The organism is Gloeothece verrucosa PCC 7822 (assembly GCF_000147335.1).
GTDB lineage: Bacteria > Cyanobacteriota > Cyanobacteriia > Cyanobacteriales > Microcystaceae > Gloeothece > Gloeothece verrucosa.
Genome location: NC_014501.1, coordinates 5,212,247 through 5,673,619, shown reverse-complemented (window position 1 = coordinate 5,673,619; position 461,373 = coordinate 5,212,247). Strand labels below are relative to the sequence as shown.

The following is a 461,373-nucleotide window of genomic DNA, read 5'->3' as shown; positions in this document are numbered from 1 at the left end:
CTGAGTGGTGATTTCGATGGCACTGGAGTGCAGACCCTCCTAGTTAATAACACCATTGGCGCAAGAGATGGCTTCCTGGGTGTGATCGGCACAAGCTCTTTTAATTCTGTTGTTTTTAGTAGTAATTCGACATTCGTCGATGGCTTTGAAATTGATAATGCTTCCTTCGCCTCGGTTCCTGAACCTACCACCCTATTAGGTGTCGGTGCGGCTATCGGTTTGGGCGGCTTATTTCGCAAAATAAAAAACAAGCAATAAGATAATTTTCAAAAAGTAGTGAAGTTTTGAGGGGCATACATGAGTGTGCCCTGATTAATTCGTTAATCGCTTTTTCTAAAATAATAACTTAAATTTATACTTTACCAAGGCAATATGACTTGATTTAGTCATAAGCCTATGATATTGTTGTCTCTGCTAACGTTCATTTAATCCTTTTCGAGGAAAAATATGTATAATTCTGTTAAATCCTTGGCTTTAGCCACAGGAACAATGGCTATGGTCTTTGGTTCTATTGCTTCCGCCCATGCATATACAATTTATACCAATCGCGCCGCTTGGCAATCAGCAGTAGATGCCCTTGGCGGTGTCACCACCACTGATACATTTAGCACCGATATCTCTTCGGCACAGTCGATTACCCTAGATTCAGGGATTGTTTCCACTAATGCTGCTAATATTACACTGCCTAATGCGTTTAATAATAACTCTGTTTCAGGGGGCACATACAAGAACGCCACCGGTGGCGCTACGGCTTCTACCACTATAACCTGGAATTTGCCCACATCAGTGTTCGCTTTCGGAGCCGATTTTATCAGCACTAATGCGGGTCGTTTAACACTGAGTGGTGATTTCGATGGCACGGGAGCGCAAACCCTCCTAGTTAATGACACCATTGGCGCAGCAGATGGCTTCCTGGGTGTGATCGGCACAAGCTCTTTTAATTCTGTTGTTTTTGGTAATAATTCGACATTGGTCGATGCCTTTGAAATTGATAATGCTTCCTTCGCTGTACCTGAACCCCTCACCATGCTAGGTGTCGGCGCGGCTATCGGTTTCGGCGGTTTATTTCGCAAAACAAAAAACAAGCAATAAATTAAAGTAGGTCAATAACCCTTTTTCGCGCATTATTTAGCTTTAATTTTCTAAAAACTTTTAACATTCAAATCTGTTCAACCTAAATCATTTTTAAGATTTTTTAAAATTAAAAATTGAGGCATCGAAGGGCATACTCATGTATGCCCCTACAAAATTATTTTTCTACGTTCACTCTTTGAGTAACGATCGACATCCCATCTCCCCGCACGATAATGGCAGAAAACCAATGATTTTGGGGGGTTTGTATGGCAGGAATTCGCTTAAAAATTCCGCCGGCTGGTAATAAATCTAACTCTAATGCACTGGGATTGAGGTAGCCCTCACTAGAGATCTTTTCATTAAGAGCGGCTCCGGCTAAACGATCTTCTCCTAAAGGCTGTTCAACAATAACATCAAAATCAAAAGGTTGCCCTACTTTAACCGATTGAGGTAAGCGTACATCTATTTGAGGAGGATTATTACCGGCAGTGATTTCAGTCTTTTCTGATATGATTTCTTGATAAACTAACTTCTGGTTTTGAAAATGCTGTTTTGAGGTAATGGTAGAAGTTAAATTAAATGTTCTTCCTAAATGTTGTCCGGTGGCCTGAATTTTCGTGACCGTTTGAGCAACCGTCTTGTTGCCTTCTTGGTTCCAAGATTCAACCAGGGTATTATATTTAACGTCTTTATAGTCTTTCCACAGTTGAGTTAAGCTTTGCTGTAAATTGGGGTAAGTTAATCCATCAGAATTGGTAAACTGGGGGCTGTAGAACTGCATAACCCCTTGAATATCATGCCGATTAGCCGCCGTTTGAATTTGAGTAATAAGAGTTTGTAAATCATTGGGCACAGGTTGTGTTTGTGCTTGTAGGAGTGTCTTAGGAGAGATAACAATCCCTATACTCAACAGGAACAAAATCAATCCCTGAAAGGGAGAAAGCAACAATAGTTGTCGAAGGCTTAACTTATTACGCATTGCTTGAAAATTTAAATGGTGGGTAAGCTAACACGTCTGTTAGACTTTTGATGGGAACGAGTCGCACGATAGAGTTTATATATTAATCACCCCTTGAAGCTCGACTTAGTAATATCCTATCACCAACTTTAATTCTGGTAAATGTAATTGATCGCTTCCTAATCGAGCTTATAATTTGCTTGGGGGGAGTCCATCTATCCAGATGCGCGATCCTTCGGTTAGAGAGTGGGACTTATAGCTCTCCCAAATTGTTTCTTAAATTAAACTCAAAAAATTACAATAACACTTGGAATGACTCAGAGCCAAATTCGATTACTCATTGCCGCCAGTGGAACCGGAGGACATTTATTTCCCGCCCTTGCTGTAGCCCAACAATTACCCGACTTAAAAATTGAGTGGTTGGGGGTGCCTAACCGTCTAGAACAAACCCTCGTTCCTTCTGACTATCCTTTGCACACCATTGCGGTTGAAGGGTTTCAAACTCGCTCTGTAGTGGGTAACTTGCGAATTTTGCTGCGCTTGATTGCATCAGTATTTCAGGTGAAAAACTTACTCAAACAAAGAAATATTGATTTAGTTTTTACCACTGGGGGTTATATTGCCGGCCCGGCTATTTTAGCCGCCCATTTGCAAGGAGTTCCCGTGATCCTCCACGAATCTAATTATCTGCCCGGAAAAGTCACTCGTTTTTTTAGCCGTTGGTGTCAGACGGTGGCTTTAGGGTTTGCAGGAAGTTCTCAATATTTTCCCAAAGCTAAGACCCTTTGGGTCAGTACGCCTGTACGCAGTCAATTTTTAACGCCTCAAGCTTTAGATTTACCGATTCCTGATGAGGCACCTTTAATTGTCGTGGTGGGGGGTTCTCAGGGCGCAGTAGCGGTTAATGAATTGGTGCGGCAATGTGCCCTAAAATGGTTTGAGGTGGGTGCTTATATGGTTCATTTAACTGGAGATAGAGACCAAGCGGCTGATAGTTTAAAACATCCTCAATATTTTCCTTTGCCCTTTTATGAGAATATGGCAGGATTATTACAAAGGGCTAATTTAGCCATTAGTCGGGCAGGGGCAGGGACTTTAACTGAATTAGCGGTTACTCATACGCCAGCTATTTTGATTCCTTATCCCTATGCGGCAGAAGATCATCAGACTTATAATGCTCGAGTTTTTGCTGATGCCGGGGCGGCTTATCTGTATCGTCAAGAAGAATTAACCCCTCAGTTATTAGAAAAAGTTGTGTTAGATTTATTAAATTCTCCAGAAATCTTGCCACAAATGACTGAGAAAACGGCTAATTTAGCAGTTATTGATAGTGCCCAACGATTAGCGGCTTTAGTCCGTCAAGTTGCCCACAAGGAACGGTAAATCATTTGGCCTCTTGCCTTTTGCCTTATGAAAGTTATTCATTTAATTGGGATAGTTATTGCTGCTGTAAGCGTCGGTTTTCTTCTATCACAAGAACTTAAACAACAGCCTGAAAATACTCCCAGTCAGTTACCTAATAATCAACCTTCTCCCGAAGTTGTCAAAAAAGTCACCCTAGATAATAATATTAAAATTATTACCGGTCAAACCATTTATGTACCCGTTTATTCTTCCATTTATTTTGAAACGGAAAAAAGATTACTTGATTTAACGAATACTTTGAGTGTTCGCAACACAGATTTTAAAAAATCTATTATTATTAAATCTGTTAATTACTATAGTTCAACAGGGCAATTAGTGGCATCCTATTTAAAGCAACCCATTGAAATTTCTCCTCTAGCGGCTAAAGATTTTGTGGTTCCTAGAACTAATACAAAAGGAGGAACAAGTGCGAGTTTTATTGTGGAATGGGTAGCTCAAGAAAAAGTTTCAGAGCCAGTAGTAGAAGGAGTGATGATTAGTACATCAGCTAGTCAAGGTCTTTCTTGGATCAGTCATGGTCGAGTGATTAAAACTTATCCAGGTCCATAAATAGCTAAATAAACAATTAAGGAAACTAATAACGGTTATCTGTTAATTCTTATTAATTTTGTGCCGCAAAAAGTTCAGCTAATTTATCAGGGGCTAAGGCGGCTTGATACTGTTGGGCTAATTCAGGGGTAGCCAATTCTAGTAATATGTTATTTTCTACCCAAAACTCAATTACATCAAAAAATCCCCCTCGGTTACAGCGCAAAACTCGCCAGCCTTCTCGGTTAGCAATATTTTCTATTTCCTCTTGAGTTTTAGGAACAGAAATAGCGGCATGAGTAGCGATAAAGGGAGAAAAATTTTCATTACGTTGATACTGTATTGGTTCATTGTCTTTGCCGGGAAGCATTTCTGTACCGAGGGGATAAACTTCTATTAAAGTTCCGTACTCATCAGCAGCTAAAGCGACATAGCTATCAGCATTAGAGTGAAAAGGGGCAAAATAGCCATTAAAAAGTTCAGCAAGAACTTGAGCAACATGAGGAGGATTTTGAGCCGGCAGAGAAATATGATGAATCATGTTAATTTCATGGAGCATTAACTAAAAAGGTGTGTAGTAATGGACTGTTTCAGCTAAAATAAGGCCATAATGTTTTGAGATTGTTCGGGGCAATTTTCCGCACTTATAAAAGATTTAAGCGCTTATTTCCCCCTCTCTGCGGACATTTAAAGCACTATTGTAGCTCAAACAGTCTACTCGTTAGATTTTAACGCACCAGAACTCGAGGTTACATAGTCTATGAAGAAGTTTCTGCTTGGGTTTTGGCTTGATCGCGTTGTTCTCGTTTTTTGCGATCAGCTTGCAAAGCTTCCTCAATCACTGTCAATAGCTGTTCCATTTTCTCTAAATTAGAACGATAAAGATCGAGGTCTTTTTGCATTTTTTCTTCGGGTAAATGCAAGATTTCAGCAATTTGTTTGATAACCTCATGCCGCTTTTGTTGATCTTTGAGCAGTTCTGGGTCAGTTTCAGCTAAAATCGTGTAAATCCCAATAGCAAACAGACGAGTGTATTTAAATTTAGGAGCATTGGCGATTGCCACAAGCGTCTCTATAATTTTATTGTCTCCTTGAGGGTAAGCTATGGATGAAGACTGAAGTTTAGAGAGTAAGTCTTGTGCTGATAACTGTTTAGCCGTTGACAGTATACTTTGGGCATCTCCGCGATACTGTTGAGGATCACCGCCGACAGACTGACATAAAGCGTTAAAAATAGATTCTTTATCGGTTTCTGGGCGATATCCCTGCATAAACTGTTCAAAAGAAGTAACCACCCCTAAAGCATAAATGGGATCGTAATGAAAATCTGAATTGACTGAGAGGAGGTGCGTCTCGACTAACAATTCTTCCACCACCCGGCGGTAAACTGAATTAATCGGACGGGTGTGCTTTGAATAAAAATCTCTTTTACTATCTGAGACTGTTCTAACCTTATCCACAAACAGACTTAACTTTAATATACAGTGATCTCATTGTCTCTCTTATGGTTCTCTTTGCCAAGTGTTAAATAAAGAGTAGGGAAAGGGAGAAGGGACAACACTGATGATTAATGACTAATGACTCATGACTCATGAATAATAAACTAGCACCAGAACTGATTACTTTAGGACGCTATCTAGCAGGCGAATTTGAAAATAGACCACAGGCGATGGAGTCTGCTGCTTGGTTTGTTCATCTGCGTTTGTGGTTACGTCCTGTGCCGCTTTTTACTGAAGATAGTATTACTCTGTTTGCTGAACAGGCGAGTATCGTGAATTTAGATCAGCCCTATCGGCCTCGCTTGTGGCGCTTACGTCAGGTTTCTACCTCTCCGGTATGTTTACAAGTTGAACATTATATGTTTAAAGACATCTCACCTGTGCAGGGTTTAGGACGTAAACCGGAGTTATTACAACAGTTAACGCTAGAACAAGTAGAATGTTTAACGGCTCCGGGATGTACATTAAAGGTTGAGAGTAATCAATTAGCGGGGAATCATTATCATTTTAAGGCGCTTGCTGTGTCTGAGTCTCCTTGTGCTTTTAGTTATCAAGGTCAAAGTTTTCAGGTTTCTTTGGGGTTTGAGGTGAATTCTCAAGAGTTGAAAACTTATGATAAGGGCATTGATATTAATACAGGTCGAGCAATTTGGGGGGCTTTAATGGGGCCTTATTGTTATCAGAAACAGGTAGATTTTTCAGAAGAGTTAAATTGATTTTATCATTCTGAGCCGAAGCCCCTCGCGGTGTCGAAGGGACAGCATAAGGTAGCGAAGAATCTCTTATTACATATCTTGACTTTCGAGGTCCTTCGCTGTCACTCAGGATGACAATGGGCTTTTCTGTGTTGCCCTACAGGTTAAGCTTCCAATAAATAAACCTCTTCTGCCACTCGTTTAAGCCGCCTTAACTGTGCCTTCATATCTTGTTTAGTCCAATTAGCCGCCAATAGATTAAACCCCCAACCCACCAGAGGATTAGGAATAGTAAACTCAAAGCGATTAATTAAAAGAGTTCCCTTAGCATTCGGTTGACATTCCCAACGATCACGCCCTTTAAAAAACCCTTCAAAAGCCCAAACAATTAAACCCGGTTCTCGTTGAACCACCACACTTTTTAAAGTTGGGTTTACTAGAGGAATTTGAATAATAAAACGACTGCGCCCGCCTAATTCTGTATTCCATTTCCCTAGGGCTTCACAACGCAAAGCCGGATTCAACCAACGGTGCATCAATTCCAAATCCGTGATACATTTTTCTACCACTGTAGCACTAGCATTAATTTGGATAGATTGCTCAAACACTTGAGGTGATGACATTAGATCAATAATTACCTCTGGATACACAATACATTTTTATTTGACTCCATATTTAACGTTAAAAATCAAACTGTGGCATCAACTGTAAGACTCCCATTGCTAACTCTTTACTATCAACCGCTTTGGTTTCAAACAGAGCCATCATATCATTCAGTTGAGGATTTCCCCGAGAAGAACCCGTGACTCCCATAGCCACAATTAAGCCACAATAACCTTGCGTTTTTTGACAGCGATTTTCCCATTTCCGGCGGGCTTGAATATGTTCAGGATCATCCGCTAAAAATTCGCCAAAAAGATACAAGCTTCCATCCACCATCTGAAGAATTCCTAAATCATAATGATTGCCGCTAAAAGGATCTTCTCCCGGATTAAAGCACACTGATTCTAGTCCGCCACAGTCAAGAATTTTATTAATTAACTCTTTCGCTTTTGGGCGAGAAGTTTGAATCATAATTACCGGTAATCCATCACCTTTAGGAGAAATTTCTTTAGATTGGTAATAGATTTTACTGCGGTCTTGAATATCCTCTATCAAATCCCAGGGAACCATCCCCAGACTGAGGAAAGAATTTTCCGGTACTAAATCATCTTGAAGAGGAACCTGAAGCTTGTCGTTATCTTCATCATCTTCTGAGTCTTCTATCATCTCGATTAACTCACTCGATAGCTGAGGTAGAGTCGAGACTGTAATAGAAATTAATTGTTCTGTTTTATCTTCAGCCGGCAGGGGCACTTCAAAAGTGTTTTTAATTTCACTAATTGTCTCTTCATCTAAATCCGATTCATGACACTCAAAAAACTGTAAGATTGCCTGTAAACCCAGATAAATCGCGATGGATTCTTCTTCATCTAAAAAGGGTCTAATGCCTTCATAAGGATGGACACTGCCAAACAGAGGTCGAATTTCTGAGGTGGGTAAATCGGCTAGATCAAAATCGTCATCCTCATCTTCATCTTCATCTTCATCGTCATCCAAATCAAAAATTGATTCAAAATTTAAGAACCAACAATCTTGAGATAAAAAAGCTTTTTCTAAACGATTAGCGGATTTTTCTTCTATAGCCGCTATACGAAATTGTTTGAGGGACTCAAGGGAGCGATAAAGAATGATGCCATATTCTCGCCCGAGCATTCCCATGATACAGGCGTAGAGGGTTTCAATGCCGCAACTATTTAATTCTATGGCTAAAATATCGTGGTCAGCTAATACATTCCAGGGTTGAGCTTGCCAAATCTCATAAGCGCTTTGTCTGAGCAGAGGTTCATAAGCCGCAGGAATAGCTGGCGGTCTAGCATTATTCATTTCCTCAAAACCCCGGAAAAGCTCATCAATCAGGGGTAATTCTGGCACATAATCAATGGTAATATCAAGATTTTGCAGAGCGCCTCGTAAAAAAAACTGAGTTTCTCGAGAACGCACCACAATTTTTTGAGGTCGAGCCGGTTTAGCAGGACTGTGAGGAGTTTCAATGGCTCGTAAAAGAGTACGAACAATTGCTTCTGGTCCCATCTCAGGAGAAACGACATCCATTGCTCTCACAAAGCCTTCTGAGCCATCTACCCATATGATGCACTCTCCATTACCTTCTGAGTTCGGGTCTAATGTCGATTTCAAACCCGATAAGGAACGACGATCTCCTTCCCAGACGCTGGGAATTTGTTGTATTTTTTGAAGGCGACGTCGAGTCGTCTGAGGGAGAATGTTCATTATCAATGATTTGTTGGTAGTTGTTAGAGGTCAGTTGTGAATGGTGGGATAAGGTTAGATTGTTGCCCGCCCGGCTTACTCTGTCCTTCGTTTTTCTATTGTATCGACTTACTCGACAACTTGATAAATAAAGCTTAAAGTTGCCCAGGCATTAACATCAAGAGCATAGCTATCTGCTGAAATTCCGTTGATATTCATTTTAATCGCGCTGGTGGTATGTAAATCGGTTAATAAAGCTTGAGCCACTTCTAGGGGATTGGGTAAGGTTAAGATTTGTTCTTGTTCTCCACTGAGGGATTGTTTAGCGGCTAAAGCTTGTAGGGTTTTTTCAAAAGGTAACAGGGAACAAACAATGAACACTTCTACTAACCCCTGTGGTCCTGAAACTCTCCAATATAGATCTCCTAAAGGCTGAGGGATAATCAAACTTTTGCCGGCTTCTATAACCGGCTGTTTTAGGGGTGTTAAATGATCTTGAGCCGGGGCAGATTGACGAATGGGTTGGGGACTGTAGAGGGTAATTGCGCTTCCACTGGCATCGAGAGCAAACAGAAGACAATAAATCGGCTGCTCACTCCAATTTTGCAGACGATATTGTATTGGGGTGCCGATGGATAATTTTGGTAATGCTTCTATTTCTTGTGCTTGAGTTGAATTTACTTGTCCCATTAGGCTGCTGGATAATGCTTGTGGACAATCAGACATTAAAGAGAGAGAATTAGTCGCCTTTTGGCTGTTACAGGCCAAGTCTGCCACTCGGCGGGTTTGACGGTAAATTAACGGTTGAGGGGTTGAAGTGATTTTTTCGAGGGTAGCACTAACGCCTAATCCGGATGAGTCTTGATTGAGGGTTAAGCGCCATAATTTAGCGGCTAAAAGGGTTTGTAATTGGGGGGTTAAGCGTTGGATAGCTGATTTAACCGCTTCATTAGCTTTTCCAACCGTATTGGGAATGAGGCCGCCGCCGGACCATAATAGTCCATAACCGATGGTTTCTGTAACCGAGGCTGAATCGGGAACTGATGAACCCGAATCCTCAGAGCCGCTAGGTGATTTCGGCAGATCCACTCTAGCAAACAGACAGTCAGCGAAGTTTTCCCCCGCATTAATCACCGATGCAACGATTCCCACCCCTGAAAACGCGCTCGTCGCATCCACTCGTTCAATTTTTTTTAAACTTTGATCTAAGGCCACCACGAGGGTTAGATGACGCGGGAAAACTCTGAGGGATTCTTGAATTTTTTGCCCTATTTTGTCGGTAAAATCTGTTTTGTCGCTCTTTTCTAAAGGAACAACCGTTGCGGTTAATCCTTCTCGTGAAGCGACTTGTACAATGATGTCTTCTGTTGTCTGAGTGGTCAGTGATGTATCTGGGGTCGAAGCGGCTAACTTGTTGGGTTCCCCAATTAATTTAAAACGAGAGTTTAGTCCATAATTATGTACCACTGTGGGCGGGAGTCCGGTTAAGCGGACTTGGGCGGTGGTAATTTTGTTGTCTGCTTTAACAATTTTCGTTAAAACGCCTTCTGCGCCCATTGAAGACGAGGGCATCAGATGATAGGCTAAACCGTTGAGTTGACTTTTACTGTTACTGTTAAGAGTGGGAACCTGTTGAGGTCCCATCAACTGTGCGACTTGTTGTGTTGTTTTAGAAAGCGTGATGAGAATATTACTGGCCGGGGTCACTTGCCAAAGGTACTGAGTCAGGGCATAAGTAAATAATCCAGCGCTCCAATTATTTCCTTGGATTTCTACGGCCATTTGATCGTTGTTGGCTGCATTCAAAATCACCCCGGTAAAGGGGGAGTTTTTGCGGCTATTTTGAAATCCTTTAACTTTCTCTTGCAACTGCTCAATAAACGCTAACTCTTCCCGGTTGAAATTGGCATTTTTTGAGCTTAAAGAGCGAGTTCTCAGATTGCCTTGTAAAAGTTGGCCGCTACTGTCATGGCTGGTATCAAGCACTAGAGTTATTTTCTCGGTTGGCAGGGACTCAGCTAAAAGCATTAAAGAGTCAAACAGCAGACCGTTCATCAGGGGCGTTTTTTCAGTGGGAAAAATGCCATCTTTAGGAATGAAACTCTTAACCCATTTAAAGTCTGTTGGGTTATCTAGGGCTTTAGTTTGTGGGTTAGTTGGCAGTTTTACCCGAGAACCATAACCGCTAAAGTGAAAGACCACCACATCTGACGGTTGGGCCTGTTGAATTAAATGTTCTAAAAAAGCTGTCTCTATCTTTTCGCGCGTGGCCTGTTCTCCGGTTAAGCTGACGATATCAGATGGCACAAACCCAAAGCGATGAATCAGAAGTTCTTGCTGTAGTTCTACATCTGTGATACATCCTTTTAAATTTTCACCATCAACATATTCATTAATTCCCACCAATAAAGCTAATTTACGGGGAGTGGGTTCCGCTAGAGCGCGGGTAAAGCGATTGATTTTAGAGCCTATCCGACTATTAAGATTTAAAAATGATAATCCTGTTTGACTGACTCCTAGAGCCAATAACGCCCTTCCAGCCTGTTGCAAAAAAGTTCGCCGATCCAGTCCCATACTCCCATTTTTAATTATTATTAGTAGTTTTCATGAGTTATTGGTCAGCAGTCAATAGTCGGGGCACTCCGCTTGTGCCCATTAGTCATGAGTTATTCGTCATTAGTCATCACAAAGATCTTATGGGTTTAATCTTTGAGCAACAACAATTAAACTATTGACTATTGACTATTGACTATTAACTATTGACTACTGACTCTTGACTCATTAAGATTGTTTTTCCATTGCTCTAATTAATTCAGCCGCAACTTCTGGGCGAGAAAACTCAGGGGGGGGGTAATTCACCCCGTCGTAACATTTCCCGTACTTTTGTCCCTGATAAATGAATCCGTTCTTCTTTTGTACTGGGACTGGTTTTAGTCGTTGCCATTTGTCCAGTGCGAGTACAATAAAAAGCGTGTTCAAATTTCATCGGTACGATGCCTATTTCTTCAGCTTTAAATTCATCAAAAATATATTGAGCATCGTAAGTCCCATAATAATCTCCTACGCCGGCATGGTCTCGACCCACAATAAAGTGAGTACAGCCATAGTTTTTGCGAATTAGAGCATGAAAAATGGCTTCTCTTGGACCAGCATAGCGCATAGCTGAGGGATTAATCGCTAATAATACCCGGTCTTGGGGAAAATATTTGTCTAACATAATTTCATAACAGCGCATCCGCACATCGGCCGGCACATCATCACTTTTAGTGGCTCCCACCAAAGGATGAAGAAACAAACCATCTACTATTTCTAAGGCGCATTTTTGAATATATTCATGGGCGCGGTGAATGGGGTTACGAGTTTGAAACCCGACTATGGTTTGCCATCCTTTTTCTTGAAACAGTTGACGCGATACGGCGGGATCAATTTGATACTTGGGAAACTCTCGATGAGGATCGCGCTCAAGTAACCAAACTGGACCAGCTAGATTAATAGGGCCCTGTTCATAAACAACTTTTACCCCGGGATGTTGATGATCATCAGTTTTATAGACATGAATAGCTTCGTGAGCTTTGTTATAGCGGTATTTTTGCGTTAATTCTAGTACGCCGATAAATCGCCCTTCGCTATCGTCTAGACGAATCCAACTACCCTCCTTAAGCGGGTCTGCCACTTCTTCGGGTACAGATAAGGTAATGGGAATTGTCCAAGGCAAACCATTAGTCAAGCGCATATCTTCTACAACACTTTCATAGTCTGCATATTCCATGAAGCCATGAAGAGGACTAAAGCCGCCAATAGCAATCATGACTAGATCCGATGTTGCCCGTTCGTCGAGTTGAACTCGGGGAAGGCGATCCGCTTGTTCGAGAAATTCGTCTCGTTCGGCGGGAGTAGCAACACGATTGACTAATTGACCACCGTGAGGTGCAATACCATTTACTGTCTGTATACTCATAGGGATTATTCTAACTGTCAGGATTTATCCTACCAAGGTCTGGGATTATTTTTAAGTGATTTGTTATGCGAGTTTTCTCACCTTATTATTTTTCAGGCTCGATTAGCTAGTGATATTTTTGCTCACTCGGCTGTTTATTTTGACTGCCAAAGTTTTTAAACGTTCCAAACTGCGATCGGCGCTGCGCGTTCCCACTGGCGGCAACAGTTATCTTGCATACCTCTTTTTTCACTCTTGCTCGTTAAATTCGCCTTAACGTTTATTGATCTTTTATCTGTCTATTTAGTCTAACAAACCAGCCTTAATAATCTCTGAAAGAAAATAAAATACTCCTGCCCAGTCATCTACGCGGGATATTCCCCAAACAACCGGTAAATGTCCTTCACGAGCATCAATAGAAAATTGTAAATCTCCATAATTGAGCCATTTTCCTTTTTGAAACCATCCTAAAATCCGGCCTAAATCTTGTTCGGTGGCTGAATCATCTTTAAAGTTAAACAAAGACCAGAGTCTTTTCTGTACACTAAAACCGAAGCGTCCCTTACTAGCTTGTACCCATAACTGATCAATAATTTGAAGATCTTCTGTACAAAGCCCTCTAGTGTCGACTAAACGTCCTTGTTTTTCTCGACCGGCGGCTCTTAAAATTACTTTGGCGGTTTCTCGATTGGCTTGTTCCCATTTTCCCTCTACTAATAAATCATGAAGCTGTCCATAGTCCATCCCCGAGGATGAATAGAGTTTAACGGATAATTTCGGTAAGACTTGAGATTGAGATAAGGTGCTAACTTTCTTGGCAGATGCTTCTTGATAAGTACGAGGTAAAGAAACCGGTTCGTTTTGAATGACTGTCCCTTTAGAAAATTCTGTGGTTTCTCGGTTTAATACTTCTAAAACTTCGGCGGCTGACTGGTAACGTTCTTTCATCCGCTCTCGTACCATTTTATCTAAAATTTTGGCTAATTGAGAACTGACATTGATTCCATTCTGCTTTGCCCATTGCCACCAAACCCATTTCATTTCAATGGGATCGTATAAAGGATCTATTGCTCCATCGTCCGGTAAACATCCTGTTAAAAGTCGAATCGCCGTTAATCCTAAACTGTAAAGGTCACTGGCTGGCTGCACAACTCCCCGCATTTGTTCAGGGGCAGCATAACCGAGAGTTCCGGTAATGGTTCCCATGCGGCTTGCTCCGCTTAAGTCTAATTGCTTGGCAATACCAAAATCAATTAGCACTAAAGAGCCATCTAGACGACGGATAATATTTTCTGGCTTAATATCTCGATGAATGACATTTTTTTGGTGAATAAATTGTAGGATCGGCAATAAATCTTTTAATAATTGTCGGGTTTTGGCTTCGCTAAAGCGTCCTTGTTGGTGTTCTTTAAGTAAGTCTTGCCCTTCTATATATTCCTGAATTAGATAGAGTCGGCCATCTTGTTCAAAATAAGATAATAAATCCGGAATTTGGGGATGTTTTCCTAATTCTCGTAGTTGTTCAGCTTCTCTTTTAAAAAGTTCTGTCGCTTTATTGAGAGATTGTGTACCGCCTTGAAAGGGTAAAAATTGCTTAATCACACAGGGAGTATTGAGTCTATCTTCATCAACGGCTTCAAAAGTACGTCCGAAACCTCCCTCCCCTATATAGCGAACGGCTCGATAGTGATCCCGTAGCAGTAATTTGGCTCCACACTTTAAGCAAAACTTATGTTCTGGGGGATTTTTGGCTAGACAATCAGGATTTATACACTGACTGATGTTCATCATTTTTTAACTGGGCGATAGAACCTCGGTTTTTTTCTATTGTCCCCCATGTTTTTGTTATTTGTCGGTAAAGATTAATCAAATGTTAATTAATGTTTATAAATCTACTCAAAAATAAAAAAAAAGTGGCTTAGGCTTCGCCAAAAATACGGATTTTTTTTAGGGAGTTTTGACAATTTAAGTATTTCTTCGGAAAGCCCGTGAGAAAATTGATGAAGAGGATTTAGGTTTGGTTAAACCAATAGTTAGATGCTCGGGTTTATTTATGAACTTTCGTAATAGCTTGATATTATTTTATGAGAAAAAGGGTATTATGTTAATAGGAGATTAAGAAAAAACTAAAAAGACTTTAACCTTTTCCAATAGCAATACAAAAGGGGGAGAGAAAATATGTTTTTAATGCTGATTGTAAAACCCTTTTCTAACGGGAATTCTGCTAGTGATTCAGTTGCCATCAGTCAGTTAAATGAGGCTCAAGATTCTGATAAAACCCGATTAGTCGGCAAGTGGTTAAAAGACAAAAACGGAAAACTATATTGTCATTGGACTTTAGAATAATTACACCGATTTAATTGTGGTGAAATTTCGGATACAGCATTGTTTTAATGGGAGAATGTCCCCTAAGATGCTTTTGAATAATCATCGAGACTTCATCGGGTTGAACTTGCCAATACCAAATCTCCTCTGGCAAAATTAAGACCATTGGACCATTGCCGCATTCTCCCAAGCAACCGACTTTTATCACTTCAACTTCGGGAATTGGATTAGTTTTAAATATTTCAAAAATTCGAGATGAACCCGATTTGCGGCAGGTTCGATTGCAACAGATTAAAACTTTTATACCAGAGTTTGATTGCATGGTCTATTTCTTCAGTTGTCCCCATTCCTCATTGTAAGCCGGGCAAGGTAGGTAATAAGCGCTCACCCATTTAAGTTGCTCATTAAGATTAGGCAACAGGTAGGGTTTGAAGTTTTAGCGCTGATAGCAACAATAAAACAGTTGAGTTTCTTAATATAAGCTTTATTAACCTTTTGTGGAACCATGAGCTAGTTACACTAGAAACAGATTTTTGTTTAGACAAATTGGTCAACTGGTAAGAGGTACATTAAATGACTCAACTTTATCCAAGTAGCCTAAATCAGTCAAAATTCCTAAAGGTACTCAAAAAGAGCCTCAAAAAAGTTGTATCTCTCAATGGAATTAACTCAGCAACGAAGAACGGAAACAAAGAATTAGAGGTATTTTTAGCAAAAATTCGCGAAAATACCTTTACTTCTACAGCACAAGCCGAAAAAATCGGCAATTCCATCGGTTCTCGTATTGTTGAACTGTCCCAGCAGAAAGGAAAAAAAAATCTAGACCAAGGAGTAATTCGACTACTGTCTGAGGAAAAATTCATTTCTCCTCAATTGTTTGAGTCTCCTATAGATGCTTCGGCGGTGCCACCAATAAAACCCCCAACAGCCGCCGAAACCTTTGAGGTACAACAACAAGAACCTTCTCCTGCCGCCGAAAGTGAAGCTAGTGTAACTCATGAAGATACATCCGTCATTGAACAAGAAGCGGCCACAGCAGACACATCAGCCGCCGTTGGTTCTGAGAGTCAAACCCCTGTAGGACTTAAAGAACGACTCGGGGAAGATATCAAAACAGCCATGAAAGCTAAAGATAAAATTCGCTTAGAAACGGTTAGAAGCATTAAAAAAGCCTTGCTAGAAAAAGAAGTGGCGCTGCGTCCTTCAGGACAAGAAACCCTCACCCCTGAACAAGAAATAGAACTCCTCGCGCAGCAGGCAAAACAAAGACGCGACTCTATAGAACAGTTTAAAAAAGGGGGTCGAGAAGATTTAGCCGAAAAAGAAGCCCTAGAATTAGCCATCATTGAAACTTATTTACCGGCTCAACTTTCTGAAGAGAAACTGAAGGAAATTATCGATCAAATTATTACTGAAGTGGGGGCGACCTCGGCTAAAGATATGGGTCGAGTGATGGGAGTAGCCGTGAAACAACTGAAAGGTCAAGCAGACGGTAAACAAATTCAAGCCATCGTTAAAGAAAAATTAACGTAAACTTGATTTTTTTAGCTAATTATTTAATCGATTTACCTGGCTACAAAAAAGTACATTAAAGCTCATATTCCTTAAAATTTAAGACTTTGATGTACTATGAGCCTTTTTCTATGGATGAGTTCAGAGCTAGGGAAAATTGGCAAAACCGATAACGGTATTGTCCTGGTAACAACTCATCCGTACTAGATTAATTCAAGGAGAAAAAGCAGAATGAATAAAATAGTTAAGCAAGTGCGGCGTGTTATTTTAAGGTTTTTTAGAAAAGAAAAACTTAGGCCCCAATTCAATAAATATAATGGATACTCAAAACCTCTTTATAATAAATGGATACGAACATCTCAATATTTAACTGTACGAGATGGAACTAAGTTAGCCTTTGATCTATTCCGACCGGTAAAAAACGGAAAAGTTGTTATCGATCCTCTCCCTGTAATTTGGACTCATTATCGATATCATCGAGCCGATGTACAAGCTGGCCGCTTGAAAAAATTTTTTGCTAAACATTCTTGGTCTAAGATTTTCATTAAATATATTACTTTTATCGAAAATAATACCAAATTAAATACACAATTAGATAAAAGGGGTTGGCTGAAAAGATTAATTGCTCACGGTTATATTATATGTGTTGTAGATGTTAGAGGAGGAGGAGCATCTTATGGAACAAGTGAGTTTCCTTTTTCTCCAAGTGAAACACGGGATGCTTACGATATTACTGAGTGGTTTGCCGCACAGTCTTGGTCTAACGGATGTATAGGGATGTTCGGTATGTCTTATATGGGTATAACTCAATATATGGCTGCCAGTACATTGCCGCCTCACTTAAAAGCTATCTTCCCAGAAATGGCTTTATTCGATCTATATGATTTTGTTTATCCAGGAGGGATATTTCGCCATAAATTTGCAGAGGTTTGGGGTGACGAGCTAGAACAATTGGATAAAAATCAACCTGCTGCTCCCGTTGACCAAGATCATGATTATTCAATGTTAATGAAAGCCTTAGAAGAACACAAAGCTAATAGAAATATTTTTGAGTTTTTTGATTCTTTATCTTTTCGAGATAGCACAGATCAAATATCCGATATCCAAATATATACAGACTGTAGTCCTTCTGGATACCTTGAAGAAATCAAACAATCAAATATTCCTATTTACCATTTAGCCGGTTGGTATGATGCTTGGTGTCGGGATGCACTTATATTATTTAATAACCTCAATAATCCCCAAAAAATTGTCATTGGCCCTTGGTCTCATCTAAATACTGATGGTTTAGATTTTGCTTGTGAACATTTGCGTTGGTATGACTACTGGCTCAAGGGAATTGATAACAAAGTCATGGAGGAAGCACCTATATATTACTACGTAATGGGCGCTGCCAAAGGGGAAGAATGGAGAGCCGCCTGGCAATGGCCAATACCTAATGTCAAGGAAAAGCGATACTATTTTCACGAGAAACACAATGAAACCGTAAATTCTGTCAATGATGGACTGTTAAGTTCTGAGTTTCCCATGACTAACGAGGGGCAAGATCATTACAGGGTTGACTATACAACCACATCTGGCACAACAACAAGGTGGGCAAATGTATATGGAGGAGCTTTTCAATACCCAAATCTGAAATTTAATGATGAAAAGGCATTGACTTACACGACAAATCTTTTGTCTCTAGATACTGAAGTAACCGGCCATCCGATCGTTCACCTTTGGATTACTTCAACACATCCTGATGGCGATTTTTTTGTCTACTTGGAAGAAATCGATGATCAAGGAAATTCCTGTTATGTTACTGAAGGAGTTCTTAGAGCATCGCATCGAAGCATATCTAATCCTTTGTTTAATAACTTAGGGATACCTTATCATCGAAGTTTTGCCGAAGATATCATCAATTTGCCGGACAATCCGGTGGAGTTAATTTTTGACTTGCACCCGATCTCTTATATTTTCCGCAAAGGAAATCGTATTCGGGTCGCTATTACCTGTGCCGATCAAGACAACACTTTAACACCAAAGGTATCACCGCCTCCTATAATTAGCCTTTATCGTAATGCTAATTACCCATCAGGTATAATACTTCCTATAGCCGAAGAAAATCAGGACTAAACGATGACAGACGCAAGAAACGTACTCGGGGAACCTCTAGAACTCTGCTGTAATGATCCTTTGACAGGATACTATCGAGATGGGTTTTGCCGCACCGGTGGGCAAGATTTTGGTTCTCACGTTATTTGTGCGGTAGTAACCGCAGAATTTTTAGAATTTTCTAAAGCTAGAGGCAATGATTTGATCACTCCTCGGCCAGATTATCGTTTTCCGGGTTTAAAACCGGGTGATCGTTGGTGTTTATGCGCGTCTCGTTGGAAAGAGGCTTTTGATGCGGGTGTTGCTCCTCCTGTCGTCCTCTCATCAACTCATGCTCGCGCTCTTGAGGTGGTTTCTCTGAGTGAGTTAAAACAACACGCTTTTTAATAATACTAAGTATGTTTCCTAATCGCTTAATTTTCAAGATGCTTTTTTTATATGTTAGAAGAAATTGATATCGAGAATTTTAGATGTTTTGAAGATACTAAAATTTCGGGTTTTGAAAGGGTTAATTTAATTGGCGGTAAGAATAATTCAGGGAAAACGGCTTTGTTAGAAGCTTTGTATTTGTTTCATGCGCCTCTGCCTACAGGGATTTTGTTTCTGATGCGGCTTAGAAAGGAGTTTTTAAGCTTTAGTAAAGCTTTTCCTGAGAGAACTTGGAATAAATTCTCTTTTCGGAGATGCTCTTAACAGAATAATAGAAATCGTGATCAACTTAATTGACGTTAAAAATGGAATTCTTTTAATCGATGAAATAGAAAACGGCATACATTACCTAAATCAACGAGAATTTTGGTTACACTTATTCAAACTAGCTAAAGCCTTAGACGTTCAAATTTTTGCCACAACTCACAGCTTAGAAATGATCAAAGCTTTTGCCGATGTGGGTTTAAAAGAATACCCAGAAGAAGCCGCTTATATCGAACTGGCAAGGCATCCAAAAACCCATCAAATTATCGGTATTAAGCGAGATATGGAAACCTTAGATTATGCCCTTGAACATGAAAAAGGAGTCGGGTTAAGAGGTGAGTAATATTCTCGTGGTTGAAAGCAAAAATATCAGAATAGATCCCCCCAACCCCCCTTATTAAGGGGGGGAAAATAAGAAAAAAACTTTAAAACTTATTTATCCTATCCACATTCATCTATATTCATCTGGGCTAAGGGTACGGACAACTATAAACTCTAATTCGCCTTAAACCTTTCACTAATCTTATTCACGCCCCAACTCACAAACGCTCCTAAAAACAAAATCCCGATGGCCGGATTAAACAAGGGTTGCCAGAGCTTATACCACAAATCGAAGCCAAAGTCAACCCCTATCGAACGAGCCAAAACCGCGATCGCAAACCAAAAAAAGCCGAAGATCACCAGAAAAACATCAAACACCAAAAACCGATTTAGCCACTTAATAAACTGATCTTTCATCGTCTACTTATCTTAATTTCTTCTATTAGTTATTCTTTAGCCCCCCTTAATAAGGGGGTTTTTTTATAATACCCTTAAGCCGCCAACACTTCTTGAACAGTTAAAATAACTTCAGCAAAAAGTAGCTAGAGGCATTTCTAATAAAAACCCATCCTCGAGTTCATAACGCCGCTCAGTCCCATCATCAAAAATTAAATACTCATCTAAAGAAAGCTTTTTTGATAGAGAAACCATAACTAAGTCCCCACCAGCGAACGGATTTGTAACCCGGTGCGCCAAGCATCAAGGTCTTCTAAAGAACGATCGCGGTACTTTCCATAGCGATCACGCTTATTCTTAATACGAGTAGTAAACTCCGGTAAAATGCCAAAATTCGGCGGCATGGGTTGAAAATGTTTCGGGGAAGCGGAACTGATAAAATCAAACAAGGCCCCCATCATGGTTGTTACGGGCATAGTCACCGGCTCTAATCCTAACACCAAACGAGCCGCATTTGTTCCGGCCAACCATCCACCGGCCGCGGCCGCGGTATATCCTTCCGTTCCCACCAATTGACCGGCTGCTAACAGGGTAGGACGGTTTTTAAACTGTAAAGAGGGACCGAGTAATTGAGGAGAATTAATAAAGGTATTGCGGTGCATTACTCCCATTCTCACAAACTCAGCCGCTTCTAAGCCAGGAATCAGCCGAAAAACTCGCTTTTGTTCTCCCCATTTTAGATTAGTTTGAAACCCGACCATATTCCATAATTGGCCGGCTTTATCTTCTTGACGCAGTTGAATCACTGCATAAGGACGTTGATCTCCGTAGCGAGGATCATAAAGTCCTACCGGTTTAAGCGGACCAAAACGCATGGTTTCTTCGCCTCGTCTGGCTAACTCTTCAATAGGCAAACATCCTTCAAAAAATTTAGCCGTTTCTCGTTCAAAATCTTTTAATTCTGCTTGTTCAGCCGCCGATAATTCTTGCCAAAACTGTAGATATTGTTCTCGGTTCATGGGACAGTTTAAATAAGCGGCTTCTCCCTTATCATAACGGGAAGCTTTAAAAGCAATCTCTGTATTAATGGATTCTCCGACTATAATCGGACTGGCCGCATCAAAAAAGCTAAAATATTCCATGCCGGTGAAGCGTTGTAAGTCTTCGGTTAAGGCCGGACTGGTTAAGGGTCCGGTGGTGAGAACTACTACTCCCTCTCTGGGAATTTCTGTCACTTCTGCGCGTCGTAATTCAATTAAAGGATGACTGGCTAAAGTTTCGCTTAACTGGCGGCTAAATACGCCTCTATCTACGGCTAAAGCTCCGCCGGCGGGGACAGAATGTTGATCCGCCGTGCCAATGATAACAGAACCAAGGCGGCGTAACTCTTCATGCAGTAACCCGGCTGCGCGATCGGATGCCATTGCCCCAAAAGAGTTACTACAGACTAATTCGGCTAATTCTGCGCTATGATGAGCCGGACTGGTTCTCACAGGGCGCATTTCCCATAAAATAACAGGTACTCCCGCCTGGGCAATTTGCCAAGCCGCTTCTGTACCGGCTAAACCGCCTCCGATCACTTGAACTGTTTTAGTCATGAATGTCTGGGTTGGTGATTTGTCATTAGACTACTGATTCTATTGTGGGGCGTTGCTGCTCCACATTTATACTAAAATATTGTCTAAGTCGAGTGGCTCCCTTTTCACTGTAGCTCACTTCCTCATGATTTATGAAACAGTTTTTCCGAGAAATTTTCTTTTATTTAAACATTATTCGTTTATCTCCTTTATTAATTCCTTTTTGGCTGACCACTGAAAAACACCTAATTAAGGCGGATGTTCTAGCGTGGGAAAAGGCTTTAGGGCTTCTTGAACGTTCTTTTTTTCTCCAATTACTTTTTTTACTTCAAACCCCTAAAGAATTTAGAAATCTCTATTATTTTAGATTATTTAAAGGCAACTTTTCGGGTCGATTTTTATCTTATATTTTGAAAGTTATTTATCAAGAATGCCCCTACTTTTTTTTGGATAATTCATGTAATATTGGGGCGGGGTTATTTATCCAACATGGCTTTAGTACAATCATTATGGCGGATATAGGCGAAAATTGTTGGATCAATCAACAGGTGACCATCGGTTATAAAGATAAAAGTGGTCGTCCGAAAATTGGCAATAATGTCAGGATTACGGCTGGAGCTAAAGTGATTGGAGCCATTGAAATCGGCGATAATGTTACCGTTGGGGCTAATGCTGTAGTAGTGAAAAATGTCCCGAGTAATTGCGTTGTGGTGGGAGTTCCAGCTTATATCATCAAAAAAGACGGCGTTCAGGTGAAGCAAGATTTATAACGGTTAAAAAATAGTACAAAAATTCTAATTGATTTTACGGATCTAGGATGTTAGGATTTTTGCCTGAAGATATAAAATACCCAAATAAAAAACCGCCGTTGCATCGGCGGCCTTGTTGCTTCAGTGTGTGAGGAGTTTTTGTGAGGAGTGAGGAGTGTTTTGTTTAGGTGTTTTTTACTAGCTCTTTTTCAGAGTGAGGTTTTCACCTCTCCTCAATCAGTTCTATACATACGATAGTCCAGCTTTTGGGCAACTCACTTCACCCAGTAGGGTGAATGATGAGCGTTTTTGAACAAAAATTCCAGTGCGGGGTGTGGTAAGTTAAGAGAGTAGTCCAGTTGCCAAACTGTCTACCTCAATAATTTCAACAGTGTTTCTACTGTATATTTAAAGGTAAGGCAAAAGTGTGGTGTGAGGAAAAAAGTAGAGAAGTGCTTGGGGTCGAAACACGGAAAGACTCCCAGGCACTTTTCTCATTTAAAGTCATCGATTTTGGTCGAGGCAACAGGCAACAAGCTCAAAACACAAAAACGCAAATTTTACGCAAAACTTTAGCAAAAATTTAGAATTAATGGCCCTTGGTTGTCGTTAAAAATTCGGATAAGAATGTAGCAGACAATACAGTAAAAACCCAGAGTTGAGGAGAAGATAAAGTGGGGAAACTTAGCTAACCTGGAAGTGCAGACAGGAGAAACTGGCAAGCTCATTAATGCTGATTTAATTGCTGCTGACACAGATTAAAAAAAGTAGAGACACAGCTAGAATTAACCTGAGTTGAAAACAAGTCCTCTGCATGACCCAGACTTTTCGTCTAGGAATCTAAAAAGCATAAACAGCACTCACAACAGAGATTGATTCGGTTGTGTAGCATTCTCATAGAATCCTCCATCTATGATGGGGAGGAAAAGTCAACAAAAACTTATCATTATAAGGAAGGTGAGGCAAGGCGATGAAACTAATGCTCAATCCAATTTTCCAAAAAGCCAAAGAACAAGCTTGCCTGGCGACAAAGGCGACAGAAGTATTTCCGGTAGTTTGTTCTCTTCTTGCGCCTGAAGCCTTAATAAATCTTCTCATTTGTCATTATAACATCGACATCCCTAGAAATTGTCATTTTTGGCGGCGGGGGCTGAGTGATGTTTATGTAGTGGAAACCTTATCAAAATTATATATATTAAGAATCTCTCATCATCATTGGCGTTCTAAAACCGAGATAGATTTTGAATTAGAATTGCTGGATTATTTATATCATGGTCATATTCCTGTAGCCGCCCCCATCAAAACCCGACAAGGACACTTATCAGTAGAAATTAATGCCCCAGAAGGAAAGCGTTATGCCGCTTTATTTCCCTATGCCCCCGGAGAAATAGCTTTAGGAGATTTTAACGCCACTCAGAGTCATCTGTTGGGGCAAACAGTAGCCAAACTCCATCAAAAGGCGCGGGGATTTCGTCCTCTGGCATACCGTCAAGCCCTTACGCCAGAATATTTATTAGACCACTCTTTAGTCAGCATTGCGCCTTTTTTACATGATCGAGTCCAAGACCTAAAATATTTGCTCACCGTTATTGCTGAGATTAAACAACAGTTGGAACCCTTACCCACTTACTCACCTTATTGGGGGATTTGTTGGGGTGATCCCCATAGCGGCAATGTTCACTTTACCAAAGATAATCTGATGACCCTTTTTGACTTTGATCAATGTGGTTATGGATGGCGCGTATTTGACATCGCTAAATTTTTACAAGTCTCGCTACAAACCGGCTTGAGTCGCAAGGTGAGAGATGAGTTTATTGATGGGTATCAAACGGTTGAGAAACTGGCATCCGTAGAACTAGATTGTTTGCAGGCATTAACTCAAGCCGCTTATATTTGGTCATGGGCAATTAGTTTGAATAGTTCCAAGCAATATGAATATAGCCGCTTAGATCATTATTACTTTAGCCAACGCTTACAAAGGTTAAAGCACTTACAGTCTAAAGATTGGCAATTGTTCTAGGTTCGACTAAACTTGAATCAATATCCCCAATCCGAGGACACCCACTCAAGGCCATCGCTAACTCTAATTCTTCGGTGAGCAATTGTAAAACATGACTCACGCCGGCTTGTCCTCCCACTGCCAACCCCCATAAAATGGGACGACCCACTAAAACCGCTTTAGCCCCGAGTGCCAAGGCTTTTAGTATATCTGTTCCTCGACGAATTCCCCCATCCATCAACACCTCAACTTGTTCCCCCACAGCATCGGTGATATCTTGTAAGGCATCCAAAGAAGCGATCGCCCCGTCTAACTGTCTTCCTCCATGATTGGAAACAATAATGCCTTTAACCCCATGTTGAACCGCTAAAAGCGCATCATCTGCCCTTAAAATCCCTTTAACCACTACGGGAAGCTTAGTCATTGATTGTAACCACTCGAGATCTTTCCAGGTTAAACTAGGGTCAATTTGTTCTTTAAAATAAGCAAATAACCCAGAATCATCTGGCACATCCGGAAGGGTTACATCAGCCATTGTCAGCAAATTCGCCAATTTTAACCCTTTTGGCAAAGTAAACTCATTTCTAACATCGGCTTCTCTACGTCCAATGAAGGGAGCATCTACCGTAACACATAAAGCCTGGTAGCCCATAGATTCAGCCCGTTGAACCAGGGCTTTTGTTAGTCCTCTATCCTTGTGGACATACAATTGAAACCACCTAGGGCAACCTGTAGCGGCCACTTCTTCTAGACTTTGGGTAGACAAGGTACTTAACACCATCATCATTCCCGCTTCAGTGGCGGCGCGGGCGGTAGCTATCTCCCCTTCAGGATGGGCCAAACATTGAAAGGCCATTGGGGCAATTAAAATGGGTCTAGATAAAGATTGACCTAGAATTGAGACAGACAAATCTCGCTGACTGACATCTACTAACATTCGTGGGCGTAGTCGATAACGTTCATAAGCGGCACGATTATCTCCCAAGGTGATCTGATCTAATGCTCCGGTACTGTAATATCCCCAAGCCATCTCAGAAAGTTGATTTTTAGCTAAAGTTTCATACTCAAATACGTTAATCGGTTGAGTCATAGAAAAGGATAGGATGGAAAACTGAGGATTAATTTATATTATATGTAATTACGTTTATTTCTACTCAAATTTAAAAAAGATGGTTTTACTTTTTGCCGATCCAACTTACAATTAAAACGAAAGCCGCATTTATGGGGATCAGCTTTGAACTTACCGTCTTTTCTTTGGTTGTGGAAAATAGCCGCTTGGTCAATGGGGTTATCTCTAACCGCTTATACGATCTTAGGGATTTCTGGGTTCTGGATGTATAACCGACGCATCAATAAACAACCTCGCCCTCAATGGTTAAGGCCTCTCCATTACCTCATTGGCGGTATTATGGTTTTTCTGGTGCTGCTACTCCTCTCTATTGGTATTATTGGAACTCTGGGTCATTATGGCAGTTTGGGTCATTCTCCTCATCTGGTTGCCGGGTTATTAGTGGTGGTATTGGTCTTGATATCGGCTATCAGTGCGGCTCAAATTAGCCCTAAACGACCTTGGGCCCGGTCTCTTCATGTTTCTACTAATGTTATTCTTCTGCTGGGTTTTCTGTTGGTTACTGGTAGCGGCTGGTCTGTAGTACAAAAATATTTACCTTAAGGGTTTTATTTCGCGCAAAGGGTTTCGTAACTAACCCTCCCATCAGGTAAAATGAATGAGGTGATAGTGGAGAACAACCTCATCAGATCTGTTGAACTGAATGAAATCTTTATATAGTATTTTAATTCAAACGTCGGAAGAAGAACACAAATATATTGTCAGTTTACCCGAATTAGGTGCTTATGCTCGTACTCAGGGAGACAGTTATCAGGAAACTTTAAAAAATGCTCAAGAAGTTTTAGAGCTATTAATAGAAGATGATCAAGCAAGAAAAACATCTCTGAATAAGCCGCTTGTTATTAACATAAATAAGAAAAAAAATTAGACTTTTAAAATTAGTAAATAATAGTAATCTATCGGTTAAACAAAGTGACTAAACATGAACTTAAAAAGTGAAATTCTAATTATCGGTGGTGGCATTATCGGGTTGGCGATCGCGGTTGACCTAAAACTTCGGGGTGCATCTGTAAGTCTCCTCTGTCGAGACTTTCAACAAGCCGCTAGTCACGCCGCCGCCGGAATGTTGGCCCCCCATGCAGAACAACTTCCCACAGGAGCGATGTTAGACTTATGTCTCAAGTCGCGTTGGTTATATCCAGAGTGGGTACGCAAATTAGAAGACCTCACCGGTTTAAATGTCGGTTATGTTCCCTGTGGGATCATTGCCCCGGTTTTTGAACAACCACCGTCTCAACCGTCGGAAAACTGGTTAGATAAAGCCGCTATTGCTTATTATCAACCGGGACTCGGTGGTGAGGTAGTTGGGGGTTGGTGGTATCCAGAAGATGGACAAGTGGACAACCGTCTGGTGATGAAAGCGCTGTATGAGGCGGCTAAAAGTTTAGGGGTGAATTTACTTGAAGGGGTAACCGTTCACGCTATCGGACAAAAACAAGGTAAGGTAACCAGTGTTTTTACCTCGATGGGAGAATTAGAAGCCCAAACTTATGTATTAGCGAGTGGTTCTTGGGCAAGTCAGTTATTACCTCTGCCGGTTCATCCGGTCAAAGGGCAAATGTTATCTTTAAGAATGCCCAAGGAAGCGGATCAACCTTTGCCGCTACAACGGGTATTATATGGACCTCAGACTTATTTAGTGCCGAGACAAGATGGACGCTTAATTATTGGGGCGACTACAGAAGCCGTAAATTGGACTGCGGGAAATACGCCTCAAGGGGTTAAAACGCTTTTAGATCGGGCTATTCGTCTTTATCCGGCTATCGAAAATTGGCCCATAGAAGAATTATGGTGGGGTTTTCGTCCGGGAACTCCTGATGAGTTACCCATTTTAGGAAAGGGTCTTTGTGATAATTTAGTCTTGGCGACGGGACATTATCGTAATGGGATCTTGTTGGCCCCGGTGAGTGCTTCTTTGATCGCGGATCTGATCTTGCAGCAAAAGTCTGATCCTCTCTTATCTCATTTTAGTTATGATCGCTTCAGTGCTAAACCCCCTGCTAGAACTATGAATGCTAACCCTCCTCAGCCGCTACAATACGCCTCTGTTAATGGTTCTTCCCCCTATCCCCAACTGCCGGAAACCAGTTCAAAAGAGGATCACTTAGTTATTGCCGGGCGCAAATTTTCGTCCCGGTTGATGACGGGTACCGGTAAATATCCCTCCATCGAAGCGATGCAAAAAAGTATCCTCGGTAGTGGTTGTGAAATTGTGACGGTTGCAGTTAGACGGGTACAAACTAAAGCCCCTGGCCATGAGGGACTTGCAGAAGCGATCAATTGGGGTAAAATTTGGATGTTGCCCAATACTGCCGGCTGTAAAACCGCAGAGGAGGCTATCCGGGTGGCACGCTTGGGGCGAGAAATGGCGAAGTTATTAGGACAAGAGGATAATAATTTTATTAAGCTGGAAGTGATTCCGGATGCTAAGTATTTATTACCTGATCCCATCGGCACCCTACAAGCGGCTGAACAGTTGGTTAAAGAGGGGTTTGCTGTCTTACCTTATATTAATGCTGATCCGCTTTTGGCTAAACGTTTGGAAGAGGTAGGGTGTGCTACGGTGATGCCGCTAGGTTCGCCTATTGGTTCGGGACAAGGGATTAAAAATGCGGCTAATATCGCTATTATTATTGAACAGTCTGGTATTCCTGTGGTGGTGGATGCAGGGATCGGTACGCCTTCAGAAGCGGCTTTAGCGATGGAAATGGGGGCTGATGCGTTGTTAATTAATAGTGCGATCGCTCTTTCTCAAAACCCCCCACAGATGGCGAAAGCGATGGGTTTGGCGGCACAAGCCGGAAGACTTGCTTATCTGGCTGGTAGAATGCCTTTGAAGTCTTATGCTAGTGCGAGTTCGCCGCTTACCGGTACGGTGAGTTAAATTAGACCTCTCCCCCTAACCCCCTCTCCACCTCCCCCTACCCCCTCCTACAGGAGAGGGGAAATGGAAGATCTTTGTTTCTGGAGAGGGGGAACATTAATATATGAGGGGGAACAATATATATATTGTAGGTTGGGGCCTTGGAACCAAAGCCAACGCTAAATATCATTTTGATAAATTTAATTCATCCTATCAACTCTGTTATCAATAAATGAAAAATGGTATTATTTTTATAAAACTTATCTATAATTAAAAAAATCACTATCATTTCTCTATGTTTATTGAGTTTAGATTATTATGGATTCTATACGTATTAAAAATTTGCGGCTTTTAGAGGATACAGGCCCTATTGATATAAAACCTATTACTTTGCTTTTGGGGGCTAATAGTTCAGGGAAAAGTACATTTTTAAGAGCATTTCCTTTAATGAGGCAAAGTGTTGAAGCTAAAACTACTTCACCTATTTTGTGGTATGGGCAATTTGTTGATTTTGGGAGTTTTGATGAAGCTATTAATAATTTAGAGCCGGCTAATCAAGAAAAAGAAATTTCATTCGCTTATCATTTCCAATTTTCAAATTTTTTAATGAGGAATGAATATATAAATTACTATAAATATTTTTTGTTTCATTTTTCTAAAAATTTATCTTTAAAACAAGAATCCTTTAGGAAATCACCAATAGATAAACTAGAAATATCCCTTGAAATTAAATTAGCAAGAGTGCATGAACAATATAGTAATTTTCTCAAAGAAGTTTTATTAAAATTCTCTGATCATCTAATTAAATTAGAAATTAATGAACAAGGCAAACTTATCAAATTTAAAGTCAATCAAAGTGAGTTCTCGGAAGAAATGAAAGATGTCAAATTTTTGCCTCAAAAAGGATTGATTCCTCTTTTTATTGAGCCAATACCTCAAGAAGAAAAAAATGATTTATTACATTCTATTATTAGCTTGGGATATCAACTTAGAAAAGGCTCTTATTCTTCTAGATTAATTAAGCTGTTAAAGACAGAAATCACAAATTTAGTACATTATCAAATAAAAAATAATGAAGAAAGAATTATTACAATAATTGGTTCATTACTTGGTATTGGTATTGAAAGTTCAAACACCATTTTGAATTTAGTACAAAACAATAAAAATGGAGGCAATATTTGGAATAATAAAACTCGGGTTTGGTCTATTGAAAGTCCAGATTTTCAAAAACTTAGAGATATTTTAGTAGCAGATTCTGCTTTATTAATTTTATCAATGGCTGATAAATATCTGTCTAATTTTGCTTGTAATATTAGTTATATAGCACCAGTAAGAGCCACAGCAGAACGTTACTATCGCTTTCAAGATTTAGCGGTAGGGGAAGTAGACTCTCAGGGAAAAAATTTAGCAATGTTTATTAAAAGCTTAAATAATAAAGAGCAAAAAAGCTTTGAGGAATGGACACAAAAATATTTTGGCTTTTCTATCGGTGTTGATCAATCTGAAGGTCATGTATCTTTAAAGTTAAAAGAAAAAAATTGTCAACAAAAACGGAATTTAGCTGATACAGGATTTGGATTTTCCCAAGTTCTCCCAATATTAACTCAATTATGGTGGTTAAGTAGAGGTAAAGGTCAAGTCAATAAAGATTATCCGATCACATTTGCTATTGAACAACCAGAATTACATCTGCATCCAGGACTACAAGCACTTTTAGCAGATTCATTTATAGCAACTATCAAGATAGCAAAAGAGCAAGGATTTGATCTTAGATTAGTGATAGAAACCCACAGTGAAACTTTAGTAAAAAGATTTAGTCCCCATATTGCTAATAAAAATTTTGATCACAATGATATTAACCTAGTTATCTTTGAAAGAGAAAATTCTGAAACCCCTGCTAAAGTCAGAATAGCAAAATACACTCAAGCAGGACTTTTTGATAACTGGCCTCTAGGTTTCTTTTTACCTGATCCAATCTAATCTGAGTATGTTGTTAGTTCTAGATCCATCTTTAATTAATGAAATTAATAATAAAAAAGTTCAGATAGTCTTTGAATTAATTGCTCAGTCTAGATGTCAAGGAAATCATATAGTTATATCTGATAGAAATACATTAAATTGTTTAAAAAAATGTGATTTTTTATCCTCAGTAGCTCAGATGGTTTATACACAACTATATTCGGATTTACCCGATTTTAGTGTCTATTTAGAAAATTTAAAAAATTCAATATTAATTGTCTTAGATGATGTACTAGAATTTCAAGCTAATTCTAAATGTGAATTGACCAATGGCACTATAACCCTTGAACCTAGAGATGGTTTCCAGGTGATAAAAGCTTCTTATCGCTACTTTAGTTATGGAAGTTTTACCCCAACAATTTTATTAACTGAAAATCGCATTGATGGAGAAATATATCACCAAATTACTAAACTATATAACAAACATAAAAAAATAAGGTTTGACATAAAATCTGAAATTAGAACAGGAGGAGGTAATAGCACTAAAGATGAATTGAGGGCGATTCAAAAAACCTTACAAGATATAGAAACAGAAAATAAACTTTGTCTTTGTATTATAGATAGTGATAAAAAAAGTCCAAATGATTCTAATTTAGGAGATACAGCAAAAGCAGTTCAAGAAGTCTATGAACAGTTAAAGAGCAACATTCTTGTAAAATGGATTTGTTTAGAAGTTAAAGAGCTTGAAAATTTGTTTCCTATTGCTTGGTATGAACAAGTCTTTACTCAAGATAAAAATAAAAATAAATCTCTTTCATTGTTGAAGCAATTAGAAAAACATGAAGCCAGAAAATATATATCTATGAAAAAAGGGATATATTTATATGACATATTACAATACTCCGTACAAGATTCTAGCTTACATCAATATTGGATAGAATTTATACAAAGCCTTGAAATAGAAACAGTTATTTCTTGTTTGGAACAGCTACAATGTCTTAGAGGAAAACAAGCTTGTACTTGTGTCATTATGCCAGGATTTGGTACAGATATCCTCATTAAGATGATAGATAATTGTGTGAAAGAAAGATCTTTAACTAAATGTAATGATATCGAGCAAGATGAGCTTTTAAAATTAGAGTGGGAAAGGATTAGACAAGTAGTTACAGATTGGTGTTGCGCTTTACCGCCGATACTTTAATTATAGTAATCTATTCTTCTTAAAAATTGCTAATCAGAGAGAGTTGAAAAAATTTTTGAATAAAATAATTTTAAATTGCTTATGCGTTACTGTCTCAACCCCCATTGTCCTAACCCTCGCAACCCGGATGATACCGAAATTTGTTACAGTTGCAGTACAAAATTATTACTCAATGACCGCTACCATGCAATTAAACTGATAGGACAAGGGGGGTTTGGCAGAACTTTTTTAGCCGCCGATAACGCTAAACCCTCTCAACCCCGTTGTGTGATTAAACAATTTTATCCCGACGAACAAACCAATGCCCGCGCCGCTATGCAATTATTTGAACAAGAAGCACAGCGCTTAAAACAATTAGGAGAACATCCCCAAATACCCGATTTTTATGACCATTTAGAACAAGATAAACATCAATATATTATTCAAGAATTTATAGACGGGCAAAATTTAAGCCAAGAATTAGCCACTAACGGTACTTTTAACCAAACTCAAATTAAAACCCTTCTAAAAGATTTACTTCCTGTCTTAAAATTTATCCATGCCGGACAAATCATTCACCGCGATATTAAACCCGATAATATTATCCGTTCTCGCCAGCAAGAATTATTATATTTAGTGGATTTTGGAGCGGCTAAATATGCCACAGCCACCGCTTTAGCTCAAACCGGTACCGTTATCGGCAGTGCCGAATTTATTGCTCCAGAACAACTCAGAGGAAAAGCCACTTTTGCCAGTGATATTTATAGTTTAGGAGTCACCTGTATTTATTTATTGACTCAAGTTTCTCCCTTTAACTTATTTGATATTACTGAGAATGTCTGGGTTTGGAAAGACTATTTAGTTGATAATCTTGTCAGTGATGACTTAGGGCAAATTCTCGATAAAATGATTAACAATTCTCTTAAAGAACGTTATCACTCTGTCGATGAGATTATGACAGATTTGAAGATTGGCCAATTTACCGAAAAGTTGAGCCATATTTCTCTTGCTCCAGCTACCCAAAAATGGCAATGTATTCATACCTTAACGGGACATTCTCAACCCGTAACTTCAATGGCTTTTAATCCCCTGATTAAGCAAGGCGAAGAGGGAATTTTAGCCAGTGGGGGCGCAGATTGGACGATTAAACTCTGGTCTTTAAAAACTGGGCAAGAAATCGATACTTTAATTGGCCATACCGATAAAATTACCGCTATTGCTTTTAGTCCTGATGGACGATTTTTAGCTAGTAGTAGTTGTGATCGTTCGATTCGTATTTATCATCTCCAACGCCAAAGTCTTATTCATAAATTATTAGGTCATACCAATTGGGTAAGCTCTATTGCTTTTAGCCCTAATAGCCGCCTTTTAGCGAGCGGCAGTTTTGATAAGACTATAAAAATTTGGAATGTCCAAAGCGGCAAACAGCTAGAAAATTTTGTTTGTCGCGGTTATATGAATTGGGTAAAATGTCTGGCTTTTCATCCTTTTCAATCTATTTTAGCCAGTGGAAATGGAGATAATAGTATTTATTTTTTTGATTTACATAACAAGAGTAAAGAATTTTTTTTAATCGGTCATATTCATATTATAAATTCTCTGGCATTCAGTCCAGATGGTCAAGTTTTAGCCAGTGCAAGTGACGATAAAACCGTTAAAATTTGGAGTTTAGATACCCGAAAAGTTATTAATAATTTAAGCGATTATTTAGTGAGGGCTAATACTGTTGCTTTTAGTCCAGACGGTAAAATTTTAGCCGCCGGAAAAGACGATAATACTATTAAGCTTTGGTATTTAGAGCAAAAATCTTGGCAATTAGTCTCAGAAGATGCCATGATGACTTTAACAGGACATAGCGACTCGGTAACAGCAGTAGCATTTAGCCCCAATGGACAGTTATTGGCTAGTGGTAGTGTTGATGGAAGCATTAAGTTGTGGCAGTGCGGAACGAGTTCCGCACCCCAATGTGTTTGATTTCGCGCAAAGGTGGCAAAAGTCGCACTAGCCGCCGCTAACCGGAGGAATAAGTACCACTTCATCCCCGTCTTTTAAGGGGGTGTCTGAGTCGACAAATTGAAAATTGATCCCAAAACGAGTGACACTACGCCATTGTTCTAATTCTGGATGCTCTTTAAGTAAATTATCTAATACGGCTTTGACAGGTGTTTGAGGAGGAAAGTTTAAAGACAGTTCTGAAAGTCCATAAGCTTCTTGATAAGCCGCGAATAATTTGACAATGATGGTAATGGTAGAATCAGACATGAGTGTAATTAAAGACGTTCAAATTCATGGCGTATTTTTTTGATTGTCTGAGGCAAAACACCCACTAACAAAGCAAAAGCTTCATCCGGCAATTTAGCGGCTGTGTCAGCATCAAACCAGTTTTCAAATTGATTTAATATAACTTGTGCCCGTTGTAAAGGCACTGGGTTATCAGTAATTTGTTTGGTTAATCTTACCCACTGCCGCCGAATTAAATAAGCATTGATTTTTTCTTGAGGGGTTTGAGGAGTGACTAAAGACAGTTTTCCCACAGGGATAACTTGTACGACATCAAGGTCAAAAACACTGCCAATCACCGCTCCGGGTCCTGCAAATTCTGCATGATAGCGTTTATATAAAATTATGCCATTTTTACGACGAGGGTTAACCACTAGCAACTGCTTTTTATGCAATTGAGCGATAATATTATCGATGTTTAGGCTTGCTGGAGAATTTGAAGGATAACTGCTCAAATTTTCTTTCATCGTTACATAAAACAGATGATCTTAGCCGACCTTAGCTGTCCAGTTGCTCTGTATTTTCAGCAGTGGTGGAGACTTCTACCGGGGGTGGAGTCTTCTCTAACTCGGTTAATTTTTTAATTAAACATAAACGCCTTGGACTTCCAAACAAAAAACTATTGAAACTAAAGTCAATCCGATGGAGTTGATAGCCACCATTGAGATAGAGTTGTTTAGCCACATGATTATCTTCTAAAACGTGAAGATAAAGTTCTTTAAAACCCCATTCTAAAGCAATTTGCTCACATTTTCGCAGCATTTTTCTTGCCACGCCTTGGCGGCGACAATGATGACTCACCGCTAAATTAGAAATATAAGCACTATTGGGCGTAGTGGACCATTCTGAACGCAAAGAAATTTCTACAGTCCCAATAATTTCTTCCTCTTCTGTGCTTGATGCCGATGTAATAACCTGATGACAGGCAACTAAACACTGATAATGAGGAGATGCCGCACGCAAACGACTGCGAAGGTCTTCATAAACCCCTAATTTGAGTAAAGGATAAACCCAAGACAGGACTCCATAAGGAGGATGAAAGCACAGGGTCAGAACTTCAGCGACTTTCTTTAAATCACTTGACCGAGCAGTCCGAACAATAGTACCAGATGTACTAATTTTTTCTTCAGCGTTCCTTAACTGATATGGAAATAAGGAATATGGATAGCAGGAGTTCACAGTTACTCCAACGAATCACTAAATGATGTACTCTACAAGTTTAACAACCCCACTGCCCACTAGCTCGTAGGGAATGATTGAGCGTTGAACTAGGGGATGAGATAGAAGGTTTTAGCTTTGATTTTGCTTAAGTTACGAACTACTAAGACACCAAGTTAGAAGAAAAGTTTCCTTTCTCTTGCGGCTTGCTCTTGGTTGTTCAAGTTTGTTTGAGAACAAACTACTTTTTCTAAATTTCTTCCCTGTTGATATTTTATCACCTTTATGGTCAAAATTTTTCCACCTCTGGCGATTGATCTTTGTTACAAGGGCCTAGTCCTTGGAACGAACCCTTCAGGCTGATCATCCTATGTTAGCTTTTTCTTTTAAAATTTAATCAGGAACAGGGAAGTGCGAAAGCCAAACAACAATGACTAAGCACGAATGACTAATGACTATGATGTTTCAATCTCTTTTGCGTTTTGAGGGACAACTTAATGATTTACTGGCTCCGGCTAATCGGAGAGTGTTTTTTACTCACTCTTTTCTAGAAAACCCCTCAATTAAAGATGTTATTGAATCTTTAGGGGTTCCTCATCCTGAAGTTAATGTTATTTTTATTAATGGTAAAACGGTTGATTTTTCCTATAGCTTACAACATGGCGATCAAGGAATTATTTATCCTCACTCTCTTTTTCCTGAGCTTCCCCATGAAGCTATTATTCAGTTACAACCTCCTTTACCTCAACCTGTGGGTTTTGTCTTAGATGTTCATTTAGGTAAACTGGCTTCTTTATTACGATTATTAGGATTTGATACTCTCTATCGCAATGATTATGAAGATGCAGAAATCGCTCAAATTTCAGCCGCACAACAGAGGATTGTTTTAACACGAGATAAAGGCGTTTTAATGCGAAAGCCGGTTGTTTATGGTTATTATGTCAGAGAAACTGATCCCCAAAAACAAATTCTAGAAGTTTTAGGACGGTACAATTTATTTGCGTTGAGTCGTCCTATGTCGCGCTGTATTCGATGTAACGGAATAATCAAACCCGTTGAAAAAGCCGCTATTATTGAGCAACTTCCCCGACAGACCTGTCAAATTTATGAAAATTTTTATCAATGTAATCATTGTAACCAAATTTATTGGCAAGGAACTCATTATCAGAAAATGCAAAAAATGGTAGAAACTATCCTAGAAAATTCTCATCAGTTACCCTGAATTGTTTATTATGTTAAAATAAAGATTGAACTAAGCATTTTGCAAGCAAATTTTATGGCCCATAGTACCTACAGCCTTCCGGAGATTGAAAAACAACGTCTAGAATTTCCTGGATTAGCCAATAAAGTTTATTTTAATTTTGGCGGACAAGGCCCTTTACCTCGTTGTGCCATAGAAGCCATTATTGATGCTCATAATTATCTTCAGCTACAAGGGCCTTTCTCAGGAAAGGTGAATGCTTGGATTCAAAATAAAACTGAACAATTGAGAGAAACACTGGCCCTTGAATTAGGGACGACTGCTCAAAGCATTGTTTTAACTGAAAATGTGACCGATGGCTGTAATATTGTTTTATGGGGTCTTGACTGGCAAAAAGGAGACCATATACTTCTCACCGATTGTGAGCATCAGGGAATTATCGCTATTGTTAAAGAAATTGCTCGCCGCTTTGGCGTAGAATTCTCGATTTGTCCCATTAAAGACACCCTGAACACAGGCGATCCGCTGGCGGTGATTGCTCAACATTTACGCCCCAATACTCGTCTAGTGGTCTTGAGTCATTTGCTTTGGAATACCGGGCAGTTATTACCTTTGGCTGATATCGTAGAACTGTGTCACCATCATAGCCCTAGCCGCCAACGGGTTCCCATCTTAGTAGATGCGGCTCAATCAGTGGGATGTATTCCTTTAAATTTAAGTCAATTACAAGCAGATTTTTATGCCTTTACCGGCCATAAATGGTTATGTGGTCCGGCCGGGGTAGGTGGTTTATATATTGATCCTCAAATGTTTGAAATGCTTAGACCCACTTTTATTGGTTGGCGAGGAATTGAACAGGATGAAACCGGACAACCCATCGCTTGGAAAAACGATGCACGACGTTTTGAGGTGGCGACCTCCGCTTATCCTCAGTATGAAGGGTTACGGGCGGCAATCCCAATTCATCGTCAATGGGGAAGTGCTGAAGGGCGCTATCAGCGTATGGTGGAGTTGAGCGCTTATCTTTGGGAGCAGTTATCAGAACTTGACGGCGTTGAGTGTTTAAAAAATTCTCCTCCCCAAGCCGGGTTAGTTTCTTTTCAAGTTAAAGGCCCTCTCTCTTCCCAACAGTTAGTACAAGCTTTAGAAAAAAGAGGATTCTTACTGAGAACTTTACTCAATCCGGATTGTGTTCGAGCTTGTGTACATTACTTTACTTTGAAGGCTGAAATTGAACAGTTAGTCGAAGCCATTAAAATATTACTCCTTAATGCTAATGAGAATGAAGGGTAATTAGTTAAAGAATACATGAAGTTATATGTTAAATTATACGTTTCTTAACACTCAGGTATACTTCATCACCCAAATTTTAACTTAAAATTAAAATAAGCTTCATTCATAATTCATACCTGGAATAGAACAAAACAGCATCTAATTCAGGTATGGAAATGCTCTTGGCAATCCGAATCGCTAAACCCATTAGCTTTTATCAGTCTGATCTACCCATTCTTTCTCTATATGGCAAGGCAACCACATTATATAGAACTCACCAAAGGGGTTCAATCTTGGAACCAATGGCGTAATAATTACCCAAGCATTAGACCTAGTCTTAACGGCATTAATTTGAGAGGATGCAATCTGGCCGGCATTAACTTCAAAGATACCGATCTTCAAGGAACGGACCTTAGAGAAGCCAATTTAACTCAAGCCAATCTTAACTGGGCTAATCTTCACAAAGCTGATCTAACACAAGCCAATTTAAGCGGAGCTAATTTAAGTCAAGCCTTCTTAGAAAAAGCGATTCTCATCGCCGCTAATCTCAGAGAAGCTTGGTTAATCGGCTCAGATTTTGAAAAAGCTAATTTAAGAGATGCTGATTTAAGTAAAACTCTTGCTGCCAAAGCGAACTTTAAAAACGCTATCTTAACGGGAGTTTGTTTGCACGACTGGTCAATTGACAAGTTTACTAATTTAAACAACGTCGCTTGTGATTATGTATACTTTGGAGAAAATCATCAAGAACGCCGTCCTATTCATTACCCCCAAAAGTTTGCTCTAGGTGAGTTTAGTAAATACTTTAAAAATGCTTTAGAATTTCAAAATCAATCTATTAATCAACTATTTGATTATTCGGCACAACTTCCTTACCTTCAACTGCCTAATCAAAATCAAATTCAAAAAGTCAAAAGTTTTGAAAGTATGAGGAACTGGTAATAGATCATTAAAAATTAATCGTTTTAATTACCAATCACCTATTACCTATTCCTCGTGCATGGGCTTATTTTTTAGAACAAACCAAGCGTTAAAGATTTGTCAATGGGGAAAATAGCACCAGCCCCTAACCAGAGGGTGACTAAAGTCCCAAACAGAAACACAGCCGTTGCTACAGGACGACGGAAGGGGTTCTGAAATTTATTGACGTTTTCAATGAAAGGAATCAGCATTAATCCTAACGGAATAGCCGCTTGACAAGCAATTCCCAATAGTTTGTTGGGAAGAATCCGTAAGATTTGGAATACGGGATAAAGATACCATTCAGGAAGAATTTCTAGGGGAGTAGCAAACGGATTAGCCGGTTCACCCACCATCGCTGGATCGAGAACAGCTAAACCCACCACTAATCCAAGGGTTCCCAAGATAACTACAGGAAACACATACAATAGGTCATTAGGCCAAGCGGGTTCACCATAGTAATTGTGACCCATCCCTTTAGCCAGTTTGGCGCGGAGTTTAGGATCGCTGAGATCAGGCTTTTTAACAATAGCCATCTATTGATTCTCCTTCTCTTAACTAACGGATCTGCAATATTTTAATTTAGTTAACAGCCAACAGGTTGATGATTCTGTTCACTGTTGACTGTTGACTATAGCTAACAAAATTATAATGGACCAGAAATTCCCTGTTTACGAATCATCAGGAAGTGCAGCAGCATAAACACTGCCATCAACCAGGGAAGAACAAAAGTATGAATACTGTAGAAACGGGTTAAGGTTGCTTGTCCAACACTTGCACCACCCCGTAAGGCTTCAACGATTTGATCGCCAACCACAGGAATAGCAGCCGGTACACCAGACACAATCTTAACCGCCCAGTAACCTACTTGGTCCCAAGGCAATGAGTAACCGGTTACTCCGAAAGATACGGTAATCACTGCCATAATGACACCGACGATCCAGGTTAATTCCCGAGGCTTTTTAAATCCACCGGTTAAGTAAACCCGGAAAACGTGCAGAATCATCATTAAGACCATCATACTAGCAGACCAGCGATGGACAGAACGAATCAGCCAACCAAAGTTGACCTCATTCATAATGTACTCTACTGAGGTAAAAGCCTCAGTTACCGTTGGTTTGTAATAAAAAGTCATGGCGAATCCAGTGGCAAACTGGATTAAGAAACACACCAGCGTAATTCCCCCCAAACAATAGAAAATATTGACGTGGGGCGGGACGTATTTGCTGGTGATATCATCAGCGAGTTCTTGAACCTCTAGCCGTTCGTCAAACCATTGATAAACTTTAGAATCTGTTACTTGCTTAGAAAACATGAAGCCAGAATTGCAATATAGAATGATTAGGGTTTTTTTGCTCCCTTTGAGCCTCTATGAGCTTTTTAGGGATATTAATAGAAGGCAGGCTATCCTTTTAGAGGATTTATTAAAAAAATCTGTAGTCAGTTTAACTAGGATAGCCTTTTTGAACTGATGTTCCTCATTAAAAAATGTAACATACCTGAGAGGCTGTGGGTTAGATTTTCATGATGCCTACTCGAGTGAGCGTCATAAACCGATTAACCCTTTAAACAGTTTTAGCCCGTCGGTTGCCTTTAACATTGGATCTGAGGCTCTTTCGGGATGCGGCATCATACCCAGAACGTTACCTTGGCGGTTGGTAATACCAGCAATATTATTTAACGATCCATTGGGGTTATGTTTCTCGTCAATTTCACCATTAGGACTACAGTAACGAAACATAACTTGACCATGATCCTCTAAAGCTTTGAGCGTATCCTCATCGGCATAGTAGCGTCCTTCTCCGTGAGCAATGGGCAAAGTTAATAAGCTTTTGGGAGCATAAGCCGCACTCCAAGCTAAATCAGTTGTCTCTACGCGCACGGGAACGCGATCACAAATAAAATGTAAATTTCGATTGCGAGTTAAAGCACCTGGTAATAAACCGACTTCGGTTAAGATTTGAAACCCATTACAGATCCCTAAAACATATTTTCCCGCTTGAGCGTGTTCAACGACACTTTTCAGCACTGGCGAGAAACGGGCGATCGCTCCACATCTGAGATAATCCCCATAACTAAACCCTCCCGGCAAAACGACCACATCGAGATCGTCTAAGTCAGTTTCTTGATGCCAAACCATGCGGGTTGGTTGATCGAGTAAGCCGCGAGTTACCGTTTCTACATCCCGGTCACAGTTAGAGCCAGGGAATACCACTATACCAAATTTCATTGCTTGATCCCAATTTCAGACACAACGATTGACTTTTAAGGATTAACGCTTAACGGTTTTACCGGGGTCAATTCAAAGCGATAATTTTCGATAACTGGGTTAGCTAAGAGTTGATCACACATTTGATCTAACTGTTGCTTGGCTTGTGTTTCATCGCTGGCGGTAACAGTCAGTTCAATATACTTACCGATTCTAACTTGTTCAACTCCCCTCAACCCAAGTTGTTTTAATCCAGATTCCACAGCCACTCCGGCTGGATCAAGTACCGAGGGTCTGAGGGTAACATAAATACGACACTGATATTGTTGAGACATCGATTCTAGCTATAGTATTAATTAGACAAGACTCCCAATTATGAAAGCCCAAAAGACTCGCTCTCAAGAAAAAATTTTTCATTTGCTCAAGACTTTGGCTCGCTCCCTTTCTGCCCAAGATCTCTATGTCGAACTGCGTCGGCGCAAACAAACCATCGGTTTAGCAACAGTTTATCGTTCATTAGAAGCTCTAAAACTTCAAGGGGTGGTACAAGTCCGAACGTTACCGAGCGGAGAATCTTTATATAGTTTGGTGCAACAGGATCAACATCATCTCACTTGCGTTCATTGCGGTCAATCTATTCCCATTGATGAGTGTCCTGTCCATGACCTAGAGGAACGTTTAGAACAATCCCATCATTTTAAAGTTTACTACCATACCCTAGAGTTTTTCGGACTTTGTGATCGCTGTCATTCGCTCCACCGAGAACCCTTAAGCAATTAAGCTTATTGAGCTATATGACGATCAATTTTTTCTAACTCCATCGCTAGATCTGAGATATCTTGATGGGTTTTCTCTCCGATGACAGAACGCATTCCCTCTAGAGTAGACATTAGACTGCGCGGGTCCATAAACATAATTTTACTACTTCCACTACTGCCAATGCTTTTACCCATATCTAAGTAATTTTGAGCCAGAAGAAATTGTAAAGCTTCCCGCGCATTTGGGGTTGAGCCTAATTTCTCTGAGACAATAACGATCGCTTTGGCGGTGGCTTCGGCTCTAAGAATTTGTTGTTCTCGTTCGGCTTCGGCTTTTAAGATAGCGGCTGTTTTGAGGGCTTCAGCTTCAAGAATTTTCGACTGCGCTTGACCTTGAGCCGAGTTAATGGCTGAATCTCTTTCTCCTTCAGAGGTTAAAATCGCTGCCCGTTTTTTGCGTTCTGCCGCCATTTGTAATTCCATCGAATCTTGTACGGCTTTAGAGGGCATAATATCCCGTAGTTCTACTCGGGTAACTTTAACCCCCCAAGGATCAGTGGCGATATCCAGTTCTCTGAGTAAAAATTCGTTGATTTCTGTACGAGCGGTAAAGGTTTCATCTAATTCTAATTTGCCGATTTCTGCACGGATTTGAGTTAGCACTAAATTTTGCATCGCTAATCTGAGATTTTCTACTTTATAGTAGGCTTTTTCCATATCAACGATGCGCCAATACACCACCGCATCGACGGTGATCGAGACATTATCTTTGGTGATACAAGATTGAGGGGGAATATCAATCACTTTTTCGCGGGTGGTTTCTTGATAAACGACTTTATCAAAAAAAGGAAGAATAAAGTTCAGCCCCGGAGTCAGTTTTTGATTAAAGCTTCCTAATCTTTCCACTAAGGCTTCATTTCTTTCGTTGACTATCTTCACTGAACCAAACAGTGCCGAACCACCGAAAACCAGAAAGACTAAAACTAAAAAACCTTCCATGATCACCTCTTGATTAAATGTTCAATTTAATAAAGTTTAAGGTAAAAGATTAACTGGGACTACAAACAGGGTGTTGCCTTTGCGCCTGACAATATAAACTTTTTCTTGTGCGGCGATGGTCATGGTTTCATCTTCACAGACTGCCCGCCAAGAATTGCCTTCATACAGCACCCTACCAGGTTGTCCTGGCGCAATTTCTGTGAGGGTTTCTCCTTCAGAGTCATCACTGAGTCGGGATAGCTTTTGTTTCGGGGTTAAAAATCGACGTGAAATGATGACTAAAATTGTCGATAAAATCAGCCAAGCGATCACCTGAACGGCCAGATAGGGCACAAAGCTAGAAATCAGTGCTACCACCATAGCACTAATACCCATCATGAAAGCTACAAAAGCGGTAGGAAAGATGAATTCCATTAAGCAGAGAATGCAGCCAGCAATTAACCAGAGCAAGGGTATACTCAACATAGGATGAAGAGAATTCTGAAGTAAAGACGTTTTAGGGAACGTCTGTACAGATCTATAATAGCTTTGCCGCCAGAGGAATATAGAGACAATTGACTTAAAGTTTTATGAAATTCAGCAAGGGACGCTCCTATGCCAAAATAGTAAGGTTGTTGAGAAAGGCTATTACAGGCTTTTAAGAGAAAACAGAGAGAGAACTAAATATGAAAGTTGGCGATCGCGTCCGTGTCAAAGAATCTATTGTTGTTTATCACCATCCACAAAACAGACAAGCGGCTTTTGATGTCAAAGGGTTGGAAGGAGAAGTGGTTGGTATTGTCACTGAGTGGCAAGGAAGACCTGTCAGTGCTAATTTGCCCGTCCTGGTACAATTTGATAAAAAGTTTAAAGCCCACTTCCGCGAAAATGAACTAGAAATCCTTTAGCTTTATGTCGCGCCCCCCCCGGCTAAAGCACTGGGGCTAGGCTACGCCCCACTTCGTGGGTATGCCCCAGATTTTAAGTAGTAGCTCCCCTATTAAGAGGAGAAGACTTATTATAAATAACGCTGGGAACTTGCCGCCTATGCACAAAAAATCGGATTTTGCTATCTTAATTAAAAGATTAAAATGATCAACCCCTGATAAAATCTAGCATTTTTACAGCATGGCTTCATCAATGCCAAAAACTCAGACATCCTCCCAACAATGGCGCGAAGAAATAACCGCCCTTCCTGCTTGGTTAAAACGTTCCATCGGCAAAGCCAGTGAACTGTCCACCGTTCAACGAATCATTAAACAGCGTAATATTCATACTATTTGTGAAGAAGGGCGTTGTCCTAACCGAGGGGAGTGTTATGCTCAAAAAACCGCGACTTTTCTCTTGATGGGGCCAACTTGCACCCGTTCCTGTGCTTTTTGTCAAGTGGATAAAGGCCATGCACCAATGCCGCTAGATGCTGAAGAACCCCGCAAGGTAGCTGAAGCGGTTTCATTATTGGGACTACGTTATGTGGTGTTAACCTCGGTGGCTAGAGATGATATTCCCGATGGCGGCGCAGGTTGGTTTGTTCAGGTGATGGATGCTATCCGTCAAACAACCCCTCAAACCGAGATCGAAGTCTTAACCCCTGACTTCTGGGGCGGCAAAGGCAGACAAACCAGTCAAAAAGAAAGAGTGGCTACTGTTGTGGCGGCTAAACCCGTTTGTTATAATCACAACATTGAAACCGTCAAACGACTACAAGCACCTGTGAGACGAGGGGCAAAATATGAACGCTCTTTAAATGTTTTGCGATGGGTAAAAGAACTAGACCCCTCTATTGCCACTAAGTCAGGTTTAATGTTAGGTCATGGGGAAACCGAAGCCGAAATTATTGAGGCTATGCAAGATTTAAGAGCTATTGGTTGTGATCGCCTTACTTTAGGTCAATATATGCGCCCTTCTTTGGAACATCTTCCTGTGCAAAAATATTGGACTCCTGAAGAGTTTGAAAATTTAGGTCAAATTGCCCGAACGATGGGATTTTCTCAAGTACGCTCTGGTCCTTTAGTCCGTAGTTCCTATCATGCAGGAGAAAAAGACTAGGATTGATTTGATTAAATGAAAGCGATGATTTTTAATTTTAAGCCGAGTCCATGAGAAAATCCGCTTAGTTATCTGACTAATTTTCAGGACTTTGGCAAAATTATGCTCAAGTATGTAATTTTGAGTGTTGGCTCTGCTTTGCTTACTGCTCTACCCGTTATAGCAGCCGATACCATTTATGTCACCTTTGGACCTTGGAGAGGCTCAATTAGAATTGAGTCTTTAGAAACTTTCGCTAATGATGGCACCATTAATAATAATTTAAGATTTTTTTTAAGAGGTTTGAGCCGCCAACAAGAGGAAAAGTTTAGAGAAGTTTTGCTTAAACCGGTTAATGTCAGTCCCCTTTTGGTTTCTCGTTTTTTCAACAGTGCCATCGGCCAAGAAATCTTAACTCGCGTTGGCAGAGGAATTACCATTCAGGGGGGCAGAAATGGGAAATATGCCCTACGTGCGGCAATAATACAAGCGTCTCTTGAGCCAGAAGGACTAACATTACTCAATGTTTTGCGTAAATTTCCCACCAATATGCAATTACAAGGAGAATATCTTCTGGGTCTAAAAAATACATTTGATCGCATTATTCAAGGGACGAACTTTTTTACTCAGACGATGGCTCAATTATCAGCACAAGCGGCTCAATCTAACTCAGTTAATTTTAGCCAGATGATGGACCTTCGGCAACCCGGTCAGGTTAATTTCCGCCAAGAAATGATTACCTTAACAGATTCCACCCGAAAACGGACTTTTTATGTCATTGTTTATAGACCCGAAAAGGAGCCGACAGGCAAAACTCCCGTTGTGATTTTATCTCATGGGCTAGGTTCAAGGCCACAAGATTTTGAAGCGATGGCCCAACATTTAGCTTCCTATGGTTATGTAGTAGCTATGCCGCAGCATCCTGGGAGTGATACGCAACAGCAACAAGCGTTCATCAATGGTTTTTCGAGACAAGTTTTTGATGTTAATGAATTTATTAACCGCCCTAAAGATATTAGCGCCGTGATTGATGAACTTGAGCGGCGTAATCAATCTGATTTTGGCGGACGATTAGATTTAGAGAATGTAGGGGTTATAGGACATTCTTTTGGGGGATATACAGCTTTAGCTGTTGCTGGAGCGCAGATTAATAGAGAATATCTTAAATCTGCCTGTGAGCGTTCCTTTAATTGGCTTAATATGTCATCATTACTTCAGTGTACTGCTTTAAATTTGCCAAACACCACTTACCAATTTAGAGATGCTCGAGTCAAAGCCGTACTGGTGAAAAACCCGTTTAACAGCATTATTTTTGGACAAAAAGAGTTAGAGCAAATTCAAATTCCTGTCATGATTACGGGGGGAAACTACGATCCGGCGACTCCTTTTGTTTTGGAACAAGTTCGCGCTTTTAGTTGGTTAACCACACCTAATAAATATTTAGCTTTAAAAGAAGGACAAGCTCATATCAACCTTGCTCAACTCGATGCAGGCATCACTCAAGTAATAGATTCTATCCCTAAATTAACCTTAGCTGAATCTGACTTAATTGATAATTATCAAAATCCTCTTGCACTGGCTTTTTTTGCGGTTTATATTGCTAATGATCCTCAATTTCGTCCTTTTTTAACGGCGGCTTATGGAGAATTTCTCAGTCAAAATGAGCCTTTTAAAATGTATCTGATTGATTCGTCGTCGCAGCCAGCCTTACAGCAAGCGCTTAAAGCTTTTCGGATTTTTTAGTTATATATTTCTTAAGGCGAGTCGCTAATCATCTCATGCAGGAGAAGAAGTATAATTTAAGCTCTATAAAATGATTGATGAATGAGTAAACTTATAGCCTATGGTTATTAATTATTAGACAGGAAAGAAACCAAAGACTTCAAAGTTTTCTTGCCAATCTCAGCACTTTAGATGATAATTCGATTCCTCTTTCTGCTGAAGCAATTGTCAAATTAATTAGACAACATTTAGATTGCCCTAGGTCTAGCCGCTTACCAGTGCTGATTGTTGCTGCGGCCTATCAGGCAGCCTCAGAACATTTAGGAGAAAGGTGTTTACCTCTTGAAAGCCACAATGCCGCCGATCAACAAACAGGTGCTTTAGGGGATTTAGAAATCACGCTTGTAAATGACAATAAAGTCATTACCTGTTATGAAATGAAGATGAAGCGAGTTACGATCAATGATCTTAATATTGCCGTTCAAAAAATTTCCGGCAAAATCAACAAAACGGGCAGCAAAATTGATAATTATATTTTTATTACCACCGAACCCATAGACAAAGATGTAGAAGATTATGCGGCTACTCTTTATGAAAAAACCGGAGGAATTGAAATGGTCATCTTAGATTGTCTGAGTTTTTTGCGTCACTTTTTACATTTGTTTCACCGTTTACGTATGCCGTTTTTAGAAGACTATCAAAGACTTGTGCTTGCCGAGCCGGAAAGTGCTGTCAATCAAGCTTTAAAAGAGGCTTTTTTAGCACTGCGTCAGGCTGTACAGACCATTGAAGTTGACACAGACTTAGATTCGAAACAAGATTAGACGGCCAATTCTAGTGAGTAGGAGCCAAAAGTTTATAAATCTTTGCATATTTGGGTTTACTTTTTTGAATTATTGATCTTAAATTTGATTAGAGTTTCAAAGTTTGGCGCAGGCTCAACTATGATTTGTTGTCTTAATCCTGATTGCCCTAATCCCTTAAATCCTGATGGCACAGATTTGTGCCTAAGTTGTGAGACACCCTTAGTAGCTCTATTGAGAAATCGTTACCGAGTTATAAAACCGTTGGGGGGCGGTGGATTTGGACGTACCTATTTAATCGAAGATTTAGATAAATTGAATGAGCTATGTGTTCTTAAACAACTAGCGCCGCAAGTTCAAGGTAGCTGGGCACGTCAAAAAGCGATCGAGTTGTTTGAGCAAGAAGCAAAACGTTTACAACAACTTGGTAAACAGAACCAAACACCGACTCTTTATGCTTATTTTAAAGAAGATAATTATCTGTATTTGGTACAAGAATACATCGAAGGACAAAACCTTTTACAGGAGTTACAAGAGCAGGGAGTCTTTAATGAGGCGAAAATACGAGAACTTTTGAGTGCCTTATTACCTCTTCTCGAGTTAATCCATCAGCAGCAAATCATACACCGCGATATCAAGCCAGAAAATATCATTCGCCGTCACAGTGACGGTTTATTAGTTTTGATTGATTTTGGAGTCGCTAAACAGATGACCACAACGGTGATGGCAAAACCCGGAACAACTATTGGCTCTTTTGGCTATGCCCCGATGGAACAAATACGAAAAGGTCAAGCTTTTCCGGCTAGTGACCTTTACGGTTTAGGAACAACTTGCTTTCATCTGCTGACAGATATTCATCCTTGGGAAGTGTGGCAGGATCACGGTTATGGCTGGTCTTCTAGCTGGCAGCAGCATTTGAAGCAGCCACTAAGTCCCGGATTAAAGCTTATTCTCGATAAAGTGCTGCAAAAACATTATCAACAACGTTATCAGTCAGCCTCAGAAGTTTTAGAACAGTTGAATCATTTACCTCCCATTGCCAAAAAATCAACTCCATCCACAACAGTACCCACTCAAGTGCCAATACCAGGAACAATGGTGTTACCAGAGTCTCTCACTCCCAGCTTATGGTATCAAGCCGTATTGGCCAGTTCAGGGAGTTGGTTGCTGGCTCTTTTGTTGCTCAGTTTTTTAGGAACCATTTGGCTTAGTTCTGGACTATGGCTGCTCATTTTAGGGGTGGCAATTTTTGCTCGCTCTCAGCGAGTTTTTATAAAAGTATATTTGTTTTTTATTTCTTTAATGACGACAGTAATAACTTACTTAGTCTTCCAAAAATTAAAAATAGATAATCCTTTCACCATTGGATTTAAAGGATTTATGGTGGTTATATTATTAGTTATTTTGGCGGGTTTATTGGCTTATGTTTTGATATTTATTTCTGACTATGTAAATAAATTAATGGCGAAAAACCATTAAATATGATCATTATATTTGAGCTTACGAGGCAAGGATTTATGAGGCAAAAACAACAATCGATTCAAGTTTTTCTTTCTCTGTTTATCGCTGGAGTAGCCATCGCATTAATTGTATGGTTATTAGGAAAACTGACTGGCACCCCTGACACGATAGTTCCAACACCAATTCCATCAACAGTAAGTCCACCTAGTTCATTTTTAAATCAGCATCTTAGTGTGGGCGATAAAATCTTAATCACAGCACATACAAACCCTGAAAAAGAAGCGGGAGTACAAGCTTTTGCCAAGGGAGATTTTGTGACTGCCCTTAAAAAATTTGAGGAATCTCTAAAAATTGATCGTAATGACCCAGAAGCATTAATTTATTTGAACAATGCCAAAATTGCCTATGCTAATGCCAAATCCTTCGAAGTGGCTGTAGCTACTGGGATTGGTGGCAATCTTGATACTGCCCAAGAGGTGCTGCGGGGCGTGGCTCAGGCTCAAAATGAGGTAAATAGCAGTGGCGGGATTAACGGGCGACCCTTACAGATTGAGATTGTTAATGATGAAGGTAATGAGAATACTAGCAAAAAACTAGCTCCTGACCTGGCTAAGGACTCTAACATCTTAGCGGTGATCGGTCATGGCGATACCAAAGGTTCACTCAGTGCCGCTCCCATTTATAATGCTCAAGGCTTGGTGATGATTACTCCGTCATACGGGCCAGCTAAATTATCTCAAATTGGCGAATATATCTTTCGCGGCTCTCCTGATAGTAGTGTTACTGCCAAGGCACTTGCCGAGTATATCGTTCAAAAAGCTCATATCAAAAATATTGCCATTTGTACTGATTCATCAGCCTCAGCATCTAACACAGCTTCTAAGACAACGATCAATGAATTCACTCAGGCAATATCTGAGGCGGGAGGAAAAGTCTCCAATACAGTGTGCAATTTTGGTGCGGCAGATTTTAACCCTAATACCGTGATGAATCAGGCTATCAGCGATGGAGCAAAGGGCTTACTCATCATGCCGCAAGTCAACAAACTCCGACCGGCTATTGAGTTAGCACAAGCCAATGGAGGCAGGTTAGGACTGTTTAGTCACGGGGGTTTGTACACCTATGAAACCCTTAATTCAGGAAGACAAAATTTTAATGGCTTGATCTTGTCGGCATTTTGGCATCCTGATGCTGATGCAAACAATCCCTTCTTTAAAAACGCCACTGCACTTTGGGAGGCAAAGGTCAATGCTCGAACGGCTTCGGCTTATGATACACTCCAAGCCATTATTGCTGGCTTAAAAGTTGCAGGATTAAAACAGGGCAACACCCGTGAAGAATTACAAAAGGCACTGTCTGACCCCACTTTTTCGGCTTCAGGAGCTATAGGAAAGATTCAGTTTTTACCGTCACGGGCACGTCAGGGGAAACCATTATTAATTAAAATTGCACCAGGCTCAAGTTCTGGGACTGGCTATGATTTTGTCCTGATGCGCTAATTCCATTTAAAATATTTTTGAGGTTGGGTAATGTTTTCTTTGACTTGATAAGGCTTTACCCGACATTTATCCATGAAACGTTATTTGTGATCTAAGTACCTGGACATAAATATATAACTTTTTCTTTTGACATTTAAGCAACCGATTAAATCGTCCCTCTAAATAACCCTTGAGGGCGCACCAACAAAATCACAATCATAATCAATAAAGCCACCCCTAACTTATAATCCGAACCTAACCAAGGAACACTTAATTCTTGAGCCACCCCAATCACTAGAGCGCCTGCAATTGCTCCATAAGGATTTCCGATACCCCCTAAAATCACCGAAGCAAACATCGGCAAAATTAAAAACCAGCCCATATTAGGGCGAATTCCCCCCACAATTAAACCAAAGATTGCTCCACCAATCGCCGTTAAAACTCCGGTAATAATCCAAGTCCACAACACCACCCACTCGACATTAATACCAGATACCCGAGCTAAATCCACATTATCAGCCACAGCCCGCATGGCCTTGCCGATTTTCGTTTTTTGTAGCAGAAAATGAAGCACAATAATGGCAATGATCGCCATAGTAATGGCTAAAACCCGGTCAAAAGCCACTTTTACCCCTAATAAATCCATTGCCGCCATCACCGGTAAATCATAGCGTTGGTTACTGCCGCCCCAGATAAATAAAATCCCGTTGCGAATGAATAGAGCTAACCCGATAGAGATAATAATCAGAGTTGTACTGCTGGCTCGGCGATCGCGCATCGGTTTCCAAATCAGATACTCACTCACTAGCATGGCGATCACGGTGCCACCAGCCCCTAAAATGATCGAGAGCCAAAGATTTAATCCATTTATATTAGCCAGCCAAGTTATATAAGCTCCTAATGTCATAAAATCGCCATGAGCAAAATTGGATAGGCGTAAAATTCCATAGCTGAGGGTGAGTCCTACGGCTGCTAAAGCAATTACACTTCCGATGGCTAAACCATTAAACAGTATTTGTGCTAAGTCCATTCCCCGGCTCCTGTTATCGACACTTCCCAAGAGGATATAACAAAATTACCCCTTAAAGGAATACGGGGCTAAAAAGATGATACAATTTCTAAGACTTATAAATTTTTGTTTTGTGCCCTGATAGTTTTTTGACTAAAAATGCACAAGAGAACTTCTTTATATCTATAATTAGTATAGAGAAAAAAAAATTTATGCAAGTCTTGAAATTGTAAGAAATTAATTAGTATTTACTATTGTTTTTCAACAAATATTGTTTTATATTCTTTTAATAACTTATTGAAATCAATCAAGTTAATCAAACTGTGTGTTAATACCATTTGATTATGCTTTCTTTAATGTCTTCGCTATTAATAGCACAATCTTCGCCCGTTTCGTTTTTCACAGAAAATCAACGGCTCACCCAACCGCAAGAAGTTCGCACCCTGCCAGGACATCTAAATGATGTTCAAGTTTTCAACAGTAATAGTCCTGAAGTGGTTAAAAACGAAGGCATTCTTTTATCGACTTTTCCAGGAGATATCAACAAATTCCCAACGGCTCACCTCAATAAACCTTTAAGTGGACGTTTTGATGTTTTTTGTCATCATATTGCTAGGCCGACAGAAAAAGACCGTCCTCTTTATCAAGGAATAATTGTCTATAATCCCGGCAATCAGCCAGTCACCATAAAAATTTTACAAGCGGCAAGTTATCTCACTTCATCGGATGCCCCGTTTGTTGAACTGCCTTCGCAAGTGGAAGACCCACAAGGCTCTGTGTTTAGTGGTCCAGGGTCTAGGCTAATGGGAGATGTATTACGGGGGGTAAATCAACCGATTTTTCCCGAGCAAATCGTCATCCCGCCCGGACAGAGTAAAATGCTATTTAGCCTGCTGATTCCAGCCAGTAGCGCCCGCTCTACCTTTATGCGGCTCGAAAGCAGTGGAAGAGTGTATATGGCGAATCTAGCCATGTATGGAATTCCCGAATATCCTCCTACACCGCCGAATGTAGCCACGAAAAACACCAAGAAGAAATTAGACCCCACATCAGAACCCCCAGAACCGACCCCCCCACCCCCTCCACCCACCTATCGAGAACCCGCCTTAGCCGAATGGCGAAAACTACTGCTCACGGGTCAATTAGTCTCACCTCGCGATTTACCCCCAACTCCCTTAAATGATCCCACTGTGGTTAAAACCATTTATGGCCGAGTCGCAGGCATTTCCCAAGGTTCAGAATGGAGCGCAAAAATTGTCGATCAGCCCGGCAGTAATTATTTGACTATCCCCAAACCCGGACAAGCCTTTTCTTATCCTGTGAGTACCGTCAATGAAGGAACTTATGGCACTGAGCAGGTACAGAGTGCCCCCATGTTAGTCCGTTATCCGGATACGGCCTACCTAGCTCATGGAAATTATGGCGTACATTACTATTTAACCCTGCCTTTACGCAACAACACCTCAGTCGCTCAAACCGTTACCATAACGCTTCAAACACCCTTAAAACAAGATCGTTACTCAGATCGACTCTTTTTTGTGCAACATCCTCAAGGACAAGTATTTTTCCGAGGAACAGTCCGGGTGAGTTTTGTCGATAAGAGAGGACAAACTCAGTCGAGATATTTTCATCTGGTGCAGCGACAAGGACAACAAGGTGAACCTTTATTGAGTCTCAATTTACAACCCCAAGAAATGCGAGAAGTGACCGTAGATTTTATCTATCCTCCAGATGCTACGCCGCCTCAAGTTCTGACTATACGAACCTTAGACTACTTGGCTAGATAATTCAAGGTAGGGGCGGCTAACCAACAATGATTCGCGGTCCCTAAAATCCGCCTCTACTGTAGGAAATCTTTACATATAAAAAAAAAAGATTGTGCAATCATAATAAAATAATAAAAATCCTAATTAAATCGCCGAAAATATTCCACCATGCCACAAGAGCCACCGGCTTTTTTATCGGCTTTAGAACGGGCAATTGATCGCCGTCCTTTGAGAGTGACTCCTCTAACACCACTAGCAGAAGTCCTTGGCATTATGGGCAAAGCCCTAAGTAGTTGTCCGGTTCCGGGTTTGGCATTATCACTCAATACAGTGTTAATCTCTCAAGCACGAGCTAGTATCATTCTGGTGGTAGAAGAAGGACATTTACTCGGTGTTTTTGATGAAAGCGAAGCCCTCAAAGTCATTACCACCAATAGGAATTTAGAGCAAATGACCGTCGCTCAAGCCATGAAACCCCCTGTGGTGGCTTTGAGAACTGCTGAAAATCCCGATATTTTTCAGGCATTAGCCTTATTACGCCAACATCAAATCTATCATTTACCGGTCTTAGATGAACCCGAAAAACTAGCCGGAATCATCAATCCGGCAACTCTTCGAGGAGTCTTACCTCTCGACGAACTGCTAAAAATACAAACATTAGCCGAGTTAATTTCTCCTGCGGTTATTCAAGCACCGGCCAGTAGTTCTGTACTGGATATCGCTCAACTGATGGTAACTCATCAAGTGGATTGTATCATTTTGAACCAGACCCCTAGAGGGCAGATGACTCGACCTGTAGGAAGTCTTTTGCGGCGAGATATTATCAAACTTTATGAGCTAGGACTAGATTTGTCAGGAATACAGGCTCAAACGGTCATGAGCTTCCCCTTGCCCGGTTTCAGTCCAACCGAGTCAATCTTAGCCGCCTATTGGCAAATGCAGCAACAGCTAGTACAGCGCTTATTGGTCATCTCAGACCAAGGAGAACTGCTCAATATTGTCAGTCCGACTAGCTTCTTGTACGCCTTAGACCTAGACCTGATGCGTCGTAGCGTCGAACAGGTACAGCAAGTCAGTGAGGATTTTGAAGCCGAAAAAAGCCATATTGAGGAGGAGTCTCCAGTGGTTTTAGAACGCCCTCCCCTAGAAAATTCCAAAGAATTATTAGAACAACTCGAAGGCAGCCGCATCTTAGCGGCCATGTCTCTGAGAATTCGAGAATCTCTGGATTTAGAGCAGATTCTACAGACAGCCGTTAATGAAGTTTGGCAATTTTTGCAGACTGATCGCGTCATTATCTACCGTTTTCATCCCGATATGAGTGGAACTGTCGCTGTAGAGGCAGTATCCGAAGGTTGGCGGCCAGTCCTCAACAGTACCCTAAAAGATACTTGTTTTGGGCAGGAATACGCCGAAGCTTATAAACAAGGACGGACACAAGTCGTCGAGAATATCTACACGGCCGGTTTAAGCCAATGCCATATCGACATTTTAGTTCTCTACGACATTTGGGCCAGTTTGGTGGTACCGATCATGCAAAGAGACAACCTCTGGGGACTCTTATGTGCCTATCACTGTTCGGGCCCGAGATACTGGCGACCGTTTGAAGTAGATTTGCTCACTCAACTGGCTACTCATATAGCGATCGCCATTCAACAATCCGAACTTTATCAACAACTCGAATACGAACTCAACCAACGCAAACGAACCGAGGAACGCTTAAAGCAATCTCTCAAAGAAAAAGAGCTTTTACTCAAAGAAATTCATCATCGGGTGAAAAATAACCTGCAAGTTATTTCTAGTCTTTTAAGGCTTCAAAGCGATTATGTCAAAGATGAAACTATCTTAAGCTTATTAAGAGATAGTCAAAATAGAATCCGTTCAATAGCACTGATACATGAAAAACTCTATCAATCAAAAGACATCCTTAAAATTAACTTTGACGAGTATATTCGAGATTTGCTCAATCATTTGAAGCACTCTTATGCAGCCAATGCCCCTCGGGTAAAATTAACCACAAATGCTCAAGAAATTTGGTTTAACATTGAAACAGCAATTCCCTGTAGTTTGCTGATCAATGAATTAGTTTCCAATGCTTTCAAACACGCTTTTCCTATACCGAGTCAGGAGGATGAAATTCTCGTCGAGATTTCGCTAATAGATGAAAATCGCTATGAGTTAACGGTTCAAGATAATGGTATAGGTTTTCCTCTAGATTTAGATTTTCGCCATACAGAATCGTTGGGTCTAGAGTTAGCTTGTTTGTTTACCGAGCAATTAGAGGGAAGCATTGAGCTTGATCGAAACAATGGAACAATTTTCAAGGTACTATTTAGTCAGTTGGATCGGGCATCATAATTAAGGGTAAGAGAATATGGCGGGAGAAAGAATTTTAGTGGTTGAAGATGAGAGAATCGTTGCTCGTGACATTGAGAAACGATTAAAAAAATTGGGCTATATCGTGCCCTTTTCAGTGGGTTCAGGAGAAGCGGCTCTAAAAATCGTGGCAGAAGAACCCTTGGATTTAATTTTAATGGATATTGAATTAAAAGGGTTAATTGATGGCATTGAAACAGCCGAGCAAATCCGAACTAATTTTGATGTTCCCATTATTTATTTAACGGCTTATGCTGATGCGACTACCTTAGAACGGGCCAAAGCCACTGAACCCTTTGGCTATATTGTCAAACCCTTTGACGAGAGAGATTTACACGCGGCTATTGAGGTGGCCTTACGTCGCGGTTTAGCCGAGAGAGCCATTCGAGTAGCACTACAAAAAGAAAAAGAACTCAGTGAACTTAAATCTCGCTTTTGGTCTATGGTGGCTCACGAATTCCGCACCCCCATGACGACAATTTTAGGTTCTGCACAATTACTCGAAGAACTTCATCATCAGATTAGTGAAGAACGCCGACGTGAGTATTTATTTTTAATTCAACAGTCTGTGCGCTCAATGGAACAGTTATTAAATGATGTTTTATCTATTGGTCGAGTAGAAGGCGGCAGCTTAAAATTTCAACCCGCCATTCTGAATTTAGAACAATTTTGCCGAGATTTAATTGATGAAATGCAATTTAATGCCGGTCCTAACTATCAAATTATTTTTCAACAACACGGCGATTGCGAACACACTTATTTAGATAAAAAATTACTTAGACATATTTTAGTTAATCTACTTACAAATGCTATTAAATATTCTCCTGAAGGCGGTCATATATATTTGAATATTTTTTGTGATCATACAGAAATAAAATTGCAAGTTCAAGATAATGGTATTGGTATTCCCGAAGAAAATCAACATCATTTATTCGAGCCATTTCAGCGAGCCGGCAATGTGGGGAGTATTCCCGGCACAGGATTAGGTCTAACAATGGTCAAAAAGTGTTTAGATTTACATGGGGGAGAAATAGTGGTTAATAGTCAAGTGGGTGTGGGAACAACCATCACCCTTACCTTTTTCAGAAATGTTTTAAATAACTGCGAAGTCGAAAATTAAGCATTAAAATATAAATTATATAAGCCTTGATTAATTCTGAAAAAAAACTGATAAAATTTAATTAACTGGCTCACAAATTGTATGAAAATATTGGCTAAGAGGTTTCCGTGTCTGTTAAGCGGCTTTTACCATTTTGAGAAATTTTTATAACTTAATCCCTAAAACTTGGGTATGGGCCCCTCTCGCTTGAGTAACGCCGATGGTTCTTTGAGCCGCTTCTATCATAGGACGACGCAAACTCACCACAATAAACTGTGCTTGTTGAGATTGTTGTCTAATCATTTTCGATAATCTTTCTACATTGGCACCATCTAAAAACATATCCACTTCATCAAAGGCATAAAACGGGGAGGGGCGATATCTTTGCAGCGAGAAAATAAAACTTAAAGCGGTTAAAGACTTTTCTCCTCCCGACATAGAACTTAATCTTTGTACGGGTTTTCCTTTTGGATGAGCCACTAAATTTAAGCCGCCGCTAAAAGGGTCTTCCGGGTTATCTAACTGTAAATAACCATCTCCTTCTGAAAGGGTGGCAAAAATCCCTTGAAAGTTTTCATTAACGGCATCAAATGCCTCTTTAAATGCCCTAAATCTTAAGGTGGTAAAGTTTTCTACTCGCAATAATAATTCGGTTCTTTCTCCTTCTAAGGTTGCCAGTTTTCCGGATAACTCATCTAATCTTTCTTTTGTTCTTTCATATTCTTCTAAGGCTAACATATTAACGGGTTCCATCGCTTCTAAGCGTTTTTTTCCATTCTTAATTTCGCTTTGGAGTTGCTCTAAATATTGGGCTAAATTCTCCTGATTCATAATGGTTTCAGGTAATTCAGGAAGCGGCTCAGGCAGTTCTGAGCGTTGATTTTCTAACTGTTGTTCTAAACTTTCAAGAGCGGCTTTTCTTTCCTGTTGAGTTTGTAACAGTTTTTCTAGGCTCCATGAGGTTTTCTGCTGTTGAGTTTGTAAAGAACGGAGAGCGGCTTCTGTGCGGTCCCGTTCTTTTTTGGTTTCTCCGAGTTTCTCGGTAAGTTGTTGGAATAATTGCTCGGTTTCAGCAATATTTGCCTCGCTCTTGAGCAATTGTTGCTGGATTTCCGCCTTTTGCTCATCAATGGTCAACGTTTGCTGGTGAAACCCTTCTATTCGCTGTTGCGCTTCGAGGATTTTCTCTTCTAAACGTTGAGTTTTTGTTTGTAAATCTTTGGCATTTTCCTCGGCTTGGCGTACCGCTTGCTCTTGTTGTTGTAATTGGACTTCGGTGGCTTTAATTTCGGCTTGAATTTCTAACCATTGACTATGGGTTTGAGAAGCTTCTAATTCGGCTAAACGTTGTTGCTCTTGATGCAGTTGGGTTTCTAAAATAGGGATCTCTTGGGTTAATTGCTGTAACCGGCTGGTCGCTTGCTGTAATTCTTCGCGGTTTTGCCATAATTGGCGGTTTAAATCCTCTTTTTGCCCGCTTAAACGCTCAATATCTTTTTGGTGTTGTGCATATTGCAGTTGCAGTTCTCTTTCTTTTTGTTTGAATGTTGTTAATTTTTGTGACAATTCTTTGACTAATTGACTTTTTTGTGCAATCTGTTCTTCATTGCGGCTTAAGATCTGTTCAAGGTCAGCTAAGCGGTGCTTGAGGGCAGCCATTTCTGCTGATTCGGACGAGTTCACGCTGCCGAAATGAATCGAGCCGCGACTCGGTTTACTGCCGCCTGTCATGGCTCCGGTCAGTTCGAGGAGGTCTCCCTCTAAAGTGACAATGCGGTATTTTCCGAGGTAATGACGGGCATCCTCTAGGGTTTCAAAAACCATCGTGCCGCCGAACACATAACTAAAAATATTGTTGTAGCGGGGGTTACAATTAATTAAATTGACGGCCAGGTTAACAAACCCCTTGGCAAAGCGAAGGTTATAAGTATCAGGGGGTTTAGAGAATTGAATTTTATTTAAGGGTAAAAACGTCGCTCGTCCGACTCGTTTTTGTTTAAGTAAGGCGATACCGGCTGAGGCAATACTATCATCTTCTACCACCAGATAACCTAAGCGTCCGCCGGCAGCAATTTCTAAGGCGAGTTGATAGGAAGGTTCCACTTCGGCTAAATTGGCCACTAAGCCGCAGACTCCGGGCAAATCTGATTGTAAAATGACTTGAGTGGCATAGGTTCCTTGAGCTTCTTGTTGCGCCTGTTGAGTAGCTTCGAGTTTATCGAGTTCTCGTTGTTTGTCGCGTTGTTCTTTGAGGAGACGTTTTTGGGTATCTTGTTGAATAGTGCGGTCGTGTTCGGTTAGGGTTAACTGTTGAGCTAAAGTTTGGATTTCTGCTTGAATGAGGGGGAGTTGCTCACATAAGCGAGTCATTTCTGTTTCTTGACTGGTTAGTTCGCTTTCTGTGCTTTGTTGACGTTGGGTTTGTTCGTCGATGTTTTTTTCGAGTCGTTGGTAACGTTCTTGTAGTTGGGCCTGTTCGGTACGATAGGGGTTAAGGGTATCTTGTAATTGTGCGATTTGATGAGTGAGGGCCGTTTGTTCCTGCACCCATGCTTCGGAAGCGGCGGCGACTTCATGGGATTTTTGCTTGCTGGTTTCGAGGGTTTCTCGAGTTTGGTCGCGTTGAGTGATTAAATGGGGGATAATTTCGCTCAATAGATGTTGTTTTTGTTCGCCCACTTGGGTGAGGGTTTGTTGATACTGCTGGATATCTTTGCTTGTTTGTTCTAGGTGGGTTTGAGTTTCTTGTGTCGTCAGTTCTAGTTGCTGTTGTTGTTGTTGGAGTTGATGGCGTTTGGCTTTTTGGGTAGCGAGTTGGGAAGCGACAGAGAGTTGTTCTTCTTCTCCTAATGCTTTAACCTGGGTATTAAGTTGCTCTAGGGTGGTGCTAGTTTGTTCGATTTGGTGATTAAGACTGTTGAGTTGTGCTTGAAATTGAGTAACTTGTGTATCACCGGCAGCGAGTTGAGCTTGTAATGACGCTTGTTGTTGCTGTAGGAAACGCAGTTGGATGACGATTTCCCATTGTTGTTTCTGTTGAATTTCGCACTTGAGTTTGCGGTATTTTTCGGCTTTGATGCGGTCTGTCGCGAGACGCTCAAGAGAGCGCATTAATTCTTGTTCGATAATTCTACAGCGTTCTTCTCGTTCTCGGACTGATTCTAGAGTTTCTTTGGCCTTTTCAATTTTGCGGTCAAATTCAGCGACTCCGGCCAACTCATCAATTATTTCCCGTCTTTCTCGGGAGTTCATGGTAATAATGCGGGTGACATCCCCTTGTAAAACCACGTTGTAACCTTCAGGATAGATCCGAAAACGGTTTAATTGTTCGTGGAGTTCGTTAACGCTACAGGGATGATCATTGATGTAATAGGTAGATGAATAGTTGCCGCCACTGGTGACTCGTAAGCGGCGTGTAACGGTCCATTCTGTCAGGGGTTTAGGACTGTCTGAATGTCCATTATCATTATTTAACGCTTGTTGTGTGGATGAAACGACAATATCGGGTAAATCTGATAAATCAAAGGTTACAGAGACGCTGGTTTCTGTTGTCTTGCGTCCATTGGGGGTGTGATTATGATTAACTAAATCTGGTAGACGTTCTGCCCGCATTCCTTTAGAGCTTGCCAAACCGAGGCAAAATAGGAGAGCATCTAAAATATTAGATTTACCAGACCCATTGGGCCCAGAGATTACGGTAAATCCGGGTAAGAAAGGGATAGAAGTTGTACCGCCAAAGGATTTAAAGTGGGACAGTTCCACTCGCTTAATATGGACCATAGGCGAGAGTGGTTTAGGTGTGTGCGGGCGTTTGATATGGGTATTAGTCTAGCAATTTGTGACAGGTTACGGTCAGTGGGTGTTCCGTTGGGGAAAATTTTTTCTGAGTTTTCCGAAATTGTCTAGAACCTAGCTGTAGTTGATAATAACAAACTTTGAGGATAGACCCATGAGCTACGTTAACATTTTTCCCTTTAATACCGTTGCCGCTCCTGAAAAAACAGCAAATTCCGTGACTACACTCATTTATCGCGGTCAGGTTTATCAAGGTCTTGTCCAAACTCAAAAGAGAGTACAGCCTAGTAAATTTAGAAAAGTTAAGTTAATCTATCGGGGACAGACTTATCACTGTCTAGGTCCTGTAGCTACTGCGCCTCGTCCTCGTGCTATCAATTGGCGGTTTCAAGTTGCTTAATAGACACTTTTTCAAGTTTATGCTTTTATCTCCCTATATCAATGCTATGGCAGCCGCTTTTTTTATTGTTTTAACACCTCAAGATTGAGTTCTAGCTTTTCTCCTAACCAAATAGCATAATCTCGATGATCGGCAAGGTCATCGCCGGTTAATGGATGCACTAAAATTATTAATCCATTTTGATGGAGCATTAACCAAGGTATTAGTTTTCCAAATAGTTCTTTTTCAAAAGCTACTTGATAACTCCAGCGAGGATGTGGTCCGATGGGGCGATCATGCCAACGACCAAGCTTGATTTCAGTAAAATTTTGGGCCAATTTTTCCCGCAATTGTTGCGCTTTTTCTTTAGTGGAAGCGTCGTAATAGATATGAGCATGAAAACCGCTTATAGAATCTGTAGTAAGGTCTAGCATATTTTAATAGGGAAAGGCACTAGGCAACAGGTATTGATTATTAAAACTGGCCACTGACTAATCATCGGTTTCTTCTTCTAACCCTTTAGAAAGCAAACGCCAAGTTGTCGTTTTTTCTTCTTGGATCGAAAGTTTATTTAAAAGATCTCCGAGTTGTTTTTGCAGAGATTTATCTAAAGTGATGGGAAAGTGTAAATCAAGGCCTTGGCTTACCGCTAACTGGGCTAATTCAGCAAAGTCAACTTTAACGGTGGTACGGTCTGAGCCAGAAAGTTTAAAAGCAAAGTTTTCGGGTTTATTTTGCGCTTTCATGGCGTTTTTAGCTCTCTCTTTTAAATGATTAATTTCTGAATCTAAAATTTTCCATTCTGGTTCTATTTCTTGATATCTTTTGCCAATTTCAGTTAAATCATCCCGAGTAGGATCGGTATTATTTTTCTTGATTAACTCTAATAATTTTTGATGGATATGAGCCAAATATATCGGGTCCATCTTAGCATAATGTAGTTGCTGATCACTCAGGGGCCGTTGTCCCCAATCACTGCCTTGTTCTTCTTTACTCACATTTTTAAACTCGGTTAAATGTTCGGTCAAGGTTTTTAGGGTCAATGAACTAACCGGTAAAATATGATAAGGAATACTTTGAGCCAATTTCATCGTACAAGTTATATTTTGAGCTTTTTTACCGCCTAAAAATTTTAAATCATGTTGAGCATTATGAAAAACTTTGTTTATCTGTTCATTACTCATGATTTTTTCAATAAAATAATCCACCTCATCCCTTTTATTTAAAACATCAATAATAAAAGTTCTCGAACCATCTTTATCTTGTGGATAAGCTAACATCTGAATTAGAGATAGTCTGGGCTTTTGACTTTTAAAATCAGCCACCTCTGTATCTAACCAGAGAATTTTCAGGAGCGCGAATTCATCAATTAAAGCTTGGATATCATCTGGTTCAGTGAAATATAACATAAATCAATTGGCAAACCATGAGGAACAGATAAAATGAGGAGTCAAGGACAATTTTAGGTTTATCCCTGCTCTTTTTTACCGTACATTCGGATAAATCTTAACACATCTAACTTGAGCCTTAAAGATTAACTACGACTGTTGAAGGCTTTTGCTACTATAACTTTCTCCTCGTTCAACAAGCGGCAGGATTCTTTTGGCTTGCCATACTTCTAGATTATTTCAATATCTTGATTGATTATTGGATTTTTTTAATCGCCACTAATGCACTCAGCAATTAAAAAAATCAGAGAGAGAACCGACGACTGGCCGTGTTTCGTCTCGGTTCCCTGACTGGTTCGCTCCTCACACTTAGGTATAAGTATATAGAACAATTACAAATTTGTCACTATTGTTAAAAAACTTTTTTTTTCTTTACATTTCTACAAAAGCCGTTACCTTGAACTTCTCTTGCAATAGCCACCCCAACAGCAGTTGAGTTACAGCCGCTAAACCTAGTCTAGCCTGCGCTCTTACGGGCGTTTTCTGCTTCACCTCTCCCCAAATGCGGCAAGAACTTTCAAACTCCCAAAAAGCCTCACACAGTTGCATGGCTAGGGAAATGTAGTTTTTAGGAGCAACTTCCTCAATATTATCCACCAGATGAAAAAATTGACCTATAAGACGCAATTCAGGGATTTCCCCTAAGAAATTCCACCCAATCGGGTTAGGAGTCTTCCATAACCATCGAAGTTGACCTAACTCTTGAGTGTTAAACTCGATTAAGCGGTCTTTATCTCCTAAACGCAGTAAAGCACAGCAGCGAGCATGAGTATATTGAAGGGGAAAGAGATTAATTGCTTTTATCTCTTCTAAGCCAGAATCAGCCACTTTACCCGTAAAAGAAGGCAAAAAAAACTTAGGGAACCGATCTAACCAGAAAACTAGAGAATGATCGCACAAAAGACAATCAATCACTCCGTTTTCCCCTAGCTCAAGGGTAAACTCTAGATGAGGGTGTTTGGGGGTAGCATGAACAGCCATTAAATGAGTCACCAACTGTTGAGCGATGGCAGTAGTGGATAAAGATAATTGAGATGCCAGCCGCAAAGCGAGCGAACAACGATAAATAAATTTCGTCGGATGTTTTAGGCGATATAAAGGAATCTTCTTAACTGCTAATGCAGTCGTGTCAGTGGGCGAAAAAGCGGCCACAGAAGCATTTAAAAATTGCTGTTGAAGCAGCCGCCGAATTGACGGATGTTCAAGGATAACGCTCAATAGAGCCGACTGACACTCAGATATCTTTTTTGTTACCATTGATACCGGTCTTTAAAAACTCATCCTTTGCCTAGCTTAGGTTCAAGCATGACAAGATGCACTCTTATATCCCATCGTCTAACCCGTCTCATTTTAATCTAACTGGGCAGAGTATTTTTGATTGGGCTAAGTCCCATTATCGAGATCACACTTTTAACAAAGACGAACCTATTCCCACTCGTCCAGGTTTATTGTATTTTGTAGAACAGGGAGCCATTCGCATAGTTGGGTTCACGCAAACCAACGAAACCCTGCCAAAACAGTCATCTCATTCCGATTTATCGCTCTGTGAAGCAGTTTTTTTAGGATTTGTGGGAGCAGGCCTTCCTTTTGAAATTGTTTCCCAGTTTCCCATCAGCCTTAAAGCCATTGCTCATGTGGAGGCTACCTCAGTAATATGGTTGTACTGGCAAGATTTAGAACATTGGCCAGATTTAAAACAAGAAGTTTTTAACAGCTTTCGCTATCAGCATCAGCGTAAACTGTTATGGTTAAGTATGCTAGGGCAAAAGCGCACGATAGACCGTTTATTAGGCTTTCTGACCCTTTTAATTGAAGAATACGGGCAGCCCTCCGATAAAGGCTACTATTTGCCCTATACCTTAACTCATGCTCAAATTGCCAGTGCCATCGGAACCACTCGCGTAACCGTTACTCGTCTTATGGGAAGATTACGTCAAGAGGGATTAGTAAGTCTCGACGACGATCACTTAATTTATTTACCATAAAAACACGGTTCTCGCGAAAGCCTTTGTAATTTATTCAAACGATGAAGCCCGACGGATGCGAGCTTTAGCTCGATGTGTCTATTTACTTTTTTGATTTTCAATATGTAGGGTTGTCATGTATGGATGCCAACAAAACTTAATCACTGCTAACTCAGAACTAAAAGCCGTTCTAGAGTTTATTTGTTCAGAGTCCCATAAACTAACTAACTGTGGAATTTATTATGCACGTCAGTTATACTTTAAGACTCGAAAAATTATCGGTAAGTTCGATTTACAAAAAGAATATAAGACTAACAAGCATTTTCAGGTTTTATATTCTCAAGCGGCACAACAAATACTTAGAAGTGTTGCGGAATCTTTTAAATCTTTCCAAGAGTTAAACAAGAAATACAAGAAGGGAGAGTTAAAGGATAAACCAATGCTCCCAAAGTATCGCAAAAAAGGAGGTCTAGCACTTGTAACCTACCCTAAACAGGCATTGAAGTTAGTAGATAATCAAATCAGTATTCCACTAGGTAAAACAGTAAAAAGATGGTTTGGTATCGATAGTTTTTCCTTGCTAATGCCTTCTAATCTTAAGTTTGAAGATATCAAGGAATTGAGAATACTACCTCGTAACCAGTGCTTTTATGTTGAATTCGTTTATGAACATAAGCCAGTTGTCAAACATGAGGTGGACTGGGATAAGGCGTTGTCTATTGATCCAGGGATCGGAAATTGGCTGTCTTGCATAACAAATACGGGTTTGGCTTTTATCGTTGATGGGAGAAAAGTAAAAAGTCTAAATCAATGGTACAACAAAAGAATTAGCAAACTCAAAGAAGGTAAACCCCAAGGATACTGGGAGCGGCAACTAGCTCATATAACCGAAAAACGTAATAGACAAATGCGTGATGCTGTTAATAAGGCAGCTAAAATAGTCATTAACTATTGCCTTAATAATAAGATAGGAACAGTAGTTTTTGGGTGGAATCAAGGACAACGGCAAGAAGCTAAACTAGGGAAATTAACACAAACTTTTGTCCAAATTCCTACAGCTAAAGTCAAAGAAAGGATTAAACAATTATGTGAACTATATGATTTAAGATTTATTGAAACTGAGGAGAGCTATACCTCTAAGAGTTCGTTTCTCGATAATGATTTTCTACCTTCATTCGGTGAAGATAATAAACCCAAAGGGTGGAAACCAAGTGGTAAGAGAATATTTAGAGGACTCTATAAAACCAAAGCAGGCAAACTCATAAATAGTGATTTGATGGGTGCTGCCAATATCATGAAAAAAGTAGAAGTACAGTTAGGTTTAGACTTGACCAAGGCTTGTAGGGCGTTACTTTTGACTGCGCCACCCAGGTATTTAATCTGGGACTCTAAGAAGAAAAAACGCTACGCAACGTCGATTTATAAGGGGCTGTGTGGCGAGGTTGCCTCGCCACTTTATACGCCCTGTCACGTTGCGTAGCATCGGCTTAGAATCTATTCGTTTCTAACGAATAGAGAAGTCAACTCCCCCATGACTATTGACTTACCCAAAAGATACGACGCTGGTTAGGATCGACTCGAGGGCTTTGTTCTTGCATAATTTTTCGCGTTTGATTGGGATCAAAATTACGGCTAAAATCTTCCCGTAAATGCTCCACTCGTTTTTCCACTTCTTCGCGTTCCACACCAATTAAATGTAATTTGGCGAGTTGTACTTGCTGATAGGGTAAAAGTTTGGTTAAAGCGGCCATTGCCGTAACTGACAATAACACATTGACCACCAACTTAACAGAAATTTCCGCAGCCACCATTTTATAGGCGCTTTTCTGACGATGTTTGTTACGCCGCTTTTTCAGACGAGTTGTAGATGAGGCGTTCATAGGCTTCTTGGAAAAGTTTAATCAGTTTTACCACTAAAACTCAATATATAAGACAAAAACCCTCTTCAAGGGTTCCTCCTTTAATTTTTTTTTAATACTTATTGCTAACTATAGAGCATCTCTTGTCCAGAGCCGGTCAATCTATGGTTAGATAACTGCCTGGTCAAGAGATGAAAGGTCATATCCTTCTAAAGGACAAGGATTTACTTATACAGTTCCGTAGCTAAACGGAAAGCGAGTATACCAGGAAGCAGTGCAATAACAAGAGCAACTAGAACTTGAGTATCAGATATAGCCATGATTTGAATGACTCCTACACGTCTTAGATCATTTAAACAATACTTTGCGTCATCCTAGCCGCTTTGGCCCAGAGATTGTTACAAGTTGTAATAGTCTCAGATTTGCTCTAGAGCTTGCTATGATTACTATGGGATGCTGTGCGCGATTATAGCTTGAGAACTGAAGTGAGACATTTGTCAAGCTACCCTGAGATATATTTGAATTTCCTATTAATCTGAGAAGTTTGTATAAATTGTCTAAAGTTAGACACTAAAGCTTGTGCGATATAATTTTAGATTGCCCTTTAGATGCTGTTGGGGCCTGCCTGGGCAATCGGGTAATCAAAATAATACAAAGTTACCAAAGTGAGCAAAAATACTATAGCGCTGTCCCAGGCTTACACGAGTTTAGACCTCACAATGGTTATTGGAGGACGTGCTATAGCATCCATCTGGATTGCCACGTTATTTAAAAAGACTCACAAGGCAGGGGGGCTACTCGGCGGCTTGTCGTTTTTGAAGAGACCGTCGTGTGGCTTCCATACCACAGGTGCGGCATTCAGGACGAAGGCCATCTGCTGATCTACTACTTTTATAGAACTCCGAGGTCGGCTTCGTTTCTCGACAAGTACAGCATCGTTTTAATAAAGGCTCGTCCGTAAGAGAAGGCTCAGTAGTGTTTTTCTTTTGTTTACTTAAGCGACTGGCTTCATTTGCACAAGGCCGGCAATAATCATTTAAAGCGTCGGCATTAGATTTATTAGAACCAAAATCTGCTATAGATAAAACTGATTGACACCGGCTGCACCATTTAAAACCTTCTGGGATGCGCCTTGGTTTATTGGAATGAGGCATAAATTTATTAGGTGATAAAGATTTATATAAATTCTGTCTGAAGATATTTTATAGGTTTGGCTGAGACTGGTAATCGTGGTAAATGCTGAATTTGATGGGTAACCCGAAAAGGCGCGTTGTCTTTGTAGTAAAGTAATCAAGTCAAACCCTTGAGCCAAAAACGAGATTTAAGGCTTGTCGGATATAAAGACTTATAAATGACTATATGGTAGCTAATGAGCCACTACAGCGCAAATTTGGCTTGATTGGGATTATTTTAAAGTTATGTGGCGGCTAACAGTAAAGCTTTGGACTCGTTAAGTAATTTAGCAGCTATTAATTTAGACTTGGAGACATGCGCTGTTAAGGTATCATGAAAAACTTGGGTTAATTGCGATTCTAAAGATGCCCTGAAGTGGTGCTTTATTAAGGACTCAAGCATAGATTTAGCTTTAGAGGAAACTATGGCGGCTATTTCTTCGTTCTGAGATTGACCGATTGTGAGCGCAGTTTGGATAAGCTCAGATGGGCTTGCTGGTTCATCTGTTGGGGATGCTGTGTTATTTTCTTGGGGCTGATTTTCTGATGCCGGAGTTTGTTCTTTAGTGATGGGGTTAGCCTGAACATAAGAGGCAATTCTGAGCGCTAATTTTTGTCTGTCTTGGAGTTTGCGGAGGTCTAGCCGATGCTGTTTGGTAAATTCACGGATTGACTTTTGAGTGAGATTTTGTTTGACCCAGTTATAGAAAGTTAAAGCAGCGATCGCATGACTTTTTATTAACAACGCGGTGTCCGTGAGGTTGGACAAGTATTGAATCAAATCTTGAGTTTCCATAAGCTTCGATTGGTCACTGTTTGTAGAGATAGAGTGACTATTGCATTGATTGTAGTATATAAATAGCAAAATATCAGCCTGTGGGTTAACTTTCTGGGCAATTTGGTGTCAGGGAATATCTCTTGTCCCCGGTAAACTTGAGGGGTTGCATTGGTAATATGGGTAAAATAATCCTTAGAAAGTAACCATAAAATAAGGGGCCGCTTTTCCCCTTATTAAAAGACAAAGTGGCGGAAGCTATACGGTGTAAGCTTTCAGAATCGTCCCGTCTAGTGTTTTTTAACCAAAATGACTGGCACGGGACGGGTTGGGGAAATTTCCCAATTATCCAAAATTTAACCCAAAAGCTCACGGGCATGAGTAACTATGTACTATTTAAAAGTCCCTAGAGCGCACTGATGGCTGCACTGGTCATTTGAACACTATAAGTATCGCAATACAGAAGAACTATAAAATCAAAATATATCCCTAACTACCAGTCTGTCCCTATAGGTTGCTAATCAATTTTATAGACTGGACAATCATGAATAACTCGCAATCCAACCAAGAGGCCAAAGTATTTTTCTTAGCAACCGATGCCGAATGGCAATCCTTTACAAACGAGCCTATCAGTGTGCAAGTTTCTTTAGAAAATGGGAATCGATATTTATTCCTAAATTCAACTCTCAAGTTGACTCATGAATTGCCTCTACAAGCTATTGAGTCCACCTGTGAAAGCTTGGGTATTAATTTAGTTTTGGCCGACCTTACTTCGGGTGATTTTGATTGTTTAAAGTACATCCTAGAAACTGAAATTCTGCCGAAAAAGTTAAACCTGTTAATGTTTTATAGCCCCAAGGATTTATTCTTACTGCATGGGTCTAATAATTTTAACCGTTTAGTTTTGCCAGAGCAATTTTTAGATGACCAAAAAGGTGATGAGTACCTAATTGGGGAGATAAGTCAAAAGAGAAATATCAAAGCAATCTACAAGCTGAAAGGACATACCATCAAGGTCAAAGATTTAAAAGGTTGGACAACTGGGAGCTTAAAAGCACTGGCTAGTTCTGTAGCTATTGAATTAGCTGACAAAGGCAAAATGGATGCTTATAAGACTAATATGGTTGCCGGTTTAATCAATGAGCCAGAGTCATTTATTGAGTATTCCATAGGAGATACCGATTGCTTACTTTCTATTTATCAGAAGTTTAGTGCAAATATCCAAAGCCTTCAATCACAAGCCCTAGAGTTGCCAGAAAGCACTTGCTTTACTTTGCAAAATATTCCAATGACTACAGGGTCTTTGGTAGCAAATAGCTTCAGAAAATACCTTGAGCATTCGATTGGCAATCCTGATGTAGCGGCTGTTGTATTCAGAAAACTAGGGGAGTTAAACCTATCCCAAGATACCTCACAATTGAAGAAAGCACAAGCCAACCGGGAGACTTTCTTAGGAATGGCAAACTCCCTTGAAAGCTTAAAATATATCTTGAATAACTGTAAAGATAGCCCTGAAATTAGCAAAATTTTAAAAGGGTTTTTAAATGCTGAATATGATACTTTAGCCTATTCTTTGGCCTCTCCCCAGGTACTAGGAAAAGATACAAAAACAACAACTGCTTATCTAGCTCCTGTTCATGGCGGTCGTGCATTGAATGAAATACCTAACGAGTATCGGTTAACCAATGTGCTTGATGCTGATTTGACGTCAGCTTATGCGACTGCCATGAACAACCTAATTTACCCAATAGGACGACCTCGGATTGAATCTTTTACGGCTAATCAACAACGCACAACTCTTAAAGAAGTGCTAAAACAAATAGAGGGTAAAGCAACGCCTGGCTGTTGGGTAATTGTTGTTTCTGGAAAGTTGCCGTTTAGCCAAGACTTGATTATGTCAAAAGTAGTCACGGCTAAAGAAATTAATAAGGCAATGATTGGAGGTAATGATGATAACGACAATGATGACAATGACTTATCAAAAATACCAGGCTCTATTGTTCACCTCAGAAGGGAAATTGTTAACGGAATTATCACAGAAGACATCCTTAAAGTTATCAAAGCAGTTGCTTCTAATACTGAATATAAAGCTTTCCTAAGCTTAGAAGTTGTCTCTATGGCGTACCATTTGGAAGCTGACCGGTATGACGATTTTGAAGCTTGGACTGATGCAATTCTTAAAGACCAGGGTTCCGTTAAAGCAGTCAAGGGTAATGTTGTAGATACACGGACTTATGCTTGGTTTGCTTTGCCTTTGTCCAAGGTTTTTGGTAAACTAACAGACGAACGTAAAGCAATCAAAAAGCAGGCCAAAGGACTGAAACCTTTAGTTGATGCAGGTGATTTAGAAGCTAAAGTGTCTTATGATAAACTTCACTCTGACCAGGAGGCCCGGAAGTTATTTATTAATACTGGGTATGGAACTTTAGCATCAGTTTATTTTGCAACTGCTAACTCCATTGTAGGGAATAATATTACGGCCAAAGTAAGGGTAAATGCCTGGATGATGTCTAAAGCCTTAAGATGCCCCCAGGTGATAACAGACGGTGGATTATTCAGCCCAGAAAAAGTGAGATTTTTCAAAGAAGGTATTCAAATTAAATTGCCTTCATTAAACACATTGGCCCACCCTGAGTTACTGGATAAACACCGTTCAATTGCCCTAAAATCAATGGCTAATAAAAATTGGTCTGAGCTATTTCAAAGGGCAATAGATAGCCCTACTGAAACTATCAACATTTTCCAAGAGGCCAAAGCAGAGGAATTAACTAATGACCATATTAACAAATTTTGGTCAGCATGGGGTCTTGAATTAACTTTTGGGATTGAATTAAAAATAGGACATGAATCAGTGGCTGCCTCTTACATGGGCAAAGCCGACTATTGCCTGAAGAAACCAGACGGTAGTTATGAATTCAAAATCAGAGGAGCTAAAGAGTTTACTGAGCATGAATTAAAGTCTCACCCAAAGTTTGAAATATTACGTCGGGTAGCAGATGGGCTTGATGATATTTCTGATATTATTCTAGAGTATAATAACACCTATTTACTCAAAATTGGTCGCTATCAAGAGGCCAATAAGTCAACGGGCTGGCAACATATCAAAGGTTTACTCCCTGGGGAACAAGTAGTTGAACTGAGAAGCTACAAAATGAACAATAGTTTTGTCCATATAGATATGTTGGAAGAGTACAAAAAGATTGAACGCAGGGGTCGCACTACTAACAAAGAAGGCTTATTTGAGCGCTATTTTAATGAAGGCTGGGCCGCAACTTTAAGGCATGCCCTGGCCGGTAAGTTGAATAACAAAGCTCGATAAAAAATTATAAGGCCCCCCAAAGTTGGAGGGCTTTTATTTTGCTAATCGACTGGAAATCTAATGTTTCTTTTATTATAACCCTTCAGGAACCAATCAGTCGCCAGGGGTATTTTTAAGTTCAAAATAGACCCTTATAACTTCAGGGCCTTGTTTTTAAATAGTGGGGTAACTTATAGATACTTAATACCCTGACTTAATGGCCAAGGTTAAACAGTGTAAGCCTTTACAAATGTAGGGTGAAACTGGAATTTATCCACCAGTTCCTGTTGAGAAACTCCTAGCCGGATGAGGTTTATTAACCAACTCAACATTGAGTCATGAGGCAAAATATAGTAATAGGGATAACCTTTAGTTTCATCTTTAGTAGGGGCAAAACTAATATTTAAATCTCTGGGGTCAAATTGCCGCTTGATAATATAACAGGCCAACTCTGATAACCCAAAAGTTTCTGAGGCTTCAATTAGGGTTGACTCCCCATTTAAGAAATGCTTAATATCTTCCCATTGGTTATTATCCAAAGCATGCACTTCTTCTAAAGCTTTAAGGAATCTTTCTTGCATAATCGATTAGCAACTGTGGTGTATATACTATTAGGGGCTAAATCGCAACCGAGGGTTTAATATATAGTTCCCATTGTTTTCTATAGGTTAATTGGCAGTCACAATACTTGTCCGGTCAGCCCTAAATTAAATTTTAAGGCACTTTATTGTTACGTTAAGTGATTTGGGTTCCAACGCTGCCTAAGTGTGTTATGGGCCAAAATTAAACAGTACGCTTTTAGTACACTTTTTTAGATGTTCTTGCCAGTACATAGTTACTCATGCCCGTGAGCTTTTGGGTTAAATTTTGGATAATTGGGAAATTTCCCCAACCCGTCCCGTGCCAGTCATTTTGGTTAAAAAACACTAGACGGGACGATTCTGAAAGCTTACACCGTATAGCTTCCGCCACTTTGTCTTTTAATAAGGGGAAAAGCGGCCCCTTATTTTATGGTTAAGTTTGGGTAATCTTTTACCTGTATTACTACTTCGTAACCCCTCAAGTTTCAGGGCACGAGAGCAAATCCCAGACACCAAATAGCCCGAAAATAAACCCATAAAAACCCCGTGTTTGTCTTGCAGTCATTTAAGAGTCCAACTAATAGACTGCCTCGATATTTTAAAGTGACATACTCCCGGCTAACTATAGGAACTATATATTAAAGTTATGGATTAAATAAAGTGGGTAAACCAACTAATAAGCCCAGAGATAAACAAATCAGAATTTTTATTGATGCCCAAACTTTTGAGGCTATTCAAACCAAGATGAAAGCAGAAAATTTAAGCATTTCTACCGCTGCTTATCAACTGATAAAGAAAGCTTTAGAAGCTTAAGACTTTGATTACCTCTTGAACCATTTACTTAAGGACAATTACCAATGACTAACCAATATAAAGAAGATGACTTAATTCGGATCTACTTTGATGAAGCCCTCCCAGTTGGACCGGTTACCCTTGATTTCTATAGCTGGGACCTAAGCGGATACTTTTTTAAAGCTAAAGATGTCTTAAAAACTGTGGAATTAGAAGCCCAACCGGAGGTACTGGATAAGCTAAGTTGGACTATAAAAGCTTTCTGGCACAATCTAAATGGTGAAGATGAGGTTGTTGATGTAATTACCATAAGGAGCGCTTTTCAGTTTTGGAAAAATTATGACCATCCAATAGCTAAAGGAATCACTGAGGCTGCAATTAAGGCTAACATTTTTGAGTAAAAACTTTTTGTAAACTTACTTGAGTAAAGAAAACTATGGCTACTTTAAATTTAGACGGTTATTTAAAAGTTTCTACCTTTCCAGCTAAATTAGGGACTGACTTAATAACAAGCTTTTTAGACAGTGAAGGTAACAGATGGCTTGATTTAAATGACGTATTAGTCTTAACTGAATTACATGAGGAAAATGCTTTAGAGCGACCTGAAACCCGATTAGGCGTTTATCAAATTTATCCAAAGGGGACTGTAGTTGTTGAGTTATGTGCTGTTGGTGATATTTATGAATTTTTAAGAAAGTGGACTGCTAAAAATTATAAACATCAGGCTGTTATGATAGCTCTTGATTTAATAAATTGGTTAGATGTGGATTAATTTTAAGCACCCCCCAAAAATAACAAAGGGTCGCTTCTAAAGTGGCCCTTTAACTTTTGGTTTACGGTCTAGTAGCGGTAGTGCTAATACCTATAGTAGCAAAGGTCCACTAAAACGTCCAAAAGCTATACAGGTCAAGCATTTGTCGGTGCTTCCCGGATAAACAAAGCAAAATGAGTGGTTGAGCAACGTCGCTAAAATTTGCCCAATTCGCTCTAAAACCTCTTATATCGTGTCCAACAGGCTTAAGCTTATGTTTATAAGGCTACACTCATTCAGCAGCCTTATAGCTCGTCTGGTCGCTTAGAAATAATCTTTCATTACTATTTGAGAGACAACTCCTGCGTAGTTAGTTATCAAGGTATTAATACTATGACCACCCTGATTTGCTACTTGAGCAAGGCTGTAGCCGTTCTCTAACAATTGTGACAATCGGGTGCTTCTCAGTTTATAAAGTTTAGTCCTGGGCAGACCCGCGTTTTTCAGTCTCTTGTGCCAAACTTCTCTTAACCCGATTAAACTAATGGGCTGGCCCTTGGTATTGGTGAAAACTAGCGCATCGGGGTCAACCTTTTGGGGTTTCAAATTGCGGAATAATTCAGATGCCTTGGGTGAAAGAAAAACCCGGCGCGACTTTCGGTTCTTCGTTGGGCCAATCTTTTTATCCTTTGTCAATTGGGAGTCAATCAGGATATATCCCTCATCTAAAAATACTTTGCCCCAGCGTAATCCTAAAAGTTCACTAGGCCTTGCCCCTGTTAAAGCCAGTAAATTAAACAATGGCCCATAATGACTACCGGAGACAGCTTCTAAAATAGCCTTCAGTTGGTCTAAGCTCAAAGGCTCTACATCGGGTTTTTGGTAACGGGGTCGCTTGATATTTTTGAACAACGGGGAAACCTGCTTAAGCGCTGTCAAATAAACCCCAGCGCTTGAGGACTTGACAGAAGCTACTATGGTATTATAAAATGCCAGTGCTTGCCTTTCATTATTGATTGGTTGCGAATAACCCCGAAGTTTGGACAAAACGTTTCTTTTAGCATTAGTCGGAGTCTGTTGGTATTCCAGAGTTAGGGCCTCAATCAGTGATTCTTTTGAGTAGCTTAGAGGAACTTCTCCAGTTTTTACCATAGCTCTGTAAGTTTCCAAGCTTGGGTCAAAGCAGCCGGCATTAGAATCTCTGTAGATTCTGATACCCAGTTCAGTTGCTTTAGCCATATCTGGTGGATTGCCCCATTTGCCACAGTAGATAGATTTGTACTGTTTGTTCATAGGGACTCTGATTCTAACGCGGTCACCACATTGTTGAGGTTCTAAGGGTTTCTTCAAAGGTTTCATAATCAAAACTCCAAACGTAAGCTAGAGACAATTTCTGAGACATTTATAGACGTATTATGCAGCGTCCCTAGCAGAGAATGTAATCCGGACTATATTCTGACTTTTATCGGGCATGCTATGGTAACTGGCAAACCAAAGGCATTCATTACAAGTTGAAACAAAAAAACGTTGTCATGCCCAAGAATTGTAAAAAATTAATTTTCGACTCCGCCGTTAAGAGCGAAGTTTTATAATAAAAGATCGGACTGCATAAAAAACCCCTGATCACAACAACACAATGACTACTTCAGAACGCCGTTACCATATCACCACCTTTGGCTGTCAGATGAATAAAGCTGACTCAGAACGTATGGCAGGCATACTAGAAGACCTGGGCTATCAGTGGTCAGAAGACCCCAATGAGGCAGATCTCGTTCTTTATAACACCTGCACCATTCGGGATAATGCCGAACAAAAAGTCTATTCTTATTTGGGTCGTCAAGCCAAGCGCAAACACGAAAAACCCGACTTAACCCTCATTGTAGCCGGTTGCGTGGCTCAACAAGAAGGAGAAAAACTGCTGCGGCGAGTACCTGAATTAGATTTAGTCATGGGGCCTCAATATGCCAACCTACTACAAGACTTATTAAAACAGGTAGAAGATGGCCATCAAATTGTCGCCACTGAACCCATTCACATCGTTGAAGATATTACTAAACCCCGTCGAGAAAGTCGCGTTAGCGCTTGGGTAAACGTTATCTATGGCTGTAACGAACGCTGTAGCTATTGTGTTGTCCCTAACGTCCGAGGGGTAGAACAATCTCGCACTCCCCAAGCTATTCGCGCGGAAATGGAAGAATTAGGCAGACAGGGATATAAAGAAATTACTTTACTCGGACAAAATATTGATGCCTATGGGCGAGACTTACCCGGAGTCACTGCAACCGGAAGACATTTACATACCTTGACAGATTTACTTTATTATGTTAATGATGTCCCCGGCATAGAAAGAATTCGTTTTGCCACCAGTCATCCCCGCTATTTTACAGAGCGTTTAATCGTAGCTTGTAAGGAATTACCCAAGGTTTGCGAACATTTTCATATTCCTTTCCAATCAGGCGATAATCAAATTCTCAAAGCCATGAAACGGGGTTACACACAGGAAAAATATCGGCAAATTATCGAGAAAATTCGCTCTTTAATGCCTGATGCGTCTATTAGTGCCGATGCGATTGTCGGATTTCCGGGAGAAACCGAAGAACAATTCGAGAATACCCTAAAACTGGTGGATGATATAGGCTTTGATCAACTGAATACGGCGGCTTATTCACCTCGTCCAGGCACACCAGCCGCACTCTGGGATAATCAATTAAGTGAAGAAGTGAAAAGTGATCGCCTACAACGTCTTAACCATTTAGTAGGCATCAAAGCGGCAGAGAGATCACAGCGATATTTAGGACGAACAGAGGAAGTTTTAGTCGAAGAAGTGAACCCGAAAAATCCTACTCAAGTGATGGGAAGGACAAGAGGAAATCGTTTAACTTTTTTTGAGGGAGATATTAATCAATTAAAAGGGCAAATAGTGTCAGTAAAAATTACTGAAGTACGTCCTTTTAGTTTAAGTGGTAAAATCGTTTAATGACTAAACTGATGCCAGGCTTAAAACGATTAAAGTCTTACCAAACAGCTTGGTTAAAAGCCGATCTATTAGCAGGAGTGACAGTAGCGGCTTATCTCATTCCTCAATGTATGGCCTATGGAGAATTAGCCGGGGTAGAACCTGTAGTAGGACTATGGGCAATTTTACCACCTATGATGCTTTATACCTTATTTGGGTCATCTCCTCAACTATCTGTGGGTCCAGAATCTACCACTGCGGTAATGACAGCCGCCGCTATTTCTGCTTTAAGCGTTAGCGATGGAAGCAACTATGCAAGTTTAGCGTCGGTACTGGCCGGAGTAGTCGGACTGGTGTGTATCATTGGTTATGGGTTTCGCTTAGGATTTTTGGCTAACTTGCTGTCTAAGCCGATTTTAATCGGTTATATGGCAGGAGTCGCAATCATTATGATTTCAGGCCAACTCGGCAAAATTAGCGGGATTTCCTTGAAATCAGAAACAGTCTTAGGAGAAGTAAGGGAATTTTTCGCAAAAACAGACCTAATTCATGGGCCCACATTGATCTTAGCCCTATTAGTATTAGTTTTTTTATTTACCATTGCGCGTTATTTTCCCAATGCGCCCGGGCCACTATTTGCCGTATTACTAGCAACCGGAGCAGTCGCTCTTTTTAAATTAGATCAATATGGGGTCGCAGTGGTAGGGACAATTCCAGCCGGGTTACCTCATTTTGCCCTGCCGGTTATCCCGGTTGAGGAATTTGTGCCCTTGATAGCCTCAGCTATTGGTATTGCTATAGTGGGTTATTCAGATAATGTGTTAACCGCAAGAGCATTTGCCAGTCGTAATCACTACAAAATTAATGCAAATCAAGAACTATTAGCTTTAGGAATTGCTAACTTAGGCAACGGATTGATGCAGGGTTTTCCTATTAGCAGTAGTGGGAGTCGTACTACTATTGGAGATTCTTTAGGAACTAAAAGTCAAGTATTCTCTTTAGTGGCTTTAATAGTGGTTGTTTTTGTCTTATTATTTTTACGCCCTGTGCTGGCACTTTTTCCTAAAGCCGCATTAGGAGCAATAGTCATTTATGCCGCTACTAAATTAATAGAAATCCCCGAATTTATCAGACTAAAAAATTTCCGACGTACTGAATTAGCCCTTGCCCTAGCTACAAGCTTTGGCGTTTTATTCACAGATATATTAGTGGGTGTAGCTATTGCTGTGGGATTATCTATATTAGATTTATTTGCTCGTGTTGCTCATCCCCACGACGCAGTTTTAGGGGAAGTACGAGGAATGCCAGGATTGCATGATATCGCTGATTGGAGCGACACTAAAACCATTCCTGGATTAGTGCTATATCGTTATGATGCGCCGCTATGCTTTGCCAATGTAGAAGATTTTAAGCGGCGAGCAATGGAGGCCATCGAAGCAGAAATTGAGCCGGTAGAGTGGTTCGTTTTAGACACAGAGGCAATTGTAGAATTAGATATTACTGCGGTGGATACTTTAGAAGAATTTTATAATGAACTGAAACAGCGAAATATTACCTTAGCGATGGCACGAGTGAAACAAGATTTATATGTACAACTTCAACGCTCTGGACTTTTAACATTAATAAGTTCTGATCATGTTTATTTTACTCTTCATACTGCCATCATAGGATTTTATGAGCGGCACGAAACAGAAAATTGATGATTCATTTAGGACAAAAAGGCCGTAATCTTGAAATTAAGCTTAAAATTTTCTAGATCTATAGCCATTTGCTCATTCAATGAGTTACAGTTGATTAGGCTAAAAATTTAATAAAAAACTGATTTTATTCCTCAATTGTGCTACCCCATTTCCTTTTGACTCTTGAAAGCAACTATGACTGAACATCTATCTTCCAACAAAAAAGTCAATCAGCCGCCTGTTTTTTTTGAAGAAACGCAAAATTTAATTAGCCATTTACAGGAAAAATTAAATTCAACCGTTTTAGTGTATTGGACTTCGCCGGTGGGAAGTATTTGTCAAAATGATGTAGAAGCCTTACAAGATATATTACAAAAAATCGGCTTTCAAAAGGAAATTTATTTATTTCTAAAATCTAATGGCGGCTCAGGATTAGCCTCTTTAAGAATCGTTCATTTATTGCGGCATTATACCGAATGCTTAAAAATTTTAATCCCTCTAGGTTGTGCCTCTGCGGCAACCATGATTGCTCTAGGAGCCGATGAAATTTATATGGGTCCGTTAGCCTTTTTAACAGCTATAGATACCTCTATTACTCATGATTTATCGCCAGTAGATACGTTTAATAATTTAGTATCCGTCAGTCAAGACGAATTAACGCGAGTCATTAATCTTTGGCGCAAGGAAGCTAAAAGTGATGATAGTAACCCCTATCAAAGCTTATTTAATTATATTCATCCTTTAGTAGTTGGGGCAGTTGATAGAGCGAGTTCTCTTTCCATTAAAGTTTGTACAGAAATCCTATCATATCATATTAAAGATAAATATAAAGCCGAAAAAATCAGTAATCATTTAAATTCTGAATATCCATCTCATAGTTATCCTATTACCATTGAAGAAGCCAAAAGAATTGGATTGCCCATACTGCCGTTAGAACCCGAAATCAATAAACTCTTATTAAACCTCAATAAATATTATTCAGAAATGGGGCAAAAAGCTTTTACCTATTTTGATGAACAGAATTATCATAATAATGAAATTCTAAATATTTTAGAAGGAGAAAATATTCAGGTATATTACCAAAATGACGTAGACTGGCACTATCGCCCTGAAGAAAGACGGTGGTCACGCTTAAATGATGACAGTTCTTGGCGCAAAACAGAACGAAAAGGCGATCAAATAGAGCAAACATTATTCTATATTTAGCTGACAAAAAAACCCTACACCCGCACATGGTGACGACAAAAGCCCCTACACCCGCATATGGTGAGGCTACACGAACAAAGCCTGCCTACGCAGGCTCAATATTCTCACAAATAACCTCTCAGCGTTCTCCTCTGCGGCTGGAGCGGCTCTGCGCGAAAATTAAAATCAAAATAGGCAGTCGAAAATTCAAGTTTTTTTAGTTAACTTTCATTGCTGACAAATCAGGATTTTATAGCTATAACAAAAATAGAGAGCTAAATCAAACAAAAGAATGTTAAACTTGAGCCCCGCTGTCCAGGAGAAGACAATAAGGCAGGTATAGGGAAAAACCAATGACCGAAACTCCTAAAGAGCGTTTAAAACTGCATACAACACTCAACGCCATTACTCCTGAACAGTTGGATGGGATAATTTTTACCCTCAAGCCACCCCCAGGAATTATACCCCCTTTTCCTGCATCACAAGGGCAGCGAGTAACGGCATTATTAAATTGGGCTGAGTCTCCTGGTGGATGTAAGTTGGAACCAGTAGAGCAAATTTTGAATGATATTATTTCACGGACTCGCAGTACAGTAGAGTATCCTGGTGAACTAAAAAAAAACCTCGATTTAACTTAGCGCATCGTTTACCTACCTATTTTGTCGAGCGCCCAGAACAGAGTCAAGCGATCAAACAAAAGTTACTCGATGATAACACCGCTCAGACCGGAACATTAGTCATCAGTGCAATTTATGGGTTAGGGGGTATTGGGAAATCTACCTTAGCCGCCGCTTTATGCTACGAGCCGGCGGTACAGTCACATTTTCCCGATGGTATTCTCTGGGCGACTTTAGGACAAGAACCGGATTTATTGTCTTTAGTTTGTAGCTGGATAGAAAGACTTGGAGATTATAGCTATAAACCGACTACTGTAGAAGTCGCATCAATACACCTGCGGACGTTACTTTATGAGCAGTCGGTATTGTTAGTAGTGGATGATGTATGGAACCCTGAAGATGTAGAACCTTTTCGGGTAGGGGGTGCGGGTTGTCGGGTGTTGGTGACGACGCGAGAAGCGAAAATATTGGGAGCAGAACGGTATGATTTAGATGTGATGACTCCAGAACAAGCAGAAGCGTTACTGACTCATGCTTGGCGGGCAAAGTTGACAGAAAAGCAAAAAAAACAGGCTCAAACTTTAGCGAAAACTGTAGGTTATTTACCGTTAGCGTTGGAATTAGCGGCGGCTCAAGCGGCTGATGGGGTATCCTTGAGAGAGTTAATTGAAGATTTACAAGGGGAAACAGCAAGGTTAGAAACTTTAGATCTTTATGGCGCGGAAGATATACCCCAAGAAGAAAAGCGGAAAAAATATAGTCTTTTGGCTTCTTTTAATCTCAGTTTGGGACGGTTATCAAAGGATTATTTAGATAAGTTTGCTTGGTTAGGAATAGTGCCAGAAGATGTAAGCATTACTTCCCAGATGGCGGCTACTCTCTGGAATTGTCAACCTCGAAAGGCGCGGGAGAGTTTGCGATATTTACGGGCTAAGGCGTTATTATTATCAGGAGTATCCACAGAAGAAGAGTCAAGTTATCGCCTTCATGACTTAGTACATGATTTAGCCCGAAAAAAGTTAACCGAATTAGGGTTATCCCTAGAAGCCGCACATCAACAGTTTTTAAATTATTATCGCGCAAAGACTGAAGGGGGGTTATGGCATACTCTCCCCGATGATGGGTATATTCATGCTCATCTCACTTGGCATTTACAAAAGGCGGGTTTATCAGCAGAAATACACCAGTTATTACAGGAAGAAACGGAAGAGGGGGCTAATGGGTGGTATTGGGCTTGTGATAGCTTGGGGAAAACGAGTATCTTTATGCAAGATGCGGCTCAAGCTTGGGAGTTGGCAGATGAGAAGGAATGGGAGGGAGTCGGGTTACAGGTTCGTTATGCTTTGATTACGTCGAGTTTGAATAGTTTGGCGGGGAATATTCCCCCTGAGTTAATGGCGGCTTTAATTGAGCAGAAAAAATGGACACCCGCCCAAGGTTTAGCATACACTTTGCAGATACAGGATCAGAAAAAATTGGCTGAAGCTATAGCCGCTATAGCTCCTTATTTACCTTCATCCTTACTTTCTGAAGCGGTTTCTGTGGCTCGCTCGATAGAGGATGAAAAATACCGAGCTTTTACATTGAGAAAACTGGTTGCTCATCTAGCAAAAGTATCCATCGAGGAAGCGGTTTCTCTTGCTCGCTCTATCAAGGATAAGATTGACCGAGCTATTGCATTGAGAGAACTGGTTGCTCATCTGGCAAAAGTATCCATCGAGAAAGCGGTTTCTGTTGCTCGTTCTATCGAGCATGAGTTTGACCGAGCTATTGCATTGAGAAAACTGGTTGCTCATCGGCCAGAATTAATCGAGGAAGCGGTTTCTCTTACTCGCTCTATCGAGAATAAGTTTTATCGAGCTATTGCATTGAGTGAACTGGTTGCTCATCGGCCAGAATTAATCGAGGAAGCTATATCTGTAGCTCGCTCTATCGAGGATGAGTTCGACCGAGCTATTGCCTTGAGAAAACTGGTTGCTCATCGGCCAGAATTAATCGAGGAAGCTATATCTGTAGCTCGCTCTATCGAGGATGAGTTCGACCGAGCTATTGCCTTGAGAGGACTGGTTGCTCATCGGCCAGAATTAATCGAGGAAGCTATATCTGTAGCTCGCTCTATCAAGGATGATATTTACCGAGTTTTTGCCTTGAGAGGACTGGTTGCTCATCGGCCAAAATTAATCGAGGAAGCTATATCTGTAGCTCGCTCTATCGAGTCTGAATATTTCCGAGCTAGAGCCTTAAGTGAACTGGTTGCTCATCGGCCAGAATTAATTGAGGAAACGGTTTCTCTTACTCGCTCTATCAAGGATAAGTCTTACCGAGCTAGAGCATTGAGTGAACTGGTTGCTCATCTGGCAAAAGTATCCATTGAGGAAGCGGTTTCTCTTGCTTGCTCTATCGAGTCTGAATATTTCCGAGCTAGAGCATTAAGTGAACTGGTTGCTCATCGGCCAGAATTAATTGAGGAAGCGATTTCTCTTGCTCGCTTTATGGAGGATGAGTATGACCGAGCTAGTGTATTGAGAGAACTGGTTGCTCATCTGGCAAAAGTATCTATCGAGGAAGCGGTTTCTCTTGCTTGCTCTATCGAGTCTGAATATTTCCGAGCTAGAGCCTTAAGTGAACTGGTTGCTCATCTGGCAGAAGTATCCATCAAGGAAACTGTTTGTCTTGCTCGCTCTATCGAGTCTGAATATTTCCGAGTTTTTGCATTGAGTGAACTGGTTGCTCATCGGCCAGAATTAATCGAGGAAGTGGTTTCTGTTGCTCGCTCTATCGAGGATGAGTTCGACCGAGATGATGCATTGAGTAAACTGGTTGCTCATCTGGCAGAAGTATCCATCAAGGAAGCGGTTTCTCTTGCTCGCTCTATCGAGTCTGGGTATCTCCGAGCTAGTGCATTAAGGGAACTGGTTGCTCATCTGGCAGAAGTATCCATCGAGGAAGCGGTTTCTGTTGCTCACTCTATCGAGTTTGGGTATCTCCAAGCTAGTGCATTGAGTGAACTGGTTGCTCATCGGCCAGAATTAATCGAGGAAGCGGTTTCTCTTGCTCGCTCTATCGAGGATGAGTTCGACCGAGCTAGTGTATTGAGAGAACTGGTTGCTCATCTAGCAAAAGTATCCATCGAGAAAGCAGTTTGTTTTGCTCGCTCTATCAAGGACAAGTCTGACCGAGCTAGAGCATTGAGTGAATTGATTGCTCATCAGCCAGAATTAATCGAGGAAGCTCTATCTGTGGCTCGATCAATTAAAGATAAATTAAAACGTGCCGCAACCTTTAGCAAAATGCTACCTCAAATAATTTCTACAGGAATCAACTTTGCTCTCTGGAAAGAAATACTACACCTATTAGCCTGTCGTGAGCGCCGAGACTTCTTGCAAGATATAAAAAATTTAACTCCTGTCATCCTTCAGTTTAGCGGCAAAGAAGCTATAAAAGAAGTTTTTCGAGCAATTCAAGATGTCGGGCGTTGGTGGAACTAAATTGCTAGTTTTGACACAAAACACCGACAACCAAAGGACTAGAGCAAATACTCCGACAAATGCGATCGCTCAGTGCCACTTCGTGATCGCTCAAACAAAAAGAAATGTTATAATAATAAATTAATATATATTTGTTATTTTTCATTAAAACAATGGCAATTATTACAATTGAAGTTGACGAAGAGATTAAGACAGCTTTTGAAGGCGCGACTCCTGAGACACAACAACAGTTAAGCTCAATTATTCAATTATTTTTTCGCAAAAACTTACAAACTAAAACCTTAACAGAGGTTATGGCAGAGATTTCTGATCGGGCACAAAAAAGAGGTTTGACTCCTGAGATTTTGCAAAATATTTTAGCCGATAAAGATGATGATTAAAATAGTAATAGATACTAATGTTTTGATTAGTGCATTGCTATTTAAAAATTCTATCCCTTTTGAGGCTGTAAAATTAGCGGAGAAAAAAGCTATTATTTTATACTCTCAAGCAACATTAGATGAATTAGAGCAAGTTCTATATCGTAAAAAATTTAACAAGTATCTTTCTTTAGAAGAAAGGCAATTATTTTTGCTAAAATTCATGACTTCATCAGAATTTGTTTCTAGCACCGAAACAATAACAATTTGCCGAGATGAAAAAGATAATAAATTTTTAGAATTAGCCGTTAGCGGTAATGCTAATATCATTGTAACAGGAGATTTAGATTTGTTAGTTTTAAATCCTTTTCAAACCATAGAAATTATAACTCCTGATGTGTTTATTAATCAATATTCATGAGGCAGGTAGTGTCTCAACTTGAAATAAATTTAGCCACAAAACTTGAAGATCATTTGCTAGATTTAAAATTGGGGATGTGTTACTGACGGCGGGCATAGGCAAGATCGTCTTCCAATTCCTCAGAGCTATAGTGCCGCACAACATCCCGTTGGGCAAGCAGCCGCCCAAATTCGTACTTATCCATCTGAGCTAATTCTCTAGCTTTGCCGAAGGATAATAACTCTTGGCAGTAAAGAGCAACAGCTAACTCATGTAAAAGTTCTTGTTCGATGCGCTTTTCTGGTAGACGAAGTGCCTGGAGAATGGAATCGGGAATAGAGATCTGTAAGCTCATGATTTAGGATGTAATATCAAAAATATCAATTTAAAATAAAAATGATTAATACCTACGAGACTGATTATACCTTATGGAAACAGGCACAGATCGCCGCATTAGCCCGTAAAGATTGGGATGCCGTTGATGTTGAGCATTTAATAGAAGATTTAGAAATCGGAGATCCGAGAAAAACTTTAAGAAGCAACTTAATTATTTTGATTGCCCATCTGATCAAACTATACGTTCAAAGGGATGCTCCTGACTGGATGACAAACAGTTGGTATAATTCCATTGACGAACATCGGGCTAGAATTCGTAATGAGATCCAAGACGGAATATTAAGCCGCTACTTCCCCGAAGCAGTAGAAATTGTTTACCCTGAAGCTAGAAAATTAGCTATTCTTGAAGGTAAACGGGCTGATGGACGAAAAGTCAAAAAACGTCTAGAGTCTGAGTATCCCACGCGGCTTCCGGATGGTTGGTTGGAAAAATTGCTCTTAGATGGCTGGTATCCCGTGCAATAAAACCTCGACAGTGAAGACGAGAGAGCTATATCAAATATTTTAGGTCACGACTGCCCCAAAGATTTGTTCAAATCACCTGATAACTCACCACCTGATTAACTTTTGGCTTGCCAAAGCGCCGCCAAGCGCTACCCCCTCTCAAAAACAACTCCATCCATCTAAGCGGCGGCTTACCTTCTACCTGCCAGCCGGAACTTCCCGGTGCAAAAGCCAACGTTCCCTCAGACACCTGAAAACTTCCATCAGAATACACCGCATCACTCACCAAATCTCCCACCCGCACAATAACCTTAGTTTGGGGTTTTAACTCCACCCTATCAGCCACTATGGTGGTCTTAATATTACCATACCCATCTACCCAAGCGATGCGATCTCCTGGATAATCCGGGATTTGCTCGGGAAAAATCTGTTCTCCTAATAAACTAACATCGCCTTGAACAATAGCGGCTGCCCCTTGAGGAAAAACATCCCGCGAGCGAAACTGAGAGCCGCCCCTTGACACCTTAATTGTGTATATCGATTCAGCAATATCTTTAATAAAAGACAGGGTATAACCCGCCCAAACGCCAACCACTTTAACTCCATTGGGCAATAGCGCATACGTCAACCCTTCCCCCTCATTATTTTGACGGGCTTCTAAATCATCCTTACGAGGGGCACAATTATGATAAATCAAGCGGTTATCTGGGCCAGGATTTAACCCTAATTGAGCAATCCAAAAACCCGTTGCTAAAGTGCTAAACGGGGGCACCGAAAGACAATGAATTTGTCCATCAGGGATATGTTGTAACAACCGTTGACTCACTTCAGCAAAAGCAGGGTCATTGGTTCCGTAATCAGCAATCAAATGAATTAACATCGGTTTTAGACAGCCTCAACTTACCTTAGATGATACTCAGGTAAGGTTAAAACTTCAATAAGAAAATAGATAGAATCTATAGCGTCTGATATTTTAAAAAGCAATAGTGATATTCCGACAAACTCACTTAAATTTTAACAAAACTTCATTAAGAGTAACATTGTTATCAAATGATAACAGCATCACTCGAGCTTAAGTGACGCTTTCTGCAATAAATAGAACAATAACACTGGTGCTGAAAGCCAAAAATAAGTAATAAGTTTTACTACTTATTGCCAACTAACTGCTATCATTAAAAGTAGGACACGTTGTGTCTCTATATTCTCTGTGAATTGGTGGAAAGAAGGACTGGAGAACTTTCTCTTAGTCCTTTTTACAATAAAAGACATCCTTTTTTTATCTATCTAAAGAGAGGTTTTAGGATAATCGAGAATAATTCTAATTAGAGAGCCAAGGAAAGATAGGGTTTTTAGATGAATTGTTCCTCTGTCAAATTGACAAATATTTTCAGAACAAAGAAATCAAGAGAAATCTTCAAAAAATCTTCAGAATTATTCTCTATAATTCTTCTAGGACTATTCAACTGTACTTAATTGCTTTGCTTAAGGACTAATCCTGGTGCTGCTCTTGGGGGTAGCACTTTTTACGCCTATTTATTATTTTAATACCTTCTAGCAGGTAAAACGAGACTAACACCGGTAGCCGGACAACCCGCCACAGCAGCAAGATTAATGGGTGGATTCCCGATTCCCGATTCAATATAGACATAAGCTAGATCAATCCCCGCATTATTGACCTGTACTTGCCAAAAATTTTCATAGCCAACGGTTCCGGCGGCAAGAGACTGCACCAATACCTGTTGAGGTAGCTTTTCTCCACAGGGTTCGCACAGGTAATATAAAGTTTGTCCAACCTGTAAACGAGATACAGCCAGTATAGCTTGTTCTTTAGTAATATAAGAACATTGATCGGCAAAAGCCGGTAAACTCAAAAGAGCCGTTGCACCTAGACTCAGAGAAAATATTTTCAATACTATTGTTGCTTTGCTCATTGTTTTCGTTGACTTCTCCGCGCCGATCTGCGGACGCGGATTCTTCTTAAGAGATTTTAATCCTTAAAGGGTTAGCCAAAAACCCGCTAGACACTCGCTCAAAATCGAGTCTGTGTTTACTTTTAACCAAAATGTTAGCACTGCCATTTATGTCTGCTGAAACGATATGTTTATCCTTTGTCTGATACAATCCCCGTTTAATTCTCTTTCCAGAAAACTTCGGTTTACTGGGGTTATCAGCATTGTAAACAGGTATTTCATCTCGGTCATAAAAACTGGCTCTAGACGAGTAAGACTCTTCTTGCTCAAAGTATTCAATCCCATAGCGAGAACACAAGGAACTCAATTTTTGTCTCAATTGCCAAAAGGGAATCTGAACAAAATTTTGATTGTTACACTTTCCAAGTTAAATGTAAAGCCGCTCTCTTATGGGCGGGGTTTCAAACCCAGGAATTTTCGATGAATAAACCTGTTGCTCATATTTTCGTTTTTCTAGAAATTTTTGCCCAAGAAGGCGGCATACAGTCTTATATTAAAGATGTCCTGCGGGCTTACTGTGCTAATGGTCTTCCGGGTCGTACAGAAGTGTTTTTACTGCGGGATGAACCGGGATGTGATAATCCTTTTGAAGATTTTCTGAGTTTTCATTATCTAAAAACCTTACCTCCTTGGAAAGGACGATTAAAATTAGCGTTATCTGTGCTAGGGTGTTTGATTAAGCATCGCCCTGAGCGGGTTTTTTGCGGTCATATTAATCTTGCTCCCTTAATTCGGCTTTTGTGTCAACCGTTAGGCATTCCCTACACAGTCTTAACCTATGGGAAAGAAGTTTGGCAACCGCTACCTACCCCACAACGTCAAGCACTTCAAGCCGCTTCTCATATTTGGACCATTAGCCGCTATAGTCGAGATCGCCTGACTCAAGCCAATGAGATCGATCCTCAAAAAGTGGAAATCTTACCCTGTGTGGTAGATGAGAAAAAATTTTTTCCTGCTGAAAAACCCCCAGAACTGATCAATAAATATGGGTTAGCGGGTGCCTTAGTTTTAATGACGGTAGCGCGGCTATGGTCAGGGGATATTTATAAGGGAGTGGATGTGACCATTCGTGCCCTGCCTAAAATTTTATCAACTTTTCCCCAGGTTAAATATTTAGTCATTGGTCGTGGAGACGATAGGCCGCGTTTAGAGCAATTAGCACAAGCGTTAGGGGTTGCTGATCGAGTTGTGTTCGCGGGTTTTGTGCCTACAGAAGACCTAGTTAATCATTATCGGGTAGCAGATGCTTATATTATGCCCTCTCAAGAGGGGTTTGGGATTGTTTATTTAGAGGCGCTGGCCTGTGGTATTCCCGTTTTATCGGGCGATAGCGATGGAAGTGCTGATCCCTTGCAGGATGGGCGTTTAGGATGGCGTGTTCCCCATCGAGACCCTGATGCTGTGGCTGAGGCAGTCTTAGAAATTTTACGAGGCGGCACAGGCCGTTGTGACGCTCAGTGGTTGCGGCAAGAAACGCTCGAACAATTTAGTCAGGAAACCTTGAAAAAAAAGCTCAAACAATTGTTAATTACTAATGCAAATTTTTCATAATATTTCTGTATTAATTATTAAAAATATTCCTTTAGGGTTCAGAGAAATAATAAACTGAATAGGAGTTAACTTATTCTTTTCACTCCCTATTTCCTGATTTTGTAACTTTAATTACTTTTGATTACTCCAAGTCAGGTAAATTTGAAATTGAGTCAAAAGCCAGTAAGTTTTTGCAGAAGATTTCTTGCAAATAAGTCAAGTAAATTTTATGAAAATTCAAGATTGGCTGGTAACAGAAAGCGGCAACTGTTTGTTATATCCTTCCCCGAAAGAGTGGGACTTATTGATAGAAAGTGATGAGTATCGTCTCTATCGATTTCTCACTGAGTTAGAAGATATTATGAATGAAGCACTGATCAAAAGGCAAGCAGAAGAAGAGTTTCTGCCAATTTTACGACGTTTAGTCCGCAAGCTACTGCTAAAATCTTACTGGGTAAGGACTCAAGTGCCGAGCTTAAGTCCGGAGGCTCAATTAGCGATTAATATGCTGTACGATGAGCCGGGTTTTCCCATCACAATACAAGCGGAAATTATGGCCCCGGGAAGTTGTACATCGATTCATAATCATGGGACTTGGGGAGTGGTTGCCACCCTAAAAGGTGAGTCTAAAAATATTTTTTGGAAGAGAGTCCCGAGCGAAGAATTCCCTGATAAAATTGAGCGAGTCGGAGAACAGATTTTACTGCCTGGGGAAATTATTAGTTTTACCACAGAAGCTATTCATAGTGTAGAAGCTATAGGAGACGAGCCAACTATCACCTTAAATCTTTATGGGGATACCAATGGATCAAAACGATTTGAATTTGATCCGCTTAACCATCAGGCGAAAAAATTTTAAACTCTTTAAAGTTCAAAAAACTAAGTAATTCTCGTCGCCGTCGCCAAGAATTAGAAGAAGAAACCCCCTCTGTTAAACACAGAGGAGATACTAATCACCCAAAACTATTCGTATTGAAGAGTACCGTCACGGTTAACGATATGCTCATCTAAGTCAAGGAATGCTGCAATCTCTTTAGGATTGGGAATGATGAACTTGCCATCATCTCCTCTTTTGGTGTCTCTGAGACACACACCCTCAAGAGTGCCAGGATAAGATACGGTTAAATCATAGCAAGACAAGCCAAAATTACTCTTGCTTCCCGCCCAGGCTAAGACTCCATCTACATTACCGATATAGGGATTTAAATCAAGAGAGGTTTCTACTTCGCTACCGTTTAATTTTTGACAATATGCTGACAAAATCGGTTTACCGATGGTATTGAGATCAGAGTCATCGTTATGGGTAATCTTAATGTCTGTACAGGTTTTGCTAAATTCACCGGTTGCCCAGGCCATGCCTGTAACTAAATTCATTGACACACATAAAGTCAATAAAAAGGTGAAAGTAATTCTTAATAAGCGTGAAATGTTTTTCATATTTTTTAACCTCAAAGAAAAAATTGATGGAAAATTCTTGGGGAAGTGCTAAGTGTCTGTGAGCAACAGCACGAGTTCGCTACAGAAATTACTGCCGCCGCAATGAGCTTTAAAAGAAGCCGCACTGCCATAGGGTTATCACCATCCTTTTAAAACTAGATGATCAACCTCTAAGCATTTATCGGAATTAGAAATTTTTTAGGTAAGCACGCACAGCGAAACGGATCTTTGCGAGATCGCTGCGGACTTAACTTATAGTTTAATAGCTCTTGGAGCCATCGACTACCTATAATCTCATCGGCGAGCTAAAAAACGCAAGGTAAAATAAGACATTTAAGAAAATTGTTCAGAGGACAGTTAAGACAGTTAAGACAGTTAAGACAGTAGAGACATTTTAAAATACACCATAAAAACACGCCAAGTCTGTTGCCTTTGGTTATCTCAGGAAAGGCAGAGGTTAATCGCCAGAAAAACCTTTAAGATCGATGATGGCGTTATTATTAAAATTTGTAAAAAAGTATATGGTAACACAACAACTCCAACAGATAGTCGGGCGTTTTCCCAGTCGTGAAAATGCTGAAGCGGCGCTCAATCAATTGAAGGAAAAAGGTTTTAACGTTGATCAAATTACGATTTTAGCCAAAAATGACGAAGCCGCCAAAAAACTCACCTCTACGGTGAGTCATGAACCTCAAAAGCAAGGAGATCTAGGGGGTGCTATAGCCGGGGCGATTACCGGGGTAGGGACAGGTTTCTTTACCGGGGGCTTATTGGGTGCCCTGAGTATAAAAATTTTTTCTGAACAGACTCCTGTCGATAACGTGGGGGCTATCTTTATCCATGCTTTAGCGGGTGCGGTTATTGGTATGGCTGGATGTGCTTTAAGCGGTGCGCTGATCGGTGCGGCATTAAGCAAAAAACCGGCAATATCTGAGAATTTACCCGAGGATAAGGACGATAACTATTTACTGGTGCTGGAAGGTTCCGAAGACAACATCCGTCAAGCCCAAGGAATTTTGAGTAAATAACCTTCTTAAATAGAGACGTTACCTGCAACGTCTCTACAATATTTGATGTCAAAGGTTTAGAATCTGTTGTAGCAAGATTTCAACCCGTTGAGGGCGGTTATGGAGTTCATAATTCAAGTTATAGATCACCCTCTCTAAAAAATAACTATCCAATAAAACTTGTAATTCTTGTTCAGTCTTGGGTAAAAAAGAATCCTGACTCGCCGTAACCAAATAACTTTTTAAGAATACTGTACTTACCCAACACTTCCAGAACTGTGTCCATTGTCTCATCACAGGCAAGCGCTCAGGGCTTATCATGCCGCTTTCTATCTCTCGAGACAGGGCGACTTCGGCAGCATAACTAAAAGACTGTAGCATTTCAGCCACATCACGCAAGGGTGATCGCTTCATGCGTCGTTCATTTAAAGTGCGAGCCGGGTCCCCTTCAAAATCGATGATCACAAAATCTTTACCCGTATACAGCACTTGTCTAAGATGATAGTCGCCATGACATCGTAATCTCAGGGTAGTAATTTTTTGTTGAAACAAAGCCCCAAAAGACTCAAATACGCGATCTTTGCCCTCAAGAACACAATGAGCTAACTTTTGAGTCTCCTCTGGGAGCAACCACAAGCGGCGTTTTAAGGCTCGAAAAGTTTGTCCGGTTAAATTGCGAGCCGACTGGTAAATAGAGCGTTGATAAAGGGTTGAAAAGGGTTCTGGGGCAAAATCGGGGTTTTCCCAATCAGTTGCCAAGGCGACATGAAGTTCTCCAGTACATTGGCCCAATAATTCAGCACTGGCTAAATAAGACCCGATCATCTGATGAGCGAGTTCGGGAACTTCTACGGTTTGCAAGGCTAACAGCGAACCCGGTGAAGCCGGTACATCGCTTAACTGCGCTTGCTGCATCATTACCCGCTCTAGGTAGTCCCGCAAACTATCTAAAGTATAGTGCCAACCATTACGAGCATGAGGAATATACTCTTGTAAGATTCCCACTGTCACCGATTTTTTCCCCCCAAAAGGGCGATACTCTAGTGTGCCGGCCAAAGGCGCGTAGTGTTGTAAGCTTTGCTTCTGGCTTAAAAAGCGGCGTATTTCTAAATCCGGATTAACTCCTTCATCAAGCTTACGGAAGATTTTCAGCATAAAGCGATCACCGTAAATAATGCAGCTATTGCGCTGTTCTTCTTCCACCAAGGGAACCGGGCGCAATTGAGAAATCTCTTCTGTGCCTGAAAATCGTTCTGTGCGGCTGGTCATTAACAGGCCCTCTACTCCTCTAAAAGAGCGGTTTTGAGCGATGGCATCTAGTAAAGAGGTTAAAAAGTTATTATCAGCCATGCTCACATATAACACCTCTACATTATCAGGGTCTTTGCCCCTTAACTTGGCCACTACGGTTTGTGGCATCTCGGCTAATAGATGAATGGCCTGTTCTCCTTCGGCGTGACTTAAAATGAGCAGATAGGTTTGCGGTTCCCCCTCGATGTATTCAAGTTTTATCCCCACTAATTGCGCTTCAGTATTGTCATTGGAGAGGGAAATGATATCGTGGTTTCGCGCTGATTGAATTTTACGGTCTTTGCCATCAAACCAATAACAGGTTTGCAGATAGTTAGATAAGATTTTTTCTAGGCTGTCGCTCAACTCTCCTTCTACAAAAATTTGCTGCCAGCGCCCAATATAAGAAAGCGTGGGTAATTGATCTTGGGGTATGGGGGAAACCATTGGACTCTGTTGCGGCTTGAGGCTAAACCAGTAAAAAGCATAGGGCCCAAGACTGAGGAAGTAGGGGAACTCTCCAATGGTCGGAAACTCGCTACGCCCAAAAATTTCGACGGGAATGGCTCCTTTATGGTTCGCTAAATCTAATTCTACGGTCTGTACAAAGCGTGATAGGTTCGCCACTACCAAGATATGCTCATCTTCATAACTACGAATAAAGGCCAGCACTTTACGATTTTCTGGCTGAAGCAGTTCAAATGAGCCTTTTCCAATGGCTTGAAAACGCTTGCGGGTGGCAATGAGCCGCTTAATGGCGTACCAGAGAGAATTAGGGTTAGCTCGTTGTACTTCTACGTTGACGGTTTCGTAGTAATATTCAGCGTCTACAATGACAGGTAAGTAGAGGCGTTGTGAATTGGCGCGGCTAAATCCCGCATTGCGATCACTACTCCATTGCATGGGTGTCCGCACGCCATTACGGTCGCCTAAATACACATTATCTCCCATGCCTATCTCATCGCCATAGTAAAGGATCGGGGTTCCAGGTAGGGATAATAACAGACTGTTGAGTAATTCGATCTGACGGCGATCATTCCCTAAAAGTGGAGCTAAACGGCGACGAATGCCTAAATTAACCCGCATTTGCGAGTCTTGAGCATAAACCCGATACATAAAATCTCGGTCTTCATCGGTGACCATTTCTAGGGTTAATTCATCGTGGTTACGCAGAAATAAACCCCACTGGCAATTTTCCGGAATCGGCGGCGTTTGCTGGAGAATATCGATAATGGGGAAGTCATCTTCCATCCGCAGAGACATAAATAAGCGCGGCATCAGGGGAAAATGAAAGTTCATCTGACATTCATCGCCATTTCCGTAATATTGAGCCGCATCTTCGGGCCATTGATTGGCCTCTGCTAATAACATACGGTTGGGATATTTTGTATCTATATATTGGCGTAATTCTTTTAAAAATTGATGGGTTTCTGGGAGGTTTTCACAATTAGTACCTTCTCGTTCATACAGATAGGGAACAGCATCTAATCGCAGTCCATCTACCCCCATAGTCAACCAAAAATCTAGCACCTCAAAAATGGCTTGACGTACCGCCGGATTATCAAAATTTAGGTCGGGTTGATGGGAATAAAAACGATGCCAGTAGTAAGCTTTTGCTAGAGGGTCCCACGCCCAATTAGAAGACTCAAAATCCTGGAAAATAATACGGGCTTCTCGATATTTATCGGGCGTATCATTCCAGACATAAAAATCGCGTTCTACGCTGCCTTTAGGGGCGCGACGGGCGCGTTGAAACCAAGGATGAGTATCTGAGGTATGGTTAACAATTAACTCGATAATGACTCGAATACCTCGCTGATGGGCGGCACTCAAAAATTCTTGAAAATCCTCTAGGGTTCCGTAAATGGGATTAACATTAGTATAATCGGTAATATCATAGCCGTCATCTTTCAGGGGCGAAGGAAAAAACGGCAAGACCCACACAGCAGTAACGCCTAAATCTTGGATATAGTCTAACTTTTGGGTTAATCCTTTAAAGTCACCAATCCCATCGCCATTACTATCTGCAAAGGCACGGACAGGGACTTCATAAATGATGGCATTTTTAAACCATAGAGGATCGTTATCTAACAGACTATTTTGTGTTGTTGTTACTGTTAAGTTTTCTAAAATTTCCCTCATGCTGGTTTCTCGTCATTTTCTGGTCATAAACTGTTATTTTACTGTAGCTCTTGCTTTATTTCCTCATCCTATCGGTATAAATCTTCTTAGCGCGACTTGCTTATATCTTTGGCTGGCTAATAGATCAATCAATTTCCTACTGGCAAAGGGTTTAATTACTAATATTTTAGGTCGTTAGGATTTTAGAACTTTACGTCAGTTAGCTTGGGCTTTATTCAATCTTTAACAGAAATAAATACTTATCCCTCTACAACCGAGATGGTTTATCATTTTGCGGCGGCTTCTTCTCCCACGAGTATTCCTGAATCTCAACCCGTAAGTCTGTTAGCGGCTGTCTGTATAGTGGGTTTGGGAGCGGCTTTTAAACCTCTATCAAAGTCCAAATAGAAGCTGATCATCAATTATTTTTTAGTTACTGGGTTAAGGGGGGTAAATCCCCACCCAATTTTTTAAGATTTTAAGCTTCAATATATTCACAAAAAGTTGTGGGTTCAGGAATAGGTAATCCTTCTTCGCTTAAACCATCTAAATGAAATTGAATCGCTTCTTTCATATTTTTTTCGATCTCTTCAAGAGTTATACCTGTGGTGACACAACCCGGTAAATCAGGAACATAAGCTGAATAATTTCCTTCCGCTTTTTCAATAATAATGGCGTAACGCATTCGTTATTTTTTCCCCCAAGTAAAAATCTATCTATTGTTTGATTGAAGTAAAGGGTAAAATAGAGTTATTCTGATCCGAGTAGCTAGATTTTAGACTCAAGTATGAATTTTGAACGTTCCAGTGGGATTATTTTACAGCCAACTAGCTTACCTAGTCGTTTTGGCATTGGGGATTTAGGAGAATCAGCTTATCGATTTATTGATTTTCTCGAAGCAAGTGGTCAAAAGTTATGGCAAATTTTACCTCTTGGGCCCACTGGTTACGAACATTCCCCCTACACCATGAATTTTAGTGCTTTTGCGGGGAATCATTTACTGATTAGTCTTGATCGTCTCGTGGAAGAGGGTTTACTTCAGGCCGATGAATTAACGCCGCTTCCTGACTCAGATCAGGATGACCCCAATATTGTTAATTTTAATCGCGTCATCCCCCATAAGACTCAATTTCTAAAACTGGCTTATTCGAGGTTTAAACCGAGTTCTGAGTATGAACAATTTTGTCAGGAACAATCAGCCTGGTTAGAGGATTATTCCCTATTCATGGCGCTTTTAGAAGAGAATGGCGGCAAAAATTGGAATCAATGGGAAACCGGGATCGCGCGGCGAGAACCCGAAGCGATAAAAGCTAAAACAGAAAGCCTAAAAGATTCAATTAATTATCATAATTTCTTACAATTTAAATTCTTTGAACAATGGAAAGCCTTAAGGGCTTATGCTAATAATAAAAATATTAAAATTATTGGCGATATTTCCATTTATGTTTGCTATAACAGTGCGGATGTTTGGGCGAATCCTCAATGTTTTAAATTAGACCCTCAAACTCTTGAATCGACTTATATTGCAGGTGTTCCGCCGGATTATTTCAGCGCTACCGGGCAACTTTGGGGCAATCCGGTTTATAACTGGGATTATCTACAAAAAACCGATTATGAATGGTGGTTTAAGCGCTTTGAAGCGACGTTACAATATGCCGATTTTGTTCGTATCGATCATTTTCGCGGCTTTGAGGCTTATTGGCAAGTTCCGGCAGGGGAAGAAACTGCTATTAATGGAGAATGGGTTAAAGCGCCGGGTGAGGAGTTTTTTGAGAAATTGGGGCGGCGTTTGGGAAGTTTGCCGGTATTAGCAGAAGATTTGGGCATTATTACCCCAGAGGTAGAAGCGTTACGGGATCAATTTGAGTTTCCGGGTATGCGGATTTTACTGTTTGCTTTTGATGGGGATACAGAAAATGCTTATTTACCCCATCATTATGTGAAAAATTGTGCGGTTTATATCGGTACTCATGATAATGATACGGCGATTGGTTGGTGGGAGAAAGCAAGTGATGAGGAAAAGCGGCGTGTTGCTGAGTATTTAGGTTATAGTTCACCGGAAGAGATTAAGGAGATTAATTGGGTGTTGTTGCGTTTGGGTTTTGCTTCGGTGGCGAATCTGGCGATCGTTCAGTTACAGGATGTTTTGGGGTTAGATAACCGCGCGAGGATGAATGATCCGAGTAAGAATGAGGATAACTGGCGCTGGCGTTATACCTCTTCTGATTTGTTGACTCAGGAGTTGAGTCAGCGTTTGCTTAAGGTGACTCAATTGTATAGCCGCTAATCTTGACTATGATTAAAGTGATTGAATGAATACTATGATGGGGGCTACTCATAATTCTTTAATTGGATTTCTAATGCCGCTAAATCTGAAACCTGCGGCGGGTGGTTAGCATTCCATTCTAAAGCTTGGTCTAATTTTTCTTGCAGAGGAGATTGATGTAACCACTCTTCATTGTTAGAAATATGGGTGAGCAAAATTTGATAAAACTCTTCCCATACTTTACCCCATTGTTTTAAATCGATGACAACGGCGGTTTTTTGGCCTTGGTCGTCTATTACAAACTGAATTCCTTTCATAATTTTTTTGCGGTGTTTTTTTTGTTGCTGTAATCCTATGGTTTCTGAGTTTGTTCGCGCCAAAGAATAACTTTTTCATAAAGACTAGCAACAGTTTCATCAGCAAACAGGCGATCTTTAATTTCTAGATAGTCTGTTGGTTGCCAAAAAGTATTACTCATAAAAATTGCAGTCTTGGCGATCCCCATTTGTTTACTCAGGATTTCAATAGCTTCTCGCTGTAATTCTGTATTTTGAGGCAGATTAGGAAAATAGAGGCTCATATAGTATCTCCTGATTGGGTCATTAGTAAAATAAAATCGACAGGATTACACAAACGCATTATACCTTTATAGCGTTTGATGATGCGATCATCGCAAGTAATAAAGAAATCAACTTGTTGAGACTCAGCACAGGCTAGATGTAAAGCATCTAGTTTACCAATATTATCGCCTATTTCCAGTTCTTGCCCACGATGTAGCGTTTCGGTTGTAAATGCTTGATAAGAGTTAGCAAGTTGCAAAATCCTGAAGGCAGTCATCTTATTTTGGGGATAAGGGTTGCGAGAGATTTCGTAGGCAAGTGCGTCTGATGCAATTAGTTCGACAGTACCTTCTTGAATTAGTAATAGAATAGATTGTACTGCTATAGCTTCAAGGGCAATACGTACCTGAGAGCGATCATCAAAAATACGATTGAGAGCGCTAGTATCTAAGTAGATTTTCATATTTAGTTTGATGCTGAATTATCTTCCACGACGAAGACATTGAGCATAATTTCCCCCAATAGTTATACTATTTGGATGTGCTACTCCTAGGGTCTGTTCACAAATTTGTAAGGCTTGTTTATACAGGGGTTCGGCTTGCTCGTACCTGCCTTGGGAATAGTAGAGTCCTGCTAAATTGTTGAGGGAAGTTGCCACATTTGGATGATTGTCTCCTAAAAGGCGTTTTCTCAGTTCTAAGGCTTGTTTATACAGGGGTTCGGCTTCCTCGTACCTGCCTTGGGAAGAGTAGAGTCCTGCTAAATTGTTGAGGGAAGTGGCGACATTTGGATGATTGTCTCCTAAAAGGCGTTTACTCAGTTCTAAGGCTTGTTTATACAGGGGTTCGGCTTCCTCGTACCTGCCTTGGGAATCGTAGAGTCCTGCTAAATTGTTGAGGGAACTTGCCACATTTGGATGATTGTCTCCTAAAAGGCGTTTTCTCAGTTCTAAGGCTTGTTTATACAGGGGTTCGGCTTCCTCGTACCGGCCTTGGGAATCGTAGAGTGCGGCTAAATTGTTGAGGGAAGTGGCGACATCCGGATGATTGTCTCCTAAAAGGCGTTTTATCAGTTCTAAGGCTTGTTTATACAGGGGTTCGGCTTCCTCGTACCGGCCTTGGGAATCGTAGAGTGCGGCTAAATTGTTGAGGGAAGTTGCCACATTTGGATGATTGTCTCCTAAAAGGCGTTTACTCAGTTCTAATGCTTGTTTATACAGGGGTTCGGCTTCCTCGTACCGGCCTTGGGAATCGTAGAGTGCGGCTAAATTGTTGAGGGAAGTTGCCACATCCGGATGATTGTCTCCTAAAAGGCGTTTACTCAGTTCTAAGGCTTGTTTATACAGGGGTTCGGCTTGCTCGTACCGGCCTTGGGAAGAGTAGAGTCCTGCTAAATTGTTGAGGGAAGTTGCCACATCCGGATGATTGTCTCCTAAAAGGCGTTTACTCAGTTCTAAGGCTTGTTTATACAGGGGTTCGGCTTCCTCGTACCTGCCTTGGGAATCGTAGAGTCCTGCTAAATTGTTGAGGGAAGTTGCCACATTTGGATGATTGTCTCCTAAAAGGCGTTTTCTCAGTTCTAAGGCTTGTTTATACAGGGGTTCGGCTTCCTCGTACCGGCCTTGGGAAGAGTAGAGTCCTGCTAAATTGTTGAGGGAACTTGCCACATCCGGATGATTGTCTCCTAAAAGGCGTTTTCTCAGTTCTAAGGCTTGTTTATACAGGGGTTCGGCTTCCTCGTACCGGCCTTGGGAAGAGTAGAGTCCTGCTAAATTGTTGAGGGAACTTGCCACATCCGGATGATTGTCTCCTAAAAGGCGTTTTCTCAGTTCTAAGGCTTGTTTATACAGGGGTTCTGCTTGCTCGTACCGGCCTTGGGAATAGTAGAGTCCTGCTAAATTGTTGAGGGAACTTGCCACATCCGGATGATTGTCTCCTAAAAGGCGTTTTCTCAGTTCTAAGGCTTGTTTATACAGGGGTTCTGCTTGCTCGTACCGGCCTTGGGAATAGTAGAGTAAAGCTAATTGATTTAAGGAAAAAGCCAATTGAGTGTCTTGATTCCCCTCACACCAAGCTATCATTTTTTTTAAATGGGGTTCAATCAGATTGAATGTCTCAAGAGCAATAGATTGATCAACCTTCCTAGCAACATTACTAAACACATCACAAAAAGCCTGTTTAATCTCGCTGTATTGGCAATGCTTTTTCAACTGTTCCCCCAAATAATCCCTAATGAGGGGATGCAAATTATAAATATCCGTTTTTACAGTGCGGACGAGGTGAAGCTTTCGCAGAGATTTTAACCAACGGTCTTTAAGATTATCCTCACTAAAGGACTCTCCTTGTAAAATTTTATATATTGCTGTCACCAAACCCCAATGAATAGCCGCATCCCCAAACGCACCCAACACACAAGCGAGATGTTTAGCTTGCGGTGTCAACTCATCCCAACTGAGATCAAATGCCGCTTGAACACCTCTTGTCGCCTTCATCCCCATCGGTACATCTTCCGGTGACAAAGAAGGATGCTGAACCTTTTCTTTTAACTTAACCCGCATCGCTGACAGGGATAATTCTTGATAATCCTCATCATCGAGATAATAACCCACCAGTTCCAACGCTAAAGGCAAATAACCCAACTCCTCACAAAGCTTGTCCGTTTCTTGTAGTTCTGCATCAACTCTTTGTCTACCAATAATCGAAGACAATAACTCTCTTGCCGCAGATGGTAACAAAACTTCTAGCTTTAATTCTTGGGGAATAGGCTTATCAGGAGTCTCTCGGGAAGTCATCAGCAACCGCACAGTTACTAAATCCGAAGGAGGTAAATATTGCCTAACATTTTTCCCCAAACCCGACAAATCATCGAGAATTAGCAACACCTTATCTGTTTGCCGCTTCCAGACATCCCAACAAGCCATTAATTTTTGTTGTGGAGATAAATCATGCTGAATTTCTCCCTTAAAATGATACTTAGTCAGCACCACAAGATCAGCCGCCAAATCCTTGCCACTTCTGACATCAATATAAAACACCCCACCCGGAAAAAGGGTTTTACAATCTTCACTAGCGGCATAAAAACGCGCCAATTCCGTTTTACCTACCCCACCCATTCCCGACACCAGACAAACATTCCTGCCGCTTTGCAACAAATTATGCAGCCTTTCTAAATCCTCTTTGCGTCCAAATAATCCCCCCTCACGGGGTAGCGGCGGTTTAAAGGGATTCCCCGAAAGGAAACTTTCGCGATTAGCATAGTTAATAGTCACATTTCCCGAGGTATCTTTGATTATCGGGGCTGTATTTCCCTCAAAGATATTTTTCTGGGCATTACCAGCTACATTCCACGATTCAGAACTCGCGTTTTTGTCCGACATCATATCAATATAATTTAAGATTCCTATAGTTTTTTCATTCTTTAATCCCCCTTATTATAAGGCAGGTTATGGGGATCAAATTGACATGACATCTCCTAAGATTGAGGCGGCATACCGTAGTTAATCGTCACCGTACCACTACTATCTTTAATAATGGGCGCTTTATTATCGATAAATTCATTCTTTTCCGCCTTACCAATCACATTCCAAACTTCACTCCCTGCACCCTGCTGAATATCAATATCTTGCTGAATTTGCTGCGCTAATGTCCGTAACTCTTGGGCAAATGCCGCGTCTTTCATCTCTTGATCTAAATGTTGACTCACTGTAGCGATGGCTTGAGGATCACCCTTTTGGGCTTCTAGTAATGCCTGATCCAGCTTTTTATCTTTGCCGCGCAATTTATTGACAATCTTTTGGCGTAGTTCTTCAATTTTAGCGATCACCTGTCCTGTAAACTTCTTGCCCAATTCTCCGGCACCGGACTTGATCAATTCTTGAAATGCTAAAGTAGTGATCGCGCTTGCTGTTAGAGTTGTGATTGGATCTGGCATAGCAATGTCACCAAAATTTCGATATTTGATTAATAATACTGATTATATTCTTATGCCAACGGAGATAGCTAGAGATGCGTTTTGCTATGGCTAACGCATCCCAAAAAGGGTTAATTTCTCATGTTTTCTCCTCCTCTATAGGAACAAAAGTTTTGCTTTTGCGCTTATATCTCCAAGCAATACCCTCTGGATCTTTACTCTGACTCCACTCAGCAAAATCTGGGTCGGATTTTCGCCTTCCCACCGTACTCGGGTTAATTTCTAAACGCTTGGCTAAATCTGCTTGTATCAGTTCTAGCTTAGGCTTATTAGTAGAATCTTGCTGTTGCGTCTCGGGTTCTTCTGGTAAAGCCGTTTCGCTGTCTTCTTCTATCTCTTGAGAGGTGGAATTGTCTAGCGGCTGAGGGGTTTCGACTGGAGTGGGTGTCTCTTCAACCGGTAACTCAGATGCCTGATCTTTGACTGGAGTGGGTGTCTCCTCAACCGGTGACTCAGATGGCTGATCTTTGACTGGAGTGGATGTCTCCTCAACCGGTAACTCAGATGGCTGATCTTTAACTGGTACAGGTTGAACAACTTCACTGACGGCGGGTTTTGGAGTTTCAACTCGAGGAGTTTCTGTTGTGCGGCTTTCTTGACTAGAGGTTGAGGGTTGGGTTTCCTCTTGCAATAAAGGTAAAGGTTCGCTGTCATCAAGAATGCTTCCTAATGCGCTGGCAGTTAGAAAATAATAAATAGTGCCTTTGTCTTCCATTTGTTTACGTTGGGCACCATATTCTTCGGCTTTTTGATCCAGAAATCGTCTAGCCGCACCTCCGGTTAAATTAGCCTTTAATGACAAGTCCACCGGCGTTAAACGCCCTTGGTGTTCCTTAATTAATTGGTTGAAAAAAGGATTGATTTTCTCGCACTGCTTCAGCCATTGGTAATTTTGCCACAATTTGAGAGCGATAATAAGCCCTATCAGTCCCAAAATATACGGCCACGCCGTCAGCAAAATAACCGTCGCGATCGCTAATGGAATCAAGAGGACGAGAAAACCAGCCGTTTCACGATCTATTACTCTTCCGGTCATAATTGTTAGTTGCCAATTAGATTGATGGCAAATCTAAATTATCCTATGCAATCTGTGTTCATAACAACTGTTTAGTTGCTATAAGTTATTGGTGTAAGTCTAACCGTTTAAACATTGCTTCTCTGGCTTGAAATGCTAAAGAATCATCAAGTTTTGTTAAGATTATTGCTTCTTGATACTTTTGTTCTAAAGCTTTTTGAATTAACCAGTCAGCAATAAAAGGATTTTTCGGTAACAAGGGTCCGTGAGAATAGGTAGCAATGGCATGGCGATAAAAAGCCCCTTCTCCGCCATCTTCTCCATTATTACCATATCCTTTGATCACTTTGCCCAAGGGGGCTACATTGCCTAAATAAGTCCGTCCCCCATGATTTTCAAAACCGATCACCACTGGGGAAGTTCCCAACAGGGTTTTTAAGTCTTCTGCTAAAGGAGAAGCGGTGATTTCAAAAACCACATTACCGATACAACGTTTAGCCTCAATTCCTGGGTGTTTACTCACCAAGTCGAGTAACCCTAGTCCCTCAATGCGTTGTCCTAAAGCGGGTTCATAGTAATGGCCTAACAGTTGAGGAGAACCACAAGTAAACACGCCCGGCGTTCCCGATTCAATTTTATCCCGAATCATCTCGGCTTTTGCGCCTTTTAAATCCCGCATGACAATTTCCTGCTGTCGATCTTGCGCCCCTCCTCCTACAATAATATCTACCCCTTGAAATTCACTTGCCTCGGTTTGTTGATCTAAAGGCACAATAGACACCGGAATATTGCGCCACTGACAACGCCGTTGCAGACAGATCACATTTCCGCGATCGCCGTATGTACTCATCAATGTGGGATATAACCAACCTATTTTAAGTTCCATTGTTTCCATTTTTTCTAACTTCAACTTATCTGTATTTATCTGTCCCTTCAGTTCCCCTTCGCTACGGTTCAGGGCAAGGTTTATTGGTGGACAAAAATTATAAAATCTTTCGTCCTGTTAAAATTCCTCTAACTTCTAACATCGCTGAATAAGTCGGCAAAATATGAAGGGTTTCATCTTCTGGGGTTTTATCTAAAGCAATATTGATCGCTTTTTGTAAATCTTCCTCAATCATTAAATTAACTTTTGTCGTTTCTTCCTTGACAAATTCTTGACTATATTGTAATCGTAAAGCCATATCATAAACCCGATCACCACTAACAATTAAAGTTCCTCCCAAGTTCACTAATTTTTCTGTATCCACATCCCAAATCCAAGAAACATCAGTACCATCGGGAATCCGATCATTGAGAACTATTAAAGTGGTTGAAGCTTTTCCTTTAGCTTTAATATCATTAACGGCTCTAATGGTTTCATTCATCCCCACAGGATTTTTAGATAATAAAATACGGATATGTTTCCCGTTAACGGTTAACTCTTCGGCTCGTCCAAAAGCCGCTTTAAAATTGCCAACTGTCTCAAAAATTGCCTCAGTATTAACGCCAATTTCTTGAGCCACTAAGCCAGCCGCTAAAGTATTATATTTATTATAAACGCCGATTAAAATTTGGGGCCAATCTCGACTATGAAAAGCCGGTTGACTCTTACTAAAGCCGCAACTCGGACAATGAAAATCTCCTAAATGGGATAAATAAACTCCTTGATAATTTAAAGGATGTCCACAACTCGGACAATAAATCGAATCTACCGCATGGGGAATTTCTTTGAGATAGAGAGAGGGTTCACTCAGTCCAAAAAATAACACCCGTTGGGGTAATTGTTGTCCTAGATGAGACAAGGTAGGGTCATCTGCATTGAGAACGACCACTGTGTCTTTAGCAAGCGGCGCGATGGCTTTTTGCCAACGTTGACTAATAATATCTACCTCGCCATAGCGGTCTAATTGGTCCCGAAACAAATTGAGTGCCACAATAAATTTAGGCTGACAGTCTTCTAAAACCAGAGGGACAATATTCTCATCGACTTCTAAAATGGCATAATCTGTCTTTAACTGGCCGATCAAATTAGCATCACCTAATAAGGTGGTAATTAACCCATTAATTAAATTTGCCCCAGTTTCATTGTGAGTGACTCGCCATCCTTGACTTTCTAAAATCGTCCGTAGTAAAAGAGAGGTAGTGGTTTTGCCATTAGTCCCTACAATAAAAATAATGCCTTGACTGACTTGCTGTGACAACAGAGATAATAGGCGAGGATGAAGACGGCGGGCAATTTCTCCCGGCAAGACACTGGCCGAACCTAAGCGTAACACCCTGACTAAGGAAGTAACTGTCTTAGCAACAGCCACAGCTAACCCTAAACGAATTTGATCTAACACTTGCATGAATGGCTTAATACCTCAGAACCTTTTTCAATTAATTTACAGCCATTGGTCATCCATATTAGTCATGGCCGATCCATGAATTGTTCCTAGTGTTTATGCTTGACGATGACTTGCTTGGTGCCAACAAAATATCTGTAGCTATTCTTGGGAACTTCGCTACAATGGTCTGGGGTGAGTACCTGGACATCAATAATGTTCACTATAGTTTATACAATCTAGAAACTTTTATGACTAAATTCGTATTTGTCACTGGGGGAGTCGTTTCCAGTATAGGGAAAGGTATTGTCGCCGCTAGTTTAGGACGGTTATTCAAATCTCGAGATTATTCAGTTTCTATCCTCAAACTAGACCCCTATATTAACGTCGATCCAGGAACCATGAGTCCTTTTCAACATGGGGAAGTTTTTGTTACTGATGATGGGGCCGAAACCGATTTAGATTTGGGACATTATGAACGCTTCACTGATACTCCCATGTCACGCCTTAATAGTGTCACTACTGGCTCAATTTATCAAGCAGTCATCAATAAAGAACGTCGGGGAGACTATATGGGGGGAACGGTGCAAGTTATTCCCCATATTACCAATGAGATTAAAGAACGAATTCTGCGAGTGGCTAAAAATACTAATCCCGATATCGTGATTACAGAAATTGGGGGAACCGTTGGAGATATTGAATCATTACCTTTCTTAGAAGCGATACGTCAATTCCGTAAAGATGTAGGGCGCAATAATGTGGTTTATATGCACGTTACCCTGATTCCTTGGATACCGGCAGCCGGAGAAATGAAAACGAAACCGACTCAACATTCGGTCAAGGAATTACGGTCTATCGGTATACAGCCGGATGTGTTAGTCTGTCGCTGTGATCGTCCTTTACAACCTGGACTCAAAGAAAAACTTTCCGCTTTTTGTGATGTTCCGGTTGCATCGGTGATTATGTCTCAAGATGCCAGCAGTATTTATCAAGTTCCTTTAAATCTAGAAGAAGAAGGACTCGCACAGCAAACCCTAGAATTACTCAATCTTGAACCCCGTCAACCGAATTTAACTCAATGGCGGACATTAGTTCAGCAGATGCAGTCCCCCACTCAACACCTGGAAATCGCGCTTGTGGGGAAATATGTTCAGTTGAGTGATGCTTATTTATCGGTGGTAGAAGCTTTAGGCCATGCCGCCATCACTACCCATAGCGAAGTTAAGGTTCGTTGGGTGAATGCTGAAAATATAGAAGCAGAAGGGGCCGAAAAATATTTACAAGGTGTAGATGGTATTGTGGTTCCTGGCGGTTTTGGGGTTCGAGGGGTAGATGGAAAAGTCCTTACCATTGAATACGCCCGCAAAAATAACATTCCTTTCCTTGGGTTATGTATGGGAATGCAATGTTCTGTGATTGAATGGGCCCGAAATATCGCTCATTTAGATAAAGCTAATAGTGCAGAGTTTGACCCGGAGTGCCCTAACCCTGTGATTAATTTATTGCCAGAACAACAGGATGTCGTCGATTTAGGCGGTACCATGCGGCTAGGTTTATATCCTTGTCGTTTAACGCCTGATACCGTTACTTTTTCTCTGTATGCTCAGGAAGTGGTTTATGAACGTCATCGCCATCGTTATGAGTTTAATAATGCTTATCGCAGTTTATTTTTAGAAACGGGTTATGTCATTAGCGGCACTTCTCCCGATGGGCGTTTGGTGGAAATTATTGAACTTCCAGGACATCCGTTTTTTATCGCTACTCAGTTTCATCCTGAGTTCCGTTCTCGTCCCTCTAGTCCTCATCCTCTATTTTTTGGCTTTGTGAAAGCGGCTTTAGGGTACAAATGTAACCATGTGTCTGAGTCTCCCATCCCGACTCATCTTGAACCGGTAGTAGAAGAAAGCACTACTATGGTTTTGGGCTAAAAGTAATAAGGTTCAATCCCTTCACCTCTCGGGGGTAGTACAAGTGTCATTGTGAATGGAGCCTAGCGCAATGAAGAATCTCATACCAAATCCTGGTTAGTTACCCCTTTTATAATTTAGCCCGCGTAGGCGGGCTTTGTTCGTTTAGCCCCACCCTTCAGGGTGAGGGGATTAAAGGGGGTAAGTAAGCCGGATTCAGTATCAGATGCTTCGTACCTCAGCAGGACAGGTTTAAAGCCGCTTGTCACCCCGTTATGACAGGTTAATACCAATTTTGACTAATTTTATGGGTCGCCTGGGGATCGAACCCAGGGCCAATCGGTTAAAAGCCGAGTGCTCTACCGCTGAGCTAGCGACCCTTTTGTGTTTTCTGCACACGAATATTAAATATAACACAGATGATTAGGCGAAGCAAGAGGTAAATTAAATTTTTTTTCCGACTGTTCTAAGATGATTGATTACAAAGAACGATAAGTCATTTGTACCCAAGCCTCAAGCGTTTTGCCAGGTTCAATGTAGTTTAACTGTTCTCCGCTATTAAGCGCATTACGAGGAGCGCTCCAAGGTTCAATACATATATACTCTTTCCCTTTAACAGTCCAAAAGACCAAAGTGGAATACAAATCTGAGTAAGTCAGGGTAATTTGCAAACGACGTTTATGATCGGTGTAACTAGCGCTGTTGCGAGTGATAGACTTAAAAGCCACATCAATTTCATCTTGAGTGAGGTCAAATTCTCCAGAAAAAGGATAATGGGTTTTAGTTTGTTGGTCTTGATACTCTGAACCGGGAATATCAAAAGTTAGCCCGGTCTTATCCTTGACCCAAAAATAAGGATGAAACCCGACAGAAAACGGCATTCTGACTGAGGAAAGATTCGAAAAACGTTGAAGAATTTTTAACTGATTTCCTTGAAGTTGATAGGTAAAAACCAGTTGAAAATCTAGGGGATAAACGGCGCGAGTTTGGTCATTGCTGCTGAGAACTAAAGTTAAACTAGCACAATCATCCGCCGCTTCTTTACTCACTTGCCAAGGTAAATCTCTGGCAAAACCATGTTGTTTTAAGATATATTGTTTTCCTTGGTAATCATAAATATTATCGGGAAGATTACCACAAATGGGAAACAAAATCGGATTGCCCCCTCTCACACTTAATTTAGGGTCTTTAAAACGTTCTTCATCGAGATACAATAACTCTTGTCCCTGAATTTTCCACCGGGTAATAATTCCGCCCCGATCGGGAACGACTTCCACCGAGGACAAAGCGGAGTCATCACTCAAAATATAGGTGGGATATTGATTTTGTTTCAAGGAAATAGCAAACATAACAAGACTTGAGAATCAATAATTAGAAATTAATCATTAAGTACGCTAAAAATGCACTGGCTAAGGGAACAGTGAGATTATCTATTCCCAGTTTGGAAATCGTTTCTAAGCTAGTAGCCATGATAGCGACTAATAACCCAGTTAGCCAAACTAAACCATGATTGTCAACAGTAGTTAACAAAACCCAACTGGTGACTAAAAAACTCATCAGCATCATCGCTAAAGATCCTTCCCAACTTTTGTTATTTCCCCAAATTTGATAAGGATGTTTGCCGAATTGCTGACCGATGACAGCCGCCATTCCGTCTCCCCAAGTCATGACTAATATACCGATCACAGCATATTGAGGTTGTCCTAGGGGCCAAAACCAAGCGATCAGGATGCCAATACTTAAAGCGTAAAAAAATGTCCCTAAACTACGCCGTCCGACACTGTTGATACTGGGTAAAATAGGCAGGAAAAAGGAAATTAAGGCAATACAACCGGCAATAACCGCAGCACTAATCCCTAAAATTGGAGGTATATTTAACCACCATGCCAGTAAAATCACATTACCAGTGCCAATGTGAACTACTTTACGGGTTAATTCCCCACTCATAGAGGTGAAGCGGCTTAACCCCTCAGCTAAAAGCAGAATACTTAAAAGAAAAAGCGAAACGACACTGAGAGGAAACCAAAGGGAGACGGGAAACCAAGATTTTAGCCAGAATAGAGAATCAGACAAGAGCCTTATTTGTTAGTTTTAGCCAGTAAAATTCCATTGTAGCCTTAGAATTATACCCAAGAGCAGGTCCCTAAGAAGATGAACGAGTGTAACGATGTTTAACACCAACGGGAAAATATTCAGAGTCTCCTAAAGGACGAAGTAAGATCACCGGAGATTGAGAAGAAGGGGGAACATAATTAGCAAATTCGCTATTAAGTCTTTTTAATTGTGTTTGTATGGCGGCGGCTATGGTATCGCGTTTGTCTTCACTATCAGTAACATTAAAAGCTAACTCAACCATAATAAAAAGAAAAGGATTATTCTTCTCATCTTCTCGAATTTCCATGACAAATTTACCGGTTACCCATTCCCTAATGATCGGTTGTTCGAGTCCGACAGCAATATTCTCAGGATAAATATTCGCCCCATAATAAGAGACAGTAAACAGAGAACGCCCAAAAACATAGACAAAGGGTAGAGGATGAATTCCCCGACTCTGGCCGTTATTATTTAAGACAGTAATCGGATTAAAACCCCTCTCGGCTAAAAATTCCAACATGGCCTCATAAGTAATTATTCCCCCATTATCGCCAATGTGATAACGAATTAAGGGAATGCCATTATCGCCTGAAAATAATAAAGTCCCGTCCAGGGTTTCAAAAAAACGACTACTCGGATCATATTGTACTAAAGTGGGTAAACGAGATTGACCAAATAAACTGCGGGCGGCATCGGGATGATCAGCCAAAAAGCGGCGAATACAAATAGATAAAGGCGTTTCATTGCCTAATACTCCGGCATCAGCCGTACCATATAGAGAAGCTGAATCATAATAAATATTAGAAGACCCGACCCTTTCTCCGACTAAACTACGCCACTGTTCACTGATCACTTCTCCGGCCATAACAAGCTTAAGGGAATAGCGCGACCACTCTAAACCTTGTGTTATGCCGCTATCAATCACATCTTTGAGAAATGGGGGATATCCTAATAAGACTACTTGTTCATAATAAGGCCCTAAATCTTGTACCACTTTAAAGATTTCTGTTTTGTTATTGCCAGGGGTAACGGTGGTAATGGGGTAACCTTTAGCCGCTAAATGACGACAACAATTTGCTGTGTAGATGCCGCCTACCCAAGTTCCTAAAGGAAAGCAGATGACCGCTAATGTGGGTTTTTTATCAGCTTGAAAACTCTCAAAAAATACTTGTTCAAAACGCCTAGCAATTTGAAATTCATCGCTGATAAATCTCGGCCAAAAAGTCGGCTTCCCTGATGAACCCGAGGAAACGCACACTAAATCACAGGTGTTGATCTGACCCAAGCGGCATAAATTAGATAAAGGATGAAGTTTCAAATAATTTTCTTTCGTGATTAAAGGCAAAGTTTGAAAATCTTTTAGGGTTTTAATATTATTGGGTTCAATTCCTTGTTCTTTTAAAAAAGTTTGATAGGCGGGTACAGTAGCGGCTACATCCTGAAATAGCTTTACAACAGCAAGTTCTGGGTCATTTGCCTCATCAGTTGCCGTAAAAAAGGATAAGAGGGCTTGCAAATATCGTTGCTGTTGAGAGGGCTGCATATAAATTAATGAATATGATTAGTTTAATCGGAAATAAAGCTATTAATAAAAATAACACAGTCTCAGGTGAGCCGCTAGAAGCTTATCATTAAGGCATTCAAAGAGTTACAACAATTGAGCAACAAGCTTGTTATATTTAAGCCGCAGGTTTAGCAACAGCGATTAATCTCAACAATTAGCCCGATCCTTGCTGATGATTTGTCATAAAAATTAATTTTTTTGCCCTGGATGTAAAGAATTAAATCAAAACTTCTCGGATTTCAAAAATAAGTGATATTCAAGAGATAGAAGACCGTCTCACGGGAGGGAAAAGTCATGATGGCATGGATAATTGTATTCAGTATCTGCCTAGTCGCTTTAACATATTTGTTTGAAGCTATTTTCTATACAGAAGAACACCAATCATAAAGCGTTGATTAACTCCTTTGTCAGTAAAAATTCCTAGAGGAAGATTGATTAATTGTCGGTGGGACAACCCCTTAATAACTGCTAGGGAAAGGTTTTAACCTTTAGAGTGTCCTCCGCAAGCGGCAATTAATCAAACTTCCTAACTTGCCAGTTAAAAAATTGTCACCTGCGACTATTCTCATGGTTATATTACCAAGGCTAAAATAAATATATTCAGGTTAACTATTAGTCTGACATAAGAATACTATTATGGCTAAACATCGTAATACTCAGGATCATAGTGCTGCCTGGGTCATTCAAACTTGGCTATCTTTTGCCATTTCTGTAGGTGCTACGTCCCTAGGAATTATTTTTTTACCAGTTGATGTGTGGATTAAAGGTTATATGGGAATGGGGTTAGTTTTTACTGTAGGTTCTACCGTTAGCTTAACTAAAACCCAAAGAGACCTTTATGAGGCAGAAAAACTTGTTTCTAAAATAGAAGAGGCCAAGGTGGAAAAAATTTTATCTGAACATAATAGCTTATAAAAAACCCGCTCTAGCTATAAATACTCCTAACTAATAACGACTAATAGGTTAAGTACAAATTACCAAACAAAACTAAAAAACCCCAATGGTATTGACCCATTGAGGATAGATAAGATACGATTGTTGTTATTAATTGTTTTGGTTAGATTTCTCCCTTAAGGTTTGGTGTTGTGGGCGGAGTTTACGTTTGCGCTGTTTATCGCGGACAACATCACGATGCACTTGGGGATACCCAAGCTGTTTGATCACTTGATATTTCCGCAATTCTTCTAAATCTTTTAACTCAGAATAGTTAACCCAGTGAATGCAGTCGACTGGACAAGTATCGATAGCTTCTTGGATTGACTCTTCTGAGTCTCCATCTTGGTTAAACACCCGAGATCGTCCATATTCAGGTTCGATATAAAAAGTATTAGGAGCCACATGGGCACAATGCTTACAACCGATACAAGTAATTTCATCGACATAAGCCGCTTTTTGCCGTAATTGTCCTCCTAACTCCGGCTCAAAACCTGTTCTTTGAGGTTGATCTCGAAAAACCCCCCCTAATTCAGGTTCTAACCCTGAACGATCTGGGGTTGGGGATACAGCATCCATTATGCACTCCAACGTTGGACAACTAAGCGAATAGAACCATCTTCGGTCTTTTGTTGTTCAGCTACTTGAAACCCTTGCTTAGAAGTTTCACTCAAAACAGTGTGATAAGCATATTTTTGAGTGACTTGTCTCAAGAAACCTTCTACAGTTAGAGGTTGCTTCCAATACTGGAGATCAGCAACTAACTCATATTCATGTCCATTCCAGCTAAAGCCGATGTCATAGTGATTATCTTGTTCTACAACAATTTCAGCGTTGCGGGTTTGTCCTTGATATCCTCGTACAGCGCGAGGTCCTTCAAGCCACTCAATGCCGAGATCACAAAGAGCAGTTTTGAGGCAACTTAAATTACGGATTTGAGTTTTGATGTTGCTAAAGTGAGACATAATGGTCGAACACAAAATGAACGAGAGTTGACAAAATTAAGACCCCAAAAAAATTACCAGTCACTGAAACTTGCTTGATTAGTGGCTTTAGCTGACTGATTAACTGTTTGGGAGTAGTATTCTGATGTGTTCTCTTGAGAAACCACCTGGCCAAGTTGGGCTTCAATTGCGGCTGTCACCTCTTGACAAGATGACCCTATGATACCTGTGACTTTTTCTTTAACTCGACCATCAGGATAGATGATAAATTCTAAAGTTTCCATGCTCATAGGCAATTGTCACTCCTTATACTTGGGCTTGCTTATCGGTTTTTCTCAACAGAGCTTTTATGAGATTATTTTGTACGATTACAATAAATGTTAGCAACCGTAGCAGTCTGTTGGAAATTTTAGCAAAAGTTAATATTAAATGAGTAATATACTCTCATTGATCGTAAGTGTCGCGTAACTTTCTTTTCCCGTCAAGTATAGAATGATTCTCAACAAGCGACTTGTAATAAAAATATACAAATGACATCTCCCACTCACAAGGGGAAAAGTCCCCTACTGCGGAGTCTTATAGGGACTCTTTTAAGCAGTTGCGCTCGCCTAGTTATGTTAAAGACAGGAGAAGACGGATAATAAAAATCTGACTGTCTAGCGTCAAGAGCATGATCACTATGAGTAAAGAACAAATGAACCGAGCTATAAAAGTAGGTGTATTGGGATTTGGAGGGTTAGGACAAGCCGCATCAAAGGTTTTGGCCCCCAAGCAGGAAATGATTCTAGTAGCGGCGGCTGATAAACAGGGCTATATTTATAACGAAGCCGGATTAAATGAAGATGCTTGTATAGATGTTTATTATCAGCAAGGCTCGGTAGGATATTTAGAACCCAATGGAACCCTGAGTCACAATAGCATTGAGGAGTTAATTCAAAAGGCGGCTGTTGATGGGTATTTCCTCGCTTTACCGAATTTACCCAATACCTTTATGGCAGATGTGGCGCGGCTCTTTATTGAGTCCGGCTGGCGAGGGGTATTAGTAGATGCCCTAAAACGCACCAGTGCCGTTGAACAACTGCTCGAGTTAAAAGAAGAGTTACTAGCGGCTGGTATTACCTATATGACCGGTTGTGGTGCTACTCCAGGCTTATTAACGGCGGGGGCAGCCATAGCGGCTCAAAGTTACGCCGAGATCCACCGAGTTAAAATTACCTTCGGGGTAGGGATCGCCAACTGGGAAGCTTACCGCGCCACCATCCGCGAAGATATCGCCCATTTACCGGGGTTTGATGTAGAAAAAGCCAGAGCCATGAGCGATGAGCAAGTGGAGGCATTTTTGGATAAAACCAATGGTATCCTTACCCTAGAGAATATGGAACACGCAGACGATATTATGCTGGAGTTAGCCGGTATCTGTTCACGGGACCGCGTTACCGTTGGCGGTGTGGTGGATACTCGTAACCCGAAAAAACCTTTAAGTACAAATGTTCAGATTACAGGCCGAACCTTTGAGGGAAAAATTTCCACTCATACTTTTACATTAGGGGATGAAACCAGTATGGCGGCTAATGTATGTGGTCCCGCTTTTGGCTATCTCAAAGCCGGGGTGTCTTTGCATCGTCGAGGAATCTATGGGTTATTCACGGCGGCGGAAATAATGCCACAATTTGTTAAATAGGTTAAATAGGTTAATGTTCAGATTTCCTCGCCCCGACGAGGGAGTCTGACTTGGGTTTTGGTAACAAGATCGCTAAGATAGATAATCTGAAGTTAAATCTTATAGTTAACCATTATGCTAAGAGCCGGAATTGTTGGACTCCCTAACGTTGGAAAATCTACCCTATTTAATGCACTCGTTGCTAATGCCAAAGCCGAAGCCGCTAACTTTCCCTTTTGTACCATCGAACCCAATGTCGGGGTTGTATCAGTACCGGATGAGCGCTTAGAAGTATTAGCCAAACTTTCCCAATCAGAAAAAATTGTGCCCACTCGCATCGAATTTGTGGATATTGCCGGATTAGTCAAAGGCGCAAGTCAGGGAGAAGGGTTAGGAAACCAATTCTTAGCTAATATTCGGGAAGTCGATGCCATCGTTCATGTAGTGCGCTGTTTTGATGATGATGACATTATTCATGTTTCCGGTTCAGTCGATCCTCTTAGAGATATAGAAGTCATTAATTTAGAATTAGCTTTAGCCGATCTCGCTCAAGTCGAAAAACGGATAGATCGAGTTCGCAAACAAGCCAAAACCTCTAAAGATGCCCAAGCCGAACTAGCGGTATTAGAAAAAGTTATTGCTGTCCTCAATGAAGGACAATCCGCCCGTCAAGCCCAATTAACTGAAGAAGAAGCAGATTTAATTAAAACCCTAGGATTACTCAGTGCCAAACCGATTATTTACGCGGCTAATGTATCTGAGGATGATTTAGCAAGCGGCAATGAATGGGTTGAACAAGTACGAAACATTGCTCAAACAGAAGCGGCAGAAGTGGTAGTGGTTTCGGCTCAAGTAGAATCAGAATTAGTAGATTTATCAGAAGAAGAACGAAAAGACTTTTTAGAATCTTTAGGAGTCGAAGAAGGGGGGTTAAAATCCCTTATTAAAGCTACCTATCACTTATTAGGCTTACGGACTTATTTAACCACAGGCCCCACAGAGACCCGGGCTTGGACCATTCGTTCAGGCATGAAAGCACCTCAAGCCGCAGGGGTGATCCATAGTGATTTTGAACGAGGATTTATTCGCGCTGAAACGGTGGCTTATCAGGATTTAGTGGCTTGTGGCACCATGAATGCCGCCAAAGAAAAAGGCTTAGTTCGTAGTGAAGGAAAAGAATATATTGTACAAGAAGGAGATGTTTTACTGTTTCGCTTTAATGTTTAGGCAATAAAAAATATTTCCCGTCCCCCAAATTCGCGGGGGATAATATAAGATCATAATTAAAACAAGAGTTTATTAAAATTAAACAATAAAAGAACGCCCTTGAGCCAATTGCTTTTGAATACTGTCTTGTAATTCGGTTCGAGGCACTTCTATTCCTTTTTCTAAATTCCCAGAAATGGCCATAAAAATAATACTATCAACTTGTTTTAGTGCCAATAATTGAAAGAGTAAATGAGTCACAGGAATAGCCGTTATTTTTAATAAATTTGTCTCAGTATTTTTGTGAAAAAGAGCCGCATCTTCCGGGGTAGAAAAAGCATAGATCACGGTTTTTTCTTGCTCCGACCTTTCCCGATGGCTTAAATGAGTCAACAACCAATCCCCATTAGCATTGCTTAATAAATAATATTTAGGATGTTCTAACTGTTTAGCAAACATCGCTAAGACAGGATTAATGGCTTTTTCCATAACCACTGAGGAAACCCCATGTTGAGGAGCTTCTTTGACAAGACTTTGCAGTTGTTTTTTAAGTTTCATCGGTTATGAGCAAATTTAGGTTTTTATTTGGCCAGGTTGTCACTTTTTTTAAAACTCTCTCACCCTCCCCTATTATTGTAGTAACTGACTGAGTCATAGACGAAAATACGACTCGGCGGCTGAGGGAAGAATAACCACGTCAAACCAGTAATCCCAAAAGGTTTTAACTGTATTTTTTAATTGTTCGACATTAATGGGTTTAACGATATAACTTTTCACTCCTCTTTGATAACAAAAATCCACATCTTTAGGATTAGAAGAGGTAGTAAAGACTACCACAGGAATTTTCTTTAAGGTTTCATCCTGCTCTAATATTTGTAAAAGTTCTCTGCCATCCATACCGGGCAGATTTAAGTCTAATAATATTATAGAAGGTCGTAGAGTTTCTGTGGGAGCGTCATCATGGCTAGTGCCTCTCAGGGAATCTAAAGCTTCATCTGCACTGGTACAACGAAATACAGGATAGGTTAAAGACAACTTTTTGGTGATCCGCATAAAGGCCATAAAATCTTCATCGCTGTCTTCTATGATTAATAAAGAGGGAGTGAAATGAATTGTCATCGAGACTTTTTACCCAGGTAACGTAAAATAGAATGTACTTCCTTGTCCATAAGTTGATTCAATCCAAATTTTACCACCATGCCGTTCAACAATTTTCTTGGCGATGGTTAGGCCAATGCCACTACCGCCGCCATATTGTTCTTTTCCATGTAAGCGTTTAAAAATTTGAAATATTGCCTCTTTATGTTTTTCTTTAATTCCCAGTCCGTTATCTTTCACATAAAAAATTTTGGCTTGAGGATTTGATGAACCTTTCTCCATTTCCTCGGTTTCAGACAACGTTTGAGGAGAATGGGTAAGCCTTTCTGTGGTGGGGTCTATAAATCCAATTTCGATCCATTTATCCTGTTTGTTATTATATTTAATTGCATTGCTGATTAAATTACTAAAAACTTCTCCGATGCGGATAGCATCGCCTTGAATCGTGGGCAATGGACGAGGAATTAAAACTTGGATATTTTCCCGATTTAGGCGAGATTTTAGCATCTCTAAAGTTTCGGAGACAATTTGGTTGAGGTCAATATTTCTAATAGATAGTTCTGTTCTGCCAACGCGAGAAAAATAGAGGAGACAATCTAGCAAATTATCCATTCGTTGACTGAGACGGGTAATGCTTTGCAATTGTTCGAGTGCCTCGGGCGCTAATTGCTCTTGATAATCTTCTAGCATAAAATTAGCGTAGTTATGAATTCCCCGTAGCGGCTCTTTTAAGTCATGGGAAGCAATATAAGCAAAAGCATCTAAATCTTGATTACTCCGCTTTAACTCGGCATTTAATTTGCTCAACTCATTGGCTTTTCCTAAACCCACTTCAAGAATCGAATTTCTCAAATCTAAAGCCGCCTTTAATTCTGGAGTTTTCCAAGCTAGAGATTTTCCGCTAACTTTTTCTTTCCAGAGTTGAAAAGATTGGCGAGGATGCAAATTTAAATTTTGATCAACTAGAACTAATTGATGAGGTTCTCCTGCCCAATTGATAGTTTGTTGCACTTCAGGACGAAACCATAAAATATATTTTTTTGAGCTTTTTGATAAACTTATTCCTAAGACACCACTGGCAATTTCTTTGTATTTTTCCGCTTCGGGATAAATTTTTGCTAAACAATCGGTTGAAAAAATTTGTTCGTAAGATTGACTTTTCAGCCATTCTATTAATTGATAAATTTCTTCTTCTTTCGGGGTTTTCCCCAAGCGATAAAAATGGCCGTTATTATAAATTGCCGCTCCGGCTGCTTGAAACAAATCTAAAATATTCGGTTCATGAGACACCAAGCCATCTACAAAATCATTTTCTTGAGACATATACTCAATTAATTTAGCTTGAATCGATTTAAGCTCTATTTGATATTTATAGTCTTGATTATCTTCGGTATCTGATAAACTCATGGATAAAACTTTAGCGAAGATTTCACACCCACTTCGCACGGCTTGGGAAACCAATTTAGGGGATTTATGATGGCAAGCTATTAGCCCCCATAATTGATTATTTTTTAATAAAGAAATCGTCATTGATCCTCGAATACCCATATTTTTTAAATATTCAATATGAATAGGAGAAACCCCTCTTAAAAGAGAATAGCTTAGATCTAAAGGTTCCTCTGTAATGGGATGAAGACAAGGAGTCAGTGAGACGGGTTGATAATTAACATCAGGAATAAAACGAAGCGGTTGTAAAGCAAATAAACTTCTCGCTAAGGGTGGGATATCATCAGCCGGAAAATGTAAGCCTAAATAAGAATCCATATAGTCGATTTTATCTTCGGCAATGACTTCTCCATGCCAATCCGCATCAAAGCGATAAATCATAATCCGATCAAATCCCGAGAATTTGCGGATTTCTTGAGCCGCTATCTGACAGAGTTTTTGATAATTTAAGCTAGGGTTTAATTGATTAATCGCTGACTGAATACTTCGATAAAATTTTAATAAAAAAGATTTTTTTTCAGGCAAAATTTTTTCTAACTCTAAAATCACACCTTGGCGATTTCGATGCCAATAAGCTAAATATTTTAGGTGGGTTTTTTCTCTAATAAATTTTAAATTAAAAAACGGCTCAGAGAGGAAATTATCAGCTTCTAATATTCGGTTAATCTTATCAATCTGTTTGGAGTCAAGTAAATTATCTAAATTTTTATTAAGTAAAGATTCTGAGGCAATGCCTAAATGTTCATCCAGATTATTACTCGTTTGAATAATTTGTAAATCCGGCTCTTTTAAAACCATTAAAAAACCGTGAGGTTGAATATAACCGGGGGTATGAATGGCATTTCCATTATTTTGAATTAAACAGGGAATTGAGTTTTTAGCTTCACTCATCTTTCATCTTTTTATCAAAGTATCCTAGTCAAGCTTAGGCTTTCATCAACCATCACTATTTTAATTTTATCTTAAAAATTAACCGATCACTTGATTACGCCCTTGTTTTTTAGCACGATACAAAGCCACATCAGCAAAGCGATATAAATTTTGCAGTTCTGCCCCATCGGTAGGATACATAGCGATTCCAGCACTAAAAGTGACACAAAAGCAATGATTATCGGTCACTCTAAACTCCTCTTGTCGCCATTGTTCTAAAATATCCTTGAGGCGGCTTATAGCTTGAGATTTATTCATCCCATACAATCCTAAAGCAAATTCTTCCCCGCCCCACCGCCCAATCAGGTCCTCACAGCGAAATTGTCGCTTCAGCAATTTTCCCAGTTGTCTTAAGACTCGATCTCCCATATCATGCCCATATTTGTCATTCACCTGCTTAAAGTGGTCTAAATCTATCAAAACATAACACAAGGGTTGTTTCTGACGTTGGGCTAATTTTAAAAGGCGGGTGAGGTCTTCTACAAATTTGCGCCGGTTACTTAAACCGGTCAAACTATCCACTTCTGCCAGTCGACGACGCATTTGAGTGCGTTCCAAGCGATTATGGATACGGGCGATCAACTCGGGTCCAATGATGGGTTTATCCACATAATCATCTGCCCCAACGGCAAATACTTGGGCGATGATGTCAGCATTGGTATTTTCAGAAAGCATTAAAATAGGTAATTCAAGCCACTTGGGGTCATTACGAACAATTTGACAGAGATCTATGCCGCTAAAATTGGGCATTTCTAGGTCGAGAATCAGTAAATCGGGATTAGTTTGTTCTAAAATATCCCAAAACTGAAGGCAATTATGGACGAGGGTTAAAGAAAAGCCCCAAGGTTCCAGTAAATGATGCAAAAATTCGAGAATTTGCGGTTCATCATCCACAATCATCAACTTCGTCAGTGACAAATTACTCTGTCTGAGGAGTTGGGCGATGGCCTCCATGATCTGCTCGGCGCTGATCGGTTTGTGTAAAAAAGCTTGGCCTCCTAGTTTAGCCACTTTAAGCCGGTCGTCCAAACTTTCTTCGATAGTAGAGACTAAAACCGGAATCGGCGGCTCAGCGTTGCTTAATTCAGGTAATAAATCGAGGCCATTTTCGTCGGTTTGAGGAAAGCACAAATCTAATATCACTAGGTCAGGACGACCTGAAGCGATGGTTACTCTTGCTTCACTGAGACTATGAACCGCTTTAGCTTCCATTCCCCAAGAACGAGCTTCTGAAACTAATACTTTTGTCAGGGGTTCATCATCGTCGATAATTAAAACATAGGGGGTATGAGAACTAGGAATTAAATAAGAAGGGGATTGAACAATAGGAAGAGAATTTTGTTGAGAGATTTCTTGCTCTAGCCAGGATATTAATTTAGCGAAATAGCCGATCAGTAGGGCATCAAAGGATTGATGAGATTTCAATAGTTGTTCGAGTTGACGGCACTTTTCCGAAGCAATTTTAAAGCCAAACAAGCCCAAGGAGCCGCTTAAGGTGTGGGCTTCTTGAATAGCCTGTGAACGTAATTCTTCACTGAGAGTATTTTGTTCTAGGGCTTTAACTGCCTGAGCGAGGACTTGGATTTTCAGGAGATATTGAGAGCGATAATGCTGAAAAATAGCCGCTAGTTTGGTATCTTGTCGTTTTTGACTTTCTAATGCCTGCTCACTCTTATTATCGCTGGAGGGCATTTGTCGGGTAGGGAAAAGTCTTGAGGGAGTTTTTTTTAGGCTTTTCAGGCGATAACCTAGCCCATAAACCGGTTCTATAATTGGCTTTTCTCTGCCTAATTCTGTTAGTTTTGTTTGTAAACTTTCAATATATCCTTTAATTTGATACTCGGAGGGCATTTCATCATAAGACCACAGATATTCTATTAAGTTCCCATGACTAAAAATGCGGTCTTGATTATGGAGAAATAGCTCAAGAATCGCATATTCATTTCGGTCTAAAAATAAGGGTTTATTATTATAATTAACTTCATTATTTTGCCGATCTAAACGAATTCCCTCCCATTCTATCACGGGTTCTAAAGATTTACCTCTACGTATTAAGGCACGAATACGCGCTAATAACTCCTGTAAATCAAACGGTTTAACTAAATAATCATCTGCCCCTGCATCTAAAGCCTTAATTTTTTGTCGGCTATCATAGGACGCTGTTACCACTAAAATCGGTGTGTGATCACCTCCCTGCCGCCTTTGAGCGCAAAATTCTAGGCCATCTAAGTCTGGCAGCATTAAATCCAGGAGAATCAGATGATAGTCAAATAATTGGGCCAAACATAATCCTGTCTGACCATCAATCGCCACATCAACCAAATATTTTTGATTGTTGAGAGCTTGTTGCATTGCGTCCGCTAGGGCTTGATCATCTTCTATGAGCAGAATTTTCACAGGTTTACCGCTATCAGATTTTATATCTATGAGGATAGACTAATATTAGTCTCTCGTCTATTATGTTACGGCAAATAGGTAAGGGGGAAGGGGCAAAGATGCTCTGACTAATAACTAATAACTAATGATTAATGACTAATGGTGTGAATTTTTAAAAAGTTAGTCTTTCGGGCCTGTTGAGTGGGGATACCTCCCATAATTAAAATTTTATCGCCCTTCGCAGCTAAATTTTGCCCGATTAAATTGGTTTCTACTTGCTCAATTAAATCTTCAAAAGTATTAACTTGCTGTTCAATTAATAAAGGAATAACCCCCCAAACTAAATTTAAACGATGATAAACTTTTTCTGAAGGAGTGATGGCAATAACCGGAACAGACGGACGTTCTTTAGAGGCTAAAATAGCGCTGTAACCCGTACTGGTAAACGAGACAATATAGCGCAGATCCAGCGTTTTCTCAATGGCATTTAAAGCTTCTGAAAGCGCGTGAGTTTCATCATTATCTGAGGGGGGATGATTAATAAATTCCACGTCTCTTTCTACAGATATGGCAATTTTTGCCAACATTTCTACCGCTTTGACCGGAAAGTCTCCTACTGCCGACTCTCCAGATAACATCACTGCATCTGTTCCATCAATGATAGCATTAGCCACATCAGACGCTTCGGCTCTTGTGGGCCGGGGGTTATGAATCATACTTTCTAACATCTGAGTCGCCGTAATCACTGGACGATTTTGGAGGTTACACAAGCGGATAATTTTCTTTTGCAGTAAAGGCACTTTTTCGGGACTCATTTCTACGCCTAAGTCGCCTCTGGCCACCATTAATCCATCACATTCGCTCACAATCTCTTCTAAATGGTCAATGGCTTGCGGTTTTTCAATCTTGGCGATCACAGGAACATCCCCTTGGCCTTTGGCGGCTAAAAAGTTTTTCAAATAGCGTATATCCTCGCCTTTTCGGACAAAGCTAAGAGATACCCAATCTATACCCTGAGATAAGCCAAATTCGAGATCTTTTTCGTCTTTTTCAGTCATTGAGGGAAGACGTAAATTTAATTGAGGAAAATTGACACCTTTACGACTTTTGAGGATACCCCCTTCAATAATTTTACATTTCACAGCATTGCCTTGAATATCCTCTACTCGTAATTCTAAGAGTCCATCATCGAGGAGTACCTGTTCTCCAGGTTGAGCATCTTGGGCTATATGAGGATAATCAATAGAGATAGTATGAGGTTGATTGTCAAATTCGGCCTGGGGAACTAGAGTGATATATTCTCCTTCAGTGAGCATAATCTGTCCGGAGGGTAATTGTCCGACACGAATTTTGGGACCTTGTAAATCTTGAAGTAGCGTAATGGGGTAATCTAGCTCTTTAGATACAGAACGCAGTAAGAAAACCATACGAGCATGGTCTTCATAGCTTCCATGAGAAAAGTTTAGCCGCGCCACGTTCATTCCCGCATCAATCATTTGTTTGAGAATTTCGGGGGAACTACTTGCAGGCCCGATGGTAGCGACAATTTTGGTTCGGTGTGTCAGTAATTTCATTAATCAGTTCAATGCTAAGTGGGCAGTCCTTTTGAAGACAATTGTAAAGTAAAGTTTATTGACTTAGGTTAAGTGAGGGTGAAATTCTGTCACAATTTTAACAAACAGCCGCCAAAATCGGGCGAGTTTACTCGGGCTGAAACTATCCTTAATTGAGGGACATTCTTAAAAATTTCTGTAGTCATGAATTTTTTAGATTAATAATGATAATATAAATTTTGATGAGGAGTATAAAAGTAAGATGAAATACCAAGAATCAGCCGATTTTAACCCAAATTATCCCCCGATTGTCAAAGAATATCAGGAAAATCTTAGTCAAGCTTTAGACAATATTAAAAGTGCCATTCATCTATTAGAACAATCCGAGCAGGAATTAGATAAAAATATTGCTTTGGCTCACGAGATCATCGATCACACCATTGCTCAATTTATTAAGTTAAGTACCTGGACATAAATAGAGCTTCTCTGTACCCGCGCTCCGGTCAAACTCTGCCAACTCTGACCCATTGCCCTTTCCCATGAACCCCAATCTCACTGTTAACTTTATTGGGAGTCGACCTACTCATCTATTATTTAGATATAATTACTCAATTACTTTAGGCAAAAAATCTTAAGTTCTAACCAAATTAAGTTTGATATAATTAAAGTAAGGAGTTATTCATCCTTTCATGTTTATCAGCAGGAGGGAAAAATGACACAAAAATCTTATTTAATAGTTTCCGGTTTAATATTCGCCCTAATTGGACTGCTACATTTAATCAGAATTATCTATCACTGGCCAGCAATAGTAGGCGTGTGGACAGTTCCGCTTTCAATGTCGTTCATCGCCATCATTATTACTGCTGTTTTAGCAGTCTGGGCTTTCCGACTGACCACAACAGTTAGCTCTTAATTCATCCTATCGCCGCACATAGCGGCATAAGCAATAGCAATCGCATCTAAGCGTTCTGACGGGCGTACCGAGAAATCAAACAACATCGAAACCCTGTGGGTAATTTCTTCTGCCTGACTCCCTAGACGAACCTAGATGCGATTTCCATCTGTAAAGACGAACCGGTACAATCCCCGTTCTCAGTAACAAACTAACTCAATTAGCCTATCACTATGGAAAAAGAACGTTCATTTCCCGACTGGGAGCAGTTGTATCAGCAAGAGTCTGTGGAAACAATGCCTTGGTTCCACCCAGAATTGGATCTCGATGTAGATAAAGCTCTAAGCGAGTTAAACCTCGATCAGGCAATGGTTTTAGATTTAGGAACCGGTCCCGGAACACAGGCAATGGCACTGGCCGAGCGCGGCTTTAACGTGATAGCCACTGACCTCTCCCATAGTGCTATCGACAAGGCTTCTTCTGTGGCACAGCAAAGACGGCTGGAGATTACCTGGAAACAGGATGATATTCTCAACACTCAGCTTGGAGAACAATTCGATCTGATCTTGGATCGTGGCTGTTTCCACGTTCTGGCTCCGGAACGCCGGGCGGACTACGTGCAGGTGGTGGCAAGGCTACTTAAACCTTCAAAATATCTATTTCTTAAAACTTTTAGCGTTTCAGAAACCCTTGAAGGCGGGCCTTATCGATTTAGGGCCTCTGAGATCGAAGAATTATTCCGAGAGCATTTTTTACTGCGTTCAGCACAAGAAACGGTGTACTATGGAACCTTAGACCCGCTTCCCCGTGCTTTATTTTGTATCTTGCAAAGACTTTAAACAACTTAGTTGTTGACTATTCTAGAATCAAAAATTTTTTTAGCAGCAATAAAGTCCCCAATAAAAAAATAGCTAAGATAGGGGAAGATTCAGGAATTGGTTGAGAATGATTAATCATAATTGTTTGTGCAAATTGATTTTGGTTAGGAGATTGATTGGCAAATGTACCATCAGCAAAACCTGTTTGGGATAAATCAATATTAAGGGTGAGGATAGAATTGTTCATCCCTATGACTTGAAAATGGAATAAACTAAAAGTATCTAATTGATTAATTCCAATGGGTGAACCAATGCCAAAACTAGGAATAGAACCGGCACCTAAATTAGTAATTACTCCATTATTATTATCTAAATTTCCGGTTCTTCCTAAATAAAAACTAGAGGGTAACAAGGGACTACTTAAGGAAACCGTATCAAAGGGCTTATTAATATTTTGTAATTGGTTGGGAGCAAAAGATAGATTAATATTGCTGCTAGTAATTCCCACAGCATTGCTCCGAAAATCTCCCATTAAAACCTCAACAAAAAAGCTATCTCCTGTATTTAAAGGACTGTTGAGAATTGCACCGGGTACGCCGTTATTATCGGTTCTGAGGTTAAATTGAGAAGTAAGAATAGTCATGATTAAATTCTCCTATCATGTAACGAAACAAAAGTTTGACGATTAAAAAACCAAGTAAATCTCACTCCTCAAATTGACGGCAACTGTTAAAATAAACTATTGAAGTGCTTTCTGAGCATTTAGAGGCTTTAAAACCCGTAATAACTGTGCAAAAAACGATTACTCCTCCACCTTCAACTGTTCTTTTTTTACTGTTTAAAAACCTCTAAACAGTTAAACTTAAACAACTAATCCAAATTCAGCATTTAAGGGAACTAATTCGGCTAAATTAATACGTCCATCTCCAGTAATATCGGCAGTAGGGTCATAGTTAGTTTGTCCACTACTACTACCAAATAAACCAGCACGCTGTAAGGTATTTAAGTCCGTTAAATTGACTTTTCCGTCGTAGGAAATATCGCTGTTAAAGGTAGATTTTCCGGTGAGACGAATGTCTAAAGATGAGTCATTTTGAGCATTGCTGTTAATGATTAATCCATCAGCAATATTAAAGTTTTCTCGTGCGGCTGTGGGAGCATAAGTTAAAGCAATACGTCTGGTTTGTCCAGGACTTAATAAGATATCACCGTTGCTAAAGTCAGCGTTAATTCTCACATTTTGAGCATTAATTGTAATGCCAGAAATAGAGATTATATCCGCTACTCCTACAGTAGTATTGGTGATGTCAATGTATTTAGTTTTGTCGGCAAAGTTGGGACGAACAAATAAGCTATCGGTTGCACCTGTACGGTATTGGGAGAGGTTTGTGCCGAAGGTGACGCTGGTTTTATCAACGGCAATTGTGCCTTCATTTACGTTGGTAATATTAACGGTAAATGCCTTTTCTGTGGAGTATTTATAACCGTCAAATGCTTTCACTCCTAAGTTATAAGAAGTAATGCCGCTTTCAAAGTCAATGGTATTAAAACCGGCTTGAGTAACGGTAATTTCTCCTGTACTAGAGTTGATGGAAAATAGGTCATTTCCTGACGCATCTTTGGGGGAGGTACTGAGGCTAAATGTTACTGCTTGTCCGGTTAAATCATCATCGGTTGCTTCTACTAAGTTACCCGCTACTACAACGGTTCCGGCGGCACTTCTTTCTGCTAGGTTAACGTTGTTAATCTGGTTAACAATAGGAGCATCATTGATGATAATATTACGAGTTAGGGTAAGTGTGCCGTTGGGGTCGGCAAAGGTTCCATCCGCAAAACCAATTTGACTCGCATCAAAGGTAAGGGTTAGGTTTGAATTATCCCTGGTTCCGACGACATCAAATTGCAGTAAACCAAAGCGAGATAGTTGATTAATCCCAATAGCAGAACCTTGGTTTCCTTGAGGGAGTGAACCGCCACTCAGGTTAGTAATTGTCCCGTTGGTATTGTCTAATGTTCCCCCTCGGAATAGAGGAAAATTAGAGGTAACTAAGGGATTATTGACATTAGTAATGTCTGAGAAGTTATTGAGGTTTTGGGCGACATCAGGAGCAAAATTAAAGTTAAGCGCATTGGTGATTAATCCTGCCGCATTGGTACGAGTATCTCCGACTAAGATTTCGGCAAAGAATTTATTGCCTTTGATTGCACTATTGCCGGTAATTTCACTGCCTACTGCGCCGTTATTGTCTTCATAGAGTTTTAGTTGGAAGGAAAGGGGGTTAACATTATTGAGGTTAATGGTAGCTATTCCGGTATCGGTTAAGTTGCCGTCACTTCCCTGAACGGTAAGATTAAAGGGGTTAGTTTGGGCTAGAATATCATCTTTGTCAGTAACAGTAATTACCCCCGTATTACTAATAGCAAATGCCTTGATATTATCCCCATCTGTGTCTAGATTACCCGCAATAATACTGTAGGTTAAGGGGTTATTATCGGGGTCAGTGGCGTTAATTGTTCCGACTACTGTACCGTTAGCACTGTTTTTTGAAATGCTGAAAACACTATCATTAACGACTGGCGCACGGTTGACAGGATTGGTTAAATTAACGGTAATAGCAGCCGTATCGGTTAAGTTACCATCGCTAACCGTAACTGTTAGGTTAAAGGGGTTAGTTTGACTGCTAATATCGTCAGGGTCAGCAACCGTAATAACGCCACTATTACTAATAGCAAATGCCTTGGTATTGTCCCCATCGCTGTCTAAATTGCCGGCGGTAATACTGTAGGTTAAAGTGTTATTATCGGGGTCAGTTGCGGTAACTGTTCCGACTGTGGTATTGATGGGACTGGTTTTCAGGAGGCTAAAAGTAGCATCGTTAGCGACAGGGGGACGGTTGGGGGTTTCGATGACATCGGTGAGGTTAACGGTAATAGTCGCGGTGTCGGTTAAGCTACCATCGCTGACGGTGACGGTTAAGGCGTTACTGGGGTTGCGTTCAAAGTCGATGTCATCGGGGTCAGCTACGCGAATTTGTCCGCTATTATTGATGGTAAAGGCGGGGGTTGCGTCGCCATCGAGGTTAGGATTCCCTGCGGTGATACTGTAGGTTAAGGGGTTATTATCGGCATCGGTGGCGGTAATTGTGCCTACAAGGGTGTTTAAGGGACTATTTTCGGGGACGGTGAGGGTAGTATCATTGAGGACGGGTGCGCTATTTGGGGTAAATTCATAAGCACCTATATCGACGTTTGTACCGTTAACGCGAGGATTTCGGGCAATATCAAGGGGTATTGCTTCGGTGGTGTTGCCGTCTTTGTCTAAGTCACGGGTATCGGCAGGGAGGGCGGCGTTACTACCTGCGTTGATGGCAGGGGAGCCGCTTTGGAGGCGTAAGTCGTGGTTGATGGGATCGACAAATAAGGGGTCAACGTTTGTTCCAAATTGTCCGCCTTGTGCAATGTTATTGGTAGCTGTGATTGTAGCTCTCGTTCCATTATCAATTGCTGTACCACCATTGTCCCAAATAATACTGTTACGAAGAGTTGTACTGTAGTTATAGCCGTAGCTTTCCGTAGTGAATAATGCACTTCCTGAATTAGCCGAATTACCACTAAATGTGGTATTAACAATAGTAGAAATAACGGGATTGGAGTATGGGCCATTTTGAATCTGATAAATTGCCCCACCATTTGCAGCAGCATTTCGACTAAATGTATTGTTAGTGATTTGTAGGTTATTGCTATTTACATTGTAAATTGCCCCACCTAAACCACCATCAGCACGGTTTAAGATAAAGCTAACATTAGTTAAGCTTAAATTATCGCTTAGGTTTTCATTAGAGATAGCTCCTCCATTACTAGCACGATTGTCTTGAAAACTACCTTGAGTAATAGTGGATCTACTTCTGCTATTATAAATTGCCCCACCATTGTTAGTGGCTCGGTTTTGAGCAAAGGTAACATTATTTAGCGTGGAATTACTGATATCGTTGTAAATAGCACCACCTAAACCACTAGCAATATTGCTAGTAAAAGTTGCCGTATTGAAAATAGGGCTATTACTACTATTGAAAATAGCTCCACCATAAAGAGCAGTATTGTTACCAAAAGTCGTATTATTGAAAGTAGCATTACCAGCATTAAAAATAGCCCCTCCCCCACTGGTAGCAGTATTATTAGTAAAAGTTACATCTGTTAATGTGGGACTGCTACCACCATTGTAAATAGCTCCACCACTTGAAGCAGTATTGTTGCGGAAAATGCTACTTGTTAATGAATAATTAGAATTAGTCGAATTAAAAAGTCCACCACCAATGTTGGTAGCGTTGTTATTTTCAACAATCAGATTTCTGAGAATAGGATTACTATCCGGGATAAATATCCCACCACCGTTACTCTGACCTGTAACTGTTCCATTAGCATTCCCTCCTGAAATAGTAAAGCCATCTAAAACAGCCGTATTTGCAGGTGAATTTGACGTTACCACATGATAAACATTATCAGCCGTATTATTAACCGTGCCAATATCCCCACTTAAAGTAGTGACATTAGTTGATACATTACGCTGACTAAAACTCGTTTCCGTTCCTGCAAACCCCCCATAAATTTCTACATTATTTTTGAGGGTAAAAGTTGCCGTTCTGTCGCTTCCCGTAGTCGGTTTATAAGTTCCACCAGCAACCCAAATCTTATCCCCACTTTGCGCTGCGGCTAAGGCATCCTGTAAACTGGTATAGGCATTAGTCCAAGACGTACCATTATTGCTTCCCCCCGCACCAGCACGCACATAAACAACGCGAGAAAGGGCAGGAGTTGGGGCAGGAGCGAGTTCTGCACCTTCATACGCCCCTAAATCTACATTTGCACCCACAACACGGGTATTACCCGCTAAATCAAGGGGAATTTTTTCAGATGTATTACCATCTCCATCTAAATCTCGACTATCCGCAGGTAATAAATTAACATCCCCCCCATTCAAAGCAGGAGAACCGGTTTTTAAGCGTAAATCATCTGCACTCGCATTAACAAACAGAGGGTCATTATCCGTTGCACCCGTAAACCCTCCCCCTTGGATAATACTATTAGCAACCGTCACACCACCACCGCTAATCTGATTAGTCGTAGTGCCGCTACTATTCTGATTACCATAGAGGATACTATTGCGTATGGCGACGCTACTAGAAGTATTAGACAAAGCACCCCCAGTAATCGCCACGTTACTACTAAAGGTACTATTGATAAAATTGGGGTTACTCAGATTATTGAAAACCGCGCCACCACTACCTCGGTTCGCAGAATTTCTACTAAAAACCGAATCAACAATGGTAGGATTACTGCTACTGGTGTTATAAATCGCTCCCCCGTCATTAATAGCCGTATTGAGGCGAAAAGTTCCATTAGTAATCTGGGGACTACTCAAATCATCGTAAATCGCCGCCCCTCGCGTTGCTGTGTTGTACTCAAACACCGTATCAATCAGGATGGGATTACTGCCAGACTCGTTATATAAAGCGCCACCATTAACCCCATTATTATCACGGAAAGTGATATTTTTCAGGGTTGGACTTGCCCCCGAAACATACACCCCACCGCCATTACCTTGATTTCCCGTCGTACCATTGGCATTACCACCAGTAATGGTAAACCCATCGAGAATAGAACTGTTACCCAGAGGAGTAGAAACTGTACCCGTCGCGCTTACGACATGATACGCATTATCTGCAATTCCCGCCGCGCCAATTTCACCACTTAAAATCGTGACATTATTAGTAATATTACGCTGATTTCGGGCAGTTTCCGTGCCGGCGAATCCCCCATAAATAGCTACATTATTTTTCAGAGTAAAGCTTGCAGTTCTATCCGTTCCCGTAGTGGGTTTATAAGTACCTGCCGCTACCCAAATTTCATCTCCCGACTGTGCTGCTGCGATTGCACTTTGTAAACTGCCATAAGCATTATTCCAAGCAGAACCATTTCCTGTGGAACCGGTTTTAACGTAAATAGTTGCCATGATTTTTTCCTGAGTTTAAATGAACTGTAATAGGAAACTACTAGATTTTGGTCAAGCAAATATTAGATTTCAGGGTAAACAAGCTGAAATTCACCTGAATTTGGCTCACAAGTATCTCGGCGAACCATGAGAAAAAAGATGAACTCTCGTTACATCTTGGCGATGTCGCAAAACCTTACTTAATTGTTCTATTGCATATTGATTACAATAAAAATAATTTCCTTCCCTAAAATCAACTCATGATCACTAATAGAGTTTTCACTCAAGCGATTAGTAACATCAATATAATTCATCATTGTTTCTTTCTCTTTTTTTTCTGGAGTGATACTCGACTAAAAAAATTCTTCTGAGTAATTGGGGCGCAAACAGTAAGGTAATATTACCTAAATTGGTTAGAGAATCTAAATGCTTATATATTCTTGAACTCGCTTTATAGTGTAGCGAAAAATTTTTTAAAAAGCAAGAGAGAGAAATTTAAACAATTTTTAAACTTTTCTTTTTTATTAAGGATTATTTTAATAGTATATTATTCTACAAATCAAGTCAGAAACTATTGAGGATGTGGCGTGGAACAATTCATAGTGGCTTAAATTTAATAGTAAAAATGTTCTTTTTAGGAAAGGTTAAGCCGCACCGATGTTTTAACTTAAGAAAAGTTAACATAAATAAAGCACTCTATGTTAAAAAATGTAAAACTCTCGCAACTCCTACCCATTGCCCTTTGCCCCTTCCCCATTCCCCAATCTCACTGTTAACTTTATTTTTGTCCACCTACTTACACTATAGGAATCTGCCGCTCATAAATAGAGAGAGCGGCTCAGGCTCGGCACTAGATCTACTAAAATTAGGATCAAACTGCGATCAAATATTTCAAAACAATGATCACTGAGCAAACTATTTCACTGACTTTAACGATTCCTCCCTTAGAAAACGGAGACAGGCTAGTGCGTGCTGAATTTGAACGCCGCTATCAGGCAATGCCTGAAGTTAAAAAGGCAGAATTAGTAGAAGGAGTTGTTTATATGGCATCCCCCTTAAGATTTAAAAGTCACGCCGAACCGCACGCATACATTATGGGCTGGTTAGCAACCTATCAAGCAAAAACACAAGGAGTTAGATTAGGTGATAATCCCACAGTGCGGCTTGATGGGGATAATGAACCTCAACCGGATGCTGTATTAAGAATTGAAAGCGGCGGAAAATCTCGCATTAGTGAAGATGATTATCTCGAAGGTTCACCAGAATTAATTGTAGAAATTGCTGCCTCTACTGCTTCTATTGATTTACATGAAAAACTAAAAGTTTATCGCCGCAACGGAGTACCAGAATATTTAGTCTGGCGAGTTTATGATGGCCAATTTGATTGGTTTATCTTACAGGAAGGGGAATATATTCCACTGGAAACGGATACAGACGGAGTGACACGCTCTCAAGTTTTTCCGGGATTATGGTTAGACAAAGCGGCTTTACTTGCGGGAAATTTAGCCCAAGTTTTAGCGGTTTTACAGCAGGGATTAGACAGTCAAGAACATCAAAATTTTCTGCAACAGTTAGCCTCTTAAAGGGGAAGCATTTAACCCACTGCAAACCCTGTATATTGCCTAACAAAAGGTTCGTGAAAAGCCAAGACAATATCTTCTTTAGGAACCCCTAAGTTGACCAACTGATCAGCAATGGCGATTTCAGTTCCATCATGCTGAATCCAAATTTTTTCATTTTTAATATCAAGATGTAAGACACAACCGTAATGTCGTCGTTGGTTTTTCCAACCTACATATACTAATTGATAGTGATCTCGGATGGGATCAAAAATTAATTGTCTCTCGATTTCAGGCTTTGATGAACCCAGATTAGCATAATCGATGAGCAACTGTTGAATATAAGCTCTATACCGTTCTAATTTTTCCATTCTACGATTACCTCATTGACAGGATTATAAATAATTAGTTTCAATTGAGAGCGCTCCCTAACAGTTTGTACAAACTCCAACCGAAAAAAACTCTCATAGGTTGCCAAGGGAACAGCTAGATATAAAACCCGTTCTGGTTCCTGTTGTTCTAAAGCAATACGATAATTAAAAAATTGTCCGACGGCTGTATGAAAGCTAGAAATATTGGACGTACCTACAAAACTTTTAATTTCAACGGCTATTTTTTGTCCCTCTCTTTCGGCGGCTAAAATTTGTTCTTCTCCCAAATCAATGTACATTTCAACACCGCCAACTTCAATTTTTAAAGGATCGTCTGTAATCAACCACCCTTCTTTTTCTAAACCTTTTCTGACAGCATCGTGAAAAATATCTTTAGCGGCCATGTGGAAATATTGATATTTGAGGGAAATTTTGCGGTGATAAATTAATTTTAAACCGAGTATTTGTGAATCGGCAACTAGAGGGAAGCAACTTCAAAAGCAAATATCTAGAATTTGAGGGAGTAGATACAATCAGCGATAAATTGGCCATACTCAGCTAAGAGGAAACGCTATATAATAAGTTGCCGGCTTAATTCCTGACACACACATGGGTAACACATTTGGGCATCTATTTCGCATAACAACTTTCGGAGAATCTCACGGTGGAGGGGTTGGAGTAGTCATTGATGGTTGTCCACCCCTTCTAGAAATTTCTGAAGCAGAAATTCAAGTAGAGTTAGATCGCAGACGACCCGGACAGAGTAAAATCACAACACCTCGTCAAGAAACAGATACCTGTGAAATTATCTCAGGGGTATTTGAAGGAAAAACCACAGGAACACCCCTTGCTATTTTAGTGCGTAACAAAGATGCACGCTCGCAAGATTACGACGAAATGTCGGTAAAATATCGTCCCTCCCATGCCGATGCTACTTATGATGCTAAATATGGTATCCGCAACTGGAAAGGAGGAGGAAGGTCTTCCGCCAGAGAAACCATTGGCAGAGTAGCCGCCGGTGCCATTGCCAAAAAGATCTTACAACAAGCTGCCGGGGTTGAAATTATCGGTTATGTCAAACGCATTAAAGATTTAGAAGGAATTGTCGATCCGGATACAGTAACTTTAGAACAAGTGGAAAGTAATATTGTTCGCTGTCCAGATCAAGAAGCCGCCCAAAAAATGATAGACTTAATTGACCAAATCCGACGCGAAAAAGATTCCCTTGGCGGCGTAGTGGAATGTGTAGCGCGGTATGTTCCCAAGGGTTTAGGAGAGCCAGTCTTTGATAAATTAGAGGCAGATTTAGCCAAAGCGGTGATGTCTTTACCAGCTAGTAAAGGGTTTGAAATTGGCTCGGGATTTGCTGGAACGGTGTTAACCGGCAGCGAACATAATGATGAATTTTATACTGATGAAGCGGGAAATATTCGCACTGTTACGAATCGTTCTGGCGGCATTCAAGGCGGAATTAGTAACGGAGAAAATATTATTATTCGAGTAGCTTTTAAACCGACAGCAACTATCGGAAAAGAACAGCAAACCGTCACTAATAGCGGAGAAGAAACCACCTTGGCGGCTAAAGGAAGACATGATCCTTGTGTCTTACCTCGTGCAGTTCCGATGGTAGAGGCTATGGTAGCCTTAGTGATCTGCGATCATTTATTGCGTCACCAAGGACAGTGTGGGGGGTTGCAGCAAGCTGACAAATTCAAGTCATGAAATAAGACCACGATGGAGTTAAGATAAGAAAGCTATACGTTCATTACCCTAGGAGAAGTTAAACTTGCTGACCCTTGGTGTCAACATCGATCACGTAGCAACGATCCGACAAGCACGACGGACAGTTGAACCAGATCCCATAGCCGCAGCCGCTTTAGCTGAGTTAGGCGGCGCAGATGGTATTACTGTTCACCTTCGAGAAGACCGCCGCCATATTCAAGACCGAGATGTGCGACTTCTACGTCAAACAGTACGCACCCATCTAAATCTAGAAATGGCTCCCACCGAGGAAATGATCGCCATCGCCCTTGAGATCAAACCTGACTATGTGACCCTGGTTCCTGAAAAACGGGAAGAGGTGACCACAGAAGGCGGCATTGATGTCAAGAGTAACTTAGAGCGTTTTTGTGGAGTGGTTGAGCGGCTACAAGGCGGCGGAATTCCGGTAAGCTGGTTTATCGATGCTGATGCGGCTCAAATTGAAGCGGCTTGCTCTACCGGGGCTAAGTTTATTGAATTGCATACCGGTGAATATGCAGAAGCGTCTAACGAAGAAACTCGCGCCCATGAGTTAGAAGTTCTCAAAAAAGGCTGTGAACAAGCGCTCTCTTTGGGGTTACGCGTTAATGCCGGTCATGGGTTAACTTACTGGAATGTTTATCCTGTCGCTTGTCTTCCTGGTATGGAAGAACTCAACATCGGTCATACTATTATTAGTCGGGCTGTACTTGTCGGAATAGAAAGAGCCACTCGAGAAATGAAACTCGCTATGCGTGGACAGCTATAGCAATTAAACCTTTATTGAAAGACAACAAACAACAAAGCAATGACTACTTATTATTACGTTTTAGCCAGTCAAAAGTTTTTATTAGAAGAGGAACCTTTAGAAGAAGTTCTTCGAGAACGCACTAGAGATTATCAGGAAAAAAATAAGGAAATAGATTTTTGGCTCATTAAACAGCCCGCTTTTTTAGAAGCTTCTGAATTAGTCGCCACTAAAAAGCAATGTCCTCAACCTTCTGTGGCCATTGTTTCTACCAATAAAGAGTTTATTACTTGGTTGAAGTTACGCTTAGAATATGTGCTAACGGGAGCCTTTGAAGCGCCTTCTGAGAGTATTCCTGATCCTTTGGCATCTCTTGCCTCTGTTGCTTAATCTTTTCGTGCCGCCAAACCTAACAACATCGGGAATGGCGGCGGCTTCCTCCTATACAGGATGGTAATAAAAGGCAACGCCTAGAATAATATAAGTCGCTAAAAGTAAAGTGCCATTTAACCAGTTAGAATTGCCGCTAAAACTAATTAAATTTGTAATGGTAACCGCGATAGCTAAAGCCACTACTTCAAAGGAATTAAAATTTAAATTCATATCTTTATTAACCACTAATCCCCCTAAAACTAATAAGGGAGCCGTCAATAAAGCTACTAGAAGACTATCCCCCATCGCAATGGCTACTGTTAAATCCATTTGATTTTTTAAAGCTAAACGAACCACAGTAACAATTCCCGCTACATCACTCAGTAAAGGCAATAAAATTACTCCCGTAAATAGCGGCGTTAATCCGATTTTTTCAATCACAGAATCGACCACATCAACGAATTTTTCTGATTCAAAAGCAACGCCTATAGTAGTAATTAATAACACTCCGATCCAAAAAATTAAATATTTTTTATCAAAAGTTTCCTCTTGTTCTTGAATTAATTTAGAATCTTTCTTAATGGCTACACCAATATCATAAAGATAGCTATGGGTTTTTAGAGAAAATAATAAAGTTAATCCATAAACAATCAATAAAACTGTTGCCACTACAATTGAAAGCCGATTAATCGTTAAAAGCTCCACCATATTTGAGGTATCAATAACCAATGTTGGTAAAGCAATAGCAATCACCGCTAAGGTCATGGATACGCCATTAACCTGTGCTAAAATGGGTTGAAATTTTTGTTCTTTGTAGCGAATGCCGCCGGTTAGCATAGCTAATCCTAAAAATAACAGTAAATCACAGAGAATACTGCCGGTTATACTGGCTTTCACTAAATCAACTAATCCCTCTCTGAGAGCAACTAGAGCAATAATCAATCCTGTGGCGCTGCCAAAAATTGCATTGACTAAACCCCCTAAAGAAGGGCCCGTAGCTACAGCGACTTTTTCCGTTGCGGTACTTAATCCAATCGCTAAAGGAATGATTGCCAAACCTGAGTAAATAAATACGGCTGTTGTTCCCCAATGTAAAAAATCAGCCATTAGAGAAAGGGGAACCAAAATTAACGCTACCAGAGAAATAAGCTTTTCAAAAGTCACTTTAATCCACAGAGAATAAGATGTTCAACGACTTATTAATCATATAATAGAACTTGTTAAACCTATGTTCCCAAATGTAATTAAAACCCGACCTCAACAGATGGCCGGGATCATTAAAGCTTCTTCTAGATGGAAATTTGGCACTTTCGGGGAAATATTTTTCTTAAGTATGATGCGCCCCATTAACTCGCAACACTTCCCCAGTCACAAAATTACTAGCAACCGGTGAAAGCAGAAACGCTACCGCCCAAGCAATGTCTTCGGGTTGACCAAAACGACGCACCGGAATTTCAGCAGTCACTTTATCTTTTACTTTATCAGGTAGCCCCTTAGTCATATCGGTTTCAATAAAGCCCGGGGATACCACATTAGCACGTATATTATAACGGGCTGATTCTCTGGCCAAGGATTTTACTAAACCAATGACTGCCGCTTTTGTAGCAGAGTAGTTGGTTTGACCTACGTTGCCTCTTTCTCCTGAAATTGAACTCACGCAGACAATTGATCCTTCAAGGCGTTCATACATTCCATTAATAAAAGGTTTAATCGTATGATTGACTCCTTTTAAATTTACATCAATCACTTGATCCCAATCTTCAAAACTCAGTTTAGAGTAAAAATTATCTTTGGTGATCCCTGCATTAGCAACGACTCCATAAACAGGGCCGAGTTTTTCTTCTGCTAGTCTAGCGGCTTTTTCCATAGCGGCTGGATCGGTAACATCTGCTGCAATGGGAAGCGCACCTTCTAGAATCTCTCCCTCATAGTACGAGTTTACTGGGCGATAAGTAAAGGCGACTTTTGCTCCTAATTGCTGAAGCAGATTAACAGTAGCCGCTCCAATTCCTCGACTGCCACCAGACACAAAGATGACTTTATCTTCTAACCCGAGAGAAATCATTAACTGAGATCCTCACTTAAATTTGTTTCGTATATGGTAGACAATCTAGGCTTTTTTGTAAATATTCATAAAGATAGATCGTTACGATTTGTTTACATTTTTAAATATACATTAAATCTTATTAAATTTTTATTACAAAGATTAAATAAAGCCACCCTCAAAGCTCGTGTTTCTGGGGACTAAAAATTAAATTTAGCCGAATTAATATAAACTTATGTAAAGTTTTTCCTACTTTGTTAAGTCCCCGTGACACATAAAATAAAATGGCACTCTCAAAATCTTTCTAGCTAGGTTAGATAAGCCAAACTTAGGTTTTAAGGAACGGGGTAACTCTTGCCAAGACACAGATACAAACCCAAAACGAGAGTAAAAATTCGCTCGTCTCGAGCCTAAACATTCCAGGTATAGAGGTTTTTGGGCTATTTTGATTAAATTTCTGGTTAAGTAAGACCCTAATCCCTGATTGCGCCACTTTTTGCTCACGACTAAACTACCTAATTCCTGTGCTTGTTCGAAGGTACGTAACTGTCCACAGGCAATAATCTCTCCTTTGTATTCAATCACCAAAAACTGTGACCAGCGCAACTGGGTGGGATCTAACATAGCACCCAAGACTAATTGACGAATACTTCCGAGATCTTCTTGTTTTGCCGCTCGCAACACACAACCATCGGCTAGAGTTTTGTTCATAGCACTTAATATCTGAATCACTAACCCAATTATGCTAGAGAGGTTGCCAGCAATGCTCAGTATTTAATGGTTGTCTAAAAAGCCGCTCTTTTAACAAAATTTTGCCTTAAATCTGCATCAATTGCGGTTTCAATCGAGAGTGATTTGGTCTTTGGATAACCTGTTCAATAATATCTGCGGCTCGTTTTACCCCGCTAGTCTGTTGAATAGACTGTTGAATTCTTTGGGCATTGTCGCGGTAAGAATTTTCTCTCAACACCCGTTTAATCGTTGAATGTAGCCGCTTAACACTGAGTTTTCCCAGTGGTAACACTTCTCCTACTCCTGTCGAGCGAATGCGTGCCCCATTACCGGGCTGCTCAAAAGTAATGGGCATGGCGATTAAAGGTACAGCGTAGCTCAGAGAATCTAGGATGGTATTCATACCGCCATGAGTAATCGTAAGACTTGCAGCCGCTAAAATATCAGGTTGAGGTGCATACTCCACCACCAGAGGAGAACCCGGCAGATTTTGCACCCCAAGCTCATCCAAACCCCCCCCAGTGGTTATAACCAGTTGCACATCTAAGCCAACGCAAGCCGCCGCAATTTGGTGAAATACTTCTTGCTTGGTGTTCTGCACACTGCCTAAAGAAGCATAAATCATCGGTTGTCCGTTTAACTTTTCATAAGGAAAAGCCACCTGTTGAGGGGAAGCATTGCGGAGTGGCCCTACATAATGAAGATGAGAAGGCAAATCCGCTATAGGAAATTCAAACGCTGGCGGCTGTTGGCTAATATGGGCTAATCGGGCATGAGATTCATAAATATGGCAGTAATCGGGTAATTTCCACTGGCGACGATAATGATTAATCGCACCTAAAATGGGTTCACAACTGCGGTCTAAAAAATGGTAGGCAATTTGATTACGAATTTGTGCCCATTGGGCTTTGTGATGATAACCCCAAGGTGTAAAAAAAGGAGGCACATCGGCCCGGCGGTGAATGGCTTGACCACAAGAAATACAGATAAAAGGAATACCTAAATATTCTCCGATGGTTTCGCCAACGGGTTCGAGTTGATCCACCAGTAAGACCTCAATTCCTGTAGCCGCAATGGCTTTGGGAGCATCCTGACAAATCATTTCTACCATCTGCCGGCAAAAGTCCACAGAGTAATGCAATGAGGCTAAGCCGCTTAACTGACTTAGCTGTGCAAAGGTTTGAGCCATTGTGCCGGGTTGATAGGTGGTTTGTCCAATGGGATAAAAATCGATGTCTTCTGATCGCACTTTCCCTTCCAGGTCCGGAATTTGTAGAAAGGTCACTCGATGTCCCCGTGAAATCAGTTCTCGCCCCAAGGCGGCATGAGGGTTAAGATGTCCTGGGTAAGGCGGGCAAATAATACCAAAGTGCGTCATAGTTCTTTTTAAAATTCTCAGAAAAATTTAGGGGTCACAATAGCGCAAGACTTTCTGCTGATAAACTTTTGGAAGTTGCCACCAAGGGACGTGGGGATACTCATGATGTTCTTGATGGTAGCCAAAATGATAGCAAGTGAGAAATGATAAAAAAACCGGTAAAGCGAGGCTTTGGGCACAATGAGGATGAACATAGCCGTCTTCGGGTTCTCGATGCGGCAAAAACGTCCCAAAATAAAACAGTTGCATGGAACTTAACACCAGGGGAATAATCCAAAAGAGACAAAAATTGATTGAGGAAATATGGAAGAGGAATTTACTCAGATACAAGACAATAGTCATGCCGATAAATTGATTCCAAGTCCAATATCTTTTCATAAAATATAAGTACCACAAAATCCCATTAGTTCTCTTCCCGTCGTGATAATCTGGGTCAAGTTCACTAGCTGGATGATGATGGTGTAACCAATGTTTTTTAACAAGCTCTGGATAAGATAAAAAACAGTAAAGAAATACCGCTAAGGAACCGATCCAATGATTAATTTTTTTATTTTGAGCAAAAACTGATCCATGAATGGCATCATGAGCAGTAATAAAAAGCCCTGTAAACAGAAACATTTGCCAAAATATCGCTATCAAAATCAACCATAATGGGTATATTTCTGTGTTAATACACAGCAAAACAGCTAAACTTACTAGCCAAAGACCAATAATTACTACAGCAATTATAAGCCCCATAATTATATTTTTGGGGGATGATTTTTGTTGGTTGTTTACATCAATTAAAATTGAGTAATTACAGTTATTCAAACTGATACTCCTTGTAAAAATCAAATGTCAAGCTAATGCAAAAAATTGTCTAATCTAAAATTTAAACCTTAAATTGATTCAATTTAGACTGACTTATCATCAAGCTAGAGCAGCCCAATTTTTGAAATTAATTGCTTTGCTCATTATTTATCCTAAGAATCGAACTAGCTGATCAGATCTATCTAGGGAGAGAATTGTTATAATTGTTAGGGGTTTTGAATGATTTAGCTGTGCCAAAAATAGAGTCTTTTTTCTAGAGAAAGAAAAACCATCTAAAAATTTAATGTCTATTTTGTTGTAGTTTATGTTACAATATGATTTCACTCAAATTTCTGTCTTTAGTTGTAGAACTTATTTAATCTTTGAGTAGAAGTTTAAACAAAAGATTTCGTTTATTAGTGAAAATATAACCATAAAAAGATTTATCAAAAATCGATAGAGATGCTAAAAACATCTCTACCCTATTCTATATTCCTCTCCTGTGTCCTGACTCCTTCGGTGTGTGAGCCAAGTTCTGACCTTGAACTAAGGTTAATCTTAAGACTCCGCTTTGTCTTTTTTAGGACTTATGCACTCTCCAAGAAATCATGAGGGTTTGAGATTTTCCGCGATCCTTGCGAAGGATCGCTTGGGACATAAAATCGTTGTTTTTAATTCTTGGTGCGTAACTCCTATTTTTGAACCTTGGCTAACCGTTTTTTGAATTGCATCCCAAAACCCACAGCAGTGGTCACCCCAAGAATGGTAAAGGGTTCAGGTACAGCCTCTAAAATAAAAGCTCGTGTTTGTGTTACGCCGTTGGCATCGGTAAATAAACCATAACCGACAATTTGCCCAAGGTCATTGATTCCTGTTGCTTGTGTCAGTTGCCAGCCGCTCCCGTTCACTAATAAATTGTTCAGGTCGAATAGTTGCCCATTTTCCCACAGAAAAGCATGAGCGACATTACTCCCTGTATTTGAGTAACCCACTATCTGAGTATTGGCATTGATACTTAAAGCATCACCGACAGTCCCGCCAAAGCTTCCCAAGTCGATTTTATTGCCATCTTTGAACAAGAACGGAGAACGAGTGGTTACATCCTCCTCAACATTCACCAGTTGACCGACCAAATCATTATTGATATTGATGTCTTTGGCCAAGCTCTGGGCAGCGCCGAAAGTGCCTAACCTACTTAGCACAAAATTTCCATTGCTGTCTTTTTGCCAAATGGCGGCTTCATAAGTATTAGTACCGTTATCTGCACCGTCTGTATCGATATAGCCGGCAATGACAGTATTATCATTAATTGCCGAAGTAAAATTTTCATCGCCTCCTAGACTGGGCAAATCAATTTTTAGGTTGTTCTCCCAAAAAACAGCATTTCTTTTACCTGAAGCATAGATATGAGCGCCGGCTATTTGATTCGAGTTGTTGATGTCATAAAAATAGCTTTCTACTCCTCCAAAATCATAGATCGCTAAATTATAGCCGCCACTACCATTAGGACTCCACAACAAGCCGCGATCCGTCGGTCCAGGCAGTTCGTCTGCTGTACCCACAATGAACCCTGAGTCATTGATAGACCTCGAAAAGCCACCTCGCCCGGGTAAAGTAACTATTTCAGTGCCATTTTTCAAACCAGTATAGGGTAATTCGCTTAAAACACCGTTTTCCCAGATATACCCGTGAGACAATGTGCCACTACTAAAACGGGACCGACCGACCACTTGTCCTAAATTGTTAATCCCTGCCGCTCGAGTGTCTGTTCCTTGAGGGCTGAGGCTTCCCAAATCGGTAATGGTATACAAGGATACTGCCATTGATGGACTTGCAACCCCTAATCCGGCAATGGTCAAGAAGGTAACGGTAATAGTTTGTTTCCAAGCAAGAAGATTAAGCATTATTTTTGTGCATAGACTGTTTAGACAACATTTGAGTTTAGTAACCTTAGACTTTTCTCAAAAGCTAATTTACTAATTTTCTCAATAAGCGTTGATGAACTTGCGAGTGACTCCTGAAGTACCTTACAATTAATACAGCCCTAAAAAACCGCACTGAAGAATAATCGACATGAATTTTATCAGTCGGATCAATAGGTGCTTTCAGAGAAGCGATGGCCGTCGCTTCACCGTAAAGGTTCTAGACAAGTTCTCTGTTAGGATTTCAGTCTAGAGCCTTTTATTATTGATGTCAATTATCAAAAGATTTTTTTTATAAATGAGAACAGTTATTAACTAACACGAGCCGAAGTGCGAAGGGGTTGAAAATCTGATTGTCACTCCGTCACGTCAGGGGCAGACATTTTCACCCATCTCAAACCAGGAGGCTGTAAACTCTTGCCTGTTGCCTCCCGCCTCAATAAGCGAATATTTAAGAACTCATTGTCATTTATTAAAATTTGTTGTTGATAATAATTCTAAAATACAAAAGGCTCTAGACTAAGTGTTGGGTGAAAATCTCGTCCAGAGCCTAAACGTCATGAAGCGATGTCGGTCGCCTCATGGGTATATTCCTTAAGCCAGTCCAGGTGATTAAATTGATTGATCACTCGGTCTGGTTAAATAGGAATATTCTAATTTTACAGCAGTTCTTCAAGATTTAGGCAACAAAATCCGAATATCCTATTGGTGCTTAACCTTAAAGATTAAAGGGTAACGGATATGTTCCTCAATCAAAAAGACTTTCTTTCTAAGAATTGCGCGGATAGTGAACCTTGATCGTTCAAGTGATCGTTCATGAAGTATAAAAGTTAACTGAAACTACTTTTATCACTTGAGATCATTAATTGGCTCTGGCGGGGAGGAGCGAATAAAAAAATTTTTCTCCTTCTCCCTTTAAATGAAAAATATTCTCAAGAATTACTCAAAGAGTTGTCTTGAGACTGTAATTTAACTCAGAGAGATAGTTTAATGGTTGTACAATCCCCAGAGTCACAAACCTCAACTTTTCCTAGACAATTAGACATAGCTACCACCTGCATTTATGGACTCAGCCTATTGTCTGCTGGCTTGTTTCTGTTTTTACCTTTTGTTAACTTATTGCATCCGAGTCCTTGGCAACGATGGCTAGGAACCATTCACGGTTTTGGTGCTTTGTTGTCGATGGTGGTAATGGTTTACACCGGTCATTTAGCCTTTCCCTTACTGCGGGGAGTCAGTAAAGTGTTGCCGCAGATGCGGACCTTAAGCTTTTGGTCATCACTTCTCGCTTTTTTGGGTATTGCTACAGGCAATTTAGCTTATATGCGATATCGAGCCAGTATAGACTTTGGCGGCGCTCGCGCTTTTCTCAAAGAAAACTCGCCTTTAGCCCAATACGTCATCATGGAATATCACGAATTCAGCGTTCTGTTTACTTTACCCTTGGGCATAGCTTGTACTTGGATTTTGTGGCAATATGGCGACTCTATTTTAGAAAAACAAAATCGTCCAGTATTAACCGCCACCTGTGTAGCCTTGATGACGATGATGTTTTTTGCTATGGGAGGGATGGTTAGTGGACTCGGTGTGGCCAAAATCCACGCTTTATAAACGCAAAAATAGAATCATGGAGAAAACTCGAATGACGCAACAGTTATCTACACAAAAATCTAGAGATAACCAGCCTTGGTATAGTCAGGCTTGGAGCCGCTTAAAGCACTTTCCCAAAGGGTTAGCACAGGGAGCCAAAAACCCGCCTGTGGTTTCAGGTCCGGCGGCGGCAGCCCTCATTAGTGCAGCCATCGGTTGCTTCACCATGATGGTTATTCACCATTTATCAGATACTTCTAAAGCCAGAGAAAAAATGATTTGGACTATAGGAAGTTGGATACCCGGCAGCCACAACCCTTCCCCCATTTGGGGCAATATTGGCAGTTACACCGGTAAAGAAACCATGTTACTCGTCGGCTGGTTAATCAGTTGGGTACTGTTGCATATTCTTTGGAAAAACCAAGCTATAAAAGCCAAAACTATCTTTTTCTGGCTATTAACCTTATTAATTGCGGCTACTGCCATGTGTTGGCATCCTCTATTCCCCTATTTACCCTTAACTTGAACTATGAAAACTACCTCTCGCTCAACTGCCACTCGACAGATGCACCAAATCATCTGGATTTTACTCGGGGTTTTTAGCCTCTTAGCCATCACATTTCCCATTGCCATGTTTCGTGTTTCTCAAAAAGAAGCATTTAGCGGCTTTCATCTCAAATCATTGAACTATCCAGAACCAGCAGAAAAACCATCAAACCCCAAATAAAAGGCAAAAATTAATTGAATCAAGCGGTTATAAAGCGCTTTTTTTCCAGCTTTATAGCCTATTCCTAAAAGCCTTATTCTTTGTGTCTTTGCGCGACAACAAAAATCATAAACTCATGAAACTTTCTAGACGACAAGCCCTCAAAATTGGACTTATAGGAGGAAGCTCTCTAGCATTAGCCTTGGGAGTTCAAAGCTACCAGCGAACGCCAGCAAACACTAAAATTGAACCCTTTGAGCGTTCTTTAATCATTCCCCCGCTCTTAAAGCCTATACGTAGCGATGAAACCACAGATTATTATGAAATTACCCTGCAAAAATCCTCTACAGAAATCTTACCCGGGCTAAAAACCGAAATTTGGGGTTATAACGGCATAGCACCCGGACCCACCATCAGGCAAAGCGAGGGAAGAAAATCTGTGATTCGTTTCATCAATAAACTTGGGAAAGACTCTCAAGGAAAACCCATTAACAATGTTATTCACGTTCATGGAATGGCTACATCAGCCGCCTATGATGGCTATACCACAGATTATATTCCCCCGGATTACTTTAAAGATTACATCTATCCCAACGAACGAGCCTCTATACTGTGGTATCACGATCATACAATGGACTTGACGGCCCGTAATGTTGATGCCGGGTTAGCAGGGATGTATATTGTCGAAGAACCAGAAGACCTCAACTTGCCGCTTCCCAAAGGAAACTATGACATTCCTTTAATTTTACAAACCAAGCGCTTTGCTCAGGATGGCTCAATAATTTTTTATAATCAAACCCCAGATAATCTTTATGGAAATGTTCTATTAGTGAATGGGGTACCCTCTCCTAAAATGGAAGTTGCCCGGCGTAAATACCGTTTCCGCATCTTAAATGCTTCTGGGGGACGAAATTACCAACTTGCTTTAAGTCAAAAGATAGACTCATTAACCGAGGGAGAAAAATTAATTGTTATTGGCAGTGACGGAGGGTTATTAAGTGAACCGGTGGAGATCGTTACTCCTGAGCAAGTTCTACCCGTAGTGATGGCGGAACGCTACGATGTGATTATTGATTTCTCTAAATATCCGCTCGGGACTGAAGTATTTTTACAAAACGTCATACAAGGTCTAGATTTTTCCGGATCAGTTGCTAAAAATGCTCAAATAAATCCGATTATGCGCTTTGATGTGGTGCGTTCTGAAGCTGATGAGAGCGAAATTCCTCGTCAGTTACGACCTGTAGAGCGGCTTAGTGTTACCTCAAATATACCCGAGAGAACTTTTATCTTTAGACGCAACCAACAAGGAAAATGGGCCATTAATGGAAAAACTTGGGATGAAAACCGAATCGATGCTCATCCTCAGTCAGGAGCGGTTGAAATTTGGCATTTTATTAATCCTGAAAAAGGAATGATGCACCCGATCCATCTTCATCTAGTGGAGGCACAACTTTTAGACCGTAATGGTGAGCCGCCTCGTCCTTTTGAGCGAGGTTGGAAAGACGTTTTTTTGCTCAATGAACTTGAAGAACTTCGCATTGTGGCTAGGTTTAAGGGGAGCAATGGAGAGAAACTTACTGGCAAATTTATGATGCACTGCCATCAGCTTCTTCATGAGGACCGAGGAATGATGAGTCAGTTTGAAGTGGGAGACGGTGGACTTGATCCGGTTGCCACTGCACCGGCACAACCCCTCTCTATAATGCGATCACTTTAAAGGTGAACCTTCCCCTAACCCCCGAGAACAAGGAGGAGAACGGAAATCAGGCTCTCCCGTACTTATGGTGATAAGAAAAGTTTATGATTCGTAGGGTGGGTTAGGCGCGGTGATGATTTTCATGAAAAAAAGATAAGTTTTAGTCCGCGCCGTAACCCACCAAATACAATATTGTATCTCCATCAACATTTTTCCCCACGATGCCGAAAGAGCAATAGCGAAAGCAGACACTTAAGCCGCTTGCAAAAGACCGCTATGTCTTAATAAAGCTTCTGTTTCGGGTTCTCTTCCTCGGAAAGCTTTAAACACTTCCATCGGATGTAAACTGCCTCCTAACGCTAACACCGTCTCGCGAAAGCGTTGTCCGGTAGAAGCAATAGCCGCTTCATCTTCTAGTCCTACCTCTTCAAAAGCCGCAAAAGCATCAGCACTTAACACCTCTGCCCATTTATAAGAGTAGTAACCGGCTGCATATCCCCCCGCGAAGATATGCCCAAACGAACATAAAAAGGCATCTTCAGGTAGAGGCGGTAGAATAGTGGTATTTTGGGCAATGCGATCCCGGACTTGTTGAGGGGTTTGGTCCCCATCGGGTTGATAGCGGTAATGTAACTCTAGGTCCAACAAACTAAAATGAACCTGACGCAACATGGCAGATCCACTCATAAAGTTACGCGCGGCGAGTAACTTCTGATAATAATGTTCAGGGAGGGGTTCACCAGTTTGGTAATGTTTCGCCATACCCATTAAAGTATTGCGGTCATAACACCAGTTTTCCATAAATTGACTGGGTAACTCTACCGCATCCCATTCAACATTATTAATACCGGCTGCGCCGGCATAATCCACCTCGGTTAACATATGTTGTAACCCATGACCAAATTCATGAAACAGAGTATTGACTTCATCAAAGGTCATTAAACTAGGTTTGTCATCCACTGGAGGAGTTTGGTTACAGGTTAAATAAGCAACCGGCAAACGAGTGATCACCTTTCCATCTTGCTGAATTTTGGCTCGTCCGATACATACATCCATCCAAGCACCCCCGCGTTTTTCGGCGGGACGACTGTAAGCATCCAGGTAAAAATAGGCGATCGTATTGCCTTGTTCATCCGCAATCTGAAAATACTTGACATCTTCTTGCCAAATAGGGGCCTGTCCATCAGCCGCCGTAATAGTCACCCCAAAGATTCTTTTAGCCAGTTGAAATAACCCTTCTAAGACTTGAGGGAAAGGAAAATAGGGGCGTAATTCTTCAGCCGTAAAATTAAATTTCGCTTCCCGCAATTTTTCGGCCCAGAAGCTTACATCCCAATGTTTGATCTCATCAGTTTGAGCAAAGACTTTAATCGCTTCTAAGTCTTGTTTAGCGGCTTGATAACTAACGCTACGCAGTTCTTCTAAGAGTGTTTCGATTTCTTCAACACTACTGGCCATTTTATTACTGAGGCTAATTTCGGCGTAGGTGTTGTATCCAAGGAGTTTAGCTTGTTCAGTCCGCAGTTCTAAAATCCGTTTAATCAGGGGATTATTATCCCATTCTCCCCCAGAAGCCTTGCTAATACTCGCTTTATAAACTTTTTCTCTTAAGTCTCGGTTGGTGCTGTATTTGAGGAAGGGTCCATAACTGGGTAAGTCTAGGGTAATAATCCAAGGTCCGGCTTGTTCGGTGGCATTTTCTTCCCCTTCGGCGCGGGCAGTCTGTGCGGCTAAACTGAGGAGGCTCGAGGGCAGCCCATCGATCTCTTCAGGGGTGGTTAATTTGAGCTTAAAGGCTTTTGTCGCGTCTAAAACGTTATTTGAGAACTTGGTGGATAATTCCCCGAGTTCTAGCTGAATTTCGTTAAAGCGTTCCCGTTGTTCTCCTTCTAACCCTACACCTGAAAGTTCTGCGTCTTTGATAGCAGATTCTACAATTCTTTTTTGGGCGGGTTCGAGGGTTTCCCACAAATTGCCGTCTTGGATGGCTTTAAATGCTTGGTAAATGGGTTTACTTTGCCCGAGTTTGTTGAAAAATTGAATAACTTGAGGTTGTACGGTTTGATAAGCTTCTCGTAATTCGGGACTGTTTTTCACTCCCATCAAATGACCAACGATTCCCCAACTCCAGCTTATTCTCTCGCCGATGCGGGTAAGGGGTTCGACTAATCCTTCCCAAGTGGGGGTAAGATTGGCTTCTAGGTTGGATAATTCTGTGTCGAGTTCGCCTATGAGTTGAGTGATGCCAGGAACGATATGTTCAGGCTTGATTTTATCAAAGGGTGGGAGTCCTTGACCAATCAGTAGGGGATTCTCTGTTGCTGTTGCGCTTGTCATGGGAGTTTAGGACCTAATCGACGCTTTATTTTAGGGTAGCGCGATTCGGGCGGCGGTGTTTAGGGTTGGTTTGGTGAAGATAACCGAATTTCAACTAACTCCCCCCTTATTAAGGAGGGCAGGGGGGGATCTATTAGATGCAGATTTAGGGAAAATAAATATTAGATTTAACGAGTTTTTCGGGCTTGCAATTTCTGATTAATAGCTTCCTGAATTTTGATCTCGAAATCTGGATCACCTACTTTGGTTATGATTGCTTTAGGTTGACTTCTGCGTCTTTCTAAGTAAGCTTGAAAAGCCGCTTCATCATGGCGATGGGTTAGAAAATATTGCTTTAATTGTTGATCTGACATAGCGGCATAATTAACTTCACTCATTAAAATACCTCCCCTATATATAATTAAGCCTGCGGCAGGCTTTGTTCTTATAGCCCCACCAGATGCCGGTGCGGGCGGCGGCGGCGCTTCTCAATAAAAGCTTGATTCCCCATAAGGTGAGGAAATAAACATCATATAAGGTGGGCAATTAACCCACCCTACACTCACTCGTAAGCCGCATAGCTTATCGAATCGGGAAACTTAACCTAAATAAGATCATTTTTCCATCTCCAACAAAGTCTTAGTATGTACAACGGCAGCAATCGTCACCACCTCATCATCAACTCGGTAAATAATCCGATAGGTATAAGCGAACTTTTCCCGAATCGCTGAATCAGACAACTCAGTTATAGCCTTCCCCGCTAACGGACACTGTTTAAGTTGACGGGTGAGATCGATAATTTTACGAACCACCGCCGCCGCATAGGAAGGAGAATCACGGGCGATATATGTGGCAATTGCGTCCACATCTTCAACTGCTTTAGGAGACCAAATTACTCGATAAGCCATTTACTTAGAAGCCCTTCGACTTCCTCCTGTTTAAGCCTGTTCTCAGTATCAGCTACTTTTAGCCCTAGTCGGATTTTTTCTAAGACATAAAGATGATACTGAATATCTTCAATTGAACAATCATCTGGTAATTGATTCAATATAGATTCTATTTTTTGTTTTATGGTATTCATAAGAGTTTTTACTAAATTTTTAGATGAATGATAAAAGTTATAAAGTTAAGTTAAGATGGTAGATTATTCTATTGTAACTTCCCAGAGGACTCAAGACCTTCAAGTCAGAGATTGATGATGCTAACAATAGACTATGCTAATAGCTGCCTTCATCCACCAAAACAGGCCATACCTATAGATGATATAGCATCTGTCTAAAACCAACAGTTACATTTAATTGACAATGGTGTAATTTAGAGAGAAAGACAAAATATAAGTGTAAGGAAATAAAAAATCATCATAACCCGTTTTTATGATAAATCAAGATACCCACTCTAATTTTTAGCGCCCAATCCCCCAGATGTAACAAAAAGTAACTAAGTCTCCTGAAAGCTCATCTCTCAAAAGACTGGTTCTAGACTAACTATCTCTAAAAAATAGAGACTCAACTTCCTTATGTAGGGTTTCAGAAAACTTTATTCAACGCGGGTTTCTCCAGTCGCTTGAAGGAGTGGTGCTATTGATAATAAGCTTGACAAAAAATAAATTGTATGGTAAAGAGATTAAACGCTCTTTTGGGAACTTGAGCATCAAACTAGACTAAGTATTTTTTGAGAGCATTTAAACCCTTAAAATAACAAAAAAATGAATAGGGTTTGTCTCTGGCTCATCCCACCTTACAATGAATGAGTGTCAGGTTAACGGGTGACGACTAACCCATTACAGCAAAATGGAAGAACAATATAGTCAGATTAGGGGACAACAGTCGGCTATACAACGGATATTAGATGCCAATTTAGACCGGGCAAGAGAAGGACTCCGGATCATTGAAGAATGGTGTCGCTTTGGCTTAAACCATAGTCAACTAGCCGAACAGTGTAAAGAAATGCGGCAAGAATTAGCCCGTTGGCATAGCACAGAATTACGCATGGCCAGAGATACTCCCGGCGATCCAGGAACAGCATTAACTCATCCTCAAGAAGAAACCCGCAGCAGTATCGAACATCTCCTACAGGCGAATTTATGCCGCATAGAAGAGGCACTCAGGGTACTAGAAGAGTACGGTAAGTTATATAACCCTGAAATGGGAATCGTCTTTAAACAAATGCGCTACCGCGCCTATACTTTAGAAAGCCATTTATTAGTTTATCGTCGCCATCAAAAACTACGAGAATCTTTACTCTATTTGGTCACTTGCCCCCATGAAAACATTTTTGCAGTAGTAGAAGCCGCCTTAAGTGCAGGGTTAACCCTCGTCCAATATCGCGATAAAGAAACAGAAGACCTCAGCCGCTTATCCATTGCTTATAAACTCTCTCAATTGTGCTACGATTACGGCGCATTATTTATTGTTAATGATCGCGTAGACCTAGCCTTGGCGGTAAACGCCGATGGAGTGCATTTAGGACAGCAAGATATGCCCATCGCCCTCGCCAGGGAAATTTTAGGTTCTCAAAAAATTATCGGACGTTCTACCACTAACCCTCAAGAAATGCAACAAGCGATCGCCGAAGGGGCAGACTATATCGGCGTTGGTCCTGTCTATGAAACCCCCACCAAAGCCGGTAAAGCCGCCGCCGGGCTAGAATATGTCCGTTATGCGGCTAAAAACTCCTCCCTTCCTTGGTTTGCCATTGGCGGAATTGATACGGCTAATATCAAAGACGTTCTCACAGCCGGGGCGCAACGGGTATCTGTGGTTCGGGCTATTATGCAAGCTGAACAACCCGCCTTAATAACCGGACAGTTGCTTTCACTGTTAACTAGGAAACGAACCTTTCCTCAACTACAACCGAAAACCAATGTTTTAACGATTAATGAATCAACAGAAAAATAAAAATGTCAATTAATCTTCAAGTTAACGGGGAACCTCAAACCTGTACACAAGGAACTCATTTACCCCAAATGTTAGAACAATTAGGGCTAAATCCTCGTTTAGTAGCGGTTGAGTATAATGGTGAAATTTTACACCGTCAATACTGGCAAGAAACTGAACTGCAAGAGGGTGATCGCTTAGAAATTGTTACGATTGTTGGAGGAGGAAGTCAATAGTTAACTGTAAAAAAGAACCAGCATCATAACTGTGGTCCTTCATGTTGGACTATTGACTTAGGTGGGTTTTCCTCACCTTCTACCCGTCCAACCTTTCCCTCTTAAGTGCGATACAGTAAGAAATGTAAGCCTCTATATTTAAGAATCTTATAGTGATGAGGTTAACAGCCTCTTTCCCTCACTAAAGTAACAACATCAGATGAAACTTCAAGTTATGCCATGTTTAACAAATTCCTATCCATGCTGAAACCCTTTTTAAAATCTCTGGTCGTCTTAGGGTTAATCTTATCCCTAGTCTTGGGTGATGCTAGTAGCGCCCTAGCTGCCCGTACTGGCGGCAGAATTGGAGGAGGTTCTTTTAGTGCCCCTCGGTCTTATAGTGCCCCTAGTGGTGGTTATTCTTCCCCCGGATATGGTTATGGTGGCGGTTATGGCGGTTATGGCGGCTATGGCGGCGGGATCAGTTTTCCCTTCCTTTTGCCTTTCTTTGGGTTTGGTGGGTTTGGTGGACTGTTTACCATCCTGATCTTTATTGCGATCGCGAATTTCCTCGTTAGAAGTGTTCGCAATATCGGGAGTTCAGAACAAGGGCTTAGTATTGGTAGCCCCCAAATTTCAGTCGGTAAAGTTCAAGTAGGTTTATTAGCCAGCGCCCGCTATTTGCAAAAAGACTTAAATGAGTTAGCTTTAAGAGCAGATACTTCAACCCCCCAAGGACGGGCAAATGTCCTACAAGAGGCTTCTTTAGCGTTATTACGTCACCCCGAATATTGGGTCTACGGAATGACTGAATCTCAAAAAACCTCTCTAGACAGTGCAGAAGCTAAGTTTAATCAGTGGGCCTTGACAGAACGGAGTAAATTTACACAAGAAACTCTATCGAATGTCAATAACCTACTGACAGAAGGAGAAGCTACTCGCCCCTCTTTACCTGAAGCCGCCGGACAATTAGCTAAACTCGACGAGTCGGGAGAATATCTCATCGCTACGATTATTGTCGGGGTAGAAGGTCAGTTAGACTTGCCTAAAGTGAATGATTCTCAAGATTTACGCAATGCTTTACAAACCCTTGGCGGCATTGGTAGCGATCGCTTATTAGCGGTGGAAGTTCTCTGGAGTCCTCAAGCTGAAGGCGATACCCTTACCAGCGACGATATCCTAGCAGCTTATCCGAATTTGAAACTGGTTTAAGCTGATGATCACGGTTGGTTAGGTCCCCCCCCTTAATTAGGGGGGCTAAATATTTATGCCTATCCAATTAATATTGAATATAATTAATTTTTAACCTAGTTTAAGGCTAATGTTATTCTTGTTATGACCCACGCAACCGATATTAAAACCCTAGTCCGATGGATGGCAGCAGATTTTAGTAACCAAGAGCAAGCTTGGGCAAATCCTCCTTTATATGCTCATATTCGAGTGTGTATGCGCCCATTACCCTATGAGTTACTAGGAGCAACCAGTCTATTCCTCGAACAAGCTTATGATTTTATGCTGAATGTTCCCTATCGGTTGCGGGTGTTGAAGTTTACGGTAGTTGATGATGTCATTGAATTGGAAAATTATAAAGTAAAAGAGCAAGAACAATATTTTGGGGCGGCGCGCGACCTTGAACGTCTGAAAAACTTAACGGTTGATGATTTGGAGAAGCTACCCGGCTGTGACATGACCGTAGAATGGACAGGTAACAGTTTTAAAGGCACTATCAAACCCGGTAAGCAGTGTATTGTCGTTCGTAATAACAAAGAAACTTATTTAGATAACAGTTTTGAGGTAGATGAACAGACATTAATTAGTCTTGATCGCGGTTACGATCCCCAAACCGATGAATTAGTCTGGGGATCAGTGGCCGGGGCTTTTCATTTTAAGCGGCGTACCAGTTTTGCCGATGAAGTAGTCTAAGTATAGCAAAAGGTAAGAACGAAATCGTTACTCCTAACTCCCTTAACCTCTCCCTCCTTAATAAGGGGGGTTGGGGGGGATCAGATCATTTTTATTAAATCGGGATACAGCAAGGAACAATAAGACATCCCCCACTACTTTGAGTTTGCAAGTGCTTACTGGCCAAAGCACAATCTTTAAAGCGCTCTACCGACATTTTAACCACTTGCGATAAATTCTGATCCATAAACACACTTTTCACATATTCCGAGCAAGATAACCCCCCATGTAACAGCCGGTGGGGGCAAGAAAAGCCTTTTTTAGGAGAAATATGCTTTTGATAGCCATTAATTGACCAAACAGCACCGTTACGAGCTAAACTTTCCAGGCTGATCGTATTCATAAAAATTCACTGTGGCTCGAGGGAACTATTTAGTTATATCGAGAAAAATTTTTCCTCAACTCTATCAAAAGGTAGTCAAAGCTTAACTCTACAAGGGTTCAGCCTTGCGGGGACTCACTTTATTAATCTCTCGAAAAAATACTTGACTAATCGTTCCAAAATTGCTAACCTAATAATATAGAAAGTCAGTCAACCGTAATGGCAAGGCACAAAGAGTTTAACCAACAAGAAGCTCTCTCTAAAGCAATGGAAACCTTTTGGCGTTATGGTTATGAAGGCACATCCATCCAAGACTTAGTAGAGAGCATGGGAATTAACCGAGGCAGTCTTTATGACACCTTCGGCGACAAACGCTCATTGTTTCTAGCCGCCATTGCCCATTATGATGAAACCGTAGTACAGAATCTAGTGAGCCGCTTAGAAGACCCAAAAGCCTCTAAGCAAGCCATTATTGATTATTTCTACAATCTGATCGAGCGAACAGTGAACGATCAAAGTCGCCGAGGCTGTTTTCTCATCAACACAGCAGTGGAACTCTGTCCACACGATCTTGAAGCGCAACAACACATAGCCACAAACTTACAAAGAATAGAAAATGCCTTCTACCAAGCTTTAGATCGAGCCATGCAAAAAGGAGAAATCAGTCAAAATAAAGACATTCGAGCCTTAGCCCGCTATCTTACCTGTTTGATGCAAGGAATTCGGGTCTTTTCCAAAGTCAATTCTAATCGAGATGCTTTAAAAGATATCGTTCAAACCGGCCTTATTGCATTAGATTAATTGTCTCTTTTTTTTCTTCTATTTGGAATGTTCGGTCAAAAAATAGACACTAAGAGGATAAAACCATGTCTGAACAAGATCAAACCATCACCCTAACCAATGACAATTTTGAGAGAGAAGTTCTCAATAGTAGCATTCCGGTGATAGTAGACTTTTGGGCCCCTTGGTGTGGTCCCTGTCGAGTCATGAATCCTATCATGGCAGAACTAGCAGAAAACTTCGCCGGAGTCGTCAAAGTCGGAAAACTGAACATAGAAGAATATCCCCAACTAGCTAGTCAATATCGCATTGAAGCCATTCCTCATCTAATATTTTACGCTCAGGGAAACGTCAGTGACCGCGCTATCGGGATTATCTCTAAGAAGGCCTTATTTGAGAAAGTGCAAAGCTTGATTAACAGCGAAACAGCCGCTTAAATCCCCTTAATTCATCTGTCCCTTTGCTAACGCTCAGGGCAAGGTTCATCTGTGGACAAAAAAACCATGACTACTCAACTAAAACTCTTAACACCCGTTCAACTAGGAGCTTATCAACTCTCTAATCGCATTGTAATGGCTCCCTTAACGCGGATGCGAGCCGCACAAGGAAACATTCCTCATCAGATGAATGCCCATTACTATGCTCAACGGGCCTCTGCTGGTTTAATCATAAGTGAAGCCAGTCAAATATCCCCAACAGGACAAGGTTATGCTTATACCCCCGGCATTCATTCCCCTGAACAAATAGAAGGTTGGAAATTAGTCACCGAAGCAGTGCATCAAAAAGGCGGCCACATATTCATGCAACTGTGGCACGTTGGGAGAATTTCCCATCCTTCCCTGCAACCCGATGGGCAGTTACCCCTTGCTCCCAGCGCCATCGCCGCCGAAGGTATGGCCAATACTGTTAGCGGTCCACAGCCTTTTGTCACCCCCAGAGCCTTAGAAACCGCAGAAATCCCCCAAATAATCGAACAATACCGACAAGCGGCAGAAAATGCCCGAGTAGCTGGCTTTGATGGCGTTGAAATTCACAGTGCTAATGGGTATCTATTAGATCAGTTTCTTCACGATGGCTCAAACAGACGCACAGATCAATATGGCGGCTCCATTGAAAACCGCGCCCGTCTGTTAATGGAAGTCACGAGGGCAGTTATCGAAGTATGGGGAGGCGAACGAGTGGGAGTTCGTTTATCTCCTGGGGGAACCTATAACAGTATGTCTGACTCCAATCTTGAAGCTTTATTTAACTATGTTGTCTCGCAACTGAATAGCTTTAACCTCGCTTATCTTCACCTCGTCGAACCGAGAATTCAAGGTAGCCAAACCGTCGAAGATGATGGAAGCCGCTTAGGAGTCAAGCACTTTCGATCTATCTATCAAGGCACTCTCATAACCGCAGGAGGTTACACCCGCGAAACCGGAGAAGCGGTTTTACAGACAGGAGATGCCGATTTAGTGGCTTATGGCAGAATATTTATTGCGAATCCCGATTTACCCCAACGTTTTGCCCTCAATGCTCCCCTTAACCCCTATGACCGCTCTACTTTCTATGGGGGTAATGAACAAGGCTATATTGATTATCCCTTTCTAGACGAATCCTGGCAAACAAGAGCAAGTTAGAAACCACAGGAAAAAAAGGATAAAACACCATGATTAAACTATATGACCTAGCCGCAGCCGATGACAATCAGCGATTTAGCCCCTACTGTTGGCGAGTTCGTCTGGCTTTAGCACACAAAGGACTACCCGTAGAAATCATCCCTTGGCGGCTGACAGAAAAATCTGTGATTGCTTTTTCAAATCAAGGGTTAGTTCCTGTTATCGTAGATGGTGAAACGGTTGTCAATGATTCTTGGAAAATAGCTGAATATTTAGAGCAAAAATATCCCGAACCCTCTTTGTTTGGCGGCTCTCAGGCGCAAGCCCTGACATTATTTATTAAACACTGGAATGATGGGGTACTTGCACCGAGTTTATTTCCTTTGGTCATTTTGGATATCTATAAGAATTTAGATCCAAAAGATAAGCCCTATTTTCGAGAAAACCGCGAGCAGCGTTTGGGGAAAACTCTAGAAGAATTTGCGAACCCCTCGGATGAACAACTCTCCTTATTTCGGGCAAATTTAGAGCCAGTCAGGAAAACCCTAAATACTGCCGCTTTTATCGGTGGAGATCAGCCTAATTTTGCTGATTATATTATCCTAGCCACTCTGCAATTAGGTTACACTATTTCACCGCTCAAATTCCTAGAGCCAAACGATCCGGTTTTTGCTTGGCGAGAACAAATTCTTGCTCTATATAACAATCTATAATTTATTTAATTCAGGAGAATATAACCATCATGACACAACCCATTGACCTTTATTACTGGCCAACCCCCAACGGGCAAAAAATCAGCATTATGCTAGAAGAAACCGAGTTACCTTATCAGGCAATTCCTGTTAATATTGGTGCCGGTGATCAATTTAAACCCGAATTTTTAGCCATTAATCCTAATAATAAAATACCTGCCATTGTTGACCCTAACGGCCCTGATGGTGAACCGATTACATTATTTGAGTCAGGCGCAATTCTACTGTATTTAGCTGAGAAAACCGGCCAATTTCTCGGGAAAAATGCCCGGGAACGCTACCTAGTAACTCAGTGGTTAATGTTTCAAATGGGAGGCATTGGGCCTATGTTAGGTCAAGCTCATCATTTCCGTCTATATGCCCCTGAAAAAATTGCTTATGGCATCGAACGTTATACCAATGAGACAACTCGACTTTATCGTGTTCTGGATAAAAGATTAGCCGAGGTTGAGTATGTAGCGGGGGATTATTCTATTGCTGATATGGCTATTTTTCCTTGGATAGTTCCCTATAAAAGTCAGGGGCAAGATTTAGCGGCTTATCCTCATCTTAAACGCTGGTTTGATACTATCTCCCAAAGAGCGGCTGTACAGCGTGGGTTAGCACTTCTTAAACAAGAACAACGAGCTAATCCCATTGATGATAAAACCCGAGAGATATTATTTGGCAATCGTCAATTACAGCAACAATAATTATCATTAATTAATGACAATTTCATCCCCTCTAAAAAGCACTTCTGAGTTTTGGAAAATTTTAGAGGGGATAACTCTGACTAGACAGCCGCTTAATAAGCTAGTATCATTAATGAAGATACTTTTGTCTCAAAAATTGCTCTTTTCCTAATTTTTAAAAATATATTGTGTGTAATATGTTTGATGTGTGGTACCAAAAAAAAAGACAACTAAAGATAAAACCAAGAGCCTTTACAGAACCCCTACCCCAAGACATTTTAAATATTGAACAAAAAAAACGCTCTAATTTATTTACATGGAGAGGACAATTTTCACCTCAATTAATTGAGAATTTATTATTAACCTATTGTCCAAGGGAAGCAACTATTCTCGATCCTTTTTCTGGGAGTGGAACAGTTTTATATGAATCTGGATGTTTTGGACTAAAAGCTTATGGATGTGAAATTAATCCGGCTGCCTGGATTTTTAGCCGCACTTATGAAATGATGGTTCTTCAAATATTCGTCAAGAGTATAGAACTCCAGAATCTCGCAGACAATATCGACAGCAATATTCAGACTTTTTAGATACTTCAAAATACTATGCTGATGTTTTTCAACGTATGATTGATAAAATTCAACATCTTGTTGATGATACAAATCCTAGCCCAGAGAAAGTCTTGCAACAGGGACACTTTTGAGAAAATCAATCGGTTAGATTAAAGCTATTAAATTAAAAATACAAATAAACACAGATCAATCACCTCAATCTGTGCTTATCTAGGAACCTATTAAAAACTTGTAAGCGGCTCGATCTCTAGAGGAAGCTAGTGCATAGCAATCAAACTCAGCAAAGTATTGAAATTATCCCCCAAAGCCGCCATCATCTGATGAGTTGCCGGTAAGCTATCTACTACCATTCCTGTACACAGAAGCATCATATAAAGAATGGAATACTTAAACAGAGATCGCGCTAATTGGTTATCGTGAGGATTTTGTTTCAACTGCCAAGCTTTGTAAATAAAAATCCCGCCTAACAATAGGGCAATGAGGGTATAAATTACACCTGAAGCGGCTAAAGGATAAACCAACACCAGACTGAAAGGCACAACAATCAGCGTATAAATCCAAATTTGGCGTACTGTTGACTCTTCTCCTTCTACGACAGGCATCATCGGCACATTTACTTGAGCATAATCATCCTTAATCATCAATGCCAATGCCCAAAAATGAGGAGGAGTCCAGAGAAAGATAATGGCAAATAACGCCCATGCTGCCCAACTTAGCTCACCTGTTACCGCAGCCCAACCTACCAGAGGAGGAATTGAACCGGCTGCCCCACCGATGACAATATTTTGGGGGCTGTGACGTTTCAGCATATGAGTGTAGATCAGCATATAAAATGCTATGCCAGACATCGCCAGTAGGGCACTAGCCATATTCACAAACACCACAAACAGGGTAAAAGAAAGAACAGCTAGGATAATGGCAAAAATCAGGGCATGAAGGGGTCTAACTCGCCCGGAAGGAATGGGACGGGCGCGAGTCCGCAACATAGCATAATCAATATCTTGATCATAAATACAATTGAGGGTTTGAGCGGATGCGGCGGCTAAAGTTCCCCCCAACAAAGTGACGAAAAGCAATAGGGGATCTACCTGTCCATGAGAAGCTATCCACATTGCGGCTGCCGTCGTAATCAGCAACAAAGGAATAATTCTCGGTTTCGTTAATAAATAGTAACTTTTGATGACTTGCAAAAAGTTTGCATTGCGACGTATGACATTTGTACCAATCATTATTTACACCAAGGTAGTTAGTGGGTAAGGGCGTTCTTTCTTGCGCCCGTTAACAGTTGTGAATTGGCAGGGTAGCTCATAAAAAGTGCCCTTAATCAGCTTTTTGTGGCTAAAAGGACGCGATCACGTAGAGAGAAAACCGTAAAAGCTACTAAAACAGCTAGGAGGGTTGCGCCTACCGTATGATGAGCAACCGTTAGCGGTTCAACTTGTAGATGTAAGCGCAGGGTAGCAACCCCGAGGAAAACTTGGAATGCTACAATTCCGGCCGCAGTATAAGCTAAGTTTTTCAAAACAGGGTGAAGGGCAGCAGTCCGCCAAGCTAAAATTGCTAATATTAACGTGCCGCCTGTAGCGGGAATCACTCCAAGAAGATGACTATTCATTACAACACAAAGTTCAGAACCGCCTAAGCACTGATGCACGGCCCAACGAGAAGCCACTAAACCCCCCATCAAGCTTTGCACATAAATTAACAGTGCCGCTATTAATCCTACCCAGGATAACTTACCGGCTGTTCCGTTCCCTTGATAAGGAGTGAGCATCGTAGCAATGACTACTAGGCTGCATAAGAATAACATAGCGGCTCCCAAATGGGCAGTCACAATATCAAATCTGAGCAACTGAGTAACCGTTAAGCCGCCCAAAACCCCTTGAAAGACAATCAATCCCAGGGCTAACGTACAAGCAGGGGGAAGCCATTTGGGGAGTGAAGTCCGATACCACCAAGATAAACCCACCAAGGCCATCGTACTCATGCCAATCAAAGCCGCATCAAGGCGATGAAACCACTCTAGAAACACTTGTAAGTTCATCTGTTGAGAGGGGATCAGTTGTCCGTAGCATAAAGGCCAATCCGGACAAGCTAAACCGGCGTTCATGACTCGCGTAGCACTGCCTACTGCCATTAATAACACAGTAGCAATGGCAATTTTCCAAACCAACCAGCGCATCCATTTTTGGATTTTTGCGCTATCGGGTTGAATAGTAATCTGACGTTGAAGAATCGACTCGGTCATAATTTCAAAATGACTTTTTCTCGTAAACTTAACTTATTGATTGAGTCTTGTCTCTCTCTTAAGCTATTCACTGTCAGATCCTAGCTAAGACTTTTCTGTTTTAATGTTAATAAACTTACCACTCGGGTTATTCTACAGATTTGGTTAAGATTTTTGTTACACAAATTTACATTTTCTTCAGGTTTTCGGGTTTCATTTTTGTCTTATACCCTTTTCCCTTTTGTTGAGTAAAATATTTATTTTTTCTTTAGAAATTATTTGCCGATTGGATGTTATCTCAGCTTTCTATTAAAAAACATTAAAAAAATAAGGAATTATGAGCATCTTTATTGGCCAGGAGGCTAAAAAAGCAATAGAAGCGGGGAAATTATTCAAATAAAATCTATTTTTCGAGAGCAATTTCTAAAAGGTTTACTTGCAAAATAATCTGATCTCCATATTCAATTTTAGGAATAAGAGGGGCAAGAATTTCTACAGTATATCGGTCTTGAAAATGACCAATTTTAGTTTCAGGATGAGGATAATAAATTAAAGCATGATAGTGAAGATTTTCAAAATAAACCCTACACTCACAAAAAGAAAAATCCTCGCTTGGATAATCCGGATTCCATTTAACCTGCTTAAAGGTATATTGGGGATTTTTAAGGGTGAAATAATGGGGATAAATAGAGACGTTTAAGGTTCCTGGGAAAAAATCCGTCAAATCTAACCCTAATGCTTTAAAAAAAGGCAGTTGCATTTCTATCGTTCCCTGCGGATAGGGACTATCCTTAGCCATTCCTGAAGCCACTTTATGGCCTTCCTTAACAACCCCTTCTAGGGTGATCCATTGTGCATTTATCATCTTTTCATTTTTTATCCCCTATTATTGATCATAACATGGTGAAGACAGTCATTTAAACACAACGATGGGCGAATATCAACAAGGGACGTTTCCCGGTGTCGGAGGAGTAGAACTATCTTATCAAAGTTGGCATCCGCCAGCCGCTCCTTGTGCAATTTTAACCATAGTACATGGATTAGGGGGTCATGGAGGATTATTTGCCAATATCATCAACTATTTACTCCCTTTAAATTATGCTATTTATACCTGTGATTTACGAGGTCATGGCCGTTCCCCAGGACAACGAGCTTATATTAACAGTTGGGATGAATTTCGTGGGGATATCGATGCTTTTCTAACCTTCATTAAACAACAAGAAGCGCATTGTCCCTGCTTTCTTTATGGCAATAGTTTAGGGGCAATCATCGTCCTTGATTATAGTCTTTCCTATCCAGACAAAATACAAGGCGTTATTGCAGCCGGTGCGCCCTTGGGACGGGTTGGGGTTTCACCGCTTAGACTGATGATAGGAAAGATTTTATCTCGTGTTTGGCCGCGTTTTAGTATTAATACTGGTATTCCCTTAAAAGCCGGTACCCGAGATCAGGAAGTCTTAAGCAATTATGTCAATGATCCTTTACGCCATACTCAAGGGACTGCTCGCTTGGCGACAGAAATGTTTGCTACTGTAAAAAAAATTCAATCTCAGACCAGTCATTTTAAAACGCCTTTGTTGTTGCTGCATGGCGGAAAAGATCATATCTCTTTACCCGAAGGAGTTCGTACTTTTTTTAGTCATGTTACCTACCCTGATAAAAAGTTTTTAGAATATTCTGAAGCCTTTCATGAGCTTCATAATGAACTCAATTATCAAGAAATCATGGCTGATTTGGTGGATTGGTTAGAAGCACATCGGTAATAAATTCAAGGGCAGGCATGGTGGCACTGCCCCCAGGAAAATTATTATCAGAAATTATTGCCACACAAAGACTTTTGCTTCGTATTCGGCCAAATCAGTGATCAGGTTATCATGACTATTTTCTACATCATAATTCATTGTCCATTCATGCCAATTGCCGTTAGCTGGAAAATTAGGCACTTCATAACCCGCGAGGAAATTATCTGAGAAATTAGCCACTACCACTATTCTAGACCCTTCATCATTCCAACGAGTATAAGCTAATACTTGAGTCTCAGGATTTTCATGGAAGAAATCAATATTAGTGGTATAAAGAGCATGATTTTGTTTTCTCAAATTAACTAACCCTTTAACGTATTCAAACAATCCTTTATTAGAATCATTTTTTAACAGAGTCCAATCAATTTTGTTAGGGTTAATTTCTTTAGGATGATAATCGCCAAACTCTTCACCCATCCAAATCATCGGCACACCGATTGCTGTCATTAGAATAGCATATCCCAGCTTAACTCGTTTAAAAGCCGCCTCATCAAAAATATTTCGGTCAGCTAATTCTAGCATCAATCTTCTATGGTCGTGATTGCCAATATAATTGACAATATTAGTGGTTCCCATATAGCCTTGACGCTTACCATCAATCACATTTTTAAGTTCTTCTAGATCAAATCTATCCCCGCAAAGATGAGGCATCATGGCATGGAAAAAGCTATCATGCCAGCAGCCATCCATTGGGCCATCTAGATTAGTAAGAGTAGGGGTATCAGGAATATGTTCAGCAATGTTATAAAAGGGTTTAGAACCCGCTACTTTTTTCGTTTCTTGAACTATCCAGTGCATGAAATCATAATTGGCAATTTGTTTGGCGGCATCGTAGCGAATTCCATCAATATGATATTCTTCAATCCAAAAACGAACCACCTCGCCGATAAACTTCCAAGCGGGTTTAACGTCTAAATTTTCGTCATAATGTTCATAATTGAATTCAGGTCCCCAGTTATTGTCAGGGTCTTTAGGGCTATGATGATACCAATAGTCATGATCAATTTGTGTCAAAGGACAAGAGGCTTCTGAATGGTTATAAATCCCATCCATAATAATCCGTATTCCTCGGGCATGACACTCATCAATCAGTTGTTTTAAGCCTTCTGTAGTGCCATAACTCGATTCTGTAGCAAAGAAATAACGAGGATTATAACCCCAACTATACTCACCCGGATATTCTTTAACTGGCATCAATTCTATGGCATTGATTCCCAATTCGCAAAGATAATCTAACTTTTCAATAACGTGCTTATATTTACCTCTTGCATAGGGGTCATCTTCGCCGCCTGAAAAGTCAGCAACGTGCATTTCATAGATGACTAATTCATGATCCGCCGGCAGAGGTTTATCATCATGTTTCCAAACGTAAGTATCAACAATTATATCTCCGTCTTTAATGCGAACAACACCCTTTTGATCGGCATCATCAATCACATCAGTGGCATAAGGATCAACAATATCAATCCATTGATCTGGTTCAACAAACCAACTTCTTGAGCGAACTCGGAACTTATATTGATAAACACCGTCTTCTAACTCAACTTTAGTCCGGAAATAGCCTTGATCATCCTTTTTCATCTGGATAGATTGCCAATCCGAAAAAGAGCCGATTAATTCAACTTCTTTATTGTAGGGTGCAAATAATTTGAATTCAATTAAGTTAGCCATATTATTTGGATGAGATTTGAAACGATAAAGATATTAATTAAATCAAGTTTCTCTTTGAGGAAAAAATAGAATCGAACTCCGTCGAGATAACTGAAATAACTACTCTAATTGTCGAAACTCAGCCGTTAAGATTCATCTATCTCGAGATGTGAATTGTAAAATGCTCTCTATTCACAAAGATATAATTTTACAGAGGAGGAGAAAATGATCAGATAGAAATACTCTTGTATTAGTTGGAGAGACGTTGTATAAACAGTCCTTACAAAATAAAAAAGGGGAAGTTAATCCCTATTTCCTATAAAACAATGGATTGGTGGGCACTACTAACAGGATAATTTATGATTTTTATTGGAAATTATTATGCACAGGGCAAAATCTAAACTCCAGTTTATTCCCCAACAGTTTAACCCAAAAGTCTTAAAACTGGCTCATGTCTTATTACCCTTCGTGTTACGCTTTCGGGTAAGGCGCTGGTTAATTGGTGGCATTACTCGCATCGAAGCGGAAAATGTAGAGACATTAGTGAAACTTTTTCAACAATTTCAGGCGGGAAAAATTCGCTTTTTAATGGCTTTTCGTCATCCTGAAGTAGAAGATCCCCTATGTATGTTATATCTCATGTCTCGCATTGTTCCAAAAGTTGCTCGTCAACTAGGTATCTCTCTAAAACTTCCTATTCATAGCCATTTTATTTATGATCGAGGAATGACTATTTGGGCAGGGAATTGGTTAGGGTGGTTTTTTTCTAGAAATGGAGGGTTTCCCATTCATCGCGGAAAACCCCTTGATCGTACTGCTTTAAAAACCGGGCGCGATATATTTGCTAATGGTCAATTTCCTTTAACAGTGGCCCCAGAAGGCGCTACCAATGGACATCATGAAGCGGTTAGTCCTTTAGAACCAGGAGTCGCACAATTTGGTTTTTGGTGTGCAGAAGATTTAATCAAAGCTAACCGTTCTGAAGAGGTTTTAATTGTGCCTGTCTGTATTCGCTATTACTATATTCAACCCCCTTGGCAAAAAATCGATCAGTTACTCGGTCAATTAGAGTCGGATAGCGGCTTACCGGTTCAACAGTTAGATCCCTCACAATTATCTCATCCCGAAGAGTTTCTATATGAACGTCTTTTTCAATTAGCTTTATATCTTTTGGATGAATTAGAAGCCTTTTACCGTCGTTTTTATCGTCAAATTATTCCCGAAATTCCCGAGGATAAAGCTTTAAATTCTAACCAAGTTTTAGCCCTCAGATTACAGAATTTATTAGATGCGGCGTTAAAAGTTGCTGAGGATTATTTTGGTTTAGCGAAACAAGGCACGATTATTGATCGCTGTCGCCGTTTAGAGGAGGCAGGATGGAATGCGATTTACCCTGAAGATATTGCTGATATAACTGCGATATCTCCTTTACAACGAGGGTTAGCAGATTGGGTTGCAGAAGAAGCTGAACTGCGGCTTAAACACATGAGGTTAGTAGAAAGTTTTGTAGCAGTAACCGGCAGTTATGTGAAAGAAAAACCGACAGCCGAAAGATTTGCCGAAACCACTTTAATTATCTTTGATTTGATGGCGCGAATTAAAGGAGTTAAAATGCCGCGTCGTCCCTGTTTAGGTAAAAGACGGGTGAAAATAACTATCGGTGAACCGATTTCTGTGAGTGAACGTTGGGAAAGTTATTCTCAAAGCCGCAAAATGGCTAAACAGGCCATTACTCATTTAACGACGGATTTACAAAAAGCTTTGGAAGAGTTAGTTAAACGTTAATTTATTCAAGCAGAGATTGAATAACACTCAAAGGAAGAAACAATTCCAATGGTCTATCTTTTAAACTGACAAATCCATAACGCTCATAGTAAATTTTAGCAGTTTCATCCTTGGCATCAACAAACAAGCCAATTCCTCCTGCGGTATCGGCTACCAGTAAAGCACGTTCCATCGCTTCTACCATTAAAATTTCACCAATTCCCTGACCTTGCCAACTTTTATCCACCGCTAAACGGGCTAATTTTACTCCAGGCACTCGTAAAGGATATTTTTTAGCAAGAGTAGGAGGCAATTTTTCTACAAGAACTTCACACAGCGTCAGGGTAAAAAAACCAATAATCTCTTCTTGAGGGCGATCACTATCAATTAAAACAAAAGTTCTAGATATTCCTTTTTGATTATGTTGACGTGCTGTCTGTTGTAAAAATTGATTAAGTGCGGTATTACCGCAGTCAAACCCTTCACGATTATGGGATTTATTTAAAAGCTCAATTTGTTTCACTGCCAAAAGTCTTTATGTCTAGAGAAAGCTTCTTTTAATCGCTGATTGGGTTCTGGAGGATTTTCTATTAAATTAAAAACTCGTTCAGCATCTTGTTCTGATAACTTGATCGTTTGTTCGGCTTCTAAAATTCTATGGGCTTCTTTGAGTGCCGCTTGTACGAGAAATTGATTTAAGGTTGCTCCTGTCAAGTCGGCGGCTTGTTGTAAAGTGGCTTTGACAGAGATGGGAATTCTCGCTGTGACTCTTGCGTCGTTTGGAGATTCGTTCATAGCGGCTATAAGTTTAATGTAATTACAGTCTATCCGAAGAGGCGGCAAAATATCACCACGAGCAAGCGGCGGCAGTTGCATACAGTGAGTGCCGCGCTATCATCAAGACCATCCTTATATTTTTACGATAGACAATAATGTTGATCAAGTTGAGCATTAATAACCTAAATTGTAGGGTGGGTTAGGCTACGCAGGCTAAAACTATTAATAGGTAGTTCTTTAGCCCGCGTTCACGCAGTGGCACGGAGCGCAGGTTTGCTCTGTTCGTATAGGTAGCGGCTTGGTACCTGAGAGCTTCTCTTGATAAGTTTTGTTAAAATTTGTCATAAAACTTTTAAGAAAGAAAAAAATATTAATTATTTTATCAATTGATTCTACCAAGTTTACTTAACAAAACCAGGCAAAAAAAAAGTTCAGAGTTAACAGTAATTAAAATTAGATTTAATAAATATAAAACTATAAAACTCTCAACAAAATTAGAAGCTAATAAGTATAGGAGTTGTAAAAAGCATGGAATCCATCAAATTAAACCAGGAAAAGTTGAGATTACAAGAAACGACTGGACAAAATACTGCTTGGAAAAAGTGGGGCCCTTATTTAAGCGAACGACAATGGGGAACAGTAAGAGAAGATTACAGCGCGACAGGGAATGCTTGGGATTATTTTAGCCACGATCAATCACGCTCTCGTGCCTATCGTTGGGGAGAAGATGGATTAGCCGGAATATCCGATGATAAACAACAACTCTGTTTTGCTCTAGCCTTGTGGAATGGGGCTGATCCAATTCTTAAAGAGCGTTTATTTGGATTGACTAACAGTGAAGGAAATCATGGGGAAGATGTCAAAGAATATTACTTCTACCTCGATAGTACCCCCACTCATTCCTATATGAAATATCTATATAAATATCCCCAAGCCGCTTATCCTTATGGTGATTTAATCGAGAAAAATCGGCAACGAAATCGCCTTGAACCCGAATATGAACTTATAGATACTGGAATATTTAATGAAGATCGCTACTTTGATGTCTTTGTCGAGTATGCTAAACAATCCCCTGAAGAAATTTTAATTCAAATTAGCGTCTGGAATCGAGGCCCTGAAACGGCAACGCTACATCTTTTACCCACTCTTTGGTTCCGCAATACCTGGTCTTGGTTTACTCAAGCTTCCATCAAACCAAACCTTAAACAACTCGACGATCATACGGTTAAAGCTTCCCATCCCATTTTAGGAGATCGATATTTATATTGTGACCGTTCAGTCCCTTTATTATTTACTGAAAACGAAACCAATAAAGAACGAATTTTTGGTATTCCCAACTCTTCCCCCTACGTAAAAGATGGCATTAACAACTATGTAATAGAAGGTAAACAAGATGGGGTTAATCCTGAAAAAGTCGGCACAAAAATGGCGGCTCATTATGTTTTAGAAATTCCTGCCGGCGGAGTACAAATCATTCAGTTACGTCTGAGTGATAGATTATTGTCTATTCAAGACAATGCTTTTGGATCAGAATTTGATTACGCCGTTTCTAGTCGCCTACAAGAAGCCGATGAATTTTATCAAGCTTTATCACCCAACCTCCCCAAGGATGCTCAAAATATAGTCAGACAAGCATTTGCCGGGATGTTATGGACAAAACAGTTTTATTACTATCCTGTAAAAAGCTGGTTAAATGAGGAAATATTACCGCCAGATTGTCAACAGCGCCACATAAATCGTAATAAAGAATGGTTTCATCTAGAAAGTTCCGATATCCTCTCCATGCCGGACAAATGGGAATATCCTTGGTTTGCCGCTTGGGATTTAGCTTTTCACTGTGTAGTCTTGGGAATGGTAGATATGGACTTTGCCAAAGATCAACTTAGACTGATGACCAATCAAGTCTATCTACATCCTAATGGACAAATACCCGCTTATGAATGGAACTTTAGTGATGTTAATCCCCCCGTGCATTGCATGGCAACTTGGCAAATTTATTTAATGGATAAGGCCAAACGAGGCGGTAAAGGGGATCGGTTGTTTTTAGAAACAATGTTTCATAAACTATTAATGAACTTTACATGGTGGGTAAATCGCAAAGATGACCTCGGTAATAATGTTTTTGAAGGCGGCTTTTTAGGCTTAGATAATATTGGGGTTTTTGATCGCAGTTCGCCTTTACCTTGTGGCGGCATGATCGAACAAGCAGATGGAACAAGTTGGATGGCGATGTTTTGCTTAGATATGCTGTCCATTGCTTTAGAATTAGCCTTAGAAAATCCGGCTTATGAAGAACTAGCTTGCAAATTCTACGAACATTTTATTTATATTGCGGCGGCTATGGATCAAATTGGCCTCAATAATGATGAATTGTGGGATGAAGATGACGGCTTTTTCTACGACGTGCTACGGTTCCCCAATGGCGATGCACAGCGCCTTAAAGTGCGCTCAATGGTGGGATTAATTCCTTTATATGCTTCGGCGGTTTTCTCTCATGAAGTTTTAGACAAATTGCCCAACTTTGCCAAGCGAATACAGTATTTTAATCAACAGAATGAAAAGCTGATGGTTAATATCAGCGATCCTCGCAAACCTGGTATTAAGGGCAAACGGTTGTTATCTCCGATTAATGAGGATAAATTGCGTCGCATTTTACAAAAAATGTTGGACGAATCCGAGTTTTTAAGTGATTATGGCATCCGCGCTTTGTCTCGCTATCATCAAGACCATCCTTATATTTTTACTGTAGGAGCTAATGTTTATCGAGTTGATTATGAACCGGCAGAGTCTTCATCGGGACTGTTTGGAGGTAATTCTAACTGGCGTGGTCCGATATGGATGCCAGTCAATGCCCTGCTAATTCAATCCTTAAGAAAAATGTATTCTTATTATGGAGATGAATTTAAAGTAGAATGTCCCACAGGATCAGGAAATTGGATGACTTTATGGCAAGTTGCTGATGAAATTAGTCATCGTTTGTGTAAGATTTTCCAGCAAAATGATCAAGGTCGTCGCCCAGTTTATGGCAATACAGAAAAGTTCCAAAACGATACTCACTGGCAGAATTTAATTCTTTTCTATGAATATTTTCATGGAGATAACGGTGCTGGTATTGGTGCAAGTCATCAGACGGGATGGACCGGTTTAGTTGCTCGGTGGTTGTTAGCTGATGCAGTGTTAAAACCGGAGGAAGCACTACAAGAAGAATATTTGTCAGTGATTTGCTCACATCTTGTACAAGTCTAAAAGATTAGACCTCTTGCACAATTTCCAACTTTTAGGCAAAAGCAAAATCAAATTCTGCAAGAGGTTTATTTTGTCTTGGGGAAAAATATCAAGCGGCAAAGTATTAAGCTAAGACGCATTTAAATTTAATAAATAAAATAGGCAAAGTCGAGCATAATTTCTGGACAAATTTAAGCTCAAAAGTCGCCCTTGCTACCCTCCCCAAAAAATCTAAATAAAATTAAGCCCTAATTTCCCCATAAGTTGAACCAAAATTAATCTTAGTTCCCATCGCCAAACTAACACTAAACCCCGGCTTAACTTGTTGAACCGTCTTATCAGCCATCGTCACCGTCCAACATTGCTCCGACAAATTTTTCAACCCCCATAAATGAGGATTTCTCGGGTGACGGTTAACCTCTGCCACAGGGTTTAAGAAATCATAACAGCGTTGTTGATCCACATGATGAGCAAAAAGCTGAGTATCATAATTCAAAATAACCACATTTCGCCCAATCCTAATTCTTGGAGGAATCAATAAATCTTCATCACAAGACCAACAATAATTAAGCCGCTTATTATGCTTCAAAGCCTCAACATCATAAAAATTTTCCGCCCCACAATAGGGACAATAAAAAATCGAATCCCGCAAACGAATCATCGCATTTCGCCATTCACTTTCTCTCACTCTCCCCTGTTCAGGGTCACGAATACCATCCGTAAAAGCTTTAATAAAAATATCTTTTAAAAACTGAGGATAAATTGACCAAAAAGCAATGGGATTATCTTGCACCCCCGCCACAGGACGATTAGACGTATCATCAGGATCAAAAATAAAAATCGGCTCTATCCCATAGAGTTTTTGCATCGCCAGAAAATCAAAACAATGAATCGCTTGCTCCCTTGCTCCTTCTAAAGGATGATGCACAAATAACATATAAAACAGCAAAATAGCCAGAGAAAATAGGTCCGTTTGAGTGGTAGGAGCCGCTTCTCCCCGCACAATTTCCGGAGCCATAAACCGAGGCGTTCCATCCACCGCTCCCGGCGTTCCATTCACATCCACATTATCATTATCACAGATCCGAATTTCCCCCGAATCCGGGTCAAAAAACACATTCCCAAAAGCAATATCCCGATAACATAACCCCTTAGAATGCAATTGATAATAACTATCTGCTAACTCAAAACCAGCCGTCGCCAAAGACCGAAAAGTCGGCTCAACCTGCCGCTTCATCAAATCTACAATGCCTTTAAAACGGGATTCGCGCAAAGGCATAATATAACCATAAGAATTACTGCCAGAGCAAAAAGCTAAATCCATTGGCCAGAGAAACCGGTCATTAGGCGCACCAAAATCAATGGCTTTTCTTAAGCGTTCTTTTTGACGGATATCGTGCTGTATCCATTGAGGAAAATACCATTTTAAAGCCATTTTTTTTCCCTCAATGTCAATTTGATAAACCTCGCCTTGGGTTCCCCCACCGAGAAACTTTTCTACTTTTCCTCTGCTTTTCAAATTTTCGCTATCAATTAAATCTCCTGGTTTTAAAAGTTGGCTCATGGGACTATCTCTGTGTTCACTGATTCTTGTTGCTTGCTCGCTTCTAAAGACGCAATCTTTTGACTGAGGGTTTCGTTTTCCTGTTGATACTCTTGCAAAGCCGCTTTCAGAATTTTTAGAGTATCTATAATGTCTCGCTCATCTAATTTTTTAATAATTCCCAAGGTAATATCATCTCCACTTCCTCCCCTTGAGGTAGCCGCCAAAAAAGTTTCTAAATCTTGAGCCACTTGCTCAGAACCTTCACTGCGAATTAACTCTAAATAATCCCGACCAATTTGGATAAAATCCGCTTCATCAGCAAAAGAATTGCTATAACCATCAGTGGCCACTAAAATCATTGGGGGAGGCTCATCTAAAGGAACGATCCGCCATCGAAAATACTGCCAAGCTTCTTTCATACAAAGCGAGTATGTTTCATTAGCAATCAGGTTTTTATCCTCAGAAAAAGGCCGCCTAATTACTCCATTGGGACTTACACAAAGAATATCTCCATCCCCCAATTGTAAATATAAAATAAAATCCTCTGTCACTAAAACCGCTAAGAGGGTAGCACCATAGGCAAGCAAAGGATTATGTTCTAGAGATTGACAGGCACTATTTCCCCCTTTTTCCCTCAGTTTAGCTATTTCTTGCTCGTTAAAAGCTTCCTGTTCTAAATGAGCGTTTACAGCCTTTCGCCAAGCCGTTACTATTTGTTTAGAGAGTTGACTTTCTTGAGCGAGTTTATCTAAACTGCTTTCAGGCTCAATCAACCCGCGCAAGCAACTAATAGCAATTTCTACCGCCAACTGAGAACCGATTTCACTGCGAAAACTCTTAGCACTGCCGTGACCATCGGAGACAGCTAAAATAAGAGGTAATTTCAGGGCAGAAGGCTGCCAAAGAGCGATTGCATCCTGATTAGGAAGATTTTGCCGCTCATGACTTGACCCTCGAACACTGGCAAAAAGAACCCGCCAATCTGTCGTTTTTTGCTTGTCCACCATAGCCTAAAATCCTGACTTACCAAATCTCATCTTCCCCGCTATCTGTCGATAACTGGGGAACGGATACCATAGGAATTACAGGCGCAGGAGCAACCGCCGTCGCTGTTGAGGCAACCGTTCTAGCCATATTGGGCTGACTCGCAGGAGAAGAAGCAGATTGAACCACCACCGTAGAGGCCCATTTAATAAATTTAATTAACGCCGCCGCATTATTGGCCTCAAGCGGCTGAAATTCAGGATGGCTAATGAATTTTTCTAAGACTTCTTTATCAGCATCTCGTCCGATAGAAATAGCAATTCTAACCGCTTTGCGTCCCCAAGGCTGATCTAATAAATCTTTCAGCCCTCTGTTAAAGTCATCCGTCGGTTGACCATCACTAATTAAAACCAACACGGGAGGCAAAGCCCGGTCTGTCATCGGTGGCATTTTTAACTGTTCGGCTACCAATGACAATGCTTTTCCCATGTCTGTCATCCCTTGTGCGGTCAAATCACTCCAAGTAAAATTATCGATAGGAGTCGCATCCGCAACGTGCCATTGCGCCCCATCGGAAAACTTAACCGCCCTAACCAGAAGTTGAGCATTAGGGTTTTCATTAGCTACCTTTCGCATCTCTGGAATAGACTCTCTAATGGCATAATTGAGCGCTTCTATTTTGCCATCAATTTCCATCGAACCTGAACAGTCACAAATCCAGAAAAAATGAAGAGGACGAGTAGCTAAGGCACCACCCGGCAGAGCGCTTTTTCTCGGTCTTTCTACATAATTCATTAGCTCTTTTCACTCCTTCACTGGTCTTAAACTTGAAATAATACTTGATAAAATTATTTGGTCTAAGAGACTTATCAGTTTTAAAAAAGTTCCTCGGTTTTAATTTTTATTACGAAAAAATAAATGCTCAACAAGAGGAACTAAGAGGAGTAAACCGCTCGTCTCTAAATAGAGAATTGATGGTCAAAAAACTGATCGAGAAACTGAGTAGGGCTGAGGGAATGGCAGAGAAACCGGAAGCACCTAAATGGCGCATTATTCAAGAAACAGTACAAGGAGCCAACCGGAAGCTTGACAATATCCCTAATCAAGATGCTATCAGCGTTTGGCAACCCTCTCCCTTAGAATTACCGCTAATTTTAGCTCTTTCAGATGGTTATAGGAGTCCTAAAAGTTTTCGCCGCCAGATGGGTTCTCAATTAGCCGTAAAAACCGCGCTCTTAATTCTTCAAGAGTTTGTTAATTATCAACCGAATTTAGATCATCTCCGCGCTTTCAATACCTTAGTCATCGATAAGTTACCTCAACAGTTGGTTACTACCTGGAAAAAAGCTGTACAACACCATTTACAAGAGCATCCTTTTTCGGTTGAAGATTTGCAAAATGTAGCCGCTAAAGAAGGCTTTTATGCTAGACAGGCACTGGAACATAACCCCTTTTTGGCTTATGGTGCTACCCTGAATGCAGTTTTAGTCACACAAGAATTTATCCTCTATTTACAGTTGGGAAATGGGGATATCATTTGTATTGACAATTACGGAGCCGTTACTCAACCTTTTCTTAAAGATGAAAGAGATGAACTAAAATCTTTGTCTTTTTCTAATGCTTGGACAGATTTTCATGTACGTTTAATTCCCCTTGCTCCCGATAAAACCCCAATGATTTTAGTGGCGACTAATAGTTATGCCGCTTCTTATCAAACCGAAGCAGAATTTTTACAAGCGGTGAAAAATTATTTATTTCAAATTCGCTCTCAAGGATGTGACACCGTTCAGAAAAATTTAAATATTCAACTCGAACAAATTTCTCAGCAAGGTAGAGGGGATGATATCTCTTTGGGAATTATTAAAAAAATTGATGACCGCGATATAGTGGATAATTTAAAACTTCTTAAACAAACTCTCGCTCAAGAACAAAATAAAACCCAAAAAATTAAGCACAAAATAGATTTTATGTCAAGAAATATTTGACGAAGAACCGGAGCCGCAAACGATTCCCCGACTAAAGATTGATCTGCTCAACCAATTTGAGGGCTAACTCAGATGAGTTACCATCAGAAACCCTCAGCAAAAATAAATCATGAATAATTTTTAGTTAATGGCTTCATTCTATCCATAAACAAGAGCAAAATAGCTGCAAAAAATAAAGTAACTCCAGAAATAATTAATGTTTTCTCAAACCCAAATACTAAAGCAGATACCGGGGCCGAAGTCAGATCAATTGAACTGCCTTGAGGAATGCGGCTTTTTGTTAAACTATCAAAAATACTGCCTAATAAAGGTACTCCTGTGGTTTGTCCAAGAGTACGAGACAAAGATAATAATCCTGATGTAATTCCTAAACGTTCCCTAGGAACTGAACCCAAAATGGCACTATTATTAGGAGATTGAAACATCCCAAAACCAATCCCATAAGGTGCAATACAAAGAATATAAACTAGGTCAGTTAATTGCTGATTAAACGTACTTACCAAACCACAACCAATGACCATTAATAATAATCCTATCAAACTAATAATCCTTTGTCCGAAACGATCTGATAAAGTCCCAGAAATCGGCGCAACAATACCCCCTAATATAGGAGATACAGCTAATAATAAACCGCTTTGTTGAGGAGAATATTTTAAAACTAATTCTAAAAAGAAAGGTAAAATAAAAATGATTCCTCCCACAACAATAAACACAAAAACAGCCGCCACTAGACTGAGACTTAAGTGAGGATTTTTGAGAATTTCTAAATCTAGCATCGGTTGTCTAATTCTACTTTCAATCCCAATAAAAATAATTAAACTAATAGCCGCTATTAAAAATAAAAGAGAAGAAGTAGCACTATTAAACCCACGATTTTGCCCCTCAGTCATGCCAATAATAAAACAAGTAAGACTCACAGTAATAAAAATCGTCCCCAACCAATCAAAGCGTTGTTTTGTAGAACTCACAGGAGAAAGCGGAACAAATCGCCACACCACAAAACTAGCAACAATACCAATAGGAACATTAACTAAAAAAATAGTGCGCCAACCCGATAACCCAATTAATAATCCTCCTACTGTAGGGCCTAAAGCAATTCCTATAGCAACAATTGCTCCAATAATTCCTAACGCGCGACCTCGTTCAGAACTCGGAAAAACTTCAGTAATAATTGCAGGCCCAAGACCCGACATAAAAACTGCCCCAAAACCTTGAAGGACACGAAAACCAATTAGAAACAAAATTGAAGGAGAAAACCCACACAAAAGAGAACTAATGGTAAATAAAATTAAGCCAATTAAATATAACTGTTTTTTGCCTAACATATCCCCTAAACGAGCCGCTCCCAGCACTAAAGCGGTCAACACTAATAAATAACTGACAACCACTAATTGAACTGTCGCGAAATTCGTTTGGAAAACCTTAACTAAAGTCGGTAAGGCAATATTAACAATACTGGTATCAATAGTCAGCATAAATACCCCCACTCCTACCCCTAACATCGCCCACCATTTGTTATTATGTGAAGGGGGTAAATTAGCAAATTCAGAAGAATTATAGTCGTTTTTCATGCAAAAACTGTATCAAAAAATATCCATAAATAAACCCAGATGAATTATATAATATAAATCTACTTATATAGCAATCTGATCTTAAATATCAATTCTCAAAAATATCATTATACAACTTATTATCGGCTTTATCTGCGTAGGCTTCCCCCCTGCTAAAGAGCGCATCTGTAAACAAAAAAATTTTAACTTCTCGATTTTTGCCGAGAAAGCAGCCATCCCAAAAAGGAAAGAGGGAGAATTCTTTTCTTTCCCCCTCTTGTTTGAATTTGATTTTTTCCTTTGTATTGTCTTTTAGTTTTTTCCGTAGCATCTGCTGTTGTTTTTTTAATTGTCGCTGTCTAGCAGAGCCGCCTTTGCCTTTGTCATTTCGTCCCTGACGGCGAGGGGATTCCCATCGTTTTAATCGCATAATCTGTTTATACTCTTAATACTGATTGTAGTATAACATAAATATTTTTGGGTGGCAAATTTTATTTTTAGGAAACTCAAAGAAGTGGAAATCCCTCCCATCAGTGCAGGTAGACTGTTAATCGCCTAAAAACCAGCTTAACAAGCCTATCAAAATGGCAATTAGGAACCAATAGCCAACCTGATCAAAAATGTGAATCCAAGAGAACAGCCAATCTAAGGCATGAAAAATAGATAAAGGAAATTCTAAAAAAATAATTGTCAACAACCACTGACTAATGAGCATCAAGGCTACAGTTGCCAAAAGTAAGCCAATCATATCTGTTTGATCACCTAAATTCCGAAAAAGTTAATTTTTATGGACAAATATATTAAATTTCCTTGCCAAATAGCAATTTACACCATAAGGTCAACATAAGAGCTATGCTCTTAAACCGATTATCTATATAGGACTTGGGGTTACCTTCAAACAAAAATTCATAAAAATTAATAAAAGTTGGAGAATAAAGCTTTTATTAAAGAATAATTTAACTGGATGTTCGGATTTTCCCCCAAAAAAAGCTCTGACAAGTTTCCCAAAGGCGATAATATAATAGAGTTTAGTGATCGATTTAACCAAACGAGGGAAACAACTCGTGCTATCTTCACTTATAATTGACTTTCGCATTATCTTCGAACGTGACCCCGCAGCCCGCAACTGGTTGGAGGTAATATTCTGTTATCCAGGGTTACAAGCCCTCGTATTTCATCGCTTCGCCCATTGGCTATATTGTATCGGCATTCCCTTCATTCCGCGTTTGATTTCTCACCTAGCCCGCTTTTTCACCGGCATAGAAATTCACCCAGGAGCGACTATCGGTAAAGGAGTCTTTATTGATCATGGTATGGGAGTGGTGATCGGAGAAACAGCCATTGTGGGAGATTATGCCCTCATTTATCAAGGCGTTACCCTTGGGGGAACCGGCAAAGAAACTGGCAAACGTCATCCTACCGTCGGAGAAAATGTCGTGGTGGGTGCAGGGGCTAAAGTTTTAGGTAATATTATGATCGGCAATAACGTCCGCATTGGTGCCGGCTCAGTCGTCTTGCGAGATGTTCCCTCAGATTGTACAGTGGTAGGGGTTCCAGGTCGTTTAGTTTACCGCTCTGGCGTTCGAGTCGATCCTCTAGAACATGGTAACTTACCTGATTCAGAAGCAACCGTTATTCGCACCTTATTAGATCGTATAGAAGCTTTAGAAAAACAAGTAGAAGAATTAAAACAAGTACAGGTGCAAAATGGCATTTTAAGTCTAGAAGATTTTGAAAACTATCATCGTCTAGAAGAATCATCAAAAGTTGTCAATGATTGTTGCCATTTAACTGACAAGGAAATTCGGGAATTTTTAGAAGGCGCGATGTAAAATCGGCTTTGATTCCTATGAAAGCGGTAAAATAAAAATAGAGAGATATCCTCTCCTGGGGAGAGGAGGAGGGCGATCATGCACGATCTTTTCTATCCTGACAGCATCACTTACCTCATCGTCAAACTCTGTGTTTTATTGTTAGCCGTTCTTGTATGGTATTTAGCAACAGGCGCACCCGTAGTTTAGCGAAGCTTTTTTCTCAGGCGTAAATTGCCAAAATTTAAGAATAAAACGACATTAGCCCGGACCCTCGGGCTAAATTAATTTAACTAACTAGAAAAGCTAAACCTTCCGCTTACTTCCAGCCCAAAGAGCCACTTAGCCATCGGCTCGACTTTTTGGGCAAAAATTTTTCGCTCAAAAACTTGATCTCGGCCTTAAAAATGATTTATACTTTATGATTGTGACCAAAAAACAGTCGCCGTTAAGCAACCTATTAGTGTAAATAGCTAAGTCTAATCTGATATGGGCAAGCCGCTCAACCTAGCCAAAGCTCATAAAAAGATTAACTCTATTCAAAACTATCCATGTAAACAAAAAAGTTACAGCTTAACCCTGTTAAGGACACTTGACATCAATAGGCAAAAAACGCTAAAAGTGTCAACGGCCACTTTAAGATACTGAGGACAACCCCCTTAAGTCTTAAAGATCAAACGCCAAACTTAGTGCTTAACTGACCTAAAATTAGGTGCGTTAAACCTCAACCCCGAGCCATTTACCAGCTAAAAAAGGTAAATACTCATCCAAGACGACCAATCAAGTGGGAAATCCCTCTCCCACCACTGATGTCGCGTCTACACAAAACACCTGTCGTTTAGTAAATAGAAGGGAAAACACGTGTCTGTTGGCATTATAGGTACAAAACTGGGAATGACCCAAATATTTGACAAAGAAACAGGAATAGCCATTCCAGTAACAGTCATTCACGCCGGGCCATGTCCAATCACCCAAATTAAAACCCCAGAAACAGATGGTTACAGTTCCATCCAAATAGGATACGGGGAAGTTAAAGAAAAAGCACTCAACAAACCCCTACTGGGACATTTAAAAAAATCCGAATCAATCCCCCTCAAAAATCTCAAAGAATATCGACTAGACAACCCCGAGCAATATCAACTCGGTGATGCCCTCAAAGTAGATATTTTTCAACCCGGAGATATAGTAGATGTAGCCGGGAAAACCATAGGAAGAGGTTTTGCCGGCTATCAAAAACGTCATAACTTTAAACGAGGATCAATGACTCACGGGTCGAAAAACCACCGCTTACCTGGGTCAACAGGCGCAGGAACCACACCCGGAAGAGTTTACCCAGGCAAAAGAATGGCAGGGCGATACGGTGGAACACAAGTCACAATCCGCAAACTAACCGTTGTACAAGTCGACCCCGAACGGAATTTAATTTTAATTAAAGGAGCCGTACCCGGCAAACCCGGAAATCTTTTAAGTATTACACCAGCCAAAAAAGTTGGAAAATAGTTATTAGTCCATAGCGCCTAGCCATTAGTCATCAGGATTAAGCGTTAAAAATCACCAAAAACGATAGCCAATAACTAATGACTAATAACTAATAACTAATGACTAATAACTAATGACCAATGACTAATAACTAATAATAACTATGGTTAACTGTGTCGTTAAAAACTGGGACGGGGATGAAGTCGGACAGACACCCCTAGAACTAAAAGTCGCCAAAGAAGAAACAGCATCCCACATCTTACATCGAGCCGTTGTTCGTCAATTAGCCAACGCCCGTCAAGGAACCGCCTCCACTAAAACCCGCTCAGAAGTAAGAGGGGGAGGACGCAAACCCTGGAGACAAAAAGGAACAGGACGAGCGAGAGCCGGTTCAAATCGTTCACCCTTATGGCGAGGCGGCGGCGTAATCTTTGGGCCCAAACCCAGAGATTACAACCTAAAAATGAACCGCAAAGAAAGAAGATTAGCCCTAAGAACCGCTCTAAATAATCAAGCCGAAAACTTAATCATCGTCGAAAACTTTGGAGAACAATTTCCCCAACCCAAAACCCGAGAATTAGCGTCAGCCCTCGCTCGTTGGGGAGTAACTGAAAAAGACAAAGTATTACTCATTCTGTCGGAAATACCAGAAAATGTGGGACTATCTGCCCGCAATATCTGTAATGTAAAGGTCATTAAAGCAGATAGCTTAAATGTTTATGACCTATTAACGGCCAGTAAACTGGTGGCTACCTCCGACGCACTAGAAAAAATCCTGGAGGTTTACAGTGGCTAAAACAGCAAAAACACAGACAAAAATTAACTCAAGAGACCTAGCTGATCTCGTTATCAAACCCATCGTTACCGAAAAAGCAACCCTGCTACTCGAACAAAACAAATATGTTTTTAACGTAGCCGATAAAGCCACCAAACCCGACATTAAAGCCGCCATCGAAAGCCTATTTAATGTCAGCGTCATCAAAGTCAATACCTTTCATCTCCCTCGCAAGAAAAAAAGAGTTGGCCGATTCATCGGTTATAAACCGCATTACAAACGAGCCATCGTAACTCTAGCCGAAGGGGATTCTATCACCCTGTTCCCTGAAGTTTAAAAAACTAAACCGCGTCAATCATCATTAGTCATCAGTTATCAGTACACAGCCCAAAAACCACTAATAACCCTTGACCGATGACCATTGACCACTGACCCCTGTACGGGCGGGTTTTCAGGCTAGTGCTTCTATCAGTACAGATATGGCCCCTAAATCCGCCTCTACTAACTAACCACTGACCACTGACTTCTAATCATGGGTATTCGTACTTTTAGACCATTAACACCAGGAACGAGACAGGCCAGTGTCTCCGACTTTTCGGAAATCACCAAATCTACACCCGAAAAGTCCCTAACCCAAAATAAACACAGTGCCTCCGGGCGTAATAATCGTGGCGTAGTAACCAGCCGCCATCGAGGCGGAGGACATAAACGCCTGTATCGCATCATCGACTTTCGACGCGATAAACATAATATCCCCGCTAAAGTAGCCGCCATCGAATACGACCCCAACCGTAACGCCCGTATCGCCCTACTCTACTATCAAGATGGAGAAAAACGCTACATCTTAGCACCGGCTGACCTAAAAGTCGGTAGTACCGTAATTTCAGGCGAAGATGCCCCCTTTGAAATAGGCAACGCCCTCCCCTTGGGTCGCATTCCCCTAGGTTCAGACGTTCATAACATCGAACTCGTAGCCGGGCGAGGTGGACAAATGGTTCGTGCCGCCGGCGCTTCAGCACAAGTGGTCGCCAAAGAAGGAAACTACGTTACCCTAAGACTTCCCTCTAAAGAAGTCCGCATGGTGAGAAAAGAATGTTACGCCACCATCGGAAAAGTCGGTAACGCTGATGTGAGAAACCTAAAACTCGGTAAAGCCGGACGCACTCGCCATCTAGGACGCAGACCCCATGTTAGAGGAAGCGTCATGAACCCAGTAGACCACCCTCATGGAGGAGGAGAAGGACGGGCACCCATTGGACGCTCCGGACCCGTTACGCCTTGGGGTAAACCCGCCCTAGGCGCAAAAACTCGTAACCGTAAAAAACAAAGTAGCAAACTGATTGTTCGCCGTCGTAGCCAAGGCTAAAACTTAATTCTCAAGGTTTGAATTCTTATGAGTCGATCTCTCAAAAAAGGGCCTTTTGTCGCTGATCATCTCCTATCTAAAATTGAAAAATTAAATGATAAAGGAGAAAAACAAGTCATTAAAACCTGGTCAAGAGCCTCTACTATCATCCCCGATATGGTAGGCCACACCATCGCTGTTCATAACGGAAAACAGCACGTTCCTATTTATATCTCAGAGCAAATGGTGGGACATAAACTGGGTGAATTTGCTCCCACTCGAACCTTTAGAGGACACGCAAAAAGCGATAAAAAAGCTCGAAGATAACCCAAGAGTTATTAGTCATTAGTCCTTAGCCCTGAGTTGTTAGTATTTAAATAGATAATTTGCCACTCTGTGGAAAAAAATAACGAATCAAATAACCCTAATAACTAATGACTAATAACTAATGACTAATAACTAATGACTAATAACTAATGACTAATAACTAATGACCCATGACAATGGCAGTAGATACCACTAACGAAGTTAAAGCGATCGCTCGCTATGTGCGAATGTCCCCCTATAAAGTTCGGCGGGTTTTAGATCAAATTCGCGGTCGGACTTATCAAGAAGCCCTAATCATTCTTGAATTTATGCCCTATCGAGCTTGCGACCCCATTTTAAAAGTTTTGCGTTCAGCCGTCGCTAACGCCGAACATAACAATGGATTAGATCGCGCCACTCTGGTGATTAGCAAAGCTTATGCCGATGGCGGCCCCTCCCTGAGACGCTATCGCGCCAGGGCACAAGGACGAGCCTATCAAATTCGCAAACCGACCTGTCATATCACCATCTCTGTTGCTCCAACAGTAACCGGGAAATAATTACCAATTAACTTATTAAAACAAGCACAATGGGACAGAAAATACATCCAGTGGGGTTTCGTCTCGGTATTACTAAAGAGCATAAATCTCGATGGTATGCCGATAAGCACAACTATCCTGAACTCCTGCAAGAAGACCGTAAAATTCGCTCCTATATCGACGCAAATCTTAGCAACGCCGGGATATCTGACGTTCGCATCGAACGAAAAGCCGATCAAGTGGATATCGAAATTCATACCGCCCGACCCGGGGTTGTAGTAGGTCGCGGTGGAAGCGGCATCGAATCTTTGCGGCTCGGTTTGCAAACCGCTCTCGGCGGCCACAGACAAATCCGCATCAACGTTATCGAAGTGTCGAGAGTGGACGCAGATGCCACCCTCATTGCTGAGTATATCGCCCAACAACTCGAACGAAGAGTCTCTTTCCGTCGTGTCGTGCGTCAAGCGATCCAACGGGCACAACGAGCAGAAGTCAAAGGTATTAAAGTTCAAGTGAGCGGTCGTCTCAATGGCGCAGAAATTGCTAGAACAGAATGGATTCGGGAAGGACGAGTCCCCCTGCATACCCTGCGGGCTGATATCGACTTTTCTTACCGTACCGCTAAGACGATTTATGGCATTTTAGGCGTGAAAGTTTGGGTCTTTAAAGGTGAAATTATTCCAGGACAAGAAGAAACCCCTCCCCCGCCGAGCAATGCGCCTGCTCCCCGTCGTCAACGTCGTCGTCAACAGTTTGAAGACCGTTCTAACGAATAATCCCCCCCCCTTTGTCCCTTATCCTTTAACCTGTTTTTAAGCTAAAATTAACCATGCTAAGTCCTAAAAGAACAAAATTCCGCAAACAACAACGCGGACGCATGAAAGGCCTGGCAACTCGAGGTAGTACGATTGATTTCGGAGATTATGGACTCCAAGCCACCGAACCCTGCTGGATTACCTCTCGCCAAATAGAAGCCGCTCGTCGGGCTATTACTCGTTATGTTCGTCGTGGTGGAAAAATCTGGATTCGCATTTTCCCAGATAAACCCGTGACTATGCGCCCGGCTGAAACCCGGATGGGATCAGGTAAAGGCTCTCCCGAATTTTGGGTAGCTGTGGTGAAACCTGGGCGCATTATGTTTGAAATTGCCGGGGTGAGTGAAGAAATTGCCCGAGAAGCAATGCGTCTGGCGGCTCAAAAATTACCCATTAAAACTAAGTTTGTGGGCCGTGAGGAAGAATATAATTAAACCCTTTTTGTTGTAATCCCAATCCTGAATTTTTAATCATGGCTCTCCCAAAAATCGCAGATGCTAGAAATTTAAGTGACGAAGAATTGGCCGAAGAAATCGTCGCCACTAAGCGGAAATTGTTTGACCTGAGATTTCAACAAGCTACCCGCCGCTTGGACAAACCCCATGAATTTAAACACTCTAAGCATCGTTTAGGCCAACTGTTGACCGTAGAACGAGAACGTATACTCGCCAAAGCTCAAGCTGAGGCCACCTCATCAGCATCAACCGAAGCACAATAGAGGAATTATGGCAGTTAAAGAAAGAGTGGGAGTGGTAGTCAGCGATAAAATGGATAAAACCGTCGTAGTCGCTATAGAAAACCGCACTCGTCACCCCAAATACCGCAAAATCGTCGTGCAGACTAAAAAATATAAAGCTCACGATGAAGAAAATCAATGTAAAACCGGAGATCGGGTTCGGATTCAGGAAACTCGTCCTTTGAGCAAGACGAAACGCTGGATCGTAGCGGAAATTCTCACCCATGTGGCAGGTACTAAAAACTCCACCAGCACAACGGCTACCACCCCCGAAACCCCCGAAACTCCCTAACATCAGAAGTCTCTGTTCAATACTCATTATCAGTTTTTCAGTTCAGGAGTAACTTAGCCGTGATTCAACAGCAAACCTATCTTAATGTGGCGGATAACAGTGGGGCCCGTAAACTCATGTGTTTACGTGTTCTCGGCACCGGCAATCGCCGTTACGGGGGGATCGGTGATGAAATTATCGCCGTTGTTAAAGATGCTATCCCCAATATGCCCGTCAAAAAATCCGATGTGGTTAAAGCGGTGATTGTCCGCACTCGTCATCCCCTGCGCCGCTCTAGTGGTATGACCATCCGTTTTGACGATAATGCGGCCGTGATTATTAATAATGACGGAAATCCCAAAGGTACTCGGGTTTTTGGACCTGTAGCACGGGAATTACGCGATAAAAACTACACCAAAATCGTTTCTCTGGCTCCGGAGGTACTCTAATGGTTAAAGCCTTTAAAAAGAAAAAAATCGCCGACAACGCCGGCACAATGCACGTCAAAAAAGGCGATACCGTTCAGGTGATTTCAGGACGCGATAAAGGAAAAGTCGGAGAAGTCATTAAGGCGTTGCCCAAATTAAGTAAAGTGATTGTTCAAGGGGTTAATGTCAGAACTAAGCACGTTAAACCCACTCAAGAAGGAGAATCTGGGCAGATTAGTACCTTTGAAGCCCCGATTCATAGTTCTAATGTGATGCTCTATTCCACAAAGGAAAAAGTCGCCAGCCGCATTGGCTATACTTTTACCGAAGATGGCCGCAAAGTGCGAATGCTGAAAAAAACTGGCGAAATCATTGATCAATAAACAGTTAATCACGATCACGCCCTGACCAAGCCCAGGGTTCATAAAGGAAGTAACCATCATGAGCGGAAGACTAAAAAAGGTATATCAAGAAACCATTGTTCCTAAACTGACAGAACAATTTGGTTACAAGAATATCCATCAAGTGCCTAAAGTTATTAAAGTCACGGTTAACCGAGGACTCGGCGAAGCTTCTCAAAATGCTAAGGCCCTAGAATCGTCTATTAATGAACTGTCGATTATTACAGGACAAAAACCTGTGGTAACCCGAGCCAAAAAAGCGATCGCTGGTTTTAAAATCCGTAAGGGAATGCCGGTGGGCGTAATGGTGACGCTACGTCAAGAGCGAATGTACGCTTTTCTAGACCGCTTAATTAATTTGGCACTGCCTCGCATTCGAGATTTTCGCGGCATTAGTGGTAACAGTTTTGACGGGCGTGGAAACTATAGTCTAGGCATTCGAGAACAGTTGATTTTTCCCGAAATTGACTACGATAAAATCGAGCAAATTCGCGGGATGGATATCTCAATTATTACCACCGCCCGCACCGATGAAGAAGGCCGCGCCCTGCTCACAGAAATGGGGATGCCTTTCCGTAAGTAATCAATAAATCCTGAGTGAATTAGGAGAGAAAAAAAAGTAATAATGGCTTCTAACGACACAATTGCTGATATGCTCACTCGCATCCGCAACGCCTGTGCGGTGCGACACCCCACCACCAAAGTGCCTACCACGAAAATGACCCGCAGCATAGCCCTAGTTCTCAAACAAGAAGGGTTTATTGAGGACTTTTCTGAAGCCGGCGAAGGCGTGGCTAAGCATTTACTGATTTCTTTGAAATATAAAGACAAAAATCGCCAACCGATTATCACTACTTTAAAACGTGTGAGCAAACCCGGATTGCGCGTTTATGCCCCTTGTAAAGACCTGCCTCGTGTGCTAGGCGGCATTGGCATCGCCATTGTTTCTACCTCTAAAGGGATTATGACAGACCGAGAAGCCCGCCGCCAGGGCATTGGTGGTGAAGTTCTCTGCTACATTTGGTAGCTTTTTCAGTCAACAGTCAACAGTCAACAGTTAATAACTGACTACTGGTAATTGAGTTATGTCTCGTATTGGCAAACGCCCCATAGAAATTCCTAATAAAGTAACGGTAAATATTGAAGGCTCTCATGTGGCGGTTAAAGGCCCCAAAGGAGAGCTAGAAAGAACTTTGCCGAGTATGGTCAATGTTGAACTTACGGACAACACTTTGCGGGTTGTGCGTACTGATGACTCGCGTGTGGCCCGTCAACGTCACGGATTATGCCGCACCCTGGTTTTTAATATGGTAGAAGGGGTTTCCAATGGCTTTGAAAAACGCCTGGAAATTCAAGGGGTGGGCTACCGGGCCGCCGCCGCCGGCAGCAAGCTGACCCTGAATGTGGGCTATAGTAAGCCCGTAGAAATGGATATGCCCCAAGGAATTACTGTCGCTGTGGAAAAAAATACGGAAATTACTATTAGCGGCATTGATAAAGAAATCGTGGGTAATATTGCGGCAAAAATCCGCGCTGTGCGTCCTCCCGAACCCTATAAAGGCAAAGGAATTCGCTATAAAGGTGAACTGGTTAGACGTAAAGCAGGTAAGACAGGTAAGAAATAATTATGAAACGTACACGCAAAGAATCAGTACAGCGCCGTCATCGTCGTATCCGGCGAACGGTAGAAGGCAGCCCAGAACGTCCTCGTTTAGCGGTTTTTCGCTCCAACAAGCATATTTATGCTCAAGTGATCGACGATGCGGCTCAGCATACTTTAGTGGCTGCCTCTAGTTTAGATAAAGAACTTAAAACCGAACTCGAATCGGGTGGCAATTGTGACGCTTCGGTGGCAGTGGGTAAGTTGGTGGCTCAACGCGCTCTCGCTAAAGGGATTTCTGCGGTGGTTTTTGACCGGGGTGGGAATCTTTATCATGGGCGCGTTAAGGCTCTGGCCGAAGCGGCTCGAGAAGCCGGATTGGATTTCTAATCATTTGAAACAAGTTCTAAGCAATTACTAATAAGCAATTATGGCAAAACGTCGTAAAAGTAGCCGAACCAAGGAAAAAGAAACTAACTGGCAAGAACGGGTGATCCAAATCCGCCGCGTCAGTAAAGTGGTTAAAGGCGGTAAAAAATTGAGCTTCCGCGCTATTGTGGTGGTGGGTAATGAAACTGGACAAGTGGGTGTCGGGGTCGGTAAAGCGGGTGATGTTATTGGGGCCGTCCGTAAAGGGGTCGCCGATGGCAAAAAACAATTGATCGAAGTGCCTCTGACTAAAGCGAGTTCTATCCCTCATCTGACTAATGGAGCCTCCGGAGGAGCTAGTGTGATTATGCGTCCTGCGGCTCCTGGAACTGGGGTAATTGCGGGGGGAGCAGTGCGAACTGTGCTGGAGTTGGCCGGGGTGAAGAATATTCTGGCTAAACAGTTGGGATCTGATAACCCCCTCAATAATGCTAGAGCCGCCATTAATGCCCTAGAAACGCTGCGGACCTTTTCGGAAGTGGCTAAGGAAAGAGACCTTCCTATCGAACATATTTACAGCTAATCAGCTAAGACAGGCAATTTACGAGCAATATATCATGAAATTACACGAGCTTTCGCCTCAAAAAGGGGCTACTAAACGTCGCCGTCGCGTTGGGCGGGGAATTTCTGCCGGACAGGGGGCTAGTGCGGGTTTAGGGATGCGGGGACAAAAATCTCGCTCGGGAACTGGGACTAGGCCTGGGTTTGAAGGTGGACAAATGCCTTTGTATCGCCGTGTGCCTAAGTTAAAGCATTTTCCTATTGTTAATCGTCGTGAATATACCATCATTAATGTGGGGAAATTGGCGGGTCTGGCGGCTAATTCTGAAGTGAGTTTAGAGAGTTTGATGGAGGCGGGAATTATTACCAGTAATGATGGACCGCTTAAGGTGCTGGGACATGGCGAGTTAACTATTCCTCTGACCATTAAAGCGGCGGCTTTTAGCAGTGGGGCTAAAGAGAAAATTGAAGCGGCTGGTGGGTCTTGGGCACTCTTAAATGCTCCGTCAACTGACTCAGTTGCTCCCTAAATCTGAAGAAATGATCAACTGACAGTTATCATTAATTAATAAATCATTGAAAAATGACCCCAAGATAACTGACAGCTAATAATAGAGGTAGCCTTTCATGGTCGTCAGTCGAGATAAAACACCTACGGCTCAAGAAACTTTTATGCAAATGGCTCAAGCGGCTGGTCTGCGAGGACGGCTGCTTGTTACCGTTGGGCTTTTAATTTTAGTTCGCTTTGGTATTTTTGTTCCGGTACCGGGATTAGACCGGGCTAAATTTGCTGATTTTATTCAAAATAGTCCAGCCCTGGGCATTTTGGATATTTTTACAGGAGGCGGTCTGTCCACCCTGGGAATTTTTGCCTTGGGAATTCTTCCCTTTATTAACGCCTCCATCATTATGCAGTTGCTCACGGCGGCTATTCCTTCTTTAGAAGACCTGCAAAAGAATGAAGGAGAAGCTGGACGGCGTAAAATATCGCAAATTAGCCGCTATGTGGCTCTAGGTTGGGCAATTATTCAAAGTTTTGGCATAACGCTAGGGTTACTCGTGCAAAACGGAGTAATCGCCGGCAGCCCGATCCCAATTCTAGAAACCGTATTGGCTTTAACAGCCGGCTCAATGTTCGTGATGTGGATATCAGAGTTAATCACAGAACGAGGCATTGGCAATGGAGCTTCTTTACTTATCTTCGTTAATATTGTCGCTGTTTTACCAAAAACTTTAGGAAACACCATTGATTATGCTCAAACTGGAGGCCGCCAAGCAGTCGCTCAAGTGGTGATTCTTCTGCTAGTCTTTCTGATCATGATTATCGGCATTGTCTTCGTTCAAGAAGGCACTCGTCGTATTCCTATTATTTCAGCCCGTCGTCAAGTGGGCAGAAGACTCTATCGAGAAAGAACTAGCTATTTGCCTTTACGACTCAATCAGGGTGGAGTTATGCCGATTATTTTTGCTTCGGCAGTGTTGATTTTGCCCTATCAGTTGGCGCGTTCAGTTTCTGGAGAAGGAACTTTTAGTCAAATTCTCATCCGGATTGTGAATTATCTTCAACCCGGAAGTTGGATTTATGTGCTTTTTTATTCGCTACTAATTTTCTTCTTCAGCTTTTTCTATGCTTCTTTGATTGTTAATCCGAAAGATATGTCCCAAAATCTCAAGAAAATGGGGGCAAGTATTCCCGGGATTCGTCCAGGAACAGCAACCAGCAATTATCTTGAAGGGGTATTAAACCGCTTAACTTTCTTAGGGGCTATCTTTTTGAGCATTGTGGCAACCGTGCCTACTCTCGTGGAAGGAGCAACAGGTGTGACGACCTTCCAAGGTCTCGGGGCTACTTCCTTACTCATTCTCGTTGGGGTGGCTATTGATACGGCTAAACAAATTCAAACTTATGTTATTTCCCAACGCTATGAGGGAATGGTGAAACAATAAATAATCAATAGTCAATAGTCAATAGTCAATAGTCAATAGTCAGTCCTTGAGGAGTAGTTATTTTGATTTAATCAACCATTGATTTTCTAAAATCGATAACTAATCACCTTACTAAACTAATGACTAATGACTAATGACTCCTGACTACTGACTCCTGACTAATAACTCATGACTAATAAGTAATGACCAAACCGACAGGATTAATTTTCTTAGGACCACCCGGCTCAGGAAAAGGCACTCAGGGGGAAATTTTAGCGGATTCTCTCCAAATTCCCCATATTTCTACAGGAGAAATTTTAAGACAAGCCATCACTCAAAGCACTCCTTTAGGACTTAAAGCTAAAATTTATATGGACAAAGGAGAATTGGTGCCTGATGAATTGCTGTTAAATTTAATTGAAGACCGTCTGAGCCAACCGGATGCCAAAAAAGGATGGATTTTAGATGGATTCCCTCGAACGGTTGTCCAAGCGAGTTTTTTAGAGCATTTACTTGAACAAGGCAACCAATTCTTGGTCTGGGTGGTTAATTTGGAAGTTCCCGAAGACATTTTAATTGAACGTCTTTTGGGACGAGGACGACAAGATGACACAGAATCGATCATTCGTCACCGCCTAGAAGTCTACCATGCACAAACTGCTCCCTTGATTGATTATTACAGTCAACGGGGAAATCTAAGTTCAATTAATGGCAATCGTTCCCCTGAAGAAGTGAGTATTTCTCTCAAAAAAATTCTAGCTGCTTAATAAATTCCTAGAACTCATTAGTGAAACTTTGCTAAGATATGTGAATGTGGGTTGGTTAGACTAGGCAAATTGTGCTAATTATCACATACACTAGATAATAACAACCCTAAGTAGCTCAACCGTGGGGATTAACACCTTGGCCAAACAAGACCTAATTGAAATGGAAGGTACAGTAACCGAGTCCCTTCCCAATGCTATGTTTAGAGTTGATCTCGACAACGGGTTCAACGTTTTAGCCCATATTTCCGGCAAAATAAGACGAAATTACATCAAAATTTTGCCAGGAGACCGGGTAAAAGTCGAATTAACTCCCTACGACTTAACTAAAGGGAGAATCACTTATCGTCTCAAAAATAAAAGATAAACTGTCGGGAAAAATTTTCTCGCTCGCCCATAGCCCAGGTCGTGGGCTACTAAGCCAACAGAAAAATTATATGAGATGACATAAGTTCACTATTATTGATATAATAATAAGCTTGCAGTGTTGCCCTAAAAACTAGGCATGAAAGTTAGACCATCTGTCAAAAAAATGTGTGAAAAGTGTCGCGTCATCCGTCGTCGCGGCCGAGTGATGGTGATTTGTTCTAACCCCAAGCATAAACAACGTCAAGGCTAGAATCAATTCATCCTATCACCATAACTTAAAGTTCAACCATACAACATAGAACCAAAGTAATCAATTGAAGGGAGAACAAGCGTGGCAAGGATAGCTGGTGTAGACCTACCCCGAGATAAGCGCGTGGAAATTGCGCTGACTTATCTGTACGGGATTGGTTTATCTCGTTCACAAGAAATATTAGCAGAAACAGGAGTTAATCCTGACACAAGAGTTAAAGATCTTAGCGACGAAGACACAGCCGCTCTGAGAGCTTACATTGAGACCAATTATCAAATCGAAGGGGATTTGAGACGCTTGGAATCAATGAACATCAAGCGCCTAGTCGATATCGGCACTTACCGAGGTCGTCGTCATCGCCAAGGCCTACCCGTGAGAGGGCAGCGAACCCGGACGAATGCTCGAACTCGTCGTGGCAGACGTTTAACCGTAGCCGGTAAGAAAAAAGCTCCGAGCAAAAAATAATCCAGTTAATTACTCAAACTATCCTAATACAAAATTCAGCACAGGATTATGGCGCGACCAACAAAAAAAGGCGGTGCTAAAAAACAAAAAAAGAACGTTCCTAACGGCATCGCTCACATTCAATCCACTTTCAACAATACCATTGTCACCATCGCTGACACCAAAGGAGACGTAATCTCCTGGGCCTCAGCCGGTTCGAGTGGATTTAAAGGAGCCAAAAAAGGAACACCCTTTGCCGCGCAAACGGCAGCAGACAATGCAGCCCGTAGAGCAATGGAACAGGGAATGCGTCAGATAGAAGTAATGGTCAGTGGGCCCGGTGCCGGCCGAGAAACAGCGATTCGCGCCTTACAGGGGGCCGGATTAGAAATTACTTTGATTAGAGACGTAACCCCAATTCCTCACAATGGCTGCCGTCCGCCCAAAAGACGTAGAGTTTAAACACTCAACAATCAATCGTCATTAGTCAATCGTCAAGAGTCAATCGTCGATAGTCTTTAATCAACCCCAAAAAAAATTAAAGAAACAACCAATGACCGATGACTTATGACCAATGACCCAAAACAATTGATAAGGGACAACGGACAACGGAGTAGGGACAAAAAGGGAGGTCACCAGGGTGGCGCAGTTTCAAATTGAGTGTGTAGAATTAAAGGCTCATAAAAATCAGGGTCAGTATGGGAAATTTATCCTAGAACCTCTCGATCGCGGTCAAGGGACAACCGTAGGCAATGCCCTCAGACGAGTATTACTCTCAAACCTAGAAGGAGCCGCCGTAACAGCGCTCCGAATTGCTGGGGTAAACCACGAATTTGCGACCATCTCGGGGGTGCGGGAAGATGTGATGGAGTTGATTTTGAACATGAAAGAAATCACTCTCAAAAGTTATACCTCACAACCCCAAATCGGCCGTCTTGTGGCAACCGGACCGGCAACAGTAACCGCAGGCCAGTTTGATTTACCCTCAGAAGTAGAAATCGTCGATCCCAGTCAATATGTGGCGACTCTAGCTGAAGGGTCAAAGCTAGAAATGGAATTTCGCATTGAGAAAGGAAAAGGCTACCGAGCTATTGAGCGAGGAAAAGACGATAGCACATCCTTAGATTTTCTCCAAATCGATTCGGTGTTCATGCCGGTAACAAAAGTTAATTATAGTGTAGAAGATGTCCGTGTAGACGGAACCAGTTCTAAAGACCGGCTAACCATAGAAATTTGGACTAACGGCAGCGTTAATCCTAAAGAGGCCTTATCAGAAGCAGCAGCAATTATTGTTGACTTGTTTAGTCCTCTGAGAGACCTCAATGAACTCGAAGCCACTCAAAGCGATTACCCAGATGAAGTTAATCCCGAAAGCCAAATTCCCATCGAGGAACTACAGCTATCGGTACGAGCTTACAACTGTCTAAAACGGGCACAAATAAATACAGTAGCAGATTTGCTCGATTATTCTCAAGAAGATCTCCTAGAGATCAAAAATTTCGGTCAAAAATCAGCCGAAGAAGTGATCGAAGCTCTGCAAAAACGCCTGGGCATTACCTTACCCCAGGAAAAAGCAAAAACCTAAAGTGAGTCAACAGTTGATCGCCAGGGTTGACCGGTGAATAATCACTAACCACCGGCCAGTGGCAACCGATAACTGACAACAATCTATAGAGAGAAAAAAAACAATGCGTCATCGATGTCGTGTACCTCAATTAAGCCTGCCGGCAGATCAACGCAAAGCCTTACTGCGAGCGTTGACCACAGAGCTTATTCGTCATGGTAAAATTACCACCACCCTCACCAGAGCTAAAGCCGTTCGCGCTCATGCCGAAAAAATGATTACTCTGGCTAAAGATGGTTCTCTAGCCGCTAGACGGCAAGCGATGGGCTATATCTATGATAAACAGCTAGTCCATAAGCTATTTGAAAAAGCTCAAGAACGTTATAGCAACCGCAATGGGGGATATACCCGAGTGGTGAGAACCTTGCGCCGTCGCGGAGATAACTCAGAAATGGCAATTATTGAATTGGTCTAATCGTTTGTTGTAAAAGTCAGTGGACAACCCTCACCCCAAGGTAGAAAAACAGCGAGTAGCCCTAGTCATTCAATATCTAGGGACGCATTTTCATGGGTGGCAACGCCAACCCAACCGGCGCACCGTTCAAGAAGAGATCGAAACAGCGATCGCCCAGGTTTTGGGTTACCCCATTACCTTACACGGAGCCGGAAGAACCGATGCCGGAGTCCACGCGGCAGCACAAGTAGCCCACTTTGACCAAATGAGTTTAATTCCGCCGTACCGTTGGGCAACCATCCTGAACTCTCGTTTGCCTGACGATATTGTCGTAAGAGCATCCCATAAGGTCTGTGATACCTGGCACGCTCGCTTTTCTGCCCTTTGGCGACGTTACCGTTATACCATTTACACCGACAAACAACCTAACTTGTTTGTTAAGCCCTTCAGTTGGCACTACTATCAATATCCTCTCTCTGAATCCCTGATGCAGGCAGCCTTAGAGCCATTATTAGGCAAGCACCATTTAGCGGCTTTCCATCGAGCTAATTCGGCGCGAACTCACTCTTGGGTAGAAGTTCAAGCCGTACAATGTTATCGAAGTGGGCCGTTTATTCATGTAGAGATTCAAGCCAATGGGTTTTTATATGGAATGGTACGCCTGCTCATGGGAATGTTAATCGAAGTGGGAAATCAACAACGATCCCTATCAGAGTTTACCAACATCTGGAAAAACCAGAGACGCGAAGAGGTTAAATACGCGGCTCCCGCCAAAGGGTTATGTTTATTAAGGGTAGGTTATCCGGAATTTCCCTTTGCTCCTAGCGTTTGGTATGATACTCAACCGATGTTCGTCTTTAATCCCACTGAGCCAAGCCAGGCTATCCCCGTATAGCCGTAAAAACCCCAGTAACTATTAGGTAGCTACCTATTACTAACCATTAACAAGCACCTAACAACCAAAATGAACAAAACACCCCTTCCTAATCCAGAAACATTAGACAAAAAATGGTATCTCATAGACGCATCAGGACAACGTTTAGGCCGTCTTGCGTCTGAAATTGCCATGATCTTACGGGGAAAAAACAAACCCACTTATACCCCTCATTTAGATACCGGTGACTTCGTAATTGTTATTAATGCTGAAAAAGTCGTGGTAACCGGTAAAAAACCCCAACAAAAACTTTATCGCCGTCACTCGGGCCGTCCCGGCGGAATGAAACTAGAAACCTTTCAAAAACTGCAAATTCGTTTACCCGAGAGAATTGTCGAAAAAGCTGTAAAAGGAATGTTACCGAAAAATACCCTAGGTCGCCAACTTTTTACTAAATTAAAAGTCTATGACGGACCGAATCATCCTCATCAAGCTCAAAAACCTGAAATTTTAACCATTAATACTATTCCCGGTGGAGAAAAATAATGCAAGCGACAGAAACAAGAGATAGAGTAGTCTATTGGGGAACCGGACGCCGCAAAACAGCTATCGCCAGAGTCCGTTTAATTCCTGGTACAGGGCAAATAACCGTTAATGGCAAAACCGGCGATATCTACTTCAATCAAATTGCTGACTATATTCAAGGGATCAAAGCCCCATTAGAAACTTTAGGGCTAGAAAATGACTATGATATCCTAGTCAAAGCTCACGGCGGCGGGCTGACAGGACAAGCCGATGCTGTTAAACTAGGAGTGGCTAGAGCCTTGTGCCAACTCGCTCCAGAAAATCGCCAACCCCTGAAGACAGAAGGATATTTGACCCGAGATCCTCGAGCCAAAGAGCGGAAAAAATACGGTTTACACAAAGCTCGTAAAGCTCCTCAATACTCTAAGCGTTAGAATAGATTTTAGAGTAGGGAACACCCGAACAGGTGGAACCAGTTGCGCTATCCGAGTTCCCCGAAGGGAGCATACTGGCACTGTGCCGCACTCCGCGCTTCTTAAAGGGAACAAAACACATCACTAACTACTGACCACTGACCACTAACAACCAACAACTGACAACGAAAAACCCGAAAAATAACTATGCCTAAAACAGATATTCACCCAACTTGGTATCCTGAAGCCAAAGTCATCTGTAACGGTGAAGTGGTGATGACCGTTGGTTCAACTCAACCAGAAATTCATGTAGAAGTCTGGTCAGGGAATCATCCCTTTTTTACCGGTACTCAGAAAATAATCGATACTGAAGGAAGAGTAGATCGTTTCTTACGTAAGTACGGGATGGTTGATAGAAATAAAAAGAAAAACAAAGCTTCTGATGCCAAGGAAAAATAGCAATTTAGCTAATTATATTTGCCCAGCAGAGTCATTTCTGCTGGGTTAAACATATTTTTTAAATTAGTAGGGAATGGCGAGTAAGAGTAATAAATTGATTCCCCAAGCGAAAAAAGACAAGCTCAAGATGTGCAATCTATACATTATATAAGTAGGAGTTAAAGCTACTTTCTATTCCCGACTCTCGCGAGATCATTAAATTAACACTAGAAAAACGAGTAAATCCGATGGCTGAAGCATATCTTTTAGAAAAACTAAAATCTGTTGAACTAACCTACAGAGAATTAACCCGCCGCCTAGCTGATCCAGATATTGCCACTAACCCAGATGAATTACAACGAGTGGCTAAAGCACGTTCTTCTCTGGAAGAAACGGTTAATACTTATGAAACTTGGCAAAAAACCAAGGAAGAATTGGCAGGGGCCCGACAAATTCTTAAAGAATCCGCCGGCGATCTAGAATTACGGGAAATGGCCGCTTTAGAAGTACAGGAATTAGAACAACAGTTAGAAACTCTAGAAAGTCGACTTAAAGTTCTTCTTCTCCCTCGTGACCCTAATGATGACAAAAACATTATGTTAGAAATTCGGGCCGGCACCGGTGGCGATGAAGCCAGTATTTGGGCGGGCGATTTAGTGCGAATGTACTCTCGCTATGCTGAATCCCAAAGATGGGCAGTAAAACTGGTGAGTGAGTCTCTGGCTGATATGGGCGGCTTTAAAGAGGCTATTCTAGAAATACAAGGGGATAGCGTCTATAGTAAGCTGAAATTTGAGGCAGGGGTTCACCGAGTACAACGGGTACCCGTGACAGAAGCCGGTGGACGGGTTCATACTTCAACGGCTACTGTAGCGATTATGCCCGAAGTGGATGAGGTAGAAGTGCAAATAGACCCCAAAGACCTCGAAATTTCTACCGCCCGGTCCGGAGGCGCAGGCGGACAAAACGTCAACAAGGTTGAAACAGCCGTAGATTTGTTTCATAAACCCACTGGAATTAGAATCTTTTGTACAGAGGAACGTTCGCAATTGCAAAACCGGGAACGGGCGATGCAAATTTTGCGGGCTAAGTTGTATGAAATGAAACTGCGCGAACAACAAGAGGCAGTGAGTTCTATGCGGCGATCTCAGGTGGGCACCGGTTCCCGTTCCGAAAAGATTCGTACCTACAATTACAAGGATAATCGTGTAACCGATCATCGTCTGGGACAAAACTTTAGTTTGGTTGGCGCTTTAGAAGGGGATATAGACGAGATCATTCAATCTTGTATTTCTCGTGATCAACAAGAACAGTTGGCTGAGTTAGCAAATTCTCCGGAAACCTCTCCAGTGCTTAATTAATTTACTCTTTTGGCTGAATAAATTAGAATAAGACAATAAATTGCGAATTTTAGGGACATATTACAAATGTGTCCCTATGGGTTTTTAGGGTTGATTTATTTTTAACTATAACTTCTCAGTTTTCTCAGGAATTTTTTAAGTAATTTTCAGGCTTCGATTAAATATAGCTCAGTTTGGTAGTGCATTCTAATCATTACAAGCAAGTTCTACTCTCGTCGTTACCAAAAAATTGCGACTTAGCACAAGAGTAAATCGTTGTATTAAAGCCAAACATTGATTAGGAGACACCACTCATGAAATTTAGTCGATTTATTCTTTGGGGAATGGTTCCTGTTATGGGTTCAGTTATAGCAACCGCAAGCTATGGTCGATCTTTGTCAGATGCAAAATTCAAGACAAATCTAGTTCCGGCAACGGCCATCACTCAACGTCAAACACAAACCATCGCCTTTACAGGCAACTTTGTTAAAGCTGAAGCCCCAACCACTGGAACAGCAAGGATCGTTAGAGAGGGAGGGCACAATTTCTTAGAATTAGATGGAGCCTTTAGTACCAGTAATCAAGGTCCTGATCTTCATGTTCTTTTAGACTCCTCTACCACTCCTCCTCAAAGTTATTCTAACCAGAATAGTTACATTAATCTTGGTAAGTTGCGAAGTTTTCAAGGAGCGCAACGCTATCCAATTCCAGATGGTATTGATCTGACTAAATATAAGTCAGTAGTCATTTGGTGTCGCATGGCAAACGCTACTTTTGGTTATGCTTCTTTGCGTCCTAACACTAATGCCAGAAAATAATTAAAATAACTTCCGAAAATTTCGAGTCTAAATATCAAATTATGACGATGTTTTCTAGGAGAAATGAGAGCAATATTTTCTCTTTTTTCTCCTAAAATTTTAGGTAATTAAATCTACTTTTGTTGACAAATTAAAGTAAATTACTCGGATTTATTCTGACAGTTGTTTACTCGGTTCATCTTGACTAGAATTAAACAAATGTTGGGTCATTTTGCTCAACAATAATAGTGCAATGATAATTCCTATCAGTTCAGCCGCAATAGTATTGATCATTGCCTGAATTGTAATCATATCTGATGGGGTGATCAAGGGACTTCGATTACTGAAATCGCCTCCTGCCCCTGGAGTAATGATCGTAGCTCCTTGAGGTAAACTTAACATATTAAGTGTTAGAGTTCCTACCCGTCCCAGGGCAATCAAAAGAGCGCAGAGCATCCCAACAATATTAATCATTAATCCCATCCATAAAGACCGCAACACGGCAACTTTTGGGCGGCGTAAATCAGCATTTTCCAACTTACGGCCCAGACGGACGTACTGAAAACTCCAATACATGGTCAATAGAAGCCCTACTAAACAGGCGATCACCACAAATAACTCTAAGGATGTAGTTCCTCGACTTTGACTCTTCAGTAAGCGGACAATCAAATAAAGAAACGGAATAAACCCTAATATCACTTGTAGCCAAAAACCCACCCAACCCATGCGGCGAAGACTATTGGCCATACGCTGAGGACTGATGGGAGGAATATCGGATTTAAAAAAATTAATCATACTCAAAATGTTGGGAAGTTATTAGTTAACACTTCCCGAGCTTTCATAACAATTCAAACAAGTTGAGAAGTATTATAACTAAAAATTGTTCTAAATTAATCAAACTTAATTTTATGGGGACAACTTCAGTCATGGTAAGATTAGCCTAAACCACCAAATCTGTTACAGCAAAACTATGGCAACCCTCACTGTTTGGAAATTTAATACTGCCGTTGGTGCCCAAGAAGCATTGACTAAATTAACTCAGTTACAAAAGGAGCAGATCATCGAAATAAAAGATGCCGCTACCGTTTCTTGGCCCGAAGGCAAAAAAAAGCCTAAAACCCAACAGGCTATTAATTTAGCGGGTTTAAGCGCTTTAGATGGAGCTTTCTGGGGATTACTTTTTGGAATACTCTTTTTCTGCCCCATTTTAGGTATAGCTCTTGGTGCATCTATGGGAGCTTTGTCAGGATCTTTAGCTGATTACGGCATCAATGACGACTTTATTAACGATGTCAAAAGCAAAGTCACTGAAGGGACATCTGCTCTATTTTTATTGACAGGTGATGTGACTCTCGACAAAGTACAACAGTCTCTCGGAGACATTAATGCCGAACTAATTCAGTCAAATTTATCCAATGAACAGGAAGCTAAACTAAGGGAGCATTTCAGTCCAGAATTCTAGTTAAAAGAGCTAGTGAAAACTTAATGAAAAACCATCAATCACAGAGTTATAGCTAACCGGAAAAAACTAACTAAATAACAAAAAGTCTTCAAAAATTTGTGGCGATTTTAACGAGGGTTGATGGGTCAAGATGAATTAAGATTATTACCGTCAAACAAGAGTTTCAAAAAGTAATAGAATTGTCAATCAGCCAACAAAGGCTATATACCCTTGTCTATCGCTATCTCGATCTGACACAATGATCATATTGGTGGGTATATATAGATTTGCAGAACCATCTATGAGCTTTGATTCAATCATTCGTGCCATCGGGCGATCACCCCTAACAACTGAACTCCTCGGTAAACTCAAACGCCATCAAGCCTTACAGTTAAGCGGCATTCCCCGTTTACCTAAAGGACTGATCGCCTCTAGTTTGGCACAAACTGAAAATCATAACTTATTAATCATCTGCCCGACATTAGAAGAAGCCGGACGTTGGGCGACGCAACTAGAGGCCATGGGATGGAAAACGGTTCATTTTTATCCCACTTCAGAAGGTTCCCCCTATGATCCCTTAAACCCTGAATCTGAGATGATTTGGGGGCAATTACAAGTTTTATCAGGCATTAATAACCCTGAAGCCTTTGTTCAGGGTGAACGGGAAAACTCAAAACAGCAATATGCTTTAGTCACCACAGAGAAAGCCTTACAGCCGCATCTGCCCCCACCCCAACAATTGTATGCTTATTGCCTGAACTTCCAACAGGGAATGACTCAGGAAGTCAAAACCTTAGATACAGCCTTAACGCGGCTAGGATATGAACGGGTTAACTTAGTAGAAACCGAAGGACAATGGAGTCGCCGGGGGGATATCGTGGATATATTTCCCGTTTCTGCTGAACTGCCCGTCCGTCTAGAATGGTTTGGGGATGAATTAGAACAACTGCGGGAATTTGATCCAGCCACTCAACGATCTTTGGATCAGATCACTCAATTAACCCTAACCCCCATCAGTTACTTTCCCATTATTGCTGATAGTATTTTAAATCCTGAAAAAGTCTTATCACCCTATTTATCGGCTGAACAACTCGAAGGAATAGAAAACCGCAACTTCCCAGAAGGAATGCAGCGATTTTTAGGGCTTGCCTACGAAAAACCCGCCTCTTTATTGGATTATTTGCCGCCCAATACTTTCTGCGTTTTTGATGAAGTCGAACAATGTCAGGCTCATAGTGATCGTTGGATAGAATATATAGAAGAACAATGGCAAGATTTAGACCCCCCCTTGCCAAAAATACATCGAATTTTTCGAGAATCTCTAGAATTGAGTCAGCAATTTCCTATCCTTTACTTATCAGAAATTGCTGAAGAAGTTCCTAAGACAGAAATACCTAATTTAGATTTATCGAGTCGTCCTCTTCCCGTCACTCCCAATCAGTTTGCCAGATTAGCCGAAATATTGCGAGGAAAAAGAGAAATTTATAGCGGCATAAATCTTAATAAATACGCCATTTGGTTAGTTTCTGCTCAACCTTCCCGCACCGTTTCTTTACTCGAAGAACATGATTGTCCTGCCCAATATATCCCCAATCCTCGGGACTATCCTGCTATTGACAAATATCAAACCCAGGATACAGCCATCGCCCTTAAATACTCAGGATTAGCAGAATTAGAAGGCTTTATATTACCCACTTATAGAATTGTTGTTGTCACCGATAAAGAATTTTTTGGACAACAAACATTAGTCACAGGTGCTTATGTCCGTAAACGTCGCCGCGCCGCTTCCAAACAAGTTAATCTAGATAAATTAAGACCCGGTGATTATGTCGTTCATCGCCATCATGGCATCGGTAAATTTATTAAATTAGAAATATTAGAATCTCGAGAATATGTCCTCATTCAATATGCCGATGGAACCTTAAGAATCCCTTCAGATTCATTAGATAGTTTATCCCGCTATCGTCAAACCGGTAATCATCCTCCCGAACTCCATAGAATGGCCGGCAAAGCCTGGGAACAAACTAAACAAAAAGTTCGCAAATCGGTGAAAAAATTAGCAGTAGATTTAATCAATCTCTACGCTAAACGCGCTCAACAAGAAGGCTTTTCCTTCCCAACTGATAGCCCTTGGCAACAAGAATTAGAAGACTCTTTTCCCTATCAACCCACACCCGATCAACTCAAAGCCGTTCAAGAAGTGAAACGCGACTTAGAAAGCGATCGCCCGATGGATCGTTTAGTGTGTGGCGATGTGGGATTTGGCAAAACAGAAGTCGCTGTCCGTGCCATTTTTAAAGCCGTTACCAGTGGCAATAAACAGGTCGCATTTCTTGCCCCGACGACAATTTTAACTCAACAACATTATCATACTCTTAAAGAAAGATTTGCTCCCTATCCTATCAATATTGGTTTACTCAACCGTTTTCGAACTCCTTCAGAAAACAAAGACATTTTACAGCGTTTATCCACAGGAGAATTAGATATCGTCGTCGGAACTCATCAACTCCTCAGTAACAAAATTAAATTTAAAGACTTGGGTTTATTAGTAATCGATGAAGAACAACGGTTTGGGGTAAATCAAAAAGAGAAAATCAAAACCTTAAAAACCCAGGTAGATGTTTTAACCTTAACCGCAACCCCTATTCCTAGAACATTATATATGTCCCTTTCAGGCGTGCGAGAAATGAGTTTAATCACCACTCCTCCACCCTCACGCCGCCCCATTAAAACCCATTTATCCCCTTATAATTCAGATGTGATCCGAACAGCCATTCGCAACGAATTAGACCGAGGAGGACAGATTTTTTATGTGGTTCCTAGAGTAGAAGGAATCGAAGAAGTCGCCGCAGAAATTCGCCAAATGGTTCCTACTGCTAGAATTGCCATTGCACATGGCCAAATGGACGTATCAGAATTAGAAACCACCATGTTAGCCTTTAACAATGGGGAAGCTGATGTTTTAGTCTGTACAACCATTATTGAATCAGGTTTAGATATTCCTAGAGTCAATACCATCATTGTCGAAGATGCCCAAAAATTCGGATTATCCCAACTTTATCAACTGCGAGGGCGGGTAGGGCGTTCAGGAATACAGGCCCATGCTTGGTTAGTTTATCCCCATAAAGCCGCCTTAACAGAAACCGCGCGGCAACGGTTACGCGCCTTACAAGAATTTACTCAATTAGGGTCAGGATATCAATTAGCCACAAGAGACATGGAAATTCGCGGCGTGGGAAATCTTTTAGGGGCTGAACAATCTGGGCAAATGGAGGCTATAGGATTTGATTTATATATGGAGATGCTACAAGATGCCATTCGAGAGATTCAAGGACAAGAAATTCCCAAGGTAGAAGATACCCAAATCGATCTCAAATTGACGGCTTTTATTCCTGCCGATTATATTAGCGATATCAACCAAAAAATGGATGCTTACCGCACCATTGCTACAGCCAATTCACCCGCAGATTTAAAACAAATTGCTGCCGATTTATGCGATCGTTATGGGGCGTTACCTTCTCCTGTAGAACAGTTATTACAGGTTATAGAATTGAAACAGCTTGCCAAGTCTTTGGGATTTTCTCGCATTAAACCGGATGGAAAACAGCACGTTGTTTTAGAAACGCCGATGGAAGAACCGGCTTGGAAGTTGTTAGAGGAAAATTTGCCGAAACATTTGCAAGGACGGTTTGTTTATAGTCCGAAGAAAGTCACGGTGAGAGGGTTAGGGGTTGTGAAACCTAAGAAACAGTTGGAGAGTTTGATTGAGTGGTTGGAGAAGATGAAGGGGGCTTTACCGGAGATAATTTGATCCCCCCAACCCCCCTTAATAAGGGGGGCTTAAAGTCAGGATTAATTAAATAATCAAGTAAAAATGATCTTAAATTTAGCTTTAATTAAGAGGTGAATATGCAGACTTTAGAGGATTTAAAAAACATTTATGAAAGTGATGATGCTCAATGGTTGGAGGAAACTATAAAATTATTAAAAAATAAGCAGTTTGAGGGAGTTGATTTAGAACATTTAATTGAGGAGTTAGAAGAGTTGGGAAGAGAGAAAAAAAATGCTGTAGCAAGTCTGTTAGAACAAATTATTCGTCATTTATTAATGTATCAATATTGGACAGCAGAGCGAGAACAAAATGCTAATCATTGGGAAGCGGAAATCTACAGTTTTAAAACTCAACTCAATCGCCTGCTAACAACTAACCTCGCTAATTATTTACAAGATAATCTTGAAACAATTTATCAGTCTTCGCTAAAATATGTCCAGAAAAAAACTCGACTTAAAAATTTACCCTCTAATAATCCTTATTCCTGGAAGGATTTATTAGATCAGGATTATTTACCGTCGTTTGGTGAAGATGAAAAACAATAAATAAATGTACAGCTAAATTTAGACAGAATTACTCTTTTTTTCGACTGGGTACGGCTTCTCCTAAATAAATTTGTTTAGAATTTGGATCGTGAACAATCCAGTTTAGAGATTTGAGCCTATGAACTAAGTTAGAAATTGTGACTCCAAATTCGTCTTTCATTTTATAAAGATCTTTCCAGTTAGTTAAATCATATTTGTATCGTTTCTCTTCAAGAATATGCTTAGGCATTAGTAAGCAACTGGCAAAATATTGAGCCTGCCATTCTATTCCTTTTTGTTCATTTTGTAATTTTTATAAGACTGAGGTGTCTGCATGAGTTCTCTACTTTTGGCTGAAATTTTTACTTTATCCTTGTCTAACTCTAATGTTGCTTGTTTTGAATTAAATCCAAAAATTGAACGTAACGAGGGGAATAAATTAAGTTTTCATCTAAATCGAAATTTACCCAGGATAAGTGTTGTTTGGCATCAAGGCTATTTTTATGCTTTAAGTAAAATTGATAATGGTAGTAATTATAAACTTTCTCAGGAAGAATGGCAGGAGATTTTAGAAAGTGTTCAGGATTTACTGAAAGATTATAAAGAACGTTGCTTTCAAGTTAAGTTAATTGAAATTGCACAAATGTCTCCTAGTATTAAGGCTCAACTTGCCTGTCAAATTCTGAGTAAACCACAAACAAAATTTGAAATACCTGATGCTATTCCACTCTAAATTATTTTATCGTCCATCATTTGATATAGAAACTGTACCTTTACGAGCGTTGAACATCGACAAATATTAAATCAAATCATTCCTGGCATATTAGCAAAATTGGGGAATTTACCATTTATTTTAGCCGAGCCGTTAGAAATAGCCGATTATTTTATTGGCTTAGATATTTCTAGAGAACGTAAACGAAATTCACGGGGAAGTAATAACGCTTGTGGAAGTGTTCGCCTTTATGGGAAGCAAGGAGAATTTATTCAATATCAACTTGATGATCAACCCATTGAGGGAGAAGAAATTTCTGGAAAATTTTTAGAAAGATTTTTTCAAGAATCCGAATTAAAAGATAAAACCGTTTTAATTTACAGAGATGGATTATTCCGAGGGAATGAAGCAAAATTTTTGAACAACTGGGCAAAAGCTATTGGTTCAAAATTTATTTTAGTAGAGTGCATAAAATCCGGTGTTCCACGTTTATATAATTGGAGTCAAAAAACTGTTGTTGCACCAGATAAAGGTTCATCCCTGCTCTTATCTTCTCGTGAAGCAATTTTAGTCACCACTAAAGTACCCGCAAATATTGGTTTAGCTCGTCCATTAAGATTAAAAATTCATGAGGAAGGAGAGCAAGTAGCTATTGAAAAAGTTCTAGAAACTACATTGAAACTGACGCTACTTCATCATGGTGCTTTACAGACACCTCGCTTACCAATGCCCATTTATGGAGCAGATCGTATGGCTTATTTACGCTTAAAAGGTATTTATCCTACAAACTGGTTAAATGGAGATCGTCAATTTTGGTTGTAACTAAAATTTATACTAGCTTCCAGGATCAGGTAGTTGTGCCTATTTTTGTCTATCAATTTTAAAGTTGAGCCGATTGCTCTTGCCAAGTAAAAATTTTATCCAACTGTGCTAAGGTAATCAATCCATACTGCCACAGCAGCATTGGTAATGAACCGTAAGATATTTCCGACTTTTTGATCACTAAATTCAAGGCAGCCGAAGGGATTTTTAATTCCTCCAACAGAAATTCAAATAAACTGTTTTTTTGCTGTAACTCATTCATTTTCTCACCATCGGATAGCATTTAATGATTAATATATTCACCTCAACTACATCGCACATCCGATAATTTACGGTTTTTTCCAGTAATAAAGGCTTGAACTCAGCCAAACTTTAAGTATTTTCTGGTAGTTGACAGTAACGTTTCTCACCAGAGTCAATCGGGCTTGTTGTCATAGCATTATGCACTGTGCCGCCCGATAAAACCTTCCCATCTCGTCTAATTTTTCACAAATCTTATCTTTATTTAACATTAATCCTTGACTAATCGGGTATACAATGAAAGGTTGTATTGTACCGCACAGGCTGTGATAGAACGTTACACTCTCCCCGCAATGGGCGAACTTTGGACAGATACCTATAAACTGAAAACTTGGCTAGAAGTAGAATTGGCAGTCTGTGAAGCCCAAGCAGAACTGGGTTATATCCCCTCCGAAGCAGTAGAAGAAATTAAAGCCAAGGCAAATTTTGACCCTCAGCGTGTCCTGGAAATCGAAGCCGAAGTCCGTCACGATATGATCGCTTTCCTCACTAATGTCAATGAATATGTAGGAGATGCAGGACGCTACATTCATCTCGGCTTAACCAGTTCAGACGTACTAGATACGGCCCTAGCTTTGCAACTGGTGGCAAGTCTTAATTTAATCCTAGAGTGTCTAGAAGAATTGATCCAAGCCCTACGTTATCAAGCTCAACAACACCGAAACACCGTTATGGTAGGGCGCTCTCACGGTATCCACGCTGAACCCATTACTTTTGGCTTTAAATTGGCGGGATGGTTGGCTGAAGTGTTGCGAGGCCGTGAGCGGCTCGTGCGTCTGAGAAAAGATATAGCTGTGGGCAAGATTTCTGGGGCTGTGGGAACTTATGCGAATATTGACCCGAAAATAGAAGCAATTGCCTGTCAAAAACTCGGTTTAGAACCGGATACCGCTTCAACTCAAGTCATCTCCCGTGACCGTCATGCCGATTTTGTGCAACAATTGGCTCTGTTAGCCGCTTCTATAGAACGTTTTGCCGTAGAAATTCGCAACCTACAACGAACAGATGTCCTAGAAGTCGAGGAATTTTTCGCCCCTGGACAAAAAGGGTCTTCTGCGATGCCTCATAAACGAAATCCTATCCGTTCAGAACGCTTAACGGGAATGGCGAGAATTATCAGAGGCCATACGGTGGCGGCTTTAGATGATGTGGCTTTGTGGCATGAGAGAGATATTTCTCATAGTTCTGTAGAACGGGTAATTCTGCCAGATTGCTGTATTCTCACTCATTTTATGCTCAAAGAAATTACCGACTTGGTTAAACATCTGTTGGTTTATCCAGAAAATATGAAGCGGAACATGAATGTTTATGGTGGGGTAATCTTTAGTCAAAGGGTGTTACTAACCCTCGTCGAAAAGGGAATTAGCCGAGAAGAAGCTTATAAAATCGTTCAAACCAACGCTCATCAAGCTTGGAATACCCCTAATGGCAATTTCCATGATTTGATTAGCAAAGACCCTAGAGTTAATGAACTTCTCTCACCTCAAGAGATTGAGGCTTGTTTTGCTCCCGAACATCATCTCAAAAATTTAGATAGTATTTATCAAAAGTTAAGCATTTAACCAAGATTTCAGTATTTTAAGGGTGACAAAACGGAAAATTTCTAGGTATAATTTCTAAAAATCAGCGACTCGGTTTTTAACAATCTTGTCATAATTGAGATGAGTTGGCCGGGACCCACAACTTTAAGAATGCTGGCAATGCCTAGCATAGGTTTTCCTATGGTGCTGTGATCAAGATCAACTATAGCAAGTGACATAGCTCACTGCTATAAAAGGATTTTTCGTATATCCTCAATTCCATAGGACCAACGCTACTCTATTAATCTCAGATGACAATGATGTTATATGACCCCAAAACCCGTCTAGAATGCCTTCAAAGCGTTCTAGAATTTGATGGCAAAGACGATAAGATAGAAATTCCTTACTCAGAAATTTTGAACCCCACCAGTTTTACAGTAGAGGCGTGGGTAATGTGCAAAGGCGGTTTCTATGGAGGTATGCCTGTTAGCTCTTATGAATGGGATGCTCAAGAAGGATCTAAAGGCTATACGTTATTTACGATTCCCTGGCTAACGGGGGAAAATTGGTGTGAGTTTTGGATTTATGGCACAAACATGGGAGGATATAGTGGTATTCCTACAGGCTTCAGTCCCTCGATCGTTCAAAATGATGTTTGGACCCATCTCGCAGGAACTTACGACGAGCAATCAAAAACCCACAGTTTTTATGTCAATGGAGAACTGAGTGCTGACCCCATCACCATTGGATTTGAGCCATATAAGCCAAATCGTAGCAGTGTACTACGCATTGGCACCGGCGATAGAGCGGACCTTAATCCTCGGGCGGTGGTGCAACTCGGTGATAGTTTTAATCCTTTGTCCTGTGGCGTAGGGTCTTCAAAAGAGTATTTTTTCTTTAAAGGTTTAATTGCTGAGGTTCGCATCTGGAATAAAGCCAGGTCCCAAAAACAAATTCAAGCCAATCTATACCGTCGTTTGAAAGGTAACGAATCTGGATTAGTGGGCTACTGGCCTTTAAATGAAGGTTTTGGCAATCAAGTCAAAGACAAAACCGCTAACCACAACAACGGGAAAATTTTTGGTCACCCCACTTGGGTAGCGGCTCAAATTCCCCTCGATTTCAATTAATCCTCAGCCGACTTGAGACAATTAAACTGATTGTTTCTTAGCAGTCGAAAGCGCTACCACTCCCATCACTTCAATTCCCCCCAAGCGCAACGTCTGAGCCGCTTCTTTAACAGTTGTTCCTGTAGTATAAATATCATCTACCAGTAAAACAGATGAGTGAGGAAAAGACTTTAGTAAAGATTTTCCTATTTTAAAAGCTTTATTGATATTTTCTTCTCTTGCGCTAGTACCTAAACTAAACATCGCTTGAGTATCTTTCACTCTTTCTAAACCCTTTGCTATCAAAGGATAACCCGTTAATTGACAAAATCCCGATGCAATTAACGCCGCTTGATTAAACCCTCGCTCTTTTAATTTATCTCCATGAAGAGGAATAGGAATGACGATTATTTTTTTAGAGGGAAAAGAACGAGAAGATTTGCTCCAAGCTTCTCCTAACCAACGTCCTAAAAAAGTGCCTAATTCGGGATGATGATTATATTTCATGGTCGCAATGGCTTGTTTTAACTTGCCGCCGTATTCTCCCCAAACAAAAAGCGGTAAATCCCCTTGCCAAAATTGGCCAGGATTTTTCATTTGGCAACTTTTCAGTTGTCGTTGACAATCTCGACAAAGGCTATCTGATGCGGCACGTTCACAAAGGGAACAATTGGGTTTAAAAAATAGAGACAGTAAACTTTTAAACATCAATAATGAATTAACAAATCCTTGTCAGTCAGTGGTCATCATTCAGAGAAAGCTAAAAACTGACCACCATAACCTCATTTTACGTTTATTTTCGCCAAATTAAGCTAAGAGGCATTTAAATTTAATATGCTCAAGTTAAGCAATAAACCTCTAACCCTTTCCCCACACCCTACCCCCTGTCGCCAAGAACAATTTATATGCGTGACAGCTTATCACCTCTATCATCCAGGTGAGGCCGATTTTTTGTTCCTGTTCCCCAGAATTTTGTTCCCCCTTCAATCATGACAAATTGTTAACTTTTTGGGTTGACATTTTTCTATTTTTATGGTAACCAATAGTGCCCCTTCATCTTGTAGGTCTTTCGAGTAATCGAGTTGACTCACTTGAGCTTCAGTCACCGTATCAAAAGGGCCAAAATAGTAAATACAAACTGGATTTTTAGTAAGAATTTTTACCCACCATTTACGGTTATCCTGTGACTGCCATCGAGATATTAATAAGCAGATACTAATTAAATAAATAAAAAACAAAAAAACGCCTAGCATAACCATTTTTCGAGCCAGCCCTAAGTCAGGCGTGAATTTTTACTTTGAATTTCTTTGTAGTTATTTGAGCATTAAATGGAAAAAAAGCTTAAAAAATTGAAATGACTAAGGAATAGTGATAATTAATGATTACTAAGGCAACTGATGCTCTGATTCAGAGACTTTACCGTCTCACCTGCCGTTTTTGCCCTTCTTAAGGTACGATTAACTAGACTATGATAACAAAGTTAACCCAATTCACTCTATATATCACTAGATAGAAATCATGACCATAGCCGACTCCGATAAATCCTTAGAGGCAATGAAAAACTTTGCCGAAAAATACGCTAAACTGACAGGAACTTACTTTTGTAGCGAACCTTCAGTAACCGCAGTAGTCATTGAAGGATTAGCCAGACATAAAGAAGAGTTAGGCTCTCCTCTGTGTCCCTGCCGTCACTACGAGGACAAAGAAGCAGAAGTCAGACAAACTTATTGGAATTGTCCTTGTGTTCCCATGAGAGAGAGAAAAGAATGTCACTGTATGTTGTTTATTAGACCCGATATGGATTTTGTGGGCGACAAACAGGAAATCTCTTTGGAGTACATCAAAGAAATCAAAGCAAGCATGGGGTGACAAATGTTACCAGCAGCCTTGTTACAAGCTGTGGAAGAATTTAACGAGCAGGAATTTTATGCCTGTCACGACACCTTAGAGGCTTTGTGGATGGACTCTACAGAGCCGCTTAAAACTTTCTATCAAGGAATGTTACAGATTGCCGTAGGTTGTTACCACCTAGAAAACCAAAACTGGCGAGGTGCAGTGATTCTTTTAGGAGAAGGACTCAGAAAACTCAACCACTATCAACCGACCTATCAAGGGATTGATGTAGAAAGTCTAGTCCTAGACTCTCAAGAGTTACTTCAAACATTACAACAAACCGGACCCGAGCAACTTTCGCAGGTGCTAGAAAAACTCAATGCTTCTGAGTCAAGAGGAATCCTCCCACGTTTGCCAAAAATCGTTACGATCGATCATTAGAGATCTGATTTGTTAAAACAGGAGATAAGATAATGTTGTCCTTTCCTAGGTTGATCAATATGAAAGGCTCGTGGAAATATGGGTTATTGATTCCTATATCTTTAATCGGTTTAATCGGTATTTCTAGCCCCCTCAAAGAAGCGGAAGCACAAACCCCCTCAAATGGGAGTGCTTTAACTGTTCGCTCTGATGTTCAAGAAGCCAATTCCGAAACCGGAGTGATCACTGCTCGAGGGAATGTACAATTCTATTATCCGGCCCGTAACATTCAAGGAACGAGCGCTCAGGCTCAATATTTTAGCAGAGAACGTCGTTTAGTCTTGAGTGGCAATGTCTACGTGCTACAAGAAGGAAATAGTATGAGAGCAGAAACCATGACCTATCTCATTGACGAAGGTCGTTTTATTGCTACTCCCCAACCCCAACAGCAGGTAGAATCGATTTACATCGTTCAAGAGTCCCCCCAACCCGTCAAATCTCCACCGGCACCGGCCAAACCGGCACCCTCTTTGCGACGTTAGGGAACAACTCTCACCGATGTTTATTCGACTCACTCACTTAATCCTCATTTTTGATCGTGACACTCATTCTAGACAACGTTCACAAATCCTACGGAAAACGCACAATCGTTAATCGAGTTAGTATTCGCGTTGATAGTGGTGAAATCGTCGGGTTGCTCGGTCCCAATGGGGCAGGCAAAACGACGACTTTCTACATTGCTACTGGCTTAATTAAACCTAATCAGGGCAAAGTTTGGCTAGAAAAGCAGGAAATCACCGCTATGCCGCTCCATCGACGGGCCCACTTAGGACTCGGTTATATGACTCAGCAAGCCAGTGTTTTTCGCTATTTGAGCGTCAAAGAAAATATTCTATTGGCTTTAGAGCAATCTAAAATTCCTCATTATCAAAAAAATATCAGATTACAAGAGCTATTAAGAGAATTCCGTTTAGAAAGGGTAGCTAACACTAAAGGGGCCTATATTTCAGGAGGAGAACGCCGCCGAACCGAGTTAGCTCGAGCTTTAGCAGTGGGAACTCACGGCCCAAAATTTTTACTATTAGATGAACCCTTTGCTGGCGTTGATCCCATTGCTGTGGCTGAAATTCAAACCATTATTGCACAACTGCGCGAGCGCGGCATGGGCATTTTAATTACCGATCATAATGTACGGGAAACCTTAGCCATTACTAATCGCTCTTATATTATGCGAGACGGACAAATTTTAGCTGCCGGAAGCTCAGAAGAACTCTATAATAACCCTCTGGTTCGTCAGTATTATTTAGGAGATAACTTTCAACTGTGAGATGAAACATGAAAAGCGATGTCTTTAAGTTTTCAGCTAGGTTAATTCCTAAAATCCCTAGTGTAGATAGCTATGTATTTATGGAATTATTCATCCCTTTTTTGTTTGGAATGGGATTGTTTACTTCTCTAGGAATTGCTATTGGGACTTTATTTGATATCGTTCGGAAAGTGACAGAATCGGGATTATCTATTAGCATTGCTTTGCAAATTTTGATGTTAAAAATGCCCGAGTTTGTTGTCTTAGCTTTTCCGATGTCAATTCTTTTAGCAACTCTAATGGGTTATAGCCGCCTTGCCAGTGATAGTGAATTGATTGCTTTCCGTAGCATTGGCATCAGTCCTTATCGGTTACTCGTCCCCAGTCTCATTCTCAGTTTGATGGTAACGGGAACCACCTTTTTCTTTAGTGATTATGTGGCTCCTCAAGCCACTCAACAGGCTAAAAGCATTTTAGCAGATGCTCTAAAACAAGATAAACCTTTACAAGTAGAAGATAATATTATATATCCTGAATATAAAAAAATTACTCAAGACAATGGACGAGATCAAACCATATTAACCCGTCTATTTTATGCTGAAAAATTTGATGGGCAACAAATGCAGGGGTTAACCATTTTGGATCGTTCTCAACCGGGAGTTAACCAAATTGTTACTTCTCAGTCAGCCATCTGGAATGTGGATCAAAATAGTTGGGATTTTTATAATGGAACAATTTATTTAATTGCTCCTGATGGCTCCTATAGAAATATTGTCAGATTTGAACATCAACAACTTGATCTGCCCAGAGCGCCGCTTGATATCGCTAAAAGAAAACAAAATCCAGCCGATATGAGCATCGCTGAAGCTAAAGAATATTTAAAAATCGTCAAGTTAAGTAAAAATGACCAGAGAGCGAGAAAAGTTGAAGTAAGAATTCAAGAAAAATACGCTTTACCTTTTGTTTGTATCGTATTTGGTTTGATCGGTTCTGCTATAGGATTAAAACCTCAAAATACCAATAAAGCTACCAGCTTTGGAGTCTGCATTGTGTTAATTTTCTCTTACTATTTACTCTCTTTTATAACGAGTTCGATGGGAATTTGGGGAATTGTTACGCCGACGGTATCCGCTTGGCTTCCTAATATTTTAGGACTGTTGGCAGCCATGAGTTTATTAGTCCAAACCGCTAAATAAAGCCACTCCCCCATAGCGCCTCAGCCAGAGCCATAGATAAATCTTAATAGAATTAATTTAAAAAACTACAGGACAATCCGGGTTAGCTCCTTGTCATCGGGAGCAGCACTGCTCACCAGTGAAAGTAAACCGAACCATAAAATCTTTAAAACAATAGCGTTAGAATAAAACCCTTATAATACATAATTAGTGAAGAAATATAAACATCAGTCTTTTCTGATGACTGGAGTGAGTCTAGCACAGGAGTAATAATTAAATCGTGTTTGTCCTCAGTGGTTACGAATATTTACTCGGCTTCCTACTAACTTGTAGCTTAGTGCCCATCTTAGCTCTAACCGCCTCAAAACTCTTGCGTCCCAGTGGTGGAGGCCCTGAGCGGCGTACTACCTACGAATCTGGGATGGAACCAATTGGTGGCGCTTGGATTCAATTCAACATCCGTTACTATATGTTTGCCCTAGTTTTTGTGGTGTTTGACGTGGAAACAGTATTTCTCTACCCTTGGGCAGTGGCGTTTAATCGTTTGGGAGTCTTGGCTTTTATTGAAGCCCTAATTTTCATTGCGATTCTAGTGGTGGCGCTCGTCTATGCCTGGAGAAAAGGCGCACTAGAATGGTCTTAGACGTTCTCCCCTTGGGGTGTCTTGCTCCCCGTCTTGATTTATTTGACTCCCTAGTTGTATTCTAACTTTGAAAAAACCATGAGTCCAAATCCAACCACTCAAAGCGATCTCTTCATTCAGCAACAAAAAGAACAGATCCTCAACCCGATCAATCGTACTAAAGTCACTCAAGACCTTTCTGAAAACGTCATCCTAACGACGGTTGATGACCTCTACAACTGGGCTAGACTTTCTAGTCTTTGGCCGATGTTGTATGGAACAGCTTGTTGTTTTATCGAATTTGCGGCTTTAATTGGTTCTCGCTTTGACTTTGACCGTTTTGGCTTAGTCCCTCGTTCTAGCCCCAGACAAGCCGATTTAATTATTACTGCTGGCACGATTACCATGAAGATGGGACCGGCCTTAGTACGGCTTTATGAACAAATGCCAGACCCTAAATATGTCATCGCTATGGGCGCTTGTACCATTACTGGCGGGATGTTTAGTAGCGACTCCACCACCGCCGTTAGAGGGGTAGATAAACTCATTCCCGTAGATGTGTATATTCCGGGTTGTCCTCCTCGCCCTGAAGCGATTTTTGATGCCATCATTAAATTACGCAAAAAAGTCGCTACTGATTCGATTCAAGTGCGTCCTGAACAAACCCATCGCTACTACAGCACTACTCACAAAATGAAAGAGGTTTCCCCCATTTTGACGGGTCAATACCTACGCTCTCAAACTCGTCAGGCTCCACCTTTAGAACTAACTGAAGCAATGGGAATGCCCGTTCCTCCCGCTTTATTGACCTCCAAGCAAGAAAAGGAAGTAGTAGATCGTGGCTGAAGAAAATAAACCCGAAAATGTAACCGAGGAACCCTCTCAAGAAACCGCCATTGTCGAAGCAGGACCAACTTCGAGTTGGTTAACGGAAAATGGTTTTGAGCATCAGTCCCTAGAAAAAGATCATTTGGGAATTGAACTGATTAAGGTCGATGCAGAGTTTTTACTGCCTATTGCTACGGCCCTTTACGCTTACGGGTTTAATTACCTTCAGTGTCAAGGCGCTTATGACCTTGGGCCGGGTAAAGAATTGGTCAGTTTTTATCACTTGCTCAAAGTTGAGGATAATGTAGATTCTCCCGAAGAACTCCGTCTAAAAGTGTTTTTGCCTCGCGATAATCCTAGAGTTCCTTCTGTTTATTGGATCTGGAAAGGAGCCGATTGGCAAGAACGAGAAAGTTTTGATATGTACGGCATTGTCTATGAGGGACATCCCAATCTCAAACGCATTTTGATGCCGGAAGATTGGGTCGGTTGGCCGTTGCGAAAAGATTATATTTCGCCAGACTTTTACGAGTTACAAGACGCTTTTTAACTCAATCTTGCCAGAATTTTTCTTCCTTCTTATAGTGGGGGAGTTCATTTTCTAAGGTGGGCAATGCTCACCTTAAATTTTTTTTATATCCAAATTTTGCTCAAGTCTAAAATAAATCCTGGTAATACTTCTTCACCACTGACTTCTGTGGGCGATTGTAAAATTTCTACCTCTCTATTTACTCTATAAATTTCTACTTGCCGCTCTTGAGGATTAATCAGTAAACCTAAGCGAACTCCATTAGCTTGATACTCTAACATTTTTTCTTGGAGATCGGATAACTTGTCAGTATGGGAACGTAACTCAATGAGAAAATCCGGTGCAATTGGTGGGAATTTCTGCTGTTGTTCTGGGGTAAGAACATTCCAGCGCTCTAGTTTTATCCATGCAACATCAGGCGATCTCTGTCCACCGAGAGGGAGTCGAAAAACCGTAGAAGAACTAAAAACTTCCCCTAACTGGGTTTGAGTGTTCCAATTATAAACTTGACTCCCTAAGTGCATTTCGCGCTTTCCACTTTCTCCACCCACTGGAGACATAATAATTAATACTCCTGTTGCTGTTAATTCTAAAGGTTGCTCTGGATTAGCAAGACATAGTTGATAGAATTGTTCGTCGCTGAGATGGATGGGACTAAAATCAAGACGGATTGGTTCAACAATTGACGATTCTAATCGAGTCATAAAGCCTTTTTTTTTCAGATTTATAAGATTTATAATCCCTTCTCCTTTAGCTTGAATCATTAACTAAGGACTATATTCCGTAATTGTTCTAAAGCCGCATGAGAAGTCTTGAAAGTTAATTTCCCTTGTGGGGATAAAATAGTGGCAAAAGGAACCATTTCTACCACACAATTACTATAAGCAATCACTTCTAAATCTTCGATAAAATCAGGAGTCCATTCATTTTGCGCTACAGCAATATCCTGACTCTCTAAAGCCGCTAAAAGATGGGATCGCCCTATCCCCGGTAAAATCTCTCCTCTGAGTGCAGGAGTCCACCAACAGCCGTTTTTCCAGCCCCATAAATTCCCGGTAGAGGTTTCTAACCAATTACCCTGACTATCGATTAAAATCGCCTCTTGTGCCCCTAATTGTTGGGCTTTCTGAAGTGCTAACCACGCGCCTAAATAGTTACCCGTTTTATGAGCGGCTAAAGAACGTTGAAACAGAGTATCTTCAGCCACCCATCCTCTAATCCCCTGTTGTTGACGTTGTTCTAAATCTGGGGCTAAAGTTCGTCCCGTAATCCATTCTCGCCCATCGGCAAAGATAACTATCCTTAAAACTGGATAATCTGATAATAATGCCGCTCCTTGTCTAATTCGCTTCCAGTCGGGAAATTGCCAGCCAAACACCTCTATGCTCCTGTGAAGGCGATCACAGTGAGATTGCCAATGAGTTAAAGGGTGATCCAAAGACTGATCATAGACTCGCAGGGTGGTAAAAACCGTCGCCCCATAAATTAATCCCGGATCAGTAATGTTCAAACATAAACTTTCCCCATCCACCAATTCACCGTTATACCAAAACATGAGCAAATAATTAAGAAAATATAAAATTTTCGGAAAATACCTAAAAACTTAGTGTATCTTACTATATCAATAAATTTTAAAACCGCCAGCACCCAAAACTATAAATAGCTGGTATATAACAAGCCCCGAACTCAGGTCGTCTATGGCCTGAGTTTGATATTTTAGGCATATTCAGGAATTTTTTGTCAAAGTTTCTAACCCTCAAATTTGAAGCGATTATGCCTCTGTTACCCGAAGTTAAGGATTTCCTCCAACAATATCAACAATTACCAACCCTAAACCAATTAAGTCCCCAAGATGCAAGAAAGTTAGCCGCTATGGGGTATAAACTCAATCCTAATCGACAGGTAAAGGTTGCTGAAATCTCAGAACGTCTATTACCTAATTATCCGGTCCCTGTAGCTTTACGGATTTACACACCATCTGGCACTCCTCCTTTTCCGGTAGTAGTTTACTTGCATGGTGGGGGATGGGTACTGGGAAATCTAGAAATGGCAGACGGAACTTGTCGAATTTTATGCAAACAAGCGCAGTGTGTCGTAGTTTCCGTCGATTATCGTCTGGGGCCTGAAAATAAATTTCCGGCGGGGGTAGAAGATGCTTATGCAGCAACTTTATGGGCGAGTCGTCATGCTGATCAATTAAGAGGAAATCCTCAACAACTGGCCATTGCCGGAGATAGTGCAGGAGCCAATTTAGCCGCCGTAGTAGCCTTAATGGCACGTGATCGGGGAGAATTTTCTTTAATTCATCAATTATTAATTTATCCAGTTACTAATTATGCAAATGATACTCCTTCCTATCTTGAATATGCAGTAGGATATGGTTTAACGCCAGAGGATATGGTCTGGTTTTGGCAGCATTATCTGCCCCATCCCGAAGCCGGAAATAGTCCTTTAGTGTCGCCGCTACAAGCAGAATTTTTAGGAGGTTTACCCCCGGCATCGATCTATACTGTGGAATATGACATTTTACGTTCTGAAGCAGAAATTTATGCAGCCAAATTACAACAGGCAGGAGTTAATGTTTTTCATAAATGTTATCCAGGGTTAATACATGGTTTTTTAGGAGTTCCCATTTTAACCCCTGTGACTAATCCAATTTTGTTAGAGATAGCAGAAAATTTAGAGCAAGCCTTGAGAAAACATCATCCTTGAACTTAGCCCACCTTCTGATCCCCATTGAAATTATGTCAACTAAAGATAAAATTCTCTTCGGAATGCTGATCTTTGTCCCCATTGCCATTGTTAGCGAGTGGCTGAAATTATCGCCGATTTTAGTCTTTGTTTTCTCAGCTTTGGGTATTGTCCCTTTAGCCGCTTTTATTGCTGAAGCAACAGAAGAAATTGCCGAGGTAATTGGGGCCACGCTTGGGGGATTATTAAATGCTACTTTCGGAAATTTAACCGAGATGGTTGTCTCAATTGTTGCCCTGAGAGCCGGCTTAGTCGAGGTAGTTCAAGCCAGTATTTTAGGGGCTATTATTGCTAATTTGCTCTTGGGATTAGGTCTGGCAATGGTGTTAGGAGGTTTACGCTTTGGGACACAAAATTTTGAGCCAGAAGTTGCCCGTCTAAATGGCTCCTCTTTGCTGCTGGCTATTCTCGTTATGCTAACTCCAAGTGCGATTCACTATACATCAGTTGGGCTGCCCTTATTACCGATTCAAGAGTTTTCTTATGTCGCCTCGATTTTATTACTCATTTGTTATGGTTTGAGCATAATTTATTCTCTCAAACCTTCTCAAGATGTGAAAAAAATCAAAGAAATTGAACCGGAAAACCATCAAGAAGGGTCGGATCATGCTGAAGAAAAAAAGTCCCCATTAGGCAAACCGATCATCATTTTGTTGGTCTGTACTCTCGCCTTGGTTGTGGTATCAGAAATTTTGGTGGGCAGTCTAGAAGAAACCGTAAAAGTATTAGGCTTGACTGAGTTATTTACAGGAATTATTTTATTGCCTTTATTTGGAGGCGTGGTGGAATATTTAACTTGTGTTTCAGCCGCGCGAAAAAATCAAATGGATTTATCAGTAGCTGTAGCCATTGGTTCAACTTTACAAGTGGTTTTATTTGTCACTCCCGTCCTCATTTTAGTGAGTTTATTTTTTCCCAGCACTCTAACCTTAGAATTTAACGTTTTTGGGATTTTTTCAGTTGTAGCTGCCATACTGATTACAAATTCTATCAGTTCTGATGGTCAATCTAATTGGCTAGAAGGCGCATTTTTATTAATTTTATATGCCATTTTAGGCGTGGCATTCTACTTACACCCTTAAGGAGAGCTTTCTAAGCTCAAGTGTTAAAAATAAGTAAACGATAAAACCAACAACACAACGGTTAGGTAGAATGTTATAACATTTTTTCAACCTAACACCATGCAAACTACAGCAAGCTCAACAGATCTCTCTTCAAAAACCGTACACCATCAAATTGTCATCATTGGGGGAGGAGCAGGAGGCATAACGGTAGCGGCTCAACTTCTGCGTCAAAATAGTAAGTTAGATATAGCCATTATTGAACCATCCGACAAACACTTTTATCAACCCGCCTGGACGCTTGTCGGGGCAGGACAATATCATGCTCTTGATACCGTTAAAGATGAACAAGAGCTTATCCCCGCTCAAGCTAAATGGCTGAAAGATTATGTAGAAAAGTTAGACCCTGATAATAATTTAGTGGTCACTCATCAAGGAACTCAAGTTTTTTATGATTATCTTGTAGTAGCGGCGGGAATTCAAATTGACTGGCATCTGATCAAAGGATTACCCGAAGCTTTAGGTAAAGGAGGTGTGTGTAGTAATTATATTTTTGAAATTGCTCCTTATACTTGGGAATTGCTCAATAATTTTGCGGGCGGGAATGCGATTTTTACCTTTCCAGCAACGCCCATTAAATGTGCTGGCGCGCCCCAAAAAATTATGTACTTAGCCGATGATATTTTCCGTAAAAACGGAGTCCGTCAGAAAACAAAAATAACTTATTGTGCAGCCACCGCTAAAATTTTTGCCGTTGATGCTTATGCCCCAACTTTAATGAAAGTGGTTGAACGAAAAGGCATCGACCTAAAATTTAAACATAATCTCAAAGAAATTAAAGCGGATAGTAAAGAGGCGGTTTTTGATGTCAGCACTGATGGGGGTGTTCAAGAAGTTACCCTTCCTTATGATTTGATTCATGTTGCCCCCCCTATGAGTGCCCCAGATTTTATTAAAAATAGTAAATTAGCCACACCTGCTGCGCCGGCTTTGGGATGGGTAGATGTGCATAAACATACCCTACAACACAAAGTTTATCCCAATGTCTTTAGTTTAGGGGATGCTTCGTCTTTACCCACTTCTAAAACGGCGGCGGCGGTGCGAGGAGAAGCACCGGTTTTAGTAGAAAACTTACTCGCTTTCATCAATAAACAAGCTTTAAATGGGTATTACAATGGCTATACTTGCTGTCCTTTAGTCACAGGGATAGGCAAAACTATTATGGCTGAGTTTGATTATGATGGTAATCCGATTTCAACGTTTCCCATCGATCAAACTCAAGAACATTACACCATGTGGCTGATGAAAAAGTATGCTTTACCTTGGGTTTATTGGAATCGGATGTTAAAAGGTCAAGCGTTTGAGGGAAGCTTTTTAAGGAAATTACAAGGGAAAAAGTAAAGTTGTTGGTTGCGTGCGGAACGACTTCCGCACCTCAGTAAAAAATTTATTTTATTTAGCGGCTGATGAAAAAGTAGGCTTTACCTTGGGTGTATGCTCCTCAGTTTAAAGGTTCTAACTATTTGAGGAGTTCAACTTTAATCAAACTTAGCTAGAGTGCAAATCAGTTGAGCAATTAGGAGAAGGCAAATGGAGGATACAGAACAACAATTTTTAAGCCCCACTGATCGCGAAGATTTAATGGCAACACTCCATAATCTTAATATTCCTATCCCCACTGAACAGGACCTCGAAACCGAAGAAGTGGTTTTTGATGACGTGCCCACCGAATACACCGAGTCTTATGGAACAGGTGTTCAGCAATTTCCAGGACAATATCAAAGCGAAAGTTAAACTTATTTATTAGCAAAATTTAATTGAAAGATGGGAATTTGAAGTTGAGTAGGAAATAAGTCATTAACGGGTTGCCCAAGCAGTTTATTGTTTACTTGCCCTTGTTGAGAGGAGGAAACCTGTACTTGTCCTGCCGCATTCAGATTTAACACAATCGGGTTAGAAGTAACTAAATTTGAGACCACAGATAATGAATCGTTTGATGTGGCAACAGCAGGAATATTACTGATATTACTGGGCACAATCTGGCTCTGAGCCGTCAAATCAACAGCTTTATTAGCTTTAGATAAATTTTTGTCGGATTCTAAAGCTTTAATAACATAATCAGCTATAAGACCATGTGCTTTAGTCGTGGGATGAGCGCTATCCCAGAAGAGATAATTATCGGCATTAGGACTCTGAGTGAGTTTATGGGTGAGAGGGTTAAATTGAGGATCGTAAAGATTTGTATTTGTTGCGGCTTGAGTTAGATTATCAAATTTGAACGGATTAGACTTTTTAGTTATGTCTTTAAAGAGAGCATTGATATCAATAGAGATAAAGTCAACATCGGTATATGTTTTACTTAATGACTTTATTTCTTTATCCAATTGTTTATTATGCTCAGTCACCAGAGATTTTAATGTTTGAGCCGCATCAGGTTTAAGGCTCAATCCTAAAGGAGTTTGGCTCAAATCAGGTAAATTAAATACCATAATATGCTCAGCATCCATCTGATTAACTAAGGTCGTTAACGTGGTTTTGATATTGCCGATAGTCTGACCGACAGTTTGCTGAACAAAATTTTTAGTATCTTTTTTGGTGTTATCTGCCGATAAGTTTAGACTTAAATAATCGTTTCCCCCAATCCATAAAGAATACAAAGTATCTGAGGGATTAAATACTTGAGTCTGTTTCAGCCCTGTAAGTGCGTCTACCTGTTGTTGTAGTCCTGCTGGGTATTCTGGAGGGAATCCTAAATTTTTACTTCCCGAAGTAGCGCCACCAATGGCAAAGTTAATTGCCTGATTATTTTGAGGAATTTGGTCAGTAAAAGGAGCAAAATTAGTAAAAGGAATATTATTTAATCCGAGTGCGGTGCCAACATAGTCTGACCAGACTGAACCGTTACTAAAGCAACCTTTAGCGTAAAAAGGTTGATCAGGAAACCCTATCCCAGTTGCCTGCTTAGTTAGGTTGTAATAATTGCCATTATCTGTGAGACTATCGCCTAGAAAAACTATGTTATCGATGCCTAAATCTATCATAGTTATTCACTTATTTATTAATTTAAAAGCATTTCTTTCTTTAAATTAAGTTAATAGCTATTTTTTTTTTAGTCAAGCCCAAAAAGGAGTAGTTTTTAAATATTGATAAACTCTTTAAAAATCATCAATAGTCTTTAAAGTATATTGAAAAGTATTTAATAAAAATCACATTAAACCTTATATTTTTAGTCTCTATTGTTCTAAAATTAAGGCTAATTATTGCTATATTTCCGGTTTTTGGGGCTAAAATAAACAAAAATCGGGCTTTTGGATGGTCTTTACACAATCTTTAAAAAGCCCCTCAATATAGCTCAACTTCTTGATGTTAAAAAATATGAACTCTTTCAAAATATTTACTGAGAAGACTGCTAAATATATAAATTTTTATTAAAGTTAGTCGATATCTTTTTAAGAATGATAGTTTCTCTTCAAGATTGCTAATCGTACCCCTCACATTAAAATACAGTTAGCCCCCAAATGACGGTCATCACTGGGGGACTGGCTTAATCAGTTGGTTTATAGGAAATAAAATCGGTGGGCAATGCCCACCCTACAAAAACTAAAGCTTCACTGTCACTGTCTTTACTTCAGTATATTGCTGTAACCCGTACTCACCTAATTCTCGCCCCATACCCGACTGTTTAAAACCCCCAAAAGGAGCAGCCGTATCAAAAGCATGATAACAATTTACCCAAACCGTACCAGCACGCACATTATTAGCAATAGCCAGTGCTTTACTAATATCTTTGGTCCATACCCCTGCCGCTAGTCCGTAGATGGTTTTATTCGCTCGTTCAATGACCTCATCAATATCTTTGAACTTAATAATACTCATCACAGGGCCAAAAATCTCTTCCTGAGCAATTTGCATCTCATCTTGAACATCTGCAAAAACCGTCGGTTCAATAAAATAACCCCGTTCACCGACGCGATGTCCTCCAGTCACTAAATTAGCCCCCTGCCGCATTCCTGACTCAATATAGCTCATCACTTTATCAAATTGAGCTTGATCCACTTGAGGGCCTTGTTTAGTATTAGCATCAAAAGGATCGCCCACCATACGTTGTTTAGCCAGTTCTACCGACTTCGCGACAAACTCGTCATAACACTTTTCTTCCACAAACAAACGGGAACCGGCATTACAACATTGACCTTGGTTAAAGAATAAGCCATGATGCACCCCTTTAATCGTATAGTCTAAGTCGGCATCGGCAAAAACAATACTAGGACTTTTACCCCCGAGTTCGAGAGTAACCCGCTTGAGATTACTTTTAGCCGCCGCTTCCATAATGAGATGTCCCACTTCTGTTGAACCGGTAAACGCGACTTTATCAATATCCATGTGTTTTGAAATAGCGGCTCCGGCAGTGGGGCCATAACCCGATAAAATATTCACCACTCCTGGGGGAAAACCCGCTTCTATAATTAACTCTCCTATTCGTAAAGCCGATAGAGGCGTTTGTTCTGCCGTTTTAAGAACGATAGTATTGCCTGCGGCTAAAGCCGGTGCTAACTTCCACGCTTGCATCAGTAACGGAAAATTCCAAGGAATAATTTGACCGACAACGCCCACAGGTTCGTGACGAGTGTAGCAAAAATAGGGGCCATTGATCGGAATGGTTTTACCTTGAATTTTATCGGCCCATCCCGCATAATAACGATAACAAGCAATCACAAAAGGTAAATCCATACTCAGTGATTCTGTAATGGGTTTACCATTATCTAAAGATTCTAAGCGGGCTAGTTCTTCTTTATGAGCTTCGATTAAATCTGCTAGTTTATATAATAATTCTCCTCGCTCTCTAGCAGAAATTTTCGGCCACTGACCGCTAGTAAACGCTTTTTTCGCCGCGCTTACTGCTTTATCTACATCAGGTGCATCTGCTTCTGCCACATCACAGATTACTTCTCCCGTAGCTGGATTTAATGTTTCAAAGCGTTTTCCGGAGATACTTTCTACCCATTCATTATTAATGAGTAATTGAGTTGGGCCTATTTTTATCTCCTGCTGTGTTCTAGCAGTAGCGACCATAACACTCTCCTTGTAGAATTTTTTAGATAATTTATTCTCATTCTGTAACTTGCTTTACCTTTTAGTCCAAAAATGTATAAATTTTTAACAATAGTTTTATATACCTAGTTTAGATAAAAATTTTTGCATGAGTCTAAAGATGCCCTTTATTTTTAAACCCCATGACTAACTCTCCAGAACCAAGAAACTCTACTACTAATCCTTTAAATCGTCTGTTACAGACGGCTAAACGACCCTCAGTAATTGCTGTTGGGATGACCTCTGTTACCTTAATTGTTATTGGTAATGTAGGGTTTGGTATCTTGATGAAACAAATCCTTCCTCATTGGCTCGAAAAAACTCTCAGTGAGGCCCTTAAGCGACAAGTTTCTCTCGGAAAAGTTGAAAGTTATTCTCTTACAAGCCTTCAACTCGGTTTTTCTTCTATTCCTGAAACCCCTAACTATCCCCATCAATTGACCATTGCTCGCATTGATGCTCAATTTAATCCCTTATTAATTCTTCTGCAACGCCGCTTACCCATTAAAATTATTTTAAGTAATATTGATGGTTATATCAAACAAAATCCTGATGGCAATTGGCCGATACAACCCCTTGAAAAGATTAAACTGCCTGTGGATTTAGACCTAGATTTTGAAATTAAAGATGCCGATATTAACTTACTTCCCCGAGGCAAACAGAAACCTAAACCGCTAACTATTGAGATAGACGGACAAGGAAACTTTCTCGACCTTAAGGGTCGCCAACAGCTACAGTATGATGTAATTCTTGCTTCTCTCAACAACCAAATTAAACTTAAAGGAAAGACTTTACTTCCTACAGGTCAAAGTCAGGTAGAACTGATTATCCAAAAATTAGCTCTAAATGAAATCGCATCTTTAGCGGCTCATTTGCCTTTTCAAGTTAATCAAGGTCAAATTCAGGCTAATGTTAATGCTCAAATTCCTTCTTTTCAAAATATCCAAAATAGTCAAGGCAAAGGAGACTTAAGCATCAGTCAGATTAGTGCTACCACTGTGATGTTAAAAGATCCGATTCAAATTAGTGCTAACTTGGCTGTACAAGACACAAAACTGATTTTTGAAAAATTTCAGTTCCAGTGGCAGGAAATTAAGGCTAATGTCCAGGGATATTTAGATTGGCAAAGCGGCTTAAATTTAGCGATTAATGTTAACCCTTTTAATCTGCATAAGTTAAAAGAAAAAACTGTCCCGTCCTTGCCATTTGCCATCCAGGGAAATTTACAAAGCCAATTCTCAATCAAAGGCAATTTTTCTAATCCTGTCGTGACCGGAACCGTCAACAATACTAGCGATTTATTTTTAGATAAAATTATCCTCAAAAAATTTAACACCACTTTTCAAGCTAATCTAAAAGAACTTAGAATTAAAAGTCTAAAAATTATTCCCGTTGTTGGGGGAGAAATTGCAGGACAAGGGTTAATTCAAACCGAAGGTCAAAAATATATCCATCAGCCAAAAGCTTTTGACTTGGCTAAAATTCCGGTCAAATTTACTTTGAATGCCAATTTACCCAGTGAAAAACTCATCAATGTTTATTATAAACTTCCTTTAGAAACTAGCATAGCCAATCTAAAAGCAAAAGTACAGATAACAGGCACTTTGAAAAGCCCTCAAGCCTTGTTGCAATGGCAACTCCCCAATACCACTGTAGCATCAGTTAATGATATCTCTGGACAAGGAGAATTGTTAATTGCCAATAAAAGCTTAATTGTTCGCCATACTGAATTAAAAACCTCTGAAGGAAAAGTCACCTTAACGGGGTTAGGAAATTTAAAAACCAATCTATGGCAAACTGACATAACCGCTAATTCTTTTAGTTTAACTCCTACAATAGCTTTAGACAGAGCCAATATCCAATTATTAGGAACCTTGAATCAATTAGAACTAGCAAATCTGAGTGGAATGGCTGACTTATCATTAAAAGTTGGGGGCGCAACGGTTGTTTTAAGCAGCCAATTAAAAAAAGGGAATATTAACGGAACCGTTAGCTTTTTTCAACTCGCTTTAAATCCATTTTTAAAAGACTTACCCTTGCCGGTGAAAATCTCACAAACTCGCGCCGCTTTTTCGGGTTCCATTGCTCAACTGTTAACCGATAGAAAAGATAAATTTAAGCCGCTTAATCTTACAGCTAATCTAGAATTACTCTTAGATAACCGTCCCGTTTTCGTTAAAAGCACTTTAAATGACGGAATAGTCAACGCTGATATAACAACAGAAAAAATAGCCCTATCTCCTTTTCTGCCTAACTTAACCATTCCCGTCAGCTTAAGTCGCAGTAAAATTCAGGTAGCCGGGCAAATAACTTCTTTTTTATCCATTTTAAACTTGACCAAAGAAAGGCGAAAAAACTCTTATCAAGACCTGAACATTAAAGCCGATACTCAACTCAACATAGCTGATAACAAAATTAACGCTAAAACCCAGTTAAATAACAATCAATGGCAAACGGAAATCTTAGCTTTAAATATCCCTAATACCTCTTTTTGTCCCCCCATAGAAAGCTCTTGCCCTCCCATTGATGCTAAAATTGCTCTTTCAGGAAACCTAGATGATCTTATAGCGGGCAATACTACCATACCCATACAAGCCAAAACCGTATCCATCCAGGTAGAAGGACAAAATATTAAAGCGAATGGAAATATAATTCTAGCAAATCTCTCTACTTTACCCGATGCGAATGTTAACCTCAATATAGAGTATAGTTCTAATTTAAAAAGTCTTGTCCCTTTAGATGAATTAATTTCTCAAATTCCCATTCAGAGAGAATTATTATTAGAACAGTCTAGTATAAGCGGCAAAACTTATTTTAAAGGTCGTTTAATAGGAAAAAATCTGTTAACCGCCAGCAAACCCTTAGAAAATATACAACTGGTTGGCAATGCCGAACTAACTAATTTAAGTATTAATAAACGCTATTTTGAACCTCGTCTAAGCGGTCCCCTCTTTATCTCTGTTCAAAAACAAATATCTCTCGATTTAAAAGGCAAAAAAGACGTATTTGCGTTTACCTTAGAACGTTGTTCTCAAAAAGGCTGTCTTGTTCCCTATATTCCCAACTCCTTTGAAGTAGTGCAAAGCTATAATACAGAAAACCCTGCCAAAATTCGAGGAAAACGACAGGGAGAAAATTTTATTGCTGACTTGCAAGACTTTCCTTTAGAACTCTTGCAAATTACGCCGATAAAAACGTTAGGAATACCTGCCATAGTGTCCGGAAAGGTAGATGCTAATGTAGAATTTAATTTATTTACTTTAAGCGGCATCGGAAATCTAAATATTGAAAAACCCAGTATAGGAAATATTGGCGTAGAATCTTTTGAAACCGAAATAGTCTATAACAAGGGTTTGGCTAAATTAAGAGCATCCAACGTTCTAATTGGCAAAACCCGCTATCAAGTTGGGGCAAGTTTTGATGTGAATACTCAAGCACTGCAAGGTAAACTACAGATTAATCAAGGTAATATTCAAGACTTGCTCGGTGCAACCCATTTAGTCAGCTTACTTGATTCTAATTCAACACAACCCAATAGAGCCGCTACCACAACACAACTTCAACCCTATGCTATTGGAAATGCTAATGCTCCCGTTTCACAACAAATCACACAGTTAAGAGAAAGCGAACAAAAAATTCGGGAACAAGCGGCTAAAATAGAAGCCGGTTTAATTAGACCGAATTTAGATTTACAAGGAAAATTTGAAGCCGAAATCACCTTAGCTGGAACCTTAGAAAATCCTGAACTTAACTTAGAATTTGAAGGAAAAAAATGGGTATGGTTTCCTAAACCCGCCTATCTGAATTTTGTTGAGCCTGTAGGATTAGTCATTCAGGAACCTCAGACATTACCCATTGAAGAAATATCGCTAAAAGGTCACTTAGAAAACGGTCAAATACAAATCAATTATTTATCCAAAATTGGCACAGCCGCCATGACTCTTAATGCTAACTTAAGACAAGACAAGACAAAATGGAATTTTCAAGACTCAACATTCAAAGTAGATAACCTCTCTCTAGACTTACTCAGATACTTCTTTAAACCTCCGCTTGATCTCAGTGGCGAAATAAACGCTCAAGGAGTTTTACAAGGAAATCCCTTAAACCCTGAAATCGTGACTAATTTTGCTTTTAATGAAGGGATTTTAAATGGTCGTACACTAAATCTTCCTATAGAAGGCAATCTGCGTTATAGTAATCAACGTTTCACCCTAAATACAACAGATTCCTCTGCCATTAAAATTTATGCTAGTGTCCCTTATCCTGTAGAACCCAAAAGAAACGATCATCTAGAATTAAATCTCAAATTGACCACAGAAGCTATCACCCTGATTGATCTATTTACTCAAGGGCAATTAAATTGGGTTGGGGGTGAAGCCGAAGTGAACTTAAGCACCACTGGACGTATAGATCTGAGCGAAGAATTTAAGCTCTACGATTTAAAAAGTAAGGGAGAAATTAATTTAAATAATGCTACCATTCAAACCTCCACTCTTCCGCGTCCCTTAATTTTTAACGGTCAACTTACCTTTAATAATCAATATTTAGAAGCTAAACAATTACAAGGAAATATTTTAGACACTCAAGTTGACATCACAGGAATTTTCCCCCTATTTGAACCCTTAGCCAACAATCAAAACCCTCTAAAAATTACCCTGGTGGATGGTAAACTAGACTATAAAGACCGTTATTTAGGTACAGTTAACACAGATATAAAGATTACTGGCTCGGCTATTCGTCCCATTATAGGAGGACAAATTCGGTTTACCAATGGGAAAATATTTTTAGCTCAATTGCCGCAAAAAAAGAAAATTATATCGCCAGTTTATGAGCAGTGGGCAGGAAATATTACTGCTCCAAAATATATTATTAAACCACCCCAACTAGACAATTTACAGATTGTTTTAGAGGACATTAAACTTATCCAAAATCAACAATTACCTCAATATCAGTTTGAGGTCGGTGGGCAATTGAATTTACAAGGAAATTTAGACAGTTTAGCCAATGTTAAACCCAGTGGTAAAATCTATCTTAAACGAGGCAAAGTGTATATTTTAACCACCGATATATTCTTAGCTAGTCAGTATGAAAATACTTTGAATTTCCTGCCTGATAAGGGGTTATTTAATCCTTATTTAGACTTGCAATTAAAAACCTTTTTGTGGGATACAGCTATTGTGGCCAATACTAATAATGAAATTAGTGATGATATTACCAAAAGTAATCGAAAAAAATCCGTAGAGATAACCCTTACTATTCAAGGGCAAGCGGAACAGTTATACACCATCACAGAAACAGTAGAAAAAGCTTGTCAATTTGAAAGTAATAAAGAAACATCCCTGCCAGTTAATCCAACAGTCATCCCAGAAATAAGTCAACAACTAACAGATTGTCTGCGGGTGGCGGCTTTTGTTAATACTGCATCAGACCTTCAATTACTGAAATCTCCCATTATCACGATCAGTAGCAGTCCTCCCTTAACTCAAAATGAAATAAATGTTTTATTTAATCGTTCCTTTTCTCCGGTTTCAGAATCTTTACAACAACAAAATTCCGCCCAACTTCTCGAGATAGGAATCCCTCAATTTGCAGTGACATTAGCTCCCTTTTTACAGCAAGAAGTTTTTGATTTAAATAGTTGGGCATCAGCTTGGTTCAAGTCAAATTTAGGCTTAGAACGGGTACAAATTGTTCCGCTTATACAAACCGGTTATAAATTAAAAGACGGTACTCGAGTGCGGATTTCTTATGATTATTTCACCGATGAAGTAACAGTTAGATACGAAACACGATGGTAAGTAAAGTTTTCTCGGTTTTTTCCTTGCCACCCCCCCTCACGGAAATTTTTGTCCGAGGATAAAACAGTTCTCAGGGCTGTTTCATTTTTAGCTTTTTTCTGCTCTGACCAAAACCTTCAAGTTTCTCTATAGTATAAAAAGAAGTAAAATGTTATGAAACTTCATGCTGATATCCCCCTCTTTGAAACGAGCCTTTAAAGATTCATTACTATTCGGCAACGAACCAAGCCTTGAACTATTCGCCATTCTGAGCGTTTACTTTGTACAGGGAATTTTAGGTTTAGCCCGTTTAGCAGTTAGCTTCTTTGTCAAAGATGAGCTTGGCCTCAGTCCAGCCCAAATGGCGGCACTGCTCGGAGTTTCGGCGCTTCCCTGGGTAATCAAACCCGTGTTTGGGTTTCTCTCGGATGGTTTACCGATTTTAGGTTATCGTCGTCGTCCCTATCTGATTCTTTCAGGGATCTTAGGCACTTTATCTTGGCTGGCCTTAGCAACGGTGGTCCATACCACTTGGCAAACAGCCCTCGCTATCCTCATGGCCTCTCTGTCAGTAGCCATTAGCGATGTCATCGCTGACTCATTAGTGGTAGAACGTGCCAGAGAAGAATCTTTAGGTAAAGCTGGCTCATTACAATCTTTAATGTGGGCCGTCTCAGCGATGGGAGGACTCATTACCGCCTACTTTAGCGGCTGGTTACTCGAACACTTCAGTAACCGTGAAGTTTTTGCCATAACGGCTATTTTTCCTCTGCTGGTGACAGGAATGGCTTGGTTTATTTTAGAAGAAAAAGTTAACTCGAAATCTTCTCAAACACAAGACCAAAGCCTAACTTTAAAACAGCAGGTTCAACAATTGTGGGGCGCAGTAACTCAAAAAGTCATTTTGCTTCCCATCTTATTTATTTTTATTTGGCAATCAACTCCCAGTGCTGACTCAGCATTTTTCTTTTTTACCACTAATGAACTTGGTTTTGAACCAGAATTTTTAGGGCGAGTAAATCTGGTTACCAGTATTGCATCTTTGCTAGGAGTTTGGATTTATCAACGTTACCTAAAAACGGTTTCTTTTCGAGTCATTTTAGGTTGGAGTATTGTCATTTCAACGGTTTTGGGGATGACTAGCCTATTGCTCGTCACTCATGCCAACCGAGCGATAGGAATTGACGATCACTGGTTTAGTATTGGTGATAGTATTATTCTCTCAGTGATGGGAAAAATTGCTTTTATGCCCGTTTTAGTGCTTTGCGCCCGTCTTTGTCCAGCCGGTATCGAAGCGACGATGTTTGCCCTTTTAATGTCTATTTCCAATTTATCTGGGTTAGTGTCTAATGAATTAGGAGCCTTATTAACCCATTTATTCGGAGTAACAGAAACCAATTTTGACAAACTTTGGCTTTTAGTCCTCATTACCAATTTATCCACCCTTTTACCTCTTCCTCTAATTAACTGGTTGCCGGCAGAAGATCCCCAAGCACAAGCCCGACAACTTTATACTTTTGGTCCCGCAGAAGCTTTTGAACATCATGCTCCCGGTTCAACGGTGGAACAAAGCTATATTCCTGAACTTGTACCTGAATTTGCGGCAGAGGAAACCACACCCTAATTGTTAACAGTTAACAGTCATCAACTTTAATCATTCACCAGAGATAATATGTTAATCCGAGAAAAAACAACAGACAAGCCTTATAGTCAAGATGAATGGAAAAAAGGCTATGATTCCCAACCCAATGAATATGACTATTGGGTAGACAATATAGAAGGAGAAATCCCCTCCGAATTACAAGGGACTTTCTTTCGCAATGGTCCAGGTTTATTAGACATTAACGGTACACCCGTAAAACATCCTTTTGATGGCGACGGGATGGTGTGCGCGATTACCTTCAAAAATGGGCGAGTTCACTTTCGTAACCGTTTTGTGCAAACCGAAGGCTATGTCCAAGAAAAAAAAGCCGGCAAATTACTTTACCGAGGGGTTTTCGGCACAGAAAAACCCGGAGGATGGCTCAATAATATCTTTGATATAAACTTTAAAAAAATCGCTAATACTAATGTAATTTACTGGGGAGACAGACTATTGGCACTTTGGGAAGCCGCCGAACCCTACCGTCTTAATCCTCAGAACTTAGATACCCTAGGAATCGACGACCTTGATGGCATTTTAAAACCTCGGGAAGCTTTCGGGGCGCATCCTTGGGTCGATCCCAGTTGTCAATTAGATGGCGGTAAACCCTGTCTGGTTAACTTCTCTATTCAACCGGGTTTATCGAGTAAAATTACGCTGTTTGAAATCAGTTCTCAAGGTAAGTTACTGCGTCGTTATAGCCATATTACCCCTGGGTTTTGCTTTATTCACGATTTTGCCATTACTCCCAATTACTGCATTTTTTTGCAAAATCCTGTTAGTTTTAATCCTTTGCCATTTGTCTTTGGATTAAAGGGTGCAGGGGAATGTGTTCAGTTTAATGCTGATAAACCCACTCGCATTATTTTAATTCCTCGCACGCCCCCTCATAAAGCGGTGAAAGTGTTTGAAGTTTCTGCGGGTTTCGTGTTTCATCACATTAATGCTTTTGAAGTTGGGGATCAGGTTTATCTCGACTCGATTTGTTATCAGTCTCTACCTCAAGTTAAGCCGGATTTAAATTATAAAGAGGTGATCTTTGAAGATTTAGATCCCGGGCAATTGTGGCGCTTTAAGCTTAACTTAAAAGATAATACAGTCTCTCAGGAAATGTTCGAGAGTCAAGCTTGTGAATTTCCTACCATTCATCCGGATAAAGTGGGACGTTCTTACCGTTATTTGTTTATCGGTGCGGCTCATAATAGAACGGAAAATGGGCCTTTACAGGCACTTTTAAAACTGGATGTAAAGACCGGAGAACGTCAATTTTATTCATTTGCGCCTCATGGGTTTGCCGGAGAGCCGCTTTTTATTCCTAAACCCAATGCAACAGCAGAAGATGAGGGCTGGATACTAATGATGATTTATGATGGTAAACATCATCGTTCAGATGTAATAGTATTTGATGGGCAAAATATTAATGATGGTCCTGTAGCGCGAGTTCATCTAAAACATCATGTTCCCTACGGGTTGCATGGTTCATGGACTCCTGAGAGTTTTATTTAATTAGCTCTCTTTTTCAACCCCTCTGTTACCAGTAGATATTTGTAGGGTGGGTTAGCGGCAGCGTAACCCACCGAGATTTTAAGTTATGTATAAAAGTTGAGCTACAATTTTAGAGTTAATTCTCTTCATCAGTTAAATCCCAAGCTTTTGCGATCGCTTTAAGTTCTTCTATAATTTTTTGAGTTTCTTTAATAATCTCTGTTGCTTTTTTAGGATTTTTTCGAAATCCCGCGTGTAGAGCATCATTTCGTAAGTTAGCAAGTGTGTTCCAAAGTCTTCTTAACTGCGTTGTCTTTTTGTTTTCAAGCTTGTTAAATTCCTCTCGATAGCATGATTCTTTACCCTCTTTATTCTTGCCGCCGGTTAAAAGTCTGTCCATTTCTTCTCTATTTGGTTTATGGACTTGCGGATCTATTTTAAAGTGATAGCATAATAAAGAAGGCAACCATTCACGAGCGAGAGATAAAGCTTGTATGATTTGTTCTTTTTCTGCATACCATTCGATTATTTTTAGTTGTTTTAGCAAAGAGATTTTAGCATTATTGGTATTTTCGTAATCTTCAGGATTAGATAAACCAAAACTCCCATAATCTTTTTCCACACGCTCTATTAAAGTAGCAAAGGGAGGTACAGATTGAGAAATAATAGGTATTGCTTCTTTAATCCGCTCAGGCAATATAGCTGATTCCCGCAAGACATCCATAGGTCGTAGTAAATGCAAACCTTGAGCTATTCCTTTAATACTTTCTGCTAAGTTTTCTGTTTCAGGGTTGCTACTGTGTAATAAATTTGCTAATGTTTCTGCATTGCCTGTTTTTAAAAATTGGTCTGTTGCTGTTGTCCATTCTAATAAACTAACAATGGGTAATAAATCAAAAGTAGGGGTTTCATCAGTTTCCGGATTTCTCGCCTCAAATGCACCATATAATAATCCCTTAATTTTGACTTGGCGAACTACTCGTATATAGCTAACAGCAATTAAAGCTACTATAGGTACAGAACGAAAACTATGAGTAATATCAAAAATAACTTCATCTCCATCTTCTAAACATTCAGTAACTTTTTGAAAGATAAACCATATATCTTCAGGACGGTTTTGTTCAGGAATATTAGAGATCGGTTGCAGTTCTACTTTACCTTGTAATCTTTTTTGTAAAGCATTCCAGTTTGATTCGCTTGCTCCCTTCGGTATAGCTGTTTCTACTGTATTAGTTAACAAAACATAGAGACTTTTAGGCTGATAAAATTTAACTAACGCTTCTTGAAAAAAAGGTGTTTTCCATTGAGCATTACCTAATGGGCTAATATAGGTAGTTTCTTTGTAAGTGTTAAAGCCGAGAAAAGATATAATTTTCATAATCATTACCAGAAAATATAAAACTAATAATTAACAACAAACTAATTACTGATTGTCTTAACTCAGCTTCTTCTTGGTTAGCACCCGCTAAAAATAAGGGTGTAACCGTCTCCAAATCAAAAGTAATTGACGGCATGATTTAATTTTTTGAGTTAATGAGCAATATGAAGGGCAGGGCACATACTTAACTAGCATTCCCAATTTTCCCTCAAAAATTAACACTCCTCTTCAAATTTTCCTGATACATCCTCACCAATAACTGTGCTTACCGTTGCAGCATTGGAACTCAATTAATTAAATCTCCTAACTGATAATTTGGATCATGGGTAATGCAGACAACATATTTACCCAATTTTGGGTCATATACTGCGATCGCACCATACAAATGTGCTACCTTATGGGTAATCACACAAGCCACCGGTAAAGAAGCAGGACCATTAATTTTTAGAATCTTCCCGCCTTTAAGTTCCCCTTGCTGGATCATCTCCTGTAAACGCTTGGCGGCATCTTGAACTATTTGATCATTCTGCGCTGGAGTGCCAAAGCCTATTTTTAAAACATCACCCTCTAGTTCTATGTGGTAAGTGGTCATATCCGTGATCAGTCGTTTTCTTTATCATAAAGAACTCTGGAAACCCTCTTTTCCAACTCCTGTTTTCTTTAATTATGTCTAACTTAGTTTTTGATGAACCCCCTTATCCCCAACTTTTACCAACGTTAGTCCAAACCGATTCAGTTATCCTATTTATGTTTCTCGTCCACAATTTTAATTATATTTTTTTTAGGTAGATTAGATATTGATTGTGATAAAATAGAAATAAATATTTTTTTATTACAAGAAACCTTAATGATCAGTCAAGACCCAACAAAACGAAAACTTTTATCAGCCGTCAGTCACGGTTCTATATTTTTTAGTGCAACTTTATTAGCTGTGGGGATTCCTATTGCTATTTTGTTAGTATCAGATGACCCAATTGTCAAAGAAAATGCTAAGGAAGCTCTGAATTTTCATTTAAATATTTGGCTGTATGGTATTATTTTTGCCATTTTAATTATTGTTTTAATTGGCTATGTACTCTTGGGGATTTTAGGATTAGTGAGTTTAATTATGCCTATTATTGCTATTCTTCAAATTCTTGGAGATGCCAATAAAGTATACCGCTATCCCTTTATTTTCCGAGTATTGTAAAACACGGTTGTGGGGAGAAGTTAAGCCGCCTCAATTATACTCTACTCAAAAAATATAAAAAAGATGAGATTTAATTAAGCCGCTTTCAATTCTAAGTGATAATTATCTTATCTGGGTTTTGAGTGGAGTCAATAAAGATTAATGAGCAAATTTTCTCTATGGATCAGGGCACTAATATTGACCACAGTAGTCTTTTTTGCCCTGTATTTGGTTAATCCTTCCGTCAAGGCTAATACTATTCCGATTCTCAATATTGCCTCTGATCCCGCCCTTAACTTGAAAAGTGATTCTACCATTAAAAAATTTTCTGATACTGAAGGGCCCGCAGTTTGGGCCATGGGAGTTTTAGTCACCTTAAAACTACAGGGAAAAGATTCTGGAGGCGCTTATTCTATTTTTGAAGATTTTATCCCTCCCGGAGTTGGCACACCGCTTCATATTCACACCCGTGAAGAAGAGTTTTGGTATGTGCTTGAAGGCCAATTAACTTGGAACGTCGGCGATAAACTTTTTCAAGCGACTCAAGGAGATTTTATCAATACACCTCGGGGTGTTCCCCATCGCTTTCAAAATAGCGGTAATAAACCGGCTCGAATGCTTTTAGGTTATTCCCCTGCTGGTTTTGAACAATGGTTTTTAGATGTGGGTAAACCAGTTAGTGATCGTAAAGCACAACCCCCCAAAATTACTCCTCAAGACATTGAAAAAGCTGTAGCGGCGGCTAAAGAATATGGAGTCAATTTTGTTAAACAATAATTTCTTTTAGGTCTGTGTAAGGAACTGAGAAAAAGCTTAAAGGATTATCCCATGATTTTGGGAAAATTTATCTAACTCAGGCATCCAAGGGAGGTCCGTCACCCCATAATCATAGCCTAACTGATTTAAAAGCGTGGTTAGTTGTCCTCGGTGATGGGTTTGATGATTAAATAAATGTACTACTAGCATCCAAGCGGGCAAAGTTTGGCTTTTTTGATAGGCGTTACTGTAGTATTCAAAAGGCGCGGCTAACCATTCTAGGGATAATTGTTTTGTCCATTCAATAATCTGTTGATCAGTTTTCTCTCTTTCTTGTCTTAATTGTTCAAACTCAGGATAGAGCAATTCTTTTATATTTCCTGAAAAAGATTGATTTAGAAAACGACTGATCCAGACTCTATCTCCATACAATAAATGATCGAGAGTCCCCTGAATTGATTTAAAAAATGCCCCTCTATCTTTTTTCCTTTCTTCATCGGGAATGGTCGCACAAAGCTCATATAATCTCTGATTCATCCATTGATTATACTGTGCCATCATTTGATAATAATTTTTCTCAAGCATTGGCAATCCCTATTAATATTAATTCAACTTCTCAAACTGCTATCTAACCAATGATTATACCAGTCAAGAAAAAAGAGCGGCTCTGCTATTTCTTGTTGCTCTTCCTGGTCATCAATATCTTGGTCCTCACCATGAAAAAATCCACAAGCGATTAAATCACAGGGATAAATACCCCCATCATTAACCCGGTCATCAATCCAAATAGTTCCTCGATAATCTCCTGTAATCACTAAATGGGCATTAATCCCACAACCATAGTCAGCAATAGCTAGGGTTCCCGCCATCAGTTTTTGACTTAAATATTGCCAATCTTCTTGGTTATTTCCTGTATTTTTTATCTGACTTTCCCAGTCTTGAGAGGTTTGATAGAGCGGCAAACATTGAGGAGAAAAAGCTTGACTAAAATAATTATATTTCTCAGCTAACTTTTCAGGAAGCATCCCACTTTCATATTGTTTCTCTAAAATCAATGTTTGTTCATCAAGTAAGTCTTCGGTTTTTAGCTGAAATAGTCCGTAACCCGGACCAGCCCCCCCATTACCCACTTCTAATAAAAAGTGACGATAATCTTCAGGAAAAGTCATCTGATATTGCTGTTCAAAATTACGGAGACTAGAGGGGGATAAACAGGGATACAGTTGATATTGATGAATCTCTGAGCCATGAATGTTTAGACTTTTGTCAAACTCAGCAAGTCGAGTTAATTTATCTTTGATTTCATCAAGACGAAAGTTATTAGTCATTGCTGATGATTTTGTTGAGGTTTGACTTTTTTAAAGCTGCAAACATAACTCCCGAAAATGATCGCCTCGATGTTCAAAACTTTGATACTGATCGAAACTAGCACAAGCGGGAGATAATAACACCACTCGAGCGGCTTTATCTGCTGCTAAATCGGCTCCCCGTTGGACGGCCTTATCCATAGTTTCTACAATTTCATAACTATCATAGCCAGAATCGTGCAAACGTTGAGCAAAAGTAGAAGCGGCTTCTCCAATTAATAAGACGGCTGCGGCTTTAGCTTTAATGAGCTTAATCCACTCTGTATCATCGCCTTTTTTGGCTTGTCCACCAGCGATTAAAATAGCGGGGGTTTCCACAGAAGATAATCCCACCACAGCAGCATCATAATTAGTGGCTTTACTATCATTAATATAGGCTACGCCGGCTCGAGTCCGGATCAGTTCTAAGCGATGAGGAACGCCTGAAAAAGTGGCCATAGTTTCGGTGATCGCTTGTTTATCCACTCCAGCTAACCGAGCCGCCGCTACCGCCATCAATAAGTTTTGTTGATTATGTTCTCCGACCATTTTAAAAAGATTAATTGGCGCAATTAATTCTCCAAAAGCCACCACCCAATTATCCTGAAGATAAACGCCTTTGCTCGGATCACACAGTAAAGCTTCTTTTCCTTTTACAGTTGTCCAATAAGCGTCTTGCCACTGAGTTAGGCCCATATTATGTAAATAGGGATCATCTCCGTTGAAGATTTGACGACGGCAGCGATGGAGTAAAGCCGCTTTGATATTGTAATAATTGGAAAGGGTTTTGTGCCGCTCGAGATGATCGGGGGTAAAAGTTGTCCAAATGCCAATTTTGGGAGATAAGTCCAGAGAAGATTCTATTTGATAGCTACTAATTTCAGCAATAATCCAATCGTAGGGTTTTTGATCTTGTTTTAAGACTAACTCACAGGCGGCATAACCGATATTGCCACAAGCGGGGGCGTGGAATCCTGCGGCTTGAAAAATAGCCGTTACCAGTGCGGTTGTAGTGGTTTTCCCATTAGTTCCTGTGACTCCTACCCACTGAGAAGGTTTTAGAGAACGCCAGGCGAGTTCTAGTTCTCCAATGGTATCAATTCCTTTTTCTCGGGCTTCTACTAATACAGGAAGGTCCCAAGGCACTCCTGGACTCACTACGATCAGATTTGGTAACTCATTAGGGTCTAGAGTTAGCGAGTCTCCCAATTTAACCGTAATACCTTCTTGTTGTAGTTGTTGTTGAATTTGTTGCAAACTGAGAGAGCAGGAGCGATCACTTAAGATAACCTCCCAATTTTTTTGCTTTAATACTCTTGCAGCCGCAATTCCTGATCTTCCGAGTCCAATAATGTTGGCTTTGGGCATAGATTCCGCAATACCAGTCCCTAGTCAAAGTATTCTTTATCCTACCGTGCAACTGGACTAATTAGATCCTTGAAAAACTTACCACTTTCGCACTCCAATCTGTTTAAGGAGTCTGTTAATATGACGATCACTAATTTCAATGCCTAATTCTTTGGCTAAATGATGACTTAACCATTTAGCTGTCCAACGGCTAAAGGCATATCCACAGGCTTTAGGACTTTGGGTCACTAATTCTTTTAACCGCTCTAGATATTGGTCATTGATGGCTTTAGGACGACCGATGGGTTGCTCTTGCCAGTGCTGTGCTTGGCCTGTGCGAGCCATTAACATCCAGTGTCTTGCGGTGCCATGACAACAGCCCAGCATTTGACAAATTTCGGTTTGGCTTTTTCCTTCATCGGCTAACAGCATGATTTGTAGGCGCTGGCGGTATCGTTCGGCTAAATTGGGATTTTGCAGACTTTTGAGGAGCAATTTCTTCTGAAAGGCTGTGAGATATCTGCCGCTATGGGAAGACTCATTGTCCTTAATTTCTTCTATAGATGTTAGCGTTACTGTATTCATGGCTACATTTTGCTCGCATTTGACAAATGGGAGGTTGATCAGTTACCTAACATCTCCAACGCCAATCCTGATCAATTCGGATATTATTACAATAACTTTAAATTTCTTGACATTTTTCTCAACATTACTTTTAACACCAAAAAAAATGACCCTGATCTACTTAAAAAGTAGCAGGATCGGTGCAGGTATGAATTTTAACTAAGACTATTAGCAGATTAAGCTAAAACAAATTGATCCTAGTTGGCTCGTACCTTACCACATTCCTCTAACTGGTTCGGGTGCAGGAGCGGGTTCAATCACTACTGATCTTTGTTCTAAAGGAGGAAGTCCAAAAGGTTTGGGGTCCCAATTAAATGCAGAACGTTGAACTTCTGGAACTTCACGAAGTTGTAAGCGGGAAACCCAATAAGGATGATAGCGCTGAACAACTTGCCAGCGACCATCTTCGTAAACGACACCAACGTCATCTCCAGGTGCTGGATAGCCGACGACATTAGCCTCTGAGCTACTAGCACCAATTACCCGTCTGGCTACGGTACCAGTAGCTGAAATATTGATGACTTTAACTTCGCGATCACCGACTGCCACAGGTTGAGGAAATTCAATATATAAAACATTACCCGAAATGCCTCTGACTCGGCCTACATGATATCTATCAGGATTTAACTGGCTTTCTTTGGCATATACCTCATGGCCTCTCAATTGGCTGATTAATACAGGGGCGGATTCAGCTTTAGCGGGAGTAGGACAAAAAGCTGCTAAAGAAAGTAAGGCAATGATACCTGTTAATGTGCGAGAAGTGTTAGTCACGATAACCTCACTGAAAAATCTTAAATGTTGTTTCCAAACTGAAGGAGTTTCTTGGGACTTACCTAAAACGTTACTTAACTTTTTTGGGTAACTCTTGAAAATTTAAGATTTTATTAATAATGCTTCAACAGATAGACAGATTTAATCCCGTTTAAAACGACTCAAGATCTTGTCTAACCATTGGTCTTTAATCGATGGCTTAGAGGAAGTCGTTTTTTCAGTAGAGGAATGGTCAGAGATTACGGTTTTTGATTCGTCCTCTCTGGTTTCTGTAAGGGTTTCGAAGCTTCGTTCGCTTTCAACAGGTGCAGGAACTGTGGATGTTTTGTCTTCTGGCGTAGGTATTATTTCTTCAAATTCAGAGGGGTTTACTTGAGGAGTTTTTTCCTCAGTAATAGCTGATTGTTCTTGTGAAGAAGAAACCTCTTGTGGAGATTCTTGTACAGAAAAATTTTCTTGAGAAGTGGGTGCTTCTTCGTTTAAAGAAGACTTGGCTGGCGGCTGTTTTGTCTCAGTTACATCAGGTACAGTTGCAGGGGTTTCAGGAGTAGGAGAGATGACTTCGGGCAAGATTTGTTCTTGAGAATCAGCCGGAATTGCCGGTAAGGTTTCTGGTTCTTCAGTAGGAATTTCTTCTCCTGATGTAGAAGGTAAACTCGGTAAAGTTTTTTCTTCTTCAAGAGAAGTATTTTGGGGTAAGGTTTCTTTTTCTTCAGTGGGAATTTCTGGTGGCGCTTCTAATGGATTTGGCTCGGGAGTAAGAACCGGCATGGGAAGCGGCTGAACTTTTGCCGTTGGATCTATTATCCCTCTGGCTTGTTCAAGAGATAGTTCACCTCGAACTAATTTTGATAAAGAATCTTGTCCGTTTGCGCTGTAGGAAATTAATCGTACTGTGTTGTTATATACATTACTAATTGCCTTACCTTGTTCATCGAGAAATTCTAATTGAATCCAATTAGAACCTTCTTTAAATCCTTTGAGATAAACTGGTTGCCAATTATCCAGCAGAAAACTTTCACCATTAATCGTCACACGAATCCGCCAATCAGCAATCTCATCTTCAGGATTTTCTTGCGCTATTAAGTGTAAGGGAGCATTGGTTAGATAAAAATCTAACAGAATGGGTTCTGCTCCATAATTCCCATTAGGACTACTGTAGGTCAATAAGGCAAGATTAGAGTCAGGATGATTGTCATCGGTTTTGGTAAAAATGTGAAAGGTGGTTTGAGCGTAAGCCCCTTCATTTTTAAAACTTTCATGCCAAGGTCGAGAAGCAAAAACTCTTAAGGTATGGGTTCCTGGGGCTAAATTTTCTAAAACAATCGGGTTTTCAAGGTCATAAATGGCTTGATAGGGTTCGTTATCCAAAATTAGTTCTAGATAAGGCCCCATTTCTAAGTCAGCATCTTTAAAAATCGGTAAGTCTTGGACTTGTAATTGTACTTTTACTGTGGTACTATCCAAAACCTGCTCAGACTTGGGGCTGATAATAGACACTTGAGGCTGGTATTGCTGTAGTGCTGATTCTAATTGTTGAATTAGGTACGGGGGACTGACTTCACTGAGTTTCCCTTTTCCTGTGGTGAAAGATTCTGTGACTTGTTCGACGCTCGATAGATCAGGCGGTGTCAGGCGCTCACTACAGCCTGTTACGCTCCAACTAAAGGCTAACAATATTATTAAATATAACCAAATTCTTTTCATTGAGATTAGTCTATTGTATAAACCCAACACGCTATCCCCTCCAGTATTTTCTTGCCGAGTATTAATTTTACTCAATCATCTGGAGATTTTTTTCAATATGCTCTATTGAAAATTTTCTGGATAGTCCATAGCATAATTTGTCATCTTGCTGTTGAATATGAAGCAAGTATTTCATTATGTTAAGAAACGTAGGTTTTGCTTGACTTTTGAGTCAAGAGTCTATGCTTACAAGCCAAGTGAGAGACTGGATTGGGAGAAATTTTAATTATTGTTAAGTAGTCCCTACATAAAACCGGACTACCCCTTATCATCAACTATTGATGCTTTTGCCTATAATCTAACTAAGACAGGCAAATCAAGCTACATTAAAAAAAAAGCAACGTCCTTGACAGTGCTTTTAATGTGTAACAAAATCAACCTCAAATAGTAAAAACCTTAAGTTCATTGTCGAGAGAGGAGAATCCTCATGACAATCAGTCCTCCAGAGAGAGAGGGGAAAGTCAAGGTAACGGTGGATAACGATCCCGTACCTACCTCATTTGAGAAGTGGGGACAACCCGGACACTTTGACCGTACCCTGGCTCGTGGGCCCAAAACCACCACTTGGATTTGGAACCTACACGCCAATGCACACGATTTCGATACCCAAACCAGCGATCTAGAAGATATTTCTCGTAAAATCTTCAGCGCTCATTTTGGTCACTTAGCAGTGGTATTCGTTTGGCTCAGTGGAATGTACTTCCATGGGGCACGTTTTTCTAACTATGAAGCCTGGTTGACCGATCCAACCCACATTAAGCCCAGCGCTCAAGTGGTATGGCCAATCGTCGGTCAAGGAATTTTAAATGCTGATGTCGGTGGAGGTTTCCACGGAATTCAGATTACTTCTGGATTCTTCTATCTCTGGCGAGCTTCTGGGTTCACCAATAGCTATCAGCTATACTGTACCGCCATCGGCGGATTAGTTATGGCTGCCCTGATGCTATTTGCTGGCTGGTTCCACTACCACAAGAGAGCGCCTAAACTGGAGTGGTTCCAAAATGTGGAATCCATGATGAACCATCACCTGGCTGGCTTGTTAGGTTTGGGTTCCCTGTCTTGGGCGGGTCATCAGATCCACGTTTCTCTGCCCATTAACAAGCTTTTGGATGCCGGAGTCGCCCCAGCAGATATTCCTTTACCGCATGAGTTCATCCTCGACCCAAGCAAAATGGCGGAATTATATCCGAGTTTTGCTCAAGGGATTCTGCCCTTCTTTACCTTGAACTGGGGAGTCTATTCTGACTTCTTGACCTTTAAGGGAGGATTGAACCCCGTCACAGGTGGATTGTGGTTGTCGGATTCGGCTCACCACCACGTAGCGATTGCCGTCCTGTTCATTATTGCTGGTCATATGTACCGCACGAACTGGGGCATCGGGCACAGCATGAAGGAAATCCTAGAGGCACACAAAGGCCCCTTTACTGGGGAAGGCCACAAGGGTCTTTATGAAATCCTGACCACCTCTTGGCACGCTCAATTAGCGATTAACCTAGCTCTACTAGGCTCGCTGACAATCATCGTGGCGCATCATATGTACGCCATGCCCCCCTATCCTTACCAAGCCATCGACTACGCGACCCAGTTATCCCTATTCACTCACCATACATGGATAGGCGGGTTCCTAATCGTCGGGGCCGGGGCACACGGCGCGATCTTTATGGTGCGGGATTACAAACCTTCCCAAAATGTTGACAACTTACTCGACCGAGTAATTCGTCACCGGGATGCAATTATTTCCCACCTAAACTGGGTCTGTATTTTCCTAGGCTTCCACAGCTTCGGTCTATACGTCCACAATGACACCATGCGGGCTTTAGGTCGTCCTCAGGATATGTTCTCTGATACGGCGATCCAATTACAGCCAGTTTTTGCTCAATGGGTACAACATATCCATAGCGTCGCTCCAGGAGCAACAGCACCTCATGCTCTGGCACCCGCAAGTTATGCTTTTGGCGGTAGCACAGTAGCCGTAGCCGGAAAAGTAGCGATGATGCCCATTGCCCTAGGAACAGCAGATTTCTTAGTGCATCACATCCACGCCTTCACGATTCACGTAACTGTGTTGATTCTGCTTAAAGGCGTACTCTATGCTCGTAGCTCTCGCCTCATTCCCGATAAAGGCGAACTCGGCTTCCGCTTCCCTTGCGACGGTCCAGGTCGCGGCGGCACTTGCCAAGTATCAGGCTGGGATCATGTGTTCCTCGGTCTGTTCTGGATGTACAACTCCATTTCAGTCGTAATTTTCCACTTCAGTTGGAAGATGCAATCTGATGTTTGGGGATCAGTCCTGCCAGATGGCACAGTCTCTCATATTACCGGTGGAAACTTTGCCCAAAGCTCTATTACGATTAATGGATGGCTTCGGGACTTCCTCTGGGCCCAAGCAGCGAACGTAATCAACTCCTATGGTTCGGCTCTGTCAGCCTATGGGATTATGTTCTTAGCTGGTCACTTTGTCTTTGCTTTTAGCTTGATGTTCCTCTTCAGTGGTCGCGGCTACTGGCAAGAACTCATTGAGTCCATCGTTTGGGCACACAATAAACTGAGAGTAGCTCCCTCGATTCAGCCTCGCGCTCTGAGTATCATTCAGGGTCGTGCTGTTGGGGTAACTCACTATCTGTTAGGAGGAATTGTTACTACTTGGGCATTCTTCCTAGCCAGAACCCTATCAATTCAATAAATTCCCCTGCCAATCCTAGGGGAGAGGTGAATCAATTTTTCCTCAAGGATTGGCAGCTTACTCGCCTCTACCCATTTCCGAAAAGGCAGTAAAATCAATCTATAAAAGAGCGGCTTTGATACCGTACTTTGACGTCAAACCTTCTGAAGCTCAAAGTGACAGAAGGCGAGGCAAAAAGAAAATGAGTAGCAATTGTGCATCAGCCTCATTTTTAAGAGAGGAGAATTTCCTAAACAGCTATGGCAACTAAATTTCCCAAATTTAGCCAGGATTTAGCGCAAGACCCGACAACACGTCGGCTCTGGTATGGGATAGCTACAGCCCACGACTTTGAAAGTCATGATGGAATGACAGAAGAAAATCTCTATCAAAAGATTTTCGCCTCCCATTTCGGTCACATCGCCATCATCTTTCTGTGGACATCCGGCACCATATTCCACGTAGCCTGGCAAGGTAACTTCGAGCAGTGGATTAAAGACCCCGTAAATATCCGTCCCATCGCCCACGCAATTTGGGACCCCCAATTCGGACAACCGGCAGTAGATGCCTTTACCCAAGCGGGAGCATCCTATCCAGTAGATATCTCCTACAGTGGGGTGTATCACTGGTTCTACACCATCGGGATGAGAACTAATGGAGACCTCTACACAGGCTCAATATTCTTATTGATTCTGGCCTCTCTGTTCTTATTCGCCGGCTGGCTACACTTACAACCCAAATTCCGCCCCAGTCTAGCTTGGTTCAAAAATGCTGAATCCCGCATGAACCACCACCTAGCCGGGTTATTTGGGGTAAGCTCCTTAGCCTGGACAGGTCACCTAGTACACGTGGCTATTCCTGAATCTCGGGGTCAGCACGTCGGTTGGGATAACTTCTTGTCTGTACGGCCTCATCCAGAAGGTTTGTTGCCCTTCTTCACGGGAAATTGGGGAGTATATGCCCAAAACCCAGACACAGCAAATCATGTGTTTGGAACCTCAACCGGAGCCGGAACAGCAATCTTAACCTTCTTAGGTGGGTTCCATCCTCAGACAGAATCCCTGTGGTTGACCGATATGGCTCATCACCATTTGGCGATTGCGGTGATCTTCATTATCGCTGGGCATATGTACCGCACCAACTGGGGTATTGGACACAGCATGAAGGAAATCCTCAATGCTCACAATCCTCCAGCCGGAACACCTTTTGGTGGACTGCTCGGTGATGGTCACAAAGGAATCTACGACACCTACAACAACTCGCTGCACTTCCAACTCGGATGGCACCTAGCTTGTTTAGGCGTTGTGACCTCTCTGGTGGCGCAACATATGTACTCGATGCCGCCTTATGCATTCCTAGCTAAGGATTACACCACTCAAGCCGCCCTGTACACTCACCACCAGTACATCGCCGGATTCTTGATGGTGGGCGCATTTGCTCACGGCGCGATTTTCTGGGTCAGAGATTACGACCCTGAAGCTAACAAGAATAATGTGTTAGCCCGGGTACTTGATCACAAAGAAGCGATCATCTCTCACTTAAGCTGGGTATCGTTATTCCTCGGTTTCCACACCTTGGGACTCTATGTTCACAATGATGTGGTAGTAGCCTTTGGAACTCCAGAAAAACAAATCCTCATTGAGCCAGTATTTGCTCAGTGGATTCAAGCGGCTCATGGAAAAGCTCTCTATGGCTTTGATGTGTTGCTGTCTAATCCTGATAGTGTTGCCTACACGGCCTATCCTAACTACGGTAACGTTTGGTTACCCGGTTGGTTAGAAGCCATCAACAACAGCACTAACTCTCTGTTTTTAACCATTGGACCGGGTGACTTCCTGGTGCACCATGCGATCGCTCTAGGACTTCACACCACTACCTTAATTCTGGTCAAAGGGGCTTTAGACGCTCGCGGTTCCAAGCTGATGCCCGACAAGAAAGACTTCGGTTATGCCTTCCCTTGTGATGGTCCAGGCCGTGGCGGCACTTGCGACATTTCGGCTTGGGATTCGTTCTACTTAGCTATGTTCTGGATGCTCAATACCCTAGGCTGGTTGACTTTCTACTGGCACTGGAAGCATTTAGGCATCTGGAGTGGTAACGTGGCTCAGTTCAACGAAAACTCCACCTATTTAATGGGTTGGTTCAGAGACTACCTCTGGGCGAACTCGGCTCAATTAATCAACGGTTACAACCCCTACGGCGTGAATAACCTCTCGGTTTGGGCTTGGATGTTCCTGTTTGGACACCTCGTCTGGGCAACCGGTTTCATGTTCCTGATTTCTTGGCGGGGATACTGGCAAGAATTAATTGAAACTCTGGTGTGGGCGCACGAACGCACACCGTTAGCTAACTTGGTACGTTGGAAAGACAAGCCAGTAGCCTTATCCATTGTTCAAGGTCGTTTGGTAGGTTTAGCTCACTTCACTGTGGGTTATATCCTCACTTACGCCGCCTTCCTAATTGCTTCTACTGCTAGTAAGTTCAGTTAATGAATTTCTAGTAGTTAGGTAATTAAAATCCCCTGCCCTCGGGTGGGGGATTTAGCTTTTTGTTATGTTACTGTAAATTCTTTTTCCATTTAGCTAAATATAAAATATATTTGACATTTAGGATAATACAGGCGGAGTCAGGTAAAGATTAATGAAGTTTAGATAAAAGCTTGGGAAACTTTGAGTCTGCCTTATGGCGGGCTTAATGGCCTCAAAACCCAATAATCACCTAAGCTAACCTTGCCATTTCCAAGGTAAAAATTGTTAAACTCTTTGAGAAGGATTACTTATCTTACTCCCCTCTCTCAAATCTTCAGAAGGCAGTAAGATAAATCTATAAAAAGAGCGGCTTTAATTCCGTCTTTCAAGCTCAATCTTTTGTAACACAACTTACAGAAGGCAAGGCAAATAAAAAATGAGCAGTAATAGTCTATTAGCCTCATTTTTAAGAGAGGAGAATTTCCTAAACAGCTATGGCAACTAAATTTCCCAAATTTAGCCAGGATTTAGCGCAAGACCCGACAACACGTCGGCTCTGGTATGGGATAGCTACAGCCCACGACTTTGAAAGTCATGATGGAATGACAGAAGAAAATCTCTATCAAAAGATTTTCGCCTCCCATTTCGGTCACATCGCCATCATCTTTCTGTGGACATCCGGCACCATATTCCACGTAGCCTGGCAAGGTAACTTCGAGCAGTGGATTAAAGACCCTGTAAACATCCGGCCCATCGCCCACGCAATTTGGGACCCCCAATTCGGACAACCGGCAGTAGATGCCTTTACCCAAGCGGGAGCATCCTATCCAGTAGATATCTCCTACAGTGGGGTGTATCACTGGTTCTACACCATCGGGATGAGAACTAATGGAGACCTTTACACAGGCTCAATATTCTTATTGATTCTGGCCTCTCTGTTCTTATTCGCCGGCTGGCTACACTTACAACCCAAATTCCGCCCCAGTCTAGCTTGGTTCAAAAATGCTGAATCCCGCATGAACCACCACCTAGCCGGGTTATTTGGGGTAAGCTCCTTAGCCTGGACAGGTCACCTAGTACACGTGGCTATTCCTGAATCTCGGGGTCAACACGTCGGTTGGGATAACTTTTTATCCACCGCTCCTCACCCGGAGGGATTGTTGCCCTTCTTCACGGGAAATTGGGGAGTCTATGCCCAAAACCCAGACACAGCAAATCATGTGTTTGGAACCTCAACCGGAGCCGGAACAGCAATCTTAACCTTCTTAGGTGGGTTCCATCCTCAGACAGAATCCCTGTGGTTGACCGATATGGCTCATCACCATTTGGCGATTGCGGTGATCTTCATTATCGCTGGGCATATGTACCGCACCAACTGGGGTATTGGACACAGCATGAAGGAAATCCTCAATGCTCACAATCCTCCAGCCGGAACACCTTTTGGTGGACTGCTCGGTGATGGTCACAAAGGAATCTACGACACCTACAACAACTCGCTGCACTTCCAATTAGGAATACACCTAGCAGCATTAGGCGTTGTGACCTCTCTGGTGGCGCAACATATGTACTCGATGCCGCCTTATGCATTCCTAGCTAAGGATTACACCACTCAAGCCGCCCTGTACACTCACCACCAGTACATCGCCGGATTCTTGATGGTGGGCGCATTTGCTCACGGCGCGATTTTCTGGGTCAGAGATTACGACCCTGAAGCCAACAAAAATAATGTGTTGGCGCGAATGCTAGAGCATAAAGAAGCGATCATCTCTCACTTAAGCTGGGTATCGTTATTCCTCGGTTTCCACACCTTGGGACTCTATGTTCACAATGATGTGGTAGTAGCCTTTGGCACCCCTGAAAAACAAATCCTCATTGAGCCAGTATTTGCTCAGTGGATTCAAGCGGCTCATGGAAAAGCTCTCTATGGCTTTGATGTGTTGCTGTCTAATCCTGATAGTGTTGCCTACACGGCCTATCCTAACTACGGTAACGTTTGGTTACCCGGTTGGTTAGAAGCCATCAACAACAGCACTAACTCCCTGTTTTTAACCATTGGACCGGGTGACTTCCTGGTGCACCATGCGATCGCTCTAGGACTTCACACCACTACCTTAATTCTGGTCAAAGGGGCTTTAGACGCTCGCGGTTCCAAGCTGATGCCCGACAAGAAAGACTTCGGTTATGCCTTCCCTTGTGATGGTCCAGGCCGTGGCGGCACTTGCGACATTTCGGCTTGGGATTCGTTCTACTTAGCTATGTTCTGGATGCTCAATACCCTAGGCTGGTTGACTTTCTACTGGCACTGGAAGCATTTAGGCATCTGGAGTGGTAACGTGGCTCAGTTCAACGAAAACTCCACCTATTTAATGGGTTGGTTCAGAGACTACCTCTGGGCGAACTCGGCTCAATTAATCAACGGTTACAACCCCTACGGCGTGAATAACCTCTCGGTTTGGGCTTGGATGTTCCTGTTTGGACACCTCGTCTGGGCAACCGGTTTCATGTTCCTGATTTCTTGGCGGGGATACTGGCAAGAATTAATTGAAACCCTGGTATGGGCGCATGAGCGCACACCGTTAGCTAACTTGGTACGTTGGAAAGACAAGCCAGTAGCGTTATCCATTGTTCAAGGTCGTTTGGTAGGTTTAGCTCACTTCACTGTGGGTTATATCCTCACTTACGCCGCCTTCCTAATTGCTTCTACTGCTAGTAAGTTCAGTTAAAAGCTACTAACACTTAAATAATTTTAATCCCCTACCTCAGAGTGGGGGATTTTGATTAAGATAAACAGAATTAGCGAACTTTTGCCGATAGCTGTAGAGTTTTACAGTATTTAAAATCAATTGTCACCAACGAAAATTTCTAGGCATAATAAAATCAGGATAGTCTACCTTCTATATAAAAATTCTCGATAACATAGCCGAGTTAACTGGTCAAGAGTAAAAATATTCATTATGTCGGAAGTCGAATTTCAAACGCCTCAATCCTATAGTCCAGAAGATATCCAGCAAATTCTACACCTGGCTTTAGCTCGCCGAAATGATCAGGAAGAATTATCAAGAGAGCAACTCTGGGAAATTGCAGCAGAATTAGAAATTGAGCCGCTATCTTTAGTGGCGGCAGAACAAGAATGGCTCAAGCAAAAAGCCTTGACCAAAAAGCGCTTAGAATTTACGCAATTTCGGCGCTCTCAGTGGAAGCAAAAAGCCGTTAGGTATGTAATTGTTAATAGTTTCCTTCTGTTTCTCAATCTTTTGAGTGCAGGGACATTATCCTGGTCATTATACATTCTTTTATTGTGGGGATTAGGATTATCTTTAGAGGGATTAAAAACATTTCAGACCCAAGGAGAAGCTTATGAGCAAGCATTTCAACGGTGGCAATTTAAAAATGAAATGAAAGAATCAATGGCTAATCTGTGGCAGAGACTCAAAAAAGCATGGCAAAGCTGAAAAAAGTTAACAGTTAACAGTTAACAGTAATCAGTTATAAGCGATGAGTTTTAACGAGTGACTCCTGCCTCTTGCCTTCTGACTCCTGCCTAATAACTAATGACTAATGGCTAACAACTAATGACTACTACTGCTAATTTTAATTTTGATTCTTGGTGGAACTTTGATTGGTTAGCCCCTCATCCTAACCAAGATAGTGAGTTACTTAAACAAATAGGATTTATTCCTGGGTTAAAAGAATTCTTGATGTTGCGTCAAGTTCACGCCTTAGAACACGCGACTGTTTGGGTGTTATGCGAAATGCAGCAGAGAAGACAACAACCGTCAGCACCAATTACTCTGACATTGGATAATGAAACCTTGGGCGGACTCTCTAGCGAACAGGGATTTTATCTCTATGGTCAAATCAATCGTTTAGACTTACAGAGGGCTGTCAGAGAAGCTCTCCAACGCCTTAAACAAGGAGAATGGCAATTAGCCGTTCATCCTCGCTGTGGAACCAATTTATCCGTTGCCATGCTGCTCACCGCCGGCTTAGTAATTAGCGCTCATCTACTATTACCTAGAGGGCCAATCGAACAATTGTTTGGGTTAGGACTAGCCGCTTCTACAGCAGTTCAGTTAGCGCCTGATGTGGGGATGTCAGTACAAAAATACTTGACCACCTCAATTCCTTTTAATTTAAAAGTGGTAGAAATCGTCCAAACTCAAGACAAGCTTAGGCATCCAGCCTATTTTGTTCGGGTTGATTGGCAAGATTTGCAATAAAACTTAAAATTTACAATGAGCAAGAAGTCCCATTGAAATAGTACGCTTTAATCTAAACGTTTTATTTCATATCATACCTATGGCAATCGAACGCGGATCTAAAGTTAAAATCCTTCGTAAAGACTCTTTTTGGTTTAATGACGTTGGCACTGTTGCCAGTGTTGATAAAAGCGGTATCCTCTATCCCTATATCGTTCGTTTTGAGACAGTTAATTACAATGGTTTCAGTGGCAATGCCTCTGGAGTTAACACCAGTAACTTTGCTGAACACGAACTGCAAGAGGTAGCTCCCGCACCTAAGAAAGAGAAAGCTAAAGCCTAACTCAAGTGCCTGAACTGCCAGAAGTAGAAACGGTTTGCCGGGGTCTAAATCAATTGACCCTAGGGCAACCTATAGAGGGTGGGGAAGTGTTACTGTCAAGGACACTTGCTTACCCCTTTTCTATTGCTGAGTTTTGGCAAGGGATAACAGGCACAAGCATAAACCGTTGGCAACGTCGAGGTAAGTATCTTTTAGCCCAATTAGACTCAGGAGGAGGGTTAGGGGTTCATCTACGGATGACTGGGCAGCTATTATGGGTAAAACGAGAGACTCCCTACCCAAAACATACCCGCTTACGTCTATTTGTCGGACAAGACCAAGAGTTACGGTTTGTTGACATTAGGACGTTTGGTAAGATTTGGTATATACCCCCTAACCAAGCACCAGAAACCATTATGACAGGGTTGCAAAAATTAGGGGTTGAACCCTTTAGTAATGAGTTTTCTCGGGAGTATTTACAGCAGAAGTTAAAAAACAGTCGCCGCAGTATTAAAAGTGTTTTGTTAGATCAGGAAGTGGTGGCCGGTATTGGCAATATTTATGCTGATGAGGCGTTGTTTAAGAGTGGAATTAAACCAAATGCGATCGCCTGTTCTCTAACTCCTGAACAGCTAGAAAAATTACGTTTAGCTATTTGTGACGTTTTGCAAACATCTATTGACAAAGGCGGCACAACCTTTAGTGATTTTTTGAGTGTGACAGGAGTTAATGGGAATTATGGGGGAGTGGCCTGGGTTTATGGTCGTGGCGGAAAATCTTGTCGGGTTTGTGGGACGTTGATAGAACGGGTTAAGTTAGGGGGGCGTTCGGCTCATTTTTGTCCTAAGTGTCAATTATAATTAAATTATGGCTAAAGATACTTTTCATGATTTAGTTAGAGCCGGTTTAGAAAAAGAGGGTTGGATTATTACAGATGATCCCTATAAAATTCAGTTTGCTCGGATTAAGTTTCAAGTTGATTTGGCGGCAGAGCGAATAATTGCGGCTGAAAAAGATAATGAGAAAATTGCTGTTGAAATAAAAAGTTTTTTGAATCCATCAACGGTAAGGATTTTTATGGAGCCTTGGGACAGTTTTTAAGTTATCGTCTGGTTTTAAAACGGGTAGAACCAGAAAGGATTTTATATTTAGCAGTTCCCTTAGATACTTATGACGATTTTTTTTCGTCAGAATTTGTTCAATTAAGCATCAATGAATATCAGTTAAATTTAATTATTTATGATTCTGTTAATGGAGGTTTAGTTCAATGGATAAGTTAAGTCTTTATCGGCAATATATTAAGGATTTGTTATCTAAATATAATTCATCGGAGCCGCCCAAAGAAAACTATGAATCCCAATTAATTTTTGATGAAATAAGAGATCATTATCTGTGGTTAGATGTAGGTTGGAATAAAGCCAAAAGAGTTTATTTTACTGTGGTTCATTTTGATATAAAAGACGGCAAAATATGGTTACAAAAAAACGCAACTGATCTTGATCCTGCGGAAGATTTGCTAGAAATGGGGGTAGATCGCCAAGATATTATTTTGGGGCTACAACCTCCCCATAAGCGCCCTTATACTAAATATGGAGTGGCTTAAATATTATATCGACTAATTTAATCAAAAACCTGCAAAACCCTGAGAAGACAGAAATACTTCATTCCAAGAAGGCGATCTATAATCTCGATTTACAGCTTGATCCACATATCCCACCACATTAGGAAGGTCTTGATAATGAATCTCTTTATTTAAAAATGAAACCAGTTTGTTTTGCCAATCTTCAGGATAATTTCTAATAATCGGATGCTTAATCAATAGCGGCTGATATTCTCCCGCATCTGCATCAACAACAACATCAAGACTCAAAACTCCAAGAGGACGAATAAAAATTCCGGTTGCGGCTATTTTAAAATCACCGTTTAAGGCAGTTTGTTTTAAAACCACAACAAAATGACCGCCTTCGGGGATCTTATAAGGAATTAGACTTTTATCTTCTATCAGTTCCACTTCTACATTGTAGCCTTTAGTCAGACCTTCTTCTAAGCTGATATTTTCATATTCTTGCTGAGGATGAGGAACATAAATAACAAACTTATGTAAATGCTCCCAAGGATTATTAACCGCCTCATCTATTTCATCTTGATAAGCATTATACAGCTTTCGCATTTCGCTACCGAGATAACTCTCTTGATTACAAATATTAATCAGAGAGATATTAATCACGCACTGGTCAAATTTAGTAGCTCCTAGAATATTCATCTCACTTTTTTGCGCTGCGGCTGTAAGGAAATCTACCCCCAGTTTAAAAGCTAAAAAAATACCAAACAGCTTGATCGACTACATTTATACAAAAAGTTAAATCGATCACTAAAAATCAAACTCTTCGAGGTCATCATTTCTTGCACTGTAGCGTCTGCGGTTGGACTTACGAGGACGTGCCACCAGTAAAGGTGCGATCGCGCCTGCAATGATTCCCCCTGCCGCACAACCAGACAACAAAACCCCTAGGGGAAATTGAATCGATTCAAACAGCAAAAATTTTAAGGAGACAGGGGTAATATTTTGGATCGAAAAAACCGCCAGAGTCACCATCCAAACAGCAACCAGTAGAGAAGCAATCAAATTAGTTAAGATATTCATGCTCAATCTTTTATAAATAATTCCTGTTTCTTCTTTTTTTCTTGGGGTCTTGTTTAATTCCCCATTGATAGAGTAAATTTCTCAGACGATAAAAAGACTCTTTAGGAGTCATATCCGCATTTAAAAGCCCTCCATGAGGCCAAAAATTGCCCCCGTCAGCCAAATCCCACCAAGAAATTGCCTTAATATAAGGCTTACTATAACAAAGGGTATAAAATTGTTCTAGCCAATCCGCTTGCACTTTTTGACTCCAAGGTTCATGCCATAATCCTATCGTATCCGGAAAAAAAGAATTTTCATCCGGTTCAGTCGAGGAAGATACCCCCAATTCGGTAATATGAATGGGCTTACCCAATTGACTAAACCGATCTAACATTCGATTAATTTCAAACATATCTTGATCGGGATAATATAACTGTAGTCCAATCACTTCAAAGGGAATATTCGCCGCCATCGTCGCTTTGAGATATTCATAAGGACTATGTTGGGGCGGCTTATGATAAGGAATATTTTCCGCCCAGATGTTACAGTTATTAATAATACGGATGACTTGGGGATTGCCTTGATAAGCGGCATCAGAAGCAATACGAGTTAATTCAATAAACTGATCTAAATTATAATTTAATTTATTAGCCCAGGCGATGCCGTGAGGTTCATTGATAATGTCATAATAAGGAATTTTTTGCTTATAATAAGCCACAATCTCTGTTACCCGTTTCGCCGTGAGTTCTTTAATTTCCTCATAGGATTTATTCATCACCCAGTCAGGAATTCCCGCTTCATGAAACCAGACTAAAGGATGACCTTTAGGAGTAATACGAGATCGCATCAGCCAACTAACCTTTTCATCAACCTCAGCAAAGTTTTTTTGATTCGGTTGCGGCTCAAAACCTCGCCAATAAAAGGGAACAGTGGCAAAATTAAATAAAGCTTTAAAATGCTTATCATACTCACTAGAGTCTTGAGAATGACGAAAAAAATTACAGCCAAAAAGAAAATCTAGACGGGTAGCTTGTTGTTTGATTTTGTATTTTGCCTGAGCAAAAACGGCCTTTTCTCCTGCCCAGAGACTCTCAGCAAGGCTTTTATTATATAAACTCAGTTGAAAATCAAAAATATCGGTAGATAAAGCCTTATTAAGATAATCTTTAGCTCGTTCTAGGCGAGTAGAAACAAAATCGGGAAATTGGATGCCTTCTTCAAGCCAAGTAGAAACCGCTAAGGTAACCCGATGTAATCTAGATTGAGCAAAAGCTAGATTAAGATTTAAAGGAAAATCAGCCGCCGAATAACCTCGACCATTATTATCAGCATAGAGCGTAACTTCACCAAATCCTCTGATCGGCATTTTTAAAGCAATCATAAAAGGAAAAGCAGGAACTTGAGCGAAAAACTTTCCCTCTTCAACCCGCCAAGACAATCTCGGAAGCGGCTCATCGTTAAGATTTAAAAAGTAAAGTTGCGAAAGTTTTTTAACATCTAGAGGTTTTCCCTCGGTATCCCAGACACGAATCTCTATTTCTGGTGCAGCAATAGCCATTACTTTTAAGCTTAATCCGGAATGGGGTGCAATGGTTGCCAGGGTTAAACCTTCTAAGAAATGTAAAACTTGCCGCCGATTAATTCTTACCATAGTTATAGAGACCTAAATTTCCTGACAACCCATACTCGATCAACTCATGTATTCTACCTCTAAGTCTGAGCCTAACACTTCTGAGACACGATTGCTGAAGGGGGTAATTTTTGCCCTCTATGTCTTTTTTACCCTCATCCCAGATAGCAATACTCTCATGGTACAGTGGCCTTGGGTGTTTTTCTGGCAAACCGGCTTACTGTGTTTGGTTTTCTGGTTATTAGCCATCCTTTGGAGTCAGCGAAAAATCCAAGCCTTGGGGAATGGGTTAGACTGGGTAGTTGGGTTGACGCTTATCGGGCTAATTATCTCCACTCTGTTTGCTCAATTTCCTAACCAAGCGCGTTGGTATGCTTGGGCGGCTTTATGTATGCTTGCTGCCCTATACTGCTTAAATCATTGGTTATGTACCCCTAAACGTCGTTATCAATTATTGGTTAAGCAAGGGTATCTCAATATAGCCTTTATCATTGTTAGTTTAACGCTCTGGACAACCCAAACCCTATTACCCCAATTAGCCCGTCTTAATACTTTTAAACAATATGGCGTTAATTTATCTTTTGATTTTTCGGTTTTAGAGTTACGCAATTGGGCCCCATTAGGACATCAAAATTATGTGGCGGGATATTTATTATTAGCGATTCCTTTATTAGTGAGTTTGAGTATTTTAGAAACCTCGAAAAAACGTTGGTTGTGGTTCAGTGGGGTAGGATTGGGATTATTGGATCTTTATACCACCAGTTCTAAAGGCGGTTGGTTGGGATTAGCGGCTTTATTTGTGTTTGCTGTAGTAGTATTGTTGTTAAAAAGTAATCTTCCTCGTCTTTGGTTAGGAATAGGAAGTTTTATTGCCTTCATAATTATATTGTTATTAGCCTTAACTAACAATCGTCTTTTGCTTTTAATTAAACAGGTAATAAGCGGTCAAACCGGCGGAGAATTAGCCTATCGTCTCATCAATACTGACCTAGGTTGGCGCATGGGCATTGAGCATCCTTTCTCAGGAATTGGATTAGGAAATGTGCCTTTGTTGTATCAAAAATATCGTCCGATTTGGGCAGGGCGCGAATCAGAATTAGCTTATCAGTTACACAGTACCCCCGTGCAACTCTGGGCAGAATTGGGAATTTGGGGCATTTTCCCCCTCTTAGAAGCCGTGATTCTGTTAACTTATGCTCTGTTTCGTTATGCTACGCCGCTAGAAAAAACCGATCAGATTTTTATTTGGGGTTTGTCTGGTGCCTTATTAGGATATGGAATGATGAGTTTAACCGATTATCAGTTAGATAATATTAGTATTAGTGCAACCCTGGTTATTTATATTGCTTGTCTAGCTTCTATTTACCGCTCCTGTTCCCCTCTACCCGTAGGAGAAAAAGCCGCAATTAAGGACATTTCTCGCTATGGTCTTATGCAGTTTTATGGGATCATCGGAATTGTTTTAGCGGTAATCATTTGGTTAATTCCCATACATCGCGCTTGGCAATTATCTAGTCAAGGATTTATGGCTTTAAGTGAGAAAAAAGTTAATCTATTTGTCAATAGTTTAACCCAAGCCCACCAATTAGCGGCATGGGAACCTTATTACCCTTACCAATTAGGCTGGAATTTAAGTAATTTGGCTTTCCAGACACAAAACCCCCAACAACAACAACAATTGTTGAGTGAAGGAATCGGTTGGTTTGAAAAGGCTAATCAAGTTTCTCCCTATCAAGAGTTTGGTTATAACAACTTGGGGTGGTTAATATTAAATAATTTCCCTGCTCAAGCGACAGAAGCCTTTACTCAAGCGATAAAATTAGTCCCCGCTAAACCCGGATTAATGTATGGATTAGGGTTAAGTTTACTAGCACAAAATAAGACGGATTTAGCTATAGAAGCAATAGCCTTAGAAGGGTTACGCAATCTGTTATTTATCAGTAGTCCCATTTGGCGAGCGGCTCAAACACAACCAATTTATCATCAAGTCATTGAGCGGATGCTCACCCATTATACAGAACTGATTAAACAATATTCAGAATCTCCATTAAAAACTTATTTACATAGTGCCCGAGGGGGGTTATGGTGGTGGCAAGGTAAGTTAAAAGAAGCCCATCAGGATTTAGATACTTATGGAAGTCCTTTAAGTCAAAATTTCCTTAAACTATTAGAAGGAAAATCACCCCAATCAGTTTTATCAGAACTGCCCTCATCTCCTGCCAGTTTAATCCTAAAAGCTTGGATTACTCCTCAACAACCCTTCGCTACCTCTCAGGGCGGGCGTGCTAATCTGATTGAACAAGCTTGGATTGAAGAGAGACAAGAAGAACTCCCATCAGCCCTTAAACAAGAGTTCTTAAATAGTATGGAACAATCCAAGAGTTTTGAGCAATGGTTGAAGCAAAAAGCGCCGGTTTTACAATCTCGTTTTGAACGGTTAGGGTTTGGGGTATTAAGCCGCCATATAGACGGGCCTATCCCTTCAGATTTCTTTCCGGTGGTAGAAAATGTGGCAATAACCACGTGGTTTAGTGAACTTTTACCAACCCCAATCTATTACCCAGAATTAGATTTAGCCTTGCAACCTTTACGGGATAATTTGTTGCAACAAATACAAAAATAAAAATTAATGATGAACTTAGAATAAGTCTTCTTACCGACGATTTCCTCCCAAAGGCAAGAAAACCGTTAACACTTCACCTTGATGGGGACGTTGCCGCACAATTAATTTACCGCCTAATGCCTCAAAAAGATTCTTAGTAATATCTAAATTGAGACTGAGACTTCCGGTATCGGGTTGAAACAGCAATAACTGACCGAGCGCTTTAAAAGGATTATGCTGATAACTAGAATGAGAATTAAATTGTAGTTTAAGCTGATTTCCGGCCAAAGTGACTTCTACCCGAATATATCCGCCAGTAGTCACACTGCGAGTAAATTTTTCCATTAAACCGGTTAACATTTGCTCTAACATAGCCGGATCGCTGACTACTTGGGGTAACTTTTTCGGCAATACCACATCTAAGTCTACATTCCGTCGTTGAGCCTGTTTTTTCCAACGAGGAATACTTTGCTCAAAAACCTGTTCCACCGAAATAGGAACCAGTTGCACCCGTTTATCTTTCTGTGCAGTTGTTCCCCATTCAGTCGCCCGGAAAATTAACTCCATGCGGTTAATTTGTTCTGTACATTCTTGATCAATAACTTCTAGACATTTCGTCATATCAGGGGTTAATTTTGCCCGTTTCATCAGCAACCGGGTCATGGTGCGAATTGTCGTTAAAGGGGTGCGAATTTCATGGGTTAGCGCTTGGAGTAATTCTACATCGGGTGAGCAGTTTTCTACATTCTTCTGTTCGTCACAAGCATATTGAGCGGCAACTGAAATGACTGATAATTGATGATCATCTGGGGTAGTGCTTGGAGTTTCAATACAACGAACTCTACGAGATTCTGGTGTGGGTTCCGGTAAATTTTTCAATAATTGGCGGCTAAATTCCATCACCACTTTATAGTCGGGTGTTGGGGGGGAAAATTGCTCAGTTAATATATCTAATTGAGATAATTGAGGATGGTTAACCAGATCTAAACGTGACCTTAAAGCCATCCAGCTTTGTTGTATCGCTTCTGGATCAAAAGAAAAATCAAAAGAGGGAAGTCCTCGTTCATCTTCTCCCAATACCATCAATAACCCAAAATGAGGGGTTAACACTAAACAAAACTGTTCCCCGGCTAAGGGATCTTGAAGAAATAGAGGTAATTTTGTAGCGGTATGATGGGGTAATACGGTAAACTCACCCTCGCTTGCAGGTTGACTCGGCATTAAAGCCCGATATTTTAAAATTTCGGCAGTAAATACCCCACTGTAAAAACAGGATAATAACCGAGAATGACTTAAAACAGGAGTCGGACTTGATAGGATCAGTCCTTCGTAAGTCGGGTTATGGGTAGTACATGGGTTAATCTTAGATAACAGTAATGTTTCTAAGGTAGCGATGGCGCTAAACCATTCTCCTTGTGCTTTGATCAGGGCGCGGCTAATCTGTTCGTAGGACGGTGTTAACTCGCGCTGAGGGTCATAAATAGTGTTCTCGGGGGTTTCCCGGCAATGAAAGATCTCGCTTAATTTTTGTATTACCCTGTTTTGCACGGCCATTGATTTGTCCTTATTTACCTAACTCCTGTCTACTGCTATTGATCCTATCTGGATTGATCTATGTTCTACAGCAGTATAACCGAACCGGGTCATTCGCAATGTCCGTTCTGCACACCAAGACCGCTTAGGTGTTGGGCAAAAAAATCTTGGGCCTTATATAGTAGATCATTTAGTGAATTTAATGAAAGCCGCAAAACATCAAGAACCCGAGATGATCCCAGAAAAATTTTATTTAAAAAAATAGAAGCATTTATATCTCAAGACCTAGTTTCAGTTTATTTTTTTGAAGATGGCACAGCTAAAAATGTTCTAGATGAAAACGGATATATAAATTGGGTAACTTGTGGCAAAGTGTCTGATGATCTGTCTCAAAATTTTGTCTAAATTATTGATGATTTATGCTTAAAATGCCCTCAACTTTAAGCATCATCGAACACCATCCCGTTTGATTCCCCTACAGTAGCTCAGGCTGACTCTATTTTAAGAAGGAAGGGATCAATTAGCCGCCCCGAATTTTCCGTAATTTACGGCGGATTAGGGGAGATCAAAACCTAAAAATAACTATATTAATTTTTCTGTCAAAATTCCCTCAAAAAACTTAAAACGTGACAAGCTAAAAATAGGAGCCTCAAAAATCAAGGGAGGAACTATGAATACATCGGTTAATACTGATATAACAGCATCTCCGCAACCTTCAAAAAGCGGCTATAAGAAAATCCTTGTTGCAGTTGATTATTTAGACTCTACTCCCGATATATTTAATCAAGCGCTTAATTTAGCAGAACTCAATCGTGCTGAACTAATGATCTTTCACTCTGTTCAATCAGAAATTTCCAATAGACCAGAAATCGGATTATACCCAGGTATGGCGGTTTACGGTGGTTTTTATAGTATGGTGGAGTATGAAGAAAAACTGATTCAAGAAGCGACTGAAGAACTCTTAGCTTGGCTAAATTCCTTTGTTCGACTAGCACATGAACGGGGCATTAATGCTCAGTCTGATTATATCATTGGCGAAGCGGGTAAAAACATAACTGATATGGCTCAAAGTTGGGGAGCAGATTTGATTGTGCTTGGACGTAGGGGGCGGCGTGGTCTTTCAGAGTTGTTATTAGGGAGTGTGAGTAATTATGTGATTCATCATGCTTCTTGTTCGGTTTTAGTGGTTCAATAATGTCGGCATCCTTTAAGAAGATAAATACAGAAGAATAGGGATGAGTTATCGTTTAAGTTGGGTTAAAGGAAGAAAACCCAACCTATAGATGTTTATTAATTGTTTAGTCTTTGGGTTTTATTTTCCTAAAACTTGAGAAAGCGCTTGTAATAATAACAGCACATTTTCCGGACGACTGTTATACCCCATTAACCCAATACGCCAAACTTTACCCGCTAATTCTCCTAAACCTAAGCCCACTTCTAGGTTATACTCTTTCATCAGTTTTTGGGCAACCGCTTTGGCATCCACCCCTTCAGGAACTCGAACAGTGGTTAAAGTCGGGAGTCGGTATTCTTGGGCCACATGGCAAACTAAACCAATTTCTTCTAACCCTTTCCACAATAACTGAGCATTTTCTAAATGTCGCTGCCATCTAGCCGCTAACCCTTCCTCGGCCACCACGCGCAGGGCTTCCCGTAGGGCATAATACATATTAATCGGTGCAGTATGATGATAAACCCGTTGCTCACCCCAATATTTCGTTAATAGAGACATATCTAAATACCAGTTAGTTACCGGCGTTTTGCGGCTTTGCAACTTTTCTAGTGCTTTTGGACTCATGGTAAAAGGAGAAGCTCCCGGCGGACATCCTAACCCTTTTTGAGAGCAACTGTAAGCTAAGTCAACGCCCCAGTGATCTAAAAATATCGGCACGCCGCCTAAACTGGTTACAGTATCAATCAACAATAAACAATTATATTCACGACATAACTGTCCGACTTCTTCTAAAGGTTGACGAACGCCGGTTGAGGTTTCAGCATGAACTAAGGCCAGAATTGCCGGACGATGAGTTTCTAACCCTTCTCGCAACTCTTCTAAACTAAAGGCCTCACCCCAAGGTTTCATCAACTTGCGGACATCTCCCCCATAACGAGTGGCCATATCCACCAGACGATGACCAAAATAACCCATAACCCCCACTAAAACCACATCCCCAGGTTCAACCACATTAGCTAGGGTAGCTTCCATAGCCGCGCTTCCGGTACCACTAACCGCCAGAGTTAAGGGGTTATCGGTTTGCCAAGCATAACGTAATAATACTTGTATCTCATCCATCACTTGTAGGAAATAGGGGTCTAAATGTCCTACTGGCGGGAGACTCAAGGACGTTAACACTCGGGGATGGACATTGGATGGACCAGGACCTAACAGGAGGCGAGGAGGAACATCAAGTTGAGGCGGAATTATTCTATTTTGCTCTTGAATAGAAGGTAATGCAGTCATATAAACTTACCAGTCTCGAGTAAAAAGCTAAAACAAAAGCTTCGTTTTTAATGCTTTAAATTATACTCCTGTAGGGTCATCGGCATCTCTACAGCAGTGGAGACGATATTTGCCGGCAACTCTGGCCAGTTCAGTCTGGAACTATTTCCCTAGACTAAGCAATCATTAACTTTCAGTTAAATTAATCATTAATCTTTTCTGACACTATTGCACTTGCCTTCAATAGAGACTCTATTCCTTCGTCCTCCCTAAGAAAGGTTTTTTTAGTTTTTTAAAGAGATTTTAAATAAAAATGTTAAAATATTGTATATTCATTAACAATCCAAGTTAACCACAAGTTAATGCTGACAACACGCAATACAGCTTTGGCAAAACCCCAAACTCTAATTCCTTCTGTTACCGACAAAAAGCGTATTGAACAAAAACGCATGGATGATGTTCTTCTCCTGCTGGAAAATTTAGTAGACCGGGAAGAAGCCACCGTTAAATTAATTCTAGATTGTCTTTATGATGTGGGGTCAGTTAACTTAATTGACAAAAAATTTCCCCGCCGCCCGGTCAATGGCATCATCAAATATATTGCCCGTTTATCCAAACCGGCTTTTAAAGTTGTTGCCTTCCGTTGGTTTAGAAAAAACAGTCCCCAATTGATCACCAATTGGCTATATAAAAAAATAAAATTTTAAAAATTAGGTTTTAGGTAATTTAGAAATCTTTCTCTACCTAACACCTATTTAACAGTTGTTTAAGGTCCAGAAAAAACGGCTGATTCAATATCTTCCCGACTTAAAGAATATTTAAAAGAACGTTTGATATCTCCGCCTCCTTCGGCAGCATCAAGATAACAAACGCTTAATTCTTCTACTTCTAGATAAATAGTTGCTTTCCAAGTAGAACGCTCCACTGTCCAAGAGTGTAGATTGTTTCGGTCTTGCTGACAACCCAAATCAGTTAACCATTGTTCGATCACAGGAAGAGGATGATTATATAAAGGAGTTTCGGGTGGGGGAAAAACCATAAACATTCCAAATTTAAAAGCCAATAAAGGGGAATAATAATGAAAAATTCGTATTAGGTAAAGCCGAAGGGGGAACCAGGGGATCGCCGCGCAACAAAGCCATTAAAATGGCCAGTGCTAAACAACCGAGCAAAGTGACTCCTAAGATCAACAGCGCAAAAATTTCTCCGGCTGATAAAGGCCGATCACTGGGATCGAGATAAGCTGACTTAGACCATTGCTGTTGTTGCTCCCCTGATCGGTTAAGATCTTGAGGGGTTTGAATCACATTCCATCGAGAGTAACCAATTTTTAAGTCATAGAGCGATCGCCGCTCAGGGTTACTCAAGGTAGCATAAGCTTCATTCAAGCGATGAAACTTAGTTTTAGCCACTTCGGGAGCCAGAGCAGTGGTATCAGGATGATAAAGTTTACTTAACTCCCGATAAGCACGGCGAATTTCTATGACGGATGCAGAAGGATGTAGCCCTAAAATAGCATAGTGGGTATTAGCCAACCGACTTTGAAGCGGTAGCTCCTTGGACTTCAATCGTGTCGTTGTCTGCTGCTGATTCACAACATTTTCGCTCAGGATTAAACTATGTCTTGTGTGTATTCTAACCAAGTTAGCAAAAATAGGTTCATTCATGCTGATGGGATCAAAACAAAATTCAATCAAATCTGAACAAGGGCGACGTGGGTTTAAACTGTGTCTGGTGATGCTGATCGCCGTTTTTACTAGCTTGTGTATTTTTGCCACCTCGCCGGCAAATGCCGGTATTGACGATGATCGTCTAGATGGCAATATTTTTGTTGTCTATGCGGGGAATGGCTCCTTAGTACCCTCTAAAATTACCTTAAGCGAGTCTTTACAACGACAAATGCCCGCCATCATTGTCTATTATCTGGATGATAGCAGCGACTGTAAGCAATATGCCGGCGTAGTGTCTCGTTTACAGGAGTTTTACGGACGAGCGGCTAGTATTATCCCCATCAGTGTCGATTCTATTCCGATTAAAGACTCTTATTCCATCAATGAAGTCGGCTACTATTACGATGGGGCTGTTCCTCAAACCGTGATTTTAGATCAACAAGGAAAAGAGGTTTTTAATGGCAAAGGACAGGTAAAATACGAAGCGATGGACGACGTTTTAAGGCAAGTTTTTGACCTCCTACCCCGCTCTGAGTCGATACAATTAAAACGCCGCTCTTTCAATGAGTTTAATTCCGAATTAGTGCCACAATAATCTCTTTCTTTAGGGGCAGGCAAAGAAGAACTGCCCCAACTAATTTTTGATAATATTGGTCATAAAATCGGTGGGTTAATTAACCATGAGCTTATTTAATCAAATTCTAGATGCCATCAATAATCCTGAACAAGAAGGCAATTCTGGACAATTATCGAATATTTTGGGCACAGTAGAGCAACTGAGTAACACTTATCAAACCTCGCCCGGAGCCATTCAGTCGGCTCTATCAATTATTGGCAATTATACTCGCTCCGCTCTGCAAGAAAAACGCAATAGCGAAGGAGATCAACAAGTCCAACAAATTATTAACCAATTTGGCGGCACACAAGCAAGTCCCCAAGCGCTCGATCTCCTGTTTAATGCTCCCCAACTCCAACAAATCGCCCAACAGGTAGAATCTAGGACAGGTATTAACGCTCAAACTATTGAGAGAATGTTACCCGTCCTCGTGCCGTTAGTCTTAAATTTCCTGAAAACGGGCAATCATTCTCAAAATTCACAGGGATCAAATCCTGTTCTTAATAATTTTCTAGATGCAGATGGCGATGGAGACGTGGATATTTCTGATGCGATGGGCATGGCCATGCGCTATCTCAATAAATAATCCCTTCACCCTGCGCGAATGTATCGGAATATTTTCTTCCCCCTTCCCTTGTAGGGAAAAGGGCTAGGGGGTTAAGTTCAATGACTTAACATTTAGATCCGGTTGAAAATCTAACGAATGGGAGATAATAAACTCGTTGATACAGACAAAGGGAACGGCAAAGTCATGGGACGTTTAGCACTACTGAGCGTATCAGATAAAAGTGGTCTAGTAGAATTCGCCCGTCAGTTAGTCGAAGAATTTGGGTTTGAAATTATTAGCAGTGGAGGAACCGCAAAATCTCTACAAGCGGCTGGCCTCCCCGTAATCAAAGTCAGTGAGTACACCGGCTCTCCCGAAATCCTCGGTGGAAGAGTCAAAACCCTCCATCCTCGCGTTCATGGAGGCATTTTAGCCCGCAAAGATGTGCCGCAAGATTTAGAAGACCTCCAAGCAAATAATATTCGTCCTCTAGATTTAGTGGTAGTCAATCTTTATCCATTTGAGCAAACCATCGCTCAAGAAAATGTTACGGTGGCCGAAGCGATAGAACAAATAGACATCGGGGGGCCGGCCATGTTACGGGCGAGTGCCAAAAACTTTGCTCATCTAACGGTATTATCTAACCCGAAATATTATCAAGCCTATCTAGAAGAATTAAGACAGCATAACGGGGAAACTTCCCTCGCCTTTCGTCAAAAAATGGCCGGAGAAACTTTTGCTTTGACGAATGCTTACGATCAAGCCATTGCTTCTTATTTTGCCAGTCTTGCCACAGAAGAAACCGATAAACCTTTACCCACTCGTTTTAGTCTCGCTGGTGTAGAATTGCAATCTCTCCGTTATGGAGAAAACCCCCATCAGAGTGCCTCTTGGTATCAAACCGGAACTCAAGCGACGGGTTGGGCAGCCGCTATTAAGTTACAAGGAAAGGAACTCAGTTACAATAATTTAGTTGACCTAGAAGCCGCCCGACGCATCATTACAGAATTTGGTTCAGATGAAGCCGCTTGTGCCATTCTTAAGCATACTAACCCCTGCGGTGTTGCCATTGGTACCACTTTAGTCGAGGCTTATGAAAAGGCGTTTAATGCTGATTCTGTTTCGGCTTTTGGGGGAATTGTTGCTCTCAATAAATCTATTGATTCCCAAACCGCCAAAGCACTAACCACAACTTTTTTAGAGTGTGTGGTTGCCCCTGGATGTGATGAGGAAGCTAAAGAGATTTTAGCGGCTAAAGGGAATGTACGGGTGTTAGTTTTACCGAATTTAAATGAAGGTCCTAAACAAGTGGTAAAAGTCATTGCCGGCGGTTTTTTGGTACAAGCTTCTGATGATGCTAAAGATGACCCCGAAACTTGGGAAATTGTCACTGAAAAACAACCTACCCCGGAAATGTTAGCTGAGTTATTGTTTGGTTGGAAAGTTACTAAGCACGTTAAATCTAATGCCATTGTAGTGACAAAAAACCGCACGACTTTAGGGGTAGGTGCCGGGCAAATGAATCGCGTCGGTTCGGTTAAAATTGCCCTAGAAGAAGCCGGAGTTGCGGCTAAGGGGGCTTATTTGGCTAGTGATGGGTTTTTCCCGTTTGATGATTCCGTCAGGACTGCGGCAGACGCGGGAATTGTTGCTATTATTCAACCTGGGGGATCTGTGAAGGATAAAACCGTGATTAAAGCGGCTAATGAATTAGGCTTGGTGATGATTTTGACCGGTATGCGGCATTTTAATCATTAGGACACTAGCATACAGGCCCATATATAGCAATTGAAGCATAGATTAAGACATAGGTTGTAGGAAAGTTCCCCCCTTATGAAGGGGGGTTAGGGGGGATAAAAATTTCCTAACCCTAGCAAGTAGCGCTATATACGCCCATACCAATACCCACGCCCATATATACGCCCACACCCTGAAGGGTGGGGCTACACGAACAAAGCCTGCCTACGCAGGCTTAAAAATTACAGCTATTTTTTTCATATCTTTTCAATATAAGCTCATGATATTAATTTTGCTAAAAATGGGCACTATATATATGAAAAACTTCAAAAATTGATGGGTGGTACTTAAATGGATTACAAAGATAATGAAAAAGACGAGAAGTTACTAGGCTCTGTCGTTGGAGGAATTTTAGGCTTTTTTGGGATTCAATCTGAAGAACAGAAAAAAGCAGAACTTATACAAAAGGGAGCAGAGTTAGAAAAGCTTCAAACCTCAATAACGATTCTAAACAGAACTATTCAGCAACTAAAGAATCAAGAAAAAGAACTAGATGAAAAAAGAAAATTAATGCAAACAGAAAGGGAAGAAAAGCAACGGCAAGCTTATCTTAAAGCTAACAGAAAAAGAATCATAATTTCAAAATTAATTAAGTATTTAATTCTTTTTTCTTTGGGTTCAATAATTCCCATAACCACTTTGCTATTATTTAAATTAATTATTTTCAATAACATTAACAGTAAATTTTATATTGTATTATTGATATTTTTGGTTTTTCTAATCATATTATCTTGCTGGTTGCCAAAAGAAAAAAATGTTTATGTAGCTCCAAATAAGGAAGAAAACGAAATTATACAAGAATACAAAAAAATTATGAGTTTATTATCAACTAAAGAACAAGAAATTATTATTTTGCAAGAAAATTTTTTAGAAGAGCAAGAAGTTTTTCTTGAAAAATTAGAACAAATCAATCCAATAATTGCTGATATTTTAATAAATGAAGCTTTGCAAATAATTTTGAAAAATATTTTTGATGAGGATAATTTATCTTCAATTAACTTAAAATATCTCCAAGGAAAACGTTTATTTTTAAAACAGAAACGTTTAGACAAAGAACAAGAAGCTCGTCGTCTAAAAAGAGAACAAGAAGCTCGTCGAAAAAAAGAAGAAGAAGCTAGAAAGGAAAAATTACAAAAAGAACAAGATGAAAAATTAAAAATACAGAATAAATATCAAAATAAACTAACTCATAATTCCTATCAATCTAGTCAAAATTATTCTAATTCTTCTTGGTCGTGGGGAAATGATAATAAAGAAATTCATGTTAAAGGCCATTACAAAAAAAATGGAACTTATGTTAAACCTCATACAAGGAAAAAACATAAATAAAGTTATGAGTGATAAGTTGAAAATCCTGGCTCATAACTAATGACCAATGACCCATGACTAATGACTAATGACTAATAATTCATTTTCCAGACATCACTTGCTGTAACATTTGATTAGCCTGAGCCGCATAGCCGCCGCCAAACAGATTAAAATGATTCAGAATGTGATAAAGATTGTAGAGCGTTTTGCGTTTTTCATAACCCGAATCTAGCGGCAAAACATCACTATAACCCCGATAAAACGCCCCCGTAAAACCCCCAAACAATTCAGTCATGGCAATATCCACTTCCGGGTCACCATAATAAGTAGCGGGATCTAAAATCACCGGTTCTCCAGAAGTCGTCACCGCCGCATTACCGGACCATAAATCACCATGAACCAGAGAAGGGTTAGGCTTTCTATCCCCTAAAAACTCCTTAACAAAAGGAATCACCTGAGTTGCATCCGGCAAATTTGCCCCACGTTTTCGGGCTAATTTCAACTGATAACCAATGCGGTATTCAGCAAAAAACTCGGCCCAATTTTCCGTCCAAGTATTAATTTGAGGCGTTGAACCAATCGTATTATTTCGTTCCCAACCAAACCGAGATGAACCGCCGGCTTTGTGCATCAGGGCCAATTTTTGCCCCATCGCTTGCCAAGACTCGCTATTTCCCCGCCCAAATTCTAACCATTCTAGAACTAAATAACTCGAACGGTCCGTCATTCCCCAACATATCGGTTTAGGGACAAGAATGGTTTGGGTAGCGAGCATTTGTTTTAATCCGAGGGCCTCCGCTTCAAACATTTCTACTTGGGAAGCATGATTGATCTTAACAAAATAGGTTAATCCCTTGCCGCTAAGGGAATAACCTTGATTGATACATCCCCCACTAACCGAACGGCGTTCTAAGACTTCGAACTCGTGGTTAGTGACTTGAGAGATATGTTCTGCAATTGCGTTCCACATTGCCGTGAAATAGTCTAATAGATTACTTAACAGTGGGTTTCATGACTACAATAGCGTAAGCTTGTGGAGATAGATAACGTTGTGCGGCATTTTGAACCTCTTCTATCTTTAACGATTGAATTTTTGAGGGATAATTGAGGGCCGGTTCTAACGTTTGTAGCTGAGATTGATAATAGCCGTAAAGATTCGCGCGATCACTCGGTCTTTCATTATTAAAGATAAACCGATTGGCCACTTGAGTGCTAATGCGGGCTAATTCGGTTTCTTTAATTGATTGTTTCTGAATTTGACGAATATGTTCGGTAATAGCCGCTTCCACGCGAGGGATATTTTCTACCGGTAACTGGGCACTAATATAAAAGATGCCCTGTACTCCCTGACTCATATTGCTGGCGCTGATATGAGAAACTAAGCCTTTATCTTCCCGTAAATCTCGAAATAGACGAGACACTTTTCCTTGACCTAAAATCACAGCCAACACATCTAAAGCATAAGTTTCCTCAAGTTGTGTTAACCCGGGAACTCGCCAAGCCATCACCAGTCGAGCTTGATGTAAACTCTCATCCTCATATTCTCGACGAATAATATCATTAAAGGCCGGTTCAGGTTCTAATACTTGTGAGTTATGCCCGTTGAAAAATGGCCTGTCCGTCGGTTTTATGTAAGCCTGACTAAAAGCATCAGCTACCGTTTCTATCATCTCATCTACAGGGAGATTACCCACCACACTAGCCGTCATGGACTGAGGTTGATACCAATAGTCATGAAATGAGCGCATTTGTTGAGGGGTTAAATTTTCAATCACCGTAGCTGGGCCTAAAACGGGACGACGATAGGGCAATTTCTCAAAACAAGTCTCCATCGCCCGATAAAAAGTGCGGCGGCGAGGATTATCTTCTGAGCGGCGAATTTCTTCTAAAACGACTAACCTTTCCCGTTCAAATGCTTCATCGGGAATCATCGCATTTAAGACCACATCCAACTGTAAAGGAGCCAGTTGAGCAAAATCTTTGGGGGCAGTAGTAATGTAATAATGAGTGTATTCTTGGCTGGTCGCTGCATTAGTAATTGCCCCTCTTTCTTCTATAAAACGCTCAAACTCCCCACTTTTGAGTTGAGGAGTTCCCTTAAAAACCATGTGTTCTAAGAAATGGGCCATCCCATTAATTTCATCAGACTCTTTTACTGAACCTACGTTAAGCCAGACATTTAAATTGACCGCGTCTACGGGCATTTGTTCAGCCACGATGGTTAACCCATTAGAGAGTTGAACCAGTTTAGGCGCATTTAGGGGTGGAGTTTTGAGCAGAACTGCAGTCATTCGTCGTAGTTTGATTGGCGTTACTGTTTCTATCTTAACTATATTCAGCAGTCAGCGAGTCATTAGTCATTGGTCATTAGCCTTTCTACCTTCCCCCTTTACCCCACACCCCGCACCCCACACCCTACACCCCACACCCCACACCCTACACCCCACACCCCACACCCTTTTCTCTTTCCCCTTGCACAACATGGCAAAAGCCATTATTATATAAATAAGCTTAAGCTGCTGCGTTGGTGACTGCCAATCATAGTTTGATGATCTATGCTTGTGGTAAAAGGGAACTAGCGATTTTGCGTGGCAGTAGACCGAGCTTGTACTCGGAAACGGAAGCGCAAAAGGTAAGTGCCCACCTGGTTCTGCCAGGTCACAAACTGAGGTAAAACGGCGCGGCGGTTGCTTTTTAATTGTTTAAAAAAATATCAGCTTGGTCGCTCATCTCGTAATGAGAAAAAAAAGTTAAACCCAACTCTTCGGATGAGGGAACTAAAGGCTATCTGATATAGTTTTGTCGTTTCAGGCGACATAAACAATACCCATGCGTCTAGACGGTAGGGTTAGGTAAAACTGTCCGCTCAAACTCTTAAATTATTAAGTTTGAGAAAATGTCAAGAACTCCAGACAAAAAAATGAAGATTTTAGGACAGCAACGGTTAAGATAAACATATAATTTTAGGTAGTAAAAGGCGAGTTCAAGATTGGTGCAACTAAGAGAACGTCGCAATATCAGCCAGTTTCCTGCCAGCATATCCAAATTGAATCACGGACTAACTGTGATCCATCAGTATATACCGGCAACGCCAGTGGTAGTAGCTGATATATGGGTAAAAGCCGGAGCCATCGCCGAACCCGTAGAATGGCCAGGAATGGCCCATTTTCTAGAACACATGATTTTTAAAGGTTCTGGGCGAATAAAACCGGGAATGTTTGATGAAGTCATCGAAAATTTGGGAGGAATGACTAATGCCGCAACCAGTCATGACTATGCCCATTTTTTCTTAACCACAGCCGGAAAATATTTATCGGAGACTTTACCCTATTTAGCGGAAATTCTTTTACAAGCAAAAATCCCCGATGAAGAATTCTATCGGGAAAGGGATGTGGTTTTAGAAGAAATTCGCTACAGTTACGATGATCCTGATTGGGTAGGGTTTCAAGTCTTGTGTGAAAGTCTTTATCAGTATCATCCTTACGGACGGTCAGTATTAGGGGATGAAGAAAACTTGCTTAAATATACCCCTAATCAAATGCGCTGTTTTCATCGCACTCACTACCAACCCGAAAATATGACAGTAGTGATCGTTGGGGGAGTACAGGAAGAAGAAGCTTTATCCATCGTCGATAAATCCTTTGCCCATTTTAGTGTCCCTGATGAATGTCCATCCTTGATCATCGAAGCTGAACCCCCCATTATTGAGACACGCCGTAATCTGTTATATATGCCCAGAATAGAATCATCTCGTTTAATTATGGGGTGGATAGGTCCAGGCATTGATCAGCTAGAAGACGCAGTAGGATTAGATTTACTATCGGTGGTTTTAGCCGGGGGGCGATGTTCTCGTCTAGTACGAGAATTAAGGGAAGAAAAACAATTAGTGATCAATATAGATAGTAGTTTTTCCCTGCAACGAGATTCGAGTTTATTTACCATTAGTGCAATTTTAGCCAGAGAAGAGGTAGAAACTGTTGAAAAAATGATCACTGATCACCTTGAACGGTTACAATCAGTGCCCATAACCCCAGAAGAATTAGCCCGATGTCAACGTTTACTCTGTCATGATTATATTTTTTCCACAGAAACCCCAGGACAATTAGCCGGATTATATGGATATTATCAAATCATTGCGGCTCAAGCCGAATTATCACTACAATACCCGAAAATCATTCAACAATTAACAGCAAAAGATTTAAAACGCCTCGCTAATCAATATCTTTGTCCCGAACATTATGCTATTACTGTAATGCAGCCTTGTTAATTAGATGTAGCAACCTTTTAGCGAACGTCTCTACAAAAGTCAGGAGTTAGAAGTTCAATGAGAGTTCAAACCAACAATCAGACCGTTCATCGCGTCGTCTTAGATAATGGAATAACCCTGCTATTAGTAGAAAATCCGGCCGCCGATTTGATCGCCGGGCGAATTTTTTTAAAAAATGCCGGTTCACGTTGGGAAAATGCGGAAAAAGCCGGATTATTTCACCTGTTAGCTACAGTAATTACCAAGGGAACTGAAAAATTATCCTCGGTTGAAATTGCCGAAAAAGTAGAATCTGTAGGGGCGAATTTAGGGGCTGATGCGTCATCAGATTACTTTGTCATGAGTCTAAAAACCGTATCAGCAGATTTTGCCCAGATGTTGAGGTTAATTGCAGAAATTATGCGAACGCCTACCTTTCCCGCTATGGAGGTAGAACTCGAAAAAAACCTGACGCGGCAAAATATTCGTTCTCAACAAGAACAGCCTTTTAATGTAGCATTTAAGCAATTAAGAGAGGCCATGTATCAGGACCATCCCTATGGATATTCGATTTTAGGCACAGAGGAAACCGTTGTTCAATTAACCCGAGAAGACTTACAACAATATCATCAAACTTTTTTCCGTCCGGATAACTTTGTCATTAGTCTTTCAGGTCGCTTAACCCTAGAAGAAGGAGTCTCTCTAATTAAAGAAGTCTTTGGACATTGGCAAGTTCCGGGTGTAGACTTACCTTCGCCTCAACTGTTGAGTTTAACTCATAATCCCTGCCAAAAGATCACTTATCAAGATACCCAACAATCTATCATCATGTTGGGATACACCGCCGCATCGGTAAAAGACCCCGATTATCCGGTGTTAAAGTTAATGAGTACCTATTTAGGCAATGGTTTGTCAAGTCGGTTGTTTGTCGAACTACGCGAAAAACGGGGATTAGCCTATGATGTATCTTCTTTTTATCCTACCCGTTTAGAAACTTCTCAATTTGTGATTTATATGGGGACTGCTCCTTATAATACAGCTATTGGCATTGAGGGATTGAGAACCGAAGCAGAACGCTTGTATCAAACCGAATTAACCCCAGAAGAATTACAAGCGGCTAAAAATAAATTATTGGGACAATATGCCCTAGGAAAACAAACCAATTCAGAAATTGCTCATTTATATGGGTGGTATGAGACATTAGGATTAGGGATTACATTTGATACTTCTTTTCAAGAACAGATAGAAACTGTTACTCCAGAAATGGTACAAGAAGCGGCGAGAAAATCTTTAATGAATCCTTATTTGTCTTTAGTGGGGCCAGCATCAGGAATTGAGGAAAGCTAAGGGTTTATTAAGAGTTTTTATGAGACTAAATGAAGTTAGCAGATCATGATCATTGATTATTCCCAAAAGCATTACAATTAACAAAATATACCCTTCCTTGTTAAATTATTCGTGTATGTCAGGTAAAAAAGTTCTCGTTACGGGTGCAACTGGACGAACTGGATCAATTGTTATCCAAGAGTTACGTCAATATCCTCAAGAATTTGAAGTTATCGGTTTTGCTCGCTCAGAGGCTAAAGTTAAAGACTTATTTGGTTCAACAGAAGGCTTTGTCTTCGGAGAAATTAAAGATAAATCTAGTTTGGATCAAGCCATAAAAGACTGTCAAGCGCTAGTTATACTCTCCAGTGCCATCCCAAAAATGAAAGCCCCTCCCGCCCCAGGAGAAAGACCAGAATTTGACTATGAAGCGGGACAAACCCCAGAAGAAATCGATTGGATCGGACAAAAAAACCAGATTGATGCGGCTCTTGAAGCCGGCGTAAAACATATCGTTTTAGTCGGTTCAATGGGAGGAGAAAACAAGAACCATCCCCTTAACCGTATTGGCAATGGTAACATCTTAATTTGGAAGCGAAAAGCCGAACAATATTTAATCGATTCAGGCATAGATTATACAATCATTCATCCTGGGGGTTTATTAGATCAAACTGGGGGAAAAAGAGAACTCATTGTTGGCAAAAAAGACGAACTTTTAAATAACCCTCCCAAGGGAATTCCTACCACAATTCCTAGAGCCGATGTAGCCCAATTAGTCGTTCAATCATTAAGAGAACCTACAGCCAAAAATAAAGCCTTTGATGTAATTTCAAAACCCGAAGATGAGCCGGGCGCAATCATCACCACTGACTTTGCCGCTTTATTTGCTCAAACCACCCCTGGACTTTAATCTTTAATCTTTTATTGGTTGGGTTTTACTCGGGTTCAACCCAACATTTTTTTATATTTTATTATATGAAATCATAGAACTTATTCAATTAATCAATAAATTATCATGAACAACATCAATGATTGGTTTAAAAATCGCATTGCCGTTTTAGCCACGATGCACCAAAAAGAAAAAGCCATCGCACCGGTTCTGGAATCTCAACTAGGGGTGAAAATTCAAGTGCCCGAAAATTTCAATACAGATTATTTTGGCACATTTACCCGAGAAATTAAACGACTAGGAACCCAAATAGAAGCCGCCAGAAAAAAAGCGGAAAAAGTTTTAGAAATGAGCGGAGAAACTCTAGCCATTGCCAGTGAAGGCAGCTTTTTTCCTCATCCGGCTTTTCCCTTTGTGTCTTGTGATCGAGAAATCGTTCTTTTATTAGACAAAAAACATAACATAGAAATTATCGGTCAAGAAATTGCTAACCAAACCAATCATAGTCATAAAACCCTTAAAACCTTTCAAGAAGCCTTAGAATTTGCTGATAAAATCGGCTTTCCCGAGCATGGTTTAGTCGTGATGGTGAGCGTTAACGCGACTGAAGAGTCACAAATTTTTAAAGGAATCAATAGCCAAGAGCGGCTTAGAGAAGCAGTCGAGAAAGCTTTAGCGCAATCTTCAGACGGAAAAATTCATATTGAAACGGATATGCGGGCAATGTATAATCCCACTCGGATGAAAGTTATTGAAACAGCAACCCAGAATTTAATTGAGAAAATTAGTCAACAGTGTCCTGAATGTTGTTGTCCGGGTTTTGATGTAGTTGAACGTCAATCTGGATTACCTTGTGGTTTATGTTATGCTCCTACTTCTTTAATTTTGCTCGATATATATCGGTGTCAACGTTGTAGTTTTGTACAAGAACGTCGATTTCCCGATGGAAAACAAACGGCAGATCCCTCTCAGTGTATGTATTGTAATCCCTAAACCTCACCAAGCCGGATAGACAGGAATGGGGATACCGTCGTAGTGGTAGGGTTGCTCAATCGGGGTTTCTGTCGCCGAGGGAAGAGAAACGTTTTCCTCCACTGGTACTGAAGGAATTTCTCTGATCGGGCGATTGGCCGGAGAGGGAAAAAGAGCCAGAAACCTTGATTGCCTTTCAGGGGGAGGCTCAGGGGCATAATTCCAAAGGCTATCATAGAAAAAGAAAGAAACCCCTAGTCCATACTGACGCGCGGCTAATACCTTTTCCTCTATAAATTGTATGGGAATAGGTCGATTTCGCAAACCCGTCAGAATGCCCACACCCATAGGAATCTTTTGTCGAACTTCAGTAATTTCAGGTTGAGCGAGTTCTTTAACAAAACTCGATAATTCCGGACGATAAATTTGAACAATCACCTCATCGATTAAATCTTGTCGTGCCCAAGAAAGCCAATCTTGCAGATAAAAATTGTAAGCGACGTAATAAGGATTAGGGGAAACGGAAAAAACGGCTTTGGGTTTAATCGCTTTGAGAGTTTGATTCAGTTGACTGACAAAAGCGGTCAATTTATCGGCTCGCCACCGCATCCATGCGGGATCTTTCGGGTCAGCAGGGGGGTCTTGCTCGGTTTCTTGTTTATATAAATTGACAGTATAAGCATCATAGCCGAATTCATAAGGCAATGATAAATGATCGTCAAACTGAATACCATCGATATCATATTTAGTGGCGACTTCTACCACCAGATTCGTGATAAATTGCTGTACTTGCGGCAGTAAAGGATTGAGCCAAACCACCTCACCGGCTGCGCTTTTAGTGGTTTGAGTACCATCTCGTTTTTTCGTGAGCCAATTGGGACGATTTAAAGCCAATTCTGAAGAGGGAGGAGCCATAAAACCAAACTCAAACCAAGGCATTACCTGTAACCCCTGTTGATGAGCTTGGCTAATCAGGTCTTTTAGGGTATCTTGTCCTTGTAATCCTTTGGGGATAAACGGTTGAATTCCGGCTTGTTGAGCAACTGCACTTTCATAGAGTGCATAACCCGAATTCCAGACAACCGGATAGACAGTATTAAAGTTTAATCTAGCCAGTTCAATCATGGATTCTTTAAGTTTAGACTGATCGATAAGAGTATCTGTATCATTAGTCGTGATCCAAACGGCCCGAATCTCTCCAGAAGATGAAGGAGGAAAAGCGACGCTCGGATGCCCTAGCCAGAGAATACCCAAAAAAGAGCCTATAAACAAAAGTATAAATTGACATTTAATCAGGAATTGGTAAATTCGCTTGTAAAAACGTCTTTTCATCAGCAATAATAGTGAGTGAGAAATCTAGAGCAATAATATAAATACTTAGCGTCGGTTTAAATTATAGTCTATCTTTCTTTTGTTAAATATTTAATTCTCGAGCAATTGAAAAAAATCATGGTGGTCATTGATTGGGGTGCAACGCTCGTGTTCCGCACTGCCGCTTTATTTAACTGGAACAAAGTCGCTAGGGCAAGTGGTTCCACTGGTTGAGATACTGAGGCTGACTGTTTGAGGGTTTTTAGCTCCACAGATGACCGAGGAAAATACACCGCTATTGGTTAACCCAACAGAGGCAGCATAATCTTTGAGGTCCGACTGGTAGGGGGAAAGCACAATAGCCGAGTAAGAGGCTGTGGTGCCATTAGGTAAAATAGTGTCTGTATATCGATAGTAGACTGATGATTTCACTTTGATGGGCAAGGTTCCATTGGTACTGTTGCAAGAGAACCATAGGATAAAGTTGCCACAAATGGTACCAAACGTCCCATTCTCATAACGATAGGCTTGTTGAGCGCGGTTGATCGCTCCTAGGTTATTAATAGCTTCTGCCTGTCTTGCTTTGGCAACTTGTTCCAACAAATTCGGAATGGCGATAGCCGCTAACAACCCCACTATTATGACAACGATCAAAAGCTCTAATAAGGTAAATCCTTGAGGCAATTTTCTTCGGGCTGTGTAGGGAAGAAAATATTTACTAAGTATTAACATATAAGCTCTTTTCTACAGTATTTTATTAATACCATAGACTCCTTTATATAAAATTAATCTATATTTATAATTTAAAAAAATTCCCCTTAAATGTCAATTGATGAGATCAACTACTTACTCAAAGAGTAGAAGTTTTCATATCACTATCATCGGTTGATATAAATCACTCTCCACCGTTGATCTGAATCACTCATTCATGTCCAATTAATAGGAATACTCGAGGTTAAGTTAATCGGACAAGATGCTAAAAACGGTTTTGTTTCTTCATCTAAAACTGACTCGACTTGTTGATAAATTGCTTCGGCTTCTTCTAGGGAATTTCCAATACAAGTTAATCCTAATTTGCCAAATTCTGATAAAGCACCCATCAAATGAAATACCGTTCCCGTTTTGGTACTACTGTCAAAATGTAAGCGATGGCTGGCAATAATATCCATTAAATCATCGGGTAACAGCCCATGATATTGAGGTTTTTTCAGATTATCTGAGGCAATATAATATTTTTCTTGACTGGGTTGAGAATAGAATAAACCCGTTTGATAATCATAAGTTCCATTCGTCAGTAATTTTAAGGTCATAAAGGGATGGGTGGTTCCTCCTTTACGAAGATTAATTTCTATGGCTTGAATATCCCATTGCTGGGTATGGGGGTGGCGAACCGCCATAAAATCAACGCCAAAGCGTTCCATTGCCCCTTTTTTAGCTAAGGCTTTTCCAACTTTTAATCCTAATTCTTGTAATTGTAAACGGTAGCGCCCATCGGCCGGAAAGCGACAACCCTGATAAATTTGTTCATCGACTCCTCCGAGAATTTGATCATGAGTCGAGATAATTTGCACCTCTCCTGTAGGGGAAATAAAGCCTTGAACCGAAGGCGAGCGCTTATATTCCCCTTCTATAAAAGCTTCTACAATAGCACCTAATTCAGGAATGCGCCTGGAAAAGTTTTTCCAAGTTTCATCTTCTGATTGAAAATTTAACTTTTCTAAATGCTTTTCTATGACCTCCATTCTCAAGGGCGCATCGGCTTTATCTGGGGCGACATCGGCAAGAGATTTTAAGTTTAATACCGCGTTACCTTCCCCGGAAAACCCTTCATTGAGTTTAATCACCATGCGTTTTAGATGGGGTTGGCGTTCCCAAAGCCCTTGAATTTCAAGAATCAGGTCTTCAACAGTATGAACCAAAGGACTACCATCAGGATGAGGGATACCACATTCGGCAAAAATTTCTCGACTGCCGCTTTTAGATCCCCAGTAGAGTAACTCAGGAGAAGCCGCATATAGGGGAGTATTTAATTGTACCGATAATTCTTGTTCTAAAATCGTAGAATTAAAACAAATAATAAAAGACTTACCCGGACGTAAAGCACGGCGAATGCGTTCCACCAGACGAGGACGCTCTAAAATCTTCTGAGTTAAAGGTTTAAAAGAATTATCATAAGTGCTTAAAAGCATCAGGCGGTCTCGGGCGTGGGAGAAAGGAATACCCGGCAACAGTTGTAAATAATAATCAATGATCATAGGAGACAACGGTTGTGCTGTCACGTAAATCAGACGAGTTTTCGGGTTTCGCAGACGAATTAAGGAAAATAACAGACGTTCTTCATAGTGAAGAAAACCCGCGACTTTCTGCCCCACTTGTTGATCGATACTGAAAGAGGGAACCACAAGAATATCATTGTCATCTTGTTCTAAAATATCCGCTTCTTGCCAACGTTGTCGTAATTGGTTCTGAAGTTCTCGAAATCTTTCTATCTGTTGCTGACTGGAATTAACTCCCGTTTGCATTTGTGCCCAAGCCTTTGTATCCTGATAACTGATATGATAGCCGTTTGTCCAACCCGAACAACTCATATTTTATATTTGATCACTAAAAATGGCGGTTATTGTTTTAGGTAGTATTAATATTGACCTTGTAGTACAAGTCTCTCATTTGCCCCATAAAGGGGAAACTGTCATCGGAAATAATTTTTTTACCGCTTGTGGAGGAAAAGGCGCTAATGGGGCGGTAGCCATCGCTAAATTAGGCATTCCTGTCTCTATGGTGGGACAAGTGGGAGGAGATCAGTTTGGGGAAACTTTACTCAAAGGATTACAATCTGCCGGAGTTAATACACAAGGTGTGATCATCAATCCTGATACTCACTCAGGAGTAGCTTCTATTGTAGTAGATCAGCACGGTGATAATACCATCGCTTGTGCGGGTGGGGCCAATAGTCTCGTCGGGGATGCAGAAATACAACAATTCAAGGCTTTACTTCCTGGGGCAAAAGTGGTTTCCTTAGAATTGGGTATTCCCCTAGATGTAGTGGTAGCGGCGGCTTCGGCGGCTTCGGCGGCTGATTGTATCGTCATTTTAGACCCTGCTCCGGCTCGCAACGATTTACCCGATGAGCTTTATCCTCTGATTGATATTATCACTCCTAATGAAGTAGAAGCCTCTCAGTTAGTGGGGTTTCCAGTAATAGACCCCGAAACCGCAACAAGAGCGGCTTTAATCTTACAGCAACGCGGAGTCAAAACCGTGATCGTTACCTTGGGAAGTCAAGGGGCACTCTGTTGTAGTGCTAATGAAACCTTTTTTGTGCCTGCGCTTTCCGTGTCCGTAGTGGATACCGTAGCCGCCGGGGATGCCTTTAATGGGGGCTTAGTGGCGGCATTAGCCTCTGGTAAGTCTCTGCCGGAAGCTATGCAATGGGCGACAGTAGCAGGGGCGTTATCGGTGACTCAAGCCGGGGCACAATCTTCTTTACCAGATCGGGCAAGTTTTCTACAATTTCTCAGTAGTCATTAGTTAGTAGTCATTAGTCATTTGTTATTCCCCTAACCCAAGTGTTCCCTATTCCCTACTCCCTTTTCCCAAGATATAATAAACTACATAAACAATCCCAGTTTGTGCAATTGTATTTGAGCTATGAGTAAACAACCCGATCGCGTTATCATCTTCGATACCACTCTCCGAGATGGGGAACAGTCCCCGGGAGCAACCCTGAATGTTGATGAGAAGCTAACCGTTGCTCGCGCACTGGCACGACTGGGAGTAGATGTCATAGAAGCGGGTTTTCCTTACGCAAGTCCCGGAGATTTTGAAGCTGTACAAAAAATCGCTAAAGTAGTAGGAGTCCAAGGAGGCCCCACAATTTGCGGCTTGGCAAGAGCCACTCGACAAGATATCACTAAAGCCGCAGAAGCCCTCAAACCCGCCGCTAAACCCCGCATTCATACCTTTTTGGCTACCTCCGATATTCACTTGGCCTATAAACTCAAAAAGACTCGTCAAGAAGTCCTAGAAATCGTCCCAGAAATGGTGGCTTATGCGAAGTCTTTTGTAGATGATGTAGAATTTTCCCCAGAAGATGCAGGCCGTAGTGACCCAGAATTTTTGTATCAAGTATTAGAAAGAGCCATAGCAGCCGGAGCAACTACCGTTAATATTCCCGATACCGTAGGCTATTTAACTCCCTCTGAATTTGGTCAATTGATTCGCGGCATCAAAGAAAATGTTCCTAACATAGACAATGCTATTATCTCGGTTCATGGACATAATGATTTAGGGTTAGCGGTGGCTAACTTCCTTGAAGCCGTTAAAAATGGAGCCAGACAGTTAGAATGTACTATTAACGGCATAGGAGAACGAGCCGGCAACGCCGCCTTAGAAGAATTAGTGATGGCGCTTCATGTACGCCGCTCCTATTACAATCCTTTCTTAGGACGACCAGCAGACTCCACTGAACCCCTAACCAATATCAATACCAAAGAAATCTACAAAACATCCCGTTTAGTTTCCAGTCTCACCGGGATGGCGGTACAACCGAATAAGGCAATTGTCGGCGCTAATGCTTTCGCTCATGAATCCGGTATTCATCAGGATGGCGTGCTAAAAAATAAATTAACCTACGAAATTATGGACGCTGAGTCTATCGGGTTAACCAATAATCAAATTGTCCTCGGGAAACTCTCAGGGCGTAATGCTTTCGGCACTCGTCTAAAAGAATTAGGCTTTGAATTGACGGAAACTGAGCTAAATAAAGCCTTTGTACGCTTTAAAGAAGTGGCAGACAAGCGCAAAGAAATTACTGACTGGGACTTAGAAGCCATCGTCAATGATGAAATTCATGTTGCCCCAGAAATCTTCCGTCTCGAATTAGTACAAGTGTCATGTGGCGATCAGGCCCGTCCAACAGCAACCGTGATCTTAAAAGGTCCCAACGGCGAAGAATTAATGGATGCGGCTATTGGAACCGGACCCGTAGATGCGGTTTATAAAGCGATTAACCGAGTGGTTAATGTTCCTAACCAGTTGATTGAATTTTCGGTTAAGTCAGTCACAGAAGGCATTGATGCAATGGGAGAAGTCACCATTCGTCTGAAATACGAAAACCGAACTTTCTCGGGTCATGCCGCTAATACTGATATTATCGTTGCTTCGGCACGGGCTTATATTAGCGCTCTTAACCGTCTTTATGTTGCCCTAGAACAAGAAAAAACCCAAAAAGAACAAGCGGCTGTTACAGCATCATAATTGAGGGTTATTTCTAAAACGCCCTAACCCTTCAGGGTTAGGCTATACGAACCAAGCCCGCCTGCGCGGGCTAAATTTTTTATTAATAACAAACATAAAATATTGAAGCCTGCGGGCGCGGGCGTTTTAAAAGAATGTGGAATGAATTGCTTAGTATAAAAATACTAAATAGATGGCTCCTCTAACACCCTCAAATATTACGAGATGTAACTATTTACGAGCAAAACCAAGCAAGTGATCAAAACTGGTCTAGCACTGCGATACCCTAGATTGAGTCCCCATATCAATGTTTTGTTGATCACACACACACTATGGTCGTTTCTAGTCCTACTCGCACTGTCCGCATCGGTTCACGCAAAAGCCAGTTAGCCTTAGTTCAAACTTACTGGGTACAAGGAGAATTACAAAAACACTACCCCGATAGGCAGTTTGATGTTGAAACTATGAGTACCCAAGGAGATAAAATTCTCGATGTCGCCTTGGCTAAGATCGGGGATAAGGGACTATTTACTAAAGAATTAGAAGTAGGCATGATCGATCATCAGATTGATCTAGCTGTCCATTCCCTCAAAGACTTACCCACGAATTTACCTAGCGGCTTAATTTTAGGCTGTGTAACCGAAAGAGTCGATCCGGCAGACGGGTTAGTCGTTAATGAAAAACACAAAGACAAGCAGTTAGACACCTTACCCGAAGGTGCAGTCATTGGTACATCTTCGCTACGGCGGTTAGCACAACTGCGGCATCATTTCCCTCATCTAACCTTTAAAGATGTACGGGGTAACGTAAATACTAGACTGAGTAAACTCGATGCCGGAGAATATGATGCCATTATCCTTGCAGTAGCCGGGTTAACTCGCTTAGGTATGAGTGATCGTATTCATCAAATTATCCCCTCAGAGATTTCTCTTCATGCAGTCGGTCAAGGCGCTTTAGGAATTGAATGTCGCGCTGACGATGTTGAAGTATTAGACTTATTGAAAGTGCTAGAACATCAAGCCACCCGCGATCGCTGTTATGCAGAACGAGCATTTTTACGGGAATTAGAAGGAGGATGTCAAGTTCCTATTGGTGTTAATACTTCAGTAGAAGGAGATACCCTGACTTTAACAGGAATGGTAGCCAGTTTAGATGGGCAAAAACTGATTAAAGATAGTATCACCGGTAAAGCGAGTGATGCTGATCAATTAGGACAAGAACTTGCTATCCGGATGCGTAACGCTGGTGCTGGGGAAATTCTAGCCGAAATTTTTGCCCAAATTAATAGAGAGTAAACAGTTAACAGTTCAGTTAAGTATAGGTTGGGTTTCACAATTGTTAAACCCAACGTTACCCATAAAAAAACTATTTAAGCCAGTCATCTGAAGAATTTTTTGAGTAAACTAAGAATTACAGACTTTTAGGGGAAATAAGAGATGACATCAATATTAATTGAAGACTTAACCAGCGAACTGGCAATACAAGCTGAAGACCCTGAAGAAAGATTTATTACTGATGGCGTAACTTGGGAAGAGTATGAGAACTTATTAGAGAAACTGGGGGATAGTTTAGCTTATCGGGTTACTTATTTAGATGGAACCTTAGAAATTATGTCCCCTAGTCGTCGTCATGAATTTGATAAAAAGAATATTAGCCGCTTGTTAGAAATTTATTTAGAAGAAAAAAGAATACCCTTTTGGGGACTAGGTTCAACGACTTTTCGTCAAGAACAAAAACGAGGGGGAACAGAACCCGATGAGTGTTATTGTATCGGAACTGAAAAAGAATTTCCCGATTTAGCGATAGAAGTTGTTGTTAGTAGCGGCGGAATCAATAAGTTAGCGGTATATCAAAGACTGGGAGTCAAAGAAGTTTGGTTTTGGAGGAATAATAAAATTGATGTTTATCATTTACGAGAAGAAAACTATGAACAAATTGCCAAGAGTGAGCTATTCCCAGAATTAGATTTAAACTTATTAGTTTATTATGCCGCACAACCGAGTCCTTTAGAAGCTATTTTAGCTTTTCGTGCAGCCCTTGGCCAACAATCAAATTACACTAATGACTAATGACCCATGACTAATGACTATAATATTAACAGTGTTCAAGAACCGATAACCACAGCATCGCCTGAAGTTCGTCAAATCATTGAAAGAGTTTTAAAATTAGAAAAAGACAAACTCTATCAAAAAAATTTCCGCAATATTAATGATGATATTTTAACGATAATAAAAGAATCGATTCAATGAAGCTATTATCAATTAAATTCTATAACTTTCGTCAATTTTATGGGAAAACACCCGAAATAATTTTAGCTTCTGGTTCCCAGAATACCACCATTATACATGGGAATAACGGAGCCGGTAAAACCACAATTCTAAATGGATTTACTTGGGTACTCTACGAAAAATTTACGGCGGCTTTTTCTTCCCCAGATTTATTGATTAATAAACGAGCCATTAATGAAGTCAATATTGGTACATCGGTGGAATGTTGCGTAGAGATTTATTTTGAACATGAAAGCAAACGCTATCATCTTAAACGGAGATGTTATGCCTGCCGGGATAAAGACGGAAAAGTACAATATAGTCAAAATCAGTTTTTTATGTTAATTGCTGGTGATAATGGTTCTTGGTATCATCCCCTCGAACAACCCGATGATATTATTAACAATATTTTACCAGAAAGTTTACATCAATATTTCTTTTTTGACGGCGAACATATCGATCACATTTTTCGCAGTAGTGATAAAAAGAAAATTGCTGAGGATACCAAAGAATTATTAGGGGTTAAAGTTTTAGACCGCTCTATAGACCATTTAAAAAAAGCCAAGAAGACTTTACAAGATGAATTAAAATCTATCGGGGAATCAGACATAAAAAAATTGCTCAAGCAGCAAAATCAACAGGAAAAAGAAAGGGATAAAATACAGGAACGTCAACAATACATTATTCAACAACTGGCACAACAGGAAGAGTTAAAAAAACTCGTTTCTCAAAGGTTACTCGAGTTAAGCGGCGCAGAGGAATTAAAACAACTGAAAACCCAACTAGAAAAACAGGAAACCACTCTCCGTCAAAACTTAGTTGAAGCAAGAAACAAAATAAAACAATTAATTTCCAGTCGAGGATATACCGTTTTACTGACTGGTGCTATCTCTCAATTTGATGAATTAATCGGGGACTTAAGACAAAAAGGAGAACTCCCAAGCGGCATAAAACAGCAGTTTGTTCAACAATTACTAGAAAGACAACGCTGTATTTGTGGGAACGAACTGCATCAAGAAAGCGACGCTTACCAAGAGGTACAAAATTGGATGAATAAAGCCGGCATAGCTGAGGTAGAAGAAGCCGCCATCCGCGCTTGTTCACAGGTAAGAGAATTAGAAAAACAAAGCCAGAATTTTTGGCAAGAGATAGATGATAACCAAGCTAAAATTCATCAGTGGCGTTTAGAATTATCTCAAGTTGAAAACCAACTAGACGAAATTAGTAATAAATTTAGACATGATCCCGATGAAGATATTAAAAACTTACAAACTCGTCTCGATGAACTCGAATACTCTCTCAAAGAATTGACCTTAGAACAAGGAGCCAATAAACATCAACTAGAACTGATAGAAAAAGACATAGAATCCCTCAATAAACAAATTGAAAAACATAAAGTCAGAGAAGAAAAACAAGCCTTAGTCCAGCGAAGAATTACAGCAACTCAAGAGGCAATTGATCGTATTACTGAAGTCAGAAAACGCTTAGAGGTTCAATTCCGTTACTCTTTAGAAAAACGAGTACAAGAAATTTTTAGCTCGATTTCCTTTACGCCTTATTTGCCGAGAATTAGTAATGATTATGACCTGAGATTAGTAGAAAATACTTCGGGGGTTGCGGTGCCGGTAGCGGCTTCTACAGGCGAGAATCAAATTCTCAGTTTATCTTTTATTGGCGGCATTATAGACCGAGTGAGAGAATGGAGTCAAAAAAATACTTTAATGGGGTTAGATAGTAGCACTTTTCCAATAGTAATGGATTCTCCTTTTGGCAGTTTAGATGAAATTTATCGGCGGCAGGTTGCTAAGTCTATTCCTCAGTTAGCCAATCAGTTAATTGTCTTAGTAACTAAAACTCAATGGCGGGTAGAAGTCGAACAAGAAATGGCTAATTATATTGGTAAACAATATGTACTGGTTTATCATTCTCCTAAACCGGATTGTGAAGAGGATTCTATTGAATTAGATGGGGTTAAATATCCTTTAGTTAAACGGAGTCAAAATGAGTTTGAATATACAGAAATTATTGAGGTAAAAGATGGGGATTCGTAGTCTAAATATTCCTCCAGATAATAATCTTGCTTTTGGCTCAGAAAATATAGTAAGCTCCAGATGAATTGTATTTTGAGCATCTCTTATCAAATTTCAAGATTTTTTTTCGTAAAAATAGCTACTTTAACTTAAAGAGTTTTTTAATATTATATATTTAATCTATATAAGTGCTGCAAAAACCGCTATTATTAATAAATTTAAAAATAAAAAAAATAAGGAAATTAACCTTAATTCTGAGTTGAAGTTACTCTAATTTATGGGAAAAATTATGAACAATAAAACCTATGGAAAATTACAAGGTTATGGAATATTAATTATTGCTGTAATATTCCTGAGTCTTGTGGCTAACCTAGCTTTAGCAAATCCGAAAATTCATTGGGGTGCAGAACTCGTTCCGCACTGGAGTTATAGCGGCGAAGAAAACCCCCATCATTGGGCGGCACTCAGCCCAGATTTTGCCATCTGTTCAAAAGGTCAAAACCAATCCCCGATTAATTTTGAATCAGGCACTCGAGAAAAATCGCCTAATCTAGTTTTTAATTATCAAAATACGCCTTTAAATATTGTCAATAATGGTCATACTATCCAAATAAATTATGCTAAAGGAAGTCGAGTAATTATTGGCGATAAAGACTATGAATTAATGCAGTTTCACTTTCATACTCCCAGTGAACATACCATTAATAAGAAAGTGGCTAAAATGGAACTCCATCTAGTGCATAAAAATGAAGAAGGAGAAATAGCTGTGATAGGGATATTAATTCAACAAGGTCAAGAACATCCTCTAATTAAAAAAATCTGGCAATATATTTCTCCAGAGCAAGGCGAAAAAAACTTTGCCAATGTGATCATTAATGCTAAAGACTTTATTCCTGTAGATCAATCTTACTATAACTATATCGGCTCTTTAACCACCCCTCCCTGCACGGAAGGCGTAAATTGGTTTGTTTTTAAGACTCCCCTTAAAGTTTCTCCTCAACAGATTCAACAATTTACACAAATCTATCAGTTAAACGCTAGACCAGTACAGCCGCTTAATCAGCGTGAAATTGTGATCAGAGAATATTGACACTCCCTCGCCTTTTAGTCTCCTTAAAGCGATCTCACCATCGGGTGAGTTATCCTTTGGTTAAGCCGAGTTTAAATGGATTAAAATCTACAAAAATTCTTGAGGGGGTTAATAAAAATCAACTAGAATTTAATTTATAGAGTTTAGAGGTTGCATTAAAGCAATTTGCCGATAAATTCTCAAAAAATTCCCTAGTTCTATTTAATCAAATGAATACACTAGCTCTTATTGCTACATTACTGATGATGCTGACTAACCTAGCATTCGTCAATCCCCAAATTCAACCGTGTGATAGCACTACTGAAGCCGATAAAAGCACTACTGAAACCGATAAAAAAGAAATTATTTGGAATTATAGTGGCGATCAAAGACCTGCTCGCTGGGGAGAACTCAGTCAATGTTTTGTCACTTGTTCAAACGGTAAAACGCAATCCCCCATTAATTTGAGTTCAGCAATTCCCGAAGAAGGGAGTAATCTGGTTTTTAATTATCAAGATACACCGTTAACGATTATCAATAACGGTCATACTATCGAAGTCGAGTATGCTTCAGGAAGTACAGTTACCATTGGCAATAAAGAATATGAATTAAAGCAGTTTCACTTTCATGCTCCTAGTGAACATACTATTAAAGGAACAGTGAAGCCTATGGAACTCCATTTAGTGCATAAAAATCAAAACAAAGAAATAGCTGTAGTAGGGATATTAATTGAACAAGATGAAAAACACCCTATAATTGAGAAAATATGGCCATATATTTCTCTAGAACAAGGGAAAAAGAAAATTCCTAATGTGACGATTAATGCTATAGATTTTATTCCGAAAGAGCAATCTTATTATAAATATATCGGCTCTTTAACCACCCCTCCTTGTACTGAAGGCGTGAATTGGTTTGTCTTTAAGCAACCCATTCAACTTTCCGCCGAGCAGATTAAACAATTTAGACAAATCTATCAGTTAAACGCTAGACCAGTACAGCCGCTTGATCAGCATAAAATTGTGATCACACAAGAGTAGTATTCACTCTTTCCTCTTGCCTAATTAAAATTTTCCCAGGGATCGGGTGTTCCCTTTCCCCTGTTCCCTGTCCCCTGTTCCCTATTCCCTATTCCCTGTTCCCTATTCCCTTCCTTTATTGAACAAAGAGCAACCCTGATGTTCTACAATGCAGAAAAGGAAACGATGGAACAACCAAGATGCGGATACTCTTAGTCGAGGATGAACCAGGGATTGCTCAATTTATCAGTCAAGGGTTAAAAGAAACAGGCTATGTGGTAGATATCGCCCCTGACGGACAACAAGGCAAAAATTATGTTGATGCGGTGGAATATGACATCATTATCTTAGACATCATGCTCCCCAAAATTGATGGCTTGAAATTATTAGGAGAGATTCGCGCGAAAAAAGTCTCTGTACCGATTTTACTGCTGACTGCGCGAGATAGCGTAGAAGATCGGGTCAAAGGCTTAAATCAGGGGGCTGATGATTATATGGTTAAACCCTTCGCCTTTTCAGAATTACTCGCCCGTATCAGGGCTTTACAACGTCGCCCTCCCCTTCAATTCAATACAGTTTTGGCATTAGGAGACTTGACGATGGACCTTGTCACCCGAGAAGTGAAACGAGGCGACAAGCTCATTGATCTGAGTCCTTTAGAATTTAAACTTTTAGAATACTTATTACGTAATTGTAACCAGGTATTAACTCGGACTCAAATCGGTGAGCAGGTTTGGAACCTGGATTTTTATAGCAATTCTAATGTAGTTGATGTCTATGTGGGCTATCTCAGGCGCAAAATAGACCGAGGGTTTCAACGGCCTCTGTTACATACAGTGCGAGGCGTAGGCTATTGTATGAAGGCAGAAGGCAGCTAAAACTAATGGCTAATTGGTTGAGATTAGAAAAAATTAGTTTACGGGTACGCTTAACGGGATGGTACATCATTCTGCTTGGGTGTACTCTAGCCGCTTTTAGCAGTTACTTGTATTTACAATTAAAATATAGCCTTCAGAGTCAGGTAGATAGAAACTTAAATATTACTGCCTCAGAAATATTAAATACCCTCATTCTCGATAACGAACCGCCGGTTCTCAAAAAAAATAACAGTTCACAAAAGATCGCTTCAAATTTAAAACAGGCAGGGTACGCAGTGCGCCTGATTACCTCAACGGGGAAAATAGTCGATGGTTTTGGCGAATATCAAGAATTTCCTGCCCCCGTACCTGGGCAAAAAGGTTACAGTAATTTTATTTATGATTCAGGGATATGGCGAGTTTACAATCAGCCGATAATCTTATCAAAAGGGCGAGGATTATTACAAGTTGCTCAATCTCTTGAACCTCTAAAAGAAGCCTCTGAACATTTACTGACTTTAATGTTGCTCAGTTATCCTTTAATCTTGTTCTTGGCCGGATTAGGAGGGCTGTTTTTAGCTGATCGGGCATTGCGGCCTATTGATAATATCATTCGCACAGCACAAGCGATCAATCCTGATGATATTACTCGCCGCATTGGTTATGCAGGATCATTTGACGAAGTAGGACGCTTGGCGATGACTTTAGATCGAATGTTGGACCGCTTGAGTGCGGCTTTTGAACATGAACGGCGCTTTACAGCAGATGCTTCTCACGAGTTACGCACCCCTCTAGCGGTGATTAAAGGGCGAATTGGTGTCACTTTAAGTCAAAACCGCACCCCAGAGGAGTATCAAGCCACTTTACAAGCTTTGGAGTATGAAGTTGATCGTCTGATTCGTTTAGCCAATGGGTTATTATTTTTAACCCGCCTTGAACAAGAAACTATACAGTTTCAACAGATAGATTTAAGTGAACTGTTGAGTATTTTGGTTGAACAGTTCCAAATGATGGCAGAACCGCGCAATATTTTGTTAACAGACAATATAGAACCAGAATTAATGATTGCCGGCAATGCCGACTATTTAACCAATGTGTTTCTCAATTTGCTAGATAATGCCATTAAATATACTCCTGATGGCGGTAAAGTGACAGTAAAGGCGCAACCACAAGCTGAGCAAGTCTATATTAGGGTTAGCAATAGCGGTAAAGGAATTGCCCCAGAAAACCTCCCTCATCTATTTAAGCGCTTTTATCGCGTAGAGGCTGATCGCTCTCGTCATACAGGAGGAACTGGGTTAGGACTAGCCATCGCTTATGAGATTGTTCGTTTACATAAGGGTACAATTACAGTAGAAAGTGAGGTTAATCAGACTACTACTTTTACCGTTTCTCTGCCTTTGAAAGTTTGATTTTAGAGATTATTTTGAGCTTTCTTAAGAATCATATTTCCTTGACTTTACTTCACAATTATAGACAAAGCTTAACTCTTTTTTATTCGGATGGAAGTGGTATAATATATAATATATAAACCCCGCCCTTAAGAGCGGGGTCTGAATCTGACAAGCCAAAAAGATATGTACGCCATTAAGTTAGAGCTAAAATTGAATAATATTGAACGTTCTTACTTAGCTGGTTGTGCTGGTTATGCCAGGTTAGTCTATAACTACGGATTAGACCTAATCAAATCTTCTTGGTCATTTGAAGGAATAAAAGTCGGTGATGGCTCAAGATTAGCAGCAATTAAAAAGATTTTAACAAATCACGTGATGGCGAATGATAAATATAAATGGATGAAGAAATATCCATCTACGATTTATCAGTCAGCCTTAAACAATTTAGGAAAGGCTATGAGTCGCTATCGTAAAGGATTGGGAAAATTGCCGGTTTTAAAAGCCAAGAAAGACGGTGATTCTTTCACGGTTTATAAAAGTTCAGGTATTTATCCAAGTAAGGGGAGAGCAATGCTTCCTTTCTCTAATCGTCAAGTAATTCAAGCAGGAAAAAAGATAATCATACCCGGTTTAGGGACGTTTAGGCTGAAAGAAGAATTACTCTTCACTTGCTCTAGTCAAACTTTTACTATTAGTCGTTCTTCCCATAAATGGTATGTTTCATTTACTATTGATGCCGAGAAAATTCCCCCAATTATTCAGAAAAATGAATTAGTAGGTATAGATCTAGGCGTTAAGGCGTTTGCCACATTAAGTACAGGAAAAGTGTATGAAATGCCCAAGACTTTAAAAGAGGCGAAAACCAAGCTAAGTCAATTTCAATGGGCAAATAGAAACAAACAATTAGGCAATAGAAAGAAAAAGATTAAAGCTTCTAATAGAGCCAAGCTCTACTATAGACAATTAGCCAAAAAACATTCCCGAGTTTCTAATATAAGGAAAGATTTTCTTCATAAGACTACAACCGATATTAGTCGAGAAAACTCCAGACTTAGGATAGAAGACTTAAATGTTTCTGGAATGTTAGCCAATTGTAAGCTATCGGAAGCTGTAGCTAATCAAGGATTTTATGAGTTTAGAAGACAGTTAGAATACAAGCAAAAGTTCTACTCTACCCAAGTAGAAATAGTAGATAGATGGTATCCCTCAAGTAAAACTTGTTCAAGTTGTGGACACCAACAACCGATTAAGTTATCTCAAAGGGTATTTGATTGCCAAATTTGTAATAGTCAAATTGATAGGGACTTAAATGCTAGTATTAACTTGAAAAATGCCCCTGTCAATAAAGTAAGGTTGGCTTGACCTGAAGTTACGCTTGTCGGACAGGATAGGAGCCGTCTCCCCTGGTTGAAGCAAGAAAGGAACATCAAATCTGTCAAGGTTTGTCTAAGTTTCCTAAAGCAGCGAAAGTATTGCAGTAACCCATATCACCGGTTTTCAATCCGCGATTAAACCAAGTAACTCTTTGGGCCGAACTTCCATGAGTAAATGAATCCGGAACCACATAACCTCTAGCTCGCTCCTGTAAGCGATCATCCCCAATTTGACTGGCGGCATTGAGCGCTTCTTCAGTATCACCGGGTTCTAAAATTTGACGGGTTTGTTGAGCATGATAAGCCCAAACCCCTGCCAAACAGTCGGCCTGTAATTCTAATTTTACAGACAGTTGATTCGCTTGTTGTTCGCTCACCTGAGAACGCACTGATTGAACTTTTTCGGAAATTCCTAATAAATTTTGAACATGATGTCCCACTTCATGAGCGATCACATACGCTTGAGCAAAATCTCCTGGTGCGTTCAGTTGGTTTTTTAGCTGTTGGTAAAAACTCAAATCAATATAAACTTTTTGATCGCTAGGACAGTAAAAAGGCCCCATCGCCGCTTTAGCATAACCGCAAGCTGACTCAACGCTACCCCGAAATAGCACTAATTTAGGGTCAGTATATGTTCTTCCCATCCTACGGAATATATCATGCCAAGTATCCTCGGTATCTGCAAGCACTACAGAAACAAAATCAGCCTCCTGTTTTTCAGTGGCAGTCTGTTGAGAAGGAGGGTAAGAACTATTAGAATTATCCCCGCTTCCTGTACCTTGGTCTAGAATAATACTCGGGTCAACCCCTAAAAACATCGCCACTAAAGCTAACACAATAGCCCCAATTCCTCCACCCACCACAGGGGCGCTCATTCCCCGCCTATCCTCAACATTTTCACTGCGACGACCCAGTTGCCAGCGCATAGTTAACTCCTAATATATAAACTTTTTTCATAAACACCCAAATATTACTTAAGTATTTTCATTGGCTACCAAACCCTAAAGATAGAAATTTACGGAACCTAATATTTAAGAATTTTCTTAGAGTTTTCTCATCACTTTCTTAAGTATTGTAAAGTATCGTTAATAACGATAGAAAAATATACCGAAGGAACGAAAAAAAATATATCTATGGATGGAAGCCTAATTCTCTTTAATATACTCAACCCGCCGGTGTTATTCTTTTTCTTGGGGATGTTAGCAGTTTTTTTAAAATCGGATTTAGAAATTCCCCAACCCTTACCTAAACTATTTTCCCTCTATTTACTTTTAGCCATTGGCTTTAAAGGAGGCTATGAATTATCAGAAAGTGGTTTCAATACTCAAGTCGCTACCACTTTAATTGCCGCGATTCTCATGGCTTGTATTGTGCCTGTTTATACTTTTTTTATTCTTAGAGTTAGACTAGACAATTATAATGCGGCTGCCATAGCGGCTGCTTATGGTTCTATTAGTGCAGTTACTTTCATTACCGCAAGTTCATTTCTAGAAAAACTTCATATTAGCTATGGCGGACACATGGTAGCGGCTTTAGCATTAATGGAATCACCGGCTATTATTGTAGGATTAATTTTGGTGAGAGTGTTTGCGGCTAAAAAAGAGGAAGATGGGGAATTTTCTTGGAAAGAAGTCATGCGCGAAGCTTTCCTCAATGGCTCAGTTTTTCTATTAATTGGTAGCGTCGTTGTTGGGATGCTAACGGGTGAGAAAGGATGGGAAAAACTCCAACCTTTTACCCAAGGAATTTTTTATGGCGCTTTGACTTTCTTTTTACTCGATATGGGATTAGTAGCCGCACGAAGAATTAGAGAACTGAGTAAAACCGGCTCTTTCTTAATCGGCTTTTCAGTCATCGTTCCCGTCATGAATGCTATCGTCGGTATTTTAATTGCCAAACTGTTAGGATTTGGGGAAGGAAATAGCTTATTATTTGCGGTTTTATGCGCCAGTGCTTCCTATATTGCTGTGCCTGCTGCCATGCGGATGACCGTACCCGAAGCAAATCCTAGTCTTTATGTTTCTATGGCTTTAGCCTTAACTTTTCCCTTCAATATTGTTGTGGGAATTCCCCTCTATCTAGAAATTATTCATAAGCTTGGAGTTTAAAAAATGCAACAAGTTAAAAAGGTCGAAATTATCATCAGTACCTTAGAAATGGAGGAGGTTTTAGATATATTAGATACGGTGCGAGTCTCAGGTTATACGGCCATCAAAAATACATCAGGAAAAGGGGAACGCGGCATAAGTTATAACGATTTAGGAGCGACATTCAGCAACAGTTATATCATGACAGTCTGTACCAATGATAAACAATTGAATGACCTCATTGATGAACTGTTACCCTTACTGAAAAAGATCGGCGGTATCTGTTTAGTGAGTGATGCTAACTGGGTAATTCATTAAAAAACTAACTCAAGCACAATATGGACTATTACAATACTCTACTACAGGATGTCAAAAGAGTTGAAATCATCATTAGTAGTTTTCACATCCAAGAAGCAATTAAAATTTTAGATCAGGTTCAAGTTTCTGGTTATACCATCATAGAAGATACATCAGGAAAAGGAGATCGTGGCCTATCTTGTTCAGATGTTGACTGTGTTTTTAGTGGTCAATATATTCTGACGGTATGCACCAATGATAGACAGCTTAATACGTTGGTAGAAAACCTCAAACCTCTACTAAAAAAAGTCGGCGGAGTCTGCCTAGTTGCTGATGCTAAATGGGTTAGCCATTAGAAAAATGTTCTTTCAAGACACTTAAAGTGAGGCCTTAAATGACAGCACCACAACTTGATCTGAACCACAAGGATTCTTCTATGCCAATTAAGCGAATTATTCGAGGATTGAACGAATTTCAAATCAACTATTTTTCTGTTCATCAGGAAATGTTTCGTCAGTTATCTCAAGGACAAGCACCTGAAATCCTCTTTATCACTTGTTCTGACTCGAGAATTGATCCGAATTTATTAACTCAAACTCAACCCGGAGAACTCTTTATTATTCGCAATCTTGGTAATATTATTCCTCCTCATGGAAATAATAATAATAGTGAAGGTGCAGGAATTGAGTATGCTGTCTCTGCCTTAAATATCAAACATATTATTGTCTGTGGACACTCCCACTGTGGCAGTATGAAAGGACTATTACAGTTACCTAATTTAGTGGATGAGATGCCATTAGTTTATGACTGGCTAAAATATCATGCTGAGTCAACTCGCCGTCTATTACGAGAAAATTATCAAGACTATGATGGAGAAAAATTGTTAAGAATTGCCATTGAAGAAAACATTTTAACTCAAATAGAAAATTTAGAAACCTATCCGGTTATTCGTTCTAAATTACATAGTAATAAATTGTCTCTTCATGCTTGGCTTTATGAAATAGAAACAGGAAATATTTTTGCTTATGATGCTCAACAAAGTAAATTTGTTATACTGCGTTCAGAAGCTTTCCCTGTTCCCGATCCCTTGGCGACTTTACAACCTAATTAAGTCGGTATTTCTCGGAGTAAATCTAGTCAAAATAGGGTGATTTTTCTCAACATTTTTTTAGCAAAATTACCCATTTTACAGCTAAACTTAGAAAGTTGACCTTTAATATACAAAATTTTGGATTTAGTATCAACTTCTTGAGGCTAAGTCCAAAATTTCAGTCAATAACATAACTTGATACCTGGAAAAATATGAAAACCTCTCTTATGCCTTCGGACTCTGAACGGTTATCATTCACTTTAAAAAATGTGCTGTTTTCTCCTCATAAATGGTTGAGTCAAACTCCAGAAAGAGCGATTTTAAAAGCCTATCAAGCCGCTTTAAAAATAGGTGAGATAGAAAAGGAACATTTTGACGGTAAAAAAGTCTCCCTCTTGTCAAAAAATTACAGCCAAAATATTTTTGACTGTTTTCAAGCCGATGTGGAAAAGCAATTAAATATTATTAAAATAAATTTAGCGGAATTCAAAGTTAGTCGATTATTGTTAAAAGGTTCTGATTATCGTTTTTTAGACTCACTAAAAATCATTGATGAAATCCTAAATCGTTATCAAAATTTCGAGGAAAATTTAGCGATAGTCAACTCAAATTCACCGGCAATTAATAAAATCCCAACTTCTTCTAAAAACTCCTCACAAAACGCTTATGATTCTAGTTATGAACCGGTTATTGAAATAAAAAGTATGACGGCTGATGATTCTAAAATATTTTCCCGTTCCTTGGGCAGAACCATCAAAAAAATCAAAAGAGATATGAATCCTCGCTCCGAAGAACAATACTTACAAAATCTGCGCTACTCTAGCCGCAATACCCGACAAGGAATTCGCTGTCTAATTTTATTAATTCTCGTTCCTTTATTAGTTCAAAAAGTATCTAAACAATTTTTAGTTTTGCCAGTCGTTGAACATTTCCGTAGCTTTGAAAAGACTCCGATCTTTCTGCATCAAGAAATGAAAGAAGAAGCGATGCGAGAATTACAAGCCTTTGAAGAAGAACTAAAATTTAATAACTTACTCCATCGCGCCCCAAAAATTTCTGCTGAAGAGATGGAAGAAAAAATAATGAACAAAGCGAATGAACTGGCTGAAGAATTTTATCATAAAGGCAACGGAGCTATTAGTAATGTCTTATCCGATTTATTGGGAGTGCTTGCTTTTGCTGGAGTCGTGATAACTAATCCCAAAGGCGTAAGAGCTTTAAAACTATTTTTAGGAGAGATTATTGGAGGCTTAAGCGATAGCGCCCAAGCCTTTATCCTCATTTTATTTACGGATATGTTTGTCGGGTTTCACTCTCCTCATGGATGGGAAGTAATTCTAGAAGGATTATCCGAACACTTAGGACTTCCGGCTAATCGAGGCGCAATTTTTCTGTTTATTGCCACTTTTCCCGTGATTTTAGATACCATATTTAAATACTGGATTTTTCGCTATATGAATCAAATTTCCCCTTCAGCCGTCGCCACTCTGAAAAATATGAATGAATAAAATAATAGGGATTAGGGTTTAGGTAAAATTCCTATTCCCCAGTCCCTAACTTTAAACTTCCTATCTCAACCAGTGAAAGAAAAAAACTGATTAAAACTTAACTAAGAGTTTTAGAAACGGCTTTAAATCGAACTTTAGCGGCTTTCAGCTTTTTTATTTTAGGCTCAATATCATTAGATTATTAGTTTTGCTCAAAAGATTTCTTCATCCAGTTCGGCGAATCTTTCTCACCCATTGGGGTTAATTATCAATAGGTTGCGGTGTGCTAAATAGGAAACTGCCCATTCACCCTGCTAGTGTTCATTCCTGCTCAGTACAATGACGGTATCAAGATCAGCTTATTTTAATCTTCTTTATAGTGATGACTCGTCAACTGATAACCCGCGCTCAACCCCCATTAGAATTTATTCCGCCTCGCTTTAACCCTCTACTGTTACAGGGATGTCAAATATTCTTACCTTTATGGTTGCGAAATAAAACTCATTTAAGGGATATTCAAGCCGATAACGTTGAACGTTTAGTAGATTTATATTCTCAGTTTCAGCAAGGAAAAATTCGCTTTTTAATGGCCTTTCGCCATCCTAGTGTGAACGATCCCTACGCGATGGCCTATCTGCTTTGGAAACTGGTGCCCCAAGTGGCCAAACAAAAGGGTATATCTCTGCAATCGCCGATTCATGCCCATTTTATTTATGATCGCGGCATACCTTTGTGGGCGGGTGCCGGGGTGGGATGGTTAATGTCTCATTTAGGCGGCACGTCAATTCAACGAGGAACAGCCGATTTATTAGGGTTGCGATCAGCCCGAAGTTTGTTTAGTGAGGGGGCTTTTCCCATCGCAGCAGCCCCAGAAGGCGCAACCAATGGTCATAATGAAATAGTCAGCCCCATCGAACCCGGAATCGCTCAATTAGGCTTTTGGTGTGTCAATGATTTACAAAAAGCCCATAGCCATCAAGAGGTTTTGATTGTGCCTATTGGCATACAGTATCATTATTTAATTCCTCCTTGGGAAGCGATCGAAAAACTGTTAACCCAATTAGAGCTAGATACAGGCATTAATTGCCCAACTGATTTAATCGGCAAAATAGATGAAAGTAGTCTTTATCAACGACTGTTTTCGCTCGGAGAGCATTTATTATCTTTAATGGAAAATTTTTATCGAGAGAATTATCATCAAACTATTCCAGAAGTTGCCCCGTCAGAATTAGAACAGAATCAAATTTTAAAAAGCCGCTTACAAAACTTACTCAATGTCGCGTTACAAGTGGCCGAACAGTATTTTAATTTACCATCTAACCGCAATATGGTTGAGCGTTGTCGCCGGGTTGAACAAGCGGGATGGGATTATATTTATCGAGAGGAATTTAAATCAAATCATTCTTTATCTTCGGTAGAAAGAGGACTTGCGGATCGTGTAGCCGAAGAGGCAAGCTTAAGAATGTGGCACATGAGAATTGTCGAGAATTTTGTGGCTGTAACGGGACATTATGTCAAAGAAAAACCCAGTGCTGAAAGGTTTGCAGAAACCATTTTGTTAGTCTGGAGTTTAGTTAATCGAATTAAGGGAGAAAACCCCTATTTTCGTCCTCAATTAGGCAAGCAAACTGTGAGTATGCAAGTGGGTGAACCGATTTCTATTTCTGCTCGTTGGGATGAGTATAAAGCCAATCGTCGTCAGGCAGTAGCGGCTTTAACTACCGATTTACAAGCGGCTTTAGAACATCTAATCTTAGAGACTTAAGACAATAGTAGGGTGTGTTAGCGTAGCGTAACGCACCTCTTAAGACAATAGTAGGGTGTGTTAGCGTAGCGTAACGCACCTCAACCTATTAAACAGTCTCTTAAATGCGGCTGAGTAATGAAAGCAAACAACCATAACAAAGGGTTAGCGCAATAATTTTCGGCCAACCCTTTTAATTAAAAATATAAAATCAAATTAATTAACAATATGAGAAGAACCAATAAGCATAACCGAGAAATTATGGCCTCTAGACCACTGTTTTATCGATCTGAAGGCGTTCGCCATCCCTGGGCCCAACGAGTGCGGCCATGGTTATATCCTTCATCGTAGTCTCTTGAGCGCCGAGGATTATCGTATCTGGCATCATTGTAACCATCTTCGAGTCCTCGTTCATATTCCTGCCTAGGAGCAACATAACGATGCCGTTGTCGGTTATTGTCGATCGCTTGATCGATGAGAATTACGCCGGCACCTATTCCCACAGCTTCGCCAAAAGACAAAGCTTTTACCACTGTAGGAAATACCATGTTGCTAAAAAGCACAAGTGTGGTACAATAGAGACCTAGTTTAGTCATAATTTTTCTAAGCGTACTATATACCATTGTAGGTATTGTCCAGGGCCAACATCAATCTCATAAAAATTTTCTATGAGGTGTTGGGCCTGTTTATCAATTGATGTAAACTTCTGTAACTCTCTCGGTAAGTCGTTTTGTCGAGTTTGTAATATGGCTTTGAGCTTTTCTAGCAACTCCTCATGTGTCAGGAATTGCTCATCTTGATCGGGTTCGAGGACAACATAACAGTCCTCTTGATACATGATTGAATCTGGCATAGGTTTTAAATAGGGAACAGGAAACCGGGAAGGGATTAGGTATTTTTCCTAACCCCTAAAGAAAGATTAGATGTCTAAGTCGGTCAGTTTTAATCGAGGTCCGTGAGTCTCAATAAACTCCCGTCGGGGTAAAACGCGATCGCCCATCAAAATAGTAAATAATTCTTCGGCTTTAGCCGCGTCTTCAATTTCCACTTGTTTAAGGAGACGGGTTTCAGGGTTCATGGTTGTCTCCCAAAGTTGTTGCGGCATCATTTCCCCTAACCCTTTGAATCGTTGAATCGAGTAATTAGCGTTGGGGGGAAGCTCACTAATATACTGTTGTAGCTCTCGCTCATTGTAACAGTAGCGGTGATTTTTGCCTCGCTCAACTTTATAGAGTGGAGGACAAGCGATATAAATGTAACCTTGATCGACAATTGAGCGTTGATAGCGGTAGAAAAATGTTAGTAATAAAGTCCGAATATGAGAGCCATCATAATCAGCATCAGTCATAATTATTATGCGATGATAGCGTAATTGTGCGGCATCAAATTCTTCTCCTTTAATGCCTAAACCTAATGCGGTAATTAGGGATTGAATTTCATTATTCTTATAAATTTTCGCATCATCTGTTTTTTCGATGTTGAGAATTTTACCCCGTAAAGGAAGAATCGCTTGAGAACGCCGATCACGCCCTTGTTTAGCCGAACCGCCTGCACTATCGCCCTCAACAATAAAGATTTCTGACTTAGCCGGATCTCTTTCGCTACAATCTGCTAATTTACCCGGTAAAGGCGAAGACTCTAAAACCGACTTGCGGCGGACTAATTCTCGGGCGCGTCGGGCGGCTTCTGCGGCTTTAAATGCTTGTACGGCTTTTTCGATAATACTATCGGCGATTTGAGGATGAAATTCGAGATATTCCCCCAGAACTTCTCCCACTAAAGAATCTACAATGCCGCGAACTTCGGTATTACCGAGTTTAGTTTTAGTTTGTCCTTCAAATTCAGGTTCAGGAACTTTAACGGAAATCACGCCGGTTAGCCCTTCTCTGACGTTTTCACCCGCCAAATTCGGCTCGTTTTCTTTAATTTTATTGCGTTTACGAGCAACATTATTAAGCGTGCGGGTAAGAACCGCTTTTAATCCTTCTAAATGGGTTCCTCCGTCAATGGTGCGGATATTATTGGCAAAACCGAGAAGATTATCATTATAGGTATCGATATACCACTGAAGTGCAACTTCTATTTGAATTCCGTTTCTTTCGCCTTGTACATAGATAATCTCTTCGTGAAGGGGTTGCTTTTCCCGACACATATAGGCCACATACTCTTTAATTCCCCCTTCATAACAGTAGCTTTCTACTCGGGGTTGTTCTAGGCGTTTGTCGCTAAAGGTAATTCTCACCCCTGCATTGAGATAGGCCAGTTCTCGTAAACGTCCCGCCAGAGTGCTATAGTCAAACTCAATCCCATCCGAAAAAATTTGAGTATCGGGTAAGAAAGATACAGAAGTTCCTGTAGAGTGATCGGTTTCTGGCTGACTTTCTAATGAGGTAACGGGAATGCCTCTTTCATAACGTTGAGTAAACCTTTTTTGATCGCGCCAGACAGTTACATTTACCCATTCAGAGAGGGCATTCACCACTGAAACCCCTACCCCATGCAACCCCCCAGAAACTTTGTAACCGCCGCCGCCAAATTTTCCGCCCGCGTGGAGGACGGTCATAACCGTTTCTAAGGCGGATTTTCCGGTGGTAGGATGGGTATCGGTGGGAATTCCTCGTCCATCATCAGTTACGGTGACAGAACCATCAGGATTTATATCCACTTCGATGTGAGTACAGTACCCCGCTAAAGCTTCATCAATAGAGTTATCAACGACTTCATATACAAGATGATGAAGTCCTCGCGGCCCTGTTGAACCGATATACATCCCCGGACGCTTGCGTACCGGTTCTAGACCTTCAAGAACTTGTATTTGTTCTGCACCGTAGTTGCTCGTCATATCTTTTTCCGAATACAGGCTTGGAGTCAGGGTTTGACCCCTTGATGACAAAATCTTCAAAAATTCTAACACAAAAGGGTTAAAGACTGCTTGAACCCAATTTGAAGAGATTTTTAAAAAGGGGTGCAGGGGCTAGTGTCCCCCAGGGTTAGCCAAGCTCATTGGTACTAATATATTAACCTAGAAAGGGAAGCTTTTAGCACTCAAAAGGCTATCAACAGAAATTAGACTTTATTGATTTAAAAGCAATCTGTTAAGAAATTATATTGATATGAGATTGATGTGAAATCTTTTGAGAGAGCCTGAGTTTATACACCTTGGGTCTATTTTCTTATAAAATAGCAACAGAAAAAAATAAACCTTCATTAAGCCATCATGCAGCTTTCACTTTTAAATCGATTTCAAGGGGGTTTACTCGGAGCATGGATTGGAGCATCCTTAAATAAAGAAAATAACCAACTTTCCCACCTAGATCAGCAACTGTTAGCTTGGATTAAACTGGCTATGAGTCTAACAAAGCTCCTCATTGACTCAGGGCAAATAACCCAAGAGAATTGGTTAGAAATTTTAGCACAACAGAAACTCTCAGAGCCGCTTTTTTTTCAAGTGCCTATAAGTAGCGCAATAATCGCTTTAAGCACTCTGCCTTTAGCGTTATTTTTTCACGATTCCCCCAGTCAATTTAAAGAGTATTTATACTCGCTCAAAGGCATTGGGCAACAATCTCAAGAAACCTTAGAAGAAGTCATCATTTGGCAGGATGCGCTCCGGCTAATTTTACGAGAAAAACTAAAACTGAGTCCTTTAATAGACCAACTCTGCTTGCGACATCAGATCACTCAAACTCCTTTAGGGCAACAACTAGAACAGCTACAGACTTTTTTAAAAGCAAAAATTCCCTTACAACAAGCGGCTTCTCAGTTATACCGTTCGGGTAAACATCATCCCCATGAAATTGCCTTAGCTTGCTACTGTTTCAGTTATACAGCCCAAGAATTTAGTTTATGCGTAAAAGCGGCTAAACAATTAGACTATCAACCTTCCCTGACAGCCGCTTTAACTGGCATTTTAGCAGGGGTGTATAATGGGATAAGCGGCATCCCCATTGCTTGGCGACTGCAACTTGAAAATGATCCAATCCCTCAAGAAATGTACCAACAAGCGATAGACTTATGGGCAGTTTGGTCAGGCGTGGACCAGCCTTGTACTCTTCAAACCCTTGAAAGTGCTGCCATTGCTTCTCCTCTCATCATTCAAGCCAGACCTGCCGTTAAAATGATTTCTCAAACACACCTTTAATTTTTTTTTAGTGGATTGGCTTAAATTAGATTTTAATAAATTGATGTACCAAAAGTTCTGTTTAGGTTCCCGTAATTAATACTGATAAATCCCCTTCCCGATTAACGAATTTCGAGGTTATGGTTTTTACAAATTATGAAAGGTTTTAATTTATTTTTCTCGAAAACCCAAAAACTGAATCCCAAAAAAGTTCCGACCATCACTGATTGTCGGGTACATCGCAGTAAACTGATACAGGCATTATGTCATCTCAATAAAGTACAACCGTCTTTGATCTTCACAGTAGCCGTATTTAGTCTGACTAGCGTGGTGGGCTATCGTTTTTATAATCAACCCCAATTAGCGGTAGCTACTCGCTCTCCTGAAACCATTAAAGCCCCCTCAGATGGACGCTTTGAGGATAAACAAAAAACCGAACAAAAACGACAAGAAGCCCGCACAGGAATAAATCCGATTTTACGTCGTTCACCTGATGAGACCGTTCAAATAGAGCAATCATTATATAATTTATTAGATACAATTGATCATCTCAGACAAACCGGCGGAAATATTGCCCTAGTGTCAAGTAGTGCTATCTCGACAGAGGTTCAGCAAAATTTACTTTCAGCTTCAAAATCCGATTGGGAACAAATCATTAAAACCCTCAAAAACCAGCCGCTCAAAAAGCAAGCCCCCACCCCAGTGCGGAACTCGTTCGGTACCCCAGTCAATAAACTCACTTCACCCCCCTCAAAAGCCTCAGACAATTCTCAACAAAATATCATAGCCGCGCTTCAAAGTTATCGTCAGTCTCTCTCCGCTTCAGAATTTGACGCTTTCATCAACAAGGTGACTCAATCTCGTCAAAAATATAGTCAGGTGATGGCAACCTTGTATGAAAAGAAACCATCTCAACTGAGTCTACAAGATACAGTGACCTTACTTCAATTGAGTGCATCAGCTTGGCAAAATCTCAAACAAGAAATCATTAGTATTTTACATGAAATTCTCATTCAAGGATTACCTCCAGGCTTGACCGTTGAACATCTAGAACAAACGGTTAATATGCAACTCAAAGACGATCAAATCTCGAACCCTATTCAATCCATAGCCGCCACGTTATTATTAAGTAGCTTACAAGAGCAATCGAATTTAGAAATTGACAAAGAAGCCACAGCCAAAAGAGCAGAAGAAGCGGCTAAAGCCATTGAACCCTTGTATGTAGAAATTAAAAAAGGAGAAGTCATCGTCAGACAAGGAGCGAAAATTACTGAAGAAGATTTTGTCTTGCTAGATGGTTTTGGATTAAGTCGTCGAGGAATTGATTGGCAGGGATTAGGGGTATCGGGAATTCTGGTAGCCGGCAGCATGGGAATTTTCTGTTGGGTGGACAAAAAACTGCATCGCCCTCTGCGTCGTCGAGATTATCTATTACTCTGTTTATTAAGTATTAGCACTCCTTTATTAGTAACGTTTAAAATTCCTTACACCGACAAACATTTACCCACCAATTTACCCGCCGTCGGCTTTTTAGTCAGTAGTTTTTATGGTTCTCCTTTAGCCATCACATCTGTGCTTCTTTTGACCGGATTAACTTCTTTTTCTGCACAATCATTAAGTGGCGCTTTAATCGCCGGTGCTGCCGGTGGACTTTTAGCCGCAGCGATGGCAGAAAGACTGCGTTCTCGGGATGAACTCGCTCTTTTAGGAGGGGCTGTGGGTTTAGTTGAAGGAGGAGTCTATTACCTTCTGAATCTAATTGTGAGCGCAGTTCCTAAAACTATTTGGTTTTCTCTGTTACCGGATGCCATGATTTATGGATTGTCGGGCATGGCTTGGAGTATCGTAGCCATTGGGATATCGCCGTATTTAGAGCGCCTGTTTGATTTAGTAACCCCCATTCGTCTGATTGAATTATCCAATCCTAATTGTTATCTTCTGCAACGACTCGCTACTCAAGCACCTGGTACATTTCAACATACCTTGTTAGTGGCTTGTTTAGCCGAAGCGGCGGCTCGTCGGCTTCACTGTAATGTAGAACTGGTGAGGGCAGGAACTCTATATCATGATATTGGAAAAATGCACGACCCATTAGGGTTTATTGAAAATCAGATGGGAAACCCCAACAAACATGACGAAATTAATGATCCTTGGAAGAGTGCAGAAATTATTAAAAAGCACGTTAACGAAGGCATCGTCATGGCGAAAAAGAATGGTTTACCGAGAGTGATTCGAGATTTTATTCCCGAACATCAAGGAACCTTATTAATCGCTTATTTTTACTATCAGGCAAAACAAAAAGCGCAGGCTAATGGGACAGAAATTAATGAGAATGATTTTCGCTATGATGGTCCAATTCCTCAAACCCGAGAAACCGGTATAGTCATGTTAGCTGATGGGTGTGAAGCCGCCCTGCGTTCGCTCAAGGATGCTACCCCCGACATCGCCCGCTCCACCATTCACAAGATTTTTCTGGCGCGTTGGCGAGATGGACAACTCAAAGATAGCGGCATTAAAGAGGAAGAATTAAAGATCATTGCTGATGTATTTGTGCAAGTGTGGCAGCAGTTTCATCATCAACGCATTGCTTACCCGAAAGCGGCTTTAGAACCTCAATCCTCAAAAACTTAATGGTTTTAAAATGTGTTGGGTTGTGGAGTCTCCCCATTCTGTTGTGTGTCTTCTGGCTGGATTTTTAGGGTTGACTCTAACAACTGTTCTGCTTGTTTTTTACTGGCTTGAACTTCTGGCTGATCAGGTTTATAGCGCAAAGCTTGATTATAAGCATTAATCGCTTCTTGATAACGTTCAAGTTTCAAGAGACTATTGCCTAAACTTTTCCAGGCTGGATAATAATCTTTTTGTAGAGCAATAACTTGCTTATAAGCGGCTGTAGCCTCTTCATATTCACCGAAATTATAAAGAGAATTAGCTTTATTATACCAAGCTTGTTGATCTCTAGGGCGTAATCGAATGGCGGTGGTATAAGCACTCACGGCTTCAGCATAACGTTTTAAAATATGTAAAGTCCATGCTTTTTGATACCAAGCTTCAAAAGATAAAGATTGCACTTGAGTCGCTTTTTCAAAAGTTTTTAAGGCTTCCTCATAACGATTTAATCGATTTAAAGCAATTCCTTGACTATACCAAGCTTGATATAAATCGGGTTGAAATTGTACGGCTTTAGCATAATTTTCGCTCGCCTCATTATATTTTTCTAAATTCATATAAATATTGCCTTTTTGATACCAAGCCTGAGAAAAACTAGAATTAACTTTTACCGTTTCATCATAAGATTTAATGGCATCTTCATATTTTTTGAGATTTTGTAAAGACCATCCCTTTTGATACCATGCCTCTTCGTTATCTGGATTAAGTTTTAAGGATTTCTCTAAATCTTTTATCGCTTCTGAATACTGGGCTAATTTAACTTTAAGTTCTCCTAAATTCGACCAAGCTTCCCAAGAATTATCCTTAAAAATAATGACTTTTTCATAACTGTTAATTGCCTCTAAATTACGGCCTAACTTTTCTAAAACCTTTCCTCTTCCCATCCAAGCTTGCCAACTGTCTGGCTGAATTTGAATAGCTTCATCATAAGAGTCTAGTGCTTGTTGATAACGTTTTAAAGCCTGTAGGGTATCTCCTTTCCCTTGCCAAGCATTAGCATTATTAGGATTAATATTTAAAGAAGTATCATAAGCTTGTAAAGCATCTTCATATCGTTGTAATTGATATAAAGTATTGCCTTTATTATACATTTTTGTCGCATTATTTAAAGACAACCAATAGTCAATACTGACCACCCCGCCGGCGGCTAATCCAATTATGGCTAACGCCATTAAAACTTTGATGATCCGAGATTGGGCTTGACGAGATTGATGCAGAATAGCCGCTTGAGTTGCCGTCGTTTTTTGCTCTTTTACATAAGAATGACGTAAAGTTTTGATAGCTTGTAAAGCTTCTTTAGCCGAAGAGTATCTTTCTCGATAATCATAGCGGATCATTTTATCTAAAATATCTCTAAACTCTGGGCTAACATTCGCTAAATGATGCCAAGAAATTTCCCCAGTTTCTGAATGAGTCGGCAATTTGCCAGGGTTATAGCCGGTTAAGGCTTGTAGGGCAATAATTCCTACCGCATAAACATCACTATTAAATTTAGGATGACCATGAGCTTGTTCACTGGGAAAATACCCCGGAGTTCCTACAGCTATAGTGGCAACCGTTTTACCATCCCGTACAAGCTGAGTCGTTAATTGTTTAACGGCTCCAAAATCAATTAATACTAATTTACCGTCTATTTGACGACGAATTAAATTAGAAGGATTAATATCTCGATGGATGACATTTTTTTGCTGAATAAATACTACTATTTCGAGAATTTCTTGAATAAGCTTAATCGCTTCTTCTTCTGTTCTTTGATAATTGGGGGCCCTCAATTCTTCGGCTAAGATCTGACCTTCTATGTATTCCTGAACTAAATAAAATTCTTGATTTTCCTCAAAATAAGCAAGTAAGCTAGGGATTTGGCTATGGTGCCCTAACTGATAGAGCGTTTTTGCCTCAGTGGCAAATAGCCGCCTAGCCGCCAATAAAATAGCAGGTTCGCTTCCTGGGGGTGTTAATTGTTTGACAACGCATTGAGGATGATCAGGCACATGGCGATCTTCTGCCAGAAAGGTTTTGCCAAAACCGCCCTGTCCAAGTTGACGAATAATATAATACCGTTGACTGAGGGTTCTTCCTGGGGCTAATTGCATGATTGATGGAGGGGTGTTGGTTGTCTATTTTAACCTGAGCGAGAGAGTTTTAGGAGACGAAGAAGCCCGGAAAATGGGTTAATCTTTAAGAAAAATCACTAAAAGTTGCAAAAAAGATTAATATTCCTGATCATTAACATTATACAGATGGGGTTTTTTGGTGTAATCTTTTTTATAGAAATTACTCTATTGTGTTTTTTTGTAAAATAGATTAATATCTATGCTCATAAAGACATTCAAGGGAGAAGGAGAGACAATTCAGATGATTTAATACAAGCTAAGACGAAAAACTGGGAGAGATTGGTTCCTAAGTTTTAGAGGTTAGCGGTAAAAACTAATCCTTAATCTTTAGTCATTATTTAATGTAAGTTGCTCAAGTGTAAGAGAAAGAAAATGAAATTTTTTAATCAATTAATTACTGATATTACCGAGGGCTTAAAAAATGATGATAAATTTATGGATTTTATCCATGTTGTTGAAAATGTTGTCTCAAAAATTTTGTCAGTGGCTTTAGTTATTGTTATTTTAGTGTCTTTATTTGATTTAGTTATTATTTTAATGAGAGATTTATTTGCTACTGAACCTTACGGTTTTTTTAATAAAACTTTATTGGAAATATTTGGATTATTTTTAAATATTTTAATAGCCTTAGAACTGTTAGAAAATATTACCGCTTATCTAAGAAAACATATTGTTCAAGTGGAATTAGTGGTAGTGACAGCCTTAATTGCTATCGCTCGTAAAATCATTATTTTTGATCCTGTCAAGTATAACAAAAATGATTTAATTGCCTTAGCTGTGGCTAGTGCGGCTCTTTCTGGGAGTTATTGGCTGATTCGGCGTATGAATAGCAAGTCTTAATCTTGATTTAACGGGATTTTTCAAGCTAGAGCCGCTAAATTATTCAGTCTTAAGGTAGATGCAAGAAAACCTAGGTTCCATCCAATATGAGAAAGACTGATAGGAATTTCCCTATATATGGAAAAATTATTCGAACTGCTTCATGAGAATCCTTTATTTTCCTTCACTATACTTTTATTAGTTGTTTTAATTTTACCTCCTATATTTGAAAAAATAAAACTTCCTGGCTTAGTGGGATTATTAGTGGCGGGAGTGCTATTAGGAAAAAATGGATTAGATGTAATCGATCCTAAATCAGAAACGATCAAGCTATTTTCTGATATTGGAAAAATTTATTTAATGTTCGTCGCTGGTTTAGAAATTGACTTAGCCGAATTTCGCAGAACTAAAGACCGCTCCTTAACGTTTGGGTTCTCGACTTTTATCTTTCCCTTAATCACCGGAGTAGCCGTAGGTCGATGGTTTGGCTTTAGTTGGAATACGGCTTTTTTAATTGGCTCCCTTTTGGCTTCTCATACTCTGTTAGGTTTTCCCATCGTTCAACAGTTAGGTAAAGTTAAAAATAGAGCGGTAATCATTACCGTCGGGGCAACCATTTTTACAGATATTTCGGCTCTGTTAGTTTTAGCTGTTTGTGTTTCCATCCATCACGGAAATTTTACACCACAATCTTTAATTTTCCAATTATTGGCTCTAGCCATTTATGCCGCCACTGTTTTATTTGGTTTAGATTGGGCCGGCAAAGAATTTTTTCGCCGTACAGGAAACCAAGAAAGTAATCAGTTTTTATTTATTTTGCTGGCACTATTTCTAGCCTCTTTCGGAGCAGAATTAATTAATATTGAGCAGATTGTTGGCGCATTTTTAGCGGGATTAGCAGTTAATGATGTTATCGGTGGGGGGCCTGTAGAAGAAAAAATCGAGTTTGTGGGCAGTACCCTATTTATTCCATTTTTCTTTATCGGGATGGGTTTGTTATTAGATGTTCCTACCTTTATTCAAACCATTCAATCAGACCTTCTTTTAGTCGTTGGTATTGTCGGCGGCTTAATTATCTCTAAATTTGTAGCGGCTATAGTGATTAAAACCGTATACCGTTATCAGTGGAATGAAGGGCTAACCATGTGGTCACTTTCTCTGCCTCAAGTAGCTGCCACCTTAGCCGCCGCTTTAGTGGCTTATGAAACGGTCAATACTCGAGGAGAAAGACTGATCAATGAGTCAGTTTTAAGCACCATTATTGTTTTAATGCTGGTCACATCTATTTTAGGTCCTGTTCTCACCGATAAATTTGCTCGTAAATTATCCACGCCACAAAGTGATTTAGAATTATCTCCTGAACCTGAATTATCCTCAGAACAGTCAATCCTGGCTCAAATTTTTACCGTTGTTGTGCCGATTTATAACCCCCGCACCGAACGAGATTTAATTGCTATGGCGGCTTTATTAGCGCGTTATAAATCTGGGAAGATTATCCCTTTATCTATCACTCAGTCTCAGATCCACATGGATGATCCTTTACAGGAGATCAGTTTACAAAACAGTCAGCAATTGCTAGATAAAGCCTTGAGAGTGAGTCAAGAATTTGAGATAGAAGCTAAACCCATTATCCGTATTGATGATGATGTAGCGAATGGAATTTGTCGCACAGCTAGAGAATACAATGCCAATTTAATTGTCATGGGATTGAGTGCTAACACGAGTTTGAGTGCGCGTTTATTTGGCAATCTAATCGATCGAGTTTTTTGGTCTTCTCATTGTCCGGTAGCGGTGATGCGCTTACTCAAGGAACCGATGATGATTCAGCGAGTGTTGATTCCGGTAAAATATCTCTCCTCTCAAATTCGGCAGATTATACAATTTACTCAACTATTTGCTGAAACGAATGGGGCGCAAGTGACATTATTGAGGGTTTGTGACCGCAAAACTTCTAAAAATGAGATGACCGCTTTAGAGGTGGAACTCTCACAAGTGGTTTCCCAACTTCAACCTAAAATTGAGATGACGGTTAGAATGATTCGTAGCGATAATGTCGCTCAAGCGGTGTTACAAGTTTCTTCTGATTATGATATGGTGATGCTGCGTTCTATGCGCCGCCGTACTGTGGCGGGGTTAGCGGTGAGTGATTTGACGACTCAACTTTTAAAGCGGCTGACTTGTTCTATTGTTCTGTTTGGAGAACCTTTACATAGTTGATCGTGATTATTGTATCAAAACGACTTAATTTTTTACAAAATTACGGAATGTCTGGAAGTGCTGATGAAATTATCTTCTAGCTATCGTTCAACTCTAGCAGATCGTAAAATTACTGACACAATCGGTCATTTTTCAAGAAACTTGCTTTTACAGATCGATAAAATCCCTGTATCTTAAACTGGTCGTATTTGTCAAGATAGAGTATCCTTAAAAAAAGTCAATAAATAAACATTTGTGGGGGAGGTATTTATGTCAGACGGTCAATGGGAAGATTATTATCCTAAAGCAGATTATTCCTGCGATCCTTATACTTATTATTTCTTATGGTCCAACTTTGGTAAGCGAGATTATGAGCCGCATCAGCCGCCTAGCTCTAGTTCCTATTCTCGGTTAAATTGGATAGTGGGCTTACTGATTCTGTTGTTACTGAGTGTTGTAGGGATTTGAATAAAAAGCGGTTTTGAACTTTAAATCAGAGTTGATAAGTTTCTTTTATCGGCCAATATCTTCATCCCATAAGCGAGGGTTTTTAGCAATAAAATCTTTCATTAACTGTTTACATTCCTCTAAATCTAAATCAATGACTTCTACGCCGTGAGACTCCATAAAATTTTTGGCACCAGCAAAAGTCAGTGATTCTCCGGCAATAACCCTTTTAATTCCAAACTGAACTACTGCTCCGGCACACAAATAACAGGGCATCAAAGTAGAATAAAGAATGCTATCTCCATATTGCCCAATCCTGCCAGCATTGCGTAAACAATCAATTTCTGCGTGAGTAACAGGATCATTATCTTGTACCCGTTTATTATGACCTCGACCGACGATTTGCCCATCTTTGACTAAAACTGAACCAATAGGAATTCCTCCTTCTTGAAGTCCTTGTTTGGCTTCGGCGATGGCAGCTTGCATAAAATGATCAATTTTGGGATTCATCATTAAACTCACAAGAAAATTCTTTTAGGACAGGAAGCAATAGGAAATGACTAATGACCAATAACTAATGACTAATGATTGAATTTAAGGGTAACCCCTCCTCGGCGGCTCAATAATAATATCTACCCCAGATGGATTCGCAGGAAAATTACTTAAATAAGAAGGATTGAGTCGGACTGAAGTATTGTAAGGATTAGGTAAATCTAGAGTGCGAAGTCTCGGGAGAGGGGTTTGCTGTTGATAACCATTTTGCAAAATAATACTCATTGTTTTGGCATCTCGGGCGATATCATTTTCTAAGAACGACCCCGGAAAGTTTCGCCAACCTAAGTAAGTATTTGCTTGACCCCAAAAACTTTGATAAATATCCCAAAATGGTCCAGTACGGTTGAAGAAAGCTCGGTTAAACATCTCTGCAAATTGTTCGTAGGAGTCTTCATAAGGGACGGGTCTAATTTCAGCGATGGGAGTGAGGTCATCACTCGGTTTTGTCGTCGCTTGCGCCTCGACAATGCGGCGTTCTAAAGCCTCGATACAAGCATTTAGCCCGGCGGCAAATTCATAGCGAGTTAAAGCGCGATCGCCGCGAAAGGTGCGATCAGGATATCCGACAATACAGCCATATCCTTCGACTAAATTTTTGAGAGCTTCATAAGACCAGTTACTGGGATTTACATCTTGTAACTGTTGAATACTTCTAAGCTGAGAGAGGGATTTAGCGATTTGCTCTTGTGTCTGAGGAGATGGGGAATTTGAAGAGGGAGGAGTGGGTGAAGAAGTGGAATTATCAGCGTAAGCATCAGAAACTAGCACAGTTGCGAAAACTGTGGCTCCTAACAGTAAAAGTTTGCCAATTTGAGTAAACATCTGTCTATTTTTCCTCACAACCAAAGGTTAAAAATCGGGGGTAGGTGTATGGTGACATGGTTAAACTAGCCTTGTAGCGTGGTCAGTGGCTCCTTGGCTCAGATCACGCGCTGTTATAGTTCAAGAGAGGATATTATGCTTAAATGGATGATCGAGTTAAACATCATCCAAGTAAGGGAATTTGGCTTAATTCTAACTAAAATTCCGAGTAGGATTCACCCATCATGACAACAAATTTTACAACTAATCTTCCTGTCGCTACGAGTGATCTGAGCAGTTTACGTGAGATCTTGCTAGATTTATTGGTAAGTAAGGCTTATAAAGAGGGAGAGTTTGTTCTTTCTTCAGGACAACAAAGTTCTTATTATATTAATGGCAAAAAAGTTACTCTCACAGCAGAGGGGGCTTTAGCGGTAGGACGCTTGTTATTATCCATGTTGCCCGAAGATACTCAGGCAGTGGCCGGACTGACTTTAGGCGCTGATCCCATTGTGAGCGCCGTTAGTGTGGTTTCAGCTTATGAAAATCGTCCGATTCCGGCTTTAATTATTCGCAAAGAAGCGAAAGGACATGGAACTAAAGCTTATATCGAAGGCCCAGACCTTGCGCCTGAGTCTAAAGTCGTGGTTTTAGAAGATGTGGTGACGACGGGTAAGTCAGCTATGCAGGCAGTAGAACGATTGCGGGATGCGGGTTTAAAGGTGGATTTGATTATCGCTTTGGTGGATCGAGAACAAGGCGGTGCCGAGTTTTATCAGTCTGTGGGGTTGCAATTCCAAACCTTGTTTTCTATACGGGACCTTCAGCAACGTTATCGAAAATCATGGGTCTAAAACCTCGCCCATAAGAGAGCGGCTTTGTGGTATAGTCTTAGTGATCTAAAAAGCCCGCAGTCATTCGTCATTAGTCATTCCCTGTGACTGTCTCCCCATATTCTTGTTACAATATTAAATTAGTGGACAGATCTAATTGGCTCTGTAACAAAAGTAAGCATTCCCTCAAACTTCAAGAAAAAGCTAACAAGTAAATTGCTATACTAACCACTGAAACCCGTAATTGCATAGGGATTGAGAGAAAGCCAAGAATGCAGCCAACTGACTCTAGTAAATTTACCGAACAAGCCTGGGACGCGATCGTAAAATCTCAAGAAGTTGCTCGCCGCTATAAAAATCAGACGCTAGAAGTTGAACACGTAGTTATTGCCCTCCTAGAACAAGAAAAAGGACTGGCGACACGGATTTTTAATCGGGCTGAGATTGACCAAATTCGCCTAAAACAACAACTGGAAACCTTTGCCAGCCGCCAACCAAAAATCCCCTCCGTAGAACTTTACCTCGGTCGAGGGTTAGATATCATGTTAGACCGGGCTGAAGCTTCCCGAGAAAGTTGGCAAGATAAATTTATCTCGGTAGAACATCTGCTAGTAGGTTTTGCTGAGGATGAACGCATAGGGCGGCGCTGTTTACGGAGTTTCAACCTCGATCCTCAAGATTTAGAAGCTCATATTAAAGCCATCCGAGGTACTCAAAAAGTCACCGAAGCCAACCAAGAAGAACGCTACGAAGCCCTAGCTAAATATGGACGGGACCTCACAGAACAAGCCAAAGAAGGAAAATTAGATCCCGTCATAGGACGAGATGAAGAAATTCGCCGCGTGGTTCAAGTTCTCTCCCGCCGTTCGAAAAATAATCCTGTCCTCATTGGTGAACCGGGTGTCGGAAAAACCGCCATCGCCGAAGGACTCGCCCAACGAATTGTCAATAAAGATGTGCCTGAGTCCCTGAAAAACCGTCAATTAATTTCCTTAGATATGGGAAGTCTGATCGCCGGTGCTAAATATCGTGGGGAATTTGAAGAACGTCTGCGGACGGTGATGAAGGAAGTTACCCAGTCAGACGGGCAAATTATTCTCTTTATTGATGAACTTCATACCGTAGTGGGTGCCGGTTCCAGAGAAGGCGGCTCAATGGATGCCGGCAACCTCCTTAAACCCATGTTAGCCCGAGGAGAATTGCGCTGTATTGGAGCCAGCACTCTCGATGAGTACCGAAAGCATATTGAAAAAGACCCTGCCCTAGAACGCCGCTTTCAGCAGGTTTATATTAAAGAACCCTCTGTAGAGGATACTATTTCTATCCTGCGAGGACTTAAAGAACGTTATGAAGTCCATCACGGGGTAAAAATTACTGACTCCGCTTTAGTAGCCGCCGCGACTCTCTCTCATCGCTATATTACTGATCGATTTTTACCCGATAAGGCGATCGATCTCGTAGATGAAGCCGCCGCTAAATTAAAAATGGAAATTACTTCTAAACCCACTGAATTAGAATCCATAGATCGGCGGTTGATGCAATTAGAGATGGAAAAACTGTCTTTAGCCGGAGAAGAAAAACGCCCCGGAATAACCGTGTTGGATCGCGCTTATAAAGAACGTTTAGACCGTATCGAACAAGAAATACAAGAGTTAAAAGTCCAGCAACAAGATCTCTCTTCTCAATGGCAAGGGGAAAAGCAATTATTAGACGAAATTAAAGGGCTAAAAGAAGAAGAAGAACAACTGCGTCTGCAAGTAGAACAGGCAGAAAGAGCCTATGACCTTAATAAAGCGGCTCAATTAAAATATGGTAAATTACAAGTCTTACAACAAGAAATAGAAGCCAAAGAAATCAAATTACTAGAACTTCAAGCCGAAGGAACTTGCTTATTAAGAGAACAAGTGAGCGAGGCAGATATTGCTGAAATTGTCGCCCGTTGGACCGGTATCCCCATTAACCGCCTCCTAGAAACCGAGCGGCAAAAACTCCTACAATTAGAACACCATCTCCATGAACGGGTGATCGGACAAACCGAAGCAGTAGCCGCCGTTGCCGCCGCTATACGCCGCGCTAGGGCAGGGATGAAAGACCCCTCGCGTCCGATAGGTTCTTTCTTATTTATGGGTCCTACAGGGGTAGGAAAAACCGAATTAGCCCGCGCTTTGGCTCAATTCTTGTTTGACTCTGAGGAGGCGATGGTACGGATAGATATGTCCGAATATATGGAGAAACACGCGGTTTCCCGTTTAATTGGCGCTCCTCCGGGATATGTGGGGTATGAGGAAGGAGGACAACTCTCTGAAGCTGTGCGCCGTCGTCCCTATTCGGTGGTTTTGTTGGATGAGGTGGAAAAAGCCCATCGGGATGTATTTAACATTTTATTACAAGTGCTTGACGATGGTCGCATAACCGACTCTCAGGGGCGAGTGGTAGATTTTCGCAATACCATTATTGTCATGACCAGTAATATTGGTAGTGAGCATATTTTGAATGTTTCTGCTAATGATACTGATTATGAGGAAATGCGGAAGCGGGTATTAGTCGCCTTGAGAAAGCATTTTCGCCCAGAGTTTTTAAATCGTATTGATGATTTAATTATTTTCCATACTCTCAAGAAGGATGAGTTACGTCATATTGTTCGTTTGCAATTGCAACGGATTCAAAGATTGTTATCTGAGCAAAAGATTAGCTTAGATTTGACGAATGCGGCTCAGGATTATATTGTTAATGTGGGTTATGACCCGACTTATGGGGCGCGTCCTTTAAAACGGGCAATTCAACGAGAGTTAGAGAATCCTCTGGCGATGAAGATTTTAGAACAAAGTTTCATTGAGGGTGATACTGTTGTTATTGATTGTGTGGATAATGCTTTGACGTTTAATAAAGATCAAGTTCAAGATCACGTTCAAGATCACGTTCAAGTTCAAGCTCAAGATCACGTTCAAGATCACGTTCAAGTTCAAGCTCAACTCGAGGATGATGATGATGATGATGATGATGATGAAGTTATAGAAACCGTCGTTCCTGAAATTGTTTATCCGTAATGGAAAAAATAATTATTGAAAACTTTGGCCCAGTCTCTTATTTTGAGGCTGAGGTCAAAGATGTTATGATTTTTATTGGTCCTCAAGCTAGTGGGAAAAGTACCATTGCTAAGTTGATTTTTTTCTTTAAGTCTGTTAAAAATTTTCTAATTGACTTCATTAATAATGTTATTAAACAATCAGATTTACCAACTACTAATAACTTAATTGAAGAATTTAAAAAAAATTTATCCCGAAACCTTTCGATTATTTGGTGGGATATTGACAAGAATCCTCCTTTTAAAATTAAATATTACTATTCAGATAATAAATTTATAGAATTTGTTCCTCTTAAACAAAAATTTTTTTCTGGACTAGAAGTTAAATTTGCTTTACAAATTGTTTGGAGTGAAATTATTACTACAGAATTAGAGCGAATATTTAGAGAAGTCATAAATTATAAGCAAGAAGAATTAAATAATCAAATTTTAGAGAAGCAAACATTAGATAAGAATAAATTAAATACAGAAAGAGAAAATTATTTAGATATTTTAACAAAACGAATTAATAGTTTCTTTGAAAATGATAAAACAATCATATTTATTCCTGCATCAAGAAGTTTATTATCGTTCTTAAAAGATTCAGACTTCAATCTTGAAACTTTAGATATTTTTAATCAAAATTTTATAGGAATCACTAAAGTTTTTAAGCCTGAATTTCAAAATGATTTAATAGATATAATCAAAAGTCATAAAAATATTGATGAGCATAAAGAAAATTTTGAAGAATCTGAAATAGCTATTAAAATTATGAATAAAATATTAAAAAGTAAATATAAAGTAGTGGGCGAAGAAGAAAGATTATATTTTAATGACCAAAATTATGTTAAATTAGGATATGCTTCATCAGGACAACAAGAAGCTTTATGGATTATATTATTCATATTCCGACTTATTTTAATCGGAGCTAATTTTCTTACTGTTATTGAAGAACCCGAAACCCATTTATACCCAGAAGCACAAAACGAAATGGTTAAATTAATGGCTTTATTAGCTAATGTTAACCAGAATCAAATTATTATAACTACCCATAGCCCTTATATCCTTTCTGCATTTAATAACCTATTATATGCTCACCAAATTGGAAAAGATAAACCTGATGAAGTTGCTAAACTTGTAAATCCTAAACTTTGGCTTGATATTGAGCGAACTTCAGCTTATTTTATTGACGGTGATAGTTATGAATCTATAATTGATCCTGAACTCAAGCTAATTCAAGCAGAAAAAATAGATAGTGCATCTCGAATTATTAACGAAACCTTCGATAAACTATTTAATCTGGATGATTAAACAACGATGGGTAATGACTATTTTGAACAGCATCAATGTACAGACTTTTGTGATGACAGAAAGGAAATCGTTGCTAGAGATAAACGCGAAAAGCGAATATATAAGATAATTAACAAAACTTCAAAAAAATTTTGCCTAGTTCGAGTAGATGGTTGTTTAATTATCGAAGGAAAAAAATGTGATTATTTAATTGTTAACTGTACTGATCAATCAGCGATATTTATTGAACTGAAAGGAAGTCATTTACCCGAAGCGGCTGAACAAATAGACGCTTCACTTACTCAACTACAGAAACATTTGCCAGAATTTACCATTTATGCTCGAATAGTAACGAGTAAAATGACTGCTCCTGATTTAAACAGTAGCCAAATAACCAAATTAAGAAAGAAATTAAAAAAAATAAATAAATCTAATAAAGATTATTTAGAGCATAAAAGTCAAAAATTTGAAGAAGTTTTCTAGTATGAAAATCTTATTTTCACAAATTAAGCAGAATGACAAAAATGGGAAGCTCCCATTCCATTAGGAAGCTCCCGGGCTAAACTATAACTTAATATGACCAATGAGACAAATCACGGTTGATGAACTCAGCCAATTTTTGATTAGGTTCTTTAAACTTTTCTAATAAGTATTGGCGAGTTTCAGGTAACATAGGTTTAGGGGTGTAAAATTCTTCAATGTTTTTTCCATAGGAAAAATTTTTTAATTGCTTGTAAATCCACTCTCGCCCTTGTTGAGGCACTAATGATGATAGAGAGGTGAATCCAGGGATCTTACGCAAGGGAGCCGTTATTTGGTTTCGGATTTTATATTGTAAAATTTTCTTGCCTGAATTAGCCACTATTCCCATATTACTCATTAAATCAATATCGTGACTAACCCCAATAAATTGACAAATTTCCTGCAAACTTTTTGCCGGTTGTTGAATTAAATCATCCATCAACAAAAACCGAAAAGATTCTTTCGGAAAAAACTGGAGATATTGTTCAATCTGCATTATGTAATAGCTGGCATCTAAATATATATTTGTCTGCTTCATGCGCTCTTCAAAAGTTTCTTTATATCCTAATTGTCGTCCCCAATGCATATAATAAGCGTAAGCTCGATCTACAGGATTCCGCATAATATAGATCATCTTTACCTCGGGTAAAGTCTGAGCAATTCTTGCAGCCGTTTCAGGATACTGTGGAAACTTAGTATAGTCGGTTGATGCTTCTCCACAAATTTGATCGGGTTTAGCGTCATTAAAAAGCGAAGCATACCATTCTAAACCCTGAGCATATTTCTCATCTACCGCGAAAAAAGCAGGTTCTTTCCTATAAGGCATATAAATGTTGGGATGCTGAGACAAGTAATGATATAAGGTTGTTGTGCCTGATTTAGCAGCACCAATAATTAGAAAGCTCGGTAGCCGCATTGATTGATTCTTTTGTAATAGATGACTCATGTTTATTTTTAAACTTTACTCAAAAAAATTAGGGTAGTTGGGTTTGGATTTTACACCAATAAAGTCTTGATGGCAACTTCACTGGTAAGGGTTTTCTGACTAGCATTTTATATGTATGCAAGTTCCCCTACAGTTACAAAAACGATTAATTCTTTAGACAGAAGGACTTCTGCATCACTACTTGCTAAGGTTTAAATAATCGCAAAAAACCCTTTAATCATCAAGCTTATGACATCATTGCAACAGCCTTCTAACCGGTTTAGCCGCAAAGAAATACTACGCGGCATCTTCGCCGTATGCCTGATGATAGTGGGTACTACTCACTTTATCCGGCCTGATCAATACGCTAGAATTATCCCTCCTCAACTTCCTGAACCCTTTACCTTAGTTTATCTGAGCGGCATCTTTGAAATTTTAGGCGGCATCGGTTTACTCATCCCCTTTATTAGTGTATTCGCCGCTTGGGGACTCATTGCTCTATTTATAGCCGTTTTTCCGGCCAATATTAACCAAGCACTTCATAGCATTCCTATTGAGGGCATTCCTCATCATCCCTTACTCTATTGGTTCAGACTCCCCTTTCAAGCCGTGTTAATTGCCTGGGCCTGGTGGTATACTCAGAAACCAGAGAAGCAACCCGGAGCTTCTGAATTTGCCGCTAACCTCGCATCTGAGATCCATCAATGAACAGTAAAATTCCTGCTCACTTACCAGAATTGGGGCTAGTATGCATTACAGCTAATAGCACGATTCGTTTTCGTACTGTAACCCGCAAAAGATTACTATCACTATCTATTAGTGAACAAGAACAACTCTTGCAGGCACTTTATACCGATAACATCAACCGTTTAAATGCTGCCATCACCTTTTGTGTGAGTGAAGGAATACGCCTATATCGGATCAATTCTACCCTTTTTCCCTTTTCAGATGACCCAGTAGGAGAAGGGGTTTTAACCCAACTAGCACCGATGCTAGAAACAGTCGGCCGTTATGCGCTCACATCAGGAATTCGCTTGGTGTCTCATCCTCCCCAGTTTGTTGTCCTCAATTCAGATCGTCCGCAGGTGGTAGAAAACAGTATAAAAATACTGGCGGCTCAAGCGATGATCTTTGACTTACTCGGACTCCCTCAGTCCCCTTGGTCATTGATGAACATTCACGGGGGAAAAGGCGATCGCGCAAAGCCGTTAGTGAGTGTAATTCGCTCTTTACCCGATGCAATTCGATTACGTTTAACCCTAGAAAATGATGAGTATACTTATAGTGCCGCCACCCTGATCGAAATTTGTCGAGCCGCCGAAATTCCGATGGTTTTTGACGCTCATCATCACGTCATTCATGAACATTTAGACACTTATGAAGACCCAAGCGTTGCCGAAATGTTAGCACAAGCGCGGACAACTTGGGCAATTCCCCAATGGCAACTGGTTCATATTTCCAATGGGGAACAGTTTTTTAACGACCCACGCCATAGTGATTTCATTACGGTTATGCCGAGTTCTTACCGCTATGCGCCTTGGATAGAAGTAGAAGCAAAGCAAAAAGAATTAGCTATTGCTAAATTACGGCAAGATTGGTTACCGAGTCTATCTACTTTTGAACCTGTTGCTTAAAACTTGGCATTTTTTCTATAACAATAGATATTGAGAATATTGCGTTTATTTTTTCATCTAATGGGGGATTACTCGGTGTTGTCGAGTGGCTTTATTTTGATAAGTTTTTAAAGCTTGAAAGGCTACCGTTGAAAATTTTTCGACAGTTAGTTCTGTTTTGACTTTATAATCATTCAGATCATAGTTCATCGTTACTATATCTTCAGGAAGAGTTTGGGATTGTCCCGCCCGCATGACTATGCTGACTCGCTGATTCTTTAGCACTTTACGGGTATATTCCACTACTTCTAAGCCATCGTTATCAGTTTCCATGATCACATCTAAAAAGATTAGAGCTATATCAGAATGGGTTTTAGTGATGAGTTTTGCGTCTTGAACTGAGTAAGCACTGAGAAATGTTAAGTTTTTTCCTTTGAATGTGAAATTGTTTAACGCTAATTTAGTCATTTCGTGAATACCGATTTCATCATCCACAATTAAAATTTTCCAAGGAGAGGCTAACTCATTTGGTATTCTTTCCTTGCTCCTAAGCTTGGGATGATTTTCTTTTTGAGTAAAAATACTTAATTTAAGGTTTTCAAGCATTACCATTTGTTTTAACCTCTTTACTTAACTTTTTTTAGTTCTGTTTACCAACATACAGCTTGAGAGGACTCTCCTATCGGGCAACGTTATATTGTTTTTATCTTTGTATAAGCTTTGTAATACTCTCTTGAGTGATTACTTTTTTTAACTGTATGAAAAACCCTAAAGATTTTTGGGCGCTTTCACCTGGCTAGTTTAGGTGATTTTACTTGTTTTTTGGGGTTCCTTAGCTTAAGCGAATAACAGCCCAATCGAATTTTCTTTTCTGTATTCGTCAAGAAAAGTATCCCTAAAAGTTATCTCCTTATTTTTGAATTTTTTTCCCGTTTCACTATAGTTTTTTAAGCATTTATTTCCGTCAATAACTGAGTAAAAACCTTGACCTCTCTCTGGGTTTAACTGTTCCTGAATAAGCTCGAACCTTAAGCTTGATTTAAGGTTTAGTTTCTGCTCGAAAATCATTTTATTTTCCCCTAACAGATTTGTATCAAAATCATCAAAAGTCACCCGTTTTTCTTCTTGTAGAAGTTTTTTTAGGGTAAGGGTCCTCTCAAAAGCGTTTTGGACTTCTCCTATGAGAACTTGTTCTTTTTTAGGCTTTATCTCCTTTAAAGTCAGCCAATAGCTCATAGATTCTTGACAATCGCTCTGTTCATTGGAGACTAGGCGAAAGAGGGCATCTAGTGAGCGATAACTGCCATAACTCCCTAAATAATGGTATTCAAAAGTACAGTTTTTTCCTTGCCAGATGTCGGATAATTTAGCCGATAGCAATTCTTGCTTATTCCCACAAATTGCTTCAATCCATAACCTAAAGTTTTGGAGAAAATATTCCCATAAATACAAAACTAAATCGCTCATTTTCTGCCTGATTAAGATTATGTGATTTTCTTCTTGAAAACCACAGCTTAAAATCCCTAAAAAATGACCCGAGGAGTTTTTGGGCTTAAATGCCGCCAAAACCTTCCCACTGTTTCTCAACCCGGAAAAAAATAAATAGTAATCATAGGCAAAAATCCGGGAAAGGAGAGCAATTTTATTAAGATTCTTGGTCAGTGGGCTAGAGGATAGCATCTGACGATAGGATAAAATGGCAAGGTAAGAGGATAATAACATTTTCATGTTTGTTGCCTATCCATGATAGGTAATAAAACGGCGGCTTGAGCAGTCAAATAATTTTTAGAAAAGGGCGTGACTAGGGTGATAGGTTCCCTAGTTTCTCGTATCAAGGGGTGACAGTTCCTATTTTCACACCAAAAAAACTGGGATGTTACTTGTCTGTATAGAAGAATTTACTGATAAAAATCTAAGTAGATATTTTGAAAATTTTTAGAATCTATTATTTCTTTTTAACAATAGTTCTTGTTTATTGGCTAGATGGCCCGAGTCATTTGCCTCTAATTTCGTCGGCAATAATTGGTTAATATAGCTTGTTTGAACTTTAAACTTTTTTAGTTAAAGCCTTTGACCGCTATCTAATTTATTTTTTTGTCATCGCCATTGAGCGAAGAGTTAATTCTAGCCTTTTATTCCCTGTTTCCCTAGAAAGGGACTAGGAAATCTGAGTTAACCAAAAATTTTTGATGACTGTTGTATTTGATTTTATTATATCCTCAACCCAATTTTTTTGAGATTGAATAAAGATAAATTTAAGATTTACTCTCATAACTCGATGATATTTTGCGGCTCAAATTTCTCTCTCAGATGAGTTATGAGTGGGTTTTAACCCTTCAGGCATAAGCCCTTAAGTAATTTCACTTAAGTCTTAAGACTTATCTTAAAAAGATTGATTGAACCTAAGTAATGTATTAAAATATTAAGATAAAATAAAAAATAAAAATGTTCAAAATCACCTGAAAAAACCCTTATGTAAAAGGCGTAAATCAATATACATTTTTCAAGATTTATGTGGGAATTTATAAGTAACTTCTTGGCTCCTAAAAGCTACATTCCTCATGGGCATTGCTATCTTTGGCAAACGAGTCTGGTTTGGCTCCATATAGTGAGTGATACATTAATAGCCCTAGCCTATTATTCTATTCCGATCATGTTAATTTACTTTATTCAAAAGCGCTCAGACGTTCCGTTCAGAGGAATTTTCATCTTATTTAGTGCATTTATTTTATCTTGTGGAACCACTCATTTGTTAGCAATTTGGACATTGTGGTATCCGGCTTACTGGGTATCAGGCTCATTAAAAGCGTTAACTGCTCTAGTTTCCATCTATACAGCCATAGAACTTTATCCTTTAATTCCCACAGCCATCGCCTTACCCTCTCCAAAAGAACTAGAAAGCCTAAATGGAGAATTAGAAAGTCAAATCCGAGAACGTCAGACAGCCGAACAAACAGTCCGTCTTCTCAATGCCGAACTAGAAAAACGGGTGAAGCAAAGAACAGCAGATTTGATCGATATTAACCAAAAATTAGAACAAGAGATTTTTGAACGTCAACAGGCTGAGAGTGCTTTACGGGAAAGTAAACAATTCACAGAACAAATTGCCCATTTAATCCCTAACAATCTCTATATATATGACCTAGTAGAAAGACGCAACATTTACTGTAATCGACTGATTAGTGAAACGCTAGGCTACAGCTTAGAAGAACTACAACAGCTAGGAAATAGTGTAGTGGGATTAGTCGGCGATCACATTCATCCGGCGGATCAAAAGTTTGTCGAACAACACCTTAAGCGTTGCTTATCTCTAACACCAGGCAGTTATTTAGAAATAGAATATCGAGTCAAAGATATTAAAGGGAAATGGCGGTGGTTAGTTAGCCGCGACACACTATTTGAGCGGCAAGCGGATGGAAAAGCACGACAAATTATTGGCATTGCCTCCGATATTACAGAACGTAAAGAAGCCGAACAAAATTTACAGCACATCAATACCCAATTTGCTCAACGGGTACAAGAACTAGAAGCACGAACCCAAGAAATGATCCGTTTGGGAGATATGACCGATTTTCTGCAAGCCTGTTTAACAGTAAAAGAAGCCGAAAACGCTCTCGGCGACTTGCTCAAGCCGCTATTTCCCGAATGTCATGGGGCTGTATTTATGATCAAAGAATCCCGTAACCTAGTAGAAGTAGTAGCCAGTTGGGGAAACCCTTTAAACACGCAAACGGTTTTTTCTCCTGATGAATGTTGGGCTTTACGCAGAGGCTCAGTGCATATCGGCGAAAAATCATTTCCTAGCTTATACTGTCAACATATTCATCATCAACCCTCCATCTGCGCCAGCCTTTGCCTTCCCATGATGGCACAAGGAGAAACCCTAGGTTTACTCTATTTAAGTTTTCAACAACCAGAACCCTTGAATCCTGCTAAAAGAAAATTAGCTGAAACAGTTTCTAAACAGATTGCCATTGCTTTAGCGAATTTAAAATTAAGAGAAACCCTACAACATCAAAGTTTTCGTGACCCTCTGACGGGGTTATTTAATCGACGTTATTTAGAAGCGTCCATGATTAGAGAATTGCATCGGGCTACCAGAAATAATAATTCATTAGGGGTAATTATATTAGATATTGACCATTTTAAACGTTTTAATGATACTTGGGGTCATCATGCAGGGGATGCCGTCATCAAGGTGATGGGAAAACTGCTACAAGAAAATGTTAGAGAGTCTGATATTGCCTGTCGTTATGGTGGTGAGGAATTTATTATTATTCTGCCCGATGCTTCTTTAGAAGACACCGAAAAACGTGCTAAACAACTGCAAACCAACATTAAAACTCTTAACGTTCAAGTACGGGATCAAAAATTAGAATCCATTACCGTTTCTATGGGAGTGGCCAGTTTTCCTAAACATGGTGATAGTTATGAATTATTGTTACATCGGGCTGATGAAGCTTTATATCAAGCCAAACAACAAGGACGCGACCGTATAGTGTGTGCGGTTATACCAAAGGGATCAAGTGTTTACAAAACGTCACAGGGATAGATCACAAAATCCACACATTTATTTCTTAAGCTCCTAAAGAGAGGCAAAGATATTATTTATTCTGTCCATTAGAACCCTCTCAAAAAAAAAGTAAAACTAGATACATTTTGATCTAGCCATAATCTATGGAGTGGATGAGCAAATGAACTTTTTGGCTGATAAATTAGGAAAAGATAAAAAATACAGAAGCCAACATAGAGATCATGGCTCTTAGAGGGAATGGAGATGGAGAGAGTTAAGCACTTTCACAAGAGAACAATTGCCAACGATTGTCAATAATTCAGGTGACTTGCTCAAAGGGTGTACAATATTGGGAGACTTAGGAATTATGATTAACTGTCCATGCTGTTCTAATCAGATGTTACGACACATTCGCCATCAAGGTATTTATTGGTTTTGTCCCCACTGCTACCAAGAAATGCCGAATTTTGAAACATTAGTCAAAGAGCCTCTATTTTTTAACAAACGAGAATTAAGCAGATTTCCTTTTAAACAAGACAAAAAAATTCTTGTGGCTTCCGCTTAAACAAACTGAAAAAATAACGGTTTAATTCTTTACAATTGTTAAAAAATCATCAAATAGAGCCTTGGTAAAAGTTTTTTAAAAATTCATCAAGAATCAGATTTGGTCAATAAGCAGTTGAGTTGAAAGGTTGGGACAAAGGGTGACACCCAACCTTATTTTTTTTTGGGAGTACGGAATAGTAGAATATAATTTGACTATTGACCAATGACTATTGACTATTGACTAATAACTAAATGATGATTCCTCGCTTAAAACTGCACGAAACCCTACAACCGGAATATGCAGAATTTTTAGAACAACTGAGGAAGACTCCCTTCAGTGGAGAAATTCGTGCAGACTTTGGCAGCCGCTTAATTACCTCAACAGATAATAGTATCTATCAAATTCTTCCTCAAGCCGCCCTCTTTCCGAAAACTGGGCAAGATTTAGTCGTGATGTTTCATCTTGCCGCCCAAAATCCCTTTAAAAGCATCACATTTTCTCCCAGAGGAGGAGGAACAGGTACCAACGGACAAGCACTTTCACCAGGGATTATTATAGATTGCTCTAAATACATGAACCAGATTCTAGAATTAAATCTAGAACAAGGATGGGTGAGAGTGCAACCCGGAGTGATTTTAGACCAACTTAACGCTTATTTAAAACCATTAGGACTATTTTTTGCCGCATCCCTCGCCCCAAGTAACCGCGCTACCCTTGGGGGAATGATTAATACAGATGCTTGTGGCAAAGGATCGCGGATTTATGGACGCACTAGCGATCATGTTTTAGAATTATCTTGGGTTTTAGTCAATGGAGAAATGGGACAATCTCAAAGCATTGATTTAAATACCCTAACCCATCTCAAACAACAGCCAAACACCCTAGGAAAAATTTACCGCCAAATCGATGAAATAGTCACTCAAAAACGCGAACTCATCGCCCAACAATTTCCGAAAATCCCCCGCTTCATGACAGGCTATAATTTAGCCAAAGTTTATTCACCCGAACAAGAGACTTTTAATCTCAACCGAATTTTAGCCGGTTCAGAGGGAACATTAGCCATCATCACAGAAGCGAAATTAAAATTAACCCCTATTCCTAAATATAAACAATTACTGGCTATTCACTATCACTGTTTTGATGATGCCCTTTTAGCCGCTTCAACCCTTCTACAAGCTGAACCCGCCGCCATAGAAACCCTCGATGAAAAAATTGTCGAATTAGCCAAAGAAGACGAAATCTATTATCAAGTGAAAGATTGGATAGAAGGAGCAAAAGCCATTAATTTAGTCGAATTTATCGGCGATGCTCAAACCTCATTAGAGCGAAAAATTAATCAGTTAATTGAGCAAATTGAAACTAATCGCCATCAACCCCAACAAGCAAGCGGCTATTATTTAGCTAAAAATAACGAAGAAATCCAGAAGCTTTGGGAATTACGAAAAAAAGGCGTAGGCTTATTAGGAAACCAAAAAGGCAACCGGAAACCCATCCCATTTATAGAAGATACCGCCGTTCCTCCTTCCCAGTTAATGAATTATGTTCAAGACTTGAAAAAATTGCTCAATGAATATCAGCTTGATTATGGAATGTTTGGCCATGTGGATGTAGGATGTCTTCATATTCGCCCGGCTTTAGATATGAAACTCCCCGACGATGAAACCCTAATTCGCAAATTAAGCGATCAAGTGGTGGCTTTGGTGCGTCAATATGGGGGGGTAATGTGGGGAGAACATGGCAAAGGATTTCGCAGTGAATATACACCCCTTTTCTTTGGAGAAGAATTATATCAAGACCTACGAAAAATTAAAGCCGCTTTTGATCCGGAAAACCGTTTAAACCCTGGTAAAATTGTTACCCCAAAAGGCAGCGATGGGGAAGTGGTAAAAATAGAATCTTCATTAAGAGGACATTTTGACCGACAAGTCCCTGCTGTGGTTCGTTCTCAATACGAAGAAGTTTTTAATTGCAATGGGAATGGCGCTTGTTTTAACTATAACCCTCATGAAGTCATCTGTCCTTCAGCAAAAGAAACCCGTGATCGCATCCATTCCCCCAAAGGCCGCGCAAGTTTATTGAGGGAGTGGTTAAGACAAATTTCTTTAACGCAAGCTGACAAGAAGCCGCCAAATTTAGGAACCCTAGAAGTGGCATTACTTCGAGTTGGCAATACACTCTTAAAATGGTGGGGAGTTTATGACTATTCCCATGAAGTTTATCAAGGAATGTCTGGGTGTCTTGGCTGTAAAGCTTGTGTGTCACAATGTCCGGTTCATGTCAATATTCCCGAGTTTAAAGCCAGATTTTTAGAACTTTATCACACCCGTTATTTAAGACCCTGGCGAGATTATTTAATGGGTAACATTGAAATGATTGCTAGTTGGCAAGCGAACTCGCCCCAATTATTTAATCTCATCACTCATAATGCCCTTACTTATTGGGTCAGTCAACAACTATTGGGTCTAGTTTATCTGCCGCAACTCAGTGAGTTTACCCTTCAACAAGGACTCAGAGAAAGAAAAGCGCCACTCTTAGATTTAAAGCAATTATCTCAGTTAACTAAACCCGAAAAATCTAATAGCGTCATTTTGCTACAGGATGCCTTTACCAGCTTCTATGAATCCCAATTGGTATTAGACACCTATTATTTTTTGGATCGTTTAGGTTATACCGTCTATATTGCCCCCTTTTTTCCCAATGGTAAGCCCTTGCACGTTAAAGGATTTTTAAAGCAATTTCAATCTCGAGTGAAGAAAAATATAGAGTATCTCACACAGTTGAATAATTTAGGTATTCCTCTGATCGGAATTGAACCGAGTATGGTTTTAGCTTATCGGGATGAATACCATAAATACAATGATTTGTCAATGAATAATCTCAAGATAAATCTCTTGCAAGAATGGCTAGTCACTCATTTAGATCAACTGCCTTATATTCCCACTGACAACCCTTATTATTTATTGAGTCATTGTACTGAAAAAACCCTAGCATTAGAATCCTCAAAACAATGGCAAAAAATTTTTAAGACGATGGGAATTCCTCTCAATTTGATGCAGACGGGTTGCTGTGGAATGGCCGGAATGTATGGACATGAAACAGAACATTATGCCTCATCTCGAGGAATTTATCAGAGCAGTTGGGGCCCAGTTTTAGCGGCAATAGAAGAGAAACAAGAGCGAGTTTTAGTGAGCGGCTATTCTTGCCGGAGTCAGGTTAAGCGGTGTGAAGGATGGACTCCTTTGCATCCTGTACAAGGATTATTAAGTCAGATCAAAACCCAGACATAAATCCTCTCTAAAGGGGGATGCTTCTGTCGGGTAATAACATAAACTCAAAACTAATAAGCTCTTCCCTGTGCCCTAAAATAGAACAAAGCAATGCAAATTAATGCCGAAAAAAGCTCAGACAATCGCCGTCCATTAATCCTAGCCGGAATTTTTATTGGTCTTGGTCAAGGCGGTTTTTTCGATGGGATTGTATTTCATCAAATTTTGCAATGGCATCATATGTTTAGCAATCTTGAAACCAGCCAAACCGTTGCCGGTTTAGAGCTTAATACCTTGGGAGATGGGTTATTTCATGTGTTTGACTGGCTAATGACTTTGATCGGAATTATCGCTTTATGGCGTGCCGGCAAACGCGCGGATGTTCCTTGGTCAACGTCTCTTTTTTTAGGTTCGGTATTGATGGGAGCCGGATTATTTAATGTGGTTGAAGGCATCCTCGACCATCATATTCTCAACATACACCATGTAAAACCCGGACCTCATGAACTGGCTTGGGACTTAGGATTTATTGCGATAGGCGTTTTTTTGGTGGCTATAGGTTGGCGGCTGATCAGCATTGATACAGAAGATAATAAGCAAGAGATAGCCCCCTTCTGATCACAGGGTTGGGGGATCTTTCTTCCTAAAGAATTAAATTTAAATAGTGCGGGTTAACTCTCTAGAAAGAGGTGGTCTGAGCGACAAGTTGAGTAACTTATGTGACATAACAGAACCTTTAACGCACGGTTAGGCAATGTCAAACTAAAAACTGAGCAAGCACCCATAGGGGCAGAAAATCATGGAGGAAGTTACCAACTTACCGCAAACAGCAAATCCTGAACAAAGCAATGAAGCCAGTGACAAAGAGCATTGGGCATCGATTATTAGTGGTAGTGCTTTAGTTTTAATGGGATTACAGCAACGCTCATTAAAAGGCGCTTTAATGGCTTTGACAGGAGGCGGTTTAGTTTACCAAGGGGTGACTAAACAAAGCACCATCAAACAAGCTCAAGAAACCATAAAAGATACATTAGGAGTAGGACAAATCATCAGAGTCGAAAAAACGGTCACCATTAATAAACCGGCAGCAGAACTGTATAATTTCTGGCGCAATTTTGAAAACCTGCCCACCTTCATGAAACATCTACAATCGGTGACTGTATATGATGATCAACGTTCCCATTGGGTGACAAAAGCGCCCTTAGAAAATACCATAGAATGGGACGCACAAATCATTAAAGATGAACCCAATAATTTAATCGCTTGGACTTCCACACAAGAAGCACAAATCGAACAATCGGGTTTTGTTCGTTTCCGTCCGGCCACAGGGAATCGCGGTACAGAAGTAAAAGTCGTCATGGAATATAATCCTCCCGGAGGATTTTTAGGACAAGCACTCAGCAAGCTATTTGGTGAAGCACCAGAACAACAAATTGGAGATGAACTAAATCGCTTTAAGCAATTAATGGAAGCCGGGGAAATACCTACTACCGAAGGTCAACCTAAAGGTTCTTGACAAAAAGTGATAGTTTTATGGTTGAATAAGGTCAAAGATTTAAAAAATTTTAGAGGTAAAAATGTCCCTTGGTTCAAAAATTAATTGGCGGCGGATTTTAGTGGTTTTTCTCGTACAGGTGGCTGTCCTATTAGGCCTAAATTTTGGCATAGGATACCCGAATCAAGCTTTAGCTCAATCGGTAAATGCTGAATCTGTAGCGACTCCATCCGGTTTACTCGATGAGGCCGAAGTGGAAGCCGCTAAAGAAAAAAGAAGAGAAGCACAAGCTCAAAGATCAGAAGAAGCCGCTAAAAAACGGACTCGAAAATATGCTAAAGGTGACCTGAAAGACAAATTAAATTTAGATGAACCTTTACCAAAAAGTACCCAAAAATTTATTAAGCAAATTCAAGGAGAAGAAGACATTAACAATCAAACCCATCCCCAAGATAATTAAATCAATCAAGTCTATTGATGATCAATTGAAAATCGCCCTCATTACTGATAGGAAAAGTAATGAATGAATAGTGAGGTGGGTTACCGATTTTACCGATTAATTAATCAGGGTGACTCACCTCATTTTGTTTTTGCTGTATGCCTTAAATTATCAGGAGAAAACCCGATGAAAGCAGTTTGTTGGCACGGGTATCAAAATCGTTCTTAAACCCTAATTATCGCTTTTTACTAAAGCCTGCTACAAATATTAAGCATTGGTAAAAGCTGAAAAAGTAAAGGGGAATATCGGTGATATTTTTTCCCTTTACCCGATCTCAATAGACAAAGTTTATGCCGGTCAGCTTATCGATAATTCTCACCTCGATTTTTCTCTCAATATCTTCCCTTTGATTATTTCTTTAGATAGAGAAAATTCGCTAAAAATTTAAGTTGAATAAAAACTATCAAGGCTAAATTATAGCGACTTCAACAGTTATAAAAACCTTGATTATTGTGCAGCAACAAAATAAATTTTTCCTGAAAGATAAAGAGAATATTTGCAAGGTTTAGCTTGTTAAAGTGCTGCAAAATCGTCAAAAAAGATTATTAAAGAGGTGAAAAAAAATGAGATCCCAAGATATAGCAAACATGGAAAATAATAAATCAGAGCGGAATGTCGCCCTAGCTCTTGGCTTAATTTTCTTTATTTTAGGAGTAGCTGGTTTCTTACCTTCTTTCCTATCTCTCCCCAATGATGCAGGTATTCCAATTCAAGCCGAACCGAGTCTTTATAGTAAAGGATTTGGCTATATATTTGGGGTATTTCCTACCAATCTGATCCACGATTTCATCCGCATTTTAGTCGGATTAACGGGAATTATTATGTCTAGAGATACTCAAGGAGCGCGGGTTTACTGTCGTGTTTTTGCTTATCTTTATGCTCTAATCGCTATTCTCGGAATATTACCTTTCGGTAAAACCTTCTTTGGCTTAATGCCTATTTTCGGTAACAATGTTTGGTTGAATGGTTTAACAGCCGCTATTGCCGCTTATTTTGGTTTCATCAAACCGATTTCAGAAACCGGAGAGGTGGCTGTCTCTCCTCCGGAAATTATCAAAGAAAGATAATCTATTGTTGCGAAAAAAAGGGGAAAACCTAATCTTCCCCTTTTCATATATTTCAGGGCGATTCTGGATCAAGTTTTTTTCGGGAGAAAAGCCATCGGATTAACTGCCTGTTGTCCATTAGGATGAACCTCAAAATGCAGGTGAGGCCCTGTACTAAAACCGGTGCTACCCATTTGAGAAATTAGCTCTCCTTGTTCTACCTGCTGACCTTGGCGAACCATAATGCGGCTATTGTGAGCATAGAAGGTAATACTACCATCCGCGTGTCTAATCTTAACAAGGTTACCATAGCCGCCAGAATTCCAGCCAGCAGAAATCACTTCACCGGCAGCCGCCGCTACAACCGGAGTTCCTACAGGAGCAGCAATATCAACGCCTCTGTGCATTCTGCCCCAACGCATTCCATAGCCAGAAGTGAGAACGCCTTTAGCCGGCCAGATATAGCCATTAAATTTAATGGGAGCATTAGGCAAATATTCATCAGGGTTAGAAAGACCCGGCAATTCAGGAGATACCGTCTCTCCTACCGGAATTTTGATGCTGTTATTGTACTGCTCTACATCTGCCGGAGCGGCGCTAATAATTTGTCCTGAGATATTTTGTCCACCAAGCTGAGAGGGAGAATTGTTGGCGGCACTTTTACGCAGACGGTCTTTATCCCATTCAGGATTGCGAGATTGAGACACCACTGGGGCATTATTAAAAGCCTTGGGAGGTTCTACCTCAAGCGGAATAGGTTGAGAATTTTGATATTGTTGTTGTAAATTGGCCACATCTGCCCGTAGTTTATTGGTATGAGATTCGGCCGCTACCTCCACAGGAATTTCGATCGCGCCATTGGCTTCAGGAACATCGCTCATCTCCTCAGATGAAGAATTATACGGCAAACGACTCACCAAATTGGAAGGAACCGAATTCGTTGCGCTTTCTGTTGGCAGAGGGGGTAACGGGGAAGCCGTGTTATTACGAGTTAAAGGCAGACCTGCAATAACAGGGGTTTTCGAGCCGGGTTTGGAACTACTAGAAGCAACGGTAGGAATCAATAAAGGCTGATTAATTTTAATTAAATTGGGATTAGTGATCTTATTGGCTTTTATTAATTGAGCTACCGTAATGCCGTTTTTACGGGCAATAGTATTAAGGGTATCTCCCACTTGAACGCGATAAAATTTTTTAGCAGGGGCTTGCTCTACGCGAGGTTGGGACATGTCTAAAGGGGACACAGTCCTAGCTGTCTGGGGCGGCTGAACTTCTAGTTCTATAGCTTGTGGGGAGTTGGCACTGGAGTTAGCAACAGTAGGTTGGGGGACAGGTGACGATGAAGAGGTAGAAGAATCGGTATTTGTTTGTATTTTTGAAAGATCAAGCGGTTGAGAATTGGTGGGTTTTAGCTTAGATAAATTATTGGGTGTCGCCAGAGGAATCGGTTCTGATGCCCCATTATTGAGAACTTTAGGGGTTGATGTAGCGGTGTTAATCGAGCTAGAAGAATTCTGTTGGCTGTTGTCTATAATTTGAGGAGCAACAGAGGTATGAGAATCAAACTCAGCTTTAGGCATCTCCACAGGAATTTGGATTGCTTGTTGATCAACCGCATCAGATGATTGAGCAATGATTCCAGATGATCCTTGAGTAATTGCTTCTGCCGATGGATTAACATCAGCTACTTCTGTGACAATCACTTTAGTTTGGGATTTGGCGGTAGAGTCTTCTGATCTCAGGGCCACTAAGCTTTCTTGTAATCGCTTGCGAGTTTCCCTCAAATTAGTTAGAGAAGCTTCTAAGTCTTCAGTGCGGAACTCGTTCGGCCCCCCAGCCTTAGCTGTCTTTGGCTGAGAGTTATTTGTTGGGGTTGACTTAGTATCAGGTAAATCTTGCGAAGGAATTTTGATCGATTGTCCGGCCACTAAATCAGCTTGTAAAGGAAGATTATTAGAAGCCGCGATGGATTTCGGATTGATTTGATATTCTTCCGATAACTGCCACAGGGTTTCGCCTTCTTTTACCTGATGTTTCAAGGCCGGTGGGGTCAATTTTGTTTGGGATTTCCCTTGTCCGTTGCTAGAGTTAAGATTTGCCAGAGTTACCTCAGAAGATGAAGAACCCGTTGCCATAGCTGGTTTGCTTTGATTCGGCAAAAGTATGCTGGTAGCACTCATAGAGATAGCCAAACCAATCATTGCTGCTGAACAACGAACTCTACGGTATCCTTCGCTGGATATTGTATTGCTAACCGGCACTTGGGCTGATAAAGAAATCTTCTTTTCAGGGAACTCGGCCAGACAAACGGGAATAGGTGTAACCTTGTGCATAATTGCCTCTTTCAAACAAAACCTCCTAGTGTGTGTGTAAAGAGCGTTTTAAACGTCTAACAGATTTATTTATTTTGTGATGTCAATTGGTTAAATCATCCCATCTTTTTGTTCAAGTAGCTCCAATTGTTCAGTAAGTTGATATACTCTAGATATATTTAGCAAAGGTTAGCTCCTTTTGCCAAATTAGGCAAGTCTCCTCGGTTAAGTTCTGTGTTTCCTTGTCAGTGTAGAAATTCCTAGGAATGACTAGGAAGACGACTAAAAACAAATAAAGTTTCCCTGACAAATCCATTGATATAAATTTCTTATCATCTCTTAAAGATGACGTAAGCTAATCAGCTTCCCGTAAAATCTCCAAGCTGACGTTTGGCTTCAAATAATCCCACAGCAACGCTAACCGAAAGGTTGAGGCTACGGACTTTTGGCTCCATCATGGGAATATAAACAGTGGCATCACAGCTAGTGAGAAGATTCGCGGGTAACCCTTGAGTTTCACTGCCAAACAACAACCAATCGTCCGACTTAAACGAATATTCAAGATAACTCTGATGCCCAGATACACTAAAGCCAATTAGACGACCGCCAAATTTTTGATGAATTGTCAGGAAGTCTTCTAAATTAGGATGATAATATAAACTCACTAAAGGCCAGTAATCCAGCCCTGCTCGCTTGAGATAACGATCGCTAATTTGAAACCCTAAAGGGCCGACTAAATGTAATTCTGTAGCCGTTGCCGCACAAGTCCGGGCAATATTTCCAGTATTAGGAGGAATTTGAGGATGAACTAACACCACCCTAACCATGATTAATTAAATCTTGATTAATGATCAATTATTAGTTTACCTGTCTGATTGTTTGGTTAATATAGACACAAGTAGCATCTCCACCTAGTTATCACTCCTAAAGTATAGATTTTACAATGCTCTCTGAAATTAAAGACCTTGCCCAAACCCTAGCTCCTAGACTGGTTGAAATTCGCCGCCATATTCATGCTCATCCTGAATTAAGCGGACAAGAATACCAAACGGCGGCTTATGTGGCGGGTGTATTGTCATCGAGTGGGCTTCATGTGCGAGAAGCTGTGGGCAAAACCGGCGTGGTGGGAGATTTACGCGGACTAGGAACCGATCAGCGCACGCTCGCCATTCGCACAGATATGGATGCTCTACCCATACAAGAACGCACTAATTTAGACTTTGCTTCTTGTAAACCCGGCATTATGCACGCCTGTGGTCATGATGTCCATACTACCGTCGGTTTGGGAACGGCGATGGTGTTATCTCAGTTATCTGAACCCCTCGCTGGTCATGTGCGTTTTCTGTTTCAACCGGCTGAAGAAATTGCTCAGGGCGCAAGCTGGATGGTTCAGGATGGGGCGATGGTGGATGTTAATGCTATTTTTGGGGTTCATGTGTTTCCTTCGATTCCTGCTCGTTGTATCGGCATTCGTTACGGGGCTTTAACCGCCGCCGCCGACAGTTTAGAAATTTATATCCAAGGAGAATCCGGCCATGGCGCTCGTCCCCATGAGGCCAAAGATGCTATCTGGATCGCTTCTCAAATTATTACCACGCTACAACAAGCCATTAGCCGCACTCAAAACCCCCTGCGCCCCATTGTCTTAACCATTGGACAAATTAGTGGGGGAATTGCTCCCAATGTCATCGCTGATCAGGTCCGCATGGCCGGAACAGTGCGCTCGCTTCATCCGGAAACTCATGCGCTTTTACCTGAATGGATCGAAAATTTGGTGGCTAATGTTTGCTTGACTTACGGGGCTAAATATGAAATTAATTATCGTCGTGGTGTCCCCTCAGTCCATAATGATAGTACCCTGACTCAACTTTTAGAAGAAGCCGCCCGAGAAGCTTGGGGAAATGAGTATGTCACTATTCTCGAAGAACCTTCTTTAGGCGCAGAAGATTTTTCTCTCTATTTAGAACACGCCCCCGGTAGTATGTTTCGTCTGGGCGTAGGCTATCCCCATAAACAGAATCATCCTTTACATCATCCGGAATTTGAAATAGATGAATCGGCTATTGTTACCGGTGTGGTGACTCTCGCTTATGCGGCTTATAAATACTGGGCCAATGGAAAAAAAACAGATTTTCTCAATGGAGCCATGATTTAATTAAGCCGGGGTTAAGAAGCGACTTTTTGGCCCAACTCTTAAATATCATGGCAAGATCCAGATATGGGCACCGCTATCTTAACATTTGATGGACTGGAATTATTGGTTGAGCTTGATGGTTTGTTTTTTTTGTCTGGCCTTTCTGGTGCGGATTTTTCGCGCTTCTCCTAGACAAAATTTAGGTTGGATCGCCGTTTGTTCAGGAATTTTAGGCATTACACTTTTAATGTTATATTTAGCCCCGATGATCGCCGGATTAACCGGTTTTGTCTTCTGGGGAATTTTGCTCGTAATTCCGAGTTTAGGCTTTTCCAGGGTTAAGCGCCTAGTTTACCAACAAAAATATGGTCAAGCTAGTCAACTGATGTCTTGGTTGCGCTGGTTACATCCGGCTGATGGATGGCTAGATCAACCTCTTGTTTTCTTGGCACTAGATGCGGCTCAAAAAGGGAATTTAAACCAAGCCGCTCAATTACTGCAACGTTATGAAAAATCCCCTTACCATTCACAAGTTTTACTCTACTGGATTAAGGCAGATTGGAACAACTGTCTGGCTTGGTTTAATCAGTCTGTGCCTAAGTCAATTTTATTAAAAGACCCTCTGTTAATCAGTTATTATCTGCGCTCTTTAGGGGAAACGGGCGATTTAAATGGGTTAGTACAAGGACTAGAAATTTTTGAAAATTTTTTGGTCAAAAAAGGAGATATTATTACCTACAATTTAGGGATTATGTATGTTTTGGCCTTTTGCGGTCAAACGTCACAGGTACGACAATTATTTAAGGGGGTTTTATCGGTTTATTCTAAAAATTTTCAAACTTTTTGGATTCTCACCTCTCAAATGATCGCGGGACAAGAAGAATTAGCGCGTCAGCAATTTTTGAATTTACGATTAACTGAAGATTTAATTCTCTGTAATGCTATTGAGTGGCGTTTATGTCATCCTCCTAAAATTCCTAATCTGGTTTTAGATCAATCTTCTCGCCATATTATTTTTCGGTTAAAACATATAATTGGTCAAGAATTTTCGGGGCGAATTAAAAATAAGTTTACCTTGAAAAATAGTTATATGACTTTAATTTTGATCGCCCTAAATTTAGGAGCTTTTGCCCTAGAAATTTATCAGGGAGGAAGCGAAAATCTAGATATTTTATATAATTTAGGCGGCTTGGTTCCTCAAGAAATTTTGGCCGGACAATGGTGGCGAGTGGTGACAGCCAATTTTCTTCATTATGGTTGGTTACATCTGGCGAGTAACATGATGGGACTGTATTTTGTGGGCCGTTTTGTTGAATTAGCTTTGGGCAAGTTCCGCTATCTCCTGGTTTATTTCTTCAGTGGCGTAGGCGCGATGACTTTGTTTAGTTTACTGTCTATTAAATTGGGCAATACCGGAGAAATATTAGTCGGCGCATCAGCCGGAATTATGGGATTAGTTGGGGGGATTTTTGCTCTGTTTGTCAGGGACTGGTGGCAAGAAAAATCTCCCATTGCTACCAAAAGATTACAAGTGATCTTTGTGGTAGTTTGCTTACAGTTTATTTTTGATAGACTTGTTCCTGAAGTGAGTAGTTTAAGTCATTTTTTGGGTCTAGTTATCGGTTTTATTACGGGAGGGTTATTATTAATCCATCGGCAAGAGGCAACAGGCAAAAGGTAATAGAAAAGGGCTTGCCGTATTTTACATTTCTTAACAAGCCTGTTCAAAGTTTGTTAAAGATGTAAATCTTCAAGTTTATCTCTAGCGACTGAGGTAGGATTTTCTAAAAATAGCGCCGCTCTTTTAGCCGTTTCGCTTGATAGCTTAATCTTTTTAAGGATAACTAAGCCATCTTGGATAAAAGAATCTCTAACTAAAATTTTTTCTCCCTTGTTAAAATCTGTCTCATAAAAAACTTCTTTTATCCCTGAAGAAATAATTAATTTTAGGCAAGATATACAGGGTTCAAGAGTCACATAAATAGTGGAACCATTGGTATTAATACCATGTTTAGCCGCTTGGGCGATGGCGTTAGCTTCTGCGTGAACGGCGCGAGAGGGTAGGGTACTAGAAGCATCACAGCTAGTTAACCCAGGATAGCAGAATCCTTGGGCAGTACAATGAACTGAACCAGTAGGAGAACCATTATAACCGGTGGCTAAAACTTGTCTATCTTTAACGATCACTGCACCCACTGGGAAAGCTAAACAGGTGGAACGAGTAGCGGCAAGTTTTGCGATCATTAAAAAGTATTCATCCCAGTTAGGTCTTTGTTCTTCCAAATAGGTCATGCTGCTATCCCAAAACTAGATTAGAGATCTTTAGTGTATCTGAAATGGAGCCAGTCAATTTTGCACCACAGCACGACCCCTACAAGCTAATTGACCTTTTTGTAGACTCAGTTGTTCTAAGGCGACATCAGAACCTAAATCAACCTGAAACGGTTTTAAGCTTAAATTAGCCAGTTCGGGAACGATTTCTAGGTGTTTCGGTTCGATTAGTAATGTATGAGCATCCAGCAAACTTAGCCCTGCACCAAGGGTTAAGGGTAAGCTATTAGAAGATTGATCGGTGATCACTCCCTCTAGCCAAAACTCATCATCATTAAGACTTACCTGTTCCCAAGTAATCTGATAATTTTCTAAAACTTGCTTAGGGTTAGCAATACCATTGAAGTCAAGGAGATAGACTAATAAATCAGTAAAAGCATTGGAGAGGATAAACGAAGACAGGGAATGATTGATGTGGTCTTGCTCTAAGTGTAACTTACCTGTAACTTGTACCGGTTCTAAGAGTCGAAAAGGTTTTCCCTTGATAATTTGCCCAATATTGATGCGAATATTTTCTCCTTTAAGGTCCACTTGTCCTAAATGTAACCCTTGATAGACGGCACGACAACTATTGATAGAGACTCCAGGTATATAACCTTTGAGAATTTGGCGATCATGTCCTTGAATATTAATCTCTAACTTTTCTACCTCTTCAAGCAGTGATCGCAACCATAATCCTAGCGCCGGTGACAAAACTCTACGGATCAGGTCACTTTGAGTATTAATCCACATAATAATTATTCACTCCTTATCACACCAAGTTAAATTGTAGCTTAGTCGCTTAACTTAACAAGTTATCTACACTCACCTGAAAACCCGTTAAAATTAATTGGGTGCTGACGGTATCCCCAGAAATATAGATTTGTCTTGATTGCTCAGTTATGATAATTATCCAGCGATTTTCAGGAAATAACAGCCAAACTTCCCCACTTCCAGACTGTAAATATTCCTGCGCTTTAGCAATAACTTCCTCGGCTAAATCTCTCGGAGAAACGATTTCAGCAGTTAGAGGAAAACTTTGAGGGAGGACTTTCTCATGGCCATAAGCTGCCACTAATTCAGGAGTCAGGTAGGCGACATCGGGGGAACGTCCTTGTTGATTGGTGCGACAAGGAACATCTGTATAGACTTCTCCTGCTGGTTCGTAGCTATTTTGATAATTTCTCCACAGAGTTGCGAGTTTCGCTTGAATTTTACTGTGTTTTAGAGTCATACCCTTTTTTTCTACTATTTTCCCATCTACCCATTCGCTATGCGGCGGAGGATTTTCTAACCAGGTTTCTAGGGTGATGGCGGTTGGTTCAGATGAAACCGCAACAGATGTTACCATTGTTGATTGAACTCCTGTTATTGCAAATTTTGGCTTGATAACCTCGCTTTAAGGGCGGCTTTCTATAGACTTAACATAGTCCCTCAAAACTTCCGACATAGTGACATTCAACTTTTTTGCATAGGCCTTCAGCTTTTCGTATTCTAGCTCGTTAACATAAAACTGAATTTTCTTTTGTCTTGTCATGATTTTTTAATCGATGATATACTCTTATATAGGAATATACCATATTCAACCATCAAATCAAGGATCAGTACCCCATTGACCTGACAAAAAACCAACAAATAACCAGGAGTTATCTAAAAGGCTTACTGAGTTAAAAAAGACTGAAGAGAAAGCCGTGAGGGTAATTTAGATAAGTATTGAAATTTTTTCTCAGATATGTGGAAATTTATTAGCTTTAATTGGTTAACTTGCGTTTTGCTGTTTTTATTAGTTGTTTCAGGATTGCTGAATTTTTCGTTATTTAAAGAGAGAATAGACCTTTTCCGTAAGCTGAATAATATAAGTTTAGATCCAGTGGATATGAATCACTTTTATAAAATTGATCAGCAAGAACGTCAGAGTTCTCTAGAACAAGTGCAACCCATTGTAGTTTTTTTCGGCGATTCAAGAGCGGCGGCTTGGACAACTCCTAATTTAAAAACCTTTAAATTTATTAATCGGGGAATTGGCGGACAAACTTCCGCTCAAACTTTATTAAGATTTGATGCTCAGGTCAGGGATTTATCACCTGATATCATTGTTTTGCAAGTGGGAGTTAACGATTTAAGAATGATTCCCTATCCCCCTAAAACAAGACAAGATATCATTAGAAATTGTCAGCAGAATATAGAAAAAATTATTAACAAAGCTCAATCTATTGGGGCAACAGTTATTATTACTACGATTTTTCCCTTAGCCAAAGAAGAAATTCCCTTTAACCTAAAATGGGTTTGGGAAGAAGCTGATCAAATTGCTCAAGGGATTGATGAGGTTAACCATTATATTCGAGCGCTTGAGCAGCCGCCTAATCTAAAGGTTTTTGATGCTTACAAAATCCTCGAAAAGCAAGGTAAAGTCCAGGAGACTTATGCTGAAGATTTGTTACATATCAATGCTGAGGGATATAAACAATTAAATCAAAAACTGACCCAACTTTTTCAGGAAATTAAGCTATAATAAGTTTATCTTCTCAAAAAAGAGTTAATGTATTAGTAAATTCTCAATCCGACTCTTACCTTTTGCCTCTTGCCTTTTAAGAATGACATGAAGCGAGCCATTAAGTTGATTCTAATGCTAGTGGGAGTTTGGCTAGGCATTGAGCTAGTCAGCCGCCTAATTGTGGAAACGCTATGGTTTCAAGAACTGGGTTATTCCTCCTACTTTTTAAAACGGGTATTCTGGCAGTTCCTGCTTTGTTTTAGTATTACGGGAATATCTACTATTTTTCTGCTGGCTAACCTGCGCTTTGCTGAACGTCATAAGTGGCGTTCAATTCCTGAACCTTTAGGGCGCAAAGATCAGTATTCTAAAAAAGCTCAAGATCAGCAGTTAATTTCTCAGTCGGGAAAAAGTTCTCGCCCCCAATCTATTGCTATTCGCTTACCTTGGTTGTTGTTATTGGTGGTGGGATGCTATGCTCTGACTGGGTTCATGTTGTTTTATTATACTCAAGTTGCCCTTCAGGTTTGGACTCCTGAATTTAATTTACCGAATTTAAATCCTCCCGTGTCTTTTTTTCAAAATATTAACTGGATTGGGGATTTAATTCCTGAGCTTCCTAAAAATTACCGACAGTTATTAATTTTTCTGGCAATTCTGATCATTCTCTTTTTAAAAACCGAGTTTTGCCTGCAAATGATCGCTCTGATACTGAGTCTTTTATTTGGCTTAATGATTGCAGGTAAATGGTCCGATTTTTTAAAATATTTTTATCCAATAAATTTTCAAGCATCTGATCCAGAATTTCATCTAAATATTAGCTTTTATATTTTTAAATTGCCGGTTTTTGAATGGCTATATTTTTGGCTGTTTAGTCTTTTTATTTATGGATTAATTTCTGTTAGTCTGACTTATTTACTCTCTGCAAATAGTTTTTCTGAAGGGAAGTTTCCCGGCTTTTCTCGTTCTCAATTACGCCACTTATACGCCTTATGGGGCGGAGCAATGGCACTTCTTGTTTGGCGGCATATTCTCAACCGCTACGAGTTAGTTTATGATCCGCGAGGCGTAGTTTATGGTGCTGGTTATACAGAGGTGAATATCAGACAGTATGTAGAAATTGGCTTAGGAATTATTGCCGGACTCAGTTCCTTTTGGTTATTTTATAAGTCTTTGACTGGGGCATCCAGATATAAATTAAATTCTAATTATCCTGCTTCAAAAGTTAAACAAATTTCTTATTATGCTTTAAAAGCTTGGTATAAATTACCTTTTTATCTTTGGTATATTTTGCTTTATTTATTAATTTTAATATTCGGCTATATATCGAGTGAAATTGTTCAATTAGTCTGGGTGCAGCCGAATGAATTAGTCAGAGAAAAACCTTATATAGAAAGAAGTATCGCCTATACAAGGTCCGGATTTAATTTAGATAAAATAGATGCTAAAATTTTTGAGCCGCAAGGGACATTAACCGCAGAAGATTTAAAAAATAATGCCTTGACAATTGATAATATTCGTCTTTGGGATACTCTGCCTCTTCTGCAAACTAATCGTGAGTTACAACAAATTAGATTGTACTATAAATTTCCTAGTGCCGAGATTGATCGTTACCGTATGAAAGTAGCATCAACCGGTCAAAATAATCTTCTTATACCAGATATAGGCAACACAGAAAAATATCAAAAATCTACAGACCACCAGGCACAATCCCTTAAAACAACTCCTGAAAATCAACAGGTAATTATAGCCGCTCGAGAATTAGATTATGAAGCTGTACCCGAACAAGCAAAAACATGGGTCAATCAACATTTAGTCTATACTCACGGCTATGGATTTACACTCTCACCGGTTAATTTAGTAGCTGAGGGAGGATTACCTTATTATTTTGTTAAAGATATCGGCACCAGTACCGATCAAGGAGCATTGCGTACTTCTAGTGAATTAATTCAATATAGTATTCCCATTACTAAACCTCGGATTTATTATGGTCAATTGACGAACAACTATATTATGACTTCCACTCGAGTTAAAGAACTAGACTTTCCCAGTGGAGAAGAAAATGTTTATAACACCTATGATGGGACAGGAGGAATTAAAATAGGTTCTTGGTGGCGGCGGGGATTATTTGCCATCTATCTCAAAGACTGGCAAATGATTTTTACTCGGGATTTTCTCCCAGAGACTAAATTATTATTTCGTCGTCAGATTAGTGAGCGGCTTGCCGCAATTGCTCCTTTTCTACAATATGATCGAGACCCCTATTTAGTCGTGGCTGATGCTCAATTAGAAGAAGGTTCTATTTCAGGAACAAAAAATACGCTTTATTGGATTATTGATGCTTATACCATCAGTGATCGCTATCCTTACTCTGACCCCGGTAAGAATAAATTTAACTATATTCGTAACTCGGTCAAAGTGATCATTGATGCTTATAACGGCGATGTAAAATTGTATATTACTGATGTTAATGATCCGATTATTCAAAGTTGGAATAAGGTCTTTCCTAGTATGTTTCGGCCGCTTGATGAAATGCCGATTAATCTGCGTACTCATATCCGTTACCCAGAAGATTTATTTAGTACCCAGTCTGAACGCTTGCTCACTTATCACATGACCGATCCTCAAGTCTTTTACAACCGAGAAGACCTCTGGGAAATTCCCAAGGAAATTTATGGCAATAAAGCTCAAGCGGTGTCTCCTTATTATCTGATTATGAAACTTCCCTCTGCCACCAAAGAAGAATTTATCATCCTTAATCCCTACACCCCTAGAAGTCGTCCTAATTTAATTGCTTGGTTAGCTGGTCGTTCTGATGGGGAGCAATACGGAAAACTCCTGCTTTATCAATTTCCTAAACAAAGACTGGTTTATGGTCCTAATCAAATTGAAGCGTTAATTAATCAAGACCCACAAATCTCTCAACAGATCTCTTTATGGAATCGAGAAGGTTCTAAAGCTTTGCAAGGTAACTTGTTAGTTATTCCTATTGAACAATCTCTGCTCTATGTTGAGCCATTATATATAGCGGCTGAAGAAAACGGTGTACCTACCTTAGCGCGAGTGATTGTTTTTTATGAAAATCAAATTGTGATGGCCCAGACTTTAGAAGAGGCCCTAACAGCTATTTTTGCGCCGGATCAATCTTCTACCCCTGCCATCGTTCGCCCAGTAGAAGGGCTTTAAGGGTAATTATTAATTTTTTCTGGGAAATTTAAGGATAAATTAGCCATTGAGTACATCATTATAAAGTGCTTGATAACCTTCTACATTGGGGTGGAGTCCATCGGAACTGAGATGCGCTCTTACCCAATCTCCTCCGCGTGCCATCCACTTTTCAAAAATATCAACATAGGGAATTTGGCGAATTTGACAAGCTTGTTTGGTGGCTTCTTTAAAACGATATTGATCGATATGATTAAAGTAAAAACAATCTAAAAAAGGCATTTTGGCTTCATCGACTGGTGTCATGCCCACAAAAATTACTGGACATAACTGCTGTGCTTGGTCTAATAAACGAGAAATTTGTAGTTGAAATGTTTCTAAATCAGTAAATAAACGTCCATCTCTTCGCCCTAAACGGGGTGAATCATTCAGCCCTACTGAAAGAATAATTAAGTCAGGAACACGATTTTTTAATTCCCCCCGATAGCGATACTCTTGTTCTAATCGCTCGGCCACTTGAAATGTCCGGTCTCCGCGAATTCCAAGATTGTATAGTACGTGACCCTCAGTTTCTGTTGACATCCAATGGCGGCGCAGGCGTTCAACCCAACCCCCTCCCACTGGATCGCCGTATCCATAGACCAAACTGTCCCCTAGAGCCACCACTCTAAGGGATTGCTTGGGCAATGCGTTTAAAGATGTAATTCGACGATGAACAATAGCTTGCATAAATCCAAATCAGTATGTACTTATACTTAACTGCTTAGTTTATATTCTTACATTAATTTATATTAAGTTGCTGTGTAAAGGGTCACATTCCTGGTACGGGGGTAATTGAATCAAGATAGAAACTAAGCAGCTATTAGCTTTCAAGAATTTGATTTCCTCCTGTCCCCAGATTAACTTGTGATTAAAATTTTTGCCAATTGTTGTGCTTGCTGCCGGATTTCACGTACAGCAGTAGTTTCCCATAAGCAGCCTTTTTGGGGTGGACCGAGGGTATAAAGTTGTTCAGAGGGTTTGCCATTGGCGTTAATGAGTGCCCCATGATTAGCGACATCCAATCCTAGATGTAAAGGATCAGGGCGTACTAAACCATTAGCTAATAAATTAATCATGATAGGTGCCTTTAAGGAGCGATAATCACATTCTGCTCCTGTACAATTGATCACCACTTCAACGGGTAATTGTAATAATTCTTTTCTTCCACGAGGACGCACAAACACATTAATGTTTTTACCCTCTGGTTGATACTTCTGAACTCGTCCGGCATACAGCGTCAATTGTCCAGTTTCCATCAGGTTTTCAAGCATCTGAACAAGGCTGGGAATGGCTCGATGACGGTGGATTTCCCAATAAGGACGCAGATGACGTAAAAAACGCCGCTTTTCGGCTAAGGGCAGAGATTGCCAAAGGGTTTGGGTGTGAGGACGCAGAGCATTGAAAACGCTACGCCAATCATAACCGAGTGAATCAGCTTGCGCTATCTCTTGCCGCACCAGTCGCATTAAGCCCCGGATAGTAGTAGGCGGCTCGATGTTTTCTAAAAAATCAGCATAAGCGGCTGTGGGTTGATGGGGTTGAGGTAATAACCCGCGACGAGAAACCCCATAAATTTGCCCTTGGTGTCCCTGATGATTTAACGCCGCTACGATATCCATCATCGTTAATCCAGAACCTAGCAACAAAATCGAGCTTTTAGGGTTTAATGAGCCTAAAATGGGCAGAACGTCCCAAGAGGTAAAATAACGCTGACTTTCTTTCAATGAGGCATTAATCCCATGAGGATGACTTGGCGGAAAATTGCCTAAAGCGAGAACCACTCGATCGGCGGGTATTACTTCCCCATTGCTGAGGCAAACTTCTAATTGTTTTGCATCGGGTTTAACGCTGATGGCTTCGTCGGATATCCATTCTAATTTTACGGTTGCGTTTGCTTGTTTTTGTGCCTGGGCCAGCAAAAAGCGAATGTATCGACTATAAAGTTGACGAGGAACAAAGGCATCTTTTTCTATAGTTGAGCGAATATCTTTTAACCAGCACCAAAAATGATCGGGTTGGTCGGTAAAAGCACTCATTTGTCCGGCTGGAACATTCAGTAAATGGCACTCCCAAGGGGTACTATAAGCCACTCCTACATTGATGCGGGGACGCGGTTCGATGAACTTGATGGTTAAGGGACCGGTTGCCAGTTTTAGCAGATGAATAGCGACCATTGAGCCGCTAAACCCACCACCGATGATAGCAATTGTTAAGGGTTGAGACATCAGCTTTTATCTTAAATAGGGTTTGGTATGAGGAGTGACGGAGTTTTGGGTTGGAAGATAAAAAGACGTTTGAATTTAAATTGTTTTCTATTTGTATTGTATTTCATTTGTGTTTAAAGTCAAGCCTTCAGGTCTCAAAAAGTGTAGGGACTGGGCTTTGGCGAACTGGATTTTTTTGTTCATGAATAATGCAGGCTAAGTTAGAATAAACGAGAAAATGGCATCAATTGAGCCTATGACGACGCGAACCCTCATTAACACCGAATGTCCCCGTTCCCTGGCAGAGGTAGATTTAACCCCGCGAGGCCGGGTTCATCCTAGCCCGCGCAACTGGCGAGATCAGATTTTCTACCAATTATTGCCGGATCGCTTTAGTGACGGACGAGAGAACGAGCTACCCATGTTTGATTACCGTCATCTTGAAACCTTTAAAGTCAAAGATAAAGCAAGTTGGATGAATGCGGGGAACCGATTTACTGGCGGTACGCTGCGGGGGATTACTGACAAACTGGACTACTTGCATTCTTTGGGTGTCACCACCCTGTGGATCAATCCTCCCTGGAAACAACGTGCCGATCTGGAAACTTATCACGGTTACGGGATTCAGAATTTCTTGGAGATCGAGCCGCGTTTCGGCACAAGTCAAGACCTGCGCGATCTGATCGATGCCGCTCATGATCGGGGAATGTACGTCATTCTCGATATAATTTTTAACCATTCTGGAAATAACTGGTTTTATCGTGATGAAACCACCGGAGAACCGAGGGATACCATGCCCTATCGCTTCTCCCCGCCCTATCCTGTTCACGGATGGCGATCACGTGAGGGTAAGAGTATCCCCGAAGCGATCACTCTTGAAGATGGTGTGTGGCCAAAAGAATTTCAAAATATTAATGTTTATACCCGATCAGGCGAGATCGGCGATTGGGGGGTCGCGGCGTGGGAAGATCCCCTCAGTCCCTTTGTCCAATACCGACGCGGTGATTTTTACGACCTCAAAGACCTAAATTTAGAACATCCCGATACCCTGCCGCTTGTCATCAAAGCTTACCAGTATTGGATCGCCCTCGTTGATGCTGACGGTTTCCGTCTCGACGCGGTGAAACATATATCGCCGGTGGCCTGTGGAATTTTCTGCCGCGCTATCCATCAGTTCGCGGACTCCATCGGCAAAGATAATTTCTTTATCACCGGCGAGATCACAGATCCGGGTATTGCCCCTAGCTATGTGGATCTTTTCGGTCGCAATCTTAACGCGGTTCTCGGGATCAACCGATTACCCAATGTATTAACCGGAATGGCTAAGGGACTGCTTCCCCCGAGCGATCTTTTTTCCGCGTTCGATGATCAACAGTTGACAGGACTGGCCTTACAAACAGGACAGTTTATTGTCAGTGTTCTTGATGATCACGATATGTCCTCGCGGGGGACGAAAGAACGATTCGCCGCTAATAATCCTGCGGTGGATCTTTATCAACAGGTTGCTCACGTTGTCGGGATTCAACTGACTATCCCCGGTATCCCCTCGATTTACTACGGAACCGAACAAGCTTTCGACGGCAATGAAGGTTATCATGATTACACGGTTGAACCCCGTCGCTTTGCTGAGGATCGCTACGTGCGCGAGGATATGTTCGGGGGGCCTTTTGGGGCTTTCCAGACCGCAGGCTGTCACTTTTTCAACCCGGATCACCCGACTTACTTGCGAATTGCGGCGATTGCCCGTTTACGGAACAGTCAAACGTCGGTGGGGCGAACCCTACGCCGAGGTTTTCTCTATCCCCGCGAAACTTCCTATGCCGGTTATCCTTTCACTATACCCCCGCAGGGCGAGATAGCCGCTTGGTCGATGGTACATTACAATACTGAGGTTCTCGTCGTCCTCAACACCAATGGAGTCGAAAATCGTGGGGCCGACGTGACGATCGATGCCTCTCTGCATCCGGCCGGTTCTTATCTGACCTATCTCTATCGCGGTGATTGGAGTGATGAGGCACTCAAAGGTTTGCCCCCGAAAGAAACAGTCGCCGTCGATTATCATGCTGATGGTCGCGCTACGATACACATCGATCTCCCTCCGTCAGGCATGGCGATTCTATCACTTAGCTTTGACTCAAGTTTTTAGAGCAATTATTTGCCTATTGCTATAACTCCAGAAAAAGCTTGCAATTGTAGTGTTAGCCTTTGATCATCCCAGCAATTGGCAGAATCAGAGCTTAATATCAGATGAGCATTAGTCCAATTGAGAAACTTTAAATCGATGACTTTGCTACTATTATTGAGGATGACTGCATAGTCTCCACAGACATAGCCATAAATCTTTTGGGGATTATCGATCAACAGTCTTTGTCGTTGTTTCCAAATCTTGGCATTATCGCGCCGAAAGGTAATTAACTTTCGGTAAAAGCTAAGTAATTGCTGGTCTTGTTCTTCATGCCGCCAAAGCATCGGTAAACGAGATTCTTCTAAAGGTCCCACTGTGGCTATTTGACTTAAACCGATTTCTGTCCCGTAATAAATAATAGGTGGTCCGGGTAAGGTAAATTGACAAAGGGCTGCTAATTTTAATTTCCGTCGATCACCTTTGACGATCCACAAAAAGCGATTCATATCATGATTATCTAAAAAGCTCGGTAGCACTAAACTGGAATTAAAATAAGCAAAATGTTGCTCTAATGCTTGATCAAACTGACTCACGCTTAAGGTTTCAAAGGCAAAAAATCCCCGCAGTAATTCTAATAACTTAAAATCTAAACAGCCATCCATTCGTCCGCTATAAGACCGTAAGGCATCAGGTGTGCTAGTAATTTCGCCAAGGGTGATACTATCGGCCCTAATAGAACGGGTAGCGGCTCGAAATGCTGACCAAAAAGCGTGCGTCACCCCGTGAGCATAGTCTAAGCGAAAACCATCAGCACCACGTTTTAACCATTGACAAGCGTGAGCGATAAAATAAGAACGGCATTCAGGATAGTCGGAGTTAATTTCGGGTTGTCCAGGAACATCAAAAAAACAGTCATATACGTCAGGCCACTGCTGAAAGCGAAACCAATGATAGGTAGGATTATTCGCATCAGTTTTTGCCGCTATAAAGGCAGGATGTTGGTTAGATATATGATTGACTACATAGTCGAGAATAATTCTTAAACCTTTTTGATGCGCTTGTGTTACCAGAGTGTCCCAATCAGTTTCCTTACCTAAACGAGGTTCAATTTGATCGTGTGCAATGGGGTCATAACCATGATGGGAAGGACTCGGAAATATCGGCGTTAACCAAAGACAATTTACCCCCAACTCTTTTAAGTAATCTAATTTTGAAATGATTCCCTCAAGAGTGCCACCATAAAAACCATTGCGCGTTGCTGGCGTAAAAAAGGATTGACCGGCATCAGGGGCAAAACGATCTACAAAAATTTGATAAATGACGGCCTCTTCTAACCAAGAGGGAATTGATTCAAGATCGACATAAAAACCGAAAATTTGTGGAGAGGGTAGTCGTGCTTGCTGCTGTAGAGCTTTGATATCATACTTAAGTTGATCCACCTCTGCTAAAGATTTAATCGTTTGCCAATCCACATAGGGACAGTAGATTAACTCTCCAGTGGTGGTAATGGCGGTAATTAGATACTGTACATGAGTCCCCTGATCTTGTCCTGGGATTTCTCCTGACCAAGTTTCTAAGTAGCCCCATTGCAGAGTATCCCATTTTAGTTCTGTTCTGACTAAGGGCAGATTTACCACAGCAGCATTGTCTCCATCCCAAGTAGGCAGACTTCCATCTGTAGTGTAATATAATGTTACAGATGTGACAGCCAAATCGGCTCCTACCCTAACTTGAATGCGGATTGCTTCTTGGGGTTTAGGATCTAGAGGTAGAATGCCATCATGTTTGAGTCCCAATTTGTCGGTGCAGACTTGTTTTAAACGGCCGGCAGGCGTTGAAAGGGAGCCAAAGATAAATTCTGGAAGTTGGGAGGATTCGCCACTCATGAGTAAAATTATTTAGCCTACTCTGAAAATAAATTTTCGTTCGTCGTGCTGAACTCTAAAATAATCATAGTCTAAGCTGTAGACAACCCACCCATTTTACAAGCCTTAGTGCGGGGCTTTCAGTAGCTCTTGAGTAATAATAACTTATTTAATTCCCTAAAGTTAATTTAGCTCAAATTTTGGGAATACTATGAGTGTAACCCCTGAAAAAAACTATGTCTAAGTCTAAAAGTCGTTGCTTAGAAATTGCTGAATACCTCTCGATAGTTTCCTCTGTGGGTGGAATTGTGGTAACAGCTATTACTAAACAGGTTCTTTTCTCCGTAAGTCCTTTGACTTTAGCGATGTTTTTTAACATTATTAATCGACCAAGACAAATTAATAATGAAATTATTGCGCTCACTAATGAATCAAATTTTTTTCGCTCACAAATAAAAGAACAAATTCAGCAGTCGGACAATTATCTTCTCAAAATTAATCAAGATTTAACTAATAAATATGAAGAAATGCTTCAAAATAGTCAAGAATGTTTATCAAATATAGAAATTTCTAAAAATCAATCTGAAAAAGAAATTAGACAATCTGTCAATCTGAATATAGCTAAACTGGAACAGTCTCAAGAGGAGCTTAAAATTTTACAGAATTCATTAGCAGAAGTATTACAAGCTTCAGCATCAGTAAATGAGCGGCTAACTACAGTTGAACAATCCCAACCCGAGTTGAAAACTTTACAAAATTCATTAGCAGAATTGTCCAGTGCTTCAAAATTTGTAAATGAGCGGCTAAATACACTTGAACAATCCCAACCTGAGTTGAAAAGCTTACAGAATTCATTAACAGAAGTATTACAAGCTTTAGCATCGGTAAATGAGCGGCTATCTCAAGTTGAACAATCCCAACCCGAGTTGAAAAGCTTACAAAATTCATTAGCAGAATTATCTAGTGCTTCAGCATCGGTAAATGAGCGGCTAAATACACTGGAACAATCCCAACCTGAGTTGAAAAGCTTACAAAATTCATTAGCAGAATTGTCCAGTGCTTCAGCATCAGTAAATGAGCGGCTAACTACAGTGGAACAATCCCAACCCGAGTTGAAAAGCTTACAAAATTCATTAGCAGAATTATCCAGTGCTTCAAAATTTGTAAATGAGCGGCTAACTACAGTTGAACAATCCCAACCCGAGTTGAAAAGCTTACAAACTTCATTAGCAGAATTGTCTAGTGCTTCAGCATCACTAAATGAGCGGCTAACTACAGTTGAACAATCCCAACCCGAGTTGAAAAGCTTACAAAATTTATTAGCAGAATTATCCAGTGCTTCAAAATTTGTAAATGAGCGGCTAACTACAGTCGAACAATCTCAACCCGAGTTGAAAAGCTTACAAACTTCATTAGCAGAATTGTCTAGTGCTTCAGCATCACTAAATGAGCGGCTAACTACAGTTGAACAATCCCAACCTGAGTTGAAAACTTTACAAAATTCATTAGCAGAAGTATTACAAGCTTCAGCATCGGTAAATGAGCGGCTAACTACAGTTGAACAATCCCAACCTGAGTTGAAAATCTTACAGAATTCATTAGAAGAATTATCCAGTGCTTCAAAATTTGTAAATGAGCGGCTAACTACAGTTGAACAATCCCAACCCGAGTTGAAAAGCTTACAAACTTCATTAGCAGAATTGTCTAGTGCTTCAGCATCACTAAATGAGCGGCTAACTACAGTCGAACAATCTCAACCCGAGTTGAAAAGCTTACAAAATTCATTAGAAAAATTATCCAGTGCTTCAAAATTTGTAAATGAGCGGCTAACTACAGTCGAACAATCTCAACCCGAGTTGAAAAGCTTACAAAATTCATTAGAAGAATTATCCAGTGCTTCAAAATTTGTAAATGAGCGGCTAACTACAGTTGAACAATCCCAACCCGAGTTGAAAAGCTTACAAACTTCATTAGAAGAATTGTCCATTGCTTCAGCATCACTAAATGAGCGGCTAACTACAGTTGAACAATCCCAACCCGAGTTGAAAAGCTTACAAAATTCATTAACAGAAGTATTACAAGCTTTAGCATCAGTAAATGAGCGGCTAAATACAGTTGAACAATCGCAAAAAGATATTCAACAGTTACAAAAATCATTAATAGAATTGGACAAAGATAGGCAATCTCTTGTTCAACGTCTCTATACCTTAGAAACATCGGCTGCCAACTGGAACCAATCAGAAAAACAAATTAAAATTTTACAGGATTGCTTAAGCCAATTTTTAATAATAATCGAATCTATTATTAAAGGTATAGCTAAACTAGAAGAATCACAAAATCATGGGCGTAAGGCTAAACAAGAATCATCTAATCCTCTATTTGAAGATTTATCTAGCTTTACTAAAGACCTCAAAACTTTTGTAGATCAGTTAGAGGATAACACAAATAATTTTGATCGACTTGAGCTAGAGCCAGACATTCTAAAAATAAAAATTTTATTGAAAGAAGTCTTGAATAATTTAAATCCTAATGAATCTGAAAATACCTCAGAAGAAGATGATTACAGTACATTAATTAAGTTTCTGGCTTCTCAACAATGGCAAGAAGCAGATAAAGAAACCTCTAAGAAAATTAGAAAAATTTTAGAAAGGCAAGATAAAGAACGTGTCAGAAAAAGAGATATTCGAAGATTATCACTCAATGAATTACAAAGAATTGACCAATTATGGATACACTACAGCAATGGAAAATTTGGCTTTTCTGTACAGCAAGATTTATGGACAAAACTGGGAGGTAAAATCGGGGAGTTTAAAAATGAAATTTATGATCATTGGGCAACAAAAACCGGATGGCAAGTGAATGGTTCTTGGAAATTATATGATGAGTTAGACTTTAGTATTAATGCTCCTATTGGTCATCTTCCTGCGGTGACGGTAGCATGGTCAAGTTGGGGTACGGCATGGTGTGGAAAGGAAACCGTCAAACTATTTTCTAAGTTTAATTATCATTGCTCAAACTATCAGCAGCAACCAGTAGAAAATACCCAAAATTTTTCTGATATATTAGACACAATAGAACCCAATTTATCAAAAGATATAGATGCAATAGATCAAGGTCTTATCGACATAGCAAAAAGGTTAAAAAATTTGTTCTAAGAGTCCATTTGCAAAACAAATATCCTTCCTTGATGCTCCTTAAAAAGGGAAAATTCAGAAGAGGCAATTTTAAGAAATATCTGTTTAGAGTCTGGTTAATCATCTTTATGGTTAAAACTATAGTAGTTGTCAAATTTTTATCCTGGCTAAATCCCCTTGAATATAGATTAGTACACAGCCAATTTTTTGTGGAGAATCCTAGTATATTTACGGAAGAAAAATTACTATTAACTAAGTTAAAGTCGTAGTATATATCATTCCTAACCCCTTGACCTCCACTATGACGAAACATCCTCTATATAAGCTATATCAGCCTAAAATTGGCAAGCTCATCCGTTCAATACGTCTGGAGTTAGGAATGACACAAGAACAATTTGCCGCCTATTTAGGTGTTGTTTATCCTACCGTAAATCGTTGGGAAAATGGACACACCCAACCCTCTCTGATGGCACTACGGTTAATTGAGAAACTGTTAATAGATCTAGGAGAACGAGGGCAAGAGTTCTTACAACAGTTACAAAATAGACTCTGATAAAAATAGAAAAAAAAGAGTAGGATGTATGATTAACTCATCCTACTTTCATAAATCTTGTCGCGTCGAGTATGCCCAAAAATCTAAGAGATGGCTACGGGTAAATTCCACTGATTAGCTTTAGCTTTAGGACTCAAACCAGCAATTAAATCAGCCCAATGAACATTTTCTAAGTTCGGTAAAACTAGATTGGCTTTACCTAAGCGCTCTACAGGACCTAACCCCACTGTCAACATTCCGGCAAGGGAAGCCGCATCAATTCCTGAAGCCGCATCTTCTACCACGATACATTGATCAGGAGTGAGATCAAGCTGACAAGCCGCATAAAGAAATAGATCAGGCGCAGGTTTAGAACGCTGTACACTATAACCGTCACAAATCACATCAATTAGATGACCAATACCTAGACGTTCAATCACCGTCTGAGCATTTTTACTCGCTGAGGCGATCGCTATTTTTATTTCCTTTTGCTGGAGTTCCTCTAACAATTCATTCACGCCAGGCAGTAAGTCGGCCGGGGTAATTTCTTCGATTAATTGCACATAATAACGGTTCTTGCGTTCCATCATTTCCTGAAGTTGGTCTTCTGTCACTGTGCAATCACCCAAGATAGCTAAAAGGGATTCTCGGCGAGGTAAACCCCTTAACAAATCATTTTTCTGACGATCAAAAGGTATTCCTTCCTCATCCGCTAGTTTTTGCCATCCTCGGTAATGATATTCTGCGGTATCCGTTAGTACCCCATCTAAATCAAAGATCACTCCCCCTATTTGCTCAGAAGATAGGGGACGTAAATCAAATTCATGCCATTGACCCTGCCAGTGTAATTTAAATTTGAGACGAGTCCAATGAGAAGGAAGATTAGGGGTAGCCACTGGCCCTGAATTTGTCAGTTGCACTCCGCCAAAGCCAAAGACTACTGATTGCCAAAGTCCCCCTGCACAAGCCCCGTGAATCCCTTCATGGGCATTCCCCCGCAAATCTTCTAAATCTACCAGGGCAGCCTGCCTAAAATAATGATAGGCAAGTTCTGTTTCTCCCAAATCGGCGGCTAAGATGGCATGAATGGCAGGACCCAGGGAAGAACCATAGGTTATATCCGTCCGAGGTGCATAATAGTCCCAATTGGTCTGTAATACTGTCTTGTTATAGGGAAATTCCCCTCTCTTTCGCATCAAATACAGTAACATTAACACATCAGGCTGCTTGAGAACTTGTCTTTGGTTCGCTCCTTCTATACCAAGGATGACTTGCATAGAAAGACTCCGAGGTTCATAAGCGGCTAAATTGATATCTTCTAACTCGAAGAACCCTTGATACTGTTCAATTAACCCTGTGGTTGCATCAAAAGGAAAATAGAGATTATTGATGACATCTTGCCAACGGGCAAATCTTTCACGAGTCAGTTTTAAAAGGACGGCTAATTCATCAGCCCGCACCGGATGATTTTCTTGTAACCATTGATAAACCGTGAGCGCTTTTTCTAAATGCCACTGGATCATCCGATTGGTAAAAGCATTATTATCAACTTGTTCATGATATTCATCGGCCCCTATCACATGGCGAATTTCGTAGCGTTCTTCTCTAGAATTCCACTCTACCCGACAACCCCAAAAAACGGCAGAATCTAGGATTACTTCGGCTCCATAATCCCGCATCCATTGATCATCCCCTGTGGCTTGCCAATAATGCCAAATCCCATAAGCAATATCAGCACTAATGTGAATTTCTCGGTCCCGACACCAAATGCGAGTATCAGGGTCATAATGATTGCCCGAAATCGCCCAACGTGGGGTAACTTCATCGCCGGTGTCGGCACTTTCCCAAGGAAACATCGCTCCTTTATAGTTTTCGCTCTTGGCTTTGCGTCTTGCGCCGTTGAGGGTATGGTAACGGTATGAAAGAAGATTACGGGCAATAGTTGGTTGAGTAAAGGTTAAAAAGGGCAAAATAAAGATTTCTGTATCCCAAAAAACGTGACCTCGATAGCCAAACCCTGATAAGGTTTTAGCCGGAATACTCACCTGATCATCATCTTGAGAGGCACTGATCAGCAGTTGGAATAAGTTATAACGGACGGCAAACTGCGCTTGAATATCTCCTTCAATAATAATGTCGCTGTTAGTCCAAACATCAGCCCAGGCTTTTTTGTGAGCCGTTTTGAGTTCGTTGTAGCTTGGTAATTCGTCGAGTTTAGAAAAAGCGACTTCATGGGGATTAGCTACATCTCGAGAGGTATAAACCGTCACTCGTTTTTCTAAAGTAACAGGTTGACCGGCTATCAAATTAACTCGGGTTTGTAGGGCAGGATAATTAAGCAGGTTGATGTATTCGCTTTGGCTTTCTTGGTGCGGGACTCGTTCCGCACCCCACTCTAAAACGTTTAAAGAGCAAGCCATGCCTAATTCTATGGCTGAGGCGCGAGTGCGTAAATGTAGCCAGATGTGAGGATTATCTGAGCTATAGCCTTGGTCGATCCATTGCCAATGACTATAGCCTTGATTATCAATATAGCCGCTTAGAGGAGCTTGTATGGTGACAGGAGCGTCAAAGTTAATGGCAGTGAGGCGACAGCGCAGCGCTAATACATGAGGATCGGCTAAACTTGCCAATCGTTCAAAATCTAGCTCTAAAATTTTACCGCTAGGACTGCGCCAACATACCTGACGACTCAGAAGACCTTGATATAAATCTAAACTTCTTTCATAGCTTAAGATTTCTCCTTGGTCAAGACGAAATCGTTCCTCATCGATAGTAATAATTAATCCTAACCAATCAGGACAATTAGCTAATTCAGTATAAACCACTGGCACAGCATCATAAACGCCTGCAATCAGAGTAGAATTCCTTGCACCAGGATATCCTTCTTCAAATGATCCTCGTGTTCCTAGGTAGCCATTGCCAATGGTAAAAACGGTTTCTTTATAATGCAGTTGAGTCGGGTTAAATTCGGATTCGATTAATGTCCAATCACTATAAATCAAATGGGACAGATGAAGATGAGCGGTGGCATCCATAAAGTTTGTCCTATGGTCAAAAAAATACAAGGGTGTTAAGAAAGGGTATTAATCAAAATCCTAATGAAAACAAAAGTATAAGGGGATAGCAGAGATATTTTTAGCTCTCTTTTTTATTCCCCTTTACGTTCCCCATGACAAGGATCTTGCCTTTAACTGAGAACCACTGTTAACAGCTTACTACTATGCTAATCTAATTGTCGTCTTACCTGCATCTAATTTTTATTTTTTCTTCATACTTAAGAAATATTTTTAACGATTTTTAATCTGACTTTAGAGAGATTAATAAAAAGGTTGAGTTCTTTATCTAGCAAGGGACTTAAGCTCAAAATTACAAGAATTATTGACGATTATTTAGCCTGGTTTACCTAAAGATTAAATGGGCGAAAAATTGCTTATATTTAATTGTTGAATTCGCTTACTTTTTCCCACCTTATTGTTGAACTAGCTAGGAATCTTCTCAAGTCATCAATAATCTTGTTTTTATCAATGTATTTGTGCTGAAAGGAGAAAATTCAAGGCGGAAATTTCTTCACCGCTAGTAACATAACTTATCTCTTATAGAGGAGTCTCCATCTCCTAGCAGTTGTTAAGGTTGTTGTATCGGCAACTTCTTAAATTGACTAGGAGGTAGAAAATAAGTATGTCAGGAACGATGGATTTTACTGAACCCAATGAGAACTTGCAACGCTCACCAGAGTCAAATCAACAGTCAGACCCCATTGAGACTGTTGCTACAGGTCTTGGGGTCGTTAGCGGCGGATTAGCAGGAGCCGTCATTGGTCGTTTGGTGGCCGGTCGCTTAGGTGCTGCTGTTGGTGCAGTTATTGGCGGTGTTGCGGGTGCCAATGTTGGGCGTGAAGCGGCTGAAGGTGTTGAAGGAAGTATTGAAGGTGTGGTTGATAATGTTAAGGGCAATATCAAGCAGGCTGTTGATGAAATCAAGCCATCTGTAATCGGTACAGTAGATGCGCTCAAGCACAATGTGGAAGCTGTTGAACCCAAAGTGTCGGAAGTGGTTGATTCAGTTAAAGAAACTATCGATGAAGCCCGTCCTTCAGTGAATGCAGCCATTAATTCAGTAAAAGAAACCATTGACGAAACTCGCCCCTCGATGGTTCAAACAGTGGATGCACTCAAGGAAACTGTCCAAGATGCCAAACCGGTTGTATCAGAGGCGGTTCACAGCACGGCTCAAAGCATTCAATCCTCTAGTGCTAGTATTGCTCATACAGTACAAGGGGTAGGAGACTCCGTAAAACAGGCGGCTCACGAAGCTGAACCGAAAATGAGACGAGCGATGGAGAGTGTGGCAGAAAATGTCCAGTCTACAGCAAGAGAGACTCGAGAGTCGGTTACAGAAGTGGTTCACGAGAGTCAACCCAAAATCACAAGAGCCATAGATAGTGTCACAGAAAATATCCAGTCCTCAGCAAGAGAGGCCGGCAACTCCGTTAAAGAAGCGGCTCACGAAGCTCAACCCAAAATGAGACGAGCGATGGAAAATGTCTCTGACAAGATCGAGTCCTCAGTTTCAGAAACCGCAGACTCCGTTAAAGAAGTGGCTCACGAGGCTCAACCCAAAGTGACAAGAGCGATCGATAATGTCACAAACTCGATGGAGTCATCAGTCTCTAAGGTGGCAGATTCAGTGCCAGGTGCAGCACAAGATCAAAATATTACTCGTACACCGAGTATGGATCTCACCAAACAAATTACCTCTTCTACCAACCTAGGAATCGACGATCCCAAGAGTTTTGACTTAGCTCAAAGTGAATTTGAGCGGGGAATAAAAGTGGCGGGTCAAGGTGACTTGGTTGGGGCGCAAGCTGCCTTTGAAAGAGCTATTGCCATCATGCCAGAGTCTCCTGAACTGCACTACAACTTAGGTGTTGTGCTGTTACAGCAAGCAAAAGAGTCGGAAGGGGTTAACCATATTCGGCAAGCCAGAGATCTATCTCGCATCGAAGGTAATACAAGCGCAGCCCAAGCTCTTGAGCGTATACTACAGCAGATAAAAGTCGTCAGTTAGCTTGAGATTTCTTTTTGGATGCGTCAGCCGCCGCGCATCCAACCCTATCTTAATATTTATCAAAAACTCGATGCTGTAGAGAAGGCATTTGTTGTCTGACCTGTTCCAGACGAGAGGGGTTAATTTCTGCGATCGCCATTCCGGGGCTTTCCCCAGCATCAGCTAAAATGGCTCCCCAAGGGTCGATAATCATCGCATGACCATGAGTATAACGTCTGGCATAGTGATTACCGGTTTGCGCGGGTGCCATGACATAACAGGTATTTTCAATAGCTCTTGCTTGTAACAAGGGTTTCCAATGATCTTTACCCGTATAAGCGGTAAAAGCGGCAGGAACACAAATCACATCAGCACCTTTAGCCGAAAGATAACGGTAAAGTTCCGGAAATCTGACATCATAACAGATAGATAAGCCAATAGTCCCCAAATCCTCTGAAACATACAAACTCGGGAAATCTTCTCCCGCCATTACGGTATTAGATTCAAGATAAGTATTCCCATCAGGAACATTGACATCAAAAAGATGGACTTTGCGATAACGCGCCACTTCGTTGCCATCTTTGTCGATGACTAAGGCAGTATTATAGGCTTTTTGAGCATTGGTTTCTACAGGGACGGGAAACCCCCCACCTAAAAGGGTGATTTGAAAGCGTTGCGCCATCGTTTTGAGAAACTTTTCACTTCTGTGGGCGATTTCCTCTGCTTGTGCCAGTTTATCTTCTTCTTTTCCCAAAAAGGCAAAATTTTCCGGTAAACCGATCAACTCTGCGCCTTTACGTGCCGCTAGTTCTATCAATTCTTCTGCCTCACTTAGATTTTTCTCTAAGTCAGGTCTGCTCGTCATTTGAATTGCCGCCGCTAAGTAGGGTTTCATTAGTTGAGTTATCTGTCTTACACTGTCAATTATTGGCCATAACTTTTTATTGTATCGCTTCGGGGACAGCTAAGGGTAATATAGATAATATTAGTAAGCTAGGAAATAAAAGAGTAATTATGGTTATTTTACCCATTAAAAGCGATAAATTAAGCTTTAAACCTTTATTTTTTCAGTTTTTTGTCCCGTGTTTTTTTGAAAAATGTTCCAAATCCTAGGGCTGTTCCGGTGCCAATGATGGTCAAAGGTTCGGGCACAGCTTCAATGGGATCATTAGTATAAAATGAAATTAGTCCTGAGTCTGAGTTTTGTGTGTCTACAACAATTAGCTCATGGGTACCATTGTAAGATTTCGTAGAAACGAAAAAGCCAACACCTGATAGAGACGCTTCATAGCTATCTCCTAATAAAGACAAGTTGCTACCTCCAGCAAAACCTAAATATTCACCAGGATTAGAAGGATCAATGCCACTTAGCTCACGATCATCAATATTCAGTGAGGCATCAAATTCTATTCCGGCTAAATATCCCGAATCAAAAGTAAATACAGGATTCCCTTCGGATAATAAAAAGGCATAATATTCTGGATGATCAGTTCTAAAAGATGAAAAAGGAGGGGTAAGGTAATAAGGATCAGCAAAAAAATTAAAGCCGCTTTGGCTACTTAATTGAGATAAACTAGCGGTTTCTATGCCAATTCCTGTTAACAAGGTATTGTTAAAACTTAATTCTCCATAAACAGAATCAAAACTAAATGTAAAATACGCAAAGTCAGCCGCTTGTGCAGGAGAAACCTGAACCATCGTTAAACCTAGACCTGTAGTCACTGCCACCAGGGCTAAGTTAGCCAATTTATTAGTCATGTATTAACTCACTTGATTTGAGAAAGTACAGCTATGGTATTTTTGATTTTTTTGCTTGTCAACAACCTTTAACAATTATTTAATTTTTTTTAATTGTCTACTAATAGTTGCCGAATTTTTGAGCAAAAAATGTCAAATTTAAAAGGTTAAATGCCAAATATAAGAATTTTCTTAGCTTTTTAATTCTAGTCACAATATTGAGCGAAAATTTCTGAAACTATAAACTATACCACTGAGAGCCGATAACAACAACCATCCGATGACATTAATTTTTCCATCCAAAATAGTAATATCAAAACAATTAAATACAATACAGCTTATAAAAGCCACTAAATAAGTAAACAAAATCAAATTATTTCTCGGATCATTGTGCCAATTTAGCTTAAGTAAAAGAATAGCTTGAGCTAAAATCCAACCCACTAAACCCGATAATAATACTGTTCCCACCAGTCCGGTTTCTGCCAGTAACATTAAAAATAAATTATGAGGATGGCCGAGCCATAACCCCATAGCAGACTTATATAGGGGGGTAAAATTTCGCAGTCCCCAACCGGTCAAAGGGCGTTGACTCGTTAAGTGGAGGGCAAATTTCCATTGAGTGATGCGAAGGGTTTCAACGGGGCGGTCTGGATATAATTTATCAGAAAGTCTAGCCCAAAAAAAGGCCGGTACAATAGTCCTTAAACCTTCTTTGATGGGTGAAGGTCCCCAACTAGCGCCCGCAATGGCCGCCGCTATAACTGCGATCACAGTCACTATCCAACGCCAACCTAAGTATAAGGCAAAAGCCACAGCCGCCAATAGAGCCAGTATCCAAGCATTGCGAGAATTGGTTAAAATTAACCCCACGCCATCGGCAATAACGGTAACGCTTATAAAGGCTAAAACTCGTCTTAAGTGCTGAGTTTTTTGTTCTCGTTGCTGTTGGTAAGTCTCTATGGCTAACCCTAGTCCCAGGATAAATACGATCAGTAAATAAAACCCTAAAAGGTTAGCATACATAAAAATAGAAGACATTCTACCGGTTGGCTGTCCATAGGGGACTAATTCCCCACTCAAGAAACTTACCCAAGGCGGCAGTTGCCAACCCAAAAACAGTTGACCCAACCCTAAAATAACCACTATTCCAGAGGGAATAACCAGCATCCAAGCTAAGGATCGTAAGTGGGTGGCAGTTTCGAGCAATAGAGTATAGGTGACCAACATAATTAAGAAGGGTAAAAAATTGGCCACTCCTAAAAACGCTTCTCCGGGATAACTGGCCAACCCTGAAGTAATGATTAACCAAAGACTAAACAGGGCGATGACCCAATTAAGAGGATATTTAATGATCAGACGGTATTGATCTCTAAAAACTCCAATTGCTGCTATTAATAGGCCTAATGCCCCGAATTTGGTGAGTAGAGGGAAAATTAAAACAGAGATTTTAACGCAGTTCCACTGCCATGTTAAATAGGGTTTTTTAGAATTAGCCATCAAGCGTTAAACTGCGAATTCAATCTTAATCTTGCATAATTGAATTTTTGCTCAATTATCAATAGATGAGTGCCTCTTGCCTTTTTTGTCCAGCAGTCTAATTAAGCGATTTCCCAACAGTCTTCCCGAGTCAAACGAATTTGGGCTAGGGCAAAAATAGCCGGAATAATGCGACTATAATTAGTGGTGATCGCCCGCCATCCTAGGTCGGCTAAAAACCAACCCCAAAGCACAGGCCCAACAAAGGCGAACAGAGATCGAACCGCACCATAGCGCGCGGCCGTCATGGCCATGCCTTTTTTGGCAGCTTGTAGGGCAATTTGATTTTCTAGAGTCACGGCCGCGGCCGTTCCTCCACTGACTAGGGCCGTACTAGCGGCTTGATAGCTGGCAAAATGAAGGGTAAATTGAAAGGCAATTTGTCGCAGAATTAACGGTTTGAGAATGGAACTGACGGCAAAAGCACTACTTCCCTTAAGCACAAGATGGATCGGGTTATGTTGCAGTTGAACCGGTAAGGGTTCCGGCAGAGTTGATGCGGCTAAAGATTGTTGTATTTTTAGGGTTAAAGATTTTCTTTCCTTTTCTGGTAGGCGTTTCCAAGCTTTGCCAATCAAATGTAAAAAGATTTCGGCTTCGATGTCAGTGGTGGTCATCCCTTTTGAGTAGGGAATTTTCAGATAATGACAAACTCGAATTAATGCTTCTCGATAACTGACTTGCCGGGTTTTGCCTCTTAAGACTGTCATTCCATCGGCGGCTAGATAGCGAAATCTTTTTTCTATTTCATCTAACCAGCTATTCCAGTCTTTACTTTGTACGGTGATGGGATCAGGTGCTTGTAAATAGTCTAATGGATTAAATCTGCGGCTAAAGAGGATTTGGGTTATTTGTTGTAATTCCTCTTCTGTCGCTAACTCTAAGGCTGACCTTAATTCGTCCAATTTTTTTGTCCTCCACAACCCCTCGGTTGAATTGACCACTTTAGGATTGAGCTAGTTTCCTCAATCATTTTAGTATTAGTCCTAGTGAATTGAACTATGAATCTATGACAGATAATAGACCATACCATTTTGATTGTGCCATAGTAGGGGCGGGTTTGTCGGGATTAATTTGTGCCCAACAGTTACAAAAGTCGGGTTTGCGGGTGGTGGTTTTAGATAAGTCCCGAGGGGTTGGAGGACGGGTGGCGACAAGACGCTTAGAGAATACTTGTGTCGATCATGGTTTACCTTTCTTAACGGTTACTGGCCAGTATTCCCAACGCTTAATTGAAGAACTTTCTGAGCTTAATATCATTCAAGCTTGGACCGGTAAAGTTTACCACCTTTCCTCGGACGATGTTTTCACCCACGAAGCCGCTAACCGTTATATCGCTTCATCTGGGATCAATGCTATCGCTAAACATCTGGCTAAAGATTTAGAAATTTGGCGTAATTGTCGGGTGACTCTATTGGGTTTGGCACAAGGCCCGTCTTGGTGTTTAATTGGCGATGATTCTGCTAATTTTGCTCAACCCATTTTCGCCTCAGCCTTAGTTCTCGCCATTCCGGCACCTCAAGCACTCATGCTATTAGAGGCTTCTAAGAGTGTTAATTTTCCCGAACCTTTCCTGCATCAGCTAGAGGCTGTAGAGTTTAAGCCGACGTTATCTGTTATAGCGGGTTATGCTCCTCAATCTCAAACCGAACTGCTTCAATTATCCTGGGATGGCGTAAAATTTATCGATGATCCTTACTTAGCTTGGGTGGGGATAGACAGTAGTAAGCGAGAGCAACCCGAGCAACCGGTTTTGATTCTTCATAGTACCCCCGAATTTGCTCAAGAGTATCTCGATGCTGATGGTTTAGAGGTAGCGGCACAAAAATTACTCCATCATGCCTCAGTTCGGTTACTTCCGGCTTTGGATCAGCCGCAGTGGGTTCAAGTTCATCGCTGGCGTTATGCCTTTCCGAGTGTTTCTTTATCTTTACCTTGTCTGTTTACTGGTGAACCTCTCCCTTTAGTTTGTTGTGGTGACTGGTGTGGAGAAAATTTAGTGGAAAGTGCTTTAGAGTCTGGGATCAGTGCGGCTGGTCAAATTAGGGGCATTTTTTCATGAGGATGAGTTTTCTTTTGTTTTTATTGGCTTACAAAAGTTAACATTTTCTCCCCTAGCTTATTATAAGTTAACCTTTTTCCTTAAATCTTTTTTTTGAGACGCTGATCTCCATTGTCACCAAAATCATATATTGCTTGTAAATTAGTTCTGGAAAGGGTTTCAGGACTTTTTTATCGGGGGTCGTCCTCCATAAGCGAGCGGCTTTTTTCTAAATTAATGCAACACTTTTTTTGATTTTTAATGATGGGGTAATAGAGTTTTAACGGTTTTATAGACTACTGAATAAGATACTTTTATCCCGTAGGTTTTTTCTAACCACAGTTGAATCTCTTTATAATTAATTTTTTTATCTTTTTCTAAAAATTTCTTGAGTAATTTTTTTTGGATATTTTCTGAAATGATAGCTTTTCTGCCCGAGGTTTTTTTTGGCTTATTTAACCAAAATTCTAAGCCTTTTTGGCTATATTCATTAAACCATCTATGAATCGTTGAGCGATTTTTTCCTAAAGCTTGAGCAATGTCCACCACCGTAAAAAATTGTTCTGTTTGTAACCAATATAAAGCTTGTATTTTTTCTAATTGTTCTTTGTTTTTTACGGTTTTTAAGAGGTTTTTTAATTCTTCAGGAGTTTCTTTTATTGGCAAATGGGATTTCTTTTTCATTTTTTTAGGTAACATTATTACAAATTATTACTGTCTTAGTGATAAAGCAAAATAAGTTCCTTGTCTCCTGAACCGCCTGAAAAGACAACAAACGGTATTTATACTTAAAAAAATAGCCACGAATTAATAGGTTTTACAAGCTTTGCAATATATCTTTATCAATAATTTTTGGGTTGACTCTAGATAAATATCTATTTTGAGGGGGCGATAAATTGATTTATAATAGTTTACAAAAGTTTATGGATTAGTCAATAAACCCACTCTTTGCATTACACTTTGTAACTTATCACTTATGGCTAACATCCAAATCCCCTGGCTGACTGCGATTATTCTTTTACCCTTGTGCGCTGCTTTTGCTATTCCTTTCATGAGTGACAAAGAAGGTAGAAGCGTTCGTTGGTATGCGTTAGGCATAGGTTTAGCGGACTTGGTACTGATGAGCTATGCTTTCTGGTACCAATACGACATCAACAGCAGTGAACTTCAATTAATAGAAACCTATTCGTGGGTTCCTCAACTCGGATTAAATTGGTCTGTGGGTGTCGATGGTTTATCGATGCCATTAATTGTTTTATCAGGATTGATTAGTACCTTAGCCCTGTTGGCTTCAATGAAAGTAGAACGCAAACCGAAGCTGTTTTACTTCTTGATGCTGCTGTTATATAGTGCCCAGATTGGGGTATTTGCCGCACAAGATTTACTGTTGTTCTTCTTAATGTGGGAATTGGAGTTAGTCCCTGTCTATATATTGATTTCTATTTGGGGAGGCCCAAAACGCCTCTATGCCGCCACTAAGTTTATTTTGTATACGGCTTTAGCTTCTATTTTTATCCTGGTAGCCGCTTTAGGTTTAGCTTTCTATGGCGACACAGTGACTTTCAACATGACTGAATTGGGAATGAAGCAATTCCCCCTCGCCTTAGAAGTATTAGCCTATGCAGGTTTCCTCATTGCCTTTGCGGTAAAACTGCCGATTTTCCCCTTACACACTTGGCTCCCAGATGCTCACAGTGAAGCTTCTGCGCCTGTATCGATGATTTTAGCGGGTGTACTGCTGAAAATGGGCGGTTATGGGTTAATTCGTCTGAACATCGAAATGTTACCCCATGCTCATGTTAAGTTTGCTCCCCTGTTAGTGATTTTAGGAGTCATCAACATCGTTTATGGTGCCTTTGCCGCCTTTGGACAAACCAATTTAAAACGCCGTTTAGCTTCTTCTTCCATCTCTCACATGGGATTTGTCTTAGTAGGAATTGCTTCTTTCACTTCCATCGGTATGAATGGGGCAGTCTTACAAATGCTCTCTCACGGGTTAATTGCGGCGGCTTTATTCTTCCTCTGTGGTAGCACATACGAACGGACTCACACCTTAATGATGGACGAAATGGGCGGTTTAGCCAAAGCTATGCCGAAAATTTTCGCCCTGTTTACTGCCGCTTCAATGGCATCCTTAGCGCTGCCGGGTATGAGTGGTTTTGTCAGTGAGTTAACCGTATTCCTAGGTGCGGTACAGAGTGATGTTTATAGTTCTTCCTTTAAGATGATGGTAACCTTGTTGGCGGCAGTGGGCTTAATAGTCACTCCCATTTATCTGCTGTCCACACTAAGGGTTGTCTTCTATGGAAAAAATGAAACCGAGTTTAAATTCGATAAATTCCAAGCCGATGCCAAACCTCGGGAAATCTTTGTAACAGCTTGTTTATTAATTCCCATTATCGCTATTGGCTTATATCCTAAGCTGGCTACCACCACTTATGACCTTAAAACCACACAAGTGGCAAGTCGAGTGCGTGCGGCGTTACCGGTTATTGTCGAACAACAGCCGACACAAAAAAATAGCTATTTCTCCTCTACAGCTTTTAGCGCCCCTAAAGTGATAGATACCAATGGCTAAAAATTCCTTTTAGTTTCGAATTGTTTGGTGGGTGGACATTTGTCCACCTTATTCGTTTTTGAGAATAAAGGGATAAGTTTTTAGCTGTGTCGTAATCGGGCTAAAAATGCTACGATCGCCTATATGATCACATTAAAGATTATTCAAAAATCAAGCCTAAAATATGACACTATCCGAGTTATTGCCTTTAGTTGAGCAACTCTCTGTATCCGATAAAGTAAAGCTTATGCGGATTTTATCGGAAGAATTGGATACGAATACTAATGAGGATATTACTCCTTTAGAACCTTTTAAAATCTATGACTTACCAACTCCTTACAATTCTTTTGGGGCAGGAGAGGCCCTTATGCAAGCCTTGGAATTAGCAGATGAAAAGAAGTAAATGCGTTTTCAATATTCCACAACAATGCCTTGAAGAAGGAAACATTTGGCATTATGACGGAGATTTAAACGAGTATATAGCCGCAGCAGACTTACTAGGGCTTGAGTATGATTACTGTGAAACCGATGAAGAGATTGAGTTTGCGGCTTTGCATTGTGACGAGCCTATGAAAGCGGCGTTATGCGCGTAAGGGTAGAAAGATTGATGCAGGCGGCTAACCCAAATTTTCTTAGGGGAAATTTAAAATTTAAGTTTTTCTGTAATTAGATTGAGCTTTATGCTTTGCCCAAACTTAGAGCAGAGAGCGGGTTTTGACGATCTTAGCCGCCCCCCCAGGGGGGGGCGGATCGCGCAGGGGGTAATGAGTTAAATATAATTTAATAAAAAGAGCGAGAGCATTTATCATGTCAAAAAAAATTTTAAAATACTTAGGTTTTTCTCAAAAAACATTATGGGATTGGCTGGAATTATTAATTGTTCCAATACTTATACTTTTTGCAACTTTTTATCTGCAAGGAGTTTCTCAGGAACAACAAGAATTGAACCAAACTGAAAAAAACAAACAGGAAATATTGACTAAATATATAGAAGATATGACAACTTTACTGGTAGATAAAAAATTAGGAGATGAACTAAATAAGCCAGATAAACCAGTAGGGGTTACTGCTAAAGCTAGAACAATTATAGCAATGAAAGAACTTGATAATAAGAGAAATGGGCAGATAATTCAATTTTTGAAAGAGTCCAACTTAGTAAAAGTTGGAAAAAAAAGTATTTTATTTAGTGCTGACTTGTCCGGTGTTGACCTAAAAGGTGTTGATCTTAGGGAAGTGAACCTTGCTACAGCAGACTTAAAGGGTGCGAATTTGACAGGAGCATATTTATGTGGAGCAGATTTAACATCTATAAAACGTGACAAAACAATTTTTAAGGGAGCTTTTTATAATCAAAATACAGAATTTGATTTCAAAAAAGAGGCTGATAAATTAGGTATGAAAGAAAAGGAAAACTGCTGGTTTGACTAGGGTATAGTACACAATAATACCATCTAGAACATCATTATTCTTTTGATCTGCGAAAGGCTTTTTCTTATTAGGCTTCTTTCTCTTGTTGGTTAAATCTAATTGCAATAAATAACAGGGGGTATTAGGGAGCTTGCCCCCGTTCACAGCTTCCCCGCGCAACTTTTAAACGGAGTGGATAAGTTATGTATGTACGCGGGTGACTTATTGCTTATGCAGAAGGTAAATTAAATAATTTCACAAGCAGAGCGCAATAATAAGTTATCTGCTCCGTTTGCCGCCCGTCCGAATACCGATTAAAGCCTCAGTTATGGGTAAATAAAGTAGACAAAAAAACGGTAAAAAGTTCAACTTCTTACCGCTCTTTTCTTTATAAAAAATTAATTGACTTATTCACTCACAGGAGATAATAACTCTCGTCTTTCACCGTGAATAATCTTAACCTTACCTTCGGAGTCGATATCAGCGATGGCGGTATCTCCATCTTTAACCTGTCCCGAGAGAATCTCCTCAGCGAGAACATCCTCTAAAAGCCGCATAATCGCTCTCCGCAGAGGTCTAGCCCCGTAAGCCGGGTTATAACCTTCTTCTACTAAACGGTCTTTAAACTTCTGGGTAACTTCCAAAGTAATGCCCTTTTCTGTCAAGCGGCTAAACACCTCTTTGAGCAGAATATCAGCAATCTCCTTAACCTCATCCCGACTCAATTGACGGAAGACAATAATCTCATCAAGACGGTTGAGGAATTCAGGACGGAAGTATTGCTTGAGTTCTTCATTCACCAACGAGCGAATACGATTGTACTGCGCTTCCGCTTGGTCAGCTTCAAACTCAAACCCGAGTCCGCCGCCACCTTTTTCGATGACCTTAGACCCAATATTAGAAGTCATAATTAGCAGGGTATTCTTAAAATCGACAGTACGACCTTTAGCATCAGTCAACCGTCCATCTTCTAAAATCTGCAACAGAATATTAAACACATCCGGGTGAGCCTTTTCAATTTCATCAAACAGCACCACCGTATAAGGACGACGGCGTACCGCTTCGGTCAATTGACCCCCTTCGTTATAACCCACATAACCCGGAGGCGAACCAATCAACTTAGAAACCGTATGGCGTTCCATAAATTCCGACATATCCAATCGGATCATCGCATCTTCAGAGCCAAAGAAATAAGCCGCTAACGCCTTAGTTAACTCCGTCTTACCCACCCCAGTCGGGCCAGAAAAGACAAAACTAGCAATCGGACGATTAGGATTCTTCAAGCCCACGCGAGCGCGGCGAATTGCCCTCGATACCGCCTTCACCGCATCTTCTTGACCAATCAGACGCTGATGTAAAGTATCTTCCATATGTAGCAACTTCTCAGACTCAGTTTCCGTCAGCTTATTCACTGGGATACCCGTCCAAGAAGCCACAATATTAGCAATTTCTTCCGCATCAACCGAAGGTTCATCGCTTTCCCCTTCAGTCTTCTTCGCCGAAGCAATAGCGCGAATTTCCGCCTTAATTTCCATTTCGCGGTCTCGCAACTCCCCAGCGCGGTCAAAATCTTGAGAACGCACCGCATCATCCTTTTGCTTAAGGACTTGACGCAGTTCCTTATCCAACTCCTTAGCCGCCGGTGGCAACTGAGAAGTAATCAAGCGCACTCTAGACCCCGCCTCATCGATCAAATCAATGGCCTTATCGGGCAAATAGCGGTCAGAGATATATCTATCCGACAACTTAGCCGCCGCTTCCAATGCCTCATCGAGAATCTTGAGCTTATGGTGTTGCTCATAGCGTTCTCTCAAACCATAGAGAATCTCAATGGTTTCATCAACAGTCGGCTCACCCACCATCACGGGTTGAAAACGACGTTCTAGAGCCGCATCGCGTTCAATGTGCTTGCGGTACTCATCCAAAGTCGTCGCGCCGATACACTGTAACTCACCTCTAGCGAGAGCCGGTTTAAGGATATTCGCGGCATCAATAGCCCCTTCAGCCGCCCCTGCACCAATCAGAGTATGAACTTCATCAATCACCAGAATCACATTCCCAGCTTGACGAATTTCGTCCATAATCTTCTTGAGACGTTCCTCAAATTCCCCGCGATATTTCGTTCCTGCTACCAGCAAGCCAATATCGAGAGTCACCACGCGCTTTTCTTCGAGGATATCAGGGATATCCTTCGTCGCGATGCGTTGGGCCAACCCTTCAGCGATCGCCGTTTTACCGACCCCAGGTTCCCCAATGAGGACCGGATTATTTTTAGTCCGACGGCCGAGAATTTGAATCACCCGTTCAATTTCCTTTTGTCGTCCCACCACCGGGTCTAACTTTCCTTCGGCTGCCATTTGGGTTAAATTGGAGCCAAACTCATCGAGAGTGGGGGTTTTATTGCGTCCTGTGGTCGGTCCACCGGCAGCCACTTCTGCGGTTTCGCCCAACATCCGGATCACTTGAGTTCTGACCTTAGAGAGGTCCACACCCAAATTTTCCAAAACGCGAGCCGCCACTCCTTCACCTTCACGAATTAAACCTAAGAGTAGGTGTTCAGTTCCGATGTAGTTGTGGCCTAATTGACGAGCTTCCTCTAAGGAGAGTTCTAGCACTCGTTTCGCTCTGGGGGTGAAAGGAATTTCCACCGCCACAAAGCCAGAGCCGCGCCCAATAATTTTTTCTACTTCAATGCGAGCATCTTTAAGATTGACCCCCATTGATTTGAGAACTTTGGCAGCGACTCCTGTTCCTTCGCCGATCAACCCGAGAAGAATTTGTTCCGTCCCGACAAAGTTATGTCCTAGACGGCGGGCTTCCTCTTGGGCAAGCATAATGACCTTAATGGCCTTTTCTGTGAAGCGTTCAAACATGAGTTTTATCCATCACCTGCTGCTGGTCCCTAGTAATGCTGATTTTAACACAGGCAAAGGGTGAGGCTGTTGCTTAGAGTACAACAAAAATCTCTCAGTCATGGTTGAAAAAGAGTTTTGGGCAAAACCCGTCGGTTATTTTCTAGTTAACCGCCCATAATACAGATTTACTGAGGCGAGATGACGATATCGCCAGTCATGCCGGCTTCGGCGTGGCCAGCTACCGAGCAATGGAGTTTATAAGTTCCGGCTTTGATGGGCACAAATACCCATTCGGCTTGTGCGGTGGGTTTTAACTCTAATTCATGAATGGCTCCTTTGATTTCCACTTTCCCGGCTTCTACTTTTTGGGTCCAACTGGCATCAGCAAAGTCTTTAGAGGTGAAATAGTGTTTAGTGGGACTGGGATTATCCAGTAAAAGTTTATATTTTTTTCCGGCCACCAACTCAAAATGATCGGGAAAAAATTTTAACTCTCCTGCATTATTGCCTAAACTCACTTTAACTTCTGTAACATCTGAAGCGGCTTTAGCGGGTAATTGCCACATCAGACTAAAGACTATCAACAGCATTACAACAAGCTTTAATCCTCGCCTAAGCTGATCACTCATATTGATTAACTCCTGGTTTATTTGTCATATTTCTCTAAAAATAATGCCAGTTTTTCTCGCGTTGAGAGTGGAACTTTATCTAAGGGAGTGAGAATAGCATATTGTAGAGCAGAATGAGCGGCTGAGGGGGGAGGATCAAGGGCTAAACGACGAACGGTTTCTTGTATAACTTTTTGGGCATTAATTGCGTTGCGTTGTAAATTAGCAATAACCATTTCTACGGTAACTTGATCGTGATCCGGATGCCAACAGTCATAATCGGTCACTAATGCTAAAGTAGCATAAGCGATCTCGGCTTCTCTGGCGAGTTTGGCTTCGGGTAAATTAGTCATGCCAATAATTGACGCGCCCCAACTCCGATAAAGATTAGATTCGGCTTTTGTCGAAAAGGCGGGGCCTTCCATACAGACATAAGTTCCGTTGCGGTGAAGCGTTACATCAGGCAACTCTAAACTAGCTACCGCATCAGCAAGAATTTTAGCTAAATTGGGGCAAATGGGGTCACCGAAACTAATATGGGCCACAATTCCCTCACCGAAAAAAGTTGAGATGCGGTTTTTGGTGCGGTCAATAAATTGATCGGGAATTACCATGTCTAGGGGTTTCATAGACTCTTGTAAGGAACCTACCGCCGAGGCAGAAATGAGATACTCTACCCCTAACTGCTTCATGGCGTGAATATTAGCCCGAAAAGGTAATTCAGTGGGCATCAGATGATGATTTCTACCATGCCGCGCTAAAAACGCTACGGGTGTTTCTTCTAAAGTGCCCACAATTAAAGCATCCGAAGGTGAACCGAAGGGGGTATCTAGGGTAATTTCTTTGACATCTTTGAGGGCATCCATTTTATAGAGTCCACTGCCGCCGATGATGCCGATTTTTGCTTGTGTCATAATTCTTTTTCCTATAGAGGGTTAAGAGTCTAAAGTTATCCAATATCGCCACACAGCAAGTATTTTATCATCTTCTCTTAATTATCTAGATCGAACGCGCCTAGAATTTTTAAATTATTTTTTTGAGGTTCACTTAATCCTTGAACGCCTGTAATGTTAAGTCCTTCATAGGGTTTGGGAAGTTCAAAAGTATGGAGACATTGGTATTTTTTAACATCTTCAACATCCCAGAGTTTAATCGTTCCATCTTCACTGCCGCTTGCTAAGAGTTTTCCGTTATGAGAAAAAGCAACAGAAGACACTGCTTCGATATGTCCTAGTAAAGTTTTGATTAATTCGCCGGTTTTCACATTCCACAATCTAATCATCTGATCGTAATCGCCACTGGCGATGATTTCACCATTGGGATGAAAGTCTACTGTTTTTATCCAGTCTCTTTGTTTTTCTAAAGTATGCTTACATTTTTTTGTTTCGCTATCCCACAATTTAATAGTTCTATCATTGCTACCACTAGCGAGAGTTTTACCATCACGACTCACTGCAATCCCTCTCACATGACTGGTATGTCCAGAGAATTCTAACAAAAATTCTCCCCTTTCTATATCCCATTTTTTCACCAAATTATCATCACTACCACTGAACAATGTTTTGCCATCAGGACTAAAACAAATAGAATGAATCCAATCGTTATGTTCAAACTTAAATTTTTCTTTCCATCCTTCTTTTTCTGAATAGTAATAGAGGTAAATAAATTTATCATCGCCACTACTAGCAATGTAATCTCCCTTGGGACTAAAAGCAACTGAACGAACCCAATTAGGATATTTTTTTAAGGGAAGTAATTCTGGTTTGTCAGTTTCAAGATTCCAGATACGTATAGTTCTATCATCACTACCACTGACCAATTTTTTGCCATCAGGACTAAAGGCAACTGACCAAACTCTTCCTTCGTGTCCTGACAAAGTTTTCTCACACTTTTTAGTGTCGATATTCCACAATCTAACGATTCCGTCGTCACTTCCACTAGCGAGGAATTTATCATCAGGACTAAAGGCAACTGAGCGAATTTTGTGAGTATAACCTTGTACCACATTTAAACATTTGCCTAGGGGAAATTCCCATAATTTAATCTTTTGGTCGTCACTAACACTAATCAAAAGATTATCCTGTTTATTCAGGACAATTGCCCAAACTCTGCCTCTATGGCCTAATAATGTATTTAGACAGTCTCCTGTTTTTAGATTCCAAATTCTAATAGTTCTATCTTCGCTACAACTGATTAAATATTGACTATTATTACTAAAAATAATTGAACGAACCCAATTAGTATGTCCTTCAAAAGATTGTAAGAATTGACCTGTTGCTAAATACCATAATTGAATGCTGCCATCATATCCTCCAGTTGCCAGCAGTTGTCCATCTGGACTTAGGGCAATTGTCCTTAAAAATTTCTCGGTATTATTAGGGAAATTATAGCCATTTAAGCCAATTTCATCGGGCAATTCTTGCTCTTGCCAATCCCATTGATATAAGTATCCATTTTCTTTAGCAAAGATTAACCGATTTCCCGATGAATTAAAAAGGACTGAGTGAATTTTATATCTATTATCGGTAGTATAGGTTTTTATTCTTTGCTCAGTTTCTATGTTCCACAAAATTACTTGACCATCATCACTTGCTGTTGCTAAAATTTTGCTGTCAGGACTAAAAATAATTGAGCGAATTCGATTATCATAGCCTTTAAGATGTTTATAAAAATTTCCCGTTTCTCGCTCCCAAATATGAACAGTTCGATCTTCGCCACCATTAGCAATATATTTATTATCGTGACTAATAGCAACTGTTCTCACCCAATGAGTATGACCTGAATAGGTTTTATAAAATTCCAGTTGATAATTTTCTAGTTTGTATAAATGTACATTACCACTACCATCTCCTATTACTAACCATTGATTGTCCTGACTCAAGGCGACTGATAAAATACCTCCAAAAGATTGTAGAAAAGCGCAGTTTTTAACCTTGGCTTGGGTAAAGTTTACATTTTTAAGAAAAACCTTTCTAAAGTCAGCTTCCCAAATGGTTAAATAGGAAAAATCATAATTTTCTAATATAGGTTTATGGGGAGAATCTGGATTAAAATTCAGATACCAAAATAAGTTGACAAAATTTCCTGCGGCATATCCTGGTTGACTCAAATAGTTATATTTAATAATCGGAAAAATTCGTCTCATTTTTTCATTTAAATCCCGATCATCTTTGGATTTTAAGGTTTCTTTAACAGGCTTTAAAATGTGTTGTATTTGACTGTCTTTAGTCCGCTTTGGGGCTTGTGGCTGCATCAAAAGATAGCGATTAAAAATGTCTCGCACGTTTTTTTTATTAATCGTTTCTAAGTTATTATCTAATAATCCCTTAAGATTTTCGCAGATATAATTCACAAATCGAACAATTAAGAATTCTATAACAAGAGGTTGTAGCTGATATTTTCCCTCAATTTCTTGAACTAAAGAGCGATTTTTTAGAGAAATTAAAGCTTTTTTTAATTTTTTTACATTAATATCGAGAGTTATGGCTAGAATAGGCAAGCAGATATTAGCCAACTCTTTTTCATTTACCGGTTCTTGTAAAATAGCTAACCACTGTACAACTCTTTGTTCTAAAGTAGATAATGACTTATCATACTCTTGCTCTAGGAATTGTTCTACACTCTCGATCTTAGATAATACATTACTATCGAGAAACTCAGTAATATCACCTTGATAATATTCCCAAATATTAGAAGCTACCATTTCTAAGAATGTTGGATTACCTGAACATTTTTCAATTAATTCTTTTTCTTCTTCGGGCAAATCAAATATATTTTTTTTCCTGAGAATAGTGCGGGCTTCTTCTGGGTTCAATCCTTCTAATTCTAATGAATGTATTTTGTCAGGATTTAAGTTGTACCAATTTTCGGGTAATTTTCGGCAAGTCAAAAGTAAACAACTCTTGTGCTGTTCGCCAGCTATTTTATCAAAAAGTTGTTCATATTCTTGACAATCGGTACTATCATCTTCTGATCTTTTATCATTTTTATCTTGACAAATGGACTCAAAATCATCAAAAACAATCAAGCAGCGATGCTCGTTTAAATATGTGATTAAACTATCAATTCCTTCCTCAATTGTATTGAAGGAATCCAACTGTTTTTGTTGAGATATCACTTTTATAATACTTCTTAAAATCGTTTTTAGAGAAGGAACTCCTCTAAGGTCGTGCCAAATAATATATTCAAATTCTTGATCAATATTTGGATCTTTTGCTATTTTTGCGGCTACAGTGGTTTTGCCTAATCCTCTAAACCCCCAGATGGCTACTAAAGGACATTTGTCTTCAATAATCCTCTTTTTAAGCTCTTCAATTTCTTTAGTTCTTCCCTGAATTTTTGAAACATCAGGGGCACTGATTAACATTCGTTTAGGATTATTAGGAATTGGCTGAATGGATGGCTCATAAAATGAATCAATTAACTCATCTTCATCGCTATTAATCTCTGAGATTTCTTGCCAATATAGCCCCAATTGTTCACAAATTTCAATAAAGTTTTGATGATCAATTGCTTTTCCATTGAAAAACTTATTAATCGTCGGACGTGACATTCCTAAGTCTAGTGCTAATGCTCCCTGACTAGGGTAATTATTGCGTTGAAGGGATTGGCGCACTTGATTAAGGTAGTTTGGTTTGACTTTGATGGAGCGGGGCATTGTTATAAAGGTCTGTCTATCGACACATTGAGCATCTTAGCACAAAGTTGTAAAAAAAATTTACAAAAGTTTTACGAAAAAGCGGCTTGACTGTTTGTATATCTTTTACATCGATATGTTTGTATATCTTTTACAGCCATATATTTGTATATCTTTTACAGCCATAGCAGTATAGAAATTTTACGGCTATGGAGTGTAATTAAAGCTAAGGTTAGTAAAATTGTATTATTATGACCAAGTACGTTGCTAAAGCAGAATTAAGTTCAAAATTATTTGAAGATGTTAAGAAGATTGCCACAAAACTTAATATGTCTGAATCGGAAGTTATACGTCGCGGAATTGCTGTCATGGATTTGTATGCCGAGTTGAAAGCAAATAAGGAAAAACTTCTGATAGAAAAGGACGGCACTACTCGTGAACTATCATTGACGGATTAGCCTTAAAAACCCACAAATAAAACAGATAAAGTAGCTTAAATGCTACTGATCAGGATAATTAACCAAGATGACCAATTGGGTAAGTGCAAGCCAAGCCACTTTGATTATTGGGAGTTTCAATCCGAACCTTGTTACGATGGGAGGAACAGGGGAAGCTGAACCAAATGGGGACATTTGGGGGGCATGGCAGATATGACCTCTTCAAATGATTCTGACAGCGACATTAAAAAACTGCCAGTCAATACCGATGAAATTCAAATTGAAAAACTGGCAGTCAATACCGATGACAACGACTTAACAGTTCAATCAAAAAAAGTTAGAATCCAGACAGCTAGTTACTTAGCAATAACCCTTTGGGTGATTTTGGCAGTAGTAGTTGTTGCCCATATAGCGGCAACTATTTGGATTTCTATTGATCCTGATTGGTATTTAAAACCATCTTTAACAGGATCAATCGATATAAACTCAATTGAACCAGAAACATTAAATAAATTAATAGAATTACAAAAATTACAAAAGGAAAGCTTAGCATCCGCTAATACAATCCTAAATGAATCTGCAAAAACAATTTATACCTTTTTAGGAACATTAGTAACAGGCGTGACGGGATACTATTTTACAAAGGTTGAAGAAAAAGGTGATTAGTGGCTATAAGCTGTCACGTACTTAAGCGATCTTTAGGGCTTCGGCTCGCTTGGGACATAAAATGGTTGGTGAGTCTTTCTCAGTGCGTAACTCCTACAAACTTTAAAAGCGTCTTAGCTTATAAAGCGAACACAGCAGAAAACCCAAAACTAAGGGTATCTACATAAAAATGCTGTAGTCAAGCACTAGAAACCGCTAAGATAGAAATAAGTGGCAATCTAGTAGGCAATCGGGAGAGAAGTAGGAATAATTCTCTATCCCAGGTATAGATCTTAATTGATGACCTTAAACTAACCGAAAACCTCAAATAGGAGAAACTCAATAACCATGACACAAGCAACTGCACCCCAACAAGGCATTCAGCTATCCGAAGCCGCCCTCTCTCACGTGATGATGTTACGGGACCAACAAGGAAAAGACCTCTGTCTGAGAGTCGGAGTGCGTCAAGGAGGTTGTTCAGGAATGTCCTATATGATGGATTTTGAAGACCCTAGTCAAATTGGCGAACACGACGAAGTATTTGATTATGGCGGCTTTAAGATCGTCTCAGACAAAAAAAGCTTACTCTATCTCTACGGTCTAATGCTAGATTACAGCAACGCCATGATCGGCGGTGGTTTCCAATTTACTAACCCCAACGCCGCGCAAACCTGTGGCTGTGGCAAGTCTTTTGGTGTTTAATAGAGTTTTGGTGGGTTTAGTGCCCACCGAATCCATGAATGATTTTAATACTGTCCCATGACTGAAACCCTTAACTCATTATTTGAAAGCTCCCTAGAACGCTACAAAGCCGGAGAATCAGCCGCAGAGCTAATCCCAGTATTTAAAGATATCTGTGATCGCTCCCCCAAAAATCCCACCGCCTGGGCCTGTTTAGCTTGGTTATACCTTCTGGAAAACAAACCCAAATCCGCCCTCAAAGCCGCGCAAAAAAGTGTTAAACTCGATGCTAGAGTGCCCCAATCGCGCGTCAATTTGGTACTAGCCTTGTTAGAATCCGGAGAAACCGGAGTCCGTTCCCACATCGAAACCGTACAACAGATGATGAGCCTTAGTGCCGAAATTCGTCAAGATATAGAAGAAAACATTGAAGACGGACTGACCAGAAAACCCGATTGGGACAATTTGAAACGAGTTAAAAGCTGGTTAATCGGTGATAGTTAAACAATGGACATTGCTAAAACTCTATTAATTGGTTTGAGGGCGGATGAGTTTCGTCATCCCCTCGATTTTCAAGCCACTCAAGCGTTAAAACAACTGCCCGGCTTAGATTTGGCAGTGAGAAATTTACTCGGACCCGTAGCCGAACAATTTTTCTATCTCAACAATATCGCCTCTAGCGTCCTGGTGGGCAAAAATCAACTGCCGCATCTACATAAATTATTGTTAGAAGCTTGTACCGTCCTAGATATAGAACCCCCTCAACTCTACATTCAACAAAACCCCATTCCTAACGCCTATACCTTAGCCATACAGGGAAAACAACCTTTTATGGTGGTGCATACTTCCTTAATTGAGATGTTAACCCTTGAAGAATTACAGGCAGTGATGGCTCACGAATTGGGTCATCTAAAATGTGATCATGGGGTCTATTTAACTTTGGCTAACTTGTTCGTGTTAGCGGCGGGTTTATTGCCCAATTGGGGAACTATACTCGCTCAATCATTGCAAGAAAGAATCTTAGAATGGGTTCGCTGTGCCGAATTTAGCTGTGATCGCGCGGCACTGTTAGCGGTTCAAGACCCTAAAGTTGTTATGTCGGTACTGATGAAACTCAGTGGCGGTTCTCCTACTCTCTCTCCCCTGTTAAATTTAGATGCCTTTATAGAACAGGCCAGGGCCTATGAGGACATTAGCAAGAGTGAATTAGGGCAATTGCTTAAAACGGCCCAAACTCAACAGTTAACTCATCCGGTTCCTGTGTTAAGGGCCAAAGAGATTGATCGTTGGGCCAGTTCAAAAGATTATCAAAGCTTGCTCTTAAAGCGCCAAAAAGAGTATAATCAGAAAGACAACAAAATGGGTGGATGGCGAAATTGGTAGACGCACCGCACTCAAAATGCGGCGGTTTCGGCCATGTCGGTTCGAGTCCGACTCTGCCCATACTAATACATACAACACAGGGATAAATTTGGTTTATTGTTTAATCTATCAAGTTTATCCCAATTTTATTAACTCCCAATGGGGGGAAATTACCGAAGCCAAAAAAGGACAGGATCAGCCATGATAGACTAGAACCGCTCAAATTGCCTGTTTGGTTTGATGATATAAATACATGATCTCCATCTATATTCTCACTTATAACGAAGAAATCGATATCGCCCCTTGCATCGAGTCAGCCTTACTATCTGATGATGTGATCATCGTTGATTCTCTTAGCACAGATAAAACCGTAGAAATTGCCTCTCGCTACCCAGTGCGTATAGTTCAACATAAATTTGAAAGTCACGGAAAACAACGCACCTGGATGTTAGAAAACGTTCCCACTAAACACGAATGGGTTTATATTCTCGAAGCTGATGAACGCATGACACCAGAATTATTTGCTGAATGCCTAGAAATGGCTAAACAAGAAGAAGTGATCGGTTATTATGCGGCTGAACGGGTTATGTTTATGGGACAATGGATTAAACATAGCACCCAGTATCCTCGCTATCAGATGCGGCTATTTAAGAAAGGGAAAGTCTGGTTTAGTGACTATGGTCATACAGAACGAGAGGTTTGCTCTGGGGCCGTAGGATTTCTCAAACAAACCTACCCTCATTATACTTGTAGCAAGGGCTTAAGTCGCTGGATTGAAAAACATAATCGCTACTCTAGCGATGAAGCACGAGAAACTCTCCGTCAGCTACAAACCGGTAAAGTTGATTGGTATCAATTAATTTTAGGAAACTCAGAAGTAGAAAGACGACACGCCCTAAAAGATTTATCTTTACGTCTACCTTTCCGTCCTTTAGTTCGTTGGTTCTATATGTACTTTATTTTAGGGGGAATTTTAGACGGAAAAGCCGGCTTTGCTTGGTGTACTTTACAAGCATTTTATGAGTATCTAATTTTACTCAAAGTAGAAGAAATAAAACAGCAATTTTCGGTTGATTCCCTTGATAGCAATTTTTCTGATCCCGAAATAATTCCGGCTGAAAATATTAGACTTCTTGCACAATTCACAAGAACTGGTCAAGAAAGGGAACAGGGAACAGGGAACAGGGAACAGAATTGAGGAAAATTTTATTTATGCAAGAGGTCTATTGAGTTACTTGACGGTAAAAATTCTGCTCATGGCAAATTAATCTCAAATAATTCAGAATATTAACCCTTATTCAGGATAAGAAATTAAGGCTTGCAGTTGTTGGGCAACTCGGCTTAATTCTTCGTGCCAATATCGTTGATCTTGAAGTGACTTGGCGCTGCTAAATTGTTCTTTACAGTAACGTTTATATTTTTCATGGCTAATTATTTCTAAAGAATTAAAAGCTTTTTGAATATTAATCGCAGCAGCAAAAATATCTTCTTCCCCTATTTCATTTAGATAAAATAAAGACTGCAATTTTTCTCGATATTCAGTAATATCTAATAATTTATCCTGTAAAAGTGACAATAAACGCTGGTCATGACTGTTTATTTCTGATTGAAATTTTTCTTCAATATCCAGAATTTGCTGCCACAAAAAACGATGATGAGATAAAGAAAAATATAGGTCTTTTTCCTCGAGTTGTGCTTTAATTTCCGGTCGATGTAGAGGGCAATGAAGATAAATTTTTAAAAGCATTTTCTCTACAAGTTCTAAACGGGTTTTCTCGTCAGAGAGAATCTCATTATTTTGAGAGGGTAAAGGGGAGTTTTTAGAAAAATTTAATTTAATTTTTCTGAGTTGCTTAGATAGATTGTTTTCATGAAGGCGAATCCGACTTTGATCCCCCTGAGAGAGAATTTCGGCACAGTAGTTTATATAATAAGTGCGTTGATAGGGATTTTGTAACTGACTGAGTAACTGAACCATTCTCTGGGCGACAATTTGAAACTGATCCGCCGCTTTAAGATTATATTGAGATAAAAGTTGTTTGAGAAGCCAGTCAAACCATAAAGGGGCCGTTTTTAACAAATCACGAAACTTTTCTCCGGCATCGGGACTTGAATTAAGAAATTCATCAGCATCTTTACCATCGGGAAGATTGAGAATTTTTAATTGCACTTGTCCACTATTAACTAAAGAAGAAATTTCGGTGATCGCGCGTTCAGTGGCTTTAATTCCAGCTTGATCCGCATCAAAATTAAAGATAATCTGTTTGGAATCTGTATAACGGAGGAGTTGTTTCAATTGCACTTGAGAAAAAGCGGTTCCCAGAGAAGCAACCACATTAGTGATACCCGCCGCCTGAAGGGCGATAGCATCAAAATAACCCTCTACCACCACCGCTTGATCTTGTTGTGTAATACTTTTAGCGGCTTTATCCAAGGCAAAAAGGGTTTTACCCTTATCAAAAAGCGGCGTTTCAGGAGAATTGAGATATTTGGGTTCATCGGTTCCTAAAGTGCGGCTGCCAAAAGCGATCACTCTTCCCTGAACGTCATGAATGGGAATCATTAAACGATCACGGAACCCATCATAATACCCATTGCCGGACTGTCGCTGTTTAATTAACCCTGCTTGTTCTACCAAAGTCACCGGATAACGTTTTTGTTCAACGAGGTAACGATAGAGGGTTTCCCAGCCGGGGAGTGCATACCCTAATTGGAATTGTTGGATAGTTTCTTCTTTTAAATGTCGTTTTTCTTTTAAATAATTGAGTGCCTTTTCTCCTTCAGGTTGCCGCAAAGCGTGTTGATAGAAATTAGCGGCGACGGCGACAATTTCATAAAGTTGTTCTTTGAGGGAAAGTTGGCGCTGAAGTTGTTGATGTTCTTGAGGACTGAGGGTTTTTAAGGGAATTTGATAACGTTTAGCGAGATCAAGCGCAACTTCATAAAAAGACTGTTTTCTCAACTCCATCAAAAAGGTAATGGCATTCCCTCCTGCCCCGCAGCCAAAGCAATGATAAACTTGTTTACTAGGACTGACGTTAAAAGAAGGGCTTTTTTCATTGTGAAAGGGACATAACCCCACTAAGCTTTTTCCTCGCTTGTGTAAGACAACGTATTCTGAAATGACATCAACGATGTCAACCCGTTGCTTAATGTCTTCTAGAGTTTGTGGATCAAGTTGAGTATTGCCCATTCATGGCTGAGAAATTGGGATATCTAATTTATTGTATCGAATTCAATAGCGTTATGCCCCCTGACACAATTTGATTGCGTCCTTGACATTTAGCTTGATAAAGAAAGCGATCAGCTTGTTCGATGAGAAATTGGGGATAACTGTGAAGTCGGGGCACTATTGTGGCTACACCAATGCTGAGGGTAACAATACCTCCAACGGATAAACTCGAATGAGGAATGGCTCGATTTTGTAAAGCGTTTTGAATTTTTTGGGCAATATAAATCGCTCCATCTAGGATAGTATTGGGTAAAATAATGGCAAATTCTTCTCCTCCATATCGCGCCACTAAATCTGCCGCACGTTGAACAGCTTGAGCCAGAATAGTTGCCACTTGTTTTAAACAATAATCTCCCCTAGGATGACCCCACTTATCATTGTAAACTTTGAAAAAGTCTACATCACATAGAAGTAAAGATATGGGAATTTCTTCCCGCACTGAACGATTCCATTCATGCTCAAAGTATTCATCAAAATAGCGCCGGTTAGCGACCCCTGTTAAGCCATCAATACGAGCCAGTCCTTGTAATTTTTGATTGGCTTCTATTAATCCTTGTTTGAGCAGTTGTTCATGTTCGAGGGCAGTTTTAAGCTGAAGGGACAGTTCACGCGAGCGCAATAAAACTTGTACTCTCAGTAATAATTCGGTTTTCTCCACAGGCGTACTAATTATATCATCTATTAGCTCACTTAAGGCTTTGTTAAGCTGTCTGATATGGGGACGACCCGTCACTAGAAGCAAAGGTAAAAAAAGGGGTTTTTCGGCTTCTTTTTTTCTTTCTATTAGCTTTTGATAATGATAAAATCCTAAGCCATCAACAATACATAAATCAAAGGACTTGTTTAAACTATTCTCATCTTCATAAAAAATTATCTGGTAGCAGTTAGCCAGCAGTTCTCCCAATAGACGGGCATTTTCTCGTTGTTCTATAATTAATAAAATCGAATAATTCATCTATTATAACTAGGTTGGGAAATTTAAATATCTGGAAAAAGTTGATTTAATTTATCTAATTCTTCTTTTAATTGTCGCAGTTCTTGTTGAGAGGTATTAAGTTCTTGTCTGGCTTTTTTTAGCTCTATTGAGAGTTGGCGAGAACGTAATAAAGTTGCTATTCTTGCTAATAGTTCTATTTTTTCTACTGGCATAATTAACAAATCATCAACAATTTGCCATAAACCTGCGGTTACTCGTTTGGCTTGTTGCTGAGTCGTTAATAATAAAACGGGAAGAAAGACGGGCTTTTCTTGATTAATTCTAGCTTGCAAATGAGTGCGGTACTCATTGAGCGCTACGCCATCTACTATACATAGATCAAAATGTTCTTCTAGTCCCTTTTCTGGGGAAAATAAAATAATTTGATAATGCTGACTTAACAGTTGTGCCAAAAGACGGCGGTTTTCTGAATGTGCAATCAGGAGAAGAATCAAATTCATTAGTCATTAGTCGTTAGTCATTGGTCATTAGTTATTAGTTATTTTCTCTTGCCTATTGCCTCTTAATGTTAATTATAAAAAGCACTATTCATCTTTTAAGAATTGAGGAGTCCCCGTCAGAATTCCGCTTAAATTAGTTAAAGGTTTACCGACTTTAATCCCGTAACGGGTAATGGTTAGTTCCCGCAGATTTTTTTCAAAGTCAGTGAGCCGCTTTTTGAGAACACCAATGGCCTTACGCAGTTCGCCGCGAATTTCTAAATAACGTAGGAAGATAATGTTATCTGCTAGATAGGAAATTCCTAGCTCGGTGACTCGAAAATCTCCTGTAATTGCCTCTACCTCATTAACGAGCAAAACTGTTACCCCCATATTTTTTAAATAGCGGCATAAAGCATGAATATGAGTCACTAAATTGGCACCTTTAAAGGATAACCGATAGCCAGCAATACTATCGATCATCACAATTTGAGCCGAATGTTTTTCCACTTCCGAGCGTACTAAATTAGCAAACTCATTAGGGGTATAAATTAGAGGTTCAATGGGTATAATTGACAAGGTTCCCTGTTTGAGCATTCTTGAGACAGGAATATTGATCGATTCACAGCGATTAATTAGGGTTTCTTGAGCTTCCTCAAAACAGCAAACCAAAGAACGCTCGCCCCGGCCTGCCGCTTCTTTCATAAATTGTATTCCCAAAGTGGTTTTTCCCACACCGGAAGGACCACTGATGATCGTAATGGTTCCCCGTTCAATACCGCCCTGTAATAATTCATCGAGATCAGGAATTCCGGAGGAAATCGTTTCAGGCGCAAACTCTCTTTTAAATTCTTCGGGAATAATGCTGGGAAAGACTTCCATTCCCTGACAAGTCAGCCGCATGGTGTGAGTTCCTTTGCGAAAATCCGAACTCCGAAACTTGCTAATGCTGAGGGTACGTTCTTCGTCGACAAACTCTAGGGTAATCACTCCATCAGCAATAAATTGTAAATCGTTGTCGGGCGCTTCTGGGGACGCTTCGGTAATAAAAACGATGGTTGCTCCTTGTTCTTGGAGAAAACGTAAGAAAGAGACGATCTGTTTTCGGAATTGAAAGGGATCACTCGATAAATAACGGAATTGGGTAATTGAGTCTACAAAGACTCGCTGAGGATGAATTGATTCAATTTTCTCGATAATTTTTTGCGTTATGGGGTCTCTTTCTACTTCGGCGGGAGAAAAGATATCATAGCTTTGCATCTGGGTAAAAAAATCTGATCCCGGACTGAGATCGAGTATGGCTATTTGATCGAGACTTAACCCTAATGCTGAAGCATTGCGACGCAACTGATTTTCTGACTCTCCTAGCGTAATCATCAGAGAGACTTCTCCTCGATGGTGTCCGGCTACTAGAAAGTGCATTCCTAATGTGGTTTTTCCGCAGCCGGGACCCCCCCGAACTAAATAAGCTTGTCCAGGAATTAACCCACCCATTAAAATTTCATCTAGCCCGGCAATACCGGTAGATAAACGATTATTGACCATGTAAATTTTTTGATGCCGAGTCAATTCTAATTTTATCACTAGCCAAGCCTGATTAAACTTATCCATCAGATAGAATTAATCTTAACAACCCTATTTGACTCCGCTCTCGGCTCTCTATTTAAATTTAATTAAAGCTTAAATAATCTCAGGGATTATAGAGAACCTACCCCGAATTCAAGGGTGCGGCTACGGTTTTTTTCTTTTCCCTACCTTACTTTAGATAGATGATTAAATGGCGGCTCTGGGTTAATTTAAAACTAGAAATTTAGCCGGAATAATCTAAAAGCAATAATCAGCCCCATTAAACCTCATGAAAATAGGAGGCGCATCAATGAAAACTGAAACCTCTTTTAATTCTCAAGATTGGCCCACCTTGCTCGCCAACTCGGAGTTGCCAATTTTGCTAGTTTTTTTTACCCCTTATTGCGGGCCTTCTAGACTGATGAATTCTCTGGTGGAGCAAGTCAGTAACCAAATGAAAAACCCGTTAGAAATTATTCTAGTTGATAGTGAAAAATACTCAGAGTTAGCGAATTTTTATCACATTCATGCCTTGCCGACTTTGTTATTGTTTAAACATGGTCAACTTGTAACTAGAATTGAATCCGAGTCACCTCAAAAAATTATATCAGCAGAACTTTTAATCGAACAGTTGCGAGGGTTGATTTAAAAACTCAAGCGGAGCCAGCGAACCCGGAGAAAATTATTAACTTTATGATTATTAATAGATTTATTGGCTCTCAAGTTCTCTAAGTATGTTACAATATAATACTATTGTAGTTATTTTTGCTTCAAAACTTATGCCTACCTGCCCATTATGTGAACGGGAAATGAAACGTTTAACGGTACATCATCTCGTTCCGCGACAAGCTGTCAAACGCAAAAAAGCGGAAGCTGGTCCTACTATAGATATTTGTTCAGCTTGCCATCATCAAATTCACACTTTATTTAGTAACATAGAATTAGCGCAACACTTAAACACTTTAGAAAAACTTAAGAATGCACCTCAAATGGAAAAATTTTTACTCTGGCTGAAAAAGCAAACGCCAGAAAAGCGGGTGAGAGTCAATCGGCCAAAAGAGCCTTAAAACTTAAAAAAAATTCAAGTTATTTAATATAACTTAACCGCTTTTTAATTTGTTTAACAAAATGTGAAGCAAGCTTTAAAAGAAGTTGCAACTTTTGTCTATTTGACCCCAGAATAAGCTACGCTCACAATCATAGGGAAATAAATTTTTAGTAAATTTCCCAGTGGATGGCACGGTTTATTAGGGAATAGGTCTTGTGGATAAACAGTGTCGATCCGTGCATCACTGTTGAGAATTCTTGGGGGTATATGTATGAACCAAAAAGCCATAGAAAACACCCGTAATGTCGCCATCGTCGGTCCCTATTCGAGTGGGAAGACGACGCTGTTAGAAAGTTTATTGTTTGTTACTGGTGCGACGAACCGTAAAGGAAAGGTAACAGAAGGAAATACTGTCTCGGATAGTTCTCCAGAAGCCCGGGATCGACAAATGAGCGTAGAAGTTTCTGCGGCTTATACGAGTTATCAAGATATTAATCTGACTTTTCTCGACTGTCCGGGATCAATAGAATTTGTTCAAGAAACTTACAATGCTTTAGTCGGTGCAGGGTCTGCCATTATCGTCTGTGAACCGGTGGTAGATCGGGTGTTAACCCTTGCGCCTCTGTTCAAATTTTTAGACGACTGGGAAATTCCTCACCTGGTTTTTGTCAACAAGATGGACCGGGCCGCCAATAACTTTATGGAAGTTCTGCACGCCTTAAAAGAGGTGTCTACCCGTCCGCTTGTTCCTCAACAATATCCCATTCGCTCCAATCATGACCTGATCGGTTACATTGATCTGATCAGCGAGCAAGCTTATCATTATCATCCAGGCAGCCCGGCCGATCCGGTTCCTCTACCCGATGACCTTAAAGACGAGGAACATCTAGCCCGGCAAGAAATGTTAGAAACCCTAGCTGAGTTTGACGATCACCTACTTGAAGAACTTTTAGAAGATATCGAACCCCCCCAAGATGAAATTCTCCAAGACTTAAAGAAAGAACTTAGCGCGGATCAAATTGTACCAGTTTTCTTCGGCATAGCCGATCAAGATTATGGGGTTCGTCCCTTACTAGAAGCCCTCTTAAAAGAAGCCCCTTCTCCCACCGAAACCGCCCATCGTCGGGGACTAAAAACCGATGTCAATGGGGATACCATCGTACAAGTGCTAAAAACCTGCTTTACCCCTCAAGGCGGGCGGCTTTCGCTGGTACGGGTTTGGCAAGGAAAATTAACCGATGGAATGGTGCTTAATGGAGTGCGGGCGGGTGGCCTTTATCGCCTGATGGGGCAACAACAACAGCCCATTAACGAGGCTTCTGTCGGGGATATTGTGGCCATTGGGCGCTTAGAAGGCATTCAAACCGGTGATACTCTAACCAACACCAATAAACAAGTTAATGCTTTACCAAAAGCCGAAAAGCTAAAACCCGTCTATGCTTTGGCCATCGCCCCAGAAAACCGCAAAGATGAAGTAAAACTTAGTAGCGCCCTGAGTAAGTTGTTAGAAGAAGACCCCTCTTTATACTGGGAACAACACGGTGATACCCGAGAAGTGATTCTGTGGGGACAAGGAGAAATTCATCTGCAAGTGGCTTTAGACCGGCTGCGTCGCAAGTATAACTTACCGATGACCACTCATGCGCCACAAGTTCCCTATAAAGAAACCATTCGCGCTGCAACAAAAGTTCACGGACGCTATAAACATCAAACCGGCGGACATGGGGCTTTTGGGGATGTTTATTTAGACATTAAACCTCTGTCAAGGGGAGAAGGTTTTCAATTTCATGAAACCATTGTCGGCGGTGTGGTGCCTAAACAATATATTCCAGGCGTAGAAACCGGTGTGCGGGAATATTTAGTACATGGTCCTTTAGGGTTCCCTGTGGTAGATATCGATGTGACGCTGACCGATGGTTCTTACCACACGGTTGATAGTTCTGAACAAGCGTTTAAACAAGCCGCCCGACTGGCTATGACTGAGGGAATGCCTAAATGTGGCCCTGTGCTGTTAGAACCCATTTTAGCGATCACGGTATCGGCTCCTACTGAGTTTACCTCGAAAGTGTTGCAATTAGTCACCGGACGACGAGGACAAATTCTCGGTTATGAAGGGATATCCGGTTGGAAAGGTTGGGACCAGGTGACGGCTTATTTACCTCAAGCAGAAATGCAAAACTTTATTATTGAGTTGCGTTCCCTGACGATGGGGGTCGGCTTCTTTAATTGGGATTTTGACCATTTACAAGAAGTGCCGGATAAGTTAACTGAAACTGTCCTGGCGGCGAGTAATGGCAATGGGAAACATTAATCGTTTCTCTCTTTAAAAACGCCTACACCCGCACTTGATGCGGCTAGAGAAACAAAGTATAACCCACTCACATAAAAGCGTGTTAGTGGGTTATAGTATTTTTCAAAACTAACGCTATATTATTATTCAAGATTAGAAGGAAACCACTCATCATCGAGAGCAGTGGTAATAGAAATTTTCGGATGATTCGGGATAGAAAAACTTCTAGACAAAATTTTAAGGCGTTTGTCATAAATCTCATCCCAAATTGGCTCAACAAGATTAGCTAAGGAGGGATTTTCTTTCAAAATCTTTTCAATCTCATAACGAAAGTTAGCCACCTCAGTTTCCCAATGGCTTTTATTGTAGAGCTTTTCTGATTCCCAGAAAGATAATTTTAACAGATGGTCAAGAAGGCGGGCCAGATAACTTTCTAGTTTTCGCTTTTCGCTTTTACCTAAGCCTTCTATCTCCTCAATCAAATTGAGCCAATCGATCTCCTCTAATTCTCTACGCCGCATGGCATCAACTTGTTGCTGTGTCCATTGGTAATAGTCAGTATCGTATGATGTCATCAAATTAACCCCTTAATGGTAGAGACGTAAGAGCAACATCTCTACTTTATATATATTAAAGGGTTAAAGATTGGGGATTAGTTTCGATCAACTTAGCCAAATCTTGTAGGAAAGCCGCCGCATCAGCCCCATAAATCACCCGGTGATCACAGGTAATATTAACGCACATTTGACGCTTAACCCCTAAAAGCCCTTCAGCAGTGGCAACCACTTGAGGACGAGAAGCACCGATGGCTAAGATCGACCCTTGTCCAACCGGCAGGATAGCATCAAAACGATCAACGCCAAACATTCCCAAATTAGAAATTGTAAAAGTGCCGCTACTATATTCTTCGGGTTGCAGTTGTTTGAGTCGGGCACGCTCTACCAAATCTTTCCACTGACGAGACAGAGAATACAAATCTGTTTGGTCCGCTTGTTGCAGTACAGGGGTAATTAACCCACCACCCGGCATCGCTACTGCGACGGCAATATTAATCGATGAGTGGTATTGTATGCCTTTATCGGTATAACTCGCATTGACAACGGGATGTTTTTGTAAAGTAACCGCTACCGCTTTAGCTAATAAAGCTGTCATGGTTACCCCTTTGCTCTTAACTTTTTTATAGAGTTCATCGAGAGCATCAGTAGTAATGGTGTATCCTACCCGGAACTGAGGAGCCTGCATACTGGCTACCATGTTCTGTACTACGGCTTTTTGTAGGGTATTAAAGCCCACTACTTCGCCGCTTGCAGCACCAGCCGGGGCCGCCACCGCAGGCACCACCGGTTGAGCAGAAGGGGTGGGAATCGCCACCGGAACCTGGCTCGGTGCTGGCTTGGAAATCGGAGCCGGCTCCGGTGGAGAAACTTTACCGGCAGCCCGTTCTACATCTTCTCCGGTAATTCTGCCAAAAGGCCCACTGCCTTGTAGACTTTTGATGTCAATACCTAGCTCTTTCGCGAGTTTTTTCGCTCTCGGAGAGGCCACAAGACGACCATTGCTTTGACTCGGGGCAGAAGAGACTCCACCGGCGGCGGCTAAAACGGGTTCAGGGGCCGGTTCTGGGGCGGATGGGGTTTCGCTGACTGTCGCTCCCGAATTTCCTTGAGCCGCAGCCGCTTTGGCTTGGGCCTCTTTGATTTCTTCTTGGGTTTCAGCAACAAGAGCGATGGCTGCACCGACGGGAGCTTCTTCTCCAGCATTAACGATGATTGCCGCTAAATAGCCATCAAAGAATGATTCAACGTCCATGTCGGCCTTGTCCGACTCCACTACGACCACTGTTTCCCCTTTAGCCACTTTGTCTCCAGGAGATTTTACCCAAGAGACGATTTTCCCTTCGGTCATGGTGGAACTGAGAGCCGGCATAAATATATCGTGGATCATGGCGTGGTCTGCTAATAGAATAGGTGGACAGTATAGGAGCAAAAATTCTTAAGCCAAGTCGCATTCTATCATAATCATTGACCTGTCAGTGATCTCGAGTTAGGCTCGTTAGTTAGATTTCCGGTCTGTCAATTAATATAAAAAAAGAAGTTTTTTGCCTTTTGAATTTTAATTTTTCCATGATTCTATGGAGGTGGGGTGATGACGAGAGTTGCTTTAATTACTGGTGCTGCTAGTGGAATTGGTCGCGCTTGTGCGGCTAAACTGGCTCAAGTCGATATCAAAGTGGCGATTGTGGATACTCAAGAAGATAAAGGGCAACAAGCCGCTCACCAGTTACAAGGATATTTTATTAAAGCCGATTTAACACAACCGGCTGATTGTCGCCGCGCTGTCGAAAAAACGGTAGAGCAATACGGACAACTGGATATTTTAATTAATAATGCGGGATTTCAACATATAGACCCTGTGGCTGATTTTCCTGAAGAGACTTGGGATAAAATGATTGCTCTGATGTTGAGTGCGCCTTTTTTATTAACTAAATATGCTTGGTCTTATTTGATTAAGTCAGGGCAGGGACGGATTGTTAATATTGGTAGTGTTCATAGTTTAACCGCCAGTCCGTTTAAGGTGGGTTATGTCAGTGCTAAACATGGTCTAGTGGGGTTTACTAAAGTGGTTGCTCTTGAGGGCGGTGAACATGGGTTAACTTGTAATACTATCTGTCCGGCTTATGTGCGAACTCCTTTAGTAGAACAGCAAATTATCGATCAATCTCGCACGTTAGGGATTTCACCCGAAGAAGTGGAAGAAAAAGTCTTTGGACGAAAAACGGTCATTAAACAGCAAAGGCTTTTTGAACCTGAAGATGTGGCCAATTATGTGGCTTTTTTATGTAGTCCCGAGGCTTGGGGAATTACCGGCGCTACCCAGGTGATGGATATGGCTTGGACCGCTCATTAAAACAAGGGTAAAGGGCGATCAATTGGGTTAGCTAAAATTACTTATTCTACAGTGCCAATAAAAATAAAGTGCTTCCTAGTTTAGTAAGGACAATCTCACTTATTTATTGTTCCCTATTTGCGCCGGCTATTCTCATAAATTTTTTTTTTTAATTATTAATCTTTAATTAATTGAATTTAGTTTCATTCTTGCTAAATGTTATCTAAGAAAACTATAATTTTTAGTGGGATACGCTGGAGATTTTGACGAATTAGGTTTTAAATTCCCGTATTCCTACCAAATAAATAGACATTAGAAAAATACCTATTATAATCTTGTTAAAAGGTAAATTATGTATATTTACTTACCTGCCTTGTTATTGAGTTTATTAGGATTATCCTCTGGCTTGATGGCCGGTTTGCTAGGAATAGGCGGCGGAATGGTTATTGTACCAGGCTTATTTTTTATTTTCCAATTGATGGAAATTCCTATGTCTATTTTGATGCACCTGGCAATGGGAACTTCCATGTGTGTGATGATTTGTACAGCAACTGCCTCTACTTGGACTCACCAATTAAAAGGTGATATTAGATGGGATTTTTTAGGGAAAATTCTGCCGGGTATTTTTCTAGGACTTGTGGTAGGAGCTTTGGTCAGTCAGCATTTGTCTACCCGTTTACTCGAGACGATTTTTGGGATTTTTTTATTATTTGTTGCTCTAAGAATTCTTTTAAAAGGTAAGCTGAAATCTCAGCCACAATCAAAACCTCCTCAACTGTCATTTATTAATTTAGTGGGTATGGTAATCGGATTAAAATCAGGATTGTTGGGTATTGGAGGAGGCGCTATTAGTATTCCTTTTTTAATGTACTGCGGTTTACCGATGACTCAAGTGGCAGGAACTTCAGCTTCATTCTCTTTACCGATTTCTATTATCGGGACTTTTTCTTTAGGTCTTTTGGCAGCCTCTGGGACAGATTTTCCGCTAACAACGGGTTATATATACTGGCCTGCTGTTTTGTTGATTGCTCCTTTTACTATGTTTGGTGCCACATTAGGAACTAAACTTTCTCATACTATCTCATCAGAAAAAATGCGGCTGATTTTTGCTTGCTTTCTTATGGCCGTCAGTATTAGAATGCTTCTTCCCTAAACCTATAAAGCCTAGCTGAAATGAGTAAGTTTAAGTAAATATTTCTTAACAGTCGTTAACCCTCGCCGAACATCTCTATAGTAACTATCCGGAAAAGGTTCAAAGGCCAGAGGGAAAGGATGCCTGTTGAGATAATCTCTAAAAGAGCGCAAAGGTCAGTTTGATTAGGGGAAATAATTGTCAACCAATCTGACTTGCTTTTGTTTCTCGAAGTTAACTAGAACAAGATAACCCTACTGACTTAGCCTCAATCACTCAAAAGGTAATTTATTTAACTTTTATTAACAAAACTTAACGAAATCCTCTCTTAAGTGTCTTAACTGTCCTTGACTTTTTTTTTAACTGTCCTAAACTTATTTAATAAAGAGTAGCAGTTGGCTCCATCAAAAAAGCGACTGCTGACTATCAACCAATATCAAGAGGAAAACTAATGTCTAAAAACACCGGCAAGCAAAAAGAAATCAAAGCAGTACCCTTCTTTGCCCGTTTCTTAGAAGAACAAGCGGCTCAAAACGAAACCGCACCGTATCAGAATACTCTCAAGTATCCTTCCGATTGGGAAGATTATTAAATCACCTCTAGCTATCTTCTTTAGAAGTAGAAAACCACTCAGGAGTAGCAATTGGGCAATACTCCTAGCTACTCCTAGCTATCAACCCATATCAACCCGAAACAATCATGTCTAAAAACACTGGCAAACAAAAAGAAATCAAAGCAGTACCCTTCTTTGCCCGTTTCTTAGAAGAACAAGCGGCTCAAAACGAAACCGCACCGTATCAGAATACTCTCAAGTATCCTTCCGATTGGGAAGATTATTAAATCACCTCTAGCTATAAAGCACTCAGGAGTAGCAATTGGGCAACTCTCCTAGCTACTCCTAGCTATCAACCCATATCCACCCGAAAAAATCATGTCTAAAAACACTGGAAAAGCCAAAGAAATCAAAGCAGTACCCTTCTTTGCCCGTTTCTTAGAAGAACAAGCGGCTCAAAACGAAACCGCACCTACTGTCACTCGTAAGTATCCTTCCGATTGGGAAGATTATTAAATCACCTCTAGCTATAAAGCACTCAGGAGTAGCAATTGGGCAATACTCCTAGCTACTCCTAGCTATCAACCCATATCCACAGGAAATAATCATGTCTAAAAACACAGGAAAAGCCAAAGAAATCAAAGCGGTTCCCTTCTTTGCCCGTTTCTTAGAAGAACAAGCGGCTCAAAACGAAACCGCTCCTTACGTTACTAAAAAGTATCCTTCCGATTGGGAAGATTATTAAATCACCTCTAGCTATAAAGCACTCAGGAGTAGCAATTGGGCAATACTCCTAGCTACTCCTAGCTATCAACCCATATCCACAGGAAATAATCATGTCTAAAAACACAGGAAAAGCCAAAGAAATCAAAGCAGTACCCTTCTTTGCCCGTTTCTTAGAAGAACAAGCGGCTCAAAACGAAACCGCTCCTTACGTTACTAAAAAGTATCCTTCCGATTGGGAAGAATATTAAATCACCTCTAGCTATAAAGCACTCAGGAGTAGCAATTGGGCAATACTCCTAGCTACTCCTAGCTATCAACCCATATCCACAGGAAATAATCATGTCTAAAAACACAGGAAAAGCCAAAGAAATCAAAGCAGTACCCTTCTTTGCCCGTTTCTTAGAAGAACAAGCGGCTCAAAACGAAACCGCTCCTTACGTTACTAAAAAGTATCCTTCCGATTGGGAAGAATATTAAATCACCTCTAGCTATAAAGCACTCAGGAGTAGCAATTGGGCAATACTCCTAGCTACTCCTAACAATCCACCATTATCCACAGGAAAATATCATGTCTAAAAACACTGGAAAAGCCAAAGAAATCAAAGCAGTACCCTTCTTTGCCCGTTTCTTAGAAGAACAAGCGGCTCAAAACGAAACCGCACCGTATCAGAATACTCTCAAGTATCCTTCGGATTGGGAAGAATATTAAATCACCTCTAGCTATCTTTATCAGAAGTACAAGAGCACTCAGGAGTAGCAATTGAGTAATACTCCTAGCTACTCCTAACTATCAACCCTTATCAACCCGAAAAAATCATGTCTAAAAACACTGGAAAACAAAAAGAAATCAAAGTAGTACCCTTCTTTGCCCGTTTCTTAGAAGAACAAGCGGCTCAAAGCGAAACCGAAGCCCTTCCTCCTGCTACTCTCAAGTATCCTTCGGATTGGGAAGAATATTAATAGATAGAAGCCATCTTCATCTAAACTGAAAAGCTCAGGAGTAGCGGCTAACCCAACCCTCCTAGCTACTCCTGAGAATCAAGTAAGAGCAACAGGAAATCTCCATGTCTAAAAACACCGGAAAAGCCAGGGAAATAAGAGCCGTAGTTCCTTTCTTTGCTCGTTTTCTAGAAGAACAAGCGGCACATCCAGCTAATCCATTACCCTTTACTCTCAAGTATCCTTCCGATTGGGAAGATGAATAATTAATATAGCAGTTGAAGCATAGGAATATAGCAATCTCCAAGACTAAAACCTAGTTAAAACAAGAATTTGCCTATTGCCTATGGCTATAACAGCGAGCTTGAGGACAATTATCAGCAGTAGGATTATTAAATCACTAACTATCGCTCAAAAGCAAATAGAGTATTACCATGTCTAATAACGCCGCAGCCTTACCTATCACAAACGCCAAGCCGTTTTTTGCTCGTTTTTTAGCAACACAAGAAGAAACACCGCCAACCGAAAAGCCAGCCGAAACGCCAGCACCCTTTCCTTTTCCTGAATTTCCTCCGATTTTTACTCTCAAGTTTCCTTCGGATTGGGAAGACTCATAAGTGATCACGGCACTCAGGCTAATAAAAATAAAGGAGTAGCAGTTATTTTATCACTCCTGGCTACTCCTTGCTATCAACCAATATACTAAGAATATATTACCATGTCTGGAAACAGTGGAAAAGCATCCCCGCTAAACCTGTTGACTTGTTCGCTGGTTTCCTAGAAAAACAAGCCTCACAGCCAGATCACGAACCTCTGCCCAGTCTCAAGTATCCTTTTTAACTGATGGGGTAAAGGGTAAAGGGTAAAAGGTCAAGGAACTCGACTCAAGTCTTTTCCTTTTTTTATTGTACCGTTTTGATCAGAGAAAAGCGTTAATCTTAATACTATATAAGGAGAAAAAAGTTTATGCCTCTATCAAAAGACGTAGTTTTATTAATTACTCACAGTGGTGATTACTTCACAATAGATAGAGTGGCAGAAGCATTGGCCTCTAAAGGTGTGCAACCATTTCGCTTTAATACTGATCAATTTCCGGTAGCTGTACAATTAACAGCACAGTTTGACAACTCTAAAAGCCATTACAGACTAGAAATTGGGACAGAATCCATCACCACAGAACAGGTGAAAGCGGTTTGGATGCGGCGCATTTGGGAGCCAGACCTAAAAGAATTAGATCCCCAGTATCAAAAAGCCTGCGCTACAGAATCCCTGGCGACTTTAGAGGGTTTTTGGGATAGCCTGAGAGAGGCGCATTGGGTAGATCATTTAGAGAAAATCAATGCCGCCAACAATAAGCAGTTGCAACTGCGGTTAGCCTCTGAAGTGGGGCTGAACATTCCCCGAACCCTGATCACCAATAAGGCTGAGGCAGCACGGGAATTTTTTCAGCAATTGGAAGGAAAAATAGTTAGTAAGCTATTAACGCATATTTCCCGCAGTATGGAATACAGTTCTTTTTATCTTTACACCAATAAAGTGACAGAAGAAGACTTGCTCGATGCTGAGTCATTGCGCTATTGTCCAATGGTTTTTCAAGAGCTAATCCCCAAAGAGCAGGAATTGCGGGTAGCCTATGTCAATGGTAATGTATTTGCCGGGGCGCTCAATTCCTCAGTTTATAACGATAAGAGCGTTGATTGGCGGCGTCCGGGGGTTAATCCGGGTTCATGGCAACATCATCAACTCCCAGAAGAATTAGTCAGTCGTCTGAGAAACTTTATGGGGAGACTGGGGCTTTTATTTGGGTCTTTTGATTTTATTTTGACCCCATCAGGAGAATATGTCTTTTTAGAAGTTAACCCGATAGGAGAGTGGGGAATGCTGGAAAAAGACTTAGATTTACCCATTTCTAAAGCAATTGCAGATACTTTAATTTCGTGAAATAACCTTGTTAAATTCAGTTAATCGAGTAACAGATTGATTATGACCGCCTTAATCTTGACTTTTAGCAATGATAACGAAAGTATTCCTCTAGTGATGGAAGCCATTGAAGCTAGAGGAGAAAAAGCCTTTCGTTTTGATACCGACAGATATCCCACCGAAGTGCTACTTGATATCTACTCCGGTGCTTCAGAGGGAGGATTTATTACCGATGGCGACAAGCGGCTAGATTTGAGTGAAGTGACCTCGGTTTGGTATCGCCGCATGAGATACGGACACAAACTGCCCGACAGTATGGACAAGCAATATCGAGAAGCGGCAATTCAAGAAAGTCGCGCCTCTGTTAGGGGATTAATTGCCAGTCTGCCGGGATTTCATTTAGATAAAATCTCAAATGTGGACCGGGCTAATAATAAACAATTACAGTTACAAATAGCCCGAGAACTCGGTCTTGTCACTCCGCGCACCCTAACCTCAAACAATCCAGAGGCAGTCAAGCAATTTGCCGCCGAGTGTCAGGAGCAAGGTATTATTACAAAAATGCTTTCTTCCTTTGCTATCTATGGGGACCAGGGAGAAGAAATGGTAGTTTTTACCACTCCCATTACAGAGGATGACCTAGAAAATATGGAAGGACTGTGTTTTTGTCCGATGACCTTTCAGGAAAACATCCCCAAGGCGCTAGAGTTACGCACTACTATTGTCGGACATCAAGTATTTACCGCCGCCGTCAACTCCCAGAAATTGGAAGGATCGACTTATGATTGGCGCAAAGAGGGCAAAACTTTAGTTAAAGAGTGGGAACCCTACAAATTACCGGAAGATATTGAAAAAAAATTGCTCCAACTGATGGCTTCTTTGGGATTAAACTATGGGGCCATTGATATTATTGTCACCCCCGATGGTCAGCATTTATTCCTTGAGATTAACCCGGTTGGTGAGTTTTTCTGGATGGAAATCTATTCACCAAAATACCCCATTTCTCAAGCCATTGCTGAGATTCTGCTCACGGGGAAAAATTAGAGACTTAGCGGCTGTAAGTAATTGAGAATTTACATTTGAGGGAATTGGTTATGTCAAGGTCGAATTTTGATTTTGAGAGAATGCTCAACCCCATAGAGCCAACAACTTTATTGGAAAAATATTGGGAAAAAAGTCCTTTGCTGGTGGCTAGAAATCATCCAGATTATTACTCTGAGCTTATTTCCCTAAAAAATATTGACTCGATTTTACGTTTGTACGGACCTAAGTCGTCGGATGTCGATCTGATTAAAGAAAACTCTTTCTTTAGCGCAGGTGGAGAAGTGGATTTTAACCAGATATATCAAGCCTATTCTCTCGGTTATAGCCTGGTTATGAGAAAAATTCATGAGCGTTGGCAGCCGCTCTCAGTTCTTCACAAGAATTTAGAAGCTTTTTTAAATCATCCTGTGGGGATAAACCTGTATATGACCAGCAAAAATTCTCAGGGGTTTAAGGCTCATTTTGATACTCATGATGTCTTTATTTTGCAGGTTGAAGGCTCAAAACAATGGAAAATTTATGATTCTCCGATCACTTTGCCGGTTATATCTGACCTGAAATATACCGACAAGTTCATTAATCAACTTAAATCTCCCACAGCCGAATATTGCCTGAATAAAGGGGATTTATTATATATTCCTCGGGGGTATATTCATGAAGTCTATACTGATAATTCTTTTTCGGTTCATCTGACAGTGGGTATCCACTCCTTAAAGTGGTTTGATTTAATCAATAGTGCGGTCACTAAATTAGCTCAAAAAGAGGTTCGATTTAGAGAGTCATTACCGGTAGGCTTTTTGCGCCAAGAGGAGGCCGAAGAATCCCTAAAAAATCAATTTCAAGAACTGCTTAAACTTCTGGCCGAGCAATCAGAAGTTGAGGAGGCAGTAGAAGATATTGCTCAAGGGTTTTTAGGAAAAATGTCTCCCCTAGTTGATGAACAGTTTTATCAGTTAGAAAATCTTGAATATTTAAATTTAGATACAATCGTTAAAAAAAGAGAGGGCTTATATCGTATTATTGAAAAAATTGGCAAAATCGGCATACAATTTGGCAGCAAGACCGTAATGGAATCACTGAGGTCAGAACGGGCTATTCGCTTCATTTTAGAAGCAGAAGAGTTTCCTATTAAAGCTTTACCGGGTCTAGCCGATAATGGAAAACTAACCTTAGTACGCCGCTTAATTCAAGAGGGAATATTAAAAACTGTAGAAGAGGGTTAAAATTATAATTATGCTTGATTGATCTCAACCAGTAAAATAAATTAAAATAAAATTATTGCCTGGATAAAAAATAAAAATTATCAAATAAATACCTAGAGATAAATAATTTTTACTTCCTTTTATTTGGAGATTAAAATAGTGTGACAAACGCAGTAGCTCCTCAATTAGTTTTGACCTTTGATGGCCTGGATGATTACATAGCTTTTGGTAAAAATGACCTAGGTGGTGTTTTTGCACAAGGCAATTCATCCTTTACCATTTCAGGATGGGTGAATCCTCTGCGCTTAACCAATAAAGCTACCACTTATGGAACACGCAATGTCTTTTTTTCTCGTTCTTCAGACCAATACAGCGATAATTTTGAATTAGGCATCAGTGAGGAAGGCAACCTAGATGTCTATATTGATGAGAAGGTAAAAAGACAGATCAAAACCTTGGGGAATGGAGAATTAAGCATCGGTCAATGGCACTTTTTTGCTCTGGTTTTTAATCAAGGTCTTGTGAGTGTATTTCTCGATGATCATCAGTATAGTGATTCTCTGACCGGTTCTTCTTTAAACAAAGCCACTAGCCCCGTTACTTTGGGCGCGACTTTACATAATCAAGTTTATTTTAATGGACAATTAGCTAATATTAGTGTCTGGAAAATTGCCTGTACGGCGGCAGAAATTGAGAGACATCGTAGTGGCCTTATCGAGGGAAATGAAGAAGGATTAATCGCTTATTGGAAATTAAACGAAGGAGAAGGTACAAGCGTCCGCAACGCCAGCAGAAATGCTTTTCATGGCAAATTGCATGGTAATCCCACTTGGGATACAGCCCTAATTCCTTTTACCAAAGAAAACAGGGAACAGGGAACAGGGAACAGGGAACAGGGAACAGGGAACAGGGAACAGGGAACAGGTGAGGGCGGGCACGTTGGCGGGTTCCCCGACATAAGTGAACCGCCGAACCCGAAGGGGAACAGTGTAGGCGCTGGACAAGTACCCCTCCCAACCCCAATAGAAAATGATGAGGGTGCCGAACTTGACCCCAGTCAAAGCGGCAACTTATCCAGCGAAACACCCCTACCCCTCCTACCTCAAGCAGAGGAACTTGACCCCAGTCAAAGCGGCAACTTATCCAGCGAAACACCCCTACCCCTCCTACCTCAAGCAGAGGAAACCCAAACCGCCCCAACCCCTGAAACCGAAGTTTCCACCCCGATAGAATCGCCTGAACCCATACAAACCTTAACCGAGGAGGAATCCCAAAAAACGATGAATACCACAGCAAAACCTAAATATAGAATCCTATCCATTGATGGAGGTGGGATTCGGGGCATTATTCCCGCCATCATCCTAGCAGAAATTGAAAAGCGGACACAAAAGCCCATATCTAGCTTATTTGATTTAATTGCCGGAACTTCAAGCGGCGGAATTCTTGCATTAGGGTTAACCAAACCCCACCTAAATTTAGATGCACCCGGTAGTCCGCCTACTCCCCAATACAGTGCCGAAGACCTCTTGGAACTGTTTGTTAAACATGGTGCAGAAATCTTTTATGAGCCATTTTTTGAAAAAATCCTCGGTTCTCTAGAAGATATTTTTACCCAACCGAAATATTCTCCAGAGGGAAGGGAAACCATTATCAAAGAATATTTTGGACAGGCCCTTCTAGAAAATAATCTTAAAGAAGTTTTTGTCACCAGTTATGATATAGAACAGCGAATACCTATCTTTTTTACCAACAAACTCGAAAAACAAGAAACTCAATCGAGAAGATTTCGTAAATTATGCCTCGGTTTTACCCTCGCCGATGCGGCATTAGCTACCACTGCCACGCCAACATTTTTTCCTCCCTATCATATTGTTACTTCTCATAATTCCAACGGCTTTTATACATTAGTCGATGGGGGTGTAGTGGCCAATAATCCAGCTAATCTAGCCATCTTGGAAGCGAAAATTAGTAACCAAACCCAAAACGAAATCCTTCATACTGAAGATCTTTTGCTCGTTTCCTTGGGGACAGGTTCTCTAACCACTGTATACCCTTATGATGCGGTGAAAAATTGGGGGACATTGCAATGGTCAAGACCTTTATTAAATATTGTCTTTGACGGGGGTAGTGAAGTGACAGCCGGACAATTAGAACGATTGTTTGAGGCTGAAGAAAAGAAAAATATTTATTATCGCTTTCAAACGTTCCTAACTGGGGAATTAGAAGAAATCGATAACGCCAAACTGGACAATATTCGGCGGCTACAAGAATTAACTCATAGACTAATTACCGAAAAAAGTCCACAAATCGATGAATTATGTAGCATATTATCCAGCTAAATTTTATCTTTCTGAGTGAGGAAATAAAACGATGAACAGTTTTTTTAAAGGCTCGGATGCTCCTTCTGGGGGATAAAAAAAACACTCTAATCAGAGTTAATATCTTGTTGTACCCTTAATAATATCTTGTAAATCGTTAACCAATCGTGTAAAAATTTCAGGTAACTAACATGGACGAAATTATTAAAAAAATTGCAGGTTTAGGTCTTCCTGGTATCCTTTTGGTGATTGCTATCGCTGCATCAGGAGGAAGTAGCGCCGCCGCGATCGCTTTAATTGCAGGGTTGGGAGGTCCTTTAGGAATTATAGGCGGTTTAGGCTTGCTCGGTTTGGCTGGTGTGATCGCCGAGGAGGTCACGGCTTTTGGCATTGATGCTATCCTCAAGAATATCTACACTGAACGCAGCAAAACTGAATCCGTCCGCGTTTTGCTCAAAGAAATTCAAGATTTACCCATTACAGATGACCTAAAACTCAAGCTTAAGCATGAACTTAGCCCAAGAACCGTTGATCCGACTGAACCCGAACCAACCCCAAAAACCATTGAAATCATTGAGGAATAATGTCACTGTTACATTCGTTGTATTCCACATCGAATAATCCTTATTCAGGAATCAGGACAAAAAAGTGCCGAAGAACAGCAAAAGGTCCTTTGAGAAAGATGTCAGCCGATAAAATTCTCAAAGGACTTCATTGAAAATCCTACAGTGGATGTTTATAATCAGAAACACTACTCAAGTAAAAGCCAATAAAGGAAGAGACATTGAGACAAATTCATCGGAATTTTGCTCAACTATCAACCTCTTATATTTTTAGAATATGCAAACTCAAGTTGTTCGTGATAAAGCTATAAGTGAGCCGCCTTCGCCTTTAACTCAATTTTGGGAAGATATCAAAATCGTCGCACAACCTTACTGGTATCCAACCGATCCAGGCGGCAGAGCATTTGCTGATGTGATTCGCTCCTGGGGAATGCTGGCTCTACTGGTATTATTAATCGTCGGACTTGTGAGTATAGATGGTTTAGGGAGTTTTTGGAATCGCTATGTAATTGATATTATTATAGAAGAAAGAGACATTTCTAAATATTGGAGTACCTTATGGCTTTCTTGTCTTTTGATTGTGGCGATAACGCTCTTAGTAGGCTTTTCTCAATTTGTTAGAAAAAAAGTCGCTTTGGATTGGTATAGATGGCTAAGTAATTATATTTTACAACAATATTTGAGCAATCGCGCTTATTATAAAATAGGCTTTAAATCGGGTCTGGAAAACCCGGATCAACGTTTATCCCAAGAAATCGAACCTATTACCACTATTACCCTCAGATTTTTAACGACTTTATTGCAAAAAGTCTTAGAAATGAGTACATTTATCATAATTCTCTGGACAATTTCCCAACAGATAGCAATTTATCTGATTATTTATACGATTGTCGGTAACTTAATCGCTGTTTATTTGACCCAAGAATTAAATAAAATTAATAAACAAGAACTAGAATTTAAAGCTGAATACAATTATTCTCTGACTCATGTTCGGGATCATGCTGAATCTATCGCTTTCTTTCAAGGAGAGAATCAAGAAGCAAAAATTATTGAGCGCAGATTTAAAAATGTTTTGGACAATGCTGAACGCCGCTTGAGTTGGGAGAGAGGTCAAGATATTTTTAACCGAGCCTATCAGTCAGCCATCGCTGTGTTTTCTATGTTTATTCTTACACCTTTATTTATTCAAGATCAAATTGATTATGGAGAAATTAGCCAAGCGAGTTTAGCTTGCTTTATGTTTTCTAATGCCCTAGGACAATTAATCGCTGAATGGGGAATTTCAGGACGCTTATCGAGTTATATTCAGCGTTTGGCTGAGTTTTCGGATGGGTTGAAAGCCATCACTCAAGAACCCGAGAAACTAACGACTATTACCACCATAGAAGAAAACCGTTTGGCTTTTGAAAATTTTACCTTACAAACGCCGAATTATGACAAAGTAATTGTAGAAAACTTATCTCTGTCTGTGCAACCCGGACAAGGATTATTAATTGTCGGTCCGAGTGGTCGCGGGAAAAGTTCTCTACTACGGGCCATCGCGGGTTTATGGAATTCGGGAACGGGTCGCCTTATCCGTCCTCCCCTCAAAGATTTGTTGTTTTTACCCCAACGTCCTTATATTATTTTGGGAACTTTGCGCGAACAGTTACTCTATCCTCAGACCACTCGAGAAGTAAGCAATAAAGAACTCGAAGATATTTTGCACCAAGTTAATCTTCAAAACTTGCTAACCCGAGTCAGCGATTTTGATGTAGAAGCGCCTTGGGAGAATATATTATCGTTAGGAGAACAACAACGCCTCGCTTTTGCACGAGTGTTAATTACTCGTCCTAGATTTACCATATTAGATGAAGCTACGAGTGCCTTAGATTTAAGTAATGAAGAAAATTTATATCGAAAATTACAGCAAACTCAAACAACTTTTATTAGTGTCGGACATCGAGAAAGTCTGTTTGATTATCATCAATGGGTTTTGGAACTTTCAGAAAATTCCGGTTGGAAGGTTTTTTCTATAGAAGATTATCGACAGGAAAAAGAAAATGGGCATAATTTGCCGCCAACGGTGGACAATTCCGAAGATAGGGTTACCATAAATGAACCCGAACCCCCCTCACCAAAAACCCATCAATCCGAAAATAATTTAGAACAATCAACCGAAACCCCCTCGCGGCATGAACTTTCTCATCAAGAAATAAAAGTTTTAACGAATTATTCTATTAGCACTATTAGAAACAAAGCAAGGCAAGGGAAAACCATTACCACTAAAGAGGGCTTTACTTATCACTATAATAAAGACCCCAATGTGTTAAAATGGGTTAGAGATTAGCGGTTAAGCTGACAGGGATAAAATTTGTCTATTGAGATAAGGGAACACTTCGGTTCGGCGAGGTGTAAGGATTTGAACTTGATTTCTGAGCGTTAATAATAGCCTATTTAAATGCGTCTTAGCTTATTATTTATTGGCAAAAATTGATCCTTTACACAAGGTAATATCAGACAAATATGAAACAAGATTATCAGCAAAAAGTCGTTACCAAACGTTTAGATTTAATCCCCTTTAAACTGGAACTTGTACAAGCCGCCATAGGGGGAAATGATCAATTAGGAAAAGTTCTCGGGGTGAGAGTGCTACCGGACTGGCTTGAGGAAGATAATTATCAAATTTTACCCGAAATCGCCGCTATTTTGACTAAATATTCCTGGCAAGGAGAATGGGGATGGGGAAATTTAGTCATTCATCAAGCCGACAATACCCTCATTGGCCACGTTATGCTCAAAATTATCCCAGATGCCACAGGTTCACCGACAGAGTCATTGGAACTGGGCTATATCATAGCGCCTTCTTATCGAAGACAGGGATATGGAACTGAAGCGACTAAAGCAATGCTAGATTGGTCATTGTCTCAACCCAATATGCAAACTGTGACAGCCGGTTGCTATGCCGATAATATAGCCTCCAAGCGGGTGCTAGAAAAAATCGGTATGCGGCATATAGATACACGAGGTAACGGTAAGATGCTAGTTTGGGAATTGAACAAGACAGACTTATAGCTCCAAGTACCTGGACATAAATAAACCACTCTGTATAAAGCATTGTAAAACGCCCACAATTCCCTCACACCCTACACCCTACACCCTACACCCTACACCCTACAGTTTGATAGCAACTATTCTTAAGCGTTTATAATCAGCAAACCAAGTCTGATCGCGATAAAGTTTTGTTTTCAGTTGTGCTTCTACTTGCTGAAGGATTTCTGCTCGTTCAGGTTCAGGAACTATCAATAGCCAACTCTTGCCAAACATTTCGATCCAATTTTGTATCCCCTGTTCCCCCTCCTCTAACTGAGTCGGTCGTTCAAATAGGGTGGCATAAGTCACCTCAAACCCTTGCTGCTCAAGTAATATGGCATACTCTCCCACACTGGGAAAATACCAAGGATTTAACTCGGGGGTGACCGGATAGCCGTTTTGGGTCAAAACCCTTTTAAAAGCCGACACAATCTGCTCTACGTTGCCTTTGCCGCCAAATTCAGCCACAAAACGACCGCCCGTTCTCAAAGCTTGCCAAATACAGCGAATAGCCCCTTGAGAGTCTTTGATCCAGTGCAACGCCGCATTGGAAAAAACAGCATCAAAGGGTGTCTCTACTGAAAAGTTCGCTCCATCAGCTACCCGAAATTGGAGATCAGGATAGTTTTTAGCCGCCTGAGCAATCATCGTGGGTGAATGGTCAATTCCGGTAACGATTGCACCCATTTGCGCGATTTGATGGGTTAATTGACCTGTGCCGCAGCCAAGATCAAGGACCTGCTCTCGCTTTTGAGGGGACAAAATTTCTATGAGTTCTGCCCCATAGTGCCAGACAAAAGCATATTTATCTTGGTAGAGATTAGCATCCCAGGTCGTATTAGGTCTTAATGATTGATTCATAATCTAAAAGGAGTAGGTACGAGGCAGAAGGCTCGATTCAAGGAAAAAAGGGGGGTTGGGCTTGCATAGCACTCAATCCAACCCCAATCAAGTTAAATTAACTTATAACTCGCCGCGAATGTCTTCTACGATTCCATCTTTAATGACCACTTCTACATTCATCTTTTGCACCAAATTATCTCCGACTTCAACACGGAAAAAGCTTTCTAATTGTGCCTGAACAACCTCTTCATCTAACTTGAGGACTTGGACTTGTTGAAGTTGCTGGAGAGCTTGATTTTTCCGTTCTAAGATCTCAGCTTTTTTTTGGTTTACTTGGTTTTGAATGTTCTCAATTTGCTGTGAGACTTGGGGCGGCGGCGGAATAATACTTTGCTTTTGAATGTTAGCGATCATTTGTTGTCCCTGCATCTCCAATTGCTGTAGTTGAGTATCTAACTGCTCAACTTGAAATTGAAGTTGTTGCTGGACTTCCTCTTTCCATTTATCGGTAACAATAACCTTGAGGATGACTGGTCGTTTTAGCAGTAAGCTGGTGTTCGTCTCGTCCATAAGTTTTTTCTAAGTTGTCAGTGGTTAATGGGTAGGCAGGGATTGAGGGAGATAAGATAGCTGTAGTCATACGATAACTTATCTGAAAAACCCGCCTATACAGGAGCCAGGAAAAAGTCCCCGACTCCAGTCAGTGGCCAGTGGTCATAACTGAACACTCATAAGTATTACAGTTAACACTAATGGCGGTTAACTGTGAATTATTTATACATCCCGTCAATAATAGCGCGATACCGTTCCATTACAACCGGTCGCTTGATCTTTAAGGTTTGGGTCATGGTTCCATTTTCGATAGAAAAAGGTTCTAAAATTAACTCAAATTCTTTAATCTGGTCATCAGCACGGTATCCGGGGCGGTCCTTCACCAGTCGGTTCAATTCTTGGCGCAATAAGTTTTGAACCGGCTTACTCGAGAGGGAAGAGGCATGAATTTCTTCGATGGATGCTTCGGGTCCGGGAATTTCTAGGTCGAGTTGTTGTTGTTTGGCCCAAGTTTGTAGGGCATCAAGATTAGGCACAATGAGCGCTCCCAAGGCTTTTTGATCTTGACCCACTAACATAATTTGGTCAATATAGGGACTGCGAACACAAGCATCTTCTATGGGTTGGGGTTCGATATTTTCGCCATTACTGAGAACGATGGTGTCTTTTGCTCGTCCGCTTATGACTAAATCATTCATCGGTGTCACCCAACCCAAGTCTCCACTGTCAAACCACCCTTGAGGATCGATCACTTTAGCTGTGGCTTCAGGTTTTTTGTAATATCCTTGCATGACTTGTGGCCCGCGAATGAGAACTAACCCCTGTTGTTCGACGGGTAATTCCTGCCGCGTTTCGGGATCAACAATACGAATTTCTGTGTAACGAAGGGGTGTGCCACATGATCCTCTTAAGTTTCTCTCTAAAGTGCGAACATTGGTTACGGGTGAGGTTTCTGTCAGTCCATATCCCACTAATACAGGTATATTGACAATTTCATAAAAGGTGTCTATGTGTCTTGCTAGAGAACCTCCGCCACTGATCCAAGCTTTGACGTTTTTTCCCACTCCCTCTCTTACTTTTTCGTATATTAGGCGATCTCCTAAAGCGTGTAGGGGGGCTAATAAAGCGGCTTTGAGTTTAGCCTGTAGCCGCTCACTGGCTGAAGCATTTAGGTGATTTAAACTTAAATTATTAGCGATGCGTTGAGCTAGGATGTAATTTTCAGATTGCTTGAGGAAAAAGTTGACCAATTTTTGCTTATTGGCATTTTGTTCGCGAAACTGTTTTTGTATTCCTTCATAAACCGATTCCCAAAGGCGAGGAACTCCTACCATTAAATGAGGTTGAAATCGTTTTAAATCGTTTTTAAAGCTGCGAAGATTGGTATAAATTTGGGTAACACCTTGGGAGAGAACATAATATTCTACGGTGCGCTCATAGGAGTGCCAAGAGGGTAAAATGCTTAAAACGCGATCACCCGGCTCAGGTTGAAACACCGTGCCAAAATTGATGATCTGATGTAATAAGTTGCCATGAGAGAGCATGACTCCTTTGGGTTTTCCTGTCGTTCCAGAGGTATAGATAAGGGTAGCGAGGCTGGCGCGAGTTTGCTCGACGGGTTTAAAGGGTGAATTGGCTCCTAGTTCTAATAATTGCTTGAAATTGAGAATTTTTAGGGGGTCATTAGTGGGGGCCTGTTCATCCGATAGGAGTATTACAAATTGAACCGTTAACTCATCAAGTTCAGGGCGCAGTTTTGTTAAAGTTTTTAAGTCTTCTACCACTAGAGCGATGCTATCGCTATCATTGTATATATATAGTAATTCTTGTCGTTCGGCTCCAGAAGATCGTACGGCATTGGCTGCCCCAGAGATAATAATTCCTTGGTCAGCGATAAACCAACGAGGACAATTATCAGCAAATAAAGCGATTTTGGCTTCGGGATCGACTCCTAATGCTTGTAAACCTCTGGCAAATTCCTGTATCTGTCGGTATAAATCTGAATAAGTAATAATTATTTCTGGCTTACTATGAGGGTCATGAAGTGCAACTATGTCCCCAAATTGCTGTTGAGCGATGGGCCAGATTTCCGATAAGGCGTTTATCTTTGAATAATCAATAAGTTTACTCATGGTATTAAGGATTATAGGAGGTTTTTACTTAGTTTAATCGAAAAGAGTCTATGATTAATTTTAGTTTTGGGCAAAGCCCTCCTAGTGATGAGAGTGGACAGATTGAGGGTTGTCTATTGATTATTGATTATCATAAATTATTATCTATCATTAGCTATGAAGAAAACCTAGTATTAAATTTTATTCTCTTGAGCCTGCATGGAATAGCTTTTTTTGGGGAGAATTGACAGTTTTACGTGAAATTAGTAAAATTAATTTTATTGATTTTTTCAGTTTATTATTGTAAATTATTATTAAAGTTGATCGGTTTAAGATTTGTGTTCCCACCATTAGAGAATTTAGGAGATAATCAATAATGTATTGGCGAGATCATTGCTTGAGCTTGATTCATCTTAGGGAAAAACTTCAGTGTTACAATTCTTAAAAAAAATCGCCGCCCCTTTCCAGGAACGACGGTTAAACACCTCATAACTCATCCAAAACGGGAAAATTTACCAGAAGGTCGAAGACTCATTTAAAAAATATCGAATTGTATCAATTGATGACCTCTACCAAATGTGTGATCCCATGTTGATCCAAATGGTAATATCAGATACAAAACCCAAAAAATAAACAAAAAAAATTTAACAATATTTTAAGAGGTGGGTTGATGATTAATGAAAACTCTTTTGTTTTAATGCTAGACAAATTCCAAAAAAATTTAGAGGAGCTTTATAAAAATGCCGGCAGAAATAGTCACACCACTGTAGAAGAATCTAGAGGACTCCTATCGGTTGCTTACAAAGAACTCGGGACGGCTTCTGAAGAGTTACAAATAGCTCTCGAAGAGTTAACCGTAAAATCTGAGGAATTGGCAACGACTCAAATGAAATTAGAGGCAGAACGCCAGCACTATAAAGCCGTATTTGAGCTTTTACCGGATGCTTATGTAATTAGCAATCTTGAAGGAAAAATTTTACAAGCTAACCAAGCCTGCGCTACTCTTTTAAATGTTGAGTCGCGTTTTTTAAGCAACAAACCCATAGATATCTTTTTGCCGCCACAAGAACGGCAGCTTTTAGTCACTAAACTAAGTCAGCTACATCACTCAGGACAGTCTCAACATTGGGTTACCCGTATTCAACCCCGAAATGCAGAATTGCTAGAGATTGCCATCAGCGTTGCTCATCGTTATGATCGTGGGGGTAAGCTAGTCGCTTTACATTGGATTTTGCGCGAACAGACTCAACATCAGCAGGTTCACTGTTGGCCAGTAAAAAATAATGGTAGTCTCTCTCAAGAAACGTCTAAATATATTTATCAACAAGGGGAAATTATTCCCTTACATCCTAATAGTCTTTGGATAGTGCATCAAGGATGGGTAAAGCTGAGTACCCTTGCTGAAAGTGGCGAAGAAATCCTCATTGGTTTAGTCGGCGAGTCCATGCCTTTTGGTTCTAGTTTAACTTCTCTTCCCACTTATCAAGCCACTGCCCTCTCGCAAAAAGTACAGTTATCCTGTGTCCCTTTAGCACAGGTTGTAAATTCTACTGAAGGGATTAAAATGATTTTTCCTCAAATTATTGAGCGCTTGCGACAGACAGAATACCTTTTAGCTATTGGTGGAGTGCGGCAAGTAAACGAACGAGTCAATCAACTTTTGTTGTGGTTGAAAGAGAATTTTTCTCAAAAAACTGCCCAAGGTTATCGTTTACGAGTTCGTCTTACTCATCAAGAATTGGCTAATGCTTGTGGCACCACTAGAGTGACCATTACACGATTGTTGGGCCAACTAAAAAAACAAGGAAAAATTATTTATGATACCAAGCATCACATTATTTTCCTTTCAGAAAATTGAAGACTGAAGCATAAAAGTCGAGGGCTATTTCATTCTCTCAAACACCCTAACCCTGAAGGGTTGGGCTACACGAACCAAGCCCGCCTGCGCGGGCTATCTGACGAATTATGAGCCTTTTAGCCTGCGTAGGCAGGCTTGGTTCGTATAGCTCCAGGCTTTAGCCTGTGAGCGTTTCAAAAGAATGAAATAGCCCTGTTAAAAGTCGAGGCGTTGGCTGCAACGTCTCTACATCAGACCTCTTGCATAAATCATAATTTTTGAAGAAGAACTCAAAACCCTATTTTAAAATTTTTAGCCGCTTGATGTAATATTCATTCCTCCTGGAAAATCTGTTTAATTCCTTCTACTAATCGTTCAATTCCTGCTGTTGCTGTTTCTTTTTTCAGGGCACCATAAGCAAGACGGATATAGCACCCGTCGGTCATGCCAAAGGTCATTCCCGGCAGCACAGCGACTTTATATCGTTCGATTAAGGTTTTAACTAATTCAAAATCGTTCATATCTGTATGAACTTTGAGAAAACAATAAAAAGCACCATCGGCCGCCGCCACCGTACATAAATTTTCAAGACTTTTTAGAGAGATTAAGACCACTTCTCGAACAGCCATCAGGTCTTGTAGATGCTTTTTACAGTAAGTTACTCCGACTTTTAAGGCTCCTAAAGCGGCATATTGAGAAATAACAGGAGGACAGATTAATATCGTATCTTGAATTTTTTTTACAGCCTCTAATAAATGTTCAGGAATCACCATATAACCAATGCGCCAACTGGCAAACCCATAAGCTTTTGAAAGACTATAAAGAGAGATAGTATAATTTTCACTTTCAGGAATTGAGCAAGGCGAGAAGGACTCAACTCCGTTGTAAGTAAAGTATTCATAAGCTTCATCATGAATATGATAAATGCCATGTTTTCGACAAATATCATTAACCCTTTCCAAACTGAACTGAGGATAAACAACGCCTGTAGGATTATTAGGAGAAATAGTCACCACTGCTTTAGTTTTATCGGTAATAGCGGCTTCTATAGCATCAGGACACAGTTGATAATTCAGGTCGGTATTGACTAAAATAGGCTGACAACCGGCCATTCTAATAGCCATTTCATGATTAAAATAATAGGGTGTATTAATAATAATTTCTTCTCCGGGTGAGGTAATAGCTAAAATAGCATTCATAAATGCCATATTTCCCCCGGCAGTAACCACAACGGCCCTGTTAGGATGAATGGTGATGCGGTTTTCTATTTTTAATTTCTCTTCCAGGGTAGCTAGTAGAGAAGGAATTCCCGGCACAGCTTTATATTTATGATTTTCTGTATCGGCGAGAAATTGAGAAATGGCGACGATGGCCTCATCTGGTGGTGGATAAAAAACCACACCCTGTCCTAAAGAGATTGTCCCTGGATTTTGTAAAATCAATTGTCCAACAACAGGAATAATGGGAGACTGTACCGCCTCCATGCGAGAATTGAGTCTTGGCATCATGATGGTTCATTCCTAGGCGGATACTCAACAAAGTAACTCTAAGATTAGGCAAAAGGCCACCTTACCCGTCAAAACTGAGGTAACCTGTTAGAGAGTTTAACTGTGTATCACCTCTTGTAAAATCGTTAATAATTCTTCTGAAGTATAAGGCTTCGGCAAAAAACCGTAAATACTCTTATTGACAGTTTGGTCAATTTGATCAATAGAAATTAGCCCGCTAGTAGCAATAATCTTAACCATTGGATTAATTTTTTCTAAAGTATAGATAGTGGTTGCCCCATCCATAGAAGGCATGACCATATCTATCAAAACCGCCGCTATTTTATCATAATGTTGAGCATAGAGTGCGATGGCTTCAACGCCATTAGTAGCAGTAAGTACCTGATAGCCGTAGGTTTTTAGCAAAGTTTTCGTAGTATAGCCAATATCCACTTCATCATCCACAATTAATATTAAGGCTCCGTTTCCTCTGGGTAAACTGGCGACAGGTTGGGGAATGACTGTGGTGATTTCTACGGCGGGCAAGAATATTTTAAAGTGACTTCCTTTTCCTACTTCGCTCAAAACTTTAATAAAACCGCCATGATTTTTGACAATATTCATAACAATAGAAAGCCCCAATCCGGTGCCTTTACCAATCTCTTTATTGGTAAAAAATGGCTCAAAAATTCGCTCTTTCATCTCTGAGGGAATGCCCATACCGGTGTCTAAGACGCTTATCACCACATAAGGCCCAATTTTGGCTTCTGGTTCGATGTTGCTATAAGCTTGGTCAATCATGAAATTTTTGGCTGCAATTGTCAATTTCCCACCGTCGGGCATGGCATCCCTTGCATTTAAGCAGAGGTTCATCAACATTTGATGTAACTGAGTGATATCCCCATTAATTGCCCAAATATCAGGCATGATATCCTGCTCGATGATAATGGTTTTCGGAAAAATTTCTTGCAGCATTTGTCGAATTTCTAAAATTAAAGAACTAACCAGTAGGATAGAATTCCGACCTTTAACCCCTCGAGAAAACATCAGAATTTGCTTAAGCAAACCCGCCCCACGTTGAGCATTAATTTCTATGATTTTCAACATCTGTTGCGTAGTCTCATCAAGGTGAGATAAATTTCTAACTAACAGTTGAGCCATGCCCAAAATCGGGGTAAGGATATTGTTTAAATCGTGAGAAATTCCACTGGACAGAGCGCCGATAATTTCTAAACGTTGGTTTTGCAGCCGCTTGGCTTCGATTTGTTTGTTTAAAGTGACATCAGTATTGACAATAAGGATAGATTTGAGGTTGTTTTTTTCATCCCGTACTAAAGACCAGCGACTGTCTACAATAATTTCTTTGCCGCTTTTAGTTAGTTGATAAATTTCTCCTTCCCAGCGATTTTTTTTAAAAAGATTTTGGTATATTTCTGGCAATTTATATAAAGATTCTGGAGACAAAAGTAGATTAAGATTTTTTAAGTGAGCTTCTTCTTTTGTCCAACCGTACAATTGCTCTGCTCCTCGATTCCAATAGACAATTTGGTCTTGGAGGTTTTGAACTAAAATTGCGTCGGTGGTGGCATCGAGTAGCGCGGCTTGTTCGTAGATTTTCTCTTGTGCTTGTTTTGCCTCGCTAATATCCCGTAACAACCAGTACAGTCTAATACTGTGTTCCTCAAAGTTAGCACTGATAGACATAGAGATGGCCACTGGCAAGGGTTCTTTGTCTCGGGGTTGTAACAGCGTTTCCCAGTTTTTGATTAAGTTCTTAGGGGGGTTGTTATTGTTTATTTTCAGGAGATTTTTATCCAAGGTTTGCTTAATTTGTGACCAGTAACTATTAAAAATTTCCTTGTCTGCCTGAGCGACAAAAATGTCTAGCGGCTTGTTGACCAAATATTTTTTACGTACGTTGAGTAAGCTGGCGGCTACATGATTTGCCTCGTGAATAATGCCTCGCTCATCGGTGACTAAATAGCCATCTGGAGCAAACTCAAATAAGTCTTGATAGTGCTGACTTAGCCTTTCGGCATCTTGACGAGCCAGATATAATTCTTCGTTCTGTTGCTGTAAGGTTTCTGTTGCCACCCGCAACTCTTCTAAAGCAATAGCTAATTCGGTGATAATCTCTGCCTGCAATTCAGGAGATGGATTTGAGGCTTCTTGAACAGTCTGCTGAATAGATTTCCAGCGTCGTTGTGCCGATTGAACTTGTTGCTCAAACTGTTTAAAAGTCATTATATTTATAATAATAAATTGAGCGGTTTGTTTGCTTATTTTTATTTTAGTAATCCTTCAATATTTGTCAGATTACTGTTGCCAAATAGAGATTTTTTTTGCTGACTAAAGCTCTAGGGATGATCTTGAGGTTAAAATTGGCTTAAAAAATTAATCATCAGATTGATTTAAGAATGCTTGAGATTCCTGCAATTGCTTTTCAACAAGTTTACTATATTCCCGAGCCGCTTTCACTTGCTCTTGAGTCTAGTGATAATAACACGATCACTTAAAAGGTAATATTATTATCTTGTTATGGACTAACGATAATCTGAGTTTTAACTTTCTACTTCCACCATAAGAAAGATTACTACCGATAAACTCAAGCTTGAGAGCGAAGGTAACGGTTTCGCGCTTGATTGGGAAAATTGAATTAAAAAGCTTAAAACTTGCCACTCGTATATTAAATTAATTAAGAAAAACGAGGGCCGGTTGATAGAATCATACCTTGCCCCCTGTTTAGGCTTTACGAAAAAGTAAGTGCCTAGCGATTTATATGGGAGATATCATTGAGCAGTGGAATAGGCTTGGTCAGCTTTTTTGTTTGGAGAAAAAACCCCCTGGTAACGACTGGCTATCAGAGCCAACATTAACCACCAAAGGGTGCTAATTTGGGGACGATACCAAACCGTATCCACACAACCATGAGCTAACATTCCTGCCATAGTAGCCACAGCAGCGATTAACCAAAAACCCTGAAGATTTGCTTGTTGACGTAAATCCTTAATTTGACGAACGCCCTGATTAATCGTTACCACCAGTAACCATAAAAAACAAGTAAAACCAATCACACCGGTTTCTACAGTAGTTTCTAAAAAGATAGAATAAGCACTCAAAGCGCTATATTTAGGGTGCATAAAAAGAGGATAAACTTTATTAAAAGCTTCATTACCGGGACCAATACCAATAATCGGGTAAGCCTTAATCATTTTAATAACAGAACCCCAAACATTCATTCTAAAATTATTACTACTATCTTCACGTCCGGCAAAAATACTCATCACCCTGATGCGTAGGGGATCAACGAACATCATCGCTATCAGAAGAAATGCGGCAAGAGTGCCTAAAACAATCGGAAGTAACCACTTTTGCCAAAAGGGAGGAAGGGAATCTTTATACCAGTAATACAGCAAGAGCAGAAAAACCAGAGAAAGCACCATTACGCCAATCCAGCCACCGCGACTCTGGGTATAGTATAAACAGGCAGTATTAACTAACAACATCGTCATAGCCAAAGTTTTTTGAAGCCAACCCTGCCACACAAACAGTGCTGCTGCACTTAAAGCAATCGCCGGTAATAAATAGCTGGCTAAAAGATTAGGATTGCCCAAATAACTATAGACTCGGGTGGTTCCTGCTAAATCTGAAAGGGGATCATTCCAAGTGGCTAACTGTTCCACTCCGGACAATTGTTGTCGCACCCCATAAACACTCACCACTAAAGCAACCAATAAATACACACTTACAATTAGAGAAGTAAGACGAGATGAGCGCAATACACGCGCCATCAGAGCAAACATCACTAAATATAAAGTCAGTTTAATCCAACCTTCAAAAGCGGCGGCTTTAACAGGAGAAAAAGCTACCGCCACCGTAGCAATTCCCCAATAGAGCAACACCAACAGATGAATAGGGGTGATACAAGCCCAATCTTGCTCTGATAAAGTCAGCAATAGCCAATATCCAGCACAAGCCGCCAGTAAAATTCCGATTAAACTGGTGGAGACAAACGGACTTAAAGCCAAAACCACACAGACGAGAGCCGCTCCTAAAGGTTCTGCCCACTGAAGTAACCAACTTGCGGAGTGCCAGTCTTTCAAAGAACCCACAAGATGATAGAGCCAACTTGCCCCACGCCATTGACTAGGGGATAATTGTACAAGAGTGATTCGTTTCCAGGCTGAAGTCATAAACAGTTATCACCGATCAAATATTATTGAGATTAGTTACCCATGATCAGAGGATAAGTGTCAAGACAATCTTGTTCCTTATCCAATGGAATCGTCTTGTGCAGCAACTTTAGGCAGGGTCAAAACATAACGATAACCGGACTCTGATGAACCTTGGATCATAATTTTGCCCCCGTGACTTTCTGCAAAGTGGCAGGCCAACAATAATCCTAACAATTGTTGAGGACTATGGTTTTTATCTAAAAGATTGCGGTCTTTTACATTATTTAAAGCTCTTTCTAAACAAGAAGCTGATAAAACATGATTTCCCACCTCTGGGTCGTAATATCCCAGTTGAGTTTTAAATTCTAAACCATCTGATTCTACCACTAGACCGTTTTTGAGGGGTTCAGCAAAAAGGTTAATCTGAGGTATGCCATCAGCTAACCAAGGATGAGACACCCAAACAGCGAGGTTAAGGGTTTTCGTTTTACGAGAAATGTGAATTCGCACTTCTCCGCCAGCATTAGAAGAGGTTAGAACACTGAGCATTAAATAATAAATTGCCTGTTGAGCCTTTTCTTTATCTAATAACCAAATCCGTTGCCCAGGTTCGACAGATAAACGCAGTTCTTGTCGTCTTGCCACCGCAACTTTTCCCAAATCATTGAGAATTTGCTGACAGAGCATCTCAACATTCACAGGATTTAAACTCAGTTGTGTTGAAAGATCTTCTGTGCCTCCTAAACGCAGAATTTCATCCACTAAAGAATTGAGTTGTTGCCCACTGTTATAGATAATATCTAAGTATTCTTTTTGCTTGCTAGTTAAAGAGCCAAAAACGCCCCCGAGTAATACACTCCCCATGCCAATAACTGAGGTTAAAGGCGCACGTAATTCTTGAGTCAGTTGTTTAAGTAATTTAAGTTTAATGGTATTGATAGAATTGGTGATCGTTGTTTTTATTGGTATATTATTATCCTGTTCAAAGACTGAAGTAGGCGTTTTTCTTTCTGGTGTTTGATCAACAATGACCCATTCATTGGTTTGCGCCGGCTGGTTTTTCAGTAAATGATCTCGTTCATATTCCCGTAAGCACCAACGGGCACTAAGCATTAAAAATTCTAGGTCTTTTTGCGTAAATTCACGAGGAACTAAGTCCATAACAGCCAGTGTTCCGATGCACCAACCATCTGCGGTAATTAAAGGACTGCCCAGATAAGAGCGGATTCCATAATGTTGAGCTAAGGTACTACGCGCAAAGACCTGATCACTATAAGTTTCGTAAATAACTAGGGGTTGGTGACTATCAACCACGTAGGTACAAAAAGCCTCTAGTCTAGGAATTTTGCGAGAAGATGCCAATTGATTCATTAATCCCAAATGTGACAGTCCAGCAGCCGACTTAAGCCAAACTTGCTCATAAACCATCAGTCCTAAAATACAGATGGGAACTTCCAGGTAACGGGCTACTGCTTGTGTTGCTTCCTCGAATACAGGAATGGTTTCTGCTTCTAGTAAACTAAGGTTTTTGAGGATACTGACTCGCTGCTGTTCTCTAATGGCAGGAGTTAGCCCATCCAAACGGCAAAAAAGTCTATTAATCGGATTTGACATACTGACTGTGAGTTTTAAATCTATTGCTTGCACTTGCATCACCCATCTCACTCAGTTTAAGGGTTAGAGAGTTATCAAAAATCCATCCGGTTTCTGGAATCATGCTTCATGCAGCAGGAAATCAACGAGTTTTACCTGACTAAGAAAGCTTAATCTCTAACGGGATGTTTTTTGATCTACTATCTATAAAGTTCCCTAGTGGACTTCAAAACAAACATTTTTAGTAAAAATTTTGCAAAAATGTTGACTATAGCTTTTGTTATTTCCAAGCCGTTTTTTAATTTCAGTAATTTTACGGTTTTTTTTGGAGCTACTAATTAAAGTTGTCTTGAAAAAATTTTTTTTAAACTCGTTGCTCTAACTAGCTTATGAATAAGCGGCTAAATTCAGCCTAAAAGATTAGAGATTATACTCTCGACTAGGATCTTTACAAAAAATAAATAATGATTTTTATCAGTTGCTAATTCAATTTAAAGATAACTGCTTTAAGGAGAGAGGAGGAGTATTCTTGTTAGAGCAAGAATTCGCGCCCCCGAGCTTAACTCCTAATAATTTAATTTACCTGCTCAAAAATAGGCAGAGAGTGCCGATATATTAGTTAAATTCCTAAATCTGCCACTACATTCACCAGTTAAATTCTGACCAGACGGGATGAGAGAATAAAGAGGCTGTTACTCGTACTCCTCTAAGTTGATTGAGTAGAGGCAGATGTCCTTGAGGAGCGCTCAGGTCCCAAATAAATTCATCTGGGTACTGAGTCCAGTTATTGCCATTTTTCCAGCCAATCTTAGGCCACAGTTTAGCAAAATCTTTACCGACAGACTGCCAAATCCGTCTTTGTACGGAAAATCCAAATTTTCCTTCTGAGTGAATCCACCACAAAGCGTTGAGGGTGTTTAAATCTGTACTGGGAAATTGCTCAACTTCTGTAAAATACAGCCACTTGCGTTGTATCGCCGCTTCCCCTGCTAATTCACAAAGTAACGAGCGAGTCAGATTGTCGGCCTCTTGAAAGTCGGCACGCGCTAGACATTGCTGTAAGGTTTGATAATCAATGTTACGCTCCGATTTTAAAGGAATGACTCCAGTGGGAAAGAAAGTTTGGCAAAATTCCTGAGTCGAGGGCCTATTGGCTTGGTATACTACTTGATAAGCTTTACCCACCACTAAGGCCAGGGAAGCACTCGCACCATTGGAGGATGACGAAAACTCGCCATTAACAGCATTAGACTGATGAGTTTTCAAAAATTCAATAAGTACGTTTAAACCAGCTTCTCCGCTACTGGCTAGTTGAGGAATGAGTTGAAGCTGATTTTTTTCAGACTCCAATTTAAACTGTCCCACGATTGACGAGACATTATCGCTACTATCTTGAACGCTCAAGGTTGTTTGGTCAGTCATGCCATCACCCGTTGACCTTTGTCTTTGTCTATTAATATTATCAGTCATTAGTCATTAGTCGTTAGTCATTAGCCGTTAGCCGTTAGGGGTTCTTGTGGTAGTATTCCTGTATTGCTGTCGAGTAATGACCCATGACCAATGACTATTGATTAATCATTCTCTTGCCCAAAAAATTCTGGGGGAGTTTCGAGGGTATAAATTTGTGTATATTGCTCAATGGCTTTTCGGATATACAGGGGTGTTTGGAACATTCCTAATAAGGTAACACCATCAATTAAACGTAAGCCGCCGCTTGTTTTTTCTTTTAAGAGTTGATCGATCACAAGGGGATCTGGACGGGTATTAATCGGTTCTGGAGAACAGAGGGTAAATCCCCAAGGAGAACCATAAGAGGCGGTTGGGGTAAAATAGGATAAGACATGGGGAAATACGGTTTTTAAGGTATTGACTAGGCGAGCGTGATATTTCACTGAAGGGGCTGAAACGGGTCCTGATTGAACAATTACATAGCCGCCGGGTGCTAAAACTCGCACTAATTTTTCAAAATATTCTTTGGCAAATAGCGCTAAGGATGGCCCTTCTTCCATTGGATCGGTTAAATCAGAGATGATAATATCCCATTGCTCTGTAGTGGTATCAAGAACCTGTAAAGCGTCTGCTACCACTAATTCAAAGCGAGGATCATCAAAGCTATTGGCGTGCATTTCTGGGAGATGTTCTCGACAAGCTTCGACCACTTCCCCATCAATATCAATCATCATCACTCGTTCAACGGTATTCCACCGTAAGACTTCCCGGGTGGTTGCTCCTTCACCTCCTCCCAATATTAGAACCTTTTTTGGGTTTTGATGGGTGATCATTACCGGTTGGACTAAGGCTTCATGATAAATGAATTCTTCTGCTGTGCAGGATTGCCATTGTCCGTTGAGAACTAAGGCTTTGCCAAATATGCCGCTTTCTACAATATACATTTCTTGATAAGCGGTGTTTTTAGCGGCTAGGACACGGGTAATCCCATGACTATAAATATCCCAAGGGGTGATATACTCATTAATCCATAAATCGGCTTTGACTTCGCTACCAGCCATAATTACCCTCCCTGAAGTGTTGGCACAAGTATCTATACATATCACAAAACGGGGGGCTTGTTAATAACTTTTAAGGATTTGAACTTCTCACCCCCTATATCATACAGAAGAGTTAAAAACAAAGTTTAAACTAGACTGGAGATTATGATGACTGACTCTAGAGTAATGCCTGACCCTGATAAACTGAAGAAAACTCTCGAGCGCTCTCGTCACCGTCGTAAAGAGTTGGAATTGTTACAGCTAGAGCTAGAAGAATTGATTGTATCTTTAGAAATGGAAAGTAGGAAACAGCGAAAGGAACAATTACAGCAGTATTTTAAGACACTATAGAATTTAAGGTTAAGCTGATCGCTAAAATCAGTACATTTTTAATTTCTAAGCAGTTTATTTAAGAGTTTTTTGAATTAGATAATAAAGTCCGAAGTGCATGATTGACGGCTTCTGAGGTGGTGAAAACAGCCGCCACATCGGGATCTAGTGTAACTGTTATAGGAGTTTGAGAATTTGGAGTAGCGAAGTGATGAGGTTTGGCTTGATTATCTTCTAAAATATCTGTGATATTTATTTTATTTTCTATATCATTTTGCAGAGCATCTATTGATAAGCCGCGACTATTAAGATAGTATAAAATTGCTTCAATGGGGTCGGGAGGAGCGATGGGATAATGAATTTTTTCATAAGCTTCTACTAAAGTGGTTAGAAGGTCTAAGCGTTCGTATTCAGGAGTATTGGGTTGAGCATCAAATAGACTTTCTATTTCAGCTAATGCTTTTTGATAATCCGTTTCTGTTTTAATAGGTTTTAGTAGCATTGATTCATCTCCTTAAATTGTTTCTGCATCTATTTTGTCATAGTCTTAGTGGGTTCCAATAAAACGGATAAAAACAATACTAATATCGTAACGAATATGAACAATTAATCGATAGTCATTACCTTTGATGTTAAAAATAACTCGATTATTAGCAATAATGCTGGCATTACGATAAGTTTGTTTTATATCTGATGGATTGGCGGTTGCTATAACTTACTAATGGAATTTCGTCAGGACAGGGAACATAAGTATTAATTTTAGTCTCCCGAGAAGCATTTACTGACTTTGCTTAAGTCCGTAAACTTCGATTGTCAAAATATAGTTTTTTATGTTAACTAATTTTAAAACTTCTAGCTGGCAAGCATTTCATTAATTCGTTAATAAATTTCTCAAAACCCTGAAAACCTTACGGAGAAAGGTAAATGAGCATGAGCCAGCCTAATGTTATTCGCATTCTGATTGCTGACGATCATCCTATTTTCAGACTAGCTTTAAAAAAGTTGCTCGAATGTGAGCGAGACATTACTGTAGTGGCGCAAGCTGAGGACGGGCGAGAAGCGTTAACACTTTTCGCTCAACATCGCCCAGACGTGACACTGATGGATTTGCGAATGCCTATTATGGAAGGGGCTGATGCGATCGCGGCTATCCGTGCTAAGTTTAAACAGGCTCGGATTATTGTGTTTAGTACCTACGACGGTGATGAGAATATCTATCGTGGACTGCGCTCCGGTGCTAAGGGTTATATTTTTAAGGGGGCTGAACCCCATGAACTCCTGAAAGCTATTCGCACTGTACATAAGGGTCAAAAGTATATTCCGCCCAATATAGCGGCTAAGTTGGCAGAGCGGCTAGGCAGTTCCCCGTTGAGTAATCGGGAGTTGGAGGTGTTGCGGCTGATTGCTAAGGGTAAGAGTAACTCCGAGATTAGTCAGGATTTAAGTATTGCTGAGAGTACCGTTAGGTTCCATCTCAAAAATATTTTTAGCAAGCTGGATGTTGGCGATCGCACTCAGGCGCTAGTTACGGCACTGAATCGGGGGATTGTGCGGCTGTAGTTTTTATGTAGGCGACCTCACAATTTGATAGGTTTAAAACTCAACACTGAGATAGTGACAATGTTGAGATCTTTGTTTATTCTCAGAGTATCCACTTAGTTTTGATTTGTACAGATGTAAGAAAAGCGATCAAAATTCAGAGGCTGCGATTTTCTACCAATTCTTGAAAATCAAACTACAGTTTTTGAGGCATCTTTTACGAATACTACAATTTTATAAATTTCTTGTTTAGTTAAAATTTACAGATGGTATTACTTGATAAATAATGATAGGAAAGAGAATGATTTTATTATTTAAATTAGTAGATCCTAGGCAACTGTTAGATTTTGTGAGATTTATACATGAGCAACTTTATGTACGTATTTTTGGTAAAAATGCGGAGTGGTTTTCTTGGATAATTTTAGGGATTTTTGTTTATTGGATTTTTTATATAATTATTTATTTCACAAGTAAAAAATAAGGTAAATATAACCCACTGATTATTAATACATTTTGATAATTTTAAAATTAAAAATAAAGCTAGCGACAAAGAAATTTTGGCAGCTATTCCTCAAGGTCTACGTCTAGATGTTGAAATGCGTAAAATTAGAGAAGCTATTGAACGAGCTACAAGGCGCGAGGTATTTAAAATTGAAGTGAGAACTGCTGTACGTTCTCAAGATATACGTCGTACAATTGAAGAGGAGCAGCCTCAAATCGTTCATATTTGTGGACACGGGATGAAAGATGGCAGTTTGTTATTAGAGGATGATGGGGAAAATAACATACCTGTGTCACCACAAGGGTTGGCATCGTTGTTTAAATTACACACTAATTATGTTAAGTGCGTCTTGCTTAATACTTGTTATTCAGAAAAATCGGCGGTTGCTATTAGCCAATATATTAATTATGTGATTGGTATGAACAATTCAATCAAAGATCAAGCAGCAATTGCATTTGCTCAAGGCTTTTATGATGGGTTGGGTTATAAAAGTTATGGTACTCAAGATGTATTTCAACGGGCTTTTGATGAAGGTATGGTTGCTATTGAAATGGAACACATTTCGCAGGAATTAATACCAGTGTTTAAAAAAAAATAAAACTGATAACAGACAAAAAAGAATAAATTTTTATTATCTCATACACCCTCAACGCTATCCCTAACAATTCTCAAATCATTTGGAAAAATAGGTAAGGTTAATAAATATGCAATTATCCGGTTCACATCTAGAAGAAATACAAACTGCTTTAATTGATGCTTTTCCTAATAAGTTTGAACTTCAACAATTTTTAAGATTTAAGTTAGAGAAAAATCTGACTGTTATAGCAGATGGAGATAGTTTAACACAAATTGTTTTTCAATTAGTACAAACAGCATATTCTCAAGGATGGATTGAAAATTTAGTTTTTGAAGCTGTGAACCATAATCCCGGCAATAAACGTCTAAAAATCATAGTAGTTAATTACTTTGGAAATTCTATTAAGGAAATGGGCAGGGAATTAGGGTTAATGTTTTATCGCCTTCTTTTTGAGGAGTTTTTATATAACGATGGCGTTATTTCTCCTGCCGAATTATTAATACTGGAAGATATCAAAGAAAGTTTTGAATTAACAACAGAAGAAACTTCTACAATTCAAAATGAATTATTTGAACCTATTGCGACACTTAAAAAAAACTTGAATGCCTACTTATCATGTTACGTAGCTCTAATCAAAGAACAGGGATATCCTTTAAATGCCAACGCTCAAGATGAATTAAGAATGTTGCGCTCATATTATGAGCTTGACGATGATTTAGTAGCAAAATATGAAAATAAAATAAAGTCAGACTTAAATTTATTATCCGACAATCACACACGAACAATGAACTGGCAAAGTAGTTTATTTAGGGTGTGGTCAAAACTATTTGGTTAATATCTTTAAGCTTTTGATTGTTCTAAAACCTAAATCTTCAGAGCTTTATCAAACCGCATCATTTTCCAACGGTGATCGTACCTTTGGTGATAAAGTTAAAGCCAGCGATTACAGATAACTAAACATTTTCTTCTGTACTTGCCTATTATTTCATAGGTAAATACTTCGAGTTACTGCTGATTTTGCAACCAAACTGCCAAGTCAGATATTTCCGAAAAGTCAAACAGTGCATCGCTTAAATCATCTAACTGGTTAATCGATAGCGCTTGAAGCCGCCCCTGTAATTGAGCAGAAATTGTACCAAAGCGGCGTGAAAGTAGGCGAGTTAAAATTTGTAACTTGCCTTTTTTAGCACCTTTTTCCAGTATTTCTTGATAAATTGGTGACTCTTCCATTAGTTCCTCCCTAAAATACTGACGAATTAGTTATGGATCAAACTTTAAGGCGGCTAACACTTCTACGCAAAAATCACTTCCAACAACAGTTTAATACCATTCTTGTCGAGTCCGCGAAACCCATTCCTGAGCATCCTCGCCTAATAGTGGATAGGGAGCCATACCCTTCAAATCGCTCCACTTGCGTTTTGGTTGAGCTTGGTTGATATGCTTTTTTATATGCTCCACCAAATGTCCTATCACTGTCAATTGCTCTTCTGGAGTCAGTTGCTCAATCTCGCTTAAAATTTTTTCAAGTGATAGACTCATCAGTACCTAGACTTTCATTAAAGTTAACCCTAAGACCAAACAATATTTGCGGCTACACACTTCTAATGATAGGTTTAAAACCGGCGATCGCTACTTACCCTTAACGAGGCAAAACATCATCTAAGCGAAGTTGAAGACCGGACAAAAGCGGTGAAGTAATTAATTGATTTAGTCGGTATTGTTGTTGAGTATAAGTATCTTCATCGAGTTGACAAACCGTGAAAGTAGGTTGTTTGGGTTTACCAATAAATGCCACACCGCCTAGTCCTCGATAATCCACAATCCAATATTCAGGAATTCCCAATAGTGCATATTCCTCAACCTTGCGAGCATAGTCAGTTTCCCAGTTGGTGCTAACGACTTCCACCACCAGTTTAATTGAGCGTCCAAGAGTAATTACGGGTTCTCGTTCCCACAGGGGTTCCCGATCAAGAACGGTTTCATCGAGAACCACCACATCAGGACGACGAACTGTCGCGGCATCTGCAAACGGGTAAATCAGACAAGTGCGAGGAATAAACCAGGGGAGTTGTTCTGCAACAAGGTAAATCCCTATTTGGGTGGCAAGTTTGCCGCTCACCGTTTCGTGAGGGCCAGTGGGTTCCATGTCGATTAGTTCTCCGTCTGCTAATTCATAGCGGTGATTTTGTCGGTATTGAAAGAGAAAATCTTCTAAAGTGAGTGTTTTTGAGGAGATAATTGTCATGGGGGTCAATCTCCTGATGCTAAGTCCTGTGTGATTATAAGTTAGGTTTCAAGTGATAGACTCATCAATTTTATCCTATATTTATAATTCTCTTTCAACTGTCCATTTCATTGTTCAAACCTCCTGATTACTGCTGATTTTGCAACCAAACTGCCAAGTCAGATATTTCCGAAAAGTCAAACAAAGCATCGCTTAAATCATCTAACTGGTTAATCGACAGTGCTTGAAGCCGCCCCTGTAATTGGGCAGAAATTGTACCAAAGCGCCGTGAAAGTTGTCGAGTTAAAATTTGTAACTTACCTTTCTTAGCACCTTTTTCGAGTATTTGTTGATAAATTGGTGACTCTTCCCTTATTTCCTCCCTAAAATACTGGCGAATTAGTTGCTTATCGAATTTTAAGGCAGCCAACACTTCTATGCAAAAACCACTTTCACCACCAGTTTAAGCGATCGCTCCTGCATCATTACGGGTTCTCGCTTTCCAACTCAGACACCACCAAAACCCTCAACTCCGTCACTCGCTTCAAAGCCGCATCATTCGTTAAAAACGCCTCACAACCAGCCATTAAAGCCGCCGCCACCTGCAACGCATCGGGTAACTGAAGGTTATAACGAACCCGAAGTCTTGCCGCTTCTCGCGCAATAGCGGCATTAATATCCACAAAAACCACTTGTTCTTGCTGCAACACATCCACAAAAGCTTGCTCTAAGTCAGCTAACCCCAGACGTATAGCACCTACCAAACACTCTGATAACGTTATCCCAGATACCACTGCTGTAATGTCAGCTTCCAATCGTTCAAAAATTGGATCGACTAAATCCACAAACTGCGGATTGCGTTCTATAAAATAAATTACGGGTGCTGTATCGAGAAACAAGCGAGAAACATTCACTAAAGCATCACTAATCCTCATTCTTCTCCTCGCAACAACCGTTCTCGATGCTCATCTCCTTCTTGTCGAGTCCGCGAAACCCATTCCTGAGCATCCTCGCCTAATAGCGGATAGGGAGCCATACCCTTCAAATCGCTCCACTTGCGTTTTGATTGAGCTTGGTTGATATGCTTTTTTATATGCTCCACCAAATGTCCCATCACCGTCAATTGTTCTTCTGGAGTCAGTTGCTCAATCTCGCTTAAAATTTTTTCAAGTGATAGACTCATCAATTTTATCCTATATTCATAATTCTCTTTCAAGTGTCCATTTCATTTTTCAAACCTCCTGATTACTGCTGATTTTGCAACCAAACTGCCAAGTCAGATATTTCCGAAAAGTCAAACAGTGCATCGCTTAAATCATCTAACTGGTTAATCGACAGTGCTTGAAGCCGCCCCTGTAATTGAGCAGAAATTGCACCAAAGCGCCGTGAAAGTTGTCGAGTTAAAATTTGTAACTTACCTTTTTTAGCACCTTTTTCGAGTATTTCTTGATAAATTGGTGACTCTTCCCTTATTTCCTCCCTAAAATACTGACGAATTAGTTGCTTATCGAATTTTAAGGCAGCCAACACTTCTATGCAAGCTGTAATGTTTTTCTGTTGTTCGGGTTCTTCGATTTTACCTATTTCTACAGCAACTTGTTCTAATAAAACTTCTGGTGCATCTGTAGAAGCCAAAACCGCTAAAGGTAGCAGTGCAGGATTAGCTAAAAGCGGCTTTGGGTCTTGCTCCCACAAGCGTATAATTCTATATTGATGTCTTGTATTCTCAACGGCAAGCTCATTGATATAAACAGCAGGGGAATCCGTTTGTTTTAGAAAAATAACAACTTGTTCGATGGGACATTCGTATTTTCGATATATTCTCAACCAATAATCCAGCATCCTCACAGGAAGAGATGGTTTTGATTTAGGAACAGTTTGAAACTCCAAATGTAGGATGCTACCTCGTTCTGGTAGTTGAAATAAAGCATCAGAACGAATTGGTTCTAAGCTTAATTCTGTCGGTAAAACCTGAATATTTGTTTCAGCAGAATTAAGCAACCACTGTACAAAAGGCAATGGATACTCAGATGTTAAAAATCGGCAGATGTTATCGTATGCCAAGGGTATTTACTCAAAATGGATCAAACAGATTTTAGTACTAATTGCTAGTCATCGCTTCGCAGTGGGATTTCTAAACTATAATTTTCTTCGCTACATAACTCCTGAAGTTCTTTAAAGACTTGAGCTAGAGATGTTTGTGAAGTTTTTTGCCGCCACTTTAAAAATTCACAGAAAAGCTCAGGAGCTACAATTGCCGCTACTAATTTCTTATCAGTATAAAGTAGCTGAGGCTCAAGACCTAAAGCATTAATGATCGAGGGTAGCTGTTTTTCGGCTTCTTCAACTGTCTATTTCATTTTTTAAATCTCCCAATTATGATATTATATATACTGTGACATAAGCCCTAGTTAAAAATTGTTTGAGGGCAGTTTAAAGAGCATAAATATATTATTTTTAGGAGCGGCGCTAGAGAGCAATAGTCTGAATACAATCCTTATTATCAAAAGACGGATTATTAACTAAATTACTAACAGGAGCGGCTTTCATTTCCTGACTCGAAAATGGCTTTAAGACAGATTGAAGTTCCTCTAAATCAGTAAGGGTTGGGTCTAGCCATTGATCATAACTTTTTTTAGGCAAAATAACCGGCATCCGCTCATGAATCGGCTGTACTAAATCATTCGCTGTGGTGGTAATAATCGTACAAGAAATGATTAACTCTGCGGCTGGTGACTTCCAGGTTTCCCACAGTCCAGCAAAAGCGAAGGGTTGAGCCTCTAAAGTTTGGAAATAATAGGGTTGCTTAGATGCTCCTTCTTTTTTCCATTCATAAAACCCATCAGCAATAATCAGGCAACGTCTATGTTTAAAAGCGCTCTTGAAAGAGGGTTTTTCCGATACAGTTTCTGCTCTAGCATTAATCAAGCGATTACCGATTTTTAGATCTTTGGCCCAACTGGGAATTAAACCCCAGCGCATTTTTTTCCACTCTCGAGGTGAATTAAGCTCTTGAACCATCGTTAATACTGGTTGAGTTGGGGCGAGATTATAGCGAGGATTTAGTTCAAGCGCTAAAGGTAAATTAAAATTATCACCAATAGTAGCGGCTGAGTGAGTTAAAGTAAATCGTCCACACATAAGCTGTCACGCATTTAATTTGTTCTTTGTAGCGGGGTGTAGGGGGAAGAGTTTTAGGGTTTGTTTCCTAAGATCATAATATCCAGTTTAAATGGACAACAGCTTAAAAATCTGATTTAAGTTCAATCTTTTAATGAGAAAAGCGCCTGGGAGTCTTGCCGTGTTTCGACCCCAAACGCTTTTCTACATTTCTCCTCACACCGAATCTTTGTCTATAACTATATAACAAAATTTCTGCTATGTGTCTACCTTTATCTAAAAGATCAGAAAAAATTAATCTTTAGGAATAGATCAATCCCTTGGCAATGTTCCTGTTCTACTACTGTAGTAGTAGTCTGGAGGGCTTGTGGAAAGATTCAGTCGGGGGATGTGGAAGTTAATGTTTTAAGACGTTTTTGATAAATCTTAGTGGGATCAATGGGTGTGACAATTTCCTCTAGCGGCATTTTGCGAAAGGCACGGGTTTGGCTATTGACTTGATAAACTATTTTGTTAGTTAGCTCAAGCCCTGTTAACCAGCCGCTCTTAGGGTGATAGGCTCCTGTATCAATGTCTAACCATCCCACTCCTGAGACTAAATGGCCGGGTTGCACTTGAGGAAAGGTGAAGGTAATGGTATGACCTACAATAATTAGCTTATCGGGAAAATAGGGTTTAGTGGTGCTGTGAAATTGATCTCTAATCCAACAAAACTGCTCCTCTGTTTGGTCTTCCAACGACAGTTTGGGATCAACTCCTGCATGAACTAACCAAACATCCCCTAAGTCAAGATAGTGAGGCAACTTTTTCAGCCAATCGAGATGTTCTTGGGGTATGTTATGTTTATAACTCAATAAAGTAGAATAACCGCCACTGTGGAGCCAACTTTGAAACATTTCGCTAGAAATACGTCGTCTCACTAAAACATCAAGCAACATCTGCTCATGGTTCCCTAGCAAACAGCGATATTTATTCTCACGGACGAAATCCACCACTTTAGCACTTTCGGGCCCGCGATCAACGAGGTCTCCCAAAAAATAAATCGGGTCATCGCTTGCAGGGGCGATCGCATCTAATAAGGCGATCAGAGTATCGTAGTGTCCATGAACGTCACCTATAACAATTCGACGATGGGTCATTATGAGATCCCTTATCAAATAACAATTATCAAAGACAGCTTTGTTTTTGAGCCAGCACTTATATTCTTAGTTTTCCCCATTTGCCGAAAAAATTTATTATAGAAAAGAAAATATAATTTTTTTATTGTTTATTTTCATCAAGACCAGTGCTTTCTTCAACCACAGCCAAGATTAATCTCCTCAAATCTCCTACCCAATGGGCTTGGGTAGAACAAGCCATTACCCATTTAGATATTGTTTTACTGGATCACTCCCATTGTGAGCGTAAAGCGGCGGGTGTGGCGCTTAATTTGATGTTTCGCTATCCTTCATACTCTCCCCTAGTCCGCAAGCTAACGGCGATCGCCCAAGAGGAGTTAGAACATTTTGAGCAAGTCAACCAATGGTTAGATCGCCGGGGTATTCCTCTGGGGCCTCTGGCTTCTCCTCCCTATGGTTCTTTACTTAAGGCACAAATTCGTCCCCAAGAACCCGATCGCTTGTTAGATTCCTTGCTGGTTTCGGCTCTCATTGAAGCGCGTTCTCATGAGCGTTTAGGCTTATTAGGTCAGCATTGTCCTGAACCTGAGTTGGCGGCTTTTTATCGCGGCTTGATGGCTTCTGAAGCGCGGCATTATGGGATTTATTGGCTGATTGCTGATCATTATTTTGAGCGAAATGTTATTCAATCTAGATTGGAAGAATTAGCGATAGTCGAGAGTGATATTCTTGCTAATTTATATCCTGAACCGAGAATTCATAGTTAGTCGGTTGGATTTAGGGAGGGGATTTAATCAGAGTCAAGCGACAATAATTTCAAACTTTTTAGAGTTTTTAACAGTCTGAACTTGACTTTGAGCAACGGTTTAATATATAAATTTTTTAAAAAACTTGAATAAGAAGGAGAAAAGTGGTTAAATTTATCTTTATGCCATTCATGAATTAAATGTAAATTAGCAAAGACGACTTTAGGATAAAGATGATGTTCAACATGATAGTTATTATTATTGACAATATATCTGACCCAAAAATTGGATTTAATTGAACGAGTATTACTATAGATGTTCAGGCTATTTTTATCACAATCACTATGATCAGCTAACTGTATTATAAAATGAAAAAATTCGCCAAATATCAACCAAGGAATAAACCAAACTTTTAATAATAAATTAGAGTAATAAATGAGGCTGAAACTAATAGCACTTAGGAAAATAAACATTAAAATAGAATATTCTTGAAAGGCTTTTTGGACATAGATTTTATGACGAAATAAGCTTGGGTATTGTCCTTGAATTAATTTTATATAAACCACAAAAAAATTATAGATTTTAGCAATATTTAGAGCTTGAGAAAACTCTCTAAGATATTTATTTATTTTCCATTGATAATAATCAAATATTGGTACATCTTTTTCCGTTGGCCAATATTTATGATGATACAAATGTTGAATTCGGTAGTGGGTAAAAGAAATCAACATGGGAACACCCAGTAAAAAGCCAACAAAAGAATTTAATTTTTTATTTTTAAAAAAGTTGTCGTGAAAGCATTCATGCTGTAATTGAAGACCATGCGCGAAGACAAGACCTAGGAAAAATTGCTCGGTAATGGTCAAAAATAAATTTTGAGAAAATTTTATTTCTAAAATAAAAAAAAACATTAATAAATAATAAATAAATAGCCGCGTTATTGAAGAGAAATAATTTATTTTAGTTAAAGGCTTTAGATCCATTTAGAAACCTCGTTAATCATCAAAAACATGAGCAACTAGAAAAATTTTGGTTAAGCCAATATAGGTATTAGCATTCCCAAATTGTTGGATTTTAATTTTTAAGAAAATTCATACTTAAATTATTTTAAAAAACCCTTCGGGCATTTTTAAGCATAATTATTAAATTTTTACAATCATCTTAGGACATATTTTTCACGAAATTTGCTGAACTATCAAGATCTTGGTTCATAAACATTATGCGGTCATCGGCTCTGTAAAAACGTTAAAAATGAACATTTTTGAGATAAAATAGCATTTTAAAACAGTTAAGCCGCTTTAGAGGTCAAGGCTCATTACTCTCAACCTGTCTCTCTGTAGAGACGTTGCAAAGGCTCACATCTTGCAGCAGTTCGATATCTAGGCTTTGTTGGGGAATGGAGAATGGGGAATGGGGAATGGGTCAAGGATAAAATAGCCTTTGTCCCTTCCCCTTTAACCTTTCCCCGATTTGACAAGGTTTTAAATAAATTGGTGCAAGATCTGAGAAAGGGGATCTTTACTTTCATGATTCCTTCTACAATAGTTAATCGTTTTGCATGATTAACTGATGAACAAAACTTATCAAGGCTGGGGGAGAATGCGAGTTCCGCACTATCTAATTAGAGACTGGCAAGAAAGCGACCGTACTGCGGCGGCTGATGTAATCCGAGAAGTGCTACAGGAGTATGGTTTACCTTGGCAACCCGAGGAAGCTGATCGAGATGTGATCGCAGTAGAAGCCGCCTATTTAGCGATTGGGGGCGAATTTTGGGTAGTGGAATTTGAGGGCCGCATTGTGGGAACGGCGGCTTATTATCCCATTGAAAGGGGAAATAAAGCTGTAGAAATTCGCAAAATGTATCTACAACCTCAAGTTAGAGGCCAAGGTTTAGGAAAATATTTATTACAACAATTAGAAATAATTATTGGTTATAAAGGTTATCAAGAAATTTGGATTGAGACGGCGAGTGTTTTAAAAGAAGCCGTACAATTATATGAAAATAACGGTTATCAAAGGACAACCGGCGTAGAGACAAAACGCTGCGATCGCCTTTATGTCAAAAGATTATAAATCCTAAAAAATCAAAAGCTTTCTCAAAAAAGACTGATGACCAATGAGTAATAAAAAGCGTATTATTAAAGATAAGCAATCGGATATTATGCACAATCTTCCCCTAGGGGTGTAAGTAATAGTCATGGCCAATAAGCGCGTCTTAGTCATTGACGATGATAACGGCATTCGAGAAATTATCCAGGTTAGTTTAGAGGTGGTAGCCGGTTGGGAAGTCATCACAGCCGCATCGGGTAGAGAAGGCTTAGTTAAGGCCCAAAACGAACAGCCAGACCTAATTATCTTAGATTTTATGATGCCTGACCTAGATGGACAAGCGACTTTTAGGCAACTACAAGCTAATGTCGCCACCCAACACATTCCCACTATTTTCTTAACCGCCAAAGAAGTTTATTATGAAGAAGATGACTTAATAAATTCAGGGGTCACTGGTATCATCCATAAACCCTTTGATCCTCCTGAATTAGTCAGACAAATTCAAAAGTTTCTCCATTGGCAAGATTAAGGGGGAAAGAGATGAAACTTAGCGGTTTTTTCTCAGGCTTTTTGCCTGAATAGGTTTTTCCCGATTATTTTAAATTACATTGAGGATGAATTCCTCCTTTTTGACAAATAAACACAATCTGACTTGAACTTAAATTTTTCACTTCGCTAAAGTCCACCCCTTGTACAATAGCTGCGGACTGATCGTTCACCGGTGCTTTTAAAAAATTATCAGAGCGTGATGTTTCAGGGTTGAAAAAACTCACCCCAAGAAAATTTGCACCGGCTAAATTTGCCCCTCTTAAGTCAGCTTGGGACAGATTAGAATAAGCTAAGTTAGCATTTTCTAATTTAGCATTACGGAAATTTGCGCCTTTCAAAAAGCTAGAACTTAGGTCAGTTTGTTGCAGATTAGCCCCGCTAAAATTCACAGCAGATAAATCCGAATTTTGCCAGTTAGATTGAATTAAATTCGCTTCAGAAAAATCGGCTCTGGCTGCTTTAATCTGTCCTAAATTAGCTTTTTCAAGATTAGCTTTATTCAATTGAACCCCGGTTAAATTAGCTCCCGTCAAACTAGCCGCTTCTAAACTCGCTTGTTGTAAATTAGCTGAGAGTAAATCAGCACTGCTCAGATTCGCCTGTTTCAATTGGGCTTGGGATAAATTAGCGCCTTTGAGATTGGCTTGGGATAAATTAGCCCTCTCTAGCACAACACCACTTAAAAAGGCATCTGTTAAATCAGCTTGCACTAAATTTGTCCCCCTTAAATTGGCCCTTAAATCATCAGAGGTATCATCATATTTATCTTTACCCGCACTCGAAAAAATACTGCCCCCTAAGCGAGCGCCATTTAATAGCGCATTCTCTAAATTAATGCCGGCTAGGTTCAATTGCTCCCCAACTAAGGTAAATGGAGCCATTTCGTTAATTTCCTGGTTGAGATCAATGCGAGTAAGATTTACCTGACTCAGTTGACCATTGTGCAGGAGAAAAATTTTAGCGATGGCCTGTTTAGTTGCCCTTAAACGCCAAGCGGTTAATTGATATTCTTGAGAATTTTGGTCATTGAGAGATTGTAACTGTTGAGATAGAGATTGATTTAGCTGTCTGAGGGCTGGTAAGGCTCTTGTGCCCACACTCGCAAAAGCCTGTTGCAGCGTATCAATAACCGATAAATTCGTTTCCTGGCCTAATAAATCCACTAATAAGGCAATCGCCCGGGGGTCTTCATTGCGTGCTAACGCTAAAATAACTGATTTACGTTGCTCAAGAGGGTCCGGTGAGGTGGCGGCTAATTGAGTCACCAAAAACTGAAACTCTTGATTTTGCTGTTGCTGAGACTCTCGCTGATCGGTTTTACTCTGAATATAAACTTGAGTCCCGACAAAAGTCGCCAAAATTACCGTCATGCCGGCCAAGGCAATCACCAGTAGGGTTGTGCCTGGGTGTCGCCGCATCCATAACCAGAGATTTGCTTGGGGTTCTTCTAGAGAGGGGCTTAATACAATTGCTCTAACCGGCTCAGCATGATGAGAGTTGCCGTTGTCTCTTGTATAGGCAGCATAATCTGAAGGTACCTCTACCGTTACCGATGGCCTGTTGGGCGATTGGGGGTTACGGTTGGCGCGAGAACCATTTCTCAAACTGTGTCGGGTGTCTATGACTACCGTGTCAGCAATTTGGTCATGGAGAGAACGACGACGAGGGGAGAGTAACAGCAGTCCTCCTTCTAAAAGAATCATCACGCCGCTTAACCCCAGTAGCAGTCCCCCATTGGGAAAAAGGGCGCTATAACGCCAGAGTAAATAAGCGATGCTTAGAGGCAAACCCCACTTACCCACACCTTCTCTTAAAAGGATTTGTAATCCTGACGGTGTGCGCCCGGAAGTGCTGATTACTCGGATTTTTAACCATCTTTTCGGTAAAGTGCGTCCGGTTCGGGTGAGTATATACAGTTGCCATCCGGTTACAGCAAGCGGCATCGCCAAAGCTAATCCCAAAAATACATTGGTTAGCGGAGGCACTTGGCGCGGATTTTCACCTTGAGGAAGGGCAAGAGTTTGAGCGACTTCTTCCTCCACTTTGGCTAAAACGGGATGGAGGGGAACTCGTTGAGAAGAGGAGTGGGATTCGATATAAACAGCGATGCTATAGGGAACTAATCCACTGATAGCGACAAGGTAAACTTCCATTACCCAAGCGGCACAGCGTCGTCCTAGAAACGACATTCCCGCTACGGAAATAGATTTACCAGATGAGTGCCTTTTGCCTCTTTTAATTGTGGGGCTTGCCATAATTTTAGAAGTCAGCGAGTCAGGAGTCAGAGTGAAAAATTTAAGGAAAGCGTCAACAGTTAACTGCTAACTGTCTAACGGTGTTAGTCTCCTTGATGAGGACGGGGAGTCATAAAGAACTTATAGAGTCCATACAAGACGACAGCCAAAATAGTGATACTGAGTAGGGAGGCAACCAGTTTTAGCACACTGTTAACAACCGAGAAGACCAACACAACCCCCACAATGCCCACTACGACTTGTGCCGGTGTAGACAACTTGTTAAACCACTGCTTGAGTTGGGTGAAAGTTTTCTCGAACTGTTTCGGCAAGTTGGTTGGCTGTTCCGGTTCTGAGTTAATTTCCGCTTCCAACTCCTGGAATCTTCTCTCCCAATCTTGATTGTTTTGGTTATTCATAGGTATTTCCGTAAAGGGTCTAAATCAATCTTAAACAGCCCCGAGGACGAATTTAAAATTAACTTGAGAATTTTTTTGAGAGGGGAGAATTGGGTTAAACAGCAGTAGGGGGGGAGCATAGATTTTCTTTAGAACCTCTGACGTGAGGGTTGTTTCTGTTTGTTCCCAATTGTCCCTCAACGAGCTAGGATCTTAAATTAATAGCCCTCATAGATGCTCGATCATGCCAAGAACTCAACGGAACGACAACTTTATTGACAAAACCTTCACGGTGATGGCGGACATTATCCTCAAAATCGTGCCTTTCAATAAGAAAACTAAAGAGGCTTTTGTTTATTACCGAGATGGAATGTCTGCTCAAGCTGAGGGAGAATACGCCGAAGCTCTCGATAACTACTATGAAGCTCTGAAATTAGAAGAAGATGGCAACGACCGCAGTTACATCCTCTACAATATCGGGATTATTCATGCTAGTAACGGGGAACATGAGAAAGCTTTAGATTATTACCATCAAGCCATTGAGCTTAATCCTAACCTGCCTTCAGCCCTCAATAATATTGCTGTGATTTATCACTATCAGGGAGAAAGAGCCAAAGAACAAGGGAAAGAAGAGGAAGCCGAGGCTTTCTTTGATAAGGCGGGGGAATACTGGAAACAAGCTATCCGTCTAGCTCCCAATAATTACATTGAGGCCCAAAACTGGCTCAAAGTGACTGGACGTTCTGAAATGGATGTCTTTTTCTAATGATTATTTGTGTCGGTTTATGGTGGCTTTTCATGAACTCCCTCATCTGATCAACTAACTATTGACAAAAACATAATGATAGATAAGGAACAAGTTAGAAAAATTGCTCATTTGGCGCGCTTGGAAATTACGGCCCAAGAGGAAGAACAATTTACCAGTCAATTGAGTAGTATATTAGAATATTTTGAACAGCTAAGTGAGTTAGATACTACTGATGTTCCTCCGACCACTCGGGCCATTGAAATTACCAATATTACTCGTCCGGATTTGATGAAGTCTTATGCGAGTCGTGAAGAACTCCTCAAAGAAGCACCCGAACAAGAAGGAGACTTTTTTAAAGTCCCTCAAATTCTCAGTAGTGACGAAGAATAAATCGTAAAATTGGAGACATGAGAGGATTGAAACAAATAATCCTCTTTTTACTCCTTAATTCTCTTATTTTGTCAAAATTTTTCTAAATATTTCCTCGAGTTCGTCTAACAATTCTGGTTGGCTCTCTCTAGATAGTACGCTTATTCTATAAGCCTTGAGAAGTTCAATAATAGTTATGGCTTCTTGTGAGTCTATGCTGTCTAAATTAATGACTAGAGATGTGTTTATGTCATTCGGTTCAAATTTCTCTAGTCCGTTGCCATATTCTCGTCTATTATCTTGAAAGATTTTTTTAGAAACATCGGTCAGTAAATAGGCAAATAATAAATCTTCTCGATTAGCTGATAGGAAATTTAAATAAATACCATGAAAAGTAGTTAAATTTCTAATTTTAGCTTCATTTTTGATAAATCGTAGCCCATTACGGTTAAATACTGAGACCCAAAGCGGCGCTGGTGAACGTTTTTCTAGAGAATACCAAGGATTTCTGTGACTGGTTAAATATTTTTTGTGTATCTTATTGATTTCTCCCAGTTCAATATATTTTTTTAAATGCTCATCTTCTAATTCGGTAGCATTAAGCACAAAAATATTTTTATTTTTTGCTTTCAGTTCTTCAAGATGTTCAAGGGTAAAAAAAGGCGAAGTTACATCATTAGCTTTAGTGATACAGGGTAATAAATATTGTTCGGAGATGTGATATTGTTTTTGTTTTGCGGCATTAAAAGTAAAATATTCATTAGCGCCTGTCGCAATTCCTCTGATTACTTTTCCATACTGGGAAAATGGCACAAGATTTTTAAAGTTTAAAGACTGTTGAGTTTGATAGTACAAACGCCATTTTTTTTTCGGTTCAATTTGGGAATAGCTGAATTTTTTACCGATTAAACTCTGAGGATAGTTAGCAAGTAAGGTGGGTAATTTTTCTAATTCAGCAATAGATTTAACGGGGATAAATTCTAGGGATTGAGCATTTCCATCATTGGCAAAAAGTAAAATACTAGAAGTGGTAACGACATCATTAAATATAGTTTCTTGAAAATCCAAAATCAGGATATATCTAAGTTTGCCATCTTTTAAAAGATACTCTTTTATGCCTTTTCCATAATCCGAGTTTAAAAATTCCGAAGGGACAATATAGGCGATTCTGCCATTCGGCTTGATTTGTGCCAGAGATTTTAATAAAAATAAAGTATATAAATTGGTCAAGCCGCTTAAAGTAATCCCTAATTTATTCTCAATTTCTTTTAAACTATTTTTGTTATCATAACTATGAAATTTCAAGTAAGGAGGATTGCCAATAATTCCATCATATTTTTTATCCCAATCAGTAAAGAGATAGTCTTGGTTATACAAACTAATATTGTCTTTTTCGATTAACTGTTTAGCTTCTGTAAAAATCCAACGATCAAGCTCAAAACCGCTAATTTTTATAGGGGTATTAGTCTGGTCTAAAATCGCTCTAGCAAAGACTCCCAAGCCAAAAGCCGGGTCTAGAATAGTTTGACAGTCGGGATTTCCTAAAATCCATTTCGCCATAAAGTAGGCGATGGGATAAGGGGTGAAAAATTGAGCATATTTTTTTCGATGTTCTAAAGAAACCGATTTACAGTATTCATTTTCAGAAAAATTTTTATCAGGAAAATTTTGCATATTTTTAATGATGATCAAAAAGTAACATAGCACCTAAGTACCTGGACAAAAATAAAGTTAACTGGGGTCGGGAACTCGTTCCCGACTGTGAGGTTAGGGTGACCTCCTAGCACAAGCGACTGTGCGTAGCGCGGAGCATCGTAGGGTGTCGGGTGTCGGGTAATTGTAGCCATTTTACAATTCTTTATATAGAGTGCTTTATTTATGTCCGACTACTTACATCTATATTTAAGAGTTATTCTTGAAACAACCTTAACATCTGATTCCCGCCTTTTTGAAACTCATAATTAGCCATTTCAATGCGGCTTTTAATTCCCATTTTAGCCAAGGCTTCTCTAACAGGTTCAATATGAGATGAAACTTGGCGACCGAGGGTAAGTAGAGGAAAAATCCGCACTTCTTGAGCCACTCTACAGAGTTCTTTTAAAGATTCTATATGAAACTCTACAGACAATAAATCCGAATATAAAAACAACAAATGAGAACATAAAGCTAACTTAAATTGACCCGACTCAAAAGGTAAATGGGGTAAAGCCGCCGCTTGATAACGTCCCTCTTTTCTTCCCTGTTCATAATCTTTGAGAAAAATTTCCAAAGCTTTAACCCTATTTTGGCGTAAATCTTCAGCATCTCGGTGATAACTCCAACTCCAATTGTCAGGAGTAGCGGCAACTTGAGCAATAATATTATCGACTACTTCGTCAAATCTTTGTTGAATTTCGCTTTTAGAGAACTGATAAATCGGATCAATAGAAATGACACTATAACCCTCTTGAGTCATTTGAGCATTAAAACTAGCAGGACCGTCTCCACATCCTAGAATTACCTGTTGGTAATCTTCCTGAGACAGATTGAACATTAACTCATACTCTTGTCTAGAACGTCCAAAAGGTACAATTTCTCCCAGTTTAAGGCTCATATCAATCAAAAACTTACCTAATTTTTATATAGTGTACAATACAGCCAAATTTGATCCAGTATTAATTTAATTGTTTTTTTAATTCTTCGATCGCTTCAGCCGCTTGTTTTAGGGATGCTCCCGAACATTTACGATAGAGTTTAAGAGCCTGTATGGTTCGCCGTTGACGCAGTACCTCTAAAATTTGCTCTCTTTCTGACTCTGTAATCTCTCTGGGTGGTTTTGGCTCCTTTTGCGATAAACTCATTGCCATTCCCAACCACATCCCGACTAAAAAAGCGATGGCTACTGCTACTATTACTAAAATCAGACTAATCATTATTTCAGTGATTTATCTAGGTTACCCTCAAAGATATTATGTGCCGCATTCAACCTTTATCATAATTGGAGAGTCCCGAAAAATTTTAATGGTCACTGAAAAACTCTTAACCGGCTTAGATGCTCCCCTCCTTTATGCTATGTATCTCGATCAACCCATGCGAGATCATACTTTGTCTCTTTAGAGCGGGGAGAAGTCAAGGCTAAACGTATCGTTGCTCACTTTGGTCTAGAAACCCTAGAAATCATCGAAAACAAAATTAACAAAATTTTTCAAATCTGCAATATTTACTGTTGCTAAAATCCGGTCTTCATTAAGTTTAAGGGATGCTCTCACGACGGCGGCGGGAATTTTTCGGATTTGTTTAGTTACTGTAGACTAAAATTTAGTTATAAAATTTTAAGAAATTTTGAGTAACGATGAATGACAAATCAGCTTTCAGTTGGGAACAAGCTAAACAAGTTGCAGAGAAAGTCCTCTTTGAGAATTTTCAAGAATATCTTAAAGATGTTGAAATGCAAGTTTTACAAGGAGCTTGGCAAGGTTTTACTTATGAAAAAATGGGAGAAATTTATCATCTTTCTGTTAATTATCTCAGAGGAGATATCGGGCCTAAATTATGGCAAAAGCTTTCTATTGCTTTAGGAGAAGATGTTAATAAAAGTAATTTTAAAGGGGCAATGGAAAGAGCATGGGCCAAACAGCAGACTCGATTAAGTAACCCTAACACGACTGTCAAATTGCCAACGGTTTCATCAGTAACAGACTTATCCTTTCCGGAGGGATCAGTTTCTTTAAATTCCCCTTTTTATTTAGAGCGAGACTTTGTAGAAGAACTTTGTTATCAAACTGTTATTAAACCGGGTTCTCTGATTCGGATTAAAGCGCCAAAGCTGATGGGTAAAACTTCCTTACTAACTCGAATTATAGCATATTCCCAATCCCATAATTATCAAACTGTGTATTTAAATTTGAGCAGTGTAGAGCGCAGTATTTTAACCAATTTAGATAAGTTTCTACGCTGGCTTTGTTTAATGGTTAGCCGTCAGTTAAAAATCGAAAATCAGTTAAATAATTATTGGGATACAGATATTTTAGGAAGCAATGATAATTGTACGGTCTATTTTGAAGAGTATTTGTTGACAACGATCAACTGTCCTTTGGTATTGGGATTAGATGAAGTTGAGCGAATTTTTACTTATATTGATGTAGTTGAAGACTTTTTCGGGATGCTAAGAAGTTGGCATGAAAAGGGAAAAATTTCTCCCATCTGGAAACAACTGCGCTTAGTGATGGCACATTCTACGGAATGTTATATTCCTTTAGATATGAATCAATCTCCGTTTAATGCTGGAGTCCCTATAGAATTAAAGGAATTTGAGCAAAAGCAGGTAAAAAAATTAGCTGATCTTTATGCCCTCAATTGGCATGAGTCTCAGGTAGAAAAATTGATGAAAATGGTGGGAGGACATCCTTATTTAGGACAGTTGGCTATGTATCAAGTGAAAGCCAATAATATAAACCTAGAACAGTTATTACAACAAGCTTCTACAGAATCAGGGATTTATAATAATCATTTACGCCGACAGTTAGAAATTCTCAAAAAAAACTCAGAATTAGCTGAGGCTTTCAAAAGGGTGGTTAACTCATCAGAACCAGTTGAGTTAGAGTCGATACAAATTTATAAATTACATAGTATAGGATTAGTGCAACGACTCGATAATATGGTAATACCTCGGTGTAATTTATATCGAGAGTATTTCCGCCGCGTTTTATAAATGTAACATTAAGAGAGTAAAAGGTAAGGCAAAAAAATCAGGAATTGTTCCCGAAATTGCCGATTCAGTCCCGACAAAAATCAGAAAAAGTCAGGTCATGAATGTAAAAAGTCTGGAAAAGTCAGGTGAGGGTCACCATCTGTAAAACGAAAAGCTAGGATGAGATTAGAAATTATTGTTACTCCTGCCTCGTGAAGGAAAATTAAAGCCCGTATAAATGACACCAAATCAATCAAAATTTGAATACCAAGTAGGAGGCAGCCTTGATAGTCAAGCGCCTAGTTACGTAACTCGACAAGCTGACTCGATATTTTATGAAGCTTTAGTGGCGGCAGAGTTTTGTTATGTCCTTAATTCCCGACAAATGGGTAAATCTAGCTTACGGGTGCGGACAATGCAAAAACTACAGGCCCAAGGAACCATCTGTGCTTTTATTGATTTAACCGGCATGGGAAAACAAGAAATGACCCCAGAACAGTGGTATGCCGGTATCGTTCAATCATTAGTCAGTAGTTGTCAACTTAATTCTAAAATTCAATGGCGGACTTGGTGGCGAGAACGACGAGATCTATTATCTCCTGTACAGCGTTTAAGTTTATTTGTCGAAGAAGTATTATTAGTCGAAATCAGAGAAAACATAGTGGTTTTTATCGATGAAATTGATCGAGTTCTCAGTCAAAAATTCTCTTTAAATGATTTTTTTGCCCTCATTCGCTTCTTTTTAGGACAACGAAATATTAATGCTGAATATAAACGCTTAACTTTTGCCCTGCTGGGGGTAGCCACTCCTAACGATTTAATTCAAGATAAGACACAAACCCCCTTTAATATTGGCAAAGCGATCAAATTACAGGGCTTTCAACTTCACGAAGTACAACCTTTAATTAAGGGGTTGCAAGGAAAAGTCGATAATCCTAAAGCTGTGATGAAGCAAATATTAGATTGGACGGGCGGGCAACCCTTTCTTACCCAAAAACTCTGTAATCTTGTGGTCGATGAGTCAACTATTAATAATTTTTTCTCAGTGGAACAAGTGGTCAGGTCACGTATTATTGAAAATTGGGAATCTCAAGATGAGCCGGAGCATTTAAGAACGATTCGAGACAGAATTTGTTACAGAAATCAAGCAAAATTAAGCCGACTATTAGGACTTTATCAAAATATTCGGGATCAGGGAGAGATTGCCGCCGAGTTAAGTCCTGAACATCTAGAATTACGATTGTCTGGGTTAGTAGTAGAACAACAGGGAAAACTAAAAGTTTATAATCGTATTTATGAATCTGTGTTTAATGAAAAATGGCTACAAGAAAAATTATGTCAGTTACGTCCCTATGGAACAGCGATCACCGCCTGGTCAGCGTCAAATTGTCAGGATGAATCCTATTTATTACAAGGACAAAGCTTACTGGATGCTTTAGCTTGGGCATTGGGTAAAAGCCTCAGTGATTTAGATTATCAATATTTAGTTGCTAGTCAAGATTTAGCCAAACGGCAAGCGCAATCAGCACTTCATAACATTGAAAAAGCCAGCCAGTTTTTGGCCACAGCAAGGCAAAAAGCCAGAGAGACAGTTAAAAAACAGCGCATAGCAGGGTATTGGCTCGCTCTAGTTGCCATCGGTGTGACTATTCCTATACTACTGCTACGTAATAGCGGCTTGCTGCAAGAATTAGAATGGGGAATGCTAGATCAATTTTTTCGTTGGCGACTTACAGAACCCATAGAAAAACGAGTCGTCGTTGTGACTATCGATGAGTCAGACCTTAAAAAAATCGGAACATGGCCTATACCTGATCTTAGTTTGGCTCAAGCAATTACTAATATTAAAGCCCAAAATCCTCAAGCCATTGGTTTAGATCTTTATCGAGATTTACCCGTAGAACCCGGTCATAACAATTTAATTAAATTATTTCAATCAACGCCTAATTTATTTGGCATTGAAAAAGTCGTAGAAAATCCAATTGCTCCTCCTGCGATTTTAAGTGAGCGTGGACAAGTGGGTTTTTCTGATGTCGTTATAGATACAGACCGTAAAATACGCCGCGCCTTGTTGTCTGTGAGGCTCTCTGATAATAAAGTTCGCTATAGTTTAGCCCTAAAACTCGCCTTAAACTATCTAGAGGCTCAAGGAATCACTGAGAAAACCCTTGATAATGATCCCTATACTATCCTTTTAGGCAAAGCAACCTTTAAACGCTTTGAAGCCAATGATGGGGGTTATGTTTGCGCTCAGTCAGGAGGCTATCAAATATTACTCAATTTTCGAGGTTCTCAGGCGGATTTTTTAAATTTTTCGCTGACACAAGTGCTTAATAACCAAATTCCGCTTAATAGTTTCCGCTCTCGCCTCGTCCTGCTCGGAACAACAGCCCAAAGCATTAATGATTTCTTTTATACCCCTTACAGCAGTAATTGGTTTAATTCTCCTACTCCTATGCCAGGGGTGTTTATTCATGCTAATATTATCAGCCAAATCATTAGTGCTTCAAAAGATGGGCGGCCTCTGCTGCGGGTTTGGAAAGAGCCTTTAGAATGGTTATGGATTTTTGCCCTAGCTGTATTGGGAGCCGGGATAAGCTGGTGGAATAAATCTTCTGTGGTGATGGCTATAGGTTTGTTGCTGATCAGTATAGGGCTATTTGGGTTAGCCTATATCTTGTTTTTGCAAGGTTGGTGGGTTCCTGTGGTTCCCTCGAGCATGACATTCCTGGCGGGTGCCATCGCTTTAGTCACTATTGCCAATAAACAACTCGACAAACTTTTATTGCACTACACTTTGACAGAACTCTTAGAAGTTTGCCGAGAGTATCCAGAGGCAGGCCACATAGCAATTGCCTATCTCAAACTGTCAGAAAGTAAGAAAAATCAAGCTTTTATTGATAAAAAGCAAACTAATATTTAAAATTGCAATTTTTCATTTGAAAATGACTCCAATCCAACAGAGGTCAGAAAGTTAGCCCAGATCTGTGTCATGGAATATTGATGAGATTGAACTTGTCTAGCTTGAGCAAGAGCCACTAGAGAATCATACCAAATTCCTTGGTTACCATACCAAGCCGCTTGCATTAGGGGAGTTTTTTCGGCTAACTGCTGAGAAGTTGAGTTAGGAAGATCCACTCGGCGTACCCATGAGGCAATCATGGGATCGTTAGGTCCGGGCCTTTCTCCGCAAACTAATACAACAGCCCACTGATAATTTTTGTTGACTTGTAGAGGCGGTGTATCGTCAGAAGGCTTTATTTTGATGATTCCTGCTGATTGAGTTATGGGCAAGAAAGTTTGAGAATAGTGCTTAATACCCTCTTCTTTGATGCTTAAAACAATTTGTTTGGCAGAGGTTTTTGGCAGGTAAACCAAAAAAGTCGGACGTTCTGCTCCTGTTAAGCCGTAGTTGCTATTCGGTACAAGTGCCGCTAGAGACAGTTTACTTGATGAGGTGTCAGGAGTGGTGAATTGCGTCAGATCTTGAGGACATTGCCCATCCTGACGTGAGCCTGCGCCTGTCGTTTTATCAGGTTTTCCTTCCTTGGGAGGAGGGGTGAAAGATACTTGAGTGATAGGATTGATAGTAGGTTGATGGTCAATCCGGTTGGTGGATGACTGTTGAGTCTTGGACGGTGCTGGCCAAGAATGATTTATAGGCTGCTTATTTACGCTAGTGACACGAATCGTCGATTGAGCATTTATAGAATTAGTCCCTACTAGCGACCATCCTATGGTAATTATAAAGAGTAATTGTTGGTTCTTTAGCATAGGTGATTTTTAGGATTAGGATGGGAGGCATTATTACTAATTTTATCGTTAAATATAGCTTCCTCATCATCATGAGGTAAATCTTTGCTATGCTACAGGTTGGGCGCATACAACATTAGCTGAACCTCACAACTACATTTGATCGACAATGCGGAAAATTTTTGCCGGTCTTATATCGGTTTTTTGCCACAAGAAAAGGGGGTATGGACTGTTAAATTCCAGACAAGCTTGAGCCGGCTTGCAATTTTATCCCTTTTGCGACAGAAATAGAGGCAATCATAGTAAATTATTTTAAACCCCGCCAGAGGGTAGAGTCTGATTAGAAAATTTTAATCGTTATTTGTCCAGCTAATGTCGAATATTTGTCCTAAAAAATTAGTTTATTTGATTTTTTTGCTAAAAATAGAGGTAATGCCGGTTTTCGCTGAGACATATCCTCAAAAAGCTTTAAAAAATGAATTTTTATTTTTAAATTCAACAATCTTGTCTCAAAGTCCTAACCCTATTCCTTCTAGTCCCCCACAACACCCCAGTCCACAACCCCTACCAGAAGTTCCTCCAAAGAGTCCAACGCCAACGCCTTCTTCTTCTCCTTATCCCTCCAACATCCCTGGAACAATTACCGTGAGTCGGTTCGAGTTTGAAGGCAATACGGTATTTAGCAACGAAGAATTGGCTAAAATAACTGCCCCATTTACGAAGCGTCCCCTTACCTTTGCCCAACTGTTGCAAGTCGAGGCGGCTGTGACAAAACTTTATACTGACGCTGGATATATTAATTCAGGTGCAATTATTCCAGCTAATCAAATTTTAGCCGCACAAGGAGCCATCGTCAAAATCGAAATTATCGAAGGAGGAATTGAGGAAATTAATGTTACCGTTAAGGGGCGGCTCAATCCTGATTATATTCGCTCTCGTTTGAAAGTGGCGGCTTCTAAACCCCTCAATCAAAACCGTTTACTAGAAGCTTTGCAACTATTACAACTTGACCCTTTAATTAAAAACATATCTGCCCAATTATCTGCTGGTTCTCGTGCGGATTTGAGTATTTTAACCGTTAAAGTTACTGAAGCAGATACTTTTAATATGGAATTATATGGGGATAATAGCCGCATACCGAGTGTAGGGACTTTTAGGCGAGGAGTTCGTCTTAATCATCAGAATTTAATCGGCTTTGGCGATGGGTTGTCTGTAGAATATCTTAATAGTGATGGCAGTGATAATGTTAACCTCAGCTATATCATTCCCGTTAATCCTCGTAATGCGACTGTTATTTTGTCAGGGGGAGTAACAGACTCTAAAGTCATTGAAGAACCTTTTAACGAATTAAATATTACTAGCGATGCTCCCTATGTTGAGTTAAGTTTTCGTCAACCTGTCATTCAAAATCCTACTCAAGAATTGGCTTTTGGAATAACTGCATCGCGGCAGGAAAGTCGAAGTAAAATTTTCGGGGTAGAGTTTCCGCTTTCGCCCGGTGCTGATGAGAGAGGAAGAACAAGAATATCTACACTACGGTTGTTTCAGGAATGGACTCAGCGCAGTCGTCAAGAAGTCTTGGCTGCCCGATCGCAGTTTAATATAGGGGTTAATGCTTTTGATAGCACTATCAACGATCAACCTCCGGATAGTGAGTTCTTTGATTGGCGAATACAGGGGCAGTATGTGCGGCTTTTGGCGGCTGATATGTTATTGGTGCTTCGTTCTGACTTACAGTTGTCAGACAGTCCTCTAGTACCCTTAGAGCAATTTCCTTTAGGAGGATTGTATAGTGTCCGAGGTTATACGCAAGATTACTTATTGACAGATAAAGGGTTTTTTGCTTCGGCAGAAGTGCGGCTGCCTATTTTGAGGGTAGAAAGCATCAAAGGCCTGTTGCAAGTTGTGAGCTTTCTCGATTTTGGCGTGGGCTGGAATACGGCAGATAATCCGATTCCTACCCCAGATAATAATACTCTAGTAGGTGTGGGTTTAGGTTTGCGTTGGCAGATGGGGGATAAGTTGACGCTTCGCTTTGATTGGGGTATTCCTTTGACTGATGTGGATTATCAAAAGAGGTCTTTGCAAGAGCAGGGTCTTTATTTTTCGGTAAACTACAATCCTTTTTAAACCTCACTTTTCCTGACTTTTCCTGACTTACAGATTTTTGGGGGATTATTAATTAATCAAATACCTGATTTTATCCCATTGTTTTCTTGATGGATTATTCATAATATTTATACAGATGCACCCAAGTAGAATTCTTGAAAAATCAAGATTTTTATCCAGAAAAATTGCTATTAAGCTCAGTGAGAGTAGAGATGGAAATTATGTTACTTATAGATCTTATACAAAAAAACAAATTGATGAATTTAGAAAATTTAACTATAACTTGAAACCCGTTACTCAAATTTTATAGCCATATCAGCTTTAAAAGTCAAGCTTAGTTATCAATAAAAACTGCTTACAACGAATTTTGAGCCAATAATCTGGCGGCTAAAAAAGTTCTTAGAGGGAAAATAACAGCTTGCCTTCCCGACAGAATAGATAAAATTCGTTACAAGTCGAGACAGTGTTCTACACGGTGCTATTGATAATTAAGCTTTTTCTCCGATTCGACGGCTATATTATTCCTGCGGATGGAGGTTAAATTTAATAAATGTTGTGAAGTTTACAGGCCCAGTAGTACAACACTAACTATACTGATAAAACCCTCCCTTATGTCAATACCGCACCGCCTCCTCTTGGCTCTCTACTTTAAAGTTATATAACTAGACTTTTGTCAATATACTTAATATTTTATGAACCAATCACATACAAGTGACCTGCTTAACTCTTTAAAGCAAGAGTTTCCAAAAACTTGTTTCCTTATTCCTAAGATTGCTCGAGAAGATCAATATAGTCTGACTTATTCTCCAGCCGTACAGGCCCGCAACCCGAGTTTAATATTAGATCATCTGGGTATAGAGCAACTGCAAGAAACTATGCCCAAAATCGGATTAAAAAATTTAGCACAAATAAAATCTTCTCTAAGAGACGAAGCCGGCAGTAGTCATCCGGAGATCTGTCACCGAGAGAGATTAATTACCCGTCATGATAAAGGAGTGTATATTGGGCCAGATGTACTGGGCAGCACTACGGTTTTTTTTCGTAACGAACAAGAGAAACAAGAAGCCAAAAATGCACTAGCAAATCGATATGAATTCATCGATGATTTTCCGGTGTCTGTTCTAACCCAAACCCAAGAGGCGTTGACTGATAGCTCTAACCCTGAAAATCCCTCTGATATTAGGCTAAGATTGCTTGAAGAAAGTGGTATCCCTACAGCCCATCGAAACAAGATTAAAGGTGAAGGAGTTTTAGTGGGTGTATTAGATACTGGAATTGATGCCGATCATCAAGAATTTTGTGACAAAAGCATTTGCTATAGTTATATTCCCCTTAATCCCACTGACTCAAGTCCTCGTAATGTCCGAGGTTTTGATACGGGAGGACACGGAACTTCTATCTGTGGTGTTATAGCTGGCAAGACCCTAGGTATAGCACCTGAAGCAGATTTGTATGTAGCTTCTGTCATTGAAAGTGAAACCCATACCACTACCTATCTTCGAATCAGAAAAAGCCTACAATGGTTGATGGAACACTTCAAGAGCGACAACAATAAAAACAAACCGGCTGTAGTTAATCTGTCTATCTGCTTACCCTCCTCACCTACTCCTCCAGACATTCCTAAGCAAGAAATACTGGAACTGTATCTCAAGATTTTAAGATACGACCTCTATCAAATGATCCAAGCGAATGTAATAGTTATAGCTGCCGTAGGAAATAACCCAGACAACTTTACCTACCCAGGTGGATTCCAGGAAGTTTTGGCTATAGGAGCAGTAGATTATCAGCACCAATTAGCGGACTGTTCCGGAAGCGGTTGCGTCAAGGACGAAGAAGGTCAAGAATATAGCAAACCCGATCTCATGGGTTATGGGGTTGATGTGTACTCGAGTGTTGAAAGAGACTACCAGGGCCAGTCAACTTACAAGGGCCAGAGTGGTACAAGTATCGCTTCTTCCTATGTAGCAGGTATTGCAGCCCTTTATCGCTGTCAAAACCCAACACTTAGCGTAGATGCAGTGAAAACTCAAATTTTAACCAATGTCATCGGCCTCCCTCATATCTCTGAAGCCAAAAGCGGAAAGGGATTAGCTAGATTTGTTCTACAGTAGAGCCACAATTAGAAGGAATTAAACTCATGAAAGAAAAATCTATAATCAAATCTGCTTGTTCACTTGTTTTAGTATTTTTATTGGCTTTATCCATTATTGTTATTGCACCTGGGGTTGCCTCTGCCCAAAATGCTCCAGATGACCCCATAGCCATTTTAAACCAAGCTCAAGCCTTTAAAAGCGAGGGCAATACAGTAACTGCACAGGCTTTGTATCAACAGGCAATTGAGGAAGTAAAGTTAAAGCAACATATCCATGTTCTAATTATAGCCAAGACCGAGTTGGCAGAGATTCTAGAACAGCAGGGAAAAACAGCAGAAGCCGAAAAATTGCGAGAAGAGGCAGAAGCGGCAATAATAGCACTGGCCATTAAACCAAAGACAGCAGGAATATGCGGAGAGTGTACAACGCCCACAAGAAAACCAGGAGAGAGATCCGGAGGACTATGCGTACAATGTGGGCCCTAATATATGACTATATTTCTGTTAAATGCGTGACAGCTTATGATACCCATTAAGCCGCCCTACTTACAATTAGGTTTCACCCTGTTTTTGACAGGGGGACTTTTTTTTGATTATTTCGCTAAGACTGACTTAGTTCAGGCACAAATTACCTCAGATGGAACAGTGTCCACTCAAGTAACTAGCTCAGATCACCTAAATTTTATGATTACTGGAGGCACTCAAGCCGGAAAGAATCTCTTTCATAGCTTTGATAAGTTTTCTATCCCTACAGGGGGTTCAGCTATTTTTGACAATGCTATCAGTGTTCAAAATATAATTAATCGAGTTACAGGTAAATCTATTTCTCATATTGACGGTTTAATTCAAACCCAAGGAAGTGCTAACTTATTCCTCTTGAATCCTAACGGGATTATTTTTGGGCCCAATGCTCAGTTAAATGTTGGGGGATCTTTTATTGCCAGTACAGCGAGTCAGATTAATTTTGCTGATGGTAACATTTTTAGTGCCACCGATCTTCAAGCCCCACCCCTGCTAAGTGTTAGTATTCCCATTGGTCTGCAATTTAGAGAAAAAGCCGCAAATATTATCAATCAATCCAACGTTAACGATGGGTTTGGACTTCAAGTCTCCTCCGGCAACACTTTAGCTCTTGTTGGTGGCGACATATTTCTAGAGGGAGGGAATTTAACAGTTCTAGGAGGAAGAATTGAACTAGGAAGCATTTCTGCGCCGGCTGTAGTCGGCTTAATCCCTATCTCTACAGGTTGGGCGTTAGATTACAATAACGTGCAAAACTTTCAAAATATTCAACTGTCTCAAAACTCTACAGTTAAGACATTCCTTTATCAAGGTAATGGAGAAATTCTTTTAAGGGGCAAACAGATCACCCTTACCGGTAATTCGGAATTACTAAACTTTAATTTTGGAGAAGACCCAGGTGGCAATATAAGTCTCATTGCCTCTGATTTAGTCGCTGTAACTGAAGATAGCAATATAAGAACAAGAGCATTTGCCGCAGGAGCATCTGCTAACATCATGATCAACACCAGACGGTTATTAGTTAGCAATAACGGTGCTTTTATAGACACAGCTACTGAAAGTGATGGACGTGGAGGGAATTTGAGCGTAAACGCCACTGAATCTGTGGAGGTCGACGGAGGGTACTACTACAATGGCTTACTCACTAAAACTTTTGCCGGTGGTGATGCAGGAGACTTAAAAATTCAGACCCAGAGGTTAATCCTGCGAAACGGGGGTTTATTATCAAGCTCAACCAATGGTTCAGGGAATGGAGGAACGATTAGTATAGATGCTTCTAAGTCTGTAGAAATTAGTGGCCTGGGAGTATTCGTGACTCAAGTCATTGCCAGTGGTATATTTGCCTACACAGCAAATGTTGAGGCAACAGGCAACGGTGGCATCATCCGCATCAACACCCAACGCTTGACCATTTTTGATGGGGGAGTGATATCCGTCGTTGCCGATAAGGGAAGTACCGGTCAAGCAGGAACGATAAATATCAACGCCTCAAATTTAGTGCTTGTCAGTGGTTCTGACAGTGGTTTGCTTGCTAAAAGTGAAAGTCCCAAAGCGGGGGGAAATTTATTAATCAACACTGAACAATTAACTATTCAAAATGGGGCACAAGTTAGCGTCAGTGCTACAGGAGAAGGCGCTGCCGGCAACCTTCTTCTCAATGCTTCTTCTATCGACCTCAATCATGGGATTCTTACTGCTGAAACTAGGTCAGGGGAAGGCAATATCAATCTTCAATCCCAGAACATTATCTTGCGTAACCAGAGCGAAATTACGACCAACGCGACAGGAAAAGCCACTGGCGGAAATATTACCATTAATACTGATGTCTTAACTGCCTTAGAAAATAGCGACATCACAGCCAATGCCGAAGACGCTAGAGGCGGAAGAGTAACCATTAATACTCAAGGAATCTTTCGCAGCGCAGACAGTGATATCACCGCTCGCTCTGCTCTGGGCCCGGATTTTAGCGGCACAGTAACCCTCAACCTACCAGATACAGACCCTAACCGAGGCATCGTCCAATTATCAGAAACTCCCGTCGACCCTAACGTTTTAATTGCTCAAAACCCCTGTCAAAAAAGAACAGAGAGTCAATTTACCATCACCGGACGAGGCAGTTTACCCCCCAGTGTCAATCAAGACCTTAGCACCTCTGCGGTTCAAGTGGGATTAGTGGAACCGACTTCAACCCTCTCCACTCAAGAACAACCCCCAAATTATTCTCATTCTGCTACTAACCAAAAGTCTGTTGTCCCTGCTCAAGGTTGGGTCTTCAACGACCAAGGCCAAGTTATTCTCACTGCATACAATCCCAATATTACCCAACCCGAGCGCTTACCCCCAAAATCCGAGAGTTGCCCAAACAAGTAATTAAATCTATTATTATTCTGTTACATTCACAATTTAAGCCAAATTTCAAGGGATTCTTAAACAATCGAAACCAAAGTGGATAATCAAAATTCTAGAAAGCATCATCAATTCAGGAATCTGGTCAACAAAAAACCCAGAAGCCGCTTGTTTATGCTGGCAGTTTTATCCTGTATCCTCGCCCTAGCAATGCCCTTGCTGGTGCCGCAAATTTCCCCAGCAACTCCCCCCCCTCAAACGACTCAAAACCCCCTAGAGCTAGTACAACAAGCCGCTCAATTTTATCAAGCCGCCTCTTTTGAAAAATCTGCTACCCTTTGGCAACAAGCCGTCAACGCTTTTGCCGCCCAAAAAGATCCCCTCAATCAAGCAATGGCCTTAAGTAACCTGTCTTTAACCTATCAACAACTGGGAAAATGGAAAGAAGCCAATCAAACCATTAATGAAAGCCTGAACCTTTTAATTGCCGAAAAAAAAACACCTGAACAACAACGAATCAACGCGCAAACTTTAGACATTCAAGGACAATTACAACTCGCCACCGGACAGCCGACTCTAGCCCTAGAAACATGGCAACAAGCCGCCCATAGTTATAAAACCCTTAATAACCCAGAAGGAGTAATAAAAAGTCAAATTAACCAAGCCCAAGCCATGCAAGAAGGGGGACTATATCCGAGAGCTTGTGAGACTTTATTAAAAGCGCTAAAACTGGATAACCAAGACTGTAATATTTCACAAGAAAATTTACAAACTTTTCAACAAAAGCCGATTACTTACCTAAAAATTCTCGGCTTACGTAGCCTGGGAAATGTCTTACGAGTCTTAGGCAAAACCGAACAATCACAAATCGTATTATTAACCAGTGAAAAATTAGCCCAACAAATCGGAGACACTCAAGAGCTTGCGGCTATATATCTGAGTTTAGGCAATACTGCTCGTGCCTTGGGCAATGAAAAAATTCAAAAACAAATCCCAAGACAGCCACCAATAATTTTCAATCAATCGCTCGCCTGTATCCCCAGCGAAAAACCCTTAACAGCCGCCGAATTTTATCAGCAAGCAGCCGCCTGTTATCGTCAAGTACAATCCTTTACCTCACCCTCCATAAAAATACAAGCAAAGCTAAATTTAATTAGCCTATTAATTCAGACTCAACAAGGGGCGGAACTGCCCACTTTATTATCTCAAATTCAATCAAATATTGCCGCTTTACCTCCTAATAAAATAGCGGTTGATGCCCGTCTTAAATGGACTCAAAATTTAATCTGTTTAAAATCACAACAGACTCAGGATAAATTAATCGCTTTATCCCCGCTTTTACAGCAGTGTTCTTTTCAAGAAAAAATTGCTCTTAACCCTGAATTTATAGAAAGCACATTTCTTCCTTCTTGGCAAGATATTAATCAAATTGTCACAGAAGCCAATCAAATCGCTCAACTTTTAGGAGACAAAAAAGCACAAGCCAACTGCCTGGGCTATTTGGGGGCCATATATGAACACATCGGTAAATTAACCCAAGCTCAACAGTTTAGCGAACAAGCTTTACAAGAGATTTCTAGCTATACATTTCCGGAAATTTCCTACCTCTGGTATTGGCAACTGGGGCACCTCTATCAACTCCAGGGAAACACTAAAAAAGCTGTGTCTAGCTATACCTCAGCCTTTGAAATCCTCCAATCTCTCCGTAAAGATTTACTCGCAACTAACGCAGACATTCAGTTTACTTTTAGAGACAATGTAGAACCGCTTTATCGGCAGTTAGTGAATTTATTATTACAATCAGACAACCCTTCCCCCGAAGACCTTAAACAAGCTCGTGATATTATTGAAGCCCTCCAGGTAGCCGAACTGAACAACTTTTTTCAGGAAGCTTGTTTAGAAAGCAAACCTATCTCTGCCGACCAAATCGACCTCAAGGCGGCTGTCATCTATCCGATTATTTTACCAGAGCGGCTCGTTGTGATTTTGTCTGTAGCTAAACAGCCGCTACGCTACTATTCCACATCATTCTTGACCAGTTCTAATCCAACAGGCGAGATAGAGGCGACTTTTGATGATTTATATGCCACTTTAAACCCGTTTATTGCCACCTCAGAACCCCTCAAACCCTACCAACAATTTTACGACTGGTTAATCCGTCCAGCACAAGCCGAATTAGAAAAAAATAACATTAAAACTTTAGTATTTGTACCTGATGGGATTCTGCGAGGTTTGCCTATGGCTGCCCTTCATGATGGTCAACAGTATTTAATTGAAAAATATAACATTGCCTTCACTCCTAGCTTACAACTTTTTTCACCCGGCTTGCTTTCAGCGAAAAAATTAAAAACGTTAGTTGGCGGATTAACTGAAGCGCGGCAAGGATTTCCGGCTCTACCTGGCGTTCTACAAGAAGTTCAAGACATTAGGGAACTTGTTGCCAATGAAACCCTCTTAAATCAAGATTTTACCCGTAAACGCCTACAACAAGCCATAGAATCCAGCCAATTTCCCATCGTTCACCTAGCAACTCACGGTCGGTTTTCTTCCTTGGCAGATAATACCTTTTTGTTAACTTGGAATGAGCGTATCAATGTTAAAGATTTAGATCAATTACTTCTAGAACGAGAGCGCTATCAGCAAAAGCCGCTTGAACTATTAATTTTGAGTGCCTGTCAAACAGCATTGGGTGACAAACGGGCGGCTTTAGGACTGGCGGGGGTAGCGGTGAGATCTGGGGCACGTAGTACCTTAGCAACTCTTTGGGCAGTACAGGACGACTCTACGGCTGAGTTAATGGCACAGTTTTATCAGAGATTAAACCAACCTAATATGACTAAAGCGGCTGCACTCCGTCAGGCCCAACTTTTACTATTGAGATCGCCTCAATATGAGCATCCTTTTTATTGGGCGGCTTTTGTCTTAGTGGGCAATTGGCTTTAACGCGGAGGGGTCAGATCATTTTAAGAAAGCTTTTGGTGTGATGGAGAATAGGGAGGACGTGCGACGTGAAAGTATTTTTTAGGCAGAAAGCCGAGTTTTTTGGCTCATAATGGGCGAATATTAGCTTTTTTCAACAGTTACAGTCCCTGGGAATCTCTCCTCCCAGTCCCCACGTAAAAGGGTCATTGACCCCGGTCACGCTGGTAGTAAGTAATGAAACCAGTTGAAACTATCGGAGAATTGACAGATTTATTCCCTCAAGCGACCCCAGAAATTCGAGCCACTTTAGACGCTATCTTTGAGCTAGATAACGAACCCATGTCTTTTTCTTATCACCCCAAGGACGGGAGAGCCGTATTTTTCTTCTAACTTGCAGAACTTGTGATAATTTCTCCATCCTCTTACTAGGGGGGCTAATTTCTTAGCTTTTTCCGACGCACCATAATTCGAGCAGTTGACGATAGCTTTTACCTTCTTACGGAATGTTTTAAAATTGTCCGAACTGGGGACACATCTAAATTTTCCGTTGCTTTGCACTTTAAAATGTCATCCTAGAAAATCGAAGCCGTCTAAGGTTTTAACCCTTTTCACATTGAACGAATCGCACTTTCGTATTTAGTAGCGCGGATGCTCATCGCAATGCCTTAAACTCTCATTGTTACTGGATTTTACGCAAAAACGGTTATACAGTTGGTCAGGCAACCAGCAAGCTTGAAAAACTCTCGATTAGTGCTAAAAATGAATTGCTCGCTTCAGGAAGCAGGGCTTAATTTTAATGACCTACCTAACTGGCAGAAACGAGGAGTAGGCTTGTATTGGGAATCTTATCAGAAAGAAGGAGTAAATCCCCTCACGGGAGAGACAGTTTTAGTCACAAGAAAACGACTATTTGTTGACATGGAATTACCTAAGCCGGGAGTTTAGTACCGTCAAAAAGTTGTAAATTTCCTTTTCGTTTACCCTGATGCTCGACTGGTAGTGCTGTCTCGAACTGGCCGAAGAGATAGCCCATTGCCTCAAACTGGGTGGGAGATTTAGGCGGCATAAAGGGAGGCTCGATGACGGATTGAGACATTAATAAAGTAGCGGCACGATTCAATTTTCAGTGTAACCGACTGACCACTAAAATAGGAGTCCGTGCGGCGGCTACCCAGTCTTCGTCTTGTCGCACGGAGTTGAACACACCGATGAAGGCAACTGCTAGATAAACGATATAGAGCGCCCGTAGGGTGTTGAAGACTAGGGGTATAGCTGCACCCGATGAGGTAAAGGTCGTGTTGAAGAATTCCTCGGCATTCTGGAAAAGATGACAAATGCGAGTTATCCCAATGAAAGCGGATTGGGAATAGAACGGCAACTCATACAGCAAAATAAATGTTCTTGGGTATAGTCTCCACTTCCTCGAGCAAACTGACGAATAAACTTCACAGCATCTACATATCCTAATGCGTTAACGAAAGCGTTAATTCCTTTTCGAGTCAGTTCAACTGGAGCCATTTTAGATTACCTTTGATATAAAAAACGAGCAAAGTCTAAAACTTCTCGCCTGTGTTCGTCTGATAAATGAAATACCACCGATGCTACTTTCTCCGCCAGAGATAGCCATTGCTTTGTTTTAGCTTTCCAGACTACGATAAATTGTTCAGAAGATAGGGGACATAAAGCTAAGGTTTCCCCATCGGAATCGCTAAACTCTACTTCAAATTTACCATTCTCATAACATTCTACGATCGCTCCCTGTTGTCCTGCTTTAAGCTGATAATCAGGTAAGTCCCTCAAAAGTTCAATGACATCAAATAATTCTGGCTCAATCATGATCGTTTCCTCACATATAGGGAGACTAATTTAGCGATATCACTATCAGGCTGTACTATCCAGGCAGTTCGTACTATCTCCTGCATTCCGGGTTTAATCCCTTTTATTTCTAAATCTACCTGATAACGTTGTCCATGTTCATCGGATATTCCTACAATAGCCTCAGCTTCAAGAACTTGAGTGCTAATTTGTTCAAGAAGAGTTTCATAATTTTCTCTGGTAAAACCGAGATGACGTTGAAACATTATCGCTTTGTCTGCTCCTTTGCATAAGAGATAAAGGAACGAAGATCACGGGATAAGTCGGCGCGACGGATGGTTATTTGTTCGTCGGGTACTTCGGGGGTGAGTTCGTCTTGCAACAATTCGGATTATTAATCGCTTCTAACGTTTTTGGGGCTTGGTTCTGATGTCCTTTAAAATCCGATAATTTTATATATGTTCCTAGTTCTTCTTTATTGGCAGGTTTCTTTAACGTAAAAGTACAAACAGGAATACAAGCAGGTTCAAAGGCATTGTATTCTAGCTGAATCAATGACGTAATAGTAAAAGAGTTTAATATTTTTTCTCTTAATTTCTCGTAGCTAGAAATAAACATCCAGACAAACGGCGTAATTAACCCAATATAACTGTTTTGATGAGTCCATTGATTAATTCGTTCAATGAACATAGCAAACACATCAGATTTAGCATCAGGATAATAGGTTCTTCCGTACTTAGTGTGCTAAAATATTAAAATTTAATTCTAGTATTTTATTTGGCTAAAATTAAATATGAAGAGATTATTGACATCAATTTTGATTATAAGCGCGGAACGGCGACGGATAAGACGCAATCACAAGAATAACGGCGCAAAAAACTAATAAGGTGAGATAATGAGGAAAATGGTTTTAGCTTTAAGATGACACAATGGAAAATGAAATTCAATTAACACCGGAACAAATTGCCAAATATCGTGCTGAGTTAGCGGATAATCCTGACGCTTGAGCCGCGCTTGATGTCATTGAAGAATGGGAGGGATACTTAGCGGATGCGGCTGAATCTATTGCTACTCGTAACGGTATTGAAGGAGTAGAAGATAATGCTGATTTCCGTTGGTTTGTTATTGTTCTTAATAAATGTCGTGATTCTATTTGTCAACCGAAGTATGAAGCTTTGCGAGAAAAATATTTACCCGCACTTATTCCTACTTTAACAGAGATGGTAGCAGTATCTTTTATGTGTCCGCCGGGAGTAGCAACACTGTTATCAACTGTTGTGATTATTTATATTCAAGAGAAAGGAATGGATAAGTTTTGTCAAAATTCTTCTGACTCTTAAATCCCTGTTGCTATAAATGCTGTCCAATAATAGGGATTTTCAAAGGGATAGGGTTGACGTTTAACCGCAGCTTCTAATAAGTCTTGAAATTTTTTTCTATCACGTTTACTCGGAAATACTTGAGCGAGTAATTGCTGAAAATTTTCGCTCTTTTTAATTCTCGCTAATCTTCTGCTGCTGAGGTTTCTTAACCATGTTTGAGTGTTATTCAAAACAATAGCAATACTTTCTTTATCGCGGATAGAAATTCGTTTAAGACTGTGATAAAATTTAGTCATAAATAAAGCTGTTGCTAGGGGATCTACTGTCCAAAGAGTGCTAACTACACTAGAACTCCCTGCAAATAAAAAACCACTTGGTAAACCAACATATTCATCACTAATATTATCGGTTTTACTTTCTATTATACCACTTTCACAAGCCGAAAAAGTGACTAAGCGGCATTCTCTTAAATCAAGTTTTTCAAAGACTTCTGCTAGGGTTAGGTTAGCTGATTCTCCTAAGTTACCTTCTGGATCTGCTAACATTAATGCTGAGTCTCTAGGGGAGTCATTATTAAATTTGCCATGACATGAAAAGTGAAGACAATGGGAGGCTTGTAATTCTTGACGACGGTTTTCTAGGGTTTGTTCTGAGGCTTCTAATTCACCAATAATAATGGTTTTTTCTGCCTCAAATCCTTGACTAATTCTCTCTATTTCTAAATTTGCTCCTAAGAGGGGTTTTAGTCCTTTTCTGGTGGGGTTTTTAATGGCAAAAAGACGCTCAAAGTTTTCACGCTGTGATGATTTTACGAGTTTTAAAAGTTGGCAACTGGGAACATATACTACACCTTTAGAAAAGCGTTGATAGAGAAATTGTCCATTTTGTAAGGGTAAACAATGAAGGGGAATAATATGTAAAAACCAATGGGGAATTATGATTAAGCGATTGCAAGATAGGGGAAGGAGTTCTAAAAGTTCATCAATCTGGAGAATTTCTGATAGTTCATTTAAACGATAATTCAGAGTTTTAATCCACTCGGTTTTATTATTTTCGTATTCCTGCCGGTAACTATTAATCCAATTAATTAAGCTCTCTCTATCTTCGGCTGAAGATTGCCAAACTTTAATCCCTGTTACCTCACTCTCATCCAAATTCCCGCCGGGAGCAGGGTTAGGGGGGTTCAAACCTTCAGCAGTAACAATAAACACCATAATTCTATCCCTTGCAATATACCATTCTAAAATAGCAGTTTGTTGATTAATTAAGGATTGAATTTCACTTAAAGGAATATTTTGAACCTTTTGAGTTAAGCTAAAAGTCGGATCTATGGGGGTTATTTCACGGTCAATGAGTTGATTTAATTCTTGTTTTAAATGATTGAGGTGAGTATAGTCATTTAAGATGGGTTGTTTTTGTTGATCTAGGGTTAAAATTACTCCCCTATTGCGGGTTTGTTCTTGGATGGCTAACTGTTGTTCTTCCCCAATAATGGCACGACGGAGGCGATCTAATTCGGTAATAATAGTTTGGGGGATATTACCTTTAGGATAGATATCTCGTTCGGTAAGCAATTGGACTAGATAGCGGGTTTTGCTGCGTTCAACGTATTCTAAAGCGCGATCTTTTTGATTGAGGTTGAGATAGGATTGAACTATGCCATGATAAACATCCATTGCATCGGAGAGGATTTCTTGTTGTCGTTGGGGGTTTAAGGCTTCGAGTCGGGTATTTTCTACTGCTTCGATGGCTAAGTTGTAGCCTTTGATGGCGGTTTCCCAGTCTTCAATCAGGTTAGCAGTATTTCCTAAGTTTCGTCCTGTTACTAAACAGTTTATCGGAAAAGCAGTCGGGGTATAAACTTCTAAAGACAGGTGATAAGCTGCGATCGCTAACTCTAGATTATCTGCCCTTTCCCCAAGAATGCGATCCAGATAAGCAGCACCCAGATTATTTTGTGATCCTGCCCATTGTTCAGGAAAAGCTTCACGGCTTCTTACTTCTAAAGACAGGTTTAAAGCCACGATAGATAACTCTAGATTTCGGCACTTTTCCCCTTTGATACGATTGCTATAAGCGACACCGAGATTATTTTGTGATCTTGCCCAATCTTCAGGAAAGGCTTCACGGGTATATACTTCTAATGACAGGCTATAAGCAGCGATGGCTAACTCTAGATTATCTGCTCTTTCCCCAAGAATGCGATTACTATAAGCATTCCCCAGATTATTTTGTGTCCTTGCCCATTCTTCTGGAAAGGCTTCACGGGTTAATACTTCTAATGACTGGTTTAAAGTTGCAATAGCTAACTCTAGATTTAGTCCCCTTTCCCCAAGAATGCGATTACTATAAGCTAACCCCAGATTATTTTGTGTCCTTGCCCAATTTTCAGGAAAAGCATCACGGGTTCTTACGTCTAATGACAGGTTATAAGCTGCAATAGCTAACTCTAGATTATCTGCTCTTTCCCCAAGAATGCGATCACTATAAGCTAACCCCAGATTATTTTGTGTCGTTGCCCAATTTTCAGGAAAAGCATCACGGGTATATATTTCTAAAGACTGGTTTAAAGCCACAATAGCTAACTCTAGATTATCTGTCCTTTGCCCAAGAATGCGATATAGATAAGCTATCCCCAGATTATTTTGTGTCCTTGCCCAATTTTCAGGAAAAGCATCACAGGTATATATTTCTAAAGACTGGTTTAAAGCCACAATAGCTAACTCTAGATTCTCTGCCCTTTCCCCAAGAATGCGATCCAGATAAGCAGCACCCAGATTATTTTGTGTCCCTGCCCATTGTTTAGGAAAGGCTTCACGGGTTCTTACTTCTAAAGACTGGTTATAAGCTGTGATCGCCCTTTCTAGATTCTCTGCCCTTTCCCCAAGAATGCGATATAGATAGGCATTCCCCAGATTATTTTGTGTTCCTGCCCATTGTTCAGGAAAGGCTTCACGGGTTCTTACTTCTAAAGACTGGTTATAAGCTGTGATCGCCTTTTCTAGATTCTCTGCCCTTTTCCCAAGAATGCGATATAGATAGGCATTCCCCAGATTATTTTGTGTTCCTGCCCATTGTTCAGGAAAGGCTTCACGGGTTCTTACTTCTAAAGACTGGTTATAAGCTGTGATCGCCTTTTCTAGATTCTCTGCCCTTTCCCCAAGAATGCGATATAGATAGGCATTCCCCAGATTATTTTGTGTCGTTGCCCATTCTTCTGGAAAAGCTTCACGGGTTCTTACTTCTAAAGACCGGTTATAAGCTGCTATAGCTAACTCTAGATTTAGTCGCCTTTCCCCAAGAATGCGATTACTATAAGCTTCTCCCAGATTATTTTGTGTCGTTGCCCATTCATAAGGAAAGGCATCACGGGTTCTTACTTCTAAAGACCGGTTATAAGCCGAAATAGCTAACTCTAGATTATCTGCCCTTCCTCCAAGAATGCGATCACTATAAGCTAACCCCAGATTATTTTGTGTCCCTGCCCATTTTTCAGGAAAGGCTTCACGGGTATATACTTCTAATGACAGTTTATAAGCTGCTATAGCTAACTCTAGATTATCTGCCCTTCCTCCAAGAATGCGATCACTATAAGCTAACCCCAGATTATTTTGTGACCTTGCCCAATCTTCAGGAAAGGCTTCACGGGTATATACTTCTAATGACAGGTTATAAGCCACAATAGCTAACTCTAGATTCTCTGCCCTTTCCCCAAGAATGCGATATAGATAAGCATTCCCCAGATTATTTTGTGACCTTGCCCATTCATAAGGAAAGGCATCACGGGTATATACTTCTAATGACAGTTTATAAGCTGCTATAGCTAACTCTAGATTTAGTCGCCTTTCCCCAAGAATGCGATATAGATAAGCATTCCCCAGATTATTTTGTGTCCCTGCCCATTTTTCAGGAAAGGCTTCACGGGTATATACTTCTAATGACCGGTTATAAGCCGCAATAGCTAACTCTAGATTCTCTGCCCTTCCTCCAAGAATGCGATCACTATAAGCTAACCCCAGATTATTTTGTGACCTTGCCCAATCTTCAGGAAAGGCTTCACGGGTATATACTTCTAATGACAGGTTATAAGCCACAATAGCTAACTCTAGATTCTCTGCCCTTTCCCCAAGAATGCGATCACTATAAGCTAACCCCAGATTATTTTGTGTTCTTGCCCATTCTTCTGGAAAAGCTTCACGGGTTCTTACTTCTAAAGACTGGTTTAAAGCTGTAATACCTAACTCTATATTATCGGCCTTTTCCCCAAGAATGCGATTTC

General features: G+C 40.4%; 439 protein-coding genes, 2 tRNA genes, 1 other RNA gene and 4 pseudogenes (2 of these 446 only partly in view). 259 read left to right on the top strand and 187 right to left on the bottom strand.

The genetic code is table 11. The annotated features are described in order from the left end of the window. Both CYAN7822_RS25545 and CYAN7822_RS25540 read left to right on the top strand, forming a co-directional pair. On the top strand, window positions 1–258 hold the end of the coding sequence (locus tag CYAN7822_RS25545) for a PEP-CTERM sorting domain-containing protein (protein ID WP_013325153.1). 402 nt of this gene lie to the left of the window's left edge; only the last 258 of its 660 coding nucleotides appear in the window; its start codon lies off the left edge, out of view; its stop codon occupies window positions 256–258. Window positions 259–447: 189 nt separating this feature from the next. After that, a complete protein-coding gene (locus CYAN7822_RS25540) occupies window positions 448–1,092 on the top strand; it encodes a PEP-CTERM sorting domain-containing protein (protein ID WP_013325152.1) in 645 nt (214 codons plus the stop codon). Between the two features lie 157 nt (window positions 1,093–1,249). Here CYAN7822_RS25540 and CYAN7822_RS25535 read toward each other — a convergent pair whose 3' ends face one another. Next, entirely contained in the window at window positions 1,250–2,053 is an 804-nt protein-coding gene (locus CYAN7822_RS25535) for a hypothetical protein (RefSeq protein WP_013325151.1), read from the bottom strand. Window positions 2,054–2,344: 291 nt separating this feature from the next. Here CYAN7822_RS25535 and murG point away from each other — a divergent pair, with 291 nt between their 5' ends. Together murG and CYAN7822_RS25525 are read left to right on the top strand one after the other, a co-directional pair. Further along, window positions 2,345–3,415, top strand: a complete 1,071-nt coding sequence (murG, locus tag CYAN7822_RS25530) for an undecaprenyldiphospho-muramoylpentapeptide beta-N-acetylglucosaminyltransferase (protein WP_013325150.1) — start codon at window positions 2,345–2,347, stop codon at window positions 3,413–3,415. Window positions 3,416–3,442: 27 nt separating this feature from the next. After that, window positions 3,443–4,006 (top strand): DUF3124 domain-containing protein, encoded by a 564-nt coding sequence (locus CYAN7822_RS25525; protein ID WP_013325149.1) that lies wholly within the window; start codon window positions 3,443–3,445, stop codon window positions 4,004–4,006. Window positions 4,007–4,058: 52 nt separating this feature from the next. Here CYAN7822_RS25525 and CYAN7822_RS25520 read toward each other — a convergent pair whose 3' ends face one another. Next, window positions 4,059–4,544, bottom strand: a complete 486-nt coding sequence (locus CYAN7822_RS25520) for a hypothetical protein (RefSeq protein ID WP_245602643.1) — start codon at window positions 4,542–4,544, stop codon at window positions 4,059–4,061. A gap of 199 nt (window positions 4,545–4,743) precedes the next feature. Continuing rightward, window positions 4,744–5,445 (bottom strand): photosystem II biogenesis protein Psp29, encoded by a 702-nt coding sequence (gene psb29, locus CYAN7822_RS25515; protein WP_013325147.1) that lies wholly within the window; start codon window positions 5,443–5,445, stop codon window positions 4,744–4,746. A 131-nt stretch (window positions 5,446–5,576) separates the two neighbouring features. Here psb29 and CYAN7822_RS25510 point away from each other — a divergent pair, with 131 nt between their 5' ends. Further along, window positions 5,577–6,200, top strand: a complete 624-nt coding sequence (locus CYAN7822_RS25510; RefSeq protein ID WP_013325146.1) for a chromophore lyase CpcT/CpeT — start codon at window positions 5,577–5,579, stop codon at window positions 6,198–6,200. Between the two features lie 143 nt (window positions 6,201–6,343). Here the strand turns inward: CYAN7822_RS25510 and CYAN7822_RS25505 are convergent, their stop codons facing one another. The 5 genes and pseudogenes from CYAN7822_RS25505 to CYAN7822_RS25485 all read right to left on the bottom strand — a co-directional run bounded on the left by CYAN7822_RS25505 (window position 6,344) and on the right by CYAN7822_RS25485 (window position 14,217). Next, window positions 6,344–6,802: an SRPBCC family protein gene (locus tag CYAN7822_RS25505; RefSeq protein ID WP_013325145.1), complete on the bottom strand. Its 459-nt coding sequence runs from the start codon at window positions 6,800–6,802 to the stop codon at window positions 6,344–6,346. 58 nt (window positions 6,803–6,860) lie between these two features. Then, window positions 6,861–8,510, bottom strand: coding sequence for a DUF6930 domain-containing protein (locus CYAN7822_RS25500; protein WP_013325144.1), 1,650 nt, complete (start codon window positions 8,508–8,510; stop codon window positions 6,861–6,863). A gap of 108 nt (window positions 8,511–8,618) precedes the next feature. Then, window positions 8,619–11,063 (bottom strand): caspase family protein, encoded by a 2,445-nt coding sequence (locus CYAN7822_RS25495; RefSeq protein ID WP_013325143.1) that lies wholly within the window; start codon window positions 11,061–11,063, stop codon window positions 8,619–8,621. 207 nt (window positions 11,064–11,270) lie between these two features. Then, window positions 11,271–12,447 (bottom strand): annotated as a pseudogene (gene sat / locus CYAN7822_RS25490) (sulfate adenylyltransferase). Window positions 12,448–12,729: 282 nt separating this feature from the next. Then, on the bottom strand, window positions 12,730–14,217 hold the full coding sequence (locus CYAN7822_RS25485) for a serine/threonine-protein kinase (RefSeq protein WP_013325140.1): 1,488 nt from the start codon (window positions 14,215–14,217) through the stop codon (window positions 12,730–12,732). Between the two features lie 396 nt (window positions 14,218–14,613). On the opposite strand from CYAN7822_RS25485, the gene CYAN7822_RS37950 reads away from it, so the two are divergent. After that, window positions 14,614–14,772: a hypothetical protein gene (locus tag CYAN7822_RS37950; protein ID WP_157871849.1), complete on the top strand. Its 159-nt coding sequence runs from the start codon at window positions 14,614–14,616 to the stop codon at window positions 14,770–14,772. A gap of 10 nt (window positions 14,773–14,782) precedes the next feature. On the opposite strand, the gene CYAN7822_RS25480 is transcribed toward CYAN7822_RS37950, so the two are convergent. Continuing rightward, on the bottom strand, window positions 14,783–15,073 hold the full coding sequence (locus CYAN7822_RS25480) for a (2Fe-2S) ferredoxin domain-containing protein (RefSeq protein WP_013325138.1): 291 nt from the start codon (window positions 15,071–15,073) through the stop codon (window positions 14,783–14,785). 251 nt (window positions 15,074–15,324) lie between these two features. On the opposite strand from CYAN7822_RS25480, the gene CYAN7822_RS36960 reads away from it, so the two are divergent. From CYAN7822_RS36960 to CYAN7822_RS39635, 5 genes are all read left to right on the top strand, one after another. Then, window positions 15,325–16,284, top strand: a complete 960-nt coding sequence (locus CYAN7822_RS36960) for a GatB/YqeY domain-containing protein (RefSeq protein ID WP_013325137.1) — start codon at window positions 15,325–15,327, stop codon at window positions 16,282–16,284. Between the two features lie 210 nt (window positions 16,285–16,494). Continuing rightward, complete coding sequence (locus CYAN7822_RS25470; RefSeq protein WP_013325136.1) at window positions 16,495–18,381, top strand: CocE/NonD family hydrolase; 1,887 nt, start codon at window positions 16,495–16,497, stop codon at window positions 18,379–18,381. A gap of 3 nt (window positions 18,382–18,384) precedes the next feature. Next, the gene (locus tag CYAN7822_RS25465) at window positions 18,385–18,747 is read left to right on the top strand and encodes a DUF2237 family protein (protein WP_013325135.1); all 363 of its coding nucleotides are present in this window, start codon (window positions 18,385–18,387) and stop codon (window positions 18,745–18,747) included. Between the two features lie 51 nt (window positions 18,748–18,798). After that, a complete protein-coding gene (locus CYAN7822_RS39640) occupies window positions 18,799–19,053 on the top strand; it encodes an AAA family ATPase (protein ID WP_041933389.1) in 255 nt (84 codons plus the stop codon). A gap of 16 nt (window positions 19,054–19,069) precedes the next feature. Further along, on the top strand, window positions 19,070–19,396 hold the full coding sequence (locus tag CYAN7822_RS39635) for an AAA family ATPase (RefSeq protein ID WP_049802644.1): 327 nt from the start codon (window positions 19,070–19,072) through the stop codon (window positions 19,394–19,396). Window positions 19,397–19,548: 152 nt separating this feature from the next. Here CYAN7822_RS39635 and CYAN7822_RS25450 read toward each other — a convergent pair whose 3' ends face one another. The 3 genes from CYAN7822_RS25450 to trmFO all read right to left on the bottom strand — a co-directional run bounded on the left by CYAN7822_RS25450 (window position 19,549) and on the right by trmFO (window position 21,368). Beyond that, complete coding sequence (locus CYAN7822_RS25450) at window positions 19,549–19,791, bottom strand: hypothetical protein (protein ID WP_013325134.1); 243 nt, start codon at window positions 19,789–19,791, stop codon at window positions 19,549–19,551. 111 nt (window positions 19,792–19,902) lie between these two features. Next, window positions 19,903–20,025: a hypothetical protein gene (locus CYAN7822_RS40235; RefSeq protein ID WP_013325133.1), complete on the bottom strand. Its 123-nt coding sequence runs from the start codon at window positions 20,023–20,025 to the stop codon at window positions 19,903–19,905. Window positions 20,026–20,027: 2 nt separating this feature from the next. Continuing rightward, window positions 20,028–21,368 (bottom strand): FADH(2)-oxidizing methylenetetrahydrofolate--tRNA-(uracil(54)-C(5))-methyltransferase TrmFO, encoded by a 1,341-nt coding sequence (gene trmFO, locus CYAN7822_RS25445; protein WP_013325132.1) that lies wholly within the window; start codon window positions 21,366–21,368, stop codon window positions 20,028–20,030. A 131-nt stretch (window positions 21,369–21,499) separates the two neighbouring features. Here trmFO and CYAN7822_RS25440 point away from each other — a divergent pair, with 131 nt between their 5' ends. Together CYAN7822_RS25440 and CYAN7822_RS25435 are read left to right on the top strand one after the other, a co-directional pair. Continuing rightward, the gene (locus CYAN7822_RS25440) at window positions 21,500–22,117 is read left to right on the top strand and encodes a serine O-acetyltransferase (RefSeq protein ID WP_013325131.1); all 618 of its coding nucleotides are present in this window, start codon (window positions 21,500–21,502) and stop codon (window positions 22,115–22,117) included. 949 nt (window positions 22,118–23,066) lie between these two features. Beyond that, complete coding sequence (locus CYAN7822_RS25435; protein WP_013325130.1) at window positions 23,067–24,116, top strand: phosphotransferase; 1,050 nt, start codon at window positions 23,067–23,069, stop codon at window positions 24,114–24,116. Here CYAN7822_RS25435 and CYAN7822_RS25430 read toward each other — a convergent pair. Further along, the gene (locus tag CYAN7822_RS25430; RefSeq protein ID WP_013325129.1) at window positions 24,094–25,185 is read right to left on the bottom strand and encodes an alpha-hydroxy acid oxidase; all 1,092 of its coding nucleotides are present in this window, start codon (window positions 25,183–25,185) and stop codon (window positions 24,094–24,096) included. The two genes, CYAN7822_RS25435 and CYAN7822_RS25430, sit on opposite strands and share 23 nt — an antisense overlap. A 144-nt stretch (window positions 25,186–25,329) precedes the next feature. Between CYAN7822_RS25430 and CYAN7822_RS25425 the strand changes: the two genes are divergently transcribed. The 6 genes from CYAN7822_RS25425 to CYAN7822_RS25400 all read left to right on the top strand — a co-directional run bounded on the left by CYAN7822_RS25425 (window position 25,330) and on the right by CYAN7822_RS25400 (window position 33,200). After that, a complete protein-coding gene (locus CYAN7822_RS25425; RefSeq protein ID WP_013325128.1) occupies window positions 25,330–25,767 on the top strand; it encodes a DUF4079 domain-containing protein in 438 nt (145 codons plus the stop codon). A 100-nt stretch (window positions 25,768–25,867) separates the two neighbouring features. After that, window positions 25,868–26,092, top strand: a complete 225-nt coding sequence (locus CYAN7822_RS25420; protein WP_013325127.1) for a type II toxin-antitoxin system HicB family antitoxin — start codon at window positions 25,868–25,870, stop codon at window positions 26,090–26,092. 54 nt (window positions 26,093–26,146) lie between these two features. Further along, a complete protein-coding gene (gene thiO, locus CYAN7822_RS40230) occupies window positions 26,147–28,108 on the top strand; it encodes a glycine oxidase ThiO (RefSeq protein ID WP_013325126.1) in 1,962 nt (653 codons plus the stop codon). 297 nt (window positions 28,109–28,405) lie between these two features. Further along, on the top strand, window positions 28,406–30,067 hold the full coding sequence (locus CYAN7822_RS25410; RefSeq protein WP_013325125.1) for an AAA family ATPase: 1,662 nt from the start codon (window positions 28,406–28,408) through the stop codon (window positions 30,065–30,067). 7 nt (window positions 30,068–30,074) lie between these two features. Beyond that, window positions 30,075–31,247 (top strand): hypothetical protein, encoded by a 1,173-nt coding sequence (locus tag CYAN7822_RS25405; protein WP_013325124.1) that lies wholly within the window; start codon window positions 30,075–30,077, stop codon window positions 31,245–31,247. Between the two features lie 81 nt (window positions 31,248–31,328). Further along, window positions 31,329–33,200: a serine/threonine-protein kinase gene (locus CYAN7822_RS25400; protein WP_013325123.1), complete on the top strand. Its 1,872-nt coding sequence runs from the start codon at window positions 31,329–31,331 to the stop codon at window positions 33,198–33,200. A gap of 27 nt (window positions 33,201–33,227) precedes the next feature. Here CYAN7822_RS25400 and CYAN7822_RS25395 read toward each other — a convergent pair whose 3' ends face one another. From CYAN7822_RS25395 to CYAN7822_RS25385, 3 genes are read right to left on the bottom strand one after another with little or no spacing between them, the layout of a single operon-like run. Beyond that, complete coding sequence (locus tag CYAN7822_RS25395) at window positions 33,228–33,488, bottom strand: MoaD/ThiS family protein (protein ID WP_013325122.1); 261 nt, start codon at window positions 33,486–33,488, stop codon at window positions 33,228–33,230. An 8-nt stretch (window positions 33,489–33,496) separates the two neighbouring features. Beyond that, window positions 33,497–33,973, bottom strand: a complete 477-nt coding sequence (locus CYAN7822_RS25390) for a hypothetical protein (protein ID WP_013325121.1) — start codon at window positions 33,971–33,973, stop codon at window positions 33,497–33,499. A gap of 31 nt (window positions 33,974–34,004) precedes the next feature. Then, window positions 34,005–34,685: a GNAT family N-acetyltransferase gene (locus tag CYAN7822_RS25385; protein ID WP_013325120.1), complete on the bottom strand. Its 681-nt coding sequence runs from the start codon at window positions 34,683–34,685 to the stop codon at window positions 34,005–34,007. Between the two features lie 430 nt (window positions 34,686–35,115). On the opposite strand from CYAN7822_RS25385, the gene CYAN7822_RS25380 reads away from it, so the two are divergent. From CYAN7822_RS25380 to CYAN7822_RS25370, 3 genes are all read left to right on the top strand, one after another. Beyond that, complete coding sequence (locus CYAN7822_RS25380) at window positions 35,116–35,886, top strand: Mut7-C RNAse domain-containing protein (protein WP_013325119.1); 771 nt, start codon at window positions 35,116–35,118, stop codon at window positions 35,884–35,886. Between the two features lie 54 nt (window positions 35,887–35,940). Continuing rightward, a complete protein-coding gene (locus CYAN7822_RS25375) occupies window positions 35,941–37,158 on the top strand; it encodes an aminotransferase class V-fold PLP-dependent enzyme (RefSeq protein ID WP_013325118.1) in 1,218 nt (405 codons plus the stop codon). A 225-nt stretch (window positions 37,159–37,383) separates the two neighbouring features. Beyond that, window positions 37,384–38,079 (top strand): pentapeptide repeat-containing protein, encoded by a 696-nt coding sequence (locus CYAN7822_RS25370; RefSeq protein ID WP_013325117.1) that lies wholly within the window; start codon window positions 37,384–37,386, stop codon window positions 38,077–38,079. 71 nt (window positions 38,080–38,150) lie between these two features. On the opposite strand, the gene petD is transcribed toward CYAN7822_RS25370, so the two are convergent. The 4 genes from petD to purS form a co-directional block, all read right to left on the bottom strand. Beyond that, entirely contained in the window at window positions 38,151–38,633 is a 483-nt protein-coding gene (petD, locus tag CYAN7822_RS25365) for a cytochrome b6-f complex subunit IV (RefSeq protein ID WP_013325116.1), read from the bottom strand. A gap of 110 nt (window positions 38,634–38,743) precedes the next feature. Further along, window positions 38,744–39,412, bottom strand: coding sequence for a cytochrome b6 (gene petB, locus CYAN7822_RS25360; protein ID WP_013325115.1), 669 nt, complete (start codon window positions 39,410–39,412; stop codon window positions 38,744–38,746). A gap of 231 nt (window positions 39,413–39,643) precedes the next feature. Next, a complete protein-coding gene (gene purQ / locus CYAN7822_RS25355) occupies window positions 39,644–40,327 on the bottom strand; it encodes a phosphoribosylformylglycinamidine synthase subunit PurQ (protein WP_013325114.1) in 684 nt (227 codons plus the stop codon). Window positions 40,328–40,362: 35 nt separating this feature from the next. Then, on the bottom strand, window positions 40,363–40,641 hold the full coding sequence (gene purS / locus CYAN7822_RS25350; protein ID WP_013325113.1) for a phosphoribosylformylglycinamidine synthase subunit PurS: 279 nt from the start codon (window positions 40,639–40,641) through the stop codon (window positions 40,363–40,365). Window positions 40,642–40,681: 40 nt separating this feature from the next. Here purS and CYAN7822_RS25345 point away from each other — a divergent pair, with 40 nt between their 5' ends. Further along, window positions 40,682–41,086, top strand: a complete 405-nt coding sequence (locus CYAN7822_RS25345) for a Fur family transcriptional regulator (RefSeq protein ID WP_013325112.1) — start codon at window positions 40,682–40,684, stop codon at window positions 41,084–41,086. A gap of 2 nt (window positions 41,087–41,088) precedes the next feature. On the opposite strand, the gene CYAN7822_RS25340 is transcribed toward CYAN7822_RS25345, so the two are convergent. Both CYAN7822_RS25340 and CYAN7822_RS25335 read right to left on the bottom strand, forming a co-directional pair. Next, window positions 41,089–42,063, bottom strand: coding sequence for an SPFH domain-containing protein (locus CYAN7822_RS25340; RefSeq protein WP_013325111.1), 975 nt, complete (start codon window positions 42,061–42,063; stop codon window positions 41,089–41,091). A 36-nt stretch (window positions 42,064–42,099) separates the two neighbouring features. Continuing rightward, complete coding sequence (locus CYAN7822_RS25335; RefSeq protein WP_013325110.1) at window positions 42,100–42,528, bottom strand: NfeD family protein; 429 nt, start codon at window positions 42,526–42,528, stop codon at window positions 42,100–42,102. Between the two features lie 200 nt (window positions 42,529–42,728). On the opposite strand from CYAN7822_RS25335, the gene CYAN7822_RS25330 reads away from it, so the two are divergent. From CYAN7822_RS25330 to CYAN7822_RS25305, 6 genes are all read left to right on the top strand, one after another. Next, complete coding sequence (locus CYAN7822_RS25330; RefSeq protein ID WP_013325109.1) at window positions 42,729–42,950, top strand: ferredoxin-thioredoxin reductase variable chain; 222 nt, start codon at window positions 42,729–42,731, stop codon at window positions 42,948–42,950. Between the two features lie 232 nt (window positions 42,951–43,182). Continuing rightward, window positions 43,183–44,091 carry a lipoyl synthase gene (gene lipA, locus CYAN7822_RS25325; RefSeq protein WP_013325108.1) on the top strand — a complete coding sequence of 303 codons (909 nt, stop codon included), beginning with the start codon at window positions 43,183–43,185 and terminating at the stop codon, window positions 44,089–44,091. A 102-nt stretch (window positions 44,092–44,193) separates the two neighbouring features. After that, entirely contained in the window at window positions 44,194–45,813 is a 1,620-nt protein-coding gene (locus CYAN7822_RS25320; RefSeq protein WP_013325107.1) for an alpha/beta hydrolase, read from the top strand. Window positions 45,814–46,070: 257 nt separating this feature from the next. Continuing rightward, window positions 46,071–46,616, top strand: coding sequence for a hypothetical protein (locus tag CYAN7822_RS25315; protein ID WP_049802642.1), 546 nt, complete (start codon window positions 46,071–46,073; stop codon window positions 46,614–46,616). 120 nt (window positions 46,617–46,736) lie between these two features. After that, the gene (locus CYAN7822_RS25310; RefSeq protein ID WP_013325106.1) at window positions 46,737–48,074 is read left to right on the top strand and encodes a serine/threonine-protein kinase; all 1,338 of its coding nucleotides are present in this window, start codon (window positions 46,737–46,739) and stop codon (window positions 48,072–48,074) included. Window positions 48,075–48,112: 38 nt separating this feature from the next. After that, window positions 48,113–49,555: an ABC transporter substrate-binding protein gene (locus tag CYAN7822_RS25305; protein ID WP_013325105.1), complete on the top strand. Its 1,443-nt coding sequence runs from the start codon at window positions 48,113–48,115 to the stop codon at window positions 49,553–49,555. Between the two features lie 145 nt (window positions 49,556–49,700). On the opposite strand, the gene CYAN7822_RS25300 is transcribed toward CYAN7822_RS25305, so the two are convergent. Then, entirely contained in the window at window positions 49,701–50,564 is an 864-nt protein-coding gene (locus tag CYAN7822_RS25300) for a branched-chain amino acid ABC transporter permease (RefSeq protein ID WP_013325104.1), read from the bottom strand. 323 nt (window positions 50,565–50,887) lie between these two features. Here CYAN7822_RS25300 and CYAN7822_RS25295 point away from each other — a divergent pair, with 323 nt between their 5' ends. From CYAN7822_RS25295 to CYAN7822_RS25285, 3 genes are all read left to right on the top strand, one after another. Beyond that, a complete protein-coding gene (locus CYAN7822_RS25295; RefSeq protein ID WP_013325103.1) occupies window positions 50,888–52,330 on the top strand; it encodes a DUF3370 domain-containing protein in 1,443 nt (480 codons plus the stop codon). Window positions 52,331–52,477: 147 nt separating this feature from the next. After that, window positions 52,478–54,667 (top strand): histidine kinase dimerization/phosphoacceptor domain -containing protein, encoded by a 2,190-nt coding sequence (locus CYAN7822_RS25290; RefSeq protein ID WP_013325102.1) that lies wholly within the window; start codon window positions 52,478–52,480, stop codon window positions 54,665–54,667. 16 nt (window positions 54,668–54,683) lie between these two features. Then, window positions 54,684–55,805: a hybrid sensor histidine kinase/response regulator gene (locus CYAN7822_RS25285; protein WP_013325101.1), complete on the top strand. Its 1,122-nt coding sequence runs from the start codon at window positions 54,684–54,686 to the stop codon at window positions 55,803–55,805. A 144-nt stretch (window positions 55,806–55,949) separates the two neighbouring features. Here the strand turns inward: CYAN7822_RS25285 and smc are convergent, their stop codons facing one another. Then, window positions 55,950–59,564, bottom strand: a complete 3,615-nt coding sequence (smc, locus tag CYAN7822_RS25280) for a chromosome segregation protein SMC (RefSeq protein ID WP_013325100.1) — start codon at window positions 59,562–59,564, stop codon at window positions 55,950–55,952. A 169-nt stretch (window positions 59,565–59,733) separates the two neighbouring features. Between smc and CYAN7822_RS25275 the strand changes: the two genes are divergently transcribed. Beyond that, on the top strand, window positions 59,734–59,979 hold the full coding sequence (locus CYAN7822_RS25275) for a hypothetical protein (RefSeq protein WP_013325099.1): 246 nt from the start codon (window positions 59,734–59,736) through the stop codon (window positions 59,977–59,979). 62 nt (window positions 59,980–60,041) lie between these two features. On the opposite strand, the gene CYAN7822_RS25270 is transcribed toward CYAN7822_RS25275, so the two are convergent. From CYAN7822_RS25270 to CYAN7822_RS25260, 3 genes are all read right to left on the bottom strand, one after another. Next, the gene (locus CYAN7822_RS25270; RefSeq protein WP_013325098.1) at window positions 60,042–60,392 is read right to left on the bottom strand and encodes a DOPA 4,5-dioxygenase family protein; all 351 of its coding nucleotides are present in this window, start codon (window positions 60,390–60,392) and stop codon (window positions 60,042–60,044) included. A 57-nt stretch (window positions 60,393–60,449) separates the two neighbouring features. Then, window positions 60,450–61,367, bottom strand: a complete 918-nt coding sequence (locus CYAN7822_RS25265) for a ribonuclease D (RefSeq protein ID WP_013325097.1) — start codon at window positions 61,365–61,367, stop codon at window positions 60,450–60,452. Between the two features lie 411 nt (window positions 61,368–61,778). Then, window positions 61,779–62,663: an anticodon-binding protein gene (locus CYAN7822_RS25260; protein WP_013325096.1), complete on the bottom strand. Its 885-nt coding sequence runs from the start codon at window positions 62,661–62,663 to the stop codon at window positions 61,779–61,781. A gap of 56 nt (window positions 62,664–62,719) precedes the next feature. Between CYAN7822_RS25260 and CYAN7822_RS25255 the strand changes: the two genes are divergently transcribed. Beyond that, complete coding sequence (locus CYAN7822_RS25255; RefSeq protein WP_013325095.1) at window positions 62,720–63,391, top strand: Crp/Fnr family transcriptional regulator; 672 nt, start codon at window positions 62,720–62,722, stop codon at window positions 63,389–63,391. A gap of 115 nt (window positions 63,392–63,506) precedes the next feature. Then, the gene (locus CYAN7822_RS25250; protein ID WP_013325094.1) at window positions 63,507–64,850 is read left to right on the top strand and encodes an RNA-guided endonuclease InsQ/TnpB family protein; all 1,344 of its coding nucleotides are present in this window, start codon (window positions 63,507–63,509) and stop codon (window positions 64,848–64,850) included. Between the two features lie 55 nt (window positions 64,851–64,905). Here CYAN7822_RS25250 and CYAN7822_RS25245 read toward each other — a convergent pair whose 3' ends face one another. The 4 genes from CYAN7822_RS25245 to CYAN7822_RS25235 form a co-directional block, all read right to left on the bottom strand. Further along, window positions 64,906–65,250, bottom strand: a complete 345-nt coding sequence (locus CYAN7822_RS25245; RefSeq protein ID WP_013325093.1) for a slr1601 family putative cell division protein — start codon at window positions 65,248–65,250, stop codon at window positions 64,906–64,908. 203 nt (window positions 65,251–65,453) lie between these two features. Beyond that, window positions 65,454–65,549 (bottom strand): photosystem I reaction center subunit XII, encoded by a 96-nt coding sequence (gene psaM, locus CYAN7822_RS36065; protein ID WP_013325092.1) that lies wholly within the window; start codon window positions 65,547–65,549, stop codon window positions 65,454–65,456. Window positions 65,550–66,023: 474 nt separating this feature from the next. Next, window positions 66,024–66,383 carry a hypothetical protein gene (locus CYAN7822_RS25240; RefSeq protein WP_013325091.1) on the bottom strand — a complete coding sequence of 120 codons (360 nt, stop codon included), beginning with the start codon at window positions 66,381–66,383 and terminating at the stop codon, window positions 66,024–66,026. Between the two features lie 262 nt (window positions 66,384–66,645). After that, window positions 66,646–67,197: a hypothetical protein gene (locus CYAN7822_RS25235; protein ID WP_013325090.1), complete on the bottom strand. Its 552-nt coding sequence runs from the start codon at window positions 67,195–67,197 to the stop codon at window positions 66,646–66,648. Window positions 67,198–67,720: 523 nt separating this feature from the next. Here CYAN7822_RS25235 and CYAN7822_RS25230 point away from each other — a divergent pair. Continuing rightward, window positions 67,721–70,495 (top strand): hypothetical protein, encoded by a 2,775-nt coding sequence (locus tag CYAN7822_RS25230; RefSeq protein WP_013325089.1) that lies wholly within the window; start codon window positions 67,721–67,723, stop codon window positions 70,493–70,495. Window positions 70,496–70,701: 206 nt separating this feature from the next. On the opposite strand, the gene CYAN7822_RS25225 is transcribed toward CYAN7822_RS25230, so the two are convergent. Further along, entirely contained in the window at window positions 70,702–71,055 is a 354-nt protein-coding gene (locus CYAN7822_RS25225; protein WP_013325088.1) for a hypothetical protein, read from the bottom strand. A 660-nt stretch (window positions 71,056–71,715) separates the two neighbouring features. On the opposite strand from CYAN7822_RS25225, the gene CYAN7822_RS37940 reads away from it, so the two are divergent. Genes CYAN7822_RS37940 through CYAN7822_RS25215 form a run of 3 tightly spaced genes read left to right on the top strand, consistent with a single transcriptional unit; the run spans window position 71,716 to window position 72,619 of the window. Then, window positions 71,716–71,868: a hypothetical protein gene (locus CYAN7822_RS37940; protein ID WP_157871848.1), complete on the top strand. Its 153-nt coding sequence runs from the start codon at window positions 71,716–71,718 to the stop codon at window positions 71,866–71,868. A gap of 44 nt (window positions 71,869–71,912) precedes the next feature. After that, window positions 71,913–72,248 (top strand): hypothetical protein, encoded by a 336-nt coding sequence (locus CYAN7822_RS25220; RefSeq protein ID WP_013325087.1) that lies wholly within the window; start codon window positions 71,913–71,915, stop codon window positions 72,246–72,248. A gap of 35 nt (window positions 72,249–72,283) precedes the next feature. Next, window positions 72,284–72,619 (top strand): hypothetical protein, encoded by a 336-nt coding sequence (locus CYAN7822_RS25215; protein ID WP_013325086.1) that lies wholly within the window; start codon window positions 72,284–72,286, stop codon window positions 72,617–72,619. Between the two features lie 303 nt (window positions 72,620–72,922). On the opposite strand, the gene CYAN7822_RS25210 is transcribed toward CYAN7822_RS25215, so the two are convergent. Next, entirely contained in the window at window positions 72,923–73,837 is a 915-nt protein-coding gene (locus CYAN7822_RS25210) for a tyrosine-type recombinase/integrase (protein WP_157871847.1), read from the bottom strand. Between the two features lie 397 nt (window positions 73,838–74,234). Between CYAN7822_RS25210 and miaB the strand changes: the two genes are divergently transcribed. The 7 genes from miaB (at window position 74,235) to CYAN7822_RS25175 (ending at window position 83,303) form a co-directional block, all read left to right on the top strand. Further along, window positions 74,235–75,575, top strand: coding sequence for a tRNA (N6-isopentenyl adenosine(37)-C2)-methylthiotransferase MiaB (miaB, locus tag CYAN7822_RS25205; protein WP_013325084.1), 1,341 nt, complete (start codon window positions 74,235–74,237; stop codon window positions 75,573–75,575). Further along, window positions 75,575–77,254 (top strand): SLC26/SulP family anion transporter, encoded by a 1,680-nt coding sequence (locus CYAN7822_RS25200; RefSeq protein ID WP_013325083.1) that lies wholly within the window; start codon window positions 75,575–75,577, stop codon window positions 77,252–77,254. The genes miaB and CYAN7822_RS25200 overlap by 1 nt, the downstream gene beginning before the upstream one ends. Before the next feature lie 174 nt (window positions 77,255–77,428). Then, window positions 77,429–78,439, top strand: coding sequence for an ATP-dependent Clp protease proteolytic subunit (locus CYAN7822_RS25195; protein WP_013325082.1), 1,011 nt, complete (start codon window positions 77,429–77,431; stop codon window positions 78,437–78,439). Between the two features lie 332 nt (window positions 78,440–78,771). Next, complete coding sequence (locus tag CYAN7822_RS25190) at window positions 78,772–79,056, top strand: hypothetical protein (protein ID WP_013325081.1); 285 nt, start codon at window positions 78,772–78,774, stop codon at window positions 79,054–79,056. 50 nt (window positions 79,057–79,106) lie between these two features. Next, window positions 79,107–82,523: an NB-ARC domain-containing protein gene (locus CYAN7822_RS39620; protein ID WP_071881431.1), complete on the top strand. Its 3,417-nt coding sequence runs from the start codon at window positions 79,107–79,109 to the stop codon at window positions 82,521–82,523. Window positions 82,524–82,675: 152 nt separating this feature from the next. Next, window positions 82,676–82,903 (top strand): hypothetical protein, encoded by a 228-nt coding sequence (locus tag CYAN7822_RS25180; RefSeq protein ID WP_013325079.1) that lies wholly within the window; start codon window positions 82,676–82,678, stop codon window positions 82,901–82,903. Continuing rightward, window positions 82,896–83,303 carry a putative toxin-antitoxin system toxin component, PIN family gene (locus CYAN7822_RS25175; RefSeq protein ID WP_013325078.1) on the top strand — a complete coding sequence of 136 codons (408 nt, stop codon included), beginning with the start codon at window positions 82,896–82,898 and terminating at the stop codon, window positions 83,301–83,303. The genes CYAN7822_RS25180 and CYAN7822_RS25175 overlap by 8 nt, the downstream gene beginning before the upstream one ends. 79 nt (window positions 83,304–83,382) lie before the next feature. Here CYAN7822_RS25175 and CYAN7822_RS25170 read toward each other — a convergent pair whose 3' ends face one another. After that, the gene (locus CYAN7822_RS25170; RefSeq protein WP_013325077.1) at window positions 83,383–83,637 is read right to left on the bottom strand and encodes a UPF0175 family protein; all 255 of its coding nucleotides are present in this window, start codon (window positions 83,635–83,637) and stop codon (window positions 83,383–83,385) included. Window positions 83,638–83,678: 41 nt separating this feature from the next. On the opposite strand from CYAN7822_RS25170, the gene CYAN7822_RS25165 reads away from it, so the two are divergent. Beyond that, entirely contained in the window at window positions 83,679–84,143 is a 465-nt protein-coding gene (locus CYAN7822_RS25165; RefSeq protein ID WP_013325076.1) for a DUF29 domain-containing protein, read from the top strand. 67 nt (window positions 84,144–84,210) lie between these two features. On the opposite strand, the gene CYAN7822_RS25160 is transcribed toward CYAN7822_RS25165, so the two are convergent. The 3 genes from CYAN7822_RS25160 to CYAN7822_RS25150 form a co-directional block, all read right to left on the bottom strand. Next, window positions 84,211–85,002 (bottom strand): SAM hydrolase/SAM-dependent halogenase family protein, encoded by a 792-nt coding sequence (locus CYAN7822_RS25160; protein WP_013325075.1) that lies wholly within the window; start codon window positions 85,000–85,002, stop codon window positions 84,211–84,213. A 661-nt stretch (window positions 85,003–85,663) separates the two neighbouring features. Next, window positions 85,664–86,053 (bottom strand): hypothetical protein, encoded by a 390-nt coding sequence (locus CYAN7822_RS25155; protein ID WP_013325074.1) that lies wholly within the window; start codon window positions 86,051–86,053, stop codon window positions 85,664–85,666. A 46-nt stretch (window positions 86,054–86,099) separates the two neighbouring features. Next, window positions 86,100–86,399 (bottom strand): hypothetical protein, encoded by a 300-nt coding sequence (locus CYAN7822_RS25150; RefSeq protein WP_245602639.1) that lies wholly within the window; start codon window positions 86,397–86,399, stop codon window positions 86,100–86,102. A gap of 113 nt (window positions 86,400–86,512) precedes the next feature. On the opposite strand from CYAN7822_RS25150, the gene CYAN7822_RS25145 reads away from it, so the two are divergent. Both CYAN7822_RS25145 and CYAN7822_RS25140 read left to right on the top strand, forming a co-directional pair. After that, window positions 86,513–87,643, top strand: coding sequence for a glycosyltransferase family 4 protein (locus CYAN7822_RS25145; protein ID WP_013325073.1), 1,131 nt, complete (start codon window positions 86,513–86,515; stop codon window positions 87,641–87,643). A 208-nt stretch (window positions 87,644–87,851) separates the two neighbouring features. Further along, window positions 87,852–88,481, top strand: a complete 630-nt coding sequence (locus tag CYAN7822_RS25140) for a cysteine dioxygenase family protein (RefSeq protein WP_013325072.1) — start codon at window positions 87,852–87,854, stop codon at window positions 88,479–88,481. A 104-nt stretch (window positions 88,482–88,585) separates the two neighbouring features. Here CYAN7822_RS25140 and CYAN7822_RS25135 read toward each other — a convergent pair whose 3' ends face one another. Next, window positions 88,586–89,059: a CVNH domain-containing protein gene (locus tag CYAN7822_RS25135; protein ID WP_013325071.1), complete on the bottom strand. Its 474-nt coding sequence runs from the start codon at window positions 89,057–89,059 to the stop codon at window positions 88,586–88,588. A 521-nt stretch (window positions 89,060–89,580) separates the two neighbouring features. Between CYAN7822_RS25135 and CYAN7822_RS25130 the strand changes: the two genes are divergently transcribed. After that, entirely contained in the window at window positions 89,581–90,087 is a 507-nt protein-coding gene (locus CYAN7822_RS25130) for a general stress protein (protein WP_157871846.1), read from the top strand. A gap of 48 nt (window positions 90,088–90,135) precedes the next feature. Here CYAN7822_RS25130 and treS read toward each other — a convergent pair whose 3' ends face one another. Next, entirely contained in the window at window positions 90,136–93,498 is a 3,363-nt protein-coding gene (treS, locus tag CYAN7822_RS25125; protein WP_013325069.1) for a maltose alpha-D-glucosyltransferase, read from the bottom strand. A 258-nt stretch (window positions 93,499–93,756) separates the two neighbouring features. On the opposite strand from treS, the gene CYAN7822_RS40225 reads away from it, so the two are divergent. Further along, window positions 93,757–93,885, top strand: coding sequence for a hypothetical protein (locus CYAN7822_RS40225; RefSeq protein ID WP_280989168.1), 129 nt, complete (start codon window positions 93,757–93,759; stop codon window positions 93,883–93,885). Between the two features lie 70 nt (window positions 93,886–93,955). On the opposite strand, the gene CYAN7822_RS25115 is transcribed toward CYAN7822_RS40225, so the two are convergent. Further along, window positions 93,956–94,162: a type II toxin-antitoxin system HicB family antitoxin gene (locus tag CYAN7822_RS25115; RefSeq protein ID WP_013325068.1), complete on the bottom strand. Its 207-nt coding sequence runs from the start codon at window positions 94,160–94,162 to the stop codon at window positions 93,956–93,958. A gap of 102 nt (window positions 94,163–94,264) precedes the next feature. On the opposite strand from CYAN7822_RS25115, the gene malQ reads away from it, so the two are divergent. Next, window positions 94,265–95,764: a 4-alpha-glucanotransferase gene (malQ, locus tag CYAN7822_RS25110; protein ID WP_013325067.1), complete on the top strand. Its 1,500-nt coding sequence runs from the start codon at window positions 94,265–94,267 to the stop codon at window positions 95,762–95,764. Window positions 95,765–95,808: 44 nt separating this feature from the next. Here malQ and CYAN7822_RS25105 read toward each other — a convergent pair whose 3' ends face one another. From CYAN7822_RS25105 to CYAN7822_RS25070, 8 genes are all read right to left on the bottom strand, one after another. Next, complete coding sequence (locus CYAN7822_RS25105) at window positions 95,809–96,060, bottom strand: hypothetical protein (protein ID WP_013325066.1); 252 nt, start codon at window positions 96,058–96,060, stop codon at window positions 95,809–95,811. Between the two features lie 35 nt (window positions 96,061–96,095). Continuing rightward, window positions 96,096–96,323: a hypothetical protein gene (locus CYAN7822_RS25100; protein WP_013325065.1), complete on the bottom strand. Its 228-nt coding sequence runs from the start codon at window positions 96,321–96,323 to the stop codon at window positions 96,096–96,098. Beyond that, window positions 96,320–96,766, bottom strand: coding sequence for a PIN domain-containing protein (locus tag CYAN7822_RS25095; RefSeq protein WP_013325064.1), 447 nt, complete (start codon window positions 96,764–96,766; stop codon window positions 96,320–96,322). The genes CYAN7822_RS25100 and CYAN7822_RS25095 overlap by 4 nt, the downstream gene beginning before the upstream one ends. An 18-nt stretch (window positions 96,767–96,784) precedes the next feature. Continuing rightward, window positions 96,785–99,682, bottom strand: coding sequence for a tetratricopeptide repeat protein (locus CYAN7822_RS34845; RefSeq protein ID WP_013325063.1), 2,898 nt, complete (start codon window positions 99,680–99,682; stop codon window positions 96,785–96,787). Window positions 99,683–99,774: 92 nt separating this feature from the next. Continuing rightward, window positions 99,775–100,233, bottom strand: a complete 459-nt coding sequence (locus CYAN7822_RS25085) for a hypothetical protein (RefSeq protein WP_013325062.1) — start codon at window positions 100,231–100,233, stop codon at window positions 99,775–99,777. 118 nt (window positions 100,234–100,351) lie between these two features. Continuing rightward, complete coding sequence (locus tag CYAN7822_RS25080) at window positions 100,352–101,308, bottom strand: hypothetical protein (RefSeq protein WP_013325061.1); 957 nt, start codon at window positions 101,306–101,308, stop codon at window positions 100,352–100,354. 85 nt (window positions 101,309–101,393) lie between these two features. After that, a complete protein-coding gene (locus CYAN7822_RS25075; RefSeq protein WP_013325060.1) occupies window positions 101,394–102,182 on the bottom strand; it encodes a type 1 glutamine amidotransferase in 789 nt (262 codons plus the stop codon). Between the two features lie 88 nt (window positions 102,183–102,270). After that, window positions 102,271–103,617 carry a Mur ligase family protein gene (locus tag CYAN7822_RS25070; protein ID WP_013325059.1) on the bottom strand — a complete coding sequence of 449 codons (1,347 nt, stop codon included), beginning with the start codon at window positions 103,615–103,617 and terminating at the stop codon, window positions 102,271–102,273. Window positions 103,618–103,844: 227 nt separating this feature from the next. On the opposite strand from CYAN7822_RS25070, the gene CYAN7822_RS25065 reads away from it, so the two are divergent. Further along, window positions 103,845–105,521: a CTP synthase gene (locus tag CYAN7822_RS25065; RefSeq protein ID WP_013325058.1), complete on the top strand. Its 1,677-nt coding sequence runs from the start codon at window positions 103,845–103,847 to the stop codon at window positions 105,519–105,521. Between the two features lie 287 nt (window positions 105,522–105,808). Here CYAN7822_RS25065 and CYAN7822_RS25060 read toward each other — a convergent pair. The 4 genes from CYAN7822_RS25060 to CYAN7822_RS25045 form a co-directional block, all read right to left on the bottom strand. Next, a tRNA-Lys gene (locus CYAN7822_RS25060) sits at window positions 105,809–105,880 on the bottom strand. 99 nt (window positions 105,881–105,979) lie between these two features. Then, window positions 105,980–106,849, bottom strand: coding sequence for an aldose epimerase family protein (locus CYAN7822_RS25055; RefSeq protein WP_013325057.1), 870 nt, complete (start codon window positions 106,847–106,849; stop codon window positions 105,980–105,982). Between the two features lie 22 nt (window positions 106,850–106,871). After that, window positions 106,872–107,573: a diacylglycerol/polyprenol kinase family protein gene (locus CYAN7822_RS25050; RefSeq protein ID WP_013325056.1), complete on the bottom strand. Its 702-nt coding sequence runs from the start codon at window positions 107,571–107,573 to the stop codon at window positions 106,872–106,874. 70 nt (window positions 107,574–107,643) lie between these two features. Further along, window positions 107,644–109,137: a phenylacetate--CoA ligase family protein gene (locus CYAN7822_RS25045; protein WP_013325055.1), complete on the bottom strand. Its 1,494-nt coding sequence runs from the start codon at window positions 109,135–109,137 to the stop codon at window positions 107,644–107,646. A 657-nt stretch (window positions 109,138–109,794) separates the two neighbouring features. Here CYAN7822_RS25045 and CYAN7822_RS25040 point away from each other — a divergent pair. Further along, window positions 109,795–110,073 carry a YiaA/YiaB family inner membrane protein gene (locus tag CYAN7822_RS25040; RefSeq protein WP_013325054.1) on the top strand — a complete coding sequence of 93 codons (279 nt, stop codon included), beginning with the start codon at window positions 109,795–109,797 and terminating at the stop codon, window positions 110,071–110,073. Between the two features lie 129 nt (window positions 110,074–110,202). Here the strand turns inward: CYAN7822_RS25040 and CYAN7822_RS25035 are convergent, their stop codons facing one another. The 3 genes from CYAN7822_RS25035 to CYAN7822_RS25025 are packed head-to-tail and all read right to left on the bottom strand — an operon-like array spanning window position 110,203 to window position 111,325. Then, complete coding sequence (locus CYAN7822_RS25035; RefSeq protein ID WP_013325053.1) at window positions 110,203–110,670, bottom strand: ferredoxin; 468 nt, start codon at window positions 110,668–110,670, stop codon at window positions 110,203–110,205. Then, complete coding sequence (locus tag CYAN7822_RS25030; RefSeq protein ID WP_013325052.1) at window positions 110,670–111,056, bottom strand: DUF1257 domain-containing protein; 387 nt, start codon at window positions 111,054–111,056, stop codon at window positions 110,670–110,672. The genes CYAN7822_RS25035 and CYAN7822_RS25030 overlap by 1 nt, the downstream gene beginning before the upstream one ends. A gap of 53 nt (window positions 111,057–111,109) precedes the next feature. Beyond that, a complete protein-coding gene (locus CYAN7822_RS25025) occupies window positions 111,110–111,325 on the bottom strand; it encodes a DUF2997 domain-containing protein (RefSeq protein WP_013325051.1) in 216 nt (71 codons plus the stop codon). A 380-nt stretch (window positions 111,326–111,705) separates the two neighbouring features. On the opposite strand from CYAN7822_RS25025, the gene bioU reads away from it, so the two are divergent. Both bioU and ychF read left to right on the top strand, forming a co-directional pair. Continuing rightward, window positions 111,706–112,716: a (S)-8-amino-7-oxononanoate synthase BioU gene (gene bioU, locus CYAN7822_RS25020; RefSeq protein ID WP_071881430.1), complete on the top strand. Its 1,011-nt coding sequence runs from the start codon at window positions 111,706–111,708 to the stop codon at window positions 112,714–112,716. A 114-nt stretch (window positions 112,717–112,830) separates the two neighbouring features. Next, window positions 112,831–113,922: a redox-regulated ATPase YchF gene (ychF, locus tag CYAN7822_RS25015; protein WP_013325049.1), complete on the top strand. Its 1,092-nt coding sequence runs from the start codon at window positions 112,831–112,833 to the stop codon at window positions 113,920–113,922. Window positions 113,923–114,000: 78 nt separating this feature from the next. On the opposite strand, the gene CYAN7822_RS25010 is transcribed toward ychF, so the two are convergent. The 5 genes from CYAN7822_RS25010 to pyk all read right to left on the bottom strand — a co-directional run bounded on the left by CYAN7822_RS25010 (window position 114,001) and on the right by pyk (window position 121,325). Continuing rightward, window positions 114,001–114,459 carry a hypothetical protein gene (locus CYAN7822_RS25010; protein ID WP_013325048.1) on the bottom strand — a complete coding sequence of 153 codons (459 nt, stop codon included), beginning with the start codon at window positions 114,457–114,459 and terminating at the stop codon, window positions 114,001–114,003. Window positions 114,460–114,552: 93 nt separating this feature from the next. After that, window positions 114,553–115,020: a response regulator gene (locus tag CYAN7822_RS25005; protein WP_013325047.1), complete on the bottom strand. Its 468-nt coding sequence runs from the start codon at window positions 115,018–115,020 to the stop codon at window positions 114,553–114,555. Window positions 115,021–115,029: 9 nt separating this feature from the next. Then, window positions 115,030–117,336 (bottom strand): ATP-binding protein, encoded by a 2,307-nt coding sequence (locus CYAN7822_RS25000; protein WP_013325046.1) that lies wholly within the window; start codon window positions 117,334–117,336, stop codon window positions 115,030–115,032. Window positions 117,337–117,414: 78 nt separating this feature from the next. Further along, window positions 117,415–119,772, bottom strand: a complete 2,358-nt coding sequence (locus CYAN7822_RS24995) for a response regulator (RefSeq protein WP_013325045.1) — start codon at window positions 119,770–119,772, stop codon at window positions 117,415–117,417. A 128-nt stretch (window positions 119,773–119,900) separates the two neighbouring features. Next, on the bottom strand, window positions 119,901–121,325 hold the full coding sequence (gene pyk / locus CYAN7822_RS24990) for a pyruvate kinase (RefSeq protein WP_013325044.1): 1,425 nt from the start codon (window positions 121,323–121,325) through the stop codon (window positions 119,901–119,903). A gap of 241 nt (window positions 121,326–121,566) precedes the next feature. Here pyk and CYAN7822_RS24985 point away from each other — a divergent pair, with 241 nt between their 5' ends. The 3 genes from CYAN7822_RS24985 (at window position 121,567) to CYAN7822_RS24980 (ending at window position 123,035) form a co-directional block, all read left to right on the top strand. Then, window positions 121,567–121,779 carry a hypothetical protein gene (locus tag CYAN7822_RS24985; protein ID WP_013325043.1) on the top strand — a complete coding sequence of 71 codons (213 nt, stop codon included), beginning with the start codon at window positions 121,567–121,569 and terminating at the stop codon, window positions 121,777–121,779. Window positions 121,780–122,016: 237 nt separating this feature from the next. Then, complete coding sequence (locus CYAN7822_RS36060) at window positions 122,017–122,217, top strand: hypothetical protein (protein WP_013325042.1); 201 nt, start codon at window positions 122,017–122,019, stop codon at window positions 122,215–122,217. Between the two features lie 212 nt (window positions 122,218–122,429). Continuing rightward, entirely contained in the window at window positions 122,430–123,035 is a 606-nt protein-coding gene (locus CYAN7822_RS24980; RefSeq protein ID WP_013325041.1) for a class I SAM-dependent methyltransferase, read from the top strand. Window positions 123,036–123,051: 16 nt separating this feature from the next. Here CYAN7822_RS24980 and CYAN7822_RS24975 read toward each other — a convergent pair whose 3' ends face one another. From CYAN7822_RS24975 to CYAN7822_RS40550, 3 genes are all read right to left on the bottom strand, one after another. Continuing rightward, window positions 123,052–123,657: a hypothetical protein gene (locus tag CYAN7822_RS24975; RefSeq protein ID WP_013325040.1), complete on the bottom strand. Its 606-nt coding sequence runs from the start codon at window positions 123,655–123,657 to the stop codon at window positions 123,052–123,054. 219 nt (window positions 123,658–123,876) lie between these two features. After that, entirely contained in the window at window positions 123,877–129,024 is a 5,148-nt protein-coding gene (locus tag CYAN7822_RS24970; protein ID WP_013325039.1) for a beta strand repeat-containing protein, read from the bottom strand. A 105-nt stretch (window positions 129,025–129,129) separates the two neighbouring features. After that, window positions 129,130–129,216, bottom strand: coding sequence for a hypothetical protein (locus CYAN7822_RS40550; RefSeq protein ID WP_425365348.1), 87 nt, complete (start codon window positions 129,214–129,216; stop codon window positions 129,130–129,132). Window positions 129,217–129,902: 686 nt separating this feature from the next. Here CYAN7822_RS40550 and CYAN7822_RS24965 point away from each other — a divergent pair. Beyond that, window positions 129,903–130,586: a Uma2 family endonuclease gene (locus CYAN7822_RS24965; protein WP_013325037.1), complete on the top strand. Its 684-nt coding sequence runs from the start codon at window positions 129,903–129,905 to the stop codon at window positions 130,584–130,586. A gap of 11 nt (window positions 130,587–130,597) precedes the next feature. Here the strand turns inward: CYAN7822_RS24965 and CYAN7822_RS24960 are convergent, their stop codons facing one another. Continuing rightward, a complete protein-coding gene (locus CYAN7822_RS24960) occupies window positions 130,598–130,933 on the bottom strand; it encodes a XisI protein (protein ID WP_013325036.1) in 336 nt (111 codons plus the stop codon). Further along, window positions 130,921–131,337 carry a XisH family protein gene (locus CYAN7822_RS24955; RefSeq protein ID WP_013325035.1) on the bottom strand — a complete coding sequence of 139 codons (417 nt, stop codon included), beginning with the start codon at window positions 131,335–131,337 and terminating at the stop codon, window positions 130,921–130,923. Before CYAN7822_RS24955 ends, CYAN7822_RS24960 begins: the two co-directional genes overlap by 13 nt. Before the next feature lie 205 nt (window positions 131,338–131,542). On the opposite strand from CYAN7822_RS24955, the gene aroC reads away from it, so the two are divergent. From aroC to CYAN7822_RS24940, 3 genes are all read left to right on the top strand, one after another. Continuing rightward, window positions 131,543–132,655, top strand: coding sequence for a chorismate synthase (gene aroC, locus CYAN7822_RS24950; RefSeq protein ID WP_013325034.1), 1,113 nt, complete (start codon window positions 131,543–131,545; stop codon window positions 132,653–132,655). A 64-nt stretch (window positions 132,656–132,719) separates the two neighbouring features. Continuing rightward, window positions 132,720–133,442 (top strand): pyridoxine 5'-phosphate synthase, encoded by a 723-nt coding sequence (locus CYAN7822_RS24945; RefSeq protein WP_013325033.1) that lies wholly within the window; start codon window positions 132,720–132,722, stop codon window positions 133,440–133,442. Between the two features lie 39 nt (window positions 133,443–133,481). Then, window positions 133,482–133,811, top strand: a complete 330-nt coding sequence (locus CYAN7822_RS24940; protein WP_013325032.1) for an MgPME-cyclase complex family protein — start codon at window positions 133,482–133,484, stop codon at window positions 133,809–133,811. Window positions 133,812–133,862: 51 nt separating this feature from the next. Here the strand turns inward: CYAN7822_RS24940 and cax (CYAN7822_RS24935) are convergent, their stop codons facing one another. From cax (CYAN7822_RS24935) to CYAN7822_RS24910, 6 genes are all read right to left on the bottom strand, one after another. Further along, complete coding sequence (gene cax / locus CYAN7822_RS24935; protein ID WP_425365347.1) at window positions 133,863–134,900, bottom strand: calcium/proton exchanger; 1,038 nt, start codon at window positions 134,898–134,900, stop codon at window positions 133,863–133,865. 220 nt (window positions 134,901–135,120) lie between these two features. After that, window positions 135,121–135,858 (bottom strand): acetoacetyl-CoA reductase PhaB, encoded by a 738-nt coding sequence (gene phaB, locus CYAN7822_RS24930; protein ID WP_013325030.1) that lies wholly within the window; start codon window positions 135,856–135,858, stop codon window positions 135,121–135,123. 228 nt (window positions 135,859–136,086) lie between these two features. Then, window positions 136,087–136,548, bottom strand: coding sequence for a GNAT family N-acetyltransferase (locus CYAN7822_RS24925; protein ID WP_013325029.1), 462 nt, complete (start codon window positions 136,546–136,548; stop codon window positions 136,087–136,089). A 106-nt stretch (window positions 136,549–136,654) separates the two neighbouring features. After that, window positions 136,655–137,947, bottom strand: a complete 1,293-nt coding sequence (locus CYAN7822_RS24920; protein ID WP_013325028.1) for a glycosyltransferase — start codon at window positions 137,945–137,947, stop codon at window positions 136,655–136,657. A 27-nt stretch (window positions 137,948–137,974) separates the two neighbouring features. Continuing rightward, complete coding sequence (gene crtW, locus CYAN7822_RS24915) at window positions 137,975–138,757, bottom strand: beta-carotene ketolase CrtW (protein WP_013325027.1); 783 nt, start codon at window positions 138,755–138,757, stop codon at window positions 137,975–137,977. A 671-nt stretch (window positions 138,758–139,428) separates the two neighbouring features. Then, window positions 139,429–140,640 carry a PEP-CTERM sorting domain-containing protein gene (locus tag CYAN7822_RS24910; protein WP_013325026.1) on the bottom strand — a complete coding sequence of 404 codons (1,212 nt, stop codon included), beginning with the start codon at window positions 140,638–140,640 and terminating at the stop codon, window positions 139,429–139,431. Window positions 140,641–141,648: 1,008 nt separating this feature from the next. Between CYAN7822_RS24910 and CYAN7822_RS24905 the strand changes: the two genes are divergently transcribed. The 4 genes from CYAN7822_RS24905 (at window position 141,649) to CYAN7822_RS24890 (ending at window position 144,671) form a co-directional block, all read left to right on the top strand. Then, a complete protein-coding gene (locus CYAN7822_RS24905; protein ID WP_013325025.1) occupies window positions 141,649–142,269 on the top strand; it encodes a hypothetical protein in 621 nt (206 codons plus the stop codon). Window positions 142,270–142,300: 31 nt separating this feature from the next. Continuing rightward, complete coding sequence (locus tag CYAN7822_RS24900) at window positions 142,301–142,774, top strand: hypothetical protein (RefSeq protein ID WP_013325024.1); 474 nt, start codon at window positions 142,301–142,303, stop codon at window positions 142,772–142,774. 3 nt (window positions 142,775–142,777) lie between these two features. Further along, a complete protein-coding gene (locus CYAN7822_RS24895; protein ID WP_013325023.1) occupies window positions 142,778–142,975 on the top strand; it encodes a hypothetical protein in 198 nt (65 codons plus the stop codon). 115 nt (window positions 142,976–143,090) lie between these two features. After that, window positions 143,091–144,671 carry a multicopper oxidase family protein gene (locus CYAN7822_RS24890; RefSeq protein WP_013325022.1) on the top strand — a complete coding sequence of 527 codons (1,581 nt, stop codon included), beginning with the start codon at window positions 143,091–143,093 and terminating at the stop codon, window positions 144,669–144,671. A 231-nt stretch (window positions 144,672–144,902) separates the two neighbouring features. On the opposite strand, the gene CYAN7822_RS24885 is transcribed toward CYAN7822_RS24890, so the two are convergent. The 4 genes from CYAN7822_RS24885 to CYAN7822_RS24870 form a co-directional block, all read right to left on the bottom strand. After that, the gene (locus CYAN7822_RS24885) at window positions 144,903–146,987 is read right to left on the bottom strand and encodes a M3 family metallopeptidase (protein WP_013325021.1); all 2,085 of its coding nucleotides are present in this window, start codon (window positions 146,985–146,987) and stop codon (window positions 144,903–144,905) included. Window positions 146,988–147,154: 167 nt separating this feature from the next. Continuing rightward, window positions 147,155–147,364, bottom strand: a complete 210-nt coding sequence (locus CYAN7822_RS24880) for a DUF6887 family protein (protein WP_013325020.1) — start codon at window positions 147,362–147,364, stop codon at window positions 147,155–147,157. 216 nt (window positions 147,365–147,580) lie between these two features. Then, the gene (locus CYAN7822_RS24875; RefSeq protein ID WP_013325019.1) at window positions 147,581–147,874 is read right to left on the bottom strand and encodes a type II toxin-antitoxin system RelE/ParE family toxin; all 294 of its coding nucleotides are present in this window, start codon (window positions 147,872–147,874) and stop codon (window positions 147,581–147,583) included. Further along, entirely contained in the window at window positions 147,859–148,047 is a 189-nt protein-coding gene (locus tag CYAN7822_RS24870) for a hypothetical protein (RefSeq protein WP_013325018.1), read from the bottom strand. The genes CYAN7822_RS24875 and CYAN7822_RS24870 overlap by 16 nt, the downstream gene beginning before the upstream one ends. Before the next feature lie 709 nt (window positions 148,048–148,756). Here CYAN7822_RS24870 and CYAN7822_RS24865 point away from each other — a divergent pair. From CYAN7822_RS24865 to CYAN7822_RS24850, 4 genes are all read left to right on the top strand, one after another. Continuing rightward, complete coding sequence (locus CYAN7822_RS24865) at window positions 148,757–149,863, top strand: thiamine phosphate synthase (protein WP_013325017.1); 1,107 nt, start codon at window positions 148,757–148,759, stop codon at window positions 149,861–149,863. A gap of 2 nt (window positions 149,864–149,865) precedes the next feature. Then, complete coding sequence (gene thiS, locus CYAN7822_RS24860) at window positions 149,866–150,078, top strand: sulfur carrier protein ThiS (protein WP_013325016.1); 213 nt, start codon at window positions 149,866–149,868, stop codon at window positions 150,076–150,078. Between the two features lie 219 nt (window positions 150,079–150,297). After that, the gene (locus CYAN7822_RS24855) at window positions 150,298–151,269 is read left to right on the top strand and encodes a DUF1517 domain-containing protein (protein WP_157871845.1); all 972 of its coding nucleotides are present in this window, start codon (window positions 150,298–150,300) and stop codon (window positions 151,267–151,269) included. Between the two features lie 123 nt (window positions 151,270–151,392). Next, window positions 151,393–151,980, top strand: a complete 588-nt coding sequence (locus tag CYAN7822_RS24850) for a chromophore lyase CpcT/CpeT (RefSeq protein WP_013325014.1) — start codon at window positions 151,393–151,395, stop codon at window positions 151,978–151,980. 94 nt (window positions 151,981–152,074) lie between these two features. On the opposite strand, the gene yidD is transcribed toward CYAN7822_RS24850, so the two are convergent. Next, window positions 152,075–152,362, bottom strand: coding sequence for a membrane protein insertion efficiency factor YidD (gene yidD, locus CYAN7822_RS24845; protein ID WP_013325013.1), 288 nt, complete (start codon window positions 152,360–152,362; stop codon window positions 152,075–152,077). A 198-nt stretch (window positions 152,363–152,560) separates the two neighbouring features. Here yidD and CYAN7822_RS24840 point away from each other — a divergent pair, with 198 nt between their 5' ends. From CYAN7822_RS24840 to CYAN7822_RS36055, 7 genes are all read left to right on the top strand, one after another. Then, window positions 152,561–153,142: a TetR/AcrR family transcriptional regulator gene (locus CYAN7822_RS24840; RefSeq protein ID WP_013325012.1), complete on the top strand. Its 582-nt coding sequence runs from the start codon at window positions 152,561–152,563 to the stop codon at window positions 153,140–153,142. A 65-nt stretch (window positions 153,143–153,207) separates the two neighbouring features. Continuing rightward, window positions 153,208–153,558, top strand: coding sequence for a thioredoxin (gene trxA / locus CYAN7822_RS24835; RefSeq protein WP_013325011.1), 351 nt, complete (start codon window positions 153,208–153,210; stop codon window positions 153,556–153,558). Between the two features lie 66 nt (window positions 153,559–153,624). After that, window positions 153,625–154,743, top strand: a complete 1,119-nt coding sequence (locus CYAN7822_RS24830; protein ID WP_013325010.1) for an alkene reductase — start codon at window positions 153,625–153,627, stop codon at window positions 154,741–154,743. A gap of 29 nt (window positions 154,744–154,772) precedes the next feature. Continuing rightward, window positions 154,773–155,435, top strand: a complete 663-nt coding sequence (locus tag CYAN7822_RS24825; RefSeq protein WP_013325009.1) for a glutathione S-transferase family protein — start codon at window positions 154,773–154,775, stop codon at window positions 155,433–155,435. Window positions 155,436–155,464: 29 nt separating this feature from the next. Next, complete coding sequence (locus CYAN7822_RS24820) at window positions 155,465–156,166, top strand: glutathione S-transferase N-terminal domain-containing protein (protein WP_013325008.1); 702 nt, start codon at window positions 155,465–155,467, stop codon at window positions 156,164–156,166. Window positions 156,167–156,342: 176 nt separating this feature from the next. After that, window positions 156,343–156,732, top strand: coding sequence for a DNA methyltransferase (locus CYAN7822_RS24815; protein ID WP_041933382.1), 390 nt, complete (start codon window positions 156,343–156,345; stop codon window positions 156,730–156,732). Next, on the top strand, window positions 156,666–156,845 hold the full coding sequence (locus tag CYAN7822_RS36055; protein ID WP_083786940.1) for a Bpu10I family restriction endonuclease: 180 nt from the start codon (window positions 156,666–156,668) through the stop codon (window positions 156,843–156,845). Before CYAN7822_RS24815 ends, CYAN7822_RS36055 begins: the two co-directional genes overlap by 67 nt. A gap of 126 nt (window positions 156,846–156,971) precedes the next feature. Here CYAN7822_RS36055 and CYAN7822_RS24810 read toward each other — a convergent pair whose 3' ends face one another. From CYAN7822_RS24810 to CYAN7822_RS24800, 3 genes are all read right to left on the bottom strand, one after another. Then, window positions 156,972–157,943 (bottom strand): heme o synthase, encoded by a 972-nt coding sequence (locus tag CYAN7822_RS24810; protein ID WP_013325007.1) that lies wholly within the window; start codon window positions 157,941–157,943, stop codon window positions 156,972–156,974. Window positions 157,944–158,038: 95 nt separating this feature from the next. Beyond that, a complete protein-coding gene (locus CYAN7822_RS24805; protein WP_013325006.1) occupies window positions 158,039–158,962 on the bottom strand; it encodes a COX15/CtaA family protein in 924 nt (307 codons plus the stop codon). A gap of 382 nt (window positions 158,963–159,344) precedes the next feature. After that, on the bottom strand, window positions 159,345–159,806 hold the full coding sequence (locus tag CYAN7822_RS24800; protein WP_013325005.1) for a hypothetical protein: 462 nt from the start codon (window positions 159,804–159,806) through the stop codon (window positions 159,345–159,347). A gap of 64 nt (window positions 159,807–159,870) precedes the next feature. Here CYAN7822_RS24800 and CYAN7822_RS24795 point away from each other — a divergent pair, with 64 nt between their 5' ends. Further along, on the top strand, window positions 159,871–160,704 hold the full coding sequence (locus CYAN7822_RS24795; protein WP_013325004.1) for an alpha/beta hydrolase: 834 nt from the start codon (window positions 159,871–159,873) through the stop codon (window positions 160,702–160,704). A gap of 54 nt (window positions 160,705–160,758) precedes the next feature. Here the strand turns inward: CYAN7822_RS24795 and CYAN7822_RS24790 are convergent, their stop codons facing one another. Beyond that, window positions 160,759–162,414, bottom strand: a complete 1,656-nt coding sequence (locus CYAN7822_RS24790; RefSeq protein ID WP_013325003.1) for an alpha-amylase family glycosyl hydrolase — start codon at window positions 162,412–162,414, stop codon at window positions 160,759–160,761. Window positions 162,415–162,774: 360 nt separating this feature from the next. Here CYAN7822_RS24790 and CYAN7822_RS24785 point away from each other — a divergent pair, with 360 nt between their 5' ends. Continuing rightward, the gene (locus CYAN7822_RS24785; protein WP_013325002.1) at window positions 162,775–164,178 is read left to right on the top strand and encodes a lysophospholipid acyltransferase family protein; all 1,404 of its coding nucleotides are present in this window, start codon (window positions 162,775–162,777) and stop codon (window positions 164,176–164,178) included. 1 nt (window position 164,179) lies between these two features. On the opposite strand, the gene CYAN7822_RS24780 is transcribed toward CYAN7822_RS24785, so the two are convergent. Continuing rightward, window positions 164,180–164,680, bottom strand: coding sequence for a GNAT family N-acetyltransferase (locus CYAN7822_RS24780; protein WP_013325001.1), 501 nt, complete (start codon window positions 164,678–164,680; stop codon window positions 164,180–164,182). Beyond that, entirely contained in the window at window positions 164,677–165,033 is a 357-nt protein-coding gene (locus CYAN7822_RS24775; RefSeq protein ID WP_013325000.1) for a type II toxin-antitoxin system TacA family antitoxin, read from the bottom strand. Before CYAN7822_RS24775 ends, CYAN7822_RS24780 begins: the two co-directional genes overlap by 4 nt. Before the next feature lie 429 nt (window positions 165,034–165,462). On the opposite strand from CYAN7822_RS24775, the gene CYAN7822_RS24770 reads away from it, so the two are divergent. Further along, on the top strand, window positions 165,463–168,180 hold the full coding sequence (locus CYAN7822_RS24770) for an MGH1-like glycoside hydrolase domain-containing protein (protein WP_013324999.1): 2,718 nt from the start codon (window positions 165,463–165,465) through the stop codon (window positions 168,178–168,180). Window positions 168,181–168,400: 220 nt separating this feature from the next. On the opposite strand, the gene CYAN7822_RS24765 is transcribed toward CYAN7822_RS24770, so the two are convergent. Genes CYAN7822_RS24765 through CYAN7822_RS24755 form a run of 3 tightly spaced genes read right to left on the bottom strand, consistent with a single transcriptional unit; the run spans window position 168,401 to window position 171,484 of the window. Next, window positions 168,401–169,723, bottom strand: a complete 1,323-nt coding sequence (locus CYAN7822_RS24765) for a protein kinase domain-containing protein (RefSeq protein WP_013324998.1) — start codon at window positions 169,721–169,723, stop codon at window positions 168,401–168,403. Further along, entirely contained in the window at window positions 169,720–170,712 is a 993-nt protein-coding gene (locus CYAN7822_RS24760) for a PP2C family serine/threonine-protein phosphatase (RefSeq protein ID WP_013324997.1), read from the bottom strand. The genes CYAN7822_RS24765 and CYAN7822_RS24760 overlap by 4 nt, the downstream gene beginning before the upstream one ends. 16 nt (window positions 170,713–170,728) lie before the next feature. After that, entirely contained in the window at window positions 170,729–171,484 is a 756-nt protein-coding gene (locus CYAN7822_RS24755) for a vWA domain-containing protein (RefSeq protein WP_013324996.1), read from the bottom strand. A 221-nt stretch (window positions 171,485–171,705) separates the two neighbouring features. Here CYAN7822_RS24755 and CYAN7822_RS24750 point away from each other — a divergent pair, with 221 nt between their 5' ends. After that, the gene (locus CYAN7822_RS24750; RefSeq protein ID WP_157871844.1) at window positions 171,706–172,674 is read left to right on the top strand and encodes a protein phosphatase 2C domain-containing protein; all 969 of its coding nucleotides are present in this window, start codon (window positions 171,706–171,708) and stop codon (window positions 172,672–172,674) included. 107 nt (window positions 172,675–172,781) lie between these two features. On the opposite strand, the gene CYAN7822_RS24745 is transcribed toward CYAN7822_RS24750, so the two are convergent. From CYAN7822_RS24745 to CYAN7822_RS24735, 3 genes are all read right to left on the bottom strand, one after another. Further along, the gene (locus CYAN7822_RS24745) at window positions 172,782–174,245 is read right to left on the bottom strand and encodes an MFS transporter (protein ID WP_013324994.1); all 1,464 of its coding nucleotides are present in this window, start codon (window positions 174,243–174,245) and stop codon (window positions 172,782–172,784) included. An 88-nt stretch (window positions 174,246–174,333) separates the two neighbouring features. Next, window positions 174,334–174,654, bottom strand: a complete 321-nt coding sequence (locus tag CYAN7822_RS24740) for a hypothetical protein (protein WP_013324993.1) — start codon at window positions 174,652–174,654, stop codon at window positions 174,334–174,336. Window positions 174,655–174,771: 117 nt separating this feature from the next. After that, a complete protein-coding gene (locus CYAN7822_RS24735; RefSeq protein WP_013324992.1) occupies window positions 174,772–174,972 on the bottom strand; it encodes a hypothetical protein in 201 nt (66 codons plus the stop codon). 316 nt (window positions 174,973–175,288) lie between these two features. On the opposite strand from CYAN7822_RS24735, the gene cysE reads away from it, so the two are divergent. From cysE to CYAN7822_RS24575, 33 genes are all read left to right on the top strand, one after another. Beyond that, window positions 175,289–176,056: a serine O-acetyltransferase gene (cysE, locus tag CYAN7822_RS24730; RefSeq protein ID WP_013324991.1), complete on the top strand. Its 768-nt coding sequence runs from the start codon at window positions 175,289–175,291 to the stop codon at window positions 176,054–176,056. An 840-nt stretch (window positions 176,057–176,896) separates the two neighbouring features. Continuing rightward, entirely contained in the window at window positions 176,897–177,535 is a 639-nt protein-coding gene (rplC, locus tag CYAN7822_RS24725; RefSeq protein WP_013324989.1) for a 50S ribosomal protein L3, read from the top strand. Between the two features lie 142 nt (window positions 177,536–177,677). Further along, window positions 177,678–178,310: a 50S ribosomal protein L4 gene (gene rplD, locus CYAN7822_RS24720; protein WP_013324988.1), complete on the top strand. Its 633-nt coding sequence runs from the start codon at window positions 177,678–177,680 to the stop codon at window positions 178,308–178,310. After that, window positions 178,303–178,626 carry a 50S ribosomal protein L23 gene (locus CYAN7822_RS24715; protein ID WP_013324987.1) on the top strand — a complete coding sequence of 108 codons (324 nt, stop codon included), beginning with the start codon at window positions 178,303–178,305 and terminating at the stop codon, window positions 178,624–178,626. The genes rplD and CYAN7822_RS24715 overlap by 8 nt, the downstream gene beginning before the upstream one ends. A 195-nt stretch (window positions 178,627–178,821) precedes the next feature. Further along, window positions 178,822–179,655, top strand: a complete 834-nt coding sequence (gene rplB, locus CYAN7822_RS24710; RefSeq protein ID WP_013324986.1) for a 50S ribosomal protein L2 — start codon at window positions 178,822–178,824, stop codon at window positions 179,653–179,655. Window positions 179,656–179,682: 27 nt separating this feature from the next. Then, a complete protein-coding gene (rpsS, locus tag CYAN7822_RS24705) occupies window positions 179,683–179,961 on the top strand; it encodes a 30S ribosomal protein S19 (RefSeq protein ID WP_013324985.1) in 279 nt (92 codons plus the stop codon). 176 nt (window positions 179,962–180,137) lie between these two features. Beyond that, a complete protein-coding gene (rplV, locus tag CYAN7822_RS24700) occupies window positions 180,138–180,500 on the top strand; it encodes a 50S ribosomal protein L22 (RefSeq protein WP_041933381.1) in 363 nt (120 codons plus the stop codon). Between the two features lie 29 nt (window positions 180,501–180,529). Then, window positions 180,530–181,255, top strand: coding sequence for a 30S ribosomal protein S3 (gene rpsC / locus CYAN7822_RS24695; protein ID WP_013324983.1), 726 nt, complete (start codon window positions 180,530–180,532; stop codon window positions 181,253–181,255). Between the two features lie 53 nt (window positions 181,256–181,308). Then, the gene (gene rplP / locus CYAN7822_RS24690; RefSeq protein ID WP_013324982.1) at window positions 181,309–181,728 is read left to right on the top strand and encodes a 50S ribosomal protein L16; all 420 of its coding nucleotides are present in this window, start codon (window positions 181,309–181,311) and stop codon (window positions 181,726–181,728) included. Window positions 181,729–181,766: 38 nt separating this feature from the next. Continuing rightward, window positions 181,767–182,012, top strand: coding sequence for a 50S ribosomal protein L29 (gene rpmC / locus CYAN7822_RS24685; RefSeq protein WP_013324981.1), 246 nt, complete (start codon window positions 181,767–181,769; stop codon window positions 182,010–182,012). A 7-nt stretch (window positions 182,013–182,019) separates the two neighbouring features. Further along, window positions 182,020–182,322 (top strand): 30S ribosomal protein S17, encoded by a 303-nt coding sequence (rpsQ, locus tag CYAN7822_RS24680; RefSeq protein ID WP_013324980.1) that lies wholly within the window; start codon window positions 182,020–182,022, stop codon window positions 182,320–182,322. A 59-nt stretch (window positions 182,323–182,381) separates the two neighbouring features. Next, window positions 182,382–182,750 carry a 50S ribosomal protein L14 gene (rplN, locus tag CYAN7822_RS24675; RefSeq protein ID WP_013324979.1) on the top strand — a complete coding sequence of 123 codons (369 nt, stop codon included), beginning with the start codon at window positions 182,382–182,384 and terminating at the stop codon, window positions 182,748–182,750. Continuing rightward, on the top strand, window positions 182,750–183,112 hold the full coding sequence (gene rplX, locus CYAN7822_RS24670) for a 50S ribosomal protein L24 (RefSeq protein WP_013324978.1): 363 nt from the start codon (window positions 182,750–182,752) through the stop codon (window positions 183,110–183,112). The genes rplN and rplX overlap by 1 nt, the downstream gene beginning before the upstream one ends. 58 nt (window positions 183,113–183,170) lie before the next feature. Further along, the gene (rplE, locus tag CYAN7822_RS24665) at window positions 183,171–183,713 is read left to right on the top strand and encodes a 50S ribosomal protein L5 (RefSeq protein WP_013324977.1); all 543 of its coding nucleotides are present in this window, start codon (window positions 183,171–183,173) and stop codon (window positions 183,711–183,713) included. 42 nt (window positions 183,714–183,755) lie between these two features. Continuing rightward, window positions 183,756–184,157 carry a 30S ribosomal protein S8 gene (gene rpsH / locus CYAN7822_RS24660; RefSeq protein WP_013324976.1) on the top strand — a complete coding sequence of 134 codons (402 nt, stop codon included), beginning with the start codon at window positions 183,756–183,758 and terminating at the stop codon, window positions 184,155–184,157. A 58-nt stretch (window positions 184,158–184,215) separates the two neighbouring features. Continuing rightward, window positions 184,216–184,755, top strand: a complete 540-nt coding sequence (rplF, locus tag CYAN7822_RS24655; protein ID WP_013324975.1) for a 50S ribosomal protein L6 — start codon at window positions 184,216–184,218, stop codon at window positions 184,753–184,755. A gap of 2 nt (window positions 184,756–184,757) precedes the next feature. Then, window positions 184,758–185,120 carry a 50S ribosomal protein L18 gene (gene rplR, locus CYAN7822_RS24650; RefSeq protein ID WP_013324974.1) on the top strand — a complete coding sequence of 121 codons (363 nt, stop codon included), beginning with the start codon at window positions 184,758–184,760 and terminating at the stop codon, window positions 185,118–185,120. A gap of 40 nt (window positions 185,121–185,160) precedes the next feature. Further along, window positions 185,161–185,682, top strand: a complete 522-nt coding sequence (gene rpsE, locus CYAN7822_RS24645) for a 30S ribosomal protein S5 (protein ID WP_013324973.1) — start codon at window positions 185,161–185,163, stop codon at window positions 185,680–185,682. 34 nt (window positions 185,683–185,716) lie between these two features. Continuing rightward, window positions 185,717–186,190 carry a 50S ribosomal protein L15 gene (gene rplO, locus CYAN7822_RS24640; protein WP_013324972.1) on the top strand — a complete coding sequence of 158 codons (474 nt, stop codon included), beginning with the start codon at window positions 185,717–185,719 and terminating at the stop codon, window positions 186,188–186,190. Window positions 186,191–186,287: 97 nt separating this feature from the next. Beyond that, on the top strand, window positions 186,288–187,607 hold the full coding sequence (gene secY, locus CYAN7822_RS24635) for a preprotein translocase subunit SecY (RefSeq protein ID WP_013324971.1): 1,320 nt from the start codon (window positions 186,288–186,290) through the stop codon (window positions 187,605–187,607). Window positions 187,608–187,789: 182 nt separating this feature from the next. Then, entirely contained in the window at window positions 187,790–188,353 is a 564-nt protein-coding gene (locus CYAN7822_RS24630) for an adenylate kinase (RefSeq protein ID WP_013324970.1), read from the top strand. A 136-nt stretch (window positions 188,354–188,489) separates the two neighbouring features. Then, window positions 188,490–188,717, top strand: coding sequence for a translation initiation factor IF-1 (gene infA, locus CYAN7822_RS24625; RefSeq protein ID WP_041933995.1), 228 nt, complete (start codon window positions 188,490–188,492; stop codon window positions 188,715–188,717). A 138-nt stretch (window positions 188,718–188,855) separates the two neighbouring features. Continuing rightward, the gene (rpmJ, locus tag CYAN7822_RS36050; RefSeq protein ID WP_013324968.1) at window positions 188,856–188,969 is read left to right on the top strand and encodes a 50S ribosomal protein L36; all 114 of its coding nucleotides are present in this window, start codon (window positions 188,856–188,858) and stop codon (window positions 188,967–188,969) included. Window positions 188,970–189,050: 81 nt separating this feature from the next. After that, entirely contained in the window at window positions 189,051–189,434 is a 384-nt protein-coding gene (rpsM, locus tag CYAN7822_RS24620) for a 30S ribosomal protein S13 (protein ID WP_013324967.1), read from the top strand. A gap of 48 nt (window positions 189,435–189,482) precedes the next feature. Continuing rightward, a complete protein-coding gene (gene rpsK, locus CYAN7822_RS24615; RefSeq protein WP_013324966.1) occupies window positions 189,483–189,875 on the top strand; it encodes a 30S ribosomal protein S11 in 393 nt (130 codons plus the stop codon). Window positions 189,876–190,053: 178 nt separating this feature from the next. Beyond that, a complete protein-coding gene (locus CYAN7822_RS24610) occupies window positions 190,054–190,998 on the top strand; it encodes a DNA-directed RNA polymerase subunit alpha (protein WP_013324965.1) in 945 nt (314 codons plus the stop codon). A 103-nt stretch (window positions 190,999–191,101) separates the two neighbouring features. After that, complete coding sequence (rplQ, locus tag CYAN7822_RS24605; RefSeq protein WP_013324964.1) at window positions 191,102–191,452, top strand: 50S ribosomal protein L17; 351 nt, start codon at window positions 191,102–191,104, stop codon at window positions 191,450–191,452. A 19-nt stretch (window positions 191,453–191,471) separates the two neighbouring features. Further along, window positions 191,472–192,326 carry a tRNA pseudouridine(38-40) synthase TruA gene (gene truA, locus CYAN7822_RS24600; RefSeq protein WP_013324963.1) on the top strand — a complete coding sequence of 285 codons (855 nt, stop codon included), beginning with the start codon at window positions 191,472–191,474 and terminating at the stop codon, window positions 192,324–192,326. 69 nt (window positions 192,327–192,395) lie between these two features. Continuing rightward, on the top strand, window positions 192,396–192,851 hold the full coding sequence (gene rplM / locus CYAN7822_RS24595; RefSeq protein WP_013324962.1) for a 50S ribosomal protein L13: 456 nt from the start codon (window positions 192,396–192,398) through the stop codon (window positions 192,849–192,851). Continuing rightward, window positions 192,851–193,264: a 30S ribosomal protein S9 gene (gene rpsI / locus CYAN7822_RS24590; protein WP_013324961.1), complete on the top strand. Its 414-nt coding sequence runs from the start codon at window positions 192,851–192,853 to the stop codon at window positions 193,262–193,264. Before rplM ends, rpsI begins: the two co-directional genes overlap by 1 nt. A gap of 186 nt (window positions 193,265–193,450) precedes the next feature. Beyond that, a complete protein-coding gene (rpmE, locus tag CYAN7822_RS24585) occupies window positions 193,451–193,702 on the top strand; it encodes a 50S ribosomal protein L31 (protein ID WP_013324960.1) in 252 nt (83 codons plus the stop codon). A gap of 227 nt (window positions 193,703–193,929) precedes the next feature. Continuing rightward, complete coding sequence (prfA, locus tag CYAN7822_RS24580) at window positions 193,930–195,042, top strand: peptide chain release factor 1 (protein ID WP_013324959.1); 1,113 nt, start codon at window positions 193,930–193,932, stop codon at window positions 195,040–195,042. Between the two features lie 293 nt (window positions 195,043–195,335). After that, window positions 195,336–195,839 (top strand): DM13 domain-containing protein, encoded by a 504-nt coding sequence (locus CYAN7822_RS24575; protein WP_013324958.1) that lies wholly within the window; start codon window positions 195,336–195,338, stop codon window positions 195,837–195,839. A 150-nt stretch (window positions 195,840–195,989) separates the two neighbouring features. Here CYAN7822_RS24575 and CYAN7822_RS24570 read toward each other — a convergent pair whose 3' ends face one another. Beyond that, a complete protein-coding gene (locus CYAN7822_RS24570) occupies window positions 195,990–196,613 on the bottom strand; it encodes a DUF3611 family protein (protein ID WP_013324957.1) in 624 nt (207 codons plus the stop codon). Window positions 196,614–196,788: 175 nt separating this feature from the next. Between CYAN7822_RS24570 and CYAN7822_RS24565 the strand changes: the two genes are divergently transcribed. From CYAN7822_RS24565 to CYAN7822_RS24555, 3 genes are all read left to right on the top strand, one after another. Then, window positions 196,789–197,280 carry a DUF1269 domain-containing protein gene (locus CYAN7822_RS24565; protein WP_013324956.1) on the top strand — a complete coding sequence of 164 codons (492 nt, stop codon included), beginning with the start codon at window positions 196,789–196,791 and terminating at the stop codon, window positions 197,278–197,280. Window positions 197,281–197,560: 280 nt separating this feature from the next. Then, complete coding sequence (gene mfd / locus CYAN7822_RS24560) at window positions 197,561–201,070, top strand: transcription-repair coupling factor (protein ID WP_013324955.1); 3,510 nt, start codon at window positions 197,561–197,563, stop codon at window positions 201,068–201,070. A 98-nt stretch (window positions 201,071–201,168) separates the two neighbouring features. Next, window positions 201,169–201,636, top strand: coding sequence for a DUF29 domain-containing protein (locus tag CYAN7822_RS24555; RefSeq protein ID WP_013324954.1), 468 nt, complete (start codon window positions 201,169–201,171; stop codon window positions 201,634–201,636). Between the two features lie 28 nt (window positions 201,637–201,664). Here CYAN7822_RS24555 and CYAN7822_RS40220 read toward each other — a convergent pair whose 3' ends face one another. Beyond that, window positions 201,665–201,904, bottom strand: coding sequence for an ImmA/IrrE family metallo-endopeptidase (locus CYAN7822_RS40220; RefSeq protein ID WP_083786904.1), 240 nt, complete (start codon window positions 201,902–201,904; stop codon window positions 201,665–201,667). A gap of 45 nt (window positions 201,905–201,949) precedes the next feature. Here CYAN7822_RS40220 and CYAN7822_RS24545 point away from each other — a divergent pair, with 45 nt between their 5' ends. After that, window positions 201,950–202,348, top strand: coding sequence for a hypothetical protein (locus CYAN7822_RS24545; RefSeq protein WP_041933380.1), 399 nt, complete (start codon window positions 201,950–201,952; stop codon window positions 202,346–202,348). Between the two features lie 63 nt (window positions 202,349–202,411). Further along, the gene (locus CYAN7822_RS24540; protein WP_083786902.1) at window positions 202,412–203,149 is read left to right on the top strand and encodes a Piwi domain-containing protein; all 738 of its coding nucleotides are present in this window, start codon (window positions 202,412–202,414) and stop codon (window positions 203,147–203,149) included. A gap of 58 nt (window positions 203,150–203,207) precedes the next feature. On the opposite strand, the gene CYAN7822_RS24535 is transcribed toward CYAN7822_RS24540, so the two are convergent. Next, window positions 203,208–203,432 carry a DUF2949 domain-containing protein gene (locus CYAN7822_RS24535; protein ID WP_245602638.1) on the bottom strand — a complete coding sequence of 75 codons (225 nt, stop codon included), beginning with the start codon at window positions 203,430–203,432 and terminating at the stop codon, window positions 203,208–203,210. 283 nt (window positions 203,433–203,715) lie between these two features. On the opposite strand from CYAN7822_RS24535, the gene purB reads away from it, so the two are divergent. Both purB and CYAN7822_RS24525 read left to right on the top strand, forming a co-directional pair. Further along, window positions 203,716–205,011, top strand: a complete 1,296-nt coding sequence (gene purB, locus CYAN7822_RS24530) for an adenylosuccinate lyase (protein ID WP_013324952.1) — start codon at window positions 203,716–203,718, stop codon at window positions 205,009–205,011. Between the two features lie 275 nt (window positions 205,012–205,286). Further along, complete coding sequence (locus CYAN7822_RS24525) at window positions 205,287–206,099, top strand: LamG domain-containing protein (protein WP_013324950.1); 813 nt, start codon at window positions 205,287–205,289, stop codon at window positions 206,097–206,099. Between the two features lie 21 nt (window positions 206,100–206,120). Here CYAN7822_RS24525 and CYAN7822_RS24520 read toward each other — a convergent pair whose 3' ends face one another. Further along, entirely contained in the window at window positions 206,121–206,786 is a 666-nt protein-coding gene (locus CYAN7822_RS24520) for a ComF family protein (RefSeq protein WP_013324949.1), read from the bottom strand. 275 nt (window positions 206,787–207,061) lie between these two features. Beyond that, window positions 207,062–207,331, bottom strand: a complete 270-nt coding sequence (locus tag CYAN7822_RS24515; protein ID WP_041933992.1) for a DUF1816 domain-containing protein — start codon at window positions 207,329–207,331, stop codon at window positions 207,062–207,064. A gap of 265 nt (window positions 207,332–207,596) precedes the next feature. On the opposite strand from CYAN7822_RS24515, the gene CYAN7822_RS24510 reads away from it, so the two are divergent. The 8 genes from CYAN7822_RS24510 (at window position 207,597) to CYAN7822_RS24475 (ending at window position 212,812) form a co-directional block, all read left to right on the top strand. Continuing rightward, window positions 207,597–207,947, top strand: a complete 351-nt coding sequence (locus CYAN7822_RS24510) for a ferredoxin-thioredoxin reductase catalytic domain-containing protein (protein WP_013324947.1) — start codon at window positions 207,597–207,599, stop codon at window positions 207,945–207,947. A 3-nt stretch (window positions 207,948–207,950) separates the two neighbouring features. After that, complete coding sequence (locus tag CYAN7822_RS24505; RefSeq protein WP_013324946.1) at window positions 207,951–208,352, top strand: DUF309 domain-containing protein; 402 nt, start codon at window positions 207,951–207,953, stop codon at window positions 208,350–208,352. Between the two features lie 32 nt (window positions 208,353–208,384). Continuing rightward, on the top strand, window positions 208,385–208,873 hold the full coding sequence (locus CYAN7822_RS24500; RefSeq protein WP_013324945.1) for an LptA/OstA family protein: 489 nt from the start codon (window positions 208,385–208,387) through the stop codon (window positions 208,871–208,873). Between the two features lie 56 nt (window positions 208,874–208,929). Further along, a complete protein-coding gene (gene lptB / locus CYAN7822_RS24495) occupies window positions 208,930–209,658 on the top strand; it encodes an LPS export ABC transporter ATP-binding protein (protein ID WP_013324944.1) in 729 nt (242 codons plus the stop codon). An 8-nt stretch (window positions 209,659–209,666) separates the two neighbouring features. Further along, on the top strand, window positions 209,667–210,833 hold the full coding sequence (locus CYAN7822_RS24490) for an LptF/LptG family permease (RefSeq protein ID WP_013324943.1): 1,167 nt from the start codon (window positions 209,667–209,669) through the stop codon (window positions 210,831–210,833). Between the two features lie 259 nt (window positions 210,834–211,092). Beyond that, window positions 211,093–211,455 (top strand): photosynthetic/respiratory NAD(P)H-quinone oxidoreductase subunit C, encoded by a 363-nt coding sequence (gene ndhC / locus CYAN7822_RS24485; protein WP_013324942.1) that lies wholly within the window; start codon window positions 211,093–211,095, stop codon window positions 211,453–211,455. A 78-nt stretch (window positions 211,456–211,533) separates the two neighbouring features. Next, a complete protein-coding gene (gene ndhK / locus CYAN7822_RS24480) occupies window positions 211,534–212,280 on the top strand; it encodes a photosynthetic/respiratory NAD(P)H-quinone oxidoreductase subunit K (protein WP_013324941.1) in 747 nt (248 codons plus the stop codon). After that, window positions 212,273–212,812 (top strand): NAD(P)H-quinone oxidoreductase subunit J, encoded by a 540-nt coding sequence (locus CYAN7822_RS24475; RefSeq protein ID WP_013324940.1) that lies wholly within the window; start codon window positions 212,273–212,275, stop codon window positions 212,810–212,812. The genes ndhK and CYAN7822_RS24475 overlap by 8 nt, the downstream gene beginning before the upstream one ends. Window positions 212,813–212,895: 83 nt before the next feature. On the opposite strand, the gene CYAN7822_RS24470 is transcribed toward CYAN7822_RS24475, so the two are convergent. Then, window positions 212,896–213,495: a Uma2 family endonuclease gene (locus CYAN7822_RS24470; protein ID WP_041933991.1), complete on the bottom strand. Its 600-nt coding sequence runs from the start codon at window positions 213,493–213,495 to the stop codon at window positions 212,896–212,898. Between the two features lie 59 nt (window positions 213,496–213,554). Next, entirely contained in the window at window positions 213,555–214,346 is a 792-nt protein-coding gene (locus tag CYAN7822_RS24465; protein WP_013324938.1) for an aminotransferase class IV, read from the bottom strand. A gap of 182 nt (window positions 214,347–214,528) precedes the next feature. Between CYAN7822_RS24465 and CYAN7822_RS24460 the strand changes: the two genes are divergently transcribed. From CYAN7822_RS24460 to CYAN7822_RS24445, 4 genes are all read left to right on the top strand, one after another. Continuing rightward, complete coding sequence (locus tag CYAN7822_RS24460) at window positions 214,529–215,503, top strand: alpha/beta hydrolase (protein WP_245602637.1); 975 nt, start codon at window positions 214,529–214,531, stop codon at window positions 215,501–215,503. 32 nt (window positions 215,504–215,535) lie between these two features. Then, window positions 215,536–216,624, top strand: coding sequence for a calcium/proton exchanger (gene cax, locus CYAN7822_RS24455; RefSeq protein ID WP_013324936.1), 1,089 nt, complete (start codon window positions 215,536–215,538; stop codon window positions 216,622–216,624). Window positions 216,625–216,723: 99 nt separating this feature from the next. Next, entirely contained in the window at window positions 216,724–218,004 is a 1,281-nt protein-coding gene (locus CYAN7822_RS24450; protein ID WP_013324935.1) for an NAD(P)/FAD-dependent oxidoreductase, read from the top strand. A 189-nt stretch (window positions 218,005–218,193) separates the two neighbouring features. Then, entirely contained in the window at window positions 218,194–218,397 is a 204-nt protein-coding gene (locus tag CYAN7822_RS24445; protein WP_013324934.1) for a hypothetical protein, read from the top strand. Window positions 218,398–218,399: 2 nt separating this feature from the next. On the opposite strand, the gene CYAN7822_RS24440 is transcribed toward CYAN7822_RS24445, so the two are convergent. Both CYAN7822_RS24440 and CYAN7822_RS24435 read right to left on the bottom strand, forming a co-directional pair. Then, window positions 218,400–219,644, bottom strand: a complete 1,245-nt coding sequence (locus CYAN7822_RS24440) for an SGNH/GDSL hydrolase family protein (protein ID WP_013324933.1) — start codon at window positions 219,642–219,644, stop codon at window positions 218,400–218,402. A 559-nt stretch (window positions 219,645–220,203) separates the two neighbouring features. Beyond that, window positions 220,204–221,676 (bottom strand): aldehyde dehydrogenase family protein, encoded by a 1,473-nt coding sequence (locus CYAN7822_RS24435; RefSeq protein ID WP_013324932.1) that lies wholly within the window; start codon window positions 221,674–221,676, stop codon window positions 220,204–220,206. Window positions 221,677–221,837: 161 nt separating this feature from the next. On the opposite strand from CYAN7822_RS24435, the gene CYAN7822_RS24430 reads away from it, so the two are divergent. The 3 genes from CYAN7822_RS24430 (at window position 221,838) to CYAN7822_RS24420 (ending at window position 230,619) form a co-directional block, all read left to right on the top strand. Beyond that, a complete protein-coding gene (locus tag CYAN7822_RS24430) occupies window positions 221,838–227,492 on the top strand; it encodes a translocation/assembly module TamB domain-containing protein (protein ID WP_013324931.1) in 5,655 nt (1,884 codons plus the stop codon). Between the two features lie 163 nt (window positions 227,493–227,655). Beyond that, window positions 227,656–229,095: a folate/biopterin family MFS transporter gene (locus CYAN7822_RS24425; protein WP_013324930.1), complete on the top strand. Its 1,440-nt coding sequence runs from the start codon at window positions 227,656–227,658 to the stop codon at window positions 229,093–229,095. Between the two features lie 48 nt (window positions 229,096–229,143). Further along, window positions 229,144–230,619, top strand: coding sequence for a carotenoid oxygenase family protein (locus tag CYAN7822_RS24420; RefSeq protein ID WP_013324929.1), 1,476 nt, complete (start codon window positions 229,144–229,146; stop codon window positions 230,617–230,619). 115 nt (window positions 230,620–230,734) lie between these two features. Here the strand turns inward: CYAN7822_RS24420 and csx2 are convergent, their stop codons facing one another. The 3 genes from csx2 to CYAN7822_RS24410 all read right to left on the bottom strand — a co-directional run bounded on the left by csx2 (window position 230,735) and on the right by CYAN7822_RS24410 (window position 232,568). Continuing rightward, on the bottom strand, window positions 230,735–231,976 hold the full coding sequence (csx2, locus tag CYAN7822_RS24415) for a TIGR02221 family CRISPR-associated protein (protein ID WP_013324928.1): 1,242 nt from the start codon (window positions 231,974–231,976) through the stop codon (window positions 230,735–230,737). Beyond that, complete coding sequence (locus CYAN7822_RS37935; RefSeq protein ID WP_013324927.1) at window positions 231,948–232,112, bottom strand: hypothetical protein; 165 nt, start codon at window positions 232,110–232,112, stop codon at window positions 231,948–231,950. Before CYAN7822_RS37935 ends, csx2 begins: the two co-directional genes overlap by 29 nt. 150 nt (window positions 232,113–232,262) lie before the next feature. Further along, window positions 232,263–232,568 (bottom strand): CRISPR-associated protein Csx3, encoded by a 306-nt coding sequence (locus tag CYAN7822_RS24410; protein ID WP_013324926.1) that lies wholly within the window; start codon window positions 232,566–232,568, stop codon window positions 232,263–232,265. Window positions 232,569–232,823: 255 nt separating this feature from the next. Here CYAN7822_RS24410 and CYAN7822_RS24405 point away from each other — a divergent pair, with 255 nt between their 5' ends. Together CYAN7822_RS24405 and CYAN7822_RS24400 are read left to right on the top strand one after the other, a co-directional pair. Beyond that, window positions 232,824–233,165 carry a DUF4870 domain-containing protein gene (locus tag CYAN7822_RS24405; protein WP_013324925.1) on the top strand — a complete coding sequence of 114 codons (342 nt, stop codon included), beginning with the start codon at window positions 232,824–232,826 and terminating at the stop codon, window positions 233,163–233,165. 141 nt (window positions 233,166–233,306) lie between these two features. After that, window positions 233,307–233,921, top strand: a complete 615-nt coding sequence (locus CYAN7822_RS24400; RefSeq protein ID WP_049802632.1) for a cupin domain-containing protein — start codon at window positions 233,307–233,309, stop codon at window positions 233,919–233,921. Between the two features lie 36 nt (window positions 233,922–233,957). Here the strand turns inward: CYAN7822_RS24400 and CYAN7822_RS24395 are convergent, their stop codons facing one another. The 6 genes from CYAN7822_RS24395 to CYAN7822_RS24370 form a co-directional block, all read right to left on the bottom strand. Then, window positions 233,958–234,485 (bottom strand): DinB family protein, encoded by a 528-nt coding sequence (locus tag CYAN7822_RS24395; RefSeq protein ID WP_013324923.1) that lies wholly within the window; start codon window positions 234,483–234,485, stop codon window positions 233,958–233,960. Between the two features lie 23 nt (window positions 234,486–234,508). Next, on the bottom strand, window positions 234,509–235,228 hold the full coding sequence (locus tag CYAN7822_RS24390; protein WP_013324922.1) for an SMI1/KNR4 family protein: 720 nt from the start codon (window positions 235,226–235,228) through the stop codon (window positions 234,509–234,511). Window positions 235,229–235,258: 30 nt separating this feature from the next. Continuing rightward, window positions 235,259–236,614 (bottom strand): UDP-N-acetylmuramoyl-L-alanine--D-glutamate ligase, encoded by a 1,356-nt coding sequence (murD, locus tag CYAN7822_RS24385; protein WP_013324921.1) that lies wholly within the window; start codon window positions 236,612–236,614, stop codon window positions 235,259–235,261. Between the two features lie 78 nt (window positions 236,615–236,692). Next, window positions 236,693–237,178, bottom strand: a complete 486-nt coding sequence (locus CYAN7822_RS24380) for a helix-turn-helix domain-containing protein (protein ID WP_013324920.1) — start codon at window positions 237,176–237,178, stop codon at window positions 236,693–236,695. A 252-nt stretch (window positions 237,179–237,430) separates the two neighbouring features. Next, window positions 237,431–237,988, bottom strand: a complete 558-nt coding sequence (locus CYAN7822_RS24375) for a hypothetical protein (RefSeq protein WP_013324919.1) — start codon at window positions 237,986–237,988, stop codon at window positions 237,431–237,433. Between the two features lie 141 nt (window positions 237,989–238,129). Further along, window positions 238,130–239,695 carry a hypothetical protein gene (locus tag CYAN7822_RS24370; RefSeq protein ID WP_013324918.1) on the bottom strand — a complete coding sequence of 522 codons (1,566 nt, stop codon included), beginning with the start codon at window positions 239,693–239,695 and terminating at the stop codon, window positions 238,130–238,132. A 466-nt stretch (window positions 239,696–240,161) separates the two neighbouring features. On the opposite strand from CYAN7822_RS24370, the gene psaA reads away from it, so the two are divergent. From psaA to CYAN7822_RS24325, 9 genes and pseudogenes are all read left to right on the top strand, one after another. Beyond that, window positions 240,162–242,417 carry a photosystem I core protein PsaA gene (gene psaA / locus CYAN7822_RS24365; RefSeq protein WP_013324917.1) on the top strand — a complete coding sequence of 752 codons (2,256 nt, stop codon included), beginning with the start codon at window positions 240,162–240,164 and terminating at the stop codon, window positions 242,415–242,417. Between the two features lie 239 nt (window positions 242,418–242,656). Beyond that, a complete protein-coding gene (gene psaB, locus CYAN7822_RS24360; protein WP_013324916.1) occupies window positions 242,657–244,885 on the top strand; it encodes a photosystem I core protein PsaB in 2,229 nt (742 codons plus the stop codon). Between the two features lie 473 nt (window positions 244,886–245,358). Next, entirely contained in the window at window positions 245,359–247,587 is a 2,229-nt protein-coding gene (psaB, locus tag CYAN7822_RS24355; RefSeq protein ID WP_013324915.1) for a photosystem I core protein PsaB, read from the top strand. Between the two features lie 231 nt (window positions 247,588–247,818). Beyond that, entirely contained in the window at window positions 247,819–248,316 is a 498-nt protein-coding gene (locus CYAN7822_RS24350; RefSeq protein ID WP_013324914.1) for a 2TM domain-containing protein, read from the top strand. A 120-nt stretch (window positions 248,317–248,436) separates the two neighbouring features. Further along, window positions 248,437–249,084, top strand: coding sequence for a DUF6391 domain-containing protein (locus CYAN7822_RS24345; protein ID WP_013324913.1), 648 nt, complete (start codon window positions 248,437–248,439; stop codon window positions 249,082–249,084). A gap of 79 nt (window positions 249,085–249,163) precedes the next feature. Next, the gene (locus tag CYAN7822_RS24340) at window positions 249,164–249,406 is read left to right on the top strand and encodes a photosystem I reaction center subunit IV (protein WP_013324912.1); all 243 of its coding nucleotides are present in this window, start codon (window positions 249,164–249,166) and stop codon (window positions 249,404–249,406) included. A gap of 5 nt (window positions 249,407–249,411) precedes the next feature. Further along, the gene (locus CYAN7822_RS24335) at window positions 249,412–250,245 is read left to right on the top strand and encodes a DNA-formamidopyrimidine glycosylase (RefSeq protein WP_013324911.1); all 834 of its coding nucleotides are present in this window, start codon (window positions 249,412–249,414) and stop codon (window positions 250,243–250,245) included. Between the two features lie 4 nt (window positions 250,246–250,249). After that, window positions 250,250–250,665 (top strand): annotated as a pseudogene (locus tag CYAN7822_RS24330) (element excision factor XisH family protein). Then, on the top strand, window positions 250,653–250,988 hold the full coding sequence (locus CYAN7822_RS24325; protein ID WP_013324910.1) for a XisI protein: 336 nt from the start codon (window positions 250,653–250,655) through the stop codon (window positions 250,986–250,988). The pseudogene CYAN7822_RS24330 and the gene CYAN7822_RS24325 overlap by 13 nt, the downstream one beginning before the upstream one ends. Window positions 250,989–251,009: 21 nt before the next feature. Here the strand turns inward: CYAN7822_RS24325 and CYAN7822_RS24320 are convergent, their stop codons facing one another. From CYAN7822_RS24320 to CYAN7822_RS24310, 3 genes are all read right to left on the bottom strand, one after another. After that, window positions 251,010–251,648, bottom strand: a complete 639-nt coding sequence (locus tag CYAN7822_RS24320; RefSeq protein WP_013324909.1) for a hypothetical protein — start codon at window positions 251,646–251,648, stop codon at window positions 251,010–251,012. A gap of 108 nt (window positions 251,649–251,756) precedes the next feature. Then, entirely contained in the window at window positions 251,757–252,029 is a 273-nt protein-coding gene (locus CYAN7822_RS24315; protein ID WP_013324908.1) for a lipopolysaccharide assembly protein LapA domain-containing protein, read from the bottom strand. Window positions 252,030–252,039: 10 nt separating this feature from the next. Further along, complete coding sequence (locus tag CYAN7822_RS24310) at window positions 252,040–253,662, bottom strand: endo-1,4-beta-xylanase (RefSeq protein ID WP_013324907.1); 1,623 nt, start codon at window positions 253,660–253,662, stop codon at window positions 252,040–252,042. A gap of 46 nt (window positions 253,663–253,708) precedes the next feature. Between CYAN7822_RS24310 and CYAN7822_RS24305 the strand changes: the two genes are divergently transcribed. Continuing rightward, a complete protein-coding gene (locus CYAN7822_RS24305) occupies window positions 253,709–256,264 on the top strand; it encodes an O-antigen ligase family protein (protein ID WP_013324906.1) in 2,556 nt (851 codons plus the stop codon). 30 nt (window positions 256,265–256,294) lie between these two features. Here the strand turns inward: CYAN7822_RS24305 and CYAN7822_RS24300 are convergent, their stop codons facing one another. Beyond that, entirely contained in the window at window positions 256,295–257,797 is a 1,503-nt protein-coding gene (locus CYAN7822_RS24300; RefSeq protein ID WP_013324905.1) for a sensor histidine kinase, read from the bottom strand. Window positions 257,798–257,857: 60 nt separating this feature from the next. On the opposite strand from CYAN7822_RS24300, the gene CYAN7822_RS24295 reads away from it, so the two are divergent. Both CYAN7822_RS24295 and CYAN7822_RS24290 read left to right on the top strand, forming a co-directional pair. After that, on the top strand, window positions 257,858–258,181 hold the full coding sequence (locus CYAN7822_RS24295; RefSeq protein WP_041933376.1) for a hypothetical protein: 324 nt from the start codon (window positions 257,858–257,860) through the stop codon (window positions 258,179–258,181). 265 nt (window positions 258,182–258,446) lie between these two features. Next, window positions 258,447–258,971: a universal stress protein gene (locus CYAN7822_RS24290; RefSeq protein WP_013324904.1), complete on the top strand. Its 525-nt coding sequence runs from the start codon at window positions 258,447–258,449 to the stop codon at window positions 258,969–258,971. A 117-nt stretch (window positions 258,972–259,088) separates the two neighbouring features. On the opposite strand, the gene CYAN7822_RS24285 is transcribed toward CYAN7822_RS24290, so the two are convergent. Next, window positions 259,089–260,237 (bottom strand): alanine--glyoxylate aminotransferase family protein, encoded by a 1,149-nt coding sequence (locus CYAN7822_RS24285; RefSeq protein WP_013324903.1) that lies wholly within the window; start codon window positions 260,235–260,237, stop codon window positions 259,089–259,091. 341 nt (window positions 260,238–260,578) lie between these two features. Between CYAN7822_RS24285 and CYAN7822_RS24280 the strand changes: the two genes are divergently transcribed. Then, a complete protein-coding gene (locus CYAN7822_RS24280; protein ID WP_013324902.1) occupies window positions 260,579–260,923 on the top strand; it encodes a hypothetical protein in 345 nt (114 codons plus the stop codon). Window positions 260,924–260,982: 59 nt separating this feature from the next. Here the strand turns inward: CYAN7822_RS24280 and CYAN7822_RS24275 are convergent, their stop codons facing one another. Together CYAN7822_RS24275 and CYAN7822_RS24270 are read right to left on the bottom strand one after the other, a co-directional pair. Then, the gene (locus CYAN7822_RS24275; protein ID WP_013324901.1) at window positions 260,983–261,255 is read right to left on the bottom strand and encodes a DUF3143 domain-containing protein; all 273 of its coding nucleotides are present in this window, start codon (window positions 261,253–261,255) and stop codon (window positions 260,983–260,985) included. A gap of 13 nt (window positions 261,256–261,268) precedes the next feature. Next, a complete protein-coding gene (locus tag CYAN7822_RS24270; protein ID WP_013324900.1) occupies window positions 261,269–261,811 on the bottom strand; it encodes a J domain-containing protein in 543 nt (180 codons plus the stop codon). Between the two features lie 76 nt (window positions 261,812–261,887). Here CYAN7822_RS24270 and CYAN7822_RS24265 point away from each other — a divergent pair, with 76 nt between their 5' ends. The 4 genes from CYAN7822_RS24265 (at window position 261,888) to CYAN7822_RS24250 (ending at window position 266,175) form a co-directional block, all read left to right on the top strand. After that, complete coding sequence (locus tag CYAN7822_RS24265) at window positions 261,888–262,481, top strand: thylakoid membrane photosystem I accumulation factor (RefSeq protein WP_013324899.1); 594 nt, start codon at window positions 261,888–261,890, stop codon at window positions 262,479–262,481. A gap of 85 nt (window positions 262,482–262,566) precedes the next feature. After that, a complete protein-coding gene (locus tag CYAN7822_RS24260; RefSeq protein ID WP_013324898.1) occupies window positions 262,567–263,088 on the top strand; it encodes a DUF937 domain-containing protein in 522 nt (173 codons plus the stop codon). Window positions 263,089–263,253: 165 nt separating this feature from the next. Continuing rightward, window positions 263,254–264,807: a bifunctional phosphoribosylaminoimidazolecarboxamide formyltransferase/IMP cyclohydrolase gene (gene purH, locus CYAN7822_RS24255; RefSeq protein WP_013324897.1), complete on the top strand. Its 1,554-nt coding sequence runs from the start codon at window positions 263,254–263,256 to the stop codon at window positions 264,805–264,807. A gap of 330 nt (window positions 264,808–265,137) precedes the next feature. After that, on the top strand, window positions 265,138–266,175 hold the full coding sequence (locus CYAN7822_RS24250; protein WP_013324896.1) for an ABC-2 family transporter permease: 1,038 nt from the start codon (window positions 265,138–265,140) through the stop codon (window positions 266,173–266,175). 79 nt (window positions 266,176–266,254) lie between these two features. Here the strand turns inward: CYAN7822_RS24250 and CYAN7822_RS24245 are convergent, their stop codons facing one another. Together CYAN7822_RS24245 and CYAN7822_RS24240 are read right to left on the bottom strand one after the other, a co-directional pair. Further along, window positions 266,255–267,124 (bottom strand): fructosamine kinase family protein, encoded by an 870-nt coding sequence (locus CYAN7822_RS24245; protein WP_013324895.1) that lies wholly within the window; start codon window positions 267,122–267,124, stop codon window positions 266,255–266,257. A gap of 22 nt (window positions 267,125–267,146) precedes the next feature. Further along, window positions 267,147–268,445, bottom strand: a complete 1,299-nt coding sequence (locus CYAN7822_RS24240) for a M16 family metallopeptidase (protein WP_013324894.1) — start codon at window positions 268,443–268,445, stop codon at window positions 267,147–267,149. Between CYAN7822_RS24240 and CYAN7822_RS37930 the strand changes: the two genes are divergently transcribed. The 6 genes from CYAN7822_RS37930 to CYAN7822_RS24220 all read left to right on the top strand — a co-directional run bounded on the left by CYAN7822_RS37930 (window position 268,426) and on the right by CYAN7822_RS24220 (window position 273,608). Beyond that, entirely contained in the window at window positions 268,426–268,659 is a 234-nt protein-coding gene (locus tag CYAN7822_RS37930) for a hypothetical protein (protein ID WP_157871843.1), read from the top strand. The two genes, CYAN7822_RS24240 and CYAN7822_RS37930, sit on opposite strands and share 20 nt — an antisense overlap. A 5-nt stretch (window positions 268,660–268,664) precedes the next feature. Next, a non-coding RNA gene (gene ssrS / locus CYAN7822_RS35335) (6S RNA) lies at window positions 268,665–268,848 on the top strand. A 298-nt stretch (window positions 268,849–269,146) separates the two neighbouring features. Continuing rightward, window positions 269,147–270,421: a M16 family metallopeptidase gene (locus CYAN7822_RS24235; RefSeq protein WP_013324893.1), complete on the top strand. Its 1,275-nt coding sequence runs from the start codon at window positions 269,147–269,149 to the stop codon at window positions 270,419–270,421. A gap of 57 nt (window positions 270,422–270,478) precedes the next feature. Further along, entirely contained in the window at window positions 270,479–271,747 is a 1,269-nt protein-coding gene (locus CYAN7822_RS24230; protein WP_013324892.1) for a M16 family metallopeptidase, read from the top strand. A 115-nt stretch (window positions 271,748–271,862) separates the two neighbouring features. Next, a complete protein-coding gene (locus CYAN7822_RS24225) occupies window positions 271,863–272,636 on the top strand; it encodes an SDR family oxidoreductase (RefSeq protein WP_013324891.1) in 774 nt (257 codons plus the stop codon). Window positions 272,637–272,741: 105 nt separating this feature from the next. Beyond that, entirely contained in the window at window positions 272,742–273,608 is an 867-nt protein-coding gene (locus CYAN7822_RS24220) for a DUF6671 family protein (protein WP_013324890.1), read from the top strand. A 3-nt stretch (window positions 273,609–273,611) separates the two neighbouring features. Here CYAN7822_RS24220 and CYAN7822_RS24215 read toward each other — a convergent pair whose 3' ends face one another. From CYAN7822_RS24215 to CYAN7822_RS24205, 3 genes are all read right to left on the bottom strand, one after another. Next, on the bottom strand, window positions 273,612–274,919 hold the full coding sequence (locus CYAN7822_RS24215) for a family 10 glycosylhydrolase (RefSeq protein ID WP_013324889.1): 1,308 nt from the start codon (window positions 274,917–274,919) through the stop codon (window positions 273,612–273,614). A gap of 165 nt (window positions 274,920–275,084) precedes the next feature. Continuing rightward, window positions 275,085–275,630 carry a type IV pilin protein gene (locus CYAN7822_RS24210; RefSeq protein WP_013324888.1) on the bottom strand — a complete coding sequence of 182 codons (546 nt, stop codon included), beginning with the start codon at window positions 275,628–275,630 and terminating at the stop codon, window positions 275,085–275,087. Window positions 275,631–275,824: 194 nt separating this feature from the next. Then, window positions 275,825–277,420: a peptide ligase PGM1-related protein gene (locus tag CYAN7822_RS24205; RefSeq protein WP_013324887.1), complete on the bottom strand. Its 1,596-nt coding sequence runs from the start codon at window positions 277,418–277,420 to the stop codon at window positions 275,825–275,827. 88 nt (window positions 277,421–277,508) lie between these two features. Here CYAN7822_RS24205 and rbsK point away from each other — a divergent pair, with 88 nt between their 5' ends. The 11 genes from rbsK to CYAN7822_RS24155 all read left to right on the top strand — a co-directional run bounded on the left by rbsK (window position 277,509) and on the right by CYAN7822_RS24155 (window position 290,128). After that, complete coding sequence (gene rbsK, locus CYAN7822_RS24200) at window positions 277,509–278,426, top strand: ribokinase (RefSeq protein ID WP_013324886.1); 918 nt, start codon at window positions 277,509–277,511, stop codon at window positions 278,424–278,426. 120 nt (window positions 278,427–278,546) lie between these two features. Next, window positions 278,547–280,154, top strand: coding sequence for a 2-isopropylmalate synthase (locus CYAN7822_RS24195; protein WP_013324885.1), 1,608 nt, complete (start codon window positions 278,547–278,549; stop codon window positions 280,152–280,154). Window positions 280,155–280,465: 311 nt separating this feature from the next. Then, window positions 280,466–281,428: a hydroxymethylbilane synthase gene (gene hemC / locus CYAN7822_RS24190; protein ID WP_013324884.1), complete on the top strand. Its 963-nt coding sequence runs from the start codon at window positions 280,466–280,468 to the stop codon at window positions 281,426–281,428. A gap of 141 nt (window positions 281,429–281,569) precedes the next feature. Next, complete coding sequence (locus CYAN7822_RS24185; RefSeq protein WP_013324883.1) at window positions 281,570–282,202, top strand: Uma2 family endonuclease; 633 nt, start codon at window positions 281,570–281,572, stop codon at window positions 282,200–282,202. 6 nt (window positions 282,203–282,208) lie between these two features. Beyond that, complete coding sequence (locus tag CYAN7822_RS38735) at window positions 282,209–282,382, top strand: hypothetical protein (RefSeq protein ID WP_013324882.1); 174 nt, start codon at window positions 282,209–282,211, stop codon at window positions 282,380–282,382. Then, on the top strand, window positions 282,379–284,451 hold the full coding sequence (locus CYAN7822_RS24180; protein ID WP_013324881.1) for an AAA family ATPase: 2,073 nt from the start codon (window positions 282,379–282,381) through the stop codon (window positions 284,449–284,451). Before CYAN7822_RS38735 ends, CYAN7822_RS24180 begins: the two co-directional genes overlap by 4 nt. 268 nt (window positions 284,452–284,719) lie before the next feature. Then, complete coding sequence (locus CYAN7822_RS24175; protein ID WP_013324880.1) at window positions 284,720–285,520, top strand: carbonic anhydrase; 801 nt, start codon at window positions 284,720–284,722, stop codon at window positions 285,518–285,520. Between the two features lie 209 nt (window positions 285,521–285,729). Beyond that, entirely contained in the window at window positions 285,730–286,536 is an 807-nt protein-coding gene (locus CYAN7822_RS24170; RefSeq protein WP_013324879.1) for a carbonic anhydrase, read from the top strand. 179 nt (window positions 286,537–286,715) lie between these two features. After that, on the top strand, window positions 286,716–287,393 hold the full coding sequence (locus tag CYAN7822_RS24165; protein ID WP_013324878.1) for a response regulator transcription factor: 678 nt from the start codon (window positions 286,716–286,718) through the stop codon (window positions 287,391–287,393). A gap of 5 nt (window positions 287,394–287,398) precedes the next feature. Further along, window positions 287,399–288,784 (top strand): sensor histidine kinase, encoded by a 1,386-nt coding sequence (locus CYAN7822_RS24160; protein ID WP_013324877.1) that lies wholly within the window; start codon window positions 287,399–287,401, stop codon window positions 288,782–288,784. A 165-nt stretch (window positions 288,785–288,949) separates the two neighbouring features. Then, window positions 288,950–290,128, top strand: coding sequence for an RNA-guided endonuclease InsQ/TnpB family protein (locus CYAN7822_RS24155; RefSeq protein ID WP_013324876.1), 1,179 nt, complete (start codon window positions 288,950–288,952; stop codon window positions 290,126–290,128). Between the two features lie 73 nt (window positions 290,129–290,201). On the opposite strand, the gene ypfJ is transcribed toward CYAN7822_RS24155, so the two are convergent. After that, window positions 290,202–291,065: a KPN_02809 family neutral zinc metallopeptidase gene (ypfJ, locus tag CYAN7822_RS24150; protein ID WP_013324875.1), complete on the bottom strand. Its 864-nt coding sequence runs from the start codon at window positions 291,063–291,065 to the stop codon at window positions 290,202–290,204. 207 nt (window positions 291,066–291,272) lie between these two features. Here ypfJ and CYAN7822_RS24145 point away from each other — a divergent pair, with 207 nt between their 5' ends. The 6 genes from CYAN7822_RS24145 to CYAN7822_RS24120 all read left to right on the top strand — a co-directional run bounded on the left by CYAN7822_RS24145 (window position 291,273) and on the right by CYAN7822_RS24120 (window position 296,865). Then, window positions 291,273–292,247 carry a sodium-dependent bicarbonate transport family permease gene (locus CYAN7822_RS24145; RefSeq protein WP_013324874.1) on the top strand — a complete coding sequence of 325 codons (975 nt, stop codon included), beginning with the start codon at window positions 291,273–291,275 and terminating at the stop codon, window positions 292,245–292,247. 3 nt (window positions 292,248–292,250) lie between these two features. Then, the gene (locus CYAN7822_RS24140; RefSeq protein ID WP_013324873.1) at window positions 292,251–292,544 is read left to right on the top strand and encodes a P-II family nitrogen regulator; all 294 of its coding nucleotides are present in this window, start codon (window positions 292,251–292,253) and stop codon (window positions 292,542–292,544) included. Window positions 292,545–292,564: 20 nt separating this feature from the next. Then, the gene (locus CYAN7822_RS24135; protein ID WP_013324872.1) at window positions 292,565–292,879 is read left to right on the top strand and encodes a P-II family nitrogen regulator; all 315 of its coding nucleotides are present in this window, start codon (window positions 292,565–292,567) and stop codon (window positions 292,877–292,879) included. A gap of 86 nt (window positions 292,880–292,965) precedes the next feature. After that, on the top strand, window positions 292,966–293,634 hold the full coding sequence (locus CYAN7822_RS24130) for a carbonic anhydrase (RefSeq protein WP_216701629.1): 669 nt from the start codon (window positions 292,966–292,968) through the stop codon (window positions 293,632–293,634). Window positions 293,635–293,825: 191 nt separating this feature from the next. Beyond that, entirely contained in the window at window positions 293,826–295,121 is a 1,296-nt protein-coding gene (locus CYAN7822_RS24125) for a hypothetical protein (protein ID WP_013324870.1), read from the top strand. A 361-nt stretch (window positions 295,122–295,482) separates the two neighbouring features. Next, window positions 295,483–296,865, top strand: coding sequence for a 1-acyl-sn-glycerol-3-phosphate acyltransferase (locus tag CYAN7822_RS24120; protein ID WP_013324869.1), 1,383 nt, complete (start codon window positions 295,483–295,485; stop codon window positions 296,863–296,865). Window positions 296,866–297,125: 260 nt separating this feature from the next. Here the strand turns inward: CYAN7822_RS24120 and CYAN7822_RS24115 are convergent, their stop codons facing one another. From CYAN7822_RS24115 to gyrB, 3 genes are all read right to left on the bottom strand, one after another. Then, on the bottom strand, window positions 297,126–297,440 hold the full coding sequence (locus CYAN7822_RS24115; protein ID WP_013324868.1) for a hypothetical protein: 315 nt from the start codon (window positions 297,438–297,440) through the stop codon (window positions 297,126–297,128). After that, window positions 297,437–297,697, bottom strand: a complete 261-nt coding sequence (locus CYAN7822_RS24110) for a CRR7 family NDH-1 assembly protein (protein WP_013324867.1) — start codon at window positions 297,695–297,697, stop codon at window positions 297,437–297,439. Before CYAN7822_RS24110 ends, CYAN7822_RS24115 begins: the two co-directional genes overlap by 4 nt. A 66-nt stretch (window positions 297,698–297,763) precedes the next feature. Next, window positions 297,764–299,686, bottom strand: a complete 1,923-nt coding sequence (gene gyrB / locus CYAN7822_RS24105; RefSeq protein WP_013324866.1) for a DNA topoisomerase (ATP-hydrolyzing) subunit B — start codon at window positions 299,684–299,686, stop codon at window positions 297,764–297,766. Between the two features lie 375 nt (window positions 299,687–300,061). Here gyrB and CYAN7822_RS24100 point away from each other — a divergent pair, with 375 nt between their 5' ends. Beyond that, window positions 300,062–300,985, top strand: a complete 924-nt coding sequence (locus CYAN7822_RS24100) for an ADP-ribosylglycohydrolase family protein (protein WP_013324865.1) — start codon at window positions 300,062–300,064, stop codon at window positions 300,983–300,985. 135 nt (window positions 300,986–301,120) lie between these two features. Further along, window positions 301,121–303,595 carry an HD family phosphohydrolase gene (locus CYAN7822_RS24095; protein WP_013324864.1) on the top strand — a complete coding sequence of 825 codons (2,475 nt, stop codon included), beginning with the start codon at window positions 301,121–301,123 and terminating at the stop codon, window positions 303,593–303,595. 5 nt (window positions 303,596–303,600) lie between these two features. Here CYAN7822_RS24095 and CYAN7822_RS24090 read toward each other — a convergent pair whose 3' ends face one another. Further along, a complete protein-coding gene (locus tag CYAN7822_RS24090; protein WP_013324863.1) occupies window positions 303,601–305,727 on the bottom strand; it encodes a serine/threonine-protein kinase in 2,127 nt (708 codons plus the stop codon). A gap of 393 nt (window positions 305,728–306,120) precedes the next feature. Here CYAN7822_RS24090 and CYAN7822_RS24085 point away from each other — a divergent pair, with 393 nt between their 5' ends. The 3 genes from CYAN7822_RS24085 (at window position 306,121) to CYAN7822_RS24075 (ending at window position 309,231) form a co-directional block, all read left to right on the top strand. Then, on the top strand, window positions 306,121–306,588 hold the full coding sequence (locus CYAN7822_RS24085; protein WP_013324862.1) for a phosphate-starvation-inducible PsiE family protein: 468 nt from the start codon (window positions 306,121–306,123) through the stop codon (window positions 306,586–306,588). A 117-nt stretch (window positions 306,589–306,705) separates the two neighbouring features. Next, entirely contained in the window at window positions 306,706–308,784 is a 2,079-nt protein-coding gene (locus CYAN7822_RS24080) for a cation:proton antiporter (protein WP_013324861.1), read from the top strand. Window positions 308,785–309,033: 249 nt separating this feature from the next. Then, complete coding sequence (locus CYAN7822_RS24075) at window positions 309,034–309,231, top strand: hypothetical protein (protein WP_013324860.1); 198 nt, start codon at window positions 309,034–309,036, stop codon at window positions 309,229–309,231. A 45-nt stretch (window positions 309,232–309,276) separates the two neighbouring features. On the opposite strand, the gene CYAN7822_RS24070 is transcribed toward CYAN7822_RS24075, so the two are convergent. Together CYAN7822_RS24070 and CYAN7822_RS24065 are read right to left on the bottom strand one after the other, a co-directional pair. Next, window positions 309,277–309,720 (bottom strand): nucleoside deaminase, encoded by a 444-nt coding sequence (locus tag CYAN7822_RS24070; protein WP_013324859.1) that lies wholly within the window; start codon window positions 309,718–309,720, stop codon window positions 309,277–309,279. A gap of 84 nt (window positions 309,721–309,804) precedes the next feature. After that, window positions 309,805–310,587: an iron uptake porin gene (locus tag CYAN7822_RS24065; RefSeq protein WP_013324858.1), complete on the bottom strand. Its 783-nt coding sequence runs from the start codon at window positions 310,585–310,587 to the stop codon at window positions 309,805–309,807. A 224-nt stretch (window positions 310,588–310,811) separates the two neighbouring features. On the opposite strand from CYAN7822_RS24065, the gene pyrE reads away from it, so the two are divergent. The 4 genes from pyrE to CYAN7822_RS24045 all read left to right on the top strand — a co-directional run bounded on the left by pyrE (window position 310,812) and on the right by CYAN7822_RS24045 (window position 316,236). Continuing rightward, complete coding sequence (pyrE, locus tag CYAN7822_RS24060) at window positions 310,812–311,420, top strand: orotate phosphoribosyltransferase (protein WP_013324857.1); 609 nt, start codon at window positions 310,812–310,814, stop codon at window positions 311,418–311,420. 251 nt (window positions 311,421–311,671) lie between these two features. Next, window positions 311,672–314,446 (top strand): ATP-dependent chaperone ClpB, encoded by a 2,775-nt coding sequence (clpB, locus tag CYAN7822_RS24055; protein WP_013324856.1) that lies wholly within the window; start codon window positions 311,672–311,674, stop codon window positions 314,444–314,446. Beyond that, on the top strand, window positions 314,446–315,774 hold the full coding sequence (locus CYAN7822_RS24050) for an AAA family ATPase (RefSeq protein WP_013324855.1): 1,329 nt from the start codon (window positions 314,446–314,448) through the stop codon (window positions 315,772–315,774). Before clpB ends, CYAN7822_RS24050 begins: the two co-directional genes overlap by 1 nt. A gap of 6 nt (window positions 315,775–315,780) precedes the next feature. Further along, a complete protein-coding gene (locus CYAN7822_RS24045; RefSeq protein WP_013324854.1) occupies window positions 315,781–316,236 on the top strand; it encodes a hypothetical protein in 456 nt (151 codons plus the stop codon). A gap of 88 nt (window positions 316,237–316,324) precedes the next feature. On the opposite strand, the gene CYAN7822_RS24040 is transcribed toward CYAN7822_RS24045, so the two are convergent. Further along, window positions 316,325–317,221 carry a sulfotransferase domain-containing protein gene (locus tag CYAN7822_RS24040; protein ID WP_013324853.1) on the bottom strand — a complete coding sequence of 299 codons (897 nt, stop codon included), beginning with the start codon at window positions 317,219–317,221 and terminating at the stop codon, window positions 316,325–316,327. A 228-nt stretch (window positions 317,222–317,449) separates the two neighbouring features. Here CYAN7822_RS24040 and CYAN7822_RS24035 point away from each other — a divergent pair, with 228 nt between their 5' ends. Together CYAN7822_RS24035 and uvsE are read left to right on the top strand one after the other, a co-directional pair. Next, window positions 317,450–317,908: a DoxX family protein gene (locus CYAN7822_RS24035; RefSeq protein ID WP_013324852.1), complete on the top strand. Its 459-nt coding sequence runs from the start codon at window positions 317,450–317,452 to the stop codon at window positions 317,906–317,908. Next, window positions 317,905–318,834, top strand: a complete 930-nt coding sequence (uvsE, locus tag CYAN7822_RS24030) for a UV DNA damage repair endonuclease UvsE (RefSeq protein WP_013324851.1) — start codon at window positions 317,905–317,907, stop codon at window positions 318,832–318,834. The genes CYAN7822_RS24035 and uvsE overlap by 4 nt, the downstream gene beginning before the upstream one ends. Before the next feature lie 57 nt (window positions 318,835–318,891). On the opposite strand, the gene CYAN7822_RS24025 is transcribed toward uvsE, so the two are convergent. Together CYAN7822_RS24025 and CYAN7822_RS24020 are read right to left on the bottom strand one after the other, a co-directional pair. Continuing rightward, window positions 318,892–319,425, bottom strand: coding sequence for a response regulator (locus CYAN7822_RS24025; protein ID WP_013324850.1), 534 nt, complete (start codon window positions 319,423–319,425; stop codon window positions 318,892–318,894). A 225-nt stretch (window positions 319,426–319,650) separates the two neighbouring features. Beyond that, window positions 319,651–320,541, bottom strand: a complete 891-nt coding sequence (locus CYAN7822_RS24020) for a hypothetical protein (RefSeq protein WP_013324849.1) — start codon at window positions 320,539–320,541, stop codon at window positions 319,651–319,653. A 784-nt stretch (window positions 320,542–321,325) separates the two neighbouring features. Here CYAN7822_RS24020 and CYAN7822_RS24015 point away from each other — a divergent pair. The 7 genes from CYAN7822_RS24015 (at window position 321,326) to CYAN7822_RS23985 (ending at window position 330,200) form a co-directional block, all read left to right on the top strand. After that, window positions 321,326–323,365 carry a sensor domain-containing diguanylate cyclase gene (locus CYAN7822_RS24015; RefSeq protein ID WP_013324848.1) on the top strand — a complete coding sequence of 680 codons (2,040 nt, stop codon included), beginning with the start codon at window positions 321,326–321,328 and terminating at the stop codon, window positions 323,363–323,365. Between the two features lie 328 nt (window positions 323,366–323,693). Continuing rightward, entirely contained in the window at window positions 323,694–323,891 is a 198-nt protein-coding gene (locus tag CYAN7822_RS24010) for a hypothetical protein (RefSeq protein WP_013324847.1), read from the top strand. 236 nt (window positions 323,892–324,127) lie between these two features. Beyond that, a complete protein-coding gene (gene ydiJ / locus CYAN7822_RS24005) occupies window positions 324,128–327,160 on the top strand; it encodes a D-2-hydroxyglutarate dehydrogenase YdiJ (RefSeq protein ID WP_041933981.1) in 3,033 nt (1,010 codons plus the stop codon). A gap of 90 nt (window positions 327,161–327,250) precedes the next feature. Continuing rightward, window positions 327,251–327,757, top strand: coding sequence for a DUF2243 domain-containing protein (locus CYAN7822_RS24000; RefSeq protein WP_013324845.1), 507 nt, complete (start codon window positions 327,251–327,253; stop codon window positions 327,755–327,757). Between the two features lie 181 nt (window positions 327,758–327,938). Beyond that, a complete protein-coding gene (locus CYAN7822_RS23995) occupies window positions 327,939–328,655 on the top strand; it encodes an SRPBCC family protein (RefSeq protein WP_013324844.1) in 717 nt (238 codons plus the stop codon). 61 nt (window positions 328,656–328,716) lie between these two features. Then, the gene (locus CYAN7822_RS23990; RefSeq protein WP_013324843.1) at window positions 328,717–329,094 is read left to right on the top strand and encodes a hypothetical protein; all 378 of its coding nucleotides are present in this window, start codon (window positions 328,717–328,719) and stop codon (window positions 329,092–329,094) included. A gap of 602 nt (window positions 329,095–329,696) precedes the next feature. Further along, entirely contained in the window at window positions 329,697–330,200 is a 504-nt protein-coding gene (locus CYAN7822_RS23985; RefSeq protein WP_013324841.1) for a DUF4383 domain-containing protein, read from the top strand. A gap of 68 nt (window positions 330,201–330,268) precedes the next feature. Here the strand turns inward: CYAN7822_RS23985 and CYAN7822_RS23980 are convergent, their stop codons facing one another. Both CYAN7822_RS23980 and CYAN7822_RS23975 read right to left on the bottom strand, forming a co-directional pair. Beyond that, window positions 330,269–332,512, bottom strand: a complete 2,244-nt coding sequence (locus CYAN7822_RS23980) for a peptidoglycan DD-metalloendopeptidase family protein (RefSeq protein ID WP_013324840.1) — start codon at window positions 332,510–332,512, stop codon at window positions 330,269–330,271. Window positions 332,513–332,850: 338 nt separating this feature from the next. Beyond that, the gene (locus CYAN7822_RS23975) at window positions 332,851–333,318 is read right to left on the bottom strand and encodes a tRNA (cytidine(34)-2'-O)-methyltransferase (protein ID WP_013324839.1); all 468 of its coding nucleotides are present in this window, start codon (window positions 333,316–333,318) and stop codon (window positions 332,851–332,853) included. A 116-nt stretch (window positions 333,319–333,434) separates the two neighbouring features. On the opposite strand from CYAN7822_RS23975, the gene CYAN7822_RS23970 reads away from it, so the two are divergent. Together CYAN7822_RS23970 and CYAN7822_RS23965 are read left to right on the top strand one after the other, a co-directional pair. Beyond that, a complete protein-coding gene (locus tag CYAN7822_RS23970) occupies window positions 333,435–334,646 on the top strand; it encodes a M20 family metallopeptidase (RefSeq protein WP_013324838.1) in 1,212 nt (403 codons plus the stop codon). Window positions 334,647–334,761: 115 nt separating this feature from the next. Beyond that, the gene (locus CYAN7822_RS23965) at window positions 334,762–336,306 is read left to right on the top strand and encodes a rhomboid family intramembrane serine protease (protein WP_013324837.1); all 1,545 of its coding nucleotides are present in this window, start codon (window positions 334,762–334,764) and stop codon (window positions 336,304–336,306) included. Between the two features lie 53 nt (window positions 336,307–336,359). On the opposite strand, the gene CYAN7822_RS23960 is transcribed toward CYAN7822_RS23965, so the two are convergent. Genes CYAN7822_RS23960 through CYAN7822_RS23950 form a run of 3 tightly spaced genes read right to left on the bottom strand, consistent with a single transcriptional unit; the run spans window position 336,360 to window position 338,286 of the window. Continuing rightward, entirely contained in the window at window positions 336,360–336,917 is a 558-nt protein-coding gene (locus CYAN7822_RS23960; RefSeq protein WP_013324836.1) for a deoxycytidylate deaminase, read from the bottom strand. A 54-nt stretch (window positions 336,918–336,971) separates the two neighbouring features. After that, window positions 336,972–337,688: an LmeA family phospholipid-binding protein gene (locus CYAN7822_RS23955; protein ID WP_013324835.1), complete on the bottom strand. Its 717-nt coding sequence runs from the start codon at window positions 337,686–337,688 to the stop codon at window positions 336,972–336,974. Between the two features lie 49 nt (window positions 337,689–337,737). Further along, window positions 337,738–338,286, bottom strand: a complete 549-nt coding sequence (locus CYAN7822_RS23950; RefSeq protein ID WP_013324834.1) for a Uma2 family endonuclease — start codon at window positions 338,284–338,286, stop codon at window positions 337,738–337,740. Window positions 338,287–338,811: 525 nt separating this feature from the next. Here CYAN7822_RS23950 and CYAN7822_RS23945 point away from each other — a divergent pair. Together CYAN7822_RS23945 and CYAN7822_RS23940 are read left to right on the top strand one after the other, a co-directional pair. Further along, window positions 338,812–339,447 (top strand): SGNH/GDSL hydrolase family protein, encoded by a 636-nt coding sequence (locus CYAN7822_RS23945; RefSeq protein WP_245602636.1) that lies wholly within the window; start codon window positions 338,812–338,814, stop codon window positions 339,445–339,447. 69 nt (window positions 339,448–339,516) lie between these two features. Beyond that, entirely contained in the window at window positions 339,517–342,615 is a 3,099-nt protein-coding gene (locus CYAN7822_RS23940) for a UPF0182 family protein (protein WP_425365329.1), read from the top strand. Between the two features lie 39 nt (window positions 342,616–342,654). Here CYAN7822_RS23940 and CYAN7822_RS23935 read toward each other — a convergent pair whose 3' ends face one another. Both CYAN7822_RS23935 and CYAN7822_RS23930 read right to left on the bottom strand, forming a co-directional pair. Then, the gene (locus CYAN7822_RS23935; protein ID WP_013324830.1) at window positions 342,655–343,323 is read right to left on the bottom strand and encodes a GDSL-type esterase/lipase family protein; all 669 of its coding nucleotides are present in this window, start codon (window positions 343,321–343,323) and stop codon (window positions 342,655–342,657) included. A gap of 170 nt (window positions 343,324–343,493) precedes the next feature. Beyond that, window positions 343,494–344,861 carry an FAD/NAD(P)-binding protein gene (locus tag CYAN7822_RS23930; protein WP_013324829.1) on the bottom strand — a complete coding sequence of 456 codons (1,368 nt, stop codon included), beginning with the start codon at window positions 344,859–344,861 and terminating at the stop codon, window positions 343,494–343,496. Window positions 344,862–345,078: 217 nt separating this feature from the next. On the opposite strand from CYAN7822_RS23930, the gene CYAN7822_RS23925 reads away from it, so the two are divergent. Then, entirely contained in the window at window positions 345,079–346,986 is a 1,908-nt protein-coding gene (locus CYAN7822_RS23925) for an alpha-amylase family glycosyl hydrolase (RefSeq protein WP_013324828.1), read from the top strand. 5 nt (window positions 346,987–346,991) lie between these two features. Here CYAN7822_RS23925 and CYAN7822_RS23920 read toward each other — a convergent pair whose 3' ends face one another. After that, entirely contained in the window at window positions 346,992–348,851 is a 1,860-nt protein-coding gene (locus CYAN7822_RS23920) for an alpha-amylase family glycosyl hydrolase (RefSeq protein WP_013324827.1), read from the bottom strand. Window positions 348,852–349,066: 215 nt separating this feature from the next. Here CYAN7822_RS23920 and CYAN7822_RS34840 point away from each other — a divergent pair, with 215 nt between their 5' ends. Then, complete coding sequence (locus CYAN7822_RS34840; RefSeq protein ID WP_013324826.1) at window positions 349,067–351,985, top strand: GUN4 domain-containing protein; 2,919 nt, start codon at window positions 349,067–349,069, stop codon at window positions 351,983–351,985. A 280-nt stretch (window positions 351,986–352,265) separates the two neighbouring features. Beyond that, on the top strand, window positions 352,266–352,517 hold the full coding sequence (locus CYAN7822_RS23905) for a helix-turn-helix domain-containing protein (protein WP_013324825.1): 252 nt from the start codon (window positions 352,266–352,268) through the stop codon (window positions 352,515–352,517). 83 nt (window positions 352,518–352,600) lie between these two features. Here the strand turns inward: CYAN7822_RS23905 and pgmB are convergent, their stop codons facing one another. Next, a complete protein-coding gene (pgmB, locus tag CYAN7822_RS23900; RefSeq protein WP_013324824.1) occupies window positions 352,601–355,534 on the bottom strand; it encodes a beta-phosphoglucomutase in 2,934 nt (977 codons plus the stop codon). 643 nt (window positions 355,535–356,177) lie between these two features. Between pgmB and CYAN7822_RS34835 the strand changes: the two genes are divergently transcribed. Next, window positions 356,178–357,566, top strand: coding sequence for a tetratricopeptide repeat protein (locus tag CYAN7822_RS34835; protein ID WP_013324823.1), 1,389 nt, complete (start codon window positions 356,178–356,180; stop codon window positions 357,564–357,566). Between the two features lie 49 nt (window positions 357,567–357,615). Here the strand turns inward: CYAN7822_RS34835 and CYAN7822_RS23890 are convergent, their stop codons facing one another. The 4 genes from CYAN7822_RS23890 to CYAN7822_RS23875 form a co-directional block, all read right to left on the bottom strand. Then, window positions 357,616–358,440: a carbon-nitrogen hydrolase family protein gene (locus CYAN7822_RS23890; RefSeq protein WP_013324822.1), complete on the bottom strand. Its 825-nt coding sequence runs from the start codon at window positions 358,438–358,440 to the stop codon at window positions 357,616–357,618. Window positions 358,441–358,604: 164 nt separating this feature from the next. After that, window positions 358,605–359,303, bottom strand: coding sequence for a PEP-CTERM sorting domain-containing protein (locus CYAN7822_RS36950; protein ID WP_013324821.1), 699 nt, complete (start codon window positions 359,301–359,303; stop codon window positions 358,605–358,607). A gap of 189 nt (window positions 359,304–359,492) precedes the next feature. Next, entirely contained in the window at window positions 359,493–360,779 is a 1,287-nt protein-coding gene (locus tag CYAN7822_RS23880) for an O-antigen ligase family protein (RefSeq protein WP_013324820.1), read from the bottom strand. A 101-nt stretch (window positions 360,780–360,880) separates the two neighbouring features. Further along, window positions 360,881–361,723: a YaaW family protein gene (locus CYAN7822_RS23875; RefSeq protein ID WP_041933975.1), complete on the bottom strand. Its 843-nt coding sequence runs from the start codon at window positions 361,721–361,723 to the stop codon at window positions 360,881–360,883. Window positions 361,724–361,827: 104 nt separating this feature from the next. On the opposite strand from CYAN7822_RS23875, the gene CYAN7822_RS23870 reads away from it, so the two are divergent. Beyond that, complete coding sequence (locus CYAN7822_RS23870; protein ID WP_013324818.1) at window positions 361,828–362,880, top strand: NAD(P)/FAD-dependent oxidoreductase; 1,053 nt, start codon at window positions 361,828–361,830, stop codon at window positions 362,878–362,880. Between the two features lie 237 nt (window positions 362,881–363,117). On the opposite strand, the gene CYAN7822_RS23865 is transcribed toward CYAN7822_RS23870, so the two are convergent. Beyond that, window positions 363,118–363,543 (bottom strand): helix-turn-helix domain-containing protein, encoded by a 426-nt coding sequence (locus tag CYAN7822_RS23865; protein WP_041933974.1) that lies wholly within the window; start codon window positions 363,541–363,543, stop codon window positions 363,118–363,120. Between the two features lie 292 nt (window positions 363,544–363,835). Here CYAN7822_RS23865 and CYAN7822_RS23860 point away from each other — a divergent pair, with 292 nt between their 5' ends. From CYAN7822_RS23860 to CYAN7822_RS39610, 4 genes are all read left to right on the top strand, one after another. After that, window positions 363,836–365,437: an NAD(P)H-quinone oxidoreductase subunit 4 gene (locus tag CYAN7822_RS23860; RefSeq protein ID WP_013324816.1), complete on the top strand. Its 1,602-nt coding sequence runs from the start codon at window positions 363,836–363,838 to the stop codon at window positions 365,435–365,437. 163 nt (window positions 365,438–365,600) lie between these two features. Next, on the top strand, window positions 365,601–365,819 hold the full coding sequence (locus CYAN7822_RS23855; protein WP_013324815.1) for a hypothetical protein: 219 nt from the start codon (window positions 365,601–365,603) through the stop codon (window positions 365,817–365,819). Further along, window positions 365,806–366,009, top strand: a complete 204-nt coding sequence (locus CYAN7822_RS23850) for a hypothetical protein (protein WP_013324814.1) — start codon at window positions 365,806–365,808, stop codon at window positions 366,007–366,009. The genes CYAN7822_RS23855 and CYAN7822_RS23850 overlap by 14 nt, the downstream gene beginning before the upstream one ends. 214 nt (window positions 366,010–366,223) lie before the next feature. Next, on the top strand, window positions 366,224–366,844 hold the full coding sequence (locus CYAN7822_RS39610) for a pentapeptide repeat-containing protein (RefSeq protein WP_013324813.1): 621 nt from the start codon (window positions 366,224–366,226) through the stop codon (window positions 366,842–366,844). Between the two features lie 386 nt (window positions 366,845–367,230). On the opposite strand, the gene CYAN7822_RS23840 is transcribed toward CYAN7822_RS39610, so the two are convergent. The 4 genes from CYAN7822_RS23840 to CYAN7822_RS23825 all read right to left on the bottom strand — a co-directional run bounded on the left by CYAN7822_RS23840 (window position 367,231) and on the right by CYAN7822_RS23825 (window position 374,943). Continuing rightward, complete coding sequence (locus tag CYAN7822_RS23840; protein ID WP_013324812.1) at window positions 367,231–369,696, bottom strand: ATP-dependent Clp protease ATP-binding subunit; 2,466 nt, start codon at window positions 369,694–369,696, stop codon at window positions 367,231–367,233. 167 nt (window positions 369,697–369,863) lie between these two features. Beyond that, on the bottom strand, window positions 369,864–370,307 hold the full coding sequence (locus CYAN7822_RS23835; protein WP_013324811.1) for a cupredoxin domain-containing protein: 444 nt from the start codon (window positions 370,305–370,307) through the stop codon (window positions 369,864–369,866). A gap of 17 nt (window positions 370,308–370,324) precedes the next feature. Then, window positions 370,325–371,200, bottom strand: a complete 876-nt coding sequence (locus CYAN7822_RS23830; RefSeq protein ID WP_013324810.1) for an S-methyl-5'-thioadenosine phosphorylase — start codon at window positions 371,198–371,200, stop codon at window positions 370,325–370,327. Window positions 371,201–371,277: 77 nt separating this feature from the next. Continuing rightward, entirely contained in the window at window positions 371,278–374,943 is a 3,666-nt protein-coding gene (locus tag CYAN7822_RS23825; protein ID WP_013324809.1) for a WD40 domain-containing protein, read from the bottom strand. 230 nt (window positions 374,944–375,173) lie between these two features. Here CYAN7822_RS23825 and CYAN7822_RS23820 point away from each other — a divergent pair, with 230 nt between their 5' ends. From CYAN7822_RS23820 to CYAN7822_RS23795, 8 genes are all read left to right on the top strand, one after another. Beyond that, window positions 375,174–375,380, top strand: a complete 207-nt coding sequence (locus CYAN7822_RS23820) for a hypothetical protein (protein WP_013324808.1) — start codon at window positions 375,174–375,176, stop codon at window positions 375,378–375,380. A gap of 107 nt (window positions 375,381–375,487) precedes the next feature. Continuing rightward, entirely contained in the window at window positions 375,488–375,589 is a 102-nt protein-coding gene (locus tag CYAN7822_RS40215) for a hypothetical protein (RefSeq protein ID WP_425365328.1), read from the top strand. Further along, a complete protein-coding gene (locus CYAN7822_RS23815) occupies window positions 375,564–376,025 on the top strand; it encodes a hypothetical protein (protein WP_041933369.1) in 462 nt (153 codons plus the stop codon). The genes CYAN7822_RS40215 and CYAN7822_RS23815 overlap by 26 nt, the downstream gene beginning before the upstream one ends. A gap of 327 nt (window positions 376,026–376,352) precedes the next feature. Continuing rightward, window positions 376,353–376,706: a HesB/IscA family protein gene (locus tag CYAN7822_RS23810; RefSeq protein WP_013324805.1), complete on the top strand. Its 354-nt coding sequence runs from the start codon at window positions 376,353–376,355 to the stop codon at window positions 376,704–376,706. Window positions 376,707–376,763: 57 nt separating this feature from the next. Next, window positions 376,764–377,189, top strand: coding sequence for a tetratricopeptide repeat protein (locus tag CYAN7822_RS23805; protein WP_013324804.1), 426 nt, complete (start codon window positions 376,764–376,766; stop codon window positions 377,187–377,189). Window positions 377,190–377,192: 3 nt separating this feature from the next. Then, window positions 377,193–378,068, top strand: a complete 876-nt coding sequence (locus CYAN7822_RS36035) for a M48 family metallopeptidase (RefSeq protein WP_013324803.1) — start codon at window positions 377,193–377,195, stop codon at window positions 378,066–378,068. Next, window positions 378,047–378,128: transfer RNA gene (locus CYAN7822_RS23800), tRNA-Leu, on the top strand. Before CYAN7822_RS36035 ends, CYAN7822_RS23800 begins: the two co-directional genes overlap by 22 nt. 172 nt (window positions 378,129–378,300) lie before the next feature. Next, window positions 378,301–379,245 carry a glycosyltransferase family 2 protein gene (locus CYAN7822_RS23795; RefSeq protein ID WP_013324802.1) on the top strand — a complete coding sequence of 315 codons (945 nt, stop codon included), beginning with the start codon at window positions 378,301–378,303 and terminating at the stop codon, window positions 379,243–379,245. Window positions 379,246–379,341: 96 nt separating this feature from the next. Here the strand turns inward: CYAN7822_RS23795 and dnaG are convergent, their stop codons facing one another. The 4 genes from dnaG to CYAN7822_RS23775 all read right to left on the bottom strand — a co-directional run bounded on the left by dnaG (window position 379,342) and on the right by CYAN7822_RS23775 (window position 384,306). Then, window positions 379,342–381,240, bottom strand: coding sequence for a DNA primase (gene dnaG, locus CYAN7822_RS23790; RefSeq protein WP_013324801.1), 1,899 nt, complete (start codon window positions 381,238–381,240; stop codon window positions 379,342–379,344). A 28-nt stretch (window positions 381,241–381,268) separates the two neighbouring features. Continuing rightward, window positions 381,269–382,234 (bottom strand): diguanylate cyclase, encoded by a 966-nt coding sequence (locus tag CYAN7822_RS23785; protein WP_013324800.1) that lies wholly within the window; start codon window positions 382,232–382,234, stop codon window positions 381,269–381,271. Window positions 382,235–382,257: 23 nt separating this feature from the next. Beyond that, window positions 382,258–382,716: a response regulator gene (locus CYAN7822_RS23780; protein WP_013324799.1), complete on the bottom strand. Its 459-nt coding sequence runs from the start codon at window positions 382,714–382,716 to the stop codon at window positions 382,258–382,260. Window positions 382,717–382,800: 84 nt separating this feature from the next. Beyond that, complete coding sequence (locus tag CYAN7822_RS23775; protein WP_013324798.1) at window positions 382,801–384,306, bottom strand: ATPase domain-containing protein; 1,506 nt, start codon at window positions 384,304–384,306, stop codon at window positions 382,801–382,803. Between the two features lie 265 nt (window positions 384,307–384,571). On the opposite strand from CYAN7822_RS23775, the gene CYAN7822_RS23770 reads away from it, so the two are divergent. The 3 genes from CYAN7822_RS23770 to CYAN7822_RS23760 all read left to right on the top strand — a co-directional run bounded on the left by CYAN7822_RS23770 (window position 384,572) and on the right by CYAN7822_RS23760 (window position 387,620). Continuing rightward, entirely contained in the window at window positions 384,572–384,910 is a 339-nt protein-coding gene (locus tag CYAN7822_RS23770) for a thioredoxin family protein (RefSeq protein ID WP_013324797.1), read from the top strand. A 130-nt stretch (window positions 384,911–385,040) separates the two neighbouring features. Then, a complete protein-coding gene (locus CYAN7822_RS23765; protein WP_157871842.1) occupies window positions 385,041–385,328 on the top strand; it encodes a hypothetical protein in 288 nt (95 codons plus the stop codon). Between the two features lie 252 nt (window positions 385,329–385,580). Then, window positions 385,581–387,620: an elongation factor G gene (locus tag CYAN7822_RS23760; protein WP_013324795.1), complete on the top strand. Its 2,040-nt coding sequence runs from the start codon at window positions 385,581–385,583 to the stop codon at window positions 387,618–387,620. A 122-nt stretch (window positions 387,621–387,742) separates the two neighbouring features. Here the strand turns inward: CYAN7822_RS23760 and CYAN7822_RS23755 are convergent, their stop codons facing one another. Further along, window positions 387,743–388,174: a DUF29 domain-containing protein gene (locus CYAN7822_RS23755; protein ID WP_013324794.1), complete on the bottom strand. Its 432-nt coding sequence runs from the start codon at window positions 388,172–388,174 to the stop codon at window positions 387,743–387,745. Window positions 388,175–388,229: 55 nt separating this feature from the next. After that, window positions 388,230–389,543, bottom strand: coding sequence for a dihydrolipoamide acetyltransferase family protein (locus CYAN7822_RS23750; RefSeq protein ID WP_013324793.1), 1,314 nt, complete (start codon window positions 389,541–389,543; stop codon window positions 388,230–388,232). Between the two features lie 201 nt (window positions 389,544–389,744). Between CYAN7822_RS23750 and CYAN7822_RS23745 the strand changes: the two genes are divergently transcribed. The 19 genes from CYAN7822_RS23745 (at window position 389,745) to CYAN7822_RS23700 (ending at window position 403,936) form a co-directional block, all read left to right on the top strand. Next, entirely contained in the window at window positions 389,745–390,506 is a 762-nt protein-coding gene (locus CYAN7822_RS23745) for a 3-hydroxybutyrate dehydrogenase (RefSeq protein WP_013324792.1), read from the top strand. Between the two features lie 331 nt (window positions 390,507–390,837). Then, the gene (locus CYAN7822_RS23740; protein WP_013324791.1) at window positions 390,838–391,638 is read left to right on the top strand and encodes a sulfite exporter TauE/SafE family protein; all 801 of its coding nucleotides are present in this window, start codon (window positions 390,838–390,840) and stop codon (window positions 391,636–391,638) included. Window positions 391,639–392,068: 430 nt separating this feature from the next. Further along, complete coding sequence (locus tag CYAN7822_RS36030) at window positions 392,069–392,209, top strand: microviridin/marinostatin family tricyclic proteinase inhibitor (protein WP_013324790.1); 141 nt, start codon at window positions 392,069–392,071, stop codon at window positions 392,207–392,209. A gap of 107 nt (window positions 392,210–392,316) precedes the next feature. After that, window positions 392,317–392,457: a microviridin/marinostatin family tricyclic proteinase inhibitor gene (locus CYAN7822_RS36025; RefSeq protein ID WP_013324790.1), complete on the top strand. Its 141-nt coding sequence runs from the start codon at window positions 392,317–392,319 to the stop codon at window positions 392,455–392,457. A 91-nt stretch (window positions 392,458–392,548) separates the two neighbouring features. Beyond that, on the top strand, window positions 392,549–392,686 hold the full coding sequence (locus tag CYAN7822_RS36020; protein ID WP_013324789.1) for a microviridin/marinostatin family tricyclic proteinase inhibitor: 138 nt from the start codon (window positions 392,549–392,551) through the stop codon (window positions 392,684–392,686). Window positions 392,687–392,777: 91 nt separating this feature from the next. After that, the gene (locus CYAN7822_RS36015; RefSeq protein WP_013324788.1) at window positions 392,778–392,915 is read left to right on the top strand and encodes a microviridin/marinostatin family tricyclic proteinase inhibitor; all 138 of its coding nucleotides are present in this window, start codon (window positions 392,778–392,780) and stop codon (window positions 392,913–392,915) included. A 91-nt stretch (window positions 392,916–393,006) separates the two neighbouring features. After that, window positions 393,007–393,144, top strand: a complete 138-nt coding sequence (locus CYAN7822_RS36010) for a microviridin/marinostatin family tricyclic proteinase inhibitor (protein ID WP_013324787.1) — start codon at window positions 393,007–393,009, stop codon at window positions 393,142–393,144. A gap of 91 nt (window positions 393,145–393,235) precedes the next feature. Beyond that, window positions 393,236–393,373, top strand: coding sequence for a microviridin/marinostatin family tricyclic proteinase inhibitor (locus CYAN7822_RS36005; RefSeq protein ID WP_013324787.1), 138 nt, complete (start codon window positions 393,236–393,238; stop codon window positions 393,371–393,373). Window positions 393,374–393,464: 91 nt separating this feature from the next. Next, window positions 393,465–393,605, top strand: coding sequence for a microviridin/marinostatin family tricyclic proteinase inhibitor (locus tag CYAN7822_RS36000; protein ID WP_013324786.1), 141 nt, complete (start codon window positions 393,465–393,467; stop codon window positions 393,603–393,605). A 107-nt stretch (window positions 393,606–393,712) separates the two neighbouring features. After that, entirely contained in the window at window positions 393,713–393,856 is a 144-nt protein-coding gene (locus CYAN7822_RS35995; protein WP_013324785.1) for a microviridin/marinostatin family tricyclic proteinase inhibitor, read from the top strand. Window positions 393,857–393,960: 104 nt separating this feature from the next. Continuing rightward, window positions 393,961–394,101 (top strand): microviridin/marinostatin family tricyclic proteinase inhibitor, encoded by a 141-nt coding sequence (locus tag CYAN7822_RS37925; RefSeq protein WP_013324784.1) that lies wholly within the window; start codon window positions 393,961–393,963, stop codon window positions 394,099–394,101. 168 nt (window positions 394,102–394,269) lie between these two features. After that, window positions 394,270–394,452: a microviridin/marinostatin family tricyclic proteinase inhibitor gene (locus CYAN7822_RS23735; RefSeq protein WP_013324783.1), complete on the top strand. Its 183-nt coding sequence runs from the start codon at window positions 394,270–394,272 to the stop codon at window positions 394,450–394,452. 349 nt (window positions 394,453–394,801) lie between these two features. Next, window positions 394,802–395,776, top strand: a complete 975-nt coding sequence (locus tag CYAN7822_RS23730; RefSeq protein WP_013324782.1) for an MvdC family ATP-grasp ribosomal peptide maturase — start codon at window positions 394,802–394,804, stop codon at window positions 395,774–395,776. Between the two features lie 42 nt (window positions 395,777–395,818). Continuing rightward, window positions 395,819–396,799 carry an MvdD family ATP-grasp ribosomal peptide maturase gene (locus CYAN7822_RS23725; protein WP_013324781.1) on the top strand — a complete coding sequence of 327 codons (981 nt, stop codon included), beginning with the start codon at window positions 395,819–395,821 and terminating at the stop codon, window positions 396,797–396,799. A 50-nt stretch (window positions 396,800–396,849) separates the two neighbouring features. Beyond that, window positions 396,850–398,022 (top strand): cupin domain-containing protein, encoded by a 1,173-nt coding sequence (locus CYAN7822_RS23720; RefSeq protein WP_013324780.1) that lies wholly within the window; start codon window positions 396,850–396,852, stop codon window positions 398,020–398,022. A gap of 140 nt (window positions 398,023–398,162) precedes the next feature. Further along, on the top strand, window positions 398,163–400,340 hold the full coding sequence (locus CYAN7822_RS23715; RefSeq protein ID WP_013324779.1) for a patatin-like phospholipase family protein: 2,178 nt from the start codon (window positions 398,163–398,165) through the stop codon (window positions 400,338–400,340). A gap of 170 nt (window positions 400,341–400,510) precedes the next feature. Beyond that, window positions 400,511–400,903, top strand: coding sequence for a hypothetical protein (locus tag CYAN7822_RS23710; protein WP_013324778.1), 393 nt, complete (start codon window positions 400,511–400,513; stop codon window positions 400,901–400,903). 256 nt (window positions 400,904–401,159) lie between these two features. Beyond that, window positions 401,160–403,211, top strand: a complete 2,052-nt coding sequence (locus CYAN7822_RS23705) for an ABC transporter ATP-binding protein/permease (protein WP_013324777.1) — start codon at window positions 401,160–401,162, stop codon at window positions 403,209–403,211. 176 nt (window positions 403,212–403,387) lie between these two features. Further along, the gene (locus CYAN7822_RS23700; protein ID WP_013324776.1) at window positions 403,388–403,936 is read left to right on the top strand and encodes a GNAT family N-acetyltransferase; all 549 of its coding nucleotides are present in this window, start codon (window positions 403,388–403,390) and stop codon (window positions 403,934–403,936) included. Between the two features lie 99 nt (window positions 403,937–404,035). Here CYAN7822_RS23700 and CYAN7822_RS23695 read toward each other — a convergent pair whose 3' ends face one another. The 3 genes from CYAN7822_RS23695 to CYAN7822_RS23685 form a co-directional block, all read right to left on the bottom strand. Beyond that, a complete protein-coding gene (locus tag CYAN7822_RS23695; protein ID WP_013324775.1) occupies window positions 404,036–404,815 on the bottom strand; it encodes a class I SAM-dependent methyltransferase in 780 nt (259 codons plus the stop codon). A gap of 102 nt (window positions 404,816–404,917) precedes the next feature. Further along, window positions 404,918–405,367, bottom strand: a complete 450-nt coding sequence (locus tag CYAN7822_RS23690; RefSeq protein ID WP_013324774.1) for a YlqD family protein — start codon at window positions 405,365–405,367, stop codon at window positions 404,918–404,920. 200 nt (window positions 405,368–405,567) lie between these two features. Further along, window positions 405,568–407,481, bottom strand: coding sequence for a long-chain fatty acid--CoA ligase (locus CYAN7822_RS23685; RefSeq protein WP_013324773.1), 1,914 nt, complete (start codon window positions 407,479–407,481; stop codon window positions 405,568–405,570). A 649-nt stretch (window positions 407,482–408,130) separates the two neighbouring features. Here CYAN7822_RS23685 and CYAN7822_RS23680 point away from each other — a divergent pair. Next, the gene (locus CYAN7822_RS23680) at window positions 408,131–409,318 is read left to right on the top strand and encodes a helix-turn-helix domain-containing protein (protein WP_013324771.1); all 1,188 of its coding nucleotides are present in this window, start codon (window positions 408,131–408,133) and stop codon (window positions 409,316–409,318) included. 311 nt (window positions 409,319–409,629) lie between these two features. On the opposite strand, the gene CYAN7822_RS23675 is transcribed toward CYAN7822_RS23680, so the two are convergent. From CYAN7822_RS23675 to CYAN7822_RS23650, 6 genes are all read right to left on the bottom strand, one after another. Continuing rightward, the gene (locus CYAN7822_RS23675) at window positions 409,630–410,802 is read right to left on the bottom strand and encodes a pyridoxal phosphate-dependent aminotransferase (RefSeq protein ID WP_041933368.1); all 1,173 of its coding nucleotides are present in this window, start codon (window positions 410,800–410,802) and stop codon (window positions 409,630–409,632) included. A 99-nt stretch (window positions 410,803–410,901) separates the two neighbouring features. Further along, window positions 410,902–413,028, bottom strand: a complete 2,127-nt coding sequence (locus CYAN7822_RS23670; protein WP_013324769.1) for a PAS domain-containing hybrid sensor histidine kinase/response regulator — start codon at window positions 413,026–413,028, stop codon at window positions 410,902–410,904. 545 nt (window positions 413,029–413,573) lie between these two features. Further along, entirely contained in the window at window positions 413,574–414,977 is a 1,404-nt protein-coding gene (locus CYAN7822_RS23665) for an IctB family putative bicarbonate transporter (RefSeq protein WP_013324768.1), read from the bottom strand. Window positions 414,978–415,055: 78 nt separating this feature from the next. Beyond that, a complete protein-coding gene (locus CYAN7822_RS23660; protein WP_013324767.1) occupies window positions 415,056–416,612 on the bottom strand; it encodes a GAF domain-containing sensor histidine kinase in 1,557 nt (518 codons plus the stop codon). A gap of 585 nt (window positions 416,613–417,197) precedes the next feature. After that, complete coding sequence (locus CYAN7822_RS23655; protein ID WP_013324766.1) at window positions 417,198–417,974, bottom strand: GUN4 domain-containing protein; 777 nt, start codon at window positions 417,972–417,974, stop codon at window positions 417,198–417,200. A 149-nt stretch (window positions 417,975–418,123) separates the two neighbouring features. Beyond that, on the bottom strand, window positions 418,124–419,062 hold the full coding sequence (locus tag CYAN7822_RS23650; RefSeq protein ID WP_013324765.1) for a spermine/spermidine synthase domain-containing protein: 939 nt from the start codon (window positions 419,060–419,062) through the stop codon (window positions 418,124–418,126). Window positions 419,063–419,206: 144 nt separating this feature from the next. On the opposite strand from CYAN7822_RS23650, the gene CYAN7822_RS23645 reads away from it, so the two are divergent. Further along, window positions 419,207–419,392: a hypothetical protein gene (locus CYAN7822_RS23645; RefSeq protein ID WP_157871841.1), complete on the top strand. Its 186-nt coding sequence runs from the start codon at window positions 419,207–419,209 to the stop codon at window positions 419,390–419,392. A gap of 58 nt (window positions 419,393–419,450) precedes the next feature. Here CYAN7822_RS23645 and CYAN7822_RS39605 read toward each other — a convergent pair whose 3' ends face one another. Continuing rightward, complete coding sequence (locus CYAN7822_RS39605) at window positions 419,451–419,873, bottom strand: helix-turn-helix domain-containing protein (protein WP_013324763.1); 423 nt, start codon at window positions 419,871–419,873, stop codon at window positions 419,451–419,453. A gap of 45 nt (window positions 419,874–419,918) precedes the next feature. Continuing rightward, window positions 419,919–420,083 carry a type II toxin-antitoxin system HigB family toxin gene (locus CYAN7822_RS35985; RefSeq protein ID WP_071881445.1) on the bottom strand — a complete coding sequence of 55 codons (165 nt, stop codon included), beginning with the start codon at window positions 420,081–420,083 and terminating at the stop codon, window positions 419,919–419,921. Window positions 420,084–420,301: 218 nt separating this feature from the next. On the opposite strand from CYAN7822_RS35985, the gene CYAN7822_RS23635 reads away from it, so the two are divergent. The 3 genes from CYAN7822_RS23635 to CYAN7822_RS23620 all read left to right on the top strand — a co-directional run bounded on the left by CYAN7822_RS23635 (window position 420,302) and on the right by CYAN7822_RS23620 (window position 422,824). Then, window positions 420,302–420,931, top strand: coding sequence for a response regulator (locus CYAN7822_RS23635; RefSeq protein ID WP_041933366.1), 630 nt, complete (start codon window positions 420,302–420,304; stop codon window positions 420,929–420,931). Between the two features lie 536 nt (window positions 420,932–421,467). Continuing rightward, on the top strand, window positions 421,468–422,010 hold the full coding sequence (locus CYAN7822_RS23625; RefSeq protein WP_013324760.1) for a CHAT domain-containing protein: 543 nt from the start codon (window positions 421,468–421,470) through the stop codon (window positions 422,008–422,010). A gap of 106 nt (window positions 422,011–422,116) precedes the next feature. After that, the gene (locus tag CYAN7822_RS23620; RefSeq protein ID WP_013324759.1) at window positions 422,117–422,824 is read left to right on the top strand and encodes an effector-associated domain EAD1-containing protein; all 708 of its coding nucleotides are present in this window, start codon (window positions 422,117–422,119) and stop codon (window positions 422,822–422,824) included. Between the two features lie 170 nt (window positions 422,825–422,994). Here CYAN7822_RS23620 and CYAN7822_RS23615 read toward each other — a convergent pair whose 3' ends face one another. The 9 genes from CYAN7822_RS23615 to CYAN7822_RS23575 all read right to left on the bottom strand — a co-directional run bounded on the left by CYAN7822_RS23615 (window position 422,995) and on the right by CYAN7822_RS23575 (window position 428,472). Beyond that, on the bottom strand, window positions 422,995–423,219 hold the full coding sequence (locus tag CYAN7822_RS23615; protein WP_049802626.1) for a DUF4351 domain-containing protein: 225 nt from the start codon (window positions 423,217–423,219) through the stop codon (window positions 422,995–422,997). Window positions 423,220–423,309: 90 nt separating this feature from the next. Beyond that, window positions 423,310–423,528, bottom strand: coding sequence for a hypothetical protein (locus CYAN7822_RS23610; protein WP_013324758.1), 219 nt, complete (start codon window positions 423,526–423,528; stop codon window positions 423,310–423,312). Between the two features lie 100 nt (window positions 423,529–423,628). Next, window positions 423,629–424,234: a Uma2 family endonuclease gene (locus CYAN7822_RS23605; protein ID WP_013324757.1), complete on the bottom strand. Its 606-nt coding sequence runs from the start codon at window positions 424,232–424,234 to the stop codon at window positions 423,629–423,631. 127 nt (window positions 424,235–424,361) lie between these two features. Beyond that, window positions 424,362–424,646 (bottom strand): DUF4351 domain-containing protein, encoded by a 285-nt coding sequence (locus CYAN7822_RS23600; protein ID WP_013324756.1) that lies wholly within the window; start codon window positions 424,644–424,646, stop codon window positions 424,362–424,364. A gap of 52 nt (window positions 424,647–424,698) precedes the next feature. After that, complete coding sequence (locus tag CYAN7822_RS23595; RefSeq protein WP_013324755.1) at window positions 424,699–425,148, bottom strand: type II toxin-antitoxin system VapC family toxin; 450 nt, start codon at window positions 425,146–425,148, stop codon at window positions 424,699–424,701. Further along, window positions 425,145–425,396, bottom strand: a complete 252-nt coding sequence (locus CYAN7822_RS23590) for a hypothetical protein (protein WP_013324754.1) — start codon at window positions 425,394–425,396, stop codon at window positions 425,145–425,147. The genes CYAN7822_RS23595 and CYAN7822_RS23590 overlap by 4 nt, the downstream gene beginning before the upstream one ends. A 62-nt stretch (window positions 425,397–425,458) precedes the next feature. Beyond that, the gene (locus CYAN7822_RS23585; RefSeq protein ID WP_013324753.1) at window positions 425,459–426,277 is read right to left on the bottom strand and encodes a DUF4351 domain-containing protein; all 819 of its coding nucleotides are present in this window, start codon (window positions 426,275–426,277) and stop codon (window positions 425,459–425,461) included. A gap of 405 nt (window positions 426,278–426,682) precedes the next feature. Next, window positions 426,683–427,354 carry an SOS response-associated peptidase gene (locus CYAN7822_RS23580; protein ID WP_013324752.1) on the bottom strand — a complete coding sequence of 224 codons (672 nt, stop codon included), beginning with the start codon at window positions 427,352–427,354 and terminating at the stop codon, window positions 426,683–426,685. Window positions 427,355–427,710: 356 nt separating this feature from the next. Further along, window positions 427,711–428,472: a metallophosphoesterase family protein gene (locus tag CYAN7822_RS23575; protein WP_013324751.1), complete on the bottom strand. Its 762-nt coding sequence runs from the start codon at window positions 428,470–428,472 to the stop codon at window positions 427,711–427,713. 146 nt (window positions 428,473–428,618) lie between these two features. Between CYAN7822_RS23575 and CYAN7822_RS23570 the strand changes: the two genes are divergently transcribed. Further along, entirely contained in the window at window positions 428,619–429,218 is a 600-nt protein-coding gene (locus CYAN7822_RS23570) for a MiaE family protein (protein WP_013324750.1), read from the top strand. Window positions 429,219–429,241: 23 nt separating this feature from the next. On the opposite strand, the gene CYAN7822_RS23565 is transcribed toward CYAN7822_RS23570, so the two are convergent. Beyond that, window positions 429,242–430,180 (bottom strand): fatty acid desaturase family protein, encoded by a 939-nt coding sequence (locus CYAN7822_RS23565; protein ID WP_013324749.1) that lies wholly within the window; start codon window positions 430,178–430,180, stop codon window positions 429,242–429,244. Between the two features lie 586 nt (window positions 430,181–430,766). Here CYAN7822_RS23565 and CYAN7822_RS23560 point away from each other — a divergent pair. Continuing rightward, complete coding sequence (locus tag CYAN7822_RS23560; protein ID WP_013324748.1) at window positions 430,767–431,270, top strand: GNAT family N-acetyltransferase; 504 nt, start codon at window positions 430,767–430,769, stop codon at window positions 431,268–431,270. 124 nt (window positions 431,271–431,394) lie between these two features. Then, window positions 431,395–431,775 carry a response regulator gene (locus tag CYAN7822_RS23555; RefSeq protein ID WP_013324747.1) on the top strand — a complete coding sequence of 127 codons (381 nt, stop codon included), beginning with the start codon at window positions 431,395–431,397 and terminating at the stop codon, window positions 431,773–431,775. A gap of 64 nt (window positions 431,776–431,839) precedes the next feature. Here CYAN7822_RS23555 and CYAN7822_RS23550 read toward each other — a convergent pair whose 3' ends face one another. After that, window positions 431,840–434,050 (bottom strand): pentapeptide repeat-containing protein, encoded by a 2,211-nt coding sequence (locus tag CYAN7822_RS23550; protein ID WP_013324746.1) that lies wholly within the window; start codon window positions 434,048–434,050, stop codon window positions 431,840–431,842. An 83-nt stretch (window positions 434,051–434,133) separates the two neighbouring features. Beyond that, complete coding sequence (locus CYAN7822_RS23545; RefSeq protein WP_013324745.1) at window positions 434,134–434,448, bottom strand: hypothetical protein; 315 nt, start codon at window positions 434,446–434,448, stop codon at window positions 434,134–434,136. A gap of 223 nt (window positions 434,449–434,671) precedes the next feature. Here CYAN7822_RS23545 and CYAN7822_RS23540 point away from each other — a divergent pair, with 223 nt between their 5' ends. Both CYAN7822_RS23540 and gatC read left to right on the top strand, forming a co-directional pair. Beyond that, the gene (locus tag CYAN7822_RS23540; protein WP_013324744.1) at window positions 434,672–435,193 is read left to right on the top strand and encodes a photosystem I assembly protein Ycf3; all 522 of its coding nucleotides are present in this window, start codon (window positions 434,672–434,674) and stop codon (window positions 435,191–435,193) included. 75 nt (window positions 435,194–435,268) lie between these two features. Next, window positions 435,269–435,565, top strand: coding sequence for an Asp-tRNA(Asn)/Glu-tRNA(Gln) amidotransferase subunit GatC (gene gatC, locus CYAN7822_RS23535; RefSeq protein WP_013324743.1), 297 nt, complete (start codon window positions 435,269–435,271; stop codon window positions 435,563–435,565). Between the two features lie 63 nt (window positions 435,566–435,628). On the opposite strand, the gene CYAN7822_RS23530 is transcribed toward gatC, so the two are convergent. The 3 genes from CYAN7822_RS23530 to CYAN7822_RS23520 all read right to left on the bottom strand — a co-directional run bounded on the left by CYAN7822_RS23530 (window position 435,629) and on the right by CYAN7822_RS23520 (window position 438,456). Continuing rightward, window positions 435,629–437,218, bottom strand: a complete 1,590-nt coding sequence (locus CYAN7822_RS23530; RefSeq protein WP_013324742.1) for an HsdM family class I SAM-dependent methyltransferase — start codon at window positions 437,216–437,218, stop codon at window positions 435,629–435,631. A 235-nt stretch (window positions 437,219–437,453) separates the two neighbouring features. Next, complete coding sequence (locus tag CYAN7822_RS23525; protein ID WP_013324741.1) at window positions 437,454–438,137, bottom strand: malonyl-ACP O-methyltransferase BioC; 684 nt, start codon at window positions 438,135–438,137, stop codon at window positions 437,454–437,456. A 61-nt stretch (window positions 438,138–438,198) separates the two neighbouring features. Continuing rightward, complete coding sequence (locus CYAN7822_RS23520; protein WP_013324740.1) at window positions 438,199–438,456, bottom strand: 50S ribosomal protein L13; 258 nt, start codon at window positions 438,454–438,456, stop codon at window positions 438,199–438,201. A 419-nt stretch (window positions 438,457–438,875) separates the two neighbouring features. Between CYAN7822_RS23520 and CYAN7822_RS23510 the strand changes: the two genes are divergently transcribed. Together CYAN7822_RS23510 and CYAN7822_RS23505 are read left to right on the top strand one after the other, a co-directional pair. Beyond that, complete coding sequence (locus tag CYAN7822_RS23510) at window positions 438,876–440,234, top strand: AAA-like domain-containing protein (protein ID WP_013324739.1); 1,359 nt, start codon at window positions 438,876–438,878, stop codon at window positions 440,232–440,234. Window positions 440,235–440,451: 217 nt separating this feature from the next. Next, window positions 440,452–443,136, top strand: a complete 2,685-nt coding sequence (locus tag CYAN7822_RS23505; RefSeq protein WP_013324738.1) for a CHASE2 domain-containing protein — start codon at window positions 440,452–440,454, stop codon at window positions 443,134–443,136. Here the strand turns inward: CYAN7822_RS23505 and CYAN7822_RS23500 are convergent. Further along, on the bottom strand, window positions 443,133–443,987 hold the full coding sequence (locus CYAN7822_RS23500) for a DUF928 domain-containing protein (protein ID WP_013324737.1): 855 nt from the start codon (window positions 443,985–443,987) through the stop codon (window positions 443,133–443,135). The two genes, CYAN7822_RS23505 and CYAN7822_RS23500, sit on opposite strands and share 4 nt — an antisense overlap. Before the next feature lie 483 nt (window positions 443,988–444,470). Here CYAN7822_RS23500 and CYAN7822_RS23495 point away from each other — a divergent pair, with 483 nt between their 5' ends. The 6 genes from CYAN7822_RS23495 (at window position 444,471) to CYAN7822_RS37915 (ending at window position 454,347) form a co-directional block, all read left to right on the top strand. Beyond that, window positions 444,471–446,096 (top strand): ShlB/FhaC/HecB family hemolysin secretion/activation protein, encoded by a 1,626-nt coding sequence (locus CYAN7822_RS23495; RefSeq protein WP_245602634.1) that lies wholly within the window; start codon window positions 444,471–444,473, stop codon window positions 446,094–446,096. A 671-nt stretch (window positions 446,097–446,767) separates the two neighbouring features. Further along, window positions 446,768–448,186, top strand: coding sequence for a S8/S53 family peptidase (locus CYAN7822_RS23490; protein ID WP_013324734.1), 1,419 nt, complete (start codon window positions 446,768–446,770; stop codon window positions 448,184–448,186). A gap of 26 nt (window positions 448,187–448,212) precedes the next feature. Continuing rightward, window positions 448,213–448,653, top strand: coding sequence for a tetratricopeptide repeat protein (locus tag CYAN7822_RS23485; protein ID WP_013324733.1), 441 nt, complete (start codon window positions 448,213–448,215; stop codon window positions 448,651–448,653). A 36-nt stretch (window positions 448,654–448,689) separates the two neighbouring features. Beyond that, a complete protein-coding gene (locus CYAN7822_RS23480; protein ID WP_013324732.1) occupies window positions 448,690–451,059 on the top strand; it encodes a two-partner secretion domain-containing protein in 2,370 nt (789 codons plus the stop codon). A gap of 75 nt (window positions 451,060–451,134) precedes the next feature. Continuing rightward, window positions 451,135–453,978: a CHAT domain-containing protein gene (locus CYAN7822_RS23475; RefSeq protein WP_071881429.1), complete on the top strand. Its 2,844-nt coding sequence runs from the start codon at window positions 451,135–451,137 to the stop codon at window positions 453,976–453,978. Window positions 453,979–454,191: 213 nt separating this feature from the next. Further along, a complete protein-coding gene (locus CYAN7822_RS37915; protein WP_157871839.1) occupies window positions 454,192–454,347 on the top strand; it encodes a hypothetical protein in 156 nt (51 codons plus the stop codon). Here the strand turns inward: CYAN7822_RS37915 and CYAN7822_RS35975 are convergent. From CYAN7822_RS35975 to CYAN7822_RS37905, 7 genes and pseudogenes are all read right to left on the bottom strand, one after another. Then, window positions 454,282–454,515, bottom strand: coding sequence for a group II intron maturase-specific domain-containing protein (locus CYAN7822_RS35975; RefSeq protein ID WP_483466312.1), 234 nt, complete (start codon window positions 454,513–454,515; stop codon window positions 454,282–454,284). The two genes, CYAN7822_RS37915 and CYAN7822_RS35975, sit on opposite strands and share 66 nt — an antisense overlap. 370 nt (window positions 454,516–454,885) lie before the next feature. Then, window positions 454,886–455,053 (bottom strand): hypothetical protein, encoded by a 168-nt coding sequence (locus tag CYAN7822_RS37910; protein WP_162052111.1) that lies wholly within the window; start codon window positions 455,051–455,053, stop codon window positions 454,886–454,888. 27 nt (window positions 455,054–455,080) lie between these two features. Further along, window positions 455,081–455,335, bottom strand: coding sequence for a hypothetical protein (locus CYAN7822_RS35970; RefSeq protein WP_245602633.1), 255 nt, complete (start codon window positions 455,333–455,335; stop codon window positions 455,081–455,083). After that, window positions 455,299–455,475, bottom strand: a complete 177-nt coding sequence (locus CYAN7822_RS38725) for a hypothetical protein (RefSeq protein WP_013324730.1) — start codon at window positions 455,473–455,475, stop codon at window positions 455,299–455,301. Before CYAN7822_RS38725 ends, CYAN7822_RS35970 begins: the two co-directional genes overlap by 37 nt. A gap of 6 nt (window positions 455,476–455,481) precedes the next feature. Next, window positions 455,482–455,793 carry a DUF4926 domain-containing protein gene (locus CYAN7822_RS23465; protein WP_013324729.1) on the bottom strand — a complete coding sequence of 104 codons (312 nt, stop codon included), beginning with the start codon at window positions 455,791–455,793 and terminating at the stop codon, window positions 455,482–455,484. Further along, window positions 455,790–456,038, bottom strand: coding sequence for a DUF6883 domain-containing protein (locus CYAN7822_RS23460; RefSeq protein WP_245602631.1), 249 nt, complete (start codon window positions 456,036–456,038; stop codon window positions 455,790–455,792). The genes CYAN7822_RS23465 and CYAN7822_RS23460 overlap by 4 nt, the downstream gene beginning before the upstream one ends. Before the next feature lie 73 nt (window positions 456,039–456,111). After that, window positions 456,112–456,486: pseudogene (locus tag CYAN7822_RS37905) on the bottom strand (Eco57I restriction-modification methylase domain-containing protein); the annotation flags it as partial. Between the two features lie 215 nt (window positions 456,487–456,701). Between CYAN7822_RS37905 and CYAN7822_RS39600 the strand changes: the two are divergent. Beyond that, window positions 456,702–457,112: pseudogene (locus CYAN7822_RS39600) on the top strand (hypothetical protein). Here CYAN7822_RS39600 and CYAN7822_RS39595 read toward each other — a convergent pair. After that, window positions 457,109–461,373, bottom strand: partial view of a CHAT domain-containing protein gene (locus tag CYAN7822_RS39595; RefSeq protein ID WP_013324728.1) — the 3' portion only. 874 nt of this gene lie beyond the right edge of the window; the window shows 4,265 of its 5,139 coding nt (coding positions 875–5,139); its start codon lies beyond the right edge, outside the window — the gene reads right to left on this strand; it ends in the stop codon at window positions 457,109–457,111. The pseudogene CYAN7822_RS39600 and the gene CYAN7822_RS39595 overlap by 4 nt on opposite strands.

Coding starts and splice junctions, on each gene's coding strand:
- CYAN7822_RS36020 (WP_013324789.1), top strand. CDS start 392,549: ATGTCTAAAAACACTGGAAAAGCCAAAGAAATCAAAGCAGTACCCTTC.
- CYAN7822_RS24985 (WP_013325043.1), top strand. CDS start 121,567: ATGAAATACCAAGAATCAGCCGATTTTAACCCAAATTATCCCCCGATT.
- CYAN7822_RS24515 (WP_041933992.1), bottom strand. CDS start 207,331: ATGCTAGGCGTTTTTTTGTTTTTTATTTATTTAATTAGTATCTGCTTA.
- CYAN7822_RS23975 (WP_013324839.1), bottom strand. CDS start 333,318: ATGGTTAGGGTGGTGTTAGTTCATCCTCAAATTCCTCCTAATACTGGA.
- CYAN7822_RS23870 (WP_013324818.1), top strand. CDS start 361,828: ATGACAGATAATAGACCATACCATTTTGATTGTGCCATAGTAGGGGCG.
- CYAN7822_RS24410 (WP_013324926.1), bottom strand. CDS start 232,568: ATGACCACTTACCACATAGAACTAGAGGGTGATGTTTTAAAAATAGGC.
- rplQ (WP_013324964.1), top strand. CDS start 191,102: ATGCGTCATCGATGTCGTGTACCTCAATTAAGCCTGCCGGCAGATCAA.
- CYAN7822_RS24350 (WP_013324914.1), top strand. CDS start 247,819: ATGTCGGAAGTCGAATTTCAAACGCCTCAATCCTATAGTCCAGAAGAT.
- CYAN7822_RS23935 (WP_013324830.1), bottom strand. CDS start 343,323: ATGCAAGCTATTGTTCATCGTCGAATTACATCTTTAAACGCATTGCCC.
- CYAN7822_RS25145 (WP_013325073.1), top strand. CDS start 86,513: ATGAATAAACCTGTTGCTCATATTTTCGTTTTTCTAGAAATTTTTGCC.
- CYAN7822_RS23775 (WP_013324798.1), bottom strand. CDS start 384,306: ATGGATAAGTTTAATCAGGCTTGGCTAGTGATAAAATTAGAATTGACT.
- cax (WP_425365347.1), bottom strand. CDS start 134,900: ATGGCTGATTTTTTACATTGGGGAACAACAGCCGTATTTATTTACTCA.
- clpB (WP_013324856.1), top strand. CDS start 311,672: ATGCAGCCAACTGACTCTAGTAAATTTACCGAACAAGCCTGGGACGCG.
- CYAN7822_RS23965 (WP_013324837.1), top strand. CDS start 334,762: ATGGTTTGTTTTTTTTGTCTGGCCTTTCTGGTGCGGATTTTTCGCGCT.
- thiS (WP_013325016.1), top strand. CDS start 149,866: ATGTCAATTAATCTTCAAGTTAACGGGGAACCTCAAACCTGTACACAA.
- CYAN7822_RS23765 (WP_157871842.1), top strand. CDS start 385,041: ATGCCTACCTGCCCATTATGTGAACGGGAAATGAAACGTTTAACGGTA.
- CYAN7822_RS24905 (WP_013325025.1), top strand. CDS start 141,649: ATGGTTGTACAATCCCCAGAGTCACAAACCTCAACTTTTCCTAGACAA.
- CYAN7822_RS24405 (WP_013324925.1), top strand. CDS start 232,824: ATGATCAGTCAAGACCCAACAAAACGAAAACTTTTATCAGCCGTCAGT.
- CYAN7822_RS24425 (WP_013324930.1), top strand. CDS start 227,656: ATGCTGATATCCCCCTCTTTGAAACGAGCCTTTAAAGATTCATTACTA.
- secY (WP_013324971.1), top strand. CDS start 186,288: ATGGTCGTCAGTCGAGATAAAACACCTACGGCTCAAGAAACTTTTATG.
- CYAN7822_RS24895 (WP_013325023.1), top strand. CDS start 142,778: ATGAAAACTACCTCTCGCTCAACTGCCACTCGACAGATGCACCAAATC.
- CYAN7822_RS23530 (WP_013324742.1), bottom strand. CDS start 437,218: ATGCAAAATTTTCCTGATAAAAATTTTTCTGAAAATGAATACTGTAAA.
- uvsE (WP_013324851.1), top strand. CDS start 317,905: ATGAACAGTAAAATTCCTGCTCACTTACCAGAATTGGGGCTAGTATGC.
- CYAN7822_RS23980 (WP_013324840.1), bottom strand. CDS start 332,512: ATGCACAAGGTTACACCTATTCCCGTTTGTCTGGCCGAGTTCCCTGAA.
- CYAN7822_RS25310 (WP_013325106.1), top strand. CDS start 46,737: ATGATTTGTTGTCTTAATCCTGATTGCCCTAATCCCTTAAATCCTGAT.
- CYAN7822_RS25000 (WP_013325046.1), bottom strand. CDS start 117,336: ATGAGTGAAGCTAAAAACTCAATTCCCTGTTTAATTCAAAATAATGGA.
- CYAN7822_RS24525 (WP_013324950.1), top strand. CDS start 205,287: ATGATGTTATATGACCCCAAAACCCGTCTAGAATGCCTTCAAAGCGTT.
- CYAN7822_RS36010 (WP_013324787.1), top strand. CDS start 393,007: ATGTCTAAAAACACAGGAAAAGCCAAAGAAATCAAAGCAGTACCCTTC.
- CYAN7822_RS23540 (WP_013324744.1), top strand. CDS start 434,672: ATGCCAAGAACTCAACGGAACGACAACTTTATTGACAAAACCTTCACG.
- CYAN7822_RS25025 (WP_013325051.1), bottom strand. CDS start 111,325: ATGAGCATGGAAACTTTAGAATTTATCATCTATCCTGATGGTCGAGTT.
- treS (WP_013325069.1), bottom strand. CDS start 93,498: ATGAGGGAAATTTTAGAAAACTTAACAGTAACAACAACACAAAATAGT.
- hemC (WP_013324884.1), top strand. CDS start 280,466: ATGGTCGTTTCTAGTCCTACTCGCACTGTCCGCATCGGTTCACGCAAA.
- CYAN7822_RS25200 (WP_013325083.1), top strand. CDS start 75,575: ATGACTAAACTGATGCCAGGCTTAAAACGATTAAAGTCTTACCAAACA.
- CYAN7822_RS23970 (WP_013324838.1), top strand. CDS start 333,435: ATGCTCTCTGAAATTAAAGACCTTGCCCAAACCCTAGCTCCTAGACTG.
- CYAN7822_RS25250 (WP_013325094.1), top strand. CDS start 63,507: ATGTATGGATGCCAACAAAACTTAATCACTGCTAACTCAGAACTAAAA.
- CYAN7822_RS23700 (WP_013324776.1), top strand. CDS start 403,388: ATGAAACAAGATTATCAGCAAAAAGTCGTTACCAAACGTTTAGATTTA.
- CYAN7822_RS24760 (WP_013324997.1), bottom strand. CDS start 170,712: ATGGTGGACAAGCAAAAAACGACAGATTGGCGGGTTCTTTTTGCCAGT.
- CYAN7822_RS23830 (WP_013324810.1), bottom strand. CDS start 371,200: ATGACACAAGCAAAAATCGGCATCATCGGCGGCAGTGGACTCTATAAA.
- CYAN7822_RS24735 (WP_013324992.1), bottom strand. CDS start 174,972: ATGATTGGCTTACTTTTGGCAACTGTAGCCTTGATGCTCATTAGTCAG.
- CYAN7822_RS24345 (WP_013324913.1), top strand. CDS start 248,437: ATGACTACTACTGCTAATTTTAATTTTGATTCTTGGTGGAACTTTGAT.
- CYAN7822_RS25370 (WP_013325117.1), top strand. CDS start 37,384: ATGGCAAGGCAACCACATTATATAGAACTCACCAAAGGGGTTCAATCT.
- rplX (WP_013324978.1), top strand. CDS start 182,750: ATGGTTAAAGCCTTTAAAAAGAAAAAAATCGCCGACAACGCCGGCACA.
- CYAN7822_RS24140 (WP_013324873.1), top strand. CDS start 292,251: ATGCAACAAGTTAAAAAGGTCGAAATTATCATCAGTACCTTAGAAATG.
- CYAN7822_RS23610 (WP_013324758.1), bottom strand. CDS start 423,528: ATGAGTCTATCACTTGAAAAAATTTTAAGCGAGATTGAGCAACTGACT.
- pgmB (WP_013324824.1), bottom strand. CDS start 355,534: ATGGATGCCACCGCTCATCTTCATCTGTCCCATTTGATTTATAGTGAT.
- CYAN7822_RS24825 (WP_013325009.1), top strand. CDS start 154,773: ATGATTAAACTATATGACCTAGCCGCAGCCGATGACAATCAGCGATTT.
- CYAN7822_RS24090 (WP_013324863.1), bottom strand. CDS start 305,727: ATGCAATTAGCCCCAGGAAGAACCCTCAGTCAACGGTATTATATTATT.
- CYAN7822_RS23720 (WP_013324780.1), top strand. CDS start 396,850: ATGTCAAGGTCGAATTTTGATTTTGAGAGAATGCTCAACCCCATAGAG.
- CYAN7822_RS24380 (WP_013324920.1), bottom strand. CDS start 237,178: ATGAATACAGTAACGCTAACATCTATAGAAGAAATTAAGGACAATGAG.
- CYAN7822_RS25400 (WP_013325123.1), top strand. CDS start 31,329: ATGCGTTACTGTCTCAACCCCCATTGTCCTAACCCTCGCAACCCGGAT.
- CYAN7822_RS25225 (WP_013325088.1), bottom strand. CDS start 71,055: ATGCAAGAAAGATTCCTTAAAGCTTTAGAAGAAGTGCATGCTTTGGAT.
- CYAN7822_RS24340 (WP_013324912.1), top strand. CDS start 249,164: ATGGCAATCGAACGCGGATCTAAAGTTAAAATCCTTCGTAAAGACTCT.
- CYAN7822_RS24170 (WP_013324879.1), top strand. CDS start 285,730: ATGAATACACTAGCTCTTATTGCTACATTACTGATGATGCTGACTAAC.
- CYAN7822_RS25510 (WP_013325146.1), top strand. CDS start 5,577: ATGAATAATAAACTAGCACCAGAACTGATTACTTTAGGACGCTATCTA.
- CYAN7822_RS23840 (WP_013324812.1), bottom strand. CDS start 369,696: ATGTTTGAACGCTTCACAGAAAAGGCCATTAAGGTCATTATGCTTGCC.
- CYAN7822_RS24575 (WP_013324958.1), top strand. CDS start 195,336: ATGAAATTTAGTCGATTTATTCTTTGGGGAATGGTTCCTGTTATGGGT.
- CYAN7822_RS36000 (WP_013324786.1), top strand. CDS start 393,465: ATGTCTAAAAACACTGGAAAAGCCAAAGAAATCAAAGCAGTACCCTTC.
- CYAN7822_RS24565 (WP_013324956.1), top strand. CDS start 196,789: ATGGCAACCCTCACTGTTTGGAAATTTAATACTGCCGTTGGTGCCCAA.
- CYAN7822_RS24260 (WP_013324898.1), top strand. CDS start 262,567: ATGAGCTTATTTAATCAAATTCTAGATGCCATCAATAATCCTGAACAA.
- mfd (WP_013324955.1), top strand. CDS start 197,561: ATGAGCTTTGATTCAATCATTCGTGCCATCGGGCGATCACCCCTAACA.
- CYAN7822_RS25540 (WP_013325152.1), top strand. CDS start 448: ATGTATAATTCTGTTAAATCCTTGGCTTTAGCCACAGGAACAATGGCT.
- CYAN7822_RS25270 (WP_013325098.1), bottom strand. CDS start 60,392: ATGCTAGACCTTACTACAGATTCTATAAGCGGTTTTCATGCTCATATC.
- CYAN7822_RS24880 (WP_013325020.1), bottom strand. CDS start 147,364: ATGAGTGAAGTTAATTATGCCGCTATGTCAGATCAACAATTAAAGCAA.
- CYAN7822_RS25405 (WP_013325124.1), top strand. CDS start 30,075: ATGTTGTTAGTTCTAGATCCATCTTTAATTAATGAAATTAATAATAAA.
- CYAN7822_RS24165 (WP_013324878.1), top strand. CDS start 286,716: ATGCGGATACTCTTAGTCGAGGATGAACCAGGGATTGCTCAATTTATC.
- CYAN7822_RS24940 (WP_013325032.1), top strand. CDS start 133,482: ATGACTACTTATTATTACGTTTTAGCCAGTCAAAAGTTTTTATTAGAA.
- CYAN7822_RS23645 (WP_157871841.1), top strand. CDS start 419,207: ATGATGACTGACTCTAGAGTAATGCCTGACCCTGATAAACTGAAGAAA.
- CYAN7822_RS24520 (WP_013324949.1), bottom strand. CDS start 206,786: ATGTTTAAAAGTTTACTGTCTCTATTTTTTAAACCCAATTGTTCCCTT.
- CYAN7822_RS23635 (WP_041933366.1), top strand. CDS start 420,302: ATGAGCCAGCCTAATGTTATTCGCATTCTGATTGCTGACGATCATCCT.
- CYAN7822_RS23890 (WP_013324822.1), bottom strand. CDS start 358,440: ATGAAACCCTACTTAGCGGCGGCAATTCAAATGACGAGCAGACCTGAC.
- CYAN7822_RS25030 (WP_013325052.1), bottom strand. CDS start 111,056: ATGTCTCACTTTAGCAACATCAAAACTCAAATCCGTAATTTAAGTTGC.
- murG (WP_013325150.1), top strand. CDS start 2,345: ATGACTCAGAGCCAAATTCGATTACTCATTGCCGCCAGTGGAACCGGA.
- CYAN7822_RS24925 (WP_013325029.1), bottom strand. CDS start 136,548: ATGAACAAAACTCTAGCCGATGGTTGTGTGTTGCGAGCGGCAAAACAA.
- gatC (WP_013324743.1), top strand. CDS start 435,269: ATGATAGATAAGGAACAAGTTAGAAAAATTGCTCATTTGGCGCGCTTG.
- CYAN7822_RS25520 (WP_245602643.1), bottom strand. CDS start 4,544: ATGCTCCATGAAATTAACATGATTCATCATATTTCTCTGCCGGCTCAA.
- CYAN7822_RS25440 (WP_013325131.1), top strand. CDS start 21,500: ATGAAACAGTTTTTCCGAGAAATTTTCTTTTATTTAAACATTATTCGT.
- CYAN7822_RS24830 (WP_013325010.1), top strand. CDS start 153,625: ATGACTACTCAACTAAAACTCTTAACACCCGTTCAACTAGGAGCTTAT.
- CYAN7822_RS38735 (WP_013324882.1), top strand. CDS start 282,209: ATGACTAATGACTATAATATTAACAGTGTTCAAGAACCGATAACCACA.
- CYAN7822_RS35995 (WP_013324785.1), top strand. CDS start 393,713: ATGTCTAAAAACACTGGAAAACAAAAAGAAATCAAAGTAGTACCCTTC.
- CYAN7822_RS24115 (WP_013324868.1), bottom strand. CDS start 297,440: ATGACTAAACTAGGTCTCTATTGTACCACACTTGTGCTTTTTAGCAAC.
- CYAN7822_RS23795 (WP_013324802.1), top strand. CDS start 378,301: ATGATCTCCATCTATATTCTCACTTATAACGAAGAAATCGATATCGCC.
- CYAN7822_RS24435 (WP_013324932.1), bottom strand. CDS start 221,676: ATGGTCGCTACTGCTAGAACACAGCAGGAGATAAAAATAGGCCCAACT.
- CYAN7822_RS24250 (WP_013324896.1), top strand. CDS start 265,138: ATGGATTACAAAGATAATGAAAAAGACGAGAAGTTACTAGGCTCTGTC.
- CYAN7822_RS24755 (WP_013324996.1), bottom strand. CDS start 171,484: ATGAATTATGTAGAAAGACCGAGAAAAAGCGCTCTGCCGGGTGGTGCC.
- purH (WP_013324897.1), top strand. CDS start 263,254: ATGGGACGTTTAGCACTACTGAGCGTATCAGATAAAAGTGGTCTAGTA.
- CYAN7822_RS24290 (WP_013324904.1), top strand. CDS start 258,447: ATGAATACATCGGTTAATACTGATATAACAGCATCTCCGCAACCTTCA.
- CYAN7822_RS36030 (WP_013324790.1), top strand. CDS start 392,069: ATGTCTAAAAACACCGGCAAGCAAAAAGAAATCAAAGCAGTACCCTTC.
- CYAN7822_RS23950 (WP_013324834.1), bottom strand. CDS start 338,286: ATGGTAACATCTGTTGCGGTTTCATCTGAACCAACCGCCATCACCCTA.
- CYAN7822_RS23675 (WP_041933368.1), bottom strand. CDS start 410,802: ATGCCAAGACTCAATTCTCGCATGGAGGCGGTACAGTCTCCCATTATT.
- CYAN7822_RS24800 (WP_013325005.1), bottom strand. CDS start 159,806: ATGATAAATGCACAATGGATCACCCTAGAAGGGGTTGTTAAGGAAGGC.
- CYAN7822_RS25260 (WP_013325096.1), bottom strand. CDS start 62,663: ATGGTAACAAAAAAGATATCTGAGTGTCAGTCGGCTCTATTGAGCGTT.
- CYAN7822_RS24535 (WP_245602638.1), bottom strand. CDS start 203,432: ATGCTATCCGATGGTGAGAAAATGAATGAGTTACAGCAAAAAAACAGT.
- CYAN7822_RS25335 (WP_013325110.1), bottom strand. CDS start 42,528: ATGTTGAGTATACCCTTGCTCTGGTTAATTGCTGGCTGCATTCTCTGC.
- psaB (WP_013324915.1), top strand. CDS start 245,359: ATGGCAACTAAATTTCCCAAATTTAGCCAGGATTTAGCGCAAGACCCG.
- CYAN7822_RS23510 (WP_013324739.1), top strand. CDS start 438,876: ATGAATGACAAATCAGCTTTCAGTTGGGAACAAGCTAAACAAGTTGCA.
- CYAN7822_RS24120 (WP_013324869.1), top strand. CDS start 295,483: ATGACTCGTCAACTGATAACCCGCGCTCAACCCCCATTAGAATTTATT.
- CYAN7822_RS24790 (WP_013325003.1), bottom strand. CDS start 162,414: ATGGCTAACTTAATTGAATTCAAATTATTTGCACCCTACAATAAAGAA.
- rplB (WP_013324986.1), top strand. CDS start 178,822: ATGGGTATTCGTACTTTTAGACCATTAACACCAGGAACGAGACAGGCC.
- CYAN7822_RS23565 (WP_013324749.1), bottom strand. CDS start 430,180: ATGGATCTAAAGCCTTTAACTAAAATAAATTATTTCTCTTCAATAACG.
- CYAN7822_RS23480 (WP_013324732.1), top strand. CDS start 448,690: ATGATACCCATTAAGCCGCCCTACTTACAATTAGGTTTCACCCTGTTT.
- CYAN7822_RS24430 (WP_013324931.1), top strand. CDS start 221,838: ATGACTAACTCTCCAGAACCAAGAAACTCTACTACTAATCCTTTAAAT.
- CYAN7822_RS24970 (WP_013325039.1), bottom strand. CDS start 129,024: ATGGCAACTATTTACGTTAAAACCGGTTCCACAGGAAATGGTTCTGCT.
- CYAN7822_RS23485 (WP_013324733.1), top strand. CDS start 448,213: ATGAAAGAAAAATCTATAATCAAATCTGCTTGTTCACTTGTTTTAGTA.
- CYAN7822_RS36035 (WP_013324803.1), top strand. CDS start 377,193: ATGGACATTGCTAAAACTCTATTAATTGGTTTGAGGGCGGATGAGTTT.
- CYAN7822_RS23760 (WP_013324795.1), top strand. CDS start 385,581: ATGAACCAAAAAGCCATAGAAAACACCCGTAATGTCGCCATCGTCGGT.
- CYAN7822_RS25525 (WP_013325149.1), top strand. CDS start 3,443: ATGAAAGTTATTCATTTAATTGGGATAGTTATTGCTGCTGTAAGCGTC.
- CYAN7822_RS25285 (WP_013325101.1), top strand. CDS start 54,684: ATGGCGGGAGAAAGAATTTTAGTGGTTGAAGATGAGAGAATCGTTGCT.
- CYAN7822_RS37935 (WP_013324927.1), bottom strand. CDS start 232,112: ATGCCGTCAATTACTTTTGATTTGGAGACGGTTACACCCTTATTTTTA.
- CYAN7822_RS24910 (WP_013325026.1), bottom strand. CDS start 140,640: ATGCTTAATCTTCTTGCTTGGAAACAAACTATTACCGTTACCTTCTTG.
- CYAN7822_RS25215 (WP_013325086.1), top strand. CDS start 72,284: ATGGCTACTTTAAATTTAGACGGTTATTTAAAAGTTTCTACCTTTCCA.
- CYAN7822_RS23620 (WP_013324759.1), top strand. CDS start 422,117: ATGCAATTATCCGGTTCACATCTAGAAGAAATACAAACTGCTTTAATT.
- CYAN7822_RS25485 (WP_013325140.1), bottom strand. CDS start 14,217: ATGATGAACATCAGTCAGTGTATAAATCCTGATTGTCTAGCCAAAAAT.
- CYAN7822_RS24175 (WP_013324880.1), top strand. CDS start 284,720: ATGAACAATAAAACCTATGGAAAATTACAAGGTTATGGAATATTAATT.
- CYAN7822_RS25105 (WP_013325066.1), bottom strand. CDS start 96,060: ATGAAAGGAATTCAGTTTGTAATAGACGACCAAGGCCAAAAAACCGCC.
- CYAN7822_RS24850 (WP_013325014.1), top strand. CDS start 151,393: ATGACCCACGCAACCGATATTAAAACCCTAGTCCGATGGATGGCAGCA.
- CYAN7822_RS23560 (WP_013324748.1), top strand. CDS start 430,767: ATGAACAAAACTTATCAAGGCTGGGGGAGAATGCGAGTTCCGCACTAT.
- purS (WP_013325113.1), bottom strand. CDS start 40,641: ATGTCTCAACAATATCAGTGTCGTATTTATGTTACCCTCAGACCCTCG.
- CYAN7822_RS24305 (WP_013324906.1), top strand. CDS start 253,709: ATGTATTCTACCTCTAAGTCTGAGCCTAACACTTCTGAGACACGATTG.
- aroC (WP_013325034.1), top strand. CDS start 131,543: ATGGGTAACACATTTGGGCATCTATTTCGCATAACAACTTTCGGAGAA.
- CYAN7822_RS23730 (WP_013324782.1), top strand. CDS start 394,802: ATGCCTCTATCAAAAGACGTAGTTTTATTAATTACTCACAGTGGTGAT.
- CYAN7822_RS25390 (WP_013325121.1), bottom strand. CDS start 33,973: ATGAAAGAAAATTTGAGCAGTTATCCTTCAAATTCTCCAGCAAGCCTA.
- CYAN7822_RS23945 (WP_245602636.1), top strand. CDS start 338,812: ATGAATCACTTTTATAAAATTGATCAGCAAGAACGTCAGAGTTCTCTA.
- CYAN7822_RS24295 (WP_041933376.1), top strand. CDS start 257,858: ATGTTCTACAGCAGTATAACCGAACCGGGTCATTCGCAATGTCCGTTC.
- CYAN7822_RS24980 (WP_013325041.1), top strand. CDS start 122,430: ATGGAAAAAGAACGTTCATTTCCCGACTGGGAGCAGTTGTATCAGCAA.
- CYAN7822_RS23855 (WP_013324815.1), top strand. CDS start 365,601: ATGACACTATCCGAGTTATTGCCTTTAGTTGAGCAACTCTCTGTATCC.
- ydiJ (WP_041933981.1), top strand. CDS start 324,128: ATGATTCCTCGCTTAAAACTGCACGAAACCCTACAACCGGAATATGCA.
- CYAN7822_RS25115 (WP_013325068.1), bottom strand. CDS start 94,162: ATGCGTTACGCCATTATTATTGAAAAAGCGGAAGGAAATTATTCAGCT.
- CYAN7822_RS24080 (WP_013324861.1), top strand. CDS start 306,706: ATGGAAAAATTATTCGAACTGCTTCATGAGAATCCTTTATTTTCCTTC.
- petB (WP_013325115.1), bottom strand. CDS start 39,412: ATGTTTTCTAAGCAAGTAACAGATTCTAAAGTTTATCAATGGTTTGAC.
- CYAN7822_RS24125 (WP_013324870.1), top strand. CDS start 293,826: ATGAAAACCTCTCTTATGCCTTCGGACTCTGAACGGTTATCATTCACT.
- CYAN7822_RS23930 (WP_013324829.1), bottom strand. CDS start 344,861: ATGTCTCAACCCTTAACAATTGCTATCATCGGTGGTGGGTTTAGCGGC.
- CYAN7822_RS23690 (WP_013324774.1), bottom strand. CDS start 405,367: ATGGACGAGACGAACACCAGCTTACTGCTAAAACGACCAGTCATCCTC.
- CYAN7822_RS23520 (WP_013324740.1), bottom strand. CDS start 438,456: ATGATTAGTCTGATTTTAGTAATAGTAGCAGTAGCCATCGCTTTTTTA.
- CYAN7822_RS24310 (WP_013324907.1), bottom strand. CDS start 253,662: ATGGTAAGAATTAATCGGCGGCAAGTTTTACATTTCTTAGAAGGTTTA.
- CYAN7822_RS25055 (WP_013325057.1), bottom strand. CDS start 106,849: ATGTTTGCTATTTCCTTGAAACAAAATCAATATCCCACCTATATTTTG.
- CYAN7822_RS23880 (WP_013324820.1), bottom strand. CDS start 360,779: ATGGCTAATTCTAAAAAACCCTATTTAACATGGCAGTGGAACTGCGTT.
- CYAN7822_RS24095 (WP_013324864.1), top strand. CDS start 301,121: ATGAAAGGTTTTAATTTATTTTTCTCGAAAACCCAAAAACTGAATCCC.
- CYAN7822_RS24245 (WP_013324895.1), bottom strand. CDS start 267,124: ATGTGGAACGCAATTGCAGAACATATCTCTCAAGTCACTAACCACGAG.
- CYAN7822_RS25380 (WP_013325119.1), top strand. CDS start 35,116: ATGACTATGATGTTTCAATCTCTTTTGCGTTTTGAGGGACAACTTAAT.
- CYAN7822_RS24765 (WP_013324998.1), bottom strand. CDS start 169,723: ATGAGCCAACTTTTAAAACCAGGAGATTTAATTGATAGCGAAAATTTG.
- CYAN7822_RS24160 (WP_013324877.1), top strand. CDS start 287,399: ATGGCTAATTGGTTGAGATTAGAAAAAATTAGTTTACGGGTACGCTTA.
- CYAN7822_RS24015 (WP_013324848.1), top strand. CDS start 321,326: ATGTGGGAATTTATAAGTAACTTCTTGGCTCCTAAAAGCTACATTCCT.
- CYAN7822_RS25305 (WP_013325105.1), top strand. CDS start 48,113: ATGAGGCAAAAACAACAATCGATTCAAGTTTTTCTTTCTCTGTTTATC.
- CYAN7822_RS34835 (WP_013324823.1), top strand. CDS start 356,178: ATGTCAGGAACGATGGATTTTACTGAACCCAATGAGAACTTGCAACGC.
- CYAN7822_RS23605 (WP_013324757.1), bottom strand. CDS start 424,234: ATGACAATTATCTCCTCAAAAACACTCACTTTAGAAGATTTTCTCTTT.
- CYAN7822_RS23725 (WP_013324781.1), top strand. CDS start 395,819: ATGACCGCCTTAATCTTGACTTTTAGCAATGATAACGAAAGTATTCCT.
- CYAN7822_RS25080 (WP_013325061.1), bottom strand. CDS start 101,308: ATGACCGGAAGAGTAATAGATCGTGAAACGGCTGGTTTTCTCGTCCTC.
- CYAN7822_RS25160 (WP_013325075.1), bottom strand. CDS start 85,002: ATGTTAATTCATTTGATTGCTGATTACGGAACCAATGACCCTGCTTTT.
- CYAN7822_RS24570 (WP_013324957.1), bottom strand. CDS start 196,613: ATGATTAATTTTTTTAAATCCGATATTCCTCCCATCAGTCCTCAGCGT.
- CYAN7822_RS23590 (WP_013324754.1), bottom strand. CDS start 425,396: ATGAGTCTATCACTTGAAAAAATTTTAAGCGAGATTGAGCAACTGACT.
- CYAN7822_RS24865 (WP_013325017.1), top strand. CDS start 148,757: ATGGAAGAACAATATAGTCAGATTAGGGGACAACAGTCGGCTATACAA.
- CYAN7822_RS23860 (WP_013324816.1), top strand. CDS start 363,836: ATGGCTAACATCCAAATCCCCTGGCTGACTGCGATTATTCTTTTACCC.
- CYAN7822_RS25095 (WP_013325064.1), bottom strand. CDS start 96,766: ATGAAAATCTACTTAGATACTAGCGCTCTCAATCGTATTTTTGATGAT.
- CYAN7822_RS25005 (WP_013325047.1), bottom strand. CDS start 115,020: ATGACAATTCATTTCACTCCCTCTTTATTAATCATAGAAGACAGCGAT.
- CYAN7822_RS24470 (WP_041933991.1), bottom strand. CDS start 213,495: ATGACTCGATTAGAATCGTCAATTGTTGAACCAATCCGTCTTGATTTT.
- rbsK (WP_013324886.1), top strand. CDS start 277,509: ATGGCGGTTATTGTTTTAGGTAGTATTAATATTGACCTTGTAGTACAA.
- CYAN7822_RS23805 (WP_013324804.1), top strand. CDS start 376,764: ATGACTGAAACCCTTAACTCATTATTTGAAAGCTCCCTAGAACGCTAC.
- CYAN7822_RS24265 (WP_013324899.1), top strand. CDS start 261,888: ATGGGATCAAAACAAAATTCAATCAAATCTGAACAAGGGCGACGTGGG.
- CYAN7822_RS24920 (WP_013325028.1), bottom strand. CDS start 137,947: ATGACGCACTTTGGTATTATTTGCCCGCCTTACCCAGGACATCTTAAC.
- CYAN7822_RS25395 (WP_013325122.1), bottom strand. CDS start 33,488: ATGTCTGATTCTACCATTACCATCATTGTCAAATTATTCGCGGCTTAT.
- rpsC (WP_013324983.1), top strand. CDS start 180,530: ATGGGACAGAAAATACATCCAGTGGGGTTTCGTCTCGGTATTACTAAA.
- CYAN7822_RS24020 (WP_013324849.1), bottom strand. CDS start 320,541: ATGAAAATGTTATTATCCTCTTACCTTGCCATTTTATCCTATCGTCAG.
- CYAN7822_RS24230 (WP_013324892.1), top strand. CDS start 270,479: ATGAGAGTTCAAACCAACAATCAGACCGTTCATCGCGTCGTCTTAGAT.
- CYAN7822_RS25170 (WP_013325077.1), bottom strand. CDS start 83,637: ATGAGCTTACAGATCTCTATTCCCGATTCCATTCTCCAGGCACTTCGT.
- rplV (WP_041933381.1), top strand. CDS start 180,138: ATGGCAGTAGATACCACTAACGAAGTTAAAGCGATCGCTCGCTATGTG.
- CYAN7822_RS24545 (WP_041933380.1), top strand. CDS start 201,950: ATGAGTTCTCTACTTTTGGCTGAAATTTTTACTTTATCCTTGTCTAAC.
- CYAN7822_RS25470 (WP_013325136.1), top strand. CDS start 16,495: ATGAATAAAATAGTTAAGCAAGTGCGGCGTGTTATTTTAAGGTTTTTT.
- rpsH (WP_013324976.1), top strand. CDS start 183,756: ATGGCTTCTAACGACACAATTGCTGATATGCTCACTCGCATCCGCAAC.
- CYAN7822_RS24325 (WP_013324910.1), top strand. CDS start 250,653: ATGGATAAGTTAAGTCTTTATCGGCAATATATTAAGGATTTGTTATCT.
- rplE (WP_013324977.1), top strand. CDS start 183,171: ATGAGCGGAAGACTAAAAAAGGTATATCAAGAAACCATTGTTCCTAAA.
- phaB (WP_013325030.1), bottom strand. CDS start 135,858: ATGATTTCTCTCGGGTTAGAAGATAAAGTCATCTTTGTGTCTGGTGGC.
- smc (WP_013325100.1), bottom strand. CDS start 59,564: ATGGTCCATATTAAGCGAGTGGAACTGTCCCACTTTAAATCCTTTGGC.
- CYAN7822_RS23705 (WP_013324777.1), top strand. CDS start 401,160: ATGCAAACTCAAGTTGTTCGTGATAAAGCTATAAGTGAGCCGCCTTCG.
- pyk (WP_013325044.1), bottom strand. CDS start 121,325: ATGAAATTACTGACACACCGAACCAAAATTGTCGCTACCATCGGGCCT.
- CYAN7822_RS39640 (WP_041933389.1), top strand. CDS start 18,799: ATGTTAGAAGAAATTGATATCGAGAATTTTAGATGTTTTGAAGATACT.
- CYAN7822_RS25075 (WP_013325060.1), bottom strand. CDS start 102,182: ATGGAAACAATGGAACTTAAAATAGGTTGGTTATATCCCACATTGATG.
- CYAN7822_RS24075 (WP_013324860.1), top strand. CDS start 309,034: ATGTCAGACGGTCAATGGGAAGATTATTATCCTAAAGCAGATTATTCC.
- CYAN7822_RS25420 (WP_013325127.1), top strand. CDS start 25,868: ATGAAATCTTTATATAGTATTTTAATTCAAACGTCGGAAGAAGAACAC.
- CYAN7822_RS24745 (WP_013324994.1), bottom strand. CDS start 174,245: ATGAAAAACGACTATAATTCTTCTGAATTTGCTAATTTACCCCCTTCA.
- CYAN7822_RS24805 (WP_013325006.1), bottom strand. CDS start 158,962: ATGACCGAGTCGATTCTTCAACGTCAGATTACTATTCAACCCGATAGC.
- CYAN7822_RS24155 (WP_013324876.1), top strand. CDS start 288,950: ATGTACGCCATTAAGTTAGAGCTAAAATTGAATAATATTGAACGTTCT.
- CYAN7822_RS24400 (WP_049802632.1), top strand. CDS start 233,307: ATGAGCAAATTTTCTCTATGGATCAGGGCACTAATATTGACCACAGTA.
- rpsQ (WP_013324980.1), top strand. CDS start 182,020: ATGGCAGTTAAAGAAAGAGTGGGAGTGGTAGTCAGCGATAAAATGGAT.
- CYAN7822_RS25035 (WP_013325053.1), bottom strand. CDS start 110,670: ATGGATGCTGTATCCCCAACCCCAGATCGTTCAGGGTTAGAACCTGAA.
- CYAN7822_RS23780 (WP_013324799.1), bottom strand. CDS start 382,716: ATGAATTTGATTCTTCTCCTGATTGCACATTCAGAAAACCGCCGTCTT.
- rplP (WP_013324982.1), top strand. CDS start 181,309: ATGCTAAGTCCTAAAAGAACAAAATTCCGCAAACAACAACGCGGACGC.
- CYAN7822_RS24505 (WP_013324946.1), top strand. CDS start 207,951: ATGTTACCAGCAGCCTTGTTACAAGCTGTGGAAGAATTTAACGAGCAG.
- CYAN7822_RS25435 (WP_013325130.1), top strand. CDS start 23,067: ATGAAACTAATGCTCAATCCAATTTTCCAAAAAGCCAAAGAACAAGCT.
- CYAN7822_RS25480 (WP_013325138.1), bottom strand. CDS start 15,073: ATGCAATCAAACTCTGGTATAAAAGTTTTAATCTGTTGCAATCGAACC.
- rplD (WP_013324988.1), top strand. CDS start 177,678: ATGGTTAACTGTGTCGTTAAAAACTGGGACGGGGATGAAGTCGGACAG.
- CYAN7822_RS25195 (WP_013325082.1), top strand. CDS start 77,429: ATGACTGAACATCTATCTTCCAACAAAAAAGTCAATCAGCCGCCTGTT.
- CYAN7822_RS24420 (WP_013324929.1), top strand. CDS start 229,144: ATGTTAATCCGAGAAAAAACAACAGACAAGCCTTATAGTCAAGATGAA.
- CYAN7822_RS24315 (WP_013324908.1), bottom strand. CDS start 252,029: ATGAATATCTTAACTAATTTGATTGCTTCTCTACTGGTTGCTGTTTGG.
- CYAN7822_RS24300 (WP_013324905.1), bottom strand. CDS start 257,797: ATGGCCGTGCAAAACAGGGTAATACAAAAATTAAGCGAGATCTTTCAT.
- CYAN7822_RS24185 (WP_013324883.1), top strand. CDS start 281,570: ATGACATCAATATTAATTGAAGACTTAACCAGCGAACTGGCAATACAA.
- CYAN7822_RS23750 (WP_013324793.1), bottom strand. CDS start 389,543: ATGATCCACGATATATTTATGCCGGCTCTCAGTTCCACCATGACCGAA.
- pyrE (WP_013324857.1), top strand. CDS start 310,812: ATGACAACAAATTTTACAACTAATCTTCCTGTCGCTACGAGTGATCTG.
- CYAN7822_RS24040 (WP_013324853.1), bottom strand. CDS start 317,221: ATGAGTCATCTATTACAAAAGAATCAATCAATGCGGCTACCGAGCTTT.
- petD (WP_013325116.1), bottom strand. CDS start 38,633: ATGGCTATTGTTAAAAAGCCTGATCTCAGCGATCCTAAACTCCGCGCC.
- CYAN7822_RS25410 (WP_013325125.1), top strand. CDS start 28,406: ATGGATTCTATACGTATTAAAAATTTGCGGCTTTTAGAGGATACAGGC.
- CYAN7822_RS24465 (WP_013324938.1), bottom strand. CDS start 214,346: ATGTTTTGGTATAACGGTGAATTGGTGGATGGGGAAAGTTTATGTTTG.
- rpsS (WP_013324985.1), top strand. CDS start 179,683: ATGAGTCGATCTCTCAAAAAAGGGCCTTTTGTCGCTGATCATCTCCTA.
- rpmC (WP_013324981.1), top strand. CDS start 181,767: ATGGCTCTCCCAAAAATCGCAGATGCTAGAAATTTAAGTGACGAAGAA.
- trxA (WP_013325011.1), top strand. CDS start 153,208: ATGTCTGAACAAGATCAAACCATCACCCTAACCAATGACAATTTTGAG.
- CYAN7822_RS37925 (WP_013324784.1), top strand. CDS start 393,961: ATGTCTAAAAACACCGGAAAAGCCAGGGAAATAAGAGCCGTAGTTCCT.
- CYAN7822_RS25265 (WP_013325097.1), bottom strand. CDS start 61,367: ATGTTATATTTCACTGAACCAGATGATATCCAAGCTTTAATTGATGAA.
- CYAN7822_RS24045 (WP_013324854.1), top strand. CDS start 315,781: ATGGGTAATGACTATTTTGAACAGCATCAATGTACAGACTTTTGTGAT.
- CYAN7822_RS24240 (WP_013324894.1), bottom strand. CDS start 268,445: ATGACTGCAGTTCTGCTCAAAACTCCACCCCTAAATGCGCCTAAACTG.
- CYAN7822_RS23650 (WP_013324765.1), bottom strand. CDS start 419,062: ATGGCTGGTAGCGAAGTCAAAGCCGATTTATGGATTAATGAGTATATC.
- csx2 (WP_013324928.1), bottom strand. CDS start 231,976: ATGAAAATTATATCTTTTCTCGGCTTTAACACTTACAAAGAAACTACC.
- CYAN7822_RS25430 (WP_013325129.1), bottom strand. CDS start 25,185: ATGACTCAACCGATTAACGTATTTGAGTATGAAACTTTAGCTAAAAAT.
- CYAN7822_RS24450 (WP_013324935.1), top strand. CDS start 216,724: ATGCAAACTACAGCAAGCTCAACAGATCTCTCTTCAAAAACCGTACAC.
- CYAN7822_RS25230 (WP_013325089.1), top strand. CDS start 67,721: ATGAATAACTCGCAATCCAACCAAGAGGCCAAAGTATTTTTCTTAGCA.
- CYAN7822_RS24025 (WP_013324850.1), bottom strand. CDS start 319,425: ATGGTAATGCTTGAAAACCTTAAATTAAGTATTTTTACTCAAAAAGAA.
- CYAN7822_RS25500 (WP_013325144.1), bottom strand. CDS start 8,510: ATGAACATTCTCCCTCAGACGACTCGACGTCGCCTTCAAAAAATACAA.
- CYAN7822_RS23825 (WP_013324809.1), bottom strand. CDS start 374,943: ATGCCCCGCTCCATCAAAGTCAAACCAAACTACCTTAATCAAGTGCGC.
- CYAN7822_RS23545 (WP_013324745.1), bottom strand. CDS start 434,448: ATGAATAACCAAAACAATCAAGATTGGGAGAGAAGATTCCAGGAGTTG.
- CYAN7822_RS24740 (WP_013324993.1), bottom strand. CDS start 174,654: ATGCGATTAAAACGATGGGAATCCCCTCGCCGTCAGGGACGAAATGAC.
- CYAN7822_RS23660 (WP_013324767.1), bottom strand. CDS start 416,612: ATGCAAGTGCAAGCAATAGATTTAAAACTCACAGTCAGTATGTCAAAT.
- CYAN7822_RS23680 (WP_013324771.1), top strand. CDS start 408,131: ATGATTAATGAAAACTCTTTTGTTTTAATGCTAGACAAATTCCAAAAA.
- CYAN7822_RS24205 (WP_013324887.1), bottom strand. CDS start 277,420: ATGCAAACGGGAGTTAATTCCAGTCAGCAACAGATAGAAAGATTTCGA.
- CYAN7822_RS23465 (WP_013324729.1), bottom strand. CDS start 455,793: ATGATTGAGCCAGAATTATTTGATGTCATTGAACTTTTGAGGGACTTA.
- malQ (WP_013325067.1), top strand. CDS start 94,265: ATGAATTTTGAACGTTCCAGTGGGATTATTTTACAGCCAACTAGCTTA.
- CYAN7822_RS23505 (WP_013324738.1), top strand. CDS start 440,452: ATGACACCAAATCAATCAAAATTTGAATACCAAGTAGGAGGCAGCCTT.
- CYAN7822_RS25140 (WP_013325072.1), top strand. CDS start 87,852: ATGAAAATTCAAGATTGGCTGGTAACAGAAAGCGGCAACTGTTTGTTA.
- CYAN7822_RS24180 (WP_013324881.1), top strand. CDS start 282,379: ATGAAGCTATTATCAATTAAATTCTATAACTTTCGTCAATTTTATGGG.
- CYAN7822_RS23960 (WP_013324836.1), bottom strand. CDS start 336,917: ATGACCTATTTGGAAGAACAAAGACCTAACTGGGATGAATACTTTTTA.
- CYAN7822_RS24815 (WP_041933382.1), top strand. CDS start 156,343: ATGTTTGATGTGTGGTACCAAAAAAAAAGACAACTAAAGATAAAACCA.
- CYAN7822_RS23955 (WP_013324835.1), bottom strand. CDS start 337,688: ATGTGGATTAATACTCAAAGTGACCTGATCCGTAGAGTTTTGTCACCG.
- ndhK (WP_013324941.1), top strand. CDS start 211,534: ATGAGTCCAAATCCAACCACTCAAAGCGATCTCTTCATTCAGCAACAA.
- CYAN7822_RS25190 (WP_013325081.1), top strand. CDS start 78,772: ATGACCGAAACTCCTAAAGAGCGTTTAAAACTGCATACAACACTCAAC.
- CYAN7822_RS23685 (WP_013324773.1), bottom strand. CDS start 407,481: ATGAGTAAACTTATTGATTATTCAAAGATAAACGCCTTATCGGAAATC.
- CYAN7822_RS24370 (WP_013324918.1), bottom strand. CDS start 239,695: ATGAAAAGAATTTGGTTATATTTAATAATATTGTTAGCCTTTAGTTGG.
- CYAN7822_RS25155 (WP_013325074.1), bottom strand. CDS start 86,053: ATGAGCAAAGCAACAATAGTATTGAAAATATTTTCTCTGAGTCTAGGT.
- CYAN7822_RS24085 (WP_013324862.1), top strand. CDS start 306,121: ATGAAATTTTTTAATCAATTAATTACTGATATTACCGAGGGCTTAAAA.
- CYAN7822_RS25070 (WP_013325059.1), bottom strand. CDS start 103,617: ATGCAAGTGTTAGATCAAATTCGTTTAGGGTTAGCTGTGGCTGTTGCT.
- CYAN7822_RS24875 (WP_013325019.1), bottom strand. CDS start 147,874: ATGGCTTATCGAGTAATTTGGTCTCCTAAAGCAGTTGAAGATGTGGAC.
- CYAN7822_RS24955 (WP_013325035.1), bottom strand. CDS start 131,337: ATGGCCGCTAAAGATATTTTTCACGATGCTGTCAGAAAAGGTTTAGAA.
- CYAN7822_RS24110 (WP_013324867.1), bottom strand. CDS start 297,697: ATGCCAGATTCAATCATGTATCAAGAGGACTGTTATGTTGTCCTCGAA.
- lipA (WP_013325108.1), top strand. CDS start 43,183: ATGCCAAAAACTCAGACATCCTCCCAACAATGGCGCGAAGAAATAACC.
- prfA (WP_013324959.1), top strand. CDS start 193,930: ATGGCTGAAGCATATCTTTTAGAAAAACTAAAATCTGTTGAACTAACC.
- CYAN7822_RS23835 (WP_013324811.1), bottom strand. CDS start 370,307: ATGAGTGATCAGCTTAGGCGAGGATTAAAGCTTGTTGTAATGCTGTTG.
- CYAN7822_RS23920 (WP_013324827.1), bottom strand. CDS start 348,851: ATGAGTGGCGAATCCTCCCAACTTCCAGAATTTATCTTTGGCTCCCTT.
- rplM (WP_013324962.1), top strand. CDS start 192,396: ATGAACAAAACACCCCTTCCTAATCCAGAAACATTAGACAAAAAATGG.
- CYAN7822_RS23595 (WP_013324755.1), bottom strand. CDS start 425,148: ATGAGGATTAGTGATGCTTTAGTGAATGTTTCTCGCTTGTTTCTCGAT.
- CYAN7822_RS24395 (WP_013324923.1), bottom strand. CDS start 234,485: ATGCTTGAGAAAAATTATTATCAAATGATGGCACAGTATAATCAATGG.
- CYAN7822_RS36060 (WP_013325042.1), top strand. CDS start 122,017: ATGACACAAAAATCTTATTTAATAGTTTCCGGTTTAATATTCGCCCTA.
- CYAN7822_RS24070 (WP_013324859.1), bottom strand. CDS start 309,720: ATGAATCCCAAAATTGATCATTTTATGCAAGCTGCCATCGCCGAAGCC.
- CYAN7822_RS23850 (WP_013324814.1), top strand. CDS start 365,806: ATGAAAAGAAGTAAATGCGTTTTCAATATTCCACAACAATGCCTTGAA.
- CYAN7822_RS24145 (WP_013324874.1), top strand. CDS start 291,273: ATGGATGGAAGCCTAATTCTCTTTAATATACTCAACCCGCCGGTGTTA.
- CYAN7822_RS23655 (WP_013324766.1), bottom strand. CDS start 417,974: ATGACTGACCAAACAACCTTGAGCGTTCAAGATAGTAGCGATAATGTC.
- CYAN7822_RS24750 (WP_157871844.1), top strand. CDS start 171,706: ATGGCAGAGAAACCGGAAGCACCTAAATGGCGCATTATTCAAGAAACA.
- CYAN7822_RS24050 (WP_013324855.1), top strand. CDS start 314,446: ATGGAAAAAATAATTATTGAAAACTTTGGCCCAGTCTCTTATTTTGAG.
- CYAN7822_RS25040 (WP_013325054.1), top strand. CDS start 109,795: ATGGCTAAACATCGTAATACTCAGGATCATAGTGCTGCCTGGGTCATT.
- CYAN7822_RS23905 (WP_013324825.1), top strand. CDS start 352,266: ATGACGAAACATCCTCTATATAAGCTATATCAGCCTAAAATTGGCAAG.
- CYAN7822_RS24630 (WP_013324970.1), top strand. CDS start 187,790: ATGACCAAACCGACAGGATTAATTTTCTTAGGACCACCCGGCTCAGGA.
- CYAN7822_RS39605 (WP_013324763.1), bottom strand. CDS start 419,873: ATGCTACTAAAACCTATTAAAACAGAAACGGATTATCAAAAAGCATTA.
- CYAN7822_RS23710 (WP_013324778.1), top strand. CDS start 400,511: ATGGACGAAATTATTAAAAAAATTGCAGGTTTAGGTCTTCCTGGTATC.
- CYAN7822_RS25135 (WP_013325071.1), bottom strand. CDS start 89,059: ATGAAAAACATTTCACGCTTATTAAGAATTACTTTCACCTTTTTATTG.
- CYAN7822_RS34845 (WP_013325063.1), bottom strand. CDS start 99,682: ATGATGTCGGACAAAAACGCGAGTTCTGAATCGTGGAATGTAGCTGGT.
- CYAN7822_RS24035 (WP_013324852.1), top strand. CDS start 317,450: ATGACATCATTGCAACAGCCTTCTAACCGGTTTAGCCGCAAAGAAATA.
- CYAN7822_RS24855 (WP_157871845.1), top strand. CDS start 150,298: ATGTTTAACAAATTCCTATCCATGCTGAAACCCTTTTTAAAATCTCTG.
- CYAN7822_RS25065 (WP_013325058.1), top strand. CDS start 103,845: ATGACTAAATTCGTATTTGTCACTGGGGGAGTCGTTTCCAGTATAGGG.
- CYAN7822_RS25375 (WP_013325118.1), top strand. CDS start 35,941: ATGGCCCATAGTACCTACAGCCTTCCGGAGATTGAAAAACAACGTCTA.
- CYAN7822_RS24210 (WP_013324888.1), bottom strand. CDS start 275,630: ATGTTAATACTTAGTAAATATTTTCTTCCCTACACAGCCCGAAGAAAA.
- CYAN7822_RS23745 (WP_013324792.1), top strand. CDS start 389,745: ATGACGAGAGTTGCTTTAATTACTGGTGCTGCTAGTGGAATTGGTCGC.
- CYAN7822_RS23995 (WP_013324844.1), top strand. CDS start 327,939: ATGGAGGAAGTTACCAACTTACCGCAAACAGCAAATCCTGAACAAAGC.
- CYAN7822_RS25345 (WP_013325112.1), top strand. CDS start 40,682: ATGAAAGCCCAAAAGACTCGCTCTCAAGAAAAAATTTTTCATTTGCTC.
- CYAN7822_RS24215 (WP_013324889.1), bottom strand. CDS start 274,919: ATGAAAAGACGTTTTTACAAGCGAATTTACCAATTCCTGATTAAATGT.
- CYAN7822_RS24000 (WP_013324845.1), top strand. CDS start 327,251: ATGCAAATTAATGCCGAAAAAAGCTCAGACAATCGCCGTCCATTAATC.
- CYAN7822_RS24065 (WP_013324858.1), bottom strand. CDS start 310,587: ATGTTTACTCAAATTGGCAAACTTTTACTGTTAGGAGCCACAGTTTTC.
- CYAN7822_RS25320 (WP_013325107.1), top strand. CDS start 44,194: ATGCTCAAGTATGTAATTTTGAGTGTTGGCTCTGCTTTGCTTACTGCT.
- CYAN7822_RS23460 (WP_245602631.1), bottom strand. CDS start 456,038: ATGTTTCAACGTCATCTCGGTTTTACCAGAGAAAATTATGAAACTCTT.
- CYAN7822_RS25340 (WP_013325111.1), bottom strand. CDS start 42,063: ATGGAAGGTTTTTTAGTTTTAGTCTTTCTGGTTTTCGGTGGTTCGGCA.
- CYAN7822_RS36960 (WP_013325137.1), top strand. CDS start 15,325: ATGACTCAACTTTATCCAAGTAGCCTAAATCAGTCAAAATTCCTAAAG.
- CYAN7822_RS24555 (WP_013324954.1), top strand. CDS start 201,169: ATGCAGACTTTAGAGGATTTAAAAAACATTTATGAAAGTGATGATGCT.
- CYAN7822_RS23500 (WP_013324737.1), bottom strand. CDS start 443,987: ATGCTAAAGAACCAACAATTACTCTTTATAATTACCATAGGATGGTCG.
- CYAN7822_RS25245 (WP_013325093.1), bottom strand. CDS start 65,250: ATGAACGCCTCATCTACAACTCGTCTGAAAAAGCGGCGTAACAAACAT.
- CYAN7822_RS23615 (WP_049802626.1), bottom strand. CDS start 423,219: ATGGAAGAGTCACCAATTTATCAAGAAATACTGGAAAAAGGTGCTAAA.
- CYAN7822_RS23735 (WP_013324783.1), top strand. CDS start 394,270: ATGTCTAATAACGCCGCAGCCTTACCTATCACAAACGCCAAGCCGTTT.
- CYAN7822_RS25495 (WP_013325143.1), bottom strand. CDS start 11,063: ATGGGACTGGATCGGCGAACTTTTTTGCAACAGGCTGGAAGGGCGTTA.
- CYAN7822_RS25045 (WP_013325055.1), bottom strand. CDS start 109,137: ATGCAGCCCTCTCAACAGCAACGATATTTGCAAGCCCTCTTATCCTTT.
- CYAN7822_RS24770 (WP_013324999.1), top strand. CDS start 165,463: ATGGAATCCATCAAATTAAACCAGGAAAAGTTGAGATTACAAGAAACG.
- CYAN7822_RS24275 (WP_013324901.1), bottom strand. CDS start 261,255: ATGGTTTTTCCCCCACCCGAAACTCCTTTATATAATCATCCTCTTCCT.
- CYAN7822_RS23525 (WP_013324741.1), bottom strand. CDS start 438,137: ATGAGCCTTAAACTGGGAGAAATTGTACCTTTTGGACGTTCTAGACAA.
- CYAN7822_RS24785 (WP_013325002.1), top strand. CDS start 162,775: ATGCACAGGGCAAAATCTAAACTCCAGTTTATTCCCCAACAGTTTAAC.
- murD (WP_013324921.1), bottom strand. CDS start 236,614: ATGCCCAAAGCCAACATTATTGGACTCGGAAGATCAGGAATTGCGGCT.
- CYAN7822_RS25010 (WP_013325048.1), bottom strand. CDS start 114,459: ATGAAACTTAAAAAACAACTGCAAAGTCTTGTCAAAGAAGCTCCTCAA.
- CYAN7822_RS25290 (WP_013325102.1), top strand. CDS start 52,478: ATGCCACAAGAGCCACCGGCTTTTTTATCGGCTTTAGAACGGGCAATT.
- CYAN7822_RS23820 (WP_013324808.1), top strand. CDS start 375,174: ATGACCAAGTACGTTGCTAAAGCAGAATTAAGTTCAAAATTATTTGAA.
- gyrB (WP_013324866.1), bottom strand. CDS start 299,686: ATGACGAGCAACTACGGTGCAGAACAAATACAAGTTCTTGAAGGTCTA.
- CYAN7822_RS25275 (WP_013325099.1), top strand. CDS start 59,734: ATGAGCTACGTTAACATTTTTCCCTTTAATACCGTTGCCGCTCCTGAA.
- CYAN7822_RS25235 (WP_013325090.1), bottom strand. CDS start 67,197: ATGGAAACTCAAGATTTGATTCAATACTTGTCCAACCTCACGGACACC.
- CYAN7822_RS23670 (WP_013324769.1), bottom strand. CDS start 413,028: ATGACTTTTAAACAGTTTGAGCAACAAGTTCAATCGGCACAACGACGC.
- CYAN7822_RS23695 (WP_013324775.1), bottom strand. CDS start 404,815: ATGAATCAATCATTAAGACCTAATACGACCTGGGATGCTAATCTCTAC.
- CYAN7822_RS24890 (WP_013325022.1), top strand. CDS start 143,091: ATGAAACTTTCTAGACGACAAGCCCTCAAAATTGGACTTATAGGAGGA.
- CYAN7822_RS24195 (WP_013324885.1), top strand. CDS start 278,547: ATGAGTAAACAACCCGATCGCGTTATCATCTTCGATACCACTCTCCGA.
- cax (WP_013324936.1), top strand. CDS start 215,536: ATGTCAACTAAAGATAAAATTCTCTTCGGAATGCTGATCTTTGTCCCC.
- rpsK (WP_013324966.1), top strand. CDS start 189,483: ATGGCGCGACCAACAAAAAAAGGCGGTGCTAAAAAACAAAAAAAGAAC.
- CYAN7822_RS25100 (WP_013325065.1), bottom strand. CDS start 96,323: ATGAGCCTCTATTTTCCTAATCTGCCTCAAAATACAGAATTACAGCGA.
- yidD (WP_013325013.1), bottom strand. CDS start 152,362: ATGAATACGATCAGCCTGGAAAGTTTAGCTCGTAACGGTGCTGTTTGG.
- CYAN7822_RS23490 (WP_013324734.1), top strand. CDS start 446,768: ATGAACCAATCACATACAAGTGACCTGCTTAACTCTTTAAAGCAAGAG.
- CYAN7822_RS23815 (WP_041933369.1), top strand. CDS start 375,564: ATGGCAGATATGACCTCTTCAAATGATTCTGACAGCGACATTAAAAAA.
- CYAN7822_RS25255 (WP_013325095.1), top strand. CDS start 62,720: ATGCACTCTTATATCCCATCGTCTAACCCGTCTCATTTTAATCTAACT.
- CYAN7822_RS39610 (WP_013324813.1), top strand. CDS start 366,224: ATGTCAAAAAAAATTTTAAAATACTTAGGTTTTTCTCAAAAAACATTA.
- CYAN7822_RS37910 (WP_162052111.1), bottom strand. CDS start 455,053: ATGTCTCAATCCGTCATCGAGCCTCCCTTTATGCCGCCTAAATCTCCC.
- CYAN7822_RS25130 (WP_157871846.1), top strand. CDS start 89,581: ATGGTAACACAACAACTCCAACAGATAGTCGGGCGTTTTCCCAGTCGT.
- rpsE (WP_013324973.1), top strand. CDS start 185,161: ATGGCAAAACGTCGTAAAAGTAGCCGAACCAAGGAAAAAGAAACTAAC.
- CYAN7822_RS36950 (WP_013324821.1), bottom strand. CDS start 359,303: ATGACTAATAAATTGGCTAACTTAGCCCTGGTGGCAGTGACTACAGGT.
- CYAN7822_RS25465 (WP_013325135.1), top strand. CDS start 18,385: ATGACAGACGCAAGAAACGTACTCGGGGAACCTCTAGAACTCTGCTGT.
- CYAN7822_RS24285 (WP_013324903.1), bottom strand. CDS start 260,237: ATGACTGCATTACCTTCTATTCAAGAGCAAAATAGAATAATTCCGCCT.
- CYAN7822_RS25240 (WP_013325091.1), bottom strand. CDS start 66,383: ATGCCTCATTCCAATAAACCAAGGCGCATCCCAGAAGGTTTTAAATGG.
- CYAN7822_RS24965 (WP_013325037.1), top strand. CDS start 129,903: ATGATCACTGAGCAAACTATTTCACTGACTTTAACGATTCCTCCCTTA.
- CYAN7822_RS24280 (WP_013324902.1), top strand. CDS start 260,579: ATGCTGACAACACGCAATACAGCTTTGGCAAAACCCCAAACTCTAATT.
- CYAN7822_RS24810 (WP_013325007.1), bottom strand. CDS start 157,943: ATGATTGGTACAAATGTCATACGTCGCAATGCAAACTTTTTGCAAGTC.
- CYAN7822_RS24885 (WP_013325021.1), bottom strand. CDS start 146,987: ATGACAAGCGCAACAGCAACAGAGAATCCCCTACTGATTGGTCAAGGA.
- rpmJ (WP_013324968.1), top strand. CDS start 188,856: ATGAAAGTTAGACCATCTGTCAAAAAAATGTGTGAAAAGTGTCGCGTC.
- psaB (WP_013324916.1), top strand. CDS start 242,657: ATGGCAACTAAATTTCCCAAATTTAGCCAGGATTTAGCGCAAGACCCG.
- CYAN7822_RS24960 (WP_013325036.1), bottom strand. CDS start 130,933: ATGGAAAAATTAGAACGGTATAGAGCTTATATTCAACAGTTGCTCATC.
- rpsI (WP_013324961.1), top strand. CDS start 192,851: ATGCAAGCGACAGAAACAAGAGATAGAGTAGTCTATTGGGGAACCGGA.
- CYAN7822_RS25295 (WP_013325103.1), top strand. CDS start 50,888: ATGCTTTCTTTAATGTCTTCGCTATTAATAGCACAATCTTCGCCCGTT.
- CYAN7822_RS23925 (WP_013324828.1), top strand. CDS start 345,079: ATGGCATCAATTGAGCCTATGACGACGCGAACCCTCATTAACACCGAA.
- CYAN7822_RS40235 (WP_013325133.1), bottom strand. CDS start 20,025: ATGGTTTCTCTATCAAAAAAGCTTTCTTTAGATGAGTATTTAATTTTT.
- CYAN7822_RS23555 (WP_013324747.1), top strand. CDS start 431,395: ATGGCCAATAAGCGCGTCTTAGTCATTGACGATGATAACGGCATTCGA.
- rplR (WP_013324974.1), top strand. CDS start 184,758: ATGAAACGTACACGCAAAGAATCAGTACAGCGCCGTCATCGTCGTATC.
- CYAN7822_RS24775 (WP_013325000.1), bottom strand. CDS start 165,033: ATGCAACTGCCGCCGCTTGCTCGTGGTGATATTTTGCCGCCTCTTCGG.
- CYAN7822_RS25210 (WP_157871847.1), bottom strand. CDS start 73,837: ATGGCTAAAGCAACTGAACTGGGTATCAGAATCTACAGAGATTCTAAT.
- CYAN7822_RS25300 (WP_013325104.1), bottom strand. CDS start 50,564: ATGGACTTAGCACAAATACTGTTTAATGGTTTAGCCATCGGAAGTGTA.
- CYAN7822_RS25535 (WP_013325151.1), bottom strand. CDS start 2,053: ATGCGTAATAAGTTAAGCCTTCGACAACTATTGTTGCTTTCTCCCTTT.
- CYAN7822_RS24500 (WP_013324945.1), top strand. CDS start 208,385: ATGTTGTCCTTTCCTAGGTTGATCAATATGAAAGGCTCGTGGAAATAT.
- CYAN7822_RS23785 (WP_013324800.1), bottom strand. CDS start 382,234: ATGAATTATTCGATTTTATTAATTATAGAACAACGAGAAAATGCCCGT.
- CYAN7822_RS25165 (WP_013325076.1), top strand. CDS start 83,679: ATGATTAATACCTACGAGACTGATTATACCTTATGGAAACAGGCACAG.
- rplF (WP_013324975.1), top strand. CDS start 184,216: ATGTCTCGTATTGGCAAACGCCCCATAGAAATTCCTAATAAAGTAACG.
- CYAN7822_RS24225 (WP_013324891.1), top strand. CDS start 271,863: ATGTCAGGTAAAAAAGTTCTCGTTACGGGTGCAACTGGACGAACTGGA.
- CYAN7822_RS24100 (WP_013324865.1), top strand. CDS start 300,062: ATGCAGCTTTCACTTTTAAATCGATTTCAAGGGGGTTTACTCGGAGCA.
- rpmE (WP_013324960.1), top strand. CDS start 193,451: ATGCCTAAAACAGATATTCACCCAACTTGGTATCCTGAAGCCAAAGTC.
- CYAN7822_RS23575 (WP_013324751.1), bottom strand. CDS start 428,472: ATGACCCATCGTCGAATTGTTATAGGTGACGTTCATGGACACTACGAT.
- CYAN7822_RS24840 (WP_013325012.1), top strand. CDS start 152,561: ATGGCAAGGCACAAAGAGTTTAACCAACAAGAAGCTCTCTCTAAAGCA.
- CYAN7822_RS24135 (WP_013324872.1), top strand. CDS start 292,565: ATGGACTATTACAATACTCTACTACAGGATGTCAAAAGAGTTGAAATC.
- CYAN7822_RS23985 (WP_013324841.1), top strand. CDS start 329,697: ATGAGATCCCAAGATATAGCAAACATGGAAAATAATAAATCAGAGCGG.
- CYAN7822_RS24440 (WP_013324933.1), bottom strand. CDS start 219,644: ATGATAGATTTAGGCATCGATAACATAGTTTTTCTAGGCGATAGTCTC.
- CYAN7822_RS25505 (WP_013325145.1), bottom strand. CDS start 6,802: ATGTCATCACCTCAAGTGTTTGAGCAATCTATCCAAATTAATGCTAGT.
- CYAN7822_RS36005 (WP_013324787.1), top strand. CDS start 393,236: ATGTCTAAAAACACAGGAAAAGCCAAAGAAATCAAAGCAGTACCCTTC.
- CYAN7822_RS23755 (WP_013324794.1), bottom strand. CDS start 388,174: ATGACATCATACGATACTGACTATTACCAATGGACACAGCAACAAGTT.
- CYAN7822_RS24870 (WP_013325018.1), bottom strand. CDS start 148,047: ATGAATACCATAAAACAAAAAATAGAATCTATATTGAATCAATTACCA.
- CYAN7822_RS24975 (WP_013325040.1), bottom strand. CDS start 123,657: ATGACTATTCTTACTTCTCAATTTAACCTCAGAACCGATAATAACGGC.
- CYAN7822_RS24820 (WP_013325008.1), top strand. CDS start 155,465: ATGACACAACCCATTGACCTTTATTACTGGCCAACCCCCAACGGGCAA.
- CYAN7822_RS34840 (WP_013324826.1), top strand. CDS start 349,067: ATGTCTAAGTCTAAAAGTCGTTGCTTAGAAATTGCTGAATACCTCTCG.
- bioU (WP_071881430.1), top strand. CDS start 111,706: ATGATCACTATGAGTAAAGAACAAATGAACCGAGCTATAAAAGTAGGT.
- CYAN7822_RS25175 (WP_013325078.1), top strand. CDS start 82,896: ATGATTAAAATAGTAATAGATACTAATGTTTTGATTAGTGCATTGCTA.
- CYAN7822_RS23770 (WP_013324797.1), top strand. CDS start 384,572: ATGAAAACTGAAACCTCTTTTAATTCTCAAGATTGGCCCACCTTGCTC.
- CYAN7822_RS24490 (WP_013324943.1), top strand. CDS start 209,667: ATGAAAAGCGATGTCTTTAAGTTTTCAGCTAGGTTAATTCCTAAAATC.
- CYAN7822_RS25180 (WP_013325079.1), top strand. CDS start 82,676: ATGGCAATTATTACAATTGAAGTTGACGAAGAGATTAAGACAGCTTTT.
- ypfJ (WP_013324875.1), bottom strand. CDS start 291,065: ATGCGCTGGCAACTGGGTCGTCGCAGTGAAAATGTTGAGGATAGGCGG.
- CYAN7822_RS36015 (WP_013324788.1), top strand. CDS start 392,778: ATGTCTAAAAACACAGGAAAAGCCAAAGAAATCAAAGCGGTTCCCTTC.
- CYAN7822_RS24010 (WP_013324847.1), top strand. CDS start 323,694: ATGATTAACTGTCCATGCTGTTCTAATCAGATGTTACGACACATTCGC.
- CYAN7822_RS23865 (WP_041933974.1), bottom strand. CDS start 363,543: ATGAAAAAGAAATCCCATTTGCCAATAAAAGAAACTCCTGAAGAATTA.
- CYAN7822_RS37950 (WP_157871849.1), top strand. CDS start 14,614: ATGCTGATTGTAAAACCCTTTTCTAACGGGAATTCTGCTAGTGATTCA.
- psaA (WP_013324917.1), top strand. CDS start 240,162: ATGACAATCAGTCCTCCAGAGAGAGAGGGGAAAGTCAAGGTAACGGTG.
- CYAN7822_RS23740 (WP_013324791.1), top strand. CDS start 390,838: ATGTATATTTACTTACCTGCCTTGTTATTGAGTTTATTAGGATTATCC.
- CYAN7822_RS24795 (WP_013325004.1), top strand. CDS start 159,871: ATGGGCGAATATCAACAAGGGACGTTTCCCGGTGTCGGAGGAGTAGAA.
- rplO (WP_013324972.1), top strand. CDS start 185,717: ATGAAATTACACGAGCTTTCGCCTCAAAAAGGGGCTACTAAACGTCGC.
- CYAN7822_RS24445 (WP_013324934.1), top strand. CDS start 218,194: ATGGAGGATACAGAACAACAATTTTTAAGCCCCACTGATCGCGAAGAT.
- trmFO (WP_013325132.1), bottom strand. CDS start 21,368: ATGACTAAAACAGTTCAAGTGATCGGAGGCGGTTTAGCCGGTACAGAA.
- CYAN7822_RS25330 (WP_013325109.1), top strand. CDS start 42,729: ATGAAAGTTGGCGATCGCGTCCGTGTCAAAGAATCTATTGTTGTTTAT.
- CYAN7822_RS36025 (WP_013324790.1), top strand. CDS start 392,317: ATGTCTAAAAACACTGGCAAACAAAAAGAAATCAAAGCAGTACCCTTC.
- purQ (WP_013325114.1), bottom strand. CDS start 40,327: ATGAAATTTGGTATAGTGGTATTCCCTGGCTCTAACTGTGACCGGGAT.
- CYAN7822_RS24900 (WP_013325024.1), top strand. CDS start 142,301: ATGACGCAACAGTTATCTACACAAAAATCTAGAGATAACCAGCCTTGG.
- CYAN7822_RS25085 (WP_013325062.1), bottom strand. CDS start 100,233: ATGCCAGATCCAATCACAACTCTAACAGCAAGCGCGATCACTACTTTA.
- CYAN7822_RS37915 (WP_157871839.1), top strand. CDS start 454,192: ATGAAACCAGTTGAAACTATCGGAGAATTGACAGATTTATTCCCTCAA.
- CYAN7822_RS23990 (WP_013324843.1), top strand. CDS start 328,717: ATGTCCCTTGGTTCAAAAATTAATTGGCGGCGGATTTTAGTGGTTTTT.
- CYAN7822_RS24220 (WP_013324890.1), top strand. CDS start 272,742: ATGAACAACATCAATGATTGGTTTAAAAATCGCATTGCCGTTTTAGCC.
- CYAN7822_RS40225 (WP_280989168.1), top strand. CDS start 93,757: ATGGTTTATCATTTTGCGGCGGCTTCTTCTCCCACGAGTATTCCTGAA.
- CYAN7822_RS25220 (WP_013325087.1), top strand. CDS start 71,913: ATGACTAACCAATATAAAGAAGATGACTTAATTCGGATCTACTTTGAT.
- CYAN7822_RS23665 (WP_013324768.1), bottom strand. CDS start 414,977: ATGACTTCAGCCTGGAAACGAATCACTCTTGTACAATTATCCCCTAGT.
- CYAN7822_RS25450 (WP_013325134.1), bottom strand. CDS start 19,791: ATGAAAGATCAGTTTATTAAGTGGCTAAATCGGTTTTTGGTGTTTGAT.
- CYAN7822_RS23810 (WP_013324805.1), top strand. CDS start 376,353: ATGACACAAGCAACTGCACCCCAACAAGGCATTCAGCTATCCGAAGCC.
- miaB (WP_013325084.1), top strand. CDS start 74,235: ATGACTACTTCAGAACGCCGTTACCATATCACCACCTTTGGCTGTCAG.
- thiO (WP_013325126.1), top strand. CDS start 26,147: ATGAACTTAAAAAGTGAAATTCTAATTATCGGTGGTGGCATTATCGGG.
- ychF (WP_013325049.1), top strand. CDS start 112,831: ATGCTAAGAGCCGGAATTGTTGGACTCCCTAACGTTGGAAAATCTACC.
- CYAN7822_RS24510 (WP_013324947.1), top strand. CDS start 207,597: ATGACCATAGCCGACTCCGATAAATCCTTAGAGGCAATGAAAAACTTT.
- CYAN7822_RS38725 (WP_013324730.1), bottom strand. CDS start 455,475: ATGGCTCCAGTTGAACTGACTCGAAAAGGAATTAACGCTTTCGTTAAC.
- psaM (WP_013325092.1), bottom strand. CDS start 65,549: ATGGCTATATCTGATACTCAAGTTCTAGTTGCTCTTGTTATTGCACTG.
- dnaG (WP_013324801.1), bottom strand. CDS start 381,240: ATGGGCAATACTCAACTTGATCCACAAACTCTAGAAGACATTAAGCAA.
- CYAN7822_RS23550 (WP_013324746.1), bottom strand. CDS start 434,050: ATGGCAAGCCCCACAATTAAAAGAGGCAAAAGGCACTCATCTGGTAAA.
- CYAN7822_RS24320 (WP_013324909.1), bottom strand. CDS start 251,648: ATGAATATTCTAGGAGCTACTAAATTTGACCAGTGCGTGATTAATATC.
- CYAN7822_RS23580 (WP_013324752.1), bottom strand. CDS start 427,354: ATGTGTGGACGATTTACTTTAACTCACTCAGCCGCTACTATTGGTGAT.
- CYAN7822_RS24390 (WP_013324922.1), bottom strand. CDS start 235,228: ATGACTAATAACTTTCGTCTTGATGAAATCAAAGATAAATTAACTCGA.